Here is a 449,124-nt window from a genome sequence, read left to right as displayed (position 1 = left end):
CCTCACGGGGGTACCTAGACAACGTGGCGCTAGACTCAAAGTTCCGCTGCTCGAACGGGCCATTATTGACGTTTACGTCAAGGTTAGTATAGCTTCAATTCGGCTTGAACCATTCGAGCAATGGCATAAGCTGCCGGACTGGAAGATGGAGGATCTTTCCGGTCGATCTGCCGACCGATCGTCGGCGCGGCGGCAGCAGGGGAGAGAGACACGATGAACAGCATTTCCGTCCATCCGAACGGCGCCAGGCCTGAGAAACCCTGGCTTGCCGCCTATCCCGATATGGTTCCGGCCGAACTCCCGCCGCTGGAATATGCCTCGCTGGCGGAACTGCTGGAAAAATCCTGTGCCCGCTACGCCGACCGGACCGCTTTTGCCAGCATGGGCAAGGCAATGAGTTATCGCGCGTTGGAGAGCCAGACGCGCAAGGTCGCCGCCTGGCTGCAGAGCACCGGCCTTGAGAAGGGCGACCGCGTCGCCGTGATGATGCCGAACGTCTTACAGAACCCGGTCGCGACCTATGCCATCCTGCGGGCCGGCCTCGTCGTCGTCAACGTCAACCCGCTCTATACGCCGCGCGAGCTCGAACACCAGTTGCGCGATTCCGGCGCCAAGGCGATCTTCGTGCTGGAGAATTTTGCCCGCACGGTCGAGCAGGTCTTGAACAAGACCGACCTCCGCCATGTCGTTGTCACCTCGCTCGGTGACATGCTGGGGATCAAGGGGCTGATCGTCAATTTCACCGTGCGCAAGGTGAAGAAGCTCGTGCCCTCCTGGTCGATCCCTGAGCACAAGAGCTTCGGCCAGGTGCTGCGGGAAGGCGCGAGGAAAAGCCTTGAGCCGGTCACGCTTGCGGGCAGCGATATCGCCTTTTTGCAATATACCGGCGGCACGACCGGCGTTGCCAAGGGCGCGGTGCTGACGCATGCAAACCTGCTTGCCAACAAGCTGCAGCTGTCGCTTTGGCTCCGCTCGGCCTTCGAGCGCAAGAAGCAGCCCGAGGTGCTGAATTTCCTCTGCGCTTTGCCGCTCTACCACATCTTCGCGCTGACGGTGAATTCGCTGATGGGCATGTCGCTCGGCGCCCGCAACATCCTGATCGCCAATCCGCGCGACATTCCCGGCCTCGTCAAGGAATTCGGCAAGTCCGACGTGCATATCTTCCCCGGCCTCAACACGCTGTTCAACGCGCTGATGAACAATGCCGATTTCGCCAAGCTCGACTTCTCGCCGCTGATCATGTCGCTTGGCGGCGGCATGGCCGTGCAGCGCCCGGTCGCCGAACGCTGGCTTAAGATAACCGGCACGGCGGTAACGGAGGGCTACGGCCTTTCCGAGACCTCGCCGGTTGCCACCGCCAACCGTTTCGATTCGGCCGAGTTCACCGGCACGATCGGCCTGCCGATGCCCTCCACCGACCTCGATATCCGCGACGAGGACGGCCATTCGCTGCCGCTCGGCGACGTCGGCGAGATCTGCATCCGCGGGCCGCAGGTGATGGCCGGCTATTGGCAAAAGCCCGAGGAAACGGCGCGGGTGATGACGGAGGACGGCTATTTCCGCTCGGGCGACATGGGTTTCATGAACGACCGCGGTTTTACCAAGATCGTCGACCGCAAGAAGGATATGATCCTGGTCTCCGGCTTCAACGTCTATCCGAACGAGATCGAGGAAGTCGCCGCCATGCACGCCGGCATCCTCGAGGCGGCGGCGATCGGCGTGCCGGACGGGCATTCGGGCGAGGCGGTCAAACTCTTCGTCGTTCGGAAGGACCCGAAGCTGACGGAAGCCGAGGTGAAAGCCCATTGCATCGCCAATCTCACCAACTACAAACGCCCGCGCTTCATCGAATTCCGCACCGAGCTGCCGAAGTCGCCTGTTGGTAAGATCCTGCGCAAGGACCTGCGCGGCTAATTTAACAACCTCATGAAATTGACGGCCATCCGTTCGCCGCGGATGGCTTTTTTGTATCTGGAGCGGTGGCTGAACTTGATTTGCGCCCGATAAAGCGAATAGTTTCCGCAACCTTTCCGCCTCCAGAGGAGCCTCCCATGAACGCCATCGTCGAACAGCTGAAAAGCACCGCTGATGCCACCAAGGCAACCGATATCCGTGCCGCCTTCGCCTCCGATTCCGAGCGCTTTTCGCGCTTTTCGGTTTCGCTTGACGACCTGTTGATGGATTTTTCCAAGACGGCGGTGAACGACGACATCCTCAAGCTGCTGGTCAAGCTTGCCGAAGAGGGCGGCGTCGAAAAGAAGCGCGAGGAGATGTTCTCCGGCAAGGCGATCAATTTCACCGAGGATCGCGCCGTTCTGCACACCGCGCTGCGCAACCGTTCCAACACGCCGGTTCTGGTCGACGGCAAGGACGTCATGCCCGACGTCAATTCCGTGCTTTCTGCCATGGGCAAGTTTGCCGACGACATCCGCTCGGGCACGCTGAAGGGCGCCACCGGCAAGACGATCACCGATGTCATTAATATCGGCATCGGCGGCTCGGATCTCGGCCCGGTGATGGCGACGCTGGCGCTTGCCCCCTTCCATGACGGCCCGCGGGCGCATTTCGTCTCCAACATCGACGGCGCCCATATCGCCGATATCCTCAAGCTGGTGCAGCCTGAGACGACGCTGTTCATCGTCGCCTCGAAGACCTTCACCACCGTGGAGACGATGACCAATGCGCAGACGGCGCGCAATTTCATCGCCAAGGCGCTCGGCGAAGTGGCTGTGCAGCACCACTTCGCCGCCGTCTCGACGGCGCTCGACAAGGTTTCCGCCTTCGGCATCGACAGCGCCCGCGTCTTCGGCTTCTGGGACTGGGTCGGCGGCCGCTACTCGATCTGGTCGGCGATCGGCCTGCCGCTGATGATCGCCGTCGGCCCGGTTAATTTCGGCAAGTTCCTCGATGGCGCCCATGCCATCGACAATCACTTCCGTAAGGCACCAATTACCGAGAACCTGCCGATGCTGCTCGGCCTGATCGGCTTCTACCATCGCAACGTGCTCGGCTATTCCACCCGCGCCATCCTGCCCTACGATCAGCGGCTGTCGCGTTTTCCCGCCTATCTGCAGCAGCTCGACATGGAATCGAACGGCAAGGGCGTCACCATCGACGGCACGCCGGTCGAGGGCAATTCCGGCCCGGTCGTCTGGGGCGAACCCGGCACCAACGGCCAGCACGCCTTCTACCAGCTGATCCACCAGGGCACGAGCATCATCCCAGCCGAGTTCATGATCGCCGCCAATGCTTTCGAGCCGGAACTGCGCCATCAGCACCAGTTGCTGATCTCGAACGTTCTCGCCCAATCGGAAGCGCTGATGAAGGGCCGCACCTTCGACGAAGCAAAGAAGCAGCTGACCGACAAGGGCATGGACGGCAAAAAGGCCGATTTCATCGCCCCGCACCGCGTCTTCACCGGCAACCGTCCGTCGATCACCTTCGTCTACGACAAGCTCACCCCTTACGCGCTCGGCCGCCTGATCGCGCTTTACGAACACCGCGTCTTCGTCGAAGGCGTGCTCTTCCGCATCAACTCCTTCGACCAGTGGGGCGTCGAACTCGGCAAGGAACTGGCAACGGGCCTGCTGCCGGTTGTCGAGGGCAAGGAGAGTGCCGCATCGCACGACTCATCGACGCAGGGCCTGGTTGCGGCGCTGGCAAAGCTTGCGAAGTAAGTGTTCTGGACTGCCCCTCACCCTAACCCTCTCCCCGCTTGCGGGGCGAGGGGACGTGCCATACGTGATGTAGGCGGGGGACGAGAGGGCGCGGCTTGTTCCCCTTCGCCCCGTTTACGGGGGTCCGAAGGACGGGTCGAGACCAGCGGCTCGACCCCGGTTGGTGGCGGCAGCCGGATGAGGGGCGGACGCCGCCGCCCCCGCTCAGGAGCGGAAGCGCAGGTTCCGCCGGCTCAGTTGGCTGACCGTGGTGCAGCCCATCAGCTTCATGTCGCGCTCGATCTCGGTGCGCATCGTCTGCAGCGCCCGTTCGACGCCGGGCTGTCCGGCGGCGGCAAGCGGGAAGAGATAGTAGCGGCCGAGGCCGACGGCCTTTGCCCCGAGCGACAAAGCCTTGAGAACATGCGTTCCCCGCTGCACGCCCCCGTCCATCATGACGTCGATGCGATCCCCGACGGCGTCGACGATCTCGGCCAATTGGTCGAAAGCGCTGCGCGAGCCGTCGAGCTGGCGCCCGCCATGGTTTGACAGCACGATGCCGGTGCAGCCGATCTCGACAGCGCGCTTGGCGTCTTCGACCGACATGATGCCCTTCAGGCAGAACTGTCCGTCCCAGGCGCGCACCATCTCCGCCACGTCATCCCAGGACATCGACGGGTCGAGCATTTCGGTGAAGTATCGGCTGATCGACAGCGAGCCGCCATCCATCTTGACGTGGTTTTCGAGCTGCGGCAGCCGGAAGCGCTCATGCGTCAGCCAGTCGATCGCCCAGGAAGGCTTAATGGCGAACTGGGTCATGCCGGCGAGATTGAGCTTGAAGGGAATGGCAAAACCGGTGCGCTTGTCGCGCTCGCGGTTGCCGCCGGTGATGCTGTCGACCGTCAGCATCATCGCCTGCACGCCGGCATTTTTCGCCCGCGCCATCATCTCGTGGTTGAGGCCGCGGTCCTTGTGGAAATAGAACTGATAGATCTGCGGTCCGTCGCTGATCTGCCGGGCTTCTTCCAGGCTGATCGTGCCGAGCGAGGAGACGCCGAACATCGTGCCGTGTTTTGCCGCCGCCGCCGCGACCGCTCGCTCCCCCTGGTGGTGAAAAAGCCGCTGCAGCGCCGTCGGCGAGCAATAGACCGGCATGGCCAGCTTCTGCCCCATGACCGTCACCGACATGTCGACCTCGGCCACTCCCCTGAGAACGTCGGGCACCAGGTCGCAATTCTCGAAGGCCGCCGTATTGCGCCGATAGGTCACCTCATCATCGGCGGCGCCATCGATATAGTCGAAGATCGGTCCGGGAAGACGCCGTTTGGCCATGCGCCGGAAATCGTGAAAATTATAGCAGTCTGTAAGGCGCATCTTTTGTTCGACCCGTTTGCTTTTCGGGCCGCAACCTAAAGCACGATTCGAAAGCTTGCCAAGGCTTCATCGTGCGATTTACGGCTTGTTGGAGAGGATAACGCACTCATGGGCGAGATTCCGCCTGACCCGCCGCGTGATATGGCGAATGATTGCCACCGGCAGTCTCGGATACGTCGACGCGCCTCAAGCCTCGCCGTGGCACGATTGTGTGCGGGAGCTTGATCGCCGAAGCCAGACCGAGCCTTGCCAGCAGCCGGATGAAATACCATCCGAGGTCCGCCGCTAAGGAGACGAAGGGAATCGAGAGGTCGCGGCCATATCCCTTCGCCCCGCTTGCGAGGGTCCGAAGGGCGTTGGCGGCAGCAGATGGGGGCGGAAGCTCCCTTAAAGCCCAATCTCATGCGCCCAGGGCGGGTTGGCGCCGGCGCGGGAGACGGTGACGGCGGCGGCTTTGGCGCCGAGGGTGAGGGCGTTGCGGAGCGCCTGCTCGTCGAGCGAGGCGACCTGGGCCTTGGTCAGCAGATTGTCCATCTTCAACGAGGCCAGCACGCCGGCATCGAAGGTATCGCCGGCGCCGACCGTATCAACGACCGTGACGCGCTGGCTCGGCACCGTCACCTTGCGCTCTTTGGTATAACCGGAGGCGCCTTCGGCGCCCTTGGTGATGACGACCAGTTTGGCGCCGTGGTTCAGCCAGTGGGCGGCGAGCGTATCGTGGTCGCCGGTCAGACCGAACCAGTCGAGATCCTCGTCGGAGAATTTGACGATGTCGGATTTGGCGGCCATGCGCTTGATGCGGGCCATATGCGCCGGCTTGTCCTTGATGAAACCGGGACGGATGTTCGGGTCGAGCGAGATGACGCGGCTTGCGGCTTCGCGGTCGAGCAGCGCTTCATAGGTTTCGCCGCAGGGGCTGGGGATCAGGCTGATTGCGCCGAAATGCAGCGCTTCGCAATCATCGCCAAGGATCGGCAGGTCGGCCTCGGTGATCATCCGGCCGGCCGTGCCCTCGTCGTAGAAGGCGTAGGTCGCCTGGCCGTTCACCAGCTTGACGAAGGCGATGGTCGAGGGGCGCGGAGTGATGGCGCAGGGGCTGTAATCGACATTGGCTGCCTTCAGCGTCGCAAGCAGGATCTCGCCCATCATGTCGTCGGCAATGCCGGTGAAAAAGGCGGTGGGGATGCCGAGGCGGCCGAGCGCGATGGCGGTATTGAAGATGGCGCCGCCGGCATAGGGGGCAAAGCCCTTTTCACCAAGGGTCGTGTCCCTCGGCAGCATGTCGATCAAGGCTTCGCCGCAGCACAAAATCATCGAATTCCTCCCAACAGACTTATACGTTCATCAACCGATTAAGTGAGCTTTTGTCAACTGACTAGAGCGAAAGCTCACTTACGCCACCATTCCGTCCCGACCAGGCCAGCGGCGCATCGAGGAAGGCTTCGACCTCTTCAAGCGTCTTGTCGTCGAACAGCTTCTGCGCCTTGGCGACGGCCAGGACATTACGCCAGGTGGCGATGTGATGCAGCCGGACCTTGCCATCGGCAAAGCGCTGGTCGCCGAAAATGCCGTAAAAGAACAGCGCAATGCCGTGATCGACGACGCCGCCGGCGGCACGGACGGCCTCGATGAACTTGAACATGCTGCCGCCGGCCGTCGTCAGGTCCTCAATGACCAGCACGCGCGAGCCTTCCGGCATATTGCCCTCGATCTGGGCATTGCGGCCATGGCCCTTCGGCTGCTTGCGGACATAGATCATCGGCAGGCCGAGGCGATCGGCCAGCAGAGCGGCGAAGGGGATGCCGGCGGTCTCGCCGCCGGCGATGCAATCGAACTGCTCGAAGCCGGCATCGCGCAACAGGGTGCTGGCGGCGAAATCCATCACCGTCGAGCGGATGCGCGGGAAGGAAAGCAGCTTGCGGCAATCGATATAGACCGGGCTCGCCATGCCGGAGGCGAGCTTGTAGGGCGCTCCCGCATTGAAATGCACCGCCTTGATCTCCCACAGCATCTTGGCCACCAGTTCGGCCATCACGGCGCGGTCGGGAAACGTGGTCTGGATCATGCGGCTCTCCTTCGGCTCGGTTCCCTGCGGGAATAGCAGCAAGAGGCCTGAGTTTCCAGACGCTGGACGATCGTATTAGCGCAACAGACGGCCGATATCGGGTCCCTGCATCTTCTTGAACAGGACAATTGCCTCGTCACCCTCTTCCGCATCCAGCGAAACGGCATAACGCACGGCGGCGGCAAGGAGCTGCATCGTCAGCCGGGCGATCGCCAGAAGCTCCTTTCGGTCGCGATCCGGCCACAGGCGGAGGAGCACGGCGAGAAAGGCCTGGGCGTGAAATTCCATGTCCTCGGCATCGATCTGCTGCAGCAGCTTATCGGTATGGGTTGCGTGCCAGATGTCGCGCATCACCGGCTCGCGGCGGAAGAAGGCATAATATTCGTCGACGATCGTGGCGAGCGCGGCTGTCAGCGCCACGGCGTCGGTCACTTTCGCCAGCTCCGCCTCGACGCAGCGCCTGCCCTCTTCGTTGAAGCGTTCGGCCAATGTCCGGATGATCGAACTCTTGTCGGGGAAATATTGATAGAGGGCGCCGAAGGAGAGGCCGGCCTTTTCGACGATCTCGCTCATCTTCAAGCCGTCGCTGCCATGGCTTTCGATCAGCTCGGCGGCAACGGCAAGGATCTTTTCGAAGCGTTCGCGGCCGCGCTGCTGGCTGGGGATCCGGCGCGGCTGGCCCGAATGCTGCTGCTGGCGCCTGCGCGTTGCGACCGGCTGTTGCGACATCGTCTGCTCCTCATGGTTGACAAACAAAATAAGAGAGTTTATCTCATTTTGCAAATGGGAGAGTTTCTCTTGTTTCTTAACTTTGGAAGGAGCTTCGACAGCAGAATTCCGAAATCGTCGTCGTCGGTGGGCCGGGAAAGACCGGTGGCCGCATCATCAAGCGCCTGGAAGCGCGCGGCCTCACCGTTCGCGCGGCATCGCGCTCCAGCGCACGTCCCTTCGACTGGGAGGACAGGTCAAGCTGGCGCGGCGCGCTTCAGAGCGCATCGAGCGCCTATGTTGCCTTCCAGCCGGATCTTGCCGTCGCCTGGGCGGCAGAAGCGATCGCAACCCTCGCCGAGGTGGCCAGGGAATGCGGTCTTGAGCATATCGTGCTGCTCTCCGGCCGCGGCGAAGAGGGCGCGCAACGGAGCGAAACCGCGCTCACCGCTTCCGGCATCGGCACCACCATCCTGCGCGCCTCCTGGTTCTGCCAGAATTTCAGCGAGGGTGCCTTTGTCGAGCAGATCCTCGGCGGCCGGCTGCAATTGCCGGCGGGCGAGATCCGCGAACCCTTCATCGATGCGGACGACATCGCCGATGCCGCCGTAGCCGCCTTGACCGATCCGCGCCATCGAAACAAGATTTACGAACTGACCGGTCCCCGGGCGCTGACATTCGGTCAGGCGGTCGCCGAAATCGCCGCGGCAGCCGGACGGCCGATCGAATACCAGCAGGTGTCGATGGCAGACTTCACCGGCGGGCTTGCGGCAGCCGGCCTGCCACAGGGCCTGATCGACCTTCTGGAGGAGCTCTTCGGCCAGGTGCTCGATGGGCGCAATTCCAGCACCATGGGCGGCGTCCCTGATATTCTCGGGCGCCCCGCCACCGATTTCAGCCACTATGCCCGCCGGGCCGCGGCATCCGGAATATGGAGTGCCTGACTATGCAGATCGTCCTCATCCTTTCCCTCGTGGCGGCGGCAATCGGCAGCGGCCTCGTCGCCGGCATCTTCTTCGCCTTTTCGACCTTCATCATGACCGCCTTCTCCAGGATTCCTGCGGAACAGGGCATTGCGGCGATGAACTCGATCAATGTCACGATCGTCCGCTCGCCGTTCATGGGTCTCTTCGTGCCGACGGCGATCCTCTGCATCGTCATAACAGTGCTCGCCCTGATCGACTGGCGCGGCGGCGCATCGACGCTGATGCTGGCAGGCGCCGCCCTCTATCTCCTCGCCTCCTTCCTCTCGACCATCATCTTCAATGTGCCGATGAACGATGCGCTGGAGAAGGTAAGCGGCAGTGGGCCGCAGGCAGTCGAGCTCTGGGCCGCCTATCTCAGGGACTGGACGTGGTGGAACCATGTGCGGACCGTGGCCTCGCTGCTTGCTTCGGTCGCCTTCATCAGGGCGCTGATGATCGTCTGAATGATTGCTTCCTGGCTAACCGACATGCCCCTTCAGGAATCGGGTGGTTGGTTTCGAGGCGGCGTGCGAACGTGAGCCAATCGTCGCGAAAGGACCGCCATGTTTACGCTTCACGATTATCTGCCGTCGCAAAATGGCTGGAAGGTCCGGGTTTTGCTCGGCCTGCTCGACATGCCTTATATCAGTCGCGAAGTATCGATCTTCGAGGGCGAGTGCCGCACCGAGGCTTTCCTGAAACTCAACCCGGTGGGCGCCGTCCCTGTTCTCGAACTCGACAATGGGCGTGCGATCGCCGAATCGAACGCAATCCTCACTTTTCTCGCCGAGGGGACGCGCTTCCTGCCGTCAGACAGGTACCGGCGCGCCAAGGTCATGCAGTGGCTGTTCTTCGAGCAATATCATGTCGAGCCGGTCATCGGTTCGCTGCGCTTCTGGACGTTGACGGGGCGGCTGGAGCGTAACCAGAGCATGATTGCGGGCAAGCGCGACGCGGCAAACCGGGCGCTCGCTGCACTCGAACGGGACCTCACCGACAGCCCGTTTGTTGTCGGCGAGGAGTTGTCGATCGCCGACATTGCGGTTTATGCCTATAGCCACCGGGCCGAGGATTGCGGCTTTTCGCTCGCAGTTTATCCCGCCTTCGCCGCCTGGTGTGGCCGCGTCCGCGATGCCATCGGTCCCGATTATCCAGTCCATCTCTATAGTATGGATCCGCATTCCGCTGGCTAACGACCGTATGCCACCGGAAGACGTCATCAGAGGATCCGCCCGGAATCAAGACGCGGTGCGCGATACCTCGACGGGAACCGCCTGCAGGTGGCCTGCTAGTTCCACCCGGTTGCGGCCGCCCCGTTTGGCGGCGTAGAGCGCCTTGTCGGCGGCGTTCAGCATGGCGTCGAAATCCAGCGGCTTGGCGCGGCCGGGCGCAACGCCGACGCTGACCGTGCATTTCAGCACCTCGTCGTCGATGTAAATCTCGCGCACCTCGAAGGCCCTGCGGATGCGCTCGGCCGCCAGTTCCGCCCGGCCGGGCATGATCTCCTTCAACACCAGCGCGAACTCCTCACCACCCAACCGTGCGGCGATGTCGCCGGGGCGGCAATGGGCGGCGAGTTCGCCGGCGAAGACCTTGAGCACGCGATCGCCGCTCGCATGGCCGAAGCGGTCGTTGACGGATTTGAAGTGGTCGATATCGAAGACGATGACGGCCGTGGTCGAGCCCATCGGACGCGTACCGTATTGATCGAACAGGGCGCGGCGGTTGAGCAGCCCGGTCAGCGGATCGGTGATCGCCTCGAGACGGTGGCGCGCGGCAAGCCGCCACTGATGCAGCGCCAGCGACAGCGCACCGATCCCGGTCATGCCGGCGATGCAGACGGCAAGGCTCAGATCCTCGGCCCAGTTGCTGGGCGCGCTTCCGAGCACCAGCTTGCCATCGGCGATCAGCACGGCGGCGCAGAGCACGAAGGAGATCCCCGTCAGCGTATAGAGCGCGGTGATGCCGAGGATCGGCGCGGGCGCTTCGGCGCGGGCGAGCCAATATTGCCGGGCGGTGGCAAAGAGCAGCAAAGCAATGGCAAGATTGTCTGATATGAAGGCCAGGCCGTCATAACCTGCCAGCATCGGCACGATGGAGAAAGCCATCGCCGTCAGCGCACGGGCAGAGATGCCGAGCAAAGCGAGCCGGCCGGTGAGAAACTGTCTGCCGGCACCCCATATGGTGGCGAAACCGGCATGAAACAGCACGAAATTGGCCACACCCAGCCATGTCTCCGGCCTGTTCACATAGGCGCCGTAGATGAAAATGCCGGCAATGACGAGGACCAGGCCGATGCTGGCGGTGAGCAGCACGGTTTCGGCCCGACGCACCAGCCAGCTGCCCATCAAGGTCACGGCAAGGCATGCGGTGGAGACGCCGAGCGCCAGCAAAAGGGAGTTATAGTCAAGCATCATGCTTTTTCAGTCTCCGCGACTGCAGCCACGCCGATAATCTTGGCAAGCTATGCGATCGGCAGTGAGGAATGTCTTATGCATTCCGTTAAAAAATGATGCACCGCACATAGAAATGTTAGAGCGGTAACTTCGAGGCGAAGCTCGCGCTTGAGGCGCCCCTCATCCGGCTGCCGCCACCTTCTCCCCGTAAACGGGGCGAAGGGGAAATGCCGCGACCTCTCCGTCCCTCGCCGACGTCTCGCAGGGCACGTCCCCTCGCCCCGTTTTTACTGGGAGAGGGTGAGGGTGAGGGTGAGGGACAAACGTGGCGCTTATGCCACCACCTGCCAATGCAGCGGGAACATCGGATCAAACACCGTCACCGGGCCGGCGCCGGTTTCGATCCTGGCGGGGAAGACGACCGGCTCGGCCTGCTTTGCCAGGGTGATGCGATCCTCGTTCGGCTGAAGCCCGTACCAGGCCGGGCCGTTCAGCGAGACGAAGGCTTCGAGATTTTCCAGCGCGGCCTCCTGTTCGAAAACATGGGCAAGGCAGCTCATCGTATTGACCGAGGTGTAGATGCCGGCGCAGCCGCAGGCGCATTCCTTCAGCGGGTCGACATGCGGGGCGGAATCGGTGCCGAGGAAGAAGCGCGGATCGCCGCCGGTGGCGGCGGCGCGCAAGGCCAGCCGGTGGTTCTCGCGCTTGGCGACCGGCAGGCAATAATAATGCGGGCGGATGCCGCCGACCAGGATGGCGTTGCGGTTGATGATCAAATGGTGAGTGGTGATCGAGCCGGCGAGATTGGCCTTGGCCGCCTTGATGTAATCGATACCATCAGATGTCGTCACATGCTCCATCGTCACCTTCAGCTCAGGCAGGCGTCGGCGCAGCGGATCGAGCACGGTGTCGATGAAGACAGCCTCGCGGTCGAAGATATCGACCTCAGGTGTCGTCACCTCGCCATGGACGCAGAGCGGCAGGCCGATCTTTGCCATGCGCTCCAGCACCGGCATCGCCTTTTCCATGTCGCGCACGCCGCCATGCGAATTGGTGGTGGCGCCGGCCGGATAGAGCTTGACGGCGGTGATCAGGCCGCTTTTTGCGCCCGCCTCGACATCGTCGGGGCTGGTATGCTCGGTGAGATAAAGCGTCATCAGCGGCTGGAAACGATGGCCGGCCGGCAGCGCTTTAAGGATACGTTGGCGGTAGGCGATGGCGTCTGATGTGGTGACCACCGGCGGCACCAGGTTGGGCATGATGATGGCGCGGGCGAAGGTGCGGCTCGTATCGGCAATCACGCCTTCCAGCATGGCGCCGTCGCGCAGATGCAGGTGCCAGTCGTCAGGGCGGCGGATGGTGATCGATTGCATGGCAGGCCTCCGAAGCGATGCGTCTGCGGCTTCGAATAACACTAAAGCGCGGCGCATTGAAATCGATTCATGCGCCGCGCTTCAGCTCGTTGTTCATGCATGTCGTCGTCGCGGCATCACGCCAGCGCGATCTCCAGCGTCACATCGGCCGGACGGCGGTTTTCGAGGATCAGCCGGCCGTTCGGCAGGTCGTTGCCATAGACCTTGGCGCTGGCGGCGTCCTCGGTGAGATTATAACCGCGCCAGCGCGCCCAGAGCCGCTCCTCGAGCACCTCGATCGGCGGGGCCAGCATAATCGTGTAATCGAAGATGCCGTCGAGTTCTGCCCATTTACCTTGCGTGAAGAGCAGATAGTTGCCCTCGACGATGATGAAACGGTCCTTGGGATCGATCGGCCGGGCGGAAGCAATCGCGAGTTCGCGCGAGCGGTCGAAGACCGGCACCAGAACCTCCTGGTCGGCTGGCCTGACGGCACGGACGATGTCGAGGAAACCGCGGACATCGAAGGTCTCGGGGATGCCCTTGCGGGCCAAAAGGCCGCGTTCGATCAGGATGGCATTGTCCATGTGGAAGCCGTCCATCGGCAGGACTGCGGCGCTTTCGCCTTTGGCGTTCAGCGCCGCCGCCAGATTGTCGGCCATAGTCGACTTGCCCGACCCTGGCGGGCCGGCAATGCCGATGAGGAAGCGCGTGCTATCGCCGGCGCGGCTGAGGACCTCGCCGGCGATTTCCTCGGTGCTGACCGTCATGCCGCGACCGGCTCCGTCGGCACCGCCTTGGCGCCGGTCATGAAGGCGACGGCGTCGGACATGGTGTATTCCTTGGGATCGATCACCGTCAGGCGCCGGCCGAGGCGGTGGATATGGATCCGGTCGGCGACCTCGAAGACATGCGGCATGTTGTGGGAGATCAGCACGATCGGAATGCCGCGGGCGCGAACGTCGAGGATCAATTCCAGCACGCGGCGGCTTTCCTTGACCCCGAGGGCGGCCGTCGGTTCGTCCATGATGATGACCTTGGAGCCGAAGGCGGCGGCGCGGGCGACGGCGACACCCTGGCGCTGGCCGCCGGAGAGCGTTTCCACCGCCTGGTTGATGTTCTGGATGGTCATCAGGCCGAGCTCGGAGAGCTTGTTGCGCGCCAGCTTTTCCATCGCCGGCCGGTCGAGCATGCGAAGCATCGAGCCGAGCACGCCGGGCTTGCGGATCTCGCGGCCGAGGAACATGTTGTCGGCGATCGACAGCGCCGGCGACAAAGCCAGGTTCTGATAGACGGTCTCGATGCCAGCATCGCGCGCTTCCATCGGCGAGCGGAACTGCACCTGCCGGCCTTCGAGGGTGATCACCCCCTCGTCCGGGGTGGCGGCGCCCGATATCGCCTTGATCAGCGAGGATTTGCCGGCGCCGTTATCGCCGATGACGGCGAGGATTTCGCCGGGGTAAAGGTCGAAATCGGCATTGTCGAGCGCGGTCACGCGGCCGTAGCGCTTGACGAGACCGCGCGCGGTGAGAAGGGGTTCGCGAGCCATGATTACACCGAAACCTTTCTGATCCACTGGTCGATGGCGACGGCGGCAATGATCAGCACGCCGGTCAAAAGGACTTTCCATTGCGGGTCGGCGCCGAGCATGTTGAGGCCCATCGAGACGACGCCGACGATCATCGCACCGAACAGCGTGCCGAGAATGGAGCCGCGGCCGCCGAACAGCGAGATGCCGCCGATCACCGTCGCGGTGATCGCCTGCAGGTTAAAATCGGTCACCGCCGAGGATGGCGAGATCGAGCCGTTGCGGCCGATCGAGACCCAGGCGGCGAAGGCGGCGATGACGCCCGATATGGTATAGACGGTGAGCAGCACCTTCTTGGTCTGGATGCCGGAGAGCTTGGCCGCCTCCGGATCGTCGCCGACTGCATAGACATGCCGGCCCCAAGCGGTGTGATTGAGCACATACCAGAGCAAGAGGACGAGCAGCACCATGGCGATGACGCCGAGTGTGAGCACGGCGGTGCCGGCTTTGAAGCTCATGGCGAAAAGATGCAGCAGCGGCGCCTGTTCATCGACGTCGGTGTCGCGGATCGTCTCGTTGGCGGAATAGATGAAATTCGTCGCCATGACGATATTCCAGGTGCCGAGCGTTACGATGAACGGCGGCAGTTTCATGTAGGCGACGAGAAAGCCGTTCAGCAATCCGCAAAGGCCGCCGACGAGGAGGCCGGCTGCGACCGCGATCGGCGTCGGTATGCCGTAGGCGATGGCGACATTGCCCATGATAACCGCCGAGATCACCATGATGACGCCGATCGAAAGATCGATGCCGGCAGTCAGGATGACCAGCGTCTGGGCGGCGCCGAGAATACCGACGATGGCGATCTGCTGCAGGATCAGCGTCAGCGTGTAGGACGAGAAGAACCGTCCGCCGATGGCGATCCCGAAGATGATGATCGCCAGCACCAGCACGATCAGCGGCACGGCGGCCGGCGTCGAGTGCAGAAAATGCTGGGCACGCTTGATCAGCGAGACATCCTGATGCTCGAAGGAGGCGACGCTCTTGTCGCTGCCGTCGAGGACACGTTCGAATTCCTGTGTTCCGGTCATGGTTCCTCCTCCGCATCCGCGCGCCGAATTCGCACGGGGGCCGTCACCGATATCCTTCCGGTCTTTGCTTAGCCGGTTCGTGAGGCGACGGTACATCGTCCGTCGAAAACGGCCGGGGATCAAGCCCCGGCCGTTCTGCTTTCAAGAGATTTGGCTCAGCCCCAGCACTTGTCCGTGCCTACTTTGGTGTCGATCGACTTGACGCCGGAGACCGGCTTGTCGGTGACGAGCGAAACGCCGGTGTCGAAGAAGGATTTGCCTTCGGTCGGCTTCGGCTTTTCACCGCTGTCGGCGAACTTCTTGATCGCCTCGACGCCAAGGGCTGCCATCATCAGCGGATATTGCTGCGAGGTGGCGCCGATGACGCCTTCCTTGACCGACTTGACGCCTGGGCAACCGCCGTCAACTGAGACGATCAGCACGTTCTTTTCCATGCCGACGGCCTTCAGCGCCTGGTAGGCGCCGACAGCAGCCGGCTCGTTGATCGTGTGGATGACGTTGATGCTCGGATCCTTCTGCAGAAGGTTTTCCATGGCCTTGCGGCCGCCTTCTTCATTGCCGTTGGTCACGTCATGACCGACGATGCGCTTGTCGTCTTCGTCGCCGATCTTGTTCGGGTCCTTCGGATCGATGCCGAAGCCCATCATGAAGCCCTGGTCGCGCAGAACGTCGACCGTCGGCTGCGACGGGGTCAGGTCGAGGAAGCCGACCTTGGCGTCCTTGGCCTTGTCGCCCATGGTTTCCTTGGCCCACTGGCCGATCAGCTTGCCGGCGAGCAGGTTGTCGGTGGCGAAGGTGGCGTCGGCGGCATCGGCCGGCTCGAGCGGCGTGTCGAGAGCGATGACCAGCAGGCCGGCTTCACGCGCCTTCTTGACCGAAGAGACGATGCCCTTGGTGTCGGAAGCGGCAATCAGGATGCCCTTGGCGCCGTCGGCGATGCAGCTTTCGATCGCTGCCACCTGGCTTTCGCTGTCACCATCGATCTTGCCGGCATAGGACTTCAGCGAAACGCCGAGTTCCTTGGCCTTGGCCGTAGCACCTTCCTTCATCTTGACGAAGAAGGGGTTGGTGTCGGTCTTGGTGATCAGGCAGGCGGCAACGTCCGCCGCCATGACAGGAGCGGAAAAGGTGACACCAAGCGCGAGCGCGCCGAAAGCGAGAACAGATTTCTTCATGGAACTCCTCCCAGAGTTTGCCGGCGCCGCCCCTGCGGGCCGGAATTTTACGATATGACACTTTGCCGTGGATTGTTAAGCTTCCAAAGCCGTCCCGTGCCCTTGACGACGGCAATTAAAAGCGAAAAGAAATTGGCTTGTCAATAAATAAATCCAATTGAATTATTAATTCGATATGGCATGCTCCGTGGAAATCAGGCATACAGCGCCGCGCGTCTTCGACGCGCAAAGGACGCTGTAGCACTTTGAAGTGCTGCATAATTTTGTCCTTAAATCGATCCCGACTTAAGGAATTATGCAGTAGGGCCAACGATCGGGAGGAGCGGTCATGTCGTCCTTGGATGGACCGGAACACACACCGGTCCCGCCACCTATTCTGAATCCGGCCGGCGGTGCGAACCAGGTCAGGGTACGGGCCTATAATGAACGGCTCGTGCTGTCGCTGGTGCGTCTTTACGGCGCGCTGTCGAAGGCCGATATCGCGCGCCGCAGCGGGCTGTCGGCGCAGACCGTCTCCGTCATCATGCGGGTCCTGGAAAAGGAAGGGCTGCTGTCGCGCGGGGCGCCGGTGCGCGGCCGGGTCGGCCAGCCGTCGATCCCGATGCATCTCAATGCCGACGCCGTCTATTCCTTCGGCCTGAAGATGGGCCGGCGCAGCGCCGATCTGGTGCTGATGGATTTCGTCGGCCGCATCCGCATGCAGCTGCACCGGACCTATGCCTACCCGCTGCCGGATGAAATCCTCGCCTTCGTCACCTCGGGCATCCAGGAGCTCGAAGACCGGCTCGACGAAAAACAGCGCGGCCGCATTGCCGGCCTCGGCATCGCCGCACCCTTCGAGCTCTGGAATTGGGCCGAAGAGGTCGGCGCGCCGGCCGGCGCCATGGAGGTCTGGCGCGAGGTCGACCTGCAGGCCGACATCGCCGCGCGCGTCTCTCATCCGGTCTTCATGCAGAACGATGCGACCAGCGCCTGCGGCGCCGAACTGGTCTTCGGCGTCGGGCCGTCCTATCCGGATTTCGTCTATTTCTTCATCGGCTCCTTCATCGGCGGCGGCATCGTCTTGAATTCGGCGATCTTTTCCGGCCGCACCGGGACGGCAGGCGCAATCGGGCCACTGCCGGTGCGCGGCAAGAACGGCGAGACGATGCAGCTGCTCGAAATCGCCTCGATCTTCGTGCTCGAAAACATGCTGCGCGAGCGCGGCATCGATCCCGAGCCGCTGTGGTATTCGGCCGACGACTGGGTGGATTTCGGCGAGCCGATGGAAGCCTGGATCCAGGATAGCGCCAAGGCGCTGGCGCAGGCGATCGTCGCGGCCGCCTCGATCGTCGATTTCAGCGCGGCTGTGATCGACGGCGGTTTTCCCCATTGGGTGCGCAGCCGCGTGGTGCAGGCGACGATCGACGAAGCCGCCAAGCTCGACCTGCAGGGCGTCGTCATGCCCGAAATCCTCGAGGGCGCGGTCGGCGCCCAGGCGCGCGCCATCGGCGGCGCCAGCCTGCCGATCTTTGCGCGTTACCTCACCGACCAGAACGTACTTTTCAAGGAGGTAGACCATGCTGAAAGGACTTGATCCGCTGTTGAGCCCGGAGCTGCTTTTTACGCTTCGGGCCATGGGTCACGGCGACGAGATCGCCATCGTCGACGGTAATTACCCAGGCGTCGAACATGCGCGCCGGCTGATCCGGCTCGACGGCCACCATCTCGTGCCCGTTCTCAACGCCGTGCTCAGCGTGCTGCCGATCGATGATTTTGTGCCCGAGGCAATCTTCCGCTCGACCGTCAAGACCGAGCGCGACAAGCTCGATCCGGTGCATGAGGAGATGATCGACTGCTGCGCCCACCACGAGCCGCACCGCCAGGTGATGCCGCTGATCGGCCCGGATTTCTACGTCCGGGTGAAGGCCGCCCATGCGGTGATCCAGACAAGCGAGCCCAGGCTCTATGCCAACATCATCCTGCGCAAGGGGGTGATCTATCCGAAGGAGCCGGGCGCGCAGGCGGCGGTAGATCCGTTCGTTTATTAGCTATGGTCTAGCCGTCATCTCGTCTGCATACCGATCAGGTCCACCATTTTTCGGGCCGAGCCCAATGCTAAGGTCCAGCCGAGCATCCCGTGGCCGGTGTTGATGTAAACACCTTTCAGACGCTCGGAGGGCCCGATGATCGGGCGGGATGACGGGGTCATCGGCCGCTCGCCTGACCAGCGCATCAGAACGACGCCGCTATTGAAGAGATCCGGCAGGACACCGGCCGCTGCGCTACGCAGCGCTTCGAAACGCGCTGGGTCGAAGCCCGCGCCTGGGCGGTCGATATCGGCAAGACCGGCGACGCGGAAACGATCCCCGATCGATGCGAAAGCCAGCTTGCGTTTGACGTCGGTGAGGCTGATGGCGGGTGCGGCGCCGGTCCGCGGCACGGTCAGCGAATAGCCTCTCACCGGACGCACCGGGCGGACCTCCGGCAGCTCTGTGGCAAGCAAACGGACCTGAGCCCCCGCAGCGACGACGGCGGCATCGACCGTGAGTTCCTCCCGGTCGTCGAACCTCACGGCTGCAAGTCTGTCCGCCTCGCGCGAGAAACCCGCCACTTTCCGGCCGAAGAGGAGCGAAACCCGGTAATGCTGTGCAATATGGTGTGTCAGCTGACGGCAAAAGCCGGCTGCATCGCCGAGCGCATCACCCGGCGTGTAGACCGCACCGGCGATTTCGCCTTGGTAGCCGGCAAGGGCAGGCTCGATTTCCCGGGCTTCTGCGCGCGACAGCATGTGCTGCTCGAATCCGAGTGCATTCTTGCGCGAGACGGCCGATCGGGCCGCGGCAAAGCTGCGCTGATCCGGATAGAGATGCAGCTTTCCCGCAAGCCGGTAGTCGAAGGAAAGACCGGTTTCCGCCAGCAGGAATGCGAGCTCGCGGCGGGACTCTCCGGCGAGTTCCAGAATGGCCTGCGTATTGCTCCACCATCGCGGAAATGGTGCGTTGGCGAGGAAGCGCAGCCCCCAGAGAAGAAAATCCGGGTCCAGCTGCCAGCGAATCCGGAACGCGGGATCGCGGCCGAGGGCGATGGCCGGCAGATGCCTGAGCAGTCCGGGAGATGCCATCGCATCGCCATAGGCCCAGGAGAGCTGCGCGGCGTTGCCGGCGCTGGCGCCGCTGCCGGGTTCGGCTGCTGCATCGATAAGCGTCACATCGTGCCCTGCCTTGGCCAAAAGGTAGGCGGAGGAAACGCCGATGACGCCTGCGCCGATGACCGCGATGCGCGCCATGTCACACCTCGTTTCCCACAAGCGCGGTCAGCTCGATTTCGACCGGAACGCCCCGCGGAAGAGATGACACGCCGATCGCAATGCGGGCATGCTCCCACCGATCCGGAAAGAGATCGCGCAGCAGCTCGGACGCGCCGTCGACGACCGCGCCGTGGCGGGTAAAATCGTCAGTCGCGGCAACATAGCCCGCAAGCCGCACGAAGCCGCGCACCTTGTCGAACCCACCGCTGGCGCGCTCAAGCTGAGCAAGCACGTTGAGAAGGCAGATCCGTGCGCATTCGCGGCCCTCCTCGATCGAGACATCCGTCCCGAGCCGACCGGTCCGCCGAACGGCTCCATCGGTCACCGGCACCTGACCGGACACGGTGACGATATTGCCGGTTCGAACAGCGCCGGCGAAAGCCCCGGGCGGCATTGCGGCTTCCGGCAAGGCCAGGCCGAAGGCGGCAAGGCGCCTGCGCACAGCATCGCTTCCGCTCATGCCGGGCTCCGCCCTTCTCCTTTCCCCGGCTTCGGCACTGCGCGCGACGAAAGCCTTGAGGATTTCCAGATCGAGGACCGTCAGGCGGTATTCCGGATGCCACTGGACACCCAGGCAAAATGCCTCCGTCTCGCCCTCGAATGCCTCGATGATCCCATCGGGTGCCCGCGCGATGACGCGAAAGCGCCCGTGACCGGACAGCGCATGGCGATGCAGGCTGTTGACCCGGGTCGGTCCTGTCCCGACCCAGCCGGCAAGCAGGCTGTCCGGCTCGACGATGATCTCGTGCGCCAGTTCATCGGGCAGGTCCTGCGGGATGTGCGAAATGCCGGCGGCCGGAAGCTCGCTCAGGAACTCTCCGCCAAGGCACTCGCCGATCAACTGCATGCCATGGCAGATACCGAGGAGCGGTTTGCCTGTCGTCAGGGCCTTGGCCACCAGCTGACGCTCGAAGTCGCGGCGCCGATCAGCCACTTCAGCACCCGGACGGGAGCCGGTCAGAACGACACCATCGGCGAGCGCCAGCGCCGCATCGATGTTTTCGGCGTCATAGGGCAGGATCATCGGGACCCCGCCGGCGCTGGTGATTGCCTCGGCATAGTTCGACCGCACCACATATTCGCACTCGGTCGGCTTTTGCGGCGTCTCGCCGAGATCGGGCGTTATAAGAATGAGGGGGCGGGCCTTGCGTGCCGGCGCGGCGGAACGAAACGCGGTGACCGCGGCAACGGTCATATCGGTGGTCATGATCTGAGCCTTGTGATGAATTAGCGGGTGGGCACGGCAAGCCGGCGGGAGAAGACCGAAAACGGCCAGGCGATCGCGAAGTAGCAGAGGCCAACCGCCACATAGATCTGCAGCGGCAGAAAATACTCGGTCGCCATCGCCCGGCCGGTCAGAACCAGCTCGTTGACGGTGATCAGCGATGCGAGCGAGGAATCCTTGAGAAGCGCGACGAAGGTGACGATCATCGGGGCCAGGATGACGCGGACGACCTGGGGGAGGATGATCAGCCGGAAGCTCTGAACCTGCGTGAGACCGACGGCCAGGGCCGCCTCGCTCTGCCCCGCCGGGATCGCCTTCAGTCCGGCCCGGAAGAGTTCGGCGATCTGAGCCGCAAAACACAACGCCAAACCTGCGATCGCCGCGCCGAAGGCATCGAAGACGATCCCAATGCCCGGCAGGCCGAAGTAAAGCAGAAACAGCACCGCGAGCAGCGGCACGCCGCGCGCGACCGTCACATAAAGTGCCGCGAAATGCCGTAGCGCCGCGAAACTTGATCTCTGGCACAGCGAAAGCAGCAAACCGAGCACGAGCGCCAGAGCAAAGGCGCACACGGAAAGCACTGCCGTATTCATCATTGCCCGCAACAACAAGGGCAGCCATTCGCCACCATAGTCGCGGTAGGGTGCGAAGAACCCGCTCATCCTTTCAGTCTCCCGTAACGTCTTTCAAGGAATCGCGTCGCCTGCATCAATGGCAGGCTCAGCAACAGATAGAGTGCCGCCGCCGTCGCGTAGATCATCGTTGTCTGGAAGGACGACGTGACCATGGAGCGGGCGAAGAACATGATTTCAGGCGCCGCGATGGCCGAGACGACGGAGGTGTCCTTGAGGAGCTGCACCGCGTAATTCCCGAGCGCCGGCAGGGCGATCCGCATGGCCTGCGGCGTCAGAATTTCGAAAATCGTCTGGAGCGGTGTCAACCCTGCAGCAAGCGACGCCTCCGCCTGCCCTTTTGGCAAAGCGGCGAAACCGGCGCGGAAGATCGCTGAGGTAGTGGCTGCGCCGATAAGCCCGAGGCCCAGAATGGCGGCGGCAATCGACGTCAGCCTCACGCCAATGCTGGCAAGCCCGAAGTAGAGGATGAACAGATGCGTCAGGGCCGGTACGTTGCAGAGGATTTCGCAATAGGCGTCGATCGCCATATTGACGAACCTGATCGCTGTGAATTGCCTGACGAGGGCGAGAAGGAAGCCGATGCCGGTTGCAAAAGCCAGCGAGGCCACCGTAACCAAGACCGTTACCTCAAGCCCGGCGGCGAGCCCCTGGACGACGGAGAAGAATAGCGAGAATCCGCTCATGGCGCCTAGTGCCGGATCTTGTTGAGAAACGCTTGCGTGCGTGCCTCGCGCGGAGCGGTAATGACCTGGCGCGCCGGTCCGGCTTCGACGATCTTTCCGCCGTCGAGGAACAGCACCCGGTCGGCGATGTCGCGGGCAAAGGCAATCTCGTGCGTGACGATCAGCATCGTGCGTCCTTCGGCCGCGAGCTCTTCCATCACTTTCAGAACTTCATGGACCAGTTCGGGATCAAGGGCTGAGGTCGGTTCGTCGAAAAGCATGAGCTTCGGCTTCTGGGCGAGCGCCCGCGCGATGGCCACACGCTGCTGCTGCCCGCCGGACAGCTCCAGCGGTGAAGCATCGGCGCGGTGCGTCATGTGCACTTTCGCCAACATCTCCAAGGCCAATTCGCGCGCCTCGACGGCAGTCAGACCGCGGACCTTGCGCGCCGCGATCGCAACGTTTTCCGTCACCGAGAGATGCGGCCAGAGATTGAAGAGCTGGAAGACCATGCCCATCTCGGCGCGCTGTGGCGCAAGCTGCCGGTCTCTCATCACCTGGCCGTTGCGAACGCCGATCCGCTCGCCATCGAGGCTGATCTCACCAGCACTCGGTTTCTCCAGAAAATTCACGCAGCGCAGACAGGTAGATTTCCCGGAGCCCGAGGGGCCGATCAGGGCAATCTTCTCACCGGCTGCGACGGTAAAATCGATTCCCCTCAGGACTTCGACAGGGCCATAACTCTTGCGCAGGCCCGCAACGCTCAAAAGCGCATTCATCGCCGTTTCCTTATGCTGTTGTGTCTTGGCGAAGAGGACGGATGAAAGCCGCTTGCCGCAGCCTTCATCCGTCAGCCCGGTCAGCCGCCGGCTGCGCAGGACGGAAGCTTGTAATCGCCGGGGCGGTCGACGCCGGCACGGAAGTTTGCACCCACCGGCTTAAACCAGACATCGGCGGACAATCCGTAGCGTGCGCCGATGTCCTTCATCTCACAGCTCTTCCACATATCGGCGATGATCGCGTCCATCTTCTGGCGCAGATCGTCGTTCTTCTGGTTGAGACCGTAGACGACCTGACCGAGCCCGGTAAGCAGCGGGAAATCCGCGCTGTTGTCTGTGAAGGCGAGGAAGTGCATGTTCCAATCCGGGTTCTGCTTGATGGCGTAGGAAACCACCGGCGGGTCGCCGATGACGGCATCGATACGCCCGGCAATAAGATCGCGCACGGCGGCGTCGGAGGTGTCGTAGAGTGAGAGCTCAAGGCCCTTGATCGTCTTCAGTTCCGGGACAAAGGAGAAGCCGGTGATCGTGCCGACCTTCTTGCCTTCCAGGTCGGAAAGCTTGTCCCAGTTCGTCTTGTTCGATTGCATGATGCCGTTCTTGAAATAATGGATCGGCTCAGACAACGTCATGATCTTCGTACGCTTCTCGGTCCAGCCCATCGTGCCGAGCATCACGTCGACGCGACCGGACTGAACGGAGGCGATCGTACCCGACCATTCCATGAGGGCCGGTTGTATCTTGAGGCCGAGCTTGTCGGCGATGCGCTGCATAATCTCGCCGTCATAACCGATCAGCTTGCCGTCCTGCCAGCCGGAGCCCGGCATGTCGCCGGTAAATGCGACCGTCAGCTTGCCCTGCTCGGCAAGTTCGAATGCGTTTGCGAGCGGTGCCCATGCCATGAAGCTGCCTGCCAGCAGCGCGCACATCACCACCCTTCTCGAAAGAGAAAGTGCCATTGTTCTGATCCTTGATTTGTTTTTAGTTCCCCGGTCCGTGGGTCTTGTCCCCGGATGTCGAGTTCGACGAGAGAGAGCTTGCCACCGAAAGGCGGCGTTGAATTTTAGAAATCGGACATTTTCTTTGAAATAGCGACACGGCTGATCTAAGGTCGGCCGGGCATGGACGCAGACGCCACCCTTTCAGATGCACGTGCCAGCGAGCCGGACTATGTCCGCTGGCTCGATGGCTTGTGGGCCGAACGGCTTTTGGCCGCCCGAGACCGCAAGGCCGATCTCTCCATCGGCATTCTGCTCTGGCCGAGCTTCCCGATGATGTCGCTGACCGGGATCGTCGAGCCCTTGCGGCATGCCGCCGATTTCGCCGACAACTCCCGGCCCCTGCATTGCCGCTGGTCGATCATGGGAGCGCCGGGCCACGCCGCGGTGGCGAGTTGCGGCATCCGCGTGCAGCCCGATGCGCCCTATATCAACCCGACGGACTTCGACTATATCGCCGTCATCGGCGGACTCCTGCCGCATCTACGCGCAGCACCCAGCAAGCACCGCGACTACCTGCGGGTCGCCGCATCCGCCGGCGTCCCGGTGATCGGCGTCTGCACCGGCGTCTTCGTACTCGCCCAAGAAGGTCTGCTGACCGGGCGTAAAGCCTCCGTTCATCCCTTCCATGCCGAGGATTTCAAGATCGCATTTCCGCGCCAGGCATTCTCGACGCGCGACGACTTCCTGATCGAGAACGGCCGCATCACCGTTCCCGGCGGCGTCTCGATCCTGTCACTGATGACAGAACTCATTGGCACCCATTGCGGGCCTGACCGGGCGGCCAAGGCAGTTCACCAGCTGTCGCTGACCGAGCACAAGGGCTTGAGCGCTTTCGACCACGGTCGGGTTTCCAGCTTTCGTCATGTCGAGGATTCCCGAATTCAGCGCGCGGTCGTTTTGATCGAGAGTCGCAAGGGCCGTGACGTATCACCCGAGCAGGCAGCCAGCATGATCGGCCTGTCGCCGCGTCAGTTCGGGCGCCTGTTCCAGCAAGGCATCGGCATGACGCCGAAGCGGTTCATCATCGAGACCCGCCTGCGTTACGCCCGCTTTCTGGTGGAAAACAGCACGCTCTCGATGACGCAGATCGCCTTCGAGACCGGCTTTTCCGATGCGGCACATTTCGCAACCGCTTTCCGCCAGAAATTCAACCAGTCGCCGCGGCAATTGAGGACGACGCGCGTCTCGGTCGGGGTCAGATCGTAGAGCGTGATCGGCACGTCTTCTGGCGGCGGCGAAACGGGCCGGTGCGATGAGATGCGTGTCTGCCATGAGGTACGAGCCTGTGCCGGCCGCAATTATCAATGATATACATCATCAATAAGTCAAGTTATAATGATATATGACATCATAATTCGGGTATGGCGGTCGAAAGGACTGTAAAGTGCGGATCACCAAGGAAAAGAAGCAGCAAAATTACGAACGGATTATCGCCACCGCGTCGGAGCTGTTTCGCGAGCGCGGGTTCGATGGCGTGGGGGTGGCGGAGTTGATGGAGCGTGCGGGGCTCACCCATGGCGGCTTCTACAATCACTTCCGCTCCAAGGAGGACTTGATCGCGGAGTCGACCGAGAATGGTTTGAGCGAGACCTTGAAGCGCTATGCCGGTCATGACGTGCTCGCCGTCATGGAACTTTATCTCGCGCGTGAACACCGGGATGGGCGCGGCCAGGGGTGCACGGCCGCGGCGCTGAGCTGCGATGCGGCTCGGCAACCTGAAGAAACGAAGGCCGTCTTTGCTGCAGGAATAGATAACCTCGTGCGCGCGATCGAGGACGGCATTGCACGACATCACGCTTCCGGCGCCGGGGACCGGGCGCAAGCCATCACCATCCTCGCTCAGGCCGTCGGAGCAATCGTGCTGTCGAGGGCCTGCCCGGACGATTCCCCGCTGGCGGACGAACTACTCGACGCCTGCCGAGCGGATTGCCGCGACGCCATCGAAAATCGGATGCGGGAACGTTAGAACAGGATGATTTTAGGCCGGATCGGCCTAAAATCTGAATCCTGTTCTAAAACCGCTCACACTTTTCGGCATCATGCTGTAGGGCCGCATACAAGCGGCCCCATGCCGTCAGGCGCCGACCGGTGCGGCCATTTCAGGATAGTCGGTATAGCCCGCCGCGCCTCCGCCGTAGAGCGTCGCCATATCGAGATTGGCCAGCGATGCACCAACCTTCAGGCGTTCGACAAAATCCGGATTGGCGATGAACGGCCTGCCGAAGGCAAACAGGTCCGCCAGCCCTTGCTCCAGCCTGGCCGTCGCGAGGTTCAGATCGTAGCCGTTATTGGCGATGTAGGTATTCCCGAACTTGCGGCGAAGCGCCTCGTAATCGAAGGGTGCAACATCGCGCGGCCCGCCCGTCGCGCCTTCGACGACATGGAGGTAGGCGATGCCCATCTCGTCGAGCTTCTCGACGATGTAACCGAACTGCGCCTGCGGATCGGTTGCGGATAATCCATTGGCCGGCGACACCGGTGAAATCCGAACTCCGGTTCGCGCCGCTCCAACTTCCTCGATGACCGCGGCCGTCACCTCGAGCGTCAGCCGGGCCCGGTTTTCGATCGACCCGCCATAGGCGTCGGTGCGGGTGTTGGCGCCGTCCCTGGCGAACTGGTCGAGCAGGTAACCGTTGGCGCTGTGAACTTCGACGCCATCGAAGCCGGCGGCAATGGCATTGGCGGCGGCGCGACGGAAATCCTCGATAATGCCGGAGATCTCATGCAATTCGAGCGCCCGAGGTGCCGACACGTCGACGAAGGTGTTGTTCACAAACGTCTTGGTTTCGGCCCTGATGGCGGAAGGCGCCACTGGGGGCTGCCCATCCGGCTGCAGGTCGACATGCGATACCCGACCGACATGCCAGAGCTGCAGAACGATGTGGCCGCCCCTGGCATGCACCGCGTCGGTCACCTTGCGCCAGCCGTCGACCTGCGCCTGCGTGTAGATGCCGGGCGTGTCCTGATAGCCCTGCCCTTGTTGCGAAATCTGGGTCGCCTCCGAGATGATCAGGCCTGCCGAGGCCCGTTGCGCATAATACTCAGCAATAAGATCGCCCGGCACAAACCCGGCGCCCGCTCTGTTGCGCGTCAATGGCGCCATGACGATGCGGTTGGATAGTGTGAGAGAGCCGAGTACGGCGGGCTCAAAGAGTGCGCTGCTGGTCATTTGTCACTTTCAGAGTTGGAAACTATTTCTGGCGTTCGTCTCGCAACGCACGCCACGCCGTCAGGTCGACCTCAGTCTGCGACCGTGATGACCACCTTGCCCTTTGCGCGCCCGGTCTCGACATAGGCCAGTGCATCGCCGGTCTTTTCAAACGGGAACACCTTGTCAACGACCGGTCGGATCACGCCTTGTTCGATCAGGCGCGCAATCTCACCCAACTGCTGCCCCTCAGCGCGCATGAACAGGAATGAATACCCTATGCCGAGGCGCTTGGCCTTTTTCCGAACGCCTCGGCTCAGCAGGCGCAGCACCAGTTTCAGGAACAGGTTCAGGCCGAGTTCCCTGGCGAATGCGGGATCGGGCGGGCCGGAAATGGAGATGAGCCGGCCACCCGGCTTCAGTACAGCCAGAGATTTTTCGAGCGTCTTCGGATCCTGACTGTTCAGCACGAGATCGTAGCCCGACAAGACCTTCTCGAAATCCTGCGTCTTGTAGTCGATGACCACATCCGCCCCGAGACTTTTGGCGAGCTCGGCATTCCCAGCGCTGGTCGTCGTCGCCACCGTCGCGCCAAGATGCTTGGCGAGTTGGATGGCGAAAGTCCCGACACCGCCGGAACCGGCCTGAATGAAGACTTTCTGGCCGGGCTTCACCTTGCCAACCTCGACCAGCGCCTGCCACGCGGTCAGCCCCACCAGGGGAATGGACGCTGCTTCGGTCATGCTGAGATTGTTTGGTTTCAGCGCCACATCGGCTTCATCGATGGCAATGAATTCGGCGAATGTACCGACCCGATGATCGCGCGGCCGTGCATAGACCTCGTCACCGACCTTGAACCGCCTGACCCTCGGTCCCGTCCTGACAACCGTGCCGGCAACGTCGTGCCCCAGGACGAATGGCGGACGATAGGGAAGAATAGGCTTGAACTCTCCGTCCCGCAGCTTGGAGTCCAGCAGGTTCACGGCCGTGGCCTGAATCCGGACAAGGACATCATTGTCCTGCAATTCAGGTTCCGGCAGGTTGGCCAGGCGCAAAGCGCCCTTCTTTTTGTACTTATCAACGACGAATGCCTTCATGAGGCTTTCTCCAATTCGAAGTCTGTTGAGGCGTCAGGCGCCAAGGAAGGACAAAGCCTTCGGCACGAAATCGGCGTGGTTGGATGCGGCAGCGGGTCAGCCCAGGTGCGGGGGCCTTGCGCCGCATCGCTCGCTTTCGCCGCCATCATCGCCATTGTCCTTGCCCTTCCGTATCGACCACCAACTTTCGCGCAGAAGGCAGCCAGCTGCAGTCACTCAAATTTTTAATGACAATCGTCATCATAGATCATCAATGATATTCATCATCAAAGTTGTCAAGCGGAATTTTCTCGCGGATTGTCACGGGAGGCTCTTGCGCCTTCATTCTTGATCAGTCATTCTAGAACGGTTGATAAAGAATCGAGGTGATTGTGGGCAGAGCACGGGAATTCGACGAGGAGGCAGTGCTGAAGGGGGCGATGCAAATCTTTCGCAAGCACGGCTATCAAGGTGCGTCGATCCGCGACCTCGAGGAGGCGACGGGCCTCAAAGGCGGAAGCATCTATCACGCCTTCGGCGACAAGGCCGGCCTCTTCGACGCGGCCTTCGGCCATTACAACCGCACGGTCCTGGAGGGACGGATCGCGCGGTTTGCGCCGCCGGGGAGCGGGGTTAAAGGCTTGCGTGAACTGTTCCTCTCGCTCCTGCATGAGCCCGACGGCGGCTCCCTTGGCTGCCTGATCACGAACATGGCGGTGGAATTCGGAGGCGGCGTCAAATCGCATCCGCGTGTCGAGACAGCGCTCGGTCTCCTTCGAACCACATTCCGCTCGAGGCTGACCGAGCAGTCGACCTTGGCTCGAGACGCGGACGGAGCCAGGGCAGCCACGACGGCCATCCGTCTTCTTGCCTTCTATCAAGGTCTGCTCGTGCTCATTCGCGGCGGCGAAGACAAGGCCGGCCTGCGGCAGGCGATAGAAGACGAATTCAATCAACTGGAGACACTGTTATGACACCTGAGGCACTATGGAACCGATATGCGGCCATCTGGTCGCTGGATGCTGACGCTCGCGAGCCGGAAATGCTGGCTTGCCTCGCTGACGATGTGACCTATTGCGACCCCAATGGAGAGATCGCCGGGCGAGCCGGTCTCACGGCTTACATGGCCGGCTTTCAGGAGAGCGTACCGGGTGGCCGGTTCAAAATATTGAGCGTCCTCCATCACAATGAACGTTCGCTGGCACGCTGGGCACTGAGCCACAAAGACGAGCGTGTTCTGCAGACGGGCACGAGCTTCGGGGTGATTTCTGATGGCCGGCTCGGCGCGATCACCGGCTTCTTCGATCCTCTCGCAGGACAGCACCATGGGTAGCGAGGCGACACGCAGGCTGGCGCTGGATTTTGCGAGCCAGATCGGTCCAGCCGGCTCCATCGATGTCCGGCGGTTCTTCGGCGGATCCGCCCTCGTCCGAAACGGCGCGCAGTTCGGATTCGTCATGAAGGGCACGTTGTATCTCCGCGTCGACGCCGCGATGCGCGCGGAGTTCGAGGCAGATGGCTCAGAACCGTTCCGCTACAGCGCTGCTGGCAGGGAGGTGACGGTTCGCCGCTACTACGCAGTCCCGGCACATGTGATCGACGATCCGGCGCTGCTGCGCACGTGCTCGGAGCGAGCATTGCACGCGACCCCGACGCCCGGCCGCAGACGTTCCGACACGATCCTGGCCGTTAGCCCGTTTGGCTGATGTCGATGCCCGCGGCATCGTGCTTCGGAGGTTCAAACCTCCCCGGCAGATGTGCCACGCCGAAGCCAAGCGGCTTGCGCCGCGCGACTGGTCACGCGTACCTCTTCACGATCCGTGCTCTTGAGCGCTTGACCTGACTGCCTGATCCTAACTCAGCGAAATTGGATTGCGATAAATCGGCAAATTTGCGCCTGGAGGTCCTTGGGAGGTCTGCATTTTTTGCATATTTTATACAATTCTCCAGCTGAAGCCTTGGCGTCGGCGGAGCGATCCACTGGCAACGGCAACACGACGGCAGTCGACCAAAAGAGCAGACGAGACAGTCAAATGACCATCGCATCAGCACCGCGGACCGTTTTGAAGGGCTCCGCAACAGGCCGCGTTGTCGCAACGGAGGAGGCATTGAGCTTCTGGGGCGGCGTAGACCCGGCAACCGGAAATGTCATCGACGTGCACCACCCGCTGCACGGCGTTTCCCTGACCGGCGCCATTTTGATGATGCCGACGAGCCGTGGCTCCTGCACGGGATCCGGCGTATTGCTCGACCTCATTCTGACCGGCCGCGGTCCCGCCGCTCTGGTCTTCAGCGAAGCAGAGGACGTCTTGACGCTCGGTGCACTGATAGCAGCCGAGATGTTCGATAGGCCGATGCCGGTCATCAGGCTCAGCCCGGAGAATTTCCGACTTCTTTCCCAGGCTCAGTCGGCGTCGATAGAGCGTGGTGTCATCACCTCTCAGAGCCTCAACACGGAACTGCCTGCTCCTGCCCTCGCCGACCTCGAACTGACCGAGGAAGACTGCAAGATGCTCAATGGCGGCGATGGTCCGGGCGCGATGCAGGCCATGCGGATCATTTGTGCGATGGCCGCCCAGCAGGGCGCCACGCGGCTCATCGATGTGAGCCAGGGCCATATCGACGGATGCATCTACGCAAGTCCGGCAAACCTTACTTTTGCCGAGACGATCGCCGATCTCGGTGCGAGGGTGCGTATTCCGACCACGATGAACGCGATCTCGGTCGATCGGGCGAACTGGGAAATGCAAGGGATACCGCCGTCCTTCGGCGCACCGGCCGCACGCCTTGCGGACGCTTACGTGCGAATGGGCTGTCGGCCAACCTTCACCTGTTCTCCCTATCTTCTGGACAGCGCTCCGCAAACCGGTGAAACGATTGCCTGGTCGGAGTCCAATGCCGTCATCTTCGCAAACACCGTGCTCGGTGCGCGCACGGCCAAACACCCTGACTTCCTGGATCTCTGTATTGCATTGACCGGGCGAGCCCCGGAATCCGGGGTTTATCTCGACATCAATCGGCACGCTCGGCTGGTTATCGACGTTGAAACCCCGGCATCCGTGAACGACGCGTTTTGGCCACTCATCGGATATCTGATCGGGAAGAAGGCGCCCGATTGCATTCCGCTTGTCAAAGGGCTTGGCCAGGCCCGTCCGTCTCGAGACGATTTGAAAGCTCTCTGCGCTGCATTCGGAACAACATCCGCATCGCCAATGCTGCACATCGCAGGGATAACGCCCGAGGCAGCCGGACCAGTCCATCCGGACGCCGGTCAAGTCAGCATCACGGTCGAGGACATGCACGATGCGTGGCGCTTGCTGAATAACGGCCCGGCAGATGTCGAACTCGTCGCGATCGGGAGCCCGCATGCATCCATCGAAGAATGCCGCGCGTTGGCCGCCGCACTGACGACTGCGTTGATGGGAAGGCGCCGCCATCCGGGCGTCGCCGTGATTGTGACAGCCGGCCAGCAGGTGATCGACCAGGCTCAAGGCGACGGCACCCTTGCCGAGTTGCGTCAGGCGGGGGTTCAGGTTTTCCCGGACCTTTGCTGGTGCTCGATCTCCGAACCAGTGTTTCCCACCAAGACCAAAGCCGTGATCACGAACTCCGGAAAATATGCGCATTACGGCCCCGGCCTCTCGGGTCGCTTCGTACGGCTCGCCAGTCTGAGCGACTGCGTGGAAGCCGCGATTTCAGGACGCGTGACACCCCGAGCAGCCGGATGGACAGCCGAAGCCTCGCTGCCGGCATGATCGACCAATCTAAAAAGGGGATCGAGTGCGGGCCGGCGTCCGCAGCGAGAGTTGTTTTGCGGTTGTTGCAAAGGTCGGGAGCAGAACACGAACAGTTGCCCGCGTGAATGTTTCAAAGTACCCGTTGTCGACAACAAGGATTTTGAAATGGCCATGCAGACGCAAGCTCCCTCCGAACGCAAGCGTGGTTCCGGTGCGAAAACCGTATACGAACTTCTGCGCAATGACATTCTGGACCTGGTCTTGCCACCCGGCAGCCCGATCGACGAGGTGCAGCTCGCCGAACATTTCAAAATGTCGCGCACGCCAATCCGCGAGGCGCTGGTCCGCCTTGCGGGTGAAGGTCTGATCGATACGCTGCCCAATCGGTCGACGATGGTATCCAACATCGACTTTCTCAACCTGCATACTTTCTTCGACGCTTTGGTGCTGATGTACCGCGTCACCACGAAGCTCGCGGCGCAATATCATCGTCCTGCAGATTTGCTGGAGATCAAGGCTCGTCAATTAGAATTCGCAACCGCCGTCGCGAACCAAGACGCCCTGGCGATGATTGCGAGCAACGCCGCCCTTCATTCTTCGATTGCAGAAGCCGGGCGCAATCCATACTTCGTCGCCGTATTCAATCGTATCCTCGATGATGGACGACGCATTCTCCGGCTGTACTACCAGTCCTATGGCGATCGGCTGCCGCAGCAATTCGTCGACGAACACGAAGAGATCATTGCTGCAATCGCAGCGCGGGACGCGGACCTCGCCGACCGGCTGGCGCGCATGCACGCGGAACAAATTGTTGAACAGATTCAGAAGCTGTTTGCCAGGAAAGACCGGTTCGACATCAGTCTTTAAAAAACATCGACGCTCGCAATTTCTTGTCGACAAAAAAAATACAAAGATGTATATTCATCTGCATCGAGGCGCGACGCTCTGCATCCGCCACCAGTCTCCGTTTCGTCTCACCGAGGAGTTTTCACGATGAAAGCTAAGATTTTTTCGGGCGTCGTTCCCGCTCTCATGACACCCTGCAAGGATGACCGCAGCCCTGACTATGATGGGCTGGTCCGCAAGGGCAAAGAACTCATCGCAGAAGGAATGTCGGCGGTCGTCTATTGCGGCTCGATGGGCGATTGGCCCCTCCTGACCGATCAGCAGCGCATGGAAGGCGTCGAGCGCCTGGTCAATGCCGGTATTCCGGTTATCGTCGGCACAGGAGCGGTCAATACCGCTTCAGCCGTTGCCCATGCGGCGCACGCTCAGAAGGTAGGCGCACAGGGACTGATGGTTATCCCCCGCGTGCTCTCCCGCGGCACCGTCGTCACGGCCCAGAAAAACCATTTCAAGGCCATCCTTGCGGCTGCGCCGGATCTTCCTGCCGTCATCTACAACAGCCCTTATTATGGCTTCGCGACCCGCGCCGACCTGTTTTTTGCCCTGCGTGCAGACCATGCGAACCTCGTCGGCTTCAAGGAATTCGGCGGTGCAGCCGACATGCGCTATGCTGCGGAAAACATCACCAGCCGCGACGATGACGTGTCGCTGATGATCGGCGTCGATACCTGTGTCTTCCACGGGTTTGTGAACTGCGGTGCTGTCGGCGCGATCACCGGCATTGGTTGCGTCCTGCCCAAGGAAGTCATCCATATGTGCAATCTTTCGCAGGCTGCCGCCAAGGGCGACCCGGATGCCCGTCAGCGTGCGCTCGAGCTGGAATCGGCGCTCGGCGTGCTTTCGTCCTTCGATGAAGGTCCGGACCTTGTGCTTTATTTCAAGCATATGATGGTGCTGAAGGGTGACGCGGAATATGCCTTGCATTTCAACGAAACCGACGAACTTTCCGAAAGCCAGCGCGGCTATGTCGAGCAGCAGCTGAAGCTGTTCGATACCTGGTATGCCGGATGGAGCAAACTGCCGGGCGCGGTCGAAAAATACAAGCCCTGATCCCTTAGCCCTTCAACGAACAGGTCCTCCTTCCGGGAGACCTGCTCGTCCCATGCCACGTTGAAACCTCGTCAGGAAACGGCATCCAGGCCCTTGTCATGAAGGCGGCTGAGTTGTTCCAATTCAGCCGAGGTCAGGGTGATCCCTTCCCTTTCAGACTTTGCGCGCGCAACGAAACGGCGTTCGGAGGGAAGCCGTGCACCACCCCCGATTATTGCCTCGAACAGCGCTTCTGCTCGCGCAAACGGGTCACCCGGACGACCCGCCGAAAACGCTTTCGGCGACATGGCGATGATCAGCTCGCCATGCATTGGTGACAGTGTCGTCGTCCCGAGATAATCGAGCACTTCCGGACTTGTCAGATCACCGATCATGACCCCGGCAAGCAGTTCGATCATCGTTCCTATAGCCGAGCCCTTATGGCCGCCAAAAGGCAACATCGCGCCGGCGAGAGCTTCATCGGGATCGGTGGTCGGGGCGCCGTGCGCATCGATTGCCCAGCCTTCGGGAAGCTGCTTGCCGGCGCGGCGATGAAGTTCAATTTCACCTCGAGCCACCAAGGATGTCGCGAAGTCGAAAACGTAGGGCGGCTTGTCCACTCGCGGCCAGCCGAAGGCGAATGGGTTGGTCCCCAGCAGTGGCTTGCTGCCGCCCGCCGGAGCAACCGCGGCATAGCTGGGGCACATGACGATCGCCGCGAGGCCTTGTCCGGTCAGGGCTTCCATTTCCGACCAGAGCGCAGAAAAGTGGACGACATCGTTGACAACCAACGCCGCAATTCCCGACGCGTGCGCCGCCTGAGCAACCAGCGGCAAGCCAAGCTCGAACGCGGGATTAGCAAACCCGCCATTCCCCTGAACCGTCACGATACCGGAACTTGCCTGCGGGGCGATCGTGGGGATGGCATCGGGCTTGGCTTTTCCCGCCTTCACCGTGCGCAAGGCGCCCTCGATGCGGTAGATGCCGTGAGATTTGCAGCCGTCGCGCTCGCCAGCCACAATGACATTCGTCAATGCAACTGCCTGCACCGCATTCAACCCGGCCCGCCGAAAGATTGCTTCAACCAACTCGTGCAGCTGGCTGATCGACATGGTGGCTGTCTCAGTCATTTTTCCTCCATCTAGCCTGGCCAAACAGGCAGGCAGGCATCGCCATGTTGCATACATATTGTATCCAATCCATCAGCAAGTTCAGTTTGTGACGGTCGAAAGCACTGAGCTTCACTCGGCAGGAAACATTTCGTCGCTGGGAGATACATACTCCGTCGACGCGGAGGATCCGTGGCAGAACGGCTACATGGTCTCGGACACGTGGGGTGTTACCCCCACCCTTCAGTAGCCTGCGCCACGCTATAGATCGGTGCCACCCCATCCAGTTTGCGGGAAAGCTGTCCGTTCTGCGCAGCGAAATGCCAGCGCCGCCGTCCAGGCAACCCACCATTAACGTTCGAAGTTCAGATAGTCTTTCGGGCTGGTCGGTGCTGTGCGCTTGATCAACGACGGCAAAAGCCGGCCCGCTTAATTCCGCCCGAATGAATTGTGGCGGTGTTGGAAATATCTAGGGGACGATGCGGTCCTGCGAACTGGCCATGATGGTTCTTCACCCAACAGGAGCCCGTTCCCATGCCTCGCATCCAGCCAACCAGACCCCAGATGGAGATATTGGTCTGGATCTCGATCTTCCTGCTGCTTTTCTGCCTATCCTGGCAGTTCCATTGGCATGAGGGGCTGGATGGGTTCATCGAGCAGCATCACGGCTACCCGCTCGACCACGCGCTCCTCGCCCTCAACATCTCCGGGTTTCTGGGGCTAATCTATTCCGCGCTGCGGATCCGGGATCTTTCGCGAGAGGTTAATCGCAGGCTGCAGGCCGAAAAGAACGTGGACTGGATTGCCTGTCACGACACGCTGACCGAGCTGCCCAACCGCAGATTTCTGGATTCCTTGTGCGCGCGGGCGATGATCGATCAAAGGGCACAGGAAACCTATGCCGTGTTCAGCATCGATCTCGACGGCTTCAAGAAGGTCAATGACCTGCTGGGGCACGATCACGGTGATGCGGTGCTGAAAATTGTTGCTCAGCGGCTCTCCGCCCTCTTTCCCCGTGAGCGCGTTTTCCGCATTGGTGCAGACGAGTTCGTCGTTCTGGCGCGGCGCATGGGAAATCCCGATCTTGCCGCTTTGGGCAGCCGCATCGTCCGCGTGATCGGCAAGCCTTTCACATTCAATGGTGTCGCCGTCGATCTCGGCGCCAGCGTCGGCTTCGCACTTTATCCGGAGAACGGCGATGACCTCGGTCAAGTCATTCGACATTCCGACTGTGCGATGTCTGTGGCGAAAAAGCAGGGCCGCGATCTGGTGAAGCCCTTCGTGCCTTCGATGCAGGACGAGTTGGCGAAACGGATTCGAATGGAAGGGGATCTGCGAGCGGCGATCCGGAAGGCTGAGATCGTTCCCTATTATCAACCGCTCGTGGACCTGAAGGCGAACAAGATTATCGGCTTCGAGGCGCTGGCCCGCTGGAAAACGGCTTCCGGCGAATTCATCCCCCCAGCGTATTCATTCCAGTGGCAGAGCAAGCCGGCCTGATCGTCGAATTGACGGATCAGCTGCTTCGGCGCGCCTGCACCGATGCGCTTTCCTGGCCAAGCGAACTCGTCCTGTCGTTCAACCTTTCACCGATCCAACTGAGCGACAGGTTGCTGGGCCTGCGAATTCTCAAGATATTGGGCGATGTCGGTCTTCCCCCGCACAGGGTCGAGCTTGAGGTAACGGAGAGCGCCATCATCCAGGACGCCGTCACGGCACGGATCGTCCTCGACGATCTGGTGAATGCGGGGGTCAGGATTGCTCTCGACGACTTTGGAACAGGCTATTCCAGCCTCTCCCAACTGTCGAACTACCGGTTCGACAAGATCAAGATCGACAGGAGTTTCGTCGCCTCGTTCGAGACCAATGACAAGCAGGACAAGGTGATCAAGGCCATTATCGCTCTCGGTGCCGGACTTGGCGTGACGATCACGGCCGAAGGCATCGAAGAGGAGAGCCAGCGTCGACGGCTTCAGGAACTGGGTTGCGACATCGGCCAGGGATATCTGCTTGGTCGACCAGTGCCGATCGAGGAGATCACCGCAGGTCACGTCAACACCAGGATTTTGCAACGCGGTTGATGGGGGCTGCGGTCCTGATGCGAGCGTTTCGGGGAAGCATGTTGCACCCACACTCGCGGCTTACGTAGAGCAGGTTGTGACGCCTTCGAATTGAATGACGTCGCTACGGCTGGTCATACCCGATCCCGACATTGATCCACTTGAAAAAAGCCGGCGCGAACTCCTATTGGTCCGACAGCCCATGTTCCGGCCAGCGCCGCACAAGCCGATCTTGAACCGGTGGCCGAGTCTTGGCGGCGGGTTTTATCGCAGACTATTCCCAGGAGCTGGAGTGGCCCTGAATGCGTTCATTGTTCTGTCCATCTCAACCTGTTCGTCACGGCCTGAATCCAGGACTGTATTGCGTACCGACCCCTCTTGCACCAGTATTGCCGTTACTTCGAGCGCCTTTAGATTGTCAGTCGACAGCAATGCGCCCACTTGTGTTGAAAAGCAGGCACTGTCTGGTGCGTCAGTGATTTGCGATATTTCGGTGGTGGCCACAATGTGATTATTGGCTATGTAATTGCCACTACCGGAAACCAGCTTGATAATCACAGGCTTTACGGCGACAGGCTTGATATATTGAATATCTATTGTTTCCGAGATGTGGTTCGCGATTACCGAGTTGTTGCTGCCGTCAATATGCAAAAGTCCAAACAGATCATCCAAACCGTTGTCGTACTTCTGCATGGGCGCCCATGGCTCGCGATCTCGCAAAAAGTGATTTGAGGAAACCAAATTCTCGCAACAGTTATGAGCAAAAACCAACATTCCGGGATAGAAGGAATGGAATCTGTTTCCTGTGACCGAGGAACGGACGACGCCGGAAAAATAGACACTGCTCGCTCCTCGAGGGAATACATTGTTTGATGATACTAGAATGCCACCATAATTTTCAGCGTAAATGGAATGTCCCCTGTAGCCGGCTCCTACAAAATTATTTGCTATTCTTGTGGCCTGACCCATGCCTTTCAATTCGATACAGTTGCCGCACTCTGCAATGAAATTGTTATCTACCGCGAGCGCATCTGCATCATGAACAGTCACTCCATGCTCCAGATAGATAAGACCCATCCCCGTTATTCGGATTGAGTCATTGGCGCTGCCGACATAAATTCCTGTTTTGCCATTCCTGTATGTATTTTCTGAATCATATTGCCCCGAACCATCGTCAATGAAGTGCAGGCCATCGATGCAGAAGTCGGCAAACTCCACAGAGCTTATGCGCGGATTTCCGATGCGCTTAACATAAAACGCGGCTCCGGCAGCCTCACCGTGGGCGGCATCCGGAGATGTGTCCACGAGTATGCGACTTCCGCCTGGCCACACTTCATGCCAGTGCGTCAGCTCGTTTGCGGGTACATTGAAACGGATGCTCGACGACGTGAAACCATGTCCAGAGCCCACAATCTTCAGATAGCTCAGGTCGATAACGACTTGCGTAACAAGACGATAATCGCCTGGTGGTATATAGATAACTGCTCCAGGTTTTCCGCCATCATTGAGATCGGAAACCGGTTGCCTGCTCTTGATATCCGCAATGATGCCATTGATGACCGCCCCAATATCCTCATAGGGATTGCCTGCGGGATGCTTCGTTACATCGAAGCAGTTTTCGCTAACCATTGTTAACGTCTTCTCGGACATTTCTTGCTCCACAGCGAGAGTAGACTGATGCTCTTGATTGGCTTGTTGCTCGCCAGGCGTCTGGGCAAACGCGTCCAACCAGTTCTCGTTTTGCGTTTGCAGTAAGATCCTGGCTGGAGATCCGAAAGAGTTGCAGACAATCGGTGCCGATAGATGGACTAGTCACTCTTGTGTTTCTCCAGGCAATATCATCACCAGATGCTGGTGCGGGTATCCGGTTTAAAGAAGTGAAGTTCTTCGGCATCGACAGCGATGCGCGCGATGTTACCTGCGCGTACTGTGCTCTTCGGAGAAAAACGGGCTACAGCAGCTTTTTCGTTGCCGATGTCGGCGACGGCGTCCGGGTCGCCGGCATCCACCCAAGGTGCGTCGATATGCAGATGCACCATGGATTCAGAACCCAGCGCCTCGACTAAAGTGACCGGGGCCGAGATCTCGGCCGAAGAAGGCCGGATCGCGGCGTCGTTCATGTGCTCGGGCCGGATACCGACAATGACCTGACGGTTGGACGCACCGTCGAGAGAGGGGCGGCATTCGAAAACCCGGTCAGGGATCTCGAAACTGTTGTTGCCCAGGGTCAGCGTCCTTCCATTCAGAACGGCCTCGTACAAGTTCATTGACGGCGACCCGATAAAGGCGGCGACAAAGACGTTTGCAGGGCGATTGTACAGGTTTTGCGGTGTGTCGACTTGCTGCAGCACGCCGCCTTTCATCACCGCCACCCGGTCACCCATCGTCATTGCCTCGACCTGGTCATGGGTCACATAGACCGTGGTGACATTCAGTTTTCTTTGCAGGCTGGCGATCTCGGCCCGCATCTGCACACGCAGTTTGGCATCAAGGTTGGAGAGCGGTTCATCCAGCAGGAAGGCCGCCGGTTTGCGAACGATCGCCCGTCCCATGGCGACGCGCTGGCGCTGACCTCCGGAGAGCAGCCCCGGTTTGCGGTCGAGCAATGCCGTCAATTCGAGAATGCGCGCCGCTTCGGTCACGCGACTATCGATCTCGGCCCTCGGCAGGCCAGCCATCAGCAAGGGAAAGGCGATGTTCTCGCGCACCGTCTTATGGGGGTAGAGCGCGTAGGACTGAAAGACCATGGCAATGTCGCGGTCCTTGGGATCGACATCATTGACGACCCGGTCATCGATCCTGAGTTCGCCGCTGGAGATGCTCTCCAGGCCGGCGATCATCCTCAGCGCTGTCGACTTCCCGCAACCCGAGGGACCGACGAACACCATGAACTCGCCATCCCTGACGTCGAAGTTCAGATCGTGAAGGGCGTGAAAACTGTTTGCGTAGATCTTGTTGATGTTGCGCAGTTCGATACCGGCCATACCTGCCTCCTCATCCCTTTACAGCGCCGAATGTCAGGCCGCCGACGATCTGTTTTTGAAGTGCGAGCGTCACGATGATGACGGGAAGCGAATAGAGCACCGCCGCCGCGGTCATCGCGCCCCAGGCAAGCCCGTAGACGGAATTGTATTCGGCAATGACGATCGGCGCCGTCTTGCTCGTCTCCGACGTCAGCAGCAGTGCGTAGAGGAACTCGTTCCAACTGGTGATGAACGTGAAGAGTGCGGTGACTGCGATGCCGCCCGTCATGACGGGAAGGATGATTTTCCGAAAGGCTTGAAATCGCGTGCAGCCATCCATGCGGGCAGCCTCTTCGAGTTCCTTAGGCACACCTTCGAAGAAAGCGGCCATGAGCAGCAGCGCCAGCGGCACAGCGGCCGAAGTGTGGGCGAGAACAAGCCCTGGAATAGTGTCAAGCAGACCCATGGACTTCAAAAGCTGGAACAGCGGCACACCCAGCGACACCGACGGCACCATGCGCGTGATCAGGGCAAAAAGCAGAAAAAGCGTGGTGATCCGGCGTCGGTACTGCGTGGCAACGTAAGCGGCAGGCACGGCAACCAAAAGGGAGAGCGCGGTGGTGAGCACCGCAACCGAAAGGGAATTGACGAAAGCTCTCGGCAGGGTCGACGACTGCAGCACCGCCCGAAAGTTCTCGAACGACATGACCGCAGGAAAGAAGCTCGGCGGGATCTGCTGAACATCGGCCGCCGGTTTGATGGAGGTCATCAACAGATAGATGTAGGGCAGAGCGTAGGACAGCACGAGCACGAGAGCTGCGGCGTTAATCAGGACTCCGCTGGCATTGAGGCGAGGCGCTCTATGCATGGGCCGGCCTCCATATCTTCCAATAGGCTGCGGCGGCCAGAAGCATCATGACCATCAGGAAAAGAGCGCCCGACGCCGACGCTTCGCCGAGGTCACCGAACCGAACCATGCGCTGGTAGATGTTCATCGAAAACACCTCCGAGGCATGGTTGGGACCGCCCTGCGTTTGTATCCAGATGAGGTCGAAGGTCTTGGCTGCATCCACCCCGCGCACGATGACGACGACGGCAATCACCGGGCGCATCAGCGGCAGCGTGACATGCCAGAACCGTTTGAACGCATTGGCACCGTCGATCCGCGCGGCCTCGAGCAGGTCTTTGGGAATGTTCGTCAATCCGGCGTAGGATACGAGCGCGACAAAGGAGGTCGTCAACCAGATATCGGCGAAGGAAACGGAATAGATGACGATATCTTCGTCGGAAAGCCACGCGATCGCATCGGGATCGCTGATGATGCCCAGATGGACGAGTCCGTAGTTCAGAATGCCGATGTTCCCGACCAGCAGAAAGCGCCACAGCAGGCCGGCGACGATCGGAGGCACCATCAGCGGCAGAGTAAAGATCGTGCGGTGCCAACGTGACTGGCCGGGCAGAGCCGAGAACAGCAGAGCGGCGCAGAAGCCGAAGGTAAACTCGAAGAACAGTGCGAAGATTGAATATTGGACGGTTCTAAAGGCGCTTTCGGCGACGCGCTTCGAGGTTAGCGCATCGACATAATTCTTGAGACCCACCCACTCTCGTATGTGGGGTGCGATGGTATCGACCTTGAAAAAGGAATCGAACACCAGGAGCCCTACCGGGTATGCGACCAGCAAGCCGAGGATGGCCAGCGCCGGCGCAAGCATGTAGAGCACAAATCGGTCTTCACCCGACATGGCCGTCTCCGAAAGCTGATGATAGGCGCAGGACCTTCGGTCCCCCGCTGAGGTTAAGGATACGGGTTAGTGGAGGATATCCTCGATCGTTTCCTTGGCGTCCGTCAGGACCTTGCCGACATCCGCTTTGCAGGTCAGGGCCTGCTGCACCGCGGGAAGCACCGCTTCGTCGACGATTTCCTGATATTTTTCGTTCATCGGCCGGCCTTGCGTCGCAGGAGCCCCAAGCGTTTCGAGGAGCGGTGTGAAATGCTCATAGCCGGGCTTGTCGACATAGCTTCGGTAGGCGGAGTTCGTCGCGGCGAGGCCAAGCGGAGCCTCGATGCCGAGGGCATTGTTGGCGATCGCGAAGGCTATGAACTTCTTGGCTGCATCCTTGTGCTGGGAGGTCGACGGAACGACATTGTACCAGGGACCGGGAATGGCCGCGATTCCGGCCTCACCTGCAAGCATCGGCGCCACGCCGACCTTTCCGCTGACCTTGGAATCCTCAGGTGTCATCTTGTAGGCGTGCGCCCAGAATTTCATCATCGCCGTCTTGCCTTGATAGAACAGGTTTTGAGCTTCGCCCCAACCGATTTCGTTGACGTTTTCAGGAACGGAATGATCGGTGCAGTGCGGCGCGATGTAGAATTCGAGCGCCTTCTTGTGCGCTTCATTGTCAATGATGACCTTGCCATCCTTGTCGAGGATCACCCCGGGCGAGCCCGCCTGAAGCACATGCGCCATCCACTCCTCGGAAAAGGTGCCGATGGTATCGGTGCCCCAGAAATCGGTCTTGCCGTCGCCATCCGTGTCCCGGGTGAAGAATTTTGCGATGTCGCGCCATTGCTGCCAGCTCTTCGGCGGCGCCAGGGGATAACCGTATTTTGCCTGAAACGCCTTCTGTTCCTCCGGCTTGTCGAAGAGATCTTTGCGATAGAAAACGATCTCGGCATTCGCCCAGGCCGGCATTCCGATCATCTTGCCGCCAACTTTGGCGTCCGCAAGCAAAGCGGGAGGCAGGGCTTTGCGCACTGCCTCGGTAAAGAGAGGCGAGAGATCCTCGACATGACCAGCGAATTTCGCATTCCATACGACGTCTATCGCAACGACATCGAAGGCCGACGAACCGGAAGCAATCTCGGCCGAAAACTTGTCGAACACACCCTGATAGGGGACGACGGAGAACTTCACCTCAATGCCGGTCTCGGCAGTGAACTTCTCGGCCACGGCCTTTTGCAGCATCTCCCCGCCGCCTTCGACCAGGACATTGATCGTTTCGGCCTGCATTGGGGCCGCCATGAAGATGAGCGCAAGCGCGCTGGCAGAAAGCAAATACTTCATCAGATCCTCCTGTCTTTGATCCGAGGCTCTCGCTCCAACCTCCGATGACAGGCAACATAATCTTCCAATGACAACGTTGTCAATTCAAATTGACGACGTTGTCATAAAATTGTCGACGTTGTCATTCCGTTCGTGTACAAGGTAATTAAGCAGGAAAAGGATTGGACATGGTCAGTATCGTCAGCGTCGCCAAAGCGGCCGGGGTATCGAACAAGACCGTGTCCCGGGTCATCAACGGCGAACCGCACGTGACGGAGGACACCCGAGAAAGAGTGGAAAAAGCCATTCGAGACTTGGGATACGTCCCCAACATGGCCGCGCGCCAGATACGCTCCAGCCGGTCCAACACGTTCGGGATCATCACGGACTATGTCTCGACCACGCCCTATTCGGTCGACATCGTACGCGGGATCCAGGACTGGGCCAACACGCACGGCAAAACCATCCTGATGGCGAACACCGGCGGCTCGTCCGAACGCGAGGCGGAAATCTGGAAAATGTTCCAGTCCCATCGCATCGATGGGGTCCTCTATGTGACGATGTACCATCGAATCGTGGATCCCGTGGCCGGCGATGTCAGCGTCCCGACGGTGATGATCAACTGCCGACCGCAAACCAGTGAACTTTTTCCGTCCATTGAGCCTGACGACTTCCAGGGCGCCCGAGACCTCACCCGCTATCTGCTTGAACGGGGCCATCGCAGGATCGGCTATATCAGACTTAACCCAGTTCTTCTGGGAGCAGAGCTGCGCTTGGACGCCTTTCGTCAGGCCACCAAAGAGTTTGAAGTGGCAGACGGTGACCTCACCATTCGTCTTGGAATGGAGGGACCGGTCGGGGCCGAGGAGAACTATGTCTTCGCAGCGGCGACCGAAATGCTGCAGCAAAAGGACCGGCCAACCGCGATCATGAGTGGCAACGATGAAATGGCGATCCAAATCTACATCGCGGCCATGGCGCTTGGACTCAGAATCCCGCAGGACGTCAGTATTGTCGGCTTTGACGATTTCAGGACCGTATCTTTGGCCTTGAAGCCGGAACTGACCACCGCGGCGTTGCCATATTACGATCTCGGTTTTCAGGGGGCGGAGTGGCTGAACACAGTGGTGGCAGGCGACAATGTGCGCGCCAGCAGTCGTGTCGTCTCCTGCAAGCTGGTGGAGCGCAATTCTGTGCGCAGTTTGTGAAACGACGCACCCGCCCGGCCGGCGGCGGACTCTGGTAGAGCGCATTAGAACAGGATGCCACTCGAAAACCGCTTCACACGATCGGCACCCTGCCCGAGCGTCAAATCTCCCCGGCCGACGGCCCCCAGACGTCCGTGAGCGCGAAGCCTGCGGGATGCGGGTCGAAGGGGTCGAGCGCCACCTGCGTCAGGCCGAAGGTGAAGCCGCGGCCGGTAATGGTCGGGATCACCGCCGGGCGGCCGGCCACTTCGGTTACCGCCTGCAACCCGACCTCGAATTCCGAGCCGATGATCGATTTCGAGGTGAAGACGTCGCCGATCTTGGCCTTGCCGCGGGCATAAAGGGTGGCGAGATTGGCGGAATTTCCGGTGCCGCAGGGCGAGCGGTCGGCCCGGCCCGGCCACATGGTCGTGCAGGTGCGCACCGTGCCGTCGGCCTCGGTATCGCGGAACATCACATAGGCGACGCCCGAGATCGCCGGGATCTCGGGATGGACGACCTTGATGTCGCGGTTGATCAATTCTTTCAGGATCATGCCGGCCTGGACGAGCCCGGCGGCATTGGCTTTCTCGATCTTCAGACCGATCTGGTCGACATCGACGAGGGCATAGAAGATGCCGCCATAGCAGAGGTCGGCCTTGATCCTTCCCCAATGCGGCGTGTCGATTGCGACATCGAGTTCATGCACGAAGGACGGCACCATGGTCAGCCGGACCTTCTCGCAGCGCCCGTCGCGGCAGGTTGCCGTCGCCTTGACCAGGCCGGCTGCGGTTTCGAGCGTGACTGTCGTCTCCGGCTCCTGCATCTCGACGATGCCGGATTCGAGCAGGGCTGTCGTCACGCAGATCGAGTTCGAGCCTGAGCTCGCATGCGCCTGGTCGGGCTGCAGGATGATGAAGGCGGCATCCGCCTCGGGATGCCGTGCCGGTAGCAGCAGGTTGACCGAGCCGATCGGGGCGCCGCGCGGCTCCAGGCAGAGGAAGCGGCGGAGCTCGTCGCCCTTCGGATCGGTGTTCAGCCACTGCAGCTGGGCGGCGATGGTCTCGCCCGGGATCTTCGGCACGCCGCCGATTGCGACGCGGCCGATCTCGCCTTCGGCATGAACGTCCAGCAGCTGGATCGTGCGCTTCCATCTCATCTCAGAAAACTCCAGTTCGGACGCGACGGGTGACGCCGCCGTCGACATTAAATCCGGTTCTAATATCGGTCTATGCGGAACGGGCTCATGTCGACCGGCGGTTCGGTGCCGGTCATCATATCGCCGATCAGCCGGGCTGTCGTTGCCGCATAGGTCAGGCCGAGATGGCCGTGGCCGGTCGCATAGAAAACCCCCGGTATCTTCGACGACGGCGAAATGATCGGGATCGTATCGGGCAGTGCCGGGCGATGACCCATCCACTCCGTCGCCTCCGCGAGTTTCAAACCGGGCAGCGCCCGTTGGGCATGGCGCACCAGCACCCGCGGACGGCGGAAATCGGGGGCGGCGTCGAGACCGGCGAGCTCGACATTGCCGCCGACACGGATGCCGCCGGCCGTCGGCGTCACCATGAAGGCGCGATGCGGCCAGATCACCGAATAGCGCATGGTGATGCCGGGCTTCATGATCTGGGTGTGATAACCGCGCTCGGTTTCGAGCGGGATCGGCTCGCCGAGCTTTTCGGCGAGGAAGCGGGTGTGGACGCCGGCGGCGAGCACTACCGAACCAGCCTCGATGCGGCTGTCATCGTCGAGGAGAACGACGGCGGTGCCATCGCCCCTGCGCTCGATATTCCTGACCGCGCCGGAGACGAAATTCGCGCCGGCAGCTCTTGCCGCGTCGAAGAGTTTCACCACCAGCTTGTAGGGATCGCGGATCGACTTGTTGTCGGGCAGCAGCACGGCTTTGGCGATCGAAGGCGAAAGCGCCGGCTCGTAATATTGGATGGCGCCGTTGCTCAACACCTCGAATTCGAGGCCGTAGCGCTGCATCATGGCGAGATGGCCGCGATCGGCGGCAAATTCCGCCTCTGTCTCGTAGATCGCCAGGCAGCCCTCCTGGGTCATCATGTCAGACGCATCGATCGCCTCGAGCATCTGCCTGAAATCGGCGAGCGCGCGGAGCGACAGGCTCATACCGGCATCCTCGATCTGTCGCAGACGCGACGGCCGGCCGGCGGCGAGGAAACGCAGGAACCAGGGCAGCATCTTTGCCGCATAGGAGGGCCTCAGCCAGACCGGGCCTTCCGGATCGAGCAGCCAGCCGGGCATCTTCTTCCAGGTCGAGGGGCCGGAACCGGCGGAAAAATCGAGCGCGATGCTCGCCATATTGCCGAAAGACGTGCCGCGTCCCGGCTCAGCCTTGTCGATCAGCGTCACCTCAAGGCCGCGCCGCTGCAGCTCGAAGGCGATCGAGGCGCCGATCACGCCTGCGCCGACGACAACAACCTTTTTCTTCGTCTCATCCGCCATGCGATCAACCCACCCAGACGGCAGACAGGATTGCCGTCCATCGGTCTGATATATCAGATCGGCGGCGATGCCTAGAGAATTTCCGTTTTCTCCGAATCACGGAAAATCTCTAGCTCTTTGTTTTCTCGCAATTCCGAAACGCAAAACCGCCATGCACTTTTGCTGGAATTACTCTGTGGAATTTTTACTGGCTTTCCGGCAGGCCGGCACCGACGCTGTCGCCGACCGAGCCCACGGTATTGTTCATCGACTGGCCGAGACGCTTCAGCTGGGCGTCGTAGTTGCGGCGGGTGCGCGGATCGAAGATTGCGATCGGCGTGCTGACGGCGACGCTGACGGCACTTCCCGCTGTCTGGGCAGCGCCCATCGCCACCGCGCCGACGGCTTCGCCGAGGCCGACATTGGAATCGGTGATGGTCTGGCCGGCAATCAGCCGGTCGCCGATCAGCTTCACCACTTCCGGGCTTTCGGCGAATTTGCCGTGGTTTAGCCGGTCGCCACCCTTGAGCTTGGTGAGGTCGAGCACGGTGATGCCGGCCGCCTCAAGCTTGCTGCGGTAGGGTTCGACGGAGGGATCGATCTGGCCGAGCCGATCGACATTGCCGGAGATGCGCCGCGACAGAGCGAGCGCCCGGTCATCCCTAGAGACGAAGATTGTGAAATGCGGCCGGTCCTTACCGAGGCTGACGAACTGGCGGCCGAAGACGTCGACATCGAGATCGGGCGAGGCGAGGATGACATTGTTGATCTTCGGGGCGACATGGCCATTGCGGATCGCCATCTGCCGCAGTGCTTCGACGGTCAGCCAGGTGCCCATCGAATGGGCCATGATGGTGATGTCGCTGACGGCCGGATTGGCGGCGGTGCGGGTGAGCAGCTCCTCCAGCGCATCGCGGGAATAGTTGGTGCTTTCCTTGTCGTAATTGTAATCGAAGATGCTGGCGCGCGAAGGCCAGGTGAAGACGACGGGGGCGACGTCGGCATGCGAATCATGGACGATCTGCGCGAAGCGGTAGACGGCATCCTCGTAGCGATTGTTGAAGCCGTGCACGAAGACCAGCACCCGGCGACTCCTAGGCATATGGCCCTTCAGCCAGGTCTCGCCAGCCCGCTCGCCCCGCAGTGGATCGACAGACACGGTGACGAAATCGCGCAGCGGATCGGCCGGCAGCCGCCTTGGCCATTGCACCTGGCCGACCTTGCGATTGGCTTCCGGTGGGATCGAGACATCGACGGCATTGGCGGTGAGCCCGGTGCCGCGTTCACCTGAAAATAGCACGGCGGGATTGTCGTCGGCAGCGCGGGTCGTCGCGACGAGAAGATCGACTTTCGACGTGCCAGGGGGAACGCTGCCGGCCGCCTGCATGACGCCGACCGGCCTGCCGCCGCAGCCGGCAAGCGCAAACGCCGCAAGCAGAAGACCTGTCGTAGCCGCCCGCGGGCCGCGCCATTTGCCGATCATGACTTAACTCCAACCGGTGCACGCACCGGCAGGCGGCGCCCGTTCAAATAGGCCGACGGTGCTTGCCGAGTCAAATTGCGCGCGGTGAAGAGCTGGGGTGGAAAAAGAAAAAAGCCCGACGCGGGAGGAGGTGCGCCGGGCTCTTGATCCTGACTGACAACTGGGAGGAGGAGTGTTGTCAGTCCGATGTAAGAGCGCTGGGAGGAGGAGTGCGCTGCTTACGGAGATATATGTACCGCGTTCACTCGATCGGGAACAGCGAAAATATTGCAATGCAGCAATGCGTTCTATGCATCGCTTGCCCTGAAATTAACAGGTCACCGCCTCATTTTGCAGCATGTTTGACCAGATGGTCAAAATTGTGCGGAAAATTTAGGCCTGACGATGAAGGTTGCCGCGCCCCTCATCCGCCTGCCGGCACCCTCTCCCCGTTTTACGGGGAGAGGGTTAGGGTGAGGGGCAGCCTTGGGCACTATCGTCGGGCCACCAGTTTACCCCATCAAGCCGCCTTGAAGACCTTCCGGCCCTCAGCGTCGAGCGCCGAGAATTCCTCCTCCGATAGCGTGATATCGACGGCGGCGACGTTCTCCTCGAGATGCTTGACCTTCGAGGTGCCGGGAATCGGCAGCATTACCGGGCTGCGCTTCAGCACCCAGGCGAGCGCGATCTGGCTCGGCGCGGCATTGTGCTTTTTGGCAATCGTGTCGAGCAGAGAGCCGGGCTTGGCGAGATCACCGGCGGCGAGCGGGTACCAGGGGATGAAGCCGATATTGTGCTTGGCGCAATAATCGAGCACGTCCTCGCTGGTGCGATCGACGAGATTGTAGCGGTTCTGGACGGTCGCCACCTTGAAGTGTTTCGACGCCGCTTCGATGTCGGCGACGGAGACTTCGCTCAGCCCGGCATGGCGGATGAGGCCGGCATCGAGCAGCGATTTGATCGCATCGAACTGTTCCTTGGCCGGCACCTTCGGATCGATGCGGTGAAGCTGCCAGAGATCGATCTGCTCGAGCCCGAGATTGCGCAGGCTCTTATGCGCCTGCTGGATCAGATATTCCGGGCGGCCGACCGGCAGCCAGAGATTGGGGCCGTGGCGGGTCAGGCCGCCCTTGGTGGCGACGACGGACTTGGCGCCATAGGGATGCAGCGCCTCCTTGATCAGCCATTCGGAAATATCGGGACCGTAGGAATCGGCGGTATCGATGAAGTTGACACCGAGTTCGGGCAAGCGCTTCAGCGTGCGGATGGATTCGGCATGATCGGCGGGCTCGCCCCAGATGCCGTCACCGGTAACACGCATGGCGCCGAAACCGAGACGGTTGATCTCGATATCGCCGCCGATCTTGAAGGTGCCTGACTTGGCTGCGTTATGACTGGACATGGTCTTTCCTCTCTTGGTCGATACGTTCGAAGCCGGACGTTCAAAGCCGGTGAAACTGGATCGCCGTTTGCAGGCGCTAAATTCGGTGCGGGAGACTCAAAAAAGCTGTTCGTGGGCGGGAGCATTGCCGCGCGCCCTGACAGGAGATGGGCCGGAGGGTTGCCAGATGCAATGAGCGGGCGCTTGCTGCCGTGATAAAAAAGATGCGCGGCATGCCGTATGCCGGCGGCCATATCGCGGCGCCAGGCAATTTGCCGCCGGCGAAGCCCGCTTTCAAAACCCGTTCTTTGCCTCGTCGCCGAATTCCGCCAGGATCTTCCAGAGTTCGGCGAAGATTTCATGGGCGAAATCGTGCAGCGAGGCGCCAGGCTCGCGTTGCTGCCAGAGTTCGCCACCGACGCGCAGCGCGCCGATGACGACCGCGGCAAGCACGCGCATGCGCGACCGCTCGCCCGGATCGTTTCCCTTGCGCAGAAGCAACGCCTCGGCGAGCTTCTGTTCGAGCCTGGCATATTTCACCTGGTCGCGGGCCTTCAGCGCCGGCGTGCGACGGATGAGTTCACTGAGCGCCAGGCCGCGCTCGTCGACAGAGGCGATGACGGTGGCGGTGATTGCCGCCTCGACCACAGCCACCGAGGGTTCTTCTGCCGGCCTTGCGGCGATCTCGGCCATCAGCCGATCGGCGAAACCATCCTGCCAGGCGAAAACCACCTCTTCCTTGGAGGGGAAATAGTCGAAGAAACTGCGCTTGGAGACATCGGCCGCCTCGGTGATGTCCTCGATGGTCGTGGCCTCGAAGCCGCGCTGGAGAAAGAGACTCATCGCCGCTTGCTCGATGCGCTCGCGGGTCTGCCGCCGCTTGCGTTGCCGCCTGCCTTCCGTCGCTGCCGTCCGCTTGCTGTCAGCCATTCCTGCCCGGCATCATCGTTCAGCCGCCGGTTTCGTTGGAAAAGGCGGCGACATCGTCGAGTTCAGTCTCGCTCTCACGATAGCTGAAGCGCTCGCGCGACAGCTCCAGCGGCTTGCGGCGGGAGATCCGGTAGACGGAGGCCGGCGGCAGGTTGCGCACCGTGCCGCCGATGCGCACCGCCTTCAAGCCGAGACGGTCGAGGATCGGCCGCGGCACCGGGCAGCGCGGGCCATAGGTAAATTGATAGACCGCTCCGCCCGGCCGCATATAGGCAAAAGCGCCGGCCAGGATCGAGGTGATCTTGCGCGGCGACATGGACAGAAGCGGCAGGCCACTGATAACGGCGCCAACCGGTTCGCCTTCGAAAATATCGGCATGGGCGAGATGGGCCGCATCCATTTGCAGCACGCGCGCCGTCGGGAACCGCGCCTGCAGCGAAGTGATGAACTCCGGACCGTATTCTATCAGGGTCAGGTCCGCCTCGCTGACGCCGCGCGCCAGCAGCGCCCGGGTGAAAACGCCGGTGCCGGGGCCGAGCTCGATGATCGGCCCGTCGAGTGCGGCAATTTCACTGGTCATGATCCTGGCAAGCGAATCGCCCGACGGCGCGATGGCTGCGACCCGAAGCGGGTTGCTGATCCATGAGCGGAAAAAATGCAGGAAATCGGAGCATGCAGCCTTTGCGGTCATGATTATCCCACCTGTTTGAAATTCGATTGATTATGAAAAACGACCATCGCGGCGAGCATGGCAATTCCAAGGCAAAGGCATCAATCACCCGCCTGAACAGGCGATCCCAGCGAATTTTCGGTCGGGAGCAGGCGTAATTTTGTATTTATTGCATTTTTGCAGTTAACGCAAGATTTAATAGGGGACCCGAGCAACGACGGGCCGAATCCGGCTGACCGCTATCCTCAATGCAAAAGGCGGCCCAAGGCCGCCTCCAGGCTGGTCAACAAAATCGGCCCACATCGCGTTGGCGAAGGGCCGAGCGCTTCGTCAATAGTTGCAGCCAGAGCTGCTCGTCGGGTTGAAGCCGAGCTTACAATCCATGTTGAGGGGCTTTTTCGGGCTCATCATATAATGTGTCGAGCCCATGCTTTCCGCGCGCTCGCCGATCGAACCGGTCGTGCGCCTGTCATGTTCAACCTTGGTTTCCTGCTGGGCAACCGGACGTCGGGTTGCACCCTGTTCTGTCGCGCTCGACTGGAGGGGAGCTGCCGCGGCTGAAAAGGCCGAGAGGCCGAGGATCGCACCGAGGGCAGCGGCCATCAGGCCGGTCTTGAAGGTCGTTGTCATAGTCGTCTCCTTGGGAGGATTCAGCGAATTTACGCCCCGGAGTTAGGAAGGCGATCTGTCACAATCTACGGCGCCAGAGCCGAGGTCACGGATATGTGAGCGGCCCCATGATCGAGAAAAAGGCGGCTCATCGCCGCCTCTTTCATTTGCCGGCTCAATAGCCGTTATCGCAGGGCATACTGCCGGGACCGATCGATCCTGAGAACGTAGGGTTGCACATTTCCGGGGCTGCAGGTCGGTTCGCCGGCTGGCGGACGATCGAGCCCGTGGTACCGGCCTCTACGCCGAAGGCGGCAAGCGGATACCAGTAGCCGTCGGAATGGCGGCGGGTGCCGGGCCGCTCGCTGCGAGAGCCTTGATAGCCATGCCAGGACCCGGCATCTGGTTTATATTGCACCATTTTTACGGCTTGGACATCGGGCGGCCGAACCGCCTGAACGGGGGCTGCCTGCGCTGGGGCAATCGACGCGAGGGCGAGAAGGGCGCCGAGCGCGACGGTGGAAGGGGCAAGTCTGAGCATCTTCCTGATAAACCCTCCTTAGTGGATTTACCTGCCGACAATGCCTTGCCCACCCGCGGAGTTCCGGGCTCGCATGCAACTTCCTAAACTCGTGATTGCAGGCGATCCGGCGTGACTGAAACGCCAAAAAACGTGAAAAGTCGCGATCGGCGGAAGGGCTCAAACGGCGCTGGGGCGGAAAGGTGAATTCTCTATTCTCAATTCGCGTATAATGTCCGATAGCCCTGGCCAGAGAGGCAGGCGACATATTGCCGGTGGGCCGCGGCACGGGCAATCGTTTCCGCCTCCAGATCATCGGCTTGGGCATAGCCGGTCAGCTGGGCGCGCAGCTGATATTGTCGCCTCGCCTCGTCATACATGGCGTTGCCATCGGTCATGCAAATGCCGTGCGCAACAGCAGACGGATTGACCGGCACGCCGACCGCCAGGAGGACCGGATCATTGGCATGGTCGATGCAGCCGGCAAGCGCCGTCATCATCCCCAGGGCAGCCAGAGCCCGAAAAATTCCCATCGTCATGCATTCCTCCGGCCGAACCGCCTCTGAGATCATCAGATCTGCGCTTACGTCAGCAAGGTTGCGCGAAACTAGAGCATGTCGGCCAGAAGTGTGCAGCGGCGCAGAAGTTTAAATATTGCTTAAATATTATATTAATGCTTACTTATGGGTGTAGACACTAATCTCTCCGGGGGAGAAAGATTATGGCTTCGCCGTGGGTGAACGACGCGCTGTCGCACGCGCGATCAGCATTTTCCAGCAAGATCAACGCAGATATCCTTGAGGTTGGGGGCGGCTCTCGAACCCATATCCGCTTGGAGGGGGCCCGATATACGGTCCTGGACATCTCGAAGGAGCAGCTCGAGAAGAACCGGGACGCTTCTGAACGGATCCTCGGCGATGCGCAAACCATCGACTACGGAGATCGTCACTTCGACGCCTGTGTCTTCTGGGATGTTCTCGAGCATCTGGAAAGCCCGCGCTCTGCCTTATTGAGAGCCCATGATACCCTGTCTCCCGGTGGCCTGGTGTTCGTGAAAGGTCCGATCCTGAGTTCAGCCAAAGGGATCTTCACCGACCTGACGCCCTGGTGGAGCCACGTCTTGTTCTATCGCTACGTCCTGCGGCAGAAAAACGCCGGCGAGCCCGGCTATGCCCCCTTTCGCGTCGAGCACGCCGCAGAAGCATCGCATTCGGAGATTGCCGGGACACTGAAGGAACTCGGCATGGATATCGTCTTCGTCGGCGAGTATGTGTCGACGCAGGTGCATGCGCTCAAGGACCGGATTCCCCCGCTTTATTGGCTCTACGAAGCCTTCGGCCTGCTGCTTCGCACAGTTTCTGCCGGAAGGATCGGCGGGCGGGAGACGGAGTTTCTGATCGTGGCAAAGTGCCTTCGGGATAACGACGTGCATCAAAACAAAGACAACTCCCACCAAACTCTATATAGCACTTCGGAATCCCGAAATTGGCTGCGGCATTGAAACCATTCAATGTTTCCTGAGGGTCACAGTTCACGAAGCGCGGCGGATTTCGGGATTCCGAAGCGGCAGTATTTCGGGATCCCGAAGTGGGATTTTTTTCTTCCTGCCGACATGCCCGCGTTTGTCGGCGGCAAGCTTGCGGTCGGTCTCGGACCATTTCCGGCAGTTTTCAGCCGTGCACCGCTTCCACTCATCGGTGGGTGGCGCACCTTCATGGTCGCCGACAAATGTCAGCGTGAACCGGTTGGGATGCGCGACCCCGCTGCCTGCCCGGCCGCGGCGAACTTTGATCAGCCCCTTATATTCCAGCTCATCCAGCGCATCGGCCACATATTCGCCGGTGACGCCGTAGGACACGAATTGGGGATGGATCACGACAAGCTTGCCGTTTTCCAAGGCGGCGTGCGAGGTGTGCTCGATGACGATGCGGAAGAAGGCTCGGCAGGCATTGGCGCTCAATGTCGTGAAAGCCGGCGATTCCAGCAACTGGATCGTCAGCCAATGCCAGCGAAGGCTGCCGTCATCACACCTGCCGGGCGGAGCGGTATGCTTGCGCACCATCGCCCGCGTCTTTCCGGCGCTGGTTCGGCTCTTGTCGCGCGGGTTGAATTCCACCATCAGCCCCTTGCCCTCATTGCCGGCCTATCCTTTGGCAAGACGTATGTTCTGCGAGGCCGGGAACTCTGTTCATAAAGGGGGCGACGGCCGCGGCTCGTCCAGGCGATCACTTCGCCGACAGGGAAAAATTTGCTCAACATCCGGCATTCCATGGTTGCAATTGCGGGCAACCTAGCGCAAGAACGATCCATGAACTAGGAAAATATTCTTAGTTTTGATCTTATATAACCGAGGTCTTCCTGCTAGAATGTTGACAGTGATGCATCACAGGCGACAGGAGACGAGGCGAATGATCGGCATTTACGGGAAGCGGTTGCTGGCATCGCTTTCGATATTTCTTGTCAGCGCCATCCATGCCTTTCCTTGCGATCAACGCATCGTGCTGTCCAACTGGAAGTCCTGTCAGATCGCTTCATTGAGCGAAGAGGGTGGCGACGCAGATTGGAAGGCCGTGCCTGAATGGACTCGCAGCAAAGCCATAAGCCCGTATTTCTTGAATGATCCGCGTGCACTGGCCAATCACGGGCTTTGTAACGCCAAGTTCCACCGCGTCGTTATCTGCTGGCCGGGATGGGATGAGGGCGACAAGGACAAATGCTCTTATCGCATTTGCGATGGCGCCTCATGGAAAAGAGTACCGGATGGGGGCTGATCTCAGCCGGAAGGCCACCGCCTACCCTTCAATGTCAGAGGCCAGTCAGGGTGAAGAGCGCGGAGCTCGCCCGGTCCCCAGTATCCTACGATCAGGGTCTGAATATCCTGCTCACCCCGGAAAACGCCGCCAAATTCCGCGATTTCACGCAGGCGGCATTGGGACGGCAAACGCAGTTGCTGATCAATGACAAGATCGTCATGGAACCGTGGATGAGGGAGCCGATCATGGATGGCCGCATTGTGCTGGCGGGAACCGATGGGAAAGATTTAGAGGCGATGGCAGAGCAGTTGAGGATTCCAGGGGCTTCGATTATCGTCCGGTTGCGCCCGTGAGGGCGCCACCGGCGCCTGTCATGGATTGACCCATCGACAGGCCGCAAGAGCGCTCGTCTCGTCATAGGTCAACATCGCCCTTCGATTGTCCTGCTGGCGCAACTGGAACCAGTCCAGCGTCCGGGCGCGAAAGATCAACAGGCCGAAATGCGGCTTTCCCTCCGCCTCATCCGCAAGCTTGGATGGAGCTGCCGCGTCGATGGCGTCAAAGGCACGCTCGTCCCCGGGCGGACCGCCGGCATAGGTCGTCCGCGTCCAGGTGGAGAGCTTGTCCCAGGCTGCTTTGGCCCGGTCGCTGCCGGAGGCGTGCAGTTCGACTATCCCCTGAAGCCGAAACTGCAGCCGCGTCTGCGCGCAGAAGCCGAGGACCGTGGCATGAGGATTTGCCGAAAGCTCCCGCCATTTGGGGCTGCGCGTATCGGTGTGAAATTCCAGAACCCGCAATGATCCGTCGGCGCGCCGCAAGACCACCATGCGCGCCTGTGGCCTCTGCCCCGCATCGACGGAGCAGAGGCTCAAGAACCGGAAACCCGACTGCGGGCTTGCTGCCGCCGTTTCCAGCTCTCGCCATGCCGAAGCATCTATATCGGCGAGGTTCAGTGGCACGGCTTCATGATCTGTCTGCATGGCCGGCTCAGACGGAACGGGTAATGCCGCCATCGACGCGGATGTTCTGGCCGGTGATGTAGCCGGCGCCCTCAGACAGCAGGAAGGCAACCGTCGCGGCGATTTCCTCGGCCGTGCCATAGCGACCCATCGGCACGCTGTCGCGCCGCTCGTCGGTGGCGGGCAGGCTGTCGATCCAGCCGGGCAGGACATTGTTCATGCGGATGCTCTTCGCCGCATAGGTATCGGCAAAGATTTTGGTGAAGCTCGCCAGCCCAGCCCTGGCGAACGCCGAGGTGGGGAACATCGGCGACGGCTCGAAAGCCCATGCCGTCGAGATGTTGACGATGGCGCCGCCGCCCTGGGCCTCCATGATCGGCGTGACCAGCCGGATCGGCCGCACGGCGCTGAGGAAATAGACCTCCATGCCCTTGTGCCAGTCCTCATCGGTAATTTCGAGGATCGGCGCGCGCGGCCCATGGCCGGCGGAATTGACCAGCGCGTCGATCCGCCCCCATTTCTCCATCGCCAGATCGACGAGCCGCTTGACATCGTCGTTCACCAGGTTCGAGCCGGTGACGCCGACGCCGCCCAATTCCCGGGCAAGCGCTTCGCCCGTGCCCGACGAGGAGAGCACCGCAATGCGATAGCCATCCGCGGCCAGCTTCCTTGCAGCGGCGGCACCCATGCCGGAACCGCCTGCGGTAATGAGAGCGACTTTTTCTTTAGACATCGGAGCCTCCAATCGTTGAATTGCCAAGCAGTATGCCAGAGACAGCGCAGACTTTCGCCTCAGAAAGAAACGTGTCAGACTGTAGAAAATCTACTGGAAAGCCCCCCGGAAAAATCAATGATGCAACCCCGCCGCAAGCTGCCGCCGCTGAATGCTCTCCGCGCCTTCGAAGTCTCGGGCCGCAGGTTGAATTTTCGCGCCGCCGCCGAAGAACTGGGAGTGTCGCAGGGTGCGGTCGCGCAGCAGGTGCGCGCGCTGGAAGATCAACTCGGCCTGATGTTGTTTCAGCGCCTGCCGCGCGGCCTGGCTCTGACCCCGCAGGGCGCGGCCTATCTTGCGGATGTGACCCGCGCTTTCGATACGCTCAGTGAGGCGACCGGGCGTCTTCTCGCTCGGCCGGACGCGGTGACGATCAGCGTAACCCCAACTGTCGCCGCCAAGCTGCTGATCCCGCGCCTCGCCGAGTTCAAGGCGGCCCTTCCCGACGTGGAACTGCGAACGGTCGCCACCGAGGCGCTGTCGGATTTCGACCGCGATCAGGTGGACATTGCGGTGCGGCTGACCCGCCCGCCTTTTCCGGCCTCGCTGGAAGCAAGGCCGCTGTTTCGTCAGACCCTCGTCGCCGTCGCCAGCCCCCATCTGGTCAAGGACCTGCCCCTTCCGCTGACGGCCGATGAGCTTCGCAAGCTGCCGCTTCTGCATGATGCAGTCAGTCCCTGGCCGCTCGTCCTGCGATCGCGCGAGAAACTGCCGGGTGCCGTGTTCAACCACACGACGCTGGCGCTCGATGCGGCGCTCGCCGGCCAGGGCGTCGCCTTGGCGTGCCGGGCGTTCGTGGCGGCGGATCTCGAGGCCGGGCGGCTGGTGCAGGTGACGGATGCGACGACGACCATCGAACCCGACTATTTTCTTATCCGCAAACGTTCGTCATCACCGCGAAAGGCGGTCGATGCGGTATGGCATTGGTGCGCGGCGAGGCTGTCGGTCGGTTAAACCGGTAAACCGACGCCAAGTCGGATTTCAATCCTTGGGTTCAGGGATCAGGCGTATCAGCGTTCCGTTACGCGCCGCGCCGCTGGTTGTCGTTGAGATCTGCCGAAGCGGTCCACGAGCGATGAGCATCTCTGGAGCAGGGTGTTTTCCGGGACCCGGATCGGCAAAGGCTGAAAACGCGTGATCCGACTCGAATATGCCCATGGATGATGTCGCGACGATTGCTTCGCCGCAGGCGGCGCATCGAAGAATGTACGAACCGAGGTGCACGATCGATTCTGTTTTGTCCAATCCGCACGATGGGCAGGCCATCATATTGTTCATTGGTTCACTCCAGCCTGAGCTTGCAAGCCTCTCCGATATCCAAAATGGCGAACCTACGAGGCAGCGGCCAGAACGATGGCAATGACGAGCAGCAGGGGACCCATCCACTTGAAGTGACGAACCAGAGGCGGTTTCGCCGAGTAGCCAGGCAACGGCAGATAACCAAGGCCCACGAGGGTCATCCACAGGCCGGCGCAAAACATGATGATTTCATCGATATAGGCTGCGATCATGGCTCTCCTGCCGTCGTAAAGGACTGTAATGCTCTGTCTCGACAGGCGAAGCCGCTCCATCCGAGCCGGACAGCGACGTGCAATTAAACATCTGGTGGCACTTTCGAAAAGGCCGAAAACTAAACTCAAGGTGGCAATACCGTTCCGAATCCCCTAAGCATCTGGAAATTCGCACACGAATGCGACCAGCTGCAGTTACTTTCGGGAATATGACATGCACAACGCCAAATTCATTCACTACGCCGCCTTCTCGTTAGGCGTCGCTATTGCGGCATTTCAAGCCGAAGGCGTCATGGCCGCTCCGGCCAATAACAAGTTCTTTGACGCGGCGCTGTGCAAACCACCCTATTCGATGACATCCACCATGGAGATCTATGACGCCGCGGAAGCTCTGGCCAAGCCAAACACCTCGTCGCTCGGTGCGGCGATCTACAAGATTCCGAACCAGATCGGCCGCGACGGCTTCAAATCGACCGAGGTTTTCTTTTCCAGCAACGCGGTCGGGATTCTGGTCGAGGGAGAACGCGCTGACGATCTGGCCGCAAAATACGGGTTGAAGCCGGAGAGTTCGGACCTGCTCGGAACATCTACCAAGGGCTATTCGCGCGAGCTTCCGGCCGATCAGCAGCCCGAAGCGGGACTTGCCGGGCCTGGAAAGATCTCGATCGTCGCCCGCCAGGGGGAGGCCTTGCCGGGTAAAACATTGCTGGCGTGTGAATTCGCCCAAGAATTTTGAGAAGCGCCACCGAAAGGGCGTCGCGATCTTTCAGACTCGCTGCTTGCGCTTGAAAAAAAAGCATCTCGCTCACACCCTCGCCTCGCCACGCGGGTTAAACCGCCTTATGTGAGGAGGCGGCAGAGAGCACGCAGCGGAGGTCCTGAGACAATGCAAACCATTTGGAAGAAGCCGGTGACACTCGCCCTTGAAGGCCCGGATCAGTGGGTGGTCATCCAGACGACCCAGGCCGCTACATGGGCGCTGGTTGAAGACTGGCCGACCGAGGATGGGCCGGCCCTGGATCGGGCGTGCGCGGTTTGCGCTGATGTCATGTCGGGCAAACGAAACCGGGAAGAGGCGCGGCAGGCCTTTATCGAAGCTGCGATCGAAGCCGGAATCCCCATCAAGGAGTAGGGCCAGGGCATTTGGCCTCTGTTGGGCTTGATGCCTCCACCAAGGGGCACGCGCCGGCGGTTTCCGGCAACTGGTACGGCTCTTGTCCCGCCGGTTGATCAGCCCTCACCTTGGCTGCCAGCACGTCCTTCCGGGAAAGGGCAGAAGAACTGGTTTTTCACGCGTGCGGAGGGAAAAGACCGGCCCAAGCGCCCGCATCGCCAATCGCCACAAGATTCTTCAACATTCCATGGTTGCAACGGCGAGCAATCTAGCGTAAGAACATTTCGTGAACTAGGAAAAAAATCTTAGGGCGGTTTTGAGATTGCCTGATCCCGTCAGATGATGACAGGTAATTGCACGCGGTGGAGGCCAGGATGCGAAAGGTCGGCATAACGGAGAAGGGCGCGATGGTCTATGGCCAGCGGCTGTTGGTATTGGTTTCGATCCTGCTGGGAAGCGCCGTCCAGGCCTTTCCCTGCGATCAGCCGGTCGTGATTTCGAATTGGTCGTTCTGTGCGATCGCCAATGTGAGCGATGAGGGCGGCGCCGCAGATTGGAAAGCCGTTCCTGCATGGACTCACAAGGACGCCATAAGCGCGTATTTCGGAAACGACCCGCGGCTCTTGGCAAACCACGGACTTTGCAACGCCAAATTCCGTCGCGTCGTCCTCTGCCAGCCGGGATGGCAAACGGGCAACCCGGACGAGTGCTCATATCTGGTTTGCAGCGGCTATTACTCATCCTTGTTCGGGAAGAAAGAAAGGGAAGACTATTTGAGAGACCATCCGGACGAGCAATAGTTTTTCGCTTCGCTGCCTTGAGGCACAGACTGGAGCGGCCGTCGCGGCAAACTTGATTTCATCCGCTTGCATTCTTGAACACGAGGCACTGTGTGAACCGGTTGCCGCTTTCCACTGTATCAGACCAATTCACCATAATTTCCCCTTCAAGCGTCATAACCTCCGACAAAGCTCGTCCTAGATCCCAGACAAGGGGGGAGAATTGTTCGTTGGTCAGATTGTCGGCCTGAACGACGAGGTAAGCGTTTGTCTTCATGCGTTTGCAGATCCGGCCGTATATTTCCTGCATTCTTTTCAGATAAACGTCATAGCCATCATAATCCGGATCGCCGTTGTAAAGCGGGTTCCATTTATGCCAATGGGGCATGTATGGCGGCGATGTGATGCAAAAATCCATCTCGGGAAAATCGAAGGCTGCCAGCTCTGCGCTATCACCGCAGAGCAGATGATGCTTTGTCGTGATGCGTTCCTTGACCCATTCACATCTCTGCCGGTCGGCTTCTATCCCATAAGGAATCCTGCCCCTCTCCTCGCAGGCAAAGAAAGTCGTTCCCAGTCCCACAAAAGGATCGAGAACGGCGTCTCCTGGTTTTGTAAACCGATCAAGCAATGCCGACACCAAAGCGCCGGGAAACCTGATTTCATCCCCGTTCTGAAAGTCCGGCAAGGGGAATTGATGTCGATTGGAGACCGTCAATAATTCTGAAATTGCCACGGTAAACTTCCTCCGCAGACAACTGCCATCGGGCCCACGTCCTCCGTTGGGACTATGGGAAAAATGCTGGTCGGTTACGCACAGTATCAGAGGAACACGTCAGATGACGTTACCCTTCCGGAGCCGAGCGGAATTAAAGCTGATAAAAAGGAAAATGGCGCACCCGGAGCGATTCGAACGCCCGACCCCCAGATTCGTAGTCTGGTGCTCTATCCAGCTGAGCTACGGGTGCGTGCAATTGCGGCGGTGCCGCTTGCGTGGGCGATCCTCTAAAGCGTCCTTCGGGACAATGCAAGAGCATTTCGGAAAAAATCGCGCGTTTAACAGTTTGTGGCCACGACTTACGAAATCCGGTCACTTTTCGATGTGCGTCCGGCTGCGGTAATCCTCCAGCGAAACCGGGCGATCGGGGATCTCGATGCGGAACTGGGTACCGACCGTCGGTTTTTCCACAAGCGCGATCGTGCCGCCATGGGCGAGCACCAGCTCGCGGGCGATCGTCAGGCCGAGGCCGGTGCCGCCGGAACGGGCGGAGCCGCGGAAGGCGGCAAAGAGGTTCTGGCGCGCCTTCAGAGGCATGCCAGGGCCGGTATCGTCAACCGTGATGCTGACGACGCTGCCGACCCGCTGGGCGGCGACGGTGATGCGCCTGACCGCGCCCGGGGCACCCTCGCCCGGTGCGGTCAGCGCCTGCAGCGCGTTGCGGCAGAGATTGTGGATGACGCGGAACAGCTGCTCGCCATCGGCATCGACCTTAAGATCGGCGCCGATCTGCTCGGTGAATTCGATGCCGCTTTGCGGATCGATCGCCAGCATGTCCTTGACGTCCTGGGTCAGTTCCAAAAGCAGGACATGGCGGCGGCGCGGGGCGGATTCGCTCGCCTTGCCGTAAGACAGCACCTCGGTGGTATAGCCGACTGCGCGGGCGATGGTACGCAGCAGCTTCGGGGCGAAGCTCTTGACCATCGGATCATCGACATCGACCAGCCGATCCGACATCAGCTGCGCCGAGGCCAGGATATTGCGCATGTCGTGATTGATCTTGGAGACGGCGAGGCCGAGAGCGGCAAGGTTCTTCTGCTGCTTCAGCGTCTTCTGCAGCTCCATCTGCATCGAGGTGAGGTTGCGGCCGGCGACCGCCAGTTCGTCGCGGCCGCCATCGCCGATATAGATATGGGCGGGGTTCTCGGGATCGGAGGAGAATTGCTGCATGCTGCCGGTCAGCCGGCGGATCGGGCCGATCAGGATGCGGTTGATCGCAAAGAAGATCAGCGTCGCGGTGAACAGCGCGATCAGCACCGACAGCAGGAGAACGTTGCGGGAATAGGCAAACATTGCCGTGCGCAGCTGCCTGTCCTTCATCACCACCTCGACGCCGGTATTGGTGTCGCCGACGGGGCCGTAGACGCGGATCATCCTGCCGCCGCCGAAGATCAAGGTGTCGAGCGCATCGCGGATTGCCGTTGCCGGCGGCACGTCGGTGAGATCATAGGCCTCGTCGACCGAGGTCGGCATGTCGGTCGTCGCCAGCAGCCGCGAGGTGCCATCCTTGCGCAGCACGATCGCCTTGGTGCCGGTCGCCTCCAGCGTCTCCTTCTGCAACGCGCGCGGCAGCTCGACCGGCTGCAGCCCATCGATGACGATGGCGGCGGCAGCGGCCGTGTTCAGCCTGTCCTCCAGCCAGCGGATGCGCATGCTGGCGACCGAGGGGAAGAAGATCAGGATTTCGGCGAGCATGATAAAGAAGACGGTGAGCCAGAGCAGCTTGCCCGACAATCCGCCGAACATGCCGCCGAACATGCCGGCAGACGGGCACGGCGCCCTTGCGGCCTCGCCGGCCGCGGGGATTTCCGCTGAAGGATTGTCGCCCTGATCTTGTACCGGCATTCTGGTCTCGCACGAACGGCGGCACTTCAGCCGCCCTCTCGCTCTATATTAGACCAAACGGCTCCGCTTTCAAATCTTTGCGAACAGCGTCACGTCGTCACAAAGAAACGCCGCCCGGAGGGAGGCGGCGTTTCAAGGTGCTGACGATCGATAAGGATCAGAACTCTTCCCAGCTCTGTTCTGCGGCGGCCGCATTGCCGCCGAAGGCGCGGGCGACCTTGGCGATCGCCCGGCGGGCGGGCGAGGCGACCGGCCTTTGCGGCTCGTTGCGGACAAGCGTCACAGGTGCGGACACATCATCCGACAGCTTGAAGCGGGAAATCAGCCGCACCAGCCCACCGGCTTCGGCCGAAAGCCTGTGGGTTGCGGCGGAGGTCTCTTCGACCATCGCAGCATTCTGCTGGGTGACCTGGTCCATCTGGTTGACGGCGGTATTGACTTCCTTGAGGCCGGTCGACTGTTCGGTCGCAGCCGTGGCGATCGAATGGATATGATCGTTGATGGCGATGACGCGGGTGCCGATTTCGGCCAGCGCCTCGCCGGTCGCCTGGACGAGCTTGACGCCGACCTGCACCTCGTTGCCAGACTTGGTGATCAGCGCCTTGATGTCCTTGGCAGCCTTTGCCGAACGCTGGGCGAGCTCGCGCACTTCCTGTGCCACAACCGCAAAGCCCTTGCCGGCCTCGCCGGCGCGTGCCGCTTCGACGCCGGCATTCAGCGCCAGCAGGTTGGTCTGGAAGGCGATCTCATCGATGACGTTGATGATCTGGCTGATTTCGCGCGATGCCTGCTCGATGCGGCCCATGGCCTCGACGGCATTGCCGACGACGACGCCGGAAGCGCCTGACTTGTCCTTGGCTTCCGACACCATGATGGTGGCTTCATGCGCCCGCTCGGTGGAATTCTGAACGACGGCGGTGATCTGATCGAGTGCCGCCGAGGTCTGTTCGAGGGCGGCGGCCTGCTGCTCGGTGCGCTTCGACAGGTCGTCGCTGGCATTGCGCAGCTCGGCGGTGTTGCCGTTCATCGCTTCCGTCGTCTGGCGCACTTCGCGCATCGTCGCCTGCAGAGTGACGAAGGTGTTGTTGACGTTCTGCTGCAGCTCGGCGAAGGCGCCCTGGAAGTTGCCGTTCATCGTCTGGGTGAGGTCGCCATCGGCAAGGCTTGCGATGACGCGGCGGGTCTCGCCGATGCCGGCATCGACGCTCGACAGCAGCGTGTTGATATTGCCGGCGAAGCGGTTGAGGTTCTCGTCCTCGTAGTCCTTGCTGATGCGGTGGCCGAAGTCGCCGGCCGCAGCCGCAGCCACGACGACGGACATGCTCGACTGCAGGTCGTCGCTCTTGGCGCGCATCGCCGCCTCCTGGGCGTTCAGGCGCTTGATGGCAAGGCCGTTGGCCTTGAACACCGCAACGGCTGCGGCCATCTCGCCGATTTCGTCCTGGCGCCCGGCAAAGGGAACCTCGGCTTCGAAATTGCCGCTGGCGACCTCGTTGATCGCCCGGGTGACGCGCTTGATCGGGCGGCTCAGATGGCTGGTGCCGATATAGAAGCCCATGCCGATGCCGACGGCGATGCCGATGCCGGTGATGCTGAGGACGAGCATCAGCACCCAGGTGCGGAAGCTTTCGATCTCGCTGTTGACGGTTTCGAGCGCTGCCTTGTCGGTGGCGACGACCGCGTCGATTTCGGCCTGGAACGCCTTGCGGTTGGCGCGGTTGGCATCATTGTTGCCCTGGGCGCTGGCCGCCTCGGGGCCGACTTCGGTGCCGAGACGGGCGGTCTCCATGCGGAAGGTGCGGAATTCCGCGGCGCGGGCGACGAGCTTGGCGAAATCATCCTTCTCGGCCACGGGAACGAGCGGCGCCCACCCCGCGATGACCTTATCGATCTCCTCGAGATCGGCCATAATGCCCTTGGCGAAGTTCGGCGTGTCCTTGATCGTCTTGGCTGCATAGATGCCGCGCGCTTCCATGACCACGGCGGTCACGAAACGGTTGAGCCGTTCGCCGGCATAGGCGCGGGCGGCGGCCTCCTCATAAGCGGTCAGGTTGCGATTGTATTCGTGCATGGCCGACAGTGCCGTTGCGCCGATCAAAAGCGCCACCGCGCCCATCACGCATACCAGCAGATTAATTTTGCCGCGGATCTTCATGCACTGTCTCCTAGCTACGCCACTGCCTGGAAAGCAAATTCCAGCCGATGATCCGAATATCGGCGAAAGTTATTAAAGTTAGATTTCCAATGTTTACGATTATGGCGACGGAAAATTATCCATGTTGACCTTGGTTGGGACGCGGAAACCCCTGAGAGCCGGGGCTATGATATCCGGCTGCGGCAAAACCACAACCAGTTGGGGCAGATCGAATTTCTTAACACCAGAGTGCGAAAATACTTGTCAAGCCGGCGGCTCAAAGTGAAATTATCCGGTATAATTGACTTTCATAGGCTTCATCCGTATAAGCCGCCGCACGTCCGGTCACTCAGCCTTTCATGGCTCGCCCGTTCGAAAAACAACGCTCCTTGCACTATGCAAATTCAAGAAGGGCCGCACTCCGCGGTGTTTAAATAAATGAAGCGTACCTACCAACCATCCAAGCTTGTTCGCAAGCGTCGCCACGGCTTCCGTGCGCGCATGTCCACCAAGGGTGGCCGCAAGGTCATCGTTGCCCGCCGCGCGCAGGGCCGCAAGCGTCTTTCGGCTTAAGGCCGGATTGCCCGAGAAAAGATGGCGGGCGAATTGACGACCAAGGAAGAAAAACACGCTGTCGGGCGGCTGAAGAGCCGCCCGCAGTTTCTTGCCGCGCGCGAGGGCGAGAAACGCCGTGGCGGCTTCTTCCTTCTCGAAGTCCTCGACCGGAAGGAACCCGATAGCCAAGCCCGTGTCGGTTTCACAGTCACCAAAAAACATGGCAACGCGGTCGAACGGAACCGTATGCGCCGCCGCCTGAAAGAGGCGGTGCGGCTTCATGCGGGGTTTGCAATGCAGCCCGGACACGACTATGTGGTTGTCGCGCGCAGGGACGTGCTTAAAGCGTCCTTCAAAGAATTGGCCGCGGAACTGAAATTTCGCGTGGAAACCAGGCCGAAACCCCGGCGCTCCGGAGACGGACGCCCCAGGAACGTATGATGGAAAAAAACCGCAATTACTTCATTGCGATCGCTCTCTCGGTGCTGATCGTCCTCGGCTGGCAGTTTCTCTATATGAACCCGCGCATCGAGGCCCAGCGCAAGGCGCAGGAAGCCCAGAAGGCGCAGCAGAAGACCGAACAGGTGCAGCAGCCTGCAGCCGACGGTGCGACGCCGGCCCCGACGAATGGTACAGCGCCTTCCGGTCAGGCCGTCGCCACGGCGACGCTTGAGCAGGCGCTCGCAAAGACCCCGCGCGTTGTCATCGATACTCCTGCGCTTTCCGGCTCGATCAACCTTGCCGGCGCCCGGCTCGACGACCTGAAGCTCAAGGCCTATCACGAGACCGTCGACGACTCGAGCCCGACCATCACCCTGTTCAGCCCGGCCGAAACCAAGGACGGCTACTTCACCGAGCTCGGCTATATCGGCAGCGACGCCACCGGCGACGTTCCCGGTGCCTCGACGCTCTGGACGGCGCCCGAGGGCGCCAAGCTCACCGAGAAGACGCCGGTGACGCTTTCCTATACCAATGACAAGGGCCTGACCTTTACGCGGACGATTTCCGTCGACGAACGCTATATGTTCACCGTCGCCGACAAGATCGCAAATGCCGGCCAGGCGCCCGCCTCGCTCTCCTCCTACGGCCGCGTCACACGTTACAACAAGCCGACGACGCCCTCCGTCTACGTCCTGCATGAAGGCTTCATCGGCGTCATCGGCGAGGACGGCCTCGTTGAAACCAAATATGCCGCCGCCGAGAAGGAAGCTGTCATGCCGGCGAAATCCACCGGCGGTTGGCTTGGCATTACCGACAAATATTGGGCCGCGACGATCATTCCGCCGCAGAGTGCTGCCTATGAAGCGCGCTTCTCGCATTTTACCGATGGCCAGCCACGCTATCAGGCCGACTACAAGGACGATGCCTTCACCGTTGCGCCGGGCCAATCGATCGAGCTCAAGAACCTCGTCTTCGCCGGCGCCAAGGAAGTCCCTGTCATCGACGGCTACGAGGCCAGCTATTCGATCCCGAAGTTCGACCGGCTGATCGACTGGGGCTGGTTCTATTTCATCACCAAGCCGATGTTCAAGCTGATGGACTTCTTCTATCGCTTCTTCGGCAATTTCGGCGTGGCGATCCTGTGCACCACCATCGTCGTCAAGGCGCTGTTCTTCCCGCTCGCCAGCAAGCAATATGCTTCGATGGCGAACATGAAGCGCATGCAACCGAAGATGGAGGAGCTGAAGGCGAAATTCGCCGACGACCGCATGGGGCTGCAGCAGGCGACCATGCAGCTCTACAAGGAAGAGAAGATCAACCCGATCGCCGGCTGCTGGCCGGTGGCGCTGCAGATCCCGATCTTCTTCTCGCTCTACAAGGTGATCTACATCACCATCGAGATGCGGCACGCGCCGTTCTTCGGCTGGATCAAGGACCTTTCGGCCCCCGATCCCACGACGATCGTCAATCTGTTCGGCCTGCTGCCCTTCCAGGCGCCGACCATTCTGCATCTCGGCGTCTGGCCGCTGATCATGGGCGTCACCATGTTCCTGCAGATGCGCATGAACCCGACACCGCCCGATCCGACGCAGGCGATGATCTTCACCTGGATGCCGCTGGTGTTCATGTTCATGCTAGCAAGCTTCCCGGCCGGCCTGGTCATCTACTGGGCCTGGAACAACACGCTCTCGGTCGCCCAGCAGTCGGTGATCATGAAGCGCCACGGCGTCAAGGTCGAACTCTTCGACAATCTGAAGGGTCTGTTCCGACGAAAACCGGCGCCATCGAAATGACGCCGCTGCAGATCGCAGCAGCTCAAAGTGCGATAGACAAGCCCCGCTTCGGCGGGGCTTTTCTTTTCGGATCTGTAAAAATGATCCTATGCCGACATTGGCTTCAGAGCATGATGCCGAAAAGTGTGTGCGGTTTTCGGACGGCATCATGCTCTACTATTTAATTTAGAACAGGATTCAGATTTTAGGCTGAGCCGGCCTAAAATCATCCTGTTCTAGGCGGCACGCAGGGAAAGTTCGACGTCTTCGGAAAACGGTGTGGACATGTAACCGCTGCCAAGTGCGCGCACGTGACCGAGGTATTCCGGGCAGGCGTCCGCATCGTCGGCGATAATGATTGCGCCCTGGCGAAGGCGGCCTTCCAGGATCTGCAAAATCTCCAGATACAGCGACTTTGCGCCGTCCATCAGGACCAGATCGATGCTGCCCGGAAGATCGTCGCCGAGGGTTTCAAGCGCATCGCCTTGGCGAAACTCGACAAGATCGGCGAGCCCTGCGGCTTGGAGGTGCTGCCGTGCTTTGGCGACCTTTTCAGGTTCGAACTCGGTGGTAATCAGCCGGCCGCCACCGTTATCGCGCAGTGCGGCGGCGAGATAGAGCGTCGAAATGCCGAACGACGTGCCGAACTCCACGATCACGCGTGCTCCACTGCTGCGTGTCAGCATGTAGAGCAACTCTCCGGTCTGGCGTGACACCGGAAGCCAGAGATCCTTTACCAGGCCATAGAAATTGCGGTATTCCGCCTTGCTGTGGAAGAGGCGATCTCGCTCCGCCTCTGACAGTGCCGCCAGGCCGGGGCTGGTCGCCTTGTCGGCTTCATCGAAAAGCTGGTCGAGCAGCGGTGCAAGCGGAGCGGTCGTTAAAGTGGTCATATCAAATCCTTCATCGAGAGCGTTGTTGTGCCGATCGGGAAAATACGATTAATTCGTCACATTCGCTAATCGCATCCGGAAGCCTAGAGATGACCGACCGCCCAAGCTCCAGACTTTCCTCACGAAAACAGCCTAAACAGACGCGCTCGAACGAGCTCGTTTCGGCAATTCTGCAGGCCGCTGTTCAGGTTTTGGCGCGGCAAGGCGCGCACCGCTTCACCACTGCACGCGTGGCGCAAAAAGCCGGCGTCAGCGTTGGATCGCTTTACCAATATTTTCCGAACAAGGCCGCGATCCTGTTCCGGCTGCAGAGCGACGAGTGGCGAGAAACCACCGATCTGCTGAATGAGATCCTGAAGGACCGATCGGAGCCGCCGCTTCGGCGGGTGCGTAGATTGGTTCGGGCCTTCATTCGGTCGGAGTGCGAAGAAGCCGCGGTGCGGGTGGCGCTCGGCGACGCTGCCCCGCTTTACAGGGATGCGCCGGAGGCCCAGGAGGCACGACAGGCGGGCGACCCGGTGATCGAGGACTTCCTGAAGGAGATGCTTCCCGCCCTCCCCGAGGCTGCCCGCGTGCTGGCCGGCGACTTGATCATGACGACCCTGACGACCGTCGGAAAGGAATTTTCTGAAAGACCGCGGAAGACCGAAGAGGTCGACGCCTATTCGGATGCGATGGCCGATATGCTTTGCGCCTATCTTCTGAGCCTGAGTACGCGGTGACCCGCAAGGCCGTGCGTGGGAAGGAAGCAATGGTCTGCAAACCGCCTCGAAGCTTGACATCTTCCTTCAAAACCACGAAGCCCGGTAAGAGACAGAAGCCGGAGATTGCAGAGCCCGCATGCCCGAAAACGAAAAGCCGCTCTTCGGCCACCCATGGATCTTCATCCGCGGCGTGCCGTCGCTCAACTTCCTGCCGCCGGAAGGGCCGCTGGAAGTGGCCTTTGCCGGCCGTTCCAATGTCGGCAAGTCGTCGCTGATCAATGCGCTGGTCGGCCAGAAAGGTCTGGCGCGCACGTCGAACACGCCGGGGCGCACGCAGGAGCTCAATTATTTCGTTCCGGACGGCTTTTCCGGCGAAGGTGGCGACCTGCCGCCAATGGCGATCGTCGATATGCCGGGCTATGGGTATGCGCAGGCACCGAAGGAGATGGTCGACAAGTGGACCAAGCTGGTTTTCGACTATCTGCGCGGCCGCGCGACGCTGAAGCGCGTCTATGTGCTGATCGACAGCCGCCACGGCATCAAGAAGAACGACGATGACGTGCTTGATCTGCTCGACAAGGCGGCCGTCTCCTATCAGATCGTGCTGACCAAGACCGACAAGATCAAGGCGCCCGCTGTGCCGAAGCTGCTTGCCGAGACCGCGGAAAAGATCCGCAAGCGCCCGGCCGCCTATCCCGGCGTGCTGTCCACCTCATCGGAAAAGGGCGACGGCCTGGACGATCTGCGCCAGGCGATCGGCGATACCGTCGGCATCGCCCGCTGGAAATAGAACGGCGCCCGGCTGCGGTATTTGGGGCGACGCGTGAGTCTGGCTCGTTCCAAAGCTCGCTTCCGGCATATCCGGATTCTCGGCTTTTCACGCGGCCGAGTCCTATTTGGTGCAAAGGCCGAAGGAGCATCTACAGGTTGACTTGTTCATCGATGAAAAACTAACGGTTGACGATACGGGTTGGTTGCGGTAGATGGCGGCTATCGAATTTTGCTTGCTGGCTTGGTTATCGCGCGATTAGCACCGCGGCCTGAACGAACTTCCTTTCAAAAATCGCTATCATCATCCGCATCGCCCTGGCGCTGCGGTTCTTCAATATTGCTATGAAAGGGTTCATCATGACCACTGGCACCGTTAAATGGTTCAACTCCACCAAGGGCTTCGGCTTCATTCAGCCTGACAATGGCGGCGCTGACGCCTTCGTTCACATCTCCGCCGTCGAACGTGCCGGAATGCGCGAACTCGTCGAAGGCCAGAAGATCGGCTTCGATCTCGAGCGTGACAACAAGTCGGGCAAGATGTCCGCTTGCAATCTCCAGAACGCTTAAATCGATATCTGCTTTCCTTTGACCACGGATGTACTGGCACTGCCGGAAGCACGTTATCCATTCAAGGCCAGGCGATTTGCCTGGCCTTTTTGTTTTCGCTCGTGCATCGAGCCCCTGAAATGACCGAGCGTAAATTATGCTTGGTGGCTGCTGGCGCAATTTCCGGGTTTGGCCTGAATCAAGGGTCGGATCACGTCAATCATCCTCGCAGTATGAAACTGCTTGCATAGGCTGACCGGCAGTGTTTGCACTTGCGTCCGCGAAGTTTTTAAAGCAACCCTCCATCCCATGCTGTGCAAGAGCAGCCGCGTGCGCGAGTAGTTAGATGACTGATAGCAAAGACCAGCCGCTTTCGCCGGAAGGCGTCGGCAACCTGCCCCATCTGGCCGAAGCCCTTGATGACGATCGGTTTCGACACTTTCTCGATCACGTCCCCTTTGCTGTGGCCGTCTCCGAACTCGATAACTGTGAGGCGCTGATTTACGTCAATCTCGAGTTCGAACGGCTGACGGCGCTCAGCGCAACGCAGGTCCAGGGAAAAGCCTGGACCGAGATCGAATTGGATTCCACCGCCATATCGGGAGGAGCGACGCTGACAGCCGCCGTGACTTCTGCGGAAGAGTATATTGGCGCGTTCTCCCTGGTGGCCGAACCTGACAGCACGACCATTATCGATGTCTGGTCGAATACCATCGTCGACGATGACGACACCCCGCTGTTCCGATTGGTAGCCTTTGCGGCGCGCAATGAGGCGGCGGCGGATCAGAGCTTCGGCGAGCTGCTGACCGAGAAGGATGTGCTTCTGCGCGAACTTCAGCATCGCGTGAAGAACAATCTTCAGATGATCACGGCGCTGATCCGGATGGAGGCGCGCAATGCACAACAGAGCGAGGAAAGCGAGAGATTTGCACGGCTTGCCGGGCGGATCGAAGCCTTGGCGCTGTTGTACCGCTCGCTGTCGGACGAAGAGAAAGGCGCCACAGTCGATCTTGGCACCTATGTGAGCCAGATTGCCGCCTCGGTGATGGCTGCCCACGCCGTGGAAGGCATACGGCTGGACATGAAGGTCGATACCTGGCCGGTTTCGGTCGATGTGGCCATGCCCGCCGGGCTGGTGATCAACGAACTCCTCACCAATGCGCTGAAACATGCCTTTGTGGGGCGTGACGGCGGAGAGATCACGCTCCGCTGTGTCGTCAGCGATACCGGCTGCAGGATCACCGTTGCCGATAATGGGGTCGGTCTTCCTCAAGATGTGAATTGGCCGCACCCGGGAAAGCTGAGCGCGATGATCGTGCAGTCCCTGAAACAGAACGCCCGCGCTAACGTCGAAGTAACCTCGTCCCCCGGCACCGGCATGAGTGTCACACTCGTTTTCCGGAGAGCCGAAGCGGCCCGATAGCCACCTCATCAGTGACGCTGGCGCCTCTCTCATTGTGTTTGGGGCGCCCCGGAGAGCGCCCCACGCCTCTGCCGACATACGCAGACTTACATCTTCGGCAGCAGCACCTTGTCGACGACGTGGATGACGCCGTTCGACTGTTTGACATCGGCGATCGTCACATGCGAGACGCCGCCGTTTTCGTCGGTCAGCGTGATCTTGCCCATGCTTTCCTTGGCTTTCAGCACGCAGCCGCCGACGGTCTTGATGTCGTGCTCGCCGCCGTCATCCTTGATCATCTTGGCAACGGTCTTGGCCATCGCATCGGCGGCAACGACATGGCAGGTCAGAACCTTGGTGAGCGTCGCCTTGTTTTCCGGCTTCAGCAGCGTCTCGACCGTGCCTTTCGGCAGGGCGGCGAAAGCTTCGTTGGTCGGCGCAAAGACGGTGAAGGGGCCTTTGCCCTCGAGGGTGCTGACCAGGCCCGCCGCCTTGACGGCTGCGACCAGCGTCGTGTGATCCTTCGAATTGACAGCGTTTTCGATGATGTTCTTGGTGGCGAACATCGCCGCACCGCCGACTTCCGGGTTCTTGGCGGCGGCAAAGGCGACAGCGGATAGGGCGGTCGCGAGTGCAAAACCGCGCAATACGGACTTGATCATGATTTTCTCCTCACCGGACACCATCCGCGGGCTTTATGCCTGAGCGTCGTCCGGACATTTCGAACTACGGAGGCTTGCGCCAAAGAGTTTCAGTTGGGAGAAAATGATTTTATGGGCGCGCGATTTACGACCGGCGCCCAATCATGGCCGGCGCAAGGCGCCGCTTGCGATCACCGGACCGGTCGCCTGGCCGGTCGGCGAGCCGCCGAAGGGTTCGAGGCTGACGGCAAGCGTTGCACCATCGGCGAGATGGCTGCGCAGATCGGCGGGAATGACGAGTTCGCCGCTCTCGCCCGGCTGGAAGACGCCGAGCGATTTCGGCAGGCCGCTGCCCAGCACCAGCCAGAGTTCCAGTGACTTCTCCTCCGGCTTGCCGGCGGCCACCGGCACGATCTTCAGCCGGCCGCTCTGCAGCTCGTAGGAGGCGAGAAGATTGATGGCGCTGTTCTGGCCGGAAAGCGAGGCCACCAGCGGTGTCGGCCCCTGCGGCTGCGGCACCACGCCGGAGGCGAAGATAACGGCGCTGACGGCGACGACGACACAGGCAAAGCTCAGCGAGCGCCAGAAAACCGCCGAATTCCAGATTCCTTGCGAAAAGGATGCGGGTTTTGCAGCATCGCCGAAAAGCCGCGCCTCGATCTGCTTGAAGGTTTCCCGGTTTGGCGAGGCGGTTTCATACTCGTCATTGAAGGCGGAAAGGTTGGTTTCCCAGCGGCTGACGATCGCGGCAAAGGGCCGATCGTGGCGAATGCGCTCTTCCACCACCCGTCGGTCCTGCAGCGAGAGGACGCCAAGCACATATTCGCCGGCGAGAACCTCGTCGCGGGAGCGGTCTCCCTTGCTTTTGTCGGGGGATGTCATCGTTCCATGCACTCTCTCAGTTTCAACAGGCTGCGCCTGAGCCAGGTCCGCATCGTGTTCAGCGGGACACCAAACTGATCAGCCAGTTCCTGATAGCTCAGCCCTTCGACATAAGCCCGTTTCACCGCGACCGCACGATCAGCTTCCAACTCTTCCATGCAGGTGTCAATCCGCCTTCCTTCATCCTTCGTCACCGTCTGCATTTCCGGGTCGGGTGCGGCATCGGCAAGATCGTAGGCACTGTCGATTTCGTCGGCGATAGGCTTGCGCGACCGCAACGTATCGATCGACCGATTGCGGGCAATCGCCGAAAGCCACGCCGAGGACGAACCTGTGGCTGCCTGGAAACTTCCGGCCCTTTGCCAGATGCTGATATAGACTTCCTGCAGGGCTTCTTCGGCTTCCGTGCGATCCTTCAAGATACGCAGGCAGATGGCAAAAAGTTTCGGCCCGGTCTGATTGTAAAGGGCAATAAAAGCCCTGCGGTCGCTGAGCGCGACGCGGCCGATCAGGTCTGCAATCTCATCGCCTTGCATGCCGTTCCTCATATCATACTTGCGTGCGCCGGACGGTAAAGACCACCGGCTCCGCGCCAGATACGAAAAACTATTGCCCTCTGGATTATTCCCTCTGTCAGAAACTTGCGATAAAAGGCCGCGAACAATTCTGCGGGGTCCCCATGAACGAGTCCGAAAGCGAACTGCAGGCACGGCTTCTGGCCAAGGCGCTGCCCTTCATGCAGCGTTACGAGAACAAGACGATTGTCGTCAAATATGGCGGCCACGCCATGGGCAATCCCGAGCTCGGCAAGGCCTTTGCCAGCGACATCGCGCTGTTGAAGCAATCGGGCGTCAACCCGATCGTCGTTCACGGCGGCGGCCCGCAGATCGGCGCCATGCTGAGCAAGATGGGCATCGAATCGAAATTCGAGGGCGGGCTTCGCGTCACCGACCAGAAGACGGTCGAGATCGTCGAGATGGTGCTCGCCGGCTCGATCAACAAGGAAATTGTCGCGCTCATCAACCAGACCGGCGAATGGGCGATCGGCCTTTGCGGCAAGGACGGCAACATGGTCTTCGCCGAAAAGGCGCGCAAGACCGTGAAGGATCCGGATTCCAACATCGAGCGCGTGCTCGATCTCGGCTTCGTCGGCGAGGTGGTCGAGGTCGACCGCACGCTGCTCGATCTGCTCGCCCGCTCCGAGATGATCCCGGTGATCGCCCCGGTCGCACCCGGCCGCGACGGCGCCACCTACAACATCAATGCCGATACTTTCGCCGGCGCCATTGCCGGCGCGCTGAACGCCACCCGCCTGCTCTTCCTGACCGATGTGCCCGGCGTGCTCGACAAGAACGGCCAGCTGATCAAGGAGCTTTCCGTCGCCGAAGCGCATGCGCTGATCGCCGACGGCACGATCTCGGGCGGCATGATCCCGAAGGTCGAGACCTGCATCGATGCGATCAAGGCCGGCGTCCAGGGCGTCGTCATCCTGAACGGCAAGACAGCCCATTCCGTCCTGCTCGAGATCTTCACCGAGCACGGCGTCGGAACGCTGATCGTCCCCTGATCGAGGTTGCGCCCTTCACCGGCGAAGGGACGCATCTTCCAAGACTGGAGCCGAAATCAGAGCGGGCTATAGATCGCCGCCGCGGCTTCCTTCAGCTTCTCCATCATGGCCCGGTATGGCCCCGGGCCGTAGCTGATGCGCGAGACGCCGAGCTTTCCGAGCGCTGCCGGTTCGGGCGCGCCCGGCTTCATCATGATATTGACCGGCATGCTGGAGGCGGCGCAGATCTTCTCGATCAGCGCTGGTTCGATGAGGCCGGGCACGAAGAAGCCGCTGGCGCCTGCCGCTGCATAGGCCTTGCCACGCTCGACTGCCTCGTCGACCAGACCGGCATGCCTGGAGCCGTCGCCTTCCTGAAGGAACAGGTCGGTGCGGGCGTTGATGAAGAAATCGATATCCCTCGCCTCGGCCATTTCCCGGATGGCGCGGATGCGGGCCGCCTGCGCCTCCACCGGATGAAGGCCGCTCGCGCCGATCTTTTGATCCTCGAAATTGATGCCGACGGCGCCGGCCTCGATCACTTTCGCCACATTGGCCGCGGCACCTGAAGGGTCCGTCGAATAGGCGCCTTCGAAATCGACCGAGAGCGGCAGTTCGTTGACGGCGGCGATCGAGCGTGCCGTCTCAAGCAGCACTTCCATCGGCAGCTTCTGGCCGTCGCCATAGCCTTGAGCGGCGGCGACCGACCAGCTTCCGGTCGCCAGCGCCTTGGCGCCGGCTTCCGTCACCGCCTTGGCCGTTCCGGCATCCCAGATGTTGTAAAGAATGACCGGGTTGCCCTTGCGGTGCAGCGCGCCGAATGCCTTGGCCTTTTCAGTCTGGTTCATGTTGTCTCCTCCATCTTTGATTGTGTGCTGATCTTCTCTTCATGCCGCAGCAGCCATTGCTTGCGCCAGAGCCCGCCGCCATAGCCGGTCAACGATCCATCCGCGCCGAGCACGCGATGACAGGGCACGATGATGGCTAGCTGGTTGGCGCCGTTGGCGCGGCCGACGGCACGCACGACTTCCGGCCTTTCCATCTGCCTTGCAAGATCGCCATAGGCGCGGGTCTGACCGACAGGGATATCCATGAGCTTTGCCCAGACATGTTTTTCGAAGGGCGTGCCGCCGAGCGCCAATGGCGTCGTGAAGACCGTGCGCCGCCCTTCGAAATAGTCCCGGATCTCCGTCTCGATCCGGTCGATTGCCGGCGTGCGGCCGATCGCGACCGAGGAGCGGACGCGCTTCTGCAGTGCCTCGAGCTCGCTCAGTAGCGCCTTGCGGTCGTGAAATTCGAGCAGATGCAGATGTGTCTGGTCGGCAACCGCGATCATCGGCCCGAGCGGCGTGTCGAACCAGTCGGCAAAAAGCAGTTCGCGGTTCTGCGAGAGCGCCGGCGCCTTGCCGACGAGCCGCTGGAATGCCGTGCGGAAGCCGCTCGGAGACTCGTATCCGGCGTCGATCTGCGCATCGATGACGCGTGCGCCATCGGCCAGTTGCCGGGCCGCTTGCCTGAGACGGCGGTAGCGGACGATGTCATGAAAGGTCATGCCGAACGCCCGCTTGAAGGCGCGCCGCACCGTCGAGGGATCATGTCCGCGGCGCACAAGCTCGTCTTCGGTCCAGCGAACCTGCGGCTCGCTGTCGAGCGCGGCAAGCAACACGTCGACGATCGGCTCCCTGCCCGGCTGCTCCAGCGGCCGGCAGCGCCGGCAGGGGCGAAAGCCGGAATGCATGCAGGCGGCGATCGTCTCGAAGAACAGGGTATTTTCCCGCTTCGGCTTACGCGCCGGACAGGTCAGACGACAGAAGATGCCCGTCGTCTTGACGCAGACATAGGCCTGGCCCTCATAATCGGCGCAGCGCGCGATCAGGTCATCATAGAGCGTATCATCGTCGGGCCGTTCGAAAAACATGTCCGTTTTCTAGCATCCCGAGCCTGCGACGTCCGCCGAAAATCGGGCGTCTATTTTATTCTTGTCGATTTCCTTGCGGCCGTACCCGTGCCATAAGTCCGCCATGACAAAGATCGACCGCACGCCTGATAAAGCCGACTTCGCGCACGTCACAGACTGGGTCTTCGACCTCGACAACACGCTCTATCCGCATCATGTCAATCTCTTCGCGCAGATCGACAAGAACATGACCGCTTATGTCGCGGCGCTCTTACAGATGGAGCGGGAAGAGGCGCGCAAGCTGCAGAAGCAATATTACCTCGAGCATGGCACGACGCTGCAGGGATTGATGATCCATCACGGCATCGACCCGAACGACTTCCTCGAAAAGGCGCATGCGATCGACTACACGGCGCTGACGCCGCAGCCTGAACTCGGCGCGGCGATCAAGGCGCTGCCGGGGCGCAAGTTCATCTTCACCAATGGCAGCGTCAAGCATGCGGAAATGACGGCCGAAGCGCTCGGCATTCTCGAGCATTTCGACGACATCTTCGATATCGTCGCCGCCGACTACGTGCCGAAGCCGGCGCAGGCGACCTACGACAAATTCATGGCGTTGAAGCGCGTCGAAACGAGCAAGGCAGCGATGTTCGAGGATCTGCCGCGCAATCTGACCGTGCCGAAGGCGCTCGGCATGCAGACCGTGCTGCTGGTGCCGCGCAATCTCGAAGAAACGGTCGTCGAATGGTGGGAAAAGACCAGCGGCGAAGAGGATCATATCGACTTCGTCACCGACGACCTCGCCGCGTTTCTCGGCAGGATTACCGGTCCGGGCTGATTTCGCCCGGGCTGACGGCGACCGACGGCATTACCAAAGTTTCATTCAGCTTACCGATGTTTAACTGGGTCTTTCCGCCCTGTTGCCATAGCTTTCTTCGTGAGGGGACACCTCACGAAAGGCAAATACGATGTACCGCAACAAGCTGATACTGGCAGCGCTTTCCTCCACCCTCATCTTCGGCGCAGCCGCCGGGGCAGGCTATGCCGCACCCGGTGACGGGCCGCGTCAGCAGGCAGGCATGCACGGTCCAGGGCCTGCCGCCTTCCGCGAAATCACCTATGTCCGCATGCTCAAGCAATTCGACGCAAACAAGGACGGGCAGGTTACCAAGGAGGAGGCCACCACCGGACTCGACAAGGTTTTCGCTGCGATCGACACCAACAAGGACGGATCGCTGACCCCGGGCGAAATCCGCGAATACCAGAAGACGCAGATGCAGGCGATGAAGGATCAGCGCAAGCAGGATGCCGGCGAAACCAAGGATGCGGATACCGCAGCCGCGACACCGGAGGATAACGATCAGGCACGGCCGCCCCGCGACGGGCACGGCGGGCACGATGGCCGTGACGGACATCACTGGATGCGCCATGGCGGCAACTTCATGCGCGCCTCGATGATGATGCACCGGGTCGACACCGACCAGAACGGCCAGATTTCCAAACAGGAAGCCGTCGCCGCCTTCGACAAGCTGTTTGCGCGGATGGACCGCAACAAGGACGGCGTCATCTCGATCGACGACATGCCGGACCGGCCGCTTCTGTAAGGCCTGTCGCACCATTGCTCCGCTCTTTCCCCTGGTTCGGCGAGGAAAGAGCGGAGATCTAACTGTTTGTTCTACGCATTCCGGACGGAAAACCGCTTTGCACTTTGCCTCGGAATTGCGTTATTCTCGGTGTTCGTAGAAATCCTGGACAATCTTCCACGCGGCTTCAGCCGTGTCGACGAAGCTGATCAGCTTGACGTCGTCGGGCGCGATCGTGCCGAATTCGGCCAATGCGTCGAAATTAATGATGCGCCTCCAGAACGTCTCGCCGAAGAGGATCAGCGGCAGACGCTCCATGCGGCCGGTCTGGATCAGTGTCAGGCATTCGAAGAATTCGTCGAGTGTTCCAAAGCCGCCGGGAAACACTGCGATCGCCTTGGCGCGCACCATGAAATGCATCTTGCGGATGGCAAAATAGTGGAAGTTGAAGCTGAGTTCCGGCGTCACATAGGCGTTCGGCGCCTGCTCGTGCGGCAGCACGATATTGAGGCCAATCGACGGTGCGCCCTCGTCGGCCGCGCCGCGATTGCCCGCTTCCATCACGCCGGGGCCGCCGCCGGTCACGATGACATATTCGTGGAAATCGAAGCTCGCCGAATATTTCGAGCAAAGCCCGGCAAATTTGCGCGCCTCGTCATAATAGACCGAGGCCGCCTCCAGGTTGACGCGCTGGACATCGTTGCGGGCGGCCCAGGCGCTCTGCCCAGGGGCGGGAATGCGGGCGCCGCCGAACATGACGACGGTCGACTTGATGCCGCGTTCGGTCAGCATCATTTCCGGCTTCATCAGTTCCAGCTGCAGGCGGATCGGCCGCAGCTCCTCGCGGCAGAGGAAATCCTCGTCGACATAGGCAAGGCGGTAGGCAGGCGACATCGTCTGCGGCGTCTTCGGCACGGCCTCGGCGCGCTGCCTGTCGGTCGAACTGCTCTTCAGCGGGTCCCATACGCCATCCTTGCGCCGCGAACCGCCGTTCCGTCCCTTCGCCATCTCGAAATGCCTTTCAGTATTGCCGGCTACGAAGCCGGATATGTCGCTATAACGCCTTGAATCCAGGTGCGATCTTGTCGGAAAAATCATTCCGTTCTACGGCTGCATGCTGTAGAGCAGGATAAACCCCCGCCAACCGCGTTCCGGAGATTTCGCCGTCTCCACGATAAAGATCGAAGTTTAAGGAATTCTCATGAGCGCCACCGACCTCGCATCCCTCGAAAAGACCATCGAAGCCGCCTTCGACAATCGCGACAATGTGAACACGTCGACGAAGGGCGAGGTTCGCGATGCGGTCGAAGCCGCACTCGATCTGCTCGATGCCGGCACGGTCCGCGTCGCGACGCGCGGCGCCGACGGCGCCTGGACGGTCAATCAGTGGCTGAAGAAGGCCGTGCTCTTGTCCTTCCGTCTCAACGATATGGACGTGGTCAAGGGCGGTTCGGGCAATTCCACATGGTGGGACAAGGTGCCGTCGAAGTTCGAAAACTGGGGCGAAAACCAATTCCGCGCCGCCGGCTTCCGCGCCGTGCCGAACTGCGTCGTGCGCCGCTCGGCCTATATTGCCCCGAACGCCATCCTGATGCCCTCCTTCGTCAATCTCGGCGCCTATGTCGGCGAAGGCACGATGGTCGACACCTGGGCAACGGTCGGCTCCTGCGCCCAGATCGGCAAGCATGTGCATCTGTCCGGCGGCGTCGGCATCGGCGGCGTGCTGGAGCCGATGCAGGCCGGCCCGACGATCATCGAGGACAATTGCTTCATCGGCGCTCGTTCGGAAGTGGTCGAGGGCTGCATCGTCCGCGAGGGCTCGGTGCTCGGCATGGGCGTCTTTATCGGCAAGTCGACCAAGATCGTCGACCGCGCCACCGGTGAGGTGACCTACGGCGAAGTGCCGCCTTATTCCGTCGTCGTCGCCGGCTCGATGCCGTCGGCCAATGCGACCATGGGCAACGGCAAGCCGGCGCCGCATCTCTACTGCGCCGTCATCGTCAAGCGCGTCGATGAACAGACCCGCTCCAAGACCGGCATCAACGAGCTGCTCAGAGATTGATGACACCAGGACATTGATCCGGTAAACAGACGGCGTCTTTTACGCGAGGCGCCGCCGCCTTGCCATGTCTTTGCCATTCCCGCCGGATAGTTCGACCGCCATGACCGCTACCGATCCCGTCGCCAATCTCCAGACGCTGATTCGCTGCCCCTCCGTGACACCCGCCGAAGGCGGCGCGCTGTCGGCGCTCGACGCCATGCTTGCGCCGCTCGGCTTCACCGTCGACAAGGTGAAAGCCAGCGAAGAGGGCACAGCCGATATCGAAAACCTCTATGCCCGCCTCGGCAAGGATGGCCCGCATCTGATGTTTGCCGGGCATACCGATGTCGTGCCGGTCGGCGACGAGGCCGCCTGGACGCATCCGCCCTTTGCCGCCGAGATTGCAAAGGGTGAGCTTTTCGGCCGCGGCGCCGTCGACATGAAGGGCGGCATCGCCTGTTTCGTCGCCGCCGTCGCCCGCCATATCGAGAAAAACGGGCCGCCCTCCGGCTCGATCTCCTTCTTGATCACCGGCGATGAAGAAGGCCCGGCGATCAACGGCACGGTCAAGCTCCTGCAATGGGCCACTGAGCGCGGCGAGCGCTGGGATGCCTGCCTGGTCGGCGAGCCCACAAATCCGGACAGGCTGGGCGACATGATCAAGATCGGCCGGCGCGGCTCGCTGTCGGGCCGAATCACCGTGCACGGCGTCCAGGGCCATGCCGCCTATCCGCACCTTGCCGACAATCCGGTGCGCGGCATGCTGCAGCTGACCCAGGCGCTGATGGACTCGCCCTTCGACGGTGGCACCGACGACTTCCAGCCCTCGAACCTCGAAGTGACCACGGTCGATGTCGGCAATCCGGCGACCAATGTCATTCCGGCGAAGGCATCGGCCAGCTTCAACATTCGCTTCAACGACAGCTGGACGGCCGAAACGCTGCGCGCCGAAATCCTGCGCCGCCTCGATGCCGCCGCCGGCAACGGCCAGCTGCGGCCGGGCCGCGAGCCGGTGAAATACGATATCGTCTGGGCCGACCGGCCAAGCCACATGTTCCTGACGCGCAACAATGGCTTGATTGCCTCGCTGTCATCGGCCGTCGAAAGCGTTGCCGGCCGCTCGCCGGCGCTTTCGACCACCGGCGGCACGTCGGATGCGCGCTTCATCAAGGATTATTGCCCGGTCGTCGAGTTCGGCCTCGTCGGCCAGACGATGCACATGGTCGACGAGCGCGTCGCAGTCGCCGATCTGGAGACGCTGACGGCGATCTACGAGACCTTCATCGCCCGCTGGTTCACCAATGCCGGGGCTTAGGGAAGTCCAGTACTATCTGGCCGGCCTCTGGCTGCTGATCCGGCTGGATCCGCGCGGCTTCCGCTACCTCGACATGTCCGAGCGCGGCGTCAACCGCTCGTTCTGGGCGATGGCCTGGTGCCTGCCGCCGATGGGCATTTCCTGGCTCTGGTGGCGACAGGCCTTCCTGCGGTCGATGCCGCCGGAAGCCGATGTCGGCTTTGCCTTCTATGTCAGGCTCGGCCTTGTCGAGGTCGCCAACTGGTTTGTGCCGCTGGTCTTTGCCGGGCTGCTGCTGCTGGCCTTCCGCATGGGTGAGCGTTTCGCCCCGGTCGTCGTCAGCGTCAACTGGCTCGGCGTGCCGCTCTCCTATATCAACGGGCTGCTGCTGGCGATGGTGGTCTTTCTGCCCGGCTCCGTCGGCCTCGTCTCGCTGCTGCTGCTTGCCTTCATGCTGGCGCAGGTCTTCGCGCTGGCGCGCATTGTCCGGATGATCTGCCATGGTCACGCCTTGATGGTCGGGGCGCTGACGCTGGTGCTGCTCGTGCCGTCGATGATCCTTTCGGAATATCTGCAGCACTTCCTCGGCATCTATCCCCCCTGAGCGGGCTTACGACAGATCTTCGCCGTCACCGTCATCGGTGACCGGCCTGCGGCGATCCGGGATCACGTCGGGATAATCCACCCGCATGAAATAGAGCCCATCCGGCGGCGCCACCGGGCCGCAGGCCTTGCGGTCGCGCGCTTCGAGGGCTGCCTCGACATCTTCAGGCGTCCATTTGCCTTCACCGGCGAGCTTCAGCGTGCCGGCGAAGGAGCGAATCTGGTTGTGGAGGAAGCTCTGCGCCGTGGCGCGGATCTCGATGAGCTCGCCGTTGCGGGTCACATCCAGCCGGTCGAGCGTACGCACCGGGCTGTTTGCCTGGCAATGGGCGGCGCGGAAGGTGGAGAAATCGTGCCGGCCGACCAGCTTCTGGGCGGCGGCGTGCATGACCTCGTGATCGAGCACCTTTGGTACCCACCAGGCCTTGCCGGCTTCAAGCGCCAGCGGCGCCCGGCGGCTGAGGATACGGTAGAGGTAATGCCGGCGCAACGCCGAGAAGCGAGCATCGAAGAATTCGGGAGCCACCTCGACATCGAGAATCGAGACACGCTCGCCGGCGAGCCTCAGATGGGCGTTCAAGGCATTCTGCAGCTTGTAGGGCGACCAGTCCTTGGAAAGATCGGTATGAACCACCTGCCCCATCGCGTGGACGCCAGAATCGGTGCGGCCGGCGCCGCGGACCAAGACCGCCTCGCCGGTCAGCGACAGCACCGCCGCTTCGATCGCGCCCTGCACCGAGGGGCCGTTCTCCTGTCGCTGCCAACCCACATAGGGGCCGCCGTCATATTCGACGGTCATGCGGAAACGTGGCATCAGGAAAGCCTCGTGCCTGCGCCAAGCGGCGTGCCCCTGAGGAAATCGGCTGCCGCCAGCGGCTTGCCGCCTGCCTTCTGGAGCCGCGTCAGCCGCACCGCGCCCGACGCGCAGGCGACCAGAAGATCGTCGGTCAGCAATTGCCCGGCTATCCCCTGGCCTTCGGCCAGCTCGGAGCCCAGCACCTTCACCCGCTCGGGCTTGCCGCCGATCTCAAGTTCGAACCAGGCCCCCGGAAATGGCACCAGGCCGCGGATATGATTGTGCACATCCCTGGCATACCTGGCGAAATCGATCCGCGTCTCGGCCTTGTCGATCTTGGCGGCATAGAGCACGCCTTCTTCCGGCTGCGGGGTCAATGGCAGGTCGTTCATCTCCAGCTTGACCATGGCCTCGGTCATCGCCTTGGCGCCGACCTGCATCAGCCGGTCATGCAACTCGCCTGCCGTCATGTTGGGGCCGATCTCGACTTCTCGGGTCAGCGCCACGGCGCCGGTATCGAGACCCTTGTCCATCTTCATCACCATCATGCCGGTCTTTGCGTCACCCGCCATGATCGCCCGCTGGATCGGAGCCGCACCCCGCCAGCGCGGCAGCAGCGAGGCATGGCCGTTATAGCAGCCATCGCGGGTGCCGTTCAAAACCGCCTCCGGCAGCAGCAATCCGTAGGCAACAACGACGCCGGCATCGGCCTTGAGAGCGGCAAATCTCTCGCGCTCCTCAGGATCTTTAAAATTGACCGGCGTGAAGACCGGGAGACCTAGCAGTTCGGCCGCCTGATGCACCGGCGATTTCTGCAGATCGAGCCCGCGCCGCCCGCCTGGCCGCGGCGGCTGCGTATAAACGGCGACAATCCTGTGGCCGGCATCGACGAGTAGGCGCAGGGTCGGGACCGAGAATTCCGGGGTTCCCATGAAGATGATGCGAAGAGACATTCTATCTCGCCAATTGAGGATCAACCGTCTTCAAACGGGTTTACGAGCTTGAGATCAAGCCCCTCGAAATCTGTGGTGTTGCGGGTGGCAAGCGTCGCGCCGTTGGCAAGGCAGATGGCGGCAATCATCGCATCCTTCGTTTCGATCGGCCGCCCGGCCTTTCTGCGCTCCGCTGCCAATAGCCCGTACCGGTTCGCCGCACTGAGGGAAAACCCGAGGATACGGCCGGCAAATTCCGATTCGATCCGATTGAAGTCGGATACCAACGCTGTCTTTCGCCTGCCGTCGTCGAGGAGTTCAAGACCATAGCGCATTTCGGCGACGGCGATCGTCGTCAGAAATAGCGTTTCAACGTCGTGGCCATCAAGCCAATTCAATATCCGCTCGCTGTAGGCCCTACCCTGCATTTCGGAAATCACATTCGTATCGAGGACGATCATGTGTCGAAGCGCGGTGGTTCGCGGTCGCGTTCGTGGCGCGATGCGGCAATGGCTTCCACTTCATCTTCGCGCAATCTTTCGTCACCCATCAGGGAGCGCAGGCGCTGCCCGGCCGAAACGCCCGAGCGCTCCGCAGCGATCTGCCGGCGGAGGATTTCGATCGCCTCCTCCGAAAGGCTGCGGCCATTGCGCTGCGCGCTTTCCTGAAGCTGCCGTTTCATCACATCCGGAACATCGCGGATAAGCAGGTCACCCATTCGGCATCTCCATCATGATATCGGTGATATCATAGTGCCTTTCCGGTGAATTTTCAACGCAATGCTCAGAGCGCCTTCGACTTCGCCGCCTTGGTGAACTTCTTGATCACCATCTCCCGCTTCAGCCGCGAGATATAATCGATGAACAGCACGCCGTTCAGATGGTCGATCTCGTGCTGCAGGCAGGTGGCGAGCAGGCCGTCGGCTTCAACCGTCTGTTCCTTGCCGTTCCGGTCGAGATATTTGACAGAGACGACAGCCGGGCGCTCAACCTCAGCATAATAATCCGGAATCGACAGGCAGCCTTCCTCATAGACCGAGCGCTCGTCGGAGGAGGTGACGATCTCCGGGTTGATGAACACCTGCGGCTGCTTTTCCTCGCCCTCGCGAGCGATGTCGATGACCAGCATGCGGCGCGGTACGCCGATCTGAACTGCCGCAAGGCCAATGCCCGGCGCGTCGTACATGGTTTCCAGCATGTCGTCGGCAAGGCGCTGCAGATCGGCGTCGACCCGCTCGATCGGCTTGGAGATCTGGCGGAGAACGGGATCGGGAAGAATGATGAGTGGCTTGATGGTCATGGCGTTCCCATAACCCATCTTTTCCGACTATGGAATTATCCGGCAGGCGACGAAGACGCTTTTTTGCATCGCCGCCTGGAATTTCGCCATATTCCCCTTAGGCTGCCCAGCGGGCGGCGATGGCGACATGGCCCTCGGGGCGTGCGCGGAAGCGGCGCAGCAGTTCGATCAGGTTCTCCACCTCGTCCTTGAGGCGGCGGGTTTCGGCCGAGGAGTGCTCGAGCATGTCCGAATTCTGCTCGGTGATCGCTCCCATGTTGCGGACCGCGACGCTGACCTCGTTGACGCCGGTCGCCTGATCGCGGGCGGCGGCGGCGATATCGGCGACGAAGCGGTTGATGATGTCGATGCGGCTGATCATGTCGTTCAGCGCCTCGCCGGTGCTGGAGACGATGCCGACGCCCTCATTGACCTGGGTCGAGCTCTGCGAGATCAGGTTCTTGATCTCCTTGGCGGCTTCGGCCGTGCGCTGGGCGAGCTGGCGGACTTCCTGGGCGACGACGGCAAAACCCTTGCCGGCATCACCGGCACGCGCCGCTTCGACACCAGCGTTCAGCGCCAGAAGATTGGTCTGGAAGGCGATCTCATCGATGACGCCGATGATCTTGGAGATCCCGGTCGAGGATTTCTCGATGCCGGCCATTGCCGAGACGGCGCTGGTGACGAGTTCGCCGGAGTTCTTCGCCTTCTGCTGCGTCTCGCGCACGGCAGCCGATGCCTTTTCGGCATTGGCGGCCGTCTGGCCGACGCTGACGGAGAGCTGTTGCAGGGCGGCTGAACTCTCCTCGACGCCTGCCGCCTGCTGGGCGGTGCGCAGCGCCAGGTCGTTGGTCGCAGTGGAAATGATATCGGCGCCGCCCATGATCTGGCCCGAGGCCTCGCGCACGGATGCGAAGGACTTGCGAAGGGCGCCGACGGCGCGGTTGTAATCCTCGGCCATCTGCCGGAAATTACCCGGCAGGTCGGACGGCAGAGTGGCTTCGAGATCGCCGTTCGAAAGCGCTTCCAGACCGCGGCGCAGTTGCTCCAGTGCCATCGCCTGGTCGGATTCGGCCTTGGCGCGCTGCTCTTCCAAGGCGCGGCGCTTGGCTTCGAGCGTTTCGAGATAGACCGAGATGGAATAATCCATGTCGAGCATGCCGGCCTTGATGACCACCGACAGCTTCTCGGCCAGCAGCTTGCCTTGCTGGCGCGCGAAAACCGACGGCCACTGCTTTTCCATGATGCCCTTGACGAGTTCGGACATGACGATGGCGTAACCGCCGATATACCAGCGCGGCTCCAGGCCGATGCGGGCGTGCGTCCGGCCGACCGCGGTGACGCCGTCGACATAACTGTCGTCGAACGCACCGCCGGCGAGATTGGCCCAATGATCCTGCTGGCGCTGCTTGGCTTTGCCGACATGGTTCCTGTCGGCAAAGAAGCCGGCGACAGCCGGGGTTCTGGCAATCTTGGCGTAGAATTTATCGAGGGCGCCGCCGATCAGCTCGGTGATGACAGGGCGCAGATCCCGCATCGACTTGCGCGCCGCCTCGTCGAGTTCGATGAAATCGAGGCGCTGCCTGAGGGCACTGTCGGTCTGCCGGGAGGTCATCGGGATCTCTGTACTTGGCGCGAGTGTGCGGGAAGGAATTCTGCGCCGCAGGTTTTGGCGAATATGGTTGAGCAATCGTTAAATCGAGGCGCAATTTCTCCGCAGGAGCCAGCAGAAGTAGCGGCGTGCGAGGATAGTGGCGACCGCCAATTCCGTTCACCCTTTGATCTATATATTGCCGTCTCTTCTGGTATGGTTGCGACATGACCGTCAATTCCGATTCGTTCACTGTGTCGCTTGCCTCGATCAGCCCGGCCATGCTGGCGCTTGCCGGCGGGGTTCTGTTGGCGTTTGTCCTGCTGGTGATCGTGCTGCTGCTACGGGGCGCGAGCCTTCGCCACGAGCAGGCGGAGGAAGCGAGCTTTCGCGCTGGGGAAAGCGACGCGCGCATGGCCGAGCTTCTCAGGATCCAGGCGGAGATGCAGGGCCGCATCGCGGCGATGACCGAGGTCTTCGGCGCGCGGCAGAGTGAACTCAACCAGACGATCAGCCAACGCCTCGACGGCATGTCGCAGCGCGTCAACTCGACGATCACCGAGCAGACCAAATCGACCCATGAGAACCTGCAGCGGCTGCAGGAAAGGCTGGCGGTGATCGATGCCGCGCAGAACAATATCCAGACGCTCGCCAAGGATGTCGTCGGGCTGCAGGCCATTCTGTCCAACAAGCAGACACGTGGCGCCTTCGGCCAGTCGCGGATGGAGACCATCGTCGCCGACGGCCTGCCGATGGGCGCCTATGCCTTCCAGCAGACGCTCACCAACGGCTCGCGACCGGATTGCACGATCCGCATGCCGAACGGCGCGCCGCCGCTGGTGATCGACGCAAAATTCCCGCTCGAAGCCTGGAACGCGATCCGCGACGCCGGCAGTCCCGAGGCCGGCAAGACCGCCGGCCAGCAGTTCCGCCGCGACATGGAGGTCCATATAAGGGACATTTCCGAGAAATATCTGATCCAGGGCGAAACCCAGGACACGGCCTTTCTCTTCGTGCCGTCGGAATCGATCTTCGCCGAGATCCACGAAAACTTCGAGCCGGTGGTGCAGAAGGCGCACCGGGCGCGCATCGTCATCGTCTCGCCGTCGCTGCTGATGCTGTCGATCCAGGTCATCCAGGCCGTGCTCAAGGACCAGAGCATGCGGGCGCAGGCGCATCTGATCCAGGGCGAGGTGGCGATCCTGATGGACGATCTCGGCCGCCTCGACGAGCGGGTGCGCAAGCTGCAGGGTCATTTCGCCCTGGCGCAGAAGGATATCGACATGGTGGTCACCTCGGCCGACAAACTCACCAGGCGCGGCGCCAAGATCGAAGCGCTGGAATTCGAGGCAGGCGGCGAGGCCAAGCCTGCTCGCGACAGCGAACCTGCGGCCAAATCGGTGGAAAGCCGTACCGGTCTTCTCAAGCTCAGGGTGGTTGACGAGGAGTGACCGCTTCGGGCAGTGTCTCGCCCGAATGAAACAGCAGGAGCATGATGTCTTTCGAAAACCGCGCACACTTTTCGGCATCATGCTCTATCGAAGAAGTGGAGCATGCCGTCGCCGCATGCCCCAAAAGACGGGACACCCTTGATGATAACAGTTTTCGGGTCCATCAACATGGACCTCATCGCCACGACCGAGCGCCTGCCGAAGCCCGGCGAAACGGTGGCCGGCAACGGTTTTGCCACAGCCGCCGGCGGCAAGGGCGCCAACCAGGCGCTGGCAGCGCGGCGCGCCGGCCGCTATGTGCATATGGCCGGCGCCGTCGGCAAGGATAGCTTCGCCGCCGATGCCCTTTCCCTGCTCGATGATGCAGGAACCGATCTTTCTCTCGTCAAACATGTCGACGGTCCCACCGGCACGGCGCTGATCCTTGTCGGCGGCGACGGCGAAAACATGATCGCCGTCGTTCCCGGCGCCAACGGCCTGGTCGCGCCTGAGGATGCCGAGACGGCGATCGGCGGCATGAAGGAAGGCGATATCCTGATGCTGCAGCTCGAAGTGCCGGCTGCAGCCGTCGAACGCGCCCTGTCGGCCGCCAGCGCCAAAGGCGTCACCAGCATCCTCAACCTTGCTCCTTTGATCCCCGATGCGCCGCGTCTCGGCCGACTTGCCGATATCGTCATCGCCAACGAGACCGAGTTCGAGCGGCTAGCCGGCCAAGATGGCATGGATGCGCAGGCGCGTGAGGCAGCCCTGACCCGGCTGCATGCCGAAACCGGCCAGACGTTGATCGTGACGCTTGGCGGCGACGGCGTCGTCGCCATCCGCGATGGGGCGGTTTCAAGGGCGCAGGGTCTGAAGATCGAACCCGTCGATACGGTCGGCGCCGGCGACACCTTCTGCGGCTATTTCGCTGCGAGCCTCGACGAGGGCCTCGATTTTGCCTCGGCGCTGCGCCGTGCGGCCGTTGCCGGTTCGCTCGCCTGCCTCAAATCAGGGGCACAGCCTTCGATCCCTTCGGGTGAAGACGTCGCAGCCCGGATATAGCGGGGTTTCCTTGCGAAGCCGCCGGTAAAACTCCTGCTGTTTCAGGGAATTCCGGCGGTTTTTGCCTGACGCGCATCGCATCGAAGGTGATTCATGCGGCGCGCTTTCTGCAGATCCTTATCGCAAAACTGCTGCACAGGTTTGCAGGGCCTGGTTCACGCAGCGTTCGACGTCTGCTCTTCATTGAGGAAGGCGTAGATCGCCGAAGCGGAATCGGTGGCGCGCAGCTTGGCGACCAGATCGTGATCGCGCAGCACGCGGGCAATCCGCGACAGGGCCTTGAGATGATCAGCACCCGCGCCCTCCGGCGCCAGCAGCAGGAAGACGAGATCGACAGGCTGGTCGTCCAGGGCCTCGAAATCGACAGGCTGCTCCAGCCGGGCGAAGATGCCGACGATCGAATGGATGTTGACCAGCTTGCCGTGAGGAATGGCGATGCCGTTGCCGACGCCGGTCGAGCCAAGGCGTTCGCGCTGCAGGATGACGTCGAAAATCTCCCGTTCGGAGAGCCCGGTGATCCTGGCGGCTCTTGCGGCCAATTCCTGAAGCAGCTGTTTCTTGGAATTTACTCTGAGGGCGGGAATGATCGCATCCTGATGGAGCAAATCTGCCAATGCCATTTCTTTTTCCTTCTGTCGCCTTGATCAAATGCAAGGAGCGGCGGCAATACCGCCGCTCATAGCCCTGATCTCAGCCTTTGATATTGGCTGAATCGATCCAGCCAATATTTCCGTCGTGCCGACGGTAAACGATATTCAGATGTTCCTTGCCGGGGCTGCGGAACAGGAGAAGCGGCTCGTCGGTCATGTCGAGCGCCATTACGGCGGTGGCCACCGACATGGTCTTCAGCTGCTTCGTGCTTTCGGCGACGATCGCTGGCGCGAAATCGTCGGGGATTTCATCTTCGTGGTCAGGAACGGAATCCATGACCGTGTAGGCGACTTCTGCAAAACCGTTCAGATGGTTTCCGGCGTGATGGTCCTTCAGCTTGCGCTTGTAGCGGCGCAGCCGTTTTTCGATGCGCTGGGAAGCGGCGTCGAAAGCCAGCTGCGGGTCCGTCGCCTCGCCGGCCGCATGCAGCACCACCCCACTGTCGAGATGAAGCTTGCAGTCTGCCGAGTAACGAGAACTCGCCTTTTCCACGGTCACCTGACCCGAATATCCCCCGTCGAAGTATTTCGTGATGGCCATACCAATTTGGTCCTCGATCTTTTGACGGAACGAGTCACCAATTTCCATATGTTTACCGGACACACGCACACTCATGGAGTTTCCCTTCTTATCGTCGTTTGCGGGTATCAGTTTACGCCAAGCCTCAGGTTCATCCAAGCACTTCGCGCAATCTCAAGCAAGATCGGCGTCAGCCTGGGGGTCCTTGGTGCCCTTCTGATGCTGGGGATAACTCCAGACGCCGTTTGCGGCATCGATTGCGGCGGGCTTCTAGCCAGCCGTTGTCGAAAAGTCAATAGGGCGAAAAACCGCGATGCTAATGCGCGTGCTGCGTGCGACAGGCGCGTGCGAATACAGGGCCTGCCGCCGACCGCCAGCCAATGATTTCTAGACACTTCTCGCCTTGATTGCACTCACCCTTGCCGGGATCGTCATGGCTGCGACACCGAGGATGACGCAAACGAGTCCAATCCAGGCCGTCGGGCTCAGCCTTTCGCCGAGGAAAACGATGCCGATCGTCACTCCGATCGGCACCCTGAGATAGGCTTGCGACGTCGTTCCGACCGAACCCAGCGTCTGGACGAGACGGAAATAGATCGCAAAGGCAAGGGCCGTCGAAAAGGCGGAAAGAGCCAGCAGCGCCAGGATCGATGCGCCCGAGGGATCGAGCGTCCACGGCCGGTCGACGACGAGGCTGACCGGCAAGAGTATGACCGCGCCTGAGATCAACGAGCCGGCCGCCGGCACGGCGGGTTCGAGCCCCTTGAAGTTCTTGCTGAAAATCGCCGCGCCTGCATAGCAGGCGGTCGCCAGGATGATGGCGAGTTGCGCCATCAGGCTTTTGCCGAGACCGCCGAGCACCTCGACGCCGATGACCAGGCAGATACCGGCAAGCCCTGATATGACGCCGAAAAGCTTTCGCGCCGTCACCTGCTCATGGCGGGCTATCAGCACGGTCAGCAGGAAGGTGAAGATCGGCGTTGCCGAATTGAGGATCACAGCCAGCCCGGCATCTACGGACTGCTCCGCCCAGGCGATCAGCGTGAAGGGAATGACGCTGTTCAGACAGGCCTGAATGAAAAAACGCCGCCACATCGCGCGGTCACTGGGCAGGCGGATTCGTCGATAGCGGAGGACGACAAGCAGGATGCCGCCGGCAATCAGCGTGCGGACGGCGATCAACGTCACCGGCGGGATCGTCTCGACACCGATCTTGATGAAAGTATAGGAGGCCCCCCAAAGGGTTGCCAGCACCAGCAGCAGGAGAAGCTCCCTGGCAAGCTTCGGATTGTGCGGCGTCATGGTCGGCTTTCCCAAGTTCGTTCAAGACGTCAGAGAAATAGCGGGATTTGGAGCTCGATGCTTCGATCAAGACCGAAGCATTGCGGCGTCAGAAGCCGGCGACCTTGGCGAGCGCCCGCTTTTCGCGGCGCCGCTGGACCGAAGAGGCGATGTTCATGGCCTCCCGGTATTTCGCAACCGTGCGGCGGGCGAGATCCACGCCGCCCTTCTTCAGCATGTCGACGATATCGTCGTCGGAGAGCACCGCGTCAGGGCTCTCCTGCATGATCAGCGCGCGGATCTTGTGACGCACGGCTTCGGCCGAATGGCTGTCGCCACCGGCGACGGCGCTGATCGAGACGGTGAAGAAATATTTGAGCTCGAAGAGACCGCGCGGCGTCAGCATGTATTTGTTCGAGGTGACACGGCTGACGGTGGATTCGTGCATCTTGATCGCCTCGGCGACCGTCTTCAGGTTCAGCGGACGCAGGTGGTCGACGCCGTAAAGCAGGAAGGCGTCCTGCTGGCGGACGATCTCGCTTGCCACCTTCATGATGGTCTTCGCCCGCTGGTCGAGGCTGCGCGTCAGCCAGTTGGCGCTCTGCAGACAATCGGAGAGGAAGGCGTGATCTTCGCCATTCCGGGTCACGCGGGAAAAGTAGGACTGGTTGACGAGCACCCGCGGTAGCGTATCCGGATTGAGCTCGACCAGCCAGCCGGTGTCCGAGGAGACTCTGACGACCACGTCAGGCATGATCGCTTCGGAAACACCGGCTTCGAAACCGCTGCCGGGCTTGGGATTAAGCTGGCGGATTTCACCGAGCATGTCGAGAAGGTCCTCCTCGTCGACGCCGCAGAGCCGTTTCAGCGTGGCGAAATCGCGTCGCGCCAACAGTTCGAGGTTTTCGACGAGCGCCTGCATGGCCGGGTCGTATCGATCCTTCTGCCGGAGCTGGATCGCCAGGCATTCCGCGAGACTGCGGGCGAAAACCCCCGGCGGATCGAGCGTCTGGAGGGCGGCAAGCACGCGCTCGGCGGCCGTGAGGCTGGTGCCCAGCCGCTCACCGGTCTCGACTTGCAGATAACCGGCATCGTCAAGCTGATCGACGAAGTTCTGCGCGATCAGCCGATCGGCAACGTCAGGCAGGACGAAGGGAATCTGCTGGGCGAGATGATCGCGCAGCGACACCTGTCCGGCGACGAAATCGTCGAGATCATAATCAGCGCCCTCGCCGCCGCTGCCCGGCATCGATTTCCACTGGCCGACCAGCTCCGGCGCATCGAGGCGCTGCGGCGCGCTGTCATCGGGAAAGACATTGGTATAGTTGGCGTCGAGTTCGTCGTTCAGCCGGCTGGTGCTGGCACTGCCGCCATTGTCGTACCAGTCGCTGGAGAGCGCTTCGGTGCGGTTGTCGTAGCCGTCGTCCGAGCCTGCATCCTCCGGCGGATGACCATAAGGCTCGTCTTCGGCTTCGCCACGTTCGCCCCCTGCCTCGCCGTCATTCGACGGAAATTCGAGCAGCGGGTTCTTCTCCACTTCCTGGGCGATGAACTGGCTGAGTTCGACATGCGTCATCTGCAGCAACTGGATGGATTGCATCAGTTGCGGTGTCATCACCAGGGATTGGTTCTGGCGCAGGAAAAGACTGGCGGACAGTGCCATGACGGACGCGAAACTCCCTCGATTCCTCCGGGAAACCGCGTCCGATCAAGGCTTCAGGCCGCGGAAGTCCAACTGGCCCAAAAATTGCTTTTTTATCTCATTTGGTCAAGCGGAACTGTGTCGGCGCGGTTAATTTCTGTGGTGGGACAGGTGCAGCCGGAAGGCCTGCGCCGTTTCAGGACGACTGGGGCGCACCTTCTCTGTCTTGGCATCGTCCGCGTTCAGAGGCTGAAATTGTCGCCGAGATAGAGCCGGCGCACTTCCGGATTGTTGACGATGTCATTTGCCCGGCCATGGGTCAGCACCTCACCGGCATGGATGATGTAGGCCCGGTCGATCAGGCCTAGGGTCTCGCGCACATTGTGGTCGGTGATGAGAACGCCGATGCCGCGCGCGGTCAGGTGGTGGACGAGATTCTGGATGTCGGCGACCGAGATCGGGTCGACGCCGGCGAAGGGCTCGTCGAGCAGCATGAAGGTCGGATCGGTCGCAAGGGCGCGCGCGATTTCGAGGCGGCGACGCTCACCGCCTGACAGAGCGACGGCGGCAGTCTTGCGCAGCTTCTGGATATGAAACTCCTCCAGCAGCTCGTTCAGCTTCTGCTCGCGCTCGGCCTTGTCCTTGACATGCACTTCGAGCACGGCACGGATATTCTCTTCCACGGTCAAGCCGCGGAAGATCGAGGCTTCCTGCGGCAGGTAACCGACGCCGAGGCGTGAGCGGCGGTACATCGGCATGGTCGTGACATCGTTGCCGTCGATCTCGATCGTGCCTTCATCCACCGGCACGAGGCCGGTGATCATATAAAAACAGGTGGTCTTGCCGGCGCCGTTCGGTCCGAGCAGGCCGACGGCCTCGCCCCGGCGCACCACCAGAGAGACGCCGTTGACGACCCGACGCGTCGCATAGGTCTTCGTCAGACCGCGTGCGATGAGCGTTCCCTGATAGCGGCTCTTGTCGGCGGCACCCGCAGCTTGTGGCCCGGGCTTGCCGAACATGGTTGATAGCGATGATAATTTCACGTGGGAGGCCGGCTTCTCAGTTCTGCTTCTGCTGTGCATTCGGCTGCGATTTCGGATCGAGCTGAATCTGGACACGACCGCCGCAGCTTTCAAGCTCCGCCTGGCCGGTCTGCATGTGAACCGTCAATTTGCAGCCGGTGAAGACGTTCGGCCCATCCGACAGAATGACCTTATTTCCCTGATCCGCCGTCAGGGTGAATGTCTGCGAGGCCATGTCGAAATTGCCGTCATCGGCGGTCGCAGTCTGCGTGCCCGAGGTCAGCAAGACCTTGTCCGTCACCAGGATCTTGTCGATATCGGCACTTCCCGATGCAAGCGAGGCCGACTGCTGCGGCTGCGTTGCCGGTTGGGCGGCAGGTTGCGCCCCGTCCGCCGCCGGCTTTGCCGCCTTGTCCTTGTAATAGACGGTCATCTTGCCGGACTGCATCGTCGTCGTCCCCTGAACGACCTTGACTTTGCCGGTGAACAACGCGGTGTGTTCCTGGTCGTGAATCTCCAGCTTATCGCTTTCGATCTGGATCGGCTGGTCGTTGGAAAGCTTCATGCCCGGCATCGAGGCCGTCGCCTGCTGCGCGCCCGCGCCCGATGCCGTCAGAATAAGGGCAAACGCGCCGGCAATGAACGCCAGGCCAGTCTTGCAAGTGGAAATGCGACAATCTTTTGTCATGGATGACCCGGCTGGTTAAGTGCCCTGTTTATGGATGGTGGATGGATCGACATTCATGCGAACATTTCCCTCGAATGTGATCACGCGCCCCTTATCGGTTATCTGGAGCGTCTTCGCAACAATGGAGGCATTGTCCTTGGTGATGGTGACGGGGTCGTCGCTCTTCATGTTTCCGCCCTTGATGTCGAGCTGGGCGGACTGGAAATTCGCGTTGAGGCCGCTGCTCAGCACCAGGGTGAAGGGGGCCGTCATATGCAGGTTGTCGGTAGCGCGATTGTAATCCGCCGTCGAGGCGACGACACGGGCGATCAGCCCGTCATTCATCGGCACGGCAGCCTTGATGGTCTCAAGCGTGATGAGATCGGGATTGCGGATATCCTGCAACGCCCTTTCGGCGAGCATCGAATAGTTGATGCCGTCGGAATTGCGTCCAGCGATCGCCGGCTTTTCCATCACGACCTTGCCGTTCTCGATCTTGGCGCCTTCCATCTTGATATTCTCGGGCAGATAGATGCTAACCAACGCCACCGCCGTCAGGCCAGCCGCGATGATGAGGGCCGCCACCGGCAACAAGATCTTCAGCCGCCGCACGCGGGCGGAATGGAACAACGCATCGCCATAGGCGCTCTTGCCGGACCTGGCGTAGGCGGCATGTCCGTTGTTCTTCAGGGTATCGAGCATAGGCCTCGTCCATGTGCGGTGATCGCCGCGCCTTCATAACAAAGGCGGCCCGCCAATCACAGTTCGTTTCGCATTATTACATTGGCTTGCCAATATGGAATTTTTTCTGCAACAAGCAACAAAACGGAAAAACATCAAAAAGTGGCATTCGTACGCGCCGCTGCCACCTATTTCACCGGATTGGTCGGCTGCATGCCGAAGCCGGTGCCAGCGCTGGAGGTTTCTATGGACAGTTCGATGATTGCCGATCGCCGGCGGCTGCGCCGCAAGCTCTGGTTCTGGCGCCTGCTCGCGGTGGCCCTCGTCGTGGCGCTTGGTTTCGCCTTCTACAGCTTCACCGTCGGCGACACCAAGACGGGCCGCCCGCATATCGCCCATGTGACGATATCGGGGCTGATCGTTGACGATGACGAGCTTCTGGAGCGGCTGAAGAAGGTCGAGACCAGCGACCAGGTAAAGGCCGTGGTGATTTCGATCTCCTCGCCAGGCGGCACCACCTATGGCGGCGAAAAAATCTTCAAGGCGATCCGGGCGATATCAGCCAAGAAACCTGTCGTCTCCGACGTGCGCACGCTTGCCGCTTCGGCCGGCTACATGATCGCCACTGCCGGCGACACGATCATCGCCGGCGACAGCTCGATCACCGGCTCGATCGGCGTCATCTTCCAGTATCCGCAGATCCAGCCGCTGCTCGACAAGATCGGCGTCTCGCTGCAGGAGATCAAGTCCTCGCCGCTGAAGGCCGAGCCCTCGCCCTTCCACGAGGCGAGCGAGGAAGCCAAGGCAATGATCCGCAATATGGTGGTCGACAGCTATAACTGGTTCGTCGATCTGGTCGCCGACCGGCGCAAGCTGCCGCGCGACGAGGTGCTGAAACTCGCCGATGGCACGATCTATACCGGCCGCCAGGCGCTGAAGGTGAAACTCGTCGATACGATCGGCGGCGAGGCGGAAATCCGTGCCTATCTCAAATCGCGCGGCGTCGACGCCGACCTGCCGATGGTGGACTGGGACAAGAAGAGCAATACGCCCTTTCTGCTCGCTGGGGCTGTTTCGCGGTTGATTACGATCTTCGGTTATGATGATCTCGTGAAAGGCCAGGATATCAATGGAATCCTGCCCCCAAAGTTGCTTCTTGACGGGCTGCTTTCAGTTTGGCAGGTTGGCCACGATTGATAAGAAATCAATAATTTAAGGGGGCGAACGTGATCAAGTCCGAATTGGTGCAGATTGTTGCGGCACGCAACCCGCATCTCTATCATCGCGATGTCGAGAATATCGTCAACGCGGTTCTCGACGAGATCACGGATGCACTGGCTGCTGGCAACCGCGTCGAATTGCGCGGCTTTGGCGCGTTTTCGGTGAAGAACCGCCCTTCCCGCTCCGGACGCAACCCGCGCACCGGCGATACCGTCTTCGTCGAGGAGAAGTGGGTTCCCTTCTTCAAGACCGGCAAGGAGCTGCGCGAGCGGCTCAATCCCGGCCAGGCCGACGAAGAGGATTGAGTCTCAGCCGCCTGCGGCGAATCCGCACTTGAACTCGAAGGCCGTTTTCCTATTCTGCTTGCATATCGGCCCCGAAAATCGGAATCGATTTTCGGGGCCGATGTGTTGATAAAAGGCTTGAAACGCGCCAGGAAAGACCGGCGCAATCCGGCATGTGGGGACCTCAAATGGCCAAGAAGATCGTCAACCTGTTGATTCTGCTGCCGCTCGGCGTCATCCTCATCATCTTTTGCGTCGCCAACCGGCAGAGCGCTACGCTCGCCTTCAACCCGTTCCGGCCTGACGATCAGGTGCTTGCAATTTCTGCGCCCTTCTTCGTCTTCCTGTTCATTGCCCTGATCACAGGCATGCTGATCGGTTCAGCCGCCACCTGGTTCAGCCAGGGCAAACACCGCAAGCGCGCCCGCACCGAAGCCAAGGAAGCCATCCGCTGGCAGGGTGAAGCCGACCGCCACAAGAACCGCGCCGAGGAAATCGCCGGGCAGCTGCCGTCGCGGTAACAGGCTCAATGCCGGGGACGCTTCGGCGGTCGGTCAATCCGGAAAAAAGCTCAGTTCCTCGTAGTCGCCCTCCGGCGAGGTGCCGTTGCCGGTCACCTGAAAACCGTGGGCGAGGTAGAACGCTGTCGCTCTGCCGTTCTTCACCAGGCATTTCAGCCGGTACCGGTGTTGCGGCCATTCGGGCAGCGCCTGCAGCAGCGACGTACCGGCACCAAAGCCCTGGAAGTCCGGGCTGATATAGAGCATGTGAATGAAATCATCGGCCGGCCAGAGCGACAGGAAGCCGGCTACACTGCCGTTTTCATGCTCGCAGACGAAGACCGTCTCGCCATTGGTATGGGCGGCAAAATCCTCACGGTAGAACTTGCCGGGGTCGACCCAGACGAATGTTTGGCGACGCACGGAAAGATAAATCTCCGCGAGCATTTCCTGGTCTTCCGCGCGCGGCGGCCTGATTGTCCACGTCATGACGTCGATTTAACCCAAGCCCCTATCCCCGCCAAGCCCAAAGCGCGCGATCAGCCGGCCGCCATCTTCGCGATGACGGCGGCATTGATATCCGAAAAGAACCGTTCGGCGAGCTTCTGCGAGGTCGAATCGAGCAGGCGTGCGCCGAGCTGGGCGAGCCTGCCGCCGAGTTCGGCTTTTGCCCGATAATGCAGGATGGTCTCGGCGCCGCTTTGCTCGAGCACGATATCGGCACTGCCTTTGGCGAAGCCGGCAAGACCGCCCTTGCCCTCGGCCGACAGCGTGTAGCTCTTCGGCGCATCGACATTGGAAAGCGTCAACACCCCATGGAAGGTGGCCGACAACAGGCTGAACTTGACCTTGATCGTCGCCTCGAAGGCATCTGGCGACAGCCGCTCGATGCCCTGGCAGCCTGGAATGCAACCGCGCATGATTTCAGGATCGTTGAGCGCTGCCCAGACGACGTCCCGCGGCGCGGCGATGCGTTCTTCGCCGGTGAAGTCCATTCGATAGCCCCATCTCCGATTCGTCCACCTTATCCCAGTGGAAAAGCCTTTTGCCAAGGCGGGGAGGAATGTTATCTCGCTCGTTGCGGAGCAAGGAATTGGCGATGAGTGACGAATTGAAGCCCTGGAGCGTTACGGCAAGCCGCATCGCCTATGAGGACCGCTGGATTCGGGTCCGTAGCGACGATTGCGTCACCGCCGATGGGACCGTCATCGCGCCCTTCCATGTGCTCGACTATCCCGACTGGATCAACGTCGTGCCTGTCATGCCCGACGGCGTGTGCTGCTGACCCGGGAATATCGGCACGGGCGCGGCGAGATCCTCCACGGCCTCGTTGCCGGCGGCGTCGAACCGGCGGACAGCGAGATCGGCGATGCGGCGTTGGCGGCAGCCAGGCGCGAACTGCGGGAAGAGACCGGCTATGAAGCCTCGACCTTCGTCAAGCTGCTGACCTCCTATCCGAATGCCGCAAGCCACAGCAACGCGGTGACGAGCTGGCTGGCGCTCGGCCTCAGCAGGGTCGGCGAACCGCGTTTCGACCCCGGCGAGAAGGTCGAGCTGCTGTTTGCGGATCTTGCCGCCATCCTTGGCGACCTGCAATCCGGCGCGCTCATCATGCAGTCGATGCATGTCGCAGCCCTCTATGCGGTGGAAAGCTGGCTTCGCAGGCAGTCGTCCGAAGGCTTGGAAATTACTGCCATGCCGGCGCGCAGTTGATCCGGCACGGTTTTCTGGGCTACTGCATACTTCAAAGGGCGCTGTGAAGGACGCAGACCCATTGTGATACCCCCGACAGAGACGCGGAAGAGCACGTTGAAACAGAGAGAACGCCGGCCAGGCCAGAAGAAGACCTCAGGTTCTTCTGGTGAAAGCCGCAGGGACGATCGGGCCAGCCGGCCGCCGAAGCCGGTCGCGCAGCCTGCGGCCAGCCGCGAGACGGTGCGCGAGGCGGCTGTGCCTGCCGCTATCGAGCGTCCGCTGATGACCCGCAGCGGCGAGCGTCCGACCGAGCGCGTGCCCGTCATCCTCGAATCGCTCGGGGCCGGCGACTTCCACCTGATCGACAGTGGCAACGGCGAAAAGCTCGAGCAATACGGCCCCTACCGTATCATCCGCCCGGAGGCCCAAGCGCTATGGCGGCCATCGCTGCCGCCGCATGTCTGGGAAAAGGTCGATGCCGTCTTCACCGGCGATACCGACGAGGAAGGCACCGGCCGCTGGCGCTTCCCCAAGGAGGCGTTGGGCGAGGCCTGGCCACTCAATCTGCTCGGCGTCGATTTCCTCGGCCGCTTCACATCCTTCCGCCATGTCGGTGTCTTCCCCGAGCAGATCGTGCACTGGAGCTGGATGAAGGACCAGGTCGAAAAGGCCGGCCGGCCGCTGAAGGTGCTGAATCTTTTCGGCTATACCGGCGTCGCCTCGCTGGTTGCCGCCGCAGCCGGCGCCGAGGTCACCCATGTCGACGCGTCGAAAAAGGCAATCGGCTGGGCGCGCGAGAACCAGGCGCTCGGGCGCATGGAGAAGCTGCCGATCCGCTGGATCTGCGAGGATGCGATGAAATTCATCCTGCGTGAGGAACGTCGCGGCAGCCAATACGACATCATTCTCACCGATCCACCGAAATTCGGCCGCGGCCCGAACGGCGAAGTCTGGCATCTATTCGAACACCTGCCATTGATGCTCGATGTCTGCCGCGAGATCCTGTCGCCGAAGGCGGTGGGTCTGGTACTGACGGCCTATTCGATCCGCGCCAGCTTCTATTCGATCCACGAACTGATGCGCGAGACGATGCGGGGCGCCGGCGGGGTGGTCGAATCCGGCGAACTGGTCATCCGCGAAGCGGGCCTCGACGGCAAGACACAGGGCCGCGCGCTTTCCACTTCCCTCTTTTCCCGCTGGGTGCCGAAATGAGCAAGGACTTCCACGATCAGGGACCGCGCAGGGTCGGACAGGTGAAGGAAGTCACCTCGCTTGCCAATCCCATCATCAAGGACATCAAAGCGCTGACGAACAAGAAGTCGCGGGAGGAAAGCGGGACTTTCCTGGCCGAAGGACTAAAGCTCGTCATCGATGCGATCGAACTCGGCTGGACGATCCGCACCCTGGTTTATGCCAAGGCGGCCAAGGGCAAGCCGCTGGTCGAGCAGATGGCGGCGAGGACCGTCGCCTCGGGCGGGCTGGTGCTCGAAGTCAACGAAAAGGTGATTGCCTCGATCACTCGCCGCGACAATCCGCAGATGGTGGTCGGCATCTTCGAGCAACGCTGGGCGCCGCTTAAGGGTATCCGGCCGAGGGAGGGCGAGACCTGGGTGGCGCTCGACCGGGTGCGCGACCCCGGCAATCTCGGCACCATCATCCGCACGGCGGATGCAGCCGGCGCTTCCGGCGTCATTCTGATCGGAGAGACGACCGATCCCTTCTCGCTCGAAACGGTGCGGGCCACCATGGGCTCGGTCTTCGCCGTTCCGGTCGCACGCGCAACGCCGGAGGAATTCATCGCCTGGCGGAAATCGGCCGGCGTTTCCGTGGTCGCGACGCATCTTGCCGGCGCGGTCGATTACCGCACGATCGACTACCGGAAAAAGCCCGTCGTGCTGTTGATGGGCAACGAGCAATCCGGCCTGCCGGACCAGCTGGCCAGGGAGGCCGACGCGCTTGCCCGCATTCCGCAGCAGGGCCGCGCCGATTCCTTGAACCTTGCCGTCGCCACTGCCGTCATGCTTTTCGAAGCCCGCCGCCATCTCCTCTCACTTGCCGAGGGCAAATGACCGAACAGACGTATGCCCGCCCCGCGCTGTTTTCGCGCCCGGCGCCGATCCTCTTCTTCATCGTCGTCGCCGTTCTTATCGACCAGGCCGTCAAGATCGCCGTCGATCATTACCTGCCGCTGCAGGAGGCCGTGCCCGTTATTCCGATGCTGGCGCTCTACCGCACCTACAATCTCGGCGTCGCCTTTTCGATGCTGTCGGGCATGGACGGCTGGTTCATCGTCGGCATGCGGCTCATCATCGTCGCCTTCGTCATCTGGCTGTGGAACCGCACGGCGAAGGACCGCTGGCTCGCCCATCTCGGTTATGCGCTGATCATCGCCGGCGCGATCGGCAATCTCGTCGACCGCTTCGCCTATGGCCATGTGATCGATTACATTCTTTTCCACACCGAAAGCTGGTCCTTCGCGGTGTTCAATCTCGCCGACAGCTTCATCACCATCGGGGCCGGCTGCGTCATTCTCGACGAGCTGCTGCTGCCGAAAAAGGCCGGCCGCTAAAATCTTATCGAATTCCTGAAGGCATTCGGAAGAGGCCTCATGTTATCAAAATAGCATGCAGAGTCTGGGACAGTTGCAGGAAAGATTGTCCGCCGCCTTCGGCGGACCCGCCGCCAAGCCGCATGAAGAGCGGATGGGGGCCTCCTCCTTGCGACCGGCCGCGTCGGCGCCTGAGGCAGCCGATGACAACGAAATGGGGCCGGCAACGACACGGCGCCTGCTGGTCTACTGGCTTGGTGGCGCCGGCCTTCTTACCGCGATGATCCTGACGCTGCTTGCCCATGCCGGCGATCCGCTGCTGCTTTCGGGCGGTCTTGTCGTTCTCGGCCTTGCCGTCATCGCCAGTTACGCCGTCCTGATGGTTCGCCGGCGCATAGCCCCGCCCGGCGGCAAATCCCTGCCGGATTGGAACGATGGCGCAAAGCTGTTTGCCGACGTGCACGACGTACTCGGCGACATCACCGTCAGCCGCAGCATGGACCGGCGCATCATCTCTGCCAACGACACGTTTCGCCGCCTGACCGGGCGGCTGCGTCCGGAAGGACGGAGTTGCGAGGAGATCGGGCTTGCCTTCCGCCCCGGCCCGATACCGCACTGCTTTGACGTCGAGATCTCGACGCCGGACGGCCAGCGCATCTTTCTCTGGCGCGACGTCGTCACCCGCGACCCGGCAAACGGCCGTCTGCTGCTGCAGAGCGTCGCGCGTGATGTGACCGACGAGCGGCTGATCGCGCAGGGCCGCGAAGAGGCCCGCCAGAAGGCCGAATATAACAGCGCCGCCAAATCGAGGCTGCTTGCGACCGTCAGCCACGAGGTGCGCACGCCGCTTTCCGGCATCCTCGGCATGACGCATCTGCTCGCCGAGACGCGGCTGACGCAGGAGCAGCAGAACTATCTCGCCAATATCCGCCAGTCCGGCCACGCGCTGACCCAGCTCGTCGAGGATCTGCTCGATTTCTCCACCATCGAGGTCGGCCGCTTCGCGCTGCACCCGCGCTCGGAATCGCTGCGCAAGCTTCTGGAAAGCGTTGTCGAGATGCTCGCCCATCGGGCGCATGAAAAAGGAATCGAGATCGGCGCCACGGTGTCATCCGACGTGCCGGAAAATATGAGCTTCGATCCGGCGCGGCTGCGCCAGGTTCTGTTCAACGTCATCGGCAATGCCGTGAAGTTCACCCAGGTCGGCGGCGTCTTCATTCGCGTGACGCTCGACGCAGACGACCTATCGATCACCGTCACCGATAGCGGTCCCGGCATGACAGCGGAGGAGCAGGCGCGCGTCTTCGGCGAGTTCGAGCAAGGTGGGACCGGTGCCGACAGGAGCAGCGGCACCGGGCTCGGCCTTGCCATCTCCGCCCGCATCATGCGCGAATTCAACGGCACGCTCACGGTCGCCAGCGAAAAGGGCAGAGGCAGCGAATTCACCATCCGCTTCCCTGTCGATATCGGCAGCGAGCGCCCCGACAGGCGAAATACGCTGCTTGCCGGCAACAGCGTCGTGCTGTTGGCGCCGGCGGGTGCCGCGCGCACCGCCATCGCCGAGACGATCACCACGCTCGGCGGTCTCTGCCATCTCGTCGCCGACGGCGAGAGCGCGCGGGCAGCGCTGCTCGGCTTGGCCAACGGCGGAAAGCGGCCGACCGATATCATCATCGACCATCGCATGTCGGCGGAATTTTCCGCCCATCTTGCCGACCGCGCCGAAATCGCCGCCCTTGGCCTGCGCAAGGTCCTGCTCGTCAATCCGGAAGAGCGCAGCGCCCATCCGCTCGACCTCTTCGATGCCTGGCTCATCCGGCCGTTGCGCGAACAGTCGCTGATCGACGTGCTGCGCGGGCGCATGCGCGGCATGGAGAAGCGCGACGCGCTGAACGACAATCAGCCGGGCTTCGGCCTTTCGGTGGCGGAGACGCTGGTTACAGCCAGCGGGCTCAACATCCTGCTTGGCGAGGACGATCCGATCAATGCCATGCTGGTGCGCGTCGTGCTCGAAAAGGGCGGGCATAATGTGCGCCATGTCGAGGATTTCGAGGCGCTGCTCGACTGCGCTCTCTGCGAGGCGAATGCCCGGCCCGATATCATCATCAGCGACCTGTCGATGCCTGGCGGCAACGGCATCGACATGCTGGGACGCCTGCGCGGCCACGAAAGGCGGCTCGACCTTGCCCCGGTACCGGTGATCGTGCTCACCGCCGACAAGAGCGACGAATCGCGTCGTCAGGTCTTGTTGAACGGCGCCAACCGCGTCATGGTAAAGCCCGTCGACCCGGTTCGGTTGCTGACCGAAGTTCAAGCGGTCGCCGCACTTTCCGCCCGTCGGGCAGAGGCGCGGTAACGTGCCGCGGGGCCAGCATGCGTCTTGCGCTGGGAAATCCAATATGTCACTTTCCTGTCGCAGAGAAGTGTTTTATGGCGTCGATAAACCGGCAACGGGAGAATCGTCATGTCCGCCATCGACATCCTGAATCGTGACACCACCGCCGAGGCTGCACCGCCCCCGACGGCGGCTGCGCAGAAGGACGGCGATATCCTCGGCCGCATCGGTAATCTGGAAACCCGCCTCGCCCGCACGGCGCGCGAAATCGATGCCGCCCAGGCCGTACGCTACCGCGTCTTCGTCGACGAAATGAAGGCACAACTGCCGCTTGACGCCATGCGCCGCCAGCGGGATGTCGATGCCTATGACGCCTTCTGCGACCATCTTCTCGTTCTCGACCGCACGATCGAGGGTGATCCGGAAGACCAGATCGTCGGCACCTACCGGCTGCTGCGCCAGGATGTCGCCCTCTCCAATGGCGGTTTTTACTCGGCTTCCGAATTCGAGATCGACGACCTCATTGCCAAACATTCGGACAAGCGCTTCATGGAGCTTGGCCGTTCCTGCGTGCTGCCGGAATACCGCACCAAGCGCACCGTCGAACTCCTGTGGCAGGGCAACTGGGCCTATGCGCTGAAGCACGGCGTCAGCGCCATGTTCGGCTGCGCCTCGTTCCCCGGCGTCTATCTGGAAAGCCATGCGCTGGCGCTGTCTTTCCTCTACCACAATGTGCTGGCGAAGAACGAATGGGCCGTCAGCGCACTGCCGCATCTCGCCCGCAACATGGACCTGATGCCGATCGAGGCGGTCAACCCGAAGCGGGCGCTGATGGCGCTGCCGCCGCTGATCAAGGGTTATATGCGCCTTGGTGCGATGGTCGGCTCCAGCGCCGTGGTCGATCATGCCTTCAACACGACCGACGTGCTGATCGTGCTGCCGATCTCCAGCATTTCCGACCGCTACCTGAATTATTATGGCGCCGACGCCGGCCGTTTCGCGAGCTAAACGCTGAAGCCTTTGTTTTTATGCATGTCGTTGTCCCGAAACCGCTGCACACTTTCGGGCGGCATGCACCTGCAATGCTTCAGGGCACGATCTCTATCGGTGTCTGGTTGGGGACACGCGCCCAAATATCGCGCATCTCCGCGTTGGTGACGGCAATACACCCGTCGGTCCAATCCCACAGTCGATTATATCCGAGCAGGCCCCAACCATTGGGAAGCCCGCGGATCACGATATTGCCGCCAGGCGGAAAGCCACCGGCTTCGGCGTTGTGCCGATCATCCGGGTTTGGATAGGAAATGTGCAGACTGAGATGCGCCATGGAGTCTGGATTTCGCCAGTCGATTTCGTAACGCCCTTCCGGTGTTTTCTCGTCACCTTCTCGTTGCTTGGGGCCCTCATTCGGTAGCCGACCCCAGAGAAAGCCGGTTTATCGAGATGGGCGCATCGCCTCTAAGAAGAACCATGCGACGTTCGGATTTATAAACGCGAACGAGGTCAGCCCGCTGCTCCAACGGCGCATCTGGAGGCCGCGAGCCCGAGCCGACCTTGGCCATCAATTTCGTGTAAGCGAAGAGGCTGGCGACTACGACGGCTGAAACGACAAGTTTGTTCTCAACATGATCCTCGCCTTTAAGCGGGCGGAAGGGGCTTTATCTTATCCGCGCCATGCAGAAGATGCCGCTCTCGCCTCCATTCTATAGCCGCGCAAGTACCTGCCCGACGCGCTGTCGGCCAAGCACTGAATTCCGTCCCTATGCGGGAGAAAGTTACGAACCCGCGCCATAAGCGGCGATCGCCGCCATGTTGACGATGTCGCTGTCCTTGGCGCCCATCGAGGTGATCTGCACCGGCTTGTCGACGCCGACGAGGATCGGGCCGATTACCGTGGAGCCGCCGAGCTCCTGCAGCATCTTGGTCGAGATCGAGGCCGAGTGGAAAGCCGGCATGACCAGCACGTTGGCAGGACCGGACAGGCGGCAGAACGGATATTGCTCCATCACCTTGCGGTTCAGAGCGACGTCGGCGGCCATCTCGCCGTCATATTCGAAATCGACGCGACGCTTGTCGAGGATTTTCACCGCCTCGCGCACCCGCTCCGAGCGTTCGCCGGAGGGATGGCCGAAGGTGGAATAGGCCAGCAGGGCGACACGCGGCGGATAGCCCATGCGCCGCGCCAGACCCGCAGCCTCTTCGGCGATATCGGCAAGCTCCTCGGCTGTCGGCATGTCGTGTACGGCGGTATCGGCCACGAAGACCGTGCGGCCGCGGCAAAGCGCCAGCGATACGCCGATGATGCGGTGGCCGGGCTTCTTGTCGATGCAGCGGCGCACATCTTCGAGCGCCGTCGAATAGTTGCGGGTGATGCCGGTCACCATGCCGTCGGCGTCGCCGAGCGCTACCATGGTGGCGGCGAAATGGTTGCGGTCGTTGTGGATCAGCCGCTGGGCGTCGCGGTAGAGGTAACCCTGCCGCTGCAGCCTGGCATAGAGATAGTCGATATAGGCCTCGACCCGGGTCGAAATACGGGCATTGACGATCTCGAGGCCCGGCCGGTTGAGATCGATGCCGGCGCGTTCCGCCGTTGCCCGGATCAGATCCTCGCGGCCGAGCAGGATAGCGGTGCCGAGCTGCTGGTTGGCATAGGACATCGCGGCTCGCAGGACCTGTTCCTCCTCGGCCTCGGCAAAGACGATCCGCTTCGGGTGCCGGCGCACACGCTCGTAGAGCCGTGCCAAGGTCGAGGCGATCGGATCGCGGCGCGCCGAAAGCTCGCGGGCGTAACCGGCCATATCGGTGATGACCTTGCGGGCGACGCCGCTTTCGATCGCCGCTTCAGCGACCGCGACCGGGATTGCCGAGATCAGCCGCGGATCGAAGGGGACGGGGATGATGTATTGCGATCCGAAACGCGGCCGGTTGCCCTGATAGGCGGCCACCACGTCATCGGGCACATCCTCGCGGGCAAGATTTGCCAGCGCCTTGACGGCGGCGATCTTCATCGCGTCGTTGATTGTGGAGGCACGGACATCGAGAGCGCCGCGGAAGATATAGGGAAAACCGAGGACGTTGTTGACCTGGTTCGGATAATCCGAACGGCCGGTCGCCATGATGGCGTCGTCGCGGATGCGGGCCACCTCTTCCGGGGTGATCTCGGGATCGGGATTGGCCATGGCGAAGATGATCGGCCGCTCGGCCATCGAGCGGATCATCTCGGCCGAGAAGGCGCCCTTCTGCGACAGGCCGAAAACGACGTCGGCGCCCTCCATCGCCTCCTCAAGCGTGCGCGTGTCGGTCTTTGCCGCATGCGCCGATTTCCACTGGTTCATGCCTTCGGTGCGACCCTGGTAGATGACGCCCTTGGTGTCGCAGAGGATGATGTTCTCAGGCGCAAAGCCCATCGCCTTGATGAGCTCGATACAGGCGATCGCCGCAGCACCGGCACCATTGCAGACGAGCTTCGTCGTCTTCAGGTCGCGGCCGGTCAGCTCCAGCGCGTTGATCAGGCCAGCGGCGGCGATGATTGCCGTTCCGTGCTGGTCGTCATGGAAGACGGGAATATCCATCAGCTCGCGCAGCCGGCTTTCGATGACGAAGCAGTCCGGCGCCTTGATATCCTCGAGGTTGATGCCGCCGAAGGAGGGGCCGAGGAAACGCACGCAATTGATGAACTCGTCGACATTTTCCGTATCGATCTCGAGGTCGATGGAATCGACGTCGGCGAAGCGCTTGAACAGCACTGCCTTGCCTTCCATGACGGGCTTGGAGGCCAGCGCACCGAGATTGCCGAGACCGAGGATCGCCGTGCCATTGGAAATGACCGCGACCATGTTGCCGCGCGCCGTGTAATCATAAGCCGTCTGCGGGTCGGCGGCGATCGCCTTGACCGGCACGGCAACACCCGGCGAATAGGCAAGCGAGAGGTCGCGCTGCGTCGCCATCGGCTTGGTCGGGACGACTTCCAGTTTCCCTGGGCGGCCCATGGCGTGAAATTCAAGCGCCTCCTGGTCGGTAACTGATGTCGCCGGCCGGTCCTTCTTATCGATATCGGGCATAAATCCTCCAACGTCTTGTGGGCGACGCTTTGCTCTTCCTCAAATGCTGTTGTCATCTATAGCGGCGCGCGGATAGGGTTGGCACCTGTTTTTTTGGGAAAAACCGCACCTCCGTGAACGCACGCATCGACACAGGGAATGAGGCCTTTTCGGCTGCCGAGCTTGCCACGGCGGAAAGCCGTGCCTCGGCGACGCCGATGATGGAGCAATATATCGAGATCAAGGCGAACAATCCGGGTTCGCTGCTCTTTTATCGCATGGGTGATTTCTACGAGCTGTTCTTCGAAGATGCGCTGGAAGCCTCACGCTCGCTCGGCATCACGCTGACGAAGCGAGGCCAGCACATGGGCCAGGACATCCCGATGTGCGGCGTTCCGGTGCATGCGGCCGACGATTATCTGCAGAAGCTGATTTCACTCGGTTTCCGCGTCGCCGTCTGCGAGCAGATCGAGGATCCGGCCGAAGCGAAAAAACGCGGCGGCAAATCCGTCGTCAAGCGCGATGTCGTCCGCTTGGTCACGCCAGGCACGATCACCGAGGAAAAGCTGCTTTCGCCCTCGGAATCCAACTATCTGATGGCGCTGACCCGCATTCGCAGCGGGGCAGAACCCTTGCTGGCGCTAGCCTGGATCGATATTTCCACAGGCGTCTTCCGACTGGCCGAGACCGAAGCCTCGCGGCTGCTTGCCGATATCCTGCGCATCGATCCGCGCGAGCTCATCCTGCCCGACACGATCTTCCACGATCCGGAACTGAAGCCGGTCTTCGATGTGCTCGGCCGCACCGCGGTGCCCCAGCCTTCCGTGCTCTTCGACAGCGCCAGCGCCGAAAGCCGGATCGCGCGTTATTTCGGCGTCGCGACGCTCGACGGCTTCGGCACCTTCTCGCGCGCCGAGGTGGCGGCAGCGGCGGCCGCCGTCGCTTATGTCGAGAAGACGCAGATCGCCGAGCGGCCGCCGCTTGGAAAGCCGGAGCGGGAAAGTGCGGCTTCGACGCTGTTCATCGACCCCGCCACCCGCGCCAATCTGGAACTTGCCCGGACGCTGTCTGGCGACCGCAACGGCTCGCTCCTGAAAGCGATCGACCGCACCGTCACCGGCGGCGGGGCGCGGCTTCTTGCCGAGCGATTGATGTCGCCGCTGACCGACCCCGTCCGCATCAATGCTCGACTCGACTCGATCGGCTTCCTGATCGACGAGCCTCTGCTCTGCGGCAATCTGCGCGACACGCTGAAACATGTGCCGGACATGCCGCGGGCGCTGTCGCGGCTGGCGCTCGACCGCGGCGGTCCGCGCGATCTCGCGGCGATCCGCCAGGGACTTCAAGCGGCGAGCGAAGTTGCGGCCATGCTCGCCAGCGCGATGTTGCCTGAAGAACTCGGCCAGGCGCTGTCCGCGCTGCAAGCCCTACCCGCAACGCTCGAAACCCTGCTGGCCGAGACACTCGCCGACGAACTGCCGCTGTTGAAACGCGACGGCGGGTTCCTGCGCGACGGCGCCAGCGCCGAGCTCGACGAAGTGCGGGCACTGCGCGACCAGTCGCGGCGGGTGATCGCCGGCCTGCAATTGCAATATGCCGAGGAGACCGGCATCCGGTCGCTGAAGATCAAGCACAACAACATCCTCGGCTATTTCATCGAGGTCACCGCCGGCAATGCCTCGCCGATGACGGAGACGGCTGAAGCCAAGGCCCGCTTCATCCACCGCCAGACGATGGCGAGCGCGATGCGCTTCACCACCACCGAACTTGCCGATCTCGAAAGCCGCATCGCCAACGCCGCCGACCGGGCGCTGACGATCGAGTTCGCCGCCTTCGAGAAGATGACGGCGGCCGTGGTTGCGGAAGCCGAGGCGATCAAATCCGGCGCCCGGGCGCTTGCCGTCATCGATGTTGCCGCAGGACTGGCGCTTCTCGCCGAAGAGCAGGCCTATTGCCGCCCACAGGTCGACGGCTCAAGGATGTTTGCCATCGAAGGCGGGCGCCATCCGGTCGTCGAGCAGGCGCTGCGGCGGCAGGCGGGCGGGCCGTTTGTCGCCAACAATTGCGATCTCTCGCCGAAGACCGGCGACAGGGACGGCGCGATCTGGCTGTTGACCGGGCCGAACATGGGCGGCAAGTCGACCTTCCTGCGGCAGAACGCGCTGATCGCCATCCTGGCGCAGATGGGCTGCTTCGTACCGGCAACATCAGCCCATATCGGCATCGTCGACCGGCTTTTCTCGCGCGTCGGCGCCTCCGACGACCTAGCCCGCGGGCGCTCCACCTTCATGGTCGAGATGGTCGAAACAGCTGCGATCCTCAACCAGGCGAGCGACCGTTCGCTGGTCATCCTCGACGAGATCGGCCGCGGCACCGCCACCTTCGACGGCCTGTCGATCGCCTGGGCCTCCGTCGAGCACCTGCATGAAGCCAACCGCTGCCGCGGCCTCTTCGCCACGCATTTCCATGAGCTGACCGTGCTTTCGGAAAAGCTCGGCCGGCTGTCGAACGCCACGATGCGGGTCAAGGAATGGGACGGCGACGTCATTTTCCTGCATGAGGTCGGTCCGGGTGCGGCAGACCGCTCCTACGGCATCCAGGTCGCCCGCCTTGCCGGGCTTCCGGCTTCAGTCGTGACACGAGCCCGCGATGTGCTGACCCGTCTGGAGGATGCCGACCGCAAGAACCCCGCGAGCCAGCTGATCGACGACCTGCCGCTCTTCCAGGTGGCGGTGCGCCGCGAAGACACGGCTCGCGGACCGTCCAAGGTCGAGGAGGCGCTGAAGGCGATGAGCCTTGACGACATGACGCCGCGCGAGGCAATGGATGCACTTTACGACCTCAAGAAGAAACTGAAATAGGGCAGCGGTACGCGATGTTCATGGAAAAGCTGATTCGCGAAACGGAGCGCCTCTCGCTCATCTGCTCGATGCTCGATACGATGCGGCGCGCCGATGCCGATCGCAATGCGCGCGGCTGGACGTCGCCGATCGGCATGCTGAAAATTACCCGCTGTTGCGCTATGATCTCGGAGCTCGGAACGTCGATCGCCAAGGCAGGTTATCGCGAATGCGACCGGCAGTCGCTTGAGGAGATCATGAGAGAGACACGGCAGGTGCTGCATTTGCTGAATGCGCGGGCCGCCCTTTGAGCGTTCGGGGAAACGCCAGCTGTTGCGCCACTGCTGTTCAGCTTGCGCCTGTGACTGCCCCTCACCCTAACCCTCTCCCCGTAAACGGGGCGAGTGGACGTGCCCTGCGAGAGACAGGCGAGAAACGGAGAGGGCGCGGCTATCTCCCTTCGCCCCGTTTACGGGGAGAAGCTGCCGGCAGGCGGATGAGGGGCTGGTTTCGGCAATCTCCTGACCCAACGTGGTGTCAGGCTGTCGCGCGGCTTACCAACACCATTTCGCCAAATTTAAAGGTTCTTGCAGTATGAGGGCGCGTGTCAATCGCCTGATAAAGGGATTATAGCGCATGCAGACGAAACACGAGGCGAGCCAGGATCAGGCCGTCCGGCATGAACAGGAAACCACCCCGGCGAAAGCGATGCGCGAGCTTGATTTTTCTCATATCCTTGACGTCGAATTCTTGCAGAAGCAGTGCGACGCCGTTGGCGAGGCCAACCGCAACCGACCCGACGTGCTGCGCGCCGATCTTCTCGCCGTATTGAAAAAGGCAAGCACCGAAGGCCGGCAGAAGGCGCGGGCCGCACTGATGGCCGATGGCGGCGGGCTGAATTGCGCCTACCGGATTTCCTGGCTGCAGGATCAGATCATCACTGTCCTCTACAATTTCGCCACCGCCCATATCTTTCCACAGCAGAAGGACAAGTTCGCGGTCACCGCCGTCGGCGGCTACGGTCGCGACACGCTGGCGCCCGGCTCCGATATCGACCTGCTTTTCCTCTTCCCGCCGAGGCCGGCGGAAGAGACGCACAAGGCGGTCGAATTCATGCTCTACGTGCTCTGGGACATGGGCTTCAAGGTCGGCCACGCCACCCGCACGGTGGAGGAATGCATCGCGCTTTCCAAGTCCGACATGACGATCCGCACCGCCATCCTGGAGATGCGCTACATCTGCGGCCTGCAACGGCTGGAAACCGAACTCGAGACCCGCTTCGACAAGGAAATCGTCACTGGTACCGGCCCGGAATTCATCGCTGCCAAGCTTGCCGAGCGCGACGAGCGCCACCGCAAGGCGGGTGATACGCGCTATCTCGTCGAACCGAACGTCAAGGAAGGCAAGGGCGGGCTTCGCGACCTGCACACGCTGTTCTGGATCTCGAAATATTATTATCACGTGCGCGACCAGGCGGAGCTGGTCAAGCTCGGCGTGCTGTCGAAGCACGAATACCGTCTGCTTGAGAAAGCCGACGATTTTCTCTGGGCGGTGCGCTGCCATATGCACTTCCTGACCGGCAAGGCCGAGGAGCGTCTGTCGTTCGACATCCAGCGCGAGATCGCCGAAGCCTTCGGCTATCACACCCGCCCGGGCCTTTCGGCGGTCGAGCGCTTCATGAAGCACTATTTCCTCGTCGCCAAGGATGTCGGCGACCTCACCCGCATCCTCTGCGCCGCGCTCGAAGACCAGCAGGCGAAGTCGATCCCGGGCCTCACCGGCGTCATTAGCCGCTTCACCCATCGCAATCGCAAGATCGCCGGCAGCGTCGAATTCGTCGAGGACCGCGGCCGCATCGCGCTTGCCGACGCTGAGGTCTTCAAGCGCGATCCGGTCAGCATCCTCCGGCTCTTCCACGTCGCCGACATCAACGGGCTGGAATTCCACCCGGACGCGCTGAAACGTGTCACCCGTTCGCTGGCGCTGATCGATAATAATCTGCGGGAAAACGACGAGGCGAACCGCCTGTTCATGTCGATCCTGACGTCGAAGCGCGATCCGGCGCTCATCCTGCGGCGGATGAACGAGGCCGGCGTGCTCGGCCGCTTCATTCCCGAATTCGGCAAGATCGTCGCGATGATGCAGTTCAACATGTATCACCACTATACGGTGGACGAACATCTGATCCGCACCGTCGACGTTCTCTCCGAGATCGACCAGGGACGCTCCGAGGATCTGCATCCGCTCGCCAACAAGCTGTTCTCAGGCATCGAGGATCGCGAGGCGCTTTATGTCGCCGTTCTGCTGCACGACATCGCCAAGGGCCGCCAGGAGGATCATTCGATCGCCGGCGCCCGCGTCGCCCGCAAGCTCTGCAGCCGCTTCGGTCTGTCGCAGAAGCAGACGGAAATCGTCGTCTGGCTGATCGAGGAACATCTGACCATGTCGATGGTGGCGCAGACCCGCGACCTCACCGATCGCAAGACGATTACCGATTTTGCCGACCGCGTACAGTCGCTCGACCGGTTGAAGATGCTGTTGATCCTGACGATCTGCGATATCCGCGCCGTCGGTCCGGGCGTCTGGAACGGTTGGAAGGGCCAGTTGCTGCGCACGCTCTACTACGAAACCGAGCTGCTGCTGGCCGGCGGTTTTTCGGAGGTCTCCCGCAAGGAGCGTGCCGGTGCCGCCGCCGAGGCGCTGCATTCGGCACTCGCCGACTGGAGCCAGAAGGACCGCAATACCTATACCAAGCTGCACTACCAGCCCTATCTGCTCTCCGTGCCGCTGGAAGACCAGATCCGCCACGCCCACTTCATCCGCCAGGCCGACAAATCCGGCCAGGCGCTGGCCACCACGGTGCGCACCGACAGTTTCCATGCGATCACCGAGATCACCGTGCTGTCGCCCGACCATCCGCGCCTGCTCGCCGTCATCGCCGGGGCGTGTGCTGCGGCCGGAGCCAACATCGTCGACGCGCAGATCTTCACGACGTCGGACGGGCGGGCGCTCGACACCATCCATGTCAGCCGCGAATTTGCCGACGATGCCGACGAGCTGCGCCGGGCCGCGACGATCGGACGGATGATCGAGGACGTGCTGTCCGGCCGCAAGCGGCTGCCCGAGGTGATCGCCACGCGCGCGCGCCACCGCAAGAAGAACAAGGCCTTCGTCATTCCGCCGTCGGTCAACATCACCAACAGCCTGTCGAACAAGTTCACGGTCATCGAGGTCGAATGCCTCGACCGGCCGGGGCTGCTGTCGGAAATCACCGCCGTGCTCTCCGACCTGTCGCTCGACATCCAGTCGGCCCGCATCACCACCTTCGGCGAAAAGGTGATCGACACTTTCTACGTCACCGATCTGGTCGGCCAGAAGATCTCCGGCGACAGCAAGCGCGCCAACATCACCGCCCGAATGAAGGCCGTCATGGCCGAGGAGGAAGACGAGCTGCGTGAGCGCATGCCTTCCGGCATCATCGCGCCGGCTGCCACCGCCCGGACATTGCCCTCAGCCGAAAAGAAAGCCGATTCCCCCGCATGAGCGACCAAGCATGAGCCCCCACGAATGAGCCTCGTCAAGAAATTCGCAACCGTCGGCGGCGCCACCCTCGGCAGCCGCATCTTCGGCTTCGCCCGCGAAACGCTGATGGCCGCCGCACTCGGCACCGGGCCGATGGCCGACGTCTTTTATGCCGCCTTCCGCTTTCCGAACCTGTTTCGCCGGCTGTTTGCCGAAGGCGCCTTCAACGCCGCCTTCGTGCCACTTTTTGCCAAGGAGATCGAGGCGAACGGCACCGATGGCGCCAAGCGCTTTTCGGAAGAAGTCTTCGGCGTGCTGTTTTCGGTGCTGCTGCTCATCACCATCGTGATGGAGCTTGCCATGCCGCTCCTGGTGCGCTTCGTCATTGCACCGGGCTTTGCCGACGATCCCGACAAATTCTCGATCACCATCCGCATGGCGGCGGTGATGTTTCCCTATCTGATGTGCATGTCGCTGACGGCGATGATGAGCGGCATGCTGAATTCGCTGCACCATTTCTTCGCCGCGGCCATCGCGCCGGTCTTCCTCAACGTGGTGATGATCGGGGCGCTGTTTTATGCGCTCCATACCGGTGCCGATCCGCTGACGACGGCCTGGTATCTCTCCTTTGGCGTTCTTGCCGCCGGCGTCCTGCAGCTCGCCGTCGTCTATGTCGGCGTGCTTGCGGCCGGCATGAGCATCGGCTTCCGCTTCCCGAAGATGACCCCGAACGTCAAGCGGCTGCTGATCCTGGCGGTGCCGGCTGCAGTGACCGGCGGCATCACCCAGATCAACCAGCTGATCGGCCAGGCGATCGCCTCCTCTCGCGAGGGCGCGATTGCAGCGCTGCAATATGCCGACCGGATCTACCAGCTGCCGCTCGGCGTCGTCGGCGTTGCCGTCGGCGTGGTGCTGCTGCCGGAACTTGCCCGGGCGCTGAAGGGCGGCAATCTGCGCGAAGCCGGAAACCTGCAGAACCGCTCGATCGAATTCGTGCTGTTTTTGACGATCCCCGCCGCCTTCGCGCTGTGGATCCTCTCCGACGAGATCATCCGCGTGCTCTACGAGCGCGGCGCCTTCCATCAGGAAAACACCGCCGTCGTCGGCTCGATCCTGGCGATCTACGGCATCGGCCTGCCGGCCTTCGTGCTGATCAAGGCGCTGCAGCCCGGCTTCTATGCGCGCGAGGACACCAAGACGCCGATGCGCTTTTCGGCAATCGCGGTGGCCACCAACTGCGCCACGGCGCTGACCCTCTTTCCCTATATGGGCGCGCCCGGCATCGCCGTTGCCGAAGCCACCGCCGGCTGGATCAGCACCGTGCTGCTGTTCACCACGCTTCTGCGCCGCGGCCATCTGACATGGGAATGGGCGCTGGCAAAACGCACCGTCCTGCTGATCGTCGCCGCAGCCGTGATGGGTGCGGCGATCGTCTTCCTCAAGCAGCACTTTGCGCCCTCGCTTGCCTCCGGCGCGCCGCTTCTGACCAAGGTCGGCACCCTCGGGCTGCTGATTGCGATTGCCATGCTGGTCTATTTCGCCGCCGCCTTCCTGATCGGCGGAGCAAATCTCGGCATGATCCGGCGCAATCTGAACCGCAAGCCGGCGCCGGCAAAGGACCCGCAAGGCTAAGGAGATTGCCGGTGCCTGCCCCTCATCCGCCTGCCGGCACCTTTGTAACTTCCCTTTACCCGCTATTGGCGTAGTACTGCCTGTTGCGGTGGCGGATGGAAGACCGTTGCACCTTTGGGACACCAAGCCCGTGGGAGAGCCTGGGTCTCCGTCCGCCGTTCCATTGAACCCGAACAGTCGCCGGGGCCGCTTGCGAAAGCAAAGCCCGCTTAGGCAAGGATGGGATCAGATGGAGATGAATGAGAGGGTGGTTGTCGGTATCGATGTTTCCAAGGACCGATTGGACGTGTCGCTGCACCCTTCAGGCGAGCACTTCGCGGTCAGCAACGACCACGCCGGCCTTGAGGAATTAATCACCGGGCTGGTCGCCTCCAGGCCGACGATCGTCGGCCTGGAGGCGACCGGCGGCTACGAGATGTTAGCGGCGGGTAGCCTGTCGGCAGCTGGTTTTGGGGTGGTTGTTGTCAATCCGGCGCAGGTGCGCGCCTTTGCCAACGCGCTCGGCCGCAGGGCCAAGACCGATCCGATCGATGCGGCCGTCATCGCTGCCTTCGTACTGGCGACGAAGCCGGCTATCCGGCCGTTGCGCGATGCCGAGACGCAGGCCCTGTCCGAACTCATTGCCCGGAGGCGGCAGATCGTCCAGATGACCGTTGCCGAGGAGAACCGGTTGCGTATGGCGCTGGCCAAACAGGCGCAGAGAAGCATCAAGCGCTTGCTGACAGCCTTGCGCCGCGAACTCGAAAACCTCGATGCCGACCTCGACAGCCATATCCGCAAATCGCCGGTCTGGCAGGTGCGCGAGGCGCTGTTGACCGCGGTGCCGGGTGTCGGGCCGACAACGGCGCGTACGCTGCTGGCCGAGCTGCCCGAACTCGGCAGCCTCGACCGCCGCCAGATCGCCTCACTGGCAGGTCTTGCCCCCTGGACGCGGCAATCGGGAAAGTGGAAGGGCAAGAGTTTCATCGGCGGCGGCCGCGGCAAGGTGCGGGCTGTGCTGTTCATGGCCGCCCTCGTCGCCAGTCGGTACAACCCCGACCTCAAGGCCTTCCGCGACCGTCTGGTCGCGGCCGGCAAGCCCAAGATCGTCGCAACCGTCGCAACTATGCGCAAGCTGCTCACCATCCTCAATGCCATCATCAGGGACGGACGACCATGGCAAAACGCTTGACAAATAAGACAGTCGCTCTCCCCGCTTGCGGGGCGAAGGGGATAGCGGCAACCCCTCTGTTCCTCACCAGCATTTCGCAGGGCACGTCCCCTCTCCCCGTTTTTTACGGGGGTCCGAAGGACGGGTCGAGACCGTTGGCTCGGCCCTGGTGGGGTTAGGGTGAGGCGCAATCTTGAGGGCAAAACCCGGACAACCATTGCACAAGGCCGAGCAGCACCTGCCTTAACAATCGACCCATCGCCGCTGCGGTCCGACGTCGACATGAACGATACCGTTGCAATAGGTGCCGATGCCGCCAATGCCAGGCGCACTTCTGGCGGCCGCGATGATGATGCGCTCCGAGAGGCCCGGCATTCTGATATCGGCCGCCAGGCATTTTCCGTGCAGGGATCCATGGCGGCTGGGATGCGGCCGGAGGCCGGAGGTGATCATTGGCCGGCGCCCGGTTTTTGCGGCGATATGCGACAGGACCGCCCGAAGACGCTCGGGAAAACAACCGGCACGAACACTGACGGTCTGGACCGTATAGGCGAGGCGTGCATCCTGGCTGGGAAGATGGAGGACCGGTCGTTTGCTGTCTTGACCGACGGCGTTGGTTGCTGATTGTAGGGCGAAAAGGCCTGCCATGGCGAGCAAACTGGCGTTCTGCATGGTCCCTCCGGGCGGTTGACGCGGCGACCATTGGGCCGCTACTGCGCGGTAGAGGATTTTCATTTCAATAAAAGCTTTTCTGTGAAATTTTATACTCAATTATGAGTAATCAGCTTGATCATTTTGGCTTAAAACCGTGGATATCGCCGATCCAAATTGGAATAAACGTCTCAATCGGGAGATATAACATGACGATCCAGTCGCTTTTCCTCGTCACCCTCGTCGTCGACGACTACGACCGCGCCAAGGCTTTCTATTGCGATTGCCTCGGTTTCGACTGCCTGCAGGACGAGACGCAGCTGGAGGGGAAGCGCTGGGTGGTGGTGAAGCCGAAGGGTGGGGCCATGGTTGGAGATGGAGCCGCGTTTCTGCTGGCGCAGGCGGCAGATGCGACGCAGCGCGCGGCGATCGGCAATCAGACCGGCGGCCGTGTCGGCTTCTTTCTGAAGACCGACGATTTTGCCCGCGACCATGCCGCACTGCTTGCGGCCGGCGTGCGCTTTCTGGAAGAGCCGCGACATGAGGTCTACGGCACGGTTGCGGTGTTTGCCGATCCCTACGGCAACAGCTTCGATCTGATCCAGCATGCCGCAGGCTGAACCCCTTGATTGCGGCCGGTTGCCCGTGCATAAGCCGCGGCGTTAGCAACACGGGCGAAAGCCCTGTTGCAAATGCAGCCATCTAAAAGCTGTGGGCCCTCCACCAGCCTATTGAGGACGACATGAGCGAATTCAAGAAACTCGTATTCTCCGGCGTGCAGCCGACCGGCAATCTGCATCTCGGCAATTATCTCGGCGCCATCCGGCGGTTCGTGGCGCTGCAGGACGGCAATGACTGCATCTACTGCGTCGTCGACATGCATGCGCTCACCGCCCAGCTCGTGCATGAGGACATGCCGAGCCAGACGCGCTCGATCGCCGCCGCCTTCATCGCCGCCGGCATCGATCCGGAAAAGCATATCGTCTTCAACCAGTCGGCCGTGCCGCAGCATGCCGAACTTGCCTGGATCTTCAATTGCGTCGCCCGCATCGGCTGGATGAACCGCATGACGCAATTCAAGGACAAGGCCGGCAAGGATCGCGAACAGGCTTCGCTCGGTCTCTACGCCTATCCTAGCCTGATGGCCGCCGACATTCTCGTCTATCGCGCCACCCATGTGCCTGTCGGTGAGGATCAAAAGCAGCATCTGGAGCTTGCCCGCGACATCGCGATGAAGTTCAACCTCGATTATGCCGAGCATATCAGCAGGACCGGTTATGGGGTCGACATCACCGTCGGCAACGAGCCGGTGCATGCCTATTTCCCGATGGTCGAACCGCTGATCGGCGGGCCGGCGCCGCGCGTCATGTCGCTGCGTGACGGCACCAAGAAAATGTCGAAATCCGACCCTTCCGACCTCTCCCGCATCAACCTGATGGACGACGAGGACGCGATCTCGAAGAAGATCCGCAAGGCAAAGACCGATCCGGACGGCCTGCCGAGCGAGATCGACGGGCTGCAGGGCCGCCCGGAAGCCGACAATCTGGTAGCAATCTATGCGGCCCTTGCCGACAAGTCGAAGGCCGACGTGCTTGCCGAATTCGGCGGCCAGCAGTTCTCCGTATTCAAGCCGGCACTGGTCGATCTCGCCATCCATGTGATGGCGCCGATCACCGGCGAGATGCGCCGGCTGATGGACGACACCAGCCATATCGACGCGATCCTGCGCAAGGGCGGCGAACGCGCCAGGGCCCGCGCCGAGGTGACGATGAGCCAGGTCCGCGACGTCATCGGCTTCCTCTACTGAGGGTGATCTGTTCTTCTCCCCACCCAGGGGCGAAGGGGACCTTCGTCTGGGGAGAAGGGAACATTCTGCCGGGGGGAGAAGAGGAAAAACTGGGCTTGCAAATTTTCCGCTTCGGGTGTCAGAGTCCGCGCCATGGTATCGAAGCGACTCTCACGGCTCGAAGGTCATCGCCGCAAATTCATGGCGGTGATCGACGGTACACCCGAATGCCAGCGCGCCGTTCATTATGCCGGCCGGCGCGCGAAGAATTCCAATGGCGGGCTGGTGCTGCTCTATGTCATCCCCGACGGGGATTTTCAGCAATGGCTCGGCGTCGAGGCGATCATGCGGGCGGAAGCCCGTGAAGAGGCCGAAGCGGTCGTTGCCAAGATCGCCCAGATCGTGCGCGAGACGATCGGCATCGAGCCTGAGGTCGTCATCCGTGAGGGCAGTGCGGCCGAACAGATCAACGCCGTGATCGAGGAAGACCGCGATGTGGCGATCCTGGTTCTGGCTGCCGGTTCGGCGAAGGAAGGTCCGGGACCGCTGGTTTCGTCGGTTGCCGGCCGCGCGGCGGCGTTTCCGATCCCGGTAACCGTGTTGCCGGATACGCTGACCAACGAGGAAATCGACGCCCTCTGCTGACAATTTCTTGAGTAAAAATCTCTTGAATGGAACCGGCAATGGGCTTATCTTCTTTTGAAGAATTCTAAAGACGGCGAAGCCATGGGCCAGCCGCATGGAGACCCAGATGTTCATTCAGACCGAAGCCACGCCGAACCCCGCCACGCAGAAGTTCCTGCCGGGCAAGGTGGTGATGGAAAACGGCACGGCCGAGTTCCGCAGCGCCGAGGAGGCTGAGGCTTCGCCGCTCGCCGCCCGCCTGTTCGAAATCCCCGGCGTCACCGGCGTCTATTTCGGCTATGATTTTATTTCCGTCTCCAAGGATGATGCCGAATGGCAGCATCTTAAGCCGGCTATATTAGGCTCGATCATGGAGCATTTCATGTCCGGCAAGCCGGTCATGGGCGATGCCTCCATGCTTTCGGAAGACGTCGATGCCGGCGACGAATTCTTCGACGAGGGCGATGAATCGATCGTGCTGACCATCAAGGAGCTTCTGGAGACCCGCGTGCGCCCCGCCGTTGCCCAAGACGGCGGCGACATCACCTTCCGCGGCTTCAAGGACGGCAAGGTCTATCTGAACATGAAGGGTTCCTGCGCCGGCTGCCCGTCTTCAACGGCAACGCTGAAGCACGGCGTCCAGAACCTGCTGCGCCATTTCGTCCCGGAAGTGCAGGAAGTGATTGCCGCTTAAAAGCTTGGATCCGTCCGGCCGTTCATCTCTCGTTCGGCCAGACGGATTTATGTTCAAGCGACAATAGATTTTTCGGAAATTGATGGCATGATTGTTCTGGCGCTCGACACGGCAGGTGTAGACTGCGCTGCCGCCGTTTACGACAGCGGCAGGAATACGATGCTGGGGGAGGCATCGGACATGATCGGCAAGGGGCATGCTGAACATCTGATCGATATCGTTGATCGCGCACTCGATCAGGCGGGGCTGGCACTTTCTCATATCGACCGGATTGCCGTCACCATCGGCCCCGGCTCGTTTACCGGTATCCGTGTCGGCGTTGCCGCAGCCCGGGGTTTTGCGCTTTCCCTCAATGTGCCGGCCGTCGGCGTCACGACGCTCGAGGTCATGGCATCAGCCCAGCGCGAGAAGACGCCTCATCGCCCCGTGCTGGCAGCGATGGACGCCAAACGGGGCGAAATCTACCTCCAGGCCTTTTCATCAGACGGTTCGTCTCTCGACGCGCCACGGGCGTTAAGCGTTGCAGAGGCGCAGGCTTTTGCTAGAGACTTCGACGGCGAGATCACCGGTTCGGCGACGCCGCTGCTGAAGGCCGGCGCCGGCGGCGATCACAGCAACAGTTTCCCGATCTCTGTCGTGGCGCGCCTCGGTGCTGCCGCCTCCCTGGATGCCGGAAAGCCGAAGCCCCTTTATCTGCGCGGACCCGACGCCAAGCCGCAGGCCGGGTATGCAATCGCCCGACGAGTGTGACCATGCTGGAATCCTACCTGACGCTGAAGCCGGAATTCGAAATCATCGCCATGGAGCGCGAGGATTGCCGCGATGTCGCCGTCCTGCATGGGGAGCGCTTTGCCCGACCCTGGGGCGATGGTGAATTTCACGGCCTGCTTATGCAGGACACCGTGTTCGGCTTCGTCGCGCGCCAGACCAATGCCTTTCTGAAAAAGCCGCTTCCCGGCTTCATCCTTGCCCGCCATGTCGCCGGCGAGGCGGAGATCCTGACGATCGCCGTGCAGGCGAAAGTCGCCCGTTCCGGGCTCGGCTGGCGGCTGATGCAGGCGGCGATCCGGGAAGCGCGCGCACGCGGCGGCGAGAGCATGTTCCTCGAGGTCGACAACGGCAATACCGCGGCCCTTGGCCTCTATCGCAAGCTCGGCTTCGAAAAGGTCGGCGAACGCAAGGGTTACTACAAGCAGGACAATGGCGCCCTCTCCACGGCGCTTGTCATGAAGCGCGTTCTTCGGTAGTTGCCTTGCAGCGAGATGACATGCAGGCCGGCGCAAGCACCGCGCGGCGTTGTCGAAACACGGATATTTTACAGGCGGGCCATGTCTGATGTAGCCAAGACCCTTGAGGAGCTTTGCACCGAACGCGGCATGCGCATGACCGAGCAGCGCCGCGTGATCGCGCGCATCCTCGAAGATTCCGAGGATCATCCCGACGTGGAAGAACTCTACCGCCGCTCGGTGAAGGTCGATGCGAAGATTTCGATTTCGACCGTCTATCGCACCGTGAAGCTGTTCGAGGATGCCGGCATTATCGCCCGCCACGATTTCCGCGACGGGCGCTCGCGCTACGAAACGGTGCCGGAAGAGCATCACGACCACCTGATCGACCTGAAGACCGGCACGGTCATCGAATTCCGCTCGCCGGAGATCGAGGCGCTGCAGGAACGCATTGCCCGCGAGCATGGCTTCCGGCTGGTCGACCACCGGCTCGAGCTCTACGGCGTTCCGTTGAAGAAGGAAGATCTCTGAAGCAATGGCCCCCCGGGAGACCAGCATTTGATCGCCTGGCTGCGCATCGGGCTTGCTGCGGTCGTCATCCTCGCCGTCAGCATCGTGCTCATGCCGCTGCAGCTGCTTGCCCTGCGTTTTGACTGGCGGCTGCGCCGCAGGCTTCCGCGCGCCTGGCACCGTATCGTCTGCTATTGTCTCGGCGTCCGCATCCGTGTCACCGGCAGGCTGGAGGAGCGTCGGCCGCTGATGCTCTGTTCCAACCACTCGTCCTGGCTCGACATCATGGTGATGTCGGCGGTTGCCGACGTCGCCTTCATTGCCAAGATCGAGGTGGCCGACTGGCCGATCTTCGGCACGCTCGCCAAGCTGCAGAAGAGCGTCTTCGTCGTGCGCGAGGAGAAGCGCAGGACCGGCCACCAGGCCAACGAGATCGCCGGGCGAATGGCCGACGGCGAGATCGTCGTGCTCTTCCCGGAAGGGACGACTTCCGACGGCAACCGGCTGCTGGAGGTCAAATCCTCGCTGTTCGGCGCTGCTGCGATGGCGGTGCCCGCTTCACCGACGGGAACCGTCGTGGTGCAGCCGGTGGCAATTGCCTACACCAGGGTGCACGGCATCGCCATGGGCCGCTATCATCGGCCGCTGGCCGCCTGGCCGGGGGATATCGAGCTGTTGCCGCATCTGATCGATATCGTGCGATGCGGCGCGATCGACGCCGAGGTTTGCTTCGGCGAGGCGGTGGATTACCGCGCCGACACCAATCGCAAGGAGGTGAGCGGCACGATCGCCTTGCGTATCCGCAACCTGTTGAACAGCTGCCTGCGCGGGCGGGAAATCTCCTGACTCAAGATTTCGATTTTCTCGGACGGCAAAAACCACTAAATAGCGCGCCATGACACAGGACAGCGCCCTTCTCCAGGCCCCGAAGCCGATCGTCGCCGACGGCAGCAACAGCCGCAAGGTCTTCATCAAGACCTATGGCTGCCAGATGAACGTCTACGATTCTATGCGCATGAGCGATGCGCTCGCCCGCGATGGCTATGAGCCGACCGAGGACATGGAAGAGGCGGACCTGGTTCTGCTCAACACCTGCCATATCCGCGAAAAGGCGGCCGAGAAGGTCTATTCGGCGCTCGGGCGGCTGCGCGACATGAAAAAGAGGAAGGCAGCGGACGGAAGGGAGATGATGATCGGCGTTGCCGGCTGCGTCGCCCAGGCCGAAGGCGAGGAGATCCTGCGCCGGGCGCCTGCCGTCGACGTCGTCATCGGCCCGCAGACCTACCACCGCCTGCCGGAGGCGCTGCGCCGGGCCAAAGAGGGCCAGCGCGTCGTCGATACGGAATATGCGATCGAGGACAAGTTCGAGCATCTGCCGATCCCCGAGAGCCGCAAGATCCGCGCCCGCGGCGTCACCGCCTTCCTGACGGTGCAGGAGGGCTGCGACAAGTTCTGCACCTTCTGCGTCGTGCCCTATACGCGGGGCTCGGAAGTGTCGCGGCCGGTTTCTCAGATCGTCGAGGAAGCCGAAAAGCTCGTCGAAGGCGGGGTGCGCGAAATCACCCTGCTCGGGCAGAACGTCAATGCCTGGCACGGCGCCGGGCTGCAGGGCGAGGCATGGAGCCTCGGCGACTTGCTCTACCGCCTTGCCGAGATCCCCGGCCTTGCGCGGCTGCGTTATACCACAAGCCATCCGCGCGACATGGACGACCGGCTGATCAACGCCCATCGCGACCTCGGGGCGCTGATGCCCTATCTGCACCTGCCGGTGCAATCAGGCTCCGACCGTATCCTCAAAGCGATGAACCGGCGCCATACGGCAGCCGAATACCTGACGTTGATTGGGCGCATCCGCGCGGTGCGGCCCGATATTGCGCTGTCGGGCGATTTCATTACCGGCTTTCCGGGGGAGACAGACGCCGATTTTGAGGATACACTCCGGCTTGTGGAGGAGGTCCGTTATGCACAGGCCTTCTCGTTCAAATACTCGACACGGCCGGGCACGCCCGGCGCGGAGCTGAAGGACCAGGTGCCGGAAGAGATCAAGGCAGAACGGCTGGAACGCCTGCAAGCGCTTCTCCTGAAGCAGCAGCAGGAATTTGCCGAATCCTGCATCGGCAAAGAGATTGATCTGTTGCTCGAAAAGCCCGGTCGCATGCCGGAACAGCTAATCGGCCGTTCTCCCTGGCTTCAATCAGTGAATGTTGATGCAAAAGCATCGCAAATCGGTGACATTATTAAAGTGCGAATCACCGGAACCGGAACCAACAGCCTGTTTGCCGAACGCGCAGAGGCTGCGGTTTAACCCAAGGAGCCTGACCGCTTGAACGGACAAGAATTGGTTTCTTCTTCACCGCGCCACCCCCCCGCACGCCAAGCGACTCCAATCACTTTGTCCTGACGTTCGAGAACAATCGCTTCGCCAGCGAACTCTTCGGTCAATTCGACCAGAACCTCAAGCTACTCGAGGAACGACTCAACATCGATGCTCGGGCGCGCGGCAATTCGGTCGTTATCACCGGCGATGTCGTGACCACCAACCAGGCGCGGCGCACGCTCGACTATCTCTACGAAAAACTTCAGAAAGGCGGCAGCGTGGAACGATCCGACGTCGAGGGCGCAATCCGCATGGCGGTCGCCGCCGACGATCAGCTCAGCCTTCCCACAATGGAGCGCAAGGCCAAGTTGACGATGGCACAGGTTTCCACCCGCAAGAAGACGATCATCGCCCGCACGCCGACGCAGGACGCCTATATCAGGGCGCTGGAACGCGCCGAAATGGTCTTCGGCGTCGGCCCGGCCGGCACCGGCAAGACCTATCTCGCCGTCGCCCATGCCGCCCAGTTGCTGGAGCGCGGCGCCGTCGAAAAAATTATCCTGTCGCGCCCTGCCGTCGAAGCGGGCGAGCGCCTCGGCTTCCTGCCCGGCGACATGAAGGAAAAGGTCGACCCCTATCTTCGCCCGCTCTATGACGCACTCTACGACATGATCCCCGCCGACAAGGTCGATCGGGCGATCACCGCCGGCGTCATCGAAATCGCGCCGCTCGCCTTCATGCGCGGCCGCACCCTTGCCAACGCCGCCATCATCCTCGACGAGGCGCAGAACACGACATCGATGCAGATGAAGATGTTCCTGACGCGTCTCGGCGAAAATGCCCGGATGATCATCACCGGCGACCCGAGCCAGATCGACCTGCCGCGCGGCGTCAAATCCGGTCTCGTCGAGGCGCTGCAGCTACTGAACGGCGTCGAGGGCATCTCGATCGTGCGCTTCAAGGATACCGACGTCGTCCGCCATCCGCTGGTCGGGCGCATCGTCAGGGCCTATGATTCGACCTATGCCGTCGAAACCGAAGCAGTCAGCCGGCAGGACTGATGGCCGAACTCGACATCCAGATCAGCGTCGAGGACATCGGCTGGCCGGGCGAGGAGACGCTGCTGTCGTTTTGCGAACGCGTGCTCGGCGCAGCCGTGGTCTATCTCCGCGACAGCGAGAAGCAACCGTTCCCGACGATGCCGCCCGAGGTTTCGCTTGTTTTCACCGACGACGCCTCGATCCAGGACATCAACGCCGAATGGCGCGGCAAGGACAAGGCGACCAATGTGCTGTCCTTTCCGGCCTTTCCGGTTCAGCCCGGCAAGATGCCCGGTCCGATGCTCGGCGACATCATCGTCGCTCGGGAGACGGTGGAGCGGGAAGCCGGCGAGCTCGAAAAGAGTTTCGACGACCACCTGACCCACCTTCTGGTGCACGGTTTCTTGCATCTTCTCGGCTACGACCATATGAATAGTGCCGAAGCCGAAATTATGGAGGGGCTGGAGACTCGCATTTTGGCGCAGCTCGGCCTATCTGATCCCTACGAGGGTCAAGACCTTAAAATGGAACCATGAGCGACTTTACGACGAAGCCGGCGGCAGACGCCAAGGACTCCGAGCCATCCTCCTCTTCGGACGAGGCAGGCAGTAGTCGGCCATCCGGCCGATCCCAATCCTTCTGGTCGCGCGCCGCGCGCATCCTCCGTCCGCAGCAGGGCTCGCTGCGTGAGGATCTTGCCGACGCGCTGATGACCGATGCGCACGGCGACGATGCCTTTTCGCCCGACGAACGGGCAATGCTGCACAACATCCTGCGCTTTCGTGAGGTGCGCGTCGCCGACGTGATGGTGCCGCGCGCCGATATCGAGGCGGTCGATCAGAACATCACCATCGGCGAACTGATGATCCTGTTTGAGGAATCCGGCCGCTCGCGCATGCCCGTCTATGCCGATACGCTCGACGATCCGCGCGGCATGGTGCATATCCGCGACCTGCTCTCTTATGTCGCCAAGCAGGCGCGCAACAAGCGCCGCGGCCCGACGAAACCGGCCGCTAGCCTGCCGGCGCTGCCGGCGATCGAGGTTGCGCCCGAAAACATCCAGAAGACCACGCGTCTGGCCAAGCCCAATTTGGACCTCGCCCGCGTCGACTTGCAGAAGACGCTGACGGAAGCCGGCATCATCCGCAAGATCCTGTTCGTGCCGCCGTCGATGCTGGCATCCGACCTGTTGCGCCGCATGCAGGTGAACCGCACGCAGATGGCGCTCGTCATCGACGAATATGGCGGCACCGACGGGCTCGCCTCGCATGAGGACATCGTCGAAATGGTGGTCGGCGACATCGACGACGAACATGACGACGAAGAGGTGATGTTCAAGCGGGTCGCCGAAGACGTCTTCATCGCCGACGCCCGCGTCGAACTGGAAGAGATCGCCGCAGCGATCGGGCCGGATTTCGACATCAGCGAGCAGGTCGACGAGGTCGATACGCTGGGCGGCCTGATCTTCTCCGCGCTCGGCCGCATCCCGGTGCGCGGCGAGGTCGTCCAGGCGCTGCCCGGCTTCGAATTCCACATCCTCGACGCCGATCCGCGCCGCATCAAGCGGCTGCGCATCACCCGCAAGCGCCACGCGATCCGCCGCCGCGCCAAAGTCGATGGCGACATCGCGCCCGGCTCCGACGTCGGCGACGACCGGTCGGCGGAATCGACCGCCAACTAAAGCGCGTAGCATTCAGTTTGATTGCTGTGACGCGCTTCAGCTGTTTTTTATGCATGTCGCTATCCCGGAACCGCTGCACACTTCCGGGCGATCTGTTCTCAATTAAAGAGTTAGAGCATGATGTCGTCCGAAAACCGCTCACACTTTTCGGCATCATGCTCTAGCAGGACAAAGAGCCGCTTTTTTGAAAGACTGCGAATGGGTTGATTCGCGGTTTGATGGGAGTGCGCATGGAGCGGCTTGCGGACAGGGTTATCCTCGTCTGGGGGTTCAAACGGTCGCTGCTGGCCATCGCCGCCGGAGCATTCGCCGTGCTGGCGCTGCCGCCTTTCGGCTTTTTTGCGGCAATGTTCCTCTCCTTCACCCTGCTCGTCTGGCTGATCGACGGGGCGGCGGCGGCGCCTGAAAGCGGCCTGGTCGGCAGACTGTGGCCGGCCTTTGCCACCGGCTGGCTGTTCGGCTTCGGTTATTTCGTCGCTGGTCTCTGGTGGCTCGGCCATGCGCTGCTGGTCGATCAGGAGGAGTTCGCCTGGGCGTTGCCCTTGGCAATTCTCGGGTTGCCGGCCTGTCTTGCGATTTTCTACGGGCTGGCAGCCGCCATTGCCCGCATCTTCTGGTCTGATGGGATGGGACGGATCGCCGCACTTGCGGCCGGCTTCGGGCTGATGGAATGGCTTCGAAGCGTCATCCTGACCGGCTTTCCCTGGAACGCCATCGGCTACGGCATGATGCCCGTTCCGCTGATGATGCAGTCGGCGCATGTGATCGGGGTGATGGGGGTGACGGCACTTGCCGTCTTCATTTTTTCCGCGCCTGCCCTTGCCGGCACGCGGCAAGGCGCGCGCGGCGGCATCGCGCTCGCCGCCCTGCTGTTTGCCGCCCATCTCGGTTATGGCGCTTATGCCCTCTATCTCGCACCGCGGCCCGACGCCTTGCCCGAGGACAAGCGGCCGGTGGTGCGGTTGGTGCAACCTGCCATCGATCAGGCGGAGAAGATGGACAACGACGCCGACCGCAATGCGATCTTCGAGACCCATCTGAAGCTGTCGGCCGAAGCGCCGAAGAATGGCGGACGGAAGCCCGATATCATCGTCTGGCCGGAAACCTCGATCCCTTTCATCCTCACCGACAACCAGGATGCGCTGATGCGGATCGCCGATACGCTCGACGACAACCAGATCCTGATCGCCGGCGCCGTCCGCGCCGAGGAAATGGGACCGGGCACGCCGACACGCTACTATAATTCCATCTATGTCATCGACGGCCGCGGTCAGATCATCGCTGCCTCCGACAAGGTGCATCTGGTGCCTTTCGGCGAATACCTGCCCTTCGAGGACCTGCTCACCGAATTTGGCATCCAGAACGTCGTCGAGATGCCGGGCGGGTTTTCGGCGGCTGCCAGCCGCCACCTGCTGGCGCTGCCCGGCGGGCTCAATCTCTATCCGCTGATCTGCTACGAGATCATTTTCCCCGATGAAATGACCGGCGACATCAAAGACGCCAATGCGATCCTCAACATCACCAATGATGCCTGGTTCGGTGCGACACCCGGCCCCTATCAGCACTTCCAGCAGGCGCGAGTGCGGGCGGTCGAAACCGGGCTGCCGCTGATTCGCGACGCCAATAGCGGCATTTCAGCAATTGTGAATGCACATGGGGAAATAATTGCGGGCCTCGGTCTCGAGGAAATCGGCTTTATTGATGCAACTCTTGATAGGTTCGGCGGAGAGGCTGGAACGACATTCCCCCTGCAAACACACTTCTGGTTGACCGAGGCGCTGCTCATTTTGATTGCGCTGGTTTCTCGTAGAGGTTTTATTTCCGGGCTGAATTGACCAAAAACCCCTAAAATTGCATAGTGATGACAATCGGCGTTCTGAATGGATGTGCAAAGGTGGTTCTCACCGCTTGCAACGTGGCGTTTGGGATGGATCAGGGGCATGCCGGTTAGAAACAGGTTGAAATTCTTAGCTAGGGCACGACCATGATTGAAAACAAAAAGAAGCCTAATCCGATCGACATCCACGTTGGCAGCCGTATTCGCCTTCGCCGAACAATGCTGGGCATGAGCCAGGAAAAACTCGGGGAAAGCCTCGGCATTACCTTTCAGCAGATCCAGAAATACGAAAAGGGCACCAACCGCGTCGGCGCAAGCCGTCTGCAGAATATCTCGAACATCCTCAATGTCCCGGTTTCCTTTTTCTTCGAGGACGCGCCCGGCGAAAATTCCGGCGCCGGCGGGATGGAAACTTCCAGCTCGAATTACGTCGTCGATTTCCTCTCTTCCTCGGAAGGCCTGCAGCTCAACCGCGCCTTCGTCAAGATTTCCGATCCCAAGGTTCGCCGCAAGGTCGTGGAGCTGGTGAAGGCATTGGCCGCTGAGGCCGACTCCGACTGAGCCAGCTCCATCGCAGAATTCGAAAGGCGGCCGAAAGGCCGCTTTTTTGCGTTTTTGGGGCAAAATTTGTCACTTTGCCGCAGATATAAAGATATATTTATGTCCTTCTGCGCTTGTCATCGGGTCTCGAACTGAGTACCTACTAGCGAGCTTTTGTTCTTTGAGGGGAATCCCGGAATGCGCGCGAATTATCTCTTTACCAGCGAATCTGTTGCCGAAGGTCATCCGGACAAGGTTTGTGACCGCATCTCCGACGAGATCGTCGATCTGGTCTACCGCGAAGCGGCCAAGACCGGCGTCAATCCGTGGGGCGTTCGCATTGCCTGCGAAACGCTGGCGACGACCAACCGCGTCGTCATCGCCGGTGAAGTCCGCCTGCCGCCGAGCCTGATGAAGAAGGACAAGCATGGCAAGGACGTCATCAATCCTTCGAAGTTCAAGGCCGCCGCCCGCCGCGCCATCAAGGATATCGGCTACGAGCAGGACGGCTTCCACTGGAAGAAGGCAAAGATCGACGTGCTGCTGCACTCGCAGTCGGCCGACATCGCGCAGGGCGTCGACAGCGCCGCCGACCAGCAGGGCGACGAGGGCGCCGGCGACCAGGGCATCATGTTCGGTTACGCCTGCCGCGAAACGCCGGACCTGATGCCGGCGCCGATCTATTATTCCCACAAGATCCTGCAGCTGCTGGCAACTGCCCGCAAGAAGGGCGACGGCGAAGTCGCCAAGCTCGGTCCCGACGCCAAGAGCCAGGTGACCGTGCGCTACGTCGACGGCAAGCCGTCGGAAGCAACCTCGATCGTGCTTTCGACCCAGCATCTCGACGAAAGCTGGGATTCGAACAAGGTCCGCGCCGTCGTCGAGCCCTATATCCGCGAAGCGCTCGGCGAACTGAAGATCGCTGACGATTGCAATTGGTACATCAACCCGACCGGCAAGTTCGTCATCGGCGGGCCGGACGGCGATGCGGGCCTCACCGGCCGCAAGATCATCGTCGACACCTACGGCGGTGCGGCTCCGCATGGCGGCGGTGCGTTCTCCGGCAAGGACACGACGAAGGTCGACCGTTCGGCTGCCTATGCCGCCCGCTACCTCGCCAAGAACGTCGTCGCCGCCGGCCTTGCCGACCGCTGCACGATCCAGATCTCCTACGCGATCGGCGTCGCCCAGCCGCTGTCGATCTATGTCGACCTGCACGGCACCGGCAAGTTCAGCGAAGATCAGGTCGAAGCGGCGATCCGCAAGAACATGGACCTGTCTCCCTCCGGCATCCGCCGCCATCTCGACCTCAACAAGCCGATCTATGCGAAGACCTCTGCCTACGGCCATTTCGGCCGCAAGGCCGGCCGCGACGGCTCGTTCTCCTGGGAGCGCACCGACCTCGTGAAGGCGCTCAAGGAAAGCGTGAAGGCCTGAGATAAAGCATGACGGATATGGAACGCCGCGGCCGGGCGACGGAAGCCTTCTTCGGTCGCCGCAAGGGCAAGGCCCTGCGCGAACAGCAGGCCGAGACGCTGAACAGTCTGCTGCCGGCATTCCTTATCGATCTTTCAGCGGCTCCACTGGGGCCGCTGACTTCCCTCTTCCCGGCTCCGGTCGAGAGATTGCGGCTGGAAATCGGTTTCGGCGGCGGCGAACACCTGATCCACCGCGCCCTCGAGACACCTTCGACCGGCTTCATCGGCGTCGAGCCCTTCGTCAATTCCATGCAGAAGCTGTTGTCGCGCATCGGCGAAACCGGTGCGCGCAATATTCGCGTCTATAATGACGACGCGACGCAGCTGCTCGACTGGCTGCCGGCCGCTTCGCTCGATCAGATCGATCTGCTCTATCCCGACCCCTGGCCGAAGCGGAAGCACTGGAAACGCCGCTTCGTCTCGAAGACCAATCTCGACCGCTTTCATCGCGTGCTGAAGCCCGGCGGCCTGTTCTGCTTTGCCTCCGACATCGACACCTATGTGAACTGGACGCTGATCAAATGCCGCGACCATGGCGGCTTCGACTGGATGGCCGACAATGCTGCGGATTGGCTGACACCCTACGAGGGCTGGCCGAGCACGCGCTACGAGGCCAAGGCACGGCGCGAGGGCCGCTCTTCGGCCTATCTGACATTCGGGAAGATCTGAGGGCCAACAAGATCTAACGACAGGTCGCAGCAGAGATCTGCCGGCCTTTCCACCTCATCGAATACGGAAAAAACGTCTAACGAGGCACCGCGCCCATGTCGCGGCATCCGCCGCGAGCGCATCCAAATCGAATAGCATGAGCATGCACCGCAAGAGCGGTGAAACGCGACAGACTGCATTCGACGGTCAGTGCAGGCTGACCGTCTTCAGTTCGTCCTCGGCAGCCTTGAAGAAGGTGCTGGAGCGATTGTCCGTCAGAAGGATGGGCGTGCCGTCGGCGCCGAAGAGCGCCCAGAGGTCGACGTTCGGATCGATATCCGGCGCCTCGGGAAAGCACTTGGCAACCTCATCGGTACGCATTTTTCTGATATAGGCGACCTCGCCGCTGCCGATGTGGGCAAGCTCGGATTTGGTCAAGTGAGACGTGGCTTCTTTCATCAACATTCCTGTTCCTCCGGAAGAAGGGACCAACGGTTCGACAAACCGTTGTGCTACTCTGAGACCGAAATGTTAATTTTCTTGACCATGCGCGCGGGTTCCGGACGAATTAGATCGACGGAGAGCAGACCGTTCTTCAGGCCGGCTCCAAGCACCTGCATGCCGTCGGCAAGAACGAAGGTGCGCTGGAACTGGCGGGCGGCGATGCCGCGATAGAGATAATCCCGTTCACCCTGCTCCACCTGGCGGCCGCGGATCAGAAGCTGGTTCTCCTCGATGGAGACATCGAGTTCCTCCTCGCCGAAACCGGCCACCGCCAGCGTAATGCGCAGACGTTCCGGCGCGCCGCTATCGGCGCCGATGCGTTCGATATTATAGGGCGGATATCCGTCGCTCGCCTTGGAAATGCGCTCCAGCGTCTTTTCCATGGCATCGAAGCCCAGAAGCAGCGGGCTGGCGAAAGGGGTAATGCGGCTCATTTCTTTTCAAGTCCTTGATGCAAGCGACCATCCCGGACCTTAAGGGCAGCATCCGGATGCTACTAATATGGGGACAGCACTCCGGCGCTGCAAGACGCAGGCGACGTCCCTGCCCCATCCCTCAATTTTAAGGTGGTGGCGGTCGGCTGCTTGACAAAGCGCCTGCTGCCTCGCATCAAAACGTGCCGGCGCGGAATGTGCCGATTTGTGACGAGAAATGAAGAAAACGGTGCATCGGATGGCAAACGCAAGAAAGATCATCATCGACACGGATCCCGGCCAGGACGACGCGGCCGCCATCATGCTGGCCTTCGGCAGCCCCGAGGAGCTGCAGGTACTGGGGATCACCACGGTCGCCGGCAACGTGCCGCTTTCGCTCACCAGCCGCAATGCACGCATCGTCTGCGAGATCTGCGGCCGGACGGAGACGAAGGTTTTCGCCGGCGCCGACGCGCCGATTGCCCGCAAGCTGGTGACCGCCGAACATGTGCACGGCAAGACCGGCCTCGACGGTCCTGATCTCGCCGAGCCGACGATGGCGCTGCAGCTCGGCCATTCCGTCGACTTCATCATCGAGACGCTGCGCCTGGAGCCGGAAGGCACGGTGACGCTCTGCACGCTCGGGCCGCTCACCAATATCGGCATGGCCTTGCAGAAAGCACCCGATATCGCCCCGCGCATCCGCGAACTGGTGATGATGGGCGGCGGCTTCTTCGAGGGCGGCAACATCACCCCGGCGGCCGAATTCAACATCTATGTCGACCCCGAGGCAGCCGATATCGTCTTCCGCTCGGGCGTCCCGATCGTGATGATGCCGCTCGACGTGACGCACCAATTGCTGACCCGCAAGGACCGGGTCAAGCGCATGGCCGAGATCGGCACGGCGCCGGCAAAGGCCATGGTCGAGATGCTGGAATTCTTCGAGCGGTTCGACATCGAGAAATACGGCTCCGACGGCGGGCCGCTGCATGACCCGACAGTCGTCGCCTACCTCCTGAAGCCGGAGCTTTTCAACGGCCGGGACTGCAATGTCGAGATCGAGGTTCACTCCGAACTCACCGCCGGCATGACCGTCGTCGACTGGTGGCATGTCACCGAGCGCAAGCGCAATGCGAAAGTCATGCGCCACGTCGATGCGGACGGCTTCTTCGATCTTTTGATCGAACGCTTCGCCCGCATCTGATTTTTTGGATGTCCGTCTCTTGAAGAGAGGACAACGGCAACCTCAGGCGTCCTTCTCGTCGAAGACCGAATTGGTCTCGGCTTCGGCCGGCTTCGGGCCGCCCTTGGCAACGCCGACCATGGCTGGGCGCAGCACTCGCTCGCCGATGGAAAAGCCTGCCTGCACGACCTGGACGACGGTGTTGTTCGGCACGTCGGGGTTCGGCACCTCGAACATCGCCTGATGGAAATTCGGGTCGAACTTCTGGCCGACCGGCTCCAGCTTGCGAACGCCATGGCGTTCGAGAGCCGACAGCATGGCGCGCTCGGTCATCTCCACACCCTCGATCAGCGTCGTCAGGCCGGCATCGGCCGCGTCCTTGAGCTCTGGCGGGATGGCATCCAGCGCCCGGCGCAGATTGTCCGAGACGGCAAGCATGTCGCGGGCAAAACCGGCGACGGAATAGGACTTGGCATCCTTGACCTCGCGCTCGGTGCGCCGGCGCAGATTGTCCATCTCGGCAGCAAGGCGCAGATAGCGGTCGCGCAGTTCGCCGTTTTCGGCTTTCAAAAGCTCGAGCGGGTCCGGCTGGGTGGCCTCTTCCTGCGCAATATCGTTCTCGACGTAGGCGGCAGCGTCGGCTGCGGCATCGGCCGCAGTTGCGTCAGGTCCGTTTTTCGTCGTGTCATCGGTCATGACGGTCTCCGGTTGGTGTCTTCAGATGCGCCCGATATCGAGGTTTGACCGAAAAAAATCAAGTCTGCGTGACAAAGAAGCGAAAATTCTGCGCCTGTACAGCGCCACTCTCGTCAGATGCCCAACGGACGCTGTCGAACTTTGAAGGGCTGCGACGTCAAAGCGGCATCAAAGGGGATTGCGCGAAAGGCGGGAGACGAGCTGGGCGGTGTAGTCCACCATCGGCACGATGCGGGAATAATTGAGCCGCGTCGGACCGATGACGCCGACGGCGCCGACGATACGATCGTCATCGTCACGATAGGGCGCGACGATGAGCGAGGAGCCTGACAGCGAGAAGAGCTTGTTTTCCGAACCGATGAAGATACGCACGCCCGAACCGGTTTCGGCGAGATTGAGGATCTCGATCAGGCTGTCCTTCTTTTCGAGATCGTCGAACAGCAGGCGCAGCCGGTCGAGATCCTCGGCGCCGGCGAGGCCTTCGAGCAGGTTGGCGCGGCCGCGGATGATCAGCTGCGTCGGCTTTCCCTCGTCCGGGCTGCCGGCCCAGACAGCGATGCCGCGCTCGACGAGATCACGCGACAGGGCATCGAGCTCGTGACGGACGTTATCCTTCAGCTGGCTTAATTGTTTGCGGAGCTCCGGCAGGGTCTGGCCGGACATGTGGGCATTGAGAAAATTCGCCGCCTCCGCCAGCTGCGAGGAGGTGACCCCCGCCGGCAGCTCGATGATTCGGTTTTCCACCTGATCGTGATCGCCGACGAGCACGGCCAGCGCCTTTGTCGGTTCAAGCCGGATGAACTCGACATGTTTCAGCACCGGATCGCTTTTCGAGGTGATGACCAGGCCGGCGCCGCGCGAAATGCCGGACAGCATGCGGCTTGCCTCGTTCATCATCGATTCCACCGGATTGCCGCCGCTTTCGGCCCGCACCTGCCGATCGATATTGGCGCGGTCCTCGGCGGAGAGATCACCGACCTGCATGAAGGCATCGACGAAGAAGCGCAGGCCTATCTGGGTGGGCAGCCGGCCGGCGCTGGTATGCGGCGAATAGATGAGGCCGAGATCCTCGAGATCGCTCATGACGTTGCGCACCGAGGCCGGCGACAGCGACATCGGCAGCAGGCGGGACAGATTGCGCGAACCGAGCGGCTCGCCGCTCTCCAGATAACCCTCGACGATGCGGCGAAAAATTTCCCTGGAGCGCTCGTCGAGCGCAGCAACGGCATCCGAAACCGATGTCGACCTGATGCCCATGAACCTCTCGAACCCGCGCTGATGATATTTCCCGAAAGTAAGTCAAACTCGCAGCCGTGGCAAAAGGGAATTTGCAAATGAGCGCCGCCAATCGTAGAAGCGGTCAACAAACCCCAGGAGATAAGAATGCGGCCTTCAGGCAGAAAAATCGACCAGATGCGCAAGGTCTCGTTCGAGCGCAATTTTTCCAAGCATGCGGAAGGCTCCTGCCTGGTAAAATTCGGCGATACGCATGTGCTCTGCACGGCCAGCCTCGAAGAAAAGACGCCGCCATGGCTGCGCAATTCCGGCAAGGGCTGGGTCACGGCCGAATACGGAATGCTGCCGCGGGCGACCGGTGAACGCATGAAGCGCGAGGCCGCCGCCGGCAAGCAGGGCGGCCGCACCCAGGAAATCCAGCGGCTGATCGGCCGGTCGCTACGCGCCGTCGTCGACCTGCAGGCGCTCGGCGAACGGCAGATCACGCTTGATTGCGATGTCATCCAGGCCGATGGGGGCACCCGGACGGCTTCGATCACCGGCGGCTGGATCGCCCTTTACGACTGCCTGAAATGGATGGAAAGCCGCAACATGATCAAGGTCGACCGGGTCCTGAAGGATCATGTCGCCGCCATCTCCTGCGGTATCTTCGCCAGCCAGCCGGTGATCGATCTCGATTACCTCGAAGATTCCTCGGCCGAGACCGATGCCAACTTCGTGATGACCGGCACCGGCGGGATCGTCGAGATCCAGGGCACGGCCGAAGGCACACCGTTCAGCGAGGGCGAATTCACCTCGCTGATGCAGCTTGCCAGAAACGGCATCGGCGAACTGGTCGCGCTGCAGAAGCAAGCCGTCGAAGGATGAACCCCATGCTGGAAGGCATGTTGGAAACGGCGCTCTATGCACGCGATCTCGATCAGGCCGAGACGTTCTACGAAGACGTTCTCGGACTTGAAAAGATCGCCCGCGCCGCCAACCGGCATGTCTTCTTCCGCTGCGGCCCCGGCGTTCTGCTGATCTTCAATCCTGAGGAAACGGTGAAGCCGCCGGCGCGGGATGCCCTGCAGGTGCCGCCGCACGGCACGACCGGACAGGGCCATGCCTGCTTTCGGGTGTCCGGCCGCAACATCGATGCGATGGCCGAACGGCTGAGAACGGCCGGCGTGGCGATCGAATCCGAAGTGCACTGGCCGAATGGCGGCCGCTCGATCTATTTCCGCGATCCTGAGGGCAACAGCCTGGAATGCGCGGAGGCGAAAATCTGGGGCATCGAACAGGACATCTGAATGCGCAAGCTTGAAACGAAGACCATCGTCGTCGCCAGCCACAATGCCGGCAAGATCCGCGAGATCCAGGAACTGATCGGACCGCTCGGCTTCACCGCCAGATCGGCTGCCGAGCTGAATTTCGTCGAACCGGAGGAAACCGGCACAAGTTTCGAGGAGAATGCGACGATCAAGGCGGTCGCCTCGGCCAATGCCGCCGGCATGCCGGCGCTTTCGGACGATTCCGGGCTGGTGGTCGATGCGCTTGACGGCGACCCCGGTGTCTACACCGCCAATTGGGCGGAGACATCAGACGGCACGCGCGATTTCGACATGGCGATGGCCAAGGTGGAAAAGGCGCTGCAGGATGCCGGCGCGACCAAGCCGGAACAGCGTACCGCGCGTTTCGTCAGCGTGCTCTGCCTTGCCTGGCCGGACGGCCACACGGAGCTGTTTCGCGGCGAGGTGGAAGGCAGCGTCGCCTGGCCGCCGCGCGGCACCCAGGGCTTCGGCTACGATCCGGTCTTCCAGCCCGAGGGTTACGACATCACCTTCGGGGAAATGAGCAGCGAGGAAAAACACGGCTGGAGCGCCGGCAAGCCGCAGGCGCTGTCGCACCGGGCCCGCGCCTTCAAACTCTTTGTCGAAACCTGCCTGGAGGCATAGGATCACTCCGTGGACAATTTCGACACGCCAAGCCTTTCGCGCGACGCCGCGCTGCTGCCCGATACCGGCGAGCCCGGCTTCGGCGTCTATGTGCATTGGCCCTTCTGCGCGGCGAAGTGTCCCTACTGCGACTTCAACAGCCATGTGCGCCACCAGCCGGTCGATCAGGAGCGTTTTACGGCGGCCTTCCTGAAGGAGATGGCGACGGTGCGGGCGATGAGCGGGCCGAAGACGGTGACGAGCATCTTCCTCGGCGGCGGCACGCCCTCGCTGATGAAACCGGAAACGGTCTCCGCCATTCTCGACGGCATTGCGCGGCACTGGCATGTGCCAGATGGCATCGAGATCACCATGGAAGCCAATCCTTCGAGCGTCGAAGCCGAACGCTTCCGCGGCTACCGGGCGGCGGGTGTCAATCGCGTCTCGCTCGGCGTGCAGGCGCTGAACGACCGGGATCTAAAATTCCTCGGCCGGCTGCATGACGTCGCCGACGCGCTGAAGGCGATCCGGCTGGCGCGCGACATTTTTCCGCGCATGTCGTTCGATCTGATCTACGCGCGGCCGCAGCAGACGGTCGAGGAATGGGAAAAGGAGCTGAAGGAGGCGATCTCCTATGCGGTCGACCATCTTTCGCTCTATCAGCTGACCATCGAGGAAGGCACGCCCTTCTACGGCCTGCATAAGGCCGGCAAGCTAGTCGTGCCGGATGGCGAGCAATCGGCAGTGCTCTACGAGGCGACGCAGGAGATTACGGCGCGCGAAGGCATGCCCGCCTATGAGGTTTCCAATCACGCCCGGCCGGGTGCGGAAAGCCGGCATAACCTGACCTATTGGCGCTACGGCGATTATGCCGGCATCGGCCCGGGCGCCCACGGCCGGCTGGCGCGTGGCCCGGAGAAGCTCGCGACGGCGACCGAGCGCAAGCCGGAAGCCTGGCTCGACATGGTCGAACGTGACGGCCACGGCATTCTCGATGAGGAACGACTCGGCTACGAGGAACAGTCCGACGAGTTGCTACTGATGGGGCTGCGGCTCAGGGAGGGCGTCGATCTTGCCCGCTGGCAACAGCTTTCCGGCCGCGACCTCGACCCGAAACGCGAGGAATTCCTGCTTGAACACAAATTCATCGAGCGGATCGGCAATTCACGCCTGCGCTGCACGCCGTCCGGCATGCTGATCCTCGATTCCGTCGTCGCCGATCTCGCCTGCTGACGCCCACGCAATGCATTGGTCCAGCGCGGCCGACATCGCGGGCCGCGCCGGAATGCATTTCTCAGCCGTGGCCGGTGGCGCCCGCCTTGAACAGGCTGCCGGTCGGCGTCTTCAAAAACATCTCCAGCGGAATATGCTCCTGGTGCAGGAACCCGGTCGCCGGCAGCAGGCCGTCGCGGACCATTTCGATGACGGCAACAACGGAGGCCGACGTCGTCCAGGCGATCGCCGTGCGGCGTGCGCCGGCAATCTCGATCGGGTAATAGGCGCGGACGAACTCCTTGCGGCGCAGGCTGCCGTTCTCCGTGCCCTCGGCGGCGACGTGGACATAGACGACATCGTCTTCAACAGGCGGCTTGGCATTGGTCAGGATCTCGCCGGCGAGCTTGCGCTTGTCGCGCATCAGAAGCTCGTGGAAGAAGAAGTTCATCAGCTCCATATGGCCGGGATACCGCATGGTCTTGTAATCGAGATTGTCGATCTTGCCGAGCATCGTGTCGCACATCGTGCCGAGACCGCCAGACGTCGTGAAGGCTTCGAGCTTGACGCCTCCGACATAGACGGTCTCGTGCCATTCCATCGGCGAGACGAGCTTGCGCACCCCGCCCTCGATGACCTCGCAATCGTTCAGATATTCGTTGACGACGCCCTCAGGCGACCAGTTGAAGGCATAGCCGAGCAGTCCGGTCGGATGCTGCGGCAAGGCGCCGACGCGCATGCGGATCGAACGGCAGCGATCGAAGCCGTCGGCAAGGCTTGCGCCGACGATGCCGACGAAACCCGGCGCCAGGCCGCATTGCGGCGCCATCAGGCCGCGGGCGGTCTTTGATAGTTCGATGATGAAATTGGTGGTGGGAACGTCTTCGGTCAGGTCGAAATAATGAATGCCGGCCAGATGGGCGGCGCGCGCCAATTCGATGTTCAGATGGTAAGGCAGGCAGGAGAGCACCGCCTCGACATTCGACAGCAGCTCGCCGACCACCTGCGGGTCGGAAATATCGCCGGCGCGGCACTTGAAGGGAACGTCGCTCAACGGCAATTGCGCATCGACGCCGATGACCTCGAAGCCGCTTTCATGCAACAGCGTCGCCGCCAGCCGTCCGACCTTGCCCAGGCCGAGAACGGCGATCTTTTCGAAACTCATTCATTCCTCCCACGCGCCATTCGGCGCTTCTTCATCTTGTATCGTCCCTCCAATACCGCCGCCGTTTTGAGCGACAGGCACTGGGAGGCCGGAGGTATAGAATAAAAAGCTCATAAAAGAAAACGGCCGGAATCGCTTCCAGCCGCCAAAGCTTTGCGAAAATCGGGCGATTATTCGTTAATCAACCGCTTCAACAGCTCGACTTCGTGCGAAAGCTTGTTGTCGCCCGAAATCAGCTCCTCGATCTTGCGCACGGCATGCAGCACGGTCGTGTGATCGCGCCCGCCGAAACGGCGGCCGATCTCGGGGAAGGAGCGCGGCGTCAGCGTCTTCGCCAGATACATGGCGATCTGGCGCGGCTTGACGATGACGCGGGTGCGGCGGTTCGAGACCAGTTCCTGGCGCGAGACGTTGTAGTGCCTGGCGACGATGCGCTGGATGTCCTCGATGCGCACACGGCGGGGCTCGCCGGAGCCGACGAGATGCGCGAGCAGCTCGTCGACGCGCTCGATCGACAGGTTCGGCTCGAAGGAGCGCCGGAAGACCAGCTGATTGAAAGCGCCTTCGAGTTCGCGGCCGCTGGCCGTGACGTTGCGGGCGACGTGCTGGAGCAGTTCGGCCGGAATTTCCAGCGACGGATCTTCGAGCCGGGCGGCCGCCAGGCGACGCTTGAGGATTTCGAGACGCATCTCGTAATCCGGCGCGTCGAATTCGATCGCGACACCGCCCTGCAGGCGCGAGCGAACACGCGGGTCGAGCGATTCCAGCTCCCAGGGCGCCCTGTCGGCGGCGACGACCACCTGCTTGGCGCTGTCGAGCAGCATGTTGAGGAGATGGCAGAATTCGTGCTGGATCATCTTGCCCTGCAGGAACTGCATGTCGTCGATGATCAGCAGATCGATGTTGCGCAGCGAATCCTTCAGCGTCAGCGCATCATTGTCGCGGATCGCGGTGGCGAAGCGCCACATGAAATATTCGGCCGTCAGATAAACGACGCGCAGAGCCCGCGGGTTCTGCACCGCCGCATTGGCAATTGCCTGCAACAGGTGTGTCTTGCCGAGGCCGACCGTCGAATGGATGAAGAGCGGGTTGAAGCGCACGGCGCCGGAACCGGCTTCGGCGATCGTCTTCGCCGCTGCAAGCGCGACGCGGTTCGAGCTGCCTTCGACGAAGGTGTCGAAGGTGAAGCGGCTGTCGAGCGGCGAACCGAAGAGCGGCGAACCAAAGCTTGCGGGCCTTGCCGCAGCAACGGAGGAAACCGCCTGTTGGACGGCCTGGCCGGCCGGCTGGGCACTTGCGGGACGGCGCGCCTGGGGGGCAGCGACCGGCTCGGGCTGGGCCGCCTCATCGAGTGCCTTCGTGCTGCTGCGCGTTGCCGTGCGCACCAGGACTTCGATCTTCAGAATTTCCGGATCCTCGGCCTGGAACAGGCCGGTGATGAGATCGAGATAACGATTGTTGATCCACGACTTCAGGAAGGTGGTGGGAACCGAAAGGCGCACCACACTCTTCGATACCGAATGCAGCTTCAGCCTGGCGAACCAGCTGGCATAGACGTCAGGACCAACCTGGGCCTTCAAGCGCGCGCTGACGCGCTCAAACAAGATGCTGTGCTTCATTTCCGCCTTTGCTTCTCCCACGTCGAGGCGAATGGAGCCAAACGTCTGCGGTGCCACATCCCCATTGTCGGGCCCGCCCGTCGTCATCGTATTCATCTGCATAATGCCGCCTTTCAATTCCACCGGGCGGCTTCCGCTAAAATAGCCGCCCGATCATTCCCCGCTTTGGCGGGCTGACGGCATCCTCATGAAGCCGCTCACCTGCCGGTTCACTCAAACACTGCCCCCGAAGGGACCGGCACAAAATTCCGTTGCAGGAACCGCATTCATGCGGCAACCTTCATCGGCTTTCCGTGCCAGGCTGGCGGTCGATCCTCGTTTTCGACCGATCAGCCCGAACGCAATATCACTTTAACCTTCCCCGGCGGCCTCGCCTTAAACGTGTGGCCACTGAAGGCACAAAACATCCCTGCCCGTAACAGCCACGTTACGGCCCAAATCCGTCGAGTGCTTGAAAAAACGGAAGCGCAAGGCTCCGTAACAAATGGCACGCACTTATCGCCCTGCCGACGTGGCAGTTAAGACCGAGCCTCTGCAGGTGATGTCCGCGCCCCTTGTTGGAGGCCATTTAGGCAGGATCAAAAGGCAATATCAACGATGAATTTTACGCAAAATTAACAAGCGGCCATTGACTCCGCCTGCCCTTTTCGGGCGTCACACCAGCGTCAAAAAAGAATCGCTTTTGAATCAAGGAGATTCCCCGTTCGGGCTATTTTGACACGCAGGGAAAGAAAAAAAATAATAATCTTCTTGACTCCCCCCTGGTCCCGGAAGCTTGGGGCAGAGTCGCGCAGCGTGAAAGCATCCTTGCGCAAGTCTTTGTTTTTGAACAATTTTTCCTGTCATGGCGCTGACACGAAACAGTCGTGAGATTAACCATACAGGGGCTGATCGGTTGAATCGAAAAAGCCCGGTAAAATTACCGGGCTAATCATAACGAGGAAGCCGTTAATGGAAGATTACGCGGTCGCAGTGACCGAAAGAGCCTTCACACGAGCGGCCAGGCGCGAGACCTTGCGCGATGCCGTGTTGGCGTGCAGCACGCCCTTGCTGGCGGCGCGGGCAAGCTCGGGCTGAGCAGCCAGGAAAGCTTCCTTCGCCTTGGCGGCGTCACCGGATGCGATGGCCTCTTCGACCTGGCGAACGAAAGTACGAACGCGCGAGCGACGAGCCTTATTGACGTCGGTACGGCGGGCGATCTTGCGGGTCGCTTTTTTCGCCGAAGTTGTATTGGCCATGGATGCCTCTCTCAAGAATTCGAACAAACTCCGCTATTACCGCGGGCCCTGCGGCCACAAAATCCAGCAATTCGGGAGCAATCGCGGAAAACCAAACCGGCTTTCCGAACCGTGGGCGGGCATATAACTCTAAAGCCGGCCCACGTCAACGCGGATTTTCAAGCTTTGCGGCTGGAACCGCCTAAAAGCACTCAACGGTGCGTAAAAGCCGGTTTGCGCTTCTCGACGAAGGCCGCCATGCCTTCCTTCTGGTCGTCGGTGGCAAAGAGACTGTGAAACAGCCGGCGCTCGAAGCGCAAGCCCTCCTCCAGCGTCGTCTCGAATGCGCGGTTGACAGCCTCCTTGGCCATCAAGACCGAGGGGCGCGACAGCGAGGCGATCTTTTCGGCCGCCGCCAGCGCCTCGTCGATGAGACGCTCGGGCGCCACCACACGCGAAACGAGTCCCGATCGTTCGGCCTCGGCGGCATCCATCATCCGGCCGGTCAGGATGAGATCCATCGCCTTCGCCTTGCCGACGGCGCGCGTCAGCCGCTGCGAGCCGCCCATGCCGGGAATGACGCCGAGGGTGATTTCCGGCTGGCCGAACTTCGCCGTCTCCGCGGCGATGATGAAATCGCACATCATGGCGAGCTCGCAGCCGCCGCCGAGCGCAAACCCACTGACGGCGGCGATCACCGGCTTGCGCGCCTTGGCGACGTCATCCCAGCCGCTGATGAAATCACTCTTATAGATATCGGCGAACTCGAGCGGCTGCATCTCCTTGATATCGGCGCCGGCGGCAAAGGCGCGCTCGGAACCGGTGAGCACGATCGCGCCGACCGCCTCGTCGGCATGGAAGGCGGCATAGGCCTCCCTCAATTCCTTGAGGACGATGGAATTCAGCGCGTTCAGCGCCTGGGGTCGGTTCAGCGTGACGAGGCCGACATTGCCTCGGGTTTCGACGATCAGGGTCTCGTAGGCCATGCTGTTCTCCCGGTTCCGGATCTTACTTCTGGCAGGTGGCGCAATAGAAGGTGGAGCGGCCCGCCTGGACGATGCGGGCGACCGTACCGCCGCAGCCGGGCGTGCGGCAAGCCTGACCTTCGCGATCATAGACGGAGAAGGAATGCTGGAAATAGCCGAGCGATCCGTCGGTCTGGATATGATCGCGAAGCGACGATCCGCCGGCTGCGATCGCATCGGCAACGACGTCGCGGATCGAGGCAACGAGCAGGTCGAGCTGCTCTTTCGGCCGGCCGACTGCCGTCACCAGCGTGCCGGCGGCGCGGATCGGCGAAAGATGGGCGCGCCACAGCGCCTCGCAGACATAGATATTGCCGAGACCGGCAATGTTCTTCTGGTCGAGCAGCGCACTCTTCAATGGCTGCGCCTTGACCCGGAAGCGTTCGGCGAGAAAAGCTGCCCCAAGCTCGTTTCCCGTCGGCTCCGGGCCGAGATCGCGGAAAAACGGATGGGCGGCAAGATCGGCGCGCCCCACCATATCCATGAAGCCGAAACGGCGCGGGTCGTTGTAGACGACGCGGCGAGGACCGCCTTGACCTTCCAGATGAAAGACGACGTGATCGTGCTTCTCGTCCTTCGAACGGGCATGGTGGAATTCACCCGGCGCGCCGGAGATGGCACCCTGCTCAATGCGAAAAGAGCCGGACATGCCAAGATGGGAAATCAGCGTGTTGCCGTCGTCGAGATCGACCAGCAGATATTTGGCACGGCGGCCAAGGCTGACGATGGTGCGGCCGGATACCCTGTCGGCGAAAGCGTCGGGAAAGGGGAAGCGCAGATCGCCGCGGCGCAGCTCCAGCCTGGCGATGCGAGCCCCCTCCATCGCCGGCGCCAGGCCGCGTTTCACCGTTTCGACTTCTGGCAATTCCGGCATCTTAACCCATCTATATCTAACGTGTTTCAACCGACGACGATGTGCGCTATAGCGCCAGTGTGCCGCGGAGAGTGCGGCCCTGTGATAACGTCGCGCGCGGTCTTTCGCTATGGCCGCCGCGCCCGAATCTTAAGGAATGGAGCAGCCTGATGTCAGAAAGCCGCACTTCCGCCGATGGCGGCATGGAGACCTCCTACGGCTTCCGTGAGGTGTCTGACGGCGAGAAGCAGGGCCTCGTCAACCAGGTGTTCCACAAGGTCGCCAAGCGCTACGACATCATGAACGACGTCATGTCGATGGGCATGCACCGCGCCTGGAAAGATGCGATGATTTCGGCGCTGAACCCGCGCAAGGAGCCGGGCTACAAGGTGCTCGATGTCGCCGGTGGCACCGGCGACATCGCCTTCCGTATCGTCGAGGCCTCGGGCCGGCAGGCGCATGCGACCGTGCTCGACATCAACGGCTCGATGCTCGGCGTCGGCGCCGAGCGGGCGGAAAAGAAGAAGCTTTCCGGCAATCTCACCTTCGTCGAGGCGAATGCCGAGGAACTGCCTTTCGAGGCTGGCAGCTTCGACGCCTATACAATCGCCTTCGGCATCCGCAACGTGCCGCGGATCGATGCGGCGCTGTCGGAGGCCTATCGGGTGTTGAAGCGCGGCGGACGTCTGCTGGTGCTGGAATTTTCCGAAGTCGATATGCCGCTGCTCGACAAGATCTATGACGCCTGGTCGTTCAATGCCATTCCGCAATTCGGCAAGGCGATCACCGGCGAGGCCGAACCCTACCAGTATCTGGTGGAATCGATCCGCAAGTTCCCGAACCAGGAGAATTTCGCGGCAATGATCCGCCAGGCCGGTTTTTCGCGCGTCAACTACACCAATTATACCGGCGGCATTGCCGCGCTGCATTCCGGCTGGAAGCTTTGAGGGAATGAGGGAAGAAAACACGAACCTCGTCCGGCGGGGTATGGCAGCATGAGCACATTCGGGGCCTATTTCCGCCTTTGGCGCGTCGGCTGGGTGCTCGTGCGTGAGGGCGTCGTGTCGGCTCTTCCGTCCGAAGGCCTGCCGCCTCCGGTCGCACTCGCCAAATCCTTCGTCACGATTTTCGAGCGCAGCAAGGCGCGGCATCAGAAGCGCAGCGACCGGTTGGCACAGGCCGTCGAACGGCTCGGTCCCTCCTATGTGAAGATCGGCCAGTTCCTGGCGACGCGGCCGGATGTCGTCGGCGTCGAATTCGCCAACGACCTGTCGCAGCTTCAAGACCGGATGGCCTTCTTTCCCTCGGCTGCCGCCAAGGCCAATATCGAAGGCTCGCTCGGGCGGCCGATCGGCGAACTCTATGCAAGCTTCGGCGAGCCGATCGCCGCTGCCTCGATCGCCCAGGTGCATCCGGCCGAGGTCGAGACATCAGAGGGCCGCAAGAAGGTCGCCGTCAAGATCGTGCGGCCGGGCGTGCGCCAGCGTTTTGCCCATGACATCGAGGCGATGTATCTCGTCGCCCGTATGCAGGAGCGTTTCCTGGCCTCCAGCCGACGGCTGCGGCCGGTCGAGGTGACGAAGACGCTGGAGCAGACGACGAAGGTGGAGATGGATCTTCGCCTGGAAGCGGCCGCCCTTTCCGAGATCGCCGAGAATACCGAAAAGGACCCGGGCTTCCGCGTCCCGAAGGTCGACTGGGAGCGCACCGGACGCGACGTCATCACCATGGAATGGATCGACGGCACGCGCATGTCCGATGTCGAGGGCCTGCGGGCCGCCGGCCACGATCTCAACCTGCTCGCCGATACGCTGATCCAGTCGTTCCTGCGCCACACGCTGCGCGACGGTTTCTTTCATGCCGACATGCATCCGGGCAATCTGTTCGTCGATGCGGGCGGCATGATCGTCGCCGTCGACATGGGCATCGTCGGACGCCTCGGTAAAAAGGAGCGGCGGTTCCTCGCCGAAATCCTCTACGGCTTCATCACCCGCGATTATATCCGCGTCGCCGAGGTGCATTTCGAGGCGGGCTATGTGCCCGGACACCACAATGTCGAGAGTTTTGCCCAGGCGATCCGGGCAATCGGCGAGCCGATCCACGGACAGCCGGCCGAGACGATCTCGATGGGCAAGCTGCTGACGCTGCTTTTCGAAGTGACCGAACTGTTCGACATGGCGACACGGCCGGAGCTGGTGATGCTGCAGAAGACCATGGTCGTGGTCGAAGGCGTGTCGCGCATGCTCAACCCGCGCTTCAACATGTGGAAGGCCTCCGAGCCCGTTGTCGGCGACTGGATCCGCACCAATCTCGGCCCGAAGCGGATCGCCACCGATATCAAGGACGGACTGAAGGCGGCGGTCAAACTCGCCGAAGCCGTGCCCGAAATCGCAGCGAAAACGGAAAAATTTCACCACCAGCTCCTGCAAATGAGCGAACATGGGCTGCGCTTCGACGCGCAGACGGCGGAGGCGATCGGCAAGGCCGAGGCGCGGCATAACCGCTCGGCCAGGATCGCGCTTTGGGTCATCGCATTGACGCTTCTCTATATTGCCTGGATGGTGAGCTGATCCGCCTGTCAAAAACATGCTGTGTTCGGCATTTAGGATATCCCATGTGACGGAAGGGCCGCTTAGTCTCACTGTTTAGGAGATATGGCACATGCAGCACGAACGCCCTGGCATCAAACTTTCCGGACGGCCGCTCGGTTTTGCCGAGATGGTGACGATCGGTGCCGGCAAGGCGACGATTTCGGCGTCGGCGACCGGCATGGCCCGCATCGCAATCGCCCGTGAGGTCGTCGAGGAGGCCATCGCCTCCGGCATGCCCGTTTATGGCGCGACGACCGGCGTCGGCGCCATGAAGGATGTGGAGTGGTCGGCCGACGAACTCGATACCTTCAACCTCGGCCTGGTGCGCGCCCATCATTTCGGCACCGGCACACCCTTTTCCTGCAATGTCGTGCGCAATGCCATGGCGATCCGCGTCAATACGGCGCTGACCGGCCAGGTCGGCTGCACGCCGGAGCTGATCCAGGCCTATATCAGGATGCTCGAGGCCGATCTCATCCCGGTCGTGCGCCGCACCGGCTCGATCGGCTGCGCGGATATCGGGTTGATGGGACAGATCGGCGCGGTGCTGACCGGCGTCGGCGAAGCGGTCTATCGCGGCAACCGGATGCAGGCGGCAGAGGCTTTCCGGGCAGCCGGGCTGGAGCCGGTGCGGATGGCGCCGCGCGACAGCCTCGCCTCGCTCAGCATCAATGCGGTGAGCTTTGCAGCGGCGGCGGAAACGACGCGCAATGCCGCCGCCTCGATCCGCATCCTGCTGGCGACGGCGATGATGGCGGCCGGCGCGCTCGGCGCGTCCCGCGATCCCTGGAAGGCGGTCCGCCATGTCGGCACGGCGCGCGAGGCGCTGATCGGCGCCTGGCTCTGCAACGCCTCCGACGATTGGAACTGGCCGGTTGCAACGCATGTTCAGGACCCGCTCAGCCTGCGGATGATCGCCCAGGTGTTCGGCGCGGTGATCGAAAACCTGCTGTCGACCGGCCACAAGATCCTTGCCGCCACCGGCCGCTCGGACGACAATCCGGTCGTCGTCGAAGGCCGGGTGATGACCTCGGGCGGGTCGCTGCCGCTCGATGTGACGATCCTGCTCGAATCGGCGGCACTCTGCATGGCGCATGCGGCGCGCAATGCCTTCAACCGCTGTGTCATTCTCGGCAACGGTCAGCGGCGCGACCTGCCGGTCAATCTCGTGCCGCCGGGGCGGATCGCCACCGGTTTCGGGCCGATCATCAAGCTTGCCGGCGAGATTTTTTCGCGCGTGCTGTCGATGTCCAATCCCGTATCGGCACAGTCGCTGGTGGTGGCGGCCGGACTGGAGGATGAGGCAGCCTTCCTGCCGCTGGTCATCGAGCGCTTCGACCGGCAGATGCGGGCGCTGAAGCGTCTCGCAGCCCTCGAGGCGCTGCTGTCTGCCCAGGCGATCGACATTCTCGGCGACGAACCGAAGGGCGTCGCCGCCATGCTCTACGAGGTGGTGCGCAAACATGCGGATTTCTATACCGTCGACCGGCCGCTGTCGGCCGAGGTGGAGGCGATCGAAGAGGAACTCGGCTCGGACGACTTCGTCTCCAGGCTGACCGAGCAAGTTCCGATCGCATCCTTCGACGATTTCTTCGCGCTCGGCTCGCTGGAGCGCATCGAGGAGCGGCTGGCCCGCCACGAGGCACCGGCACTCTGATCTCAGCTTAGGGAGGAAGCGTCATGGACTTCGATCTCGTTCTGCAGGGCACGCTGGTGCTGCCGGACCGCATTGTCGAAGCGGGTTATGTCGCCGTGCGTGACGGCCGCATTGCCGAGGTCGGCCTCGGCGTGCCGCCTGCGGCGCGCGAGCGGCATCTGCTCGGCAAAGCGCTGATCCTGCCCGGCGCGATCGACGCGCAGGTCCATTCGCTGTCCCAGAAAGACCAGGAGGATTTCATCTGGTCGACGCGCTCGGCAGCCGCCGGCGGCGTGACTGTCATTGTCGACATGCCCTATGACGAGGGCGATCTCGTCTGCTCGGCCGCGGCGGTGAAGCGGAAGATCGACCATGCCAGCCCGCAGGCGCGCGTCGACTTCGCGCTTTACGGCACGGTCGATCCGCAAGAAGGCGCCGCGCGGATTGCCGAGATGGTCGAAGCAGGCGTTGCGGCGTTCAAATTCTCGACCTTCGGCACAGACCCCAAGCGTTTTCCGCGCATTCCGCCGGCTCTGCTCGACGCCTGCTTTGCGGCAATCGCGCCGACGGGGCTGACGGCTGGCGTGCACAATGAGGACGACGAGGCGGTGCGCACCTACATGGAGCAGGTGAAGGCGAGCGGCATCACCGACTGGCGGGCGCACGGCCTGTCGCGGCCGGCGATCACCGAACTCCTGGCGATGCACACGATCTTCGAGACGGGGGCTGCGACCGGCTGCCCGGCGCATGTGGTGCACTGCTCGCTCGGGCGCGGCTACGATATCGCGCGTTCCTATCGCCGCGACGGCTTTGCCGCGACGGTCGAATGCTGCATCCATTATCTGACGCTCGACGAAGAGAATGACGTGCAGCGCCTCGGCGGCAAGGCAAAGATCAATCCGCCGGTACGGCCGCGCGCCGAGGTGGAAAAACTCTGGCGGAAAGTGGCGAAGGGCGATGTCTGGCTGGTTTCGACCGATCACGTCAGCTGGTCGGAGAACCGCAAGACCAATCCCGACATGCTCGCCAATGCCTCCGGTGTTCCCGGTCTCGAGGTGATGGTGCCGCTTTTCATCAAAGGCGCCGTCGAACGGGGCATTCCGCTCACTTGGGCAGCCAAGCTGATGGCGGAAAACCCGGCCAAGCATTTCCGGCTCGACCATATCAAGGGCGCGCTGACCCCCGGCAAAGATGCCGATATCGTCGTGCTGGAGCCGCGGGAGAGCGTCTATGACGCCGCGGCAAGCGGCAACAACGTCGTCGGCTGGAGCCCTTATAATGGGATCCGCCTGCCCTGGACCGTTGCGGCCACCTATCTGCGCGGCGAAAAGATCGCCGAGAGCGGGAAGGTGCTCGCCGAGCCCCGCACCGGACGGTTCGTGCGGCCGCTGCCGCGCCAGGTTATCGCGGGAGCCGGTGCATGAGCCGTAATCTTCCCGTCGATGCCGGCCGGATCGCTGGAGATATCGAGGCGCTGGCCGCAATCACCGAGCCGGGGCATCCGTGGACGCGGCGGGCCTTCACGCCGCTCTTTCTCGAAGGCCGGGCCTATATCGAAGCGCGGATGAAGGCGGCAAGACTGGAAACGCGGATCGATGCCGCCGGCAATCTGATCGGCCGGCGCACCGGCCGCAAACCCTGGCTCGGCACGATCATGGTCGGTTCGCATTCCGACACGGTGCCGGATGGCGGCCGCTTCGACGGCATTGCCGGGGTGATCGCGGCACTGGAGATAGCGCGGGCACTGCACGATCAGGGCCTGGAGCTCGACCACGATCTGGAGATCGTCGATTTCCTTGCCGAGGAGGTGAGCATCTTCGGCGTATCCTGCATCGGCAGCCGGGGGATGACCGGGCAATTGCCGGAAGCCTGGCTTTCGCGCATCAGCGACGGACGCGAGCTTGCCGAGGGAATCGCTGAGGTGGGCGGCAGTCCAGACGTTCTGGCGCAGCAGAAGCGGCCCGATCTGGCAGGCTTTCTCGAACTCCATATCGAACAGGGGCCGGTGCTCGAGGCCGAAAAAGCCGATATCGGCATCGTCACCGCGATCTCGGGCATCACCCGCCTGGAGATCACTGTCGAGGGGCGGGCCGACCATGCCGGCACGACGCCGATGGACCGGCGGGCGGATGCACTGGCGGCGGCCTCGCAGCTGGTGCTCGACATCCGCAACGCCGCCGCCGAGCTTGCCAAAACACCAGGGCACTTCGCCGCGACGGTCGGCGAGTTCCGGATCGAGCCGAATGCGGCCAATGTCGTGCCGTCGAAGGTGGTGCTGCTGATCGATGGCCGCGCGGAGATCCGCGCCGACATGGAGGCCTTCTGCCGCTGGCTCGACGGCCATGTCGAAAAGCTGGCGGACGCCTATGGCGTGACGATCAAGGCGCCGAACCGGGTGTCCGACAATCTGCCGACCCCGGGTGATGCCGGGCTGCTGTCGACGCTGGAGGCCGCCTGCGAGCGCGTCGGCGCCAAGCATCGCCGCATGGCCTCCGGCGCAGGGCACGATACGGCCTGGATCGCCAAGGTGGCGCCAGCGGCGATGATCTTCGTGCCCTGCCGGGACGGCCGCAGCCATTGCCCCGACGAATGGGCTGACAATGACGACATCGCGCTCGGCGCCGCCGTGCTGTTCGAGGCGGTGCGCGAGATGGACAGAAATTCGAACCAGGAGAAGCCGGATGGGACGCATACTGGTTGAGAAGGACGTGGAAGCGGCCGTCAAGGGCGGCTCCGTCTATGCCGCCGGCGGCGGCGGCTGGGCCGATCACGGGCGGATGCTCGGACTGGCGGCCGTCACTATCGGCAAGCCGGAGCTGGTCTCGATCGACGAGTTGCAGGACGAGGACTGGATCGCGACGGCGGCGGCGATTGGCGCGCCGGCCTCGACCACGCCCTGGGAGATGCAGGGCATCGATTATGTCAAGGCCGTGCAGCTCCTGCAGGAGGCGCTGGGCGAAAGGCTCTCCGGGCTGATCATCGGCCAGAACGGCAAATCCTCGACGCTGAACGGCTGGCTGCCGTCGGCAATCCTCGGCACCAAGGTGGTCGACGCGGTCGGCGATATCCGTGCGCACCCCACAGGCGACATGGGCTCGATCGGCATGGCTGGCTCACCGGAGCCGATGATCCAGACCGCCGTCGGCGGCAATCGGTCCGAGAACCGCTATATCGAACTAATGGTCAAGGGCGCGACCGCGAAGATCTCGCCGGTGCTGCGCGCCGCCGCCGATCAATCCGGCGGCTTCATCGCCAGCTGCCGCAATCCGCTGAGAGCCTCCTATGTGCGCAGCCATGCCGCACTCGGCGGCATCTCGATGGCGCTTGCGCTCGGCGAGGCGATCATTGCGGCGGAGAGGAAGGGCGGATCTGATGTCATCGACGCCATCTGCAAGACGACGGGCGGGCATATCCTCGCCGAGGGCATCATCACCCGCAAGGACGTCGTCTACACCAAGGAAGCCTTCGACATCGGCACGATCACCGTCGGTCCGGGCGAAAAATCGGTGAGGCTGTACGTGATGAATGAATATATGGCGGTGGACGATGCGGATGGCATGCGGCTTGCCACCTTCCCCGCCGTCATTACTACCCTGTCAACCGAGGGCGAACCGCTCAGCGTCGGCCAGCTCAAGGAGGGCATGCATGTCTTCATCCTGCATGTTCCAAAGGAACTTATACCGCTGTCGGCAAGCGTGCTCGATCCCACAGTCTATCCCGTCGTCGAAAAGGCGATGGGGATCGAGATCGCCCGTTATGCACTGGAAACGAAGGCCTGAACCATGACGCGCGATCCCGGCTTGGAAGAATTGCTGCGCGAGGAACTCGGCGATCGGCCTGGCTTCAGCGAAAAATCGATGTTCGGCGGCCGGGCCTTCCTGCTGAACGGCAATCTTCTCTGCTGCGCGCGCAGTGACGGCATGCTGGTCCGTCTCGGCCGAGGCAATGACGGCTGGGCGCTGGCGCTGCCGGGCGTCATCCAGATGCTTTCGGGCGAGCGTGTGATGCAGGGCTGGGTGCGGGCGACGGCTGCGGTCTACGGCGACGATGCGCTCAGACGGCGTTTGCTCGATGCGGCGCTCGCCTATGTGGAATCGCTGCCGGGCAAATAACGCCATTCCCTTCTCGCCTGGGAAGAAGGGAGGATAACCAACGAGGAATCCACGATGCCGAAGGCCAATCCACGTCATCCGAAATTTCCCATTCCCGGCGGGCCGGACTTGCGTGCCAAGGGCTGGCGGCAGGAAGCGCTGCTGCGGCTGCTCGAAAACGTGCTGTCCGTCGGTGAGGATCCCGAAAACCTGATCGTCTATGCCGCGCTCGGCAAGGCGGCCCGCAACTGGGCGGCGCACAAGGGCATCGTCAAGGCGCTGACCGAGATGGAGGAGGACCAGACGCTGCTCATCCAGTCCGGCAAGCCGATCGGGCTCGTTCGAACTCACGCCAAAGCGCCGCTGGTCATCATGGCGAACTGCAACATCGTCGGGCAATGGGCTAAGGCCGAAGTGTTCTACGAGCTGCAGCGCAAGGGGCTGATCTGCTGGGGCGGGCTGACGGCCGGCGCCTGGCAATATATCGGCAGCCAGGGCGTCATCCAGGGCACCTACGAGATCTTCATGCGCATTGCCGAGCGGCGCTTCGGCGGCGATCTCCTCGGCCGCTTCGTGCTGACGGCCGGCCTTGGCGGCATGGGTGGGGCACAGCCGCTCGCCGGTCGCATGGCAGGGGCGGCGATCCTCTGTGTCGATATCGACCCGGAACGGGCCCGCAAGCGCCAGCAGATCGGCTATCTCCAGGAAATCGCACCCGATCTCGATAGCGCCCTTCAGATGATCAATGCGGCGGTGAAGGAGAAGCGGGCTCTTTCCGTCGGCCTCGTCGGCAATGCGGCCGAGGTCTATCCGGAGATTGCCCGGCGCGGCATTGTGCCCGACATCGTCACCGACCAGACCTCGGCACACGACCTCGTCTATGGCTATGTGCCGAAGGGCATGAGCCTCGAGCAGGTCAGGGGACTGCGCGACGACGGCCAGGGGCAATTGATGGCGGCAAGCCGCGCCTCGATCGTCGACCATGTGACGGCGATGCTGGAATTCCAGAGGAAGGGCTCGGAAGTTTTCGATAATGGCAACCTCATCCGCACCCAGGCGAAAGAGGGCGGCGTCACCAATGCCTTCGACATTCCGATCTTCACCGAAGCCTATCTCAGGCCGCTGTTTGCCCGGGCGATCGGGCCGTTCCGTTGGATGGCGCTGTCGGGCGAGGAGAGCGATATCGCCCGCATCGACGACCTGCTGCTGGAACTATTCCCCGACAACAAGATCATCACCAACTGGATCCGGCTGGCGCGCCAGCATGTGCCATTCGAAGGGCTGCCGGCGCGCATTGCCTGGCTCGGCCACGGCGAACGCACGGCACTCGCCCGGCGCGTCAATACGCTGGTTGCGAATGGCGAACTCAAAGGCCCGGTCGCCTTCTCCCGCGACCATCTCGATGCCGGCGCCATGGCGCATCCGAATATCATGACCGAACGGATGAAGGACGGCTCGGATGCGATCGCCGACTGGCCGCTGATCGATGCGATGATGCTCTGCTCCTCGATGGCCGACCTCGTCGTCGTCCATTCCGGCGGCGGCGGCTATGCCGGCTACATGACGAGCTGCGGCGTCACGGTCATCGCCGACGGCACGGATGGCGCCGACGAACGGCTCGACCACGCGCTGACCAACGACACCGCCCTCGGCGTCATGCGTTATGCCGATGCCGGTTACGAGGAAGCGCTGGACGAGGTGGCGAAGAAGGACGTGCCCTATATTCAGCTTGGTTGAGTCGGGGTATTGGCCAAATCGAGCGTCAGTCGATCAGATTTGAAACTTCGATGAGATTGCCGTCGGGATCCCTGAAATAGACCGAGCGCAGACGTCCGGTGGCGCCGGTGCGTTCGACGGGCCCTTCTTCGATCACAACGCCCGACGCCTGCAGATGGGCGATGACGTCGGCAAGCGGCGTCTCGGCGATGAAGCAGAGATCGCCGGAACCAGGGGTCGGATGTCTCGCCTTGGGATCGAATTCGTGGCCGGCCTGGTGCAGATTGATCTTCTGGCGGCCGAATTTCAGGGCTTTGCGGTCTCCCGCGAACACCTCGACCGACATGCCGAGGATACGGGAATAGAAATCGCAGGTCGTTTCGATATCGGCGACGGTGAGCACGAGGTGGTCGAGACGGTCTATGCGGATCATGCTCTGCTCCTCGCGAAATGTTGCGCCACACAGGCGGAGATAAAGGCCAGCGCCAGCATGGCAAGCGTGAAGATAACGACGGCGGCCCAGCCTTCCACTGCGAAGAACCAGCCGCCGGCCGAGCCCATGAGGCTGGAGCCGACATAATAGGCCAGCATATAGAGCGACGAGGCGTGGCCTTTGGTGCCATGCGCCAGCTTGCCGACAAGGCCGCTGGCGATGGAGTGGCTCATGAAGAAGCCGGTCGTCAGCACGATGATGCCGAGGATGATCGATGGCAGCGGGGCAAACAGCGTCAGCGCGCTGCCGGCGGCGGTGAGCGCCAGACTGAAGAGAAGCACGCGAAAGTGCCCGATCCAATCTCCGAGCAGGCCGCCGATCGAAGAAGCGCCGATGCCGAAGAGATAGACGGTGAAGATCAGGCCGAGTTCGGTCTGGTTGAGGCCATAGGGCGGCGCCACCAGGCGAAAACCGGCATAGTTGTAGATCGTCACGAAGGAGCCCATCGCCAGGAAGGCGACGGCGAAGATGAAGGGCAGCGCCGGATTTTTGAGATGGCCGAGCCAGGCTTTGAGATGAAAGTTGAGGTCGAAGCCCGGCCGGCGGACGAAATTTCTTGACGGCGGCAGCAGGGCGATGAAGCCGAGCGCGGCGGCAAGGCCGATGGCGCCGATGATGAAAAGCGCCGGGCGCCAGGTAAGATATTCGGCGAAGATGCCTGTCAGTACGCGGCCGGACATGCCGCCGAAGGCCGTGCCGGCGACATAGAGGCCCATCGTGGCGCCAAGGCCGCGCGGGTCGATCTCCTCGGCGAGATAGGCCATGGCGACGGCGGGCACGCCGCCGAGAACGAGGCCCTGCAGGGCGCGGATGACGAGCAGCAGGTGCCAATCCGGAGCGAAGGCGGTGGCAATCGTCAGCAATGCGGCGGCGACCAGCGATAGCGCCATCAGGCTGCGGCGGCCGACACCTTCCGAAACCGCGGCGGCACAGATGATGGCGACCGCCAGGAAGCCAGTAGAGAGCGAGAGGGACAGCGAACTTTCGGCCGGGCTGACGGCAAATTCCTGCGAGAAGATCGGCAGCAGCGGCTGGACGCAATAGAGCAGCGAGAAGGTGGAAAAGCCGGAGAGGAAAAGCGCCAGACTGGCGCGGCGATAGGCGGCGGAGTCGCGCGTCAAATAATGCTTTTCTGCTGCGATCACGGTCTTTTGCGGCATGCGCTGACGGCGGCATATGTTCATCCTGATGAGCCTTGGAATTCATGCGTTAACCCGCCGGATCCCAATAGGGTGGATCGCCGAAGCTCTTCTTCAAGTGATCGGCAATGGCGCGGAGCTTGGCCGAGGGATTGCGGCCCTCTGGATGGGCCATATAGATGAATTCGGCCTCCGGCCTGTGGCCGACATCGATTTCGGCAAGCCGGCCCTCGCGGATCGCCGGGCCAGCAATGAAGGCAGGCAGCAGCGCGATGCCGAGACCGGCAATCGCAGCGTCACGAAGCATGTCGCCATTGTTGATGCCGAGCGCCAGTTTTGCGCGGACGACGATCGCACCGTCGGGCGTCTGGAAGCGCCAGTCGGCAACGCCGCGATTGGTGTAGAAGATGCCGCGATGGCTGCTGAGATCCGCCAGCGACGCCGGCATTCCCGCCCGCGCGAGATAATCCGGCGAAGCGCAGAGCAGGCGGCGGCTGCGGGTGAGCTTCCAGGCGACCAGCCGGCTATCGGCGATCGGGCCGTTGCGGATGACCGCGTCGTAGCCGTCCGAGGACGCATCGACGCGCCGGTCGTCGATATCGAGCGTCAGTTCGATCTCCGGATGTTCGGCGAGGAAGGGATAAAGCGCCGGGCCGAGATGCATGCGGCCGAAGGTGACGGGTGCAGCAATGCGGATCGGCCCCGACAGGGTTCCGCGCCGCTCGGCCATGTCGGCGGCAGCCTCCTCGATCTCGCGGACGATGCGACCGGCCCGCTCCAGGAAGACCGCACCATCCTCGGTCAAGGTGAGTTTGCGCGTCGTTCGGTGCAGCAGCATGCCGCCGAGCGACTTCTCCAGCTCGGCCAGCCTTTCGCTGACGACGGATTTGGAGAGCCGCAGCCGCCGGGCGGCCTCGCTGACCGAGCCTGCCTCGGTGACGGCGACAAAAGCCGCTATACCTTCGATTCTGATCATCGTTCGGCTTTTCCGAATTCGAATTCCATGATCTGGAGACTAATCCGAACGAACGGAAAATGCCATCTTCCATTCAACGGAAGGGACGGCAGGGGCCGCCTCGGATCAAGAACAGGAATGAGACCATGAACCGTTTGAACAACAAGGTCGCAATCGTCACCGGCGCAAGCTCAGGCATCGGCCGCACCACGGCAAAGCTCTTCGCCGCTGAGGGCGCCAAGGTCGTCGTCGGCGCCCGCCGCGAGCGCGAACTCGACAGTCTCGTCGCGGAGATCAAGGCGGAAGGCGGCGATGCTGTCGCCGTGGCCGGCGACGTCCGGTCGGAAGACTATCACAAGGCGCTGGTCGCGGCCGCCGTGACCCATTACGGCAAGCTCGACATTGCCTTCAACAATGCCGGCACACTCGGCGAGGCCGGCCCGAGCACCGGCGTTTCGGAAGCAGGCTTCAGCGATGCGTTGGCGATCAATCTGACCGCCTCCTTCCTCGCCGCCAAGCACCAGATCGGCGAAATGGTGGGGAATGGCGGCGGCTCGGTGATCTTCACCTCGACCTTCGTCGGTTACAGCTTCGCCTTTCCCGGCGTCGCCGCCTATGCCGCCAGCAAATCCGGCCTGATCGGCCTGACCCAGGCGCTCGCGGCCGAATACGGACAGCAGGGCGTGCGCGTCAATGCCATCCTGCCGGGCGCCGTCGATACCGACATGTATCGGGAGATGAACGATACATCCGACAAGCAGACCTTCATCACCAATCTGCATGCGCTGAAGCGTGTCGCAGCTCCCGAGGAGTTGGCCCGCTCGGTTCTCTACCTCGCCTCCGACGATGCGAGTTTCGTCACCGGCACTGCCGCGCTGGTCGATGGCGGCGCGTCGATCACCCGCACCTGACGAAAGCCAAGCGCTCCCCAATTCGCCGGATGAAAGCGCGCCTTCTCCGGCCACAATATCCGATCAAAGGAACGTCATCATGTCACGTCTGCAGAACAAGACAGCCATCATCACCGGCGGCACCAGCGGCATCGGCATCGAAACCGCCCGCCAATTCATTGCCGAAGGCGCCCGTGTCGTCGTTACCGGCAGCAGCGCCGCAAGCGTCGAAGCCGCCCGTAGCGAACTCGGCGACAAGGCGATCGTCATCCAGGCCGATGCCGGCAATGCGGCCGGCCAGAAGGCCGTCGCCGATACGGTGAAGCAAGCTTTCGGCACGCTCGACATCCTCTTCGTCAATGCCGGTGTCGCCGAATTCGGGCCACTGGAACAGTGGAGCGAAGCCGCCTTCGACAAGTCGGTGGCGATCAATGTCAAGGGGCCGTTTTTCCTGATCCAGTCGCTGCTGCCGATCTTTTCGAGCCAGGCCGCAATCGTGCTCAATACCTCGATCAACGCCCATATCGGCATGCCGAACTCCAGCGTCTATTCCCTGACGAAGGGTGCATTGCTGACGCTTGCCAAGACGCTGTCGGGCGAACTCATCGGACGCGGCATCCGCGTCAACGCCGTCAGTCCGGGCCCGATCGCCACGCCGCTCTACAGCAAGCTTGGAGGCTCGGAAGCCCAATCCAAGGCGATGGCCGCTGAGATCCAGTCGCAGATCCCGGTCGGCCGCTTCGGCAACCCGGGCGAGGTGGCAAAGACGATCGTCTTTCTCGCCTCCGATGAGGCCGCCTATATCGTCGGCAGCGAACTCATCATCGACGGCGGGATGAGCAACCTCTGAGCCCACGAGAATGACGGCTGACGTCATGAACGGGGCGGCACCGGCCGAGCGCGGCGATGTGCCGTCCCGCGATTGCATGTTGTCCACCAAAGGCTTAGGGTCGAAAAAAAGGCGACGGGTAGAAAGCCATGGCTCTCAGCGGCAAACGCATCCTCCTCATCATCTCCGGCGGCATCGCAGCCTATAAGAGCCTGGATCTGATCCGCCGGCTGCGCGAGCGCGGCGCCAGCGTGCGGCCGGTGATGACCAACGGCGCCCAGGAATTCGTCACGCCGCTGGCCGTCGGCGCGCTTGCGGCGGACCACGTCTTTCTCGATCTGTTTTCGCGTGAAGACGAACAGGATGTCGGCCATATCCGGCTGGCGCGCGACTGCGACCTCGTGCTCATTGCCCCCGCCACGGCCGACCTGCTGGCGAAGATGGCGAACGGGCTTGCCGACGATCTCGCCTCGACCGTGCTTTTGGCGACGGAGAGGCCGGTGCTGGCCGCACCGGCGATGAACCCCCGCATGTGGGCGCATCCGGCGACGCGGCGCAATGCGGCAAGACTCAGGGACGACGGCGTCCGCTTCGTCGGGCCGATGGCAGGCGAGATGGCGGAGAGCCGGGAGGCGGGGCTCGGCCGGATGGCGGAACCGCTGGAGATCGTCGCGGCCGCCGAAACCATGCTCGACGACGGAGAAAAGCCGCTCAAGGGACGCAAGGCGATAGTCACGTCGGGACCGACGCACGAGCCGATCGATCCGGTGCGCTACATCGCCAACCGCTCTTCCGGCCGGCAGGGGCATGCGATCGCCGCAGCCCTTGCCAGGCTTGGGGCGGAGGTGACGCTGGTCTCGGGGCCGGTGACGATCGCCGATCCCGTCGGCGTCAACGTCATCCATGTCGAGCGGGCGGAAGAAATGCGCGATGCCGTGCTGGCGGCGCTGCCGGCCGATATCGCCGTGATGGTCGCGGCGGTGGCGGACTGGCGAGTGGCCTCGGCCGCCGACCAGAAGCTGAAGAAACATCCGGGCGAATCCATTCCGACGCTGGCGCTGACCGAGAATCCGGACATCCTGAAAACCGTCGGCCATCATACGATGCGGCCGAAACTGGTGATCGGCTTTGCCGCCGAGACACAAGATGTGGAAAGCAATGCGAAGGCGAAACTCGAGCGCAAGGGCGCCGACCTGATCGTCGCCAATGACGTCTCTCCGGCCACCGGCATCATGGGCGGCAGCCGCAACAGCGTCAAACTCATACGCCGCAACGGCGTCGAGCAATGGCCTGATCTGGCGAAGGAAGAGGTTGCCGAAAGGCTGGCGGCGCTGATCGCCGAAAGTTTCCGCTAAAGCGCTTTATGCGGGAATAGCCACGCGCTGCGGCTTGGCTGCACTTCGCTTTCCCGGCCGGAAGTCGGCGACGTCGATGCCGTTTTTGCTGACGGTAACGGCGCTGCCATTCGGAATTTCGGCCCAGGCATCGCCATCGTCGTTCAACGGCTCGGACACCAGGCAATAGCCGGCGCCGACAGGTGAGGCATAGAGGGTCGGCGCCTTGCGATCGGTGGCATAGCGGATCGCATAGAGCGTGTTGCCGTCGGAGAAGGCGGCGGTAAAGCGCAGCAGGATCGAACCGACGACGCTTTCGGCCAGATCCTCGACGAAGCCGACCATTTCAGCCATTGCGGCCACCGGCGCCTCACGCAGGCCGAATTGCAGCGCCAGCAGGAACATCAACTCGGAATCGGTCGTGCCGCCGCGGGCATTGAACAGTTCGTCGTCGAGCATCGCCTCCATCGGCCGGCGCAGGCGCTCGAAACCGGAGATCTGGCCGTTGTGCATGAAGGACCAGGTGTCGTGGGTGAAGGGGTGGCAATTGTCGCGGCGCGTGCCGCCGCCTGTAGCCGCGCGGACATGGGCGAGGAAGAGCGGCGAACGGATCTGCCGCGCCAGGCTCTTCAGATTGCAATCCGACCAGGCCGGCAGGATATCACGGTAGCGGCCGGGCTCCGGCCTGTCGCCATACCAGGCGATGCCGAAGCCATCGCCATTCGTCGCCGTCTTGGCGCGGGTGGCGCAATGGGACTGCTCAATCAGCGAATGGGCAGGCGAGGATACCAGCTCCTCGAGATAGAGAGGATCTCCGCGATAGGCTGCCCAGCGACACATGGCTTTCTTGCTCCGACCCGCCGCCGCATCGGCGGGCATGCTGAAATTGTCTGACGTCGCGGCTAATAACAGCTTAACGCGCCGCCGGTTTGCAAGCGCAAGATGACGGTTTCGTGGCGCCTCGGATGTTCAAATTCGGCGAAAGCCTGTGTTCTTTTGTGAACACTGCGTTGTCCGCTGGGCAGGCTTCGCGCTTGGCGGCCGGGCCGCTATAGTTGCCGCCAAGTTGAACCTTCAAGAGGACGCCATGTCGATCCGACCCGTCAAACATGAAAGTACCGCCACACCGACCATGGAAGGCGCGGGCGTGAAGCTGCACCGCGTCTTCGGCTTCGGCGATCCTGCGATGACCGATCCGTTCCTGATGATGGACGATTTCCGCAATGACAATCCGGCGGAATATATTCGCGGTTTCCCATGGCACCCGCATCGCGGCATCGAGACGATCACCTATGTGCTTGCCGGCACCGTCGAGCATGGCGACAGCCTTGGCAACCGTGGCCTGCTCGGCGCCGGCGATATTCAGTGGATGACGGCCGGCAGCGGCATCATGCACCAGGAAATGCCGAAGGGCGATTTCGCCGGCCGCATGCACGGTTTCCAGCTCTGGGCAAACCTGCCCTCCTCGCTGAAGATGACGGCGCCGCGCTATCAGGACGTCAAATCCGCCGACATCCCTGTCGTCGTCGATGATGACGGCACGGCCGTGCGGGTGATCTGCGGCGATTTCTGGGGCAAGGCCGGTCCCGTCGACGGCGTCGCCGCCGAGCCGATCTATCTCGACGTCTCGGTGCCGCCCGGCAAGAAGAAGCGTCTGCCGGTCGACACCTACCGCAACGCCTTCGCCTATATCTTCGCCGGCTCCGGCACCTTTCGCGATGCGTCGAAACCCTTCGGCGTGCGCGTCGAGAAGGAAGTCGACGGCGAGGAGTTGAACATTCGCGACATGTCCGGCAACCGCACGCTCGTGGTCTTCGACAGCGGCGACGAAGTGACGGTGCAGGCGGGGGACCAGGGCATCCGTTTCCTGCTTGTATCAGGCAAGCCAATCGAGGAGCCGGTCGCATGGCACGGCCCGATCGTGATGAATTCGCGCGAGGAAATCATGCAGGCGATGCGCGAGCTGCAGAACGGCACCTTCATCAAGGCGGCGCATTGATCGCATTTCTCTCTTGCATCTGCGAAGAATCGGCCTACCTTTGAGCTATCAGCAACAGAACGAAAGGAAGGTGATCCAATGTCTAATGAGATTTCGGACCTCTTAACGGGCATGGGAGAGTTGATGAAAGCGAGGCAGCCCTCGCACTAATCCCCGCCTTCCTGGGGCTGCATAGACAGTCCGGGCCCGTTTGAGGCCAAACTCATGGAAAGGGTCGCCGAGGCGGCCCTTTTTTATTGCCCTGATTTGAGACCGTTGACGGATAATCGAAATCCCACTACTCATAAAGTCATCTGATGACTTTATGAGTAGTGGGATGCACGCAATCAGCAGGACCAATCTCGCCGATGACGCTGTCGAGGCGATCCGCAGCGACATTCTCGGCAAGCGCTGGGCGGTCGGCGAGAAATTACCCAACGAAGCCTCGCTGTCGGCCATGCTGTCGGTCAGCCGCGGCACGGTGCGCGAGGCGGTGCGGGTGCTGGTCTCCCAAGGCTATCTCGAAACCCGCCAGGGTTCGGGAACCTATGTGCGCGCGACCAGCGATGCCGGCCGGCCGTTGACGATGGCGCGGCGCGCCAGCCTGCGCGACCAGTTCGAGGCGCGCTTGGCGCTCGACGTCGAAGCCGCCCGGCTGACGGCGGTGCGCAAAAGACCGGAGACGGTTACCGAGCTTCGCCGGCTGCTTGCCGAACGCGGCAATTACGACGGCGGCAACCAGGCCGCCTTCATCGAGCGCGACCTTGCCTTCCACAAGGCCGTCATCGCCGCTTCCGGCAACCGGGCGATGATCGAGATCTACGATTTCTTCTCGGCCTCGATCGCCGATACCATCGCCGCCACACTCGGCAGGGATATTCCCGAACCGGATATGCAAGCGCATGCCGATATCGTCGACGCCATCGAAACCGGCGATCCCGACAAAGCGGACGCGGCGGTGCGCCGCTTCATGGCGCCGGTTCTTGCCGCCCTCGACCGGATGATCCTGTCATGACCACACCGTCCACCGATGCCATCACCGCGCTTGACGCGACCGACGAATTGTTGATCGACGCCGAGGCCGGCAGCCTGCCACCGCCACAGGCAACACCGGTGCGCGGCGCCGCAGGTCGCTTCCTGCTCGGCGCCAGCCTGGTGCTGATCGCCTTCAACCTGCGCCCGGTCTTTTCGAGCGCCTCGGCGCTGCTGCCGGAAATCCGCGCGGAGCTTGGCCTCAGCGCGCTTGGCGCCAGCCTGCTGACGACGCTTCCGGTCGTCTGTCTCGGCGCCTTTTCGCCGCTGGCGCCGCGTCTTGCCCAGCGCCTCGGCACGGAACGCACGCTGCTCGGCGTTATCCTGCTTCTGGCCCTCGGCACTGCATTGCGCGGGTTTTCCTCGGTGCCGCTGCTGTTCATCGGCACTGCGCTGGCCGGCGCCTGCATTGCCGTCGGCAACGTGCTGTTGCCGGGGCTGGTGAAACGGGATTTCGCCGGGCGCGCCGCGCTGATGACCGGCTTCTACACGATGGCGCTCTGCGCCGGTGCGGCCAGTGCGGCCGGGCTGACACTGCCAATCGAACACGCGCTCGGCGGCTCTCTTGCGGGCGCACTAGCCGCCTGGGCCCTACCCGCCTTGATCGTCAGCCTGCTCTGGCTGCCGCAGGTTCTGCGCAGCGGCAGGCAGGCCAGGCGAAACGGTTTCCGCGTCGAGGGCCTCTGGCGCGACCGGCTCGCCTGGCAGGTGACGCTGTTCATGGGACTGCAATCGGCGCTTGCCTATTGCGTCTTCGGCTGGCTGGTTCCGATCCTGCGCGAACGCGGCCTCGACGGCGTCACCGCCGGGGCGATCGTCTCGCTGTCGGTAATGGTGCAGGCAACATCCTGCCTCATCGTCCCGCATATCGCCGTGCGCGGCAAAGACCAGCGGCTGATCAATGCGAGCCTTTGCGGTGTCGCCGTCACCGCCCTGCTCGGCCTGCTGTTTGCGCCGCTGTCGACCGTCTGGCTGTGGGCGGTGCTGCAGGGCATCGGCCAAGGCGGGCTGATCGCGGCGGCGATGACGACGATCGTGCTGCGCTCGCGCGATCCCGATGTCGCCGCCCATCTTTCCGGCATGGCGCAATGCGTCGGTTACCTGCTTGCCGCCATCGGCCCGCTTATCGTCGGGCTCATCCGCGACTGGACCGGCAGCTTTTCCTGGTGTGCGGCCCTCTTCGTCGCGCTCGGGCTCGGAGCCGCGATCAACGGCTGGAAGGCCGGCCGGTCGGTCGAGATCAACGTCCATGCGGTGGAGAAGGCTAGAACAGGATGATTTTAGGCCCGGTCGGCCTAAAATCTGAATCCTGTTCTAAATTAAAGAGTTAGAGCATGATGTCGTCCGAAAACCGCTCACACTTTTCGGCATCATGCTCTAGCTGAGCCCTCACCGGCCCATCACCATCTCTTGATGCCGGTCGCCGGCGGCGGATGCTACGCTATCTCAGCCCGCATTATCCACCGCCGGAGAAGACATCTTGCGCCTACGAACTCTGTTTCTGCTTGCCGCGCTTGCGACGTCGCTGGCTCCTGGCCTTTCCCCCGCGCAGGAAAACGGCGAAGGCCGGGCGAATGTCGAGAGCGGTGCGCGCGACGGCGTGCTGAAGCTGCTGCCGGCCGATTCCGTCACCGAGCACGAACTGACGATCGGCGGCCGAAAGATTGCCTATACTGCAACCGCCGGCACGCTGGATCTCTTCGGCCAGGACGGCGCGCAGACCGGCGCGATCTTCTACACCGCCTATGTCGCGAAAGACGGAGGGCCGGACCGGCCGCTGACCTTTGCCTTCAACGGCGGGCCGGGTGCGGCGTCCGCCTTCCTGCATCTCGGGCTGGTCGGGCCTGAGGTGCTCGACTTCGGGCCTCAGGCCCGTGACGGCGCCCATGCGAAACTGGTCGACAACCCGCAAAGCTGGCTGGATTTCACCGATCTCGTGCTGATCGACCCGATCGGCACCGGCTGGAGCCGGACCGCAAAGATCGACGACGCCTCCAACTATTACAATGTCAACTCAGACGCCCAGAGCATTGCCAAGGCGATCGCGCTCTATGCCGCGCACAACAACCGTTCCAATTCGCCAAAATATCTTCTCGGCGAAAGTTACGGCGGCTTCCGCGCAGCCAAGGTCGCTTCGACGCTGCAGGAAAGCCAGGGCATCATCGTCGCCGGCGCGGTGATGCTTTCGCCATTGCTTGAGGGACAGTTGATGTTCAATGCCGACCAGTTCGCGCTCGGCGCAGCACTTGAGCTGCCGTCGCTGGCGGCAGCCGAACTCGACCGGCACAACGCCTTTGACGAAGAGAAGCAGCGCGAGGCCGAAACCTTCGCGCTGGGCGACTATCTGACGACGCTCGCCGGTCCGCCGCCGACAGGCGCCGAGGCGGCCGCCTTCTATCGCAGGATCGCAGGGCTGACGGGCATCCCCGAGGATATCGTCACTCGCAACCGCGGCTTCCTCGGCAATTCCTTCGTCAAACACTCGGATTCGGGCCGCGGCACGGTGACAAGCCCCTACGACGCCGCCTTTGCCACCCCCGATCCCTATCCGGAATCGGATTACGACCGGGGCGACGACGCCATCCTCGACGGCTTCACCCGCGCCTATGGCGGCGCCTTTGCCGACTACGCCCGCAACGCCCTCGGCTTCAAAACAGAGATGACCTATTCGCTGCTCGACAGTGATATCAGCCGGCGCTGGGAATGGGGCGGCGGGCGCGGCGGCGGATCGCGCCTCCAGGCGAGTGCCACCGACGACATCCGGCAGCTGCTCGCCTCAAACCCGGCCTTCCACCTGTTGATCGCGCATGGCTACAGCGATCTGGTGACGCCTTACGGCGTCAGCCGCTATGTGGTCGACCACCTGCCGCCCTCGCTCACCGACGGCCGCGTCGGGCTGAAACTTTATCGCGGCGGGCATATGTTCTACACGAATGCCGATCAGCGGGCCGCCTTCACGGCGGATGCCAAGGCCTTCTACGCCACACGCCCGGCCGCGCAGCCGGCAGACTAAAGCGTGGCGCGATCATTCAGATTCGCTTGGCCCACGCTTCAGGTCTTTGTTTTTCCGCATGTCTTCGTCGCAAAACCGCGGTACACTTTTGCGACATGCTTTGAGGACTTGCCGATGCATATCACCGGAGGCTGTCATTGCGGGGCGATCCGCTATCAGGCGGAAATCGACCCGGAGCGGGTCTCGATCTGCCATTGCACCGATTGCCAGCGGCTGACGGGCTCCGCCTATCGCATCACCGCACCGGCGCGGCCGCAAAGCTTCGCGCTCATAGCAGGTGAACCGCGCAGCTACAGCAAATATGGCGACAGCGGCCGCCTCAGCCGTCAATTCTTCTGCCCGAATTGCGGCTCGCCGCTCTATCGCACCGATGGCGACGGCGGCGCGATCGGCATCCGCGTCGGCGGCATCGATCAGCGGCGAGACCTCAAACCGAGGAAACAGATATGGTGCCGGTCGGCCCTGCCCTGGGTGGAGAATATCGAGCCGCTGCCACGATCCGATCGCGAGGACCAACGCGGCAAGGACGTTTAGGCTGCAGACTATTCGGGCAGCGGCCATCGCACCCTGAGATGCGATGGCCACCGGGTTCAGGCCGCCTGCTTCAACAGGCCGAGCGCTTCGGTCAGATCGACCTCGCCGAGGAAACCGCCACTGCTTTTAACCTCCTGCCGGTGCTCGATCGCCTGGACGAAACGCACGGCCGGCTGCTGCTGCATGCGCTCATAGAGGCGATGCAGGCCGGGAAACTGCTGCCGGTCGACGACCTTGTGAAAATCGTTCCAGCGGGCGATCCCGACGAAATAGGCGTCGGCCAGGCTCGGGCCGTTGCCGAGAAGCCATTCGCGGCCATCAAGCAGACGTTCCAGCGTATGATGGGCCTTTTCGACCGCGGCGATGCCATAGGCCGCCAGCGCCTGCTTCTGCTGCGGCTCCAGCGGGTGTTCGAAGGCATACCAGAGCGGGCCGAAAGCCTTGAAGAAACTGGTGTTGAGAAAGGCGAGCATCTGGTTCAGGCGATCGAAATCCTCCGACCCCTGCGCAAAACCCCGACCGCTGCCGATTGCGCGGGCGCCGATATGCTGGAGGATCGCCATGCTTTCGCTGATGACCCTGCCATCCTCAAGCAACAGCGACGGCGTTTCGCCGACTGGGTTGATCCTGAGGTATTCCTCGCTGGAGACCATTTCCGGCATCTCGACGCGGCAGAGCCGGTAGGGCAGGCCGGACCATTCCAGCGCGACGATCGAGCCGAAGGAGCAGCCTTCCGGGACGCCGTAAAACAATATGGGTGACATCAATCGTTCCTTTCAGAATTGAGCCCGTTTGGACGCGATCAATGTGCAGATGTGGACGATCTTGCGGTAGAGGCTATAAATGCATCCCAATGTCTATAATCCTGGAAGATGGTCATGGCGCTTTTCAACCTCAACGACCTGCATCTCTTCGTGCAGGCGGTCGACAGTGGCGGTTTCACGGCCGCGGCGAGACATCTCGGCATTCCGAAATCGACCGTCAGCAAGCGGGTCGCGGAGCTGGAGGGACGGCTTGGCGTGCGGCTGATTCAGCGCACGTCACGGAGCTTCGCGCTGACCGAGCTCGGCCGAGAATTCTTTCAGCACGCCCAGGCCTCGATCATCGAGGCGGAGATGGCCGAGGGCATCGTGCGGCGGCATCTGGCCGAACCGGCCGGCAGCGTTCGCCTGACCGCCTCGGTGCCGACGGCGCAGTTCACCCTGACGGAGCATCTGCCGGCGCTGGCGGCACGCTATCCAAAGCTCCGGCTTTCCGTTCATGTGACCGACCGCTTCGTCGATATCGTCCAGGAAGGCTTCGACATCGCGCTGCGCAGTCACCGCGCGCCGCTGCCGGATTCGGCGCTGGTGCAGCGCAAGCTTGCCAGCCATCCTTTCTTCATTCTCGCGTCGCCGGATTATATCCGCGCCCATGGCGAACCGAGCAGGCCGGAAGAGCTGGCGCAACATGCCACGATCATGACCAGCCTGACCGACAATCAATGGCGGCTCTATTGCGATAGCGGCGAAAAGGCTCTGGTCACACTGCAGTCCGTGATGGCGGCGGATGAACCCTATGTGCTGATGGAAGCGGCGGCGGCCGGGCTCGGCATCACCTGCCTGCCGACATCGGTCTGCCGGAAGGCGCTGGCGACCATGCGGCTGGTGCGGCTGCTACCGGACTGGACGGCCGGCAGCATCGAGACGACGATCCTGATGCCGCACCGGCGCGGCCAGCTGCCAGCGGTGCGCGCCGTCGTCGATTTTTTGGCGGAACGGCTTGCCGGCTAGAGCCGTATCACGCCGCCTTGGCGGCGTGATACTCCTTGATGGCGACCATCTTGATGGCCGGATGGCGTTCCGACTCGTAGCGCAACGAGAAACCGTCCTGGGCGAGGAAGACCGGATCGCCGTCGAGATCACGGGCGATATCGCCGCGTTTGACGGTGAGGAATTTTTCGAGATCGGCCGGCTGATCGGCCGAGATCCAGCGGCAGACCGAGAAACGCGACGTTTCGAAGGAGACCGGCAGGCCGTATTCGGCCATCAGCCGCTCCTTCAAGACGTCGAGCTGCAGGGCGCCGACGACGCCGACGATCGCCGGTGAACCGTCTTCCGGCGAAAACAGCTGGACGACGCCTTCTTCGGCCATCTGCTGCAGGGCTTCCTTGAGCTTCTTCGCCTTCATCGCGTCTTCCAGGCGCACGCGGCGCAGGATTTCAGGCGAGAAGTTCGGCACGCCCTGGAAGACCAGCGATTCGCCTTCGGTCAGCGTATCGCCGATGCGGAGCGTCCCGTGGTTGGGAATGCCGACGACATCGCCGGCATAGGCGGTGTCGGCGAGCTGGCGCTGCGAGGCAAAGAAGAATTGTGGCGCCGTCAGGCCGAGCTGCTTGCCGGTGCGGGCAAGCCTTGCCTTCATGCCGCGCTCGAGCTTGCCGGAGCAGATGCGGGCAAAGGCGATGCGGTCGCGGTGGTTGGGATCCATGTTGGCCTGGATCTTGAAGACGAAGGCCGTCATCTTGTCGTCGGTCGCGTGCACCGTCCTGGTATCGGCGACCTGGTCGCGTGGCGGCGGCGCAAAATCGCCGAGCGCGTCGATCAGGTCGCGAACGCCGTAATTGCGCAGCGCCGAGCCGAAGAAAACCGGCGTCATATGGCCTTCCAGGAAGGATTGGCGGTCGAATGGGCGGCAGGCCTCGATCGCCAGTTCCGTCTCCTCGACGAAGACCTGGCGCTCGTTTTCCGGCAGCCGGCCGGCAACGCTCTGCGGGCCGTTGACCGGCGTTCCCTCGATTTCGGTATCCGAGCCGCGCACCGTGTTGGCAGCAATATTGTAGGAGCCGCAGAAGGTCTTCGAGCGGCCGATCGGCCAGGTGATCGGCGCCGTATCCAGCGCCAGCTTCTCTTCCACCTCGTCGAGGATCTCGAAGGGATCGCGGCTTTCGCGGTCCATCTTGTTGATGAAGGTGATGATCGGGATATCGCGCATGCGGCAGACTTCGAAGAGCTTCAGCGTGCGCGGCTCGATGCCCTTGGCGGCATCGATGACCATCACGGCGGCATCGACGGCGGTCAGCGTGCGATAGGTGTCGTCGGCGAAATCCTCGTGGCCCGGTGTGTCGAGGATGTTGAAGACATTGTCGTTATATTCAAAGGTCATCACCGAGGTGACGACGGAGATGCCGCGTTCGCGCTCGATCTTCATCCAGTCGGAGCGCGTCTGTATGCGATCCTTCTTCGCCTTGACTTCCCCGGCAAGCTGAATGGCGCCGCCGAACAGCAGCAGCTTTTCGGTGAGCGTCGTCTTGCCCGCGTCCGGGTGGGCGATAATAGCGAATGTGCGGCGGCGGGAAACCGCCTCGGCGAGACTTTCGGCCATACTGTGAATCCTGTGGAATTGCCGCGTATCTAACGATTAAAGCCCGGCTTTGCAATTGACCTCGGCGCTCCGGGCGCAAAGTAATGGGCCATGACCATTCATCACGATGTGAGACCGACGCTGAACCTCATCCGCCTGGCCAACGGCGAAGGCCTCGACCTGCCCGCCTATGAAAGCAAGGGGGCGGCCGGCATGGACCTGCGCGCCGCCGTCGACGCGGCAGCACCACTGACGCTGCTGCCCGGCAAACGGGCGCTGGTGCCAACCGGTTTCATCTTCGAGATCCCCGAGGGGTTCGAGGGCCAGGTGCGGCCGCGCTCCGGCCTTGCCTTCAAACACGGCATCACCTGCCTGAATTCGCCGGGCACCGTCGACAGTGACTATCGCGGCGAGGTGAAAGTGCTGCTCGCCAATCTCGGCGACGAACCGTTCATTATCGAGCGCGGCATGCGCATCGCCCAGATGGTGATCGCGCCGGTGACCCAGGCGCGGGTCGCCGAGAGTGCCGCGGCAAGCGAGACAATGCGCGGCGCCGGCGGCTTCGGCTCTACCGGCGTGTGATGAATAAGCCCCCGACAGCGCGGGCCTCACCTTCCGGCAGGATTATTTCGGCGACCCGGCCGGCTGGGCAGCCTTGGTCTGCCTGCTCAAGGATATTTTCGGCATCGATCTCGGCCCAATGCAGCGGCTCGGCGGACCCGATCCCACCAGCATGCCGTTCGGCTGGTTCGATGCCGAGGGCGTCCTTGCCGCCAATATCTCGGCCTTTGCGCTGCCCTTCGTCCTCAACGGCAGGATCGTCCATGCCGCCGGGCTGCAATCGGGTGCGGTGCGGCCGCCATGGCGCGGCCGCGGGCTCTACCGCGACGTGACGGTGAAAGCGCTCGACTGGTGCGAGCGGCAGGGTTTTGAAGCCGTCATCCTCTACACCGACAAACCGTCGCTCTACCAAGCCTACGGTTTTCGCGCGATACCGCAGTATCGATATGAGGGAGTTGCACCAGACCCCTCGATTTTCGCCGGCCCCGCCCGGCTGCTTGCGCCGAGCAATGCCGACGATCTTGCCCTGCTGCAATCGCTGCTGAAAGCGCGAAGCCCGGTTTCGACCTCGCTCTCGGTGACAATCAATGCCGCGATGTTTCTCATGAGGCGGGCCGCTTCAGCCTTCTCGATGTCGTGGCGACGGAGATCCCGGCGCTTGCCGCGATCCTCGGCGGGCTCGACATTGCCTCGGCCGCCGTCGAGGTGTTTTTCCGTCCCGATAAGCTCGGCTGGGCGGGCACGCCGCAGCCGGTGGAAAGCGGCACAGTGCTGATGCTGCGCGGGCTCGGCGATGAGGCCCCGCACTTTCCGGCAATGCTGTCGCCGATGGCGGATTTCTAAAGCATGTCGCGCAAAAGTGTGCAGCGGTTTTCCCAGGCAAAGCGCGAAGCGCTTTTGCCGCAACGACATGCGTAAAACAAAGAGTTAAAGCGCAAGGAGCGAATCTGAAAGATCGCGACGCGCTTTAAGCACTCGTTCGCCGACTTTACTTTTTCCGTGACAGCGGCGGCAGGCGGCGCTTGACGGGCGAGGCCTTGATCATCGCGGTGTTGGTTTCCGCCCGTTCGGCGACCCTGTCCAGCAGGCCGTCGAGCTCCGCCATCGAGCGGATGACCAGGCGAGCGATAAAACAATCCTCCCCGGTCACCTTGTCGCATTCGACGATTTCGGGAATTTCCTGGATGATGCGCTCGACGATGTGCAGCTGTCCCGGCAGCGGGCGCACGCGGACGATCGCCTGCAGGGGATAACCGACGGCGGCGGGGTCGAGATCGATGGTGAAGGCCTTGATGACGCCGCGCTCCTCCAGCCGCCGCAGACGCTCGGCAGCACTCGGCGAAGAGAGCCCCACCTCCTGCGCCAGCTCCTTCAGCGAGATGCGCGCATTGCCGGCCAAGGCTTCCAGAATGGCCTGATCGGTATCGTCGAGCGATTGCGCATCATTAGCCATGGCGTCATCTTTTCCTATCATGATTAGGCAATAGCGATCATTCTCCTTCTTATCATTATATATTATTGCCGGCCACTTCAATATTCTGATGCCAACAATGGAGGCAATCATGAGCAGCGACATCAAAAGAGGCACAGCGGAAATGACGGCAGCGATGCTGATCTCGGGAACGATCGGCTGGTTCGTCGTCATGTCGGGCCAGCCAGTCAGCGGCGTGGTTTTCTGGCGCTGCCTGTTCGGCGCGCTCACCCTGCTCGTCATCTGCGGCGCCCTCGGGCTGCTGCGGCCCGGCATTCTCACGCTGCGCACCTTCGGCATCGCCGTCTTCGGCGGCGTCGCCATCGTCTTGAACTGGCTGCTGCTGTTTGCCTCCTACTCTCATGCGACGATCTCGATCGCCACGACCGTCTACAACACCCAGCCCTTCATGCTGCTGGTGCTTGGCGCGCTGTTTCTCGGCGAAAAAATCACCGCGACCAAGCTGTTCTGGCTGGTGCTCGCCTTCGCCGGCATGATAGCGATCGTGCAGGGGAAACCAGGTGGAAGCGGCGATGCGCTCGACGGCTACGGCCTCGGTATCCTGATGGCGCTGGGCGCGGCTTTCTTCTACGCGCTCGCAGCGCTTGCCGCGAAATGGCTGAAGGGCACGCCGCCGCATCTTATCGCGCTAATCCAGGTCGCGACCGGCATGCTGATGCTGGCGCCGATGACCGACTTTTCGCATCCACCCGCGGATGTGGGGACGTGGGCGATCCTTATCACCGTCGGCGTCGTTCATACCGGGCTGATGTATGTGCTGCTCTATGGCGCGATCCAGCGGCTGCCGACGCATCTCACCGGCGCCCTGTCCTTCCTCTATCCGATCGCGGCGATCCTCGTCGACCGGCTGGCCTTCGGCCACGCGCTGCAGCCGATGCAGATCGCGGGCGCGGCGATCATCCTGCTTGCCGCCGCCGGCATGAACCTCGGCTGGAGCCCAAGATGGCTGCGGCCGCGGGCGCTGGAGAGTTGAGAGCTGAAGCGCGTCGCATGGAACTGCTGCACACGTCCGGATGACATGCATTGGCGTGCCGGCATCGATGGCCGGCACGCCGGTTTGCCGGTCTTACTTCTGGCGGCGCGTCGTTTCGAACAGGAACCAGGTGCGGCGCTCACCCTCGTCGATCCAGTTCTCGATCAGGCTGGCGGTCGCGACATCATTATGCTCGTCGCAGAGACCATGCACCTCGCGTAGCAGCGAAACGAGCTGGCCATTGTCCTCGCGCAGTTCCGACAGCATGTCCTCGGCCGTGACGAAATCCGCGTCATTGTCGGTTATGCGCTGCTGGCGGGCGATCTGGCCGATGGAGCGCAGCGTCACGCCGCCGATCTTGCGGGCGCGCTCGGCAATGTCGTCGGTCATGGCGAATATCTGCTCTGCCTGTTCGTCAAGCAGCAGGTGGTAGTCGCGGAAATGCGGGCCGGACATATGCCAGTGGAAGTTCTTGGTTTTCATATAAAGGGTGAAGACATCGGCAAGCAGCGCGGTCAGCGCCGCCGAAATATCGGTGACGGCATTGGTCGGCAGGGTGGAGGGCGTCTTGAGCGGCGAAAGTCTGCGGGTCTCGGCTGATGAAGAGGACATTCATTTTCTCCTTGGTGATGAAATCTCGACGGCGCCGCCGGTCTTTTCGGGAAGCGCAAAGGGTGCCGATGGCGCGCGTGCAGAGAGAGAACTAGCAAGGCCGGATCGCTTTCCAAGTGGCTTATCGTTCAGCAGACCTATTCCTTATGGTCATGGACCGATTAGCGCCGAAGCATTGATGACGGCGCAACACGCGCCTATAGAGAGCTCGCGCAATCCAGTGGATATCAACGATGAGCCTCGCAGCCCTGATCACCTATGCCGGAGCGCTGTTCATCGCAGCCGCCATAACCGGACCGGGGATTGCCGCGATCGTCGCCCGCGCGCTCGGCTCGAATTTCCGCGAGACCTTTTTCATGGGCCTCGGCCTGGTGCTTGGCGACATGACCTATCTGACAGCGGTCATTCTCGGTCTTGCCTTCGTGGCGCAGACCTTCACCGAGGTGTTCATCGTCATCAAGATCGCCGGCGCCCTCTATCTCGGCTATATCGCCTGGAGGCTCTGGACGACGGGACTGCTGCCGCAGGACATCACGGCGAAGAAATCCAGCAATATCGGCCTGTCCTTCCTTTCCGGCCTGCTGGTGACGCTCGGCAATCCGAAGACGATGCTGTTCTATGTCGCCCTAGTGCCGACGCTGATCGATATCGGCAATATCGGGCTGCGTGACTATGCGCTCCTGCTCGCGGTGACCTTCGTGGTGCTGATCACCGTGCTGGTGCCCTATATGCTGCTGGCCTCACGGGCTCGCACGATGCTGAAGCGACCGCGCGCCCTGCAGGCGCTGAACCGGATCGCGGCCGGCATCCTGGCCGGCACGGCGGCCTTCATCGCCACCCGGGCGGCCTGAAATAAACATTCGGCAAGAACCGGTTTTCAAAGGTATTTTTCTCCGCGTCCCGCTCCCCCGGGGTGAACGCGGTCTGGCCTCTTCAGGCCTTTGACCCTATTCTCCTCCTCGATTTCAGAAGCAGGATTTGAAAGGGAGGCACTCATGTCGCACAAGCCCGGCCGCGGCCGCATCTATTCCTCGATCACCGAGACCATCGGCGATACGCCGCTCGTGCGCTTCGACAAGCTGGCGCGGGAAAAGGGCGTGGTGGCCAATCTGATCGGCAAGCTCGAATTCTTCAACCCGATCGCCTCGGTCAAGGACCGCATCGGCGTGGCGATGATCGAAGGCTTGGAAGCGCAGGGCAAGATCACGCCCGGCAAGACGGTGCTGATCGAACCGACCTCGGGCAACACCGGCATTGCGCTCGCCTTTGCCGCCGCCGCCAAGGGATATCGGCTGATCCTCACCATGCCGGAAACCATGTCGGTCGAGCGCCGCAAGATGCTGGCGCTGCTCGGCGCCGAGCTCGTGCTGACTGAGGGACCGAAGGGCATGAAGGGCGCCATCGCCAAGGCGGAGGAACTGGCAGGGTCGCTTCCCGACGCCGTCATTCCGCAGCAGTTCGAAAATCCGGACAATCCCGAGATCCACCGCAAGACCACGGCCGAGGAAATCTGGAACGACACCGACGGCACGGTCGACATCCTCATCTCCGGCATCGGCACCGGCGGCACGATCACCGGCGTCGGCCAGGTGCTGAAGAGCCGCAAACCCGAGATCCAGATCATCGCCGTCGAGCCCGCCGATTCACCGATCCTCTCCGGCGGCAATCCCGGCCCGCACAAGATCCAGGGCATCGGCGCCGGCTTCGCCCCAAAAATCCTCGACACCGGCATCTACGACGAGGTCGTCACCGTCACCAACGACGAGGCCTTCGAACAGGCGCGCCTGGTCGCAAGGCTCGAAGGCGTGCCGGTCGGCATCTCCTCGGGCGCGGCGCTGGCCGCCGCCATCAAAGTCGGCAGCCGTCCGGAGAACGCCGGCAAGAACATCGTCATCATCATCCCGTCCTTCGCGGAGCGGTATCTGTCGACGGCGCTGTTTGAAGGGCTGGGTAGCTGAATAGCGAATAGCGCGAATAGCGCGAATAGCGCGAATAGCGAATAGCGAATAGCGAATAGCGAATAGCGAATAGGATGAAGGCCTGCTTGGTGACGGGCAAGGCACTTAACTATTCGCTATTCGCTACTTCCTATTCGCTTCTATCCTCACGCCGCCGCCGTCAACCTCTCCCCTGCAATGCGGTAAGAAATCGCTTCGGCGAGATGGAGGCGGCCGACCGTCGGTTTGCCGTCGAGGTCGGCGAGGGTGCGGGCGACCTTGAGGACGCGGTGGTAGCCACGGGCGGAGAATTTCATCTTTTCGGCGGCGTCGCGCAGCAGCTGCAGGCCGCCGGCATCGGGTTCGGCGAGTTTCTCGATCATTGCGGTGGAGCAGCGGGCATTGGTGCCGATGCCCTTTGCGCCGGCGGCCTCGAAGCGCTCCTGCTGGATCTCGCGGGCGCGGGCGACGCGGCGGGCGACGTCGGCGCTGGCCTCAGCGGCCATCGGCCGGATCAGATCAGCGGCGGAGACGGCCGGCACGTCGATGCGGATATCGATGCGGTCCATCAGCGGGCCGGAGATGCGGGCCTGATAATCGCTCATGCAGCGCGGGCCACGGGCGCAAGTATGGCCGGGCTCGCCGGCCATGCCGCATCGGCAGGGGTTCATCGCTGCGATCAGCTGGAATTTCGCCGGATAGGAGACGCGGTGATTGGCGCGGGCGATGACGCATTCGCCGCCTTCGAGCGGCTGGCGCAGCGCATCTAACGCCTGCGGGGTAAATTCGGGAAACTCGTCGAGGAAGAGCACACCGTGATGGGCAAGCGAGGCCTCGCCCGGCCGGGCGCGGATGCCGCCGCCGACGAGGGCGGCCATGGTGGCGGAATGGTGCGGCGTGCGAAAAGGCCGGCGGTCGGAAAGCTTGCCGCCGGAGAGCTGGCCGGCGATCGAATGGACCATCGAAACCTCGAGCAGCTCGGCGGGCGAGAGCGGCGGCAGGATCGACGGCAGTCTTGACGCCAGCATCGACTTGCCGGAACCGGGAGGGCCGACCATCAAGAGATTATGGCCGCCGGCGGCTGCTACCTCGAGCGCCCGCTTGGCGCTTTCCTGGCCCTTGATCTCGGCAAGGTCCGGCAGGTTGGCGGCATTGGCGCGGATCGATGCCTCCGGTCGGGTGAGCACCTGCGTGCCGCGGAAATGATTGGCAAGGGCAATCAGGCTGCGGGGTGCGAGAATATTGACCTCGGCGCCGGCCCAGGCGGCTTCGGCGCCGCTTTCGGCCGGGCAGATCAGCCCCTTGCCGAGCCCATTGGCGCCGATCGCCGCCGGCAGCGCGCCCGATATGGCGGCAATCGTGCCGTCGAGGTTGAGTTCACCAACGACGACATACTCCGCCAGCGCATCGGCAGGGATGGCGCCGAGCGCCGCCATCAGCGCCAGCGCGATCGGCAGGTCGAAATGTGAGCCTTCTTTCGGCAGATCGGCCGGCGCCAGGTTGACGGTCACCCGCTTGGCCGGCAGCGCCAGGCCGGAGGCGTGAAGGGCGGCCTGCACACGTTCGCGGCTTTCGGCCACCGCCTTATCAGGCAGGCCGACGATCTGCATGCCGACTTTGCCGGGAGCGACCATGACCTGGACCTCGACCGGCACACCTTCGATGCCCTGAAATGCCACCGTACTGACACGCGCGACCATAAACCCATCCCCCTGCCCGCAAACTCTTATACCGCCCGCAACCCTTCCGGGCCAGCAGTTGCAATCTGGCATGGAAACAGGAATAAAACAAGAACACGATGGGAACATAGTCAGATGTAGACTGTGACCGGAGTTGTGCCCGGTCATAGCAGGCGCGGGTGGCTCGCGCGCCAAGCTTAGCCGCGCTTGCGCTCGATCGCATCCCAGAGCAGACTGGCGATATCGGCGCCGCCGAATTTCTTGACCTCGCGGATGCCTGTGGGCGAGGTGACGTTGATCTCGGTCATGTAATCGCCGATCACATCGATGCCAACGAGCAGGAAGCCGCGTTCTCTGAGCGCTGGGCCAATGCGGTCGCAGATTTCCTGTTCGCGCGGCGTCAGCTCAGTCGCCTCGGCGCGGCCGCCGACATGCATGTTGGAGCGGCTGTCATGTTCGGCCGGCACGCGGTTGATGGCGCCGGCAAATTCGCCGTCGACCAGGATGATGCGTTTGTCGCCCTTGCGCACGTCGGGCAGATATTGCTGGGCGATGAAGGGCTCGCGGAAAAGCTGGCCGAACATCTCAAGCAGCGACGATAGGTTGCGGTCGTCGCGGGTCGAATGGAAGACACCGGCGCCGCCATTGCCGTAGAGCGGCTTCAAGATGATGTCGCCCATCTCGTCGCGGAAGCGGCGGATTTCGGCGGCATCCTTGGTGATCAGCGTCTTCGGCATCAGGTCGGCGAATTCGGTAACGAAGATCTTCTCCGGCGAATTGCGCACCCAGGCCGGATCGTTGACGACCAGCGTCTTCGGGTGGATGCGCTCGAGCAGATGCGTCGAAGTGATATAGGCCATGTCGAAGGGCGGGTCCTGGCGCAGCAGCACGACATCCATGGTCGAAAGATCGACGCGCTCCGGCGCGCCGAGTTCAAAGTGATCGCCCTTGACATCGCGCAGCAGCATCGGCTCGACGCTGGCATAGAGCTTGCCGTCGCGAAAACTCAGGCGCTCGGGCGTATAATGGAATAGCCTGTAGCCGCGCACTTGCGCTTCCAGGCTCATGGCGAAGGTGGAGTCACCTGCAATATTGATGCCGGCGACATGGTCCATCTGGACCGCTACATTGGTGATCTTGGCCATTTCCGTCCCTCGCTGAATGCCGGACAGATGTAGGTCGGAGAGATATCAAACGCAACGGCCAATCAAGGGCTTCGCGTTTCGAGGATCCGCATCAGCCGGCCGCGATAGCTGTCGAGAATGACGGCAAGCACGATGACGGCGCCGATGACGATCGGCTTGATATTGTCGTCGGCGCCGAGAAGCTGCAATCCGGTCGACAGGACCTGCAGAATGCAGGCGCCGACCAGCGTGCCGATGATCGAGCCTTTGCCGCCCGAGAGGCTGGTGCCGCCGATGATGACGGCAGCGATGGCATTCAGCTCATAACCGATGCCGGCAACCGGGCTGCCGACATTGAGGCGGAGCAGATAGACCATGGCGGCGATGCCGGCGGTCAGCCCGGAAATGGTGAAGACCGCGATCTTGTATTTTTTCGGCTGATGTCCCGAGAGCCGAACGGCCTCTTCATTGGTGCCGATGGCGAAGACGAAGCGGCCGAAGACGGTATAACGCAGCACGAACCAGCCGATGAGGACGACGACGACCGCAATCAAAAAGATCGATGGGAGTATGCCCCAGAAGATCAGGTTGCCGAAATCGACGAAAGGCTGCGGCAGGCCGGTGATAGTCGAATTGTCGCTGACGACGCGCGCCAGGCCGCTGGCGACGTTGAGCATGCCGAGCGTGACGATGAAGGAGGGAAGCTTCCACTTCTCGCAGATCCAGCCGTTGACGGCGCCAAGCACAGCGCCGGTGCCCATCGCGGCAAGACAAGCGAGAATAATCGCCTGCCATGGCGAAAACATCGGATTGATCATGATCGTTGCGCCGATCACCGTGCAAAGGGCAAGCAGCGAGCCGACCGAAAGATCGATGCCGCCGACCAGGATGACGAAGGTCATGCCCGCAGCAAGCACGGTGTTGATGGCAATCTGCACGAAGATCTTCAGGAAATTCTCCGGCGTCGCGAAATAGGGCGCGGTCGCCGAGAAAAACGCCAGGATCAGAATGAGGGCGATGGCGACGCCCGCCTCCTTCATCGAGATCCGGATAAGCTTGTCCCAGAAGCGCGCCTCTTTTGCCTCGGTCTGTTTTTCAATGTTGGCGGACACGACTGTACTCCTTGTAGGCGAGCGACAGGATCCTGCTCTCGTCAAATTGTTCGCGAGCGATTTCGCCGGATATTTTGCCGTCGGAGAAAACGATGATGCGATGGCAAATGCCGATCAGCTCCGGCAGATCCGAAGATACCACCAGCACACCTTTTCCTTCGGCGGCAAATTTCCACAACAGCTCATAAATCTCGGCCTTCGCACCGACGTCGATGCCGCGGGTCGGCTCATCGAAGATCAGCACCTTGGGGCCGCGGAACAGCCATTTGGCGATGACCACCTTTTGCTGATTGCCGCCGGAAAAGGTCCTGACGGCCTGATGGATGGAGGGCGTCTTGATCCGCAGCTCGCGCACCAGGCGCTGGGCGTGATCATCCTCCGCTTTGCCGCTGATCAGGCCGTTGCGGGAGATCTTGGCGAGATCGGTTATCGTGGAGTTTTGGGCGCAGCTCATGTCGAGCATCAGGCCCTGCATCTTGCGGTCTTCGGTTGCCAGGCACAGCCCGGCCGCAACGGCATCCTTCGGCGAATTGATTTCGACCAGCTCGCCATTCAGACGGATTTCGCCGGATGCCTTGACGTCGGCGCCGAAGAGAGCCCGAACCGCCTCGGTGCGCCCGCTGCCGACAAGGCCGGCAATGCCGACGATTTCGCCCTTGGCGACGGAAAAGGACAGTTCCGGGCTGTTGCGGTTCACCTTCAGGCCGGAAACGCCGAGCGCTTCGCCAGATACGATGCTGTCGCCTTTAAAAATGCCGTGATCGGAAAGCTTGCGCCCGACCATCAGCTCGACGATGTCAGGGATAGCCAATCCCGCCAGCGGACGGGTAATCACATGCTGGCCGTCGCGCAGCACCGTCACGTCGTCACCGACGTCGAAGATCTCCTCCAGCCGGTGTGAGATATAGAGCGTGGTGACGCCACGCCGCTTCAGGCGCTTCAGAATTTCGAAGAGGCGATCGACCTCCTTGGAGGTCAGAGTTGCCGTCGGTTCGTCGAGAACGAGAAGCTTGCTTTCGTAACAAAGCGCCTTGGCGATCTCGACCAGTTGCAGCTGCGCGACGCTGAGGCTGCCTGCCAGCGTCGTCGGGGCAACGTCGAGACCGACCTCTTCGAGGAGTTCGGCCGCCCTGGCGTTCATCGCCTTATAGTTCACCAGGCCATATCGGCGCGGCAGATGCTCAAACAAGAGATTTTCGGCAACCGTCAGGTTGGACAGCGGGTGCAGTTCTTGGTGAATGACGCGGATGCCGGCCTTGAACGCCTCCAGCGGCGAGGAGGGATGGTAAGGTTTGCCGTCAAATAGAATATGGCCGTCATCCGGCCTGAAGACGCCGCCGAGCAGATTGATCAGCGTCGACTTTCCGGCACCGTTCTCGCCCAGGAGAACGTGCCCCTTGCCGCGGCTGATCCGCATCGAGACATCCTTGAGGGCCACGACGCCGGGGAAGCGCTTGCCGATCCTTTCCAGTCTCAGGATATCGTCATCTGCTGCGTCTGACACGTCGACCTCATGCACGATTGGAGCAATTCCAGGAAAAGTGTGAAGCGGTTTTCCCAGGCAAAGCGCGAAGTGCTTTTGCCGGGAATTGCGTAAAAACAAAAAGCTAGAGCGGTTCTGCGCTTCCATCAAAAGCTGAAGCGCTCTAGGCGATCCTCCACGAAAGGCGCATCGGAGAGGCTCGAAACAAGCCTCTTCCGGAGCGATCAACGCGTCGATCGGTTGGTAGTCGTTGGCGCCGACAGCAAGCCGGCGCCTCTTTGCCTTGTCGTCGGTAATCCCGATTATTTCAGATCGGCTGCTGTGACGAGCTTGACGTCGGTCTTGACCCAGCCGGTGAATTTTTCGCCGGCAAGTTCCCGCATGCCATAGTCGATGCCCATGACCGCCATCTGCGCGCCGTACTGTTCGACGGTGGCGAGCATCTTGCCATCCTTGATCAGCGGCTGAACGGGCGGAATGTTGTCGAAGCCGACAACCTTGATCTTGCCGGCTTGGCCGGCCGCATCGAGAGCCTTGACGACGCCGAGGGCCATGGAGTCGTTGGCGGCCATGACGCCCTTGATATCCTTATATTTCGTCAGGAAATTGGTCATGACGGTGTTGGCTTCCTCTGTCTCCCAATGGGCGGTCTTGCTGTCAAGAAGCTCAAGCTTGCCGGTTTTGATGGAACCCATGAAGCCTTCCTTGCGCTCCTTGCCATTGTCGGCCTCGGGGTTGCCCTCGAGGATGACCACCTTGGCGCCGGGTCCGAGGTCCTTGGCAAGCGCATCGCCCGCAAGCTTTGCGCCTTCCTTGTTGTCTGGCCCGAAGAACGCCAGATCGATACCGGCTGCCTTCTTGGCACCGGCATCAAGCGGCACGTCGATGTTGATGACCTTGACGCCGGCCTTAACCGCCTTTGCCAGCGGCGTGGCCATTGCCTTTGAATCGGCCGGCGCCACAACGATGATATCGTATTTCTGGGTGACGAAGTTCTCGACGGCATCGACCTGCGAGGCGAAATCACGCTCGTCCTTCATGCCGACGGCCTTGAAGTCGAACTTGTCCTTGTTTTCCGCCGCATATTTGTCGGCGCCGGCCTTCATCTGCTTGAAGAACTCATTCGACAGGGACTTCATGATCAGGCCGACCTTCGGCTTCTCGGCCGCAAAGGCAGGCGACACGCTGCAGGACAGCGCCAGCACCAATGTGCCGGCGAGGCCGAGCCTCAAGGCCGCACGGCGCGGCGCATTGATCAAGACGGATTGACGCTTAGAATTGGACATTTTTTCCTCCCGAACGGCTCTGGGCTCAGCTCCATCTGAGTTGCCCGCGGCAAATGAACCGTTTCCAACACGCACTGGGTAACACGCCCTTAGGAATTGTCAAGATGACTTTGATGAGGCAAGCAGCTCAAAGAAGCGGCAATTTTCTTCCCTTTAGTGACGTGTATGATGAACCGGTTCCATTGAGTGATGCACTGCCTTCATGCTATGAGAGACGGCCATTATGAGTGACGTGCAGCCCTTTGACTGGGGCGGCAAAGACCATTAGCTGGAAGCTGCGGTCATGCGCCCTCGGGCGTCTTGCGAACGCGAAGATGAAGGGCAACTGTTTCTGTCATGTCAAAGGTCGGGATTAGAGAGGTTGCCACGCTTGCGGGAGTTTCCACCGGCACCGTTTCGAGGGTTTTGAACGACCATCCCTCGGTGACCAAGGAGTTGCGGGCACGCGTCACCGGGATCATCAAAGACCTCGGCTATATGCCGGACCCGTCGGCGCGAAGCATGCGCAGCAAGATTAGCCGCCTCATCGGCATCGTCATTCCGGATCTGACCAATCCGTTCTTCTCGGAACTCGTGCAATCGGCGGAACAAGCGGCGGCCAATCACGGCTACAATATCATCGTCATGACCTCCCTTGATCATGCCGCCAAGGAAGCCGATCGCATCCAGCAGCTGACGAGCCGTAAGGTCGACGGCATCATCCTCGTTCCGAGCAATGATTTCCATACGATCAAGCTGCCGAAGGGATTGCCGATCGTCGTCGTCGACCGTCTGATGCCAGGATATTCCGGCATTGCCGCCGATCACCGCAATGGCGTTCGCCTTGGCGTCGAGCATCTTGTCAAGCTTGGGCATCGCCGCATCGGCTTCATCTCAGGGCCTGGGCATTCCGTCCCCGCCAATGACCGCCTCATGGGTTATCTCGACGCATTGGAGCAGATGGACGGCGGCGCAAAAACGGCAGGGCCGCCCCTGATTGCCGAGGCGGCTTTCGACTATGAGAGCGGTCGTTCGGCGGGGAATTACCTTCTGGCCCGGGCCCGCAACGAGCGGCCGACGGCGATCTTTGCAAGTTCGGACCAGCAGGCAATCGGCTGCATGCGGGCCGCGCATGACCTGGGAATCCCGGTCCCTGCCGCCCTTTCCATCATGGGCTTCGACGGTATCCCGCTCGCCAGCATGACGACGCCGCGGCTGACGACGGTGAAGCAGCCGATTCAAGACGTGGCCGCGGCTGCGGTGGCCGTTCTTTTGAACAAGCAGACCGCGCCCGAACTCGACAATCCGATCCTGTTTGCATGCGAGGTTCTAAACGGGGAAACCACCGCCCCGCCCCAGCCGGATTAACGCACACCCGGCGGCCCTGCTCAGGCAGCGATGCCCTGGTTGCCGCTATTGCGCAGCATGTTGCGGAGGCGATAGGCGATCGCCAAGGGTTTCGGAAACGGCTTGCGCAGGAAGGCGACCTTGCGGACATAGTCGTCGATCCGCCAGCTCGCCCAGGTGCCGCCGGCAAAAAACGCCACGTCGCCGGCGCAAAGCGTTCGTTCGGTGCCGTCCTCGGCGGTGATATGGACCTCGCCTTCGAGGATCATCACGGTCTCGTCCCAACCGAAATACCAGCGGAATTCGCCGGCGGTGCAGTCCCAGATCGCCGTCAGCGAGGCCTCGTCATGGCCGCGCGAATGTTCGGCGGTGCGGGCCTGCGGATTGCCGCTGACGATCCAGTCCGGATTGATCGGCGAAGGCTTCAGCGGCAGCAGGTCGCTTGCATGCGCGACGAAAGATTTCCCCGCCGGCTTCGCCACGGCATAAGGCACCGAGCGCGCCGCCATGGCGACCGCACTTGCAAGCATCAGCTTCCAGGCCATGAACAACCCCAATTGTTATCCCTACCGAGGGGGTAGCAGAGAGTCGTAAGAACCTGGTTCACGCGGGGACTAAAAGTTTAACGATTGGGACGGCGATCTTGAAAGGCGGGCTAAAGCCCTTTGTTTTTATGCATGTCGTTGTCCCGGAACCGCTGCACACTTCCGGGCGACATGCATTAGAAAGCGTCTTGAAAGTGCCGCGGCAGCCGGCCGGGCGTGACCGCGACGATATCATAGCGCTGGGAAAGACGGGCCTGATCCGCCTGGCGGGCGAGCCAGAGATCGCTTGCCGCTCGTATCCGTTTTTGGGCAGAGACAGAGACGGCGTCGACGGCTGCGGCTTCGCCATGGCGGGCCTTGACCTCGACGAAGACAGCGAGATCGCCTTTGCGGGCGATAATGTCGATCTCGCCGAACCGGGTGCGGTGGCGCAGCGCCAGGATGCGGTAACCCTTCAGCATCAGAAAGAGAGCGGCGACATATTCCGACATCAGCCCCCGGCGCAGCGCTTTTCTTCTTATGGCGGTGAGGTCGTTATCGCCCATCGGCGCCTTTCAGCGCCAGCAGGCGCTGGTAGAGCACCTTGCGCGGCAGGCCAGTGAGACGGGCCGCCTCGGTCGCCGCCTTGGCCGTCGGCATGGTCTTGACGAGATCGGCCAGCACGGCTTCGACATCGGCCTCCGGCGTTTCCACAGGCTCGGGCGGGCCGACGACGAGGACGATCTCGCCCTTGACGTTTTCCACCTGCTGATAATGCGCGGCAAGCTCACCAAGCGTGCCGCGGCGGAATTCCTCATAGGTCTTGGTCAGTTCACGGCAGACGGAGGCAGGCCGGGTGCTGCCCAGCACATCGGCGGCGGCCAGAAGCGTGGCGCCGATACGGTGCGGCGATTCAAAGAAGATCAGCGTTGCCGGGGCTGCGGCTAATTCGCCAAGACGATCGCGGCGGGCCTTGTCCTTGACCGGCAGGAAACCGGCAAACAAAAAGGCATCGTTCGGCAGGCCGGAGCCGACAAGGGCTGCAAGCGGTGCCGAGGCGCCGGGAATGGGGATGACGCGGTGACCTGCCGTGATCGCCTGCTGCGCCAGCCGATAGCCCGGGTCGGAGACCAGCGGCGTGCCGGCATCCGACACCAGCGCCACCGAGCGGCCGGCCTCCAGCGCCTGGATGAGCCGCGGGCCGGCCTCATCGGCATTGTATTCGTGATAGGCGAAGGGACGGTTCTGGATGCCATAGCGGTCAAGCAGAACGCGGGTGACGCGCGTATCCTCGCAGGCAAGCACATCGGCGCCGGCCAGCGTTTCCAGCGCCCGCAGCGTGATGTCGCCGAGATTGCCGATCGGCGTGGCGACCAGATAGAGCGCCGGTTCCAGCGGCCGCGCCGGCACCGCCATATTGTGCAGGCGGAAGCTTCGCCGGTTGGCGGCCTGCTCTGTCGTTTCCTCATTCATGCCATTTGCTTTCGTCCCGCCGTCATCGCGCCTTTATGGGCGAGCGGCGCAGCTTCGGCAAGGGTTCGGATTTCTGTGCGCATTGCGCTGGAAAACCGCAAATGCAGGCGCCTGGCCCTCCATGCCTCTTGCAAACCGATGCTGAAGTCTGCCATTTTGCCCGTCCACTCACCCGGCCCAGGCCGGGAAAGCATTCTTCGGGTGCTCGATGCGCCCGGACAGTCACGGTCGAAAGCGGTAGCATCCCATGCGTATTACTATTGAGCGGTCAAACCTGTTGAAATCGCTGAACCACGTGCACCGCGTGGTCGAACGTCGCAACACGATCCCGATCCTGTCCAACGTATTGCTGAAGGCCGATGGCCAGAACCTTGACATGAAGGCGACCGACCTCGACCTCGAGATTACCGAGGCGACGCCGGCAAGCGTCGAGCAGGCCGGCGCCACCACCGTTCCCGCCCATCTTCTCTACGATATCGTGCGCAAACTTTCCGACGGATCGGAAGTGCTGCTGGCGACCAGCGCCGACGGCGGCTCGATGACCGTGCAGTCCGGCCGCTCGAAATTCTCGCTGCAGTGCCTGCCGCAATCGGACTTCCCGGATCTGACCGCCGGCACCTTCACGCATTCCTTCAAGCTGAAGGCGGCCGATCTGAAAATGCTGATCGACCGCACGCAATTCGCGATCTCGACTGAGGAGACCCGCTATTATCTCAACGGCATTTTCTTCCATACGATCGAGAGCAAGGGCGACCTGAAGCTCAGGGCGGTCGCCACCGACGGCCACCGGCTGGCGCGCGCCGATGTCGATGCGCCCTCCGGCTCCGAAGGCATGCCCGGCATCATCATTCCGCGCAAGACGGTCGGCGAACTGCAGAAGCTGGTCGACAATCCTGAAGTGATGGTGACCGTCGAGGTCTCCGACGCCAAGATCCGCCTGACAATCGGCTCGATCGTCATGACCTCAAAACTGATCGACGGCACCTTCCCGGACTACCAGCGGGTCATCCCGACGGGCAACGACAAGGAAATGCGCGTCGACTGCACGACCTTCGCCCAGGCCGTCGACCGCGTCTCGACCATCTCGTCCGAACGCGGCCGCGCCGTGAAGCTGGCGCTTTCCGAGGGGCAGTTGACGCTGACCGTCAACAATCCGGATTCCGGCAGTGCGACCGAGGAAGTCGCCGTCGGCTACGACACGGATGCGATGGAAATCGGCTTCAATGCCAAATACCTGCTCGACATTACCGCGCAGCTTTCCGGCGAAGAGGCGATCTTCCTGCTGGCCGATGCCGGCTCGCCGACGCTGATCCGCGACACGGCAGGCGACGATGCGCTCTACGTGCTGATGCCGATGCGCGTCTGACGGGAACGAAGGCCTCCCGTCTCCGTTTTTCCTCCTGTCGAAGCGGAGGATCCGATGATGACAAACACGGGAATGGTGCGCATCGGCGTATCCGGCTGGACCTATGCGCCCTGGCGTGGCCAATTCTACCCGGAGGACCTGCCGCAGAAGCAGGAGCTCTCCTACGCTGCCCGACACTTCCCGTCGATCGAGATCAACGGCACTTTCTACAGTCTGCAGCGTTCCGAAAGCTTCGGCCGCTGGCGCGACGAAGCGCCCGATGATTTCGTCTTCGCGGTCAAGGGGCCGCGCTTCATTACCCATATGCTGCGGCTGCGCGCGATCGAGACGGCGCTCGCCAATTTCCTTGCCTCCGGCCTGCTGCGGCTCGGCCCGAAGCTTGGGCCGATCCTCTGGCAATTTCCACCGAACATGGCCTTCGATGCCGATCTTTTCGAAAATTTCCTGGCGCTGTTGCCGCAGGACCGCGATGCAGCGACAGCACTTGCCAAGCGGCATGACGGGCATGTCAAGGGACGGGCCTGGCTTCGAAGCGACGGCGATCAGCCGATCCGCCACGCGCTCGAAATCCGCCACGACAGCTTCCGCTCTGCCGCCTTCATCGAGATGCTCAGACGCCACAATGTTGCGCTCGTCTGCGCCGACACGGTGGAATGGCCGCTGCTGATGGATATCACCGCCGATTTCATCTATTGCCGCCTGCATGGCTCCGAACAGCTCTATGTCAGCGGCTACGCGGACGAGGCCCTCGACCTCTGGGCAGACCGGATCCGCTCCTGGGCAACCGGCGGAGAACCGGAAAATGCGACGCGGGTGCTGGCGCCGCTTACGCCGCGCAACACGGGCCGCGACGTCTATCTCTATTTCGACAATACCGACAAGAAGCTGCGCGCGCCCATCGACGCCGATCATCTGAGCGAAAGGCTTGCCGATCTCATGCCGCGTTCGGCGCCGAAAGCCGCATGAGCTGTTGATGCCGATGTCCTCGTTGCGAAAATCCTTGTCCCGGGAACGACAACCGGCATATTAAGGCATTCGATCAACGTGCGGATGGGTGGAGAATGCGCTTACGAGTCAAGGTGAAGGAACACCTCGGGAAGAGATTCGATGAGGAGATCCGTTTCTTCCGGGGCATGATGCAGGGGCCGAAGACGGTGGGCTCGATCGTGCCGACCTCCTCGATTACCGCCAAGCGCATGGCAAGCGTCATCGACATGCATTCCGGCATGCCGGTGCTCGAACTCGGGCCGGGCACCGGCGCCATCACCAAAGCCATCCTCGGCCGCGGTGTGAAGCCGGACAATCTGGTCGCGATCGAATATTCGACGGATTTCCACCAGCATCTGCAGCGCGCCTATCCCGGCGTGCACTTCATCAACGGCGATGCCTTCGATCTTCAGGCGACGCTGGGTGAATTCGGCGACCGCACGTTCGATTGCGTCATCTCGTGCATTCCGCTTCTGAACTTCCCGATGGCGATGCGGGTGTCGCTGCTCGAAAGCCTGCTCGACCGGCTGCCGGCCGGCCGGCCGGTGGTGCAGATTTCCTATGGTGCGATCTCGCCGATCGCCGCCAATCCCGACCGCTACCATATTCAGCATTTCGACTTCGTCATGCGCAACATTCCGCCGGCGCAGCTCTGGATCTATCGGCGCGGCTGAGATGTTCGGGCTCTACATCACCCATCCGCAGGTCCGGATCGACGCCAACGTGCCGGTGCCGAAATGGGGGCTTTCCGATGTCGGCGCGGTGCGCGCCCGCAAGGCAGCGGAAAGCATCTGGGCGCGGCAGTTGCGGCGCATCGTCTCCAGCGACGAGACGAAGGCGATCGAGACAGCCGAAATTCTGGCGGAAGCCGCCGGCGTGACGATCGAGATCGTCCACGGCATGCACGAGAACGACCGTTCGGCCACCGGCTTCCTACCGCCGCCGCAATTCGAAGAGGCGGCCAACTGGTTCTTCGCCCATCCGGAAGAGAGCTTCAAAGGCTGGGAACGCGCCGTCGATGCCCAGCGCCGGATCGTCGAGGCGGTGAAGACCGTTTTGGCCACACATGATGCGACAGCGCCGATCGCCTTCGTCGGCCATGGCGGCGTCGGCACGCTGCTCAAATGCGCCCTGGCGGGCCGGCCGATTTCCCGCGACCGCGACCAGCCGGGCGGCGGCGGCAATCTCTATGCTTTCGGCCTTGCGGATCGGCTCCTATCATGCGACTGGACACCCATCGAAGACTGGCAGGGGTGACTTCAGATGGACGCACGCGAGCGGTTGATCGTCGGCCTGGATGTTCCAACGATCGACGAGGCGGAAAGACTGGTTTCAACGCTCGGCGACGACATTGTCTTCTATAAGATCGGCTATCAGCTGGTCTTTGCCGGCGGCCTCGAATTTGCCCGCGACCTTGCCGCAAGCGGCAAGAAGGTCTTTCTCGACATGAAGCTGCTCGACATCGACAACACGGTTGCGTCAGGCGTCGAGAACATCGCCAAGATGGGCATGTCGATGCTGACGCTGCACGCCTATCCGAAGGCGATGAAGGCGGCAGTCGAGGCAGCAGCCGGTTCCAGCCTCTGCCTGCTCGGCGTCACCGTGCTGACCTCGATGGATGCCGAAGACCTTGCCGATGCCGGCTATAGCCAAGATCCGCACAGCCTGGTGCTGCGCCGCGCCGGACAGGCGCGAGTTGCCGGCATGGGCGGCATCGTCTGCTCGGCAGCTGAGGCGGCCGAGGTGCGCGAGATCGTCGGGCCCGACATGGCAATCGTCACCCCCGGCATTCGCCCGACCGGCAGCGACCATGGCGACCAGAAGCGGGTGATGACGCCGTTCGACGCGCTGAAGGCAGGGGCGACGCATCTCGTCGTTGCCCGGCCGATCGTCAAGGCGCCCGATCCCCGGCATGCGGCCCGCGCCGTCCTCAACGAAATGGTCGGCGCACTCTGGCCGGCAAACCGCTGACAGAACCCAACACAAAAGGGAGAAGATCATGGCCAAGGGATATTGGATCGCCCGCGTCGATGTTCGCGATGTCGAGCGCTACAAGGATTACGTGGCGGCGGCCAAGCCGGCCTTCGAAAAATACGGCGCGAATTTCCTGGCGCGCGGCGGCGCGTTCACCGAACTCGAGGGCAAGGCGCGGGTGCGCAACGTGGTGATCGAATTCCCCTCGCTGCAGCATGCGGTCGACTGCTATAATTCGCCGGAATACCAGATCGCCGCGAAAATCCGTCAGGAAGTGGCGGATGCGGAAATGGTCGTCGTCGAGGGCGTCTGACCCGGCTCGCATCAGCAAAAACTGAGGGCGCGAGAGGCCTTCCCGTCGCGCCGGGATTGGGCTAAGACGGAGCCGATACAGCATCCCGCCAAGCCTTTCGAGGAGCCTGCCATGACCCTTGCCAATCTGCCGCCGCTCGTCACCGTATTCGGAGGGTCCGGCTTCGTGGGCAGGCACGTGGTCCGGGCGCTCGCCAAGCGCGGTTATAATATCCGCGTCGCCGTGCGCCGTCCCGATCTCGCCAATTTCCTGCAGCCGCTCGGCAATGTCGGGCAGATCTCCTTCGTGCAGGCGAACCTGCGCTATCGCAGCTCGATCGACCGCGCCGTCGACGGTGCGAGCCACGTCGTCAACTGCGTCGGCATTCTGCACGAGACCGGCCGCAACACCTTCGACGCCGTGCAGGAATTCGGCGCACGCGCGGTGGCCGAAGCGGCGCGCGGCGCAGGCGCCACGCTGACCCATATTTCGGCGATCGGCGCCAATGCGAATTCGGATTCAGGTTATGGCCGCACCAAGGGCCGTGCCGAAACCGCCATCCTCTCCATCAAGCCGGATGCGGTGATCTTGCGTCCGTCGATCGTCTTCGGACCGGAGGACAGCTTCTTCAACAAGTTTGCCGATATGGCCCGTATGTCGCCCGTCCTGCCCTTGGTCGGCGGCGGCAAGACGAAATTCCAGCCGGTCTATGTCGAGGATATCGCCGAGGCCGTTGCCCGCGCCGTCGATGGCAAAGTCGCAGGCGGCAAGATCTATGAGCTTGGCGGGCCTGAGGTCTTGAGCTTCCGCGAATGTCTCGAGACAATGCTGAAGGTGACGTGCCGCAAGAACCCGCTGGTCTCCCTGCCCTTCAGCGTCGCTTCGCTGATCGGCAGCATCGCTTCGCTGATCCCCTTCGTGACGCCGCCGATCACCCCGGACCAGGTTCGCATGCTGAGATACGACAACATCGTCTCCGCAGCAGCCGAGGCGGAGGGCCGCACCCTGCAGGGCCTCGGCATCACGCCGACCATGGCAGCGTCGGTGCTCGACTCCTATCTCGTGCATTATCGGCCGCATGGCCAGTACACGGGCACTGGCAAGGCCGCCTGACCAATTTTTTGAACCTTCGGAACGACGCCGTTCGCGCATAACGCGGACGGCGTTTTGCTTTGCCGGCTCAAGCAAAGCTGGCACAAGTTTGAAATGGTGTTGTGCCGGCCATACCAAGTGCAGTTGCATAAAAGACGCATCGGGAATTTTGTGGAATTAACGCCAAATTTAGCAGGAACGTTTATTGCTATTTGCCATTCCACTGACTACCAAACCCGCGCGTCTTCCGACGGACTCAACGCCCGGGATCGCGTACGGCAATCACTGTGAAAGGCAATTCTCGATGGGCAAGTCAATCGCGCTCCTTTTTGCGTGTGCGGCGCTAATTATCCTGGCAGGCTCCTTTGTGGCGCCAGGTTCTGTCGCGGCGATAAAGGGTGATTGCTCGCCGGCCTACGGCGTCGATCCTTGCTCGACGGCTTCGATCAGCCATTGACGAAAAGGCCGCGCCTCGATGCCGGCCTCACAAAGACAAGCAGCGGCCGGAGCGTCTGAAGCAGGACGTTCCCAATAAACGCTCGGTCTTGCCGGCTTTAAAAGCAGCGGGCGTCTACTCTTTCAACATTGCTATCTGAAAAATCGGCTGCTTCCGGAAATCGGGGGCTGATGGCCAAGCGCGCCGGGGCATTTGCATTCGCGCCTGGAGATCGCGCGAATGCAATGCGTTTTTAGGAATGTCTCAGGCGATCAGGCCGGTTGCCGCCATGCCAAGCAGCAAGACACCGAGAATGATGCGGTAGACGGCAAACAGCGTGAAGCGGTTGCTTCTGATATAGGCCAGCAGCCATTTGACGGCGACGAATGCGACGACCGTGGAAACAACGAAGGCGATGCCGAGCGCCGTCCAGTCCTCGTTTGCCGCGCCGCCATCCTTGAAAGTCTTCAGCAATTCATAGCCGCTCGCGGCATACATGGTGGGGATACCGACGAGAAAGGCGAATTCGGTCGCAGCGGCGCGGTTGCCGGTGCCGGCCAGCATGGCGACGAAAATCGTGGCGCCGGAGCGCGAGGTTCCCGGGAAGACGCCCGCAACGATCTGGGCGATGCCGACCAGGATGGCGACAAGCCAGGTGATCTCCTTATGGGGGGCTTTGCGCGCCGCGGCCCATTCGGCGAAGATCATCCAGATACCGCCGATGATAAGCGCCCAGGCGATCGGCGTTGCGGTCTCCGGCAGTTCAAAGCCGAGCTTCTTGACGATAAGTCCGAGAATTGCGGTGATGAGGAAGGCGGCGATCAGCTTGGCGGCGTAATCGCGGTTCTCCGGCACCCGCCAGCCCAGCAGCAGATCCAGCAGGCGACGCCAATAAATGATGGTGACGGCGAGGATAGCACCCGCCTGAATGACGATGTTGAACATGTCCGACCGGTGGCCGAGCCATTGCTCCGCAATGATGAGATGGCCGGTGCTCGAGATCGGCAGAAACTCGGTGATCCCCTCGATGACACCGAGAATGGCAGCATTGATATAGTCCATAAATTGTCTCCGGTTTAAAGGTCGGTCAGACTTGAGCCGCGCTTGAGCCTAGCTTCAGCCGATCAGGCGCGGCCGCTATCCTCATACGCAAGAAGCGTGTTTTGTCTTTCGTCAGTTGGCGTGAAAGCCGATTCGCTTGTATTGGCCGGGCCAAACTCCTATAGCTTCAACCAATGAGTCATGACTAGGGCGCTATAACCGAGCTGCCACACAGTCCTGTAACAGCAATCATAAAGCCCGAGTATCGATGCCCACGCTTTATCATCATCCCATGTCATCCGCATCCCGCTTCGTCCGGCTGATCCTGGCCGAATACGGCTATCAGGCCGATCTGATCGAGGAGCAGACATGGGAGAAGCGCCGGGATTTCCTGGCGCTCAACCCGGCCGGCACGCTGCCGGTCTATGTCGACGACAGCATGCGGGCGCTCTGCGGCGCGACCGTCATTTCCGAGTACCTGGACGAGACGCACGGCGTGTTGAAACGCGATCGGCGACTGCTCGCCGAGGACCCGTTCCAGCGGGCGGAAATCCGCCGGCTGAGCGAATGGTTCATGCAGAAGATGGAAAACGACGTGACCAAGCCGCTCGCTCGCGAGCGTGTCTACAAGTTGCAGATGACCGCCGATCAGGGCGGCGGAGCGCCAGATTCGAAGGTTTTGCGCACGGCCCGCGCGAATATTCGCCAGCATATGCGCTATCTCACCTGGCTTGCCGGCTCGCGCCAGTGGCTGGCTGGCGAGCGGATGAGTTATGCCGACCTTGCCGCCGCGGCCTCGATTTCGATCCTCGACTATCTCGGCGAGATCGACTGGGCGGATGCGCCCCTCGTCAAGGACTGGTACCAGCGGCTGAAGTCGCGTCCCTCCTTCCGGCCGATGCTGACCGAACGGGTGCGCGGGCTGACGCCGGTTTCGCACTATGCCGACCTGGATTTCTGACGAGGGCTCTTCATGCCCGAAGCTGATAGAGATGACAAAGAGCGCCGCCGCCGCGACAATTTGACCGCGTTGGTGCGGGCGGAATCCGCCGCCAAGGGCTTCGATCTCTGTCGCATCACGCGGCCCGACGCGATCCCGCAAGCGAAGGAGCGCCTTGGCGAGTTCATCGATGCCGGGTGGCACGGGACGATGGCGTGGATGGCGGAGACGCGCGAACGGCGCGGCGATCCGCTGACACTCTGGAGCGAGGTGCGCTCCGTCGTCGTCTTCGGCCTCAATTACACCCCGGAGGAAGATCCGCGCGGCATTCTCGACAAGCCGGACAGAGCGGCGATCTCCGTCTATGCGCGCAACCGCGATTATCACGACATCATCAAGGGCCGGCTGAAGGAGATCGCCACGCGCTTTGCGGCACGCGCCGGCGCCGATGTGAAGGTGTTCGTCGATACCGCGCCTGTGATGGAAAAGCCGCTGGCGGCGGCAGCCGGCCTCGGCTGGCAGGGCAAACACACCAACCTCGTCAGCCGCATACACGGTTCGTGGCTGTTTCTCGGCACGATGTTCACCACGGCGGATCTTGCCGTCGATGCTGCGGAGACCGATCATTGCGGCTCCTGCCGCGCTTGTCTCGACGTCTGCCCGACGGCCGCCTTCCCGGCGCCTTACCAGATCGATGCGCGGCGCTGCATCTCCTATCTCACCATCGAGCACAAGGGGCCGATCGACCCCGATCTGCGGCCGCTGATCGGCAATCGCATCTATGGCTGCGACGACTGTCTGGCCGCCTGCCCCTGGAACAAGTTCGCAAGCTCCGCTTCCGAGATGAAGCTGAAGGCACGGGAAGATCTGCGCGAGCCGACGATCGCCTTTCTGCTGACGCTCGACGATGCCGGCTTCCGCATCTTCTTCAGCGGCTCGCCGGTGAAGCGGATCGGCCGCGACCGCTTTATCCGCAATGTGCTGATCGCCGCCGGCAATTCCGGCGAGACGGCGCTGGTCGGGCAATGTCGTTTACTCGCCGACGATGCCTCGCCGGTGGTGCGCGGGATGGCGGTCTGGGCGCTGTCGCGGCTGATGGAGGCTGGCGAATTTACGGGTTTTGCCACACGAAGGGCAGACGAGAGTGACGACGACGTGCTGAACGAATGGCGGCTGGCGGGAGTGAGCTGATGCATGTGATGATCTTTGGCTGCGGTTATTCCGGCACGGCGATCGCCAAGGCCTTCGCCGGCAACGGCGTGCGCATTTCCGGCACCACGCGCTCGGCCGACAAGGTGGAGGCGCTCCGGCAAAACGGCGTCGAAGCCTTCCTTTTCGATGGCGAGACCCTGGACGACCAGTTGCGCCGAGCCCTCGAGAGCGTCACCCATCTCGTGCAGTCGATCGCGCCGGGGAAGGGTGACCCGCTGCTGCGGCTGCTCGGCGAAGGCGGCGCAAGCCTGCCGCCCAGGCTCGAATGGATCGGCTATCTCTCCACGGTCGGCGTCTATGGCGATCACAAGGGCGCCTGGATCAACGAGGAAACCCCGTGTGTTCCGGTTTCCGGGCGGTCGAAGGAGCGGCTCGAGGCGGAAGAGGGCTGGCTGGCGATGGGCCGGGAGCGCAGCGTGCCGGCGGCGGTGCTCCGGCTTGCCGGCATCTATGGGCCGGGACGCAATGCCTTCTGCAATCTGGACAAGGGCACGGCCCGACGGCTGATCAAGAAGGACCAGGTGTTCAACCGTATCCGCGTCGAGGATATCGGTGCGGCGGCCCGCTTCCTGTCGGATGGTGGCCTCGGCGGCATCTATAATGTCACCGATGACCGGCCCGGCCCGCCGCAGGATGTGATCGTCGAGGCGGCGCGGCTGATGGGCGTCGAACCGCCACCGGAGCAGGCCTTCGAAACCGCCGAACTGTCACCGATGGCGCGCTCCTTCTACGGCGAGAACAAACGGGTTTCGAATGCGAAACTGAAGGCCGCCGGCTTCGAATTCTCCTTCCCGAACTATCCGATGTCGCTTGCGCAATTGTGGCAGGACGGACGTTGGCGGGGTTAGAACCGGCTGCTCGATGTGACCGACGTCATCGCCCAAAATGAGTAGGAAATTCCTACTTTCCGCATTTGGCGGGACGATTTTCGCCCTTTATTATAGTTAACGGCCTTTAAATTTGCGCAAATGTGGCAGCAAATATGGCAAAGTCGGAAAAAAATTTTTGCGATTTTTGTGAACGCCGGGATGTTAACCATTCTTCTGAAAAATTCGTTCGGATTTTAACTGATTTCATTGTGTTTTTTCTGTCGCAGTGATCGCCGCCCGTTTCCGAAATTCCCCCGTCGCGCTCACGAATGTTACAGATTGTAATATTCCGTGATCAACCGCGGCACTTTTTCGCCACTTTTTCACAGATTTAAGCCCCGCCGCCTGTTGAGGCGTTGCGTTCAATAGTTGAGGGATACTCTGTTTTGAAGAAAATACGTCGTTCTATTATCGCTGCCGTAACTATTGCAGGCTGCTCTTCCGTGCTTCCGGCGGAGAGTTTTGCTGGAGATGGTTGCGGCGGTGCTTCATGGTACGCACTTCACTCCAAAACTGCTTCCGGGGAACGTATGAACCCTGCCGTCTTGACTGCCGCACATCGTTCGCTTGCGTTCGGCACCAAGGTGAAGGTCACCAACCGCAACAATGGCCGCACCGTCGTCGTTCGCATTAACGATCGCGGTCCGTTCATCCGCGGCCGGGTGCTCGACCTGTCGCGCGCCGCCGCCCAGAATATCGGCATGGTGAGCTCCGGCACGGCGAAGGTCTGCTACCAGGTAATCAGCTAAGGCGTACTGCCGGACAACCAGCTGCGCCGTTAGCGGCGCTTGCTCTTGCCGTCAATCGCGGTTACCACGCGGTTGAGACTTGTGAACATTCCGCCCCGCGCCTGTCGCGCCCGTGCGGATCGGTCGCAGGCCATGGCAATTAGGAGACTTTGAATGCGTCTGGGCGGCCGCCTCGAAGGGGCGATTTCTGTGCTCGCGGATATCGATGCCCGCAAGCGGCCCGTCGCCGACGCGCTGAAGGACTGGGGCCTCGCGCATCGTTTTGCGGGCTCCGGCGATCGTGCCGCAATCGGCAACATCGTCTATGACGCCCTGCGCATGCGGCTTTCCCATGCCTGGCTGATGGATGACGACAGCGCTGCAGCCATTGCCCATGCCGTCATGTTCCGCCAATGGGGTTTCACACCCGACAGCCTTGCCGCCGAACTGGCGGACGACAAATTTGCGCCGGCGCCGCTGAACGCCGATGCCGCTGCGGCATTTGCCAGCCGCTCGCTCGACGATGCGCCGCCGCATATCCGCGGTGATATCCCCGAATGGGTCCAATCCTCCTTCGAACAAGCCTTCGGCGCCAGCTGGCTCGCCGAGGCACAGGCGCTTGCTGCCCGCCCGACGCTCGATCTGCGCGCCAACATCCTGAAGTCCTCCCGCGACAAGGCCGTCAAGGCGCTCGAACGAGCCGGCGCGCAGGCGGCGAAGATCGCTCGCTACGGCATCCGGATTGCCGCCGGCGAAGGCGCTTCGCGTCTACCCAACGTGACAGCCGAGCTTTCGTTCCAAAAGGGCTGGTTCGAAGTTCAGGACGAAGGATCGCAGATCGTCGCCGACCTGGTGCTCGCCCATGAGGGCGACCAGGTTCTCGACTATTGCGCCGGCGGCGGCGGCAAGACGCTCGCCATGGCGGCCGCCATGCAGAACAAGGGGCAGGTTCACGCCTATGACGCCGACCGCAAACGGCTGGCGCCGATCATCGAGCGGCTGAAGCGGGCGGGCACGCGCAATGTCCAGGTGCATGACGACGCTAGGGCGCTTTCCAGCCTTGCCGGGCGCTGCGACAAGGTGCTGGTCGACGCGCCCTGCACCGGCACCGGCACATGGCGCCGCCGCCCCGATACGAAATGGCGGCTGACGGCAAAGAACCTCGACGAACGCACCGCCCAGCAGCAGGATGCGCTGACGCAGGCAAGTGGCTTCGTCAAGCCAGGCGGCGAGCTGATCTACGTCACCTGCTCGGTGCTGCCCCAGGAAAACGAGGAACAGGTGCGCCGCTTTACGGCTGGCCATCCTGATTTCCAGATCGTCAGCGCCCTGCCCGCCTGGGATGCGCTCTTCGGGAAAGACGTCTCACGTCCGCACTCTTCCGACGGCCTGACGGTGACGCTGACGCCCGCCTCCACCGATACGGACGGCTTCTTCTTCTGCCGCATGCAGCGGAAGGGCTGAGGGCGGTTGCTGCCGCTTTTTCAAGCAGATGCGCTTGGAAGAGCGTGCCTGCGGCGGCTATCCAATCTTACAATCATTCCAAACTAGAGTGTTTGACACAAGTTTGCTTTTGGGCGAAGAGACGGAGCCCGATTATAGCGCCGCGCGTCTTATCAGACGCGCAAAGGACGCTGTAACAGTTTGAATCGGCGCATCGTGCTTTCCGAAAATCGATGCCGATTTTCGGGCCGATGCGCTAGACGGAATATCCGTCACAGGAGAGGATCATGAAGCTCAACACATTCCGCGCAGCCGTGCTGGCGATTGCCCCCGCCGCCCTGCTCGCCCTGCCCGCCCATGCCGAGACCGATGCTGCCGCCGTGGTCAAACACTATGCCGACGTCGGACATGCGAAATACGAAGACTCGCTGACGACGGCAAAGGCGCTCGATACCGCAATCGACGCTTTCCTGAAGGCGCCGACCGACGCGACGCTGAAGGGAGCCCGGGACGCCTGGATCAAGGCGCGCGTTCCCTATCAGCAGACGGAAGTCTATCGCTTCGGCAATCCGATTGTCGACGACTGGGAAGGCGAGGTCAACTCATGGCCGCTCGATGAAGGCCTGATCGATTATGTCGATCCCTCCTATGGCAGCGAGAGCGACGAAAATTCGCTCTATGTGGCAAATGTCATTGCTAACAAGACGATCAAGATCGACGGCAAGGATGTCGACGCTTCCAAGCTGACGCCGGAATTCCTCTCCGGCACGCTCGCCGGGGCCGGCGGCATCGATGCCAATGTCGCGACCGGCTACCACGCCATCGAATTCCTGCTCTGGGGCCAGGATCTGAACGGCACGGGACCTGGCGCGGGCAACCGCCCGGCAACGGATTACGACCTGAAGAACTGCACGCACGGCAATTGCGACCGCCGCGCCGAATATCTGAAATCCGCCTCCACCCTGCTGGTGTCCGACCTGCAGGAAATGACCGACAACTGGAAGGCGGACGGCGCTGCGACGAAGAATGTCGAAGCCGACCCGAAGGCCGGTCTCGTCGCGATCCTGACGGGCATGGGTTCGCTTTCCTACGGCGAGCTGGCCGGCGAGCGCATGAAACTCGGCCTGCTGCTGCACGATCCGGAAGAAGAGCATGATTGCTTCTCGGACAATACCTACAACTCGCATCTGAACGACGCGATCGGCATCGCCGCCGCCTATACCGGCAACTATACCCGGGTCGACGGCACCAAGCTCAGCGGTCCATCGCTGCACGATCTAGTGGCCGCCAAGGACAAGGCGCTCGACGCCGAGATGGAAGACAAGCTCAACAAGACGCTCGATGCGATGAATGCCATGGCAAAGCGCGGCGAGACGGTCGAGAAATACGACCAGATGATCGGTGAGGGCAACAAGGAAGGCAATGCCGTCGTCCAGGCCGCCATCGCCGGGCTGATCGACCAGACGAAATCGGTGCAGCGCGTTATTGCCGCACTCGATCTCGGCACGGTTCAGCTTGAAGGTTCCGACAGCTTGGATAATCCTAACGCCGTCTTCAAATAAGCAAAAAGGCGGGCCGCTTCGATAACGGAGCGGCCCGAACCCTGAAATGTCGCATGCCCCGGCCCGCCGATTGATCGCCAGCGCAGTGCTCTGCGCCACGCTTGCCGGTTTTTCCGCAGCACTTGCCGCCGGTTTCGATCTGCCGGCGAAACGCATCGACCTTTCCGAAGCCGATCTCAAGCGCGTCGCCGACGTGACGCGGCCGACCAAGGATTTTTCGAAGGCCGAGCAATACGAAGCGATGCAGGCGGGTGCTACGACTTCGATCGACCCGGTCACCGAAGACAGCTTCTCGCATATTTCGGCCAACATCCCCTTCGAGGAAGAGCAGAATTTCAGGCTCGGCAATTCGCTCTTCCGCAAGCTCTGGGTTTCCGCTCCCTCCTCGACGCAGGCCTCCGATGGCCTTGGGCCGCTTTTCAACGCCCGCTCCTGCATCAGTTGCCATGTCAATGACGGCCGCGGCAAACCGCCGGAGGGTGGCCCAAGTGCTGTCTCGATGCTGCTGCGGCTTTCGCGAGCAGCCGCAACGCCGGACGAGGAAAAGGCGATCGCGGGAGCTGACGTCGTCAACTTCCCCGATCCGGTTTATGGCCATCAGCTGCAGGACTTTGCCGTTCCCGGCCTTGCTGCCGAAGGCCGGATGGCAATCAACTATGATGAAGAGAAGGTGACGCTCGGCGATGGCGAGACCGTATCGCTGCGCCGGCCGCATTATGCGGTGACGAACCTTGCCTATGGATCGCTCGATCAGGCGACGACAATTTCGCCGCGTGTCGCCTCGGCCATGATCGGCCTTGGGCTGATCGAGGCGATTCCCGAGGCCGATATCCTTGCCCATGCCGACCCAGACGATGCCGATGGCGACGGCATCTCCGGCAAGGCGGCGATGGTGCGCGACCACCGCAGCGGCGAGGTTACACTCGGCCGGTTCGGCTGGAAGGCGCAGAACGCCACGGTGCGCGACCAGAGTGCCGATGCCTTTGCCAGCGATATCGGCATCTCGACATCCGATCAGCCGAATGCGCAGGGCGATTGCACCAAGGCGGAAGAGAAATGCCTTGATATGCCGACCGGCGTACAGAAACGGCTGGGGGCGCAAGAGGCACCGGATCCCATTCTCGACCTAGTGACCTTCTATTCCGAAAACCTTGCCGTTCCGGCCCGCCGCAAGGCGAGCTTTCCCGAGACGCTGAAGGGCAAGCGGATCTTCTACGACAGCGGCTGCATTTCCTGCCATGTGCCGAAATTCGTCACCCGCAGGGATTCGCCCGACAAGGCGCAATCCTTCCAGCTGATCTGGCCCTATTCCGACTTTCTTCTGCACGATATGGGCGACGGGCTTGCCGACGGGCAGCAGGTCGGTCTTGCAAGCGGACGTGAATGGCGCACACCACCGCTATGGGGTATAGGACTGACCCGGACGGTCAGCGGACACAGCTTTTTCCTGCATGACGGCCGTGCAAGGGATCTCACCGAGGCGATCCTCTGGCATGGCGGCGAAGCTGAAAAGGCCCGCAACGCTTTCTCCTCCCGGTCAAAAGACGACAGGGCGGCCCTGATTACATTCCTGGAGTCACTTTGATGCGCCTTTGGCACCCCCTGCTCTGCCTCACTCTGATCGGCCTGGCCACATCGGCGGTCGCCCAGACCGCCGCCACCCCTCCGGCAGGGCTGAACGAGGATGCCGTTCCGGCGGTCATGCAGCGCGCCGTCGACGAAGTCATCCGCCCCGGTTATCGCAACATGCAGCAATCGGCCGCCCGGCTGACGACGGCGATGAAGGATCTCTGCGACGACGGCACGCAGCAGACGCTCGACAAGGCCAAATCCACATTTGACGACACCATCCGCTACTGGTCGATCATCGAGATCGTCCAGACCGGGCCTGTCATCCAGGACAATCTCTTCGAGCACATCCTGTTTTACCCCGACCGCAAGGGCGTCGGCCTGAAGCAGGTGCAGGCGCTGATCGCCAAGGCCGATCCGAAGGATGCGGCGGTCGATGCGATCGCCGGCAAGAGCGTTGCGCTGCAGGGCCTGACGGCGCTGGAATACGTGCTTTACGGCAATGGCGCCGACGATCTCGTCAAGCAGAAGGGCGGCTTCCGCTGCCTTTACGGCCAGGCGGTTGCCGGAAACATCCAGCGTGAGGCCGGCGAAGTCGTCGCCGCCTGGGAAAAGCCCGACGGCGTGCAGGCGAGCTGGAAACATCCAGGCCCGCAGAGCAACGATTTCATGGACAACAAGGAAGCGGTGACCGCGCTGCTCGGCATTCTCGTCCACGGCGCGGAGAATGTCCGCGACCAGCGGCTCGAACAGTTCTACAAGGGCAAGGACACCGCACCGCGCCCGCGCATGGCGATCTACTGGCGCTCGAAAAACACCTGGAAATCGATGGCCGCCAATCTGGAGGGACTGCGCACGCTCTGGCAGAAGGCCGGCATGGCCGAACTTCTGCCGCCGGACAAACAGCCGATCGCCGCCTCAATCGACGAGGATTTCAAATCGCTGCTCGACAGCGTGCCGAAACTCAATCCCGACATCGATGCCGCCTTAAGCGATGCGGAGAAGGCCAAGCTCGATACGCTGCTGGCCGAGAGCCGCGATCTGATCACCCGGATCAGCGACGAATATGGCGCCGCCATCGGCCTTTCGGCCGGCTTTTCCTTTTCGGACGGGGACTGAACCAATGATGCGAAGTGCTGCGATGAACCGACGCGACTTCGTCAAGGCGGCCGGGCTCGGCTTCCTCGCCACCCTGGCACCGAAATCGCTGATGGCCCTGGAGCGGGCGGACGCGGTCTATGCCTCGGGCATTCGTGCGGCCGACGGCTCCTTTGCCGTCGCGACTGTGACAGAGCGCGGCGAGGTCATCGATCAGGTCAAGCTTCCCGCCCGGGCTCACGGCATGGCCTTCAGTGCCGCCACCGGCAGGACCGTCGCCTTCGCCCGCCGGCCGGGCACCTATGCGATGATTTTCGATCCGCGAAATAAGGCCGAACCGATTGTCATCAGCTCGCGGGAAGACCGGCATTTCTACGGCCACGGCGCCTTCTCCGCCGATGGTCGTTTGCTCTACGCCAGCGAGAACGACTTCGACGGCAATCGCGGCATGATCGGCCTCTACGACGCCACCGACCGCTTCACCCGCATCGGCGAATTCGAGACCTACGGCATCGGCCCGCACGACATGACGGTCTCCGACGACGGACGTCTTCTGATCGTCGCCAATGGCGGCATCGAGACGCATCCGGATTTCGGCCGCACCAAGCTCAATCTCGGGGAGATGCAGCCGTCGCTGGTGCTGATCGATGCCGCGACCGGTGCTCTGGTCGAAAAACATGTGCTGCCGGCGGAATGGGCAGAACTCTCCACCCGCCACATCGATCTCGATGACAGGGGCCGCATCTGGTTTGCCTGCCAGTACGAGGGTCACCGCAAGGATTTGCCGCCGCTCGTCGGCCATTTCACCAAGGGCGAGGACCTTACCTTCATCGACCTGCCGGAGCAGACGACGCGCAGGCTCGCCAATTACGTCGGAGCGATTGCCGTCAATCGCAGTGAGGGCCTCGTCGGTATCACCTCGCCGAAGGGCGGCGCCTCGGTGACCCTCGACGCAAGGACGGGCAAGGTGCTCGCCGAAACCAGCATTCCGGATGCGGCCGGCATCGCGCCGGCAAAGAGCGGCTTTGCCGTCTCCTCCTATGATGGCGATTTCCTGTCGACCCGCAGCGACGTCGCCTGGGATCAGCACATCGTTCGGATCTGAACCAGCGACGTAGAGCGTGATCTCGCGCGAAAACCGCTCACACATCAGGGCGACATGCATCAACCGTCGCGCACATAGGCCTTCTGCTCGGCGCTGATGCTCGAGGCCGCGGCCCTTGCCGCCTCATGCAGCCATTCGTTTCCGCGTGTCTTGATATCCCGAAGGATCACGGCGACCGCTGCCGCATCGTTGGAATGGCAATTGGCGATCTCGAAGCCCATCAGCTCGAGCATCGTCGGCGAAAGCAGGATTTCGGGGTGCCGGTCGATTTCGATCTTGCAGCTGTTCGGCGAGATCCGGCGTACGAGGATGCGGCCGGAAACCCGGTAATGCGGATCGACGCACCGCATCCGCCCGTCGGCGATCTCGCCCGCATGGATCGCCACGTCCTGTGGTCTGTGGCGAAGCGACCAGGCGGACGGCAGCAGCGCCTTGGCCTCTCGCAGCACCGGTCCGCCCTGCCATTCGGCATAGGCGACGAAACGCGGCCGGCCGAGGCTGCCGGTGCCGCCGCTGCGTGGCTTCGCCACGAAGCTGCCTGAGCCGAGCGGCAGTGCATCTGCGAGCGCCTTGACATAGGCGGAGGGCGGAGGCTCGCTGCCGGGAAGCAGCATTTCATATTTCTCCCAGAATTCCCGACGTTCGGAATTCGGCAGCATCAGCGCCTTGCGCAGCCATTTGTGATCGCGCTCGAGGATGACGGGCAGCGGATTTTCAAGGCCCCTGCAATAGCCGCTCAGGATCAATTCGCCGATCATCCGAACCGAGGGACCATCGTCGCCGCGCGCCAGCACAGCGCTGGCCGCAAGGCGAACGAGATCCAGCGTATAGGGCATCACCGCCGCATCGTCGAAATCATTGACGCCCCAGACGAGCCGGCCCTCGCCATCGCGCCAGGTGCCGAAATTTTCCAGATGGGTATCGCCGATCGCCAGCACCTCGGGCGCGCGGGCGAGTTCCGGGCAGATATCGAGGATAGTCTCGCACCAGCGCCAATAGGTGGCGCGCAGGAAGACGAAGCCGCCGCTTCGCATCTTCTCGTGCTTCTCCCGGAGATCGTCCGCGACGAGATCGGCCCCGAGTTCGCCGGCCAGCCAAGTCTCGAAATTCCGGACCGATTGCGATATCGTCGTCATGCGCCGGCGCTCCATCCTTTCGAGATCCGACGCGGAGAATACGCGCTGGGCGCGAAGCTGCAATCGTCTTCGCACCGGCTTGCAGGGTGACGGAAAGGCGAACGGTGGCCCCGGCGACACGGCCGCAGCTTTCCATCGCCGCTGAGACCGATTTCAGCAATGTGCAGCTTGTCGAATCCGGCCCACCATGCCACTTTCGCCGCTGCAAGAGGGGCAGCCATGAGTGAGACTGACAGGGGCGATTTCCGCGCGCGAATCCGCCGCAATTTTGCGCGGCAGGCGGCGATGGAGACGATCGGCGCAGAGCTGACGCGCGTCGAGCATGGCGTCGTCGAAATCGAGCTTCCCTTCGACGTCAAACTGACACAGCAGCACGGCATCCTGCACGCAGGCATCATTTCCGCAGCGCTCGATTCGGCTTGCGGCTTTGCCGCCTATAGCGTCATCGACCCCGAAGCTTCGATTCTGACGATCGAGTTCAAGGTCAATCTCATGTCGCCGGGGCGTGGCGATCGTTTCCTGTTTCGCGGGGAAATCACCAAACCCGGCTCCACCATCATCGTCGCCGACGGGCGAGGCTATGCGATCAGCGACGGGCCGGCAAAGCTCATCGCCTCGATGACCGGAACGATGATGGTGATCCGCGGTAGAGAAGGAATTACGGGATGAAGTTCGAGCTGAAGTCGGTCGCGGGAAAGTCCATGCTTTTCGTCATGGCGGCAGAGGCCGAATACGGCCCCTTCCTGCGTTCGCGCATCGAACCTCTGATGACCGGCGTCGGCCCTGTCGAGGCGGCGGTCGCGCTGACCAAGACGCTGGCGCGGCTGGATGCGGCCGACGACCTGCCCGATCTCGTCGTTTCCCTCGGCTCGGCCGGCTCCGCGAAACTGGAGCAGACGGAAATTTATCAGGTAACCTCGGTTTCTTATCGCGACATGGACGCCTCGCCGCTCGGCTTCGAAAAGGGCAGGACACCCTTTCTCGACCTGCCGGCGGTGCTCGAACTGCCGCTGCGCATCCCGGGCATTCCGGAAGCAAGCCTTTCCACCGGCGGCAACGTGATCTCAGGCGCGGCCTATACCGATATCGACGCCGACATGGTAGACATGGAAACCTTTGCGGTGCTGCGCGCCTGCCAGGGCTACAAGCTGCCGCTGATCGGCCTGCGCGGCATTTCCGACGGCGCGGTCGAACTGCAGCACATCTCGGGCTGGACCGAATATCTGCACATCGTCGACCGCAAGCTCTCCTACGGCGTCGACAGCCTGTTCACGGCGCTGGAGGACGGAGTTTTCTGGTTCTGAGCCCTAAAAGCCGCGCGTCTTTTCAGACGCGCGAGGGACAATCGGAACAATAAAAACCAATGCCGCCGATTTCCCGGATTGCAAGGCGAAGCGCTTTTCATTAAAGCCTCGCCATGACCCAGACAGCACATCCCGACTCCGTTCTCATCGTCGATTTCGGCAGCCAGGTGACCCAGCTCATCGCACGACGCGTGCGCGAGGCCGGCGTCTATTGCGAGATCGTTCCCTTTCAATCGGCCGAAGAGGGCTTCAAGCGCCTGCAGCCGAAGGCCGTGTTCCTCTCCGGCAGCCCGGCTTCGACGGTGGACGAGGGATCGCCGCGAGCGCCTCAGATCATCTTCGACAGCGGCCTGCCGGTCTTTGGCATCTGCTATGGCCAGCAGACGATGTGCATGCAGCTCGGCGGCAAGGTCGAGAGCGGCCATCACCGCGAATTCGGCCGCGCCTTCCTGGAGGTAAACAAGGACTGCCAGCTGTTCGAGGGCCTCTGGTCCTCCGGTTCGCGCCACCAGGTGTGGATGAGCCATGGCGACCGCGTCACCGCGCTGCCTGAGGGTTTCGAGGTGGTCGCCACCTCCTCCAACGCGCCCTACGCCTTCATCGCTGACGAGAAGCGCAAATATTACGGCGTGCAGTTCCATCCCGAGGTCGTGCATACGCCCGACGGCGCCAAGCTGATTGGTAATTTCATCCACAACATCGCCGGCCTCAAGGGCGACTGGTCGATGTCGGCCTATCGCCAGAAGGCAGTCGATGAGATCCGCAAGCAGGTGGGCGGCAAGCGCGTCATCTGCGCCCTTTCGGGCGGCGTCGACAGCTCAGTCGCGGCGCTGTTGATCCACGAGGCGGTCGGCGACCAGCTGACCTGCATCCTCGTCGACCACGGCCTGATGCGCAAGGACGAGGCGGCCGGCGTCGTCGCCATGTTCCGCGAGCACTACAATTTGCATCTGCTGCATGTCGACGCTTCCGACCGTTTCATCGGCGAGCTCGAAGGCGTCAGCGACCCGGAAACCAAGCGCAAGATCATCGGCCGGCTGTTCATCGAGACCTTCGAGGAAGAGGCAAAGAAACTCGGCGGCGCCGATTTCCTCGGCCAGGGCACGCTCTATCCCGACGTGATCGAAAGCGTTTCCTTCACCGGCGGCCCGTCGGTGACCATCAAGTCGCACCACAATGTCGGCGGCCTGCCGGATCGCATGAAGATGCAGCTCGTCGAGCCGCTGCGCGAACTGTTCAAGGACGAGGTGCGGGCGCTCGGTCGCGAACTCGGCCTGCCCGACAGCTTCATCGGCCGCCACCCCTTCCCCGGCCCCGGCCTTGCGATCCGCTGCCCAGGCGGCATCAGCCGCGAAAAGCTGGAGATCCTGCGCGAGGCCGATGCGATCTATCTCGACGAAATCCGCAAGGCCGGCCTCTACGACGCCATCTGGCAGGCCTTCGCCGTGCTGCTTCCGGTCCAGACCGTCGGCGTCATGGGCGACGGACGTACCTACGAATTCGTCTGCGCGTTGCGCGCCGTCACCTCGGTCGACGGCATGACGGCGGACTTCTACCACTACGACATGGAATTCCTCGGCCGCGCCGCGACCCGCATCATCAACGAGGTGCGCGGCATCAACCGCGTGGTTTATGATGTGACATCGAAGCCGCCTGGCACGATCGAGTGGGAATGAAGGGCTGAGTTGATCCAACTCGCCCAGCCCGCTAAATTGCTTCGGGGAAACGGGACGACTTCTCCATGACAGCCAACAATCGTATTGTCCTCTCTAGCGACCACACGGCCATTCAGCTCCGACAGGCCATTGCCGCCCATATCGCGGCACATGGCTGGGTGGTGGTCGACATCGGACCGACGACGCCGGAAAGCACCCACTATCCCAAACACGGCGAGCGGCGGCGCGGCTCGTCGCCTCTGGTGATTGCCGGTTTGGCATCATCCTATGCGGCACCGGCCAGGGCATCATGATGGCAGCGAATAAGGTAGACACTCGCCGGCGAAATAGCAGCCAAGGGCGGCAGCGTGCGGCTGCGAAAGCTTGATGTCACCGACCGTTCCCAAGTGGCGGCCTTTGCGGGTTTTGCCAGGTCCGAATTCGGCCGGTTGGACGTTATCGTCAACAATGCCGGCGTCATGCCGCTCTCGCCGCTTGCGGCCCTCAAGGTCGACGAGTGGGACCGGATGGTCGACGTCAACATCAAGGGTGTGCTCTACGACATCGCCGCTGCGCTTCCGATCATGAAGGCGCAGGGATCCGGACAGATCATCAACCTGGCTTCGATCGGCGGCCACGCCGTTTCCCCAACGGCCGCGGTCTATTGCGCGACGAAATTCGCGGTGCGGGCGATCTCGGACGGGTTGCGGCAGGAGACAGATCGCATCCGGGTGACGGTCATCTCCCCCGGCACCACGACATCGGAACTGGCCGGCACGATTACCGATCCGACCGCGCGGAACGCCATGAGGGTTTTCAGGGCGGTCACGATCAGCCCCGAGGCTATCGCCAATTCGATCCTCTATGCCGTCAGCCAGCCTGACGATGTCGATGTCAGCGAGATCATCGTCCGGCCAACGGCCAGCCCGCATTGAGCAGCCGGCATCCCGGCTGAGACCGCCCCGCCGCCTAAAACCCCAGCGATTGCTGGGCGGGCGGCGGCGGGCCGAGCTGGACGCCTTCAAGCTCCAGCATGCGGGTCTTCGATGACGAGCCGCCGGGAGCCGAGAAACCGCCGATTTTGCCGCCGGCGGCCAGCACCCGGTGGCAGGGGATGATCAATGCGACCGGGTTCTTCGCCATCGCCTGGCCGACGTCGCGCGCGACTTCCGGCCCGGCGCCAAGCTCTTTCGCCAGCGCGCCGTAGGTGGTCGTATGGCCCCAGCCGACACGCCTTGCCGCCGCGTAAATATCCCTGAAGAGGGCATCCTGCCCGGCAAGATCGAGTTCGACGTCGGAAAAATCCGTTTCCTCGCCCTGGAAATAGCGCTTCACGGCGGCGACCGTTTCGAGCACATCAGGCGTCGGCGCGCCGGGCTCGGCACCCGGCAGGCGGCGCAGTAAGAGCCGCTCGGTCGCTTCCGCGGTTTTCGTCGGCAGCTGGAAGCGGGCGATGCCGGCGTCGCTCCAGGCGATGCCGCAGAAACCAGCCGCGGTTTCGAAGATGAGATAGTGATGGATCGTCTGGGCCATGACACAGCCTCCGCGTTTTCGATTACCACCAAAATCGTACGGAACGGCCGCTGTTTCAACCCGATTCTTGCGCATCTCGTTCTTTTTTTGTTCTTGATATTCTACCTTGCCGGCGTATCTTTCACCTCTTTTTTGGAGCGCGAGGCGGTCATGACGACCTGACAGGCCATGAACCAGATTTCCTTCGATTTCGACCATGGTCAAAATCGACGCGGGCAGGCGTGTGAAAGCCGGAACGGCGGCCACAGGCTTTTCTTTGCGCTCCGCCCGCCTGCGATCGTCGAACGGCAAGCGGCTTCGATCGCCGACGACTATTGCAAGACCTTCTCCCTTTCCGCAAAGCCGCGGCTGACGACCCTGCATGTGAGCGTTATCGGCATCGGCGACTATGAAGTGTTGCCGGAGGACGTGATCTTTGCGGCCCGGCAGGCCGCCGCTACAGTCGAGGGCGCGCCGATCGCCGTCACCTTCGACAGGATCATGAGCTTCAAGCGGGAAGGCAAGGCGCGGCCTCTGGTGCTCTGCAGCAAAGACGGGCTGATGCCGCTCATGCGACTGCATGTCCAGCTTGGTGTCGGCCTGCACAATACCGGATTGCGTGACAATATCGATCGCAATTTCACGGCGCATATGACGCTGCTCTATGACCGCAAAGCAGTGCCGCCGACGAGCCTCGACCAACCGGTTTCGTGGACGGCGCGGGAATTCCTGCTCATTCACAGCGTTCTTGGAAAAACCGAACACCACATCATCGATCGCTGGCCGCTGCTTGGCTGACGGCAATGGCATCTCCGGACCAAGGCTTGCGCTTCCGCGATTTCCGCGCATAAAGCTGAACAACCGTCGGGATGGCAAACGGAGAACGAAGACAGCATGGATGTTTCAGAGATCATCATCCCAGGAGATACGCCGGGAACGGAGTGGCGGCTGCCGGTGCTGCGCTTTGCGGGCCACGATCCGAAGGCGCCGAAGATCTATATCCAGGCCGCACTGCATGCCGGGGAACTGCCGGGAACGGTGCTCCTGCATTTCCTCTGCGAGCGGCTGCGGCAGGCGGAAAGCGAAGGCGGGATCGTCGGCGACATCACCATCGTGCCGCAGGCCAATCCGATCGGTGCAGCGCAATCGCATTTCGGCGACCTGCAGGGTCGTTTCGACCTTGGCTCACGCACCAATTTCAACCGGGATTTTCCGCTGATCTCCCTTGCCGATCGGGCCACGCTGATCGAAGACCTCGATGATTATCCGGCTACCGACAGGCTGAAACGACAGCTCTTGCATATGGCGCTTGGCGCCGATCTCGTCCTCGACCTGCATTGCGACGACGAATCCCTGCAATATGCCTATATCGACGAAGCCTTCTGGCCGGAGGCGGCCGATCTTGCCGCTGCACTCGATATGGAGGCCGCGCTGCTTTCGGATGGCGAAAGCTCGGCCTTCGAAGAGGCGGTCGGTTTTGCCTGGAAATATGAGGTTTCCGGCGAGCGCCAATCGCGGCTGCCGGGCAGGCTTTCGGTCACCGTCGAGCTGCGCGGCAAACGCGACGTCGATCCGGTGCTGGCTGAGAAGGATGCGGAGGGGCTGTGGCGGTTCCTTGCGGCACGGGGGATCGTCAGTGAGGTGAAGGCTGAGGCAAAGGCGTTTTCCGGTCCGGCCGTGCCGCTCGACAATGTCGAGATCATTCGCGCTCCTGAAGGTGGGGCCGTGCTCTTGCATCGCGCCATCGGCGACAGGGTTGTGGAAGGCGAGCTCCTGGCGACGATTGTCACCCGCCCGGGTCAGCCGGGTGGCAGCATCGAACTCTGCGCCCCGCAAGACGGGTTGATCCTGACCCGAACGTCCGACCGGCTGGTACGGCGGCGCGGCGACCTGATGAAGATTGTCTGCGACAGTCCCAGCGACGCCTTGCGCAAGGCCGGCACGCTGGAGAATTGAGCCGAGCCGGATCCCGGCGAGCGCCGGGATAAAGTGTCGCGGGCATTTGCGCCGGTCTTCTTGCATGGTATCTCGCAGCGATCACAGGGAATCGATCGGGCATGACCGTCACCATCTATGGTATCAAGAATTGCGACACGATGAAGAAGGCCCGCAGCTGGCTGGAAGAACACGGCGTTGCCTATGCGTTTCACGATTACAAGGCGCTCGGCATCGACCGCGCCCATCTTGATGCCTGGATCGATCAGGCCGGGCTCGATACCGTGCTCAACCGCGCCGGCACCACCTTCCGCAAACTGGCTGATGCAGAGCGGGAGAACCTCAGCTGGGAGAAGGCGATCCAACTGATGCTCGACCAGCCGTCGATGATCAAACGGCCGGTGCTGGAGGCCAGCGGCAAGTTGCTGATCGGCTTCAAGCCGGCGATTTACGCCTGTGCATTTGCAGGCTGAACGACAGGCAACAACTCCCGAGCTAGAGATGTCCAAGACCACGCGCGCGACACAGGTTCTTTCCCAGGCAGGCGTCGCCTTCACGGTCCATGCCTATGACTACGACCCGGGCGCCGAGCGCGTCGGCCTGCAGGCGGCGGAAGCCCTTGGCGAAGCGCCGCACCGGGTGCTGAAGACGTTGATGGCGGAGGTGGACGGCAAGCCGGTCTGCGTCGTCGTGCCGTCGGACCGCGAAGTCAGCATGAAGAAGCTTGCGAGCGCCTTTCACGGCAAATCGGCCAATATGATGAAGCCGGCCGATGCCGAGCGGCTGACGGGTTATCATGTCGGCGGCATCAGCCCCTTCGGCCAGAAGAAATCCATGCCGACGGCGATCGAGGAAACCGCCCTGGCCGAACCGCTCGTCTATATCAATGGCGGCCAACGCGGACTGCAGGTGCGGCTCGATCCAAAGGATGCGTTGAAGGCCTTGAAAGCGGTCGGCGTATCGTTGATCGCCTGATCAAAGGAAACGAGCCAGTAAAGCTGTTATGGTATTTGCCTCGGTCTCGGCAAGCTTGCAGCCCATATGGGTTTCGATCGACCTAGCATAGACCGCCCACATGCGCTCTCGCAGCTGCAGCCCGGCATCGGTGATCACGACCCAGCGGCCGCGCGCATCCTCGTCGAAGGTCTCGCGGTGGACCAAGCCCTCCCTTTCCAGCCGGTCTACCAGACGGGAGAGATTATATTGGGCAAGCAGTGTCCGTTCTTCGATCTCATAGGGACGCAATCGCCCGCCCTTTGCCCTCGCCAGCTCCCAAAGCACGTCGTACCAGGAAAGCGTCGGCATTTTCGCCGCCTTGAAATCGATTTCGATCGCCGCAAGCAGACGATCGCGGGCGCGCATGATGTGTATCCATGCGCTGGTCGCGGCTTCGCTCGGCGTCGGGGACTTATCGGACATAGATGCAGTTACATTTAACTTGAACGCCGGCGCAATCGCTATTATATGCATTTGCATCTATCATCGTTATTGATATTTTCAGCCGCGGCGTGCGGCATCAGGAGAGCGCCATGAGCAAGCTTACATTGATCAGCCACCACCTCTGCCCCTATGTGCAGCGCGCCGCGATCGTGCTTCTCGAAAAGGGCGTGCCGTTCGAGCGCATCAACATCGATCTTGCCAACAAGCCGGACTGGTTCCTGAAAATCTCGCCGCTCGGCAAGGTGCCGCTGCTGCGGATCGAACAAATGGATGGCAGCGAGGCCGTGCTGTTCGAAAGCAGCGTCATCTGCGAATATCTGGAGGAAACGCAGGTGGGAACTGCGCTGCATCCGGCCGATCCGCTGACCCGCGCCCGTCATCGCGGCTGGATGGAATTCGGCACGTCCGTGCTGTCCGATCTCTGGGGTTATGAAACGGCGCAGGATGAACTGCAGCTGGAGGCCAAGCGCAAGGCGCTCATCGCAAAATTCACGACGCTCGAGGGCGCGCTGGGCGACGGGGCCTATTTTCCCGGCAGTGGCTTCAGCCTCGTCGACGCCGTCTTCGCGCCTGTGTTTCGTTATTTCGATCTCTTCGACACGCTCGGCGACAGCGGCATTTTCGACGGGCTCGAGCGGGTAAAGCGCTGGCGCAAGGCGCTGTCAGAGCGCGCGAGTGTCCGAGCCGCCGTTGGCGAGGATTACCCCGAGCGACTGACGGATTTCCTCAACAAACACAACTCGATCCTGCTTAGGCAGCCTGCCGCCGCCTGAGCGCGCAAGTGGCCGGGTGTCGATCCGGCCGCTGGCAATTCGGTAGCGGCGCGCTTCATTTTCGCCGCAAACGGGTCTAAGTCTGCCAGCCTTGAGAACGTCGATGACAAAAGGCAGGTTGAACCATGACTTTCATGCCCCAGAGCCAGAACACCATTGATCCCGTCAAGCTGGAGAAGCTTGCGAAAGTTGCCGTCAAGGTCGGGCTGCAGCTGCAGAAGGGTCAGGATCTGGTGATTACCGCGCCGGTGGTGGCGCTGCCGCTCGTTCGCCTGATCACCAAACACGCCTATCAGGCCGGCGCCGGCCTGGTCACCGCCTTCTATTCCGACGAGGAAACGACGCTTTCGCGCTATCAGCATGGCAGCGACGAGAGCTTCGACCGCGCCTCCGGCTGGCTCTACGAGGGCATGGCCAAGGCCTATGCCAACGGGGCGGCCCGGCTGGCGATCGCCGGCGACAATCCTTTGCTGCTTTCCGAACAGGATGCCGACAAGGTCGGCCGCGCCAATCGCGCCACATCAACCGCCTACAAGCCGGCGCTGGAAAAGATCTCGAATTTCGACATCAACTGGAACATCGTCTCCTATCCCAATCCATCCTGGGCCAAGGTGGTCTTCCCCGACGATCCCGAGCCGATCGCCATCGCCAAGCTCGCCAAGGCGATCTTTGCCGCCTCGCGCGTCGATGTCAGCGATCCGGTCGCCGCCTGGGCCGAGCACAATGCGAATCTCGCCAAGCGCTCCGCCTGGCTGAACGGCGAGCGCTTCGCCTCGCTGCATTTCCAGGGACCGGGCACCGACCTGATGGTCGGGCTTGCCGACGGGCATGAATGGCATGGAGGCGCGTCCACCGCCAAAAACGGCATTACCTGCAATCCCAACATCCCGACCGAGGAAGTCTTCACCACGCCGCATGCGCTACGCGTCGAAGGCCATGTTTCCAGCACCAAGCCACTTTCGCACCAGGGCACGCTGATCGACAATATCCAGGTGCGCTTCGAAGGCGGCCGCATCGTCGAGGCCATGGCCTCGCGCGGTGAAAAGGTCTTGAACAAGGTGCTCGATACCGACGAGGGTGCGCGCCGGCTCGGCGAAGTGGCGCTGGTGCCGCATTCCTCGCCGATCTCGGCCAGCGGTATCCTGTTCTACAACACGCTGTTCGACGAGAACGCCTCGTGCCACATCGCGCTCGGCCAGTGCTATTCCAAGTGCTTCCTTGACGGCGCAACACTGAGCCAGGAGCAGATCAAGGCGCAGGGCGGCAATTCCAGCTTGATCCATATCGACTGGATGATCGGCTCTGATAAGGTCGATATCGACGGCGTCAAGCCCGATGGCTCGCGGGTTCCGGTGATGCGGCAGGGCGAATGGGCCTGACCGGCATCATTATGCGCTGACTGAGCCAGACGCTGGCAAGCACCATGGCGAGGCCGGCGATCTGCGCCGGCGCCAGGCTCTGGCCGAGCGCCAGCCAGCCGAGTAGGGTCGCGACCAGCGGGCTCAGAAAGCCAAGCGAAGAGACTGCCGAGGGTTCGATGCGCGACAGGCCGCGAAACCACAGCAAATAGGTAAAGGCAGCGCCGATCAGGCCGAGATAGGCGATGCCGGCAATGTTTGCGAGGCTCGGTGCCGGCAGCGCCGGTTCGAGGCAAAGCGCAAAGGGCACCAGCAGGATGCCGCCTGCCGTCAATTGCCAGGCGGTGAAGGTGAGGTTCGAGACCGGCGGCGCCCAGCGCCGTGTCAGCACCGTGCCGAAGGCCATCGAGACGGCGCCGGCGAGACCGGCGGCGACCCCTACGGGATCGAGCCCCGCCGTCGGCGTCAACACCAGCAACCCGACGCCGGCCATGCCGGCAAGACCGGCCAACACGGCGAGCGGCCGGACCGGCTTGCCGAGAAAAAGCCGCGACAGCGCGATGACGATCAGCGGCTGCACCGCGCCGACCGTTGCGGCAACGCCGCCCGGCAGCCGGTAGGCGGAGACGAAGAGCATCGCCCAGAAGAACGAGAAGTTCAGCGCGCCGAGAACGAAGGTCCTTCCCCACCAGATGCCGGACGGCAGCTTTCTCACCAGCAGCAGAAGCAGCAGGCCGGCCGGCAGCGCCCGCAGCATCGCCACCGTCAGCGGATACCCGGCCGGCAGCAATGCGGTGGTGACGATGTAGGTGCTGCCCCAGATGGCGGGTGCAAGTGCGGTCATCGCAAGATCGGTGGCATCGCCAGAATTTATCTTCATCTCAAGAATCTCTATTTCAAGACAAATCCATCCTATCGGTTCTTATCTTGACGTCAAGATAATGAATGCTATCGGTGGATGATGAGCGAAGACGGCAAGATCGACCATGTCGACAAGATCCTGGCGCAATGGCGACGCGAGCGGCCGGATCTCGACGTCGAACCGATGGGCATCCTCGGGCGCCTGAAGCGCCTCGGCACCCATCTCGGCCGCGAGGTAGAGGCGGTGCTGCTGAAGCAGGGGCTTTCGTCCTCCGCCTTCGACGTGCTGGCGACGCTTCGCCGCGCCGGTGCGCCCCACCGGCTTTCGCCGGGCGAGCTCCTCGAGATGACCATGGTCAGCTCCGGCACGATGACGAACCGCATCGACCAGCTGGAAAAAGCGGGCCTCGTCGAGCGGATCCTCAATCCCGACGACCGCAGGAGCGTGCTCATCGCGCTGACGGAAAAGGGACTTGCGACGGTCGAGACCGCTGTCGACGCCCATGTCGCCAATCAGCACCGGCTGTCGAAAAACCTGAGCGCTGCCGAGAAGGCGGACCTCGACAGGCTGTTGCGGAAGCTGCTTGCGGATTTCGAGTAATTTTCGCACGCTTGCCGGTGATGATGAACACTGCGGTTATGCCATGCAGCATTCCGGGGCCTGCTTCGAAGGCTCAGAGATGGCGGCATTCGGGGAGAAATCCTGCCGCTCTTGCCGCATTGCTTCTGCAATCATATCGGCATCCTCATTGCTGATGCCGAACAGACCGAAACGGAGCTGATAACCCCAATTGGGGCCGACCTGCGTGAAGGCGAGCCGGCCGAGCAGCGGCCGGATCAAGGTTTCCTCCGCAGGCCGCCAATCGACATCCCGCCGCCAGGGCCTGAAACCGCTTTCCAACTCCACCTGGTAAGGCGCGCCATCGTGTGCCAGACCGATCGCGGTGAAAGCTTGCAGGCGGTCCTTGCCGCCAAAGACGACAGTGGGCGAGTAGTAGATCACACGATCCCCAGGCGTGATTCGCCTGAGGGGTGACGCCTTGCCGTGACAGACCTGCATGAAACCGGCTTGACGGCCGATGCGGACATGCGCTGCGGAAGCGACGGCGATCCAGGCATTGGCCATGGCTCAAACCGCCTCGGACACGGTATAGACCCGCAGGCGATGCCCATCGGGATCGGCCGCGACGAAGCTTCGGCCGAAGTCAAGATCGGTCGGCGCCATGACGATGTTGGCGCCCTTGGCCTGCCAATCGGCATGGGTCGCATCGACCTTGCCGGCCGTGGAAACCTTGAACCCTATCTCGTTGCCGCCGCCGGCTGCCGCCGGCGAGGGCTCCACACCGGCTTTGCCCCAGAGACCGAGCCCCAGGCCGGACGGCAAGATAAACATGGCGAAGGTTGCACTTGTCTCTACGGGCTCCTGCCCAAGCAGCGTGGTGTAGAAGCGGGCGCTGGTCGGGGCGTCGGTCACGTAGAGAAGAATGCTGTTTTTGTCGGTCATAAGGATCTCCTGTCGTTGGTTGGACGTTATGACCTTATGAAATGATACTGCCAGAAACTGGCAGTATCATTTGTCTCCTTGCGATATTCCCTGACCCTCCCGCCACTGTTTCAGCAGTGCCTGCCTGCGCTTGGGATAGCGGGCGTCGAGCGCTTCCGCATGGGCAATTCGATCCGTGCGAAAAGAACGGAAATCCTGGCGGAGTTCGCACCAGCCGAGGAGCACACGCACCTGATCGAAAAAGGCCAGCGCAAACGGCCATACCACACGCTCCGACCCGACGCCGGCTCCATCGCGATAGGACAGGGAAAGCTTGCGTTCGGTGCGGATCGCCTTGCGCAGAAGGGCCGGATCGACGGAGTCGACAGGAATGCCGACGCCAGGTCCCACCAGAAGCGCAGAGGCGTCCAGCTCGTCACGCAGCTCGGTCGGCAACACGGCGGCGATCCGTGCCAGCGCATTTCGCGCCGCATCGCGCAGATGACCGTCGGCTCTGTCCGCCACCCACCGGGAGCCGAGCACAAGCGCTTCTATCTCTTCCGGCGGAAACATCAGCGGCGGCAGGAGAAATCCCGGTTTCAAGACATAACCAACGCCCGGCTCACCCTCGATCGCGGCGCCCTGGGCCTGAAGGCTGGCGATATCGCGATAAAGGGTGCGGATACTGACGCCGATTTCGTCGGCCAGCACCACGCCACTCACCGGCCGACGGTGGCGGCGCAGCACCTGGAGAAGATCGAGGAGGCGTTCTGAACGGGACATGCAGACAAACTATACATTCTTGCCACTGCCAGATAGTGGCAGGATCAGACTGCGCGTTTTACTCAAATTGCTAGAAAAGACTTCCCTGCTTCGATGGACCGCCGGCTTCCGGCTTGGCAGGCCGCCTCTTCAGCGAGGTTGGCGGCATGCCGCCTTCGGTGGTCACCGCGCCGATGCGGCCGTCGGAAAATTCGATCGAGACCGCCGCACCTGCCGAAAGAGCTGTGGCCTCAGAGACCGGCCTGTCCTCGTCGTCGCGGATCACCGCGTAACCGCGCTTCAGCACATTCTTGTAGGAGAGCGACTGCAGCACGCGGTCCTGCGCCGCAAGCGCGGCTTTTGCCCGAATCAGCCGATGGGATGTCGCGGTATCGGCGTGCCTGACGAGATTGGCGAGATGGTCGACGGCGCGGCCGGTCTGCGCCTGCAGGCGGGCGGGCAGTGTGGCGAAGACCGCCTCGGAACGGTCGACCCGCGATTTCGAACGGTCGATCAGCCGCTCGACCATGCGCTCGGCCCGCCCGATCCGCTCGTTCAGCGTCTGGCGGCGCTCGGCGATGCGGCCGGAGAGCAGATCAGGGCGCAAATGCGCGGCCACGCGCTCGAAGCCGCGACGCTTGTTGATGGTGTTGAGCTCCAGCCCGCGCCCGAGGCCGGCCGCCGCCTCGTCGAAACGCCGGCGCGGCAAGGCGAGAAGCTGATCGAGCGACGGCAATGCCCGCATCAGCGCCCGGACGGACTGGCGGCGCTGATCCATCTGCCGGTTCATGCAGCCCTGCAGCCGCGCGGCAAGGGCGGCGGCCTGGGCCTCGAGCTCCGCCTTGACCGGCACCGCCATTTCCGCAGCCCCTGTCGGCGTCGGCGCACGGACATCGGCGGCATAGTCGATCAGCGTCCAGTCGGTCTCATGACCGACGGCCGAGATCAGCGGGATCCGGCTTTCGGCCGCAGCACGCACGACGATTTCGTCGTTGAAGCTCCAGAGATCTTCGAGGCTGCCGCCGCCGCGCGCGACGATCAGCACGTCGGGGCGGGGAATGGCGCCGGCCGGCTCCAGCGCGTTGAAGCCGCGAATGGCGTTCGCCACCTCCTCGCCGGACCCCTCGCCCTGAACCTTCACCGGCCAGACGAGGACATGCACGGGAAAACGATCGGAGATGCGGTGAAGAATATCGCGGATTACCGCACCGGTCGGCGAGGTGACGACGCCGATCACCCTTGGCATGAAGGGCAGCCGCTTCTTGCGGGCGGCATCGAACAGGCCCTCGGCGCCAAGCTTGCGCTTGCGCTCCTCGATCAGCGCCATCAGCGCGCCGGCGCCGGCCGGTTCCAGCGTCTCGATGACGATCTGATATTTCGAAGAGCCGGGAAAGGTGGTGACCTTGCCGGTGGCAATGACCTCCATGCCTTCTTCCGGGCGGAATTTCAGCCGCGAGAAGGTGCCCTTCCAGATGACGGCATCGATGCGGGCACGGTCGTCCTTCAGCGCGAAATAGGCATGGCCGGAGGAGTGTGGGCCACGATAGCCGGAGATCTCGCCGCGCACGCGGACCTGGTCGAAGGTGGTTTCGACGGTGCGCTTGATCGAGCCGGAAAGCTCCGAAACCGAATATTCGGCAAGGTTGGTCGGCGAATCGCTGTCGAAGACGTTGCTCATCCCTTCTTTCTATGTCCATCGGCGGCAAACTGGAAGGTCGCGGTCATCGCCGAGATCTGTTTTCCGGGATGTCGAGGTCGTTGGCGGCGGGCGCACGCTACGCCACGCATGCTCACCATGCGGCCGTGGCAGCTTGGCGGATGAACAACGAAATCGGGTAAATCCGTTTGGTTGCGGAACGTATAGTTAGAATGCGCGTTATAGACGAAAGGAGTTGCTAACCACCGCAATACAAAGGCTTTTCGGCGGTGGCCGCCGGTAAATCTTTGTTAGTTGGCGCTTCCTATGCTTCCCCTCGTTATCTCTGGGAAGGTGCTGAAATGATTATTCTCACAGCAGCAGCATTGGGCATCAGCGCCGGGCAAACCCGCTCGGCTGCCGCAATCGCGCTGGTCGCCGCGCTGATAGGAATAACGTTCGCGGTGGCGGCGATAACCTCGCCCGGACCAGTGTCGATCCTGGCGTTCGTCTATGCCGTGCTCGGCTTTAATGGCGGCCTCATGCTCTTTGTTCTCGGGCTCTTTGCCAATGCGCGTCTTCGTCGCGCGACACGTGTTTCCCACTAAATTTTTTACCGAAAGCTGCCGGCGTCAGTTCGCCACCGGCCGATAGCGAAAGAACTGAACGCCCACCTCCGCTGCCTTCGGAAGCGGCTCCAGATAAGGCGGGATATTGCCCTTGCCGAGCTCGGCATAAAGGCCATCCGGTTTCAGCTTGGCAATCTCGCGCGTCTGCGGGTCATTGGGGCAGAAGCCAAGCACCGTCACCCCCGCGCCCTTCAGGAAGGCTTCCGCCTCCTGCGGCTCCGCCAGGCCGATATGCAGTTCCGTCAGCATGCCGCCCTGATTGCGATGATATGGCGCCGAAAGAACCCGGTTTTTCGTAAAGCGAAGGATCGGAACGCCCATCTGCGACGGTGCTGAGATCAGCCCGTCCGGCAGCCCGGCAAGCGGCGCCAGTGCCTCTTTCGAGGTACAGGAAAGCACCTTTGCCGCCGCCGCCTTCTTCTGCGCGCCATTGTCCATCTGCAGCGAGACAAGTCCGCCGGCGACCGCCCAGGCCGCCGGAACGCTGGCGAGCACCGTCACGATATAGACGAAGGCGGCGGCAACATTGTCGCTGTCGCTGTTGGAGATCCGCCTGATATCGATGATCAGCAGCGCAAGCGGCAGAATGGAGAGCAGGTTTGAGAACGTCGCGCCGCGCACCTGGACCAGCGCGATCGCCCAGCTGGTGGCGAGCAGGAAGAGCAGCACCAGATGGATCTGCATGCGGTCGCGCCGAACGATACGGAAGATGCAGACGGCCATGCCGAACAGGCCGGCCGCATAGAAGGCACCGATCGAGAAGGGATCGGTGCGCGCGAGCACGAAGGCCGACTGCGCTTCCGACACGTTCCTCAGCCAGAGTTCGACCAGCATCGGATCGAGACCGGCCAGCGGATCACTCAGGCATTGCGGCGCAATCACCATCGCCGAACCGAGAACGCCGGCACCGACGAGGCCAAGCGCGGCAAAGCGCAGGGAGCGACGCAGGCGGCTGGCAAAGACTGCCGAAAACAGCATCAGCCCGCCGCCGATCGCCGCCAGGCTGTAATAACCGAGCGAGAGATTGTCGCAGGTAACCATCGAATAGAGCCGGGGCGGCACCGTTGCGACAAAGAGGATGCTGATGGCAATCGCCAGCGCCAGGCCGAAGGCCCCCGCGGCAACAGCGAAAATCTGCCCCTCCCATGCCCAGAGCAAAGCGACGGTCAGACAGACGGCGGCGACGAAAGGCGTCGTCTCGGCGCCGATGGCGATGGCGACCGCTGCGGCGATGCCGGCGACCGCATAGCTCCAGCCGCGGCGCTGCGGATCCAGAAGCATCGCCACCATCGTCGCGACAAGTCCCAGCTGCGCATTGTGATGATCGATGGCGCCCGGCGCGAAACGGCTGCCGGTGTAAATCGCAAGGCCGGTCATGGCGAGACTGAGATGCATGCCGGCAACACCGCCGATACGCCGTCCGGCAACGGCCATGGCGAGCATGGCGGGCAGGACGAGCGATACCGGCCAGACGGCGAGCGCCAGCGCCTCGGCGGTCTCGTGGGGCGCAAACAGGCCGAAGAACCAGATCAGCGAAGCGATCGGCAAATCGATCAGCCTCGACCAGTGCATCAGCGTGCCGCCCTCGAGGCCGAGGCGGTATTGCATCAGATCGAACCAGCCTTGCCCGGCGAGAAGATCGCGAACCTCGATGAGACGCATTCCGTCGTCATTGTCGGGACCGACGTAATCGGTAGCGTTGGAGAGCTTGGTGACAAGGAGGATAGAGGCGAGGATGACGCTATAGATAATGACGGTTGGCCAGAGGCGCATGAGCAACCTGCTCAGCCCTCCCCTTGGAGCAGTGGTCACGGAGGAGGCATTGGCGATCGGCTGCACAGCGTTCATCGTGGTTAGCGCTTCGTTTCAGATGGCCGAAGCTTAGCGATCGCCGATCAAGAAAGTGTAAAGCCGTTTGCGGAAGTGCCGATTTTGCCTGCGTCATAGGGTCTTATTAACGGCGGGTGATTTAGGCTGAGTGCGGCTTTCAGTGTAACGAGTAGAGTCATGGCCCGATCGCGTACCGATAATCCCAATATTGCCGTCCTGCTTCCCTGTTATAATGAAGCCGCGACGATCGGCGCGGTCGTGCGGGGTTTCCGCGCGACGCTGCCGGATGCTGCGATCCACGTCTACGACAATAATTCCACCGACGGCACCGCGCTGCAGGCGATGCTTGCCGGCGCGCATGTCGTGCGCGAGCGACGCCAAGGCAAGGGCCACGTCGTACGCCGCATGTTCGCCGACATCGACGCCGATATCTACATCATCGCCGACGGCGACGGCACTTACGCGCCTAGCGATGCCGAAGAGCTGGTGCGCACACTGCTGACCGAGCGCGCCGACATGGTTGTGGGAACCCGGCGCGGCGTTCGTGCCGATGCCGGCCGTCAAGGCCATGCGCTCGGCAACCGGCTTTTCAACCTGCTCTACCGGACGATCTTCGGCCCCGACTTCACCGATATCTTTTCCGGCTACCGCGCTTTCTCGCGCCGCTTCGTCAAGAGCTTCCCAGCGGTATCGGGCGGCTTCGAAATCGAAACCGAGATGTCCGTGCATGCCTCGCGGCTGAAGCTTCCGGTCAGCGAACTCGAACTCGACTATGGCCGCCGGCCGGAAGGCTCGCACTCGAAGCTTTCGACATTTCGCGACGGCGCCAAGATCCTCTGGATGTTCGCGATGCTGATGAAGGAAACCCGGCCCTTCGCCTTCTTCAGCGCGATCAGTGCCATCTTCATGCTGACGAGCCTCGGCTTCATGGCGCCGGTGCTGGCGGAATATTTCCAGACGGGTCTCGTCAGCCGCATGCCGACCTGGGTGCTGTCGACAGCGCTGATGATGATCTCCTTCATGCTTTTTACCGCCGGCGTCATCCTGGATTCGGTTGCCCGCGCCCGCGCCGAACAGCTTCGTATCCATTATATGAGCCTGGAAACGCCGAGCGCCGTCAAAGCGCCGCTCGGCGAAGCAGGGCCGGTATCGCGCGCCCGCGCCCGCAAGGCGGATGCGGCATGAGAAAGCTCATCCGTTTCGCGATCGCGGGCGGCATCGGCTTCCTCGTCGATGCCGGCGTGCTGTCGGCGCTGCTGCATCTGACGCCGCTCGGGCCGTTTCTGGCGCGGCTCGTGGCGATCGCGGCTGCAATGGCGGTGACCTGGATTTTCAATCGGAGCTTCACCTTCGACCGGTCCAGCCGGTCGCTGGCCGCCGAAGGCTTCCGCTATGGCTCGGTCGGGGTAACGGCAGCGCTCGTCAATTACGGGCTTTATTCCGCACTTCTGCTTTCGCTGCCGGCACTTCAGCCGCTTGCGGCCATGGTGGTCGCCAGCATCGCCTCGATGGTCTTCAGCTTCTTCGGCTATTCGCGCTTCGTCTTCCGCGCCGAATGATTAGAGCGCCGCGCGTCACTGGACGCGCAAAGGACGCTCTAACACTTTAAATTGGCGCATAATCGCTTCCGATTTTCGGAAAGGATTATGCGCTAGACGGCTTCCCAGCCGTCTTTCTCGCTGGCGCGGTAGATCGCGTCGATCACCTTTTGGTTCAATTTCGAATTTTCGAGCGTGACGATCTCCTCCTTGCCACCTTTCACCGCCCGGGCGAAGGCTTCGACCTGCCGCTTGTATTGACGGCTGTCCTGGAAGCGGAAGATGCGTGATTCATTGTGGCTGCGATCGGCAAGCTCGATTTCCTCAGGCCCCCAGCGATTGGCGTTGAACGGCGACTTGACCTCGATGTAACCTTCGGTGCCGTGGAAGACCATGACCTGACGGTTGGCCATCTGCGTCGAGATATAGAAGCTCAGCTCGAAATCGCCGAAATCGGCCTTGACGCTCGAATAGATATCGGTGCCGAAATCCGGATCACGCTCGGTGATCGCCTGGATCCAGAGCGGCTCCTTGCCGGTGGAAAAACGCGTGCCCATCACGGGATAGACACCGATATCGGGAAGGCCGCCGCCGCCGAGTTCGGGAACGTTGCGCATGTTGGCGGGATCGCGGTTGAAATAGGTGAAGGCGCCCTGCACATGCCGGAGCGTACCGATCGCGCCCTCGTCGATCAACGCGCGCACCTTCTGCCAGACCGGCGAATAGGTGATCATATAGGCTTCGGTGACCACCACCCGGTTGCGGTCGCGGGCGGCAATCAGATCGTCGATGTCATCGGCCTTCAGCGCTAGGGGCTTTTCGCAAAGCACGTGTTTGCCGGCATCGGCTGATTTGATCGACCATTCGATATGCTGCGAGGTAGGCAGCGGGATATAGACGGCGTCGATGAGGTCGGAGGCCAGCATCTCCTCGTAGGAGCCGAAGGCATGCGGCACGGAGAAGCGGTCGGCCATCTCCCTTGCGCGCGTGAGATCACGGCTAGCAATCGCCGTGACGACGCAATTTTCCGCGTCCTGGATTGCCGGAACGACATTGTCACGGCCGATCTTCGCCGTTGAAATGATACCAAAACGCAGCATGATCCAAACCTCCCAAACAGATTTCCGCGAACCATATTCAGGCCTTAGCCACGGCGCAATGGTGCGGGCTGAAATCACGGAAGTTTGCCTTCCCGGATGCCCGGAATGCGCTAGGTTGCTGCAAGGCGGCGTTCTGCCGTGTCCACGATTTCAAACACATCACCATATTGGAGAGCGTCATGGAAATGCGCCGGCTTGGAAAAACGGGTCTTTCGGTCGCGCCGATCGTCATCGGCGGCAATGTCTTCGGCTGGACGGCCGACGAGAAAGCATCCTTCGCCATTCTCGACGCCTTCTTCGACGCTGGCCTGAACACGATCGATACGGCGGATGTCTATTCCGCATGGGTCCCGGGCAACAAGGGCGGCGATTCCGAGGAGATCATCGGGCGCTGGCTGAAGCAGGCCAAGGTTTCCCGCGACCAGGCGGTCATCGTTACCAAGGTCGGCTCGGACATGGGGCAGGGAAAGACACTGAAGGAGAGCTATATCCTCAAGGCGGTCGAGGATTCGCTGCGCCGGCTGCAGACTGACTATATCGACCTCTATCTGTCGCACTGGCCGGATGCCGATACGCCGCACGAGGAAACACTCGGCGCCTATGCCAAGCTGAAGCAGCAGGGCAAGATCCGCGCCATCGGCTGCTCGAACTATGATGCGACGCTGCTGCAGGCCTCCTTCGACGCTGCCGAAAAGGCCGGCCTGCCCCGTTACGATGTGGTGCAGCCGGAATATAATCTTTATGAGCGCGCAAGCTTCGAGGGGCCGCTCGCCGATCTCTGCGTTGAAGAGGACATCGGCGTCATCACCTATTTCAGCCTGGCTGCCGGCTTCCTCACCGGCAAATACCGCAGCAAGGCCGATACGCAGGGCCGCGCCCGCGAGGGCCGGGTTTCGACCTATTTCGACGACAAGGGTCTGCGCATTCTTGCCGCGCTCGACACGGTTTCTGCCGAGACCGGCGCCAAGCCCGCCGAAATTTCGCTCGCCTGGCTGCTGCGCAAGAAAGGCGTGACGGCGCCGATCGCCAGCGCCACCAGCCTTTCGCAGCTTGAAAGCCTGGCGAAATCGGCGACACTTCAGCTTTCCGATGACGCAATGGCCCTGCTCGATCAAGCCGGGAACTGAAAGAAAGAGCCCATGACCGTGACGATCCGCGATGCCCGCGCCGAGGACGAGAGCCGCTGGCGCGAACTTTGGGCGGCCTACCTCGCCTTTTACGAAGTCACGGTCGATGCCGATATCACCGATTCCACTTGGCGCCGGGTTTTCGATCCGGCGTCGGCGATCGCCATGCGGGTCGCCGAGGTCGATGGCAGGATCATGGGCTTTGCGCTCTATCTCACCCATGAGGGCACATGGATCCGCGGCAGGGACTGCTATCTCGAAGACCTGTTTGTCGATCGCGATGCACGCGGCAAAGGGGTCGGGCGGGCGCTGATGGACGACCTCGTCGCCACCTGCAAGGCCAAGGGCTGGTCGCGGCTCTATTGGCATACGAGCGAACAGAACAAGACGGCCCGGGCGCTCTACGACAGCTATGTCGAGAGCGACGGCCATATCCGCTACCGCATCAGCTTTTGAGTCTGGGAAAACCTTAGTAGAAAGCGGCGTGATCGCCCTCCCAGTTCGCCATGCCCGGTTTGGTCGGGATGCCGCGCGGGCTGATATAACTCTGAATGGTAGCGTCGCCTTGGGTAAAGGATGCCCACGATGGGCCCGCTTCATGCGGCGACGCTACCCCTCGGTGGCTAAAGCGCGTCGCATGTAACTTGATTCATTCGACGCGCTTTAGCTCTTTGTTTTTATGCATGTCGTTTTCCGGGAACCGCTGCACACTTCCCGGCGACATGCATTAGTGAGCGGTGTAGGCCCCGTCGACCATATGACAGCTTCCAGTAATGAAGCTTGCCTGTTCCGAAAGGAGAAAACATACGAGAGCCGCCACTTCATCGGGCGATCCACGCCGGCCCATTGGCTGCAACGAGTTCAATCTCCGAGTGCTTGTCACAGGCTCACACAGAATCGGCGTTTCGATCCAGCCGGGGGCAACTGCATTGATCCGAATACCCATACGCGCGTACTCGATCGCAGCGGCCTTCGTGAGGCCGATGACCCCGTGCTTAGCCGCGGTATAGGCCGATGCCAGTGGCAATGCAACGGAACCGAGAATGGAGGACATGTTTACGATGGCCCCGCCTACGCCGGCTTGCAGCATGGCGGCAATCTCATATTTCATGCAATAGAATGTACCGTCCAGATTGACGCTCATCAACTTGCGCCATTGGTCGAGCGGGTAATCCGCGGTAGCGGTCCGGACGCCAGTCAGCCCTGCATTGTTCACCGCTAGGTGGAGGCCACCACATTTCTGGACGGCAAACTCAACCAACCGCTCGACCGCATCGGCGATGGTGACATCGACGGCGAAATCGACAGCCTTCCCTCCCTGCGTCCGTATATCAGTAGCAACGCGGTCGGCACTATCGGCATCAATATCCGCGACGATGACCTCTGCCCCCTCAAGAGCAAGTTGTCGCGAAATCGCAGCGCCAATCCCCGACCCCCCACCTGTCACAATCGCAACTTTTCCGTCGAAGCCAAGCTCCATTCCCGCCCCCCAGTTTTACTCGATCCTAATCGAACAGAGGCGGGTCGTGCATGCAAGAATTTTAAACAAATCCTCATCTAACAACCACTCATTGAAGGTGCCGATCGGTGGACCACAACGACTCTGCCTGCGTCGACCCCAAAACTCCGCAGGAAAATGCCCGGCATTTGACGGATATCATAGCATGCGAGTTCCCCGTTTTCCGTTGCTCTATAAGCACTGATGCAAGAGCGTTTGCCAAAAAGCGCGGCGATGTTAAATACAAGGGTGGGCTGATCAATCGCGTTGGCAGATGAAAATGGACGAAAGTCACGTTACGCGCCGGGGAATTCTTCTGGGAAGTCTGGCTCTGATAATGTCCGGATGTACTACCGAGGACGGGCCGCCATTTGGGTATTACGCCCTTGGGCGGAACCCGGATCGTGATACCCGCTACCGGCGGCAAACAGTGAGCTATAGTGGTGATGAGCCGCCCGGCACCATCGTCGTCGATACCGCCAGCCGATATCTCTATTTCGTCGAGGCGGGAGGTCAGGCAACACGCTACGGCGTCGCGGTTGGACAGGAAGGATTGAGTTTCAAGGGCCAAGCCACGGTAGGTCGCAAGGCAGAATGGCCGTCGTGGACACCGACCGCCGACATGATCGCGCGTAAGCCGCGCCTCGGCCAATACGCTGAAGGCGTCCCAGGCGGACCAGGAAATCCGTTAGGTGCGGCCGCCCTCTATCTCTATCAGGACGGAAAAGACACCCTGTTTCGTCTACATGGAACGAACGCGCCGTGGTCGATTGGTCAGGCAGTGTCGAACGGATGCGTCCGACTCACCAACCCCAACATTGTGGATCTCTATGGGCGCACCCATGTGGGAACCAGAGTCCTAGTGATCTAGCGGCGGCATTCCTCGCTCGAATCGGCAGGCAGCCGACCCATTTTCCCGCTGCGCAGGCAGCAAAAGCCTAGGATGCGCTCAGATTGTGTTCTTTCTGCACTAGCCTTTACGTAAGTTGACGCTACTATTATCGACGTTGCCTACGATAAGTGATGCCGATTCTAAGGAGAGGACTTCTTGATGAGCAGAATTCTAATCGTGATCATCTCTGTGCTTGCTGTTGCCAATCTCACCGCCTGCGGAATGATTGGCAAAGGAAAAGGCAAGGCACCGCCACCGGCTGCTGCTCAAGTATATAAGTAGCGACCATCCCTCGATTTGTGACGAGGGTCGAGTTCGGTCCTCCTCACAACTTAAGTCGCCAGCACCGGGCTATCCCCGGAGCCGCGTTCATATGAGCATTCACCCCCCGTGCGAACCGAGGCAGGTGAGAGGAGTGCATTGATGACGCTTGCAAGAGGTTGTCTGCCGCTTGTAATCCTGATGGCGATTGCCGTCGTGTCATGCCAGACCAAAGACAAAGCCCAGCAGCCGCGTTTCACGTCCGATGCCAATGGCCGAACAACCATCTCGGCCAACGAAAATTCAAATCGGTATTTCCTCGAGTTCCGTTCGCGATATGCGCTCAGCTATGGACACACCTATGTTGTCTTTGGGCGCACGGACAAGAACGGAAACATGGTTGATCCGCAGGTCGCCGGCCTCGCCCCGGCCTCGACCGATCCCGGAGCCTACGTCTTGGGCCATTTCGTGCCGGTTTCAGCAACAACCGGAGCGACCGACGGTGATCTGGAAGAGGCGTACCGGTCGGCAAGCTGGAGAGTCATGCTATCGGACGGCGAGTACGAAGACACTGTTCGCTTCATCCGCAAACAACAGGCAAGTTCCCGTCTCTGGGAAGCAACGGTCTACAACTGCAATGCATTCGTGGCGGACATTGCACGTCACATGGGATACAAGGCGCCCGGCATTTGGCTGAGGCCGCAACAATTCATTACGAAGCTTCGCGAGATGAATACCGGTTGAGGGCATATTGGATTTGACCAAGAAGCTAAAGCGTGTCGCGATCTTTCAGAGTCGCTTGTCACGCTTTAGGTCTTTGTTTTTACCATGTCTTTATCGCAAAACCGCGGCACACTTTTGCGAGACATGCTCTAAGGTAGGTCGACTCATGAATGTACGTTGGTAAACCGGCAAACGCCGGCCAGTGCGGAAAGGCTTTGGTGACCTGATTTGTACCTATCGATCGCTACTGCAGGTAAGGTCATCTGGGTCCTCGGGGTCGTCGTCTGGGCGATCATTCGCCGTCCTCATGCGCGCCGCGCCAAGCGCTTGCAGGTTGTTAGCGACCGCCGCACGCCTTCGGAGGCAGTAGGACTTGCCGCTGGCCTTCTTGGCCTCTCCATCATACCAGCGATCTATGTTGCAACCGGATTTCCCCTCGCTGCCGACTACCCGCCCCATCTGTGGGCCGTGGCACTTGGTGCGATACTTCTCGTCTGTGCGATGTGGGTTTTCCGTAGGACCCACAAGGCCCTCGGCAAGAATTGGTCGATAACGCTGGAGATCCGCGAAAAGCACAAACTCATCTCTCAAGGACCCTATGCCCTTGTCCGCCATCCGATGTACACATCATTTCTGCTCATGGGACTTGGCCAAGCCTTCCTCCTGTCGAACTGGGTGGCGGGACTAGCGGGGCTGCTCGGCGCCGGGATCCTCTTTTTCCTCAGAGTAGACAAAGAGGAGCGTATGATGCTGGACGTTTTCGGTCCCGAGTATCAAGCCTACATGGACAAGACAAAACGAATTATTCCTTATCTCTACTAGAGGTGGCCCCATGCGAGGTCGAGCCATTAAACTCTCCGCATCGCGACGCCTTGTCGGCGATCTGATGAAATTCTCGATCGGTGTGCCGCGCGTCACGGTGCAGCGGAAGATGAATATCAGCGCGCTCCTGGCGGCCAGAACAGCACAGCCAGTCAGGCCGTCATGGACCGTTCTCTTCTTAAAGGCATATGCACTTCTCGCACAGGAATTGCCGGACCTGCGCCGCGCTTATGTCAAGTTTCCGACACCGCGACTTTATGAATATTCAGGAAATGTGGCGTCCATTGCCCACGAACGTGAACATGAAGGCGAGCGGATCGTTCTACTGAGCCTGATCAGGGCTCCCGAGAAGAGATCCATCACTGAGCTTCAGACCTTGATCGAGGCGGCAAGGTCCCGCCCTGTCATGGAGGTCAAGGAATTCCGGCGCATATTGAAGTTTGCACACCTTCCCGGCCCCATCAGGTGGCTTGTGATGTGGCTTGGACTGAATCTCGGTCGGCAGCGGCCGCGTTTTTTTGGCACTTTCCAATTCTCCGTCTACTCTGGCCTCGGGGCAGAATCCCTCAACCCCCTTACGCCGCTAACCACGCTTCTCAACTACGGCCCAATAGACGATGATGGGACTGTAACCGTGCGCATCCATTACGACCACAGGGTCATGGACGGTGCAAATGTTGCACGAGCGCTGGATCGGTTGGAAAACATACTGAATGGCGAAGTCACGGGGGAATTGAAGGGTCTCGCTCAGACAGGAGCCACCCCTGGCACGACAGCATTGAGAACCGCGACATGAGCCTACAAATCGTGCTCCGTCCAGCCATCGTTGTTGTCGGTGCATCGCGCGGCATCGGGCGGGCCATCGCCAAAGTTGCCGCACGCGAGCGTGCCGCAATTGTTCTTGTTGCGCGTTCGATTGAGGGCCTCATATCGGCGGCGGCAGACGTGCGGGAGGCGGGGGGCGAGGCTTTCGTGCTGGAAATGGATCTCTTGGCCACAGATACATCGACGCGTCTGCAAAATTTCCTGTCGATAAATGCCTTGTTCTGCGATGTCCTCGTCAATAGCGCCGGTTATGGCTTGCGCGGCGCCGCGACCTTATTGCCTATCGACGACCAACTCGGAATTATCGATGTCAACATACGCGCATTAAGCGATCTGACCCTTCGCTTCTTGCCGGAAATGGCGGCGCGGCGGCGCGGCGGCGTAATCAATCTTGGCTCAGTGGCAAGCTTCCTTCCTGGGCCGAATATGGCGTTGTATTACGCCAGCAAAGGCTTCGTGCGCTCCTTTTCGGAAGCACTTCATCAAGAGTTGCGCGGCACCGGCGTGACAGTGACATGTGTCGCTCCAGGACCTGTATCGACAGAGTTTCTGGAGCGATCCGGCGCTGGCCGGTCGACGCTCTTCAAGGTTCTCCCGAAGCTGGACGCGGACTATGTGGCCGAACGAGCCTGGCGCGGCTTCAGGTCCGGGCGGCGCCTCGTCGTACCTGGTACCTCCTCTAAACTGGCCGTTTTTGCGGCGGCGCTCTTGCCCTCGACCGTCTTGCTGCCTTTGGTCAGCAGAATGCAACGCCGAACAAATGATCCATGTCCTTGTGGTTCCGGGGAAAAGTTCAAGAAATGCTGCGGCGGCGGGTGGACAACGTTTCATCGCGGCCGTCGATAAGAGTCACGTAGGGCGCCATCACTTTTTTGTTCCCTCGACATCGGCAAGGGCATGAGCCCGAACCCGCCTATTACGACACCCAGGTATAAGCGTCATCGTTTTCCCGCGGAGATTATAGCGCATGCGGTTTGGCTGCATTTCCGCTTTCCGTTGAGCCTGCGTCATGTAGAAGATCTGCGGGCGGAGCGCGGCATTGAAGTCTCGTTCCAGACTGTCGCGGAGTGGGCCGCCAAGTTCCGCCGAGACTATGCCCGCTCCATCCGGCGGCGGTGGGAAGTTTTGCCGACAAGTGGCATCTCGGCGAAATAGTCGTTTCCATCAAGGGCAAGGGCTGGGCGCGGCTCTACTGGCATACGAGCGAGCAGAACAAGACAGCCCGGGCGCTCTACGACAGCTATGTTGAGAGCGACGGCCACATCCGCTACCGCATCAGCTTTTGAGTCTGGGAAAATCTTGGTAGAAAGCGGCGTGATCGCCCTCCCAGTTCGCCATGCCCGGTTTGGTGAGTATGCCGCGCGGGCTGATATAACTCTGAATCACCCGTTTCGGCCGTTCGTGCCATTGGATATTGAAGGCCCAGAGCTTCGGGAAGAAACAAAGTGAGGCATAAGGCAGGTGGTCGTGGATCCACCAGGCGAGCCGTTGCCAGTCGCTTTCATTGTTGTAGTGGTCGAGCATCCACGGCACGGCAATGCAGACCGCGGCACCCATGCAGCCGTCGAAGTCCCGCATATCCCAGATGTGATGCGCGGCGGTGGTAGCATTGGTCGAGCAGTTCAGATCGTTCTCGTTGCCGAACCGGTTTACCGCGGGCGAACGATAGCCGGAGCGGATATGCAGGCGCCCGAAGGTTGCTTCCAGCGGCTCCAGCAATTCCTCGCAGAGCCTCCTGCCCACCTCGATCGCCAGATCGGGATCCTCGGGGATGTTGGGAATGCGGTAGAAATCGGCAATTTCAGAATGCAGGAAATCGCGGAAGAAAAAATTCTGCGACAGCCGTACGCGGCCAAGATCCTCCAGACCCTTCATCGAACCCGGCTTACGCATGACTTTATCTTTCTCCATCGACAGCAGGAATGATCGCCCGGAGCAGATTTCCAGTCCACCCGAAATCGACCGGGAACAATTTGCGCGATCCTCGCTTCTTAATGTGTCGCCGCGTTCGCGGCCTTTCCCAGAACAAGGATCGAGAAAATGGCCAAGGAAAAGACGTTGGAAGATCTCTTCTACGATACGCTCAAGGACATCTATTTTGCCGAACGGCAGATCTTGCGCGCCCTGCCGAAGATGGCGCGCGCCGCCCAGTCTTCCGAACTGAAGGCGGGCTTCGAAAAGCATCGCGAGGAAACCGAAGGCCAGGTCGAGCGCCTGCAGCAGGTTTTCGAACTGATCGGCAAACGCGCTCAGGGCAAGACCTGCGAGGCGATCCAGGGCATTATCGCCGAGGGCGAGGAAATCATGGAGGAATTCAAGGGCACATCAGCCCTCGATGCCGGTCTGATCTCTGCTGCCCAGGCCGTCGAGCATTATGAAATCGCCCGTTACGGCACGCTGAAAACCTGGGCGGCGACACTCGGCCTCAAGGATGCCGTCCGCCTGCTCGACCAGACGCTGCAGGAGGAAACGGCGACCGACAAGACCCTTTCCCAGCTCGCCACCACGGCGGCGAACCAGAAGGCAAAGGCTGCCTGACGGATGAACAGAACGGGCGGCAGGTCTCTTGCCGGTCGCCCGCATCTTCCTAAACATATTTGAAGAAATCGATGAAGGCGCGCAGTGCCGGCCGCATCTGCCGGCGGGTGGGATAATAGAGAAACGCCCCGGAATAGGGCGCGCACCAATCCTCCAGTACCCGCACGAGGCTGCCGCTTGCCAGCTCGGCATCCACCCGCATGTCGAACAGATAGGCAAGGCCAGCGCCGTTCAGCGCCGCAAGCAGGGCCAGCCGGTCCTCGCTGACGATCAATGGCCCGTCGACGGAAACGACCAGTTCCTGCCCATCTTTTTCAAACTCCCAGCGATAGATTGAGCCGTTGGTAAAGCGCCGCTTGATGCAGCGGTGGCCGACGAGATCGCGCGGATGCTGCGGCTTCGGAAAGCGCTTGAAATAATCGGGCGAAGCGGCAATCACCGTCGTCAGATCGGGCGAGACCTTGACCGCGATCATATCGGCTTCCAGGCTCTCCTCCAGCCTTATGCCGGCATCGAACCCCTCCTTGACGATATCGGTGAAGCCGTCCTCATTGGCGATCTCCAGGGTGATATCGGGATAGAGGTTGAGAAAGTCGCCGAGGCGCGGGGCGAGCAGGAGATCGGAGGCAAAGCGCGGCGCGGTGATGCGCAGGTTTCCGGCAGGCCTGGCACGCGTATCGCGGACCGCCTCCAAAGCAATGCCGATCTCCTCGAGCGCCGGGCGAAGCCGTTCGAGAAGCAGGCGGCCCTCTTCCGTCGGCGCGACGCTGCGGGTGGTGCGCGCCAAGAGTCTGACACCCAGGCTCTCCTCGAGGCTCGAGATCGCATGGCTGACGGCCGAGGGCGCAACGAGGAGTTCCTTGGCAGCGGCCCGGAAGCTGCGATGCTCGGAGACGGCTGCGAGAACGGCAAGTTGTGCGAGCTGTGTTCGATTCATTGATCGAACAGATAGAACAACCCGTTATAAATTGCATGTATTTTCTGAGCGATACGGCAGGAATATGGTCTGTTCGTACCGCACAAACCCCCAAAAGCGGTTCAGCTCAAAAGGAGCGTAGCATGAAAACCCGAAAACTCGGAAATGATCTCACCGTCTCTGCCGTCGGCCTTGGCTGCATGGGCATGAGCTTTGCCTATGGCGCCAGCGACGAGGCAGAATCGATCAGGACCCTTCATCGCGCCATCGATCTCGGCGTCACCTTTTTCGACACCGCCGAAGTCTACGGTCCCTTCACCAACGAGGTTCTTCTCGGCAAGGCGCTGAAACCGTTTCGCGACCGGGCGGTGATCGCCACCAAGTTCGGCTTCAAGATCGATACCAGCCAGGCGGGCACTGCCGCCATCACCGGCGTCGACAGCCGCCCGGAGCATGTCAGAGCGGTCGCCGAGGCCTCGCTGAAGCGCCTGGGGATCGAGACCATCGACCTCTTCTACCAGCACCGCGTCGATCCCAATGTGCCGATCGAGGACACCGTCGGCGTCATGGCCGAGCTGGTGAAGGAGGGTAAGGTCCGCGCCCTCGGCCTCTCCGAAGCCGGCAGCGCCACCATCCGCCGCGCCCATGCGGTGCATCCGATCGCAGCACTGCAGAGCGAATATTCGCTTTGGACGCGCGATCCCGAGGAGGATGTGCTTGCCACCTGCCGCGAACTCGGTATCGGCTTCGTGCCCTACAGCCCGCTCGGCCGCGGGTTCCTCACGGGCGCGATCCGCAAGGTCGACGATCTCGCCGCCGACGATTTCCGCCGGCAGGTTCCGCGTTTCCAGGCGGAGAATTTCGACGCCAACGCGGCACTCGTCGCAACGCTCGAGCGGCTTGCTGCCGACAAAGGCGTGACCGCCGCACAGCTGGCGCTAGCCTGGGTGTTGAGCCAGGGCGACAACATCGTGCCGATCCCCGGCGCCCGCAAGCTTCACCACCTCGAACAGAATGCTGTCGCTGCCGATATCGTGCTGAGTGCGGCTGAGCTTGAAGAGCTTGGCCATGCAATCCCCGTAGGGAAGGTGGCCGGCAAGCGTTATTCGGATGCCTCGCTTGCGATGACGAACCTCTGAACCCTTACTGAAACCAAAGCCCGGCCTGATGCAACCGGCCGGGCTTGCCTTGGCGGCTGGCGAAACTATCTACCGCCATCCCACCAAACGGGATGAAAACATGTCGGACAGGCAAGCAGTCGAACAGACGGTTCATCTCTATGTCGAAGGCATGGCCTTCGCCAATGAGGCAGCCTTGAAAAAGGCCTTTCACCCGAAAAGCTCAATCATCGGCTATTATCAGAATGCCGTCGAATGGCTGACGCGGGACGAGTTCATCGCCGCAATCCTGGCGGAGGAGCCTGCCCCGCCCGGAACGCAGCCGTTCATGGATATCCAAAGCGTCGATGTCGAGGGCGATGCGGCGAGCGTCAAGGTTACCGACGATTTCGCCGGAATGCGCTTCACCGATTATCTCTCGCTGCTGAAGATCGAAGGCCGCTGGACAATCGTCAGCAAGCTCTACCACCTTCATACGTGAAAAGACCGGCCGCTTAACGACCGGTCCCATTGTCTCGGCAAAGCCGGCAGGATCAGCTCCTGAGGACGCCGCCGGTGAATTTCATCACGCTGGCGATGATCTTCTGCGTCAGTGTCTCGAAATCTTCATCCGTCAGCGTACGCTCGACCGGCTGGATCTGAACCTCGATCGCCACCGACTTCTTGCCCTCGCCGACCGACGCGCCTTCGAAGATATCGAAGACATTGACGCCGGTGACCAGCTTGCGGTCGGCGCTTGTCGCAGCCTTGATGACCGCGCCTGATTCCACCGTCTTGTCCACGACGAAGGCGAAATCCCGCTTGACCGCCTGGAAAGGCGATAGATCGAGCGCCGGCTTGGTGCGAGTCGCCTTCTTCTTCGGCTCGGCCATCGCATCAAGATAGACCTCGAAACCGCAGAGCGCGCCGGAGACATCGAGCGCTTCCAAGGTCAGCGGATGGAATTCGCCGAAATAGCCAAGTACCACCTTCGGCCCCATCTTGACGGTGCCGGAGCGGCCGGGATGGTACCAATCCGGTCCACCCTGCTCGATCTGGACATTGCCCATCGGCAGGCCGCAGGCTTCGATAACGGCGAGCACATCGGCCTTGGCATCGAAGACATCGACCGGCTTGCCGCCGCCCTTGGCGGCATTCGACCAGGCGCGACCGGCGCCGGCAAGCGAGGCCGTGCCGCGGCGGATGCCGCCGGCAACGCGGCGCTGGCCGTCCGGCCTGTCATTCTCATAGGTGCCGGAGACTTCGAAGAGGGCGACGTCGGCATAACCCTTGTCGGCATTGCGCTGGGCTGCCGTCAGCAGGCCCGGCAGCAGCGAAGGGCGCATATCCGACATTTCGGCGGCGATCGGGTTGGCAAGCTTGAGGGCTGCCGCCCCGCCGCCGAAGAGTTTGGCCTGATCTTCCGGAATGAAGGACCAGGTGACGGCTTCGAGCATGCCGCGCGAAGCAAGCGCCCGCTTGGCGATGCGGGTGCGGATCTGCAGCGTCGTCAGGATCTTGCCGTTGACCGCCGCATGGCTTTCCAGCGGCGCCGGCTTGATATTGTCGACGCCGTGGATGCGCATGACCTCCTCGACGAGATCGGCCTTGCCATCGACATCGGGACGCCAGGAGGGAACGGCGACGGAGACACGCTCGCCGGAACCGGAGACCGTGAAGCCGAGGCGGGTCAGAATGCTGTTGCTTTCTTCATCCGAGACTTCGAGCCCCGTCAGCCGCTTGACCTCAGAATAAGGGAAATCGACGATCTTTGGTTCGTAACCCTTATAGCCGACGACCTCGGCCCTGGCGGCCGTGCCGCCGCAGAGTTCCAGCACCAGTTCCGTCGTGCGTTCGAGACCGGGAACCATGTAGTCCGGATCGACGCCGCGTTCGAAGCGGTAGCGGGCATCGGTGATGATGCCGAGGCTACGGCCTGATTTGGCGATGTTCATCGGGTCCCAGAGGGCGGATTCGATCAGCACGTCGACGGTGTTCTCGTCGCAGCCGGAATGTTCGCCGCCCATGATGCCGCCGATCGATTCGATGCCGTCTTCATCGGAGATGACGACATTGTTCGGGCCGAGCTTGTATTCACGTTGATCGAGCGCCAGCACGGTCTCGCCTTCGGCGGCGCGGCGGACGGTGAGGTTGCCCTTGACCTTGGCAGCGTCGAAGACGTGCATCGGCCGGCCCTGATCGAAGGTCATGTAGTTGGTGATATCAACCAGCGCATTGATCGGACGCAGGCCGATGGCGATCAGCCGCTGCTGCATCCAGCGCGGGCTCGGGCCGTTCCTGACGCCGCGCACCAAGCGCAGCGCAAAGCCCGGGCAGAGCTTCTGATCGTCGAGATCGAGCGTCAGCTTCACCGGCGTCTCGCCGTCGACGGCGAAGGATGGCGCCGGCCGGGTCTTCAGCGTACCGAGGCCGGAGGCGGCAAGATCGCGGGCAATGCCGTGGATCGACGTGCAATCCGGCCGGTTGGGCGTCAGGTTGATCTCGATGACCGGGTCGTCGAGATTGGCATAGGCGGCATAACTCTTTCCGACCGGCGCATCTTCAGGCAGATCGATGATGCCGTCGTGACTGTCGGAGATCTGCAGCTCCTTTTCGGAGCACATCATGCCATGGCTTTCGACGCCGCGGATATTGCCGACGGCAAGCGTCACATCGATACCGGGGACATAGGTGCCGGGAGCGGCAAAGGCGCCGACGAGGCCGGCGCGCGCATTCGGCGCGCCGCAGACGACCTGGACCGGCGTGCCGGCCCCGGTATCGACCATCAGCACCTTCAGGCGATCGGCCTGAGGATGTTTTTCCGCCGAGACAACTCTGGCGATGACGAAGGGCTTGAACGCCGCCTTGTCGTCGACATCCTCGACCTCCAGCCCGATCTCGGTCAGGCGCGTGCAGATTTCATCGAGGCCGGCATCCGTTTCCAGATGCTCTTTCAGCCAGGAGAGCGTGAATTTCATCGTCCCAATTCTCCGTTCAAGCGCTGAGGCCGCCGAACAGCGTCGGCATGTCGAGCGGGCGGAAGCCGTAATGCGTCATCCAGCGGACGTCGGCGTTGAAGAAGTCGCGCAGGTCGGGCATGCCGTATTTCAGCATGGCGATGCGGTCGAGGCCCATGCCCCAGGCAAAACCCTGATACTCGTCCGGATCGAGCCCGCCGTAACGCAGCACGTTCGGATGGACCATGCCGCAGCCGAGGATCTCCATCCAGTCGGTGCCTTCTCCGAACTTGACGATCGGGCCGGAGCGGTCGCACTGGATATCGACCTCGAAAGAGGGCTCGGTGAAGGGAAAGAAAGACGGGCGGAAACGCATCGTCACGCTGTCGACCTCGAAGAAGGTCTTGCAGAATTCCTCGAGCACCCAGCGGATGTTGGCGACATTGGCCTTCTTGTCGACGACCAGACCCTCGACCTGATGGAACATCGGCGAGTGCGTGGCGTCGCTGTCCTGGCGGTAGGTCTTGCCGGGGATGATGATGCGGATCGGCGGTTTCTGCGCCTCCATGGTGCGCACCTGCACCGGCGAGGTATGGGTGCGCAGCACCTTGCGCTCACCATTCTCGTCCGGATGGAAGAAGAAGGTGTCGTGCATCTCGCGGGCCGGGTGGCCTTCGGGGAAATTCAGCGCGGTGAAATTGTAATAGTCGGTCTCGATGTCGGGACCTTCGGCGATCGAGAAGCCCATGTCGGCGAAGATCGCGGTGATCTCGTCGACGATCTGGCTGATCGGATGGATGCGGCCGCGCTCGGCAGGCGAAGAGCGCACCGGCAGGCTGACATCGACCGTCTCGGCCTTCAGCCGCGCATTGATCGCCTCTTGGCGGAGCGTCGTTTTGCGGGCGGCGAGCGCCTCGGTCACCGCATTCTTCAAAACGTTGATCGCCGCGCCCTTGGTCTGGCGCTCCTCCGGCGTCATGGCGCCGAGCGTCTTCAACAGTTCGGAGACGGAGCCCTTCTTGCCGAGGGCGGAAACGCGCACGGCCTCGAGGGCCGCCTCGTCATCGGCGGCGGCGATTTCGGCGAGCAGCGATGCGTTGAGCTGGTCGATATCTGACATTGTCACTTCTTTCCGTCCAGTATCAGGCGGGCGATCGGGAGGCAGGCGGCGCCGGCCGGCGCAAGGGATATAAAGAAAGAAAAACCCGCGCTAGCCCAAACCAGCGCGGGTTTCCCAAAATCAAAAATTCAAAGCTTGGGAAGCGCTGGTTACTTGACCGCGCCTTCAAACTCGTTCGCCGTGCCGGCTTCCTTGAGGTACTCAAGAGCCTTCTTGGCGGCGCTGACCAGCGCGCCGAATGCTTCCGGCTCGTGGATTGCCATGTCGGAGAGAACCTTGCGGTCGACTTCGATGCCAGCCTTGGTCAGGCCGTCGATGAAGCGGCCGTAGGTCAGGCCGAATTCCCGGACAGCGGCGTTGATGCGCTGGATCCAGAGCGCACGGAAGTTACGCTTGTTGACCTTGCGGTCGCGGTAAGCGTACTGCTTCGAACGATCGACAGCAGCCTTGGCAGTCCGGATGGTGTTCTTGCGACGGCCGTAAAAGCCCTTTGCGGCCTTCAGAACCTTCTTGTGCTTGGCGTGAGAGGTGACGCCTCTTTTTACACGTGCCATATCATGATCTCCTTAAATCTAGCGTTCGCGGACGAGTCTCAGAGACCGTTCGGCAGGTAATTCTTGATAACCTTGCGGCCATCCGGTTCTGCGAGAACCATGGTGCCACGTGCATCGCGAATGAACTTGTTGGAACGCTTGATCATGCCATGGCGCTTGCCGGCAGCGGCAGCCTTGACCTTGCCGGTTGCGGTGATCTTGAACCGCTTCTTGGCAGAGGACTTCGTCTTCATCTTGGGCATTTTGCTACTCCTTCTGTCCTCCCTGCGCGCTTCATCAAAAAAGCCCTTCTCGCGAAGTCCGGTTCTCCGGCCGTCGCAACAAGGTGCGGGAGCGTTTGTTGTTGATCTGCGGCATCGGCGACGAACCGTTCCGCAAGCATTCGAAACTGCCACGGCATGCCCTGCCGGTCAGTTCGGACGCGCGCTTATAACCGCAGCGTTCTGAAAGTGCAACGGGGCGGCGGAGGAATCTTCGCGCATCCAGTACAAGGCCCGAATCATCATGGCCGAAAGCACAAAAGCCGCCCTTGCGGACGGCCTTGGGGCGAAAAAGTGCCTGGCGCTTACTTCGGCGCCAGCACCATCATCATCTGGCGGCCTTCGAGCTTGGGTTCGGCTTCGACCTTGGCGAACTCGATCGTATCAGCCTTGACCTGCTGCAGAAGCTTCATGCCGAGTTCCTGGTGGGCCATTTCACGGCCGCGGAACTTCAGCGTCACCTTGACCTTGTCGCCTTCGTCGAAGAAGCGACCCATCGCCTTCATCTTCACCTCATAATCATGGGTGTCGATGTTCGGGCGCATTTTGATTTCTTTGACTTCGACGATCTTCTGCTTCTTGCGCGCCTCGGCAGCCTTCTTCTGGTTGGCATATTTCAGCTTGCCCAGATCGAGGATCTTGCACACAGGCGGTTCGACATTGGGGGAAATTTCGACGAGATCGAGGCCGGCTTCCTCAGCCATTTTCAAGGCCTGGTCGGTAGGCACGACGCCCATATTCTCGCCGTCAGCCCCGATCAGCTGAACTTTGGGAATGCGGATTTCACGGTTCGAGCGCGGTCCGTCCTTCACGGGCGCGTCGGTTTTAAAAGGTCTGCGAATGGTCGTATTCTCCTCGCGTTGTTTTCGGAACGTTGCAGCCTCGCGCTCCCATATCGGGGTGCACAAACGTGTCGCGTCATCGCTGCAACGGAGTCAATATCATCCTTTAGCGGAAAAATCACCCGCTGTCAGCCTGCCAAGAATCTGTTTTATAGGCCAAAATAACAGGAGTTTCGCCGATGTTCGATCAGATGCCCAATGCCCAGCCGCAGTTCCTGACGGTCGGCGAGGGAGAGGCAGCGCGCGAGATCGCCATGCTGGTGCGCCCGGCGCAGGCCGGCAATGGCGCACCAGCGCTCGTCTGGCTGTCCGGCTACCGGTCCGACATGAGCGGCACCAAGGCAGTGGAACTCGACGGGCTGGCGGCGGAACTTGGGCTCGCCTGCATCCGTCTCGATTATTCCGGCCACGGACTGTCCGGCGGCAGCTTCAGCGACGGCACGATCTCACGCTGGCTGGAGGAAGCGCTTGCCGTCATCCGCTACGTTGCCCCCGAGCGAGTGATCCTCGTCGGCTCGTCGATGGGCGGCTGGATCGCGCTCAGGTTGGCGCAGGAGCTTGCGCGGCAGGACGGCCCGAAGCTCGAAGGCCCAAAACTCGAGGGGCCAAAACTTGAAGGGCCAAAACTCGAGGGGATGGTGCTGATTGCGCCGGCCCCCGATTTCACCTCCGAGCTGATCGAGCCGAACCTCAAGGCCAAGGAGCGCAAGTCGCTTGCCGAGCGGGGTTATTTCGAAGAGCGCTCGCAATATAGCCCTGAGCCGAACATCTACACACGGGCACTGCTCGAGGACGGCCGCGAAAACCGGGTGCTCGACGGCATCATCGAAACGGGCTGCCCGGTGCATATCCTCCAAGGCATGAAAGACGCCGACGTGCCGCATGCGCACGCGATGAAACTGGTCGAACATCTTCCCGCCGACGACGTGGTGCTGACATTCATTCGCGACGGCGACCACCGGCTTTCCCGCGCGAGCGATATCGCGCTTCTGCTTAGCGCCGTCAAAGGCATCATCCGTTCATCGACAAATGTGCAGATGCCCGTTTGAACAGCACCGGCCGAGAAATTCCCCTGACGCAAGCCCCCAACCCGTTGCATTTTAACCATGTCGGCGAGTCGTAAGGTGCTCCCAAGAAGTAACGATTGACTCTTCTTGGCCCTCTCCATTAACACTTTGTTAATAAATAAGGGGCGATGCGAGGAAGAGCGGGCGTGCGGATAAAGGGTATTTTTGTGGCCATGATGGCCATGTTTGCGATGGCAACGGCCGCCATACCGGCCCCCAGCAGAAATGCTTCCATGGTAACGGGCAATGCCACCTCCCAGCCAATTGGCCACTACGATTTCTGTCAGATCCACCGCAGTGAATGCGGCGCAAACCGCAATTCTGGCCCGGTCGAGATGACGCCGGCAAAGTGGTCGCTGGTGCGTTCGGTCAACGCCACGGTCAACCGCACGATCACGCCGATGACCGACAAGGAAATCTACGGCAAGGATGAGGTCTGGGCCTATCCGACCACTGCCGGCGACTGCGAGGATTTCGCGCTGCTGAAGCGCCGGACGCTGATCCAGCGCGGCTTTTCGGCTGCCGATCTGCTGATGACCGTCGTGCGCAAGCCTGACGGTGAAGGCCATGCCGTGCTGACGCTGCGCACCGCCGAGGGCGATTTCGTGCTCGACAACCTCGCCTCCGACGTCAAGCCGTGGTTTGGAACGCCCTATTCCTTCGTCAAGCGGCAGTCGAGCTACAATTCCGGCCGCTGGGTCACCATCGAGAACGGCCGCGACGTACTGGTCGGCGCACTGCGGTAAGGATTTTTGGGGGGTGTGGGGAAAGGCCGGCGAAAGTCGGCCTTTTTGTTTTTCTGGACGGCGGAGAGGCGTCTACCGTTACCTTTCGCTTCCGCTCAAGGTGTTCGTCGCTAACGCTCCTCACCCATTGCCAATCAATATACCGGCGCCGAGCACCAGGCCGCCGCCGAGCACTACCTGGAAGGCGGCGCGCAGGAAGGGTGTTTCCATGTAGCGGTTCTGGATAAAGGCGATTGCCCAGAGTTCGAAGAAGACGACGATGGCGGCGGTGATGGTCGCCGTCCAGAAGTGCGGGATGAGGTAGGGCAGCGCGTGGCCGAGGCCGCCGAGCGCCGTCATGATGCCACAGGCAAGGCCGCGTTTGACCGGCGAACCTCTGCCGGAGATCTTGCCGTCGTCATGGGCGGCCTCGGTGAAGCCCATCGAGATGCCGGCGCCGACGGAGGCGGAAAGACCGACAAGGAAAGTCTGCCAGGTATCCTGCGTGGCGAAGGCGGCGGCGAAGATCGGCGCCAGCGTCGAGACCGAGCCATCCATCAAACCGGCAAGACCCGGCTGCACATAGGTCAGCACGAACTGCCGCCGCACCGTCTCGTTCTCGTCATGCTTGACATCTTCAGGCGTATGTTTGTCGCCCAGCATGCGGGCGATGTCCTCATGCCCTTGTTCGGCGAGGGCGAGATCGCCGAGAAGCTCGCGCGTCGAGGCGTCTGAGGTGCGTTTTGCCGCCTCGACATAGAAACGATAGGCCTGCTCCTCCATCGCCTCGGTTTCCCGCCGCATCGCATCCAGCGTAAGATTTGCCCTGAGCCAGTCGGGTTTGCGTTCGTAGAAGCCCTCGACATGTTCGCGCCGGATCAGCGGAATGCGCTCGCCGAAACGCTGGCGATGGATTTCGAACAACGACTTGCGATGCGTATCCTCGACCTCGGCCATATCTTCGAAGACCTTGGCGGAGGCCGGAAATTCGCGGCGCAACCTATCGGCATAGGCGAGATAGATGCGGGCATCGTCCTCCTCGGAGGCGATCGCAAGGGCGAGAATCTCCTGCTCGGACAGCGACTCGAAAGATCGTTTCGGGGATCTGAAAAACCGCGCCAGCATGACTTTCTCCAATTTTTTAGAATAATTCTAAATCTAGAGAAGGTGGCAATGGCGGTCAAGTGTGTAGCAAGACTCGCTGACAGATTGCCGCAAGGGGCGCGGATGACTTTGGCTGGTTGCCATGACGGCCTATATAAGGGCTGCCGCATCACGCAGCGCCGGGGTTTACGATGGACAATGAGATTCAGGGCCGCCCTGCCCATGTCGCGGCGATCCGCGAAAGGGCGGAGGCCGAAATGCGGGAAATGGGCGTCGACGCGGCCTTCATCGACAGGCTGGTCGAGACTTTCTACGCCCGCGTGCTTGCGCATCCCGATCTCGGCCCGGTGTTCGACGCCAGGCTGTCTGGCCGTTGGCCGGCGCATATGGCGAAGATGAAGAGCTTTTGGTCGGCGGTCGCCTTCCGCAGCGGCGCCTATGGCGGCAAGCCGGTGCAGGCGCATACCGGTGTCCAGAACCTGACGCTTGACCTCTTTCCGAAGTGGCTGTCGCTGTTTGCCGCGACGCTCGACGATATCGCCCCAACGCCGGAGGCCAAGGCCTGGTTCATGGCGACGGCGGAGCGGATCGCCAAGAGCCTGACGCTCTCGCTGTTCTATAATCCCGCCCTCGACGATCCGACCAAGAAGACGGGCTGATCCCTACTGCTTTGCGGAGAAGGTGGCGCCGGCGCTTGCGGCGACGACCAGGGCCGTTCCGGCCATCTGCAGAAGGGTCAGGGGCTGCGCCAGAATGGCAAAGCCTGCAAGCGCCGCAATGGCCGGCTCCAGACTCATCAGAATGCCGAAGGAGGTCGTCGGCATGCGCCGCAAAGCAATCAGCTCCAGCGTGTAGGGCAGTAGCGGCACGAGAATGGCAAGGCCTGCCATTTCGATCAGGCCGTAGCTATCGAGCGCCGGCACGGCGCCTGAGAAGCCGAAAGGTGTGGCGACCAGAGCGGCGACCATGAGCGACATGGAAAGCCCTTCCAACCCCTTGAAGCTTGCGCCGATCCTCTTCGTGAGCACGATATAGATCGCCCAGCCGGTTCCCGCGCCGCAGGCGAAAAGAATGCCCTGGATATTCCCAACCCAGCCTTCACCGTCATGGGCAAGAGCCAGAACGCCGAGCGCGGCAATGAGCGGCCAGACGAGACGGCGGCTGAGGCCATAACCGATGGTCGCCACCGAAAGCGGGCCGAGAAAATCGATCGCCACGGCAAGACCGAGCGGTATGCGCTCGATCGCCGCGAAGAAACTCATGGTCATCAGCGCTGTCGTCGTGCCGAGAACCAGCGCGCTTGTCCATTGCTCCCGGCTATAGCTGAATATGCGCGGACGGACGGCGACGGCCAGAATGATGGCGGCAAAGGCAAGGCGCAGCCAGCTGGCGCCGGCTGGTCCATAGGTGGCGATGGCGGAGGAGGACAGCGCCGCGCCGAACTGGATTGAGGACATGGACATGAGGCACATCAGGGCACCCGCCGCCACGCCGCCGGATGTTGCAGGCGCTTCGATGGCCAGCACGCCGGAACCGTCGTTCGTTCTGTCTTCCATGTGCGTCTCCGATTGAGCGCTCTTCATACGAAGGCGATTTGCGGCGGACAAATTCAAACTTCTGATCCGGGCAGCAAAAGACCTGATGCATCAGAGGCGGCCGGAGAGGATCACCTCTTCGGCGTCGTCGAAGCTCATTTCGAAGACCTTCTTGCCGATCTCGAAGCTGAAGCCGTTGCGGGCGAAGGCCGATAGCTCCTTGGCTTTTCGCTTGTCGTCGAGCTCGACCCGGCGGAAGGGACCGAAGGCGCGCTTGCGGGCAAATATCGCCGCGGCATAGAGATCGTCAGCCTCCTCAAGTGCCGTCTCGACCTTGTCGCTGGAGACACCCTTGGCTGTCAGTTTCCGGGCGATCGCGCGTTTCGATTTGCCGCCGCGCATGGCAGAGCGCGTGCTGATCTCGGCATAGGCGCTATCGTCGAGCACCTTGTTGTCATAGGCAAATTTGACGGCGAAATCGGCAACGGCCTTGAGTTGCGCCGCGCTGATATCCTCGAACTTCTCCCTGGCCTTGCGGGTGATGGCGTCGAAGAGCTGCTTTTCCGTCATCATCCGCCGCTCCAGGCGATAGATGGCGGAGTTGCGCGCCCAGCTCAGCATGCGGGGTGTCGGGATATCGGATGGAACGGTCTCGTCGGTCATATCAAGCAATCAGGCTTCCAGACCCTTGAGGACATTGGCAACGTTGAGCCCGATCTCCGGCACACCGTAACCGCCCTCCATGCAGGTCAGCACCGGCAGGCCGGCAGCGGCGATCATCGCCCCCATGCGGGTGAAATCGTCAGAGGTCAGGCTGAAAAAGGAGATCGGGTCGCGTTCGAAAGTATCGACGCCGAGCGCCACGACGATCGCCTCGGCGCCGAAGGCCTTGATGCGGGCGAGCGCATCGGCAAGGGCCGAAGACCAGACCTCCCAGGGCGTGCCCGGCGGCATCGGATAATTGCGGTTGGCGCCGGTGCCATCCCCCTCGCCTTCCTCGTCGGCATGGCCGAGGAAATAGGGAAAGGCCTGCATAGGATCGCCATGCAGCGAGGCAGTGAAGACATCGCCTCTGTGATAGAAGAGATCCTGCGTGCCGTTGCCATGGTGGAAATCGACGTCGAGCACGGCGACCTTTTTCGCGCCGCGGTCGAGCAGCCGCTGCGCCGCCACGCCCGAATTGTTGATGAAGCAATAGCCGCCGAAGAGATCGATGCCGGCATGGTGGCCGGGCGGGCGGCAGAGCGCGAAGGCGAAACGATGACCCTGCGTCAGCCAGTCGGCGCCTGACACCGCGCAGCGCATCGAGGCGATCGCCGCCTCATAAGAGCCCTTGGTGATCGAGGTGTCGGCGGCATTGGCATAATGGCCGATCGCGCCGACGATATTTTCGGGCACACGCTGGCTGGTGCGGCGCACCGGGAAGGAATTGGCGATCGCCTCCCCTTCGAACCCGGCCGCCACCCAGCGGTCCCAGACGGTGGCGAGAAAATCGAGATAGGCGGGATCATGCACCTTCCCAGCCGTTTCCAGCCCGTGCGCACCGGGCGCGACGACATCGGCAAAGCCCGCCTCCTTCACCGCCGCGAGGATCCATTCGGCCCGGAACGGCGCCTCGAAGGGCGTCACCAGTTGACCGGCGTAAAGCTCGGTCCTGGCGTCGCGCAGCTTGTGGTCTTCGGAATAGATGACGCGCATTTCAGATCCTGCCGTTGGTTGAAGTCGAGATTTACACGGGTTGACCCCAGCAAAAAAGCCGCAGGAGGCATTGATCGCCGAGGCAGATAACGCCACCTTCACCAGTGTTTTGAGAACGAGGAAATTTCCCGCATGAAAGTGCTGATGGTCGATATTGACGGCGTGCTCATTCATGGCCGGCCGGCCGACGGCCTGCCGCACTTCACCTATCTCGAACGCGATCTCGGACTGCGCCTCGAGCTGCTGCAGCAGGAATTCTTCCAGACTTGCTGGGGCGATATCATTATCGGCCGCGAAGCGTTGGAGCCCGGGCTTGCCAAAGTGCTGGCAAAGATCGCGCCCCATCTCAGCGCCGCGACGCTGATGGAATACTGGTTCGAAAACGATCGCCGCCTCGATCTCGACTTGCTGAAAGAGCTTGCCGCGCTCCGGCAAAGCGGCATCACGCTTTTCCTGGCGACCAACCAGGAGCACCGGCGGGCGCGCTACCTGATGGAAGAGGCCGGCCTCGGCGCGCATTTCGACCGCATCCTCTACTCCGCAGCGCTCGGACACCGCAAACCTTCGCCTGAGTTTTTCCGGCTGGCGACCGAGCGGGCCGGGGCCCTGCCCGGCGAGATCGCCTTTATCGACGATATGGTGGAAAATATCGAAGCGGCGCGGCAGTTCGGCTGGAATGCGGCGCAATGGACGGCGGGCGCCAGGCTGCACGAGACGCTTTCCGCCTTCAGCCATCCGCGATAAGCCGTCTGGGATGAGCCGGGCCGGCGCAATCAGGCGAGCCGCTTATAGAACAGGGTGGTATCGCAGAAGCCGCCTTGCGGCCACAGCGCATAATCCGGGATGACACCGACGCGCTGCCAGCCGAGGCGCGGATAGATCGCCTCGGCATCGCTGCCGGTTGCCGTATCAAGCACCAGCAAGGTCTTGCCACGCCTTGCCGCCTCGCGCTCGGCGGCATCCATCAGCAGCCGGGCAAGGCCACGCCCGCGGGCGGAGCGATGCACCAAGAGCTTCTTCAGATCGCCGCGATGCGGCTGGTTCGGCATCTGCGCGGCGCCTACCTGCACCGTGCCGACGATCTGACCGTCGAGTTCGGCGACCAGCAGCAGGTTCCCGCCGGAGGCGACCGCATCGGCGACATCGCGCCAATAGGGCACGGCATCCTCAGACCCGTAAGGTTGCATGAAGCCGACGGAAGCGCCGCCCGCGACGCAATCGGCAAGCACCTGCGCCAGCGCCGGAATGGCGGCGCGCGCCTCCTCGGCAGAAAGGGTACGAATGTCGGCCATGCTGTTCTCCTGAAATGAAGCTGTTAGCGGCCGCCGCGATCGAGCACGACGCAATAGCTCGCCGGGGCATGGCCGGGATTGTGGAAGACATGGCCCTCGCCGACGGGCATGAAGAGACAATCGCCGGGGCGCAGCCGATAGACCACCTCCCCCGCCGTCATCTCCAGCTCGCCGTCGAACAGCCAGACATGCTGGGTCATGCCATGGGCGCTGGCATGCGGGGGGAAGCTGACGCGGGCGCCGGCCGGAAATTCGACTTCGACGATGTCGACATCGGAGGCGGTGCCCGGAGCCGACACAGACCTTCTGAGATAACCGGTCTCCGGGTCGCGCCAGACCTGCTGCTCCTGCCGGCGGGCAAGCGGCGAGGCCTGCTGCCCTTCCTCCGCGAAGAAGGCCGAGAGCGACAGGCCGAGGGCGGCGCAAATTCTGGCCAGCAGCGAGGCGGTCGGGCTCGCCTCCGCCCGCTCGATGCGCGAAATCATCGCCCGGCTGACGCCGGAAAACGCGGCAAGATCCTCCAGCGTCAAGCCCTTTTCCAGCCGCAGCTTGCGGATGCGGATGCCGATTGCCTGTTCCAGTTGGTCTTCCATCTCTAGATCCATGATTCCACTATAAGAGAAATACATGATCCGATGATGGAATCAACTCTCTTCAGGCGGTCGGCGCTGACCTTGCTTTCGCCACAGCCTCGCCGATATATGGCAGCGCAATCCAGATGGGAGAAAACGATGGACGCCAGCACGCAGAGCACCGAACTGACGGCAAGCTTCACGGCCGCCGCCTGGGACAGGATCGCGCCCGTTATGGCCAAGATCGAGGTCTTGCCGCTTCTTACCCGCCTGTCCGACGGCACGCTACCGCCGGAGGTTTTCCGGCACTACATTCTGCAGGATGCGCTCTACCTGAAGCATTATGCGCGCTGCCTGGCGATCGTCGCGGCCAAGGCGCCCGACAATGCGCAGGTGCTGCGCTTCCTCGGTTCGGCGCAGAAGGCGATCACCGTCGAGCAGGGCCTGCATGCAGGCTTCCTCACCCAGTTCGGCATCACCTCCGCGGATGTGACATCAGCCGAACCCTCGCCTGCCTGCTTTGCCTATACCAACTTCCTGCTTGCCACCGCCTATCACCGCTCCTACGCGGTGGCGCTTTCTTCCATCCTTCCCTGCTTCTGGATCTACTGGCACGTCGGCGAGGCGATCAAGAACCGGCCGGCGATCGAGGGCAACGCCTTCCAGGCCTGGATCAACACCTATGGCGATCCGCAATTTGCCGCCGGTGCCCGCGAGGTGATCGCGCTGACCGACATTGCCGCCCGCGCCGCGTCACCGGTGGAGCGCGCCGAGATGAGCGATGTCTTCGTGCGCGCCTCGCAATATGAATGGATGTTCTGGGATTCAGCCTGGCGGCTGGAGACGTGGCCGGTCTGATCCGCGCCCGACCGGCCGACAAAATAGCGTAAACAGCGGGATAATTACCGCTTTGCGGCAGGGGGCGGCGCTGCTATATGGCGCGCATGAGCACCAATTCCACCACTCCGCTGTCCCATATCCGCAACTTTTCGATCGTGGCCCACATCGACCACGGCAAATCGACGCTGGCCGACCGGCTGATCCAGACGACGGGCGGCCTTGCCGAGCGCGAAATGTCCGAGCAGGTGCTCGACAATATGGATATCGAGCGCGAGCGCGGCATCACCATCAAGGCCCAGACCGTGCGCCTGCATTACCAGGCGAACAATGGCGAGAAATATATTCTCAACCTGATCGACACGCCCGGCCATGTCGACTTCGCCTACGAAGTCTCGCGGTCGCTATCGGCCTGCGAGGGCTCGCTGCTCGTCGTCGACGCCAGCCAGGGCGTCGAGGCGCAGACGCTCGCCAACGTCTACCAGGCGATCGACAACAACCACGAAATCGTCACCGTCCTCAACAAGATCGACCTGCCGGCCGCCGAACCCGACCGCATCAGGGAGCAGATCGAGGAAGTGATCGGCATCGACGCTTCGGAGGCCGTGCTGATTTCGGCCAAGACCGGTCTCGGCATTCCCGACGTGCTGGAGGCGATCGTTAACAAGCTGCCGGCGCCGAAGAGCCCCGGCGGCGAAAAAGCGCCGCTGAAGGCGCTGCTGGTCGACAGCTGGTACGACACCTATCTCGGCGTCATGGTTCTCGTGCGCATCATCGATGGCGTGCTGACCAAGGGTCAGACGATCCGCATGATGGGCACCGATGCGAAATACCAGGTGGAGCGCGTCGGCGTGCTGACGCCGAAGATGGTCAATATCGACAGCCTCGGCCCCGGCGAGATCGGTTTCATCACCGCCTCGATCAAGGAAGTGGCCGATACCCGCGTCGGCGATACGATCACTGAGGACAAGCGGCCGACCGCCCAGGCGCTGCCTGGCTTCAAGCCGGCGCAGCCGGTGGTGTTCTGCGGCCTGTTCCCGGTTGATGCCGCCGATTTCGAGGATTTGCGCGCCGCCATGGGCAAGCTTCGCCTCAACGACGCATCGTTTTCCTTCGAGATGGAATCGTCGGCCGCCCTCGGCTTCGGCTTCCGTTGCGGCTTCCTCGGCCTCCTGCATCTCGAAATCATCCAGGAGCGGCTGGAGCGCGAGTTCGACCTCGACCTCATCGCCACCGCACCCTCCGTCGTCTACAAGATGTTCATGACCGACGGCACGGAGCGCGAGCTGCACAACCCGGCCGACATGCCCGATGTCGTCAAGATCTCCGAAATCCACGAACCGTGGATCCGCGCGACGATCCTCACACCAGACGATTATCTCGGTGGCATTCTGAAGCTTTGCCAGGACCGCCGCGGCATCCAGATCGAACTCACCTATGTCGGCACGCGCGCGATGCTGACCTATGACTTGCCGCTCAATGAAGTCGTCTTCGATTTCTACGATCGGCTGAAGTCGATCTCGAAGGGCTACGCCTCCTTCGACTATACGCTGACCGACCACCGCGAGGGCAACCTGGTGAAGATGTCGATCCTCGTCAATGGCGAGCCGGTCGACGCGCTATCGATGATGGTGCACCGGACGGCGGCCGAAAAGCGCGGCCGCGACATGTGCGAAAAGCTCAAGGAGCTGATCCCGAAGCACATGTTCAAGATTCCGATCCAGGCGGCGATCGGCGGCAATGTCATCGCCCGCGAGACCATCTCGGCGTTGCGCAAGGACGTGACGGCGAAATGCTACGGCGGCGACGCCACCCGCAAGCGCAAGCTGCTCGACAAGCAGAAGGCTGGCAAGAAGCGCATGCGCCAGTTCGGCAAGGTCGAGATTCCGCAGGAAGCGTTTATTGCAGCGCTGAAGATGGGCGACGAGTAACGCTTCTCAATGGCATCTGATGCGCATATAGTGTGCGCATCAAACCAAGGAGATCGTCATGGCGCAGCATGCGAGAAAAGCAGCGAACCTCTCTCTCGATGAAGGTCTCGTCTCGCAGGCGCGCGACCTCAAGATCAATATATCCAGGGCGGCGGAAGATGGAATCGCGAAAGCCATAAAGGCGGAACGCGAGCGGCTGTGGCGTATCGAGAATGCCGAGGCTATCGCCGCTTCCAACGCCTATGTCGAAAAGCACGGCCTGCCGTTTCGGAAATATCGCCAATTCTGATGGCACGGTTTCACGTCTACAATCTCGTGCATACCGATGCGCTTGCTCTCGATCTGCAGTCAGATCTGCATGGCGAGCTGACGACGCGGATCATGGCACCGATGCTTCCGCTGCAAGCTCTTCCCAAAATAATGCGCCAGCTCAATCCGCAATTTGTGATCAACGACGTGCCATACGTGATGGCGACCCAATTTGTCGGTGCGATTTCCATTAAAGAGATCGGCGTCGTCGCCGCGGATCTCACCTCCGACAGCGATCGTATCACCAGCGCCCTGGATTTTCTCTTTCAGGGCTTCTGAGCCGTCATCCCCTGCCCATATACTCCTTCACCAGCCCCTCATAGGCTTCCATCTCGGGCAGCGCCTCGTAGCTGTGCACGGCGCCGGTCTCGGCAAAGGCCAGCTTCTCGCTCGTCCAGGTCTCGATGAAGGGGGTGAACCAGCTGGGATCGTCGAGCATGGTCACACGCAGGTTGACGAACCAGTCCATGCCTTCGGGGCGGGTGAACATCCAGCTCATGCAATGCGGGCAAAAATAGTGTTTCGTAACGCCGTGCAGGCCGCCGATGACGGGCTCGCCTTTCGTCACCTCGAAGCCTTCACTGGGGATGGCGGCGCTCAACGAATAGGCGCTCGCGGTCATCCTCTGGCAGCCTGTGCAATGACAGGCCATGGTCAGCAGCGGCGGCGCGCTGATCTTCAACCGCACCTGGCCGCAACGGCAGCCGCCTTCCATGGGTAGGGTTTGCGCTGTCATGATATTTCTCCCGTTTGCCGATGATCTAGCGGAATGATCGCCGCTGTCGAGGTGGCAAGGCCACGATGCGTAGCCTTGCCGAGCATGGTCAGGCGACCGCTTCGCGGCGGGAGCCGCCGCGGCCCCGCAGGCCCGTTGCCATGACCAGCGCGCCGAGGGCTGCAGCCGCCATCGGCACCAGAAGCGCCACACGTAGCGATTCCAGCCGGGCTTCGGGAGAGATTTCTTCGCCCAGAATATAGGCGCCGATGGCGCTGACGCCGGAAAGGCCGAGCGCGGCTCCGAACTGGATCGCGGTATTGACCAAGCCGCTGGCAAGCCCATGCTCGTCTTCGGCGATGCCGTCGGTCGCGACGATGGTCAACGGGCCATAGCCGAGCGCGAAGGCAAGGCCGAGCAGGAGCATCGACGGGAACATGGCAGCATAGGTCCAGTCGAAGCCCATGCGAGAGAATAGCGCATAACAGGCAAGCGCCAGCAGGAAGCCGCCGAGAATGACGCAGACATTGCCGAAGCGGTCGACGAGCCGCGGCGTCAGGATCGGCGCAACCACCGCGTCGATGCCGATCGCCAGCAGCGCCAGGCTCGTCTGCATCGGCGTCCAGCCGAGCAGCTCCTGCAGATACAGGGAGGCGATGAACTGAAAGCCGAAAAAGGAGCCGGCAAACAGCAGGGCGCCGAGATTGGCGCGGATCAGGGCGCCCGAGCGCAGAATGCCGAGCCGCACCAAGGGGGCAGCCGAGGAGCGCTCGATCAGAATGAAGGCAAGCCAGAACAGCGCACTTGCCACAAAGACGGCGATCGTCCATTCCGCGCGCTCGCCAGGATGCTCGAGCCGGGTGACGCCGTAGGCGGCAAGCAGCATGGCGCCGGTCAGCGTCACTGCGCCAGATAGATCGAATTTTCCACGCGCGGTTCCCGCACCCCGGTCGACGATCAGCCGCGGGGCGACGGCAAGGAGGCTCGCCGCAAGCACCACCGGCGCGAAAAACACCCAGCGCCAGTCGATCGCGGCAAGCAGGCCGCCGGCGACAAGGCCGAGCGAGAAGCCGGCCGACGCCGTCGACGCATAGATCATTACCGCCCGGTTGCGCTGCGCTCCCTCGGGGAAATTGGCGGTGATGAGCGCCAGGCCGGCGGGCGTCATGAAGGCGGAAGCTGCACCGGTGACGAAGCGGGCAACGAGCAGCATCCAGCCCTCGCTCGCAAAACCACCGAGGCCGGAGAAGGCGAGGAAGACGGCGAGCGCCGTCAGGAAGACGCGCTTCCTGCCGAAGATATCGGCGGCGCGGCCGCCAAGCAGCATGAAGCCGGCATAACCGAGCACATAGGCGCTGACGACGGCGCTGAGCGTCGTTGTCGACAGGCCGAGATCGGCGCGGATCGCCGGCAGCGCGATATTGAGCATGGCGACATCGATGCCTTCGAGGAAGATCGCGCCACAGAGCACGATCAGTGCCCCGGCTGAGCGTGGGCTCATGCGTCCTTCTGATTTGGTCTGGGAAGATGGGGTGGACATGGATCCGTTCCTTCGGTTGACGAGCTGAAACAACGGGGATGAGGCGAGTTACTTTTCATGCCTCGGTTCCCTCTTGTAACCGAAGCCTAGTTAAGACATGATCCGGCACCATGGAAGAAGGCACTTCAAACTCACCGAGTGACATTTGCAGCACCGGCAAGAATTATGACGTCCTGCAATGGGATGCGCGCGAGGAATGCGAGGTCCGGCAGATCCTCGACCGGATCGCCGACAAATGGTCGCTGCTCGTCATTGCGCTGCTCGAAAAACGCACGCTTCGCTTCACGGAATTGAAGAGGAATATCGACGGCATCAGCCAGCGCATGCTGACGACGACGCTGCGGCACCTGGAGCGGGACGGTATCATCGAGCGCACCGTCTATCCGGTCGTGCCGCCGAAGGTCGATTACGCGTTGACGCCGCTCGGCTGCACGCTGCACGAAACGATCCGTTCGCTGGTGCTGTGGACCGAGCAGAACCAGGCCGGCATCATCGCCGCGCGGCAACGCTACGATGCGCGAGCCGACAGCGGCCTTTAGCCGGGCAACGAATGCTGGCGGGGGCTTTGGCCTGCATGCCGCGACAGATGAATTTGGGCGAAGCCTATCGAGCGCGCGCCGGGTTGCCGATCACGGTGGCGTTCGCCGGCACATCCCTGGTCACCACGGCGCCGGCGCCGACGATCGCACCATCGCCGATCGCGACGCCGCCGAGGATGATGGCGCCGCCGCCGATCCAGACGTCGCTGCCGAAAACGACCGGCCGAGCGATCTCGATGCCCCGGCTGCGAAGCGTCGGGTCCTTGTGATGTTCGGCGCAATAGATCCGCACGCCGGGGCCGAACATGGTGCGGTCGCCGATGGTCACCCGGCCGGAATCGAGGATGGTGCAGCCGGCATTGAAATAGACGCGCTCGCCGAGAGTGATGTTGATGCCGTAGGAGCAGTGAAACGGCGCTTCGATGAAGACATCGGGTGCCATGCCCGCAAAGAGCGCCCTCAGGGCTGGCGCCATGGCGCCGCGTTCGTCCGGCGGCAGCGTATTGTGGGCATGGACAGCCCGGCGCGCCTGCCGGCGCAAGAGATCGAGTTCGTCATCGAGGCAGCAATACCATTCGCCTGCCGCCATCTTCTCGCGTTCGCTTGCCGGCATGACCTCGCCTCTCACGCCGAGGCCTCTGACAGCATCTCGATCTCGTCTGCTTCGATCAGGCTGACCCAGGCGCGGGCGATGGCAAGGCCCGCGGCATCGGCGCCACGCCCATGTCTTGCCGCCAGTTCGGCATGGCTCTCCAGCCAGCCTGGCGCGATGCGCTCGATCGTATCGGGGAATTCGGCCTTCCATTGCGCGACGACCGCGGAATTGGCCTCGAAATGGAACTGGGTGCCATAGACGGCGCGGCCGATGCGGAAAGCCTGGTTCTCGGCGACAGGGCTTGTCGCCAGACGCACCGCGCCGGCGGGCAGGGAAAACGTATCGACATGCCATTCGAAGATGGTGAATTCGCCGCCAAGCGCCGACAGCAGCGGGTCGGCCTGGCCCTCCTCGGTGACGCCGATCCCGTGCCAGCCGAATTCGCGGGCGCTTCCTAGCAAATTGTCGCCGCCATAGGCGCGGGCGAGGATCTGGCTACCGAGGCAGATGCCGAGCACGGCCTTGCCGGCATCGCCGAAGCGGCGCGAAAGCCGGACGAGCTCCGGCAGATAGGGGTGCGTCTCGTCATCCAGCGCGCTCTGCTCGCCACCAAGAACGACAAGCGCGTCATGGCCGGATATATCCGGCGGCAGGACGCCGTCCTGCCACACCCGGAACCACTCGATCTCCGCTTCCGCCTCATGGAGTGCAGCGGCAAGCGCGCCGAGGCCGGTGTTCTTCATATTTTCGATGACTGCGACTCGCATGGGTTTTTCCCGGTATTGCCGATAGAGGAAGAGACCATGCCGGCGGGTGGCGCGCAAGACGCTGGCGATTGCGCGCGCCAACAACAGGGCTTACATCAGCGCAGAGAAAAGGAGTCTGCCATGACCGAAAAAGCCCGTGTCTCGATCCTCTACTGCACTCAGTGCAACTGGCTGCTGCGCGCCGCCTGGATGGCGCAGGAGCTGCTGCACACTTTTTCCGACAGTCTCGGGGAAGTAGCGCTGATCCCCGGCACCGGCGGCAATTTCGAGATCCGCGTCAACGGCGATCTGATCTGGGAGCGCAAGCGCGACGGCGGCTTTCCCGGGCCGAAGGAACTGAAGCAGCGGGTGCGCGATATCATCGAGCCCGGCCGCGATCTCGGTCATGTCGACCGCGCCTTGCTCGAAAGCTAACGGCGGCAACTCAGCGATAGGGCGAGCGGCAGGTCTTGTAGATGCCTTCATAGGTGAGGAAGCGATCCGTTCTTGGATCGTAGGAGCGGTATTCATTGCTGCACCAGGCGACATGGCTGTTCTTGTCAGCCACCTTCGGCTGCAGCCGGCGCACCGGCGGCGGCTCATAGGTCAGCTGCGGCCGGCCAGCCGCACCCGGCTGGTAATAGGTCGGACCCGTCGCGCCGCGCGGGCGGTAATTCGGCTGGACATAGGCGGGTCGATGCCATTGCTGCGGCCCGAAACCGAAGCACCCGCGAAAATCGCAGAGCGTCGATCCGGTGTTGAGCGGCCCGATCCCCGGCTTGCCCAGCTTCAGCGAATCAGCGCCCGCCATGGCAGGCGCGAGAACGGCGAGAAGACCGGCGAACACTAGCATGCGGACAACGGGCATGAGGGATTCCTTTCGATATTTCCTTTATATAGGGCGTACCAAGCGAAGCGCTATGCCTGCCCTCCGGCCGCTCCCTCTCATATGACCGACTGTTTTTCGCCAACTGTCAGAAAAACTTCAAAAACCCGGTTGACAGTCAGGAGCCGCCCCCTTACATCGCTCTCCGTCGCCCAGATGGCGGAATTGGTAGACGCGCCAGCTTCAGGTGCTGGTACCCGAAAGGGTGTGGAGGTTCGAGTCCTCTTCTGGGCACCATTCCATTCTTGATCGCTACCGGATCAAGGAGTTAAGCCTATCCAAAATTTACGCATTTGTGCCTGTGGAAACAGGCCAGCAGCAATGCGTTCAAGGCTTGCCTGCTCAATTCCACGGACTTTCAAAATCCATATTAACGCGTATGCCGGTCGCCGATACCCAGCCGCCATTGACTTGTTCATTGCCGAATGGAACATAAAGCGAACAAAATGGAGCCTTGTGATGATCCGATACGCCACATCCGTAGCCAGCGCCCCTGAGCCTTCAAAGGCGCGCGAGGCGCCAGCCGCCAAGCCGGCCATTGAAATGCCTCCGCCCAACCAGGTCGTTGATGTATCCTCGGCCGGTGCGGCGCTTGCTGCCTATCCGCTGCTGGTCGGCTCCGAGTCAGACGAGTTCGGCTCCGACACTTTGCCAAAGATCACAAAGCCACCACGCCGTGCGGCAAAAAATCGGAAGGCTAAAGTAGCCGAAGCAGCCAGCACTCCACTCCAGCTTGATCTAGAGGCCTAACCGTCTCTTCGGGACAAGAATAGCGGCGATTCCGCGAACTCCTCCCATATTCTATATAGCACTTCGGAATCCCGAAATTGGTTGCCGACTTGAAATCATTGGATGTTTCGCCACGGCAACACCTCGCAAAACCCGGCGGATTTCGGAATCCCGAAGCGGGGGAATTTCGGGATTCCGAAGTGAGGTTTTTTTCGGGACGACGTGTGCATCTGTCGACAGTAAGCGGCCGGCGGACCGGTATCCTGCGGGAGCCATCAGCAGAGCTTTCCCTTATCGGGCGGTTCGCAGCATGTGCATCTCATGCGTCAGCGCCGCTTTGGCCGGCGCGTGATGGCGTGGTTGATGGCCTTCACGCGGCCATTTCGACCGTCGTATTCCTGCTGTCTGGAATAACGGTCAGAACCCCCATGCCGGCCTCTCTGGCGGCGCTCAGAAGCAATTCTCTGAGTCGGTCCATCCCCGCTTGCCCCATGACGGCATCGGCGCAAGCCTTCACCGCCGCCACGTACTCCTCTCCATCCTCAAACGGCCAGTCCACCATCAGAACTTCGGCTGCGTCGTGGAGCGTCCTGACGATCTTGCGCTTGTGCCGGTCGCCGAGAAAGAGAACGAGAGGCGCAAAATCCGCCGATGTGTTCCATTGCATGGCACTTTCTCCCCAAGAGTTAGAATATTAGTAACAATGCAAAAAGCGTGCCGGGGAAGGCGGGAGGCGCTATCGTTGCCCGATAGAGCCGTTTTCTATCGACGGCCTCGGCAATGGATGCGTGACGAGTGCGGCCAAGCGGGGCTGTTTCATTGCTCAACGCATGGCCTGCCGAAAGCGCGGCCGCCTCGTCCGACACCCCCGCAAGCCTCGCACAAGAACGAAATCGGATACCGGGACCAGGATGGGCATACGGCCGTGCCGCCTGTGAGCGCCCCGCATGCCGGATTGCCTCGCCGGGCAGGCCGGAAACCATAATTGTTTCTAAACACTCTGGAGTTCGCTCGGGATGAAAGTCGTAATTCTCGCCGGTGGTCTGGGTTCGCGCCTCGCCGAAGAGACCAGCGTCCGGCCTAAGCCCCTGGTCGAGATCGGCGGCATGCCGATCCTCTGGCACATCATGAACATCTATGCCCATCACGGGCTCGATGATTTCATCATCTGCGCCGGCTACAAGGGCTATATGATCAAGGAATATTTCGTAAACCTTGTTCTGCACCACAGCGACATCACCGTCGACCTCGGCGCCAACAGTATCAACTATCACGGCGGTAAACGACCGAACTGGCGCGTGACCGTGGTCGATACCGGCATGCATTCGATGACCGGCGGCCGTCTCGGGCGCATTCGCGACCATCTGACACCAGGCGAACCCTTCTGCATGACTTATGGCGACGGTGTCGGCGACATCGACATCGCCGCCGAAGTCGCCTTCCATCGCGATCACGGCCTGAAGGCGACGATGTGCGCGGTAACCCCGCCCGGACGCTACGGCGCCACGAATATCGAAGGCCAGTTCATCACCTCCTTCGTCGAGAAACCTCGAGGCGACGGCCAGCGTATCAATGGCGGCTTCTTCGTGCTCGACCCTTCGGTGGTCGATCTCATCCCAAGCGACGACACGATTTGGGAAGCCGGACCGCTGGAATGGCTTGCCGCCAACAACCAGCTTGCCGCCTTCAAGCATGACGGCTTCTGGCAGCCGATGGATACGCTTCGCGAGCGCACCCATCTGGAAGAACTCTGGAATTCCGGGAAGGCGCCGTGGAAGCAATGGGCCTGACCGATTTCTGGAAAGGGCGGCGGGTTTTCCTCACCGGCCATACCGGCTTCAAGGGTTCCTGGCTTTCCCTGTGGCTGGAACGGCTCGGCGCTGAGGTGAGCGCGGTTTCCCTGGCGCCTGAGACCGAACCGTCACTCTATCGGAAACTCGCTCCCTGGGACGATCGCGGCCATCACATCGTCGATATCCGCGACGCCGAGGCGCTTCTTTCTCTCTCCAGGCGTTTCGAGCCGGAGATCGTCATCCATATGGCGGCGCAGGCGCTGGTGCGGCGTTCCTATGAGAACCCGGCCGAGACCTTCTCGACCAATGTCATGGGAACGGCAAATGTTCTCGACGCAGTCAGGCAGACGCCCTCCGTCAAAACAGTGCTGGTCATCACCTCGGACAAGGTCTACGCCAATAATGGCAGCGGCATCCCCTTCGTCGAGACCGATACGCTCGGAGGCAAGGATCCTTACAGCAATTCCAAAGCCTGTACCGAACTCATCTGCCAGAGCTACCGCGACAGTTTTTTCAATGGCCGAGATCTCAGGCTCGCCACGGTGCGCGCCGGTAATGTCATCGGCGGCGGCGACTGGTCCAGGGATCGGCTGATCCCGGATTTCATCCGCGCCTTCGAAAGCAACCAGCCGATCATGCTGCGTTATCCCGCGGCGATCCGCCCCTGGCAGCACGTACTGGAGCCGCTTGGCGGTTATCTCGGCTTCGCGAAAGCGCTGACCGAGGAACGCGTCAAGGATCTGCCGAATGCGTTGAATTTCGGCCCGCATCCCGAAAGCTTCGCCACTGTTTCCGAACTTGCCGAGGCGCTCGGGCGTGCGCATCGCGTCGAAGACGTGTGGCGGCTGGCGCCGGGGGAACATCTGCCCGAAGCGCCGGCGCTGACCCTGAGCTCGGCGCTCGCGCTCGACACCATCGGCTGGCGCCCGCGGCTGAGCCTGCAACAGACCATCGACTGGACTGCCGCCTGGTACAAAGCCAACCGCGAGGGCGAAGACATGCGCGCCTTCTCGCTCGGCCAGATCGCGGCATATGAGGAAGCAGTATCATGACAGCGCACAATTGCCGGTTTTGCGATGCTCCGTTGAAGCATCGTTTCGTCGACCTCGGCTCGACGCCGCTCGCCAATGCCTATCTGACGGAAGAGCAACTCGAGCAGCCGGAGCCATCCTATCCGCTGCGCGCCTTCGTCTGTTCCGAATGCTGGCTGGTGCAGGCCGATGCTTTCGTCCCGCCGGAAGACATCTTCAGCCACTATGCCTACTTCTCCTCCTACAGCGACGGCTGGGTGGAGCATGCCCGCCAGTTTACCATCATGGCCCGCGAACGTTTCGGCCTTACCGCGGCGTCGCAGGTCATCGAAGTGGCGAGCAATGACGGCTATCTTCTCAAACATTTCGTCGAGGCCGGCGTGCCGGTGCTCGGCATCGAGCCGGCTGAGAACGTCGCGGAGGTGGCGCGGCAGATCGGCGTTCCTACGGAAGCGCGCTTCTTCGGCAAGGAAACCGCTGCCGACCTCGTCTCCCGCGGCCTTGCCGCCGACATCGTCATCGGCAACAACGTGCTGGCCCACGTGCCTGATATCAACGACTTCGTCGGCGGGCTCTCTGCCGTTCTGAAGCCGGATGGCGTTGTCAGCGTTGAATTCCCGCATCTGCTGCGGCTGATGGAAAACATCCAGTTCGACACGGTCTACCACGAGCATTTCTACTATCTTTCGCTGCTCGCCGTCGAAAAAGTCTTCGCCGCGCACGGCCTCGATGTATTCGACGTAGAGGAACTGCCGACCCATGGCGGCAGCCTCCGCGTGCTTGCCTGCCGTGCAACATCCACGGTTCACGCAATCGGTCACGGCCTAGCCAAAGTCCGCGCCGCTGAGGCGGCTGCCGGCTTCGACAAGGTCGAGATCTACGAGGCCTTCCAGAACCGCGTCGCGCCGATCAAGGACGGGCTGCTCGCCTTCCTCAACGAGGCCAAGCGCAACGGCAAGACGGTCGCTGCCTATGGCGCTGCAGCCAAGGGCAATACGCTGCTGAATTTCTGCGGTGTCGGCACCGACCTGATCGACTACGTGGTCGATCGTAATCCGCACAAGCAGGGACACTTCCTGCCGGGAAGCAAGTTGCCGATCTATGCGCCTGAGAAGATCGACGAGACGCGGCCGGACTACATTCTCATCCTGCCCTGGAACATCAAGAACGAAGTCGTTGCGGCCAACAGCAGGGTCGGAGCCTGGGGTGGACGCTTTGCCGTCGCCGTGCCGGAACTGACGGTGCTCGGATGAAATTCCTTCCGACGGCGGTTTCGGGCGCCTTTGTCGTGGAAGTCGACGCGCGCTCCGACGACCGGGGAATGTTCGCACGAACCTTCGACGCACAGACCTTCGCGGCGCGGGGTCTGGTGCCCGTCTACCCGCAGTGCAACGTCTCCCAGAACCACATGCGCGGGACGCTGCGCGGCATGCATTACCAGGCCGAGCCGCGGCCGGAGGCGAAGCTGGTGCGCGCCACGCGCGGCAGGGTCTTCGACGTGGCACTTGATCTCAGGCCGGATTCGCCGAGCTATCTCAAGTGGGCCTCCGTCGAGCTCGATGCCATCAGTCACAATGCCTTCTACATACCTGTCGGATGCGCGCACGGCTTCCTGACCCTCGAGGACGACTGCGAGCTCTTCTACCAGATGTCGCAAACCTACGTACCGGAACTTGCCCGCGGGGTCCGCTGGGATGATCCCGCCTTTTCCATCGCCTGGCCGTTCATGCCGAGCATCATCAGCGAGCGCGACGCCGCGCTTGAGAGCTACGGCCAGGAGACAAGCCTTTGAGCGGCATCAAACTCAGCATCTGCATCCCGACGTACAATCGCGAGGCCTACCTCAGAAACGCGCTGACCTATTGCCGGAACGACTATAAATTCGATTTTCCCTTCGAGATCGTCATCTGTGACAATGCCTCCACTGATCACACCCAGCAAGTTGTCGAGGAGTTCATCGGGCACGGATTGCCGATCCGCTATTACAAGCGTGAGGTCAATGCGGGCGCTAACGCCAACGTCACGAGCGCTCTTCGCCTCGGCAGGGGCGAATACGTCGTCTATCTCGCCGACGACGACATCCTGATTGCCGATGCGGTGGCCAACACCGTCAAATATCTCGATGAGAACCAGGATGTGACCTGCGCCCATGCGCCCTGGTTCCTCTATGACGAAGTCGCCAAAAACGACATCACCAAGTTCTACAATGTCGAGGAGGATCGGAAGTTTCCGCGCGGCAGCTTCGGCGACGTCTTTCAGTATATCTTCGAACGCCACATCTTTCCGGAAATCGCGATCTACCGCGCGTCGGCCCTGCGGTCGGCCTGGATCCCGCGGGACATCTGCTTCTACCCGTTCCCGTTCCTTGCGCATTTCCTCGATCAAGGCGCGGTCGCCTTCCTGCAGCGGCCGTTCTATCGCTCCATCGCCAATTCGGCGATCGTTCGTGACCGTCCACAGGAAGGCGCCAATGACGTCATGACGAGCTGGGATCGTTATCGCGGCGGACTTGAATATTTCCTCTATACGGGCGCCAGGCGCGGGGCGGTGATCCTGACGCCCGAGTCACGTCTCAAGTATGAAGAGATGTGCAAGATCTTCACGCTCAACCGCATGGCGGTCGCCTTCCGCTTCTGGGCCGCGCGCAAGAATTTCATCAAGGCCTATGAGCTCTATACCCGCATCATGTGGGGCGGGATGCTCGACCACCCGGAAATTCGCCCCTTCCGCGAAGGGCTGCCTCTGATGGTCGCCATCCAGACGCTGGTGAGCGAAGTGAATTCGGCAATCGGCATCGACACGTTGCTTCTCGGCGGCTTCTCGGAAATCACCGCACTCGAAGGCCTGATGCGCGAACTCGGCCTCAATGAAAAGGTGAAGGTTACGGTGGAAATCAGCGACAGCCCACTGGAAAGCACTGCCGTCTTCATCAACGTCGACAGCGACCGGGAATATTTCGTAGCACTCGGCTACCTGCCCAATCTGGTGTTCCACGAGCACGATGTCGCCCGGCACATCATCATGTGAGCCTCGCGCCAGTTTCAAAAGCTAGCGTCGTGGCGGGCGCCCGCGTCTCGATTTCAATTCAACAGAAATTAGCGGCATGACAAACAGGATCTTCTACACCAAGCCTTCCATCACCCAGCTTGAAATCGATTATGCCACGGACGCGGCAGCGACCGGCTGGGGCGCACGCTGCTACGACTACATCAACCGCTTCGAACGCGACTTCAAGACCCATCTCGGTAGCGACTTCGCCATCGCTACATCGAGCTGCACCGGCGCCATGCACATGGGCCTGGCCGCGCTCGGTGTCGGCGAAGGCGACGAAGTGATCCTCGCTGACACCAACTGGGTCGCCACCGTCTCGCCGATCGTCCACCTCGGCGCCAAGCCGGTTTTCGTCGACGTGCTGCCGGACTCCTGGTGCATCGATCCAGACGAGGTCGAGCGGCACATCACCTCGAAGACCAAGGCGATCATCGCAACCCACATCTACGGCAATCTTTGCGACATGGATGCGCTGCTCGAGATCGGCAAGCGCACCGGCATCCCAGTGATCGAGGATGCGGCGGAAGCGATCGGCTCCGTTTGGAACGGCCGCCGCGCCGGCTCGATGGGCGCCTTCGGCACCTTCTCCTTCCACGGCACGAAAACGTTGACGACGGGCGAAGGCGGCATGTTCGTCACCAACGACGCCGCGCTTTACGAACGGGTGCTGACGCTCAGCAACCACGGCCGCGCGCGCGGCCAGACCAAGCAGTTCTGGCCCGACGAAATCGGCTTCAAATACAAAATGTCCAACATCCAGGCGGCCATCGGCTGCGCACAGCTCGAGCGCATCGAAGAACTCGTCGCCCGCAAGCGGGAAATCCTCGCCGCTTACATGGTCCGGCTTTCCGCCCTGCCGGGCATCTCGATGAACCCGGAATATAGCGGCACGATTAACGGCGCGTGGATGCCGACCGCGGTCTTTCATCGGTCGACGGGTATTGTCCGCGAGATGATGCAGCAGGCCTTCGAGACCGCCAATATCGACGCGCGCGTCTTCTTCCATCCCCTCTCCAGCCTCTCCATGTTCGATGACCGGCCCGAGAACGTCAACGCCTGGAGCATTCCGGGCCGCGCGATCAACCTGCCCAGCTATCACGACATGAGCGAAGCCGATATCGACCGGGTGGCGGCAACGCTGCTCGATGTGGCGGCCGGGCGGATCTACCATAACAGCACGGCATTGCGGCAGTCGGTCTAAGGCAGCCCTACAGCGAAGGACAAAGAACAGTCATGACCACGAAGGACGATCGTCTCGAATTCGAAGCCCACAGGCGGGAGATGTCGCTTGCGCTCGGCAAGGACGAGGCAAGTTTCCAACAGTCGCTGAACACGCTGATCGGGCTCGACAAGTTCGACTACTTCTATCTCTGGTCATGGATGGGCGTGCCGATCATCCAGCTTCCGGTCGATATCCTGGCGACACAGGAAGTCATCTGGGCGACCAAACCCGATGTCATCATCGAAACGGGCATCGCGCGCGGCGGCTCGCTGATCTTCATGGCGTCGATCCTCGCCGCCACGGGCAATGACAAGGCCAAAGTTGTCGGGGTCGACATCGACATCCGCGCCCATAATCGCGAGTCGATCGAATCCCATCCGATGTCGAGCCGGATCAAGATGATCCAGGGCGGTTCCGTCGACGACGACGTGCTTGCCGCCGTGAAGGCCGAGATCCCGCCGGGCGCCCGCGTCATGGTTGTGCTCGACAGCGACCATTCCTACGAGCATGTTCTGGCGGAATGCCGAGCCTACGGTCCGCTGGTGACGGAAGGCTGCTACCTCGTCGTCGCCGACACGCTCATCGGCCACTTGACCGAGGAGCAGGCCTTCACGAAGCGCTCCCAGATTTGGCTGCGCGGCAATGAGCCGCTGAAGGCAGTCACCGATTATCTGGCGGAAACCGACCGCTTCGAAGTCGATCCGGTCCTGAACGGCAAGCTCGTGCTGTCTTCGTCGCCGGGCGGCTACTGCATCTGCCGCAAGGCGTGAGCGGACAATCAGGGATAGCCGTTCATGGCGCAAGTGGATATCGTCAACCTCAAGGACAATGCGGATCCGGCACGACGGCTCCGACTTCCGATCAGGGACGATAGCGGCAGGCATGTGGGCGACCTGCAATGCATCGACAGATCGATGCTCGACGAGCCTGGCCTGATCGACGACCTGACGACGTGGCGCAACCAGTCGATGCCGTTTTTCCTCACCCAGTTTAGCGCCAGCAAGGAACGTACGCGGCGGTGGCTCGAAAGCATCTCGCTGCCCGCCCATGACCGAATCCTATTCGTCATTTGCGATCCCGGCGGAAACCGGTTGGGCAATTTCGGCGTCTGCAACATCCGGCCCGGCTCGGCCGAATTCGACAATGTCATCCGCGGCCGGGCGAGCGATATCCGCAATTTGATGTTCCATTGCGGCATGACAATGCTGGAGTGGACGTTCGCCGGGCTTGGGGCCGAAACGGCCGAGTTGCACGTCTTCTCCCACAATGAAAAAGCGATCGGCCTCTACAAACGGCTGGGCTTTTCGGCAGCCGAAAGCCTGCCGCTGCGGCGCATCGAGGAAGAGGACATGGTCAAATATTCGGTCGTTGATCGACCAGAAGCAAATGCCGGCTTCGACTATCTGAGGATGGAATTTCCGATCGAACGTTTCCGACAGGCGCATTCAGCGGCTTTGCTGACCGGCTGAAGCGCCTAGAGCCTTTCCTGGTCAGATTGAAGCACTCTGCCGGAGCAGGCTTTCGTCAGGGCAGAGGCGATTGGCGATGGGCATACCCCAGGTACATCCGAGCCGATCGCCTCTGATCCTGGCGGAAAGATGTCCGGCCCACCGGCCGCACCGCTTCGCTATGGCAAAGCGATAAGTGCGTCCGGCGATTTCCAAGTCTTGCAGATTTGCCAGGCAAATCTGCGGGAGGGTTGGCTGAAACGGGCCGCCTGCTCGACCGGCCGGCTTGGCCGTAGAGCTAGGCTACGACGCGCGCCGGCCGGTCGAGCATCCGACTCCGTTTGAGCCAACAGAATGCTTCAATCTGACCAGGAAAGGCTCTATCGCACCGGCTGATAGTGGCCGCGCAGCGGAACCTTGTCGTCCATCGAGATGAAGCCGTCGCGTTCGCAGACATACATCAGCGTCGGCATGCCGCCCGAGCGGAAGATTTCGTCGTAACGGCGGCGGATCTGGACGGTTTCGGTGCGGCAATTATAGGATTCTTCCTCCTTCTTGTCCGGCTGCGCCTTGACGCCGGGCAGACCCTTGTAGGGATAGAGAGGCTGAACGCTGGAATCGGCCGATTTCGTCCAGTCGACGGCAGAGGCGGACGCGGGCGCGAGGCCGGACACGGCAACGAGCGACATCAGAAGCATCATCATGAGCCGCATGGGAATTCTCCTGCCGGCAATAGGGCACTCACAGGATGTAGGAAAACCGGAGACCGTCATCAAGCGGCGGTCGCGGGCGATTTCCTGAAATAACTTCTGATAACGGGATGGCCGAAGAGGCCGGCAAGGATCGCAAAGGCCGCGCCGGCGACGAAACCGGCGAGAAGACCGCCGATGACGCCGGCGACCAGCAGGATCTTCTTTCCCGGGCCATCGGCCTTGACCGGCGGCTCGGCCGGCGAGATGACGCGAATGTTGCTCTGGTTGAGGTTCTGCTCCTCGTTCGTCTGGCTGGAGCGCTTCAGCACCGTCTCGTAGATATCGCGGGCCGCCGTCGCCTTGCGCTGCAATTCGTTCAATTCCACCTGCTTGTCCGAGGTGCTCGCCTGCAGCGCCTTCTGCACGGCAAGTTCTTTGGCGATGCTGTCCTCGGCGGCCTTGGCCTGCTCGTACTCGCCCCTGGCGGACGTGGCGAGACGCTGCAATTCGCCCTTGATTTCACCGGCAATGCTTTGCAGGGAGGAGCGGGCCGCCTGCAGGCGCGGATGGCGCGTGCCCATCTGGCTTTCGAGGCTGCCGACGGCGGCGGCCTGGGTGGCATATTGCTGGCGCAGGCTGACCAGCGGCGAGGTGACGCCACCCTCCGCCTGGTTGCCGGCGACGATGTCCTCGACGCGGAGATTGGCGACGGCATCGGCGCGGGCCTTCGCCTGAATGGTCTTTTCCTGTGCCGTCACCAGCAGCGTGTTCAGCGAGACGAGCCGCTGATCGGAGATCAGATTGCCTTCGGTGGCGACCATGTCGTTGTCGGCGCGGAAGGTTTCGACAGCCTGCTCGGCCTCCAGTACCTTCTGGCGCAGATCGTCGAGGCGTCCGTCGAGCGTCGAGGAGGTGTTTTCGTAGATGCCGTTCGAGGCGCTGTTCTCCTCCTCGGTGAAGGAGGTGACGACTTGGTTGGCGAGCCTTGCGGATTTCTCGGGATCATTGGTCGTCGCGGCAAGCGAAACGACATAGGTGCTGGCCTGACGGGTGATGACCAATGCCTTCTGCAGGGCGCCGATCACGGCGGCGCCGTCGGTGCGGCCACCGGTGAATTCCGGATCCTGGTCAAGCTTCATGGTCTCGACGACGCGGCGCAGCACATTGCCCGAGGTCAGGATCTGCACCTGGCTGTCGATCAACGTCGAGATCATTTCCGGCGAAGGCCCCGACGATTGCCCGCCTGCATCGGCAAGGCCGATCTGGCGCGGATCGAAATAGAGGCTGCTGATGGCGGTGAATTTCTGCCCGATGGACGGCGCCACCGCCCCGCCGGCAACGGCGCCGAGCAGCGCCAGACCAAGCACGACCAGCCGTCGGCTCCAGATCGCCGCAACGCTGGAGCGGAGATCGAGAAGCGGTGCGGCAGGCGCGGGCGCTGCGTTCGACCGCGCGTCCACGGTCGGTTGTTTCAAAGGTGTGGTCGGAGGCGAAGGCGCCGGGCGCTCGGACCGGCGGGGTTCCACGACACTTGCCGGTGGCGGCACAAAGGCAGGAGCGGCGGGTTCGGGCACCGGCGGCACGAAATCGTCCGGACGGACGACGGGGCTGCGCATGCGCACGCCTTCCGGCGCAGTCTGAGTTGACTCATAACTGCGCCAGCCAGGGAGCCGGCTTACCCTGTTCCTGTCATACTGGTCCATACGCGCACTCGTGTCCCGCCCAGCGTGAAAGACTGAAGCCGAGGTGCTGAGACTTTAGAAATTCTTAGCTAACGGACCGTTAAAATAATTTCTGCAACGCCGATGTTGCGATTTGCCGCGATTGCGAGGATAGCCATGAGGACCAGACGACATCTGACGGCGCTGCTGCTTGCGGCCGCTCTCGTCCCGTCGCTGGCCCTTGCCGCCGACGCGCCCTGTTTTCGCGGCGTCAATCTTTCCGGCGGCGAATATGGCGAGCGCGGCGGCGCCTTCGGCATCAACTATACCTATCCCAGTGAAGACACGATCGGCTATTTCGCAGAAAGAGGCATGACGATCATCCGGCTGCCCTTCCGCTGGGAGCGGCTGCAGCCGGCGCTCGGCGGGCGGCTCGACGAGGACGAGTTCGAGCGGATCAAGGATACCGTCGGGCTGATCCGCAAGCACGGCATGACCGTGCTGCTCGACCCGCATAATTTCGGCTATTACGATAAGACGCAGATCGGCACGGTGCCGGCGACGGATGCAGCCTTCGGTGATTTCTGGGCAAGGCTCGCGGTCGAATTCGCCAATCAGGACGGCGTGCTCTTCGGCCTGATGAACGAACCGCACGACATCAAGGCGACGGACTGGCTCGATGCCGCCAATGCGGCGATCCGCAGCATCCGCGCCGTCGGCGCCCGCAACCTCATCCTGGTGCCGGGCACCGCCTGGAGCGGCGCGGCAAGCTGGGAAAAGGACGTGATCGGCGGCGCCAACGGCACGGTGATGCTCGGCGTGCGCGATCCGCTCGACTTCTACGCCTATGAGGTCCACCAGTATCTCGACGCCGATTCCTCCGGAACCCACCCGACCTGCGAAGGCTCAGGCGCCGCCGTCGAGGCGATCACCGGCGTCACCGCCTGGCTGAAGAAGAACCACAAGCGCGGCTTTCTCGGCGAATTCGGCGCCTCCGCCGACAAGGACTGCATGAGCGGGCTAACCGAGATCTATTCCACCATGTCTGATAATGGCGACGCCTGGCTTGGCTGGTCCTATTGGGCGGCGGGCGAATGGTGGCCGGCCGACGAACCGTTCAACGTTCAGCCGCGAAAGGGCACCGAGCGGCCGCAGATGCGGCTTCTCGCCGCCTCGGCAAAAGCCAAAGCCGGCGCCTGCGTCACCGTCAAGCCGGCGGGGAATTGACATGGCGATCCTCGACCAGAAGGCAGCGAGTTTCACCATAGCCGGCAACCGGCTCAATGCCGCCGGTCAAGCGTCGCGCATCGACTACCCGGTGCTCTGGCTCGGCCTGCTGTCGGTGCTCTACAACGGCATTCTCGCCTTCATCAACCACAACATCATGCCGCTCTCGATAACGCATGTCGCCGCCAGCGAGGGGCTGATCATGGCGAGCGCCATCCTCTACATTCTGCACAAGGGGATCTACGAGACGGACCTCCCGGCCTTCCTGTTCCTGCTGTTCACGCTTGTCGTGACGATCTACGTCAGCGTGCTGAACCGCATGCTGTTCGTCGATCATTTCCGCAACGTGCTGATCATCTTCTGCTTTACCGGCCTCGGCGGCTGGAGCAACGAGAAAACCATGAAGCTCGCCTTTCGCTGGGCGAGCCTTGCCGTGATGATCTTCCTGATCTTCGAGATCGTCAGCGTGCCGTTCTACGTCAGCATCGTCCATCCGTCCGATTATTTCGCCAATACGCGCGGGCTGCTGCCGTTGAGCTACAACACGACAGGCCTGTTCCAGAACGCGCTCGGCTTTCCCGAGCGTTTCTCCTTCGGCATTATCGACCACCGCTCGTCGTCGATCTTCCTCGAACAGGTGTCGCTCGCCAATTTCTGCGGCGTGATCGCGATCTATCTGATTTCCATGTGGGAAAGGCTTAGTCGCTGGGACCGGTTGCTCATGATCGGCACGGCGGTGCTGATCCTGGTGACGAACGATACGCGCACGATGCTGATCTTCTGCCTTGCCTGCATCGGCGGCTATTTCGTCTTTCCGAAGATCCCGAAGAATTTCAATCTGGCGCTGATGCCGCTGATCGTCGCCGCTGGTTTCCTCGTCTACACTCTGAAACCCAATGCGACCGGCGACAATTTCACCGGCCGCATCAACCTGACGATGAAGAAGGTCATGGATCTCGATCCTCTCGCCATCCTCGGGCTTTCGGTCGACCGGGTCGCCGAATTTGCCGACAGTGGCTATGTTTATCTGATCTACGCGGCGACGATCTTCGGCGTCATCGCCTTCTGGCTGTTTGTTTGCCTTTTTCCGGCGGGACGCACGGCGGCGCAGCGGCGTTGCGCCCATTCACTTTCTCTTTTCATTTTTCTGAATATGATGATCGGGGGGACCGCTGTTTTCTCGATGAAGATCGCCGGTCTCCTGTGGTTCGTCGTCGGATATATGCGCTTCCACGACAGCCCGCGCATCCGGCAGGATCGTGCGGCAGATGTAATGAGTTGACCGTAGCGGCACGGCGCCCGCGCGAGCCCGAGGAGCAAGACGCTCGATGCTTGTCCAGCTTCAATATCTGCGCGCCATCGCTGCGCTGATGGTCGTCTATTTCCACGCGATACTGCAGCTTGCCAAGGTCAACCCCGCCGTCGACGCCACCGCCTTCGTCTATGGCGAGACCGGCGTCGACATCTTCTTCGTGCTCAGCGGTTTGGTAATGTGGCTAACAACGAGTGGGCGGGCGATGAGCCCCATCGATTTTGCCCGCCGGCGGATCAAACGCATCGTGCCGCTCTATTGGCTGGCAACGCTGTTTTCGGCCGTCGTGGCGCTGGCGGCCCCGTCATTGCTGAAATCGACAGTGTTCGACCTGCCGCATCTCATCGCCTCGCTGTTCTTTCTGCCATGGGCCAATGCCGCCGATCCGAGCACGATCGCCCCCGTCGTCGTGCCGGGCTGGACGCTGAATTACGAGATGTTCTTCTACCTCGTGTTTGCGCTGCTGCTGGCACTCCCGGAAGTCCGCCGGATTCCAGCGATGTTGGCCGTCTTTGCCATGATCCTGATCGGCTGTCGGCTGCTGCCTGAGATGACGGCCAGCCGGTTCTACGGCGAGCCGATCATCCTGGAGTTTCTCGCCGGCGTCGTGCTCGGCTGGCTCTACCGGCAAAAGGTGCTTCTGCCGAACCGCTGGGCATGGGCGGCACTGGCCCTGGGGTTCGCATTTCTCTTCATCAACGAGGCGCTGATGGGGCCGGAAAGCCGGTTCTACGCCTGGGGCATTCCGGCGATCTTCATCGTCTACGGCGCGGTCTCCATCGACTTTTCCAGGCTGCCTTTTATCGGCTGGCTGAACTATCTCGGCGACTGCTCCTACAGCATCTATATCACCCACGCCTTCACGTTGGCTTTCCTCAGGGTCGCCGCCGACCGCCTGCCGATCGGCATCCTGAAGCAGCCGGTCCTCTTCGTGATCCTGTCGCTGGTGCTCTCGTCGATCGGCGGCGCACTCATCCACGAAATCACCACGCCCCGCCGCAAGGTCGCCGTGGCAGGCCGCCCGCCGGCCTAAGATTCAGCGCTCGAAGGCGAGAATACGCATCCCGGCGGCGCTGGCGGCACAGTTTTTCGCGCAACTTCTCCTAAGCTATGCCCAACGTGAGAGAACTTGCAGAAACATGACGGTTCATCTTGCAATTTGTCGCATGAATGAAAGTGCGCCGGCCTGTTCGCCGCCGGGGCTTTGATCTAAGCACGGCGGCGGTCTTGAAGAGGGAAGAGCGAGAGACATGAGAAGCTATGTATTGACGGTATCCTGCAAGTCGACGCGCGGCATCGTGGCGGCGATTTCGAGTTATCTGGCCGACAAGGGCTGCAACATCATCGACAGCTCGCAGTTCGACGATCTCGATACCGGCAAGTTCTTCATGCGCGTCTCGTTCATCTCGGAAGAGGGTCTTTCGGGCACCGAGATCGGCGCCGATTTTCCACCGGTCGCCGCCCCCTTTTCGATGGATTACGAATTTCACGACAGCGAGAAGCGCATGAAGGTGCTGCTGATGGTGTCGCGCTTTGGCCATTGTCTCAACGACCTGCTCTACCGCTGGAAGATCGGCGCGCTGCCGATCGACATCGTCGGCGTCGTCTCCAACCATTTCGACTACCAGAAGGTCGTGGTCAACCACGACATTCCCTTCCACCATATTCCGGTCACCAAGGCCAACAAGGTTCAGGCCGAAGCCCGTATCATGGAGGTGGCCGAGCAGACCGGCACCGAGCTGATCGTGCTCGCCCGCTACATGCAGATCCTGTCGGACGAGATGTGCCAGAAGATGTCGGGCAAGATCATCAACATCCACCATTCCTTCCTGCCGAGCTTCAAGGGCGCCAACCCCTACAAGCAGGCCTACGGCCGCGGCGTCAAGCTGATCGGGGCGACGGCGCATTACGTCACCGCCGATCTCGACGAAGGCCCGATCATCGAGCAGGACACGGCGCGCATCACCCATGCGCAGTCGCCCGACGACTACGTCTCGATCGGCCGCGATGTCGAAAGCCAGGTGCTGGCCCGCGCCATCCACGCCCATATCCATCACCGCACCTTCATCAACGGCAACCGCACCGTGGTCTTCCCGGCAAGCCCCGGCAGCTACGCCTCCGAACGCATGGGTTGATCGCGGGCGAGACCCACTCTCTTTTGCTGGCAAACGACAATCTCCCGTTGCCTGCCAGCAGCAAGTATTTGATTATCGCCTTCAATAGGTAATCGAATCATGCTGCGGGAGGGGTGTCATGACCGACGAGGCGCTTGTTGATCGCATGGCGCTGCCGCGTCCCGACGTGACCGTTGCCGACGCGGAAGAGATCCTGCTTGCCCATTACAGTCTGTCCGGCGCCGTTGCCGAACTCGGCAGCCAGCAGGATCGGAACTTCCGCGTCGATAGCCATCGCGGTCGCTACGTCCTGAAGATCTGCCATGCCGTTTACGAGACCCGCGAACTCCAGGCGCAGAATGCGGCGATCCATCATCTCAAGAGCAGGCAAGATGCGCCACGCGTTCCCAATGTGATCGCCACCAATGACGGACGGGAGATCCTCGTCCTGACCGTGCGCGGACAAGGCTGCCAAGTCCGGCTGCTCGAATATCTGGAAGGCCAGGGGCTGACGGAACTGACCTATCTGGCGCCGGCTTCCGTCGCGGCGCTCGGCGCGCTCTGCGCGCGGCTGGCGCTGGCGCTTGCCGACTTCAACCACCCCGGCCTCGACCGCAGCCTGCAATGGGATCTCAGGCGCGCCGGGCCGGTCGCGGTGCAACTGCTTTCCGTCATCACCGACAGCGCCGCGCGCGACCGGATTGCCAAGACCATGGTGATGGCGGTCCGCCGCATCCAGCCCTTGGCGCCGTCGCTTCGGCTGCAGGCCGTGCATCACGACGTTACCGGCGACAATGTCGTCGGTCACCGCAATGCCCATGGCCATATAATCCCCGACGGGGTGATCGATTTCGGCGACATCATCCGCGGCTGGCTGGTCGGCGACCTCGCCGTCACCTGCGCCTCGCTGCTGCATCATGCCGAGGGCGACCCTTTTCATATCCTCCCCGCCATCACCGCTTATCAGGCGATCTATCCGCTGACCGAGGAGGAGCTGAAGGCGCTCTGGCCATTGATCGTCGCGCGCGCGGTCATTCTTGTCGCCAGCGGCGAGCAGCAGATTTCGATCGATCCCGAGAATGATTATGCACGCGGCAATCTGGACCGCGAGCGGGCGATCTTCGATACAGCGATGTCCGTGCCCTTCGAGCTTATGGAAGCGGCGATCCTCAAGGCCGCCGGCGCCGATGTCGCCGCCCCGGAAACTTCGGGATGGCTGCCGCTGCTGCCTGACATCGAGCCCGCCGGGATCGCCTATGTCGATCTTGGTGTACGGAGCCCGCATTTTTCCGCCGGCAACTGGCTGAATGCCGACATGGACTGGCGGCTGCTTGCCCGCGCTGCGACCGAAAACGGCACGGCCGCGACGCGCTACGGCGAATATCGGCTTTCCCGGGCGGGAACCGCCAGGGGACAGGCGACCTGCGCCCTGCATATCGATATATGCCTTGCCGCAGGCAGCGCCGTTGCTGCGCCGTTTGCCGGCCGCATCGGCTGGAAGGACCAACATCTGACGCTGACCAGCGACCGCATGACCCTGCACCTCGACGGGCTCGACCTCTCGGTCGAGAATGAAGCCGAGGTTGCCGGCGGCGACCCGCTCGGCACGGTCGTCGGCGAGGTTTCGTCGCTCGGCGGGCTGCGCGTCCAGCTTTGCAGCGTCGCGGGGTTCGAGCCGCCGCTCTTTGCCACACCGCGCGAGGCAGCGGCCTGGTCGGTGCTCTGCCCTTCTCCGTCGCTGCTCCTCGACCGGCAAGCGGATGCGCCGCGACCGGAAACCGCCGAGCTGCTCGCCAGGCGGCAGGCGCATCTGGCAGGGGCGCAGAAGAATTATTACGCGGTGCCGCCGCAGATCGAGCGCGGCTGGAAGGAGCATGTATTTGATGTCGAGGGCCGCACCTATCTCGACATGGTCAACAACGTCTCCATTCTCGGCCATGGCCATCCCAAGCTTGCGGCGGCGATCAACGCCCAATGGCTGCGGCTCAACACCAATTCCCGCTTCCACTATGCCGCGATCGCGGAATTTTCCGAACGGCTCGCCGCGCTTTCACCGGATGGGCTCGACGCGGTCTTCCTCGTCAACAGCGGCTCGGAGGCGAATGATCTGGCGATCCGGCTGGCGCAGGCTCATAGCGGCGCGCGCAACATGCTCTGCCTGCTCGAAGCCTATCACGGCTGGTCGGCGGCAAGTGACGCCGTCTCCACCTCGATCGCCGACAATCCGCAGGCACTGACCACCCGTCCGGACTGGGTGCATGCCGTCGTGTCGCCGAATACCTATCGCGGCGCATTCCGCGGTCCCGATACGGCGACCAGCTATGTCGGCGCCATAACGCCCGTGCTGGAGGCGATCGACGCCGGCGGCAAGGGCCTTGCCGGCTTCATCTGCGAATCGGTCTACGGCAATGCCGGCGGCATTCCGCTGCCGGACGGTTATCTCAGCCAAGTCTATGCGCAGGTGCGCGCTCGCGGTGGCCTTTGCATCGCCGATGAGGTGCAGGTCGGTTATTCCAGGCTCGGACATTATTTCTGGGGCTTCGAGCAGCAGGGGGTCGTGCCTGACATCATCACCGTGGCCAAGGGCATGGGCAACGGCCATCCGCTCGGCGCCGTCATCACCACACGGGAGATCGCGCAATCGCTGGAGAAGGAGGGCACGTTCTTTTCCTCTACCGGTGGCAGCCCGGTCAGCTGCATCGCCGGCATGGCGGTGCTCGACATCATGGCCGAGGAGATGCTGCAGGAAAATGCCCGGACGGTCGGCGATCATCTGAAGGCGCGGCTTGCCGCACTGATCGACCGCCATCCGATTGCCGGCGCCGTGCATGGCATGGGGCTCTATCTCGGCCTCGAATTCGTCCGCGACAGAACGACGCTGGAGCCGGCCACCGAAGAGACGGCGGCAATCTGCGACCGGCTGCTGACCCTCGGCGTCATCATGCAGCCGACCGGCGATCACCAAAACGTGCTGAAGATCAAACCGCCGCTCTGCCTCAGCATCGAAAGCGCGGATTTCTTCGCGGACATGCTGGAGAAGGTGCTCGACGAAGGCTGGTGAGAAAGGCTCTCTCCGGATTAACCAAATCGGTCATTTCGAGGCATTTCGATTTTTAACGAAACGGGCCATTGCCTGATTCAGCCGGGCTTCCTATGTCTGCTGCGGCGATTGATAGAACGCTGATTCTGTCATGCGAATTTTACGAAGAGCTGATATGTTTCTTTCCGTAAGTTTCCACTTGGATGGAATGAAATTTTTCGGATCGTCGATTTTTTGACACGTTTCGGAATATGTTTCTGACAGGCTGTAGGGTAATCTCTACCAAGTTGGTAGATTATCAAAGACAGCCATCGCCGGCCCCGGGCTCTTCCGGGACCTCTCAAGTGCAACGCCAACGCAAGGAACGAGCATGATAGATATCGATATTCTCGCCGATCTCCTTGGGCGATCCGTGCTTGGCAATGACCGTCCGGGCGCCCTCTCCCGCCCGAACTGTCGAATGTGACGTTCGTCCTCCTTTCAACGGTACCAGACAAGTCAATTCGCCATGGCTGCGCATGTCGCGTGGCAGGAGTTCTATCTATGAAGAAGCAAGTTATCGAATATGCAGGCGTTCCTGTCGGGATCGTCATTCCCGATGAAGACCGGCTGAAGTTCATCGCCGTGAAATTTCATGTCCACGACCTCGACGAGCAGCGTTTCGGCTCGCCGGACGAGGTGCGGCTGGCCATCCACGATCTGATGACCCGCCGTCATCCGAAGCCGCTTCATGCCTGAGGGCATGAGGCCGGCACTCGCATTCACGGCTTTTCCCGATGTTCGACCGGTCCCGCCATTCGGGGCCGGTCTTGTTTTTTGAGGGTAATTGCAGTCCTATCGGCGGCCTTTCCGCATAAGGATCCGCCGTTGCCCGATCTTCTCAACCTCATCACCGACATCGATGGCGTTTCCATCGGCCATGCGACCGACCTTGCGCTCGGTTCCGGCGTTACGGTTATCGTCTTCGACGCGCCGGCGGTCGCCTCCGGCACGGTGCTCGGCGGCGCGCCGGGCGGACGCGACACCGGCCTGCTCGATCCGTCGATGACCGTCAACGCTGTGGATGCCTTCGTGCTCTCCGGCGGATCGGCTTTCGGGCTGGATGCCGCCGGCGGCGTGCAGGCGGGACTGCGCGAACTCGGCCGCGGCTTTGCAGTCGGGCCGGTGCGCATACCGATCGTGCCGCAGGCGATCCTGATGGACCTGCTGAACGGCGGCGACAAGGATTGGGGGCTGCACTCGCCCTATCGCGATATGGGTTACGCTGCCTTGAAGGCGGCCGCCAAGGGCGCCTTTGCGCTCGGCACTACAGGCGCCGGCACGGGTGCGACGACGGCCACGTTCAAGGGCGGGCTCGGCTCGGCCAGCGCCGTCAGCAGCGCCGGCCACCGCGTCGCGGCTGTTGTCGCCGTCAATGCGCTCGGCTCGGCGACGATCGGCGACGGGCCGCATTTCTGGGCGGCACCCTTCGAAAAAGACGCAGAATTCGGCGGGCTCGGCATGCCAGATGCGGCCGATCACAGGATGCGGCTCAAGGGCATGAACGGGCCGGCGACGACGATCGGCGCGGTGGTGACCGACGCGCAGCTGACCAAGGCGGAGGCGCACCGGCTGTCGCTGGCCGGCCATGACGGGCTTGCTCGGGCGCTGCTGCCGGCACACCTGCCGCTCGACGGCGACACCGTCTTTGCCGCCTCGACCGCCAGGCATCGCAGAGACGACATGGCGAGCCTGATGGAACTTTGCCACCTTGCCACTATCGTCATGGCACGGGCGATCGCCCGTGGCGTCTACGCCGCCACCGCGCTGCCGGTCGAGGGCGGGCAAATGGCTTGGCGCGACCGCTATCCTGACGGTCATTGATTGAATAGGGTCGCAACCCGGGCAGAATGGCGGAGAGACGTGAATGCAGATCCGGGCGCTGATGTATTTCGACGAGCTGGTCAGGACCAATTCTATGCGCCAGGCGGCCGAGAACCTCAACGTCGCGCCGACGGCGATCAGCCGGCAGATCGAGAACCTCGAACATCATTTCGGTGCGCCGCTCGTCGAACGCAGCGCCCGCGGCGTCAAGCTGACGGCCGCCGGCGAGCTGCTTGCTGCCCGCGCTGGCCGGACGCTGCGCGAACTCGATCACGTGCAGCAGCTGATCGAAGACCTGAAGGGCCTGCAGCGTGGCCGTGTCAGCATCTATGCCAACGGCGCGACCGTCGCCAATCTGCTGGCGCCGGCGCTGGCCGAATTCAGCCTGAAATATCCGCAGCTGCGTTTTAGCGTGATGATCACCAGCGCGCGGCAGGCGATCGATGCCGTCAACAGCGCCGAGGCGGATATCGCGGTGACGCTTTTTGCGCCGATCCTGTCCGGCACCAAAGTGCGGCTGCGCTCCGAGATCGCCTATGATCTCATCGCCACGCCGCAGCATCCGGCGGCCGCGCATGCCGAAATCCCGCTGAGGACGCTCGCCGACTACGCGTTGGCACTGCCGGATCAATCCTTCGGCTTCCGCCAGGCCTTCGACACGCTGTTCGAGAAGGAGGGGTTGAGCCTCGATCCGGTCTTCGTCACCAGCTCGCTCGAAATGTTGAAGGAACTGGTGCTCAGCGGGGCCGCAGCCACGCTGTTGCCAGCACTTGCCGTCCGCCGTGAGATCGAAGCGGGCCAGCTTCTGGCCATTCCGCTTTCCGGCAAGACCGGCATCCGCACCCATGTCGATCTCTGCGTCGCGCCCGACCGGCAGCTGTCTTTCGCCGCGACGAAGCTGCTCGACTTCATCGAGAGGTTCATGCGCGAGCAAACGAACCGCCGAGCCGAGGCAAAAGCCTGACGCTTCCGGCTTGCCTTGACGGCCGATTTGCTGTGTAGCTTTTTCGGCTACACTGAGCACACAAAATCGTCATTGTGTGTGCACCTGGATAGTGTCACTCTTTTCGCAAAAGGGGCCTCCGCCAACTGAGCGTGGCCAGACAAGGGAACATGATGATCGAGCTTTCCTTTGCGCCGTCAGCGCGTTTCGTCCGACGGCTTTCCCTCGGTGCCGTCGTTTCGGCCGGCCTCGTGATGACGGCGATGACGCCGGCGGAAGCGGCAAAGACCACCCTCACTCTCGGAATGAGCGTCGAGCCGACCGGCCTCGATCCGACGATCGCAGCACCGGTGGCGATCGGCCAGGTGACCTGGCAGAACGTGTTCGAGGGCCTGGTGACGATCGATCAGGCCGGCAAGATCCAGCCGCAGCTGGCAAAGAACTGGAAGGTCTCCGCCGATGGCCTCACCTATACGTTCAAGCTGCAGGCCGGCGTCAAATTCCATAACGGCGAGGCCTTCGATGCCGCTAGCGCCAAGTTCTCGCTCGACCGCGCCCGCGGCGCGGATTCGGTCAATCCGCAGAAGCGCTTCTTCGCCTCGATCGCCTCGATCGATACGCCCGATGCCGAAACCCTGGTGCTGCATCTCTCAGCGCCGACCGGCAGCCTGATCTACTGGCTCGGCTGGCCGGCATCGGTGATGGTCGCGCCCAAGACGGCGGCCGACGACAAGACGACGCCGGTGGGCACCGGCCCCTTCAAATTCGCCAGCTGGGCGAAGGGCGACAAGGTCGAACTGGAAAAGAATGCCGATTACTGGGACAAGGATGCGGCCGCCAAGCTCGACAAGGTGACTTTCCGCTTCATTGCCGATCCGCAGGCGCAGGCGGCGGCGCTGAAATCCGGCGATCTCGATGCCTTTCCGGAATTTGCCGCACCCGAGCTGATGACTTCCTTCGACGGCGATGCGAGGGTGGTCACCAGCATCGGCAATACCGAACTCAAAGTCGTCGCCGGTATGAACAATGCCAAGAAGCCGTTCGACGACAAGCGCGTGCGCCAGGCGCTGATGATGGCAATCGACCGCAAGACGGTGATCGACGGCGCGTGGTCCGGCCTCGGCACGCCGATCGGCAGCCACTACACGCCGAACGATCCGGGCTATCAGGACATGACAGGCGTGCTCCCCTATGACGTCGAGAAGGCAAAGGCGCTGCTTGCCGAAGCCGGCTATCCCAACGGCTTCAGCTTCACGATCAAATCGCCGCAGATGGCTTATGCGCCGCGCAGCGCTGAGGTGATGCAGGCGATGTTTGCCGAAATTGGCGTGACGATGACTATCGAGCCGACCGAGTTTCCAGCGAAATGGGTCCAGGACATCATGAAGGACCGCAACTTCGACATGACAATCGTCGCCCATGCCGAGCCGCTCGACATCGACATCTACGGGCGCGATCCCTATTATTTCAATTACAAGAACCCAGCCTTCAACGCGCTGATGCAGAAGGTCCAGGAGACGGCCGATCCCGCCGCGCAGAGTGCGATCTATGGCGAAGCACAGAAGATCCTCGCCGAGGACGTGCCGGCGCTCTACCTCTTCGTCATGCCGAAGCTCGGCGTCTGGGACAAGAAGTTGAAGGGGCTGTGGGAAAACGAACCGATCCCTTCCAACGTGTTGTCTGGGGTTTCCTGGAAAGAGTGAGGCGGTAGGTTTGTTAGGTGGGTGGTTGCGCCGGCTTTGGGGAGATCCGACATGCTTTTGGCCGATATAGCGCGCAGCCCTGCCCCTGCCTCACTAAGTCCATTCAGCCCGGGACGACATTGTTTAATTTCGCTGGCGGATGGCGCGGGGAGCCGCCGTGCCACCCCGGCAGCGTGGCCCACATGATCGCGCTCCTCGCCCGCCGTCTCAGCGGTCTCCTCGTTACGCTTCTGATCGTCTCACTGCTGATCTTCGCCGTCATGGACCTGCTTCCCGGCGATCCCGCCTCGATCATGCTCGGCACCTCTGCAAGCCCGGAGACGCTGGCGGCGCTGCACCATGATCTCGGCCTCGACCAGCCGCTCATCCTGCGTTACGGGCAATGGCTTGCCGGTGTAGTGTCAGGCAATCTCGGTCAATCCTACACCTACGGCGTTCCGGTGGCGGGGCTGATCGTCGAGCGACTGGCGGTGACGCTGCCGCTGGCGCTGATGGCGGTCGTGCTTTCGGTGATGATCGCCGTGCCGCTTGGCGTGCTGGCCGCCTCGCGCCGCGGCGGCATCTTCGACATCATCGCAACGCTGTTTTCGCAGATCAGCATCGCCGTGCCCGCCTTCTGGGTGGCGCTGCTGCTGATCATCCTGTTTTCGACGATGCTCGGGCTGATGCCGGCGGGCGGCTTCCCGGGCTGGAGCGCCGGCGTTCTACCGGCGCTCCAGGCTCTGGTGATGCCGGCCGTCGCACTGGCTATGCCGCAGGCCGGCGTGTTGACGCGGGTGGCGCGTTCAGCGGTGCTCGACACGATGCACGAGGATTTTGCCCGCACCGCGGTGGCCAAAGGGCTTTCACGCAGCGCCGTGCTGTGGCGGCATATCGTGCCGAATGCGCTGATCCCGATCCTGACCATGATCGGGCTGCAGTTTACCTTTCTCATCGCCGGCGCGGTGCTGGTGGAAAACGTCTTTAACCTGCCCGGACTCGGGCGGCTCGCGCTTCAGGCGCTCTCCCAGCGCGACATCATCGTGATGCAGGATGTCGTGCTGTTCTTCGCAGCCCTCGTCATCGTGATGAATTTCATCGTCGACCTCTCCTATCTGGCGATCGATCCCAGGATGAGAAAGGCGGCATGAAGCATGGCTCCTGCTGTTCCTGCCGTCGCCAGCCGCGGCCGAGCCTTTATACTTAGCCGGCGAATGAACCTGATCTCGGGAGCGGCGATCATCGGTCTGCTGATGGCCGTTGCACTGCTGTCGCTCGTCTGGACACCGCTGCCGCCAGCGAGGATGCAAATCATTCACAAACTGCAGCCGCCTCTTGCCTTCGGCGTGCTCGGCACGGATCAGTTCGGCCGCGACGTGCTTTCCATGCTGATGGCGGGCTGCTGGAATTCGCTGTCGATCGCCATCACCGCGGTTGCGATCGGCGGAACGATCGGCTCGATCGCCGGCATTTCGGCGGCGGCCATCCGCGGCCCTTTCGAAGCGCTGCTGATGCGCATCTGCGACGTCATCTTCGCGTTGCCGCCGATCCTGTCCGCCATGGTGCTTGGCGCCTTTCTCGGGCCTGGCCGTTTCACCGCGATTACCGCGATCGCGGTCTTCATGATTCCGGTCTTTGCACGCGTGACGCTTGCCACCTCGCTACAGGCATGGAGCCGGGATTATGTGACGGCGGCGCGCGCGATCGGCAATACGCGCCTGACGATTTCTCTCCGTCATGTGCTGCCGAATATAGCGAGCCAGATCATCGTGCACGGCGCAATCCAGCTCGGGCTGGCGATCCTCACCGAGGCGGGCCTCAGCTTCCTCGGGCTCGGAATGGCGCCGCCGGCGCCGACCTGGGGCCGGATGCTCGCCGATGCACAAACCTATCTGGCGTTGGCTCCCTGGCTGGCGATCCTGCCCGGCCTTGCCATCGCGCTTACCGTCTTCGGCTTCAACATGCTCGGCGACGGGTTGCGCGATCTTCTCGACCCGCGCGAGGCGAGCCGCTGATGTTCTTCCGAGACGAAACGCCCGAAAGACCATGCCATGACCGAAACCGACCTCACCATCCGCGAACTCAGGCAGCACTTCGCCGATAAAAGCCTCTCACCCCTCGAATACTGGCTCGCACTCGAAGATCATATCGCGGCCTGGGAGCCTTCGATTTCAGCACTCTACCTCTACGACCCGGAAGCAGCGCGCGCGCTGGCGAAGGCCTCGACGGAGCGCTGGGCGAAGGGCGAAACGCTGGGAGTCCTCGACGGCATCCCGGTGACGTTGAAGGAACTGATCGCCACGAAAGGCCAGCCGGTGCCGCTCGGCACGAAAGCAGTGGAACTCAAACCGGCTGATGCCGATGCGCCCGCCGCCGCGCGGCTTCGGGAAGACGGCGCGGTGATCTTCGCCAAGACCACCTGCCCCGATTACGGCATGCTTTCCTCCGGCCTTTCGAGCTTTCATCCTCTCAGCCGCAACCCCTGGAATACGACGCAAAATCCCGGCGGATCGAGTGCCGGGGCGGCCGCGGCCGCGGCGGCCGGATACGGACCGCTGCATATCGGCACGGATATTGGTGGCTCAGTGCGCCTTCCCGCCGGCTGGACCGGCATTTTCGGCTTCAAGCCGAGCCATGGGCGCATCCCGGTCGACCCCTATTATGTCGGGCGCTGCGCCGGGCCGATGGCGCGCACGGTCGAGGACGTGGCCTCCTCGATGGCGACGCTGTCGAAGCCGGACTGGCGCGACGGAACCAGCCTGCCGCCGAACGATTTCAACTGGATGGATCTCGACCTTGACGTGTCTGGCATGAGGATCGGGCTGATGCTCGATGCCGGCTGCGGGCTTGCAGTGGACGACGAGATCAAGGCCGCGGTCGAAGCGGCGGCGCGGCACTTCGAGGATGCCGGCGCGACCATCATCGCCGCCCAACCGGTGCTGACACGCGCGATGCTCGATGGGCTCGACGATTTCTGGCGCTCCCGCTTCTGGGGCGATATTGCGGAGCTCGACGAAGAGCGACGCAACGGCATCCTGCCCTATATAAGGGATTGGGCGAAGGGCGGTGCCGATATCGCAGGCGTCGATGCGGTCAAGGGTTTCAACCAGACGATCGAGATGCGCAAGAACTGCGGACGGCTGTTCAGCGAGGTCGACGCCGTGCTTTCGCCGACCAATCCGATCATCTCCTACCCGGCCGAATGGGCATCGCCGACCAACGATCCGGCCCTGCCCTTCGAGCATATCGGTTTTACGGTGCCCTGGAACATGTCGGAGCAGCCGGCCGCCTCGATCAATTGCGGTTTCTCCCGGTCGGGCATGCCGATCGGGCTGCAGATCGTCGGGCCGCGTTTTGACGACATGCGGGTGCTTCGGCTGTCGAAAACCTTCGAGGATTGGGCGGGCGGGGTGAGCGCCTGGCCGCGGCGACCGATCCGCTGATCAGCCGGTCGGGCGGCGGTAGCCGGTTGGCTGCTCGTAAAGCCAACCGATACGCTTTACGGCGGCCTCGAAATTCTCGCGCGCCACCGTCATGCTGTGGCCGTTGGCGTGGAGGATGGTTTCCGGATCCTCGAAGACGGCGACATGGCCCTTCCAGAAGACCAGGTCGCCGCGGCGGATTTCGGCGCGGTCGATCGGCTGGCCGAGGCCGGCCGCCTGCATGTCGGTATCGCGCGGCGCATCTCGGCCGCTCATCAGCATCGCCAGCTGGACGAGGCCGGAGCAATCGATGCCGAGGCCGGAGCGTCCGCCCCAGAGGTAGGGCGTTTCCAGAAAACGGGCCGTGATTTCGACATAGTCGGCGCCAGCGAGGGCGCCGATCGGCTGGAGGTGCTTGGCAAAAATCGCGGTTCCGTCATCGAGCACGACATAGTGATTGCCGCGCGCTTCCGCCTCGCCGGCGACATGGACGCGGCTTCCCATCGACAGGATGGCCTGGTGCGGCTTGCGCAATTCCGGCTCCGAATAAAGGAAGGTGCGCTGGACGGTGACGATGTGGGTGGGGGGCGGCCGGCCTTCCGACAGCGCGTCTGCAGAGAGATAACCGACGTAACCGTCCGAAGCGGCTTTCACCCAGCACCAGCCGCCGGCGCGATCGAACACCGTCACGTCCTCGCCAAGAAGCAGTTCGGTATCGATGCCACGCGCAAGGTCCGGTTCGGGGCGCAGGCCGACGACCGGAACGGCGACACGCGCCAGGGCGCCGTCCACGAAGCGCAAAGCCTCTACCTTGCCTTCGAGCCCCGCTTCGGCGAGATCGGGCCGATAGGCATGCAGCCGGCGGTCGAGCATCGTCATTGGCATTCCTTTCAAGTGGCCTTTCAAGTGGCCATTCAGATGGCCTCTCAGAGCGGCAGCCGGCGGGCCTGATCACGGACGAGGTCGCCAAGCTTTTCCAGGTACAGCGCGCCGCCGACGGTGCGCTTGATGATTACGCTGCGCCGGTCGGCATCGTCGCGCACACGATCGACCAGGCCCATTTCGCCCATCGTATCCAAGGCGCGGGTGATGACCGGCTTGGTGACGTCAAGGGTGGCGGCAAGCCCACGCACCGTATGCGGCGGCGGCACCAGATAAATATGCAGCAGGATCGCCATCTGGCGCAACGTCAAATCGCGGTCATCGTGACGGACCTGATCGAGCGCCACGCCATGCCAGAGCCCCAGCGCCTGCGAGGCGGTCAATTCGATCGGCACGGCCCCTCCGGAAGATCGTTACGCTAACGTTTCATTTTCCGGCAGTTGGCATCGACATGCAAGAGGCGGCAGGAATTGCCGCCCGGCACGGTGAATAAAATTTTAACGATCGGCAGCGACGTGCAGCGCATGAACAGGGTCACGCGATGCGCCTCCACTCCAGCTTGCCATGGCGTCAGCGCAGGCTCTCGCGGATATGATGGAAGAGCGCGCGGATTGCCTGTGCTTCACCACCGCCCGGCGAATGCGGCCGTTCGGACTGCGCCCAGCCGTAAATGTCAAAATGCGCCCAGCTCTTCGCCTTGCCGACGAAACGCTTGAGGAAGAGGGCCGCGGTGATCGCCCCCGCCATGCCGCCGGCCGGCGCATTGGTCAGATCGGCGAACTTGGTGCGGATATCCTTTTCGTAACCGGAATAGAGCGGCAGGCGCCAGATCGGATCGTCTGTTTCCAGGCTCGCTTCGGTCAGATCATGCGCCAGATTGGCGTCATCGGTGAAGAAGGGCGGGAGGTCAGGACCGAGGGCGACACGGGCAGCACCGGTCAGCGTCGCCATGTCGATCAAGAGCTCGGGCTCGTCCTCGTCGGCATAGGCGAGCGCATCGGCTAGGATCAGACGGCCTTCAGCATCGGTATTGTCGATCTGGACGGTCAGACCCTTGCGGCTCTTGTAGATGTCGCCGGGGCGGAAGGCATTGGACGAGATGGCGTTTTCGACGACCGGGACGATGACACGCAGGTCGACCTTCAGCTTGGCGTCCATGATCATCAGGGCAAGCCCCATGACATTCGCCGCGCCGCCCATATCCTTCTTCATCAGCAGCATGGAGGCGGCAGGCTTGATATCGAGACCGCCAGTATCGAAGCAGACGCCCTTGCCGACGAGTGTCACCTTGCGATGGCCCTTTTTGCCCCAGCGCAATTCGAGAAGGCGCGGTGCATCGGCGCTGGCGCGGCCGACGGTATGGACCAGCGGGAAGTTTTGCTCGAGCAGGTCGTCGCCTTTGATAACCGATATCTCTGCCTTGTAATGTGCGGCCAGGCCGCGGAAGGCCGCCTCGAGCTGTTCCGGCCCCATATCATTGGTCGGGGTATTGATGAGGTCGCGGGCGAGAAAGACGCCGGCGAGCTGGCGCTTGATGTCGGCACTGTCGGCATCGCGGGGGATCATCAGCGTCGCCGCCGGCGTTTTTTCGGACTTGTAGCGGTCGAAACGGTAGCTGCCGAGACCAAAGCCGAGAGCCAGGCGATTTGCCGTCAGCGGTGCAGTCTCGATGTGCCAGTCGCCGGCCGGCAGCGCCCGGGCGAGCCTGCCAGTAATATAAGGCTGCTCGGATGGATTGGTGCCGAGGCCAAAAAGCGCGCCGCCGAGATGGCCTTCGGCCGTCGGGATCAGCAGCACCGACCCGCTTTCGGCCTTGTAGCCCGCCCTGCGCGCCCAATCGAGCGCGATCGGATCGATCGTGCCGGTCTCGATATGGGCGGGGGTGACGGCAAAGATCGGCAGCGTCGAACCGCCCTTGGTGTTGAAAGGGGTCGCTCTCTCGATGAACTGATAGGGGGCCATGATTATCCTTCGGCGGTCGTAAGGAATCACTCCTTAACGGTCTGTTAGGGTTAACAGACTATTGCTGGAGCGAAGATTGCGTCAAACCTTTCCCTGTTCCGCTTCGAGGTCAGGCGCCGATTTCGGAATTCAGGAACGCGTCATGCCCGCCTCGCTTACATCCACATTCACGAATCGTATCCTGCAGGGCGCTGCGGCATCGCTCATCGTCCTGGCGGTTGCCGGCTGCTCGACGACCAAGGACCGGATGACGACAGGCTCGGTGCCGAAGCTCACCAAGCCGGTTGAAGAGATGGACGCGACCGAGCTGCGCTCGGCAACCGACCGGCTCGGTCAGGCCTATGAAAAGAACCCGCGCGATCCCGTCACCGGCGTCAGCTATGCCAACCTGCTGCGCATGAACGGCCGTGACACGCAAGCGCTCGCCGTCATGCAGCAGGTGGCGATCAGCAATCCCGCCGACCGCAACGTGCTGGCCGCCTACGGCAAGGCGCAGGCAGCGGCCGGCCAGTTCCAGCAGGCGCTCGATACGATCGGCCGCGCCCAGACACCCGACCGTCCGGACTGGAAGCTGATCTCGGCCGAAGGCGCGATCCTCGACCAGATGGGCCGGGCAAGCGACGCCAGGCAGCGCTACCGCGACGCGCTCGACATTCAGCCGAACGAGCCCTCCATCCTGTCCAACCTCGGCATGTCCTACGTGCTGACAGGCGATCTGCGCACGGCCGAAACCTATCTGCGCTCCGCCGCCAGCCAGCCGACCGCCGACAGTCGCGTCAGGCAGAACCTTGCCCTCGTCGTCGGCCTGCAGGGACATTTCCCCGAGGCCGAGCAGATCGCCCGGCGCGAACTTTCGCCGCAGCAGGCCGATGCCAATGTCGCCTATCTCAGAGGCATGCTCTCGCAGCAGAATTCCTGGCAGAAACTCGCCGCCAAGGACAAGACGCCGGGTGCCGCGGAGGCCAGCAATACCAACTAACAATGGTCTAGCGGACACTCAGGCCCGAAAGAATGAGACGAAGTCCGAGGCCGCCCATCACGGCACCGGCGGCCCGGTCTATCCAGCTCTTCGCAGCGAGATAGAGCCGCCGCGGATGGCGGGCCGAAAAGGCGAAGGCCACGATCGAATACCACCCCGCTTCCACCGCAAAGACGCCAAGCGGCAGCGCAACCATTAGATCGAGCGGCACCGTCCTCGGTAGAAGCGCGGCAAAGAGGCTGGCATAGACGATGATGGTCTTCGGGTTGCTGAGTTGGGTCAGCAGCGCGGTCGTGAAGCTCAGCATCGGCGCGCGTTGGCTATCGCCGGCGTCGGAAACCTCCAGCGGCTGGCCAGCACCTCTCCAGATATTGACGGCGATATAAATGAGATAGGCGCCGCCTGCGACCTTCAGCAAGACATAGAGCCATTCGAACTGAGACAGCAGCGCCGTCAGCCCGGCGAGTGCCAGCACGGCAAAAACGACGCCGCCGGCGCCCATGCCGAGTGCGGCCGCAAGACCATCCAGCCGTGACCGCGAAATGGCAATCCTGGAGACGACGACGAAGCTCGGGCCGGGGCTCATAGCGCCGACTGCCAGGGCTGCCATGATGCTGATGAAAACGCCTGCGGAAGACATCCGAAAACCCTCGTTTGAGATCGGAGGTTACCGCATAATTCCTCAAATCGGAATCGATTTAAGCGGCGGCAATCATCAGAACTTGTCTGAGACCTGAATGCCGGCCGGGCCAAGAATAACAGCGATCAGCACCGGCAGGAAGAACAGGATCATCGGCACCGTCAGTTTCGGCGGCAGGGCGGCCGCCTTCTTTTCGGCTTCGTTCATGCGCTCGTCGCGGCCTTCCTGGGCGAGGACACGCAGCGCCTGCGCGACCGGCGTGCCGTAGCGATCGGCCTGGATCAGCGCTTGAGTGACCGAGCGTACCAGCTCGATCTGGGTGCGCGTGGCAAGATTTTCGAGCGCCATGCGGCGATCCGGCAGGAAGGAGAGTTCAGCCGTGGTCAGCACCATCTCCTCGGCGAGCGCCGGCGACTGCTCGCCGAGTTCTTCCGACACGCGACGCATCGCGGCCTCGATCGAGATGCCGGATTCGACGCAGATCAGCATCAGGTCCAGCGCATCCGGCCAGGCACGTTTGATCGAGTGCTGGCGCTTGCCCATGCGGTTCGAGACATAGATGTTCGGCGCGTAGAAACCGACATAGCCGATGGCGATGACAGCGAACATGCGGATGGGCAGGCCCCTTTCGGCGAGATGGCCGAGACCGAAGACCCAGAAGACGGCAAGCGCCAGGAAGAGGAAGGGCAGCAGGAAACGCGCCACGAGGAAGGTATTCAGCGCATTCTCGGAGCGAAATCCGGCAGCACGCAGCTTGTTGACGGTATTCTCGTCGACGAGCGCCTTGCGCAGGTTGAAGCGTTCGACGATCTGGCGGACCGAACGATTGTTCTGGCTCCTGAGCGAGGCTTTGCCGGCGCCGGTTTCGGCGTTCATGCGGGCGCGTTCGCGAGCGCGGATCTGCTCGCGCTCGGTCGAGACGGCCTTCATACGCTTGTTGAGATCGCCGCGCTCGAAGAAGGGGATGGCGATCGTGTAAAACGTGGCGAAGACGGCGACCGCGACGAAGAGCGCGATCAGCATGCTCGGATTGGTCAGGGTTGCGGCAAGGTCCTGCGACATGGGGTGCGTCCTTCCGTCTAGATGTCAAAATTGACCATGTTGCGCATGACGAAGATGCCGATCGACATCCAGATCGCCGAGACACCCATGATGAAATGGCCGCGCGGATCGGTGAAAAGGATCATCATGTAGTTCGGCGACGTGAGATAGACGAGGGTCGCGACGATGAAGGGCAGAGCACCGATGATGACGGCCGACGCCTTGGCTTCCATCGAAAGCGCCGAGACCTTGGCCTTCATTTTCCTGCGCTCGCGTATCACCTTGGAAAGGTTGCCGATTGCTTCCGACAGATTGCCGCCAGCCTGCGACTGGATGGCGATGACGATGGCGAAGAAGCTGACTTCCTGGAGCGGCATTTGGGTCGTCATGCGGGCGCAGGCGTCGGGGATGCTGAGGCCCACCTGCTGCGCCTCGATCACGCGCCGGAACTCGCTCTTCACCGGCTCGGTACCTTCGGTGGCGATGAGACGGATCGCATCGTTGAGCGGCAGGCCCGATTTGATCGAGCGGGTGATGACGTCAAGCGCATTGGGGAGCTCGTTGAGGAACTTGTTCTGGCGGCGCTTGATCAGGAAACCGACGATCCAGCGCGGCAGGCCGAGACCGGCGACGACGGCAATACCGATTATCACCATCAACGATACACCGATGATGAAAGCCATGAGCAGCAGCACGCAGGCGAAGATGGCGCTGATGAGATAGAATTTCCCGACCGTGATCGTCAGGCCGGCCTGCACCAGCCGGGATTTCATCGTCAGGGTCTTCTTGGTCTTTTCGTGCTGGCGCTTTTCCAGATCCTTCAGATTGTCCTGCACCGATTTCCGGCGCTTCGACATTTCCTGCACCCGGTCGCGGGCGGCCTTGACCTTGACCCGGTCGCTTTCAGCCGATTTGACGCGGTTGATGCGGCTTGCCGATTTCTTGTCGGCCTCGATCCGGGAAAACATCAGGGCATAGGCGACCGCCGCCGCGGAGATGGCGGCGAGGACGACGATTGCCAGCACTATCGGATCGAACCCGAACATCTCGCCTAATCCTTCGTTTTCGCTTCCATCGCGTCAAGGGCAGCGGCAAGACGCTTTTCCTCGTTGAAGTAACGGGCGCGATCCCAGAAATGCGGCTTGCCGACGCCGGTCGACATGTGCCGGCCGATCAGGCGGCCGCCCGCATCCTCGCCTTCGATCTCGTAACGCATCAGGTCCTGGGTGATGATGACGTCGCCTTCCATGCCGATCACCTCGGTGATCTGGGTGATGCGGCGCGAACCGTCGCGAAGGCGCGCCGCCTGGATGATCACGTCCACCGAGCTGGAGATGATCTCACGCACCGTCTTTGCCGGCAGGGTGAAGCCCCCCATGGCGATCATCGATTCGATACGGCTCAGGCATTCGCGCGGCGTATTGGCGTGGATGGTGCCCATCGAGCCGTCGTGACCGGTGTTCATCGCCTGCAGCAAGTCGAAAACCTCAGGTCCGCGCACTTCGCCGACGATGATGCGCTCGGGACGCATACGCAGGCAGTTCTTGACGAGATCGCGCATGGTAATCTCGCCCTCGCCTTCGATATTCGGCGGGCGCGTTTCGAGACGTACGACATGCGGCTGCTGCAGCTGCAGTTCGGCGGTATCCTCGCAGGTGATGACGCGTTCATCCCTGTCGATATAGTTGGTGAGGCAGTTCAGCAGCGTCGTCTTGCCCGAGCCGGTACCGCCCGAAATGACGACGTTGCAGCGCACGCGCCCGATGATCTGCAACACGGTCGCGCCTTCCGCCGTGATCGCACCGAAACGGACGAGCTGATCGAGCGTCAGCTTATCCTTCTTGAACTTGCGGATGGTGAGCGCCGGCCCGTCGATCGACAGCGGCGGCGCGATAACGTTGACACGCGAGCCATCGGGCAGGCGGGCATCGCAGATCGGGCTCGATTCGTCGACACGGCGGCCGACCTGGCTGACGATGCGCTGGCAGATCGAGAGAAGCTGCGCATTGTCGCGGAAGCGGATCTCCGATTCGATCGTCTTGCCGCCGACTTCGATGAACGTCTGGCCGGCGCCGTTGACCATGATATCGGCGATATCGTCGCGCGCCAGCAATGGCTCCAGCGGACCGTAGCCGAGAACGTCGTTGCAGATATCCTCGAGCAGCTCTTCCTGCTCGGAGATCGACATCGCATAGTTCTTGATGGTGATGATGTCGTTGACGATGTCGCGGATTTCCTCGCGCGCGCTTTCGCCGTCGAGCTTGGAAAGCTGCGAAAGATCGATCGTATCGATCAGCGCGGAAAACACCTGCGCCTTGGTGTCGTAATATTCATCGGTACGAACAGGGCGCTTGCGCTGCGGCGTCTGCATCGGCGGCGGCGTCACCTGCTGGCGTGCGGGCTCGCGAGCGGGTTCGACCAGAATCGAGGGGGAAGAGGCCGCAGGGGCAGCGGCCGGAGCCGGCGGCGGGGGAGCAATCGCCCCTCCAACCTTTCCGGAACCTTCGTTTCCGCGTTTTCCAAACATGCCGCTTAATCCAATCTGCTTGTTCTACTTGCTACTTGCGCTTCAGGAGGCCCAGCAGTCCGCCCTTCTTCGCCTTCTTGATCGCGACACGGCCGGTGACGATGTGCGATATCTGCGAAAAGGTTTCCGCCGTCGGCGACTTCGGGTCGACTTCCGAGATCATCCGGCCGCTATTGGCGGCATTGCCGAAAAGATGGATGTCGAAGGGAATGATGGCGATCGGATCGATCTCCAGCGGCTCACAGAAATCCGATGGTGAAATCTCCGGACGTTTCGGCATGCCGACCTGGTTGAGGATCAGATGCGGCGGCTTGTCGTTCGGCCGCATCTTGCGCAACGCGTCCAGCATGTTCTTGGCATTGCGCAGGTTGGCGAGATCGGGAACCGCTGTGATGACCACTTCGTCGACACTCGACAGCACCGAGCGTGTCCATTCCGACCATGTATGCGGAACGTCGAGCACGGTAACGGGCGCGCTGCGCTGCAGCACATCGAGCACCGGCTGGAACGCCTGGCCATCGAAATCATAGGCACGGTCGAGCAGCGAGGGTGCCGCAAGCAGGGAGAGATGTTCGGAACATTTCGTCAGCAGGCGGTCCAGGAAGACCTCGTCGAGACGGTCGGGCGCGAAGACAGCTTCGGCGATGCCCTGGGCCGGATCCTGGTCGAAGTCGATGTTCGCGGTGCCATAGGGCAGGTCGAGATCGGCGAGGATCGTCTCGGATGAGAAGAGGTTGGAAATGCCGAAGGCACAATTATGCGCGATGGTCGAGGCGCCAGTACCGCCCTTCGAGCCGATGAAGGCGATGCTGCGGCCGAGCGGCTCGGCTTCCGGATCGACGAAGATCGAGGCCATCGACGCCAGGATATCGGGCATGGCAACGGGCTGGACCATGTATTCGGAGATGCCGTTGCGGATGAGGTCGCGATAAAGCCCGATATCGTTGTAGTAGCCGATAATGACGACTTTGGTCGTCGGATCGCAGACGGCGGCGAGCGGCGCGAGTTCGGAGAGAAGGTTTCCGGCATTCGCCTTGGTCTCGAGGATGATGAGGTTCGGCGTCGGGGCGCCGGAGAACATATTGGCGGCAGCGGCGATGCCGCCGCTGGTGATGCGCATGCTGACCTTTGCCACGCGTCGATCATTGGCGCAGCGTTCCATGACCTGCTGCAGAGCCTCGCTCTCACAGAAGGCATGCACGGAGATGCGCGGCAGCGGCCGCATGTTTTCCAGATCGGCCATGCGCACCGCCTCCTCGGCGTGGCGAAGCTCGCTTTGATTCTTGATTTCGTACTCTATCGCGCTCATCGTCCCGTTCCGCCTCAGAAGCTGCTGTCGCTGCCGGCGACCTCTTCGATCGTCGATGTCGTCGTCCGATATTCCTGGATCGCGTTGTTGCGGCGCTGCGCGTCGATCGGGGTCATGCCGCGGGGCGCCACCAGATCCTCAGGATTGGCGATCTGGGCGGCGAGGTTGTTCTGCGAGGCGCAGCCGAAATTATAATAATTCTGGTTGGTCAAATCGCTAGAGATGTCCTTCGGCCACTGGCCGCATTGCGTGGTGATCGCCGTGGTGCCGGTAAAGCTCAGCCGGATCGGTGCCGCATCGCCGGGGCCGACCGCGGCGTAGGAGGTGTTGACGATTTTCGAGCTTGCGATCCCCCTCCTCGCCAGCTCGGCACGGACCTGATTGCGCAGTTGATAGGCTGCCGCCGAATTGGGCGAGCCTTGCGGCGATAGCACGTAAACCGGACCCGAGGCGCGCGCGATGTAGTTTGCGGCAAAACCGCGAATGAGGTCGCGCTGGGCGTTGGTCAGGCGGCGATCGGTGGAGGCGACGGGAATGTCCACCGTCTGCTCCGCTTCGGTCACGATGATCGGGTGACGCGCGCGATAGTCGTCGGGAATACCGCCGGTCGTCAGCTGGTCATGTGGGCCGGCGCATCCGGAAAGGGCGGCCAGCGACATGGCAACCGTGGCAAAAAGCGCCTTCGAGATTCCGAGGCGGGGTGTCGTCGAATTGATATGGGCCATCACCTGATCCCTGTTCTCTTCCATTGCTGCCGACCGTGCGCCGCTCATTTGTAGATGAACCCAATTGAGCCGTGGAACTGCGCGTCGGCAACGGGCGCCTCGCGGCGGCCATAGACTTTGTTGACTCGGTTGAGGAAGAAGGTTGCACCGTCATTCTCGGGGCTGAAATTGTCGTCCGGCCGGTTGAGCTGATTGCGCGCCACCGGACGCACCAGATAGGGCGTTGCGATGATGACGAGTTCGGTTTCCTGACGCTCGAAACCCTTCTGGCGGAAGAGGGTGCCGAGCAGTGGAATCTTCGAGACACCAGGCGTGCCGCCCATCGTCTGGGAAACGTTGTCGCGGATCAGGCCGGCCAGCGCGATCGAGCCGCCCGAGGGCAGCTCCACCGAGGTCTCCGCCGAGCGGCGCTGATAGGTCGCGCCGCCGCTGCCGGCCACCGGTTCGGAGACATTGGTCTTGATCTGCAGGCTGATGCGTCCCGATGAGAGCACGACCGGCTTGAAGGCGAGGTTGATACCGTAGTTGAACGGCACGACGGTGACGTTGCCGTTGCTGTCGGTTGTCGAATAGAGCTGTTGGCCGCCGGAATTGAAGGTCGCGGCCTGGCCCGATATTGCCGTCAGCGTCGGCTCGGCAAGCGTCTTGACGACCTTGGCCTGCTCCAGCGCGTTGAGGTAGGTCGAAATGTCGTATTTTCCGATCGTGCTCTTGAATAGCGCCGCCAGGCCGCCGCCAACGACGGATGTGGCGCTGTCGGCGCTGGGGCTACCGAGCTGTGCGACTGTCATGCCGGAGGAATTGGAAACCAGATTGTCGAAGCCGAGCTGCTTCAGCACCTCGCGGCGGACCTCGGCGATCGTCACCTTGAGGGTGACCTGGTCCTCGCCCTCGATCTGCAGCAGGTTGACAACCTGCGAGCTCTGACGGGCTTCGGCAAAGAGCGCCACCGAGCTGTCGCCGCCGGTGCCCGATGCCGTCTCGCTTCTGGTCGTCGCTTCGCCGCCCTTCAGGAAGACCTGCGCCAGATCGGCCGCCTGTGTGGCATCCTGCGGGGTGCGCACGGTGCCGGTCAGCACGATGTTGTCGGAGACGATTTCGACGTTGATGTTGGAGTCTGGAATGAATCGGCGGAGATTGACTTCGAGGCCGGAAACGTCGCGCTCGATCTCGATGTCGAGATTGACGATTTCCTGTCCACCGGCGCCGAAGACGAAGATATTCGTCTGGCCGACCTTTTTGCCAAACAGGTAGATGCGCCGCGAGGTGCGGGTCACGGCATCGGCCATGGTCGGATCGGATACGAGGATATCATGCGCATCCTCGGGCAGATCGACGACGACAGCCTTGTTCAGCCCGAGCTTCAGCCGGCGGTGGGCATCGCGGCCGGTTTGCGAGATGCGGACCAGGTTTTCGGAATCGGCGCGCGCCTCGCCTGGTACAAGAAGCAGCGCGAAAGAGGCCGACATTATACCGGAGACGGCGACTGCCAGCGACAGGCAGCCTGTCAGGAGAAGTCCGGCGCGCCGCGTAGAATTGCCCATGTGCACGTCCCTTTACTCCGCCTTCGGCGCTGCGCTGGCATCGGTGACGATGGCGCCCGATTTGATGACCTGGATGCTCGCACTGCCGTTATCGCCGCTCAGCAGATAGTCGGCTGCGCTGGTGTCCTGCTCCTGCGCATCGGCGACCGAGCGTAGCGCGAGCGACAGCCGGTCCGCCATCTGCTGGGCGACAGCGAGCACCTTCGTTTGATCGGGGGTGAGTTCGAGCGTCGCCGTCGTGCCGACCACGGCCTTCGAGCCGTCGTCCTTTTCCTGGATCTGCTGGTCAATGGCCAGAACGCGGACATTGCTCAGCACGGTCTCGGTGATGAGCTTGTTGGCTTCGGTGCCCTTGCGGACCATGATGACGTCGACGCGGTCGTTCGGCAGGATGAAGCCGCCGGCACCTGTTGCCACCGATATCTCGGTCGCGACGGCGCGCTTGCCGGCCGGCAACAGCGAGGAAAGGATGCGGCTGCTGGAATCGGCGACCTTTTCCGGCCGGATCGGTTCGCCTTCGAAGATCGGCAGGCGCACGACGGCACCCTGCAGATCCTTGATCGCATCCGGCTTGTCGGCTTCGGTGATCAGGCCCGGGACAACGGCGCCCTGCGGCCAGGCCATCCAATGAACGGACTGGTCGCTCAGCCTTTCGCCGACCGCCAGATTGGCGCCCGAGACCAGGACGTTGACCGTCGGTTCCTTCTCGATGACCGACTGGACCTGGGTAACGACACCGCCACTGCCTGCCATGCGCATCGCCAGGAGGCCGGCGAGGCCGGCTGCCACCACGGCGACAGCAAGGATTATAAGGCGGGCCGGTTTCATCGATCATTCCTCAGGGCACGATATGTTCGCCCTGCAGAATGCTCAGCAATTGGTATAATTATGGTTAATGGAACGCTTACATTTTAAGTTAACGGGCATTTAAAATGCCGTTATTTCAGGCTTTCCAGCGCAGCTAGGAAGAGCGGCGAAGAAGGGAAGGCCATGAAGCCGCCGATCGCGATGGCGATGCCGTAGGGGATCTTCTTGGCCAGCAGGACCGAATTCGGCACCGGCAGGCCGATGGCAAGGATGGTGTTCGATTGCGCTCTCACCAGCAGGATCAGCAAGGTTATCAGACCGCCGATCATGGCGACGTCGACCATCAGGAAAGCGAGCGATTGATTCAGACCAAACCAGAGCGCGGTGGCGCTCAACAGCTTGGCGTCTCCGCCGCCCATCACATTGAACGCAAAAAGAGCGAAGCAGGCACTAAAGACGATTGCCGCGCCGGCAAGATGCAAACCGATCATCTCCCAGCCCAGGCCGGACAGCGGCGCGAGGATGAAGAAAGAGGCAATCAGGATCAGGGAAACGCGGTTCGGAATCGTCATGGTGAACAGATCGGAAAAGGCCGCCATGGCGAGGCAGAGTGGCAATATCACAAACACTGCAGCGGCGATCATGTGTATACCCCGTCATAACGAGATGCGAAAAGGCTCACGGCCATTCAGCCTGTGAGCCCGCTCGATAGATCAGTCGGAGCCGATCCGGCCGTATAATATGGGCGCCAAGTGGCTGCCCCTATCTTAGTTCGACGCCGTAACGCCGGTGTTCATCTTGGTGCTCAGATTGTTGAACGTGGTGCTGATGCTGTTGCCGAGAGCCGTTGCGCCGGTAATCAGCGCTACGGAAATGAGGGCAGCGATCAGGCCGTATTCAATTGCGGTCGCGCCGGATTCGTCCTTCAGAAAACGGCTAAAAAGCTTGGTCATGGTAACTCCTAACTCCAGTTGATGTTCAGCACGTCCGCCAACTGTTTGCCGTTGATCGGATGGCATCAACCTAGCGAATGGGCGTTTCCATCGGCTTAAAGAAAAGAGTTAACGAGGCGTCAACGAGACACCAGCCCCTTGCAGGGTAAGTATTTTCTTATGCGACTACTTCAATATTTAACAATCTTCCCGGAATAACCGCTGGATTCATCCGGTAATAGCACAGGTCTTACTTCCAACCGGAGCGTGTGCGGTCCTGAGGCCGTGCCAAATCGGATCATTGCGCCTCATCCCGGAACAGGGAGGCGGGCTTAAGGCTTCGTTCACCATTTTTTTCCATTCTATGCGGATATTGCGCTGTGATCGTGAAAGAGGACCAAATGTCATCGAGCGGCAAAACCATTTTCTTTGCCGGCATGATCGCCGTTTTCGGTAATTCGGGAGTTTCCTCGGCCGCAGACGATGACATGCTGCGCGTCTATATGGATCACGCGCGCGTATTGAAGCTCGACCGCCCCGTCAGCAAGGTCATCGTCGGCAATGCCAAGGTCGCCGATGCGACCGTCGCCGACGCCAAGACCATCGTTCTCACAGGACGCAGCTTCGGCACCACCAATCTGGTTCTACTCGATGCCGATGGCAATGCGATCCTCGACGAGCGTATTCTGGTGTCGATCGATGAGGGCAACACGGTGCGCGTATACCGGCAGACCGAACGCTCCGTACTGTCCTGCACGCCGAACTGCGAGCAGCATGCACAGCAGGCGACCACCAGCACTACCTCGCCCTGATTGGCTTACCTCTCTTCTTCGGCCATTCGTTAAAATCGTCGCCTCAGACTGAAACGGAAAATCAACGAACGGACCCTAGTGTGGCGGACAGAGAATGTCGCTCGGGTCCAGGCAATGACGGTAATTGATCAGAAGACGGATAAAGCGCGCGTCTGCGCGCCGTTCCGTTTTTCACGGTTTCGCGCTCTCGGCCGATCGCGCGAGGGTTCCGCGGCGATCGAATTCGCGTTGCTTGCCATTCCCTATTTCCTGGTGATTTTCGCAGTCCTCGAAACCTTCGTCGCCTTTGCTGCCGAGGAACTCGTCTCCAACGCCGTCGATACGATGAGCCGCAAGATGCGAACCGGGCAGATCACCTATAATCTTGGCCGCACGACCGATATGAACCAGGCGCAGTTCCGCCAGGCTTTCTGCGATGAGATCTCGATCCTGATCCGCTGCTCGACGAGCGAAGTGGCTACGCCGAGCAAGCTCTACCTGGATGTACAGACATTCAGCACCTTTTCGGCCATTCCGACGACGATTCCCAAGCTTTCGACCGACAAATATGCCGACCTCAACACGGCGGCCTTCAAATATGCGCCGGGCGGCGCAGGCACCATCAACATGGTCCGCGCCTACTATCGCTGGGAAATCACGGCGGATCTGGTCCGGCCCTATATCACGACGATACGTCCCTCCGACGGTTCGATGCCGAGGGAATATCTGATCATCGCGACCGCGGCCTTGCAGAACGAGCAGTATCCATAATGGCGTTACGCAACCCGTTCAGCAGACTGGTATTGACGGCGCGGCGGCTGGCCCGAGACCGCAAGGGCGCCGGAGCGATCGAATTCGCGATCCTCTTTCCCGTGCTCGTCATGCTCTATATCGGCGCTTTCGAGATCACGATCGGCCTCAGCGTCAGCAAGCGGGTGACACGCGCTGCAGGGACGGTGGCCGACCTCGTCACCCAGCAGCAATCCATCACGAAGAGCACGCTTGCACAGATGCCGTCGGTCGCAACCGCGATCTTCGTGCCTTACAACAACACGTCGCTGACGCTGAAGATCACCGGAATTACGATCGACGCCAGCGCCAATGCGAAAGTGCTGTGGTCGTGGGCGCAGGACGGGACCTCGCCCTATGCCAAGAATACGGCCGTGAGCAATGTGCCGTCCGACATGAAGACCGCCAACAGCTTCCTTGTTCGCACCGAGCTCAGCATCCCCTATACGATGTTCCTGTTTGCGCCGAATTTCCTGCCGGACGGCATGCGCACGATCACCATCAGCCGCAGCTATTTCTACCGCCAGCGGCAAGGCGACTCGATCGCCTGCAGCGACTGCTGACAGCCCTCCCCTTCTTCCCGAATTTGCCAAGCCGGCCGCAGCATTATATGCCTGAGGCTCTGCCGCTCCGACGTCCCTGGGGCCGGCGATCGGCTCTCTCGGGTGTAAAATGGCGCGTGCCTTTCTTTTCGTTCTGGATTCTTTCGGCGTCGGCGGAGCGCCGGATGCGGCGGCCTATGGCGACGAGGGCGCCGATACGCTCGGCCATATCGCCGAGTTCTGCGCAGCCGGAGCCGCAGATCGTGCCGGATTGCGCAGCGGGCCGCTTTCCCTGCCCAACCTGTCGGAACTCGGGCTGATGCAGATCGCCCGATCGGCCTCCGGCCGGTTCCCGGCCGGCATGCCCGTTCCCGAGAAGGTCTACGGAATTTATGGCGCCGCCACCGAAATCTCCCGCGGCAAGGACACGCCATCAGGCCATTGGGAGATCGCAGGAACACCTGTCAGTTTCGATTGGGGTTACTTCCCGATGGAGGGCGAGGCCTTTCCTGCCGAATTCATCGAGGCATTGTGCAGGGAGGCCGATGTGCCCGGCATTCTCGGCAACTGCCATGCCTCTGGAACGGAGATCATCGCCCGGCTCGGCGAGGAGCATATCCACACCGGCAAGCCGATCTGCTACACCTCCTCGGATTCGGTCTTCCAGGTCGCTGCGCACGAGGTGCAGTTCGGTCTCGATCGCTTGCTCACTTTCTGCCGTCTAGCCCGCGGGATGCTCGATCGCTACAATATCGGTCGCGTCATCGCCCGGCCCTTCATCGGTCAGTCCCCCTCGACCTTCCAGCGCACCGGAAACCGGCGCGACTTCTCCGTGCTACCGCCGGAGCCGACGCTGCTCGACCGGCTTATCGAACACGGCCGGCACGTGCATGCTGTCGGAAAGATCGGCGACATCTTCGCGCATCAGGGCATTTCCAGGGTCATTAAGGCAAATGGCAACGATGCGCTGATGGATGCATCGCTCTCAACCATCGACGAGGCCGAGGACGGCGATCTCGTCTTCACCAATTTCGTCGATTTCGACATGATTTACGGCCATCGCCGCGATGTGCCGGGTTATGCCGCGGCACTCGAAGCCTTCGATGCCCGATTGGCCGAAGTCCACAAGAAGCTGAAGCCAGGCGATCTCGTCGTGCTCACCGCCGACCACGGCTGCGACCCGACCTGGCGCGGCACGGACCATACGCGCGAGCGCGTGCCCGTCATCGCCTATGGCCCAGGCATCCGGTCGCGTTCGATCGGCGTGCGCCGCAGCTATGCCGATATCGGCGAGAGCTTAGCGCGCCATCTCGGCATTCCGGCGGGACCGCATGGAAGGAGTTTTCTGTGACGTCGCATTTGAAGAAGGTCGAACTGCACTGTCATCTGGAGGGTGCGGCACCTCCTGAATTGACCGAGGCGCAGGCGCACAAATACGGTGTCGATATCAGCGGCGAGCTTCGCGGCGGCGCCTATGTCTGGCATGATTTCGCAAGCTTCCTCGAATGTTACGACAAGGTTTCCGAGGTCTACAGGACCGAGGAGGACTATGCGCTTCTGACCGAAACCTATCTCGACCAACTCGCCGGCATCAATACGATCTACAGCGAACTGATCGTTTCGCCCGACCACGGCAAACGCATCGGGTTGGGTGCCGACGCCTATATATCAGGCATCTGCGAAGGCATCCGGCGGGCCAGGGAAAAGAGCGGTATCGAGGCCCGGCTGATCGTCACTGGCGAGCGGCATTTCGGTCCGGAGAGCGTGATCGGCGCCGCCGAATACGCGGCAAAGGCCGGCAATCCTCTGATTACCGGCTTCAACCTTGCCGGCGAGGAGCGGATGGGGCGCGTCGCCGACTATGCCAGGGCCTTCGATATCGCCCGCGATGCCGGCCTGGGGCTCACCATTCATGCCGGCGAGGTCTGCGGCGCCTTCAGTGTCGCCGACGCGCTCGATGCCGTGCGCCCCTCGCGCATCGGCCATGGCGTGCGCGCCATCGAGGATCTCGATCTGGTGAAGCGGCTTGCCGATCTCGGCACCGTGCTGGAGATCTGCCCGGGCTCCAATATCGCGCTTAAGGTCTTTCCCGATTTCGCTTCGCATCCGCTGCGCCGGCTGAAGGACGCCGGCGTGCGCGTGACGATAAGCTCGGACGATCCGCCGTTCTTTCATACCTCACTGGAGCGGGAATACGAACTTGCCGCCGAGGCTTTCGGCCTCAGCGACGACGAGATCGATGCGATGACACGAACGGCAATCGAAGCTGCCTTCGTCGACGATGAGACACGCAAGGCCCTGCTCGCCCGACTTTGAGAGCCAAAGGTGGAGCGAGGCTGGGGATGATCGGCGCAAATTGGCCGCCACTCTTGCAGTCGGGCCGATTTCCGTGAAAGAAACATTCGATAGAAAATGAAAGGCTTCCCCATGGACGGCGTCACGGTCATCGATCACCCGCTGGTGCAGCACAAACTCACCATCATGCGGCGCAAGGAGACATCGACGGGAAGTTTCCGGCGGTTGCTGCGCGAAATCTCGACGCTGCTCTGTTACGAGGTGACCCGCGATCTCGAACTGACAATGGAAACGATCGAGACGCCGCTGCAGACGATGGAATCGCCAATCCTCGAAGGCAAGAAGCTGGTCTTCGCCTCGATCCTGCGCGCCGGCAACGGCCTGCTCGAAGGCATGCTCGATCTCGTGCCTTCCGCCCGCGTCTCGCATATCGGCGTTTACCGCGACCACGAAACGCTGCAGCCGGTCGAATATTACTTCAAGGCTCCGGAAGACGTGGCCGAGCGGCTGATCATCGTCGTCGACCCGATGCTTGCAACCGGCAATTCGTCGATCGCCGCGATCGACAAGCTCAAGGAACGCGGCGCCCACAATATCCGCTTCCTCTGCCTGCTTGCCGCTCCCGAAGGCATCCGCAACTTTCGCGCCGCGCATCCCGATGTTCCCGTGTTCACTGCGTCGATCGACAGTCATCTCAACGAAAAGGGCTATATCATGCCCGGCCTCGGCGATGCCGGCGACCGCATGTACGGCACCAAGTAGTTTCAGATTTCGTTTACCAAATCGAAAGCCTTGAAGGCCCGGTGGTTCATTCCGGGCCTTTTTGTTGGCGATATTAGCAACTTGTCAGCACTTGAGGTTTAGCAATTCCGAAGCATGAGGCCCCGCATGAAGCGGGGTTTATACAGGAAGGATTTCTGTTTCATGCTCGTGCGTACCGTCCTATTCGCCAGCATCGCCGCGGTGCTCGCAACACAGGTGCCTTCCTTCTTCGGAGACACCGGCCAGCGGTCTGCTGACGCGCTTTCCGCCAATTACCTATCGACCGAAAGCGACAAGCCCGCGGCACCCGCACCGGTCTCAGGCAGCAATGCGATCCGTCTGCAAGCGGATGCCCAGGGCCATTATACCGGCGGCTTCAAGATCAACGGCAAGTCGGTGCAAGGCCTGATCGATACTGGCGCCACCTATGTCGCGCTCAACGAGACGCTCGCCCGCCGACTGGGCTTCACCGCAAACCAGCTCGATTTCCGCTACGGGGTGAACACCGCAAACGGCCAGACGAAGGCGGCGCATGTGATGCTCGACCGGGTGGAAATCGGCGGCATCCGCGTGCGGGACGTCGAAGCCTTCGTCCTCAAGGACGAAGCGCTGACGACGACGCTAGTCGGCATGAGCTTCCTACAGAAGCTCGCCTCCTATTCCGTCGCCGACGGTTCGCTCAGCCTGAAGCAATAAACCATCAGATCCGGGTCGAGATCACCGGCGGCAGCTCCGGCTTTTCCTTGGTGATGCGGTAATGCGCGGCGAGTGCCGCCGCTGCCCGTTCCGCCGCCGCTTCGTCGGCGGCGTGAACCAGCGCGATCGGTTCGCCGGCGCTGACACGGGTGCCAAGCGGCAGAAGCTCGGAGAAGCCGACGCGATGATCGATCCGGTCGGCCGGATGGCGTCTTCCGCCGCCGAGATCGATGACGCTGATGCCGATACCGCGCGCGTTGCAGGCGGCAAGCCAGCCGGACCGAGGGGCGAGAACAGGTTTTTCCGCAGGCGCCCTGGCCAGATATTTGCCGGGGTTTTCGATAAGATCGGCCGGACCGCCGAGCATGGAGACCATGCGGGCGAAAACCTCGGCCGCCTGTCCCGATGACAGCGCCTTGCGCGCCATCCCCTCGCCTTCATCAGGGGAAGGTGCAATGCCCGATTTCACCAGCATCTCGGCGGCGAAGGCAAGAATGACGGTTTCGAGCCGCGTGTCCGCCTTCCTACCCGCCAGGAAATCCAGGCAGTTGCGCATCTCGACCGCATTGCCGGCTGCATCGGCGAGCGGCTGGTTCATGTCGGTGATCAGCGCCGAGGTCTTCACGCCTGCGCCATTGGCGACCTCGACCAGCGACTGCGCCAGGATCTCCGCCTGGGCACGGTCGGCCATGAAGGCGCCGTTGCCGACCTTGACGTCCAGCACCAGCGTCTGAAGCCCGGCCGCAAGCTTCTTCGACAGGATGGAGGCGGTGATGAGGGGAATGGAATCGACGGTTGCAGTCACATCGCGCACGGCATAGAGCCGGCCGTCGGCAGGCGCAAGGGCCCCAGTCTGGCCGATGATGGCGCATCCGGCCTCCTTCACGACCTTGTGGAACAGGTTCGCATCCGGGGTAATCATATAGCCGGGAATGGATTCGAGCTTGTCCAGCGTGCCACCGGTATGGCCAAGGCCGCGCCCTGAAATCATCGGAACGGCGAGACCGCAGGCCGCAGCGATCGGCGCCAGCATCAGCGAAACATTGTCGCCGACGCCACCGGTCGAATGTTTGTCGGCGATCGGGCGGTCGATATCGGCCCATTGCAGCCTGTCGCCGGAGTCGGCCATCGCCAGCGTCAGGGCGACGGTCTCGGCCCGCGACATGCCCTTGAACCAGACGGACATGGCGAAGGCGCCGATCTGGCCTTCCGACAGCTGACCGGCAGCGAGTGCTGCGATGAAGGACCGGATATCGTCGGGGTCGAGCTCGTCGCCATCGCGCTTACGCCGGATGATCTCCTGCGGGATCATCTCAATAGCTCGACGCCGCAGCCGGTGCAGACTGTGTTCCGCTCAGAACCGCCAGGATATCGTCAAGCAGACTGGAAGCGCCGAAACGGAAGGTCGACGGCATCGCCCAGTCGGGCGCCATGATGGTTTCGGCAAGACTCAGATAGAGCGCGGCATCAGCCACCGAACCGATGCCGCCGGCTGGCTTGAACCCGACCTTGCGGCCGCTTTCGCGAATGGCGCGGATCATGATGTCGGCGGCCTCGAGTGTCGCATTGACGGCGACCTTGCCGGTAGATGTCTTGATGAAATCGGCGCCGGCGTCGATGGCGAGTTCAGAGGCGCGGCGGATCAATGCCGCATCCTTCAACTCGCCGCTCTCGATGATGACCTTCAGAAGGACAAGGCCGGCGCATTCGGCGCGCACGGCCCTGACCATGTCGGTCACCGCCTTCTCATTGCCGGAAAGCAGCTTGCGATAGGGGATGACCAGATCGATCTCGTCGGCGCCGTCGGCAATCGCCTCGCGTGTCTCGGCGGCGACGTCGGCCACTTCCATATCGCCGGAGGGGAAGTTGACGACGGTAGCGATGCGCACGGCATGGCCGATGCCGAGGATATTGCGGGCCTGAGCGACGAAGCGCGGCCAGATGCAGATTGCAGCGCTGTTGCCGTAGGGCGTCTGCGCGCGGGCGCAGAGCACATCGATCTGCGCCTCGGTGCAATCGTCCTTCAAATTGGTGAGATCGAGAAGGGAAAGGGCGACAGCCGCCGTTTCCCGGATGGAATGGCTATTCATCTTTACTTCCTCCGGCCGCAATCATGTCTTTCAATATGGCGGCGAGACGGGCGCCGCCGATGGGCGCCATGTCCTTGGTTTCTTCATGGCTGAGCTCATTGCCGGTCATGCCAGCCCCATAGTTGGTGATAACCGAGGCGGCGGCAACCCTCAGGCCCAGCATTCTTGCAATGATGACCTCGGGCACCGTCGACATGCCGACGGCATCGGCACCGAGGATGCGGGCCATGCGGATTTCGGCGGGCGTTTCGAAGCTCGGGCCCGAAAACCACATATAGACACCGCGCGCCAGCTCGATTTCGAGTTTGGCCGCTGCCCTTTGCATCGCCCCAGCAAGGCCCGCATCATAGGCATTGGTCATACCGACGAAACGATGGTCGCTTTCCTCGCCGATCAGCGGGTTCATGCCGGAATAGTTGATGTGATCGGTGATTTGCATCACCGAACCGGGCGGCAGGTCGTCGCGTAGCGATCCGGCAGAATTGGTCAGGATCAGCGCTTCGACGCCGAGCGCCTTCAGCACCTCGATCGGCAGGCGCATGGCGCTGGCATCGCCCTTTTCGTAATAATGCACACGGCCGGAGAGCATGACGATAGGCACGCCTCCAAGGCGGCCGGCGACGACTTCGCCCGCGTGACCGGAGACGGCACTGACGGGAAAGCCCGGCAGGTCGCGATAGGGAACACGCACGGCGCCGTCCAGCTGGCCGACCAGGGAGCCGAGACCGGAGCCGAGCACGATGCCGTGGCGCGGCTTGATGCCGCCGAGCAAAGCGGCAAGCAGGTTGACTGTCGCCTTCATCCGAGTTCGGTCTCGAAGCTGAAGGGAAGAAGCTCTTCCATCGTCATCGTCTTCTGCACGCCTGCGTCATCACAGAGATAGATCTTCGTCTCCTTGGAGGCGAATTCGGAGATCTTCTGGCGGCAACCGCCGCAGGGCGGGCAGAGCGGCAGCTTCTCGGCAATGACCGCCATTTCGACGATCTTCTTGGCGCCGCCCATGATCATGGCGCTGATCGCCGTCGGCTCGGCACACCACCCTTGCGGAAAGGACAGGTTTTCGATGTTGGCGCCGGTATAGACCTTGCCGTCCTCGGCGCGGATCGCCGCACCGACCGGGAATTTCGAATAGGGCGCATGGGCAAAAGCCATCGCGCCGCGGGCGGCTTCGAACAGGTCGTGGGACATATCAACGCTCCTTCGTATAGGGCACGCCGCCGGCTTTCGGCGGGGTCGCGACGCCGATGAAGCCGGCAAGCAGGACGCAGGTCAGGATATAGGGCAGCGCCTGAAAGACCTGCACTGGCACTTCGCCGATCAGCGGCACCTGCTTGCCCTGCATGAAATTGGCCAGCGCATCGAGGAAGCCGAAGAGCAGGCAGGCAAACATCACCGGCACCGGCTTCCACTTGGCGAAGACGAGGGCGGCGAGCGCGATGTAGCCCTTGCCGGCCGACATGTCCTTGATGAAGGCGGCGGACTGGGCGATTGCCAGATAGGTGCCGGCAAAGCCGCAGAGGATGCCGGCGCACATGACGGCGCGGTAGCGCAGCCAGGCGACCGAGATGCCGGCCGTATCCACCGCACCGGGGTTTTCGCCGACGGCGCGCAGCCGCAGGCCGAAGCGGGTGCGGTAAAGCACCCACCAGGAAAACGGCACGGCAAGAAAGGCGAGGTAGGTCAGAATATTGTTGCCCGATATGACATTGGCATAAAGCGGGCCGAAGATCGGTATGTCGCGGGCGGCATCGGCACCCGGCAGGATGATCGGTGCGAAACGCGCATCCGGCGACAGCTGCGGCGTGCGCCCGCCTTGGCCGAACCAGGCCTGACCGAGCACGATGGTGATGCCGGCGATGAAGAAGTTGATCGCCACACCCGAGACGATCTGATTGCCGCGGTTGGTGATCGAGGCAAAGCCATGCACCAGGCTGAGCGCCACCGAACAGACGATGCCGGCACCGAGCCCGAGCCAGGCCGAATCGGTGAGATAGGCGATGCAGGCGGCAGCAAAGGCCGAGCCCAGCATCTTGCCCTCAAGGCCGATATCGAAGATGCCGGCGCGTTCCGAAAACAGACCGGCAAGGGCGGTGAAGATCAGCGGGATCGACAGGCGGATGGTCGAGCTCAGAACGCTGATGAAGATGTCATAATAATCCATCGCCCGCTCCTTAACCGCGCTTGAACTGTTGGTAGAGCCGCACCATCGCCGGCCGGAACATGTATTCCAGCGCGCCGGCGAAGAGGATCACCAGACCCTGGATGACAAGGATCATCTCGCGGGTGATGTTCGGCATTTCGAAGGAGACCCAATCGCCACCCTGGTAGAGGATGCCGAACAGGATCGCCGCCATGATGATGCCGAGCGGATGGTTGCGGCCCATCAGCGACACGGCGATGCCGACGAAGCCGGCACCACCGACGAATTCCACCTGCAGGCGGGCCGACGAACCCATGACGGGGTTCAGCGCCATCATGCCGGCAAGGGCGCCGGAGAGCAGCATGGCGACAATGACCGTGCGGGCATAGGGGATGCCGGCATAGTCGGCCGCCGTTCGGCTGACGCCCAGCGTGCGCATCTCGAAGCCGAGCTTGGTGCGCCAGATCAGGACCCAGACAAACCAGGCGGCAAGAAGGGCGATGATAAAGGAGACGTTGAACGGCGCAGCACCCAGCTTGGCTCCGAACGTCGTCATGAGCCAACCAAGCTTTGGAAGCTGCCCTCCCTCAAGGAAGGTGCGGGTTTCAGGCGCCATCTTGCCCGGCACGATCAGCACGTGCACCAGCAGATACACCATGAGGGCGGCGGCGATATAGTTGAACATGATCGTCGTGATGACGATGTGGCTACCGCGCTTTGCCTGGAGGAAAGCGGGGATGAAGGCCCAGGCCGCACCAAAGAGACCTGCGCCGATGACGGCGATCGGCATCGTCACATACCAGGGCACGTAACGATCGAGCGCCAGTGCCACCAGCGCGCAGCCGAGACCGCCGACATAGGCCTGGCCTTCGGAGCCGATGTTGAAGAGGCCGGCATGGATTGCCACCGCGACGGAGAGGCCAGTAAAAATGAAGCTCGTCGCATAGTAGAGCGTGAAGCCGATGCCTTCGCCGTTGCCGAGCGCGCCCTCGAGCAGCAGCGACAGCGCGTCTAGCGGGCTTTCGCCGATCAGCCAGACGACAAAACCGGAGATCAGGAAGGCGACGACGAGGTTTAAAAGCGGAATCAGGCCGTAGTTGATCCAGTGTGGTAGCGGAACGGAAGCAGTGCTCATAAAGGCCTCACGCGGCAATGCCGGCCATCATCAGGCCGAGGGTCTGTTCACCGGCATCGGGCGTCTTCTCGCCGACCACATGGCCGGCAAACATGACAAGGATACGGTCTGAAAGGGAGCGGACTTCATCGAGTTCGACGGAGACGAGCAGGATCGCCTTGCCGGCGTCACGCATTTCGATGATCCGGCGGTGGATGAATTCGATGGCGCCAATATCGACGCCGCGGGTCGGCTGGCCGATGATCAGCATCTTCGGATCGCGCTCGATCTCACGGGCAACGACGATCTTCTGCTGGTTGCCGCCGGAAAAATTCGCCGTCTTCAGCCGCGGGTTCGGCGGACGGATATCGTATTTCTCGATCATCTCCATCGCATCCTTGCGGATCGCTTCGAGATCAAGTAGCGGACCTTTGCTGTAGCCCGGGCGCCGGTGATAGCCGAGCACGGAATTTTCGTATTCCTCAAATTTCAGCACCAAGCCCATGTGGTGGCGGTCTTCGGGAATATGGGCGAGACCGAGTTCGCGCAGGCGGGCGGGATCGGCCTTGTCGATCGTCTGGCCGTCGAGAAGGATTTCGCCGGAGGTCGGCTTGCGGATGCCGGCAATCGCTTCCAGCAATTCGGACTGGCCGTTGCCGGCAACCCCGGCAATGCCGACGATCTCGCCGGCGCGCACGTCGAAGGAGACATTGTCGACCATGGTGACGCCGCGATTGTCCTTGACCGAAAGGTTGCGGACGGAGAGCACGGCGGCGCCGGGGTTCGCCTCGCCTTTCTGTACGCGCAGCAGCACGCGGCGACCAACCATCAGCTCGGCAAGCTCCTCCACCGTCGTTTCCGCCGTCTTGCGGGTCGCGACCATCTCGCCGCGGCGCATGACCGAGACGGTATCGGTGATCGCCATGATCTCGCGCAGCTTATGGGTGATGAGGATGATCGTCTTGCCCTGGTCGCGCAGCACCTTGAGGATGCGGAAGAGGTGATCGGCCTCTGCCGGCGTCAACACGCCGGTGGGTTCGTCGAGGATCAGGATCTCGGCGCCGCGATACATGGCTTTCAGGATTTCGACGCGCTGCTGCAGGCCGACCGGAAGCTCTTCGATCAGCGCATCCGGATCGACCTCGAGACCGTATTCCGTTTCCAGCCGCTTGAGTTCGGCGCGGGCCGATGCAACACCTCTCGCCAGCAGCATGCCGCCTTCGGCGCCGAGCATGATGTTCTCAAGCACCGTGAAATTGTCGACCAGCATGAAATGCTGGTGCACCATGCCGATGCCGGTGGCGATCGCCGCCTGGCTGTCGCGGATGGTGACGGGATTGCCGTTGACGCGGATCTCGCCGCTATCGGCATGGTAGAAACCGTAGATGATCGACATCAGCGTCGATTTGCCGGCGCCGTTTTCGCCGATGATGCCGTGGATCGTCCCCCTGGCGACGGTGAGGTTGATGTCCTTGTTGGCATGGACGGCACCGAATTTCTTATCGATGCCGACAAGCTCGATAGCGGGCTTATCTGTCACTGCAGGCTCCAAATAAGAAAAGGGCGTATGGCGAAAATCCCCTCCGCCATACGCCCGATCTCAATCGTCGATCATTTCCGGGCGCGGATCACTTCGGGCAAGCGTTGTCCGAGGTGTAATCGTGAACCTTGATGGTCCCCGCGATGATATCGGCCTTGGCCTTGTCGACGGCCGCCTGCATTTCCGGCGTGATCAACGACTTGTTGTTGTCGTCGATCGCTGCGCCGACACCCTCTTCCTTGACGCCGAGCGCCTGGACGCCACCGGTGAACTTGTCGTTCTTAGTGTCGGTATAGGCGTTGTAGACGGCGAGATCGACGCGCTTGACCATCGAGGTCAGAACAGAGCCCGGATGCAGATGGTTCTGGTTGGAATCGACGCCGATCGAAAGCTTCTTGTTGTCGGCGGCCGTCTGCAGAACGCCGAGACCGGTAGCACCAGCTGCCGCGTAGATGACATCGGCGCCCTGATCGATCTGGTTCTTGGTGAGTTCGCCGCCGCGAACCGGGTCATTCCAGGCTGCACCCGTGGTGCCGGTCATGTTCTGGAAAACTTCGACATCGGCCTTGGCGGCGCGTGCGCCCTGTTCATAGCCACATTCGAACTTGCGGATCAGCGGAATGTCCATGCCGCCGACGAAGCCGACCTTGCCGGTCTTCGATGCCATGCCGGCGAGAACGCCGACGAGGTAAGAGCCTTCTTCTTCCTTGTAGACCACCGAGCGAACGTTCGGTTTATCGACGACGGAGTCGACGATGATGAACTTGGTGTCGGGGAATTCGGCTGCGACCTTCTCGATGGCCGAGGTCCAGGCGAAGGAAACGGCTACCACCGGATTGAAACCGCGGCTTGCAAAGTTGCGGATGGCCTGTTCGCCCTGGGTGTCGCCCGTCGGCTCGAAGTCGCGATAGGCAATGCCGGTCTCGGCCTTGAACTTCTCGGCGCCGTTGTAGGCCGCCTCGTTGAAGGACTTATCGAACTTCCCGCCGGTGCCGTAAACCAGCGCCGGCTTGACATCGGCAGCGAGCGCCGTCGTCGACATGGCAGCCACGGCAAGGAGAGTGAGAAGGGTTTTTTTCATTGTGCAGCCCTGTTGTTGCTATTCGTTAGGGGTCCTCCCGCAAGTCCTTTTCGGACATGTCTGCGGAACCACCGACCTCCCCCCGGAGGCCTGGCTGCGTGCATCCTTGCATGGCTCACGGAAAAATTCACCAGAAATTTTTCAGCTGGTAAAGATTTGCAGCGATTGCCGAAAATCCGTTCTTCGGGGCTGATTTTTAGACATTTCCGTCGTCGGGATGCGAAATTTCCAGCCAATCCGGCAGCCATGTCGGGGCTACGGAAACAATGGAGGCCGATCGGATTCCCGGCCGGGTCGCGGCGGCAAAAGGGCTTGCCTATGCGGTGAAGCGACCAGCCACCGGCGGCTTCTTATAACCGATCATCCAGAGAAGCAGCGCGATCACCAGGAAAACGGCAAAGGCCGGCTGGAGCATCAGCCATTGGAAGATGAAGGTGTAGAACCGCGGGTGGACATAGTAGGAAAGGGAGGATTGCAGCGACATGAGGGTTGTCGGGCTCACATCCTGCCAGGCATCGGAGATCGGCGTCATCACCACTGAGGACGCTGCAACCGATTGGATCGAATCGATGGTCCCGGCAATAACGGCCGCCGCAAGCGCGACAAGGCTGGCCAGACGCAACAGGAAACGCATCAATTCCTCCGACGCTCGTTATGCCAGACAATTCCGGCCGGCCGCGCCATTCTCCACCTTGAGAATTACATAGTCATCGATGATGTGAAGCACAATGGACGGGTCGAGGCGAGTTTTATCTGAAGAAGTCAAAAAACTGTTAGATTTCGGTTGATCGACAAAAATTCATCGGTATATATCGCGCCGTTCCGACGATTTGCTCCTATCCAGGCGCGAACGCCAAAGAAGGACAGGTGGCCGAGTGGTTTAAGGCGCACGCCTGGAACGCGTGTGTACGTGAAAGCGTACCGTGGGTTCGAATCCCACCCTGTCCGCCATACCGCAAGGGGACCCCTTGCATCTTCAGCGACACCGCAAGATTCGAGAAAATCGATTGCGTGCCCGAAGGCGCGTACCCGGAGAACAGTCTGCGCTTGCAGACATCTGCGCTTCTCACCTGACCATGACGAAACCGACTCGAAGAAGCTTGAGGCTCCGACTTGTGGGACAGAACTCAAAAGCCTTTTCGCTCAGCCGCCCGGCGATCGAATTGCCTGCCAAGAACGATCCAACGTGATCACGGTTACGGATACCTATTGGAAAATTTCCGAGATCTCGCTTGTCGCTGAGATTGTATGAAGCCCTCCCTCGGACATCTGAAATTTGCGAGCCAGAACGATGGAGGCATAGCATATTCCAAATGTCCCTAGGCTTTGCGAAACAATAAGCAGTGCCAAAGCCGCGAGGCTTATTTTTCCACCCTGAAAAACAGCAGCCGCTTGGTATGACATAGACGCCGCTATGGCCATCAATAGAAACGGAACGATAGAGGGAAGAATAATCCCGGCAAACAGGCGCAAAAAGGTTGGAACGAAGCCATGTCGGCCCCTGGCAAAGGCATCTGCAAGTCCGCTGGTTGAACCTGCAATTCCGGCAGTCGGCCAGGTTCCGACAAGGGCGAGGAGCGACGGATAGCTAATTGCGAACAGCCCGCCGCATACCAGTACAAGTCCACCCGTCGACAAGGAAGCGGCGCCGAAGGCGAGAGGGAGGCCGATTACGATAGCCATTACGACAAGCACAATGAGGAAATTTTTCCAGATGTAGCTGCCAAACCCAACCATCCCTCGGTTGATCTGCACTCGTTCCGTTCCGCTCAATATGGTATTTTGGGCACAATATCCTAAATATAGCGCAACAAAAAACTGAGTTGAACCGCCACGACTGCTCTCATTGTACTCAGAAAATACTATGACCGCGCAACTTATTGCAACAACAAAACAAATAAGAAACAGATTATGCCTTAGGAAGGAAATCGTGTCACTCAGCATTGTCACCCCTGCTAGCCTGCCGCTCGCTGCCGAGTCGAGATATCGTCATCAAAATACAGCGCTGTCAAATGCAGGGCGCGTCATCAACGTGCTGGGAACCAAGAATATGTCGACGGCCCACAGCGCGTCGAACGATTCCTGATTTTTTACCATGCCGCTTCACCGCGTCTTTGCACGTTTGGGTTTATCTTCTGCCAAACTAAAACACGGAGATTAAACAGGTGGAAGAACTGTCGGTAAAGTCGAAGATCATCAAGTCCGTCTATTTCAGCCAGGAAGACGCGCGGCTCAGGATTTGCTTCAAGAATGGGGAGGAGCGGCTGTTCGAAGGCGTTCCGTCCTCGGAAGCCCATGCGATGACAGTGGCGCCGTCTCCCGGCCATTATTACCTCGACCGGATCAGAACCCGGTTTCGGAGACTGGCTGCCTGACAAGCGGAGGCGCCAGCTTACGTCCCGGAATGCTCCCGATCGGGACAGGTCCGGTGGATATTAACGGCCCTTTAACCCTCCCTGTTATCCTGGTTGGATCGCGTCGGCCGGAAGGCGGCAACGTGTCGGCGCTGCCGGCTTGTTCAGGGTCGGCTAGCCGGGAGGCTCGGTGGCGGACCCCAGCCAGAAAGCCGGGCCTCCCCGTCACGCTATTTTCGTTGATCGTGATCGCATGATCCCGGGTCGTTGCGGTCTCCGTTACCCCTGAACTAGCGATTTGGGGCTAATCCTGTGAAAAACTCCAATCATCGAATCCGGACTCGACAATGTTTTATTAGCATGATTGCATAAATCTATCGGATAGGACCAAGGGGGTGACGATGTTCGAGACTCTGCTTGAGATGCAGGAGCGTGGCGTACGGGACCGTGCGCGTGGCCGCAGCTTGGCCGACAATCCGATGTCGAAGCCGGATATTCTGCCGATCACCGATTTCCAGGAATGGTACTCGATGTTTGACGCCTGGCGCTTCGGCTGGTCGATCGAGGATGCGATGGCGGGGCAAAGCAATGCGCCACGGGATGGCGGCGCATTGTCGCTCGCCTACACCAGAACGGTCTGATCGATCCTGTCCTCGGCGCCGAAGAATTTCAGGTAGCGCTCGACCTCTGCGGGGTCACCCGTCGCCTTCTGCGGATTGTCGGAGAGCTTGACCGCCGGACGGCCGTTGGCGTCGCTGACCTTGCAGACGACCGAGATCGGGTTGAGGCCGGATATTTCGATCGGCGCACAGCCGGAAAAATCGTTCGTCAGGTTCGTGCCCCAGCCGAAGCTCATGCGCACGCGGCCTTCGAAATGCCGGTAGGTATCGATGATGGCGTCGACATCGAGACCGTCGGAGAAGATCAGCAGCTTCTGGCGCGGATCGCGACCCATTTTCTTCCACCAGTCGACAATCTTTTCACCGCCTTCGATCGGCGGGGCACTGTCCGGGCGAAAGCCGGTCCAGTCGGCGACCCATTCCGGCGCGTCGCGCAGGAAAGCGGCAGTGCCGAAAGCATCCGGCAGGACGATCAGAAGGTTGCCGCCATAGAGCTTGTTCCAGTCGCGCAGGATCTTGTAGGGCGCGTTGCGCAGCTGCTCATCGGTTTGCGCAAGGGCGGCAGCCACCATCGGCAGTTCGTGGGCATTGGTGCCGACGGCCTCGAGATCGGAATCCATCGCCAGCAACACGTTGCTGGTGCCGGTAAAGGCCGGGCCGATGCCTTCCTTCAGCGCTTCGACGCACCAGCGCTGCCAGAGGAAACTGTGACGGCGGCGGGTGCCGAAATCGGAAATGCGCAAGCCCGGCAGTTCCTTCAGCCGTTCGACCTTCGACCACATCCTCGCCTTGGCGCGGGCATAGAGCACATCGAGGGTGAAGGGACCGAGCGCCTTCATCGCCGAGCGCGACCGCAATTCGTTGACGATGGCGAGCGCCGGGATCTCCCACATGGTGGTTTCCTTCCAGGCCCCATGGAAATCCAGTACATATTGACCGTCCTTCTTCGACAGCTCGTATTCGGGCAGCTGAAAGTTGGAAAGCCAGGCGAGGAATTCCGGCTCGAAGATCTGGGCGCGGCCATAGAAACTGTTACCCGCCAGCCAGATCATCTCCTTCTTGGCGAGTTTCAGCGTGCGGGCGTGATCGAGCTGTTCGCGCAATTCGCCTTCGTCGATCTCATCGGCAAGGCGCACGCGCTTGGTCCGATTGATGAGGGTAAAAGACGCGTTCACGTCAGGATAAAGCTTCCAGATCATCTGCAGCATCAGAAGCTTATAGAAGTCGGTATCGATCAGGCTGCGAACGATCGGATCGAGTTTCCAGGCGTGATTGTAGACGCGTCTTGCAATATCGGTCCTGGCCATAAAATTCCTGCCCCTGTCCACTCCGGTCAGGTGCTGCCAAATTCCCGGCTATTGCCAAGTCCGGGCCGGCGCACGAACCGGCTCGTGCGCCTTCTTATCGAAAAATCGACAGACAAAGTCCAGATAAAACAACAAGCATCCCGCGGCGCGAATGGCGGCGGGATGCGAGAGGTCATTTACCGAATGCTTATTGGGCCGGCGCTACGGGTTGGGCCGGCGCTGCAGGCGTGACACCAGGGGCGGCCGGCTTAGTGTTTGGCGTCTCGGTCGGAACCGCAGTGCCGTTTTGCAGCGTTGGCGCAGGTGCCGTGGCAGGCTGCTGCGACTGCAGCTGCTGGCCGGGCTGCTGCGGCGCCACCTCGTTTGCTTCGCGCTTGCCCCAGATCTCCACCGGGATCCAAACCACGAAAGCCAACACCAGCGCGGCGAGCAGCACCAGCAGGATGCGATAACCCGTGCGCCCCTGCCTCGCCTTCACCGGGGGGATCTGCTCTTCCTCGTGAAGCTTGCCCTCAGACTTTTCCCAGCGTGTTTCCGTCTGATGTGCCATCATCGTATCCTTCCGCTGTCTTGACGGGCCGATCCGGCCCGAGAATTCCACAGGGAAACGGGTGGCCGTCTGGAAGGTTCCGGGGGCCTAGATCCGGATGATTTTAGGCGCTGACAGGTTTCTGCATGACGCTCTAATAGCCGACGGCGCGGTCGACCACGAATTGCAGCGGCTCGCCGCGCTCGAAACGGGCGATCTGCGTCTCGACATGGCGGAACAGCGCGTTTTCTTCGGAGACCGCCGCGTCGTGCGGCGTGATGAAGACGTTCTCCAGTTCCCACAACGGGTTGTCGAGCCCAAGCGGCTCCACCTCGAAGACATCCAACGAAGCGCCGCCGAGGGTGCCGTCGCGGATCGCGGAAACGATATCGGCTTCGACCTGGCTCTTGCCGCGGCCGGCATTGATGAGGATCGGGCGCCCGAGCGCGCCGTCGCAGCGCAGCTTTTTGAATAGCCCGCTATCATAAAACCCCGTCGTCTCAGCGGTGAGCGGCAGCAAGCCGACAAGGATGTCGGTCCTTGCGAGGAACCCGTCCAATGCGCCGGCATCAAAGGTTTCGACGCCGTCGATCTCCTTGCGGGTGCGCGACCAGCCGATGACGTTAAAACCCATCACCTTCAGCTTGGCGACCACATCCAACCCGAGAATGCCGAGGCCCATGACGCCGACCGTCACCTCCGCCGCTTCCGGCGCGATCAGCTTGGCCCATTGGCGCTGCCGTTGGTGGCTGTCATGGGCATATTGCCCCCGCAGATGCATCAGGCACTGCATGACCACCCATTCGCTCATGCGGGTCGTCAGGCTGCGATCGACGAAACGGACGATCGGGATCTCCGGCAGACCGTCCATGCCGATAATATGGTCGACGCCGGCGCCGCCGGAGAAGATCACCTTGAGGTTTGGCGCCCGTGCGAAAAGGTCGGCATCCGGCTTCCAGAGCAGCGCATATTCGGCCTCGCGGAGATCGCGCATCCGATCGGCCGCATCGGCGAGATTGATGCTGCCGCGATCGGAAAAGGCCGTCTTCAACACGCGGGCGACGCCTTCGGGATTGAACTTGATATCGACGAGAACGGGAGGTGTCGGCATGATCATCTTTACTGCTGCACGGCAGGCGTCGGCACCGCCTCGATGTTGAAAGCGGCCGCCATCAGCGCCCTGGTGTATTCGTCCTTCGGCGCGCGGAAGATTTCCGATGACGGGCCCTGCTCCACCACCTTGCCAAATCGCATGACGATGACGTCGTTGGCGAGCGCCTTCACCACCTTCAGGTCATGACTGATGAAGAGATAGGCGAGATCGTGCTTCCTCTGCAGATCGCGCAAGAGATCGACCACCTGGGCCTGCACGCTCATGTCGAGCGCGGAGGTTGGCTCGTCGAGCATGACGAAGCGCGGTTTCAGCACCATCGCGCGGGCAATGGCGATGCGCTGGCGCTGACCGCCGGAGAATTCGTGCGGATAACGCCAGCGGGTCAGGGGATCGAGACCGACTTCCTCCAGCGCCCAGCAGACGCGCTGGTCGCGCTCTTCCGATGTCAAAGAGCGCTCATGGACCTTCAGCCCTTCGGCGACGATATCGCCGACCGACATTCGCGGGCTGAGCGACCCGTAGGGATCCTGGAAAACCACCTGCAGCTGGTTGCGCAACGGCCGCATCTCGCTGAACGAATAGCCGGCTATATCCTTGCCGACGAAGGCAATTCGCCCTTGCGAGGAAATCAGCCGGGTGAGCGCCAGGCCAAGCGTGGTCTTGCCGGAACCGGATTCGCCGACGACACCGAGCGTCTGCCCGGCACGCAGCGAAAGATCGATGCCGTCGACCGCCTTCACGTGATCGACGACGCGGCGCATCAGCCCTGCTTTGATCGGGAACCAGACGCGAATGTCGGAACCTTCCATCACCATCGGCTTTGCGGGATCGGCAAGCGGCGGCTCGCCGCGTGGTTCGGAGGCGAGGAGGTGGCGGGTATACTCGTGCTTCGGATTGGCGAAGACGTCCTCGACCGTTCCGGTTTCGACGATCCTGCCCTTGGTCATGACGCAGACGCGATCGGCAAATTTACGCACGATGCCGAGGTCATGGGTGATGAACAGCATCGACATGCCGTGCACGGCCTTCAACTGCCGGAGCAATTCGAGGATTTGCGCCTGGACGGTGACATCGAGGGCGGTGGTCGGCTCGTCGGCGATCAGCAATTCCGGCCGGTTGGCGAGCGCCATTGCGATCATGACGCGCTGGCGCTGGCCGCCGGAGAGCTCGTGCGGATAGGCCTTCAAGCGCTTCTCAGGCTCGCGGATGCCGACCTGGTTCAACAGTTCCAGTATGCGCTGGCGCGCCGGCTGGCCGGTGAGGCCCTGGTGCAGCGCCAGGATCTCGGCGATCTGCTTCTCGATCGAATGAAGCGGATTGAGCGAGGTCATCGGCTCCTGGAAGATCATGGTGATGTCGTTGCCGCGCACTTCGCGCAACGCCCGTTCCGACGCTTTCAGAAGGTTCTTGCCCTTGAACAGGATCTCGCCGGAGGGATGGCTTGCCGAGGGATAGGGCAAAAGCCGCAGGATCGAGTTGGCCGAGACCGACTTGCCGGAACCGGATTCGCCGACCAGCGCCACGACCTCACCCTTGGCGATATCGAAGGAGATGTGATCGACAGCAAGCGAGGTCTCGCCGCCCTGATGAAAGGCAACAGAGAGATCGCGGACGGAAAGGAGCGGTTCTGTCATGTCACTCATTGAAACGTCTTCCTCGGGTCGAAGGCATCGCGCACTGCTTCGCCGATGAAGATCAGCAGGGAAAGCATGATCGACATGGCGAAGAAGGCCGTCAGCCCGAGCCACGGCGCCTGCAGGTTGCTTTTGCCCTGAGCGATCATTTCACCGAGCGAAGGGGAGCCAGGCGGCATGCCGAAGCCGAGGAAGTCGAGCGAGGTCAGGGTGGTGATCGAGCCTGAGAGGATGAAGGGCAGGAAGGTCAGCGTCGCGACCATGGCGTTCGGCAGCAGGTGGCGCCACATGATGGTGCGATTGTTGACGCCGAGCGCGCGGGCGGCGCGGACATATTCGAAATTGCGGGCACGCAGGAATTCGGCTCGCACGATGCCGACGAAGCCGACCCAGGAAAAGAGCAGCATGATGCCGAGCAGCACGAAGAAGCCGGGCGGCAGCAGGGCCGCGATGATCAGTAGGATGTAAAGCACCGGCATCGACGACCAGATTTCAATGAAACGCTGCAAAAGCAGATCGGTCCAGCCGCCGAAATAGCCCTGCACCGCACCCGCGGTCACGCCGATGATCGCCGAGCAGATGGTCAGCACCAGGCCGAAGAGCACCGAAATCCGGAAACCGTAGATGACGCGCGCCAGCACGTCGCGGGCCTGGTCGTCGGTGCCGAGCCAGTTGAGATTGCCCAGCGTGCAATCCGGATCGTTCACGGCCTGCGGATAGCCGGCGCAGCGCTCCTCCCTGGTCATCAGCCAGAAGGGGGCAGTCGGTGCCGAATGCGGAATGTTTGAGTTGACCGAGCGGTAGGAATAACGGATCGGCGGCCAGATCATCCAGCCATTGGCATTGATCTCATCCGATATCACCGAGGAACGGTAGTCGGTCTCGGCGAGGAAGCCGCCGAACTTCTCCTCGGGATAGTCAATGAGAACCGGCAAGAGGATCTCGCCCTTGTAGGAGGCGATGATCGGCCGGTCGTTGGCGAGGAACTCGGCAAACAGGCTGAGGACGAACAGCAGCAGAAACAGCCACAGCGCCCAGTAACCGCGGCCATTCGCCCGGAAATTCTGCCAGCGACGGATGTTGGTCGGCGACAGCAGGCCCTTGCGCGGCGGCTTGACGGGCGCTGCAACAGCAGGATTTGCGGCGGCGTCCATCAGACATCCCTCCGCTCGAAATCGATGCGCGGATCGATCCAGGTGTAGATCAAGTCGGAAACCAGGCTGACCGCGAGGCCGAGCAGCGAGAAGATGTAGAGCGTGGCAAAGACGATCGGGTAATCCCGATTGATGACCGAGAGATAGCCGAGACGGCCGAGGCCATCCAGCGAGAAGATGTTCTCGATCAGCAGCGAGCCGGTGAAGAAAGCCGAGATGAAGGCGCCGGGAAAACCAGCGATGATGATCAGCATGGCGTTGCGGAAGACATGACCGTAGAGCACCTGCCGCTGGTTCAGGCCCTTGGCGCGGGCAGTGACGACATATTGCTTCTTGATCTCCTCGATGAACGAGTTCTTGGTCAACAGCGTCGTCGTGGCGAAGGCCGACAGCGAAAGCGAGATCAGCGGCAAGGTGAGATGCCAGAAATAGTCGAGCGGCTTCTGCCACCAGGCCAGCTGGTCGAAATTATCGGAGACCAGGCCGCGCAGCGGAAACCAGTCGTAGAAGGAGCCGCCGGCAAAAAGCACGATCAACAGAATGCCGAAGAGGAAGCTTGGTACGGCATAACCGACGACGATGACGCCGGACGTCCAGACATCGAAGGTCGATCCATCCTTGATCGCCTTGCGGATGCCGAGCGGGATGGAAATCGCATAGGAGAAGATCAGGATCCAGATGCCGAGCGAGATCGACACAGGCAGCTTCTCCTTGACGAGTTCGAGCACGGAGGTATTGCGGAAGAAGCTCTCGCCGAAATCGAAGCGGATGTAATTCCACATCATTTCGCCAAACCGCGTCAACGGCGGCTTGTCGAAGCCGAACTGCTTTTCGAGCTTGGCGATCAGTTCCGGATCGAGGCCCTGGGCGCCTCGATATTTAGAGCCTTCGTCGTTACCGCCGCCGCCGAGAAGATCGCCACCGCCGGACAGACGCTGGTCGGCACTGTCGGCCTGACCGGTCAATTGGGCGATCACCTGCTCGACGGGGCCGCCGGGGGCGAACTGAATGACGGTGAAGGAAATCGCCATGATCCCGATGATGGTCGGGATCATCAATAGCAGGCGGCGAAAGATATAGGCGCCCATCAGCCTTCAGCCTCCGGGAATGATTTTTCTGCCTGCCCGCCGTCCAGTCCAATGCCGCTCAATCCGTCAGCCTTCCGTTGCCGGCCCTGCCGACGTGTCGTGATTCGCTCGTGCCATTTGGAGCCCAGGACCCCTGTATTGCAAGCCCGCTCATTTTGCCGAGGTCGACCACCAGGCATCGGGGAAGCCAAGGCTGTAGGCCGGAAACTCGGCCGGATGCGTGACGGTGTTCCAATAGGCGATGTTGTAGGTATCACGGTAGAACAGCGGGATGACGTAGTGATTTGCAAGCAAGACCCGGTCCATGGCCTTGATCGCAGCGACCTGTTCGTCGCGGTTCGGCGCGAAGATAATCATGCGAATGAGCTCATCCACGGCCGGGTTGGCAATGCCGGCGTAGTTGCGAGAACCCTGCTGGTTGACCGAGCCGGATCCCCAATAGTCGGCTTGCTCATTGCCCGGATTCATCGTCTCCGCCCAGACATTCCAGATCATATCGTAATCAAAGCTGCGTTCGCGGTTGACAGCTTGCGAAGCGTCGACTGTCCGAACCCGCGCATCTATGCCGATTTTCTTGAGATTGCTGGCATAAGGCACCGCCCAGCGCTCCAACATGGCGCTCGACAACAGTATCTCGAAACTCATCGGCTGGCCGGTCTTGGTATTGACCATGCGATTGCCCTTTAGCTCCCAACCGGCTTCTTTCAGAAGAGCAATCGCCTTGCGGAGGTTGTCGCGGCTCTTCTGCGGATCGCCGCCGACGGGATTGGTGTACGGCGTTGTGAAGACCTCCGGGGGAATCTTGTCTTTCAGGCCTTGCAGTAATTCGAGCTCACGCCCCTGCGGCAGACCGGAGGAGGCGAGGTCGGTGTTCCAGAAATAGCTGTCGATGCGCTTGTAACTGTTAAAGGCAACGGTGCGGTTCAGCTCCTCGAAATCGAGGCCGTAGTTCAGCGCCTCGCGGACCCGCTCGTCCTTGAAGAGGTCACGCCGCATGTTGGGTACGAGCGCTTGCAGGATGCCGGTGGAGCGTAGCGGATTTGCAACCTCCTCTTTTTTGACGCGTCCTTCCTTGACTGCAGGAAAATCATATCCCGTCGCCCAGCGGGCAGCCGTAGTCTCCTGCCAATAGTCGCTATTGCCGGCGCGAAAGGCTTCGAACTCGACATCCCGATCACCGAAATAGGTGTAGATGACATTGCGGAAATTGTTCTGGCCGACATTCACATTGAGATCCTTACCCCAATAGTCGTCACGCAGTTCATAACGGATCGTGGCGCCGGGCGAGAAGGAAGCAATCTTGTAAGGCCCGGAACCCATCACCGGCTCCAGAGTCGTCTTGGTAATGTCGCGCGGCTTGCCATCCGGTCCGGCCGCCTCCCACCAATGTTTCGGCACGATCATCAACTGGCCAAGAATGTTTGGCAGTTCGCGGTTGTTCTTCTCGTCGAAGATGAAGGTGACGTCCCGATCGCCGGTCTTTTCCGCCTTGACGACGTGATGGTAATAGTTACCGGCGAGGGGGTTCAATTCCTTGGTCTTGTCCAGGCTGAAGATGACGTCTTCGGGCGTTACCGGCTGACCATCTGCCCATTTCGCCTCCTTGCGCAGGCGAAATGTCGCGCTGGAGACGTCAACGGGATAGGATAGCCCCTCGGCAAGCAGACCGTAGGAGACCAGGAGTTCGTCATCTGCCGGCTTCATCAACGTGTCGTAGGCAAGCGACAGACCTATCGCTGTTTGGCCTTTTGCCAGCAGAGGGTTGAAGGTGTCGAAGGCGCCGCTTGCTGAAAGGCGCAGATCTCCGCCTTTCAGTGCATCAGGATTGACATAGTCGAAATGCGCAAAGCCCGGCTTGTACTTCATCTCGCTGATGACGGAGCTGCCGATCTTAAAGGGCTGGTCCTGACCCGTTGCCGTCATGGGCGCCAAGGCCCCCGCAAGCGATAGAAATACACCGATCTTCGACCACAGAGCCATTCACGCTTTCCCCTGATTATTGATGGGTTCGACAATACGAAAAATACCGGCGAAAAACAGGAGAGAGTTTGGTTTTTGCCGGGCACGCGAAAATTTGACCTGGCTCGGCCGCGTCAAGGTTGAAAGCGTCAGCGGGATCGGGCGAGCGCTGCGGCGATCCGTCACCGCCTGCGGCGATCCCCGCCAGCCAAATCATCGATTCACCAAAATCGCTTTTCACGATAGATTCGACGCAAATCACTTCGGCAGCGGTTCAAGGAAATAGTATGGCTTTCGGCTTCGCGCAGGCTTTCAGGAGATTCGGCAAACTGACGCTTGCCGGCGCAATCGGCGCAGGCCTTGCCGCCGGCGATGTCGGCGCTGAGCAGAAGACGCCAAGCCCAGGCAGCGCCAAAGGCCAGTTCGGCGCCGTCAGCATGCCGACCCAGGGGTCGGCGCAGCCGATCGGCTTTTACGCCAAGGGCTGCATGACCGGGGCGGTGGCGCTGCCGACCGACGGGCCGACCTGGGAGGCGATGCGGCTTTCGCGCAATCGCCGCTGGGGCAATCCGGCGATGATTTCGCTGCTCGAACGTCTTTCTGAGGACGGGGCCAAATATGCCGGCTGGCCGGGTATCCTCGTCGGCGATATTGCGCAGCCGCGCGGCGGGCCGATGTTCAACGGTCATGCCTCGCACCAGATCGGCCTCGATGCCGATGTCTGGTTTACGCCGATGCCGGCGCGCCGCATGACGGCCAAGGAGCGCGAGGACCTGCCCTTCACCACGATGCTGCAGAAGGACAAGTTCCTGACCGTCGACCCGAACGTGTGGACGCAATCGCGGGCGCGGCTGCTGATGCTGGCGGCAAGCTATCCCGAGGTGCAACGCATATTCGTCAACCCGGCGATCAAGAAGAAGATGTGCGACACCTGGACGGGCGACCGCACCAATCTCGGCAAGCTTCGGCCGGAATACGGCCATGACTCGCATTTCCACATCCGCATCAAATGCCCGGCCGGTGCGGCCGGATGCACGCCGCAAGCCCCTGTTGCCGCCGGCGATGGCTGCGACAAGTCGCTCGCCTGGTGGTTCACGCCGGCCCCCTGGGCGCCGCCGAAACCGCCGAAGCCCGGCGCCAAACCGCCGAAGCCGCCGCGCGAGATGATGGTTTCGGACCTGCCGAAGGGCTGCGCCGCGGTGCTCGATGCCGCTGCCGTCGCCTCGATGCAGGCCGCCACCTATAGCGGAGCTTCCGCCGCAAGCGCGCTCACCGCCGCTCCGGCAGCAGAGCCGGCCGCCGATCCCGATGGGGCACTGCCGGATGTCGGGCCGGTTCCAAACGACAAGCCGGCGATACAATGAAGGGCGGCCCGAGACCGAGGCGCCGAGGGAGGGCGCGCTGTCTTTCAAATCGCAAATTCTTGGTATAGAAGCGGTCAAATCGATTGAATTGCTTGGGCGGAGATTGGGTTCATGGCCGGCGGCAAATGCCTTGCATTGATTGCGCATGACCAGAAGAAAGACGACATGGCGGATTTCGCCCGCGCTCACCGGGACATCCTCTCCCGCTGGAAGATCGTCGCCACCGGCACGACCGGCGGGCGGGTGCTCGACGCCGCCCCGGATCTCGACGTCACCAGGCTGAAAAGCGGACCGCTCGGCGGCGACCAGCAGATCGGCGCGCTGATTTCGACCGGCGAGGTCGACGCCCTGATCTTCTTCGTCGACCCCTTGACGCCGATGCCGCACGATGTCGACGTCAAGGCGCTGATGCGGCTGGCGATCTTTTACGATATTCCGATGGCGCTCAACCGCGCGACCGCTATAAAACTTCTTCCCACACTCGAAGCCTGATCAGCACGGAACCGGCCATGCCAAAACCGAACAACAGCACCGCTCCGCTGCCTTTCCCGATCCTGATCGGCGATATCGGCGGCACGAATGCCCGCTTCTCCATCCTGACCGATGCCTATGCCGAGCCGAAGCAGTTTCCGAACGTGCGCACGGCGGATTTCGCGACGATCGAGGAAGCGATCCAGCAAGGCGTGCTCGACAAAACAGCCGTGCAGCCGCGTTCGGCGATCCTTGCTGTCGCCGGCCCGATCAACGACGACGAGATCCCGCTGACCAATTGCGACTGGGTGGTGCGGCCAAAGACGATGATCGAGGGCCTCGGCATGGAGGACGTGCTCGTCGTCAACGATTTCGAGGCGCAGGCGCTGGCAGTCGCCGCCCTTTCGGATGAGAACCGCGAACGCATCGGCGACGCCACCGGCGACCTGATCGCCTCCCGCGTCGTGCTCGGACCGGGCACCGGTCTCGGCGTCGGCGGGCTGGTGCATGCCCAACACAGCTGGATCCCGGTTCCCGGCGAAGGCGGCCATGTCGATCTCGGACCGCGCAGCAAACGCGACTATCAAATCTTCCCCCATATCGAGACGATCGAAGGCCGCGTCTCCGCCGAGCAGATCCTCTGCGGGCGCGGCCTCGTCAACCTCTACCACGCCATCTGCGTGGTCGACGGCATCCAGCCGACGATGAAGGATCCGGCCGACATCACCTCGCACGCACTTGCCGGCAGCGACAAGGCGGCCGTTGAGACCGTCTCGCTGTTTGCCACCTATCTCGGCCGGGTGGCGGGCGACATGGCGATGGTTTTCATGGCGCGCGGCGGCGTCTATCTGTCCGGCGGCATCTCACAGAAGATCCTCCCGGCGTTGAAGAGGCCGGAATTCCGCATCGCCTTCGAGGACAAGGCGCCGCATACGGCGCTGCTTCGCACCATCCCGACCTATGTGGTGACGCATCCGCTGGCAGCGCTTGCCGGGCTTTCCTCCTATGCCCGCATGCCGGCGAATTTCGGCGTCTCGACGGAAGGCCGCCGCTGGCGGCGCTGACCCCGGCGCGCAGAGCAATAGAGCGCCCCTTTCGCGTCCTATCCGGACGCGCGGCGCTCTAGCCAAACCAGTCCCAACTCTTTATAGAGCCGGCAAAAGTACGCGTCGCCCCCGCGCCGCGTTTGGTCCGAGACAGGAAACCTCATTTTTGGAAGCGGCGGAAAGCAGAACGCAGAGCGTCAGCAGCGATACCGTAACCGGCATCCTGAAGCGCATCATCGCTGAAAACGGCCGCGATCATCTCTGGGGCTATGTCTTTGCGATTGCCTGCTTGATCGTGGTGGCGCTTTCGACGGCGTTTACCGCGTGGATCATGCGGGCGATCATCGACGAGGCCTTCGCCAACCGGCGCGCCGACGTCGTCTGGATCATCTGTCTTTCGATTTTCATCGCTTTCGTGCTGCGCGGTTTTGCCAGTTACGGCCAGGCGGTGACGCTTTCCAAAGTCGGCAACGATATCGTCGCGCGTTACCAGCGCCGGCTCTATTCGCATCTGATGACGCTTTCGGTCGGCTTCTTCAGCGAGGCCCGCTCTGCCCATATCGCCGCGCAGGTGAGCCAGAACGTCAGCGGCATCCGCGATGTGCTCAACTTGACGATCACCTCGACGGTGCGCGACCTGCTGACCTTCATTTCGCTGCTGGCCGTGATGATCCTCCAGGATCCGTTGCTCAGCCTTGCGGTGTTCATCATGGCCCCGCCGCTGCTTTATGCGCTGCGTTATGTTTCCAAGCGGCTGCGCTCGGCGACGCGCGAAGCCGTGCATTTGAACAGCCACGTTCTCGGCGCCATGCAGGAGACGATCCAGGGCATCGCCATCGTGAAAGCCTTCACGATGGAAGACGAACTGGAACGCAAGGTCACCAAGCTCATCAAGGGTGCCGAAAACAGGGCGAACCGGATTGCCCGGCTTTCCGAACGCACGTCTCCGCTGACAGAAAGTTTCGCGGGCTTTGCCGTCGCCAGCGTGCTGGCCTATGCCGCCTACCGCTCAATCTACTACAATGTGCCGCCCGGCGCCTTTTTCTCTTTCGTCACGGCGCTGCTGCTTGCCTATGACCCGGCCCGCCGGCTTGCCCGCCTGCAGGTGCAGATGGAGCGTGCCGTCGTCAATGCGCGGATGATCTATGAATTGCTCGACATGGAGCCGCGCCAGCGCGACCTGCCGGATGCCCAGCCGCTGACGGTGACGCAAGCCAGAATCGAATTCCGCAACGTTTCCTTCGGCTATGGCAGTGAGAGCGTGTTGAGCGGTGTGAGCTTCATCGCCGAGGGCGGCGCGACCACGGCGCTGGTCGGCCCTTCGGGGGCCGGCAAATCCACCGTCATCAACCTCATTCCGCGCTTCTACGATCCGCGCGAGGGCGAAATCCTGATCGACGGACAGGACATCGCCCACATCACCAAGAAGTCGCTGCGCCAGCAGCTCGCCTATGTCTCGCAGCAGCCCTACCTGTTCGAGGGCACGATCCGCGACAATATCCGCTATGGCCGGCCGGAAGCGACCGATGCCGAGGTGGAAGAAGCGGCCCGGCTTGCCTATGCGCATGATTTCATCTCAGCCCAGCCGCAGGGTTACGAGACGCCGGTCGGCGAAAACGGCGTGACGCTTTCCGGCGGCCAGCGCCAACGGCTGTCGATTGCGCGTGCCCTGGTGCGCAATGCGCCGATCCTGCTTCTCGACGAGGCGACCTCAGCCCTCGACACCGAATCCGAAGCGGCCGTGCAGAAGGCGCTCGACGAGGCGATGACCGGCCGTACCGTCGTCGTCATCGCCCACCGGCTTTCGACCGTGGTGCGCGCCGACAAGATCGTCGTCATGCAGCAGGGCCGCGTCGTCGAGGAAGGCAATCACGAGACGCTTGCGAAGGTCCGCGACGGTCTTTACGCTCGCCTCAACAATCTGCAGAGGCCTTCGGCCTCAGATTCAAACTGACCTGGTGAGCATGACATGAGCGATGCTGCGATGAAACTGGTGGTGGTTGGCGCAGCCGGGCGCATGGGGCAGACGCTGATCCGGCTCATCCATTCCATTGAGGGCGCCACACTCCATGCCGCAGTCGAGCGCAGCGGTTCGCCCTTTATCGGCAAGGATGCCGGCGAGATCGCCGGTCTCGGCCCGACCGGTGTCATTATCGGCGACGATCCGCTCAATGCCTTTCTGGATGCCGAAGGCGTGCTCGACTTCACCTCGCCTGCCGCAACAACGGAATTCTGCGGCCTCGCCGCTCAGGCCCGCATCGTCCATGTCGTCGGCACGACCGGCTGTTCGGCTGAAGACAATGCCAAGATCGCCGCCGCCGCCCGCCATGCCCGTATCGTCAAATCAGGCAATATGAGCCTCGGGGTCAATCTGCTCAGCGTGCTCGCCGAGCAGGCCGCGCGTGCGCTCGAGCCTGATGACTGGGATATCGAGATCCTGGAAATGCACCACAAGCACAAGGTGGATGCGCCTTCCGGCACCGCCCTTCTGTTCGGCGAGGCCGCAGCAAAGGGGCGCGGCATCGATCTTGCCGCAAAATCCGTGCGTGTGCGCGACGGCCATACCGGCGCCCGGCAAGCCGGCACGATCGGCTTTGCGACGCTGCGCGGCGGCTCCGTCATCGGCGAGCATTCGGTGCTGTTCGCCGGTGAAGGCGAAATCGTCACCCTGTCGCACAGCGCAGCCGACCGCTCGATCTTTGCGCGCGGCGCCATCAAGGCCGCACTCTGGGCGCGCGACAAGAAGCCGGGTCTCTATTCCATGCTCGACGTGCTCGGGCTTTCTTCTTCATAACGATATTGCGGAGGCAAATTCATGAGCGGTACCCTCGTCCTCGTTCGCCACGGCCAGAGCGACTGGAACCTGAAGAATCTCTTCACCGGCTGGAAGGATCCCGATCTGACGGCGCTCGGCATCGAGGAGGCCAATGCCGGCGGCAAGGCGCTTGCCGAATACGGGATCAAATTCGACGTCGCCTACACCTCGGTGCTGGTGCGCGCGCAGCACACGCTGAAGCTCATCCTCGACAAGGTCGGCCAGCCCGATCTGCCAACGATCCGCGACCAGGCGCTGAACGAGCGCGACTATGGCGATCTCTCCGGTCTCAACAAAGACGATGCTCGCGCCAAATGGGGCGAGGAACAGGTGCATATCTGGCGCCGCTCTTATGACGTGCCGCCGCCCGGGGGCGAGAGCCTGCGCGATACCGGCGCCCGCGTCTGGCCCTACTACCTCACAGAAATCCTGCCGCGCGTGCTCAACGGCGAGAAGGTGCTGGTTGCGGCACACGGCAATTCGCTGCGCTCGCTTGTCATGGTGCTCGACAAGCTGAGCAAAGAAGGCGTGCTTGCCCTCAATCTCGCGACCGGCGTTCCCATGGTCTACAAGCTGAAGGCGGATTCCACCGTCGCGTCGAAGGAAGTGCTCGGCGATATGTCCGGCGCACACTGAATTCTGTCGTCCGTGCCAGCCGGAGTCGGCTGGCACCTCATGTCTCAATTCTCGATGGTGAACTGCACCCGGTCGGCTGCGAACCGGCTGATCGAATATTGCACCGGCACGCCATCGAGATCAGTGTTCATCGCCTTTGCGATCAGCAGGATCGCGCCGGGGGTGAGTTCGAGGTCGGCCATATCGGCTGCATTCGCATGGGCGGCCGTCACCTCGGTCGTTGCACGGACATAGTCCGACAGGCCGAGCTCGGCGAAAGCCTTGGTGATCGATTCGTGCTTGCGGTAGGCCTCGCCGATCCCGGCAAAACGCCCGGCAGGAAACCAGCTCGTCGCCTTTGAAACCGGCCGCCTGTCGGCATGGCGCAATGTTTCCAGCCGGATCACCTGCCCCCCTGGCTTGATATTCAGCCAGCGGGCGACCTCGGCGCTGGCCTCCTCCTTCACCTCGTCGAGCAGAAGGCCGCGCATCTCGCGCGCCTGATCGCCGATGCCGGCGGTAAATCGCGTGCGCCGGGCAATCGGGAAATTCAGCCGCTCCTTGCGCTCGATCAGCGTGCCGCGACCTTGTACCGCACGGACGATCCCTTCCTGCGCCAAGGCCGCCAAAGCGCTCCGCACCGTATGCCGGTTGACGCCGAATTGCAGCGCCAGGACCGTCTCCGGCGGCACCATTCCGGTCTCGTCATAGGTACCGCTGCTGATCGCTTCGCGGATCCGATCGGCGATCTGGCGCCAGAGCGCCACGCCCGTCTGCCTTTGCACCTGCTTTAATCCTGGCATTCCGCCCCCGTTCCCACGTCCGATGTCACACGCTTGTCACCACATCGATTTAAGCGTAGGTATATCTTGTATGGTTGTCTATATCAATAGACATTTGAGGAAGCGACAATGATATCAGCGGATAGGACAGGCGCAACGCCACAGACGGCATCCGGGCGCAAACGCGCCGCCGACCTGCTGGCGCGCGCGGAACTGAGCGAACTCTCGGCGGTCTGGAACGCGTTGCCGGAAAAGCCCGCGGCACATCCGGTGCGCGGACCGGAGACCGGGTTGGTGATGGTCCGCGGCCGCATCGGCGGCGGCGGCGCTCCCTTCAATCTTGGCGAGGTCACAGTGACCCGGGCCACGGTCCGGCTCGTCTCCGGGGCGATCGGCCATGCCCAGGCGCTGGGCACCGACCGTGAGAAGGCCCGGCTGGCGGCGATCTTCGACGCGCTCTGGCAGGAGGAGGCGACGAAGGATTTTGTCGAACAGGCACTGCTTTTGCCCGTCGCCGAACGGATCGCCGATGCCGAACGCCGCAAGGCGGACGAGACGGCAGCGACCCGCGTCGATTTCTTCACCATGGTGCGGGGAGACAACTGATGGGACTGAAGACAGAAGCCCTCACAGGTGGCTTTGCCGACCCGGTCTTCCACGCCCAGAGCGTCTTCAAGATGCTGATGGACGGCATGGCTCGCCCCGGCACGATCCACACCGTCCGGCCCGATGTCGCGCCGCCTGTGCCGTTCGGTATTGGCGCCGGCACGATCGCGCTGACGCTTTGCGACCACGACACGCCTGTCTGGCTGTCCCAGGGACTGGCGAAATCGGCCGCGCCGGAGTGGCTCGGCTTCCACACCGGCGCGCCGCTGACCGGTGAAAAGGCTGAGGCCCGCTTCGCCTTCACGGAGGCCGGCACCGCGCTTTGCTCCTTCGGCCTGTTTGCATCGGGCACGCAGGAATATCCCGACCGCTCGACGACTGTTGTCATCGAGCTCGCCGATCTCGAGGGTGGACGCAGGCTGGCGCTGATGGGGCCCGGTATCCAGACTGTGACGGAAATCGCGCCTGTCGGGCTGCCGGAGACCTTCCTGCGGCTCTGGACCGAGAACCGCGCGCTCTTCCCGCGCGGCATCGACATCGTGCTGACGTCGGCCGAGCGTTTCCTCTGCCTGCCGCGCACCACCAAGATCACAGCAACGGAGATCTGAGCTCATGTATGTTGCCGTCAAGGGTGGCGAGGCCGCCATCGCCAATGCCCACCGCCTACTGGCCGACCGCCGCCGCGGCGACCGTTCGTTGCCCGCGATCGGCATCGAACAGATCGTGGCGCAGCTGGCGCTCGCCGTCGACCGGGTGATGGCCGAGGCCTCGCTTTTCGACCGCACACTCGCAGCGCTTGCCGTCCGCCAGTCGCGCGGCGACATGATCGAGGCGATCTTCCTGCTGCGCGCCTACCGCACGACGCTGCCGCGTTTCGGCTATTCCAAGCCGCTTGACACGGCTGATATGACGATCGAACGCCGCATCTCGGCGACCTACAAGGATCTGCCGGGCGGCCAGCTTCTTGGGCCCACCTTCGATTATACCCACCGGCTGCTCGATCCGTCGCTGCTTTCCGACGAGGCGGTCGAGACGCCTGCCCAGCGCACAGCCGAGACCGGCCGCGTCATGCGCGTCTCCGAGATCCTCGGCGAGGAGGGGCTGATCGAGGCCGACGGCGACATGCCTGAGGATCACGAGATCGGCGACCTGACCCGCGAGCCGATGGAATTTCCGATGACCCGCGATCTGCGCCTGCAGGCGCTCGCCCGCGGCGACGAAGGTTTTCTGCTGGCGCTCGGTTATTCCACCCAGCGCGGCTACGGCCGCAACCACCCCTTCACCGGCGAGATCCGTATCGGCGAGGTCGAGGTGGAATTCGACGTGCCGGAACTCGGTTTTGCCGTCTCGCTGGGCACGATCCAGATCACCGAGTGCCAAATGGTCAACCAGTTCAAGGGTTCGGCGACGGCACCCCCGCAATTTACCCGCGGCTACGGCCTGGTCTTCGGCCAGAGCGAGCGCAAGGCGATGGCGATGTCGCTGGTCGACAGGGCGCTTCGTGCCGAAGAGCTCGGCGAGGATATCACCGCCCCGGCACAGGACGAGGAATTCGTCATCTCGCACTCCGACAACGTCCAGGCGACCGGCTTCGTCGAGCACCTGAAGCTTCCGCATTATGTGGACTTCCAGGCCGAACTCGATCTCGTCCGCCGCATGCGTCGCGAATTCGAAGCCGCCCGCAACGCTGGCGAAGACATGAAGGAGGCCGCCGAATGAGCGATCTGGCCAGCTACAACTTCGCCTATCTCGACGAACAGACCAAACGGATGATCCGCCGCGCCATCCTGAAAGCGATCGCCATTCCCGGCTATCAGGTGCCTTTCGCTTCGCGCGAAATGCCGATGCCTTACGGCTGGGGCACCGGTGGCGTGCAGGTGACGGCCTCGATCATCGGACCGGATGACGTGCTGAAGGTCATCGACCAGGGTGCCGACGACACGACCAACGCCGTTTCCATTCGCGCTTTTTTCCAGAAGGTCGCCAATGTCGCGGTGACGACGCGCACAGGCGAGGCGACGATCATCCAGACGCGCCACCGCATTCCGGAAGAGAAGCTCGGGCCCGGCCAGGTGCTCGTTTACCAGGTGCCTATCCCCGAGCCGCTGCGTTTCCTCGAACCGCGCGAGACCGAGACGCGCAAGATGCATGCTCTCGAGGAATACGGCCTGATGCATGTGAAGCTCTACGAGGATATCGCCCATAACGGCCGCATCTCCAAGACCTATGCCTATCCGGTGAAGGTACACGGCCGTTACGTCATGGACCCGTCGCCGACGCCGAAATTCGACAATCCGAAGATGCATATGTCGGACGCGCTGCAGCTTTTCGGCGCGGGACGCGAGAAGCGCATCTATGCGGTTCCGCCCTATACCGACGTCGTCAGCCTGGATTTCGATGACTATCCCTTCGACATCCAGCGCTTCGACAAGCCCTGCGCCCTTTGCGGTGCCGAGGATGTCTATCTGGACGAGGTGGTTCTCGACGACAAGGGCGGGCGCATGTTCGTCTGCTCCGACACCGATCACTGCGAAGACCGCCGCGCCCATGGGCATGCCGGCGAGATGTTGGCCCGGGAGGCTGCAGAATGAGCGATATCCCGCTTCTCAAAGTCCATGACGTTTCGAAATTTTACGGCAACCGGATCGGCTGCCGCGACGTCTCCTTCGATCTCTGGCCGGGCGAAGTGCTCGCCATCGTCGGCGAGTCCGGCTCCGGCAAGACGACACTGCTGAACTGCCTCTCCACCCGGCTGCTGCCGAGCACTGGCAGCGTCGAATACCACATGCGCGACGGCAGCTACCGCGACCTCTACCGCATGAACGAGGCCGAGCGGCGTTTCCTGATGCGCACCGACTGGGGCTTCGTGCACCAGAATCCGGCCGACGGCCTGCGCATGACCGTCTCCGCCGGCGCCAATGTCGGCGAACGGCTGATGGCGATCGGCGACCGGCACTATGGCACGATCCGCGCTTCGGCGATCGATTGGCTGGAGCGCGTCGAGATCGACGCCGACCGCATCGACGACCAGCCGCGCGCCTTTTCCGGCGGCATGCGCCAGCGCCTGCAGATCGCCCGCAACCTCGTCACCGGCCCGCGCCTCGTCTTCATGGACGAACCCACGGGCGGCCTCGACGTCTCGGTGCAGGCACGCCTGCTCGATCTGGTGCGCGGCCTCGTTAACGATCTCGGCCTGTCGGCGATCATCGTCACCCACGATCTCGCCGTCGCCCGCCTGCTCTCACACCGGATGATGGTGATGAAGGACGGCTACGTAATCGAACACGGGCTCACCGACCGGGTGCTCGACGACCCGCGCGAACCCTACACGCAACTGCTCGTCTCCTCGATCCTGCAGGTCTGAGCAATTCAAGACTTTACAGCGTCCTTGCGCGTCTTTTCAGGGCCCGGCGCTGTAAATCCGAAACCAGGAAAGAAGACATCATGCCAACGCCCCTCGTCGTTTCCGAAGTCTCGAAAAGCTTCACCATGCACCTGCGCGACGGCATCAGGCTGCCCGTCGTTTCCAATGTCGCCTTCTCGGTCGCCTCAGGCGAATGCGTCGTGCTCGGCGGCCCATCGGGCGTCGGCAAGAGCTCGCTGCTCAAGATGATCTACGGCAATTATGCCGTCGACACTGGCCAGATCCTCATACGCCACGACGGGCGCATCGTCGACCTCGCCGCCGCCGATCCGCGCACCGTGCTCAACGTGCGGCGCCACACGCTCGGCTATGTCAGCCAGTTCCTGCGCACAGTACCGCGCGTCGCGGCGGTCGATGTGGTTGCCGAACCGCTTGTGGCGCGCGGCGAAGACGCCGCCACGGCACGGGAAAAGGCGGGCGCCCTGCTTGCCAGGCTCAACCTGCCGGAAGCGCTCTGGCAACTTCCACCCGCCACCTTCTCCGGCGGCGAGCAGCAGCGCGTCAACATCGCCCGCGGCTTCATCACCGAGCACACGATCCTGCTTCTCGACGAACCCACAGCCTCGCTCGATGCCAAAAACCGTGCCGTCGTCGTCGGCATGATCGAGGAGAAGAAGAAGGCGGGTGTCGCGCTTCTCGGCATTTTCCACGACGAGGAAGTGCGCGAGGCGGTCGCCGACCGCATCCTCGACGTCCAGCTGTTCTCGCCTGGAAAGATCGCCGCATGAGCCGCAAGCTTGGCATCGAGCCCTATGTGCATGAGACGGCATCCGTCAGCGATTCCACCTTCGGGCGCTATACGGAGGTCTCCGAGCGCTGCCGCATCAGCGAGGCCACGTTCGGCGACTATTCCTACATCATGCAGGATGGCTCAGTCTGGTGCGCAACGATCGGCAAGTTCGTCAATATTGCCGCCGCCGTGCGCATCAACGCCACCAATCATCCGACCTGGCGGGCGACGCTGCATCATTTCACCTATCGTGCCGCCGACTACTGGCCGGACGGCGACATGGAAACCGATTTCTTCGCCTGGCGGCGGGCAAACCGCGTGACGATCGGCAACGATGTCTGGATCGGCCATGGGGCGACCATCCTGCCCGGCGTCACCGTCGGCAACGGCGCGGTGATCGGCGCCGGTGCGGTGGTATCGAAGGATGTCGCTCCCTACGCGATCGTCGGCGGCGTGCCGGCCAAACCAATCCGCGAACGCTTTCCAAGAGAGATCGGCGAACGGATGGACAGGCTTTCCTGGTGGGATTGGGAGCACGACCGGCTGCGCCAGGCGCTGCAGGATTTCCGCAACCTGAGCGCGGAAGATTTCCTGTTCCGCTACGGTGGTTAAACCGCCGATATAGATGCGCAACAAGCGCGGGGATATGTGACAGGACTTACACAAATATGACATGGGAGGTTCATCAAGCGGGACTAATGCGATGCTGACCAAGGCCTGGAGTGCAAAGGGAAAGCATGATGTTCGAGCTGAAGAATGTCACACGTCGTTTCGGAAAAAAGCTCGCCGTCGATTCCGTCACGCTCGACATTCCTCAGGGCCAGATGGTCGGCATCATCGGCCGATCCGGCGCCGGCAAGTCGACGCTCTTGCGCATGATCAACCGGCTGCAGGAACCGAGCTCCGGCTCCATTCATTTCGCCGGCGTCGAGGTCTCCGGGCTTCGCGGCCGGGCGTTGCGCAACTGGCAACGCGATTGCGCGATGATCTTCCAGCAGTTCAACCTGGTGCCGCGCCTCGACGTTCTGACCAATGTCATGCTCGGCCGCCTCAACCACCGCTCGACGCTTCTGAGCCTGCTCAACATCTTCACCCGCGAGGAACGTGTGCATGCCATCGCTGCGCTCGAACGCCTCGGCATCGAGCAGACGGCGTTGCAGGCATCCGGCACGCTTTCCGGCGGCCAGCAGCAGCGCGTGGCGATTGCGCGAGCGCTGATGCAGAACCCGAAGATGGTTCTCGCCGACGAGCCGATCGCCTCGCTCGATCCGCTGAATGCCAAGATCGTCATGGATGCGCTGCGCGATATCAACGAGCGCGAGGGCATCACCGTCATCACCAACCTTCACACGCTCGACACCGCCCGCAACTATTGTGAGCGCATCGTCGGCATGGCCAGCGGCCGCGTCGTCTTCGACGGCAAGGCCTCGGAACTGACCGCCGAGGCAGTGAAGGCAATCTACGGAACGGACAAGGATGGCGCCGGCATCGACGAAACGATGACCTCGACATCCATCAATATCGCTCCCGAGCGGGCAGACAATCAATCCGCCGGCGCCCAACCGCTGGCGCTGGCCGGTCTCTGAGCGAGGCGGCCGCGATCGCGCGCCCGCGTCAAGGGCACACTTCTTCGTAACGGAAGACCGGGGGCACCGGTCAATAGGAGAGACACATGTTGAAGAAAGCACTCTTTGCGGCAACGGCGCTCTTCGCGCTCGCCGGCGCCGCCAACGCGGCAGATCTCAAGGAATTCCGCATCGGCATTCTCGGCGGCGAAAACGAAACCGACCGCCTGCGCAACTATGCCTGCCTTGCCGACCACCTGAAGCAGGAATTCGGCTTCGAGAAGGTGTCGCTGTTCCCCGCCGCCGACTATGACGGCGTTATCCAGGGCCTGCTCGGCGGCACGCTCGACTTCGCCGAACTCGGCGCTTCCGGCTACGCAGCCATTTACATCAAGGACGAGAAAGCTGTTACGCCGATCCTGACGACGCAGCAGAAGGACGGCTCGACGGGTTACTACTCGGTCGGTCTCGCCCTGAAGTCCTCCGGCATTAAGAACATCAAGGACGCCAAGGGCAAGAGGCTCGGCTACGCCGATCCAGATTCCACCTCCGGCTATCTCGTGCCGCTGACGCAGATCCCCAAGGACACGGGCATGCCGAACGACAAGTTCTTCGCCTCGACGCAGTTCAACGGCGGCCACGAGAACAACCTGCTTGCCGCTTATGACGGCAAGGTCGACGTTGCCGTCGACGACTCGTCGGGCATCGGCGAATTCAAGGACGGCTACACCTCCGGCACCTTCCGCAAGGAAGTCGACAAGGGCGCCGTCGATCCGAACAAGCTGGTTGAAGTATGGCGTTCGCCGCTGATCCCGAACGGCCCCCTCGTCGTTCGCAACGCCCTCGGCCAGGACTGGCAGACGAAGCTTGCAGCCTTCTTCACGGCTCTGCCGGAGAAGGATCACAAGTGCTTCGCGGCTGTCGAAGGCGGCGACTACAAGGGTTACGCCCCGGTCAAGCACGACTTCTACAACGCCGTCGTCGAAGTCCGCAAAGCTGCCATCGGCGGCTGATCGGTTTCTGGAATGCGGGGCGGCCGGAAACGGCCGCCCTTTATCTTTGATCGGGCGAGGCGTCCATGACTATTGCCGATACACAGCCGCACATGCAGAGCACGCAGGAGATCGGCACCGCCTGGGAGCGGATGGTCGCCAAGCGCCGCTTCTACACTATCCTCGGCCTGGTTATCTTGATTGCGGCCTTCGTCAGTTCCGTCCGCTTCGCCGACGAGAGCAATGCCGGCCATTTCTTCGACCGCCTGCCGCATATCTTCGACTTCCTGAGCTGGCTCATCCCCAGGGACTGGAACGATGTCTGGCGTGCGCTGTTCGACATTGCGAGCGTCAACGACAAGGGCGGCGAGGAATTCAATTTCGACAAGGGCCGCGTCTACGTCTGGGGCGCTTTCTACATCCCCGAATATTTCGAGCTGATGATCGTCACGATCAACGTGGCGCTGATCTCGACGATCGTCGCTTTTGTCTTTGCCGTTCCCTTGAGCTTCTTTGCCGCCCGCAACCTGACCAGTTCATGGCCGCTGCGCATCGTCGCCAAGCGCCTGATGGAATTTTTGCGCGCCTTCCCTGAGATCGTTATCGCCGGCCTGTTTTCCGCGATCCTGTCGATCGGGCCGGTGGCTGCCATCATCGCCATCACCCTGCACACGATCGGCGCGCTCGGTAAACTCTTCTACGAAGTGGCCGAGAATATCGACATGAAACCCGATGAGGGCATGAAAGCCGTCGGCGCCAACTGGTGGGAGCGCGTCCGCTTCGCCGCTCTGCCGCAAGTGCTGCCGAATTTCACCTCCTATGCGCTCTTACGCCTCGAGATCAACGTGCGCGCCTCGACCATCATCGGCGCCGTCGGCGGCGGCGGCATCGGCGAGGAGTTGAAGCTTTCGATCTCGCGCGGCTTCGGCGCCAAGACGATGGCGCTCGTTCTGCTGCTGTTCGTGACGATCGTCGCCGTCGACCAATTCTCCGCATGGCTGCGCCGCCGCCTCGTCGGCGAGCACGCCTTCCTTCTGCAACATTGAGGCCGCCATGACGGTGATCGACGCAAACCGCATGCATGAGATAGAAACGCGCTATCCGGAATATTTCCACCGGTCGTTCCGCCAGCGTTTCGGCGGGCTGATGATCCTGATCGCGACGCTGCTCTATGGCCTCTATGCCGTCTGGTTCTTCGACCTGCCTAAGCTTTTCGCCGAAGCCCATTGGGAGCGCGTCGGCATCTATCTCAGCCAATGGGTGAGCTACGACGTTCAGCCGGAATTCCGCATCGGGGATGACGGTTCGATCGATATCCGCTATCCACGCTTCTCGCCTCTCGGCGACAATCCGCATCCGGACTGGTTGGTCAACAATCCCGATGGCAGCATCACGGTTTCGATCAGCGGCACCAGCCGCACCGTCACCGTCTCGAAGAGCGAGACGATCGTCACCGCGCATGGCATCAGCGTTCCCGTCGAGGTTTCGAGCGGTGCGCCGAAAGTTGTCGGGCCGGTGCCCGGCTGGATGACCGTCTATGACGACAATGTGCTCGCCGATCTCGGCTTTGCCGGCGACGTCAGCATTTCCGTCGACCGGGTGAAGATCCGCAAGCGTTTCATCGGCTGGGCGAATTTCATCTTCGACACGCAATCGTCCTTCTTCGACAAGCCGGTCGGCGAGGTCGTCAGTCTCATCGTTTCCGGCCCGCGCATCAAGCCCGACCAGTCCAACCTGGCGCTCGCCTTCGACGACATTTGGAACAACAGCGAATGGCAGCACGGCGATGTCTGGACCAAGCTTTTCCAGACGATCGTCATGGCATTCCTCGGAACGCTGCTCGGCTCGCTCACAGCCTTCCCGCTGGCCTTCCTGGCGGCGCGCAACATCACGCCGAACCGGCTGCTCAATCAGATCCTGAAGCGCTTTTTCGATTTCCTGCGCTCGGTCGACATGCTGATCTGGGCGCTGTTCCTGACGCGCGCCTTCGGGCCTGGCCCGCTTGCCGGCAGCGGCGCGATCTTCCTCACCGAGACCGGCACGCTCGGCAAGCTCTATTCCGAAGGGCTGGAGAATATCGACAACAAGCCACGGGAAGGCATCAAATCGACCGGCGCTCAGACCGTGCTCGTCCATCGTTACGGCATTATGCCGCAGATCGTTCCCGTCATCGTCAGCCAGACGCTCTACCAATGGGAATCGAACGTGCGCGGCGCGACCATCATCGGCGCCGTCGGCGCGGGCGGCATCGGCCTCAAATTGTGGGAGGCCATGCGCACCAACGCCAACTGGGAAAACGTCGCCTACATGGTCATCCTGATCCTGATCGTTGTGTTCATTTTCGACGCCGCCTCGAACGCGCTGCGCCACCGGCTGATGGGCACGAAAACCCACTGATATATCCGCTCCAAAGGCCGTGGCGGCGCTGCCGCCATCATCATTCTGTCACGGAAATCTTTTAGCCGGGAGCCTGCTTGCGGTTCGCCGCCAAATCACTGCACATTGCGCTCCCCCGTTTCGATGATCCTCAGGATAAAAGCCTTGCGCTATGCTCTCTATTTCTCGCCGCCGAAGGACGATCCCCTGACCGGCGAGGCGTCGCTCTGGCTCGGCCGCGATGCGTTCACCGGCGAGACCTATTCTGCGTCAGAACATGAGAGACTGGGTGCGGCGGAGCAGTTCGAGCTGACCGCGGATCCTCGCCGCTACGGCTTTCACGCGACGATCAAGGCACCGTTTTCGCTCGCCGCCTCGGTCACCGAGAAGGATCTCATGGCCGTTGCCGAGGATTTTGCCGCGCGCACTGAAGCTTTCGAGATTCCTGAACTCGTGCTGGGCCAGCTCGGTCGTTTTTTTGCCCTCGTTCCCGGTTCTCTTCATCAACCTCTTCAGGATTTCGCCGCGAAGGTGGTAAGGTCCTTCGAACCGTTCCGCGCAACGCTTTCCGAGGCCGATATGGCGCGGCGCAACCCGGAGAAGCTCAGCGACAGCCAGCGCACCCATCTGCAGCGCTGGGGTTATCCTTATGTGATGGAGGATTTCGGCTTCCACATGACACTCACCGGCCAGGTGCCCGAGACACGCGCCGCAGTGATGAAAGCGATCCTGACCGAGCGTTTTGCCGATTTCACCGGTCGGCCGCTTACGATTTCGGGCCTTGCCGTCTTCACCGAAGAAACGCGCGGCGCCCCGTTTAAAGTTCATTCCTGGCTGCCGCTTGCCGGCGCCAAAAGCTGAAAGACCAGACGAGATGAGCAAAGAGACCGTGTTTTCCAACGCCCGCATCGTTCTTGAGGATGACATCCTCTCCGGATCGATTCTCATTCGCGACGGCAAGATCGCCGACATTTCCGAAGGCAACTCGGTAGCCGGCGAAGATTTCGAGGGCGACTACGTCATTCCCGGCCTCGTCGAGCTGCATACCGATCATCTTGAAGGCCATTATCAGCCGCGTCCCGGCATTCGCTGGAACAAGACCGCCGCAATCCAGGCGCATGATGCCCAGATCGTCACTTCAGGCATCACCACGGTGTTCGACTGCCTGCGCATGGGCGCGGACGAGGACGGCGGCTTCGAACATGGCGAGATGCGCGAGATGGCCGACGCCATCCAGTCGGCGGAGAAGGAAGGCCGGCTGCGCGCCGAGCACCTGATCCACCTGCGCTGCGAGGTCTCGGCCGACAATGTGCTCGAACATTTCGCCGATTTCGAAAACGATCGGCATGTGCGGCTGGTCTCGCTGATGGATCATGCGCCCGGCCAGCGTCAATTCCAGACGATGGATCAATATATCTTCTACTATCAGAAGAAGCGCGGCCTGAGCGACGAGGTCTTCGCGCGTTTCGTCGCCAAGCGCCAGGCGGAATCGGCGCGCAACTCGACGCCGCATCGCAACGCCATCGCCAAGGTCTGCGCCGAACGCGGCATCACCGTGGCAAGCCACGACGACGCGACGCTCTCCCATGTCGGCGAGGCGATCGACAACGGCGTGCGGCTTGCCGAATTCCCGACCAGCTTCGACGCAGCCCGCGCCTCGCACGGTCACGGCATGAGCGTGCTGATGGGCGCGCCGAACATCGTGCGCGGCAAATCCCATTCCGGCAATATCGCTGCCCGCGACCTTGCCGAGATGGGCGTGCTCGACGTGCTTTCCTCCGATTACGTGCCGCTCAGCCTGCTGCATGCACCCTTCATCCTCGCCGATGAAGTCGAGAGCATTACCCTGCCGAAGGCGATCGCCATGGTGACGTCGACGCCCGCCCGCACCGTCAGCCTCGACGATCGCGGCCGGATCGCCACCGGACTGCGCGCCGATCTCGTCCGCGTCCACCGTTCGCATGGCGTGCCGGTGACACGCTCCGTCTGGCGCCAGGGACGCCGTGTCGCATGAGCCCTTACGAACCCCATCCAGGAGCCGGAGCCGAGCGCGGCATCATGGTCGTCGTCGTCGGGCCGAGCGGCGCCGGCAAGGACACGCTGATGAACCTCGCCGCGCGGCATTTCGCCGGCCGCGCCGACGTACATTTCACCCGCCGCGTCATCACCCGCCACCGCGACGCCGGCGGCGAAGACCATCTTTCCGTCTCCCTCGAAGGGTTTGCCGCGATGGAGCAGTCGGGCTCCTTCGCCGTCTGGTGGGAGGCGCATGGCTTGAAATATGGTATTCCGGCCGAGGTCTCGGTGGCATTGTCGCGCGGCCATGTCGTTGTCGCCAACGGCTCGCGCTCGGCGCTTCACCGTTTCCAGGCGGCTTTCCCGCGGCTCAAGGTGATCAACGTCACCGCTCGCCCGGAAGTGCTCGCGAGCCGGCTGGAGGCGCGCGGGCGCGAGACGCATGAGGATATCATGGCGCGGCTTGCCCGCGGGCCGCTGACGGTGCGCGGCGACTACGACGTGGCGGAGCTCGACAATAGCGGCTCGCTCGAAGAGGCCAAGCAGAAGATGGTCACGATCCTCGACGGGCTGCTCGCCGAGATTCACTGACCGAGATCGGAAGGAAGCATGCGCGCCATCAAAGTGGTCGACTACGATCCCTCCTGGCCGCTGCTGTTTGCCCAAATCAGCAGTGAAGTCTCTATTTTGCTCAGTGATTCCGTGCTGTCCATCGATCATATCGGCAGTACGTCTGTGCCTGGTCTGGCGGCCAAGCCGAAGATCGACCTCGATATCGTCGTGATCTCAAACGCCGTTCTGCCGACGGCGATCGAAGCGGTGCGCTCTGCCGATTTCGTCTTCCACGGCGACGCTGGAGAGAACCGGTGGGCCTTCACCCGAGATCATGACGGCTACGGGTTCAGGCTCTGTGTCTGCGGACCCGATCATCGCGGACACCAGGAGCGCATCCTGTTTCGCGACTATCTCGTGGATCACCCTGAGAGAGCTGCAGCCTATGCCGACCTGAAACGTCGGCTGGCTGCGGAGGCAGACGGAAATTGGGACTTTTATACCGGCGGAAAGACCGAGTTCGTCAGCGAGACGGTGCGGTTGGCAGTCTCAAGAATGTGAACGGAGTGCGTGGCACACTCCGCGCCTGATTAGTCGCCGTCACCCCGCCCGGAAACGATCTCGCGCTTGCCGACATGGTTGGCCGGGCCGACCAGACCTTCCTTCTCCATGCGCTCCACCAATGAGGCGGCTCTGTTATAGCCGATGCCGAGGCGGCGCTGGATGTAGGAGGTCGAGCACTTCTTGTCGCGCAGGACGACCTTCACCGCCTGTTCGTATAGCTCGTTGCCATCCTCGGAGGCCATGGCGCTCTTGTCGAAGACGGCGCCGGCTTCTTCCTCTTCCGTTTCTTCCTCTTCGTCGGCGGTGACGGTGTCGAGATATTCGGGGCGGCCCTGGGTTTTCAGATGGGCAACGACCTTTTCAACCTCGACGTCAGAGACGAAGGGACCGTGGACGCGGGAAATCCGGCCGCCGCCCTGCATATGCAGCATGTCGCCCTGGCCGAGGAGCTGCTCGGCGCCCTGTTCACCGAGGATGGTGCGGCTGTCGATTTTCGAGGTCACCTGGAAGGAGATGCGGGTCGGGAAGTTCGCCTTGATCGTACCGGTGATGACGTCGACCGATGGGCGCTGCGTCGCCATGATCAGATGGATGCCGGCGGCGCGGGCCATCTGGGCGAGGCGCTGGATCGCACCTTCGATCTCCTTGCCGGCGACCATCATCAGGTCGGCCATTTCATCGACGATGACGACGATATAGGGCATCGGCGTCAGGTCGAGCGCCTGGCTTTCCTCGATCGGGACGCCGGTGCCCTTGTCGAAGCCGACCTGGACCATGACATGGATCGTCTCGCCCTTGTCGCGGGCCTGCGCCACGCGCTCGTTATATCCGTCGATATTGCGGACGCCGAGGCGCGACATCTTGCGATAACGCTCCTCCATTTCGCGCACGGCCCATTTCATCGCCATCACCGCCTTCTTCGGATCGGTGACGACAGGCGTCAGAAGATGCGGGATGCCGTCATAGACGGAAAGTTCGAGCATCTTCGGGTCGACCATGATCAGCCGGCACTGTTCCGGCGTCAGGCGGTAGAGCAGCGACAGGATCATCGTGTTGATGGCGACCGACTTGCCGGAGCCGGTAGTGCCGGCGACGAGCAAATGCGGCATCTTGGCGAGTTCGGCAATAACCGGCTCGCCGCCGATGGTCTTGCCGAGACCGAGCGCCAGCTTGTAGCCGCTCTTCTCGAAATCCTGGCTTTCGATCATCTCGCGGAAATAGACGGTTTCACGAGTGACGTTCGGCAATTCGATGCCGATGACGTTGCGGCCGGGGACGACGGCGACACGGGCCGAGAGCGCCGACATCGAGCGGGCGATATCGTCGGCAAGACCGATGACGCGCGACGATTTCACGCCCGGCGCCGGCTCGAATTCATAAAGCGTGACGACTGGGCCGGGGCGGACATGGATGATTTCACCCTTGATGCCGAAGTCCTCGAGTACACTTTCCAGAAGCCCGGCATTCTGCTCCAGCGTCTCCTGCGACATGATCTCGCCGAGGCGTTCCGGCGGTTCCTGCAGGAGGGCACGCGGCGGAAACTCATAGCCGGATGCGTCGATCTTTTCGGGTCTTGTCACACGACGCGGCGAGGGCAGGACCGCGGCGACGGGCGGCGTAGAACGGGGTGTCGGCGCAGCCTCAGGCGCCAACGCGACTTGAGGAGCTGGCGCAATCTGAGGGGCTGGCGCAGCCTGGGGGGAAGGTACGACCGGTGCCTCGACAGGAATGCGCCGGAGCCGTTCCAGGGATATTGCGGCCGGAGGGCGGACGGCGAGCTTTGCGGAGACCGCGGCGGGCGGCTGAACCGGGCGGGAGGCGACGGGCGCGGGGGCCGGCCGGCCGGGGCGCCATTCCATGATGCGGAACAGCGACGTGATCGATTCGGGCGCAGTCTCGACCTTCGGGAACGAGATCAAGGCAGGCGCGCGAACCGGCTCACCTTCTTCGAAGGCCATGACTTCCCAGAAGGCGAAATCCGAAATGGAAGAAAGCTCGGCACTGGCGCGGAAGGCAGGCGCGGCGGGCCCTTCGGGCAAGGGTGACGGTTGCAGTTCGATCACGTGCGGTGCTGCGGAAAGTTCGTAGGGCTCCGGCAGATAGGCATCGAACGGCACGTCGACGGCGACCGGCTCGATGCGTATCGCCTGCTGTCCAATCTGCGAATCATCCCGAACAAGCTCATTCGGCGCCCGCCGCTTGCTGATCAGCGTTTCCGGCGTGCGGGTGAAACGGACATTCGGCGCGAGAGAAAAATTGCTCTGCCAGATCGGTGCCGCCGGCTTTTCTCCGGGATTTATCTCCGGAAGCTCGGTTTCAATCTCGCTGGAAAAGTCCCCGGCGTCCGTCAAATTGGTTCTGGGAAAACGCATGCGTCCGCTACTCACTCATGCCTAACAAATTGCGACCCTACCGGGATAGAAAAGGAAGGTTAATAAGTTCCTTCCCGCCGTATCGTTCTGATACGGCTCCCGTCGCTAAATCGCTGCGATTTCAGTGAGTTGAGTTAAGCGGAAAAATCTTTGCCAATTTTGTGAGGACCCGAAGTGCGGCGCATCGACTCTGATGATGCGGAGCCTATCAGGCCCTCGTTTTCTGCATGTCGTTTACCCAAGATGCACACATTTGGGCGACATGGATCAATGCGCCTCGTCCCAATTGCTGGCAGCGCGCGCATCGACCCTCAGCGGCACGCGCATTTCGAGCGCCGGCATGGTGGCGTTTTCCATGACCGAGACGATGATCGGCATCGCCTTTTCGACATCCTCGTCCTCGACTTCGAAGATGAGTTCGTCATGCACCTGCAGCAGCATGCGGACGCGATCGCCAAGGCCGACTTCAGCCAGCGCCGGCTCCATCTTGATCATCGCCCGGCGAATGACGTCGGCAGCCGAGCCCTGGATCGGCGCGTTGATCGCCGCACGCTCGTTGAAGGCGCGTACCGACGGGTTGGAAGAGCGGATTTCGGGATAGTTGATTCGCCGCCCGAAGATCGTCTCGACATAACCCTTGTCGCGCGCCATGGCCTTTCGGCTTTCCATATAGTCGCGGATGCCCGGGAAACGCTCGAAATACTTCTTGATGTAGTCGCCGGCTTCCGAACGCTCTATCGATAGCTGATTGGCGAGGCCGAAGGCCGAGATGCCGTAGATGATGCCGAAATTGATCGCCTTGGCGCGGCGACGCACCTCGCCCGGCATGCCCTCGACCGGCACACCGAACATTTCCGACGCGGTCATCGCGTGAATGTCGACGCCATCCTCGAAGGCCTTGGTCAGCTGCGGGATCTCGGCCACATGGGCAAGCACGCGCAATTCGATCTGGCTGTAGTCGGCAGAAATCAGCTTGTGGCCAAGTGTCGAGATGAAGGCGGTGCGGATCTTGCGGCCTTCGGCGGTGCGCACCGGAATGTTCTGCAGGTTCGGCTCGGAGGAGGACAGGCGTCCCGTCGTCGTCGATGCCAGCGAATAGGAGGTGTGGACCCGTTTGGTTTCTGCGTGGACATAGCCCGGGAGCGCGTCGGTATAAGTGGACTTCAGCTTGGTGACCTGGCGCCAGTCGACGATTTTGCGCGGCAGCTCGAAACCGGCGGCGGCCAAATCCTCGAGCACCTGCGCGGAGGTGGACCATTGCCCGGTTTTGGTCTTGCTGCCGCCGGCAAGGCCCATCTTGCCGAACAGGATGTCGCCCAGCTGCTTCGGCGAGCCGATATTGAAGCGCTCGCCGGCCAGCACATAAATCTCGTCTTCCAGCCTGGCGGCGCCCTGGGCCAGCTCGCCGGACAGGCGCGACAGGATCTGCCGGTCGACGGTGATGCCGCGCGCTTCCATGCGCGCCAGCACCGGCAGCAGCGGCCGCTCCAGCCGTTCATAAACGCTGGTCAGTCCTGCCGCCGCCAGCCGTGGCTTCAGCACCAGCCAGAGGCGCAGCGTCACGTCGGCATCCTCGGCCGCATAATGGGTGGCGCGATCGATATCGACGAGATCGAAGGTGACATTCGCTTTGCCGCTGCCGGCCACGTCCTTGTAGGGGATCGGGGTATGACCGAGGAATTTTTCCGAGAGCGGGTCCATGCCATGGGCGCCGGTGCCGGCGTCGAGCACGTAGGAGATCAACATCGTGTCGTCGAAACTCCTGGTCTCGATGCCGTAGCGCTTCAACAGCAGATAGTCGTATTTCAGGTTCTGCGCGACCTTGAGAACCGCCCCGTCCTCCAGCAATGCCTTCAGCCGCGGCAAGGCATCGCGCATGGCGACCTGGTTTTCGACAAGGCCGCCGCCGAGCAGATCGCCGACGCCGTTCTTGTGGGTGAGCGGCACATAGGCGGCGCGGATCTTGGTGCCGGTGGGATCGGCCACATTGTCGGCGATCGCCAGCGAAAAGCCGACAAGCTCGGCCTGCATCGCATCGAGCGAGGTGGTCTCGGTATCGAAAGCAACGAGGCCGGTATCGCGCGCATCGGCGATCCACCGGTCGAGCGTCGCCAGATCGCGGATCGTCACATAGGCCGAATGATCGAAGGGCAGCGTCGCAAAGGCGTCGGCGCGCGCCTTGGCAAGATCGGCGGGTGAGAAGGCGCCTTCGACGGCGGTCTTTGCCTTCGCACGGGCTGGCACCGGCACCGATTCGCCGGAAACCTCGGGGATGCCGCCGGCAACGGGGGCCGGCTCGGCCGCATCGAGATCGGGGCCGTGGGCAGCCTTACCCCATTCGACGTTGACGATCGCCGGTTCGATGGCGTTCGCATCGCAATCGCAGACTTCGGCGACGCGGCGCGTCAGCGTCGTGAATTCCATGGTCTTGAGGAAGCCTATCAGCTTCGGGCCGTTCTGCGGCTCCAGCACCAGCGCGTCGAGATCGAGATCGAGCGGCACATCGGTGCGCAGCCGCACGAGGTCGCGCGAGAGCCTCGCCATATCGATATTGGCGAGGATCGTCTCGCGGCGCTTGACCTGCTTGATCTCGGTGGCGCGTTCGAGCAGCGTGTCGAGATCGCCGTATTCCTCAAGAAGCTGGGCGGCGGTTTTCGGGCCGATGCCGGGAATTCCGGGAACATTGTCGACGGAATCACCGGTCATCGCCTGCAGATCGATCATCTTTTCTGGCGGCACGCCCCATTTCTCGATGACGTCAGGAATGCCGATCTGCTTGTCCTTCATGCTGTCATACATATGGACATTGGGACTGACGAGCTGCATCAGGTCCTTGTCGGAGGAGACGATGGTGACATCGGCGCCGGATGCCTCAGCCTGGCGGGCGTAAGTGGCGATGATATCGTCGGCCTCAAAACCTTCGGTCTCGATGCAGGGCAGGTTGAAGGCGCGGGTGGCTTGGCGGATCAGGCCAAATTGCGGGATGAGCTCCTCCGGCGGGGCGGACCGGTTCGCCTTATATGCGTCGTAAAGATCCTTGCGAAACGTCTTGGCGGAATAATCGAAGATGACTGCAAGGTGTGTCGGCGTCACGCCGACATCGGTATTGCGCGCATCCCTCAACAACTTCCACAGCATGTTGCAGAAACCGGAAACGGCGCCGATCGGCAGGCCATCGGTCTTGCGGGTCAGCGGTGGCAGTGCATGAAACGCCCGGAAGATGAATCCGGAACCATCGATTAGGAAGAGGTGATCGCCTTTTTTCATGGGTGCATGGATAGCGCGGGCACGGGACGAGGTCTATATAAAGTTCGGCGCGCGAAAAGGGTTACGCACCTCTATTCAGAGGCGCAAAGGACGCTGTCGCACTTTGAATGGACGCATAATTTTTTCCTTAAACCGCATTCCGAATCGAGGAATTGTGCAGCGGAGATTCCGCTCACCAAACTGTTACCGATTTGTAACGGTCGCCCTCCCTTGAAAAACCACATTCACAGGCACAAATCCATGTCACCGGCGCTTGATCGCGCCGCGGGTCTGACTACCGGCTTGTCCCCCGCCGCGTCAGGCTTGGACAAAGGCCTTATCCCCCTCTCCGGGCCTTTGTCCCCACTTTAAGGTCGCCATGGCCAACCTCCAGGCCATGGCGACTTTTGTTTTTCCTGGGCACTCGAAATTATCATCGTCGCTTGCATATTTTGAAGCATCGCATGCGATTTGCTGCATTGTCTCCAGCATGGTTTTGAGCCTAACTTGCAATCATGGGATTTAACCGCATGGATTCGGGAGCCTACCTTGCCAGCCAGCTGGCGAAGGGTTTTGCCCGCTCGCTGCACCAGCGCGCGGTCGGGCTCGGTTTTTCTCCGGGCCAGTTCCCCATTCTGCTGGAACTCTGGGCCGAAGACGGGCTGACCCAGAAACAGCTTCTCGAGCGGGTCGATATCGAGCAGGCGACCATGGCCAACACGCTTTCGCGCATGGTCCGCGACGGGTTGATCGAACGCCGGCCGCATCCATCCGATAAGCGGGCGCAACTGCTCTTCCTGACGCCGAAGGCCAGCGCCATGGAGGCCGAGGCGATCGAGACCGCGCGTGAGGCCGACCTTGCGCTGTTTAAAGGTTTTCGGGTTTTCGAGCGCGAGCTGACACTTGAATATATCCGCCGGCTTCTGGAAAACGCCAAGGCGCTCTGACCGGGATTATTTGCTGAGATTATTCGTTGACAAGGCGTGTGCGCCGTCGCGGCGGCATGCCGGGTCCGGCCTGCCGGACGTTTTTACCGACGGCTAGCTTCAAGCTCGGCTCGATATCCGGCTTGCCGAGCAACAGGCCCTGCACCTGTGCGCAACCTTCCTCGACGACGATCTGGCGCTGCATCTCCGTTTCCACACCCTCGGTGACGACGGGCATGCCGAGGCTGTGGCCGAGACCGATGATAGCGCGCACGATCGATCGCGCCGCCGCGTCATGCTCCAGCACGCCGGTGAAGCTGCGGTCGACCTTGATCTTGTCGAAGGGAAACGAGCGCAGGTTCGAGAGCGAAGAGTAACCGGTGCCGAAATCGTCCATGACAATGTGCACCCCCAACCTCCGCAGGCGCTGCAGCATTGCCATCACCCGGTCGCGATCGCGGATCAGCGCTGCCTCGGTGATCTCAAGCTCCAGCCGATCGGGTGCGAGCCCGGTCTCGGCAAGCACCGCCTCGATCCGCTCGCACAGGTTGGGCAGCATGAACTGCACCGGTGAAACATTGACTGCAATCGTCAGCGGCTGCGGCCAGCGCGCGGCCTCCATGCAGGCCTGCCGCAATATCCATTCGCCGAGCTGAACGATCGAACCGCTTTCCTCGGCGACGGGGATGAAAATGTCGGGCTCGGTCATGCCGTGGCCCGGCCGGTGCCAGCGCATCAAGGCCTCGTAGCCGCTGATCTCGCCGCTCTGTGCATTGAGGATCGGCTGATAGTTGACATGGAGTTGATTGCGGATGATTGCATGGCGCAGGTCGCTTTCGATCTGGCGGCGGTTCCGCGCCGCTTCGTCCATCTCCGCGTCGAAGAAACAAGCCCGGCCGCGACCATCATGCTTGACGCGGTAGAGTGCGGTATCGGCATTGTTGCAGAGTTCTTCGGCCGTGCGCCCATCTCTTGGATAGAGCGCGATGCCGAGGCTGACGCCGACGGCTGTGGGGTCACGGGCCGTGTCCATCTCGGCGGCGAATTCGTCGATGATATCAGCCGCAAGCTTTTGCGCCGACGCCGGCTGCTGCCCAGCGGATTGGATGATGGCGAATTCGTCGCCGCCGAGCCGGGCGATCGTATCGCTCTCACCGGCCACCCGGCGCAGGATAGAGGCAACCTTGCGGAGAATGCGGTCGCCTTCGGCGTGGCCGAAGATGTCATTGACGGCCTTGAATCGATCGAGGTCGAGACAGAACAGCGCCACCTCGGTGTTCTTTCGCTCCGCCACCTGCAGCGCCTGCCGGATGCGGGTGTCGAACAGCGACCTGTTCGGCAGATCGGTGAGCACGTCGTGATGGGCGAGATGCTCGATCATCTCCTCGGCCTGCTTGCGCTCGGTGAGATCGCGCACCGCCAGCACCTCGCAATTGCGGCCACGATAAACGATCTTGCTGGAGGTCGCTTCTACGGCAATCTCTCGGCCGGCGCGGGTGTTTAGCAGCGTCTCGCCGGGCCGGTTCTCCCGAGGTCCCTGAACGACCGTCAGCACATCCGAGGGGACCTTACCCGAGAGATCGGCAAGCTTCCAGCCTGATAAGGCCTGGAATCGTTCGTTGGCATCGATGATCCGGCCTTCGCGCAGGATCAGCAACCCCTCCTGCGAGGCATTGGCAAGCCCGCGCAGATCCGTCAGATGGCTTTGGACGAAGACCACGGCAAGTGCGACCAGGATAAGAGCCGTTGCCGCCACCACGACGATCGCCGCAAGCACCCTGGTGTCGAGCACCGATGTGGGAACCTCCATACCGGGGTCCGGAACGAGCGTAATGCTGCCCATCGAAATGAAGTGAAGAGTGCAGATGGCGAGGACGAACACCAGCGATGAGGTGAGGAGACGCCTCATCCCCTTCAGACTGAAAAAGATATGGAAAGCGGCGCTCGACAGAAGCATTCCGGCAAGGACCGCCGTCAGTGTCATCAGAGGATCGTAGAGGATAACAGCCTGCGCCTCGATCGCCTGCATGCCGGTCAGGTGCATGGAAGCGATGCCGAGGGCCATCAGAACGCCGCCGCGGATAGAGGAAAATCTTCCGTCACGTTGCGAAGCGGCGAGGATCGCCACCCATGAGCCGACCACCGACAGGAGAAAGGAAAGCAGCGTCAGGTCGAGCGCGTAGCTGATTGGCGTGCCGCCATCATAAGCGAGCATCGCGATGAAATGCGTTGCCCATACGCCGGTGCCGAAGGCAAAGCCCGACGCGCCGATCCAGAGCTTGCGGCGTCCGGCGTCGCAGTCCTGGGCACGGGAATACAGCAGCATCGCCGCCATGACGCCAACCAGGCAGACCGCGGCCGCCGCCACGACTAGCCGCCAATCGTGATTGTCGCGAATACATGCAATGACCGAAAACATCTGCGCCCCCGAACAGCTGGTTTTGGCCGATGCTATTTAGGTTGTGCTAATTAACTGTAAATTGAATTAGGTCTTTCTTTATTATCGTGAAACGGCCCTCCATAAGACCGATCCACGTCGCTTCAGCACTCTTGCGCCTCCCGCCTGATTTTTACGTTTTCCGCCTCGCCTGCTTTCCTGGTTTGGTCTATCGTCCGGCCAAATTTCGAAAAGGAGTCGAAAATGACCGATATACAACCGGTGCTTTCGCGCGCGGATCAGAACCTTTCATCAAGCCTCGAAAAATTGTTCGAACTGCTGCGCATCCAGTCGATTTCCACCGATCCCGCCTACAAAGCCGAATGCCGCAAGGCCGCCGAATGGCTTGTCGCATATCTCCAGACGCTCGGCTTCGAAGCCTCGGTGCGCGACACACCTGGCCATCCGATGGTGGTCGCCCATCATGCCGGCGCGTCCACCGATGCGCCGCACGTTCTGTTCTATGGCCATTACGACGTTCAGCCGGTCGATCCGATCGAGCTCTGGGAAAACGACCCCTTCGAACCATCGATCAAGGATGTCGGCGACGGCCGCAAGATCCTGACCGGCCGCGGCACGTCCGACGACAAGGGCCAGTTGATGACTTTCCTCGAGGCCTGCCGCGCCTATAAGGAGATCCACGGCGCACTTCCCTGCCGCGTCACCATTCTCTTCGAGGGCGAGGAAGAATCCGGTTCGCCGTCGCTGAAGCCTTTCCTCGAAGCCAATGCCGCCGAGCTTAAGGCCGACTGTGCGCTGGTCTGCGATACCGGCATGTGGGATCGCGACACGCCGGCGATCGCCGCCGCGCTGCGCGGCCTTGTCGGCGAAGAAGTAACCGTGACGGCCGCCGACCGCGACCTGCATTCCGGTCTCTTCGGAGGCGCTGCCGCCAACCCGATCCATATTCTCGTCGAGGCTCTCGCCGGCCTGCATGACGAAACCGGCCGCATCACGCTCGACGGCTTCTACGACGGCGTCGAGGAAACCCCTGAGAACATCAAGGCGTCATGGGAGACGCTGGGCAAGACCGCGGAGAGCTTTCTCGGCGAAGTCGGCCTTTCCGTTCCCTCGGGCGAAAAGGGCCGTTCGGTGCTCGAACTCACCTGGGCGCGGCCGACCGCCGAAATCAACGGCATCTGGGGCGGATATACCGGCGAAGGCTTCAAGACAGTGATCGCCGCCAAGGCTTCGGCGAAGGTTTCGTTCCGCCTCGTCGGCACGCAGGATCCGGCCGCCATCCGCGAGGCTTTCCGCAGCTATGTCACCTCGAAGATTCCCGCCGATTGCTCGGTCGAGTTCCATCCGCATGGCGGTTCGCCGGCTATTCATCTCTCCTATGATTCGCCCGTTCTGACCAAGGCGAAGACCGCGCTTTCCGACGAGTGGCCGAAACCCGCCATCGTCATCGGCATGGGCGGCTCGATCCCGATCGTCGGCGACTTTCAGAAGATGCTCGGCATGGAATCGCTGCTTGTCGGCTTCGGCCTCAGCGATGACCGCATCCATTCGCCGAACGAGAAATACGAGCTCGTCTCCTACCACAAGGGTATCCGTTCATGGGTCCGGATTCTCCAGGCGCTCGCCGCCTGAAGGAAACGCAATAACAAAAAGGCCGGTTAAAACCGGCCTTTCGTCATCCACTCGCTCAGTGCCAGTTCATCCGTGGTCAATGAGAAGCGGGTATGGCAGCCAGACTGCCTCCGAAAGGTTAACGGATCGTTAACGGCGCACGCGATCGCCAGGTTGTCGGAAGCACTGCGCCACATCGATAGAAATTCCCCGTTCAAGCTACGTTCATCACGGACCACTATAAGCCATTGAAAGACAAAGTGAATAATAACGCTCTCGCAAGTGCGGGGCGGTCGTTCCACCTTTCCTTTCAGACGGCAGATGCCAGGCAAGTGCAGCCGGGCGCAGCCCCAAAATGCGCCTATGAGGAGTGAGAAAAGCGTGAAAAATCTGTTTGCTAAAATCGCCGCGGCTGGTCTCTTCATGCTGGCGCCTGTCATGGCGCAGGCTGCCGAGGGCTATTCGACGGCGAACGTCAACATGCGCGCCGGTCCGAGCACCCGATACCCCGCAGTCGCGGTGATACCCGCCGGTTCTTCCGTCGAGATCCGCGGGTGCCTTTCCGACGTCAACTGGTGCGATGTGGAGTTCTACGGCGGCCGCGGCTGGGTATCCGGCCAATATGTGCAGGCTCTCTACCAGCAGCGCCGTATCTTTGTCGGTCCGCAATATTACCGTCCGCTCGGCATCCCGGTCATCCGCTTCAGCGTCGACAATTACTGGGATCGCTACTACCGCAACCGCGATTTCTATCGCGAGCGGGACCGCTGGAGTCGCGGCCCGGACGACTATTACCGCGACAATCGAGATCGCGACATTCGGGATCGCGACAACCGGGATCGAGACAACCGGGATCGCGATCGGAAATGGCGCGACGGGGATCGCAACCGGGACGGCGATAGAGACTGGCGCAATCGAAATGGCAATCAGGATGGGCGCGACGACAATCGACGGGGCGACCGGAGAGATGGAGATCGCAGACCCAATGGCAGGGATTTTGATTGCCGGCCCGGCGATCCCTCCTGCGACCAATGAGATCCAAAGGGGCGGCCGCAGCGCCGTCCCTTTCGAGGTTTTCCCGGGCACCGGCGGGTACGCAAGAAAAAGCCCGGCGCTCCCGAGAGGGATGCACCGGGCCTGATGTCGATCGGCGCGTGTTGAGGGGAGACGGCCGATCATGCGCGGGACGTGAGGGGTTGTCCCGCTTTTCCCTAAACAATCGCGGCGCCAATTGGTTCCGACCAGCAGACAGAAGATGTGCGGCGAACGCAGCGCGCGCATTTCGGCGTCACGCCGATAAAGATCATCCGGCGGCTTTGCTCCGTCCCGTCGAGAGTGAGATTTTTGACAGTCGCCATGACTGGCATCCATGCCTGCAACAGGCCACCGACAAATTGATCTGAGAGCACGCTTGATGCTCTTGTCTTGCGGGATTCTTTGTTGCAGTTTTGAGACGTTGCGGATCGATTTCGATCCGTTCGAGGCTGGACCCTGATGACGCAAGACTACTTGGCTTTCCTAGGGCTTTTCGGCGCTCGGGCAGCCGCGATAGACGTTACCGTATGGCATAAACACAACCCACTCCTTCCTGTGCGACTTACCGATGGGGCGAACCTCAACCCTTCCGGCCAGATCTGGCGCCGCTTTCATCTCGGCGAGTGGGAATATAAGCAGGACCCGGAAACGCTCGACGATTACGAGGCCCGCCAGTTCTGAGCGCCAACGCATGTCGCCCAAAAGTGCGCAGCGGTTTTGGGATAGAGCGCATCGCATATAAAGCAGGAATGACGCGACGCGCTTTTTGGCGCGATCTGCTTTGCTTTCCATAATTAATACCCCGTTAAATCGCCGCATTTACAGTTCAGTCGGATGATCACGGCGCCCGTTGCATGATTCCCTAAATCGGAACCGATTTGGGGATAGAATTATGCAGCCATTCAAAGTGCTACAGCATCCTTTGCGCGTCTGAGAAGACGCGCGGCGCTGTGGAAGAGTGCCGTTGTGCGAAGTCACGCTTCGCGATCGAACATGGGGTGTGACCGGTCGGCGATGGCAGGCAGAAGCAGATCAGGCGACAGAATCGAACCGTCCTTCAACGGCCGCCCGGCACGCGACGATGACGCATTTTCGCTCGATGCCGACGATCGCATTGCCGGAAGCCGATCCCCGCGGCGCGGCGGCTCAAAACCGCCGCCGCAACGTGCCGTCCCTCGGCGGCGGCGCGAGCCGCGGGAGCGCGAAGGCGGCGGCTTTTTCGGCTTCCTGCGCCGCGTGATCTACTGGTGCGTCGTGCTGTTCATCTGGGCCGGCATCGGCGTTGCCGGGCTTGTCGTCTATTATGGCTCGCGCATGCCGAGCGCCAGCACATGGGCGATCCCGGAACGGCCGCCGAACGTCAAGATCACCGCCGTCGACGGCAGCGTCATCGCCAATCGCGGCGCCACCGGCGGCGAAGCGCTGTCGCTCGAAAACATGTCGCCCTATATTCCGGAAGCCGTCATCGCCATCGAGGATCGGCGTTTCTATTCGCATTTCGGCGTCGATCCGCTCGGCCTCGGCAGGGCGATCGTGACCAATTTTACGGCTGGCCACATGGTGCAGGGTGGCTCGACGCTGACACAGCAGCTTGCCAAGAACCTCTTCCTCTCCCCCGAAAGGACGCTGGAACGCAAGGTGCAGGAGGTGCTGCTCTCGCTCTGGCTGGAGCAGAAATACACCAAGGACCAGATCCTTGCGATGTATCTCAACCGGGTGTTCTTCGGATCGAACGCCTATGGCGTCGAAGCGGCCTCACGCCGTTATTTCAATAAATCGGCGCGTGACGTGAACCTCGGCGAGGCCGCGGTGCTGGCCGGCCTGCTCAAGGCGCCGTCGCGACTTTCGCCGGCCCGCGACCCGGAAGCCGCGAATGCGCGCGCCCAACTCGTGCTTGCGGCAATGCGCGAGCAGGGCTTCATTACCGATTCCGAAGTCAAGACCGCGATGTCGCAGACCCCGGCTTCGGCCAAGAGCTATTGGTCAGGGGCCGGACACTACGTCGCCGACATGGTGATGGACGAACTGCCGGGCCTGATCGGCGACGTCAAGGAAGACGTCATCGTCGATACGACCATCGACAAGTCGCTGGAAAAGAAGGCCGAGCAATCGCTGGTCGACGTGCTCGACAAGGAGGGCGGGAAGCTCGACGCTTCGCAGGCGGCCCTCGTGTCGATCGACGGCACCGGTGCGATCCGGGCGCTCGTCGGCGGCAGAGACTATGCGACGAGCCAGTTCAACCGCGCCGTCAAGGCCAAGCGCCAGCCGGGCTCCTCGTTCAAGCCCTTCGTCTATGCTGCCGCCCTGGAGAAGGGGCTGACGCCCTATTCGGTGTTCAATGACGCGCCGATCCGGATCGGCGACTGGACGCCCGAAAATTACGAGAAGAAATACAATGGCGAAGTGACGCTGGCTACCGCACTTGCCAAGTCGCTGAACACCGTGGCCGCCCAGCTGGTAATGTATGACGGGCCGGATCAGGTGATCAAGCTTGCCCACCGGCTCGGCATCGAAAGCGAGCTGCAACCGAACGCCTCGATCGCGCTCGGCACTTCAGAAGTGTCGCTGATGGAACTCACCGCCTCCTATGCCGCCTTCATGAATGGCGGCTACAAGGCGACGCCGCACGTCATCCGCCGGGTGACGACCGCCGAAGGCAAGGTTCTCTACGAAAATACCTATGACAGCCCGCCACGTGTGCTGTCCGAGCAGATCGTCGCCGAAATGGATGCGATGATGATGGGCGTCATCGACAACGGCACCGGCAAGAGCGCCAAGATCCCCGGCTGGCAGGCGGCAGGAAAGACCGGCACGACGCAGAATTCGCGCGACGCGCTCTTCGTCGGCTTCACCAGCAACCTCACCACGGGGGTCTGGTTCGGCAATGATGACGGCAAGCCGATGAAGAAGGTGACCGGCGGCGGCTTGCCCGCCAAGGCCTGGAAGGAATTCATGGTCGCCGCCCACAAGGGACTTTCGCCAGCGCCGCTCTTCGGCAACGGCCAATTGATCGCCGATCCGAACAATGGTCAGCCGATGGCGCAGACAGCACCCGGGGCTGGACAATCTGGAAGCGGGCAACCGATGACGGCCGAAGCGTCGCCTTCGACGATCGGTGGGATCATTTCCGGCGTCTTCGGCGGCAACGACAATGCAAATCGCTATCCGCAAGCGCCTGCCCGACAGCAGGCGGCGACCTCCGGCAACGGCCCGGTTCCGCCTGGAGACATTGCCGGAGGCGGCGGTTCTGGCTACGAGGGCATGGTTCCACCCGGCGATGTCGGGGCGCCACAGACAACCTCTACCGTCCAGCCGCGGCGCACGACGCTGCTCGATCTGATCATGGGCCAGTGAGAGTTTTGCTGCATGCACGGCGCGGGCCCGATGCTCAGAAGCGCGTTGCGTCGGAATTGGTTCAGCGACGCACTTTGGTCTTTGTTTTGATGCACGCCGTTATTCCGGAACCGCTTCACACGTGAGGACGACAGGCATCAGAAATCGGCGGCTTTCCGGACATGGGGCGACCTCCTTCCCGGTGACTGTAAAAAATGAATGCAACACATTCGTTTTGCTGGATTCCGGGCGATTTCTCGCCTTGCAGTCCAGAAAACCGCTCCTTATATACGCCGCATCACCGCAATCACGATTGCGTAATCAAGTAGACCCATCCCGTAAGGGGCTGTCAGGGAAATGCCTTCTCGGGGTTCCGACAGCTTGCTTCAAGGAGAGAATGACATGGCAAAAGTAATTGGTATCGACCTTGGAACGACGAATTCCTGCGTCGCAGTCATGGACGGCAAGGACGCGAAGGTTATCGAGAATGCGGAAGGTGCACGCACGACCCCTTCCATGGTGGCATTTTCCGAGGATAGCGAACGCCTCGTCGGGCAGCCGGCCAAGCGCCAGGCGGTCACCAACCCGACGAACACACTCTTTGCGGTCAAGCGCCTGATCGGCCGCCGCTATGAGGACCCGACCGTCGAGAAGGACAAGCACCTCGTTCCCTTTACCATCGTCAAGGGTGACAATGGCGACGCCTGGGTCGAAGCCAATGGCAAGGGCTACTCGCCCGCACAGATTTCCGCGATGATCCTTCAGAAGATGAAGGAAACTGCCGAATCCTATCTCGGCGAAAAGGTCGAGAAGGCCGTCATCACTGTTCCCGCCTATTTCAACGACGCGCAGCGACAGGCAACCAAGGATGCCGGCCGCATCGCCGGTCTTGAAGTTCTGCGTATCATCAACGAGCCGACCGCTGCCGCACTCGCCTACGGCCTCGACAAAAAAGAAGGCAAGACGATTGCCGTCTACGACCTTGGTGGCGGTACCTTCGATATCTCCATCCTCGAGATCGGCGACGGCGTCTTCGAAGTGAAGTCCACCAACGGCGATACGTTCCTCGGCGGTGAAGACTTCGACATGCGCCTCGTCGAATATCTCGTCGGCGAATTCAAGCGGGACAACGGCATCGACCTGAAGAACGACAAGCTTGCCCTGCAGCGCCTCAAGGAAGCTGCGGAGAAGGCGAAGATCGAGCTTTCGTCCTCGCAGCAGACCGAAATCAACCTGCCGTTCATCACGGCCGATGCCTCCGGCCCGAAGCATCTGACGCTGAAGCTGACCCGCGCCAAGCTCGAGAGCTTGGTCGACGATCTGGTTCAGCGCACGATCGCGCCGGCCAAGGCAGCGCTCAAGGATGCCGGCGTCACCGCCGCCGAAATCGACGAAGTGGTTCTCGTCGGCGGCATGAGCCGCATGCCGAAGGTACAGGAAGTCGTCAAGCAGCTGTTCGGCAAGGAGCCGCACAAGGGCGTCAACCCGGATGAAGTGGTGGCCCTCGGTGCCGCCATCCAGGCCGGCGTTCTGCAGGGCGACGTCAAGGACGTGCTGCTTCTCGACGTGACGCCGCTGTCGCTTGGCATCGAGACACTCGGTGGTGTCTTCACCCGCCTGATCGAACGCAACACGACGATCCCGACGAAGAAGAGCCAGACCTTCTCGACAGCCGAAGACAACCAGCAGGCCGTTACCATCCGCGTTTCGCAGGGCGAGCGTGAAATGGCTGCCGACAACAAGCTGCTCGGCCAGTTCGACCTCGTCGGCCTGCCGCCGTCGCCGCGCGGCATGCCGCAGATCGAAGTCACCTTCGACATCGACGCCAACGGCATCGTGCAGGTTTCGGCCAAGGACAAGGGCACCAGCAAGGAACAGCAGATCCGCATCCAGGCTTCCGGCGGACTTTCCGACGCCGACATCGAGAAGATGGTGAAGGATGCCGAAGCCCATGCCACCGAGGACAAGAAGCGTCGCGAGTCCGTCGAAGCCCGGAACCAGGCCGAAAGCCTGATCCATTCCACGGAAAAGTCGTTGAAGGATTATGGCGACAAGGTTTCCGAGGCCGACCGCACCGCGATCTCGGATGCAATCGCCGCGCTGAAGACGGCTTCGGAAGCATCCGAGCCGGATGCCGACGACATCAAGGCGAAGACCCAGACGCTGATGGAAGTGTCGATGAAGCTCGGCCAGGCGATTTATGAAGCGCAGCAGGCCGAAGGCGGCGCTGCCGGCGATGCCTCTGCGGAAGGCGGCGACAATGTCGTCGATGCCGACTACGAGGAAATCAAGGACGACGACCGCAAGAAGTCCGCGTAATCCGCGACGGCGTGGTTATGCTTCAACATCTGATCCGGCTGCTCACCATGGCAGCCGGAAAATCCATTTCCGGGGTTTAATTCTTAATGGCAAAAGCGGACTATTACGAAACTCTGGGTGTAGCCAAGACGGCGGACGAGAAAGAGCTGAAGAGCGCCTTCCGCAAACTGGCGATGAAATTCCATCCGGACAAGAACCCGGATGACAAGGACGCCGAACGCAAGTTCAAGGAAATCAACGAAGCCTACGAGATGCTCAAGGACCCGCAGAAGCGGGCGGCCTATGATCGTTATGGCCACGCGGCCTTCGAGCATGGCGGCATGGGCGGCGGGGGCGGCGGATTTGCCGGCGGCGGCTTCTCCGACATCTTCGAGGATATCTTCGGCGAGATGATGGGCGGAGGGCGTGCGCGCCAGCGCTCGTCGGGCGGCCGCGAACGCGGCGCCGATCTCCGCTACAACATGGAAATAACGCTGGAAGAATCGTTCGCCGGCAAGACGGCGCAGATCCGCGTTCCCACCTCGATCACCTGCGACGTCTGTTCGGGTTCGGGTGCCAAGCCCGGCACGCAGCCGAAGAATTGCGGCACCTGCCAGGGAAGCGGGCGCGTGCGCGCCGCACAGGGCTTCTTCTCGATCGAGCGGACCTGCCCGACCTGCCACGGCCGCGGCCAGATCATTCCCGATCCCTGCCCGAAATGCCACGGCCAGGGCCGGGTGACGGAAGAGCGTTCGCTCTCGGTCAATATTCCGGCCGGCATCGAAGACGGTACACGCATCCGCCTGCAGGGCGAGGGTGAAGCCGGCGCCCGCGGCGGGCCGGCAGGCGACCTCTATATCTTCCTGTCCGTCAAACCGCATGAGTTCTATCAGCGCGACGGAGCCGATCTCTATTGCGCCGTTCCGATCTCGATGACGACGGCCGCTCTCGGCGGAACTTTCGACGTGGCGACGCTCGACGGCACCAAGTCGCGCGTCAGCGTGCCCGAGGGCACGCAGGCCGGCAAACAGTTCCGCCTGAAGAGCAAGGGCATGCCGGTGCTGCGTTCGGCGCAGTCGGGCGACCTCTACATCCAGATCCAGATCGAGACGCCGCAAAAGCTCACCAAGCGCCAGCGCGAACTGCTGCAGGAATTCGAGCAGCTTTCCTCGAAGGAGAACAATCCCGAATCGACCGGCTTCTTCGCCCGGATGAAGGAATTCTTCGAGGGCTAATGCATGTCATCAGGAAGTGTGCGGCAGTTCCGGGATAACGACATGCCTAAAAACAAAAGCCTAAAGCGCGTCGGATGAATCAAATTTGACGACGGGCTTTGGCCGCAATCGACATCACCATTTCCAAGGCCGGGGACGGAAACGCCTCCGGCTTTCGTTCAGCAGATCCCGATTTGAGACATTTGCCGTGCATCTCCGCCGCCTTGTCCCAGATCGACACGGCCGCGCGCCGGAACACGACTTGCGTTAACGCAGCCACGTGATGTCGCTTGCAAGTTTTCCAAATGAATTCAGTCTCTGCCGTCAGCGCATAACCCGAAAATCAAAATCGATTTTCGATACGCGGCGCTCTACCGGGAACAATTAAACCAAGGGTATCTGCCATGGCGCCAGCCTTTTCCTCCCAGTCCGACGACGTCGACGTTCTCGCCGGCGCCCTCTACACATGGTGCGCCGAGCGCAACATCAAGCTTCGCAGCCAGCAGGGGCTTTCCGTCGCCAGCATCGCGATCGACCTCTATCATGCCGGCCACCAGACGCAGGACGATCTGCTGATGGCGCTGCACGAATGCGACATTCACTAAAACGCGCGACGTAGAATCTCAATCAACAGACATGCGTCCGGTCTTCGTCTTGATGCACGTCGCCTCCCCAAATTGCCGCACGGCTATATGTGTCCAGATATCATCCGGATCCGGGCAGGTCATGCTTTGCGTGGCGCTCGGTGAATCAGGCGGCGGTTTCGACCGCTTGGCCAGTCATCAGGGTGACGATGGTCTTGACCGCTTCCTTGCCTGCCGGCGAGCTCAGTCTGTCGTAGCTCAGCGCCAGCGCATAGGCGTCGGGGCTGAGTTCGATGCGGCTGCCGAATTGCGATATGCCGGCTCCCTCGAAAAGAGCAGATATCTCAACATCAAGAAAAACCGCGATCTGATGCAGCTTGCTGGCGGAAACGCGGTTCGTCCCCTTTTCGTATTTCTGGATCTGCTGGAAAGTCAGTCCGAGTGCTTCGCCAAGCTCGAGCTGGGAAACACGGCGAAGGGCGCGAAACTGCCTTACGTTGCGACCAACGATAATATCAACCGGATCTGGCACTTCATCACTCTCTGATACATAAACCGTTCGTTTACCATATCGTTTTTGCAGGATAACTCAACCCTGCAGTTGCAAACTTCAACTTGCTTTTTTGTGCCTTACGTCACGTCAGCCGCCTGAGGTAATTGTGGCGAAACCCCGAATATCCGGGGTTCGAAGGGACTGAAAGATGCCGTCGCCCATACTGCCTCGGCAACGTTGGCGCCTCCTCCAAAGGTTGTATTTTTAGCGAGAGTTGAACCCGCCTAGCGTCGTGCTCGGAGCTTATCGCGCACCGATCGACAGTAGCGACAACGTTCCGCGGCGACGAAGCTGCGAGCCTTGCCATCAACGCCGCTTAGGCTTAGCTGTCACGCTTCACGATTCCGGACATTCGATGCCGCACAAGGTTGCTCTTTCCCGTCTGAAGCTGACAGATTTCCGCAACTATGCGGCGGCGTCCCTTGCCCTTGACGGTCGGCACGCCGTGCTGACGGGGGACAATGGCGCTGGCAAGACCAATCTCATGGAGGCAGTCTCGCTGCTTTCGCCTGGCCGCGGTCTGCGCCGCGCCGCCTATGGCGACATTACCCGTGTCGGTGCAGCCGGCGGTTTTTCGATCTTCGCCGCGCTCGACGGCATGGAAGGCGAAGTCGAGATCGGCACCGGCATCGAAACAAGCGAGGAAACCACCTCGCGCAGACTGCGGATCAACGGCACCCCCGCCAAGACCGCCGATGAACTGACTGACCATCTGCGCCTTCTCTGGCTAACACCGGCGATGGACGGCCTCTTTACCGGCGCCTCCTCCGACCGGCGCCGCTTTCTCGACCGGCTGGTGCTATCGCTCGATCCCGCCCATGGCCGCCGCGCCAGCGATTTCGAGCGTGCCATGCGCAGCCGCAACAAATTGCTGGATGAAGGCCGTTTCGACCCCTCCTGGCTCGCCGGTATCGAACAACAAATGGCCAGCCTCGGCATCGCCATGGCGCTCGCCCGACAGGAGATGCTCGGCCTGCTGACCCGCCTGATCGAGGAAAGGCCGGAAAGTTCACCCTTCCCCTCGGCAGCGCTGCAGCTCTCAGGCTTCATGGACGGTCAGTTTTCGCGGCCCTCGGTCGACCTCGAGGACGACTATGCGGCAATGCTGGCGGAGAGCCGTTACCGCGACGCCGGCGCGGGGCGCACGCTGGAGGGGCCGCACCGGGCCGACCTCATCGTGCACCACCGCGAAAAAGCGATGGAGGCGGAACGTTGTTCCACCGGCGAGCAGAAAGCGCTGCTTATCGGCCTGGTGCTTGCGCATGCGCGCCTCGTCGGCAATCTCACCGATCATGCGCCGATCCTGCTGCTCGACGAGATCGCCGCACACCTCGACGAGGGCCGCCGCGCCGCGCTGTTCGACCTCATCGACGGGCTCGGCGGCCAGGCCTTCATGACCGGAACGGATCGCGAGATGTTTTCGGCGCTCGGCGACAGGGCTCAGTTCTTCACCGTTGCCGACGGGAAAGCTTTCGAATGACCGAGGCGGCTTTTCCCAGCGCCGGGCGCCATGATAATATCGGCGCTATGGAACCGCTCAGCCCGGACGAAATCGCCCGCTATCACCGCCACATCCTGCTCCCCGAGATCGGCGGCGCCGGCCAGCAGCGGTTGAAAGCCGCCCGTGTGCTGGTGATCGGTGCCGGCGGCCTCGGTGCGCCGGTGCTGCAATATCTCGCCGCAGCCGGGATCGGCACACTCGGTATCGTCGACGACGACCGGGTGTCGCTGTCGAACCTGCAGCGCCAGGTGATCCATGATTCCGGCACGATCGGCGAGTTGAAGACGGAAAGTGCCGCCTTGGCCATCGCCAGGCTCAATCCGCATGTCCGGCTGATCCGCTTCGAGGAACGCTTTTCCCCGGAAACTGCCCGCCGGCAATTGTCCGGCTTCGATTTGCTGATCGACGGCTCCGACAATTTCGACACGCGCTACGCCGCCGCCGATGCGGCGGAGGAAGCACGTATTCCGCTCGTCAGCGGCGCCGTCGGGCGTTTCGATGGCTCGCTGACGGTTCTCAAGCCTTATGAGAGCGCCGAGGACGGGACGCCCAACCCCAGATATCGCGACCTCTTTCCGGAAGCGCCGCCGGCGGGGCTGATTCCGGCCTGCGCCGAGGCCGGCATCATCGGCGCGCTCACCGGTGTCATCGGCACGATGATGGCGATGGAGGCGATCAAGCTCGTCACCGGCACCGGGGAGCCGCTGGTCGGGCGGCTGCTGCTCTACGACGCGCTCAAGGCCCGGTTCGACACTGTGCGCTATAAACGGCGCCGCACGACAGAAAGACAGGGCGGATGACGATTATCCCTCTTGATCATCGTTTCACGCGCTGGGACGAGCTGCTCGCACTCATCCTCGCCTCCTTCGCTTCGATGAACGGCAGGATTGATCCGCCTTCCTCGGCGCTCGCGCTGACGGCGGGGTCGCTGGCGGAAAAGGCCGATGCAGAGATCGGCCATGTCGCCATCGACGGCGACAAATTGATCGGCTGCCTGTTCCTGCGGCCGGAGGCCGATTGCCTCTATGTCGGCAAGCTCGCCGTTCTGCCTGAGGTGCAGGGCAAGGGCCTCGGCAAGCGTCTGCTGGCAATTGCCGAACTGACGGCCGCAAGGCTCGGTCTTCCTGCTTTGCGGCTGGAAACCCGCATCGAGCTTACCGACAATCACGCCGTCTTTGCCGCCTGGGGATTTTCCAGAACCGCCGAAAAGGCGCATCCCGGCTTTGCCAGAACGACATTCGTCGAGATGCGCAAAATGCTTGCTCCTCAGATCCGCATCGTCTGAATCCAGCTCGACGCGGCCTCCTTCAGCGGCCGGGCAGCACCCGGTTCGGCGGCCTGTGGCCGTCGATGAAGGCGCGGATATTGATGATGACCTTGTCGCCCATGTCGATGCGGCCTTCGATCGTCGCCGAACTCATATGCGGCAGCAGCACGACCTTGCCCTCATTGGCGAGCTTGATGAGCTTCGGATTGACGGCGGGTTCGTTTTCGAAGACGTCGAGGCCGGCGCCGGCAATCCGACCCTCCCTCAGAGACTTGATCAGTGCAGCTTCATCGACGACGTCGCCGCGTGCGGTGTTGACGAGATAGGCCGTCGGCTGCAGCAGCGCCAGCCGGCGGGCCGAGATCAGGTGGAAGGTTGCCGGCGTCGATGGACAATTGACCGAAACGATGTCGACGCGGGCAAGCATCTGGTCGAGGCTTTCCCAATAGGTCGCCTCCAATTCGTCCTCGACGGCCGGATTGACGCGTTTGCGGTTGTGATAATGGATCGACAGGCCGAAAGCCTTGGCGCGGCGGGCCACCGCCGTGCCGATGCGGCCCATGCCGACAATGCCGATGCGCTTGCCGTGAATGCGCCGGCCGAGCATCCAGGTGGGAGACCAGCCGGCCCATTCGCCCGGCTTGTCGGTCAGCACGCGCGCGCCTTCGCCGAGCCGTCTCGGAACCGCGAGGATGAGCGCCATGGTCATATCGGCGGTATCCTCGGTCAGGACGTTCGGGGTGTTCGTGACGGTGATACCCTTGCGCGCCGCCGCCTCGACGTCGATATGATCGGTGCCGTTGGAGAAGCTGGCAATCAGCTTCATCTGCGGTCCCGCCTGATCGATCAGCGCCGCGTCGATGCGATCGGTGACGGTCGGCACCAGCACCTCGGCGGCCTTGACCGCGGCGACAAGCTCGGGAACGGAACGCGGCGCGTCGTCGATGTTCAGCTCGGCGTCGAAGAGCTCCCGCATCCGGGTTTCGACGGCATCGGGCAGCTTGCGGGTGATGTAGACCTTCGGTTTTTTCTTCGCTGTCATGGCTGGCTGTGGTGCCTTGTTCAGAGGTCTTTAACCAAGAGGGGTGATAATTTTCCCATCCGGGCATTTTCTACCAGACCCGCACGCGAAGACAAACAAAACTCGCGGTGCGGCCGGGGAATGTCAGAGCCCGGACCGCGAACAGGCCGGGCCTGTCCGCGAATTCGAGCAAACGGAAACTTCCATGCGCAGCAAAGTCCTGAAGTCCTGCCTCGCCCTGGCCATCGCTCTGGCCGCATCCATGGGAACCGTCGAATTTGCCCATGCGCAGGCCGCCAAGGGTCCAAGCGGACTGCCATTGCCGCGTTTCGTCACGCTGAAATCCAAGCGCGTCAACCTGCGCATCGGCCCGGGAACGGATTATGCCGTTTCGTGGATGTACCTGAAATCCGGGTTGCCGGTGGAGATCATTCAGGAATACGACAACTGGCGCCGCATTCGCGATGCGGACGGTACCGAAGGCTGGGTCAACCAGTCACTGCTGTCAGGCCAGCGTGCGGCGATCGCCGCCCCGTGGATGAAGACGAAGGGTAAGGGCGTCTTTGTCAATCTGCGGCGCGAGGCGCAGCCCTCCGCATCGATCGTCGCCAAGCTGGAACCCGGCGTAATGGTGACGATCGGCGAATGCAACGGTGACTGGTGCCGCGCCGAAACCGACGGCGCCTCCGGCTGGGTGGCGCAGTCGGAGATCTGGGGCGCCTATCCCGGCGAAGCCTTCAAATAAGCCCAGCCTGTTTGGCAGCCTCGGAAAGCGAGGTCATCGGGCGCGGGCCGATCTGCTGGATAACGATGCCGGCGGCGAGGCAACCGAGCTTGCCGCAATCCTCCAGAGAGCGTCCCTGCGTATAACCATAGAGGAAGCCGGAGGCAAAGAGATCGCCGGCACCTGTCGTATCCACAACTTCCCTGATCTTGATCGCATCGACGTAATAACGCTCGCGGCCCTTCAGGATGACGGCGCCGTCCTCGCTCATGGTCACGGCGGCGATCTTGCAATCGGCGGCGATCCTGTTCAGCGCCTCTTCGAAATCGTCGGTTTCATAGAGCGACAGCGCTTCCTGGCGATTGGCGAAGACGATATCGACCTTGCCGGAGCGCATCAGATCGAGGAATTCGCCGCGATAGCGGCCGACGCAGAAGCTGTCGGACAGCGTCATCGACATTTCGCGGCCGTTTTCATGGGCGATGCGGGCACAATCGAGGATCGCTTCCTTGGCGCGTGGCGGATCCCACAGATAACCTTCGAAATAGGTGACCTTGGCGTCGGCCACGACGTCGGTCTCGACGTCCTCAGGCCCGAGTTCGACGCAAGCGCCGAGATAGGTATTCATCGAACGCTCGCCGTCCCCGGTGACGAAGATCATCGAACGGGCCGTCGGCGGGAAGGTGCCCTTGGGCCGGGTCTGGTAGTGGACGCCTTGGGCGCGGATGTCGTGGGTAAAGATGTCACCCAACTGATCTGCGGCGACATTGCCGAAATAGGCAGCCTTGCCGCCGAGGTTAGCCACGCCCGCGGCCGTGTTGCCGGCGCTGCCGCCGGAGGCTTCGAGCGCCGGTCCCATGCGCGAATACAGCAGTTCGGCGCGCTCGGCATCGATGAGGTTCATGGCCGCCTTGGTGATCTGGTTGTCAATGAGGAACTGGTCGTCACAACGGGCAATGATATCCACGATTGCGTTGCCGACTGTCAGAACATCGAATCTTGTCATGAAATGGGGAGTCCCGGATTTGTGATAGCCGGGGTTTGGTCTTAGCGAAATTTCTACAGTTTGGAAGGATAAATGGCGGATGGCACATCTATTTCTTCGCAAAACTGCCGCCTATTCGTCATGCCCGTGTCATCTTCAAAATCTAGAAACAGTCGCAAGAAGACCGGCATGAGCAGCTTTCGGTTGCAGCCGGGCGCCCGAGGGATGATCCCTTCGATCTTACCGGCGCGATGCTGACCACGGATGACTGGCAGCTTCGCGATCGGATATCCGGCAGGTCCGGAGCGGAAAAGCGGGCTGTGCCCGCTTTTTTTGCTCTGCGGATGCTGCCGGATTGGCGATTGGCTTTTCAATCCAGAAGGCTTGCTGCTGTCGCGCCGCTACGCCTTCTTAGACGCGCAGCGCCGTAGAACTTTGAATTGCTGGATAATTTTCTCCTTAAACCGATTCCGATTTGAGGAATTATGCAGTAGAGGTTGATACTCCCCCCGCGCAAAGCAGCCTCCCCCATGTCAGCCATCATTCTCGACGTTCTTCCCATCTTCATCCTGATCCTCATCGGCTGGGTGATCGTCCGCAGCGGCCTGATGGCATCGAATGTCGGCGAAGCGCTCAGCGAATTTGTCTTCAAGATCGCCGTGCCGCTACTGCTGTTTCGCACCATCGCCGAGGCGGATTTTCATGGCGCCTCGCCTTTCCGGCTGTGGATCGTCTATTTCTCAGGCGTTGCCATCACCTGGGCGACCGGCCATATCGCCGCCACGCGGCTCTTCGGCCGCGACGAACGGATCGGCGTGCTGGCCGGCGTTTCCTCCGCCTTCGCCAACAATATCTTCATCGGCCTGCCGCTCGTCGAGCGGACCGTTGGCGATGAGGGGCTGGTGGCGCTGTCGATCCTGCTTGCCGTGCATTTGCCGGTGATGATGGTCGCCGGCACCGTGCTGATGGAGCATGCCGAGCGCAAGATCGCCGGCAAAAGCGATCGCAGCATGATGCTCGTGCTGCGCCAGATCGCCGTCAATCTGGTGCGCAATCCGCTGGTGATCGGGCTTGCGGCCGGCATGGCCATGCATCTTTCCGGTCTCACCATGCCCGTAACCCTGGCAACGGTCGTCAAGCAGATCGCCGGCATTGCCGGTCCGGCGGCGCTGATCTCGCTCGGCATGGCGCTGGAGAAATACGGCATTTCCGGCAATCTCGGCATCGCCAGCGTCACGTCAAGCTTGAAGCTGCTGATGCTGCCCGGCTGCGTATGGGCGGCGAGCCATCTCCTCGGCCTCAGCCCCGAATGGACGGCGGCGATCGTGCTGACCTCCTCGGTGCCCACAGGCGTCAACGCCTGGCTAATCGCCAACCGCTTCGGCGTCGGTCATAGCATCGCTGCCTCGACGATCACGGTGACGACGGCGCTCGGTGCAATCACGGTGTCGCTCTGGGCCTATTTCCTGGGTGCCTGAAAAACTCTTTGCACAACAAAAAGCCCGGCTTCGCGGGCCGGGCTTCTATGACATGCGATTATTCCGTCCGCGTCACTGCGTCGCGGTCGGCAGCGGCACCGGCGAATCGGCGAGCGTGTGCAGGTAGAGGATAACGTTGGCGCGATCCTGATCCTTCGGCAGACCGGCAAAGCCCATCGCCGTGCCGGGAACATCCTTCTTCGGCGCCATCAGGAACTTGTTGAGAAATTCGAAGGTCCACTTCTCGCTGCTGCCCTTGGAAAAATCCTTGATGGCAGTGGAATAGGCAAAGCCCTCATGCGAGGCGATCGGGCGATCCACGACACCAAAGAGGTTGGGACCGACCTTGTTCGGTCCCCCTTTGGTGCCGTCATGACAGGCCTGACACTTCTTGAAGACCGTTTCACCGGCCTTGGCATCGGCAGAAGCGAGCAATTGCGCGATCGGAACGGCAGCAGCGGCAGGCGCAGCTTCGCCACCAGCGGCGGGCGCCTCTTCGGCAACGATCGCGAAACCTTCCTTTTCCGGTGCTTCGGAATGGAAGATCCCTTCGGACGCGATGGAGACCGACATCAGAACGAAAATCGTTCCGAGCAGCGCCCCAACGGCCGTATTGACGTATGAATTCATCTGCAATGCTCCCCTTGCAGCCGGCAGACCATAACCCGACCATCTTGAAATCGCGCGGAACCTATGTCTTTTGGCTGATCGTTGCAACTGTCTAAATGGTCTTGTGCGTGAGACTTTTTGACACTTTTCAGCCCGGAATAGAAGGCCCGACCAATGAGTGATTCAAATTTAGATGACGTGCTTGTATTGATCCCGGCGCGTATGGCCTCCACCCGACTTCCGGGCAAGCCGCTCGCCGATATTTGCGGGCTGCCGATGATCGTCCAGGTGGCGATGCGCGCCAGGGAGGCAGCCATCGGCCGCGTCGTCGTCGCCGTCGACGACGCCCGGGTGTTCGATGCCGTTTCGGCCGCCGGCTTCGAAGTCGTCATGACCAGCAGTGATCATCAATCTGGTTCCGATCGGATCTTCGAGGCGCTGAAGAAAGTCGATCCTGCCGGCAGGGCAAAATTCATCGTCAACGTCCAGGGCGATCTGCCGACGATCGATCCGGAAACCGTGCGCGCGGCTTTGCGCCCTCTCGAGAACGAGGCGGTCGATATCGGCACGCTGACGACCGAAATCGACAATGAAGCTGATAAAACCGCGCCGCATATCGTCAAGGTTGTCGGTTCGCCCGTTTCCGACACCCGACTGCGCGGGCTCTATTTCACGCGTGCGACGGCACCTTACGGCAAGGGCCCGCTCTACCACCATATCGGCCTTTATGCCTATCGGCGCGCGGCGCTGGAACGGTTCGTCGCGCTCGGGCCTTCAACGCTCGAAAGGCGCGAATCGCTGGAGCAGTTGCGGGCGCTGGAGGCCGGCATGCGCATCGACGTTGAGATCGTTGACACGGTTCCGCTCGGTGTCGATACTCCCGCCGACCTCGAAATAGCGCGGCGCATCCTCTCCGCAAAGTCGAACTGACGGAACCATCATGAACATCAAGACCAACAGGATCGCCTTCCAGGGCGAATTCGGCGCCAATTCCGACATGGCCAGCCGGGACATGTTTCCGACCATGGAGCCGCTGCCCTGCCAGACCTTCGAGGATGCGTTCACGGCGGTCGACAACGGCGACGCCGATATCGGGATGATCCCGATCGAGAACACGATCGCCGGGCGCGTCGCGGATATCCATCATCTGCTGCCTGAATCGCGGCTGCACATCATCGGCGAGTATTTCATGCCGATCCGCTTCCAGCTGATGGTGCTGCCGGGGGTGACCAAGGACGAGATCCGCACCGTGCACAGCCACATTCACGCGCTCGGCCAGTGCCGCAAGATCGTTCGGGCCAATGGCTGGAAGCCTGTGATCGCCGGCGATACGGCAGGCGCGGCAAAGCTGGTGAAGGAAACCGGCGACCGCTCGATGGCCGCCCTGGCGCCGCGGCTTGCCGCCGATCTCTACGGGCTCGAGATCATCGCCGAAAATGTCGAGGATACCGAAAACAACGTCACCCGCTTCGTCGTGTTGTCGCGCGACGAGGAATGGGCGCAACGGAATTCGGCGGACGAAAAGGTCGTTACCACCTTCGTCTTCAACGTTCGCAACATTCCGGCCGCGCTCTACAAGGCGCTCGGCGGGTTCGCCACCAACAATATCAACATGACCAAGCTGGAAAGCTATCAGCTCGGCGGAAGATTCGTGGCGACACAGTTCTACGCCGATATCGAAGGCCATCCGAACGATCCAAACGTGCGGCGGGCATTGGAAGAACTGCGGTTCTTCTCCGAGAAGGTGCGCATCCTCGGCGTCTACAAGGGGCATGCGATGCGAGGCCTGCTTTAGTTTTTTGCATATCGCCCGGAACCACCTTCCGGGCGGCATGCATGAGAGGCCTCGCATATCAGCTATTATTTATCCGGCTCACAGACACGCAGGCGATGACCATCCGGATCGAGCACGACGAAGGTCGGGCCGAAGTCCAGTTCGGTTAGTTCCTGGGCGATCGGCAGGCCGCGCTTGCGCCAGTCCTCATAATGGTTGGCGACAGCATTTTCCCCCGCAACCATGAAGGCCACCTCCCCGCGGTTGCCGATGGCGGAGGGCTGCGGTTCGACCTTGCTGCGCCGCCAGAGGCCGAGGGTGAAGCCGCCATCGAGCGGAAAGGCGACGAAATTCGGTGCTTCCACGGTCGGTTCGCGGTTCAGGAGGTTCCGGTAGAAGCTTGCGCTTTCGCCGGGGTCCTTGACGTAGAGGATAATCAGATTGGGGCTGGTCATTTTGGTTCTCCCGGTGGTGTTAAATGGTGGACGAGGAATTACCTGCTGCCAATTTATGGCAGCAGGGCACAAAGGGCGTTGCCGAAGCAACGCCCTCGTCTCCTCGCGGATGCGGATAACGATGAGGTGGCCTAGAGCGGGAAACCATCCTTGTGGCGTGGGTTGCGCCCATCCATGAAGCCGAGGTCGCGCTTCAGATAGTCGGGTGTCGCTTCAACGTCGAGCTTGGAGCGGCTTCCCCCGGGGATCCAGAAAAAGCTGATGGCCAGGCGCAGCAGGCCGGAGCGTGCCGATTGGCGGACGTCGGCGAAAGTTTCGGCCGAAATGATGTCGGCAAAGCTATCAGTGGCGAAGCGGTCGCCGGCCCGCTGAATGACTGGAGGCATTGCCATGATCAGTACTCCTTCCTGTTGAATTGGTACTGATGATAACCCCGACTGCTGACAGTTTATGGCAGCAGCGTTTCAGTTCTCGAGCGGCACGTCCTGCTCGCGCCATTCCTTGAGAAGAACCGTGCGGCGGCGCGGATAACGCACCTCATGCAGCGTCATGTCGATGATGCGGTCGGTGCGGAAATGGCGGAAGTCCTGGCGCAGTTCGCACCAGGCCATGAGGACGCGTACATGCTCGAAATAGCCGAGTGCGAAAGGCCAGACGCGGCGACGCGAGATCCGGCCCTGCTCGTCGCCATAATGCAGTTCGAGGATCCGCTCCAGGCGGATCGCCCGGCGGATGGCCGAGACATCCGCCTTGTCCTCGTCCCGGCGTTTGGGGCCGACGAAAAGGGCTGCCGAATCGATCATCTCCCGCATATCGGCCGGCAGCACGGCGGCAATCTTGGCGAGCGCATCGGCGCCGGCGCCGGCCAGGCGCGGTTCGGCGGCGCGGGCGACCCAGCGCGAGCCGAGCACCAGTGCTTCCAGCTCCTCTTCGGAAAACATCATCGGCGGCAGCATGAAACCCGGCTTCAGCACGTAGCCGATGCCGGCTTCGCCTTCGATCATCGCACCCTGGGCCTGCAGGCTGGCAATATCGCGATAGAGCGTGCGCAGGCTGACGCCGGTTTCCTCTGCAAGCACGATGCCGGTCACCGGCCGCCGGTAACGCCGGAGCGTCTGGAGCAGCGTCAGCAGCCGTTCCGAGCGGGCGACCGGCATGGCGTTACCGCTTCCACTCCACCCAGTCGCGCATCAGGCGGTGGGCGATCGCCCCTTTCGGCGGAGAGGCCTTGCCTGTCGCGCTCGGGCGTTCCAGCATCTCGATCGTTTCCTCGCGGGTGAACCAGCGGCAATCCTCCAACTCCGTCTCGTCGCGGGTGATTTCGGCGGATCTGGCCTCGGCGTAACAGCCGATCATCAGGGAATGTGGCATCGGCCAGGGCTGCGAGGCGTGGTAGCGGATGCGGCCGGTGCGGATGCCCGATTCCTCCAGCGTTTCGCGGCGCACGGCGTTCTCGATGGTCTCACCAGGTTCAACGAAGCCAGCAAGACAGGAATACATGCCGGGCGCGAAATGCGGACTGCGGCCGAGCAGACAGAGGTCGCGGCTCTCATCGATCGTCAGCATGATGACGACAGGGTCGGTGCGGGGGAAGATCATGTGTTCGCAGGCAGCGCAGACACGTTTGTAGCCGCCGATGTGGATCTCCATCGCCGAGCCGCAACGGCCGCAGAAGCGGTTGTCGCCATTCCAGCGGATGAGGCTCGCGGCCTGGGCGAATTCGCCGAGCAGCACCTCGTCGATCAGCATTTCGCGAAACAGCGTGCGGCCGTCGGCAGGCTTGTATTGGCTGGTGAGATCGTCGACGTCGATACCGACGGGAACCGCAAGGCGCGGCTCGCCTGATTTGCGGTAGCCGAGAAGCACCGTCTCGTCCCAATTCGGCCGAAGCTCCTGAAGCTCATAGCGGGCAAAGAGCGGATCGAGCACCTGGCCGTCATGCTTCAGCACCAGCTTGTCGCCGGCGAAGGCGAAGATATGCGTGCCCTCCTTGGCCAGCGCTTTTTCGACGGAGCGTTCGTCGCGATGTTCGGAATCGCGATTGAGGTCGTTGGCGGCAAAAGCCGTGAGATTGCTGGGCTCCGGATGCGGCACATCCGAATCGAAAAGCGAATGACTCATGATGAAAGGGCTTCCCGCAGCTTCGCTGTGAATTCGTCTCTCTTTTCGTCTTCGTAGGGTTCCGCGCGTCCGAAGCCCCAGACGGGACCCGGCCAGTTGGCATCGCCTTCGAAGCGGGCAATCACATGAACATGAAGCTGGCGGACGATATTGCCAAGAGCCCCGATATTGATTTTTGCGGCACCGGTGATCTGCTTCAGCGCCGTGGCAGTGAGCTCGGTCTCGAAGGCAAGCAGCACCTGGTCGAGCGGCGTCAGCTCGAAGATTTCGGTGATGCCTGCCCGGCGCGGCACGAGAATGAGCCAGGGCCAGCGGGCATCCCTCGACAATCTCAGATCACAGAGGCCCGTGATCATGATGCTGACGCTGTCGTTTTCCAGCCGAGGGTCAAGCATAAAGCCGTTCAAGGGCATTCCTCCTGTCTTTTCCAACGACTAGCAGTTTTTTATCATGTTGGCTTGCTTTTGATGACGATATTGCCGATATGTGCATTCGGGAGGTTGGTGGTGGACGAGCCACTCGCCAACCGGGTCAGGTCCGGAAGGAAGCAGCCCTAACGAGCCCGGCACGGGTCATCGTGCCAGCCTCCCACCTTCTCTCCACGAAGTGCCCGACGATCCGGGCGACAAGCAGGGCGATGAGCGACACCGAGCGACAATCAAAAGATGCCGCCTCGACGGGCACCGGATACCGGGTGCTGGCTCGCAAATACCGCCCCAAGGATTTCACGGACCTGATGGTCGGCCAGGAGCCGATGGTCCGCACCCTTACCAACGCCTTCGAGACCGGCCGCATCGCCCAGGCCTACATGCTGACCGGCGTGCGCGGCGTCGGCAAGACGACGACTGCGCGCATCCTGGCGCGAGCGCTGAATTACAAGACAGCTGATGTCGACAAGCCGACGATCGACCTTCGCACGCCCGGCGAGCACTGCCAGGCGATCATGGAAGGCCGGCATGTCGACGTGATCGAGATGGATGCCGCCTCCCATACCGGCATCGACGATATCCGCGAGATCATCGAGCAGGTGCGCTACCGGCCGGTTTCGGCGCGCTACAAGGTCTACATCATCGACGAAGTGCACATGCTGTCGACGCAGGCCTTCAATGGCCTCTTGAAGACGCTGGAAGAACCGCCGGAGCATGTGAAGTTCATCTTCGCCACGACCGAGATCCGCAAAGTGCCGATCACCGTGCTGTCACGCTGCCAGCGCTTTGACCTGCGCCGCATCAGCGCGTCGGATCTCGTCGGGCTGTTTTCGACGATCGCCGCCAAGGAAGGCATCGAGGCGGAACCGGACGCGCTGGCAATGATCGCGCGTGCCGCCGAAGGCTCGGCGCGCGACGGGCTGTCGCTGCTCGATCAGGCGATCGCCCATGGTGCCGGCGCCGTGCAGGCGGAAGCCGTGCGCGGGATGCTCGGTCTTGCCGACCGCGCCCGGATCGTCGATCTCTTCCAGCATGTCGTCCAGGGCGACGTGGCCGCAGCCCTCGGCGAATTCCAGAGCCAGTACGAGGCCGGCGCCAATCCCGTGGTGGTGCTGACCGATCTTGCCGATTTCACCCATCTGGTGACGCGGCTGAAATATGTGCCGGATGCGGCGAACGACCCCTCGCTCAGCGAAGTCGAGCGCACCAAGGCGGCGGAATTCGCCAAGGGCGTTGCGGTAACGACGCTGTCGCGCATCTGGCAGATGCTGTTGAAGGGCATTCCGGAAACGGAAGGCTCGTCGCGGACGGCAGGTGCGGCCGAAATGGTGCTGATCCGGCTGGCGCATGCCGCGCATCTGCCGGCGCCCGAAGACGCGGCGCGGCGGCTTGCCGAATTTTCCGGCGACAATGCCGGCCCGCGGCCCGCCTCCCCGCCTTCAGGCAGTGGCGGCGGCAACGGCACGCGGGTTCCCTATCAAAGCAGTGTCGCGGCACGCGCGCCGGAAATCGCACCGAGCAAACCACAGGCGTCCGCGCCGGTGGCAATGCTGCGTGCGGTGCCGAGCAGCCAGCCCGAGACGATGCCTATCGGCCGAATCGAGACGAAACCGGCGGAAGCGCTAAAGTCGCTCGTCCAGATCAACTCGGTCAGCGATATCGTCGATCTTGCCGCCGAGAAGCGCGATCCGAAGTTGAAGGCGATGGTGCGCGCCTTTGTGCGCCCGGTCCGGATCGAGCCCGGCCGCCTTGACGTCAGCCTGACCGAGGGCGCGCCGACGACACTGCTCAACGAGCTTGCCGTCAAGCTGAAGGAATGGACCGGCATTCACTGGATCGTCAGCCTCAGCCGCGAAGAGGGCAAGCCGACGCTGGTGGAAGCGGAGGCCAGGACCCGGGAGCAGCATGTCATCGACGCCCGTCAGGACCCTGACGTGGCAGCGATCCTGGCGCATTTTCCAGGGGCGAAAATCATCGACGTGCGCGTGCGGGCGCCCGAACCGGAAGAGGAAGGCGAGGCAACGCCACCGGCCGCCGCCGAATCCGAGGAAGGCGACATCCTGCCTGGCGACGACATAGAGTTCTAGAGTTTCAACAAGGAGCAAGACGATGCGCGACATCATGGGCATGATGGGCAAAGTCAAGGAAATGCAGGCCAAGATGGAGCAGATGCAGGCGGAGATCGCCGAGCTCACGGCCGAAGGCAAGGCCGGCGGCGGCCTCGTCACTGTGCTCATCTCGGGCAAGGGCGAGCTGAAGAGCCTGAAGATCGACCCATCGCTGTTCAAGGAAGACGATGTCGAGATCCTCGAGGACCTGATCGTCGCCGCCCACAAGGACGCCAAGGACAAGGCCGAGGCGCTCGCCGCCGAAAAGACCAAGGCACTCACCGCCGGCCTGCCGATCCCGCCCGGTTTCAAGCTGCCGTTTTGATCGAGCCGCAAACAAAATAGGCCCGCGCCTATGCCCAGTGTTCGTGCGCGGCTTCCAACACTGCTTTCAGTTTGTAGTGGATCGGTGATGCGAGATATCTCGCCCGGTCCACCTCAGACAGCCGCCGGCCGAAGGTTTCCATTAGCTCCGGCATCGTCACCTTCTCTCCCGCAAATGGTTGGTGATCGACCGGCATTCCGGCCTCGGCCACCCCACCCCTGATCACGCGGCAATAGATGCCGGGACGGGCGGCGGCGGTGTAACGCTTGACGAATGTCGGATCGTCCATCCTGGCGGCGAAGGTAGCGCAGGGAATGCGACATGAGGTGACTTCTAGGACGAGATCGCCCGCGGCAAAGCGGTCGCCGACGGCGACGTCGCGGTTGTCGAGATCTGATATCACCATGTTTTCACCGAAAGTGCCGGGCTCGTATGGCCGGCCAAGCTCCCCGCTCCACCAGTCGAGCGTCAGCGACCCCTCGACATAAACTGCCTGATCGACTCCGCCATGGTGTTTTCGGTTGCAGATGGCATCACCGACCAGTCCTTCAGCATCGATTATCACCGCGCCGTTGACGGCATGCTTGAAGATGCCGGTCTTATAGCTCTTGCCCGGCAGTTTTTCCGGATTGCCGGTGCACAGCGCCAGGATTTTCATGGGACGGCCGATCCTTCCGCGATTCCGTTTTCGTTCCATATCAGTTAAGAACGGCGCATGGCAAAACGAGTCACCGGCCCCGAAATCGAAAAACTCATCCAGCTTCTGGCGAAGGTGCCGGGCCTCGGGCCGCGCTCGGCACGCCGGGCGGCACTGCATCTGATCAAGAAGAAGGATCAGCTGCTTGGCCCGCTGTCGAATGCGATGGGCGAGGCCTATGACAAGGTGAAGATCTGCTCTCGCTGCGGCAATGTCGATACCGTCGATCCGTGTACCGTTTGCACCGACACGCAGCGCGATCAATCCATCATCATCGTCGTCGAGGACGTATCGGACCTTTGGGCGCTGGAGCGGGCAGGCGCAATGAACGCCGCCTATCATGTGCTCGGCGGTACGCTGTCGCCGCTTGACGGGATCGGGCCCGACGATCTCAACATTCGCGGGCTGATCGACCGGATCGGCGAAGGTGGCATCCGCGAGCTGATCATCGCCGTCAATGCCACCGTCGAGGGCCAGACGACGGCGCATTACATCACCGACCAGTTGCAGGGGCTCGAGGTGAAGATCACCCGCCTGGCGCACGGCGTGCCTGTCGGCGGCGAGCTCGACTACCTCGACGAGGGTACACTTGCGGCGGCCCTTCGGGCGCGGACGGTGATATGAGAGGCTTGGGTATGGCGCACCGCACCCCCCTCTGCCCTGCCGGGCATCTCCCCCACAAGGGGGGAGATCGGCTAGGGGGGACCTCTTGCCTTGATCAACGGCCACAGATGGCCGAAACCGCTTCGCTCACGACCAAGATTCCGCGAAGCCGGCGCTTCTTGCCGATCTCCCCCCTTGTGGGGGAGATGTCCGGCAGGACAGAGGGGGGTATTCTACGGCGGCTGCGGATATTCGCACTCGCTGCAATGGCCGCTCTCCTACCCCTCCCCGCCCTCGCAACCCCTTCGAAAGCCGATGTCGAAGCGCAGTTCGAGACGTGGGTGCAGAAGGACCTCTGGCCCGAGGCGAAGGCAAACGGCATTTCGGAGAAGACCTTCCAGGCCGCTTTCTCCGGCATTAGGCTGAATTGGGACCTGCCCGATCTCGCGCCGCCCGGCTTCCCGCCGCCGAAGGAGCAGAAGCAGACGCAGGCGGAGTTTTCCTCGCCCGGTCCCTATTTCAACGAGGACCATCTGAAGAGGCTTGCCGCGACGGGGCGCGGCTTTGCCGCGCAATATGGTTCGACGCTGAAGCGGATCGAGAAGACCTATGGCGTGCCGGGCTCGATCGTGCTTGCCATCTGGGGCCGGGAGACCGGCTTCGGCGCGGCGAAGATCCCGAATTCGGCGATCGAGGTGCTGGCGACCAAGGCTTTCATGTCGACGCGTAAGGAGATGTTCCGCACCGAATTGGTGGCGGCGCTGCATATTCTCGACGGAGGCGACGTGACGCCCGCCGATTTCAAGGGTTCGTCGGCGGGCGCGCTTGGTCAGCCGCAGTTCATGCCGACCAGCTATCTGAAATATGCCGTCGATTTCGACGGCGACGGCCATCGCAACATCTGGACCTCGGTGCCGGATACGCTCGCCTCGATCGCCAATTTCCTGGTCAAGAAAGGTTGGCAGCGCGACCGCGACTGGGGCTTCGAGGTATCGATACCGGAGGCGGTCTCCTGCGCGCAGGAAGGCCCCGACCTGGCAAAGCCGCTGTCGCACTGGGCCTCGCTCGGCATCGACCGCATCTCCGGCAAGGGTTTTCCATCGGGCGAGATGAAGGCTGAGGGCATGATGCTGGTCCCGGCCGGCCGCGACGGGCCGGAATTCGTCGTCACGCCGAATTTCTACATCATCAAGGAATATAATAATTCCGATCTCTACGCGCTTTACATCGGCAATCTCGCCGACCGGATCGCCGATAATGGCGGCGCCTTCCAAGGCCGATGGGGAGATGTCGGCAAGATGCTGCGCTCGGATGTCGCCGCCATGCAGAAGGCGCTGGAACGGCAGGGCTACGATGTCGGCGGTTCCGACGGCCTGCCGGGCTACAAGACCCGGCGTTCGATCGGCCAGTGGCAGGCGAAGAACGGCATGAAGCCGACCTGCTTTCCCGAAGCCACGATGAAAGGCAAGTTGAAATAAGGATTCAGAGCGTGCGCTTCAGCCCCTCATGGCTGGCGACGAAGCCGAGCTTCTCGTAGAAGCGCATCGAGCCTGCTCGCGTCTTGTCCGATGTCAGTTGCACGAGGCCGCAGCCGCGCGCGGCGCATTGGCCAATCGCCCATTCGATCAATTCTGCGCCGAGACCCGAGCCGCGACGATCGCTTGCAACACGCACACTTTCGATCTGACCGCGCCACATGCCCGTCCTCGACAGGCCGGGAATAAAGCTCAGTTGCAGGCAGCCGACGACCCGATCGGCCGCATCGATTGCAACGGCCAAAAGCTGATTGGCATCCGCCTCGATCGCGGCAAAGGCCGAGAGATACCGCGCATCGACGGGGTCGGCGACGATTTCCCTGGTGCCGCCAAGATCGTCGTCGGCCAGAAGCCGGACGATGGCGGCGAGATCGGATTGGCGGGCGAGCCTGAAACTCATGCTTGGCCTCAATGATGCAGATCGATCGGCGCCTTGTGGAAGACATCGTCGCCCGGCGGGATCGCCTGGCGTTCGATCATCCGGTGAACATGCAGCGGACCTTCGCCGCGGTGAAGCGCACGCAGCCTGTCGGTGTTTTCGGCATCGGCCTGCGTCCGCCGCTGGTTGTGTCTGATGTATTCGACCCAGGTCGGCGTATGGTAGGTTTCCGTCCACAGTCCGGGGTTTTCGAGATCGCGCATCAGCGCCCAGTTGCGGGCGCCATCGCGGATGCGGATACGGCGCCGTTCGCCCATCAGCTCCATGAATTCGGCCAGGTCGTCATCTCCGATCTCATAATCGACCTGAATGACGATCGGGCCGCTGCGCGGCGTAATGTCGAGACTGAGGGCCGGCTCGGTGAAGCGGTTCAGCGGATCGAGATTGAGCGAGGCGAAGGCCGGCATGGAAAAACGCAGGCCGATCACGATGCCGAGCAGCATGACGGTCGATGACATCAGCAGCGCATCGGCGACGCCGTATCGATCGGCGGCAATACCCCATAGCCAGCTGCCGCCGGCGATGCCGCCAAAGGTAACGGTCTGGTAGAGTGACAGCGCGCGGCCGACCACCCAGCGCGGCGTCGAAAGCTGGACGATGGTGTTGAAGAGCGAAAGTGCGGAAACCCAGCAGGCGCCGGAGACGAGCAGCCCGGCAGAGGTAAGGACAGCGCTTGGGCTGAAGGCGGCGATGACGGCGCTCAGCGCGAAGCCGGCGAAAGACAGGCGGATGATCATCTCGCTGGAAAGCATTTGGCGCAGTCGCGCATTCAGCACCGCCCCGCCGATCGCACCGATGCCGAAGGCGCCGAGCATGAAACCATAGGTCAGCGGGCCACCGCCGACGAGATCGAGCGCGACGATCGGCAGCAGCGCCAGGATCGAGCTGGCGCCGATGCCGAAGAGCAGTCCCCTGAGGAGAACCTTTTCGAGATTGGGCGACATCGAGACATAACGCAGGCCAGCGAAGATGGCGCTGCCGAGCGCCTCCCGCGGCAGAGTCGAGACCGGCGTGCTCGGCCGCCAGCGCAGCAGGGCATAGATCAGCGCGAGGTAGCTTACGGTGTTCACTGCGAAAGCTGCAGCGGCGCCGGCTGCGGCGACGATGACGCCGCCGATCGCCGGCCCAACGCTGCGAGTAATGTTGAAACCCATGCTGTTCAGCGTGACGGCGCCCGGCAGATCGGCGCGCGGCACCATGTCGCCGACCGAGGCCTGCCAGGAGGGATTGTTGAGTGCTGTGCCGCAGCCGATCAGGAAGGTGAAGAAGAGCAGCAGCCAGGGGGTGATCCAGCCGAGAAGGGCGAAGATCGTCAGCAGAGCCGAAACCGTCAGCATCATGCATTGCGCCGTCAGCATGACCCGCCGGCGGTCGTAATTGTCGGCGAGCGCACCCGATATCAGCGAAAACAGCATGATCGGCAGCGCCGTCGAGGTCTGCACCAGCGCGACCATATCCTCCGAGGCGCTGATCGTCGTCATCATCCAGGCAGCACCAACCGCCTGGATCAGGCCGCCGAAATTCGAGGACAGGCTGGCGAACCAGATGGTGCGGTAGGTATCGTGCCGCAGGGGCGCCAATGTCGACGAAGTGTAGGCCACGATTTCTCCGCTTTTGTTGTTGCGCCGCAACGGCAATATATGCGCAAGATCGGCGCTGGCCATAGGCCCACCGACGTCACCCGACACGAATTGGCGGAATCAGCCGCAGACCTTGCAATTTCGGAAAAACCCGACTATATGGCTCTCAAATTCTTGATCGCTTGATGAAGAGTGGGCCGCAAGGACCCGCTCTTTTTTATTAGCGCGATCCCTAAAAAGCATGAAATTGCGAGGAGCGCACCGCTTGTCGGACATGACAAACGCAGGCAACGAACTTGAGCCGCGGCTGATTACCGAAACCGGGCTCGACCAGCGTCTTGCCGATATCATCGAACCTGTCCTCATCGGCATCGGCTTCCGGCTTATCCGCGTCCGCATGCTGAACCAGAACGGCGTGACGATGCAGGTGATGGCCGAACGCAACGACGGGACGATGACGGTTCAGGACTGCGAAGAAGTCTCGATGGCGATTTCTCCTGTCCTCGATGTGGAAGATCCGGTCGATAAAGAGTATCATCTCGAAGTGTCTTCGCCCGGCATCGACCGTCCGATGGTGCGGAAATCCGATTTCGTCCGCTGGCAGGGCCACCTTGTGAAATGCGAGACGTCGATCTTGATCGACAATCGCAAGCGCTTCCGCGGCAAGATCGTCGAAGCAGGCGTCGATGGTTTCACGCTCGAGCGTGACCAGGTCGCTTACGGGGAAGAGCAGAAGGTCACCATTCCCTTCACGGCGCTTAGCGATGCGAAGCTCATTCTGACCGACGACCTGATCCGCGACGCGTTGCGCGCCGATAAGCTGGCGAAAGCCGAGGCCGCCAACCAGAACGAAGCGGACGACCAGGAATAACCGATCAACAGACCGCTACAGGGACGGGAACCCTGGAGTAAAGACGGAGAAACAAGACAATGGCAGTCAGTGCGAACCGGCTCGAACTTCTGCAGATCGCAGATGCAGTGGCGCGCGAAAAGGTCATCGACCGCGAGATCGTGCTGGCCGCAATGGCCGACGCCATCCAGAAGGCGGCACGCTCCCGTTACGGCACCGAGTCCAACATCCGGGCCGATATCAATCCGAAGACCGGCGAAATCCGTCTGCAGCGCCTGCTCGAAGTTGTCGACAAGGCTGAGGATTATTCGACGCAGATCCCGCTGGAGCTTGCCCGCGACCGCAACCCGGACGCCGCACTCGGCGATTTCATCGCCGATCCGCTGCCGCCAATGGATTTCGGCCGCATCGCCGCACAGTCCGCCAAGCAGGTGATCGTGCAGAAGGTGCGTGAAGCCGAGCGCGACCGCCAGTTCGACGAATTCAAGGATCGCGTCGGCGAAATCGTCAACGGCACCGTCAAGCGCGTCGAATATGGCAATGTCATCGTCGATCTCGGCCGTGGCGAAGGCATCATCCGCCGCGACGAAATGATCCCGCGCGAAAACGTCCGCTATGGCGATCGCGTCCGTGCCTATGTTTATGATGTCCGTCGCGAGCAGCGCGGCCCGCAGATTTTCCTGTCGCGTACGCATCCGCAGTTCATGGTGAAGCTGTTCACCATGGAAGTGCCCGAGATTTACGACGGCATCATCCAGGTGAAGTCGGTCGCCCGCGATCCGGGCTCGCGCGCCAAGATCGCCGTGATCTCGAACGATAGTTCGATCGATCCGGTCGGCGCCTGCGTCGGTATGCGCGGCTCGCGCGTTCAGGCCGTCGTCGGCGAACTCCAGGGCGAGAAGATCGACATCATTCCGTGGTCGCAGGACCCGGCGACCTTCGTCGTCAATGCCCTGCAGCCGGCCGAAGTCGCCAAGGTCGTTCTCGACGAGGATGCCGAGCGTATCGAAGTCGTCGTTCCCGACGAGCAGCTGTCGCTTGCGATCGGCCGCCGCGGCCAGAACGTCCGGCTCGCCTCGCAGCTGACCGGCTGGGACATCGACATCATGACGGAGGCCGAGGAATCGGAACGCCGCCAGAAGGAATTCAACGAGCGTACCAACCTGTTCATGGATTCGCTCGACGTCGATGAAATGGTCGGCCAGGTTCTGGCCTCTGAAGGCTTTGCAGCGGTCGAAGAACTGGCTTATGTCGATCTCGACGAAATCTCCTCGATCGACGGTTTCGACGAAGAGACGGCGCAGGAAATCCAGCAGCGTGCCCGCGAATTCCTCGAGCGTCTCGAAGCCGAGATGGACGAGAAGCGCAAGGCGCTCGGCGTTCAGGACGAGCTGCGCGAAATCGACGGTATCACCGCCCAGATGATGGTGGCGCTCGGCGAAGACGGCATTAAGTCGATCGAGGACTTTGCCGGTTGTGCCGCCGACGACCTCGTCGGCTGGACGGAACGCAAGAACGGCGAAACGAAGAAGTTCGAAGGCCTGTTCTCGAAGTTCGACGTCTCGCGCGTCGAGGCCGAACAGATGATCGTCCAGGCCCGCCTTTCGGCCGGCTGGATCACGCAAGAGGACCTGGCTAAGGGGACCGAAGAAGAGGTCGCCGAAGCCGAACAGGAAGTATGATGACCGCGCATGAGCCGGACGCTCTCCCTGATGAGGACGACGATCTTGCAGGTTATGACGTGAACGGACGCATGTGCATCGTGACGCGCGAAAGCGGATCGCCGGAAGAGCTGATCCGCTTCGTTGCCGCTCCCGATGGAACTATTGTCGCCGACCTGAAGCGCGAGCTTCCGGGACGCGGATGCTGGGTAAAGATCGACCGGTCGCTGGTCGACAGGGCGGTGGCGAAGAAACTCTTCGCCCGCGCGCTGAAAATGGATGTGAAGGCGGCAGACGATCTCGGCGCGAGCGTCGATCGGCTGCTCGCGGCGCAATTGATGCAGATGATGAACATGGGGCGGAAAGCCGGCCAGTTCGTCAGCGGATCCTCGAAAGTGGATGCCGCAGTTAGAAGCGGGGCAGCGCTTGCGGTGTTCCATGCGACTGATGCAGCGGACGACGGCGTCCGAAAAATCGACCAGGCCCGCAAGGCCTGGCACCTCGGAATGGAGACCGAGGAGGAGATACCTTCCTTCCGTCTCTTCTCGGAGAGCGAAATGGAAGGCCTGATGGGTCAGAATGCTTTTATCCATGCCGCAGTGCTTGCAGGGCAGGCGGGTGAGGGTGTAGTGAAGCGCGCAAAGATGCTCGAACAGTACCGTATTGGCGGTCAGTCCCGGGCAGCAGCGGGCGGCGCTGGCCGGCAAAAACAATGAGGCGGTCACCGGCATCGGCCGGTCGCATCCTCATTGATCGACAGTATTGAACGACAGGGTCTGATCTAGTCATCGCTCCCTGTCCGAAGGAACGGGAACGAATGACCGATAGTAACGACGACAAGACAATCAGCGTGACGGGCAAAAAGACGCTTACCCTGAAACCATCGGGGATGAGCCAGGGCACCGTTCGCCAGGATATGGGTCGAGGTCGCACCAAGGCGGTTGTCGTCGAGACCCGCAAGCGGCGCCCGATGCGCCCGGAAGACGAAAAGCCGATCACACCTGCCGCTCCGGTGGCCCCTGTGCGTGCTGCCGAACCGGCGCCTGCGCCTATGCAGGCGCGCCCGCAGCAGCCGACGCCGGCACCGCGGATCCAGCAGGGCAACAACAACCAGACGAACCAACGTCCGCAGCAGTCCCACCAGGCGCCGCGCCAGAACGATCGTCCGCGTCCGGTAGTGCTGAACCATCTGTCGCCGGAGGAAATGGACGCCCGCCGCCGTGCGCTTGCCGACGCCCAGGCGCGTGACGCCCAGGATGCGATCCGCCGCGCCGAGGACGAAAAGCGCCGTGCCGCCGAAGAGGTTGTCCGTAAGGCAGCCGAAGCAGAAGAAGCTGCCCGCAGGGCCGCTGAAGACGCTATCCGACAGGCTGAGGCGCCCGCCGCCGTTGCTGAACCAGCAGCCGCGGCACCGGCTCCGGCCGAGGCAAGCGCCGACGCCCCACAGCCGCAGCAAACCGCATCGTCGGCACCAGCTGTGCGCCGGCCCGATGCGGCCGGAGCACCGGCTGCTGCCCGTCCGGCAGCGGGCGCTGCCGTTCCCGGCGCCGTTCGCGGCCGTCGCGACGAAAAGGAAGAAGAAGATCGGGGTGCCGCGCGCGGTGGTCCGGTCCGTGGCCGTGTCGTTCGCCCGGAACCGGCAAAGCCGGTCACCACGCGTCCGAAGACGGATGAAGAGCGCCGTCGCGGCAAGCTGACGATCTCCACTGCCAACGTCGACGGCGACGACAATGCCCGCGGGCGTTCGCTCTCGGCGATGCGCCGCCGGCAGGAGAAGTTCCGCCGCGGTCAGATGCAGGAAACCCGCGAGAAGATCTCCCGCGAGGTAGTTCTGCCAGAGACCATCACCATTCAGGAACTGTCGCAGCGCATGTCCGAACGCGCTGTCGACGTCATCAAGTACCTGATGAAGGAAGGCCAGATGATGAAGCCGGGCGACGTCATCGACGCCGACCTTGCCGAACTCATCGCCGGCGAATTCGGCCATACGGTCAGGCGCGTGTCGGAATCCGACGTCGAACTTGGTATCTTCAACGTGTCCGACGAGGATGGCGAACTGGTTTCGCGCCCGCCCGTCGTCACCATCATGGGCCATGTCGACCACGGCAAGACCTCACTGCTCGACGCCATCCGTCATGCCAACGTGGTTTCCGGCGAAGCCGGTGGCATCACGCAGCATATCGGCGCCTATCAGGTGGAGCAGAGCGGTCAGAAGATCACCTTCATCGATACGCCCGGCCACGCCGCCTTCACGGCAATGCGTGCCCGCGGTGCGCAGGCGACCGACATCGCGATCCTGGTCGTCGCAGCCGACGACAGCGTGATGCCGCAGACGATCGAATCGATCAACCACGCCAAAGCGGCCGGTGTTCCGATCATCGTTGCGATCAACAAGGTCGACAAGCACGAAGCCGATCCGCAGAAGGTGCGCAATCAGCTGCTGCAGCACGAAGTCTTCGTGGAATCCATGGGCGGTGAAGTGCTCGACGTCGAAGTTTCGGCAAAGACCGGCAAGAACCTCGACAAGCTGCTCGAGGCGATCCTGCTGCAGGCGGAAATTCTCGATCTCAAGGCCAATGCGAACCGGACTGCTGAAGGTACCGTCATCGAAGCCCAGCTCGATCGCGGCCGTGGTTCGGTCGCGACCGTGCTTGTCCAGAAGGGCACGCTGCGTCCGGGCCAGATCATCGTCGCCGGTGACGTCTGGGGCCGCGTGCGCGCGCTTGTCACCGACAAGGGCGACCATGTGAAGGAAGCAGGTCCGGCAACCCCGGTCGAGGTTCTCGGTCTTTCCGGTACGCCGCAGGCGGGCGACAAGTTCGCCGTCGTCGAAAGCGAAAGCCGCGCCCGCGAAATCTCGGAATATCGCCAGCGTCTTGCCCGTGACAAGGCGGCTGCCCGCCAGTCGGGACAGCGCGGTTCGCTGGAACAGATGATGATGCAGCGCCAGAGCGTCGGCATCAAGGAGTTCCCGCTGGTCATCAAGGGCGACGTGCAGGGCTCGATCGAAGCGATTGCCGGCGCGCTCGAGAAGCTCGGCACCGACGAGGTCCGCGCCCGCATCGTCCATTCGGGCGCCGGTGGCATCACCGAGTCGGATATTTCGCTCGCCGAAGCGTCGAACGCGGCCATCATCGGCTTCAACGTTCGTGCAAATACGCAGGCACGTCAGTTCGCCGAGCGCGAAGGCATCGAAATCCGCTACTACAACATCATCTACGACCTGGTGGATGACGTGAAGGCAGCGATGTCGGGCCTCTTGTCTCCGGAACGACGCGAAACCTTCATCGGCAATGCCGAAATCCTCGAGGTGTTCAACATCACCAAGGTCGGCAAGGTCGCAGGCTGCCGTGTCGTCGAAGGCAAGGTCGAGCGTGGCGCAGGCGTCCGCCTCATCCGCAACGACGTCGTCGTTCACGAAGGCAAGCTCAAGACCCTCAAGCGCTTCAAGGACGAAGTGTCCGAAGTGCCGATGGGCCAGGAGTGCGGCATGGCCTTCGAAAACTACGAGGATATGCGCGCCGGCGACGTCATCGAGTGCTTCCGCGTCGAACATATCACGCGCACGCTCTAAACCGCTGCGGCTGAGCGCAGCATCAGCCTTCCGAAAGCCATTCGCCAGCCGGCGGATGGCTTTCGGGTACCTGCGACTTGACCTTTTCTGCCAAAAGAGTCATGGACGCTCTCCTTTGACGGGTTCGATTCCCAGCCGCATCGGCAAATAGAGATAACAATGACCAGATCGACTTCTTCCGCGCCTTCGCAGCGCATGCTGCGCGTTGGCGAACAGGTTCGCGCCGCGATCACCCAGGTATTGCAGCGCGGCGAAGTGCGCGACGACGTCATCGAAGCGACCGTGATCTCGATCTCGGAAGTGCGCATGTCGCCCGACCTCAAGATGGCCACCGCCTATGTGACACCGCTCGGCGTTTCCGACCACAGCATCGTCATCGAGGCGTTGAACCGTAATGCGAGGTATATCCGCGGCAGGCTCGGGCAACAGCTTCGGCAGATGAAATACATGCCGGAGGTGCGGTTCCGCGACGATACCAGCTTTGACAACTACAAGAAAATCGACGAGCTGCTGCGTTCGCCCGAGGTGCAACGCGACCTCGACGGCGATAATGACGAACAATAAACAGAAGAGACGCATGTCCAAACCACGCAAACCCAAGGGCCGGCCGATTTCCGGCTGGCTGATCCTCGACAAGCCGGTGGATTTCGGCTCGACGGAAGCCGTTTCCAAGATCAAGTGGCTCTTTAAGGCGCAGAAGGCCGGTCATGCCGGCACGCTCGATCCGCTCGCCTCCGGCATGCTGCCGATCGCGCTCGGCGATGCGACCAAGACCGTTCCCTATGTGATGGACGGCCGCAAAATCTATGAATTCACGGTCAGCTGGGGCGAGGAACGCGCGACGGACGATCTCGAGGGCGACGTGACCGAAAGCTCGGACAAACGCCCGAGCGAACAGCAGATCCGCGATATCCTAGCCAGCTATATCGGCACCATCAGCCAGGTGCCGCCGCAGTTTTCGGCGATCAAGATATCGGGTGAACGCGCCTATGATCTGGCGCGCGAAGGCGAAGTTGTCGAGATCCCCTCGCGCGAAGTCGATATCTTCCGGCTGACATTGCTCGCCTGCCCGGATGCCAATACCGCGCATTTCGAAGTCGAATGCGGCAAGGGCACCTATGTCAGGGCGCTCGCCCGCGATTTCGGCCGGGAGCTCGGCTGCTATGGCCACGTGTCCGGGCTGCGGCGCACCTTCGTCGCGCCGTTCGCGGAAGAGGCCATGGTGCCGCTCGCAGACCTTGTGGCGCTGGAGGCAATCGAGGATATGGACGAGCGGCTTGCCGCCCTCGATGCGCTGCTGATCAACACCTGCGAGGCGCTTTCCGCCCTGCCCCATCTCGTCATCAACGACGATCAGGCGCACCGGCTGAAGATGGGCAACCCGATCCTCGTGCGTGGCCGCGATGCGCCGGTTGCCGAAAGCGAAGCCTATGCGACGGCCCGCGGCAGGCTGATTGCGATCGGCGAGATCGGCCAGGGCGAGTTTCGCCCGAAGCGGGTTTTCGGCTGAGTCTGTACAGCTAACGATTGTCAGGCGTTAGCGATGCAATATCTTCCTTTCGGGCCGTGGCGGCCCGAAGGGCCATGGCGGCCCGACAAGGGGATGATTATGCGCGCAACCACTATCGGCATACTGACGTTCTTTTCGATGTTCCTGACTGTTGCCGGCGCTCAATCCGCCGAGCGCTGGGCCGAGCTCCCGGCCTTTCCTGCAATGCCCGTGCCGAAGACGAGCGGCATGGCCGATGTGAACGACATCAAGATGTATTACGCCGAATATGGTGAAGGCGACCCGATCCTCTTCATCCATGGAGGTCTTGGAAATGCCGAGGTCTGGGGTCATCAGATCGCCGATTTTGCCAAGGATCATCTGGTCATCGTTGCCGACAGCCGCGGACATGGGCGCTCGACGCGCAGCCGACAGCCCTTCGGCTACGATCTGATGACATCGGATTATGCCGCGCTTCTCGACCATTTGCAGATCGGCAAGGTGACGCTGGTGGGATGGTCCGACGGCGGCATTATCGGCATCGACATGGCGATGAAACATCCGGAAAAGCTGACGCGCGTCATTGCGCAGGCCGCCAATGTCACCACCGACGGCGTCAAGCCTGACGTCTTGAGAAACAAGACCTTCAACGACTACATCAACGTCGCCGGTGAACAGTACCGGAAGCTGTCGCCGACGCCGAACGAATATGATGCCTTCGTCACCCAGATTTCCGAGATGTGGGCGACACAGCCGGCCTGGACGGCGGCGGACCTTGGAAAGATCACGATACCGGTCACGCTCGCCATCGGCGACCATGATGAAGCCGTGAAGCTCGACCATACGGAGATGATGGCCAAAGAAATTCCGGGCGCAAAGCTCGTGATCCTGAAAGACGCCAGCCATTTCGCCATGCTGCAGGATCCCGCAGGTTACGATGCAATGATCCGGGAGGCCATGGCGGGCCGCTGAAAACCGCCGCGGGAGCTCCCCTCTTTCCATCGCTGCTTATTTGGTTTATAGGCAGCGCCAGCGTCAGGTTCGCCTGCTCGCATTCACGGCCAAAGCTGGACGACATCCCGGCTTTTGGCGACCTTTATCTCCTCTCTTAGAAAGGATCACCCGATGTCGATCACTGCTGAGCGCAAGTCTGCGCTGATCAAGGAATACGCAACCGTCGAAGGCGATACCGGTTCTCCGGAAGTCCAGGTCGCGATCCTGACCGAACGCATCAACAACCTGACCGGACACTTCAAGGACCACAAGAAGGATAACCATTCCCGCCGTGGCCTGTTGACGATGGTTTCGAGCCGCCGCTCGCTTCTTGATTATCTCAAGAAGAAGGATGAAGGCCGCTATTCCAAGCTGATTTCCAGCCTGGGTATCCGCCGCTAAGATTGTCCGGCGGGCGCTTTCCAAGTGCCCGCCGGATCTGTTTCGGGACATGGTTCCCGATGAAATGTTCCAGCCGCGCCCTATCTTCAAGCGGTGGAAAAGACCGGCGGACCCGGATGGGCCGGTTCTGCCAAACCAACCGTTGACCTGTCATGGGGCAGGATTGCCGGATGCTTTCGGCCAAGGCTTCTCGAGGCTTTGGCTTGGTTTTCTCAGGGACCCTCGGATTTATCGAGGAAACCAAGGATGAAAAGCCTCCCGTTGTCTTGCCCGTGATACGTCACATTATTTGCGGTCGACTGTGCGCTGCGCCTTGATATCGGCGATGGCGCGTGCTCCCGCATTGAAGGACAAGTCATGTTTAATACCCACACAGTCGAAATCGAGTGGGCCGGCCGCCCGCTGAAGCTCGAAACCGGCAAGATAGCCCGTCAGGCCGACGGCGCGGTTCTCGCCACCTATGGCGAAACCGTGGTTCTCGCCACCGTCGTTTCCGCCAAGGCTCCGAAGCCCGGCCAGGACTTCTTCCCGCTGACGGTCAACTATCAGGAAAAGACCTACGCAGCCGGCAAGATCCCCGGCGGCTACTTCAAGCGCGAAGGTCGTCCGTCTGAAAAGGAAACGCTGGTTTCCCGCCTGATCGACCGCCCGATCCGCCCGCTGTTCCCGGAAGGCTACAAGAACGACACGCAGGTCGTCGTGACCGTCGTTCAGCACGACCTTGAAAACGATCCCGACGTATTGTCGATGGTTGCTGCGTCTGCAGCGCTCACGCTCTCCGGCATTCCCTTCATGGGCCCGGTCGGCGGCGCGCGCGTCGGCTACATCAACGGCGAATATGTTCTCAACCCGCATCTCGACGAGATGGACGAATCGAGCCTCGACCTCGTCGTCGCCGGCACCTACGACGCCGTGCTGATGGTCGAGTCCGAAGCCAAGGAACTGAACGAAGACGTCATGCTCGGCGCCGTCATGTTCGGCCACAAGGGCTTCCAGCCGGTTCTCGACGCGATCATCAAGCTCGCCGAAGTTGCCGCCAAGGAACCGCGTGATTTCCAGCCGGAAGACCATTCCGAACTCGAAGCCGAAATGCTCAAGCATTTTGAAGCTGAACTGCGCGAAGGCTACAAGATCACCCAGAAGGCTGATCGCTATGCAGCCGTCGACGCCGTCAAGGCAAAGGTTAAGTCTCACTTCTTCCCCGAGGGCGTCGAGCCCAAGTACAGCGCCGAAGTCATCGGCGCCGTCTTCAAGCATCTGCAGGCGAAGATCGTTCGCTGGAACATCCTCGACACCAAGAGCCGCATCGACGGCCGCGACCTCGAAACCGTTCGTCCGATCGTTTCGGAAGTCGGCCTCCTGCCGCGCACACATGGTTCAGCGCTGTTCACCCGCGGTGAAACGCAGGCGATCGTGGTTGCCACGCTTGGCACCGGCGAAGACGAGCAGTATGTCGACAGCCTGACGGGCATGTATAAGGAGCGCTTCCTGCTCCATTACAACTTCCCTCCCTACTCGGTTGGCGAAACCGGCCGCATGGGCTCCCCGGGCCGCCGCGAAATCGGCCACGGCAAGCTCGCATGGCGCGCGATACGTCCGATGCTGCCGACGCCTGAGCAGTTCCCCTACACGCTGCGCGTCGTCTCCGAAATCACCGAGTCGAACGGCTCGTCCTCGATGGCGACCGTCTGCGGTACTTCGCTCGCTCTGATGGACGCCGGCGTTCCGCTGGCAAAGCCGGTTGCCGGTATCGCCATGGGTCTGATCCTGGAAGGCGATCGCTTTGCCGTGCTCTCCGACATTCTCGGTGACGAAGACCACCTCGGCGACATGGACTTCAAGGTTGCAGGGACCGCCGACGGCATCACCTCGCTGCAGATGGACATCAAGATCGCCGGTATCACCGAAGAGATCATGAAGGTCGCCCTTGGCCAGGCCCAGGGCGGTCGTGCCCACATTCTCGGCGAAATGTCCAAGGCCATCACCGAAAGCCGCGGCCAGCTCGGCGAATTTGCTCCGCGCATCGAAGTCATGAACATCCCGGTCGACAAGATCCGTGAAGTCATCGGCTCCGGCGGCAAGGTCATTCGCGAAATCGTCGAAAAGACCGGCGCGAAGATCAACATCGAGGACGATGGCACCGTCAAGATTGCCTCCTCCTCCGGCAAGGAGATCGAAGCGGCCCGCAAGTGGATCCACTCGATCGTTGCCGAGCCCGAGATCGGCCAGGTCTACGAAGGCACGGTCGTCAAGACCGCCGACTTCGGCGCCTTCGTCAACTTCTTCGGCGCCCGCGACGGCCTCGTCCACATCTCGCAGCTCGCTTCCGAGCGTGTTGCCAAGACGCAGGACGTCGTCAAGGAAGGCGACAAGGTCTGGGTCAAGCTGCTCGGCTTTGATGAACGCGGCAAGGTTCGCCTGTCGATGAAGGTTGTCGACCAGGCCACCGGCCAGGAGATCCCGAACGAGAAGAAGAAGGAAGAAGCGGCCGAATAAGCCGCGCCTTCCAGATTTAATTCCGGGCGCGGGAATGCTTCCGCGCCCTTTTTGTATCCTGGTTTTGCGCATGTCGTGGTCGCAAAACCGCTCAACACCTTTGCGCGACATGCTTTTAACGAGACGAGACCCATGAGCCGCGAGACGCTGAAGACCCTGTTCCATCCCTTTGCCAGCGACACAGTCGCGGTGCCCAGTGAGGGCGAGCGCGTGCTCTTCCTCGGCGCCGAGGCCGGCTTTGCGCTGCCGGACGGCTTTGCCGCCTCGCTCAGCGCCGTCCAGGGCTTCCGGCCGCTCTACCGGCAGCTGCTGGCGCAGCGGATCGAAGCAAAGCCCGAGATCGACGGCGAGGACTATGATGCCGCCCTGGTGCTCTGCACGAAGCACAAGGGCGAGAACGAGGCCAATCTCGCCGCGGCAATCGCCCGCACGCGGGTCGGCGGCCTGATCGTCGTTGCCGGCGCCAAGGAAGACGGCATCCAGCCGCTGCGCAAGCGCCTTGAAGGTTTCAACCTCGCAATCGACCATATGCCGAAATATCACGGTGTCGCTTTCTGGTTCGGCCGCCCTACCGATGGCGACGACATCGTCTCCAAGCTGGTAAAGGCGCCGGTGCGCGTCGATGGCCGATTCCATGCGACCGCCGGCATGTTCTCGCATGACCGGATCGATGCCGGGTCGGAACTGCTCGCCTCGCGGCTGCCGCAGGATTTTACCGGCGACGTTGCGGATTTCGGCGCCGGATGGGGTTATCTCTCCGTCGAGATGGCGCAGAAGTCGCGCGGACTGACCCGCCTCGACCTCTACGAGGCCGATCACGCGGCTCTGGAGGCTGCGAGGGATAATCTGGCGGAGAACTGCCCGAAAGCGCCTGCGCGCTTTTTCTGGCATGATCTGGCGGGAGAGCCGGTCAAGGACAAATACGATCTCGTCATTATGAACCCGCCCTTCCACGAAGGGCACGCCGCCGATCCGGCTCTCGGCCAGGCAATGATCAAGACTGCCGCATCCGCGCTTCGCGGCGGCGGCCGCCTGATGCTCGTCGCCAATCGCGGCCTGCCCTACGAGCCGGTTCTGGCGGCGAACTTCAGGGAAAGCGGTGAAACCTGCCGCAACGCCCGTTTTAAGGTGCTGTGGGCGAAGAAGTAAGGGTTAGGGCTCGAACCGTTCCCCTTTCATCAATCGAAACAAAAAAGGCCGTGCGCACCTGCGCACGGCCTTTTGAGTTTCAAATCGGAGTAGCGTCTATTCGACGTCCGCTCTGCGCAACGTGTCCAGCGTCGGCATGGAGGTGACGTTGAAACCCGCGTCGACGAAATGGATTTCGCCGGTGACGCCGGCGGAAAGGTCGGAGAGCAGGTAGAGAGCCGAACCGCCGACCTGATCGATGGTCACGGACTTGCGCAGCGGCGCATTGCGCTGGTTCCAGGAAAGGATCGCGCGCGCATCGGAGATGCCAGCGCCGGCCAGCGTCCGGATCGGGCCGGCTGATATTGCGTTGACGCGGATGCCCCGCGGACCGTAATCGGCGGCGAGATAACGCACCGAAGCCTCAAGCGCTGCCTTGGCGACGCCCATGACGTTGTAATTCGGGATCACGCGCGTCGAACCGTTATAGGTCAGTGTCAGCATCGCACCGCCGTCTTCCATCAACGGAGCACAGCGCTTGGCGATCTCGGTGAAGGAGAAACAGGAAATGACCATGGTGCGGCTGAAATTCTCCCGCGTCGTATCGGCGTAGAGACCCTTCAGCTCGTTCTTGTCGGAAAAACCGATGGCGTGGACGATGAAATCGAGTTTGCCCCAGCGCTCGCTGATCGCGTCGACCACGGTATCGACCGAGGCGACGTCCTCGACATCGCAGGGCAGCACGAAATCCGAGCCGACTTCGGCAGCCAGCGGCTTGACGCGCTTGCCCAGCGCATCGCCCTGATAGGTGAAGGCGAGTTCCGCACCCTGTGCGGCGAGAGCTTTTGAAATCCCCCAGGCGATCGAATGGTTGTTTGCGACGCCCATGATGAGGCCGCGCTTACCCTGCATGATTCCCGACATGTTGTTATCCGTTATAACGCTGGAAGACCAGCGTGGCGTTGGTGCCGCCGAAGCCGAAGGAGTTGGAGAGGGCGATATCGATCTTCGCATCGTCGATACGCTTGCGCACGATCGGCACGCCTTCGAATTCCGGATCGAGCTCTGAGATATGAGCGCTTTCGCCGATGAAGCCATGTTGCATCATCAACAGGGAATAGATCGATTCCTGCACGCCGGCAGCGCCGAGCGAATGACCGGTCAGCGACTTGGTCGACTGAATATGCGGGATCTTGGCGCCGAATACCTCGCGGATGGCGCCGATTTCCTTGCTGTCGCCGACCGGCGTCGAGGTGCCGTGGGTGTTGACGTAGTCGACATCGCCTTTGACGGTGGCGAGCGCCTGGCGCATGCAGCGGATGGCGCCCTCGCCCGAGGGGGCGACCATGTCGTAGCCATCCGAGGTTGCGCCGTAGCCGACGATTTCGGCGTAGATCTTGGCGCCGCGGGCCTTGGCGTGCTCCAGCTCCTCGAGCACCAGCACGCCGGCGCCGCCGGCGATGACAAAACCGTCGCGGTTGACATCATAGGCGCGCGAAGCGGTATCGGGCGTATCGTTGTACTTGGAGGACATGGCGCCCATGGCGTCGAAGAGGTTGGACATGGTCCAATCGAGATCCTCGTGGCCGCCGGCGAACATCACGTCCTGCTTGCCCCACTGGATCATCTCGGCGGCGTTGCCGATGCAATGCGCCGATGTCGAGCAGGCAGACGAGATCGAATAATTGACGCCGTGGATCTTGAACCAGGTGGCAAGCGTCGCCGATGCGGTCGAGGACATCGCCTTCGGCACGGCGAAGGGGCCGATGCGCTTCGGGCTGTTGTTCTTCACGGTGATCTCGGCCGCCTCGATCAGGGTGCGGGTGGACGGACCGCCGGAGCCCATGATGATGCCGGTGCGCTCGTTCTGAGCGTAGTCCTTCTCTTCCAGCCCGGAATCGGCAAGTGCCTGCTTCATGGCGACATGGTTCCAGGCGCCGCCCTGCGACAGGAAGCGCATGGCGCGGCGATCGACCAGTTCGGCCAGCTCCGCCGAACCGAGCTTGGGGCTGCCCCAGACCTGGCACCTGAAGCCGTGCTCGGCGAAATCGCTGGAGAAGGAGATACCGGACTTTGCCTGCCGCAAGGATTCGGTGACTTCGGCGGCGTCGTTTCCGATCGAGGACACCACACCCAGACCCGTGACAACTACCCGTCTCATCTGATCAAACCTTTTTTGTTTCGTGAGCCGCTTGAGATACGGTTCAGGCCGTCTTGTCTTTCGAGAGACCGACGCGAAGATCGGCCGCCTGGTATATGGTCTCGCCGTCGGCCTTCAGCCAGCCGTCGGCCGTGCCGAGGACCAGACGGCCGCGCATGACACGCTTGAAGTCGATGCCGTATTCGATCAGCTTCGTCTGGGGCCGGACCATGCCCTTGAATTTCACTTCGCCTGTCGACAGGGCCATGCCGCGGCCTGCCTCGCCGAGCCAGCCCAGGAAGAAGCCGGTCAGCTGCCACATGCCATCAAGGCCGAGGCAGCCCGGCATAATCGGATTGCCTTCGAAATGGCAGGGAAAATACCAATCGTCAGGGCGTACGTCGTATTCGGCCCTGAGATAACCCTTGTCGAAAGTCCCGCCCGTTTCGGAAATATCGGTGATGCGGTGAACCATCAGCATGGGCGGCAGGGGAAGCTGCGCATTGCCGGGCCCGAACAGCTCGCCATGTGCGCAGGCGATGAGTTCGTCGTACGAGAAGCTGGATTGTCTTGTCGTCATAAAGTTTCTTTTCCCTCCCGCGTGAGCCCATGGTTATGAACATGTAGTCCAGGTTCTTCAGAAAATGAAGCACGAGCAAGGCAGCTTCATTCACGGTCCCGGACCAAGCTTGCGCTATTATTTGGTGGTCGCATACAGGAAGGCCAGGGCTGCGACCAGACCTATTTGCGTCAAAAGCCCGTTTTGGCCGCGTTTATCAGGCTCTTGTCCCCATTGAACTATTGAAAGGCTCCGGTGCAAAAGTTATACCGCTTGAAGAAACATGATTGAATTATGCAGGAATAACCGGAGTTGGTTTTGATGACGGGTGCACTCCCGATCGCAATAGAGGTAAGGCTGCGCGGCGCGGGCCTGCGCCCCACCCGCCAGCGTGTCGCGCTCGGCGACCTCCTGTTTGCCAAGGGCGACCGGCACCTGACCGTTGAGGAACTGCATGAGGAGGCGGTTGCAGCCGGCGTTCCGGTGTCGCTGGCAACGGTCTACAACACGCTGCACCAGTTCACTGAAGCCGGTCTCATCCGCGTTCTCGCTGTCGAGAGCGCCAGGACCTATTTCGACACCAATGTTTCCGACCACCACCATTTCTTCGTCGAAGGCGAAAACGAGGTACTCGATATTCCGGTCAGCAACCTGACGATCGCCAACCTGCCGGAGCCGCCGGAGGGGATGGAAATCGCCCATGTCGACGTGGTGATCCGTCTGCGGGCGAAGCAGGGCTGACGACACCGCTTCTTCACATCACATCGTCGGGATGCCGGCCGGGCTTGTGTCTGTAAGTCGGGAAGGTCCAGCCGAACCACAGTGCTCCGCCGCGCACCGCAAAGGCCGCCACCACGCCGCAGGCAGACGCCAGATAGAGCGGCATTCCCAGCGCATTGGCGAGCGTGAACACACCGGCGCCGACGAGGGCTGCGGTGACGTATATTTCCGGCCGCAAGAGCACCGAAGGCTCGTTTGCCATCAGATCGCGCAGAATGCCGCCGAAGGTCGCCGTCAGCGTGCCGGTTACGATCGCGATGGTCGGCGAACCGGTGGCGGCAAGGCCCTTGGCGGCGCCGAGCACGCAATAGGCGGCAAGACCGATCGCATCCAGCCAGATCAGCAGGCGATAGCGTGATTCCAGCAGGTGGGCGGTAAAGAAAACGACGATGCCCATGACGCAGCAGACGAGGATATAGGCGGGGTTCAGCACCCAAAAGACCGGCACGCGACCGAGCACGATATCGCGCACGGTGCCGCCGCCCGTTCCCGTGACCATGGCGAAAAACAGAAAGCCGATCAGGTCCAGCTGCTTGCGCGAGGCGGCAAGCGCGCCTGTCGCAGCAAACAGCGCAATGCCGGCATAATCGAGATAAACGAGCAAGGACATGCGGCCCCCAGAACCGGCTTATGTTTTTGCCGAAAGAACCATGATGGCAAGGGCGGCGCAAGGCGGCGGCGCCATAAAGCCAAAGTCTTTATACGATGCATGCCGTTGTCCCAAATCCGCTGCACACATTCGGGCGACATGCATCAGGCTGCAGAGCCTTTATCCAAAAGAGGAAAGCCGTGAAAACGCTGGTGCTCGCCGTTCTGAATATCGTCCTGCTGCTTTTCACGCCGGCTGTCGCCTTCGGCCAGCAATCGCTGATTTCCGATCCGGAGATCTACGAGAAGAAACATTTCCAGGAGCAGTGCAAGACGGCCGAGTTCGCCGACGGCTTCATCATCCGGCAGGACATCAACAATGACGGCCTGATCGATGCGGTGGTCAACGAGGGCCAGCTGACCTGCGACGGGCAGAAGGGGCCGCAGTGCAATGACGACGGCTGCACCTATAATTTCTATCTGCAGGTGGCGGAAGGCGGTTATTTCATGATCGCGACGGCGCAGATCTATGGCTACGACTTCGTCCAGCGCTTCGGCAACATGGTGCTGGCAATGAAGATGCATCCGCGTTTCTGCGACCGCACCGAAGGTGATCCCTGCACGGTGACGGCCCGCGTGCGCGGCACGAAATTCGTCACCATTTCAAAAAAGTAACTCAGCCCGGATAGAGCTCCGATGTCCGGCCGGCGAGATAATAGCCGACCAGGCCGTACCATTCGCGGATCGCCGTCGCCATGTTCTGGGCGTTGAGGCTCGGCTGGGTGAAATCCAACCCCGGCCTCACCTCACCGTCGGTGCGATAATCGGTCGGCCAGGGCACGATATCGATGCCGAGCTTGCGGAAGATGCCGACGGAGCGCGGCATATGAAAACCCGAGGTGATCAGCAGGCAATTGGCAAGCCCCTGGCTTGCGAGGAATTCCTTGGTGTTGACGGCGTTTTCGAAGGTGGTGCGCGATTGCTTCTCCTCGATCAGGCGATCCCTGCCGACGCCGAAGAGCGGGAAGAAGCGCTCGGATGCCGCCGCATCGCCTTCGTAGATGCCCGAGAGCGAGCCGTCGCCGCCCGACACCAGAATGTGCGACTGCGGAAATTTCTGTGCGAGCCGCAGGGCTTCGACGAAGCGGTCGGCCGCGGCGTTGAATTCTATGCCATGGCGCGCCGTGTTCACCTCGTTTTCGAAAGCGCCGCCGAGCACGATCATGCATTGCAGGCTATCCGGATCGGCGGCGGGCTTGGCGAAGCGCTGCTCGAGACCCTGCATCATGAGGTTGCCGGCCGTGGTGTAGAGCGTGACGAAGAGGATAAGGGCCGAACCGGCTGCGCCGAGGATACTTAAGGTACGCCAGCGCAAAAGGCCGGCAATGAGGGCAATGATGAGGAGGAAGAATGCCAGCGACAACGGCTGAGCGAAAATCCAGACGAGCTTCGAAATCAGGAACAAGACCTACTCCTTGAGGATGGGCGGCGGTCCTTCCTATCCGATTCGACGGTAACAGGAATGCGACGGCTCTATTTCGCCCGCGCGACGGCCGATCGATGCGGCGCGATCTTCTGGTTGAAGCGCCGCTGAAGCGGCCGGGGGATGAACATGGCGGCAAGCGCAAGCACCATCGCAAAAAGGGAGACCAGCCACAGCGCATACGCGCCGGTCAGTCGCGTCACGAGGGCGCCGGCAATCGCCCCGAGCAGCATGCCGCCCCAGGGCACGATCTGGATCGTCCATTCGATACGGCGATCGCCGATGATCCAGCGGCCGATGCCGCGGCCGAAGCGCGACAGTGCGCCTGTGACATAAGTCAGCCCGATCGGCAGGCCCTCGATTTGCTCGACGGCGGCGTTCACCATGCCCATGGCAAGAACGATCAAATAGAAGCGCGACAGCAGCAAGTTTTGCATCGTCATCATCGAAGCAAGTGCCAGGACGAGGCCGACGCATCCAAGCACCACGAAAATGCGGCGTTGCGAAAAATGGGCGACGACAATGCCGGCCGCATTGCCGAGCACGAAAACCAGAATGGCGGAGATCAGTACCGCCGCGTGATAAAGGTTGCCCTGGCTCAAGGCCAATGCCGCCCGCGTCGTATTGCCGGTCATGAAGGAGACGAAATCGCCGGTCAGCAGCAGGCCGGTCGCATCGGTCATGCCGGCAAGAAACGAAATCGAGCCAACGAGGGCGATCCCGGTCATGGTCCGTCGGGTGCGGATGAGGCGACGGCGTCGTGCTCTGGTCATTGCGGAGGGTCCTGGGGCCGAATCGCTGAGATGCGGCAGAAGGATAATTCCTTTTGTTGAGGAATTGGCAAAGACGACTGCGGTTGGCTGATGCCACGCTCGGAAATGCTACTCTGAGAGACACCAGGAAAGAAGTGGTGATGCCCTGTTTTGCCGACAGGTCGGAGAGAAGCACGGCCGTCAGCTGAGGGAGCATAGGTCGGCTCGCTTGTTCTCACAGAACGACGGCGATCCGTTGCTGGGTACGCACCTTGGGCGCTTTCCTGGGCAATCGCCTTTCCCGTCTTACTATTGGTGCTGCCGGTGATGAAGCCGGTGACAGCGGTTATCGTCGAGATGTGAGGCTCGAGGCGCCGGTGGGCTGTGGGAGCGGCCTGCCGGGGCGACGCGGGGCGGTTAGAGTTTACCTGGATCCGAATGCGGCTGGACCAGTCTCTTGCTGGCAAAAGCCCTGCCGGAATGCGATTTCAGATATGCTTCGAATTCAAGCGCTTTGTGTTTGTCAGGAAAGGCGCAATACCAGAACAAAATCCATGGTGCAAATTTGGCCGTGTGGGTGGATTTTCCGGCATTGTGAGCGGCGAACCGTTGTTTCAGATCTGCGGTAGACCCGGTATATTCCTGATCGAGAAAATCGACGCTGCGGAGAATATAGACATACCACATCAGCGTTTCAGCCCGTCGTCGCCCTTCGGGCTATGCCGGGCACTGCTTCGGCCTAACGGTTTCTCGCGGCTGCGCCACGCGAAGCCCGTAAGGGCGAAGCGTGGTGGAGCTAAGCGGGATCGAACCGCTGACCTCTTGCATGCCATGCAAGCGCTCTCCCAGCTGAGCTATAGCCCCATCAAGGTGGTCCGGCGCAGGGCCGGTCCTGGGATACTCCTCAAGGCGTGCCCTTCGGAGTGGCGGCTTATTACTTCCGGTTTTCGGAGATAGCAAGCCTAAAAAATCCGGCCCGGAGAATTTTTTCCTCACCGGGCCGAAATGCAGTGGTCAGACTTCGTCGTCGTCGCCGGTCACGCCGATGATGTCGCTCATGTCATCGTCGTCATCGTCTTCGTCGGGTGTGAGGAAGGTATCGTCGTCGTCATCGCCTTCGATTTCGACATCGTCATCGCCGATATCGGGGATGTCGTCGCCGCTTGCGGCCTCATCGGCATCTTCCAGCGAAACCAGTTCGACTTCGGTGTTTTCAGTATCGACTTCCGCGACCTCGTCTTCCTCGGCAACCTCGGCGATCGCCGAGGTTTCCTGGAAGAAGGACAGGGGGTAGGACTTGCCGGTATAAGGAGAAACGACCGGATCCCGGTTCAGATCATAAAACTTCTTGCCGGTTTCCGGATCGGTACGCTTGGTTCCAAGTTCCGCTTTCGCCACTATAAGCCTCGTGAGAATGGCCGAATGCGAGATTCGGCAAATGCCGATCAAGCCGGCGTTCCATCGGAATTTATAAGCCGGTCCCCTTAATCGCTGTGGCTTCCCATGTCAAAGCCAAACTTTATGATCAGAGCGCAGGCTATTTCCGCCGCCGCCGGATGACCGGCCGGCGGGTGTATGGTAACGAGCCGCGGCAGCCGCAGAACGTAGCGAAGATTGTCGCCGAAAAGGACGGCCTTGCGAAGGAAATGCTATGCGTTTACAAATGATTACGCCATGCTTGGCTCCAGCCAGGGCCTGTAAGCCCGCTGCTCCAGGATTGATCACATGACAACGAAGACCTTCACCATCGCCATCGATGGCCCGGCGGCGGCCGGCAAGGGCACGCTTTCGCGCCGCATCGCCGAGCGATACGGCTTCCATCATCTGGATACCGGCCTGACCTATCGCGCCACAGCCAAGGCGCTGCTCGACGCCGGCCTGCCGCTCGACGACGAGGCGGTGGCGGAAAAGATCGCGCGGGAGGTTGAACTCGCTGGATTGGATCGCGATATACTTTCCAAACATGAGATCGGCGAAGCCGCCTCGAAGATTGCCGTGATGCCGGCGGTGCGCCGGGCGCTGGTCGAGGCGCAGCGGCGGTTTTCGATAAAGGCGCCGGGAACCGTGCTCGACGGGCGTGATATCGGCACGGTCGTCTGCCCGGATGCGGCGGTCAAATTCTACGTAACGGCGACGCCGGAGGTCCGCGCAAGACGCCGTTACGACGAGATCCTCGGCAAGGGCGCGACGGCGGATTTCGATGCGATTTTCGAAGACGTCAAACGGCGCGACGAACGCGACATGGGACGGGCCGACAGCCCTTTGAAACCAGCTGATGATGCGCACTTGCTTGATACGTCGGAAATGAGTATAGAGGCCGCGTTTCAAGCTGCACAATCGATCATCGATGCGGTCTTGAGCCGAAATGCCTAAATTGAAGCGATTTTGCATGCTCAGGAGCATGGATCGCTGTTAATGCAGCCTGAAATTCCGTCCAAGCGCCGGATTGCCCTCGTGAAAAAGGGCGGACTGGGTTCAGGCCCGTTCAACGCAAACCAACCGGCGCGTACGTGTCCGCTTCGCTATTCAGGACACGCAGGAGATTTTATGTCAGTAGCTACTCCCTCTCGCGAGGATTTCGCGGCCCTTCTCGAAGAGTCTTTTGCCAAGAACGATCTGGCCGAAGGCTATGTTACCAAGGGTATCGTCACGGGCATCGAAAAGGATGTCGCCGTTGTTGACGTCGGCCTGAAGGTCGAAGGCCGCATCGCGCTCAAGGAATTCGGCGCCCGCGCCAAGGACGGCCAGCTCAAGGTTGGCGATGAAGTCGAAGTTTACGTTGAGCGTATCGAAAACGCGCTCGGCGAAGCAGTTCTGTCGCGCGAGAAGGCTCGCCGCGAAGAAAGCTGGGTCAAGCTCGAAGCCAAGTTCGAAGCCGGCGAGCGCGTCGAAGGTGTGATCTTCAACCAGGTCAAGGGTGGCTTCACGGTCGACCTCGACGGTGCGATCGCCTTCCTGCCACGTTCGCAGGTCGATATCCGCCCGATCCGCGACGTCACTCCGCTGATGCATAACCCGCAGCCCTTCGAAATCCTCAAGATGGACAAGCGCCGCGGCAACATCGTGGTTTCGCGCCGTACGGTTCTGGAAGAGTCCCGTGCCGAGCAGCGTTCTGAAATCGTTCAGAACCTCGAAGAAGGCCAGGTTGTCGACGGCGTTGTCAAGAACATCACCGATTACGGTGCGTTCGTCGACCTCGGCGGCATCGACGGCCTGCTGCACGTCACCGACATGGCATGGCGCCGTGTGAACCATCCGTCGGAAATCCTGAACATCGGCCAGCAGGTCAAGGTTCAGATCATCCGCATCAACCAGGAAACCCATCGCATCTCGCTCGGCATGAAGCAGCTCGAGAGCGATCCGTGGGATGGCATCCAGGCCAAGTATCCGGAAGGCAAGAAGATTTCCGGTACCGTTACGAATATCACCGACTACGGTGCGTTCGTCGAGCTGGAGCCGGGCATCGAAGGCCTGATCCATATCTCGGAAATGTCCTGGACCAAGAAGAACGTTCACCCCGGCAAGATCCTGTCGACCACCCAGGAAGTCGAAGTCGTCGTTCTCGAAGTCGATCCGTCCAAGCGCCGTATCTCGCTCGGCCTCAAGCAGACGCTGGAAAACCCGTGGGCAGCATTCGCCCGCAGCCATCCGGCCGGCACTGAAGTCGAAGGCGAAGTCAAGAACAAGACCGAATTCGGCCTGTTCATCGGCCTCGACGGCGATGTCGACGGCATGGTGCACCTCTCCGACCTCGACTGGAACCGTCCGGGCGAACAGGTCATCGAGGAGTTCAACAAGGGTGACGTCGTCAAGGCCGTCGTTCTCGACGTCGATGTCGAGAAGGAACGCATCTCGCTCGGCATCAAGCAGCTCGGCAAGGATGCAGTCGGCGACGCCGCTGCATCAGGCGACCTGCGCAAGAATGCAGTCGTTTCCTGCGAAGTCATCGCAGTCAACGATGGCGGCGTTGAAGTGAAGCTCGTCAACCACGAGGACATCACTTCCTTCATCCGCCGCGCTGACCTTGCCCGCGACCGCGACGAACAGCGCCCTGAGCGCTTCTCGGTCGGCCAGGTCTTCGACGCCCGCGTCACCAACTTCTCCAAGAAGGACCGCAAGATCATGCTGTCCATCAAGGCTCTGGAGATTGCGGAAGAGAAGGAAGCCGTTGCCCAGTTCGGTTCGTCCGACAGCGGCGCTTCGCTCGGCGACATCCTGGGCGCAGCCCTGAAGAACCGCGGCGGCGAATAAGCCTCGCATCCGCCTTTTGAATTGAAGAACCCGCCGGAGCGATCCGGCGGGTTCTTCATTTTCGGGCTAGAGCGCGTCGCATCAAAGTTGATCTAGCGCGGCGCTTTGGTCCTTGGTTTTTATGCATTTCGTTATCCCGGAACCGCTGCACGCTTCCTGATGACTTGGATTATGGAAATTTATTCCCAGCCGACCATGCGCTGATAGAGCGCATAAACAGGGTCTTCGGCCGCGCCTGGCTGATGTGGCGTCGGCTCGGAATCAATCATCCTCGGCGTCCTGCGCTCAGGTGCCGCGTTGGCAGCTTCCAGATCGGGCGTGGCATCCCCGCTGCCCGATTGCGCCTGCTGCTGATCCTCCTGCTGCTGGTCTGGCGGTGCCCCATCGTGGTGGTGCTGATGCTGGTGGCTCGTTTCACCGGCCTTCTCGTTCGACGGAACATCCTTGGCGAACTGATAAGGCAGCTGCGTATAGGCAAGCCCCTCCGGCATTCTTGCGGCCAGCGGCAGATAGGACGCCTCGGCCGTCTCGGAAATCGGCATCATTGGCGGTGGCGCGGCGATCTCTTTCGGCTGACGGGCAGCCGCAGTCACGATCTCGGTATCCATCGGCGAAGGGTGAAGCGCTGCGGACTGGCGCGCATCCGGTGCTGCGAACTCCGCCGGCTGCCTGGTCAAGGTTTCGGTCGCATCGCTGATGACGGCTTCGTCGAGGATCACATCGATCTCAACGGCCGCCTCGACGGGACCATCCTCCACGACGGCTTCAATATCCTGCTCGCCGATGATGGTGACAATCATCGCGGAGACCTCTTCGGTCATCGAAGCGACAATTCCTGCCCAGTTCCTGGGAATGACGGGATCGCCCTTTTCCAACACCGCGCGAGGCTGGATGGCAGACGCCTCCGGCGTTTCCCGCGCGTCCTCGGTCGCTGTGGCTTCGGTCGGCAAGGCCGGCGCGGCTTCGATCTCCTGCGGCGCGGATTTTTCCGGGGCGACCTCGCTTGCCGCCGCCGACGCGGACTGAGCCCGGTTTTGAGGCTGCTGCGTTTCCGGATCTTCTGCGTCCACGGCCTCGGCGACGACCACTTCCTCGGCGGTCGCCAGAGCCGCGGCCTCGATCAGCAAACTGGCCGGCGCGGATAGCTTGTCTGCCGGCTGGCGCGTGGCGGCAGACCCACGATCCTCATGCAGTTGGATCTCAGGACGAGCTTCGGCGCGCATCGGCGAAGCGTCGTTCTGGCCGTAGGAGCGGACGACGGCGCGGGCGGCGAGATCGCGATCCTTGTAGCGGACGATTTCCAGATAGGCGACGATGCGGGCTGCTTCCGGGCCTGTGGGGTTCTTCAGGGCTGCGGCGATCATCCGGAGCGGCAGGCTATGGCCCTCTGCGGTGAATTGGCGCTCGACCTCGTCGATCCTGAGAGCCGGCAGCCGCTGGATGGCATCGGCGAGCCGGGAGGCGAAGGCAAGATTGGTCTCGTCCTCGCCGCGATCCAGCGAGATCGCGCGGCCGGCGGCATCGATGGCATCGAAAAGGGCTTCGACCATGCGCTCACGCGCGGCAAGGAGCAGGATATTGAGCTTGCCGGCAATGGCGGAATTCAGGTCGGCGGCTTCGACGGGATTGACAGGCGCCGGCGCAATCACAGAACGGCCGAGGCCGCCGGCGACGATCGCCGCAGTCTGGCCTTGGGACGAAAAGCTTGCATTGGACGCTGCACGAACGGGAGTCAACATGGCATGCTCCTTTCGCAAAGTGACGATGAAAGCAGGCTCTATAAAAGGACCGCGCTCATCCGGCCCCCTTGCATCCCAGCAGATCCTCCTGTCCGCATGACGCAATAGCCGCGTCATCGAAATGCATAAACATTAATGGGAATTTTAGGAAAGAGGCGTTAACGAATCGCTAACGCCGCGGACACGCCAGTCCACGGCCTTTGTCTGTCTGCGTGTCGCAGGCAATTTAATCAGCTGTGGGCGAAGATATCGGCCTCTTCCCAGCCGAGCAGGTCGAGCTTGGCGCGGGTCGGCAGGAATGCAAAGCAGGCCGTCGCATGGTCGAACCGGCCGTCGCGAAGCAGGCGTTCCGTCAGCTTGTCGCGCAACGCGTGCAGATAGAGCACATCGGACGCGGCATATTCGAGCTGGGCTTGAGATAGCGGCTCGGCCGCCCAATCGGAAGATTGCTGCGCCTTGGAGACATCAACGTCGAGCATCTCCTTGAGATTATCCTTGAGCCCGTGGCGATCGGTATAGGTCCGGATCAGGCGCGAGGCGATCTTGGTGCAGAACACCGGCGTCGTCGTGACGCCGAAAGTATGGAAGAGCACGGCAATATCGAAGCGGCCGTAATGAAAGATCTTCTGATGGGTGGGATCTTCGAGCAGGGCGACGAGATTGGGGGCCTCTTTCTGGCCGGCGGCGATACGGATGACGTCGGCGGTGCCGTTACCCGGCGAAAGCTGGACGACGCAGAGCCGATCCCGGCGCGGCACTAAGCCGAGCGTTTCGGTGTCGATGGCGATTGCGCCGGTGTAACGGGCGGCATCGGCCGCGGAAATATCGCCTTGGTGATAACGTATGGTCGCAGCCATGAGACTATCTTTCGTTCGAATGTCAGGCTGAACCGGCCTGAAATCGTCGTGTTTTAGCGCTATAGCGCAACGCCGCAAAATGCGAAACTGCTTCCTGTACGGGTGGGTCAGAATGTCGGCGGTGTGTTGATCCAGAGAAGCACGGTTTCGCCGTCGTGGCGGTTGCGCCAGGAATGATAGCGGCGGCTTTCGAAATAGAGCGAATCGCCCGGGCCTAGATCGAAAAACTGATCGCTGTCGAGCACCAGCTCGAGCCGGCCGGCCAGGACATGCATGAATTCCTCGCCCTCGTGACGATAGGCGCCCTCGCTGGCCGCCCCCGGCGCCAGCACGAAACGATGACAATCCATCATCCTGCGGCCTTCGGCGAGCAACTGCACCGCGACTCCAGGCGTTGTTTCAGGCCAGGTGCGCCACGCCCCGGCACGCACCACAGCCGATCCCTCCTCGCTTTCCTCGCCTGAAAGGCGCGAGACGGTGGTGCCATAATACTCGGCGAGGTCATGTAGGGTCTTGAAGCTCACGCCCTGCGAAGTGCGCTCCAGCGTCGAGAGCGTCGAAGCGGTGATGCCGATGTCGCCAGCCACCTGATCGAGCGTCTTGCCGGCGGCATGGCGCAGGCTGCGCAGCTTGCGGCCGAGGCCCGCGCCCTGGCTTGCCTCCGCACCATCGGCCGGAAGCTCCTCCCCTTCCAACGCCTCACGGATTGCCGCGGGATTGAGGCCACGCTCGACACGAAACCAAGAGATGCGCTTCAACCGCGCCACATCGTCGGCGCTGTATTGCCGATGGCCGGTTTCCGAACGGCCAGGAACCAAAAGGCCCTGGCTTTCCCAGAGGCGCAGCGTCGAGGCCGAAACGCCCGCCAGCCTTGCGGCCTCCGCCACCTTGTAGCGCACAGGTCCGCTATCGTTCATCCAGAAACATCCCGATTCCAATCGCTGCGAGCATTCATCAAAACGCGTGATGTTTGAAGCAAAAAATCCCGCTTGTTTTCTTGCAGGAAAAATGTAGGAGTTTTCTACATAGCTTGCAGAACTTCTGCAAGATAATTCCAGCCCCCTTTCAGCGCAGGAGCACACCCGATGAACGCGACAAGCCTTACCGACCGGAAGAACGCCGCCATCTCCCGCGGCGTCGGCATGACGACCCAGATTTATGCCGATCGCGCAGAAAATGCCGAGATATGGGACAAGGAAGGCCGCCGCTACATCGATTTCGCCGCCGGCATCGCCGTTCTCAACACCGGCCACCGCCATCCGCGGGTGATCGCCGCGGTCAAGGATCAGCTCGACCGTTTCACCCATACCTGCCATCAGGTGGTGCCCTACGAAAGCTACGTGCACCTCGCCGAACGGCTGAACGTGCTCGTGCCTGGTGATTTCGAGAAGAAGACGATTTTTGTTACGACGGGTGCCGAAGCGGTCGAGAACGCCGTCAAGATCGCGCGTGCCGCCACCGGCCGCTCGGCCGTCATCGCATTCGGCGGCGGCTTCCATGGCCGCACTTTCATGGGTATGGCGCTGACCGGCAAAGTCGTGCCCTACAAGGTGGGCTTCGGCGCAATGCCCGGCGATGTGTTCCATATTCCTTTCCCGGTCGAGCTGCACGGCGTCACCGCCGATCAGTCGCTCACAGCCCTGAAGAAGCTTTTCGCCGCCGATGTTGATCCGCAGCGCGTCGCCGCCATCATCATCGAGCCGGTGCAGGGCGAAGGCGGTTTCTACTCCGCACCCGCCGCCTTCATGAAGGCGTTGCGCGAACTCTGCGACCAGCACGGCATCCTCTTGATCGCTGACGAGGTGCAGACCGGTTTTGCCCGCACCGGCAGGATGTTCGCAATGGATCATCACGAGGTGGCGCCGGACCTGACGACGATGGCAAAGAGCCTTGCTGGCGGCTTTCCGCTCGCCGCCGTCACCGGCCGCGCTGAAATCATGGATGCGCCGGGACCGGGCGGGCTCGGCGGCACCTATGGCGGCAATCCGCTCGGGATCGCTGCCGCCCACGCCGTGCTTGACGTCATCAAGGACGAAGATCTCTGCGGCCGCGCCAACCAGCTTGGCGGACGGCTGAAGCAGCGGCTGGAATCGCTGCGCGAGACGGTGCCCGAGATCGTCGATATCCGCGGACCGGGCTTCATGAACGCCGTCGAATTCAACGACCGGACGACGGGATTGCCAAGTGCGGAATTCGCCAATCGGGTGCGGCTGATCGCGCTCGACAAGGGCCTGATCCTGCTCACCTGCGGCGTCCATGGCAACGTCATCCGTTTCCTCGCGCCGATCACCATCCAGGATGAGGTTTTCGGCGAGGCGCTCGACATTCTCGAGGCCTCGATGCTCGAAGCGAGTTCGACCAAGTGACGCGACAGGAACCGGATTTCGACGGCCGTCGGCAACCGGCAGCCGCTCCCAAGGAGATATGAGATGGCTTTTACCACCGCCCTGACCAGACACGTTCCCTTCTCTTCGCCCTTCCTGCGCGCTGCCGGCTATATCAACGGCGTCTGGACATCAGGCGATACCGCAAAGACCTTCGACGTGCTCAACCCGGCAACGGGCGAGTTGCTCGCCTCGCTGCCCGATATGGGTGCTGAAGAAACGCGAACGGCGATCGATGCGGCGCATGCCGCCCAGCCGGGCTGGGCTGCCCGTCCGGCCAAGGAGCGCAGCGCCATCCTGCGCAAATGGTTCGACCTGATGGTCGCCAACTCAGACGCGCTCGCCGCGATCCTGACCGCCGAAATGGGCAAGCCCTTCCCGGAAGCGCGCGGTGAGATCCTTTATGCCGCGGCCTATATCGAATGGTATGCCGAAGAGGCCAAGCGCATCTACGGCGAGACGATCCCCGCGCCTTCCGACGACAAACGGATGATCGTCATCAGGCAACCGGTCGGCGTCGTCGGCACGATCACGCCGTGGAATTTCCCGGCAGCGATGATCACCCGCAAGATAGCGCCGGCACTTGCCGTCGGCTGCACGGTGGTGTCGAAGCCCGCCGAGCAGACGCCGCTGACGGCAATTGCGCTTGCCGTGCTCGCCGAACAGGCGGGTATTCCGGCTGGCGTCTTCAACCTCGTCGTCGGCGTCGACGGTCCGGCGATCGGCCGCGAGCTCTGCGGCAATGACAAGGTGCGCAAGATCAGCTTCACCGGCTCGACGGAGGTGGGCCGCATCCTGATGCGGCAGTGCGCCGACCAGATCAAGAAAGTGAGCCTGGAACTCGGCGGCAACGCGCCCTTCATCGTCTTCGACGATGCCGATCTCGACGCCGCCGTCGAGGGCGCGATCGCCTCCAAATATCGCAATGCCGGCCAGACCTGCGTCTGCGCCAACCGCCTCTACATCCAGTCGAACGTCTATGACGCCTTTGCGGCCAAGCTTGCTGCGAAGGTCGCCGAAATGTCAGTCGGCGACGGCTTCAAGCCGGGCGTCATGATCGGGCCGCTGATCGACGAGCAGGGTCTTGCCAAGGTGGAAGACCATGTCGGCGACGCGCTTGCAAAGGGCGCCAAGGTGCTGACCGGCGGCAAGCGCATCGACGGCGCCGGCACCTTTTTCACGCCGACGGTGCTGACCGGCGTCGCCCGCGGCATGAAGGTGGCCCGCGAAGAAACGTTTGGCCCGGTGGCGCCGCTCTTCCGCTTCGAGACGGTCGAGGATGTCATAGCTGAGGCCAATGACACGGAATTCGGCCTGGCCGCCTATTTCTATGCCGGCGATCTGAAGAAGGTCTGGCGCGTGGCGGAAGCACTGGAATACGGCATGATCGGCATCAATACCGGCATCATGTCGTCCGAGACCGCGCCCTTTGGCGGCATCAAGCAATCGGGCCTTGGCCGCGAGGGCTCGCGGCACGGCGCCGACGATTATCTCGAAATGAAATATCTCTGCATCGGCGGCGTCTGATCAGCCAGCCAAGGAAATCCGGCACGCGGTATCCGCCGCGTACCGGCAGCGCGCCGTCAATAATGCGGCGGGCGGGTAATTGCCGGCGCGTCCAGCGACTGCTCCTCGAGCGACAGGAAACGTTCCGTCAGCCGGTCGAGCTTGGTGCGCATCTGCTCCACGATCTTCCATTGCTCGGTCAGCTGATCGGAAAGCTCCTCTATCGTTTTTGCCTGATGGGCCAGCATTTCCTCCAGCCGGGTGATGCGGTTCGTCTCGTCGGACATCGATCCTCCTTTGCCGAAACCGGCAGAACAGATGGTTCTCCCAAAGCGGAAATAGGCCAGCGCGTCAATGCTTTCGATGGCTGGCGGAGCGATGCGCCAAACTGTACCGTTTGGTTACCAAAAGACCTTGCCGTGCCTGATGTTGTGGGGTAGGCCCTTATCCATCAGGGAGGAATACTGATGGATGCAGGAAACGGCTTTCTTCATCCGGACCGGCTCTTTCCGGCCGATCCGGCAACACGGACCATTGCGCGAGATCTCTACGAGACGGTGCGCAATCTTCCAATCGTCAGCCCGCACGGGCACACCGAACCCGCCTGGTTCGCCGACGACAAGCCCTTCGAAGACGCCGCCTCGCTGCTGGTCATTCCCGATCATTATCTCTTCCGGATGCTGCACAGCGTCGGCGTCACCTTGGACGAACTCGGCGTGCCGCGGCTCGATGGCAAGCCGGTGGCTGCGGGACGGGCGATCTGGCGGACCTTTGCCGCGCATTATCACCTCTTCCGCGGAACGCCTTCGAGCCTCTGGGTCGATCACGCGATGTCGGCCGTGCTCGGCTGCACCGAGCCGCTGACACCTGACAATGCCGATGCGCTCTACGACCATATCAATGCCCAGCTCGCCCTTCCCGAATTCCGTCCGCGGGCGCTGCATCAGCGATTCGGGATCGAAACGATCGCGACCACGGACGGCGCGCTCGACCCGCTGGTGCATCACCAGAAGCTGGCGGCGGACGGTTGGATCGGCAAGGTGCGCACCACCTACCGGCCGGACAGCGTCACCGATCCAGAAGCCGTCGGCTTCCGCGACAATCTGGTCAAATTCGGCGAGATCACCGGCACTGAGGTGACGCGCTGGGACGGACTGATCGAGGCGCATCGGCGCCGGCGCGCCTATTTCCGCCAATTCGGCGCCACCGCGACCGATCACGGTGTGCCCACAGCCTTCACCGCCGATCTGCCGCTTGCGGAAAAAGAGGCGCTGCTCGACAAGGCGCTGAAGGGGCCGCTTTCGGCTGAAGACGCGGAGCTTTTCCGCGGCCAGATGATGACCGAGATGGCCGGGCTTTCGGCCGAAGACGGCATGGTGATGCAGATCCACGCCGGCTCGAAGCGCAATACCGACCGCAGGCTGTTTGCGACGCGCGGCCCGAATATGGGCGCCGATATCCCGACACCCACGGATTGGGTCGGCGGCCTGGATGCGCTGCTTTCGAAATACGGCCATGCGCCGGGCCTTCGGGTGCTGCTGTTCACGCTCGACGAGACGACCTATGCGCGCGAGATGGCGCCAATGGTCGGCCACTGGCCCTGCCTGATGATCGGCCCACCCTGGTGGTTCCACGACAGCCCGCTCGGCATTCGCCGCTATCTCGACCAGGTGGTGGAAACAGCAGGTTTCGCCAATATGGCCGGCTTCAACGACGATACGCGGGCGCTGCTTTCAATCCCGGCGCGGCATGACGTCTGGCGCCGCGAAGTCTGCGGCTTCCTCGCTGGGCTCGCCGCCGAGCATCGGATTTCCAAGAGGGAAGCCGAGATCGTTGCAGGCGAACTCTCCTATGGCAATGCAAAGAAGGCCTACAAGCTGTGACCGAACGACTGCAGACCCTTTCCGGCCTCGCCCCGACGGCGAAGCTTTCCGCCTATGACCGCAACCAGCTGAAAAGCGGCATTCTGCATCTGGGGCCTGGCGCGTTTTTCCGCGCGCATTTTGCGCCGTTTACGGATGGTGCGCTTGCAGCCGCAGGCGGCGACTGGGGTATCGAGGTGGCAAGCCTGCGCACGCCTGATGTCGCCGACAATCTGAGCGCCCAGAACGGGCTCTATACGACGCTGATCCGCGATACATCGGGCACGACGGCTGAGGTGATCGGTTCGATCCTGAAGGCGCATGTGGCGCCGCGCGATCCAGCCGGCCTGCTGGCGCGGCTCGAAGATCCCGCGATCCGCATCGTCAGCATGACGGTGACGGAAAAGGCCTATGGTTTCAATCCGGCAACCGGCGGCCTCGACCTCAAACATCCCGATATCGTCGCCGACCTCGCCAACCGGCATGCGCCGCGCGGCGTCATCGGCTATCTGGTGGAAGGCCTTGCACGCCGCCGGCAGAAGGGAATAGCCCCCTTTACGCCGCTGAGCTGCGACAACCTGCCGAGCAACGGCGCCGTTCTGAAACGCCTCGTGCTCGAATTCACCTCCCGCATCGATGCCGATCTGCATACCTGGATCGAAGCGAATGTGCCCTTCCCGTCGACGATGGTCGACCGCATCACGCCGGCGAGCACCGACGCGACCTATGCCGATGCCGAGCGGCTGACGGGCCGCACCGATTTGGCGGCGATCGAGACGGAGCCCTTTACGCAATGGGTCATCGAAGACCATTTCGCCAATGGCCGGCCGGCCTGGGAAAAGGTGCGCGGCGCACTGATGGTCGAAGACGTCTCGGCCTATGAGAAGATGAAGCTCAGGATGCTGAACGGCGCCCACTCGCTGCTCGCCTACCTCGGTTATATCGGCGGCTATGAATTCATCCGCGACGTGATGGATGATGAAGCCCTGGCAGCCCTTGCCTACCGCCATATGCATGCGGCGGCGAGAACGCTCGATCCGGTTCCCGGCATCGATCTCGACGACTATGCCAATGAATTGATAGCCCGCTTTGCAAACAAGGCGATCGCCCATCGGACCTATCAGATCGCCATGGACGGCACGCAGAAACTGCCGCAGCGGCTGCTGGAACCGGCAAGCGAGGCGCTGGCGCATGGCGACAGGGCGGAAACCTATGCGATCGCCGTTGCGGCATGGATGCGCTATGCGCTCGGCGAACACGGCAACGGCGATCGCTACGAACTACGTGATCCCCGTGCTCAGGAAATTGTCGCTTTGATCGCCGATGTCCCGCGCACCGGCCCGGCGATTTCGGCGGCGCTATTCACCCTTCCCGGACTTTTCCCGGCGGCTTTGACCGGACACCGGGCGTGGACGCAGGATGTGTCGGATAAGCTGGAGATCCTGATCCAGGACGATCGGTTGCCGCTATTTTGAGCCTTTCCGACATAGGAGAGGGCGCGCCCTCTCGGAACGCTCGAGCGCACAGGAATTCGACCCGTCACGCCTTCACCCGCGCCATATCGGGATCGTAGAGCGGCGCCAGCGACACCTTGCAGGGGATGCGCTCCCGCGCGACATCGAGCTCATAAGTGCCGGAGAGGATGAAATCCTCCGTGACGCCGTCGGGGCTGCGGACATAGCCGTAGCCGATCGGCTTGCCGAGCGTATAACCGAAGCCGCCGCTCGACAGCCAGCCGACGCGCTTGCCGTCGCGATAGATCGTTTCGCGGCCGAGCAGCACGGCATCGGCGTCGTCGGGAACGAAACAAGCGAGGCGCTTCTTCACGCCGCCCGATAGTTGCCGTTCGATCGCCTCACGGCCGCGGAAGGCAATGTTCTTCTTGATCTTCACCGCCCAGCCGAGGCCGGCTTCGACAGGCGTATGGTCGGGACCGATATCGGACCCCCAGGCGCGATAACCTTTTTCCAGCCGGCAGCTCTCGATGGCGCGGTAGCCGGCATTGACGAGGCCGAGCTCGGCGCCGGCGGCCATCAGCACGTCATAGACCGTTGTCGCATATTCAATCGGGATATGCAGTTCATAGCCGAGTTCGCCGACATAGGTGATGCGCAGCGCCCGCACCGGGCAACCCGATATGCCGACGGTTCTGACCTTGCCGAAGGGGAAGGCCGCATTCGAAACGTCGCTGCCGGTCACCTTTTGCAGCACGGCGCGTGCATTCGGTCCCATCAGCGACAGCACGCAATAGGCTGAGGTGACGTCGACCAGCTCGGCATGCATCTCCGCCGGAATATTGCGGGCGATCCAGTTGAAGTCATGGGTGGCGAAACCGGTGCCGGTGACGATGTAATATTCGTCCTCGGCGATGCGGGCGACCGTCACGTCGCATTCGATTCCTCCCTTGTCATTCAGCATCTGCGTGTAGACGAGCGATCCCACAGGCCTTGCGACATCGTTGGAGGCGATCCAGGAGAGTGCCGCCTCGGCATCCCTGCCCTTCAGCACGAATTTGGCGAATGAGGTTTGGTCGAAGATGACGGCCGCCTCGCGCACTGCCTTGTGCTCGCGGCCGACGGCGGCAAACCAGTTCTGGCGGCCATAGCTATAGACATCCTTCGGCTCCTCGTTGGCGAAAAGATCGGCAAACCAGTTCGGCCTCTCCCAGCCGAGCTTTTCACCGAAACAGGCGCCCTGCGCCTTCAGCCGGTCATAGAGCGGCGATTTGCGGCAGGGGCGGCCGCTCGAATGCTCCTCGAACGGCCAGGCCATGGTGTAGTGCTTGCCATAGGCTTCGAGCGTGCGCGTGCGCACCCAGTCGGTATCGAAATGCGGGCGGCCGAAACGGCGGATGTCGACCGGCCAGAGATCGTAGGGCGGCTCACCTTTCGTCACCCATTCGGCAAGCGCCATGCCGGCGCCGCCGGCCGAGGCGATGCCGAAGGCGTTGAAGCCGGCGCCGACGAAGAAATTCTTCAGCTCCGGCGCCTCGCCGAGAATGAAATTGCCATCCGGCGTGAAGCTTTCCGGGCCGTTCAGCAGCTGTTTGACGCCGACATTCTCCAGCGCCGGAACGCGGCCGAGCGCCTGTTCCATGATCGGCTCGAAGTGGTCGAAATTACTGTCCAGCAGCGTGTAGTGGAAACCTTCGGGGATCCCGTCTTTCGCCCAGGCAATGGGGTTCGGCTCGTAGCCGCCCATGACGATGCCGCCGACCTCCTCCTTGTAATAGGTCAGGCGATCGGGATCGCGCAGCGTCGGCAGATTGGAAGGCACGCCGAAGGATTCGGTGATGATGTATTGATGCTCGACGGAGACCAGCGGCACATTGACGCCGAAACGGGCAGCGAAGGTGCGCGTCCATTGGCCGGCGCAGACGACGACGCGCTCGCATTCGATGCGCCCCTGCGCCGTGACGACGGCGCGGATCATTCCGTTGTCGATCTCGAGATCGAGAACTTCGGTATCCTCGAAGATCGAAACACCAGACATGCGGGCGCCTTTCGCCAGCGCCTGAGTAATGTCGGAGGGATTGGCCTGGCCGTCGGTGGGAAGGAAAGCGGCCCCGACCAGATCATCGACCGTCATCAACGGCCAGAGATCGAAGGCTTCCTGCGGCGTCAGCAATTGCATTTCCAAGCCGAAGGAATGGGCGGTGGTCGCCTGGCGTCTGACCTCCGTCCAGCGCTCCTCGTTGCAGGCAAGCCGTAGGCCGCCATTCATCTTCCAGCCGGTGCCGAGGCCGGTTTCCTGCTCCAGCCGTTTGTAGAGATCGACGGAATAACCGAGAAGCTGGGTGATGTTGGCGCTGGTGCGCAACTGGCCAACGAGGCCGGCGGCATGGAAAGTGGTTCCCGAGGTGAGCTTCTTGCGCTCCAAGAGGACGGTATCGGTCCAGCCGAGTTTGCCGAGATGATAGGCCGTCGAGCAGCCGATGATACCGCCGCCGATGACAACGGCTTTTGCCGTTTTCGGTAATTCCTTCGTCATTTATTGTCCTGCTCAAAAGCTTGATAGGCGCGTTCGAAGCGCGCGAGATTTTCGGCCGTATAGCCGGAATAGTCGAAATCGATGGTGGAATGGATTTCCGAAATCATGCTCCAGAGCGTCTCGCGCAGCAGCGAGGCGCATTTCATCGCGCCATAGCGCCGGCTGAGGTCATCGGTCAGCGGCCGGTCGAAATAGATCTCCAGCATCATGCGCTCGGCCGCATCAGGGAGTTCGTTGTTCGAGGCCAGTCCGCCGAGGTCGAACAGCGGCGTGTTGAAGCCGGCATAGTCCCAGTCGATCAGCCAGAGCCGCTTGCCGTCATCAAGAAAGTTGGCGGCCAGCAGGTCATTGTGGCCGAAGGCGATCTCGAACGGCCCTGCCGCTGCTTCCAGCGTCTCGGTCTTGCCGATCAGCGCCGACAGCAGCGGGAGATAGGCGCTGCCCGACGCCTTCAGATTGGCGGCGTAGTCGCGAATGACGTGGAAGACCCAGAAGATCATTGCCTGACCACGGAAATGCCTGGCGATATCGCAGTGGCAGGCACGGACCAAGGGGACGATCCGGGTCAGCATTTCCGGTGTCCTGACATCCTCCGGTGAAAGCGCCCGTGCCTCGATATATTCGAGCACCAGCACGCCGGGCGAATGGTGGATGACAGCGGGCGATATGCCGGCGGCATGGGCCGCACGGCTTGCGGCAAGCTCGTTCTGCCTGTTGATGTGGTGGATCGGAATATCGGTGCCGAGCCTCACCACGCAGCGCGCCACGGCATCGCTGACTAGGTAATTCCGGTTGGTAATGCCGCCGGATATCGGCGAAATCTCGATTGGGCCCTGCCAGATGCCAAGGGCATGAATCCTATCTTCAGGCGTCATGCTTGTCCCCCAGAGCATGATGCCGAAAAGTGTGAGCGGTTTTCGGACGACAGCATGCTCTAACTAATTAAGTTAGAACAGGATTCATCCTGTTCCAACGGCCCCATCCAGAAATGATGGGGCAGAGGGGGATCGGCTGTCAAGAAGGGCGGTCAGATCGTTTTGCCGGCGGCATCGAAGACGTGACAGCGGGCCGGATCGAAGGAAGTCTTCACATTGGCGCCGCGCTCGACCTTCTGCTGGCCGTCGAGCGCAACGGTCAGGAGCTGGCTATCGGGCGTCGTCGTGTAAAGCATGGTGGCGCCGCCGAGATTTTCGACGAGATCGATGTTGACGGTCGACAGTGCGATGGCGCCCTCGGCGAGGGAAAGATGCTCGGGACGGATGCCGAAGGTGACGTCCTGGCCAGCCTCGCCTTTCAGCCGGCGCGGCAGGCGAACCGAATTGCCGCAGACATGGATGCTGGTTTCAGCCTCGCCGACCTGCTCGATGCGGGCCTTGAGAAAGTTCATTTTCGGGCTGCCGATGAAACCGGCGACAAAGCGGTTGGCCGGGTTGTTGTAGAGATCGAGCGGCGCGCCGACCTGCTCGATGCGGCCGGAATTCAACACCACGATCTTGTCGGCCATCGTCATGGCTTCGACCTGGTCATGGGTGACATAGATCATGGTGTTACCCAGGCTGCGGTGCAGGCGGGAGATCTCGACGCGCATCTGCACGCGCAGTTCGGCATCGAGGTTCGACAGCGGTTCGTCGAACAGGAAGATCCGCGGTTCGCGCACGATGGCGCGGCCGATCGCAACACGCTGACGCTGACCGCCGGAGAGCGCTTTCGGCTTGCGCTCCAGCAGCTTCTCGATCTGCAGGATCTCGGCGGCACGCTTCACCTTCGGCTGGATATCGGTCTTCTTGTAACCCGCCGTCTCCAGGCCGAAGGCAAGGTTCTTGTAAACCGACATATGGGGATAGAGGGCATAGGACTGGAAAACCATGGCGATGCCACGTTTGGCGGGCGCCACCTCGTTCATGCGCTCGCTGTCGAGAAGCAGCGCGCCGGCGGTGATCTCCTCGAGACCGGCGATCATGCGCAGAAGGGTCGATTTTCCGCAGCCGGAGGGGCCGACGAAAACGACGAATTCGCCGGGATCGATCGTCAGGTCGATGCCATGGATCACATCCAGCGAGCCGTAGCGCTTCTCGACCTTCTGAAGAACGACACTGGTTGCCATCTTCTCAAAACCCTCTCGTTTTATTTATCGGTTACTTCGTTCTTGCGCGCCAATCGGCGTATTTCGGACTGTCAGGACCGACCGGCAGCGGCACGTCGGCGCCGCTGTCGGAAGACTGGTAAATGGCGGTCACCAGTTCCAGCGCGCGACGAGCATCCACCGTCGTCACCGGCAGCGGCCCCTGGCCGCTGAGGAAGGCGTGGAACTGGCCCATCTGGGTGGTGAAACGCGGCGCGACCGGCTGCCAGTCGGCAATCACCCGGTCGATCTTCTCCCGCACCTCGTCATTCGCAGCGATAATCTTCCAGGGATCTTTGCCTGGTGTGTAGGGTTCGTGGCTGCTTTCGAACGTGACGTTCTCGAAGTGCAGCCTTAGCCGGCTCAATTGTTCCTGCGAACCAAGCGTGCAGGACAGCGAGACAAAGGCGCCGTTTTCCATCAGCAGGCTGGCGGAGGCGCAATCCTCGACCTCGATATCGTTGACGCGGGTGGCGACACGGCCGAAGACCCTTGCTGCCGGGCCCATCAGATGCATCATCATGTCGTGCAGATGCAGCGCATGGGTAACGAGCACGCCGCCGAGTTCTGTCGCCCATTTGCCGCGCCAGGGAACGGCGTAATATTCCGGCTTGCGCAACCAGAAGGTTTCGACCGAAGCCGTATAGGCCTTGCCGGCAATGCCGGCATCGATGATCCGCTTGGCTTTCTGGATACCGTCGCCATAGCGATATTGGAAGATCGGCATCAGTACGCCTTTGGCGGCTTTTTCCGCTTCCATGATGGTATCGACACCGGCCAGCGAGCCGGTCAGCGGCTTTTCGCAGACGACATGTTTGCCGGCGGCGAGCGCCGCGACCACCTGTTCCAGATGAATGCCGGGTGGGGTGCAGATATCGATGATGTCGATCGTGTCGTCGGCCAGCAGTTCTGCAAAAGAGGTGGTGCGGCGTTCGATACCGAACTCGTCGCCGACCGCCGACAAACGCTCTCCGTTCAGGTCGCAGATCGCCACGACCTTGAACTTGTCGGAATGCGGCAGGTAGCCTTCGACGATGTGGGAGCGGCCGATGCCGCAGCCGACGATCGCCACCGTCTTCATGCTCATGTCGCTTTTTCCCGCTATCGCCGTCAACGCTTCATGCCCGTCGTGGCGATGCCCTCGATCAGCAGACGCTGGAAGAACAGGAAGAAGAAGAATACCGGCACCAGCGTCAGGGTCGACATGGCGAACAAACCGCCCCAATCCGATGCGCTGGTGGAGTCCACGAAGGTCCGCAGGCCGAGCTGGATCGTATAGGTGTTCATGTCGTTCAGGTAGATCAGCGGACCGAAGAAATCGTCCCAGGTCCATATGAAGGAGAAGATGGCGGCCGTCGCCAGCACCGGCAGCGACAACGGCAACATGATCTTCCAATAGATGCGCCAGGCGCTGCAACCATCCATCATCGCCGCCTCGTCGAGTTCGCGCGGGATACCGCGGAAGAACTGCACCATCAGGAAGATGAAGAAGGCATCGCTTGCCAGGAACTTCGGCACGACAAGCGGCAGGATGGTGTTGACCCAGCCGAGATCGAGGAAGAGCACATATTGCGGGATCAGCGTCACGTGATAGGGGATCATCAGCGTGCCGAGCATGATCGCGAACCAGAAATTCCGGCCGACGAACCGCAGCCGCGCAAAGGCGAAGGCCGTCAGCGAACAGGCGATGACATTGCCCGTCACCACCAGCAGCGAAATGACCAGCGAATTCCAGAAGAACCGGCCGAAGCTGACATCGAGGCCGACCCAACCGCGCGCATAGGAGGAGAAATCGATCGACGACGGGATGAGCGAGGTCGACGAGAAGATCTCGGTTTCCGGCCTGACCGATGCCGAAACCATCCACAACAGAGGATAGAGCATCAGAAGCGATGCGGCGATCAGCAGGGCGTGGATGATGAGCGACGCCGGCAGACTGCGTTTGGTGATGTCCGATGGCGGCCTGGCCGCAGTGACGGAAGCGGTCATCTCAGTCATCGTAGTGCACCCAATAACGCGAGGTCAGGAAGGAGAAGGCAGTGAAGATCGCGATGATCACCACCAGGATCCAGGCGAGCGCCGAGGCATAGCCCATGCGGAAATTGCCGAAGGCTTCCTGATAGAGGTAGAGCGTGTAAAAGAGCGTCGAGTTGATCGGACCGCCCGTGCCGCCGGAGATGATGAAGGCGGGCGTGAAGGCCTTGAAGGCATCAATCGTCTGGACGACGGCGTTGAAGAAGATCACCGGCGTCAGAAGTGGCAGCGTGATCTTGTAGAATTGCCGGAATTTCGAGGCGCCGTCGAGGCTCGCGGCCTCATACATATCCTGCGGGATCTGGCGCAGGCCGGCCAGGAAGATGATCATCGGCGAGCCGAACTGCCAGACGGACAGCGCCACCAGCGTGTAGATCGAATAGTTCGGATGCGAGATCCAGCTCGGTCCCTCGATGCCGATCTGGGCAAGGGCCGCGTTGATGAGGCCGTCACTGGCGAAAAGCTGGCGCCAGAGCACGGCGATCGCCACGCTGCCACCCAGCAGTGAGGGGAGGTAGAAGATGGCGCGATAGATCGGCAGCCCACGCAGGCCGCGGTTCAGCGCCATGGCGACCAGCAAGGCGAAGGTCAGCTTGAACGGCACCGATAAGACGACATAAGTCAGGGTTACGTGCATGGCGGCCGAGAATTTCGGATCCGCCGTGGCGATGCGCACGTAATTCGCAGCCCCCACCCACCGCGGCGACTGGATCATGTCGAAGTCGGTGAAGGAAAGGTAGAGCGAAATCAGGGCCGGCCCGAGGGTCAAACCGAAAAAGCCGATGAGCCATGGCAAAAGGAAGAGATAGCCGGGAGCATTGGCATTCCAGAGACGCCGGAAGCGTCCTTCGGCCACGGCACCCTGATAGCTTTCCACTGATATGGCCCCTGCGGGCGTGCGCATCGCATTGCTCATACGGGATCAGCCTCGTGCGAGAATCTGCGTGATTTCAGTGACGAGCTGTTTGCCGCCATCGGCGGGAGACAGCTGTCCGAAGCCGACCTGTTCGGCGATGTTGCGCAACATCAGCTCGCCCTCACCGGCGCCGGCCGGCGGCGGCGGCGGCAATTTGCCGGCGAGGTCGCCAAGACCGCTGACATATGCCAGGGCAACCTTGCCGTTCTCATCGAGCTTCGCCGCGACGACCTCGCGCATGGCGGCCGATTCCGGAATGCCGCGTTCGACATCCAGGAGCACCGCCGCCTCGGGGTTCTTGACGAAGAAATTGACGTAGTCGACCGCTTGCTCCACCGATTTCGACTGGGCCGAGACCGAGAAGAACATCGAAGGCTTGCGATAGTGGCCACCCTTCGAATCCGCCTTGATGCGCATGTAGTTGGTGAGCGCCAACTTGTCCTTGCTCATTGCCTGATAGGCGACGAACTGGTTGGAATGGGCAAAGCCGGCCGCAGATTTGCCGAGCGATACCGTGTTGGTTTCGATGTCGTTCTTGTCGAGCGCCTGGACGTCGGCAGGAACGCAGGCGCCGGCCTCACGGAACTTGGCCCACATGTCGTACCATTCCGATGCATCGTCGACGTCGAAGGCGATCTTGCCGTCGGCGGTATAGAGGCCCTTGCCGCGCTGACGCAGCCAGTTTTCGAACAGCGGTTCACCGCCGCTGCCGTCGGCGATGCCGAACATGCCCTTGCGTTTGCCCGCCTTGGTGATCTCGGCGCCCATGCGGCCGAATTCTTCCCAGGTTGTCGCCTGCGTCGGCAGATCGACACCGGCCTCCTTGAAGGCGGTGGTGTTGAGCACCGTCGCGGCCGAGTTCGCCCCGAGGCTGACGCCATAGAGATGGCCGTCGACACTGCCGCCTTCGACCTGCGCCTTGTCGAAATCGTCGAGGTTCAGTTTCGCCGGCATATAGGATTCCAGCGGCGCAAGCGCACCGCGCCGCGCATATTGAACGATATAGCGATAGTCCATCTGGATGATATCAGGCGCATTGCGGCCGGCGACCTGGGTCGCAAGACGCGGCCAGTAATCGCCCCAGCCGAGGAATTCGCCGGTGATCGACGTACCGGCATTCTTTGTCTGGTAAAGTTGGGAGACCTTGTTGGTGCGGTCGGCGCGCGGCTGCGAGCCCCACCACAGGAGACGCAGGCGCGTTTCCTGTGCCAAAGCGCTGGTTCCGAGCGCCGAAAGCGAAAGAAGCGTTGCGCCTCCCGCCACGAAATTACGTCTGCTTACACGTAGGCTCATTTTTTCCTCCTCCTAAGGGGAAGCGCCTCCACACGCTTCCGATGTAGTTACCCTTGCATAAATAACTAATTGGTTACAAGCTACGGGCAAAGCGGCAAGCGTGTCAAGCGGGGTGTCGGTTGTTGCTGGCCGCCCTTCTAAATTCGGTTTTTACAATTTCGCACCGAAGGCTTATGAGCGCAACATCCGAGACGGAGGGGAAACGATGAACGACAACGCGGAAAACGGAGAAAAGAAAAAATCCCGGCGCCCATCTCAGGAACGCACGGCGCAACGCGATCCGGAGCGGACACGCGCCGCGATCCTGGAAGCGGCAACCCGCGAGTTCGCCGAAAACGGCATGGGCGGGGCCCGCGTCGATGCCATCGCCGAACGCGCCGGCACCAACAAGCGCATGCTCTACCATTATTTCGGCGACAAGGAGCAGCTCTACCTCAGAGTGCTCGAAGAAGCCTATGTCGGCATCCGCACGGCCGAGCGCGCGCTTCATATCGGCGACCGTAGCCCGGAAGAAGGCATCGGCGAACTCGCGCTCTTCACCTGGCGTTATTTTCTCCAGCACCCGGAATTCCTGAGCCTGCTCGGCACGGAAAATCTGCATCGCGCCCGCTGGCTGCGCCAGTCCGTTCGGCTAAAAGAACTGCACTCGCATCTGATCGGCGAGCTTTCGGATGTACTCGAGCGGGGAAAGAAGCAGGGCGTCTTCGTCGAGACCGCCGATCCCCTGCACGTCTATCTGACGATCGCCTCGCTCGGCTATTTTTACCTGTCCAACCAGTACACGCTTTCGACGATCTTCGGCCGGGACCTGATCGAGCCGACCCATCTCCATGCCTGGGAAAGGCATATCGTCCACGTGACGCTCGCCTCGATCAAGCGCTGAATCCCGAAAACAGGATTTGACTATTGACAGCCTCGCTGCTCTTCTGCCATCAAGTAACTGTTTAGTTACTGACTTGGGAGGGTCGGGCCGGATGCCCGCTCCCGCCGCAAAAAATTGCAAGGGAGGAAAAATGGCACGCTTGGGGATCATCTTGCACGGCGTTACCGGCCGCATGGGGTACAATCAGCACCTGGTGCGTTCGATCCTCGCCTTCCGCGACCAGGGCGGCATCACGCTGAAATCGGGCGAGAAACTCGAGATCGACCCGATCATCGTCGGCCGCAACGGCGCCAAGATGGAAGAGCTGGCGAAGAAGCATAACATCGGGCGCTGGTCGACCGACCTCGATGCCGCTCTCGCCAATCCCGACGACACGATCTTCTTCGACGCCGGCACGACGCTGATGCGCGCCGAGCTGCTGTCCAGGGCGATCGATGCCGGCAAGCATGTCTATTGCGAAAAGCCGATCTCCGACGATCTGCAAGTGGCACTCGACCTTGCCCGCAAGGCGCGCGGCTCCGGGCTCAAGCACGGCGTCGTGCAGGACAAGCTGTTCCTGCCGGGCCTGCGCAAGCTGGCGCTGCTGAAGGATTCCGGCTTTTTCGGCAAGATCCTCTCGGTGCGCGGCGAATTCGGCTACTGGGTCTTCGAAGGCGATTGGGGCGTGCCCGCCCAGCGTCCGTCCTGGAATTATCGCAAGGGTGATGGCGGCGGCATCATCCTCGACATGCTCTGCCACTGGCGCTACGTGCTCGACAATTTGTTCGGCGAGGTAAAGGCTGTCTCCTGCCTCGGCGCCACCCATATCGGCCAGCGCATCGATGAGCAGGGCAAGCCCTATGATTGCGACACCGATGATGCGGCCTATGCGACCTTCGAGCTCGAGGGCGGCGCCATCGCGCAGATCAACTCCTCCTGGGCCGTTCGCGTTCGCCGCGACGACCTCGTCACCTTCCAGGTCGACGGCACGCATGGTTCGGCTGTCGCCGGCCTGACGAAATGCTGGAGCCAGCACCGCGTCAACACGCCGAAGCCGGTCTGGAACCCCGACCAGCCGCAGACGATCGACTTTTACAAGACCTGGGACGAGGTCCCGGACACGCAGGCTTTCGACAACGGCTTCAAGGCGCAGTGGGAGATGTTCATCCGCCATGTCGTCGAAGATGCGCCGTGGCCCTATGGCTTGGAAGCCGGCGCCAAGGGCGTGCAGCTTGCCGAACTCGGCCTGAAATCCTGGGCAGAGCGCCGCTGGCTCGACGTTCCCGCATTGGAGTTCTGACCGTGACGACGATCAATCTCCCCCTCGACGGCAAGATCGTCCCCTACACACTGACCGGCACGCCGATCGAACTGAAGAAGCGCGACGCCAAGGCCTTCCCGCGCATCGCCTTTGCCGCCGCCCATGTCGTCGCCGATCCGCTCGCCGACAACGACCCGTGGCTGACGCCGGCGATCGACTGGGACCGAACGCTCGCCTTTCGCCACCGGCTCTGGGATCTCGGCCTCGGCGTCGCCGAAGCCATGGATACGGCGCAGCGCGGCATGGGCCTCGGCTGGTCGGAAGCGCGCGAGCTCATCCGCCGCGCGCTTGGCGAAGCGGCCGGTCGCAAGGATGCGCTGATTGCCTGCGGTGCCGGCACCGACCATCTAACGCCGGGACCCGACGTGACCGTCGACACGATCCTCAAGGCCTATGAGGAGCAGATCGAAACGGTGGAGGCAGCCGGCGGCCGTATCATCCTTATGGCGAGCCGGGCGCTTGCGGCCGCCGCCAAAGGGCCGGATGACTATATCCGCGTCTACGACCGCATCCTCCGCCAGGTCAAGGAACCGGTCATCATCCATTGGCTGGGCGAGATGTTCGATCCGGCGCTCGAGGGTTATTGGGGCAACGGCGACCACCTCAAGGCGATGTCCACCTGCCTCGAGGTGATCGAGGCACATGCCGACAAGGTCGACGGCATCAAGATCTCGCTGCTTTCCAAGGAGAAAGAAGTGGCGATGCGCCGCCAACTGCCTAAGGCCGTGCGCATGTATACCGGCGACGACTTCAACTATGCCGAACTGATCGCCGGCGACGAAGAGGGTCATTCCGATGCGCTGCTCGGGATTTTCGATGCGATCGCGCCGGCAGCGTCCGCTGCGCTCGACGCGCTCGGCCGCAAGAGTAACCACGAATTCTTCGATCTGCTCGAGCCGACCGTGCCGCTGTCGCGCCACATCTTCAAGGCGCCGACGCGCTTCTACAAGACCGGCGTCGTCTTCCTCGCCTATCTCAACGGCCTACAGGACCATTTCGTCATGGTCGGCGGCCAGCAGAGCACCCGTTCGCTGACGCATCTGGCCGAACTCTTCCGCCTGGCCGACAAGGCGCGGGTTCTCGCCGATCCGGAACTCGCAACGGCGCGCATGAAGCAGGTGCTTGCCGTCCATGGCGTTCACTAAGCGCCGGCACGGCAATGAGAGGGAATGACATGCAGGTCGAAGGACTTTCGATCAATCTGGCGACGATCCGCGAACAATGCGGTTTCGCCGAAGCCGTCGATATCTGCCTGAAACACGGCATCACCTCGATCGCGCCGTGGCGCGACCAGGTCGCCAAGGCCGGTCTCGACGAAGCGGTGCGGATCGTCAAATCGAACGGCATCAAGCTGACCGGACTTTGCCGCGGCGGCTTCTTTCCGGCGGCAAACGATGCCGACTGGCAGAAGAACCTCGACGACAACAGGCGCGCCATCGACGAGGCCGCGGCCTTCGCAGCCGATTGCCTGGTGCTCGTTGTCGGTGGATTGCCCGGCAGCTCGAAGGATATTGTCGCCGCCCGCCAGATGGTGTTTGACGGCATTGCCGCCGTGCTGCCGCATGCGCAGGCTGCCGGCGTCAAGCTCGCCATCGAGCCACTGCACCCGATGTATGCCGCCGACCGGGCCTGCGTGAACACGCTCGGCCAGGCGCTCGACATGTGCGATCAGCTCGGTGAGGATGTCGGCGTTGCGATCGATGTCTACCATGTCTGGTGGGATCCCGATCTTGCCAACCAGATTGCCCGCGCCGGGCGCATGAAACGCATCTTTGCCCATCACATCTGCGACTGGCTGGTGCCGACCAAGGACATGCTGCTTGACCGCGGCATGATGGGCGATGGCGTCATCGACCTCAAGGGCATACGACGGATGGTCGAGGCTGCCGGTTTCTTCGGCGCGCAGGAGGTGGAGATTTTTTCGGCCGAGACCTGGTGGAAACGCCCGGCCGACGAGGTGATCGCCACCTGCGTCGAGCGCTTCCGCAGTTGCTGCCAGATCTGATTTTCAATTCGTTTCATCACGCATGCAGGAGGTTCATTCGATGGAGAAACGCCGTTTTGCCCTGATCGGCACCGGAAACCGCGGCACCACGATGTGGGGCAAGGACCTGCTTGCCGGCTGGCGCGAACATGTCGATCTCATCGCGATCGTCGAGAAGAATTCGCTGCGTGGCGAACGTGCCCGCAATATGATCGGCAGCAACGCGCCGATTTACGACGATATCGACGCGATGCTGGCCGAACAGAAGCCGGATCTGATCATCGTCTGCACGCCTGATCACACCCACGACGACATCGTCGTGCGGGCGCTCGAAGCCGGTATCGACGTCATCACCGAAAAGCCGATGACAACAGCGGTCGACAAGATCAGGCGGATCATCGATGCCGAGAAACGGACCGGCCGGCGCGTCGACGTCTCCTTCAACTACCGCTACGCGCCGACGGCGGCGCGCATTAAGGAACTGTTGAATGCCGGCGAGATCGGCCGGGTGACCTCCGTCGACTTCCATTGGTATCTCAACACCAAACACGGCGCCGACTACTTCCGCCGCTGGCATGCCTATACCGAAAATTCCGGCAGCCTGTTCGTCCACAAGGCGACGCATCATTTCGATCTGTTGAACTGGTATCTCGACAGCGACCCCGAAGCCGTCACCTCCTTTGCCGACCTGCAAAACTACGGCCGCAAGGGCCCATTCCGCGGCCCGCGCTGCAAGCTCTGTCCGCACGCGCATGAATGCGACTATTATCTAGATCTCGAGGCCGATCCGTTCCTCGATCAGCTCTACGAGGATCCCTCGAAGATTGACGGCTATTTCCGCGACGGCTGCGTCTTCCGCGAGGATATCGACATTCCCGACACGATGGTGGTCAGCCTGCGCTATCGCAACAACGTCCATGTCTCCTATTCGCTGAACGCCTTTCAACCGATCGAAGGCCATCACCTCGCCTTCAACGGCACCAAGGGGCGCATCGAGCTTCGCCAATATGAGGCCCAGCCCTGGGAAGAGCCGAAGGAAGACACGATCCTGCTGATCCGCAATTTCCCGAACGGCAAGGAGGCGGTCGAGCGCATCGTCGTTCCGCATTTCACCGGCGGCCATTACGGCGGCGACGACCGGATGCGCAATATGATCTTCAAGCCCGACATAGAAGACAGGCTCGCCCAGCGCGCCGGCACGCGGGCCGGCGCCATGTCCGTGCTCTGCGGCATTGCGGCGTTGACAAGCTCGCGCACCGGCAAAGTGGTCAAAATTGCCGATCTGATGCCCGAGCTCGCCGATGACGGTTCGCCCAATTCGCTGCGGACATCACGCTGATATCTCGTCGCCTGGGTCGCTCGACGCGCCTCAGGCGATGTTTTCGAGATTCGCCTGGTGGATCTGGTAAAGCAGCGGCCGGCCGATCATGAAGCGCTCGACCTCGTCCACCGCCATCTCGCCGAGGCGCGCCCGTTCCAGCCCGATGGCGCCGGCAATATGTGGCGTCAGAAAGACATTCGGCAGATCGTAGAATACCGAGCCGGGGTCCGGGATCTCCGGATCGGTGACGTCGATGACCGCATCGATGCGGCCGGTCTTCAGCTGCGAAAGCAGCGCCACCTCATCGACGAGGATGCCGCGCGCGGTGTTGATCAGCGTTGCGCCCTCCTTCATCAGCGACAATCTTCGCGCATCGATCATATGCCGGGTCGAGGGCAGCGACGGCGCGTGCAGGGAAACGATATCGGCGCGGCGCATCAATTCGTCGAGATCGACCTTCTCCGCGCCGAGTCCGGCGGCCTCGGCAGCATCGAGCATGGGGTCGAACAGCAGCAGCCTGTAGCCGAAGGGTTTCAAGAGCTCGATTACCCGCCGGCCGATGCGCGAGGCGCCGACGATGCCGACGATGCGGCCATAGTTTCCGATCGCTTCGCGCTGCATCGGATAGGTCCGGTCGCGGTTGCGGTCGGCGACATAGAGATCACGGAAACGGAAGGCCCGCTTGCCGGCGAAGATGATCGCCGCCAGCGTGAATTCGGCGACCGGCACGGCATTGGCCTCGGCCGAATGGCTGACCACTATGCCGGCTTCGAAGATGCTGTCGTCGATGACGCCCTTTACCGTGCCCGCCGCATGAACGATGAGGCGAAGGTGCGTTGCTGCGGCGGGAATGTCAGGCCCGACATAGGGCGCGCCCCAGCCGGTGATCAGGATTTCGGCTTCGGCCAGCAGGCGTCTGGCCCGCTCGTCGTTGAAATGCTGCAGCGGCTTGGAATCCAGCAGGTGACCGACGGTGTCGAGCCGTTGCAGCAAACCCTCCGGCAGGACGTGTTCCGTGCGCGAGGGCTCCATCGCAAGAACAATGGCCGGGCGGCTCATGGCATCTGTCCCGGCGCTTCGATGGCGCTGACGGTCACGCCTTTTTCCCGCACCAGGGCCTCCAGCATCGCAATATCGGGCGCTTTCGGCGGCTTCGTCCAGGCAGAGGAGACGGCGGCGGGATCGTCGAGCGCCAGCACTGCCGTCACCAGGATGGTTTCACCGGCCGGGATCTGGCCGCGCAGCTGCGGCACGATGGTTTTCGCAACGATCACATTGGTGTTGGGTTGCGCCTTCTGGGCAAGGCCGGCGCGCCTGACCGAAGAACCGAGATCTACAATGCCGGTGAAATCGGCTTCGCCGATCGCGTAGGCAGCCCCATCGGACGCCGAGAGCCTGTCCAGCTCGAAATCCCGGCGGCCGATGGCAAAGCCGCCTTCGGCGATGCGTAACGGCCGGTCAGACCTGATCCGGTGGAGGCGGATATGCCAGGGGGCTTGAGGCAGCAGCCAGGTTTCGACAGCGACAGCGGGGAAAGGCGACCATTTCGCATAGAGCACCTCGCCTGCAAGCTTTGCTTGCTCATTCGTTTCGCGCACGCGGTAATGCAGGCCGTCATCGCTGAAGGCCAGCATCGAATCAAAGGCGGCAAGCGCGAAGCCACGCTCATCGGACTCGACACTGAAGCCGTAGCGGGTGGAATAAGCGAACTTCGCGTATTTTTCCGTGCCGAAACGCATCTGCAGATTTTCCTGGCCCGCAGACAGTGCCACGACATCGCCGCCTGCCCGCATCATCACCATGCCGGGATGACGCTGGGGGACGATAGAGGGTGCCTGCTCCGGCGCCTTTTCCTCAGCGGTCCAGAACGGATGATCCTCGGCGATGGCGAGCGGCAGGAAGGCCTTGAGCGCCCAATAGGGCGAGCCCGCGGAATTGTAGCTTTCCGACATCAGCAGGTTCGGATAGCCAAAACCAATCGACAGCACGCCGTCGCGATCGGCAATCGGCTTATCTTTCCACCAGCGTAGATGCTGCAGGCAGAGATGCTTGACCTCGCCCCAGGGCAAAGCCTCGACATCGGCAAAGGCGAGCGCCGACCAGAAGCCGGCACAGGCAAAGCGATAGGTCAGGCTGCGGCCGAATGGGATCGTCGCGCCGTCGGCGGCAAACCAGTGGCGGAAGTCCCGGGCAAAGAGGATGGCGCGCTCCCGGTAGCGTTTTGCATAATCGTCGTCGACGAGCTTGGAATAGATCAGACCATAGAAATGCATGGCGAACGGAATGTAGTGGTCGATGCGGCGCACGTTGCCGTCGCGATACCAGCCATCGCCGATATAGAAGCCTTCGAGCTCCTGCAGATATTGCCGGGTCAGGCTGCGATCGAAATCGGCGCCGAGACGATCGAGCGCAATATCGACAAGGATCCGGAAGAATTTCCAGTTATTGTCGGCATAGTCGAACTGCCTGGCATGCTTGAGATAGGCGACGACATTGCCGCGGGCGCGCTGATCGAGCGGCTCCCAGATCTTTTCCGGCACCAGCGCCAGGGCAAAACCGAGAGCGGCAAGCTCGACCATCCGCTGATCGCGGCCATTGACCGTTCCCCAATATTCCGGATGGGCGGGATCGGTGCCGTTTGCGAGACCTTCGGCAAAACGATGCCAGTGGGCGAAGTCGCCGTTGCCGGCGCCAAGCGGCGCCAATCCCCAGAGCGGGCGGGCGAAGCCTTCGAGATCGGCTGCCGCCCGGTCGAAATGGGCGGCGCCGCCGCTCAGCCTGACGCGGGCATTGCCTTTTGAAAAACAGACAAGAAGCGGATCGAAGAGATCAAGCAGAGCCCGGCTCATATCGGCGCGGGTTTCGAGCGGATTGCCTGCAAGCGGGTTGGCGCTGGCGGGATCATAGGTCATCAGCATCACTCACGGTTTTTCGGCATTCGGAACGGTCCCTCCCGCAACGGCAACGACCGCCTGGCAGATGTGGCGCGCCGCCGCCGTCCTGTTGCGGAAACGGGACAGCATCAGGAAGACGGCCTCGCGCCCGAGGGCGGCGCGGTCGACGCGCATGGTGGAAAGCCGCGGATTGGTCATCAGCGCGCAGGGCAGATCATCGAAGCCGACGATCGCGAAATCCTCCGGCACACGCATACCGGCTTCGGTGACGGCCTCGAGCACGCCGACGGCGATGAAATCATTCATGCAGAAGGCGGCGGTGAAACCGGCATTTTCGGCAAGGACCGCGGCAGTGCGTTCATGCGCCTCGCGGCTGGCGCTGCCCTCCAGCACCAGAGGCACGAAACGACCCTCGGCGTCGGGGACGGCGGCCACCGCAGCCTCAAAACCGCGGATACGCTCCCGGATAGTATAGCGGTGCGAGCCGCTCAGATGCAGGATGCGGCGATGGCCGGCCTTGATCATTCGGCTGGTCGCTTCATAGGCGCCGAAAAAATTAGCCGGCGAAACGCCATCAAACTGCATTCTGGGATCGGTGCCGTTGACGAGCACGGCCGGCGTCATGGTGCCCTGCAGCCAGTCACGCAGCATCTCGTTCGGGTCGATGCCGACCAGAAAGAGACCCTCGGCATCTGCTGCCTGCATATAGTCGCGCACGGCGTCCGGCGTGATGCGATCCTCGCGAACCATCCGGATCTCGAAGGGCATGCCGGCTTCGGCGGCTCCGGCGCGCAGGCCCTCGACGATCGCTTCATAAAAGACGCTGAGACCGCCGGTGACGCCGTCGCTGGCAATGAGCGCCAGCCCGCCGGCAACGGCTTCGGTCGCAGATTTCACCGGATAGCCGTGCTCGGCCGCCACCTTCAAGATCTGGCGGCGCACGGTTTCGCTGATGCCGGGTTCGTTGGCGAGCACACGCGACACCGTGGAGACGGAGACGCCGGCCAATGTAGCGATATCGGCCTGACGCGGCCGTCTGATTTTTTGGTCGTTGGTTTCTTGGTCGTCGGTTTTTTGTTCATTCATGGGCAAACCTTATGCAAATTATGCAAATTTGCAAGATAAACGTTATTTATTGCAATAATTATTTTTTTGCGTACTCTATTGCAAAATGCACGCCAACGCCGTTGGAGGATGGTAGCGGGCATGTTGCGACAAGGAGGAGGATATCATGCAGGTCAACCGCCGTTCATTTCTGATGGGTTCAGCCGGAGCAGCCGCCGGCCTCGCCTTCGGCGCGGGAAGCGCAATTCCGGCTTTTGCCGAGGACGCGTCGCTGCGCGCCATGTGGTGGGGGTCGAACGACCGCGCCAAGCGCACGCTCGAAGTCGCCAAGCTCTACCAAGCGAAGACGCCCGGCGTCACGATCGTCGGTGAATCGCTTTCGGGCGACGGCTACTGGACCAAACTCGCAACGCAGATGGCCGGCCGCTCGATCGCCGACGTCTTCCAGCTCGAGCCGGGAACGATCTCCGACTATTCCAAGCGCGGCGCGTGCATGCCGCTTGACGAATTCCTGCCTTCGACCCTGAACGTCCAGTCCTTCGGCGCCGACATGCTGAAACTGACCACCATCGACGGCAAACTCTATGGTGTCGGCCTCGGCCTCAACTCCTTCTCGATGTTCTTCGACACGGTCGAATTCGAAAAGGCGGGCATCCCGTTGCCGACACCCGACCTCACCTGGGACGAGTATGCCAAGCTCGCCGTAGCACTCGCCAAGTCCTCCGGCAAGAGCGGCGGCCCCTATGCCGCACGCTACGCCTATGTGTTCGACGCCTGGCTGCGCCAGCGCGGCAAGAGCCTCTTTGCGAAGGAAAGCGTCGGGCTCGGCTTCACAGCCGACGATGCCACCGAATGGTTCGACTACTGGGAGAAGCTTCGCAAAGCGGGGGGCACCGTTGCTGCCGACGTCCAGACGCTCGATCAGAACACCATCGACACCAATTGCCTCGGTATCGGCAAATCGGTGATCGGCATGGCCTATTCCAATCAAATGGTCGGCTATCAGCTGATCATCAAGAACAAGCTCGGCATCACCATGCTGCCGCGGGAAAAGAAGGGCGGGCCGTCGGGCCACTACTACCGTCCCGCGCTTATCTGGAGCCTCGGCGCCACGACAAAGAACGGCGAGGCAGCCGCGAAATTCATCAACTTCTTCGTCAACGATATCGAGGCCGGCAAGATTCTCGGCGTCGAGCGCGGCGTGCCGATGTCCCCGGCCGTGCGCGAAGCCATACTACCGCAGCTCAACCCGACGGAGCAGGAAACAGTCAAATACGTCAATCTTCTCAAGGACCAGGTCGGCGAATATCCGCCGCCGGTGCCGATGGGCGCAACCCAGTTCGACCAGCGCGTGCTGCGCCCGATCTGTGACGAACTCGCCTTCGAACGGATTTTGCCCGCCGATGCGGCAAGCCGGCTCATCGAAGAGGGTAAGGCGACGATCAAAGGATGATCCATCGCCCGACATGAGAGGAGAGGCCCGCAAACCCCGGCGGGCCTCTCTCCTTTCCGGGCGGTCAGTTGGCCAGGCCTTCGACGACGCGCCAGTCCGGCCGGCCGAGATCGAACGGCCAGGCATGCACATCCCGGTCGTTGAAATAGACGACTTCCTGAAGGTTTGGAAAGGCGCTCTGCTTCAGCGTCGCGGTTTCGATCCAGGGCCTGACATAGGCGTCGCCGCCTTGATAGCCGAGCTCCGCCACCCAGATCGGCTTTCCGTAGCCGGCGACGAGATCGTAACCCTGCTTCAGCGCTTCCGAAAACGTCCGATGCTTGGTGTAGGCAAGCTCGTCGTAGCGTTCCAGGCCAAAGACCGAGAGCCCGACGAGATCGACATAATCATCACCGGGATAGTAGTCCTGCAAGCCTGGCTCGCCCTTCGGCGACCACATCAGCTTAGTGCCCGGCGCCTCTTGGCGGACGATATCCATCATGCGCTTGTAGGCCGTGATATAGTCCCGCGGGTTCCATCCGGACCACGAAAACCGCCCGGACTTGTCCTCCATCTCCTGGCCCCAGCGAATGATCACCGGACTTTTCAGCTGGGATATCATCTGCGCGATCGCACGCATGTTGACATCGTAATCGCCGCGCAGGACCTTTTGACGAAGCTGGCCGGAGGTCAGCCGCCAGTCGACATCCCAGGACCACGGCTCCACCGATATCAGCAGATTGCGGCCTCTGGCCTGCGCGTAGGCATCGGCAACGCGCAGCGTCTCCAGATCGACGTCCTCCCAAGGCAGGAACAGGGCTTCGGTCGCGACATTCGATTGTGCGCCAAAATCACCATTTGGATCATAGGCGCCGAACTTGATGCCGTCGGCATGAAGAACGGGGCGTTTGTCGATGATCGTCTGGACGCCTGCAGCCGGGTTCGGGGCAATGCCCGCATATTGCATCTCGCTTCGGCCCGGCATATCGGCGACACACAGCAGCAGCACCGCTATCGCTGCAGTCGAGAAGTTTTTTTTCAGTAGCTTCTTCATGGCTCACCCTCCTTTTCGGGCTACTTCCTGGCTCAGCAGGACCTGCTTCAGGTCACGCGCTTTCGCACTGACCGAATCCATGGGAACGAGCTTGCCAAACTCGTCATCGCCGCGCACCGACGCATGACGGAAGACATACCAATTGCCGTCCGGCTGGCGCCGCTGATAGATCGTGTTGCCGATTTTGCGATGGCCGAAACAGGTGCTGGCGCGGGCCGCACCTTCTGCATTCGTCCAGGTGGCGCGCATGCAGAGCTGGCCGAGATCGTCGACCACCCACGTGCCTTCGGCGAAGGACTGTTTGCCCTTGTCATTGGTCCAGGCGACGAACCGCCGGCCGTCATCGACGAAACGACCGCCGCCGGTGTTCCAGATCCAGGTCTTGTCGCCGTAGATGCGGTAGAGCTCATAGGCGCTGAGCGGCGTCGGCGCCTTCTTGCCAGCTGCCTCGGCGCAATGTGCCGCCACCGGCAGACACAGGCTGAGAGCAAGGGCTGCTCCATAAAGTTTCGATCCGATACACATTACATCCTCCTGTTCGACACTTGCCGGACTGCCGGCTACACACCCTGTTCGTCCCGTCCCATGTTGCCGAACCCATTCCATTTGAGACGAAATTTGGTGATCCTGGTCTTGCCGCCGCCGAGGCCGGCACCGGCGACGGCAAATTGTGATTCGGTGAAACTGATGAATGGCTGGCCATGGGAAAGAGCTTCGAGGCTGCTGAGGCCATGGCTGCCCAGCTGCATGCCGCCGGTAACCCAGATCGCAAGCCCCATGGCAGTCGCAAGCCGTAGCCCGTGCGATTGCGGCAGCAGCGGCAGACTGCTCTCAATCGCATGGCGAACGACGATCAGTATCGCTAGCAACAGATAGATCGAGAGGTTCATCGCGGCGAAAATGTAAAAGCCCTGAGCGGCAGCGACCTCGCTGGCAAGCGCCATGGCGACGGCGCAAAGCCCGGCGAGCGCGATATAAGGGGCGACGACGCGCAGCGGCAAAGAATGCTGCTGCTGTTTTCCCTTCGGGGTGATGCGGAAGTCGACGAAGGAGCCGGAGATATGATCGCGAACGGCCGCAAGGCTGCCGGCGAGCGACCACGGCCAGCGCAGGAAGATGAAGGCCAGCCCCTCCCAGCCGAAAAGTTTCGCATCATGCGGCCTGAAGGTTCCCCTCGCCCGCCAGAATACGGAAAACAGCGTCAGTACCACCGATATGGGTAGGAAATGCAGCAGGAAATCCGGGTAGGTGACGTCGACGAAGACGTGGCCCGTCAGCAAGGCGGCAACCGGCAGCAGGAACATTACGGCCATGAAGGCGGAAAACAGCGGGTACCACAGCTGCGAGAACACGAACTGAAATTTCAGTCGCCATGGCAGATGGACGACATAGCGGCTGGAATGTTGCAGCAGAATGGTGACGAGGCTGCGCGACCACTGAAATTCCTGGACGACGAGATCGGCAAAATTCGCCGGGCCGTCGCCATGGGCGATCGCATCGACGGCATGGACGCCGCGCCAGCCGCCGGCATTCATCATCAGCGTCGTCGAATGGTCTTCGGCGAGTTCCGGGCCGAGGCCGCCGATCTGGCGAAGTGCGGCGGTGCGAACGGCATAGTGGGAACCGATGCAGAGCGGCGCCCAGCCATTGTTGTAACCTGTCTGCAGCGAACCGTGCAGGCTGGCCTCGGCATAGAGCCTGCCGCGCGCGGCCCAACTCGTACCGGCATTCGCATCGCAGATGCTCGGCGCGGAAACATAACCGATTTCAGGGTCGGTGAAGGGGCGCAGGATTTCACGGAGATAGGTCGGCGTCGGCACATGATCGGCGTCGAACTGGGCGACGAAATCATAACGCTCATAGCCGAAATGGTCGTAGAAATAGGCAAGGTTGCCTTCCTTGCATCGCGTCCGGCGCGGCCAGCTTGCGCGATGATATTCCGCCACCCCCTTTCGGGTGGAGATCAGCACGCCGTGCTGCGCGCACCAGCGCCTGGTCTCCTCGGAAGGATCCTCGTCGGCCAGCCAGACATCGAACTCGACGCCGGTCTGGTCGAGCATTGCCTGAAGCGTGGCGCGAACGACGGCAAAAGGCTCGGACGGCGCCTTGGTGACGACCATCGCCACTCGCCCTTCCGGCAGCGGAGCGCGGGGGCTGATCGTCCTAGCATCGAGAAAGATCAGGATGAAATAGGCCGGCACGAGCGTGATCCAGCCCAGTACGAGGGTAATGAGCACAAAGGCGGTCCAGGAAATGATATGGGCGGACTGGCACCACCAGATCCAGAAAAACCCAAGTGCGGCCAGCCAGCAAAGGATGCCGAAACCATAGGCGACGCGGTTCCAGCCGGTAAAAACAGGCTCGAATGCATCCGCGGTGGCGGCTTTAGCCGTACTGACGCCGTGGCCGATTTGCGAAACGTTGCTCACGCTGTCATCTCCAGTCCAAAGGTCGGGCCGGCGGTACGGATGATCGTATCGATATCCGAGAGGGTGGGAGCGAAGCCGAGTTCCGCCTTCGCTCTCGCCGTGTTGGCAAAGAGGATCGGCGGATCGCCGGCCCGGCGGGGGCGATAGCGGACGGGGACTTCACGGCCGGTCGCGCGATAGATGGCTTCGAGGATCTCGAGCACCGAGGTGCCGCGACCGGAGCCGAGATTGACGCTGAGCGAGCCGCCGTCGGCCATCAGATGATTGACGGCGGCAAGATGCGCCTGCGCGAGATCGCTGACGTGAATATAGTCGCGCACGCAGGTTCCGTCCTCGGTCGCATAGTCGGTGCCGAAGATATCCAGCCTCTCCAGCCTGCCGGCGGCAGCGAGAAGGGCGCGGGGGATTAGGTGGGTTTCCGGCTGGTGGCGCTCGGCAAGCTCACCCTCCGGATCGGCGCCGGCCGCGTTGAAATAACGCAGGGCGGCGAAGCGGATGCCATAGGCGGCGGCAAAATCCTCGAGCGCCATCTCGAAGATCAGTTTTGTGCGACCATAGGGGTTGACCGGCAGCTGCGGGCTTTCCTCGCGTATCGGCAACGAGGCGGGAACGCCATAGGTGGCGCCGCTGCTCGAAAAGACGATCCGGTTGATATCCTGGTCGAGGCAGGCCTCGAGCAGCGTCAGACTGCCGACGACGTTGTTTCGGTAATACTTCCTGGGCATCTCGACGGATTCGCCGACGTAGGCATTGGCACCGCAATGAATGACGCAATCAGGCGAAAACTCGGCAAGGGTCCGGCGCAGCGTGGCGGCGTCGGCTAGCTCGGCCCGAATAAGCGGCCCCCAGCGGACGCTGTCGGCATGTCCCGTCGAGAGATTGTCGTAGGTAACCGGGATCATGCCGGCGCGCGACAACGCTTTGCAGATATGACTTCCTATGAAACCGGCGCCGCCGGTAACCAGAATGTAGCGGGGCATCTCATACGACCTCCGCCTTCTCGGTTTCGGCGAGCAGCCCGTCGAAATAATCGACGGTGCGCGCCAGGCCGGCTTCGAGGCCGATGCGGGGTTGCCAGCCAAGATCGGCCAAGGCTCGGGAAATATCCGGCCGGCGCTGACGGGGGTCGTCGGTGACCGCAGGCAGGTGAACGATCCGGGAACGGGAATTTGTCAGGTCGCGGATGATTTCCGCCAGGCGGCGAACGGTGATCTCAGCGGGGTTGCCGAGGTTGATTGGACCGTGGCAGGCGTTGCCGGCGGCCGAGAAACGCAGGAATCCCTCGACGAGATCGTCGACATAGCAGAAAGAGCGGGTCTGCTGACCATCGCCGTAGATCGTCAGGTCTGCATTGCGCAGGGCCTGCACGATGAAATTGGAGACCACCCGGCCGTCATCCAGACGCATGCGCGGCCCATAGGTGTTGAAGATGCGGCCGACCTTGATGTCGACGCCGTAGGTCCTGTGATAGTCGAAGAACAGGGTTTCGGCGCTGCGTTTGCCTTCGTCGTAACAGGCGCGCGGTCCGATCGGGTTGACATTGCCGCAATAGGATTCCTGCTGCGGGCTCTGGCTCGGGTCGCCATAGACTTCCGATGTCGACGACTGAACGACGACAGCACCGGTCTTGCGGGCGCAATCCAAGGTGTTGACGGCGCCGAGCACATTGGTGAGCAATGTTCCCACAGGATCCCGCTGATAATCGGGCGGGGAGGCGGGCGAGGCAAAGTTGAAGATGAGCGACGCTTCGATATCGAAAGGCTGGCGAACGTCGTGCTCGACCATGTGAAAACGGGCGTTCGCGGCGAGGTGATCGACATTCACTCGGCGGCCGGTCGAAAAATTATCGAGGCAGATGACGCGGTGGCCACGCTGCAGCAGCCTTTCGCAGAGATGTGAACCGAGGAAGCCGGCCCCACCATTGACAAGAGCGGTGCCCAGTTGCCTGAGCACCGGTATACGAGTTACCTCAGAATTTCCTTCGCTGGGAACGAAACTACGCATTACAAACTCCTTCCCATGTATTTAGTCTTTTGATTTAGTTATGCACTGCATGTCTCCTCATCCGGCTGGATATTCATTGTATCGACTATCTCAATACGAATAACTTTTTAGTTATTCTTCGGATGACTGAATTACTATTTAAACAATAAGACGATTACAGCTGACGTCAACTTCAAAAATTCTGATTATCCAAAATAACTACGCAACTATTCTTCAGAATAATAAATGATTAATCATTTTATTCCTGCTTCTCACGCGCCACGGGTAGCCTGAGGTCGCTTAAGCCTCACTCAATACAGCAGATGTAGAAGAAAGGAGTAAGGTTGGCCGCGCCGGATTGCGCGACCGGTCTTGCATCCGGAAGCGCCATGTGCGAGGGGTTTTGCTATGTTGAAAAAACAAGATGCAGCGCAGCCGAAAGGCTGGCGTCTATTTCGTTTTGCGATGTTCGCCTGGGGAACGACGCTTATGGCGATCGGACCGAGTGCCTGTGCGGTCGCTGACGACGACATAGCCGTCGTCGCGAAAAAAAGTGTCGTCGTGGTCGAGGCGCCGCGTGTCTCGAAAGACTATACCTATCCGGCAGATCGGCCCGAGCGCCCTGCTGCGGCAACGGTTCACGTCGCCTATCACGGCTCAGCGCCTTATATCTGCTCGCCAAGCGGCTTCGGACAGAAGTCGCACTGCTTCGCGCGCCCCTCGATCTGAAGCGACAGCGTTAAAGCATGTCGCCCAACATCGCGATACGCGTTTCGATCAGTTGCGCCACCGGCCGGACATGTCGTCATCGCCGGCGGGATGCTCATTGAAGAAGCGGGACGCAGCTTCCGTGCGGTTTCGCACGTTCATCTTTTTGTAGATATTGCGGACGTGAACCTTCACGGTGTTTTCTGATAGATGCAGCTTGTCGGCGATGATCTTGTTTTGCGTGCCCTTGCAGATGAGATCCAGTATCTGAACCTCCCGGGTGGTCAAACTGGAGATGCTGTCGCGTCTCAGCTTCAGCGCATTGCTGCGTGCCGCATCGACCGACCTTGTCTGATAGAGGGAGGGCTCCAGTTGGGCGTTCTTGTTGGTGAGGCGATTGAGAAGTGCTGAGGGAAAATGTTCGCCGCCCTTCATCAGTAGATCCACTGCGGCCATGAAGACATCGAGACGCAGGTTGAGCGGCAGGACGCCATCGATGATCCTTGCCTCCACCAGCCGGCTGACATAGGGTTCAAGCATATCGATCGCCTCGACGACGAGTCCGACGGAGGTCTCCGGATGGTTTTCGCGGGCAGCCTGCAGTGCTTCATGAAGCTCCGGCGCCGGTATATGATAGAATAAAACGAGCTTTATATCGCTGGTATCCTTTTCCAGCATCGGCTTTGTGCTCGTTATGCTTGCCACTTCACAGTTCGGAAATTTCTTTGCCAGAGCTTCTACCATGCATTCCGAAAACAGATCCGCCTTGGCAACCACCAGTATAGTATTTCCAGATGAATCCAACTTCCGTCCCTGGTCAGTATTCTCCATCCCTGAGCCTGTCATGAACATATACGCCTCCCGTAGCGTTACACTTTACTCAAACTTGGAGCGATGGCGGGTATTAAATAGTATGAAATGCCGGCCCTTGATGTCACCGCTTTATTTTTTAGACATTTCTTAATTATGTTAATACGGATTGAGAGGGAAGGAAATGGCCCAAAGTGATTAGTTTTAGCGGGCAAAAAACGATAATATACTAAGCTTTGGTTGTATTTTTACTGTGATGGGTACTTCGAGGTTATATCTGCTCCCAATATAGATCAGAGCTTGATGTAATATTTCAGTACAGATTGTTATATTTTCGTCCTGCATGGAGTGTCGTGTACGAGGCGGGCAGCCATCGAATGGTTGCTCTCAGCCCAGCGGCGAGCGCTTGCCCTGCATCAAGATGACCTGGCCGCCGAAACTTTCCGCCAGGTCGGAGAGATCGGGCCACATCTCATCCAGGCGCATTACAAACGGGGCATTGCCCTTGCGGCCAACAAGCGATTGGGCGAAGCGGAGGCAGTCTTCGCTGCGATCCAGGATGTGCATTCGGACGATCCGGCCGCACTCGACTATGCGGCCAAGGCAAGTGCAGCCCTCGAACGGATCCGCACGAGCGTCGAGCCAGCTCCTCATAAGACCGACGTCGCGCAGGAGACTGTCCTCCGCTGGAATCGGGGACGGCAGCTCAGCAAGCGACGCCGGCCGCGTCTGCATTGACGGGATTTTCGCCGGTTGCGCAAAAATGCGTTTGGGCGCTTCCTGAATGCGCAGTCGCCATGGTCTTTGATTTTGAGCTGCGATCGTTGCTAAAAGAGGTGCAAGCCTATTTTGCAACTCCTCAGTAGGAACTCATGCAGACCAATGCAGATGGCGCCGAAAGAGAACGGCTTCTGGCCATTCTCGATTTCTGGCACAAGATCGAGTTCTTCATTCCCTATGATCTATCCAGTCGTGTCGTCACAGGTGAGGGCCGAAGTGTCTTCTGGCTGCATGCAAGGACGCTTGAAGATGACGGTGCATCACTCCGCCGTCCCGCGATCCCCGAGGGGAAGCAGATCACGGGTTTTACGCTGTTCCTCGGCGTCTTCAGCAAATCCGAAGTCACCGACATCCGCAGGCGCTTCGATAGCGTTGCAGCCGATATCGCCGAATATGAGGATGCCGAGCGCGGCGATCTCGATGGCGATACCTGCTTTGCCAGCCTGCAGCTCACGCCCTTGGGACAGCCGATCTTCGAGACATTTTCGGTCTCCACGCTTCCTTGGGCTCTGGGTCGCGTGCAGAAATCCGGCCTCTCCTCGCTCAGCTACGAGGCATTTGCCGACTGCAAGCGGCAGCTATCGGAACTGCTTCAAAATTTTCGGGCGCAGCGGCATTTGAGATCGCCATCCTTCGGGGACACAGACGATCAACCGATCGACGCCGGCGAGATTCTGACGCTGCATGAATTGCTCTGCGATTGGGCCGGCTTTGCCTCGCCTCGGGAGATGCCCATCGCCGCCGTTGAGATACGCTACAAAGACAAGGCGGAAAGGCCTGAAGTCCTGTCGCTGCCGCCTCAGCAGGAGAGCCATGCGCCCGATGCCGAGGATGAGGAGGATGACAGTGCAAGCGTTGAAGAAGAGATCGGTATCCTGAACAGCTTCTTCATCGAGGATATCGAGCGGGCGATGATGCGCGTCAAACACGGCGATATTCCCGAGCCGCTCAGGCGATATCTCACCCCGCTTGCGCAGGAGAAGCGGATCGACCTCTATACGGCGGACGGACGCCAGGCGATCGTTCGGGCCTTGCATCCGGGAAATATCAACCGCGGACGCTGGCTCAGCGAACCTTATCACGCGATGAGCCTCATGCAGCAGTTCGCGATCAATTCGGCCATCGGCGAGCTTTCGAAAACCGGACTGTTTTCGGTCAACGGCCCGCCGGGGACGGGAAAGACGACGCTGCTTCGCGATCTGTTCGCGGATAATATCGTTCGGCGCGCCCGCGTGCTCTCCTCCTTGAAGACGGCGCGCGATGCCTTCGACGGACCAGCGCGCCGCGCCATCTTCGCAGACCGGAGCACCGCCACGATATCGGCACTGATCCCGGCCCTTACCGGTTTCGAAATGGTCGTCGCCTCCTCCAACAATGCCGCCGTGGATAATATTTCGCGCGACCTTCCCAAGCGAAGCTCGATCGCCAGGGCGTCTTCCTTCCACTATCTGCAGACGGTCGCGCACAAGGTCGCTTGTCAAAAGGACAATGGTGCCGCCGTCAAGCTTTCCGACGGCGACCGTCCGTGGGGGCTGATCGCCTGCGCGCTCGGCAACTCCAGGAACCGTCGCGCCTTCAAGGAACGTTTCGCCTTCATGGAAATCACCGAAAGGCCGAATCCCGGCTGGTCCGGCGCGGCCAGGCCGCAGACCATCTGGGAATGGCTTAAGAGTTACGAGGGGCCGAGTTTCGCCGAAGCATCAACGGCCTTTGATGACGCCGATGCCCTGGTTCTTGACAAGATCGGTCAATATGCACGCTATGCCGATCTCTATGACGACATCGCCGGGGTGTCAGAGGATACGTTCTGCAGCGAGACGCTTAAAGGGGTCGGGGAAGCCGCCGCCGAACTCCGGGGCGTGCAGGGCCGTTGCGACACGGCGGCGGCCGAAATGCTGCGTCTCCGCGAAGGATTGTCGGGTCTGAAGGAGGAAGAACAGCTGCTCGACCGCAGCGCGCCTGCGTGGTGGGAGCGAGCGCTGCCGAGCAACTCTACCCGGCAGCATCGGCAAGACGTCGGCGCCAATGCGCGTCGGCAGCTGGAATTGCGCAAGGCACTGGCAGAATGCGAGGACCATCTTGCGAAAATCCATGAACCTCAGCTGGAACAGGCGTTGCTCAAGCATGAACGGGCCGAACAGGCACTGCGGTCTCGGCGGAAAATCTGGTCCAGGAAAAGAAGTGAATTCGACCGTCTGGGGGAAATTTTCAATCATCCTGCCGCACCCGACCGTCTCGCCGATCTCGAGACCGACCAGTTCCAGATCGACGGCCTGTGGCATCAGGACGAACTGGCAGGTCTGCGCTCGGCATTGTTGGAAGCAGCATTGACGCTGCATGAAGCATGGCTGGCGGAGGTTGGCAGGAAGGGCGGGGGTTTTGGTGGAAACATTGTCGCCATCAGCAAACTGCTTTCCAACAATAGCCCCGTCGATGGGGAGCACATTGTGTCGATCTGGCAAAGCCTTTTCATGATCGTTCCTATCGTCTCGACAACATTTGCCTCCTTCGCCCGGCAATTCCGCGGGCTCGAAGCTGGTTCGATCGGCTGGGTCTTTATCGATGAAGCGGGTCAGGCGGTGCCGCAAGCGGCGGTCGGAGCCCTGCTGCGGGGGCGCCGTGTCATGGCGATCGGCGATCCCCAGCAGATCGAGCCGGTCTTTACACTTCCGAGCGCGCTGATCACCGCCGCTTCGTCTCTCTCAGCCCACACGGCGACAGGACAATATTCACCGAACCGGGCGTCGGTGCAGATGCTGGCCGATGCCGCAAACCGCTACGGAACGACAGTCCCCGGCGAGGAAGCGGATGGACTCTGGATCGGCTGTCCTCTCCGGGTGCACCGGCGCTGCATCGATCCGATGTTCGGCCTTGCCAACCGGATCGCCTATCAGAACAAGATGGTATTCGGGCTGGAGAAGCGCCGCCCTGCTGGCGACGCACCGCCGTTTTATGGCGACAGCGCCTGGATCGACGTCAGGGGTAGGGTCGCGGGCAAACAGACCGTTGCAGAACAGACGGACTTCATCGTCAACGTCCTCACTGCCACATATCGCCGGAATGGCGCATTGCCGGATCTCTATATCATCTCGCCGTTCAAGGAGGTCAAGAACAGCCTGAGGCAGGCTCTGGCCCATGCAGCATGGATGGACCGGAACGGAAATATGCGGTCCCCTCCATCGAGACTGTCCAGGTGGCTGCGGGAAAGGATAGGCACGGTGCATACCTTCCAGGGCAAGGAGGAAGACATCGTTTTCATGGTTCTCGGCGCCGATGCCGATCATAGCGGAGCCGCAGCCTGGGCCGCATCCAAGCCGAACCTGTTGAACGTGGCGCTGACACGCGCGAAGCGCCGCTTCTATATCGTCGGCGACCGCACTCTCTGGCAAACCTTGCCGTACTTCAGGGAGACGGCGGATGCCTTGGAGACAATTCAAGCAGGGGAATTCCTGGCTCGGAATGGTTTGGACTGACAATCTTGCTGTCGTGTGCTGATTTCACCGTCGCCCCGTAAACGCAAAAGCCCGCCATGAGGCGGGTTTTTGGGTATTGTGTGTTTGATCATGGAAGGATTGGTTGCGGGGGCAGGATTTGAACCTGCGGCCTTCAGGTTATGAGCCTGACGAGCTACCGGGCTGCTCCACCCCGCGCCATGGCAAATCCATTGGATCTGCTTTGAGTATTATAACACGAAAGGCCGCTTGTTAGCGGCCTTTTGACGGCGTTTGCCGTTGATTGTTTTGAGAAGATTGGTTTTGTTGGCGCATGCATCTTTCCGAAGCCTTAAGGCTCCGGGAGCATGCGTTAAGTTGCGCTTTGCAGACCTGGCAGCGACCTACTCTCCCGCGTCTTAAGACGAAGTACCATGGGCGCAGGGGCGTTTCACGGCCGTGTTCGGAAAGGGAACGGGTGCAGCCACCCCGCCATAACCACCAGGTCGGCAAAGCGCAACTTTATGTTTTGAGAAGCTGGCAGGCGTTAGCCTGTTTTCTTTTTTTGAACACGTCTTCGATCTTTTCCACCCGAGGGCGCTTGTGGCACCCATACAGGCCAGAGGCCGTCGCGCTCGGTAGCGCGGGCCGTCCGCAGCGCCATTGGCGCGTCAGGACAAAGGTCAAGCATCATCGAACTTTGTTCGATGAGCACAGTCAATGAGAACGATCAAGCCAATCGAGCTATTAGTACCGGTAAGCTTCATGCGTTGCCGCACTTCCACACCCGGCCTATCAACGTGGTCGTCTTCCACGGCTCTGATAGGGAATACTCGTTTTCAGGTGGGTTTCCCGCTTAGATGCCTTCAGCGGTTATCCCGTCCATATGTAGCTACCCTGCTATGCCCTTGGCAGGACAACAGGTCCACCAGAGATATGTCCATCCCGGTCCTCTCGTACTAGGGACAGATCCTGTCAATATTCCTACACCCACGGCAGATAGGGACCGAACTGTCTCACGACGTTCTGAACCCAGCTCACGTACCGCTTTAATTGGCGAACAGCCAAACCCTTGGGACCTGCTCCAGCCCCAGGATGCGATGAGCCGACATCGAGGTGCCAAACAACCCCGTCGATATGGACTCTTGGGGGTCATCAGCCTGTTATCCCCGGCGTACCTTTTATCCGTTGAGCGATGGCCCTTCCACGCGGGACCACCGGATCACTATGACCGACTTTCGTCTCTGCTCGACTTGTCAGTCTCGCAGTCAGGCGGGCTTATGCCATTGCACTCGACGACCGATTTCCGACCGGTCTGAGCCCACCATCGCGCGCCTCCGTTACTCTTTCGGAGGCGACCGCCCCAGTCAAACTACCCACCATACACTGTCCCGGACCCGGATAACGGGCCGCGGTTAGACATCCATGACGATAAGGGTGGTATTTCAAGGATGGCTCCACGGAAACTGGCGTCCCCGCTTCAAAGCCTACCACCTATCCTACACATGCCGACACGAATGCCAGTGTAAAGCTATAGTAAAGGTGCACGGGGTCTTTCCGTCTGACCGCAGGAACCCCGCATCTTCACGGGGAATTCAATTTCACTGAGTCTATGTTGGAGACAGCGGGGAAGTCGTTACGCCATTCGTGCAGGTCGGAACTTACCCGACAAGGAATTTCGCTACCTTAGGACCGTTATAGTTACGGCCGCCGTTTACTGGGGCTTCGATTCAAAGCTTGCACCTCTCCTCTTAACCTT

The 449,124-nt window shown here is 61.8% G+C and carries 437 protein-coding genes, 5 tRNA genes, 2 rRNA genes, 1 other RNA gene and 13 pseudogenes (1 of these 458 only partly in view); 252 read left to right on the top strand and 206 right to left on the bottom strand.

Going from position 1 to position 449,124, the window contains the following annotated elements:
* Positions 1–213: 213 nt before the first annotated feature.
* Both J3O30_RS02600 and pgi read left to right on the top strand, forming a co-directional pair.
* Positions 214–1,914 carry a long-chain fatty acid--CoA ligase gene (locus J3O30_RS02600; RefSeq protein WP_207582749.1) on the top strand — a complete coding sequence of 567 codons (1,701 nt, stop codon included), beginning with the start codon at positions 214–216 and terminating at the stop codon, positions 1,912–1,914.
* Positions 1,915–2,051: 137 nt separating this feature from the next.
* Positions 2,052–3,677, top strand: a complete 1,626-nt coding sequence (gene pgi, locus J3O30_RS02595) for a glucose-6-phosphate isomerase (protein ID WP_207582748.1) — start codon at positions 2,052–2,054, stop codon at positions 3,675–3,677.
* Positions 3,678–3,881: 204 nt separating this feature from the next.
* Here pgi and J3O30_RS02590 read toward each other — a convergent pair whose 3' ends face one another.
* The 5 genes and pseudogenes from J3O30_RS02590 to J3O30_RS02575 all read right to left on the bottom strand — a co-directional run bounded on the left by J3O30_RS02590 (position 3,882) and on the right by J3O30_RS02575 (position 7,824).
* Positions 3,882–5,030, bottom strand: coding sequence for an alpha-hydroxy acid oxidase (locus tag J3O30_RS02590; RefSeq protein WP_207582747.1), 1,149 nt, complete (start codon positions 5,028–5,030; stop codon positions 3,882–3,884).
* A gap of 106 nt (positions 5,031–5,136) precedes the next feature.
* Positions 5,137–5,310 (bottom strand): annotated as a pseudogene (locus J3O30_RS33700) (acyl-CoA desaturase); the annotation flags it as partial.
* Between the two features lie 107 nt (positions 5,311–5,417).
* Entirely contained in the window at positions 5,418–6,344 is a 927-nt protein-coding gene (locus tag J3O30_RS02585) for a carbohydrate kinase (RefSeq protein ID WP_207582746.1), read from the bottom strand.
* 61 nt (positions 6,345–6,405) lie between these two features.
* Complete coding sequence (locus tag J3O30_RS02580) at positions 6,406–7,095, bottom strand: orotate phosphoribosyltransferase (RefSeq protein WP_207582745.1); 690 nt, start codon at positions 7,093–7,095, stop codon at positions 6,406–6,408.
* A gap of 75 nt (positions 7,096–7,170) precedes the next feature.
* A complete protein-coding gene (locus tag J3O30_RS02575) occupies positions 7,171–7,824 on the bottom strand; it encodes a TetR/AcrR family transcriptional regulator (RefSeq protein ID WP_207582744.1) in 654 nt (217 codons plus the stop codon).
* 113 nt (positions 7,825–7,937) lie between these two features.
* Between J3O30_RS02575 and J3O30_RS02570 the strand changes: the two genes are divergently transcribed.
* The 3 genes from J3O30_RS02570 (at position 7,938) to J3O30_RS02560 (ending at position 9,961) form a co-directional block, all read left to right on the top strand.
* Entirely contained in the window at positions 7,938–8,747 is an 810-nt protein-coding gene (locus tag J3O30_RS02570; RefSeq protein ID WP_207584246.1) for an NmrA family NAD(P)-binding protein, read from the top strand.
* 2 nt (positions 8,748–8,749) lie between these two features.
* Positions 8,750–9,232: an anthrone oxygenase family protein gene (locus J3O30_RS02565; protein WP_207582743.1), complete on the top strand. Its 483-nt coding sequence runs from the start codon at positions 8,750–8,752 to the stop codon at positions 9,230–9,232.
* Between the two features lie 99 nt (positions 9,233–9,331).
* The gene (locus J3O30_RS02560) at positions 9,332–9,961 is read left to right on the top strand and encodes a glutathione S-transferase family protein (RefSeq protein ID WP_207582742.1); all 630 of its coding nucleotides are present in this window, start codon (positions 9,332–9,334) and stop codon (positions 9,959–9,961) included.
* 45 nt (positions 9,962–10,006) lie between these two features.
* On the opposite strand, the gene J3O30_RS02555 is transcribed toward J3O30_RS02560, so the two are convergent.
* The 6 genes from J3O30_RS02555 to J3O30_RS02530 all read right to left on the bottom strand — a co-directional run bounded on the left by J3O30_RS02555 (position 10,007) and on the right by J3O30_RS02530 (position 16,307).
* Complete coding sequence (locus J3O30_RS02555; protein WP_207582741.1) at positions 10,007–11,185, bottom strand: GGDEF domain-containing protein; 1,179 nt, start codon at positions 11,183–11,185, stop codon at positions 10,007–10,009.
* A 311-nt stretch (positions 11,186–11,496) separates the two neighbouring features.
* The gene (pyrC, locus tag J3O30_RS02550; RefSeq protein ID WP_207582740.1) at positions 11,497–12,537 is read right to left on the bottom strand and encodes a dihydroorotase; all 1,041 of its coding nucleotides are present in this window, start codon (positions 12,535–12,537) and stop codon (positions 11,497–11,499) included.
* A gap of 116 nt (positions 12,538–12,653) precedes the next feature.
* A complete protein-coding gene (locus tag J3O30_RS02545; protein ID WP_207582739.1) occupies positions 12,654–13,286 on the bottom strand; it encodes a nucleoside triphosphate hydrolase in 633 nt (210 codons plus the stop codon).
* The gene (locus J3O30_RS02540) at positions 13,283–14,065 is read right to left on the bottom strand and encodes an ATP-binding cassette domain-containing protein (RefSeq protein WP_207582738.1); all 783 of its coding nucleotides are present in this window, start codon (positions 14,063–14,065) and stop codon (positions 13,283–13,285) included. Before J3O30_RS02540 ends, J3O30_RS02545 begins: the two co-directional genes overlap by 4 nt.
* A gap of 2 nt (positions 14,066–14,067) precedes the next feature.
* Positions 14,068–15,132: an ABC transporter permease gene (locus tag J3O30_RS02535; RefSeq protein WP_207582737.1), complete on the bottom strand. Its 1,065-nt coding sequence runs from the start codon at positions 15,130–15,132 to the stop codon at positions 14,068–14,070.
* A gap of 155 nt (positions 15,133–15,287) precedes the next feature.
* Positions 15,288–16,307, bottom strand: coding sequence for a sugar ABC transporter substrate-binding protein (locus tag J3O30_RS02530; RefSeq protein WP_207582736.1), 1,020 nt, complete (start codon positions 16,305–16,307; stop codon positions 15,288–15,290).
* 328 nt (positions 16,308–16,635) lie between these two features.
* Between J3O30_RS02530 and J3O30_RS02525 the strand changes: the two genes are divergently transcribed.
* Both J3O30_RS02525 and J3O30_RS02520 read left to right on the top strand, forming a co-directional pair.
* Entirely contained in the window at positions 16,636–17,883 is a 1,248-nt protein-coding gene (locus J3O30_RS02525) for an ROK family transcriptional regulator (RefSeq protein ID WP_207582735.1), read from the top strand.
* The gene (locus tag J3O30_RS02520; RefSeq protein WP_207582734.1) at positions 17,867–18,337 is read left to right on the top strand and encodes an RbsD/FucU domain-containing protein; all 471 of its coding nucleotides are present in this window, start codon (positions 17,867–17,869) and stop codon (positions 18,335–18,337) included. Before J3O30_RS02525 ends, J3O30_RS02520 begins: the two co-directional genes overlap by 17 nt.
* 14 nt (positions 18,338–18,351) lie before the next feature.
* On the opposite strand, the gene J3O30_RS02515 is transcribed toward J3O30_RS02520, so the two are convergent.
* The 6 genes from J3O30_RS02515 to J3O30_RS02490 all read right to left on the bottom strand — a co-directional run bounded on the left by J3O30_RS02515 (position 18,352) and on the right by J3O30_RS02490 (position 23,856).
* Entirely contained in the window at positions 18,352–19,575 is a 1,224-nt protein-coding gene (locus J3O30_RS02515) for an FAD-dependent oxidoreductase (protein WP_207582733.1), read from the bottom strand.
* A gap of 1 nt (position 19,576) precedes the next feature.
* Positions 19,577–20,803, bottom strand: a complete 1,227-nt coding sequence (locus J3O30_RS02510) for an Atu1372/SO_1960 family protein (protein ID WP_207582732.1) — start codon at positions 20,801–20,803, stop codon at positions 19,577–19,579.
* Between the two features lie 20 nt (positions 20,804–20,823).
* On the bottom strand, positions 20,824–21,483 hold the full coding sequence (locus tag J3O30_RS02505; RefSeq protein ID WP_207582731.1) for an amino acid ABC transporter permease: 660 nt from the start codon (positions 21,481–21,483) through the stop codon (positions 20,824–20,826).
* A complete protein-coding gene (locus J3O30_RS02500; protein WP_207582730.1) occupies positions 21,480–22,139 on the bottom strand; it encodes an amino acid ABC transporter permease in 660 nt (219 codons plus the stop codon). Before J3O30_RS02500 ends, J3O30_RS02505 begins: the two co-directional genes overlap by 4 nt.
* 5 nt (positions 22,140–22,144) lie before the next feature.
* Complete coding sequence (locus J3O30_RS02495) at positions 22,145–22,897, bottom strand: amino acid ABC transporter ATP-binding protein (protein WP_207582729.1); 753 nt, start codon at positions 22,895–22,897, stop codon at positions 22,145–22,147.
* A gap of 80 nt (positions 22,898–22,977) precedes the next feature.
* Positions 22,978–23,856 (bottom strand): ABC transporter substrate-binding protein, encoded by an 879-nt coding sequence (locus tag J3O30_RS02490; protein WP_207582728.1) that lies wholly within the window; start codon positions 23,854–23,856, stop codon positions 22,978–22,980.
* Between the two features lie 162 nt (positions 23,857–24,018).
* Between J3O30_RS02490 and J3O30_RS02485 the strand changes: the two genes are divergently transcribed.
* Together J3O30_RS02485 and J3O30_RS02480 are read left to right on the top strand one after the other, a co-directional pair.
* Positions 24,019–25,104, top strand: coding sequence for a helix-turn-helix domain-containing protein (locus J3O30_RS02485; protein WP_207582727.1), 1,086 nt, complete (start codon positions 24,019–24,021; stop codon positions 25,102–25,104).
* Between the two features lie 178 nt (positions 25,105–25,282).
* Positions 25,283–25,864, top strand: coding sequence for a TetR/AcrR family transcriptional regulator (locus J3O30_RS02480; protein ID WP_207582726.1), 582 nt, complete (start codon positions 25,283–25,285; stop codon positions 25,862–25,864).
* A gap of 108 nt (positions 25,865–25,972) precedes the next feature.
* On the opposite strand, the gene J3O30_RS02475 is transcribed toward J3O30_RS02480, so the two are convergent.
* Both J3O30_RS02475 and J3O30_RS02470 read right to left on the bottom strand, forming a co-directional pair.
* Positions 25,973–27,067 carry an alkene reductase gene (locus tag J3O30_RS02475; RefSeq protein WP_207582725.1) on the bottom strand — a complete coding sequence of 365 codons (1,095 nt, stop codon included), beginning with the start codon at positions 27,065–27,067 and terminating at the stop codon, positions 25,973–25,975.
* Positions 27,068–27,138: 71 nt separating this feature from the next.
* Positions 27,139–28,143, bottom strand: coding sequence for an NADP-dependent oxidoreductase (locus tag J3O30_RS02470; RefSeq protein ID WP_207582724.1), 1,005 nt, complete (start codon positions 28,141–28,143; stop codon positions 27,139–27,141).
* Positions 28,144–28,514: 371 nt separating this feature from the next.
* Here J3O30_RS02470 and J3O30_RS02465 point away from each other — a divergent pair, with 371 nt between their 5' ends.
* The 6 genes from J3O30_RS02465 (at position 28,515) to J3O30_RS02440 (ending at position 33,815) form a co-directional block, all read left to right on the top strand.
* Positions 28,515–29,096: a TetR/AcrR family transcriptional regulator gene (locus J3O30_RS02465; protein WP_207582723.1), complete on the top strand. Its 582-nt coding sequence runs from the start codon at positions 28,515–28,517 to the stop codon at positions 29,094–29,096.
* The gene (locus J3O30_RS02460) at positions 29,093–29,455 is read left to right on the top strand and encodes a nuclear transport factor 2 family protein (RefSeq protein ID WP_207582722.1); all 363 of its coding nucleotides are present in this window, start codon (positions 29,093–29,095) and stop codon (positions 29,453–29,455) included. Before J3O30_RS02465 ends, J3O30_RS02460 begins: the two co-directional genes overlap by 4 nt.
* On the top strand, positions 29,448–29,828 hold the full coding sequence (locus tag J3O30_RS02455) for a TfoX/Sxy family protein (RefSeq protein WP_207582721.1): 381 nt from the start codon (positions 29,448–29,450) through the stop codon (positions 29,826–29,828). Before J3O30_RS02460 ends, J3O30_RS02455 begins: the two co-directional genes overlap by 8 nt.
* A 327-nt stretch (positions 29,829–30,155) precedes the next feature.
* Entirely contained in the window at positions 30,156–31,877 is a 1,722-nt protein-coding gene (locus J3O30_RS02450) for an aconitase X (RefSeq protein WP_207584245.1), read from the top strand.
* Positions 31,878–32,024: 147 nt separating this feature from the next.
* Entirely contained in the window at positions 32,025–32,726 is a 702-nt protein-coding gene (locus J3O30_RS02445; RefSeq protein ID WP_207582720.1) for a GntR family transcriptional regulator, read from the top strand.
* A gap of 126 nt (positions 32,727–32,852) precedes the next feature.
* Positions 32,853–33,815 carry a dihydrodipicolinate synthase family protein gene (locus J3O30_RS02440; RefSeq protein WP_207582719.1) on the top strand — a complete coding sequence of 321 codons (963 nt, stop codon included), beginning with the start codon at positions 32,853–32,855 and terminating at the stop codon, positions 33,813–33,815.
* A 71-nt stretch (positions 33,816–33,886) separates the two neighbouring features.
* Here the strand turns inward: J3O30_RS02440 and J3O30_RS02435 are convergent, their stop codons facing one another.
* Positions 33,887–34,924 (bottom strand): Ldh family oxidoreductase, encoded by a 1,038-nt coding sequence (locus J3O30_RS02435; protein WP_207582718.1) that lies wholly within the window; start codon positions 34,922–34,924, stop codon positions 33,887–33,889.
* A gap of 513 nt (positions 34,925–35,437) precedes the next feature.
* Between J3O30_RS02435 and J3O30_RS33695 the strand changes: the two are divergent.
* A pseudogene (locus J3O30_RS33695) lies at positions 35,438–36,984 on the top strand (EAL domain-containing protein).
* A gap of 243 nt (positions 36,985–37,227) precedes the next feature.
* Here J3O30_RS33695 and J3O30_RS02425 read toward each other — a convergent pair.
* The 5 genes from J3O30_RS02425 to J3O30_RS02405 form a co-directional block, all read right to left on the bottom strand.
* Positions 37,228–38,592, bottom strand: a complete 1,365-nt coding sequence (locus J3O30_RS02425; protein ID WP_207584244.1) for a NosD domain-containing protein — start codon at positions 38,590–38,592, stop codon at positions 37,228–37,230.
* A 212-nt stretch (positions 38,593–38,804) separates the two neighbouring features.
* Positions 38,805–39,947: a sn-glycerol-3-phosphate ABC transporter ATP-binding protein UgpC gene (gene ugpC / locus J3O30_RS02420; RefSeq protein ID WP_207582717.1), complete on the bottom strand. Its 1,143-nt coding sequence runs from the start codon at positions 39,945–39,947 to the stop codon at positions 38,805–38,807.
* 10 nt (positions 39,948–39,957) lie between these two features.
* The gene (locus J3O30_RS02415; RefSeq protein WP_207582716.1) at positions 39,958–40,794 is read right to left on the bottom strand and encodes a carbohydrate ABC transporter permease; all 837 of its coding nucleotides are present in this window, start codon (positions 40,792–40,794) and stop codon (positions 39,958–39,960) included.
* Positions 40,787–41,668, bottom strand: a complete 882-nt coding sequence (locus J3O30_RS02410; protein ID WP_207582715.1) for a sugar ABC transporter permease — start codon at positions 41,666–41,668, stop codon at positions 40,787–40,789. Before J3O30_RS02410 ends, J3O30_RS02415 begins: the two co-directional genes overlap by 8 nt.
* Positions 41,669–41,734: 66 nt before the next feature.
* Entirely contained in the window at positions 41,735–42,994 is a 1,260-nt protein-coding gene (locus J3O30_RS02405) for a sugar ABC transporter substrate-binding protein (RefSeq protein WP_207582714.1), read from the bottom strand.
* Between the two features lie 167 nt (positions 42,995–43,161).
* Here J3O30_RS02405 and J3O30_RS02400 point away from each other — a divergent pair, with 167 nt between their 5' ends.
* Positions 43,162–44,181: a LacI family DNA-binding transcriptional regulator gene (locus tag J3O30_RS02400; RefSeq protein ID WP_207582713.1), complete on the top strand. Its 1,020-nt coding sequence runs from the start codon at positions 43,162–43,164 to the stop codon at positions 44,179–44,181.
* Between the two features lie 100 nt (positions 44,182–44,281).
* On the opposite strand, the gene J3O30_RS02395 is transcribed toward J3O30_RS02400, so the two are convergent.
* From J3O30_RS02395 to J3O30_RS02355, 9 genes are all read right to left on the bottom strand, one after another.
* Positions 44,282–45,319 (bottom strand): proline racemase family protein, encoded by a 1,038-nt coding sequence (locus tag J3O30_RS02395; protein ID WP_207582712.1) that lies wholly within the window; start codon positions 45,317–45,319, stop codon positions 44,282–44,284.
* A gap of 59 nt (positions 45,320–45,378) precedes the next feature.
* Entirely contained in the window at positions 45,379–46,629 is a 1,251-nt protein-coding gene (locus J3O30_RS02390; RefSeq protein ID WP_207582711.1) for an FAD-dependent oxidoreductase, read from the bottom strand.
* A 184-nt stretch (positions 46,630–46,813) separates the two neighbouring features.
* The gene (locus J3O30_RS02385) at positions 46,814–48,091 is read right to left on the bottom strand and encodes an alpha/beta hydrolase (RefSeq protein ID WP_207582710.1); all 1,278 of its coding nucleotides are present in this window, start codon (positions 48,089–48,091) and stop codon (positions 46,814–46,816) included.
* A 499-nt stretch (positions 48,092–48,590) separates the two neighbouring features.
* The gene (locus J3O30_RS02380; protein WP_207582709.1) at positions 48,591–49,472 is read right to left on the bottom strand and encodes an aldo/keto reductase; all 882 of its coding nucleotides are present in this window, start codon (positions 49,470–49,472) and stop codon (positions 48,591–48,593) included.
* A 273-nt stretch (positions 49,473–49,745) separates the two neighbouring features.
* Positions 49,746–50,381: a TetR family transcriptional regulator gene (locus J3O30_RS02375; RefSeq protein WP_207582708.1), complete on the bottom strand. Its 636-nt coding sequence runs from the start codon at positions 50,379–50,381 to the stop codon at positions 49,746–49,748.
* 19 nt (positions 50,382–50,400) lie between these two features.
* Entirely contained in the window at positions 50,401–51,072 is a 672-nt protein-coding gene (locus tag J3O30_RS02370) for a methyltransferase domain-containing protein (RefSeq protein ID WP_207582707.1), read from the bottom strand.
* 309 nt (positions 51,073–51,381) lie between these two features.
* Complete coding sequence (locus tag J3O30_RS02365) at positions 51,382–51,681, bottom strand: hypothetical protein (RefSeq protein WP_207582706.1); 300 nt, start codon at positions 51,679–51,681, stop codon at positions 51,382–51,384.
* A gap of 154 nt (positions 51,682–51,835) precedes the next feature.
* Positions 51,836–52,201: a cell surface protein gene (locus J3O30_RS02360; protein ID WP_207582705.1), complete on the bottom strand. Its 366-nt coding sequence runs from the start codon at positions 52,199–52,201 to the stop codon at positions 51,836–51,838.
* 197 nt (positions 52,202–52,398) lie between these two features.
* The gene (locus J3O30_RS02355; RefSeq protein ID WP_207582704.1) at positions 52,399–52,719 is read right to left on the bottom strand and encodes a hypothetical protein; all 321 of its coding nucleotides are present in this window, start codon (positions 52,717–52,719) and stop codon (positions 52,399–52,401) included.
* A gap of 182 nt (positions 52,720–52,901) precedes the next feature.
* Here J3O30_RS02355 and J3O30_RS02350 point away from each other — a divergent pair.
* Positions 52,902–53,597 (top strand): annotated as a pseudogene (locus J3O30_RS02350) (class I SAM-dependent methyltransferase); the annotation flags it as partial.
* A gap of 114 nt (positions 53,598–53,711) precedes the next feature.
* Here J3O30_RS02350 and J3O30_RS02345 read toward each other — a convergent pair.
* The gene (locus J3O30_RS02345) at positions 53,712–54,299 is read right to left on the bottom strand and encodes a hypothetical protein (RefSeq protein WP_207582703.1); all 588 of its coding nucleotides are present in this window, start codon (positions 54,297–54,299) and stop codon (positions 53,712–53,714) included.
* A 259-nt stretch (positions 54,300–54,558) separates the two neighbouring features.
* Between J3O30_RS02345 and J3O30_RS02340 the strand changes: the two genes are divergently transcribed.
* Complete coding sequence (locus J3O30_RS02340) at positions 54,559–54,951, top strand: hypothetical protein (protein WP_246762752.1); 393 nt, start codon at positions 54,559–54,561, stop codon at positions 54,949–54,951.
* A gap of 50 nt (positions 54,952–55,001) precedes the next feature.
* Positions 55,002–55,286: pseudogene (locus J3O30_RS02335) on the top strand (hypothetical protein); the annotation flags it as partial.
* Positions 55,287–55,304: 18 nt separating this feature from the next.
* Here the strand turns inward: J3O30_RS02335 and J3O30_RS02330 are convergent.
* A complete protein-coding gene (locus J3O30_RS02330; RefSeq protein WP_246762708.1) occupies positions 55,305–55,913 on the bottom strand; it encodes a pyridoxamine 5'-phosphate oxidase family protein in 609 nt (202 codons plus the stop codon).
* A 7-nt stretch (positions 55,914–55,920) separates the two neighbouring features.
* Entirely contained in the window at positions 55,921–56,625 is a 705-nt protein-coding gene (locus tag J3O30_RS02325; protein ID WP_207582701.1) for an SDR family oxidoreductase, read from the bottom strand.
* Between the two features lie 117 nt (positions 56,626–56,742).
* On the opposite strand from J3O30_RS02325, the gene J3O30_RS02320 reads away from it, so the two are divergent.
* Positions 56,743–57,618 carry a LysR substrate-binding domain-containing protein gene (locus tag J3O30_RS02320; RefSeq protein ID WP_207582700.1) on the top strand — a complete coding sequence of 292 codons (876 nt, stop codon included), beginning with the start codon at positions 56,743–56,745 and terminating at the stop codon, positions 57,616–57,618.
* Between the two features lie 27 nt (positions 57,619–57,645).
* Here J3O30_RS02320 and J3O30_RS02315 read toward each other — a convergent pair whose 3' ends face one another.
* Both J3O30_RS02315 and J3O30_RS02310 read right to left on the bottom strand, forming a co-directional pair.
* Positions 57,646–57,942 (bottom strand): hypothetical protein, encoded by a 297-nt coding sequence (locus J3O30_RS02315; RefSeq protein WP_207582699.1) that lies wholly within the window; start codon positions 57,940–57,942, stop codon positions 57,646–57,648.
* 53 nt (positions 57,943–57,995) lie between these two features.
* Entirely contained in the window at positions 57,996–58,175 is a 180-nt protein-coding gene (locus J3O30_RS02310; protein ID WP_207582698.1) for a hypothetical protein, read from the bottom strand.
* Positions 58,176–58,389: 214 nt separating this feature from the next.
* Here J3O30_RS02310 and J3O30_RS02305 point away from each other — a divergent pair, with 214 nt between their 5' ends.
* The 3 genes from J3O30_RS02305 (at position 58,390) to J3O30_RS02295 (ending at position 60,089) form a co-directional block, all read left to right on the top strand.
* Entirely contained in the window at positions 58,390–58,911 is a 522-nt protein-coding gene (locus tag J3O30_RS02305) for a hypothetical protein (RefSeq protein WP_207582697.1), read from the top strand.
* Positions 58,912–59,061: 150 nt separating this feature from the next.
* Positions 59,062–59,307 (top strand): DUF982 domain-containing protein, encoded by a 246-nt coding sequence (locus J3O30_RS02300; RefSeq protein WP_207582696.1) that lies wholly within the window; start codon positions 59,062–59,064, stop codon positions 59,305–59,307.
* Positions 59,308–59,663: 356 nt separating this feature from the next.
* Complete coding sequence (locus J3O30_RS02295; protein WP_207582695.1) at positions 59,664–60,089, top strand: hypothetical protein; 426 nt, start codon at positions 59,664–59,666, stop codon at positions 60,087–60,089.
* A gap of 58 nt (positions 60,090–60,147) precedes the next feature.
* Here J3O30_RS02295 and J3O30_RS02290 read toward each other — a convergent pair whose 3' ends face one another.
* The 4 genes from J3O30_RS02290 to J3O30_RS02275 form a co-directional block, all read right to left on the bottom strand.
* Positions 60,148–60,804, bottom strand: coding sequence for a DNA methyltransferase (locus tag J3O30_RS02290; protein ID WP_207582694.1), 657 nt, complete (start codon positions 60,802–60,804; stop codon positions 60,148–60,150).
* Between the two features lie 155 nt (positions 60,805–60,959).
* Positions 60,960–61,036: transfer RNA gene (locus J3O30_RS02285), tRNA-Arg, on the bottom strand.
* Between the two features lie 122 nt (positions 61,037–61,158).
* Positions 61,159–62,691 carry a HAMP domain-containing sensor histidine kinase gene (locus J3O30_RS02280; RefSeq protein WP_207582693.1) on the bottom strand — a complete coding sequence of 511 codons (1,533 nt, stop codon included), beginning with the start codon at positions 62,689–62,691 and terminating at the stop codon, positions 61,159–61,161.
* 157 nt (positions 62,692–62,848) lie between these two features.
* Positions 62,849–64,846 carry a methyl-accepting chemotaxis protein gene (locus J3O30_RS02275; protein WP_207582692.1) on the bottom strand — a complete coding sequence of 666 codons (1,998 nt, stop codon included), beginning with the start codon at positions 64,844–64,846 and terminating at the stop codon, positions 62,849–62,851.
* A gap of 417 nt (positions 64,847–65,263) precedes the next feature.
* Between J3O30_RS02275 and rpmH the strand changes: the two genes are divergently transcribed.
* From rpmH to yidC, 3 genes are read left to right on the top strand one after another with little or no spacing between them, the layout of a single operon-like run.
* Positions 65,264–65,398, top strand: a complete 135-nt coding sequence (gene rpmH, locus J3O30_RS02270; protein WP_207582691.1) for a 50S ribosomal protein L34 — start codon at positions 65,264–65,266, stop codon at positions 65,396–65,398.
* Positions 65,399–65,419: 21 nt separating this feature from the next.
* Positions 65,420–65,821, top strand: a complete 402-nt coding sequence (gene rnpA / locus J3O30_RS02265; RefSeq protein ID WP_207582690.1) for a ribonuclease P protein component — start codon at positions 65,420–65,422, stop codon at positions 65,819–65,821.
* Entirely contained in the window at positions 65,821–67,614 is a 1,794-nt protein-coding gene (yidC, locus tag J3O30_RS02260; RefSeq protein ID WP_207582689.1) for a membrane protein insertase YidC, read from the top strand. The genes rnpA and yidC overlap by 1 nt, the downstream gene beginning before the upstream one ends.
* Before the next feature lie 215 nt (positions 67,615–67,829).
* Here yidC and J3O30_RS02255 read toward each other — a convergent pair whose 3' ends face one another.
* Positions 67,830–68,486, bottom strand: coding sequence for a class I SAM-dependent methyltransferase (locus J3O30_RS02255; RefSeq protein ID WP_207582688.1), 657 nt, complete (start codon positions 68,484–68,486; stop codon positions 67,830–67,832).
* An 89-nt stretch (positions 68,487–68,575) separates the two neighbouring features.
* On the opposite strand from J3O30_RS02255, the gene J3O30_RS02250 reads away from it, so the two are divergent.
* The 4 genes from J3O30_RS02250 to J3O30_RS02235 all read left to right on the top strand — a co-directional run bounded on the left by J3O30_RS02250 (position 68,576) and on the right by J3O30_RS02235 (position 71,930).
* Positions 68,576–69,208: a TetR family transcriptional regulator gene (locus J3O30_RS02250; RefSeq protein ID WP_207582687.1), complete on the top strand. Its 633-nt coding sequence runs from the start codon at positions 68,576–68,578 to the stop codon at positions 69,206–69,208.
* A 118-nt stretch (positions 69,209–69,326) separates the two neighbouring features.
* A complete protein-coding gene (yihA, locus tag J3O30_RS02245) occupies positions 69,327–69,980 on the top strand; it encodes a ribosome biogenesis GTP-binding protein YihA/YsxC (protein WP_207582686.1) in 654 nt (217 codons plus the stop codon).
* A gap of 338 nt (positions 69,981–70,318) precedes the next feature.
* Positions 70,319–70,528, top strand: coding sequence for a cold-shock protein (locus J3O30_RS02240; protein ID WP_003588915.1), 210 nt, complete (start codon positions 70,319–70,321; stop codon positions 70,526–70,528).
* A 325-nt stretch (positions 70,529–70,853) separates the two neighbouring features.
* Positions 70,854–71,930: a sensor histidine kinase gene (locus J3O30_RS02235; RefSeq protein WP_207582685.1), complete on the top strand. Its 1,077-nt coding sequence runs from the start codon at positions 70,854–70,856 to the stop codon at positions 71,928–71,930.
* An 86-nt stretch (positions 71,931–72,016) separates the two neighbouring features.
* Here the strand turns inward: J3O30_RS02235 and J3O30_RS02230 are convergent, their stop codons facing one another.
* From J3O30_RS02230 to J3O30_RS02220, 3 genes are all read right to left on the bottom strand, one after another.
* Complete coding sequence (locus J3O30_RS02230; protein ID WP_207582684.1) at positions 72,017–72,571, bottom strand: fasciclin domain-containing protein; 555 nt, start codon at positions 72,569–72,571, stop codon at positions 72,017–72,019.
* A 141-nt stretch (positions 72,572–72,712) separates the two neighbouring features.
* Positions 72,713–73,432, bottom strand: a complete 720-nt coding sequence (locus tag J3O30_RS02225; protein ID WP_207582683.1) for an anti-sigma factor — start codon at positions 73,430–73,432, stop codon at positions 72,713–72,715.
* Entirely contained in the window at positions 73,429–73,968 is a 540-nt protein-coding gene (locus tag J3O30_RS02220; protein WP_207584242.1) for a sigma-70 family RNA polymerase sigma factor, read from the bottom strand. Before J3O30_RS02220 ends, J3O30_RS02225 begins: the two co-directional genes overlap by 4 nt.
* Positions 73,969–74,111: 143 nt before the next feature.
* On the opposite strand from J3O30_RS02220, the gene argB reads away from it, so the two are divergent.
* Positions 74,112–74,999, top strand: coding sequence for an acetylglutamate kinase (gene argB, locus J3O30_RS02215; RefSeq protein WP_207582682.1), 888 nt, complete (start codon positions 74,112–74,114; stop codon positions 74,997–74,999).
* 56 nt (positions 75,000–75,055) lie between these two features.
* Here argB and J3O30_RS02210 read toward each other — a convergent pair whose 3' ends face one another.
* Both J3O30_RS02210 and J3O30_RS02205 read right to left on the bottom strand, forming a co-directional pair.
* Positions 75,056–75,826, bottom strand: coding sequence for an isocitrate lyase/phosphoenolpyruvate mutase family protein (locus J3O30_RS02210; protein WP_207582681.1), 771 nt, complete (start codon positions 75,824–75,826; stop codon positions 75,056–75,058).
* Entirely contained in the window at positions 75,823–76,896 is a 1,074-nt protein-coding gene (locus tag J3O30_RS02205; protein ID WP_207582680.1) for a trifunctional transcriptional activator/DNA repair protein Ada/methylated-DNA--[protein]-cysteine S-methyltransferase, read from the bottom strand. The genes J3O30_RS02210 and J3O30_RS02205 overlap by 4 nt, the downstream gene beginning before the upstream one ends.
* A 103-nt stretch (positions 76,897–76,999) precedes the next feature.
* Here J3O30_RS02205 and J3O30_RS02200 point away from each other — a divergent pair, with 103 nt between their 5' ends.
* A complete protein-coding gene (locus J3O30_RS02200; RefSeq protein WP_207582679.1) occupies positions 77,000–77,713 on the top strand; it encodes a pyrimidine 5'-nucleotidase in 714 nt (237 codons plus the stop codon).
* 130 nt (positions 77,714–77,843) lie between these two features.
* Positions 77,844–78,479, top strand: a complete 636-nt coding sequence (locus J3O30_RS02195) for a calcium-binding protein (RefSeq protein WP_207582678.1) — start codon at positions 77,844–77,846, stop codon at positions 78,477–78,479.
* A 120-nt stretch (positions 78,480–78,599) separates the two neighbouring features.
* Here the strand turns inward: J3O30_RS02195 and J3O30_RS02190 are convergent, their stop codons facing one another.
* The gene (locus J3O30_RS02190) at positions 78,600–79,466 is read right to left on the bottom strand and encodes an LOG family protein (RefSeq protein WP_207582677.1); all 867 of its coding nucleotides are present in this window, start codon (positions 79,464–79,466) and stop codon (positions 78,600–78,602) included.
* A gap of 193 nt (positions 79,467–79,659) precedes the next feature.
* On the opposite strand from J3O30_RS02190, the gene dapD reads away from it, so the two are divergent.
* The 3 genes from dapD (at position 79,660) to J3O30_RS02175 (ending at position 82,397) form a co-directional block, all read left to right on the top strand.
* Positions 79,660–80,520, top strand: coding sequence for a 2,3,4,5-tetrahydropyridine-2,6-dicarboxylate N-succinyltransferase (gene dapD / locus J3O30_RS02185; RefSeq protein WP_207582676.1), 861 nt, complete (start codon positions 79,660–79,662; stop codon positions 80,518–80,520).
* 100 nt (positions 80,521–80,620) lie between these two features.
* Positions 80,621–81,814 carry a succinyl-diaminopimelate desuccinylase gene (gene dapE / locus J3O30_RS02180; RefSeq protein ID WP_207582675.1) on the top strand — a complete coding sequence of 398 codons (1,194 nt, stop codon included), beginning with the start codon at positions 80,621–80,623 and terminating at the stop codon, positions 81,812–81,814.
* Positions 81,801–82,397: a hypothetical protein gene (locus tag J3O30_RS02175; protein ID WP_207582674.1), complete on the top strand. Its 597-nt coding sequence runs from the start codon at positions 81,801–81,803 to the stop codon at positions 82,395–82,397. The genes dapE and J3O30_RS02175 overlap by 14 nt, the downstream gene beginning before the upstream one ends.
* 6 nt (positions 82,398–82,403) lie before the next feature.
* On the opposite strand, the gene truA is transcribed toward J3O30_RS02175, so the two are convergent.
* The 6 genes from truA to J3O30_RS02145 form a co-directional block, all read right to left on the bottom strand.
* Positions 82,404–83,210 carry a tRNA pseudouridine(38-40) synthase TruA gene (gene truA / locus J3O30_RS02170; protein ID WP_207582673.1) on the bottom strand — a complete coding sequence of 269 codons (807 nt, stop codon included), beginning with the start codon at positions 83,208–83,210 and terminating at the stop codon, positions 82,404–82,406.
* The gene (gene fmt, locus J3O30_RS02165; protein ID WP_207582672.1) at positions 83,210–84,145 is read right to left on the bottom strand and encodes a methionyl-tRNA formyltransferase; all 936 of its coding nucleotides are present in this window, start codon (positions 84,143–84,145) and stop codon (positions 83,210–83,212) included. Before fmt ends, truA begins: the two co-directional genes overlap by 1 nt.
* Positions 84,146–84,165: 20 nt before the next feature.
* The gene (locus J3O30_RS02160) at positions 84,166–84,585 is read right to left on the bottom strand and encodes a type II toxin-antitoxin system VapC family toxin (RefSeq protein ID WP_207582671.1); all 420 of its coding nucleotides are present in this window, start codon (positions 84,583–84,585) and stop codon (positions 84,166–84,168) included.
* Positions 84,582–84,842: a plasmid stabilization protein gene (locus J3O30_RS02155; protein WP_164006310.1), complete on the bottom strand. Its 261-nt coding sequence runs from the start codon at positions 84,840–84,842 to the stop codon at positions 84,582–84,584. Before J3O30_RS02155 ends, J3O30_RS02160 begins: the two co-directional genes overlap by 4 nt.
* 65 nt (positions 84,843–84,907) lie before the next feature.
* Positions 84,908–85,423: a peptide deformylase gene (gene def / locus J3O30_RS02150; protein WP_207582670.1), complete on the bottom strand. Its 516-nt coding sequence runs from the start codon at positions 85,421–85,423 to the stop codon at positions 84,908–84,910.
* A 97-nt stretch (positions 85,424–85,520) separates the two neighbouring features.
* Positions 85,521–87,017: a globin-coupled sensor protein gene (locus tag J3O30_RS02145; RefSeq protein WP_207582669.1), complete on the bottom strand. Its 1,497-nt coding sequence runs from the start codon at positions 87,015–87,017 to the stop codon at positions 85,521–85,523.
* Between the two features lie 203 nt (positions 87,018–87,220).
* Here J3O30_RS02145 and J3O30_RS02140 point away from each other — a divergent pair, with 203 nt between their 5' ends.
* Both J3O30_RS02140 and J3O30_RS02135 read left to right on the top strand, forming a co-directional pair.
* On the top strand, positions 87,221–88,444 hold the full coding sequence (locus tag J3O30_RS02140) for a DNA recombination protein RmuC (protein WP_207582668.1): 1,224 nt from the start codon (positions 87,221–87,223) through the stop codon (positions 88,442–88,444).
* 141 nt (positions 88,445–88,585) lie between these two features.
* The gene (locus J3O30_RS02135; RefSeq protein ID WP_207582667.1) at positions 88,586–89,485 is read left to right on the top strand and encodes a ribokinase; all 900 of its coding nucleotides are present in this window, start codon (positions 88,586–88,588) and stop codon (positions 89,483–89,485) included.
* A 155-nt stretch (positions 89,486–89,640) separates the two neighbouring features.
* Here J3O30_RS02135 and ptsN read toward each other — a convergent pair whose 3' ends face one another.
* The 7 genes from ptsN to lptC all read right to left on the bottom strand — a co-directional run bounded on the left by ptsN (position 89,641) and on the right by lptC (position 95,969).
* Complete coding sequence (ptsN, locus tag J3O30_RS02130; protein WP_003570770.1) at positions 89,641–90,105, bottom strand: PTS IIA-like nitrogen regulatory protein PtsN; 465 nt, start codon at positions 90,103–90,105, stop codon at positions 89,641–89,643.
* A 70-nt stretch (positions 90,106–90,175) separates the two neighbouring features.
* Positions 90,176–90,751, bottom strand: a complete 576-nt coding sequence (raiA, locus tag J3O30_RS02125) for a ribosome-associated translation inhibitor RaiA (protein WP_007633740.1) — start codon at positions 90,749–90,751, stop codon at positions 90,176–90,178.
* A 291-nt stretch (positions 90,752–91,042) separates the two neighbouring features.
* Entirely contained in the window at positions 91,043–91,957 is a 915-nt protein-coding gene (locus tag J3O30_RS02120) for an EamA family transporter (protein WP_207582666.1), read from the bottom strand.
* A gap of 88 nt (positions 91,958–92,045) precedes the next feature.
* The gene (gene rpoN / locus J3O30_RS02115) at positions 92,046–93,599 is read right to left on the bottom strand and encodes an RNA polymerase factor sigma-54 (protein WP_207582665.1); all 1,554 of its coding nucleotides are present in this window, start codon (positions 93,597–93,599) and stop codon (positions 92,046–92,048) included.
* 221 nt (positions 93,600–93,820) lie between these two features.
* Positions 93,821–94,597 carry an LPS export ABC transporter ATP-binding protein gene (gene lptB, locus J3O30_RS02110; RefSeq protein ID WP_007633745.1) on the bottom strand — a complete coding sequence of 259 codons (777 nt, stop codon included), beginning with the start codon at positions 94,595–94,597 and terminating at the stop codon, positions 93,821–93,823.
* Between the two features lie 40 nt (positions 94,598–94,637).
* Positions 94,638–95,288 (bottom strand): LptA/OstA family protein, encoded by a 651-nt coding sequence (locus J3O30_RS02105; protein WP_207582664.1) that lies wholly within the window; start codon positions 95,286–95,288, stop codon positions 94,638–94,640.
* A 15-nt stretch (positions 95,289–95,303) separates the two neighbouring features.
* Complete coding sequence (lptC, locus tag J3O30_RS02100; protein ID WP_207582663.1) at positions 95,304–95,969, bottom strand: LPS export ABC transporter periplasmic protein LptC; 666 nt, start codon at positions 95,967–95,969, stop codon at positions 95,304–95,306.
* A gap of 225 nt (positions 95,970–96,194) precedes the next feature.
* Here lptC and sppA point away from each other — a divergent pair, with 225 nt between their 5' ends.
* The 3 genes from sppA (at position 96,195) to J3O30_RS02085 (ending at position 97,974) form a co-directional block, all read left to right on the top strand.
* Entirely contained in the window at positions 96,195–97,145 is a 951-nt protein-coding gene (gene sppA / locus J3O30_RS02095; protein ID WP_207584241.1) for a signal peptide peptidase SppA, read from the top strand.
* 29 nt (positions 97,146–97,174) lie between these two features.
* Positions 97,175–97,474, top strand: a complete 300-nt coding sequence (locus tag J3O30_RS02090) for an integration host factor subunit beta (RefSeq protein ID WP_003544934.1) — start codon at positions 97,175–97,177, stop codon at positions 97,472–97,474.
* Positions 97,475–97,641: 167 nt separating this feature from the next.
* Positions 97,642–97,974 carry a DUF1049 domain-containing protein gene (locus tag J3O30_RS02085; protein WP_164006301.1) on the top strand — a complete coding sequence of 111 codons (333 nt, stop codon included), beginning with the start codon at positions 97,642–97,644 and terminating at the stop codon, positions 97,972–97,974.
* Between the two features lie 33 nt (positions 97,975–98,007).
* Here J3O30_RS02085 and J3O30_RS02080 read toward each other — a convergent pair whose 3' ends face one another.
* The gene (locus J3O30_RS02080; protein WP_207582662.1) at positions 98,008–98,442 is read right to left on the bottom strand and encodes a GNAT family N-acetyltransferase; all 435 of its coding nucleotides are present in this window, start codon (positions 98,440–98,442) and stop codon (positions 98,008–98,010) included.
* A gap of 50 nt (positions 98,443–98,492) precedes the next feature.
* Entirely contained in the window at positions 98,493–98,948 is a 456-nt protein-coding gene (locus tag J3O30_RS02075) for a carbon monoxide dehydrogenase subunit G (RefSeq protein ID WP_207582661.1), read from the bottom strand.
* A gap of 104 nt (positions 98,949–99,052) precedes the next feature.
* On the opposite strand from J3O30_RS02075, the pseudogene J3O30_RS02070 reads away from it, so the two are divergent.
* From J3O30_RS02070 to J3O30_RS02045, 6 genes and pseudogenes are all read left to right on the top strand, one after another.
* Positions 99,053–99,666, top strand: a pseudogene (locus tag J3O30_RS02070) (NUDIX hydrolase).
* A 96-nt stretch (positions 99,667–99,762) separates the two neighbouring features.
* Positions 99,763–100,860, top strand: coding sequence for a class I SAM-dependent methyltransferase (locus J3O30_RS02065; RefSeq protein WP_207582660.1), 1,098 nt, complete (start codon positions 99,763–99,765; stop codon positions 100,858–100,860).
* Positions 100,857–101,717 carry an RNA methyltransferase gene (locus J3O30_RS02060; protein WP_207582659.1) on the top strand — a complete coding sequence of 287 codons (861 nt, stop codon included), beginning with the start codon at positions 100,857–100,859 and terminating at the stop codon, positions 101,715–101,717. The genes J3O30_RS02065 and J3O30_RS02060 overlap by 4 nt, the downstream gene beginning before the upstream one ends.
* Complete coding sequence (lspA, locus tag J3O30_RS02055) at positions 101,714–102,217, top strand: signal peptidase II (protein WP_207582658.1); 504 nt, start codon at positions 101,714–101,716, stop codon at positions 102,215–102,217. The genes J3O30_RS02060 and lspA overlap by 4 nt, the downstream gene beginning before the upstream one ends.
* 55 nt (positions 102,218–102,272) lie before the next feature.
* On the top strand, positions 102,273–104,552 hold the full coding sequence (locus J3O30_RS02050; protein WP_207582657.1) for an ATP-binding protein: 2,280 nt from the start codon (positions 102,273–102,275) through the stop codon (positions 104,550–104,552).
* A 108-nt stretch (positions 104,553–104,660) separates the two neighbouring features.
* Positions 104,661–105,539 (top strand): GNAT family N-acetyltransferase, encoded by an 879-nt coding sequence (locus J3O30_RS02045; RefSeq protein WP_207582656.1) that lies wholly within the window; start codon positions 104,661–104,663, stop codon positions 105,537–105,539.
* Positions 105,540–105,618: 79 nt separating this feature from the next.
* Here J3O30_RS02045 and J3O30_RS02040 read toward each other — a convergent pair.
* A pseudogene (locus tag J3O30_RS02040) lies at positions 105,619–106,096 on the bottom strand (L,D-transpeptidase family protein).
* Positions 106,097–106,306: 210 nt separating this feature from the next.
* On the bottom strand, positions 106,307–108,592 hold the full coding sequence (locus J3O30_RS02035; protein WP_207582655.1) for an NADP-dependent malic enzyme: 2,286 nt from the start codon (positions 108,590–108,592) through the stop codon (positions 106,307–106,309).
* 113 nt (positions 108,593–108,705) lie between these two features.
* Here J3O30_RS02035 and mutS point away from each other — a divergent pair, with 113 nt between their 5' ends.
* The 5 genes from mutS (at position 108,706) to J3O30_RS02010 (ending at position 117,736) form a co-directional block, all read left to right on the top strand.
* Positions 108,706–111,432, top strand: coding sequence for a DNA mismatch repair protein MutS (gene mutS / locus J3O30_RS02030; protein ID WP_207582654.1), 2,727 nt, complete (start codon positions 108,706–108,708; stop codon positions 111,430–111,432).
* Between the two features lie 14 nt (positions 111,433–111,446).
* Positions 111,447–111,722, top strand: coding sequence for a hypothetical protein (locus tag J3O30_RS02025; RefSeq protein ID WP_207582653.1), 276 nt, complete (start codon positions 111,447–111,449; stop codon positions 111,720–111,722).
* 325 nt (positions 111,723–112,047) lie between these two features.
* The gene (locus tag J3O30_RS02020; RefSeq protein WP_207582652.1) at positions 112,048–114,954 is read left to right on the top strand and encodes a [protein-PII] uridylyltransferase; all 2,907 of its coding nucleotides are present in this window, start codon (positions 112,048–112,050) and stop codon (positions 114,952–114,954) included.
* A 24-nt stretch (positions 114,955–114,978) separates the two neighbouring features.
* Positions 114,979–116,565 carry a murein biosynthesis integral membrane protein MurJ gene (gene murJ / locus J3O30_RS02015; RefSeq protein ID WP_207582651.1) on the top strand — a complete coding sequence of 529 codons (1,587 nt, stop codon included), beginning with the start codon at positions 114,979–114,981 and terminating at the stop codon, positions 116,563–116,565.
* 235 nt (positions 116,566–116,800) lie between these two features.
* Entirely contained in the window at positions 116,801–117,736 is a 936-nt protein-coding gene (locus J3O30_RS02010; RefSeq protein ID WP_207584240.1) for an IS110 family transposase, read from the top strand.
* Between the two features lie 222 nt (positions 117,737–117,958).
* Here J3O30_RS02010 and J3O30_RS02005 read toward each other — a convergent pair whose 3' ends face one another.
* Complete coding sequence (locus J3O30_RS02005) at positions 117,959–118,387, bottom strand: D-Ala-D-Ala carboxypeptidase family metallohydrolase (protein ID WP_207582650.1); 429 nt, start codon at positions 118,385–118,387, stop codon at positions 117,959–117,961.
* Between the two features lie 188 nt (positions 118,388–118,575).
* Between J3O30_RS02005 and J3O30_RS02000 the strand changes: the two genes are divergently transcribed.
* The 16 genes and pseudogenes from J3O30_RS02000 (at position 118,576) to J3O30_RS01925 (ending at position 132,768) form a co-directional block, all read left to right on the top strand.
* Positions 118,576–118,986 carry a VOC family protein gene (locus tag J3O30_RS02000; protein WP_207582649.1) on the top strand — a complete coding sequence of 137 codons (411 nt, stop codon included), beginning with the start codon at positions 118,576–118,578 and terminating at the stop codon, positions 118,984–118,986.
* Between the two features lie 122 nt (positions 118,987–119,108).
* The gene (trpS, locus tag J3O30_RS01995) at positions 119,109–120,173 is read left to right on the top strand and encodes a tryptophan--tRNA ligase (RefSeq protein ID WP_207582648.1); all 1,065 of its coding nucleotides are present in this window, start codon (positions 119,109–119,111) and stop codon (positions 120,171–120,173) included.
* A 132-nt stretch (positions 120,174–120,305) separates the two neighbouring features.
* Positions 120,306–120,797: a universal stress protein gene (locus J3O30_RS01990; RefSeq protein WP_164006283.1), complete on the top strand. Its 492-nt coding sequence runs from the start codon at positions 120,306–120,308 to the stop codon at positions 120,795–120,797.
* Positions 120,798–120,903: 106 nt separating this feature from the next.
* Positions 120,904–121,470, top strand: a complete 567-nt coding sequence (locus tag J3O30_RS01985; RefSeq protein WP_207582647.1) for a NifU family protein — start codon at positions 120,904–120,906, stop codon at positions 121,468–121,470.
* A gap of 87 nt (positions 121,471–121,557) precedes the next feature.
* Complete coding sequence (tsaB, locus tag J3O30_RS01980; RefSeq protein ID WP_207582646.1) at positions 121,558–122,220, top strand: tRNA (adenosine(37)-N6)-threonylcarbamoyltransferase complex dimerization subunit type 1 TsaB; 663 nt, start codon at positions 121,558–121,560, stop codon at positions 122,218–122,220.
* 2 nt (positions 122,221–122,222) lie between these two features.
* Positions 122,223–122,717 carry an N-acetyltransferase gene (locus tag J3O30_RS01975; protein WP_207582645.1) on the top strand — a complete coding sequence of 165 codons (495 nt, stop codon included), beginning with the start codon at positions 122,223–122,225 and terminating at the stop codon, positions 122,715–122,717.
* 81 nt (positions 122,718–122,798) lie between these two features.
* A complete protein-coding gene (locus J3O30_RS01970) occupies positions 122,799–123,227 on the top strand; it encodes a Fur family transcriptional regulator (protein ID WP_007633774.1) in 429 nt (142 codons plus the stop codon).
* Between the two features lie 27 nt (positions 123,228–123,254).
* Entirely contained in the window at positions 123,255–124,052 is a 798-nt protein-coding gene (locus tag J3O30_RS01965) for a 1-acyl-sn-glycerol-3-phosphate acyltransferase (protein WP_207582644.1), read from the top strand.
* A gap of 49 nt (positions 124,053–124,101) precedes the next feature.
* The gene (miaB, locus tag J3O30_RS01960) at positions 124,102–125,511 is read left to right on the top strand and encodes a tRNA (N6-isopentenyl adenosine(37)-C2)-methylthiotransferase MiaB (protein WP_207582643.1); all 1,410 of its coding nucleotides are present in this window, start codon (positions 124,102–124,104) and stop codon (positions 125,509–125,511) included.
* Positions 125,512–125,529: 18 nt separating this feature from the next.
* Positions 125,530–126,584, top strand: a pseudogene (locus tag J3O30_RS01955) (PhoH family protein).
* Complete coding sequence (gene ybeY / locus J3O30_RS01950; RefSeq protein ID WP_207582642.1) at positions 126,584–127,099, top strand: rRNA maturation RNase YbeY; 516 nt, start codon at positions 126,584–126,586, stop codon at positions 127,097–127,099. The pseudogene J3O30_RS01955 and the gene ybeY overlap by 1 nt, the downstream one beginning before the upstream one ends.
* Positions 127,096–128,244 carry a hemolysin family protein gene (locus tag J3O30_RS01945; protein ID WP_207582641.1) on the top strand — a complete coding sequence of 383 codons (1,149 nt, stop codon included), beginning with the start codon at positions 127,096–127,098 and terminating at the stop codon, positions 128,242–128,244. Before ybeY ends, J3O30_RS01945 begins: the two co-directional genes overlap by 4 nt.
* 230 nt (positions 128,245–128,474) lie before the next feature.
* Positions 128,475–130,079: an apolipoprotein N-acyltransferase gene (gene lnt / locus J3O30_RS01940; RefSeq protein ID WP_207582640.1), complete on the top strand. Its 1,605-nt coding sequence runs from the start codon at positions 128,475–128,477 to the stop codon at positions 130,077–130,079.
* A gap of 149 nt (positions 130,080–130,228) precedes the next feature.
* Positions 130,229–130,642 (top strand): helix-turn-helix domain-containing protein, encoded by a 414-nt coding sequence (locus tag J3O30_RS01935; RefSeq protein ID WP_207582639.1) that lies wholly within the window; start codon positions 130,229–130,231, stop codon positions 130,640–130,642.
* 177 nt (positions 130,643–130,819) lie between these two features.
* Entirely contained in the window at positions 130,820–132,058 is a 1,239-nt protein-coding gene (gene metK, locus J3O30_RS01930; RefSeq protein WP_207582638.1) for a methionine adenosyltransferase, read from the top strand.
* An 8-nt stretch (positions 132,059–132,066) separates the two neighbouring features.
* Positions 132,067–132,768 (top strand): tRNA (guanosine(46)-N(7))-methyltransferase TrmB, encoded by a 702-nt coding sequence (locus J3O30_RS01925; RefSeq protein ID WP_207582637.1) that lies wholly within the window; start codon positions 132,067–132,069, stop codon positions 132,766–132,768.
* Between the two features lie 186 nt (positions 132,769–132,954).
* On the opposite strand, the gene J3O30_RS01920 is transcribed toward J3O30_RS01925, so the two are convergent.
* Positions 132,955–133,212: a DUF1150 family protein gene (locus tag J3O30_RS01920; protein ID WP_164006271.1), complete on the bottom strand. Its 258-nt coding sequence runs from the start codon at positions 133,210–133,212 to the stop codon at positions 132,955–132,957.
* Positions 133,213–133,259: 47 nt separating this feature from the next.
* Entirely contained in the window at positions 133,260–133,685 is a 426-nt protein-coding gene (locus tag J3O30_RS01915; protein WP_207582636.1) for an Hsp20 family protein, read from the bottom strand.
* 238 nt (positions 133,686–133,923) lie between these two features.
* Between J3O30_RS01915 and J3O30_RS01910 the strand changes: the two genes are divergently transcribed.
* Positions 133,924–134,868, top strand: a complete 945-nt coding sequence (locus tag J3O30_RS01910) for a nucleoside hydrolase (protein ID WP_207582635.1) — start codon at positions 133,924–133,926, stop codon at positions 134,866–134,868.
* Between the two features lie 42 nt (positions 134,869–134,910).
* On the opposite strand, the gene grpE is transcribed toward J3O30_RS01910, so the two are convergent.
* Positions 134,911–135,543, bottom strand: coding sequence for a nucleotide exchange factor GrpE (grpE, locus tag J3O30_RS01905; RefSeq protein ID WP_207582634.1), 633 nt, complete (start codon positions 135,541–135,543; stop codon positions 134,911–134,913).
* A gap of 168 nt (positions 135,544–135,711) precedes the next feature.
* Complete coding sequence (gene hrcA / locus J3O30_RS01900) at positions 135,712–136,800, bottom strand: heat-inducible transcriptional repressor HrcA (RefSeq protein WP_207582633.1); 1,089 nt, start codon at positions 136,798–136,800, stop codon at positions 135,712–135,714.
* A gap of 126 nt (positions 136,801–136,926) precedes the next feature.
* On the opposite strand from hrcA, the gene rph reads away from it, so the two are divergent.
* From rph to hemW, 4 genes are read left to right on the top strand one after another with little or no spacing between them, the layout of a single operon-like run.
* Positions 136,927–137,646, top strand: coding sequence for a ribonuclease PH (gene rph, locus J3O30_RS01895; protein WP_007633796.1), 720 nt, complete (start codon positions 136,927–136,929; stop codon positions 137,644–137,646).
* A complete protein-coding gene (locus tag J3O30_RS01890; RefSeq protein ID WP_207582632.1) occupies positions 137,643–138,068 on the top strand; it encodes a VOC family protein in 426 nt (141 codons plus the stop codon). Before rph ends, J3O30_RS01890 begins: the two co-directional genes overlap by 4 nt.
* Positions 138,069–138,713, top strand: coding sequence for an RdgB/HAM1 family non-canonical purine NTP pyrophosphatase (gene rdgB / locus J3O30_RS01885; protein ID WP_207582631.1), 645 nt, complete (start codon positions 138,069–138,071; stop codon positions 138,711–138,713).
* A gap of 9 nt (positions 138,714–138,722) precedes the next feature.
* Complete coding sequence (gene hemW, locus J3O30_RS01880) at positions 138,723–139,925, top strand: radical SAM family heme chaperone HemW (RefSeq protein WP_207582630.1); 1,203 nt, start codon at positions 138,723–138,725, stop codon at positions 139,923–139,925.
* Between the two features lie 61 nt (positions 139,926–139,986).
* On the opposite strand, the gene J3O30_RS01875 is transcribed toward hemW, so the two are convergent.
* From J3O30_RS01875 to mutM, 5 genes are all read right to left on the bottom strand, one after another.
* Positions 139,987–141,069 (bottom strand): saccharopine dehydrogenase C-terminal domain-containing protein, encoded by a 1,083-nt coding sequence (locus J3O30_RS01875; protein WP_207582629.1) that lies wholly within the window; start codon positions 141,067–141,069, stop codon positions 139,987–139,989.
* Positions 141,070–141,239: 170 nt separating this feature from the next.
* On the bottom strand, positions 141,240–142,790 hold the full coding sequence (gene dnaA, locus J3O30_RS01870) for a chromosomal replication initiator protein DnaA (protein ID WP_207584239.1): 1,551 nt from the start codon (positions 142,788–142,790) through the stop codon (positions 141,240–141,242).
* A gap of 857 nt (positions 142,791–143,647) precedes the next feature.
* Positions 143,648–143,926: a 30S ribosomal protein S20 gene (gene rpsT / locus J3O30_RS01865; protein ID WP_003570835.1), complete on the bottom strand. Its 279-nt coding sequence runs from the start codon at positions 143,924–143,926 to the stop codon at positions 143,648–143,650.
* Positions 143,927–144,117: 191 nt separating this feature from the next.
* Positions 144,118–144,891 carry an enoyl-CoA hydratase gene (locus J3O30_RS01860; protein WP_207582628.1) on the bottom strand — a complete coding sequence of 258 codons (774 nt, stop codon included), beginning with the start codon at positions 144,889–144,891 and terminating at the stop codon, positions 144,118–144,120.
* Between the two features lie 22 nt (positions 144,892–144,913).
* Positions 144,914–145,804 (bottom strand): bifunctional DNA-formamidopyrimidine glycosylase/DNA-(apurinic or apyrimidinic site) lyase, encoded by an 891-nt coding sequence (mutM, locus tag J3O30_RS01855; RefSeq protein ID WP_207582627.1) that lies wholly within the window; start codon positions 145,802–145,804, stop codon positions 144,914–144,916.
* Between the two features lie 149 nt (positions 145,805–145,953).
* Between mutM and ubiE the strand changes: the two genes are divergently transcribed.
* From ubiE to J3O30_RS01815, 8 genes are all read left to right on the top strand, one after another.
* Positions 145,954–146,730, top strand: a complete 777-nt coding sequence (ubiE, locus tag J3O30_RS01850; protein ID WP_207582626.1) for a bifunctional demethylmenaquinone methyltransferase/2-methoxy-6-polyprenyl-1,4-benzoquinol methylase UbiE — start codon at positions 145,954–145,956, stop codon at positions 146,728–146,730.
* Positions 146,731–146,778: 48 nt separating this feature from the next.
* Positions 146,779–148,353 (top strand): 2-polyprenylphenol 6-hydroxylase, encoded by a 1,575-nt coding sequence (gene ubiB, locus J3O30_RS01845; RefSeq protein WP_207582625.1) that lies wholly within the window; start codon positions 146,779–146,781, stop codon positions 148,351–148,353.
* 91 nt (positions 148,354–148,444) lie between these two features.
* Positions 148,445–150,031: an aromatic amino acid lyase gene (locus J3O30_RS01840; RefSeq protein ID WP_207582624.1), complete on the top strand. Its 1,587-nt coding sequence runs from the start codon at positions 148,445–148,447 to the stop codon at positions 150,029–150,031.
* A 23-nt stretch (positions 150,032–150,054) separates the two neighbouring features.
* The gene (locus tag J3O30_RS01835; RefSeq protein WP_207582623.1) at positions 150,055–151,434 is read left to right on the top strand and encodes an amidohydrolase family protein; all 1,380 of its coding nucleotides are present in this window, start codon (positions 150,055–150,057) and stop codon (positions 151,432–151,434) included.
* Positions 151,431–152,711 (top strand): Zn-dependent hydrolase, encoded by a 1,281-nt coding sequence (locus tag J3O30_RS01830; protein ID WP_207582622.1) that lies wholly within the window; start codon positions 151,431–151,433, stop codon positions 152,709–152,711. The genes J3O30_RS01835 and J3O30_RS01830 overlap by 4 nt, the downstream gene beginning before the upstream one ends.
* Positions 152,692–153,789, top strand: coding sequence for a DUF917 domain-containing protein (locus J3O30_RS01825; RefSeq protein ID WP_207582621.1), 1,098 nt, complete (start codon positions 152,692–152,694; stop codon positions 153,787–153,789). Before J3O30_RS01830 ends, J3O30_RS01825 begins: the two co-directional genes overlap by 20 nt.
* Positions 153,790–153,792: 3 nt before the next feature.
* Positions 153,793–154,122, top strand: a complete 330-nt coding sequence (locus J3O30_RS01820; RefSeq protein WP_207582620.1) for a TfoX/Sxy family protein — start codon at positions 153,793–153,795, stop codon at positions 154,120–154,122.
* A gap of 54 nt (positions 154,123–154,176) precedes the next feature.
* On the top strand, positions 154,177–155,838 hold the full coding sequence (locus J3O30_RS01815; RefSeq protein ID WP_207582619.1) for a urocanate hydratase: 1,662 nt from the start codon (positions 154,177–154,179) through the stop codon (positions 155,836–155,838).
* 25 nt (positions 155,839–155,863) lie between these two features.
* Here J3O30_RS01815 and J3O30_RS01810 read toward each other — a convergent pair whose 3' ends face one another.
* Genes J3O30_RS01810 through J3O30_RS01800 form a run of 3 tightly spaced genes read right to left on the bottom strand, consistent with a single transcriptional unit; the run spans position 155,864 to position 158,425 of the window.
* Entirely contained in the window at positions 155,864–156,250 is a 387-nt protein-coding gene (locus J3O30_RS01810) for a VOC family protein (RefSeq protein ID WP_207582618.1), read from the bottom strand.
* Positions 156,247–157,494: an MFS transporter gene (locus tag J3O30_RS01805; RefSeq protein ID WP_207582617.1), complete on the bottom strand. Its 1,248-nt coding sequence runs from the start codon at positions 157,492–157,494 to the stop codon at positions 156,247–156,249. The genes J3O30_RS01810 and J3O30_RS01805 overlap by 4 nt, the downstream gene beginning before the upstream one ends.
* Positions 157,495–157,519: 25 nt before the next feature.
* Positions 157,520–158,425, bottom strand: coding sequence for a LysR family transcriptional regulator (locus tag J3O30_RS01800; RefSeq protein WP_207582616.1), 906 nt, complete (start codon positions 158,423–158,425; stop codon positions 157,520–157,522).
* 125 nt (positions 158,426–158,550) lie between these two features.
* Between J3O30_RS01800 and J3O30_RS01795 the strand changes: the two genes are divergently transcribed.
* The 3 genes from J3O30_RS01795 (at position 158,551) to coaBC (ending at position 161,478) form a co-directional block, all read left to right on the top strand.
* The gene (locus J3O30_RS01795; RefSeq protein ID WP_207582615.1) at positions 158,551–159,315 is read left to right on the top strand and encodes an SDR family oxidoreductase; all 765 of its coding nucleotides are present in this window, start codon (positions 158,551–158,553) and stop codon (positions 159,313–159,315) included.
* Positions 159,316–159,394: 79 nt separating this feature from the next.
* On the top strand, positions 159,395–160,144 hold the full coding sequence (locus tag J3O30_RS01790) for an SDR family oxidoreductase (protein WP_207582614.1): 750 nt from the start codon (positions 159,395–159,397) through the stop codon (positions 160,142–160,144).
* Positions 160,145–160,272: 128 nt separating this feature from the next.
* On the top strand, positions 160,273–161,478 hold the full coding sequence (gene coaBC, locus J3O30_RS01785; protein ID WP_207582613.1) for a bifunctional phosphopantothenoylcysteine decarboxylase/phosphopantothenate--cysteine ligase CoaBC: 1,206 nt from the start codon (positions 160,273–160,275) through the stop codon (positions 161,476–161,478).
* Between the two features lie 6 nt (positions 161,479–161,484).
* Here the strand turns inward: coaBC and J3O30_RS01780 are convergent, their stop codons facing one another.
* Positions 161,485–162,297 carry a class II glutamine amidotransferase gene (locus J3O30_RS01780; protein ID WP_207582612.1) on the bottom strand — a complete coding sequence of 271 codons (813 nt, stop codon included), beginning with the start codon at positions 162,295–162,297 and terminating at the stop codon, positions 161,485–161,487.
* A 247-nt stretch (positions 162,298–162,544) separates the two neighbouring features.
* On the opposite strand from J3O30_RS01780, the gene J3O30_RS01775 reads away from it, so the two are divergent.
* The 5 genes from J3O30_RS01775 to J3O30_RS01755 all read left to right on the top strand — a co-directional run bounded on the left by J3O30_RS01775 (position 162,545) and on the right by J3O30_RS01755 (position 168,014).
* Positions 162,545–163,456, top strand: coding sequence for a pirin family protein (locus tag J3O30_RS01775; protein ID WP_071084535.1), 912 nt, complete (start codon positions 162,545–162,547; stop codon positions 163,454–163,456).
* 316 nt (positions 163,457–163,772) lie between these two features.
* Positions 163,773–164,450 (top strand): FadR/GntR family transcriptional regulator, encoded by a 678-nt coding sequence (locus tag J3O30_RS01770; protein WP_207582611.1) that lies wholly within the window; start codon positions 163,773–163,775, stop codon positions 164,448–164,450.
* A complete protein-coding gene (locus tag J3O30_RS01765) occupies positions 164,447–165,745 on the top strand; it encodes an MFS transporter (protein WP_207582610.1) in 1,299 nt (432 codons plus the stop codon). The genes J3O30_RS01770 and J3O30_RS01765 overlap by 4 nt, the downstream gene beginning before the upstream one ends.
* A 202-nt stretch (positions 165,746–165,947) precedes the next feature.
* Positions 165,948–167,480, top strand: coding sequence for a carboxypeptidase (locus J3O30_RS01760; RefSeq protein ID WP_207582609.1), 1,533 nt, complete (start codon positions 165,948–165,950; stop codon positions 167,478–167,480).
* A 114-nt stretch (positions 167,481–167,594) separates the two neighbouring features.
* Positions 167,595–168,014 (top strand): GFA family protein, encoded by a 420-nt coding sequence (locus J3O30_RS01755; RefSeq protein ID WP_207582608.1) that lies wholly within the window; start codon positions 167,595–167,597, stop codon positions 168,012–168,014.
* Between the two features lie 56 nt (positions 168,015–168,070).
* Here J3O30_RS01755 and J3O30_RS01750 read toward each other — a convergent pair whose 3' ends face one another.
* Complete coding sequence (locus J3O30_RS01750; RefSeq protein ID WP_207582607.1) at positions 168,071–168,778, bottom strand: glutathione S-transferase family protein; 708 nt, start codon at positions 168,776–168,778, stop codon at positions 168,071–168,073.
* A gap of 114 nt (positions 168,779–168,892) precedes the next feature.
* On the opposite strand from J3O30_RS01750, the gene J3O30_RS01745 reads away from it, so the two are divergent.
* Positions 168,893–169,786, top strand: a complete 894-nt coding sequence (locus J3O30_RS01745) for a LysR substrate-binding domain-containing protein (protein ID WP_207582606.1) — start codon at positions 168,893–168,895, stop codon at positions 169,784–169,786.
* A 7-nt stretch (positions 169,787–169,793) separates the two neighbouring features.
* Here J3O30_RS01745 and J3O30_RS01740 read toward each other — a convergent pair whose 3' ends face one another.
* A complete protein-coding gene (locus J3O30_RS01740; protein WP_207582605.1) occupies positions 169,794–171,377 on the bottom strand; it encodes a peptide chain release factor 3 in 1,584 nt (527 codons plus the stop codon).
* Positions 171,378–171,467: 90 nt separating this feature from the next.
* Here J3O30_RS01740 and dut point away from each other — a divergent pair, with 90 nt between their 5' ends.
* Entirely contained in the window at positions 171,468–171,938 is a 471-nt protein-coding gene (gene dut / locus J3O30_RS01735) for a dUTP diphosphatase (protein WP_207582604.1), read from the top strand.
* Positions 171,939–171,951: 13 nt separating this feature from the next.
* A pseudogene (locus J3O30_RS01730) lies at positions 171,952–172,760 on the top strand (GNAT family N-acetyltransferase); the annotation flags it as partial.
* 145 nt (positions 172,761–172,905) lie between these two features.
* Here J3O30_RS01730 and J3O30_RS01725 read toward each other — a convergent pair.
* Complete coding sequence (locus J3O30_RS01725) at positions 172,906–173,370, bottom strand: Lrp/AsnC family transcriptional regulator (protein ID WP_207582603.1); 465 nt, start codon at positions 173,368–173,370, stop codon at positions 172,906–172,908.
* Between the two features lie 97 nt (positions 173,371–173,467).
* Here J3O30_RS01725 and J3O30_RS01720 point away from each other — a divergent pair, with 97 nt between their 5' ends.
* On the top strand, positions 173,468–174,382 hold the full coding sequence (locus tag J3O30_RS01720) for a DMT family transporter (protein ID WP_207582602.1): 915 nt from the start codon (positions 173,468–173,470) through the stop codon (positions 174,380–174,382).
* A 93-nt stretch (positions 174,383–174,475) separates the two neighbouring features.
* Here J3O30_RS01720 and J3O30_RS01715 read toward each other — a convergent pair whose 3' ends face one another.
* A complete protein-coding gene (locus tag J3O30_RS01715) occupies positions 174,476–174,994 on the bottom strand; it encodes a DNA starvation/stationary phase protection protein (RefSeq protein ID WP_207582601.1) in 519 nt (172 codons plus the stop codon).
* Between the two features lie 233 nt (positions 174,995–175,227).
* Here J3O30_RS01715 and J3O30_RS01710 point away from each other — a divergent pair, with 233 nt between their 5' ends.
* Together J3O30_RS01710 and cysK are read left to right on the top strand one after the other, a co-directional pair.
* A complete protein-coding gene (locus tag J3O30_RS01710; protein ID WP_207582600.1) occupies positions 175,228–175,845 on the top strand; it encodes a LysE family translocator in 618 nt (205 codons plus the stop codon).
* A gap of 144 nt (positions 175,846–175,989) precedes the next feature.
* Complete coding sequence (gene cysK / locus J3O30_RS01705) at positions 175,990–176,952, top strand: cysteine synthase A (RefSeq protein ID WP_207582599.1); 963 nt, start codon at positions 175,990–175,992, stop codon at positions 176,950–176,952.
* Positions 176,953–177,098: 146 nt separating this feature from the next.
* Here cysK and J3O30_RS01700 read toward each other — a convergent pair whose 3' ends face one another.
* The 5 genes from J3O30_RS01700 to J3O30_RS01680 form a co-directional block, all read right to left on the bottom strand.
* A complete protein-coding gene (locus tag J3O30_RS01700) occupies positions 177,099–178,631 on the bottom strand; it encodes a YifB family Mg chelatase-like AAA ATPase (RefSeq protein WP_207582598.1) in 1,533 nt (510 codons plus the stop codon).
* A gap of 176 nt (positions 178,632–178,807) precedes the next feature.
* Complete coding sequence (gene gshB / locus J3O30_RS01695; protein ID WP_207582597.1) at positions 178,808–179,755, bottom strand: glutathione synthase; 948 nt, start codon at positions 179,753–179,755, stop codon at positions 178,808–178,810.
* A 62-nt stretch (positions 179,756–179,817) separates the two neighbouring features.
* Positions 179,818–180,846 (bottom strand): ABC transporter permease, encoded by a 1,029-nt coding sequence (locus J3O30_RS01690; RefSeq protein ID WP_207582596.1) that lies wholly within the window; start codon positions 180,844–180,846, stop codon positions 179,818–179,820.
* Complete coding sequence (locus tag J3O30_RS01685) at positions 180,830–182,350, bottom strand: sugar ABC transporter ATP-binding protein (RefSeq protein WP_207582595.1); 1,521 nt, start codon at positions 182,348–182,350, stop codon at positions 180,830–180,832. The genes J3O30_RS01690 and J3O30_RS01685 overlap by 17 nt, the downstream gene beginning before the upstream one ends.
* A 281-nt stretch (positions 182,351–182,631) precedes the next feature.
* Entirely contained in the window at positions 182,632–183,615 is a 984-nt protein-coding gene (locus tag J3O30_RS01680; RefSeq protein WP_207582594.1) for a sugar ABC transporter substrate-binding protein, read from the bottom strand.
* 336 nt (positions 183,616–183,951) lie between these two features.
* Between J3O30_RS01680 and J3O30_RS01675 the strand changes: the two genes are divergently transcribed.
* Positions 183,952–184,962: a LacI family DNA-binding transcriptional regulator gene (locus tag J3O30_RS01675; RefSeq protein WP_207582593.1), complete on the top strand. Its 1,011-nt coding sequence runs from the start codon at positions 183,952–183,954 to the stop codon at positions 184,960–184,962.
* 20 nt (positions 184,963–184,982) lie between these two features.
* On the opposite strand, the gene J3O30_RS01670 is transcribed toward J3O30_RS01675, so the two are convergent.
* The 3 genes from J3O30_RS01670 to rsmI all read right to left on the bottom strand — a co-directional run bounded on the left by J3O30_RS01670 (position 184,983) and on the right by rsmI (position 186,938).
* Positions 184,983–185,486, bottom strand: a complete 504-nt coding sequence (locus tag J3O30_RS01670) for a cupin domain-containing protein (protein ID WP_207582592.1) — start codon at positions 185,484–185,486, stop codon at positions 184,983–184,985.
* A gap of 176 nt (positions 185,487–185,662) precedes the next feature.
* Positions 185,663–186,031, bottom strand: coding sequence for a YraN family protein (locus J3O30_RS01665; protein WP_207582591.1), 369 nt, complete (start codon positions 186,029–186,031; stop codon positions 185,663–185,665).
* Positions 186,021–186,938, bottom strand: coding sequence for a 16S rRNA (cytidine(1402)-2'-O)-methyltransferase (gene rsmI, locus J3O30_RS01660; protein WP_207582590.1), 918 nt, complete (start codon positions 186,936–186,938; stop codon positions 186,021–186,023). The genes J3O30_RS01665 and rsmI overlap by 11 nt, the downstream gene beginning before the upstream one ends.
* 247 nt (positions 186,939–187,185) lie before the next feature.
* On the opposite strand from rsmI, the gene dnaN reads away from it, so the two are divergent.
* The 7 genes from dnaN to J3O30_RS01625 all read left to right on the top strand — a co-directional run bounded on the left by dnaN (position 187,186) and on the right by J3O30_RS01625 (position 192,670).
* Positions 187,186–188,304 carry a DNA polymerase III subunit beta gene (gene dnaN / locus J3O30_RS01655; RefSeq protein ID WP_207582589.1) on the top strand — a complete coding sequence of 373 codons (1,119 nt, stop codon included), beginning with the start codon at positions 187,186–187,188 and terminating at the stop codon, positions 188,302–188,304.
* A gap of 54 nt (positions 188,305–188,358) precedes the next feature.
* A complete protein-coding gene (locus J3O30_RS01650; protein WP_207582588.1) occupies positions 188,359–189,270 on the top strand; it encodes a DUF72 domain-containing protein in 912 nt (303 codons plus the stop codon).
* 95 nt (positions 189,271–189,365) lie between these two features.
* Positions 189,366–189,965 carry a phospholipid N-methyltransferase PmtA gene (pmtA, locus tag J3O30_RS01645; protein WP_207582587.1) on the top strand — a complete coding sequence of 200 codons (600 nt, stop codon included), beginning with the start codon at positions 189,366–189,368 and terminating at the stop codon, positions 189,963–189,965.
* Between the two features lies 1 nt (position 189,966).
* Positions 189,967–190,548: a histidine phosphatase family protein gene (locus tag J3O30_RS01640; protein ID WP_207582586.1), complete on the top strand. Its 582-nt coding sequence runs from the start codon at positions 189,967–189,969 to the stop codon at positions 190,546–190,548.
* Positions 190,549–190,554: 6 nt separating this feature from the next.
* Positions 190,555–191,262, top strand: coding sequence for an orotidine-5'-phosphate decarboxylase (gene pyrF, locus J3O30_RS01635; RefSeq protein WP_207582585.1), 708 nt, complete (start codon positions 190,555–190,557; stop codon positions 191,260–191,262).
* A 28-nt stretch (positions 191,263–191,290) separates the two neighbouring features.
* Entirely contained in the window at positions 191,291–191,578 is a 288-nt protein-coding gene (locus J3O30_RS01630) for a DUF1330 domain-containing protein (RefSeq protein WP_207582584.1), read from the top strand.
* A gap of 111 nt (positions 191,579–191,689) precedes the next feature.
* Positions 191,690–192,670, top strand: a complete 981-nt coding sequence (locus tag J3O30_RS01625; protein ID WP_207582583.1) for a complex I NDUFA9 subunit family protein — start codon at positions 191,690–191,692, stop codon at positions 192,668–192,670.
* 679 nt (positions 192,671–193,349) lie between these two features.
* On the opposite strand, the gene J3O30_RS01620 is transcribed toward J3O30_RS01625, so the two are convergent.
* The gene (locus J3O30_RS01620; RefSeq protein WP_207582582.1) at positions 193,350–194,147 is read right to left on the bottom strand and encodes an undecaprenyl-diphosphate phosphatase; all 798 of its coding nucleotides are present in this window, start codon (positions 194,145–194,147) and stop codon (positions 193,350–193,352) included.
* 247 nt (positions 194,148–194,394) lie between these two features.
* On the opposite strand from J3O30_RS01620, the gene J3O30_RS01615 reads away from it, so the two are divergent.
* The 9 genes from J3O30_RS01615 to J3O30_RS01575 all read left to right on the top strand — a co-directional run bounded on the left by J3O30_RS01615 (position 194,395) and on the right by J3O30_RS01575 (position 204,652).
* Positions 194,395–195,087 carry a glutathione S-transferase family protein gene (locus J3O30_RS01615; RefSeq protein WP_207582581.1) on the top strand — a complete coding sequence of 231 codons (693 nt, stop codon included), beginning with the start codon at positions 194,395–194,397 and terminating at the stop codon, positions 195,085–195,087.
* A 12-nt stretch (positions 195,088–195,099) separates the two neighbouring features.
* Positions 195,100–196,257 carry a tRNA epoxyqueuosine(34) reductase QueG gene (gene queG, locus J3O30_RS01610; protein WP_207582580.1) on the top strand — a complete coding sequence of 386 codons (1,158 nt, stop codon included), beginning with the start codon at positions 195,100–195,102 and terminating at the stop codon, positions 196,255–196,257.
* On the top strand, positions 196,257–197,126 hold the full coding sequence (locus J3O30_RS01605) for an SDR family oxidoreductase (protein ID WP_207582579.1): 870 nt from the start codon (positions 196,257–196,259) through the stop codon (positions 197,124–197,126). The genes queG and J3O30_RS01605 overlap by 1 nt, the downstream gene beginning before the upstream one ends.
* Positions 197,127–197,533: 407 nt before the next feature.
* Positions 197,534–197,896 carry a septal ring lytic transglycosylase RlpA family protein gene (locus J3O30_RS01600; RefSeq protein WP_207582578.1) on the top strand — a complete coding sequence of 121 codons (363 nt, stop codon included), beginning with the start codon at positions 197,534–197,536 and terminating at the stop codon, positions 197,894–197,896.
* Positions 197,897–198,049: 153 nt separating this feature from the next.
* Positions 198,050–199,339, top strand: a complete 1,290-nt coding sequence (locus J3O30_RS01595) for an RsmB/NOP family class I SAM-dependent RNA methyltransferase (RefSeq protein ID WP_207582577.1) — start codon at positions 198,050–198,052, stop codon at positions 199,337–199,339.
* Positions 199,340–199,605: 266 nt separating this feature from the next.
* Positions 199,606–200,880, top strand: coding sequence for an imelysin family protein (locus J3O30_RS01590; RefSeq protein ID WP_207582576.1), 1,275 nt, complete (start codon positions 199,606–199,608; stop codon positions 200,878–200,880).
* A gap of 46 nt (positions 200,881–200,926) precedes the next feature.
* A complete protein-coding gene (locus J3O30_RS01585; protein WP_207582575.1) occupies positions 200,927–202,465 on the top strand; it encodes a di-heme oxidoredictase family protein in 1,539 nt (512 codons plus the stop codon).
* On the top strand, positions 202,465–203,568 hold the full coding sequence (locus J3O30_RS01580; RefSeq protein ID WP_207582574.1) for an imelysin family protein: 1,104 nt from the start codon (positions 202,465–202,467) through the stop codon (positions 203,566–203,568). The genes J3O30_RS01585 and J3O30_RS01580 overlap by 1 nt, the downstream gene beginning before the upstream one ends.
* A gap of 4 nt (positions 203,569–203,572) precedes the next feature.
* On the top strand, positions 203,573–204,652 hold the full coding sequence (locus tag J3O30_RS01575; protein WP_207582573.1) for a DUF1513 domain-containing protein: 1,080 nt from the start codon (positions 203,573–203,575) through the stop codon (positions 204,650–204,652).
* A 59-nt stretch (positions 204,653–204,711) separates the two neighbouring features.
* Here the strand turns inward: J3O30_RS01575 and J3O30_RS01570 are convergent, their stop codons facing one another.
* Positions 204,712–205,788, bottom strand: coding sequence for a DUF2252 family protein (locus tag J3O30_RS01570; protein WP_207582572.1), 1,077 nt, complete (start codon positions 205,786–205,788; stop codon positions 204,712–204,714).
* 219 nt (positions 205,789–206,007) lie between these two features.
* On the opposite strand from J3O30_RS01570, the gene J3O30_RS01565 reads away from it, so the two are divergent.
* The 5 genes and pseudogenes from J3O30_RS01565 to J3O30_RS01545 all read left to right on the top strand — a co-directional run.
* Positions 206,008–206,457, top strand: a complete 450-nt coding sequence (locus tag J3O30_RS01565) for a PaaI family thioesterase (RefSeq protein ID WP_003544704.1) — start codon at positions 206,008–206,010, stop codon at positions 206,455–206,457.
* Positions 206,454–207,092 carry a 5'-methylthioadenosine/S-adenosylhomocysteine nucleosidase gene (locus J3O30_RS01560; RefSeq protein ID WP_207582571.1) on the top strand — a complete coding sequence of 213 codons (639 nt, stop codon included), beginning with the start codon at positions 206,454–206,456 and terminating at the stop codon, positions 207,090–207,092. Before J3O30_RS01565 ends, J3O30_RS01560 begins: the two co-directional genes overlap by 4 nt.
* 113 nt (positions 207,093–207,205) lie before the next feature.
* Positions 207,206–208,768, top strand: coding sequence for a glutamine-hydrolyzing GMP synthase (guaA, locus tag J3O30_RS01555; protein ID WP_207582570.1), 1,563 nt, complete (start codon positions 207,206–207,208; stop codon positions 208,766–208,768).
* A gap of 65 nt (positions 208,769–208,833) precedes the next feature.
* Positions 208,834–209,078, top strand: a pseudogene (locus J3O30_RS01550) (RpiB/LacA/LacB family sugar-phosphate isomerase); the annotation flags it as partial.
* 4 nt (positions 209,079–209,082) lie between these two features.
* Positions 209,083–209,682: pseudogene (locus J3O30_RS01545) on the top strand (SDR family oxidoreductase); the annotation flags it as partial.
* 34 nt (positions 209,683–209,716) lie between these two features.
* Here J3O30_RS01545 and J3O30_RS01540 read toward each other — a convergent pair.
* Entirely contained in the window at positions 209,717–210,280 is a 564-nt protein-coding gene (locus J3O30_RS01540) for a methylated-DNA--[protein]-cysteine S-methyltransferase (RefSeq protein WP_207582569.1), read from the bottom strand.
* 168 nt (positions 210,281–210,448) lie between these two features.
* Between J3O30_RS01540 and J3O30_RS01535 the strand changes: the two genes are divergently transcribed.
* The 4 genes from J3O30_RS01535 (at position 210,449) to ybaK (ending at position 213,169) form a co-directional block, all read left to right on the top strand.
* Positions 210,449–211,057: a 2'-5' RNA ligase family protein gene (locus J3O30_RS01535; protein ID WP_207582568.1), complete on the top strand. Its 609-nt coding sequence runs from the start codon at positions 210,449–210,451 to the stop codon at positions 211,055–211,057.
* A gap of 96 nt (positions 211,058–211,153) precedes the next feature.
* On the top strand, positions 211,154–212,215 hold the full coding sequence (locus J3O30_RS01530) for a succinylglutamate desuccinylase/aspartoacylase family protein (protein ID WP_207582567.1): 1,062 nt from the start codon (positions 211,154–211,156) through the stop codon (positions 212,213–212,215).
* Positions 212,216–212,316: 101 nt separating this feature from the next.
* A complete protein-coding gene (locus tag J3O30_RS01525) occupies positions 212,317–212,667 on the top strand; it encodes an ArsC family reductase (protein WP_207582566.1) in 351 nt (116 codons plus the stop codon).
* A 28-nt stretch (positions 212,668–212,695) separates the two neighbouring features.
* Positions 212,696–213,169: a Cys-tRNA(Pro) deacylase gene (ybaK, locus tag J3O30_RS01520; protein ID WP_207582565.1), complete on the top strand. Its 474-nt coding sequence runs from the start codon at positions 212,696–212,698 to the stop codon at positions 213,167–213,169.
* Here the strand turns inward: ybaK and J3O30_RS01515 are convergent, their stop codons facing one another.
* Entirely contained in the window at positions 213,170–213,613 is a 444-nt protein-coding gene (locus J3O30_RS01515) for a helix-turn-helix domain-containing protein (RefSeq protein WP_207582564.1), read from the bottom strand. It lies immediately after the preceding gene.
* A gap of 110 nt (positions 213,614–213,723) precedes the next feature.
* Here J3O30_RS01515 and J3O30_RS01510 point away from each other — a divergent pair, with 110 nt between their 5' ends.
* Both J3O30_RS01510 and J3O30_RS01505 read left to right on the top strand, forming a co-directional pair.
* A complete protein-coding gene (locus tag J3O30_RS01510) occupies positions 213,724–214,407 on the top strand; it encodes a glutathione S-transferase family protein (protein ID WP_207582563.1) in 684 nt (227 codons plus the stop codon).
* A 125-nt stretch (positions 214,408–214,532) separates the two neighbouring features.
* Positions 214,533–215,786 (top strand): aminopeptidase, encoded by a 1,254-nt coding sequence (locus J3O30_RS01505; RefSeq protein WP_207582562.1) that lies wholly within the window; start codon positions 214,533–214,535, stop codon positions 215,784–215,786.
* On the opposite strand, the gene J3O30_RS01500 is transcribed toward J3O30_RS01505, so the two are convergent.
* Positions 215,734–216,645 carry an EamA family transporter gene (locus J3O30_RS01500; protein ID WP_207582561.1) on the bottom strand — a complete coding sequence of 304 codons (912 nt, stop codon included), beginning with the start codon at positions 216,643–216,645 and terminating at the stop codon, positions 215,734–215,736. The genes J3O30_RS01505 and J3O30_RS01500 overlap by 53 nt on opposite strands.
* Positions 216,646–216,726: 81 nt before the next feature.
* Here J3O30_RS01500 and J3O30_RS01495 point away from each other — a divergent pair, with 81 nt between their 5' ends.
* A complete protein-coding gene (locus J3O30_RS01495; protein ID WP_207584238.1) occupies positions 216,727–217,227 on the top strand; it encodes a MarR family transcriptional regulator in 501 nt (166 codons plus the stop codon).
* A gap of 36 nt (positions 217,228–217,263) precedes the next feature.
* On the opposite strand, the gene J3O30_RS01490 is transcribed toward J3O30_RS01495, so the two are convergent.
* The 4 genes from J3O30_RS01490 to xseA form a co-directional block, all read right to left on the bottom strand.
* Positions 217,264–217,752, bottom strand: a complete 489-nt coding sequence (locus J3O30_RS01490) for an EVE domain-containing protein (protein ID WP_207582560.1) — start codon at positions 217,750–217,752, stop codon at positions 217,264–217,266.
* A gap of 3 nt (positions 217,753–217,755) precedes the next feature.
* Entirely contained in the window at positions 217,756–218,130 is a 375-nt protein-coding gene (locus J3O30_RS01485; protein WP_207582559.1) for a VOC family protein, read from the bottom strand.
* Between the two features lie 66 nt (positions 218,131–218,196).
* Positions 218,197–218,892, bottom strand: a complete 696-nt coding sequence (locus J3O30_RS01480) for a YafY family protein (protein ID WP_207582558.1) — start codon at positions 218,890–218,892, stop codon at positions 218,197–218,199.
* A gap of 70 nt (positions 218,893–218,962) precedes the next feature.
* Complete coding sequence (xseA, locus tag J3O30_RS01475; protein ID WP_207582557.1) at positions 218,963–220,549, bottom strand: exodeoxyribonuclease VII large subunit; 1,587 nt, start codon at positions 220,547–220,549, stop codon at positions 218,963–218,965.
* A 320-nt stretch (positions 220,550–220,869) separates the two neighbouring features.
* Here xseA and J3O30_RS01470 point away from each other — a divergent pair, with 320 nt between their 5' ends.
* A complete protein-coding gene (locus J3O30_RS01470; RefSeq protein ID WP_207584237.1) occupies positions 220,870–221,115 on the top strand; it encodes a hypothetical protein in 246 nt (81 codons plus the stop codon).
* A gap of 24 nt (positions 221,116–221,139) precedes the next feature.
* Here the strand turns inward: J3O30_RS01470 and J3O30_RS01465 are convergent, their stop codons facing one another.
* On the bottom strand, positions 221,140–222,984 hold the full coding sequence (locus J3O30_RS01465; RefSeq protein WP_207582556.1) for a hypothetical protein: 1,845 nt from the start codon (positions 222,982–222,984) through the stop codon (positions 221,140–221,142).
* Between the two features lie 159 nt (positions 222,985–223,143).
* On the opposite strand from J3O30_RS01465, the gene J3O30_RS01460 reads away from it, so the two are divergent.
* Entirely contained in the window at positions 223,144–224,151 is a 1,008-nt protein-coding gene (locus J3O30_RS01460; RefSeq protein WP_207582555.1) for a glycosyltransferase, read from the top strand.
* On the top strand, positions 224,148–224,525 hold the full coding sequence (locus tag J3O30_RS01455) for a GtrA family protein (RefSeq protein WP_207582554.1): 378 nt from the start codon (positions 224,148–224,150) through the stop codon (positions 224,523–224,525). The genes J3O30_RS01460 and J3O30_RS01455 overlap by 4 nt, the downstream gene beginning before the upstream one ends.
* A gap of 92 nt (positions 224,526–224,617) precedes the next feature.
* Here the strand turns inward: J3O30_RS01455 and J3O30_RS01450 are convergent, their stop codons facing one another.
* Positions 224,618–225,604 carry a Gfo/Idh/MocA family oxidoreductase gene (locus J3O30_RS01450; protein ID WP_207582553.1) on the bottom strand — a complete coding sequence of 329 codons (987 nt, stop codon included), beginning with the start codon at positions 225,602–225,604 and terminating at the stop codon, positions 224,618–224,620.
* A 179-nt stretch (positions 225,605–225,783) separates the two neighbouring features.
* Here J3O30_RS01450 and J3O30_RS01445 point away from each other — a divergent pair, with 179 nt between their 5' ends.
* Together J3O30_RS01445 and J3O30_RS01440 are read left to right on the top strand one after the other, a co-directional pair.
* Complete coding sequence (locus J3O30_RS01445) at positions 225,784–226,731, top strand: aldo/keto reductase (protein ID WP_207582552.1); 948 nt, start codon at positions 225,784–225,786, stop codon at positions 226,729–226,731.
* 12 nt (positions 226,732–226,743) lie between these two features.
* Entirely contained in the window at positions 226,744–227,187 is a 444-nt protein-coding gene (locus tag J3O30_RS01440) for a GNAT family N-acetyltransferase (RefSeq protein WP_207582551.1), read from the top strand.
* 271 nt (positions 227,188–227,458) lie between these two features.
* Here the strand turns inward: J3O30_RS01440 and J3O30_RS01435 are convergent, their stop codons facing one another.
* A complete protein-coding gene (locus tag J3O30_RS01435; RefSeq protein WP_207582550.1) occupies positions 227,459–228,211 on the bottom strand; it encodes a glucose 1-dehydrogenase in 753 nt (250 codons plus the stop codon).
* A 298-nt stretch (positions 228,212–228,509) separates the two neighbouring features.
* Here J3O30_RS01435 and J3O30_RS01430 point away from each other — a divergent pair, with 298 nt between their 5' ends.
* The 8 genes and pseudogenes from J3O30_RS01430 to J3O30_RS01395 all read left to right on the top strand — a co-directional run.
* Positions 228,510–229,100 (top strand): L,D-transpeptidase, encoded by a 591-nt coding sequence (locus J3O30_RS01430; RefSeq protein ID WP_207582549.1) that lies wholly within the window; start codon positions 228,510–228,512, stop codon positions 229,098–229,100.
* 180 nt (positions 229,101–229,280) lie between these two features.
* Complete coding sequence (locus tag J3O30_RS01425) at positions 229,281–229,403, top strand: ABC transporter (protein ID WP_207582548.1); 123 nt, start codon at positions 229,281–229,283, stop codon at positions 229,401–229,403.
* A gap of 141 nt (positions 229,404–229,544) precedes the next feature.
* Positions 229,545–230,126 (top strand): hypothetical protein, encoded by a 582-nt coding sequence (locus J3O30_RS01420; RefSeq protein ID WP_207582547.1) that lies wholly within the window; start codon positions 229,545–229,547, stop codon positions 230,124–230,126.
* A gap of 207 nt (positions 230,127–230,333) precedes the next feature.
* Positions 230,334–230,927 (top strand): protein-S-isoprenylcysteine O-methyltransferase, encoded by a 594-nt coding sequence (locus tag J3O30_RS01415; RefSeq protein ID WP_207582546.1) that lies wholly within the window; start codon positions 230,334–230,336, stop codon positions 230,925–230,927.
* A 10-nt stretch (positions 230,928–230,937) separates the two neighbouring features.
* On the top strand, positions 230,938–231,723 hold the full coding sequence (locus J3O30_RS01410; RefSeq protein ID WP_207582545.1) for a hypothetical protein: 786 nt from the start codon (positions 230,938–230,940) through the stop codon (positions 231,721–231,723).
* Positions 231,720–232,598 (top strand): SDR family oxidoreductase, encoded by an 879-nt coding sequence (locus J3O30_RS01405; protein ID WP_207582544.1) that lies wholly within the window; start codon positions 231,720–231,722, stop codon positions 232,596–232,598. The genes J3O30_RS01410 and J3O30_RS01405 overlap by 4 nt, the downstream gene beginning before the upstream one ends.
* Positions 232,599–232,649: 51 nt before the next feature.
* A pseudogene (locus J3O30_RS01400) lies at positions 232,650–232,933 on the top strand (IS6 family transposase); the annotation flags it as partial.
* Positions 232,928–233,038: pseudogene (locus J3O30_RS01395) on the top strand (GNAT family N-acetyltransferase); the annotation flags it as partial. The pseudogenes J3O30_RS01400 and J3O30_RS01395, both read left to right, overlap by 6 nt.
* Here the strand turns inward: J3O30_RS01395 and J3O30_RS01390 are convergent.
* Positions 233,028–233,645: a hypothetical protein gene (locus tag J3O30_RS01390; RefSeq protein ID WP_207582543.1), complete on the bottom strand. Its 618-nt coding sequence runs from the start codon at positions 233,643–233,645 to the stop codon at positions 233,028–233,030. The pseudogene J3O30_RS01395 and the gene J3O30_RS01390 overlap by 11 nt on opposite strands.
* Before the next feature lie 147 nt (positions 233,646–233,792).
* Here J3O30_RS01390 and J3O30_RS01385 point away from each other — a divergent pair, with 147 nt between their 5' ends.
* Complete coding sequence (locus J3O30_RS01385) at positions 233,793–234,290, top strand: ferritin-like domain-containing protein (RefSeq protein WP_007633960.1); 498 nt, start codon at positions 233,793–233,795, stop codon at positions 234,288–234,290.
* 49 nt (positions 234,291–234,339) lie between these two features.
* Here J3O30_RS01385 and J3O30_RS01380 read toward each other — a convergent pair whose 3' ends face one another.
* Positions 234,340–235,227, bottom strand: a complete 888-nt coding sequence (locus tag J3O30_RS01380; protein ID WP_207582542.1) for a LysR family transcriptional regulator — start codon at positions 235,225–235,227, stop codon at positions 234,340–234,342.
* 122 nt (positions 235,228–235,349) lie between these two features.
* Here J3O30_RS01380 and J3O30_RS01375 point away from each other — a divergent pair, with 122 nt between their 5' ends.
* Positions 235,350–236,345, top strand: coding sequence for an aldo/keto reductase (locus J3O30_RS01375; protein ID WP_207582541.1), 996 nt, complete (start codon positions 235,350–235,352; stop codon positions 236,343–236,345).
* 100 nt (positions 236,346–236,445) lie between these two features.
* Entirely contained in the window at positions 236,446–236,805 is a 360-nt protein-coding gene (locus J3O30_RS01370) for a nuclear transport factor 2 family protein (RefSeq protein ID WP_003583630.1), read from the top strand.
* Positions 236,806–236,857: 52 nt separating this feature from the next.
* Here the strand turns inward: J3O30_RS01370 and pheT are convergent, their stop codons facing one another.
* The 5 genes from pheT to infC form a co-directional block, all read right to left on the bottom strand.
* Positions 236,858–239,281: a phenylalanine--tRNA ligase subunit beta gene (gene pheT, locus J3O30_RS01365; protein ID WP_207582540.1), complete on the bottom strand. Its 2,424-nt coding sequence runs from the start codon at positions 239,279–239,281 to the stop codon at positions 236,858–236,860.
* A 16-nt stretch (positions 239,282–239,297) separates the two neighbouring features.
* Positions 239,298–240,380, bottom strand: coding sequence for a phenylalanine--tRNA ligase subunit alpha (pheS, locus tag J3O30_RS01360; RefSeq protein WP_207582539.1), 1,083 nt, complete (start codon positions 240,378–240,380; stop codon positions 239,298–239,300).
* Positions 240,381–240,529: 149 nt separating this feature from the next.
* Positions 240,530–240,934 carry a 50S ribosomal protein L20 gene (gene rplT, locus J3O30_RS01355; RefSeq protein WP_003555927.1) on the bottom strand — a complete coding sequence of 135 codons (405 nt, stop codon included), beginning with the start codon at positions 240,932–240,934 and terminating at the stop codon, positions 240,530–240,532.
* 38 nt (positions 240,935–240,972) lie between these two features.
* Positions 240,973–241,176, bottom strand: a complete 204-nt coding sequence (gene rpmI, locus J3O30_RS01350) for a 50S ribosomal protein L35 (protein WP_003544621.1) — start codon at positions 241,174–241,176, stop codon at positions 240,973–240,975.
* Between the two features lie 323 nt (positions 241,177–241,499).
* Positions 241,500–242,036: a translation initiation factor IF-3 gene (gene infC, locus J3O30_RS01345; protein WP_081525788.1), complete on the bottom strand. Its 537-nt coding sequence runs from the start codon at positions 242,034–242,036 to the stop codon at positions 241,500–241,502.
* Between the two features lie 179 nt (positions 242,037–242,215).
* On the opposite strand from infC, the gene J3O30_RS01340 reads away from it, so the two are divergent.
* Both J3O30_RS01340 and J3O30_RS01335 read left to right on the top strand, forming a co-directional pair.
* Complete coding sequence (locus J3O30_RS01340) at positions 242,216–243,085, top strand: alpha/beta hydrolase (RefSeq protein ID WP_207582538.1); 870 nt, start codon at positions 242,216–242,218, stop codon at positions 243,083–243,085.
* Between the two features lie 164 nt (positions 243,086–243,249).
* Positions 243,250–243,849 (top strand): transglutaminase-like cysteine peptidase, encoded by a 600-nt coding sequence (locus tag J3O30_RS01335; protein ID WP_207582537.1) that lies wholly within the window; start codon positions 243,250–243,252, stop codon positions 243,847–243,849.
* Between the two features lie 120 nt (positions 243,850–243,969).
* On the opposite strand, the gene mbfA is transcribed toward J3O30_RS01335, so the two are convergent.
* A complete protein-coding gene (gene mbfA, locus J3O30_RS01330; RefSeq protein WP_207582536.1) occupies positions 243,970–244,953 on the bottom strand; it encodes an iron exporter MbfA in 984 nt (327 codons plus the stop codon).
* A gap of 170 nt (positions 244,954–245,123) precedes the next feature.
* Here mbfA and J3O30_RS01325 point away from each other — a divergent pair, with 170 nt between their 5' ends.
* Positions 245,124–245,591, top strand: a complete 468-nt coding sequence (locus tag J3O30_RS01325; protein ID WP_207582535.1) for a truncated hemoglobin — start codon at positions 245,124–245,126, stop codon at positions 245,589–245,591.
* 3 nt (positions 245,592–245,594) lie between these two features.
* Here the strand turns inward: J3O30_RS01325 and J3O30_RS01320 are convergent, their stop codons facing one another.
* The 3 genes from J3O30_RS01320 to J3O30_RS01310 all read right to left on the bottom strand — a co-directional run bounded on the left by J3O30_RS01320 (position 245,595) and on the right by J3O30_RS01310 (position 248,165).
* Positions 245,595–246,488 (bottom strand): EamA family transporter, encoded by an 894-nt coding sequence (locus tag J3O30_RS01320; protein ID WP_207582534.1) that lies wholly within the window; start codon positions 246,486–246,488, stop codon positions 245,595–245,597.
* Between the two features lie 90 nt (positions 246,489–246,578).
* On the bottom strand, positions 246,579–247,130 hold the full coding sequence (recX, locus tag J3O30_RS01315; protein ID WP_207584236.1) for a recombination regulator RecX: 552 nt from the start codon (positions 247,128–247,130) through the stop codon (positions 246,579–246,581).
* 9 nt (positions 247,131–247,139) lie between these two features.
* On the bottom strand, positions 247,140–248,165 hold the full coding sequence (locus tag J3O30_RS01310) for a histone deacetylase family protein (RefSeq protein ID WP_207582533.1): 1,026 nt from the start codon (positions 248,163–248,165) through the stop codon (positions 247,140–247,142).
* 132 nt (positions 248,166–248,297) lie between these two features.
* On the opposite strand from J3O30_RS01310, the gene J3O30_RS01305 reads away from it, so the two are divergent.
* Entirely contained in the window at positions 248,298–248,909 is a 612-nt protein-coding gene (locus J3O30_RS01305; RefSeq protein WP_207582532.1) for an HAD-IA family hydrolase, read from the top strand.
* Between the two features lie 29 nt (positions 248,910–248,938).
* On the opposite strand, the gene J3O30_RS01300 is transcribed toward J3O30_RS01305, so the two are convergent.
* On the bottom strand, positions 248,939–249,457 hold the full coding sequence (locus J3O30_RS01300; RefSeq protein WP_207582531.1) for a GNAT family N-acetyltransferase: 519 nt from the start codon (positions 249,455–249,457) through the stop codon (positions 248,939–248,941).
* A gap of 23 nt (positions 249,458–249,480) precedes the next feature.
* Complete coding sequence (locus J3O30_RS01295) at positions 249,481–250,050, bottom strand: XRE family transcriptional regulator (protein WP_207582530.1); 570 nt, start codon at positions 250,048–250,050, stop codon at positions 249,481–249,483.
* A 138-nt stretch (positions 250,051–250,188) separates the two neighbouring features.
* Here J3O30_RS01295 and tenA point away from each other — a divergent pair, with 138 nt between their 5' ends.
* From tenA to J3O30_RS01275, 4 genes are all read left to right on the top strand, one after another.
* Positions 250,189–250,887, top strand: coding sequence for a thiaminase II (tenA, locus tag J3O30_RS01290; RefSeq protein WP_207582529.1), 699 nt, complete (start codon positions 250,189–250,191; stop codon positions 250,885–250,887).
* A gap of 77 nt (positions 250,888–250,964) precedes the next feature.
* Positions 250,965–252,797, top strand: a complete 1,833-nt coding sequence (gene lepA, locus J3O30_RS01285) for a translation elongation factor 4 (RefSeq protein WP_207582528.1) — start codon at positions 250,965–250,967, stop codon at positions 252,795–252,797.
* Positions 252,798–252,855: 58 nt separating this feature from the next.
* Positions 252,856–253,086, top strand: a complete 231-nt coding sequence (locus J3O30_RS01280) for a type II toxin-antitoxin system CcdA family antitoxin (RefSeq protein ID WP_207582527.1) — start codon at positions 252,856–252,858, stop codon at positions 253,084–253,086.
* Entirely contained in the window at positions 253,086–253,385 is a 300-nt protein-coding gene (locus tag J3O30_RS01275) for a CcdB family protein (RefSeq protein ID WP_207582526.1), read from the top strand. The genes J3O30_RS01280 and J3O30_RS01275 overlap by 1 nt, the downstream gene beginning before the upstream one ends.
* 4 nt (positions 253,386–253,389) lie before the next feature.
* Here J3O30_RS01275 and J3O30_RS01270 read toward each other — a convergent pair whose 3' ends face one another.
* Positions 253,390–253,842 carry a GFA family protein gene (locus tag J3O30_RS01270; protein ID WP_207582525.1) on the bottom strand — a complete coding sequence of 151 codons (453 nt, stop codon included), beginning with the start codon at positions 253,840–253,842 and terminating at the stop codon, positions 253,390–253,392.
* An 88-nt stretch (positions 253,843–253,930) separates the two neighbouring features.
* A complete protein-coding gene (locus tag J3O30_RS01265) occupies positions 253,931–255,322 on the bottom strand; it encodes an MFS transporter (RefSeq protein ID WP_246762706.1) in 1,392 nt (463 codons plus the stop codon).
* 149 nt (positions 255,323–255,471) lie between these two features.
* On the opposite strand from J3O30_RS01265, the gene J3O30_RS01260 reads away from it, so the two are divergent.
* Positions 255,472–255,900 (top strand): helix-turn-helix domain-containing protein, encoded by a 429-nt coding sequence (locus J3O30_RS01260; RefSeq protein WP_207582523.1) that lies wholly within the window; start codon positions 255,472–255,474, stop codon positions 255,898–255,900.
* 64 nt (positions 255,901–255,964) lie between these two features.
* Here J3O30_RS01260 and J3O30_RS01255 read toward each other — a convergent pair whose 3' ends face one another.
* Both J3O30_RS01255 and J3O30_RS01250 read right to left on the bottom strand, forming a co-directional pair.
* On the bottom strand, positions 255,965–256,513 hold the full coding sequence (locus J3O30_RS01255; protein WP_207582522.1) for a sugar O-acetyltransferase: 549 nt from the start codon (positions 256,511–256,513) through the stop codon (positions 255,965–255,967).
* Between the two features lie 11 nt (positions 256,514–256,524).
* Positions 256,525–257,262, bottom strand: a complete 738-nt coding sequence (locus tag J3O30_RS01250) for a type 1 glutamine amidotransferase (RefSeq protein ID WP_207582521.1) — start codon at positions 257,260–257,262, stop codon at positions 256,525–256,527.
* A gap of 120 nt (positions 257,263–257,382) precedes the next feature.
* Here J3O30_RS01250 and J3O30_RS01245 point away from each other — a divergent pair, with 120 nt between their 5' ends.
* Complete coding sequence (locus tag J3O30_RS01245) at positions 257,383–257,676, top strand: SelT/SelW/SelH family protein (RefSeq protein WP_207582520.1); 294 nt, start codon at positions 257,383–257,385, stop codon at positions 257,674–257,676.
* 10 nt (positions 257,677–257,686) lie between these two features.
* Here the strand turns inward: J3O30_RS01245 and J3O30_RS01240 are convergent, their stop codons facing one another.
* Positions 257,687–258,109: a BA14K family protein gene (locus J3O30_RS01240; RefSeq protein WP_207582519.1), complete on the bottom strand. Its 423-nt coding sequence runs from the start codon at positions 258,107–258,109 to the stop codon at positions 257,687–257,689.
* Between the two features lie 168 nt (positions 258,110–258,277).
* On the opposite strand from J3O30_RS01240, the gene J3O30_RS01235 reads away from it, so the two are divergent.
* Positions 258,278–258,364 (top strand) — tRNA-Leu (locus tag J3O30_RS01235).
* 23 nt (positions 258,365–258,387) lie between these two features.
* Here the strand turns inward: J3O30_RS01235 and J3O30_RS01230 are convergent.
* Positions 258,388–258,666, bottom strand: coding sequence for a hypothetical protein (locus tag J3O30_RS01230; protein WP_207582518.1), 279 nt, complete (start codon positions 258,664–258,666; stop codon positions 258,388–258,390).
* On the opposite strand from J3O30_RS01230, the gene J3O30_RS33690 reads away from it, so the two are divergent.
* Positions 258,587–258,877, top strand: a complete 291-nt coding sequence (locus J3O30_RS33690) for a poly(hydroxyalkanoate) granule-associated protein (protein ID WP_221116650.1) — start codon at positions 258,587–258,589, stop codon at positions 258,875–258,877. The genes J3O30_RS01230 and J3O30_RS33690 overlap by 80 nt on opposite strands.
* A 349-nt stretch (positions 258,878–259,226) precedes the next feature.
* Here the strand turns inward: J3O30_RS33690 and J3O30_RS01225 are convergent, their stop codons facing one another.
* Positions 259,227–259,523 (bottom strand): DUF982 domain-containing protein, encoded by a 297-nt coding sequence (locus tag J3O30_RS01225; RefSeq protein ID WP_207582517.1) that lies wholly within the window; start codon positions 259,521–259,523, stop codon positions 259,227–259,229.
* A gap of 349 nt (positions 259,524–259,872) precedes the next feature.
* On the opposite strand from J3O30_RS01225, the gene rfbF reads away from it, so the two are divergent.
* From rfbF to J3O30_RS01185, 8 genes are all read left to right on the top strand, one after another.
* On the top strand, positions 259,873–260,646 hold the full coding sequence (rfbF, locus tag J3O30_RS01220; RefSeq protein ID WP_207582516.1) for a glucose-1-phosphate cytidylyltransferase: 774 nt from the start codon (positions 259,873–259,875) through the stop codon (positions 260,644–260,646).
* Positions 260,637–261,701, top strand: a complete 1,065-nt coding sequence (gene rfbG / locus J3O30_RS01215; protein WP_207584235.1) for a CDP-glucose 4,6-dehydratase — start codon at positions 260,637–260,639, stop codon at positions 261,699–261,701. The genes rfbF and rfbG overlap by 10 nt, the downstream gene beginning before the upstream one ends.
* Positions 261,698–262,933: a class I SAM-dependent methyltransferase gene (locus J3O30_RS01210; protein ID WP_207582515.1), complete on the top strand. Its 1,236-nt coding sequence runs from the start codon at positions 261,698–261,700 to the stop codon at positions 262,931–262,933. Before rfbG ends, J3O30_RS01210 begins: the two co-directional genes overlap by 4 nt.
* Positions 262,930–263,472 carry a dTDP-4-dehydrorhamnose 3,5-epimerase gene (gene rfbC / locus J3O30_RS01205; RefSeq protein ID WP_207582514.1) on the top strand — a complete coding sequence of 181 codons (543 nt, stop codon included), beginning with the start codon at positions 262,930–262,932 and terminating at the stop codon, positions 263,470–263,472. Before J3O30_RS01210 ends, rfbC begins: the two co-directional genes overlap by 4 nt.
* Positions 263,469–264,707, top strand: a complete 1,239-nt coding sequence (locus tag J3O30_RS01200) for a glycosyltransferase family A protein (RefSeq protein ID WP_207582513.1) — start codon at positions 263,469–263,471, stop codon at positions 264,705–264,707. Before rfbC ends, J3O30_RS01200 begins: the two co-directional genes overlap by 4 nt.
* Positions 264,708–264,783: 76 nt before the next feature.
* Entirely contained in the window at positions 264,784–265,932 is a 1,149-nt protein-coding gene (locus J3O30_RS01195) for a DegT/DnrJ/EryC1/StrS family aminotransferase (RefSeq protein WP_207582512.1), read from the top strand.
* Positions 265,933–265,964: 32 nt separating this feature from the next.
* Positions 265,965–266,723 carry a CmcI family methyltransferase gene (locus J3O30_RS01190; RefSeq protein ID WP_207582511.1) on the top strand — a complete coding sequence of 253 codons (759 nt, stop codon included), beginning with the start codon at positions 265,965–265,967 and terminating at the stop codon, positions 266,721–266,723.
* Positions 266,724–266,747: 24 nt separating this feature from the next.
* Entirely contained in the window at positions 266,748–267,422 is a 675-nt protein-coding gene (locus J3O30_RS01185; RefSeq protein WP_207582510.1) for a GNAT family N-acetyltransferase, read from the top strand.
* A gap of 359 nt (positions 267,423–267,781) precedes the next feature.
* Here the strand turns inward: J3O30_RS01185 and J3O30_RS01180 are convergent, their stop codons facing one another.
* Both J3O30_RS01180 and J3O30_RS01175 read right to left on the bottom strand, forming a co-directional pair.
* Complete coding sequence (locus J3O30_RS01180) at positions 267,782–268,114, bottom strand: hypothetical protein (protein ID WP_207582509.1); 333 nt, start codon at positions 268,112–268,114, stop codon at positions 267,782–267,784.
* A gap of 59 nt (positions 268,115–268,173) precedes the next feature.
* Complete coding sequence (locus J3O30_RS01175) at positions 268,174–269,796, bottom strand: GumC family protein (protein WP_207582508.1); 1,623 nt, start codon at positions 269,794–269,796, stop codon at positions 268,174–268,176.
* Between the two features lie 135 nt (positions 269,797–269,931).
* Between J3O30_RS01175 and J3O30_RS01170 the strand changes: the two genes are divergently transcribed.
* The 12 genes from J3O30_RS01170 (at position 269,932) to J3O30_RS01115 (ending at position 285,378) form a co-directional block, all read left to right on the top strand.
* Positions 269,932–270,981 (top strand): glycoside hydrolase family 5 protein, encoded by a 1,050-nt coding sequence (locus J3O30_RS01170; protein WP_207582507.1) that lies wholly within the window; start codon positions 269,932–269,934, stop codon positions 270,979–270,981.
* Between the two features lies 1 nt (position 270,982).
* On the top strand, positions 270,983–272,263 hold the full coding sequence (locus J3O30_RS01165; RefSeq protein WP_207582506.1) for a hypothetical protein: 1,281 nt from the start codon (positions 270,983–270,985) through the stop codon (positions 272,261–272,263).
* Between the two features lie 46 nt (positions 272,264–272,309).
* Entirely contained in the window at positions 272,310–273,326 is a 1,017-nt protein-coding gene (locus J3O30_RS01160; protein ID WP_207582505.1) for an acyltransferase, read from the top strand.
* Positions 273,327–273,543: 217 nt separating this feature from the next.
* A complete protein-coding gene (purU, locus tag J3O30_RS01155; protein ID WP_207582504.1) occupies positions 273,544–274,428 on the top strand; it encodes a formyltetrahydrofolate deformylase in 885 nt (294 codons plus the stop codon).
* A 118-nt stretch (positions 274,429–274,546) separates the two neighbouring features.
* Positions 274,547–277,468 (top strand): aminotransferase, encoded by a 2,922-nt coding sequence (locus J3O30_RS01150; RefSeq protein ID WP_207582503.1) that lies wholly within the window; start codon positions 274,547–274,549, stop codon positions 277,466–277,468.
* 522 nt (positions 277,469–277,990) lie between these two features.
* On the top strand, positions 277,991–278,185 hold the full coding sequence (locus J3O30_RS01145; protein ID WP_003544544.1) for a hypothetical protein: 195 nt from the start codon (positions 277,991–277,993) through the stop codon (positions 278,183–278,185).
* A gap of 129 nt (positions 278,186–278,314) precedes the next feature.
* The gene (locus J3O30_RS01140) at positions 278,315–279,310 is read left to right on the top strand and encodes a P1 family peptidase (RefSeq protein WP_207582502.1); all 996 of its coding nucleotides are present in this window, start codon (positions 278,315–278,317) and stop codon (positions 279,308–279,310) included.
* A gap of 43 nt (positions 279,311–279,353) precedes the next feature.
* Positions 279,354–280,274: a LysR family transcriptional regulator gene (locus J3O30_RS01135; protein WP_207582501.1), complete on the top strand. Its 921-nt coding sequence runs from the start codon at positions 279,354–279,356 to the stop codon at positions 280,272–280,274.
* Positions 280,275–280,426: 152 nt separating this feature from the next.
* Complete coding sequence (locus J3O30_RS01130; protein ID WP_207582500.1) at positions 280,427–281,956, top strand: ABC transporter substrate-binding protein; 1,530 nt, start codon at positions 280,427–280,429, stop codon at positions 281,954–281,956.
* A 182-nt stretch (positions 281,957–282,138) separates the two neighbouring features.
* Positions 282,139–283,086, top strand: a complete 948-nt coding sequence (locus J3O30_RS01125; protein WP_207582499.1) for an ABC transporter permease — start codon at positions 282,139–282,141, stop codon at positions 283,084–283,086.
* Between the two features lie 3 nt (positions 283,087–283,089).
* The gene (locus J3O30_RS01120; RefSeq protein ID WP_207582498.1) at positions 283,090–283,950 is read left to right on the top strand and encodes an ABC transporter permease; all 861 of its coding nucleotides are present in this window, start codon (positions 283,090–283,092) and stop codon (positions 283,948–283,950) included.
* Between the two features lie 36 nt (positions 283,951–283,986).
* On the top strand, positions 283,987–285,378 hold the full coding sequence (locus J3O30_RS01115; RefSeq protein ID WP_207582497.1) for an amidase: 1,392 nt from the start codon (positions 283,987–283,989) through the stop codon (positions 285,376–285,378).
* On the opposite strand, the gene J3O30_RS01110 is transcribed toward J3O30_RS01115, so the two are convergent.
* From J3O30_RS01110 to J3O30_RS01100, 3 genes are all read right to left on the bottom strand, one after another.
* The gene (locus J3O30_RS01110) at positions 285,379–286,236 is read right to left on the bottom strand and encodes an NlpC/P60 family protein (RefSeq protein WP_207582496.1); all 858 of its coding nucleotides are present in this window, start codon (positions 286,234–286,236) and stop codon (positions 285,379–285,381) included.
* Between the two features lie 47 nt (positions 286,237–286,283).
* Positions 286,284–286,634, bottom strand: a complete 351-nt coding sequence (locus J3O30_RS01105; protein ID WP_003589207.1) for a MarR family winged helix-turn-helix transcriptional regulator — start codon at positions 286,632–286,634, stop codon at positions 286,284–286,286.
* A gap of 175 nt (positions 286,635–286,809) precedes the next feature.
* A complete protein-coding gene (locus J3O30_RS01100) occupies positions 286,810–288,201 on the bottom strand; it encodes a M17 family metallopeptidase (protein WP_207582495.1) in 1,392 nt (463 codons plus the stop codon).
* Positions 288,202–288,343: 142 nt separating this feature from the next.
* Here J3O30_RS01100 and J3O30_RS01095 point away from each other — a divergent pair, with 142 nt between their 5' ends.
* Positions 288,344–289,180, top strand: coding sequence for a tetratricopeptide repeat protein (locus J3O30_RS01095; RefSeq protein WP_207582494.1), 837 nt, complete (start codon positions 288,344–288,346; stop codon positions 289,178–289,180).
* Positions 289,181–289,187: 7 nt separating this feature from the next.
* Here the strand turns inward: J3O30_RS01095 and J3O30_RS01090 are convergent, their stop codons facing one another.
* The 10 genes from J3O30_RS01090 to J3O30_RS01045 all read right to left on the bottom strand — a co-directional run bounded on the left by J3O30_RS01090 (position 289,188) and on the right by J3O30_RS01045 (position 298,726).
* Positions 289,188–289,820 (bottom strand): LysE family translocator, encoded by a 633-nt coding sequence (locus J3O30_RS01090; RefSeq protein WP_207582493.1) that lies wholly within the window; start codon positions 289,818–289,820, stop codon positions 289,188–289,190.
* A 75-nt stretch (positions 289,821–289,895) separates the two neighbouring features.
* Entirely contained in the window at positions 289,896–290,882 is a 987-nt protein-coding gene (locus J3O30_RS01085; protein WP_207582492.1) for a type II secretion system F family protein, read from the bottom strand.
* A gap of 17 nt (positions 290,883–290,899) precedes the next feature.
* Positions 290,900–291,907, bottom strand: coding sequence for a type II secretion system F family protein (locus J3O30_RS01080; protein ID WP_207582491.1), 1,008 nt, complete (start codon positions 291,905–291,907; stop codon positions 290,900–290,902).
* A gap of 5 nt (positions 291,908–291,912) precedes the next feature.
* Positions 291,913–293,388 (bottom strand): CpaF family protein, encoded by a 1,476-nt coding sequence (locus tag J3O30_RS01075; RefSeq protein ID WP_207582490.1) that lies wholly within the window; start codon positions 293,386–293,388, stop codon positions 291,913–291,915.
* Positions 293,389–293,419: 31 nt separating this feature from the next.
* Positions 293,420–294,697, bottom strand: a complete 1,278-nt coding sequence (locus J3O30_RS01070; protein ID WP_207582489.1) for a CpaE family protein — start codon at positions 294,695–294,697, stop codon at positions 293,420–293,422.
* A 14-nt stretch (positions 294,698–294,711) separates the two neighbouring features.
* Positions 294,712–295,470 (bottom strand): CpaD family pilus assembly protein, encoded by a 759-nt coding sequence (locus J3O30_RS01065; RefSeq protein ID WP_207582488.1) that lies wholly within the window; start codon positions 295,468–295,470, stop codon positions 294,712–294,714.
* A complete protein-coding gene (locus J3O30_RS01060; protein ID WP_207582487.1) occupies positions 295,467–296,966 on the bottom strand; it encodes a type II and III secretion system protein family protein in 1,500 nt (499 codons plus the stop codon). Before J3O30_RS01060 ends, J3O30_RS01065 begins: the two co-directional genes overlap by 4 nt.
* 12 nt (positions 296,967–296,978) lie before the next feature.
* Positions 296,979–297,794, bottom strand: a complete 816-nt coding sequence (gene cpaB / locus J3O30_RS01055) for a Flp pilus assembly protein CpaB (RefSeq protein WP_207582486.1) — start codon at positions 297,792–297,794, stop codon at positions 296,979–296,981.
* A 110-nt stretch (positions 297,795–297,904) separates the two neighbouring features.
* Positions 297,905–298,417 (bottom strand): prepilin peptidase, encoded by a 513-nt coding sequence (locus J3O30_RS01050; RefSeq protein ID WP_207582485.1) that lies wholly within the window; start codon positions 298,415–298,417, stop codon positions 297,905–297,907.
* A 123-nt stretch (positions 298,418–298,540) separates the two neighbouring features.
* The gene (locus tag J3O30_RS01045; protein ID WP_007634070.1) at positions 298,541–298,726 is read right to left on the bottom strand and encodes a Flp family type IVb pilin; all 186 of its coding nucleotides are present in this window, start codon (positions 298,724–298,726) and stop codon (positions 298,541–298,543) included.
* Positions 298,727–299,106: 380 nt separating this feature from the next.
* On the opposite strand from J3O30_RS01045, the gene J3O30_RS01040 reads away from it, so the two are divergent.
* The 7 genes from J3O30_RS01040 to J3O30_RS01010 all read left to right on the top strand — a co-directional run bounded on the left by J3O30_RS01040 (position 299,107) and on the right by J3O30_RS01010 (position 304,580).
* Entirely contained in the window at positions 299,107–299,517 is a 411-nt protein-coding gene (locus J3O30_RS01040) for a pilus assembly protein N-terminal domain-containing protein (RefSeq protein ID WP_207582484.1), read from the top strand.
* Positions 299,518–299,631: 114 nt separating this feature from the next.
* Positions 299,632–300,267 (top strand): TadE/TadG family type IV pilus assembly protein, encoded by a 636-nt coding sequence (locus tag J3O30_RS01035; RefSeq protein WP_207582483.1) that lies wholly within the window; start codon positions 299,632–299,634, stop codon positions 300,265–300,267.
* The gene (locus tag J3O30_RS01030; protein ID WP_207582482.1) at positions 300,267–300,848 is read left to right on the top strand and encodes a TadE/TadG family type IV pilus assembly protein; all 582 of its coding nucleotides are present in this window, start codon (positions 300,267–300,269) and stop codon (positions 300,846–300,848) included. Before J3O30_RS01035 ends, J3O30_RS01030 begins: the two co-directional genes overlap by 1 nt.
* Positions 300,849–300,957: 109 nt before the next feature.
* Positions 300,958–302,178 (top strand): phosphopentomutase, encoded by a 1,221-nt coding sequence (locus tag J3O30_RS01025; RefSeq protein WP_207582481.1) that lies wholly within the window; start codon positions 300,958–300,960, stop codon positions 302,176–302,178.
* Positions 302,175–303,143, top strand: a complete 969-nt coding sequence (locus tag J3O30_RS01020; RefSeq protein WP_207582480.1) for an adenosine deaminase — start codon at positions 302,175–302,177, stop codon at positions 303,141–303,143. Before J3O30_RS01025 ends, J3O30_RS01020 begins: the two co-directional genes overlap by 4 nt.
* A 111-nt stretch (positions 303,144–303,254) precedes the next feature.
* Positions 303,255–303,884, top strand: a complete 630-nt coding sequence (upp, locus tag J3O30_RS01015; protein ID WP_003544477.1) for a uracil phosphoribosyltransferase — start codon at positions 303,255–303,257, stop codon at positions 303,882–303,884.
* 126 nt (positions 303,885–304,010) lie between these two features.
* Complete coding sequence (locus J3O30_RS01010; protein ID WP_207582479.1) at positions 304,011–304,580, top strand: TIGR02281 family clan AA aspartic protease; 570 nt, start codon at positions 304,011–304,013, stop codon at positions 304,578–304,580.
* A gap of 4 nt (positions 304,581–304,584) precedes the next feature.
* Here J3O30_RS01010 and deoA read toward each other — a convergent pair whose 3' ends face one another.
* The 9 genes from deoA to J3O30_RS00965 all read right to left on the bottom strand — a co-directional run bounded on the left by deoA (position 304,585) and on the right by J3O30_RS00965 (position 313,179).
* Positions 304,585–305,892 carry a thymidine phosphorylase gene (gene deoA, locus J3O30_RS01005; RefSeq protein WP_207582478.1) on the bottom strand — a complete coding sequence of 436 codons (1,308 nt, stop codon included), beginning with the start codon at positions 305,890–305,892 and terminating at the stop codon, positions 304,585–304,587.
* Position 305,893: 1 nt separating this feature from the next.
* On the bottom strand, positions 305,894–306,670 hold the full coding sequence (gene deoC / locus J3O30_RS01000) for a deoxyribose-phosphate aldolase (RefSeq protein WP_207582477.1): 777 nt from the start codon (positions 306,668–306,670) through the stop codon (positions 305,894–305,896).
* Positions 306,663–307,472, bottom strand: a complete 810-nt coding sequence (locus tag J3O30_RS00995; protein WP_207582476.1) for a purine-nucleoside phosphorylase — start codon at positions 307,470–307,472, stop codon at positions 306,663–306,665. The genes deoC and J3O30_RS00995 overlap by 8 nt, the downstream gene beginning before the upstream one ends.
* A complete protein-coding gene (locus J3O30_RS00990; protein ID WP_207582475.1) occupies positions 307,469–307,858 on the bottom strand; it encodes a cytidine deaminase in 390 nt (129 codons plus the stop codon). Before J3O30_RS00990 ends, J3O30_RS00995 begins: the two co-directional genes overlap by 4 nt.
* Before the next feature lies 1 nt (position 307,859).
* Positions 307,860–308,831 carry an ABC transporter permease gene (locus tag J3O30_RS00985; RefSeq protein WP_207582474.1) on the bottom strand — a complete coding sequence of 324 codons (972 nt, stop codon included), beginning with the start codon at positions 308,829–308,831 and terminating at the stop codon, positions 307,860–307,862.
* A gap of 10 nt (positions 308,832–308,841) precedes the next feature.
* The gene (locus J3O30_RS00980) at positions 308,842–309,945 is read right to left on the bottom strand and encodes an ABC transporter permease (protein ID WP_207582473.1); all 1,104 of its coding nucleotides are present in this window, start codon (positions 309,943–309,945) and stop codon (positions 308,842–308,844) included.
* A 7-nt stretch (positions 309,946–309,952) separates the two neighbouring features.
* Complete coding sequence (locus tag J3O30_RS00975; protein ID WP_207582472.1) at positions 309,953–311,464, bottom strand: ABC transporter ATP-binding protein; 1,512 nt, start codon at positions 311,462–311,464, stop codon at positions 309,953–309,955.
* A gap of 88 nt (positions 311,465–311,552) precedes the next feature.
* The gene (locus J3O30_RS00970) at positions 311,553–312,545 is read right to left on the bottom strand and encodes a BMP family ABC transporter substrate-binding protein (protein WP_207582471.1); all 993 of its coding nucleotides are present in this window, start codon (positions 312,543–312,545) and stop codon (positions 311,553–311,555) included.
* A gap of 316 nt (positions 312,546–312,861) precedes the next feature.
* Positions 312,862–313,179 carry a hypothetical protein gene (locus J3O30_RS00965; protein ID WP_207582470.1) on the bottom strand — a complete coding sequence of 106 codons (318 nt, stop codon included), beginning with the start codon at positions 313,177–313,179 and terminating at the stop codon, positions 312,862–312,864.
* A gap of 227 nt (positions 313,180–313,406) precedes the next feature.
* On the opposite strand from J3O30_RS00965, the gene J3O30_RS00960 reads away from it, so the two are divergent.
* Positions 313,407–313,496: transfer RNA gene (locus J3O30_RS00960), tRNA-Ser, on the top strand.
* A 255-nt stretch (positions 313,497–313,751) separates the two neighbouring features.
* Here the strand turns inward: J3O30_RS00960 and J3O30_RS00955 are convergent.
* Entirely contained in the window at positions 313,752–314,489 is a 738-nt protein-coding gene (locus tag J3O30_RS00955) for a hypothetical protein (protein WP_207582469.1), read from the bottom strand.
* A 221-nt stretch (positions 314,490–314,710) separates the two neighbouring features.
* Between J3O30_RS00955 and J3O30_RS00950 the strand changes: the two genes are divergently transcribed.
* A complete protein-coding gene (locus J3O30_RS00950; RefSeq protein WP_207582468.1) occupies positions 314,711–314,920 on the top strand; it encodes a KTSC domain-containing protein in 210 nt (69 codons plus the stop codon).
* Between the two features lie 380 nt (positions 314,921–315,300).
* Positions 315,301–315,540 (top strand): CrpP-related protein, encoded by a 240-nt coding sequence (locus tag J3O30_RS00945; RefSeq protein WP_207582467.1) that lies wholly within the window; start codon positions 315,301–315,303, stop codon positions 315,538–315,540.
* Here J3O30_RS00945 and pncB read toward each other — a convergent pair.
* The 8 genes from pncB to J3O30_RS00905 all read right to left on the bottom strand — a co-directional run bounded on the left by pncB (position 315,522) and on the right by J3O30_RS00905 (position 324,545).
* On the bottom strand, positions 315,522–316,826 hold the full coding sequence (pncB, locus tag J3O30_RS00940; RefSeq protein ID WP_207582466.1) for a nicotinate phosphoribosyltransferase: 1,305 nt from the start codon (positions 316,824–316,826) through the stop codon (positions 315,522–315,524). The two genes, J3O30_RS00945 and pncB, sit on opposite strands and share 19 nt — an antisense overlap.
* Positions 316,827–317,013: 187 nt before the next feature.
* Complete coding sequence (locus tag J3O30_RS00935; protein WP_207582465.1) at positions 317,014–317,379, bottom strand: hypothetical protein; 366 nt, start codon at positions 317,377–317,379, stop codon at positions 317,014–317,016.
* A 130-nt stretch (positions 317,380–317,509) separates the two neighbouring features.
* The gene (locus J3O30_RS00930) at positions 317,510–318,466 is read right to left on the bottom strand and encodes a glyoxylate/hydroxypyruvate reductase A (RefSeq protein WP_207582464.1); all 957 of its coding nucleotides are present in this window, start codon (positions 318,464–318,466) and stop codon (positions 317,510–317,512) included.
* Between the two features lie 8 nt (positions 318,467–318,474).
* Positions 318,475–320,112, bottom strand: a complete 1,638-nt coding sequence (locus J3O30_RS00925) for an ABC transporter ATP-binding protein (protein ID WP_207582463.1) — start codon at positions 320,110–320,112, stop codon at positions 318,475–318,477.
* Complete coding sequence (locus J3O30_RS00920) at positions 320,109–321,257, bottom strand: ABC transporter permease (RefSeq protein ID WP_207582462.1); 1,149 nt, start codon at positions 321,255–321,257, stop codon at positions 320,109–320,111. Before J3O30_RS00920 ends, J3O30_RS00925 begins: the two co-directional genes overlap by 4 nt.
* Positions 321,257–322,345: a microcin C ABC transporter permease YejB gene (locus J3O30_RS00915; protein ID WP_207582461.1), complete on the bottom strand. Its 1,089-nt coding sequence runs from the start codon at positions 322,343–322,345 to the stop codon at positions 321,257–321,259. Before J3O30_RS00915 ends, J3O30_RS00920 begins: the two co-directional genes overlap by 1 nt.
* A gap of 150 nt (positions 322,346–322,495) precedes the next feature.
* Positions 322,496–324,325 (bottom strand): extracellular solute-binding protein, encoded by a 1,830-nt coding sequence (locus tag J3O30_RS00910; RefSeq protein WP_207582460.1) that lies wholly within the window; start codon positions 324,323–324,325, stop codon positions 322,496–322,498.
* Positions 324,326–324,341: 16 nt separating this feature from the next.
* Positions 324,342–324,545 carry a hypothetical protein gene (locus J3O30_RS00905; RefSeq protein WP_207582459.1) on the bottom strand — a complete coding sequence of 68 codons (204 nt, stop codon included), beginning with the start codon at positions 324,543–324,545 and terminating at the stop codon, positions 324,342–324,344.
* Positions 324,546–324,591: 46 nt separating this feature from the next.
* Between J3O30_RS00905 and mepA the strand changes: the two genes are divergently transcribed.
* From mepA to J3O30_RS00875, 6 genes are all read left to right on the top strand, one after another.
* Positions 324,592–325,668 (top strand): penicillin-insensitive murein endopeptidase, encoded by a 1,077-nt coding sequence (gene mepA, locus J3O30_RS00900; protein ID WP_207582458.1) that lies wholly within the window; start codon positions 324,592–324,594, stop codon positions 325,666–325,668.
* Positions 325,669–325,779: 111 nt separating this feature from the next.
* On the top strand, positions 325,780–326,160 hold the full coding sequence (locus J3O30_RS00895; protein ID WP_207582457.1) for a methylglyoxal synthase: 381 nt from the start codon (positions 325,780–325,782) through the stop codon (positions 326,158–326,160).
* Between the two features lie 17 nt (positions 326,161–326,177).
* Positions 326,178–327,203, top strand: coding sequence for a glucokinase (locus tag J3O30_RS00890; protein WP_207582456.1), 1,026 nt, complete (start codon positions 326,178–326,180; stop codon positions 327,201–327,203).
* A gap of 148 nt (positions 327,204–327,351) precedes the next feature.
* Positions 327,352–329,139 carry an ABC transporter ATP-binding protein gene (locus tag J3O30_RS00885; protein WP_207582455.1) on the top strand — a complete coding sequence of 596 codons (1,788 nt, stop codon included), beginning with the start codon at positions 327,352–327,354 and terminating at the stop codon, positions 329,137–329,139.
* Positions 329,140–329,154: 15 nt separating this feature from the next.
* Positions 329,155–329,979 carry a 4-hydroxy-tetrahydrodipicolinate reductase gene (gene dapB, locus J3O30_RS00880; RefSeq protein WP_207582454.1) on the top strand — a complete coding sequence of 275 codons (825 nt, stop codon included), beginning with the start codon at positions 329,155–329,157 and terminating at the stop codon, positions 329,977–329,979.
* Positions 329,980–330,000: 21 nt separating this feature from the next.
* The gene (locus J3O30_RS00875) at positions 330,001–330,636 is read left to right on the top strand and encodes a 2,3-bisphosphoglycerate-dependent phosphoglycerate mutase (protein ID WP_164006076.1); all 636 of its coding nucleotides are present in this window, start codon (positions 330,001–330,003) and stop codon (positions 330,634–330,636) included.
* Between the two features lie 44 nt (positions 330,637–330,680).
* Here J3O30_RS00875 and phnF read toward each other — a convergent pair whose 3' ends face one another.
* Positions 330,681–331,418, bottom strand: coding sequence for a phosphonate metabolism transcriptional regulator PhnF (gene phnF / locus J3O30_RS00870; protein WP_207582453.1), 738 nt, complete (start codon positions 331,416–331,418; stop codon positions 330,681–330,683).
* Positions 331,419–331,526: 108 nt separating this feature from the next.
* Here phnF and phnG point away from each other — a divergent pair, with 108 nt between their 5' ends.
* The 15 genes from phnG to J3O30_RS00795 all read left to right on the top strand — a co-directional run bounded on the left by phnG (position 331,527) and on the right by J3O30_RS00795 (position 344,219).
* A complete protein-coding gene (phnG, locus tag J3O30_RS00865; RefSeq protein ID WP_207582452.1) occupies positions 331,527–332,003 on the top strand; it encodes a phosphonate C-P lyase system protein PhnG in 477 nt (158 codons plus the stop codon).
* Entirely contained in the window at positions 332,003–332,611 is a 609-nt protein-coding gene (phnH, locus tag J3O30_RS00860) for a phosphonate C-P lyase system protein PhnH (protein WP_207582451.1), read from the top strand. Before phnG ends, phnH begins: the two co-directional genes overlap by 1 nt.
* Before the next feature lie 4 nt (positions 332,612–332,615).
* On the top strand, positions 332,616–333,722 hold the full coding sequence (locus tag J3O30_RS00855) for a carbon-phosphorus lyase complex subunit PhnI (protein WP_207582450.1): 1,107 nt from the start codon (positions 332,616–332,618) through the stop codon (positions 333,720–333,722).
* Entirely contained in the window at positions 333,719–334,594 is an 876-nt protein-coding gene (locus J3O30_RS00850; protein ID WP_207582449.1) for an alpha-D-ribose 1-methylphosphonate 5-phosphate C-P-lyase PhnJ, read from the top strand. Before J3O30_RS00855 ends, J3O30_RS00850 begins: the two co-directional genes overlap by 4 nt.
* Positions 334,591–335,367 carry a phosphonate C-P lyase system protein PhnK gene (gene phnK / locus J3O30_RS00845; protein WP_207582448.1) on the top strand — a complete coding sequence of 259 codons (777 nt, stop codon included), beginning with the start codon at positions 334,591–334,593 and terminating at the stop codon, positions 335,365–335,367. The genes J3O30_RS00850 and phnK overlap by 4 nt, the downstream gene beginning before the upstream one ends.
* Positions 335,368–335,447: 80 nt before the next feature.
* A complete protein-coding gene (gene phnL, locus J3O30_RS00840) occupies positions 335,448–336,155 on the top strand; it encodes a phosphonate C-P lyase system protein PhnL (RefSeq protein WP_207582447.1) in 708 nt (235 codons plus the stop codon).
* Complete coding sequence (locus J3O30_RS00835; RefSeq protein ID WP_207582446.1) at positions 336,152–336,769, top strand: DapH/DapD/GlmU-related protein; 618 nt, start codon at positions 336,152–336,154, stop codon at positions 336,767–336,769. Before phnL ends, J3O30_RS00835 begins: the two co-directional genes overlap by 4 nt.
* Before the next feature lie 128 nt (positions 336,770–336,897).
* A complete protein-coding gene (gene phnC, locus J3O30_RS00830; protein ID WP_207582445.1) occupies positions 336,898–337,743 on the top strand; it encodes a phosphonate ABC transporter ATP-binding protein in 846 nt (281 codons plus the stop codon).
* A gap of 86 nt (positions 337,744–337,829) precedes the next feature.
* On the top strand, positions 337,830–338,735 hold the full coding sequence (gene phnD / locus J3O30_RS00825) for a phosphonate ABC transporter substrate-binding protein (protein WP_207582444.1): 906 nt from the start codon (positions 337,830–337,832) through the stop codon (positions 338,733–338,735).
* Positions 338,736–338,800: 65 nt separating this feature from the next.
* Positions 338,801–339,760, top strand: a complete 960-nt coding sequence (gene phnE, locus J3O30_RS00820) for a phosphonate ABC transporter, permease protein PhnE (RefSeq protein ID WP_207582443.1) — start codon at positions 338,801–338,803, stop codon at positions 339,758–339,760.
* 7 nt (positions 339,761–339,767) lie between these two features.
* Entirely contained in the window at positions 339,768–341,111 is a 1,344-nt protein-coding gene (phnE, locus tag J3O30_RS00815; protein ID WP_207582442.1) for a phosphonate ABC transporter, permease protein PhnE, read from the top strand.
* A gap of 144 nt (positions 341,112–341,255) precedes the next feature.
* Positions 341,256–341,951 (top strand): DUF1045 domain-containing protein, encoded by a 696-nt coding sequence (locus J3O30_RS00810; RefSeq protein WP_207582441.1) that lies wholly within the window; start codon positions 341,256–341,258, stop codon positions 341,949–341,951.
* Positions 341,952–341,964: 13 nt separating this feature from the next.
* Positions 341,965–343,104 (top strand): alpha-D-ribose 1-methylphosphonate 5-triphosphate diphosphatase, encoded by a 1,140-nt coding sequence (locus tag J3O30_RS00805; RefSeq protein WP_207582440.1) that lies wholly within the window; start codon positions 341,965–341,967, stop codon positions 343,102–343,104.
* Complete coding sequence (gene phnN / locus J3O30_RS00800; protein ID WP_207582439.1) at positions 343,101–343,697, top strand: phosphonate metabolism protein/1,5-bisphosphokinase (PRPP-forming) PhnN; 597 nt, start codon at positions 343,101–343,103, stop codon at positions 343,695–343,697. Before J3O30_RS00805 ends, phnN begins: the two co-directional genes overlap by 4 nt.
* A gap of 18 nt (positions 343,698–343,715) precedes the next feature.
* A complete protein-coding gene (locus J3O30_RS00795) occupies positions 343,716–344,219 on the top strand; it encodes a GrpB family protein (RefSeq protein WP_207582438.1) in 504 nt (167 codons plus the stop codon).
* A 29-nt stretch (positions 344,220–344,248) separates the two neighbouring features.
* Here the strand turns inward: J3O30_RS00795 and J3O30_RS00790 are convergent, their stop codons facing one another.
* Together J3O30_RS00790 and polA are read right to left on the bottom strand one after the other, a co-directional pair.
* Positions 344,249–346,594 (bottom strand): DNA translocase FtsK, encoded by a 2,346-nt coding sequence (locus tag J3O30_RS00790; RefSeq protein ID WP_207582437.1) that lies wholly within the window; start codon positions 346,592–346,594, stop codon positions 344,249–344,251.
* A gap of 267 nt (positions 346,595–346,861) precedes the next feature.
* A complete protein-coding gene (gene polA, locus J3O30_RS00785) occupies positions 346,862–349,861 on the bottom strand; it encodes a DNA polymerase I (RefSeq protein ID WP_207582436.1) in 3,000 nt (999 codons plus the stop codon).
* A 509-nt stretch (positions 349,862–350,370) separates the two neighbouring features.
* Between polA and J3O30_RS00780 the strand changes: the two genes are divergently transcribed.
* The gene (locus tag J3O30_RS00780) at positions 350,371–350,787 is read left to right on the top strand and encodes a MarR family transcriptional regulator (RefSeq protein WP_164006058.1); all 417 of its coding nucleotides are present in this window, start codon (positions 350,371–350,373) and stop codon (positions 350,785–350,787) included.
* 19 nt (positions 350,788–350,806) lie between these two features.
* On the opposite strand, the gene J3O30_RS00775 is transcribed toward J3O30_RS00780, so the two are convergent.
* A complete protein-coding gene (locus J3O30_RS00775) occupies positions 350,807–353,185 on the bottom strand; it encodes an EAL domain-containing protein (protein ID WP_207582435.1) in 2,379 nt (792 codons plus the stop codon).
* Between the two features lie 222 nt (positions 353,186–353,407).
* Here J3O30_RS00775 and J3O30_RS00770 point away from each other — a divergent pair, with 222 nt between their 5' ends.
* The 7 genes from J3O30_RS00770 (at position 353,408) to J3O30_RS00740 (ending at position 363,260) form a co-directional block, all read left to right on the top strand.
* Positions 353,408–354,796, top strand: a complete 1,389-nt coding sequence (locus J3O30_RS00770; RefSeq protein WP_207582434.1) for a dipeptidase — start codon at positions 353,408–353,410, stop codon at positions 354,794–354,796.
* A 360-nt stretch (positions 354,797–355,156) separates the two neighbouring features.
* Positions 355,157–355,810, top strand: a complete 654-nt coding sequence (locus tag J3O30_RS00765) for an SH3 domain-containing protein (protein ID WP_207582433.1) — start codon at positions 355,157–355,159, stop codon at positions 355,808–355,810.
* A 459-nt stretch (positions 355,811–356,269) separates the two neighbouring features.
* Complete coding sequence (locus tag J3O30_RS00760; RefSeq protein ID WP_164006054.1) at positions 356,270–356,491, top strand: hypothetical protein; 222 nt, start codon at positions 356,270–356,272, stop codon at positions 356,489–356,491.
* A gap of 333 nt (positions 356,492–356,824) precedes the next feature.
* Positions 356,825–359,164: a transglycosylase domain-containing protein gene (locus J3O30_RS00755; RefSeq protein ID WP_207582432.1), complete on the top strand. Its 2,340-nt coding sequence runs from the start codon at positions 356,825–356,827 to the stop codon at positions 359,162–359,164.
* 381 nt (positions 359,165–359,545) lie between these two features.
* A complete protein-coding gene (gene dnaK, locus J3O30_RS00750; RefSeq protein ID WP_007634141.1) occupies positions 359,546–361,462 on the top strand; it encodes a molecular chaperone DnaK in 1,917 nt (638 codons plus the stop codon).
* 86 nt (positions 361,463–361,548) lie between these two features.
* On the top strand, positions 361,549–362,676 hold the full coding sequence (gene dnaJ, locus J3O30_RS00745) for a molecular chaperone DnaJ (protein ID WP_207582431.1): 1,128 nt from the start codon (positions 361,549–361,551) through the stop codon (positions 362,674–362,676).
* Between the two features lie 383 nt (positions 362,677–363,059).
* Positions 363,060–363,260: a hypothetical protein gene (locus tag J3O30_RS00740; protein ID WP_007634143.1), complete on the top strand. Its 201-nt coding sequence runs from the start codon at positions 363,060–363,062 to the stop codon at positions 363,258–363,260.
* 145 nt (positions 363,261–363,405) lie between these two features.
* Here J3O30_RS00740 and J3O30_RS00735 read toward each other — a convergent pair whose 3' ends face one another.
* A complete protein-coding gene (locus tag J3O30_RS00735; RefSeq protein WP_207582430.1) occupies positions 363,406–363,771 on the bottom strand; it encodes a helix-turn-helix transcriptional regulator in 366 nt (121 codons plus the stop codon).
* A gap of 376 nt (positions 363,772–364,147) precedes the next feature.
* On the opposite strand from J3O30_RS00735, the gene recF reads away from it, so the two are divergent.
* From recF to J3O30_RS00720, 3 genes are read left to right on the top strand one after another with little or no spacing between them, the layout of a single operon-like run.
* A complete protein-coding gene (gene recF, locus J3O30_RS00730) occupies positions 364,148–365,272 on the top strand; it encodes a DNA replication/repair protein RecF (RefSeq protein ID WP_207582429.1) in 1,125 nt (374 codons plus the stop codon).
* Positions 365,269–366,093: a molybdopterin-synthase adenylyltransferase MoeB gene (locus tag J3O30_RS00725; RefSeq protein WP_207582428.1), complete on the top strand. Its 825-nt coding sequence runs from the start codon at positions 365,269–365,271 to the stop codon at positions 366,091–366,093. The genes recF and J3O30_RS00725 overlap by 4 nt, the downstream gene beginning before the upstream one ends.
* A complete protein-coding gene (locus J3O30_RS00720) occupies positions 366,090–366,578 on the top strand; it encodes a GNAT family N-acetyltransferase (RefSeq protein ID WP_207582427.1) in 489 nt (162 codons plus the stop codon). The genes J3O30_RS00725 and J3O30_RS00720 overlap by 4 nt, the downstream gene beginning before the upstream one ends.
* A 22-nt stretch (positions 366,579–366,600) precedes the next feature.
* On the opposite strand, the gene J3O30_RS00715 is transcribed toward J3O30_RS00720, so the two are convergent.
* On the bottom strand, positions 366,601–367,602 hold the full coding sequence (locus tag J3O30_RS00715) for a D-glycerate dehydrogenase (protein WP_207582426.1): 1,002 nt from the start codon (positions 367,600–367,602) through the stop codon (positions 366,601–366,603).
* Between the two features lie 184 nt (positions 367,603–367,786).
* Between J3O30_RS00715 and J3O30_RS00710 the strand changes: the two genes are divergently transcribed.
* Complete coding sequence (locus J3O30_RS00710) at positions 367,787–368,326, top strand: SH3 domain-containing protein (protein WP_207582425.1); 540 nt, start codon at positions 367,787–367,789, stop codon at positions 368,324–368,326.
* On the opposite strand, the gene J3O30_RS00705 is transcribed toward J3O30_RS00710, so the two are convergent.
* Complete coding sequence (locus J3O30_RS00705) at positions 368,319–369,311, bottom strand: adenosine kinase (RefSeq protein ID WP_207582424.1); 993 nt, start codon at positions 369,309–369,311, stop codon at positions 368,319–368,321. The two genes, J3O30_RS00710 and J3O30_RS00705, sit on opposite strands and share 8 nt — an antisense overlap.
* Before the next feature lie 509 nt (positions 369,312–369,820).
* Here J3O30_RS00705 and J3O30_RS00700 point away from each other — a divergent pair.
* Positions 369,821–370,768, top strand: coding sequence for an AEC family transporter (locus J3O30_RS00700; protein WP_207582423.1), 948 nt, complete (start codon positions 369,821–369,823; stop codon positions 370,766–370,768).
* A gap of 72 nt (positions 370,769–370,840) precedes the next feature.
* On the opposite strand, the gene J3O30_RS00695 is transcribed toward J3O30_RS00700, so the two are convergent.
* The gene (locus J3O30_RS00695; protein ID WP_207582422.1) at positions 370,841–371,398 is read right to left on the bottom strand and encodes a cytochrome c family protein; all 558 of its coding nucleotides are present in this window, start codon (positions 371,396–371,398) and stop codon (positions 370,841–370,843) included.
* A 153-nt stretch (positions 371,399–371,551) separates the two neighbouring features.
* On the opposite strand from J3O30_RS00695, the gene J3O30_RS00690 reads away from it, so the two are divergent.
* Together J3O30_RS00690 and J3O30_RS00685 are read left to right on the top strand one after the other, a co-directional pair.
* The gene (locus J3O30_RS00690; protein ID WP_207582421.1) at positions 371,552–372,307 is read left to right on the top strand and encodes a 3-deoxy-manno-octulosonate cytidylyltransferase; all 756 of its coding nucleotides are present in this window, start codon (positions 371,552–371,554) and stop codon (positions 372,305–372,307) included.
* 10 nt (positions 372,308–372,317) lie between these two features.
* Positions 372,318–373,172: a prephenate dehydratase gene (locus tag J3O30_RS00685; RefSeq protein WP_207582420.1), complete on the top strand. Its 855-nt coding sequence runs from the start codon at positions 372,318–372,320 to the stop codon at positions 373,170–373,172.
* A gap of 65 nt (positions 373,173–373,237) precedes the next feature.
* Here J3O30_RS00685 and J3O30_RS00680 read toward each other — a convergent pair whose 3' ends face one another.
* The 5 genes from J3O30_RS00680 to J3O30_RS00660 form a co-directional block, all read right to left on the bottom strand.
* Entirely contained in the window at positions 373,238–373,606 is a 369-nt protein-coding gene (locus J3O30_RS00680) for a VOC family protein (RefSeq protein WP_207582419.1), read from the bottom strand.
* A 131-nt stretch (positions 373,607–373,737) separates the two neighbouring features.
* Complete coding sequence (locus J3O30_RS00675; RefSeq protein WP_207582418.1) at positions 373,738–373,998, bottom strand: hypothetical protein; 261 nt, start codon at positions 373,996–373,998, stop codon at positions 373,738–373,740.
* Between the two features lie 72 nt (positions 373,999–374,070).
* Positions 374,071–374,763, bottom strand: a complete 693-nt coding sequence (locus tag J3O30_RS00670) for a YafY family protein (RefSeq protein ID WP_049731259.1) — start codon at positions 374,761–374,763, stop codon at positions 374,071–374,073.
* Between the two features lie 4 nt (positions 374,764–374,767).
* Positions 374,768–375,727, bottom strand: coding sequence for an NAD(+) diphosphatase (gene nudC, locus J3O30_RS00665; protein WP_207582417.1), 960 nt, complete (start codon positions 375,725–375,727; stop codon positions 374,768–374,770).
* On the bottom strand, positions 375,724–376,134 hold the full coding sequence (locus J3O30_RS00660) for an HIT family protein (RefSeq protein ID WP_207582416.1): 411 nt from the start codon (positions 376,132–376,134) through the stop codon (positions 375,724–375,726). Before J3O30_RS00660 ends, nudC begins: the two co-directional genes overlap by 4 nt.
* An 88-nt stretch (positions 376,135–376,222) precedes the next feature.
* Between J3O30_RS00660 and ffs the strand changes: the two genes are divergently transcribed.
* From ffs to J3O30_RS00645, 3 genes are all read left to right on the top strand, one after another.
* Positions 376,223–376,319, top strand: an RNA gene (gene ffs / locus J3O30_RS00655) — signal recognition particle sRNA small type.
* A gap of 45 nt (positions 376,320–376,364) precedes the next feature.
* Positions 376,365–378,242 carry a DNA polymerase III subunit gamma/tau gene (locus tag J3O30_RS00650; RefSeq protein ID WP_207582415.1) on the top strand — a complete coding sequence of 626 codons (1,878 nt, stop codon included), beginning with the start codon at positions 376,365–376,367 and terminating at the stop codon, positions 378,240–378,242.
* 22 nt (positions 378,243–378,264) lie between these two features.
* The gene (locus J3O30_RS00645; RefSeq protein WP_007634163.1) at positions 378,265–378,588 is read left to right on the top strand and encodes a YbaB/EbfC family nucleoid-associated protein; all 324 of its coding nucleotides are present in this window, start codon (positions 378,265–378,267) and stop codon (positions 378,586–378,588) included.
* 28 nt (positions 378,589–378,616) lie between these two features.
* Here the strand turns inward: J3O30_RS00645 and J3O30_RS00640 are convergent, their stop codons facing one another.
* The gene (locus tag J3O30_RS00640) at positions 378,617–379,246 is read right to left on the bottom strand and encodes an MOSC domain-containing protein (protein WP_207582414.1); all 630 of its coding nucleotides are present in this window, start codon (positions 379,244–379,246) and stop codon (positions 378,617–378,619) included.
* 57 nt (positions 379,247–379,303) lie between these two features.
* On the opposite strand from J3O30_RS00640, the gene recR reads away from it, so the two are divergent.
* Positions 379,304–379,909: a recombination mediator RecR gene (gene recR / locus J3O30_RS00635; RefSeq protein WP_003589338.1), complete on the top strand. Its 606-nt coding sequence runs from the start codon at positions 379,304–379,306 to the stop codon at positions 379,907–379,909.
* A gap of 185 nt (positions 379,910–380,094) precedes the next feature.
* Positions 380,095–381,366 carry a lytic murein transglycosylase gene (locus tag J3O30_RS00630; protein ID WP_207582413.1) on the top strand — a complete coding sequence of 424 codons (1,272 nt, stop codon included), beginning with the start codon at positions 380,095–380,097 and terminating at the stop codon, positions 381,364–381,366.
* A gap of 4 nt (positions 381,367–381,370) precedes the next feature.
* Here J3O30_RS00630 and J3O30_RS00625 read toward each other — a convergent pair whose 3' ends face one another.
* The gene (locus J3O30_RS00625; RefSeq protein WP_207582412.1) at positions 381,371–381,823 is read right to left on the bottom strand and encodes a GNAT family N-acetyltransferase; all 453 of its coding nucleotides are present in this window, start codon (positions 381,821–381,823) and stop codon (positions 381,371–381,373) included.
* A gap of 8 nt (positions 381,824–381,831) precedes the next feature.
* The gene (locus J3O30_RS00620) at positions 381,832–383,463 is read right to left on the bottom strand and encodes an MFS transporter (protein WP_207582411.1); all 1,632 of its coding nucleotides are present in this window, start codon (positions 383,461–383,463) and stop codon (positions 381,832–381,834) included.
* 244 nt (positions 383,464–383,707) lie between these two features.
* On the opposite strand from J3O30_RS00620, the gene rimP reads away from it, so the two are divergent.
* The 10 genes from rimP (at position 383,708) to J3O30_RS00570 (ending at position 396,056) form a co-directional block, all read left to right on the top strand.
* The gene (rimP, locus tag J3O30_RS00615; RefSeq protein ID WP_012559489.1) at positions 383,708–384,313 is read left to right on the top strand and encodes a ribosome maturation factor RimP; all 606 of its coding nucleotides are present in this window, start codon (positions 383,708–383,710) and stop codon (positions 384,311–384,313) included.
* Positions 384,314–384,372: 59 nt separating this feature from the next.
* Positions 384,373–385,974 (top strand): transcription termination factor NusA, encoded by a 1,602-nt coding sequence (gene nusA, locus J3O30_RS00610; RefSeq protein WP_207582410.1) that lies wholly within the window; start codon positions 384,373–384,375, stop codon positions 385,972–385,974.
* Entirely contained in the window at positions 385,971–386,669 is a 699-nt protein-coding gene (locus tag J3O30_RS00605) for an RNA-binding protein (protein WP_207582409.1), read from the top strand. The genes nusA and J3O30_RS00605 overlap by 4 nt, the downstream gene beginning before the upstream one ends.
* Positions 386,670–386,770: 101 nt before the next feature.
* The gene (gene infB / locus J3O30_RS00600) at positions 386,771–389,527 is read left to right on the top strand and encodes a translation initiation factor IF-2 (protein ID WP_207582408.1); all 2,757 of its coding nucleotides are present in this window, start codon (positions 386,771–386,773) and stop codon (positions 389,525–389,527) included.
* A gap of 159 nt (positions 389,528–389,686) precedes the next feature.
* The gene (gene rbfA, locus J3O30_RS00595; RefSeq protein WP_164006026.1) at positions 389,687–390,091 is read left to right on the top strand and encodes a 30S ribosome-binding factor RbfA; all 405 of its coding nucleotides are present in this window, start codon (positions 389,687–389,689) and stop codon (positions 390,089–390,091) included.
* A 13-nt stretch (positions 390,092–390,104) separates the two neighbouring features.
* A complete protein-coding gene (gene truB / locus J3O30_RS00590; RefSeq protein ID WP_207582407.1) occupies positions 390,105–391,037 on the top strand; it encodes a tRNA pseudouridine(55) synthase TruB in 933 nt (310 codons plus the stop codon).
* A gap of 99 nt (positions 391,038–391,136) precedes the next feature.
* On the top strand, positions 391,137–391,988 hold the full coding sequence (locus tag J3O30_RS00585; RefSeq protein WP_207582406.1) for an alpha/beta hydrolase: 852 nt from the start codon (positions 391,137–391,139) through the stop codon (positions 391,986–391,988).
* Between the two features lie 153 nt (positions 391,989–392,141).
* Entirely contained in the window at positions 392,142–392,411 is a 270-nt protein-coding gene (rpsO, locus tag J3O30_RS00580; RefSeq protein WP_007634179.1) for a 30S ribosomal protein S15, read from the top strand.
* 357 nt (positions 392,412–392,768) lie between these two features.
* Positions 392,769–394,907, top strand: a complete 2,139-nt coding sequence (pnp, locus tag J3O30_RS00575) for a polyribonucleotide nucleotidyltransferase (protein ID WP_207582405.1) — start codon at positions 392,769–392,771, stop codon at positions 394,905–394,907.
* Between the two features lie 132 nt (positions 394,908–395,039).
* A complete protein-coding gene (locus tag J3O30_RS00570) occupies positions 395,040–396,056 on the top strand; it encodes a class I SAM-dependent methyltransferase (RefSeq protein WP_207582404.1) in 1,017 nt (338 codons plus the stop codon).
* A gap of 96 nt (positions 396,057–396,152) precedes the next feature.
* Here the strand turns inward: J3O30_RS00570 and fabI are convergent, their stop codons facing one another.
* From fabI to fabA, 3 genes are read right to left on the bottom strand one after another with little or no spacing between them, the layout of a single operon-like run.
* Positions 396,153–396,959, bottom strand: coding sequence for an enoyl-ACP reductase FabI (gene fabI, locus J3O30_RS00565; protein ID WP_207582403.1), 807 nt, complete (start codon positions 396,957–396,959; stop codon positions 396,153–396,155).
* 4 nt (positions 396,960–396,963) lie between these two features.
* Positions 396,964–398,196, bottom strand: a complete 1,233-nt coding sequence (gene fabB, locus J3O30_RS00560; RefSeq protein ID WP_207582402.1) for a beta-ketoacyl-ACP synthase I — start codon at positions 398,194–398,196, stop codon at positions 396,964–396,966.
* A 43-nt stretch (positions 398,197–398,239) separates the two neighbouring features.
* Complete coding sequence (gene fabA, locus J3O30_RS00555; RefSeq protein WP_007634186.1) at positions 398,240–398,755, bottom strand: 3-hydroxyacyl-[acyl-carrier-protein] dehydratase FabA; 516 nt, start codon at positions 398,753–398,755, stop codon at positions 398,240–398,242.
* A 300-nt stretch (positions 398,756–399,055) separates the two neighbouring features.
* Between fabA and irrA the strand changes: the two genes are divergently transcribed.
* The gene (irrA, locus tag J3O30_RS00550) at positions 399,056–399,475 is read left to right on the top strand and encodes an iron response transcriptional regulator IrrA (protein ID WP_164006019.1); all 420 of its coding nucleotides are present in this window, start codon (positions 399,056–399,058) and stop codon (positions 399,473–399,475) included.
* Between the two features lie 13 nt (positions 399,476–399,488).
* Here irrA and J3O30_RS00545 read toward each other — a convergent pair whose 3' ends face one another.
* The gene (locus tag J3O30_RS00545; RefSeq protein ID WP_207582401.1) at positions 399,489–400,124 is read right to left on the bottom strand and encodes a trimeric intracellular cation channel family protein; all 636 of its coding nucleotides are present in this window, start codon (positions 400,122–400,124) and stop codon (positions 399,489–399,491) included.
* 179 nt (positions 400,125–400,303) lie between these two features.
* Here J3O30_RS00545 and J3O30_RS00540 point away from each other — a divergent pair, with 179 nt between their 5' ends.
* Complete coding sequence (locus J3O30_RS00540) at positions 400,304–400,777, top strand: hypothetical protein (RefSeq protein ID WP_207582400.1); 474 nt, start codon at positions 400,304–400,306, stop codon at positions 400,775–400,777.
* 1 nt (position 400,778) lies between these two features.
* Here the strand turns inward: J3O30_RS00540 and J3O30_RS00535 are convergent, their stop codons facing one another.
* The 5 genes from J3O30_RS00535 to J3O30_RS00515 all read right to left on the bottom strand — a co-directional run bounded on the left by J3O30_RS00535 (position 400,779) and on the right by J3O30_RS00515 (position 403,735).
* Positions 400,779–401,567: a YdcF family protein gene (locus tag J3O30_RS00535; protein ID WP_207582399.1), complete on the bottom strand. Its 789-nt coding sequence runs from the start codon at positions 401,565–401,567 to the stop codon at positions 400,779–400,781.
* Between the two features lie 68 nt (positions 401,568–401,635).
* A complete protein-coding gene (locus tag J3O30_RS00530) occupies positions 401,636–402,358 on the bottom strand; it encodes a YoaK family protein (RefSeq protein WP_207582398.1) in 723 nt (240 codons plus the stop codon).
* A 396-nt stretch (positions 402,359–402,754) separates the two neighbouring features.
* Positions 402,755–403,024 (bottom strand): GIY-YIG nuclease family protein, encoded by a 270-nt coding sequence (locus tag J3O30_RS00525; protein ID WP_207582397.1) that lies wholly within the window; start codon positions 403,022–403,024, stop codon positions 402,755–402,757.
* Positions 403,025–403,125: 101 nt separating this feature from the next.
* Positions 403,126–403,201 (bottom strand) — tRNA-Ala (locus J3O30_RS00520).
* Positions 403,202–403,351: 150 nt separating this feature from the next.
* Positions 403,352–403,735 (bottom strand): TIGR02300 family protein, encoded by a 384-nt coding sequence (locus J3O30_RS00515; RefSeq protein ID WP_207582396.1) that lies wholly within the window; start codon positions 403,733–403,735, stop codon positions 403,352–403,354.
* 327 nt (positions 403,736–404,062) lie between these two features.
* On the opposite strand from J3O30_RS00515, the gene cmk reads away from it, so the two are divergent.
* On the top strand, positions 404,063–404,710 hold the full coding sequence (gene cmk / locus J3O30_RS00510) for a (d)CMP kinase (RefSeq protein WP_207582395.1): 648 nt from the start codon (positions 404,063–404,065) through the stop codon (positions 404,708–404,710).
* A 174-nt stretch (positions 404,711–404,884) separates the two neighbouring features.
* Positions 404,885–406,588 carry a 30S ribosomal protein S1 gene (gene rpsA, locus J3O30_RS00505; protein ID WP_007634197.1) on the top strand — a complete coding sequence of 568 codons (1,704 nt, stop codon included), beginning with the start codon at positions 404,885–404,887 and terminating at the stop codon, positions 406,586–406,588.
* Between the two features lie 179 nt (positions 406,589–406,767).
* Here rpsA and J3O30_RS00500 read toward each other — a convergent pair whose 3' ends face one another.
* The 3 genes from J3O30_RS00500 to J3O30_RS00490 form a co-directional block, all read right to left on the bottom strand.
* Complete coding sequence (locus J3O30_RS00500) at positions 406,768–408,327, bottom strand: hypothetical protein (protein ID WP_207582394.1); 1,560 nt, start codon at positions 408,325–408,327, stop codon at positions 406,768–406,770.
* Positions 408,328–408,557: 230 nt separating this feature from the next.
* The gene (locus J3O30_RS00495) at positions 408,558–409,184 is read right to left on the bottom strand and encodes a ribonuclease D (protein ID WP_207582393.1); all 627 of its coding nucleotides are present in this window, start codon (positions 409,182–409,184) and stop codon (positions 408,558–408,560) included.
* Positions 409,185–409,291: 107 nt separating this feature from the next.
* Positions 409,292–410,101: a MerR family transcriptional regulator gene (locus J3O30_RS00490; protein WP_207582392.1), complete on the bottom strand. Its 810-nt coding sequence runs from the start codon at positions 410,099–410,101 to the stop codon at positions 409,292–409,294.
* A gap of 168 nt (positions 410,102–410,269) precedes the next feature.
* Between J3O30_RS00490 and J3O30_RS00485 the strand changes: the two genes are divergently transcribed.
* Both J3O30_RS00485 and J3O30_RS00480 read left to right on the top strand, forming a co-directional pair.
* Positions 410,270–411,550, top strand: a complete 1,281-nt coding sequence (locus J3O30_RS00485; RefSeq protein WP_207582391.1) for a 4-aminobutyrate--2-oxoglutarate transaminase — start codon at positions 410,270–410,272, stop codon at positions 411,548–411,550.
* Positions 411,551–411,613: 63 nt separating this feature from the next.
* A complete protein-coding gene (locus J3O30_RS00480) occupies positions 411,614–413,095 on the top strand; it encodes an NAD-dependent succinate-semialdehyde dehydrogenase (protein ID WP_207582390.1) in 1,482 nt (493 codons plus the stop codon).
* A gap of 56 nt (positions 413,096–413,151) precedes the next feature.
* Here the strand turns inward: J3O30_RS00480 and J3O30_RS00475 are convergent, their stop codons facing one another.
* Positions 413,152–413,361, bottom strand: coding sequence for a SlyX family protein (locus J3O30_RS00475; RefSeq protein ID WP_164016000.1), 210 nt, complete (start codon positions 413,359–413,361; stop codon positions 413,152–413,154).
* Positions 413,362–413,541: 180 nt separating this feature from the next.
* Between J3O30_RS00475 and uxaC the strand changes: the two genes are divergently transcribed.
* A complete protein-coding gene (uxaC, locus tag J3O30_RS00470; RefSeq protein ID WP_207582389.1) occupies positions 413,542–414,957 on the top strand; it encodes a glucuronate isomerase in 1,416 nt (471 codons plus the stop codon).
* Complete coding sequence (locus J3O30_RS00465; RefSeq protein ID WP_207582388.1) at positions 414,954–416,411, top strand: mannitol dehydrogenase family protein; 1,458 nt, start codon at positions 414,954–414,956, stop codon at positions 416,409–416,411. The genes uxaC and J3O30_RS00465 overlap by 4 nt, the downstream gene beginning before the upstream one ends.
* Before the next feature lie 64 nt (positions 416,412–416,475).
* On the opposite strand, the gene J3O30_RS00460 is transcribed toward J3O30_RS00465, so the two are convergent.
* From J3O30_RS00460 to J3O30_RS00430, 7 genes are all read right to left on the bottom strand, one after another.
* Complete coding sequence (locus tag J3O30_RS00460; RefSeq protein WP_207582387.1) at positions 416,476–418,926, bottom strand: FAD-dependent oxidoreductase; 2,451 nt, start codon at positions 418,924–418,926, stop codon at positions 416,476–416,478.
* A complete protein-coding gene (locus J3O30_RS00455) occupies positions 418,923–419,801 on the bottom strand; it encodes a phosphotransferase (RefSeq protein ID WP_207582386.1) in 879 nt (292 codons plus the stop codon). Before J3O30_RS00455 ends, J3O30_RS00460 begins: the two co-directional genes overlap by 4 nt.
* Before the next feature lie 152 nt (positions 419,802–419,953).
* Positions 419,954–421,030 carry a sn-glycerol-3-phosphate ABC transporter ATP-binding protein UgpC gene (gene ugpC, locus J3O30_RS00450; RefSeq protein ID WP_207582385.1) on the bottom strand — a complete coding sequence of 359 codons (1,077 nt, stop codon included), beginning with the start codon at positions 421,028–421,030 and terminating at the stop codon, positions 419,954–419,956.
* 31 nt (positions 421,031–421,061) lie between these two features.
* The gene (locus J3O30_RS00445) at positions 421,062–422,135 is read right to left on the bottom strand and encodes a Gfo/Idh/MocA family oxidoreductase (protein ID WP_207582384.1); all 1,074 of its coding nucleotides are present in this window, start codon (positions 422,133–422,135) and stop codon (positions 421,062–421,064) included.
* Between the two features lie 23 nt (positions 422,136–422,158).
* Positions 422,159–423,037 (bottom strand): carbohydrate ABC transporter permease, encoded by an 879-nt coding sequence (locus tag J3O30_RS00440; RefSeq protein ID WP_207584234.1) that lies wholly within the window; start codon positions 423,035–423,037, stop codon positions 422,159–422,161.
* A gap of 1 nt (position 423,038) precedes the next feature.
* A complete protein-coding gene (locus J3O30_RS00435) occupies positions 423,039–423,998 on the bottom strand; it encodes a sugar ABC transporter permease (RefSeq protein ID WP_207582383.1) in 960 nt (319 codons plus the stop codon).
* 6 nt (positions 423,999–424,004) lie between these two features.
* Positions 424,005–425,291, bottom strand: a complete 1,287-nt coding sequence (locus J3O30_RS00430) for an ABC transporter substrate-binding protein (protein WP_207582382.1) — start codon at positions 425,289–425,291, stop codon at positions 424,005–424,007.
* 205 nt (positions 425,292–425,496) lie between these two features.
* Here J3O30_RS00430 and J3O30_RS00425 point away from each other — a divergent pair, with 205 nt between their 5' ends.
* The 5 genes from J3O30_RS00425 (at position 425,497) to J3O30_RS00405 (ending at position 430,797) form a co-directional block, all read left to right on the top strand.
* Positions 425,497–426,174 (top strand): TetR/AcrR family transcriptional regulator, encoded by a 678-nt coding sequence (locus tag J3O30_RS00425; RefSeq protein WP_207582381.1) that lies wholly within the window; start codon positions 425,497–425,499, stop codon positions 426,172–426,174.
* A 130-nt stretch (positions 426,175–426,304) separates the two neighbouring features.
* A complete protein-coding gene (locus J3O30_RS00420; protein WP_207582380.1) occupies positions 426,305–427,453 on the top strand; it encodes a Gfo/Idh/MocA family oxidoreductase in 1,149 nt (382 codons plus the stop codon).
* A 2-nt stretch (positions 427,454–427,455) separates the two neighbouring features.
* A complete protein-coding gene (locus J3O30_RS00415) occupies positions 427,456–428,619 on the top strand; it encodes a dihydrodipicolinate synthase family protein (protein ID WP_207582379.1) in 1,164 nt (387 codons plus the stop codon).
* A gap of 29 nt (positions 428,620–428,648) precedes the next feature.
* Positions 428,649–429,479 carry a sugar phosphate isomerase/epimerase family protein gene (locus tag J3O30_RS00410; RefSeq protein WP_207582378.1) on the top strand — a complete coding sequence of 277 codons (831 nt, stop codon included), beginning with the start codon at positions 428,649–428,651 and terminating at the stop codon, positions 429,477–429,479.
* Positions 429,480–429,519: 40 nt separating this feature from the next.
* Positions 429,520–430,797, top strand: a complete 1,278-nt coding sequence (locus J3O30_RS00405; protein ID WP_207582377.1) for a Gfo/Idh/MocA family oxidoreductase — start codon at positions 429,520–429,522, stop codon at positions 430,795–430,797.
* A 30-nt stretch (positions 430,798–430,827) separates the two neighbouring features.
* Here the strand turns inward: J3O30_RS00405 and J3O30_RS00400 are convergent, their stop codons facing one another.
* The 3 genes from J3O30_RS00400 to J3O30_RS00390 are packed head-to-tail and all read right to left on the bottom strand — an operon-like array spanning position 430,828 to position 434,759.
* Positions 430,828–431,838, bottom strand: coding sequence for a hydroxyacid dehydrogenase (locus J3O30_RS00400; RefSeq protein WP_207582376.1), 1,011 nt, complete (start codon positions 431,836–431,838; stop codon positions 430,828–430,830).
* Complete coding sequence (locus J3O30_RS00395; protein ID WP_207582375.1) at positions 431,835–433,691, bottom strand: DUF2264 domain-containing protein; 1,857 nt, start codon at positions 433,689–433,691, stop codon at positions 431,835–431,837. The genes J3O30_RS00400 and J3O30_RS00395 overlap by 4 nt, the downstream gene beginning before the upstream one ends.
* Before the next feature lie 9 nt (positions 433,692–433,700).
* Complete coding sequence (locus J3O30_RS00390) at positions 433,701–434,759, bottom strand: LacI family DNA-binding transcriptional regulator (RefSeq protein ID WP_207582374.1); 1,059 nt, start codon at positions 434,757–434,759, stop codon at positions 433,701–433,703.
* Positions 434,760–434,904: 145 nt separating this feature from the next.
* Here J3O30_RS00390 and J3O30_RS00385 point away from each other — a divergent pair, with 145 nt between their 5' ends.
* Positions 434,905–436,191 carry an ABC transporter substrate-binding protein gene (locus J3O30_RS00385; protein WP_207582373.1) on the top strand — a complete coding sequence of 429 codons (1,287 nt, stop codon included), beginning with the start codon at positions 434,905–434,907 and terminating at the stop codon, positions 436,189–436,191.
* Between the two features lie 64 nt (positions 436,192–436,255).
* On the opposite strand, the gene J3O30_RS00380 is transcribed toward J3O30_RS00385, so the two are convergent.
* The 5 genes from J3O30_RS00380 to J3O30_RS00360 are packed head-to-tail and all read right to left on the bottom strand — an operon-like array spanning position 436,256 to position 441,657.
* Positions 436,256–437,224, bottom strand: coding sequence for a glycosyl hydrolase (locus J3O30_RS00380; RefSeq protein ID WP_207582372.1), 969 nt, complete (start codon positions 437,222–437,224; stop codon positions 436,256–436,258).
* Between the two features lie 3 nt (positions 437,225–437,227).
* Positions 437,228–437,749, bottom strand: a complete 522-nt coding sequence (locus J3O30_RS00375) for a DUF995 domain-containing protein (protein WP_207582371.1) — start codon at positions 437,747–437,749, stop codon at positions 437,228–437,230.
* A gap of 35 nt (positions 437,750–437,784) precedes the next feature.
* Positions 437,785–439,653: a glycosyltransferase family 2 protein gene (locus J3O30_RS00370; protein ID WP_207582370.1), complete on the bottom strand. Its 1,869-nt coding sequence runs from the start codon at positions 439,651–439,653 to the stop codon at positions 437,785–437,787.
* A complete protein-coding gene (gene galE / locus J3O30_RS00365; protein ID WP_207582369.1) occupies positions 439,650–440,633 on the bottom strand; it encodes a UDP-glucose 4-epimerase GalE in 984 nt (327 codons plus the stop codon). The genes J3O30_RS00370 and galE overlap by 4 nt, the downstream gene beginning before the upstream one ends.
* A 1-nt stretch (position 440,634) precedes the next feature.
* On the bottom strand, positions 440,635–441,657 hold the full coding sequence (locus J3O30_RS00360; protein WP_207582368.1) for a UDP-glucuronic acid decarboxylase family protein: 1,023 nt from the start codon (positions 441,655–441,657) through the stop codon (positions 440,635–440,637).
* 387 nt (positions 441,658–442,044) lie between these two features.
* Here J3O30_RS00360 and J3O30_RS00355 point away from each other — a divergent pair, with 387 nt between their 5' ends.
* Positions 442,045–442,365 carry a hypothetical protein gene (locus J3O30_RS00355; RefSeq protein ID WP_207582367.1) on the top strand — a complete coding sequence of 107 codons (321 nt, stop codon included), beginning with the start codon at positions 442,045–442,047 and terminating at the stop codon, positions 442,363–442,365.
* A gap of 48 nt (positions 442,366–442,413) precedes the next feature.
* On the opposite strand, the gene J3O30_RS00350 is transcribed toward J3O30_RS00355, so the two are convergent.
* A complete protein-coding gene (locus J3O30_RS00350) occupies positions 442,414–443,196 on the bottom strand; it encodes a response regulator transcription factor (RefSeq protein ID WP_207582366.1) in 783 nt (260 codons plus the stop codon).
* Positions 443,197–443,559: 363 nt separating this feature from the next.
* On the opposite strand from J3O30_RS00350, the pseudogene J3O30_RS33050 reads away from it, so the two are divergent.
* Both J3O30_RS33050 and J3O30_RS00340 read left to right on the top strand, forming a co-directional pair.
* Positions 443,560–443,892 (top strand): annotated as a pseudogene (locus tag J3O30_RS33050) (cellulose biosynthesis protein); the annotation flags it as partial.
* A gap of 134 nt (positions 443,893–444,026) precedes the next feature.
* Entirely contained in the window at positions 444,027–447,407 is a 3,381-nt protein-coding gene (locus tag J3O30_RS00340; RefSeq protein ID WP_207582364.1) for a DEAD/DEAH box helicase, read from the top strand.
* A 100-nt stretch (positions 447,408–447,507) separates the two neighbouring features.
* Here the strand turns inward: J3O30_RS00340 and J3O30_RS00335 are convergent.
* The 3 genes from J3O30_RS00335 to J3O30_RS00325 form a co-directional block, all read right to left on the bottom strand.
* Positions 447,508–447,584, bottom strand: a tRNA-Met gene (locus J3O30_RS00335).
* A gap of 172 nt (positions 447,585–447,756) precedes the next feature.
* Positions 447,757–447,871, bottom strand: a 5S ribosomal RNA gene (gene rrf, locus J3O30_RS00330).
* Between the two features lie 220 nt (positions 447,872–448,091).
* Positions 448,092–449,124 (bottom strand): 23S ribosomal RNA (locus J3O30_RS00325) (it continues 1,847 nt past the right edge of the window).

Source organism: Rhizobium sp. NZLR1 (assembly GCF_017357385.1).
Lineage (GTDB): Bacteria > Pseudomonadota > Alphaproteobacteria > Rhizobiales > Rhizobiaceae > Rhizobium.
The sequence above is the reverse complement of the archived record's forward strand: the minus strand, read 5'-3'. Positions and strand labels throughout refer to the sequence as shown.

Coding starts and splice junctions, on each gene's coding strand:
- hrcA (WP_207582633.1), bottom strand. CDS start 136,800: ATGGGCATCAGGTCGACATCGGTTTCGGATGCCGTTGCTGCGCTCGAC.
- ybaK (WP_207582565.1), top strand. CDS start 212,696: ATGTCCAAGACCACGCGCGCGACACAGGTTCTTTCCCAGGCAGGCGTC.
- J3O30_RS00755 (WP_207582432.1), top strand. CDS start 356,825: ATGGCAGGCAGAAGCAGATCAGGCGACAGAATCGAACCGTCCTTCAAC.
- J3O30_RS01800 (WP_207582616.1), bottom strand. CDS start 158,425: ATGATCAGAATCGAAGGTATAGCGGCTTTTGTCGCCGTCACCGAGGCA.
- J3O30_RS01230 (WP_207582518.1), bottom strand. CDS start 258,666: ATGGCCGGCTTGGCGGCTGGCGCCTCGCGCGCCTTTGAAGGCTCAGGG.
- J3O30_RS02390 (WP_207582711.1), bottom strand. CDS start 46,629: ATGGCGGATGAGACGAAGAAAAAGGTTGTTGTCGTCGGCGCAGGCGTG.
- J3O30_RS00775 (WP_207582435.1), bottom strand. CDS start 353,185: ATGTTTTCGGTCATTGCATGTATTCGCGACAATCACGATTGGCGGCTA.
- dnaN (WP_207582589.1), top strand. CDS start 187,186: ATGCGTATTACTATTGAGCGGTCAAACCTGTTGAAATCGCTGAACCAC.
- J3O30_RS01040 (WP_207582484.1), top strand. CDS start 299,107: ATGTCATCGAGCGGCAAAACCATTTTCTTTGCCGGCATGATCGCCGTT.
- ugpC (WP_207582717.1), bottom strand. CDS start 39,947: ATGGCCGGTATCGAACTGCGCAACATCAACAAGATCTACGCAAACAGT.
- J3O30_RS01180 (WP_207582509.1), bottom strand. CDS start 268,114: ATGCGGCTCATGATGATGCTTCTGATGTCGCTCGTTGCCGTGTCCGGC.
- J3O30_RS01510 (WP_207582563.1), top strand. CDS start 213,724: ATGAGCAAGCTTACATTGATCAGCCACCACCTCTGCCCCTATGTGCAG.
- J3O30_RS00495 (WP_207582393.1), bottom strand. CDS start 409,184: ATGGCTGCGACCATACGTTATCACCAAGGCGATATTTCCGCGGCCGAT.
- J3O30_RS00425 (WP_207582381.1), top strand. CDS start 425,497: ATGAACGACAACGCGGAAAACGGAGAAAAGAAAAAATCCCGGCGCCCA.
- J3O30_RS00805 (WP_207582440.1), top strand. CDS start 341,965: ATGAGCAAAGAGACCGTGTTTTCCAACGCCCGCATCGTTCTTGAGGAT.
- J3O30_RS00670 (WP_049731259.1), bottom strand. CDS start 374,763: ATGCCGGTCGCCCGCTCGGAACGGCTGCTGACGCTGCTCCAGACGCTC.
- queG (WP_207582580.1), top strand. CDS start 195,100: ATGCCCGAAGCTGATAGAGATGACAAAGAGCGCCGCCGCCGCGACAAT.
- J3O30_RS01710 (WP_207582600.1), top strand. CDS start 175,228: ATGAGCCTCGCAGCCCTGATCACCTATGCCGGAGCGCTGTTCATCGCA.
- J3O30_RS01010 (WP_207582479.1), top strand. CDS start 304,011: ATGAAGCGGGGTTTATACAGGAAGGATTTCTGTTTCATGCTCGTGCGT.
- J3O30_RS01390 (WP_207582543.1), bottom strand. CDS start 233,645: ATGCGTAAGCCGGGTTCGATGAAGGGTCTGGAGGATCTTGGCCGCGTA.
- J3O30_RS02455 (WP_207582721.1), top strand. CDS start 29,448: ATGGGTAGCGAGGCGACACGCAGGCTGGCGCTGGATTTTGCGAGCCAG.
- J3O30_RS02530 (WP_207582736.1), bottom strand. CDS start 16,307: ATGAAGAAATCTGTTCTCGCTTTCGGCGCGCTCGCGCTTGGTGTCACC.
- J3O30_RS02035 (WP_207582655.1), bottom strand. CDS start 108,592: ATGCCCGATATCGATAAGAAGGACCGGCCGGCGACATCAGTTACCGAC.
- J3O30_RS00700 (WP_207582423.1), top strand. CDS start 369,821: ATGTCAGCCATCATTCTCGACGTTCTTCCCATCTTCATCCTGATCCTC.
- J3O30_RS02565 (WP_207582743.1), top strand. CDS start 8,750: ATGCAGATCGTCCTCATCCTTTCCCTCGTGGCGGCGGCAATCGGCAGC.
- J3O30_RS01840 (WP_207582624.1), top strand. CDS start 148,445: ATGCAGCACGAACGCCCTGGCATCAAACTTTCCGGACGGCCGCTCGGT.
- J3O30_RS01255 (WP_207582522.1), bottom strand. CDS start 256,513: ATGCCGGCAAGCGAACGCGAGAAGATGGCGGCAGGCGAATGGTATTGC.
- J3O30_RS02205 (WP_207582680.1), bottom strand. CDS start 76,896: ATGTTTTTCGAACGGCCCGACGATGATACGCTCTATGATGACCTGATC.
- J3O30_RS01375 (WP_207582541.1), top strand. CDS start 235,350: ATGAAAACCCGAAAACTCGGAAATGATCTCACCGTCTCTGCCGTCGGC.
- phnG (WP_207582452.1), top strand. CDS start 331,527: ATGATATCAGCGGATAGGACAGGCGCAACGCCACAGACGGCATCCGGG.
- J3O30_RS01130 (WP_207582500.1), top strand. CDS start 280,427: ATGATCGAGCTTTCCTTTGCGCCGTCAGCGCGTTTCGTCCGACGGCTT.
- yihA (WP_207582686.1), top strand. CDS start 69,327: ATGCCCGAAAACGAAAAGCCGCTCTTCGGCCACCCATGGATCTTCATC.
- J3O30_RS02080 (WP_207582662.1), bottom strand. CDS start 98,442: ATGACGTGGACAATCAGGCCGCCGCGCGCGGAAGACCAGGAAATGCTC.
- J3O30_RS02045 (WP_207582656.1), top strand. CDS start 104,661: ATGTCCGCCATCGACATCCTGAATCGTGACACCACCGCCGAGGCTGCA.
- J3O30_RS02000 (WP_207582649.1), top strand. CDS start 118,576: ATGACGATCCAGTCGCTTTTCCTCGTCACCCTCGTCGTCGACGACTAC.
- J3O30_RS02555 (WP_207582741.1), bottom strand. CDS start 11,185: ATGATGCTTGACTATAACTCCCTTTTGCTGGCGCTCGGCGTCTCCACC.
- J3O30_RS02175 (WP_207582674.1), top strand. CDS start 81,801: ATGCCGGGGCTTAGGGAAGTCCAGTACTATCTGGCCGGCCTCTGGCTG.
- raiA (WP_007633740.1), bottom strand. CDS start 90,751: ATGAGTGTGCGTGTGTCCGGTAAACATATGGAAATTGGTGACTCGTTC.
- J3O30_RS01170 (WP_207582507.1), top strand. CDS start 269,932: ATGAGGACCAGACGACATCTGACGGCGCTGCTGCTTGCGGCCGCTCTC.
- J3O30_RS01490 (WP_207582560.1), bottom strand. CDS start 217,752: ATGGCCAATGCCTGGATCGCCGTCGCTTCCGCAGCGCATGTCCGCATC.
- J3O30_RS02330 (WP_246762708.1), bottom strand. CDS start 55,913: ATGCAGACAGATCATGAAGCCGTGCCACTGAACCTCGCCGATATAGAT.
- J3O30_RS02160 (WP_207582671.1), bottom strand. CDS start 84,585: ATGATCGTCCTCGATACGAATGTGATTTCCGAAATGCAGGGTAGGGCC.
- J3O30_RS00920 (WP_207582462.1), bottom strand. CDS start 321,257: ATGGACGCCGCCGCAAATCCTGCTGTTGCAGCGCCCGTCAAGCCGCCG.
- J3O30_RS01725 (WP_207582603.1), bottom strand. CDS start 173,370: ATGGCTAATGATGCGCAATCGCTCGACGATACCGATCAGGCCATTCTG.
- J3O30_RS02210 (WP_207582681.1), bottom strand. CDS start 75,826: ATGAACCAGACTGAAAAGGCCAAGGCATTCGGCGCGCTGCACCGCAAG.
- ubiE (WP_207582626.1), top strand. CDS start 145,954: ATGTCAGAAAGCCGCACTTCCGCCGATGGCGGCATGGAGACCTCCTAC.
- rpsO (WP_007634179.1), top strand. CDS start 392,142: ATGTCGATCACTGCTGAGCGCAAGTCTGCGCTGATCAAGGAATACGCA.
- J3O30_RS02410 (WP_207582715.1), bottom strand. CDS start 41,668: ATGTCGGGTGAAGACCGATTTGTGCTCTACATGCTTGCGCCGGCGCTG.
- J3O30_RS01435 (WP_207582550.1), bottom strand. CDS start 228,211: ATGGAGCTTGGCTTCGACGGAAAAGTTGCGATTGTGACAGGTGGGGGG.
- J3O30_RS01620 (WP_207582582.1), bottom strand. CDS start 194,147: ATGGACTATATCAATGCTGCCATTCTCGGTGTCATCGAGGGGATCACC.
- J3O30_RS02105 (WP_207582664.1), bottom strand. CDS start 95,288: ATGACAAAAGATTGTCGCATTTCCACTTGCAAGACTGGCCTGGCGTTC.
- grpE (WP_207582634.1), bottom strand. CDS start 135,543: ATGACCGATGACACGACGAAAAACGGACCTGACGCAACTGCGGCCGAT.
- trpS (WP_207582648.1), top strand. CDS start 119,109: ATGAGCGAATTCAAGAAACTCGTATTCTCCGGCGTGCAGCCGACCGGC.
- J3O30_RS02355 (WP_207582704.1), bottom strand. CDS start 52,719: ATGACGATGGGAATTTTTCGGGCTCTGGCTGCCCTGGGGATGATGACG.
- J3O30_RS00360 (WP_207582368.1), bottom strand. CDS start 441,657: ATGCGTAGTTTCGTTCCCAGCGAAGGAAATTCTGAGGTAACTCGTATA.
- J3O30_RS01750 (WP_207582607.1), bottom strand. CDS start 168,778: ATGTCACCCATATTGTTTTACGGCGTCCCGGAAGGCTGCTCCTTCGGC.
- J3O30_RS00690 (WP_207582421.1), top strand. CDS start 371,552: ATGAGTGATTCAAATTTAGATGACGTGCTTGTATTGATCCCGGCGCGT.
- J3O30_RS00705 (WP_207582424.1), bottom strand. CDS start 369,311: ATGACAAGATTCGATGTTCTGACAGTCGGCAACGCAATCGTGGATATC.
- lepA (WP_207582528.1), top strand. CDS start 250,965: ATGGCGCGCATGAGCACCAATTCCACCACTCCGCTGTCCCATATCCGC.
- J3O30_RS01820 (WP_207582620.1), top strand. CDS start 153,793: ATGACGCGCGATCCCGGCTTGGAAGAATTGCTGCGCGAGGAACTCGGC.
- J3O30_RS00725 (WP_207582428.1), top strand. CDS start 365,269: ATGACCGAGGCGGCTTTTCCCAGCGCCGGGCGCCATGATAATATCGGC.
- coaBC (WP_207582613.1), top strand. CDS start 160,273: ATGGCTCTCAGCGGCAAACGCATCCTCCTCATCATCTCCGGCGGCATC.
- J3O30_RS02370 (WP_207582707.1), bottom strand. CDS start 51,072: ATGACCGCAAAGGCTGCATGCTCCGATTTCCTGCATTTTTTCCGCTCA.
- J3O30_RS02395 (WP_207582712.1), bottom strand. CDS start 45,319: ATGAGATGGAAGCGCACGATCCAGCTGCTGGACGTTCATGCCGAAGGC.
- J3O30_RS01675 (WP_207582593.1), top strand. CDS start 183,952: ATGTCAAAGGTCGGGATTAGAGAGGTTGCCACGCTTGCGGGAGTTTCC.
- J3O30_RS00895 (WP_207582457.1), top strand. CDS start 325,780: ATGGCCGGCGGCAAATGCCTTGCATTGATTGCGCATGACCAGAAGAAA.
- J3O30_RS00475 (WP_164016000.1), bottom strand. CDS start 413,361: ATGTCCGACGAGACGAACCGCATCACCCGGCTGGAGGAAATGCTGGCC.
- J3O30_RS01145 (WP_003544544.1), top strand. CDS start 277,991: ATGAAGAAGCAAGTTATCGAATATGCAGGCGTTCCTGTCGGGATCGTC.
- pnp (WP_207582405.1), top strand. CDS start 392,769: ATGTTTAATACCCACACAGTCGAAATCGAGTGGGCCGGCCGCCCGCTG.
- rpsA (WP_007634197.1), top strand. CDS start 404,885: ATGTCAGTAGCTACTCCCTCTCGCGAGGATTTCGCGGCCCTTCTCGAA.
- mutM (WP_207582627.1), bottom strand. CDS start 145,804: ATGCCGGAATTGCCAGAAGTCGAAACGGTGAAACGCGGCCTGGCGCCG.
- J3O30_RS00955 (WP_207582469.1), bottom strand. CDS start 314,489: ATGCTGAGTGACACGATTTCCTTCCTAAGGCATAATCTGTTTCTTATT.
- J3O30_RS01060 (WP_207582487.1), bottom strand. CDS start 296,966: ATGGGCAATTCTACGCGGCGCGCCGGACTTCTCCTGACAGGCTGCCTG.
- J3O30_RS01300 (WP_207582531.1), bottom strand. CDS start 249,457: ATGGCCGACATTCGTACCCTTTCTGCCGAGGAGGCGCGCGCCGCCATT.
- lspA (WP_207582658.1), top strand. CDS start 101,714: ATGACCGAACAGACGTATGCCCGCCCCGCGCTGTTTTCGCGCCCGGCG.
- J3O30_RS02515 (WP_207582733.1), bottom strand. CDS start 19,575: ATGGCGCGCATCGCGGTCATCGGCGCAGGCGTCATCGGCGTTTCCTCC.
- J3O30_RS00675 (WP_207582418.1), bottom strand. CDS start 373,998: ATGGCAATGCCTCCAGTCATTCAGCGGGCCGGCGACCGCTTCGCCACT.
- J3O30_RS01250 (WP_207582521.1), bottom strand. CDS start 257,262: ATGCGAGTCGCAGTCATCGAAAATATGAAGAACACCGGCCTCGGCGCG.
- J3O30_RS01405 (WP_207582544.1), top strand. CDS start 231,720: ATGAGCCTACAAATCGTGCTCCGTCCAGCCATCGTTGTTGTCGGTGCA.
- J3O30_RS01925 (WP_207582637.1), top strand. CDS start 132,067: ATGACGGATATGGAACGCCGCGGCCGGGCGACGGAAGCCTTCTTCGGT.
- J3O30_RS01970 (WP_007633774.1), top strand. CDS start 122,799: ATGTCTGATGTAGCCAAGACCCTTGAGGAGCTTTGCACCGAACGCGGC.
- J3O30_RS00770 (WP_207582434.1), top strand. CDS start 353,408: ATGACCGATATACAACCGGTGCTTTCGCGCGCGGATCAGAACCTTTCA.
- J3O30_RS01625 (WP_207582583.1), top strand. CDS start 191,690: ATGACCCTTGCCAATCTGCCGCCGCTCGTCACCGTATTCGGAGGGTCC.
- J3O30_RS01875 (WP_207582629.1), bottom strand. CDS start 141,069: ATGAGTTTCGAAAAGATCGCCGTTCTCGGCCTGGGCAAGGTCGGACGG.
- J3O30_RS01810 (WP_207582618.1), bottom strand. CDS start 156,250: ATGATCCGCATAGACCGTCTCGACCACCTCGTGCTCACCGTCGCCGAT.
- J3O30_RS01455 (WP_207582554.1), top strand. CDS start 224,148: ATGAGAAAGCTCATCCGTTTCGCGATCGCGGGCGGCATCGGCTTCCTC.
- J3O30_RS02380 (WP_207582709.1), bottom strand. CDS start 49,472: ATGTCCAGTCATAACGCAGCCAAGTCAGGCACCTTCAAGATCGGCGGC.
- J3O30_RS02500 (WP_207582730.1), bottom strand. CDS start 22,139: ATGAGCGGATTCTCGCTATTCTTCTCCGTCGTCCAGGGGCTCGCCGCC.
- J3O30_RS00485 (WP_207582391.1), top strand. CDS start 410,270: ATGAACGCGACAAGCCTTACCGACCGGAAGAACGCCGCCATCTCCCGC.
- J3O30_RS01720 (WP_207582602.1), top strand. CDS start 173,468: ATGGAGGCAATCATGAGCAGCGACATCAAAAGAGGCACAGCGGAAATG.
- J3O30_RS01410 (WP_207582545.1), top strand. CDS start 230,938: ATGCGAGGTCGAGCCATTAAACTCTCCGCATCGCGACGCCTTGTCGGC.
- J3O30_RS00925 (WP_207582463.1), bottom strand. CDS start 320,112: ATGAGTGACATGACAGAACCGCTCCTTTCCGTCCGCGATCTCTCTGTT.
- J3O30_RS01500 (WP_207582561.1), bottom strand. CDS start 216,645: ATGAAGATAAATTCTGGCGATGCCACCGATCTTGCGATGACCGCACTT.
- J3O30_RS01085 (WP_207582492.1), bottom strand. CDS start 290,882: ATGTCGCAGGACCTTGCCGCAACCCTGACCAATCCGAGCATGCTGATC.
- J3O30_RS02060 (WP_207582659.1), top strand. CDS start 100,857: ATGAGCAAGGACTTCCACGATCAGGGACCGCGCAGGGTCGGACAGGTG.
- J3O30_RS02250 (WP_207582687.1), top strand. CDS start 68,576: ATGACCGACCGCCCAAGCTCCAGACTTTCCTCACGAAAACAGCCTAAA.
- J3O30_RS01100 (WP_207582495.1), bottom strand. CDS start 288,201: ATGGCCCCCTATCAGTTCATCGAGAGAGCGACCCCTTTCAACACCAAG.
- lptB (WP_007633745.1), bottom strand. CDS start 94,597: ATGTTCGGCAAGCCCGGGCCACAAGCTGCGGGTGCCGCCGACAAGAGC.
- deoC (WP_207582477.1), bottom strand. CDS start 306,670: ATGAATAGCCATTCCATCCGGGAAACGGCGGCTGTCGCCCTTTCCCTT.
- J3O30_RS00400 (WP_207582376.1), bottom strand. CDS start 431,838: ATGAGCCGCCCGGCCATTGTTCTTGCGATGGAGCCCTCGCGCACGGAA.
- J3O30_RS00500 (WP_207582394.1), bottom strand. CDS start 408,327: ATGTTGACTCCCGTTCGTGCAGCGTCCAATGCAAGCTTTTCGTCCCAA.
- J3O30_RS00710 (WP_207582425.1), top strand. CDS start 367,787: ATGCGCAGCAAAGTCCTGAAGTCCTGCCTCGCCCTGGCCATCGCTCTG.
- J3O30_RS01530 (WP_207582567.1), top strand. CDS start 211,154: ATGGATGTTTCAGAGATCATCATCCCAGGAGATACGCCGGGAACGGAG.
- J3O30_RS00630 (WP_207582413.1), top strand. CDS start 380,095: ATGTCCGGCAGGACAGAGGGGGGTATTCTACGGCGGCTGCGGATATTC.
- dnaA (WP_207584239.1), bottom strand. CDS start 142,790: ATGCAGATGAATACGATGACGACGGGCGGGCCCGACAATGGGGATGTG.
- J3O30_RS00990 (WP_207582475.1), bottom strand. CDS start 307,858: ATGTCCCACGACCTGTTCGAAGCCGCCCGCGGCGCGATGGCTTTTGCC.
- J3O30_RS01595 (WP_207582577.1), top strand. CDS start 198,050: ATGCGTCTGGGCGGCCGCCTCGAAGGGGCGATTTCTGTGCTCGCGGAT.
- J3O30_RS02580 (WP_207582745.1), bottom strand. CDS start 7,095: ATGATCCAGACCACGTTTCCCGACCGCGCCGTGATGGCCGAACTGGTG.
- fabI (WP_207582403.1), bottom strand. CDS start 396,959: ATGTCGGGAATCATGCAGGGTAAGCGCGGCCTCATCATGGGCGTCGCA.
- J3O30_RS00355 (WP_207582367.1), top strand. CDS start 442,045: ATGTTGAAAAAACAAGATGCAGCGCAGCCGAAAGGCTGGCGTCTATTT.
- truB (WP_207582407.1), top strand. CDS start 390,105: ATGTCCAAACCACGCAAACCCAAGGGCCGGCCGATTTCCGGCTGGCTG.
- J3O30_RS02475 (WP_207582725.1), bottom strand. CDS start 27,067: ATGACCAGCAGCGCACTCTTTGAGCCCGCCGTACTCGGCTCTCTCACA.
- J3O30_RS02435 (WP_207582718.1), bottom strand. CDS start 34,924: ATGACTGAGACAGCCACCATGTCGATCAGCCAGCTGCACGAGTTGGTT.
- J3O30_RS01535 (WP_207582568.1), top strand. CDS start 210,449: ATGAACCAGATTTCCTTCGATTTCGACCATGGTCAAAATCGACGCGGG.
- J3O30_RS01340 (WP_207582538.1), top strand. CDS start 242,216: ATGTTCGATCAGATGCCCAATGCCCAGCCGCAGTTCCTGACGGTCGGC.
- J3O30_RS01185 (WP_207582510.1), top strand. CDS start 266,748: ATGGCGCAAGTGGATATCGTCAACCTCAAGGACAATGCGGATCCGGCA.
- J3O30_RS00605 (WP_207582409.1), top strand. CDS start 385,971: ATGATGACCGCGCATGAGCCGGACGCTCTCCCTGATGAGGACGACGAT.
- J3O30_RS01815 (WP_207582619.1), top strand. CDS start 154,177: ATGCCGAAGGCCAATCCACGTCATCCGAAATTTCCCATTCCCGGCGGG.
- J3O30_RS01075 (WP_207582490.1), bottom strand. CDS start 293,388: ATGTTTGGAAAACGCGGAAACGAAGGTTCCGGAAAGGTTGGAGGGGCG.
- irrA (WP_164006019.1), top strand. CDS start 399,056: ATGACGGGTGCACTCCCGATCGCAATAGAGGTAAGGCTGCGCGGCGCG.
- J3O30_RS01110 (WP_207582496.1), bottom strand. CDS start 286,236: ATGACGATGCTCGACCGCCGGCTGCATGCCTATCGGCCCGATCTCGCC.
- J3O30_RS01495 (WP_207584238.1), top strand. CDS start 216,727: ATGAGCGAAGACGGCAAGATCGACCATGTCGACAAGATCCTGGCGCAA.
- J3O30_RS00585 (WP_207582406.1), top strand. CDS start 391,137: ATGCGCGCAACCACTATCGGCATACTGACGTTCTTTTCGATGTTCCTG.
- J3O30_RS01245 (WP_207582520.1), top strand. CDS start 257,383: ATGACCGAAAAAGCCCGTGTCTCGATCCTCTACTGCACTCAGTGCAAC.
- J3O30_RS01480 (WP_207582558.1), bottom strand. CDS start 218,892: ATGTCCCGTTCAGAACGCCTCCTCGATCTTCTCCAGGTGCTGCGCCGC.
- J3O30_RS02300 (WP_207582696.1), top strand. CDS start 59,062: ATGCAAACCATTTGGAAGAAGCCGGTGACACTCGCCCTTGAAGGCCCG.
- J3O30_RS00715 (WP_207582426.1), bottom strand. CDS start 367,602: ATGACAGCGAAGAAAAAACCGAAGGTCTACATCACCCGCAAGCTGCCC.
- J3O30_RS02425 (WP_207584244.1), bottom strand. CDS start 38,592: ATGGTTAGCGAAAACTGCTTCGATGTAACGAAGCATCCCGCAGGCAAT.
- pncB (WP_207582466.1), bottom strand. CDS start 316,826: ATGGCCAGGACCGATATTGCAAGACGCGTCTACAATCACGCCTGGAAA.
- J3O30_RS00850 (WP_207582449.1), top strand. CDS start 333,719: ATGAGCGATCTGGCCAGCTACAACTTCGCCTATCTCGACGAACAGACC.
- J3O30_RS01605 (WP_207582579.1), top strand. CDS start 196,257: ATGCATGTGATGATCTTTGGCTGCGGTTATTCCGGCACGGCGATCGCC.
- J3O30_RS00395 (WP_207582375.1), bottom strand. CDS start 433,691: ATGACCTATGATCCCGCCAGCGCCAACCCGCTTGCAGGCAATCCGCTC.
- cysK (WP_207582599.1), top strand. CDS start 175,990: ATGTCGCACAAGCCCGGCCGCGGCCGCATCTATTCCTCGATCACCGAG.
- J3O30_RS01915 (WP_207582636.1), bottom strand. CDS start 133,685: ATGAGCCGCATTACCCCTTTCGCCAGCCCGCTGCTTCTGGGCTTCGAT.
- phnF (WP_207582453.1), bottom strand. CDS start 331,418: ATGCCAGGATTAAAGCAGGTGCAAAGGCAGACGGGCGTGGCGCTCTGG.
- J3O30_RS01580 (WP_207582574.1), top strand. CDS start 202,465: ATGCGCCTTTGGCACCCCCTGCTCTGCCTCACTCTGATCGGCCTGGCC.
- recR (WP_003589338.1), top strand. CDS start 379,304: ATGGCAAAACGAGTCACCGGCCCCGAAATCGAAAAACTCATCCAGCTT.
- J3O30_RS01540 (WP_207582569.1), bottom strand. CDS start 210,280: ATGGCCCAGACGATCCATCACTATCTCATCTTCGAAACCGCGGCTGGT.
- J3O30_RS02305 (WP_207582697.1), top strand. CDS start 58,390: ATGCACAACGCCAAATTCATTCACTACGCCGCCTTCTCGTTAGGCGTC.
- J3O30_RS01445 (WP_207582552.1), top strand. CDS start 225,784: ATGGAAATGCGCCGGCTTGGAAAAACGGGTCTTTCGGTCGCGCCGATC.
- J3O30_RS01780 (WP_207582612.1), bottom strand. CDS start 162,297: ATGTGTCGCTGGGCAGCCTATCGCGGAGATCCTCTCTATCTCGAGGAG.
- J3O30_RS01150 (WP_207582503.1), top strand. CDS start 274,547: ATGACCGACGAGGCGCTTGTTGATCGCATGGCGCTGCCGCGTCCCGAC.
- lptC (WP_207582663.1), bottom strand. CDS start 95,969: ATGCTCGATACCCTGAAGAACAACGGACATGCCGCCTACGCCAGGTCC.
- J3O30_RS01240 (WP_207582519.1), bottom strand. CDS start 258,109: ATGCCCGTTGTCCGCATGCTAGTGTTCGCCGGTCTTCTCGCCGTTCTC.
- J3O30_RS02220 (WP_207584242.1), bottom strand. CDS start 73,968: ATGCAAGGCGATGAGATTGCAGACCTGATCGGCCGCGTCGCGCTCAGC.
- J3O30_RS02460 (WP_207582722.1), top strand. CDS start 29,093: ATGACACCTGAGGCACTATGGAACCGATATGCGGCCATCTGGTCGCTG.
- J3O30_RS00380 (WP_207582372.1), bottom strand. CDS start 437,224: ATGAAGAAGCTACTGAAAAAAAACTTCTCGACTGCAGCGATAGCGGTG.
- J3O30_RS02520 (WP_207582734.1), top strand. CDS start 17,867: ATGCTGAAAGGACTTGATCCGCTGTTGAGCCCGGAGCTGCTTTTTACG.
- pyrC (WP_207582740.1), bottom strand. CDS start 12,537: ATGCAATCGATCACCATCCGCCGCCCTGACGACTGGCACCTGCATCTG.
- J3O30_RS01665 (WP_207582591.1), bottom strand. CDS start 186,031: ATGGGCGATAACGACCTCACCGCCATAAGAAGAAAAGCGCTGCGCCGG.
- J3O30_RS01860 (WP_207582628.1), bottom strand. CDS start 144,891: ATGGCCTACGAGACCCTGATCGTCGAAACCCGAGGCAATGTCGGCCTC.
- cmk (WP_207582395.1), top strand. CDS start 404,063: ATGACAACGAAGACCTTCACCATCGCCATCGATGGCCCGGCGGCGGCC.
- galE (WP_207582369.1), bottom strand. CDS start 440,633: ATGCCCCGCTACATTCTGGTTACCGGCGGCGCCGGTTTCATAGGAAGT.
- J3O30_RS02575 (WP_207582744.1), bottom strand. CDS start 7,824: ATGTCGCAACAGCCGGTCGCAACGCGCAGGCGCCAGCAGCAGCATTCG.
- fmt (WP_207582672.1), bottom strand. CDS start 84,145: ATGTCTCTTCGCATCATCTTCATGGGAACCCCGGAATTCTCGGTCCCG.
- J3O30_RS01090 (WP_207582493.1), bottom strand. CDS start 289,820: ATGTCTTCCGCAGGCGTTTTCATCAGCATCATGGCAGCCCTGGCAGTC.
- J3O30_RS01590 (WP_207582576.1), top strand. CDS start 199,606: ATGAAGCTCAACACATTCCGCGCAGCCGTGCTGGCGATTGCCCCCGCC.
- J3O30_RS00490 (WP_207582392.1), bottom strand. CDS start 410,101: ATGAACGATAGCGGACCTGTGCGCTACAAGGTGGCGGAGGCCGCAAGG.
- J3O30_RS01135 (WP_207582501.1), top strand. CDS start 279,354: ATGCAGATCCGGGCGCTGATGTATTTCGACGAGCTGGTCAGGACCAAT.
- dapD (WP_207582676.1), top strand. CDS start 79,660: ATGAGCGCCACCGACCTCGCATCCCTCGAAAAGACCATCGAAGCCGCC.
- cpaB (WP_207582486.1), bottom strand. CDS start 297,794: ATGAAACCGGCCCGCCTTATAATCCTTGCTGTCGCCGTGGTGGCAGCC.
- J3O30_RS01890 (WP_207582632.1), top strand. CDS start 137,643: ATGAACCCCATGCTGGAAGGCATGTTGGAAACGGCGCTCTATGCACGC.
- rph (WP_007633796.1), top strand. CDS start 136,927: ATGCGGCCTTCAGGCAGAAAAATCGACCAGATGCGCAAGGTCTCGTTC.
- phnC (WP_207582445.1), top strand. CDS start 336,898: ATGTTCGAGCTGAAGAATGTCACACGTCGTTTCGGAAAAAAGCTCGCC.
- J3O30_RS02485 (WP_207582727.1), top strand. CDS start 24,019: ATGGACGCAGACGCCACCCTTTCAGATGCACGTGCCAGCGAGCCGGAC.
- J3O30_RS02050 (WP_207582657.1), top strand. CDS start 102,273: ATGCAGAGTCTGGGACAGTTGCAGGAAAGATTGTCCGCCGCCTTCGGC.
- J3O30_RS00985 (WP_207582474.1), bottom strand. CDS start 308,831: ATGGATTATTATGACATCTTCATCAGCGTTCTGAGCTCGACCATCCGC.
- J3O30_RS02495 (WP_207582729.1), bottom strand. CDS start 22,897: ATGAATGCGCTTTTGAGCGTTGCGGGCCTGCGCAAGAGTTATGGCCCT.
- J3O30_RS00695 (WP_207582422.1), bottom strand. CDS start 371,398: ATGAATTCATACGTCAATACGGCCGTTGGGGCGCTGCTCGGAACGATT.
- rnpA (WP_207582690.1), top strand. CDS start 65,420: ATGGCGGGCGAATTGACGACCAAGGAAGAAAAACACGCTGTCGGGCGG.
- J3O30_RS02340 (WP_246762752.1), top strand. CDS start 54,559: ATGCATCACAGGCGACAGGAGACGAGGCGAATGATCGGCATTTACGGG.
- phnE (WP_207582442.1), top strand. CDS start 339,768: ATGACGGTGATCGACGCAAACCGCATGCATGAGATAGAAACGCGCTAT.
- J3O30_RS01210 (WP_207582515.1), top strand. CDS start 261,698: ATGACAGCGCACAATTGCCGGTTTTGCGATGCTCCGTTGAAGCATCGT.
- J3O30_RS01035 (WP_207582483.1), top strand. CDS start 299,632: ATGACGGTAATTGATCAGAAGACGGATAAAGCGCGCGTCTGCGCGCCG.
- J3O30_RS02145 (WP_207582669.1), bottom strand. CDS start 87,017: ATGACCTCCCGGCAGACCGACAGTGCCCTCAGGCAGCGCCTCGATTTC.
- pmtA (WP_207582587.1), top strand. CDS start 189,366: ATGCGCTTACGAGTCAAGGTGAAGGAACACCTCGGGAAGAGATTCGAT.
- J3O30_RS00650 (WP_207582415.1), top strand. CDS start 376,365: ATGAGCGACACCGAGCGACAATCAAAAGATGCCGCCTCGACGGGCACC.
- J3O30_RS01525 (WP_207582566.1), top strand. CDS start 212,317: ATGACCGTCACCATCTATGGTATCAAGAATTGCGACACGATGAAGAAG.
- J3O30_RS00910 (WP_207582460.1), bottom strand. CDS start 324,325: ATGGCTCTGTGGTCGAAGATCGGTGTATTTCTATCGCTTGCGGGGGCC.
- J3O30_RS01680 (WP_207582594.1), bottom strand. CDS start 183,615: ATGTCCAATTCTAAGCGTCAATCCGTCTTGATCAATGCGCCGCGCCGT.
- J3O30_RS00930 (WP_207582464.1), bottom strand. CDS start 318,466: ATGCCGACACCTCCCGTTCTCGTCGATATCAAGTTCAATCCCGAAGGC.
- J3O30_RS00455 (WP_207582386.1), bottom strand. CDS start 419,801: ATGACGCCTGAAGATAGGATTCATGCCCTTGGCATCTGGCAGGGCCCA.
- J3O30_RS01025 (WP_207582481.1), top strand. CDS start 300,958: ATGGCGCGTGCCTTTCTTTTCGTTCTGGATTCTTTCGGCGTCGGCGGA.
- phnH (WP_207582451.1), top strand. CDS start 332,003: ATGGGACTGAAGACAGAAGCCCTCACAGGTGGCTTTGCCGACCCGGTC.
- J3O30_RS02140 (WP_207582668.1), top strand. CDS start 87,221: ATGACCGTCAATTCCGATTCGTTCACTGTGTCGCTTGCCTCGATCAGC.
- ptsN (WP_003570770.1), bottom strand. CDS start 90,105: ATGGCATTGGCAGATTTGCTCCATCAGGATGCGATCATTCCCGCCCTC.
- J3O30_RS00480 (WP_207582390.1), top strand. CDS start 411,614: ATGGCTTTTACCACCGCCCTGACCAGACACGTTCCCTTCTCTTCGCCC.
- pyrF (WP_207582585.1), top strand. CDS start 190,555: ATGGACGCACGCGAGCGGTTGATCGTCGGCCTGGATGTTCCAACGATC.
- uxaC (WP_207582389.1), top strand. CDS start 413,542: ATGGATGCAGGAAACGGCTTTCTTCATCCGGACCGGCTCTTTCCGGCC.
- J3O30_RS02075 (WP_207582661.1), bottom strand. CDS start 98,948: ATGGACTTCACCGGCGAAGAACGCATCGCCGCGCCGCGGGACGTCGTC.
- J3O30_RS01560 (WP_207582571.1), top strand. CDS start 206,454: ATGAAGTTCGAGCTGAAGTCGGTCGCGGGAAAGTCCATGCTTTTCGTC.
- dnaJ (WP_207582431.1), top strand. CDS start 361,549: ATGGCAAAAGCGGACTATTACGAAACTCTGGGTGTAGCCAAGACGGCG.
- J3O30_RS02505 (WP_207582731.1), bottom strand. CDS start 21,483: ATGAGCGGGTTCTTCGCACCCTACCGCGACTATGGTGGCGAATGGCTG.
- J3O30_RS01195 (WP_207582512.1), top strand. CDS start 264,784: ATGACAAACAGGATCTTCTACACCAAGCCTTCCATCACCCAGCTTGAA.
- J3O30_RS00790 (WP_207582437.1), bottom strand. CDS start 346,594: ATGCGTTTTCCCAGAACCAATTTGACGGACGCCGGGGACTTTTCCAGC.
- J3O30_RS00685 (WP_207582420.1), top strand. CDS start 372,318: ATGAACATCAAGACCAACAGGATCGCCTTCCAGGGCGAATTCGGCGCC.
- J3O30_RS02545 (WP_207582739.1), bottom strand. CDS start 13,286: ATGACGGTCAGCACCGAGGAAATCGCCGGCGAGGTCCTCAGCCGCGCC.
- J3O30_RS00625 (WP_207582412.1), bottom strand. CDS start 381,823: ATGAGTTTCAGGCTCGCCCGCCAATCCGATCTCGCCGCCATCGTCCGG.
- J3O30_RS01470 (WP_207584237.1), top strand. CDS start 220,870: ATGATTATTCTCACAGCAGCAGCATTGGGCATCAGCGCCGGGCAAACC.
- mbfA (WP_207582536.1), bottom strand. CDS start 244,953: ATGCTGGCGCGGTTTTTCAGATCCCCGAAACGATCTTTCGAGTCGCTG.
- J3O30_RS02005 (WP_207582650.1), bottom strand. CDS start 118,387: ATGCAGAACGCCAGTTTGCTCGCCATGGCAGGCCTTTTCGCCCTACAA.
- J3O30_RS01765 (WP_207582610.1), top strand. CDS start 164,447: ATGACCACACCGTCCACCGATGCCATCACCGCGCTTGACGCGACCGAC.
- J3O30_RS00720 (WP_207582427.1), top strand. CDS start 366,090: ATGACGATTATCCCTCTTGATCATCGTTTCACGCGCTGGGACGAGCTG.
- J3O30_RS01465 (WP_207582556.1), bottom strand. CDS start 222,984: ATGAACGCTGTGCAGCCGATCGCCAATGCCTCCTCCGTGACCACTGCT.
- J3O30_RS01640 (WP_207582586.1), top strand. CDS start 189,967: ATGTTCGGGCTCTACATCACCCATCCGCAGGTCCGGATCGACGCCAAC.
- J3O30_RS01280 (WP_207582527.1), top strand. CDS start 252,856: ATGGCGCAGCATGCGAGAAAAGCAGCGAACCTCTCTCTCGATGAAGGT.
- rpmH (WP_207582691.1), top strand. CDS start 65,264: ATGAAGCGTACCTACCAACCATCCAAGCTTGTTCGCAAGCGTCGCCAC.
- J3O30_RS01275 (WP_207582526.1), top strand. CDS start 253,086: ATGGCACGGTTTCACGTCTACAATCTCGTGCATACCGATGCGCTTGCT.
- ugpC (WP_207582385.1), bottom strand. CDS start 421,030: ATGGCAACCAGTGTCGTTCTTCAGAAGGTCGAGAAGCGCTACGGCTCG.
- J3O30_RS01795 (WP_207582615.1), top strand. CDS start 158,551: ATGAACCGTTTGAACAACAAGGTCGCAATCGTCACCGGCGCAAGCTCA.
- J3O30_RS01225 (WP_207582517.1), bottom strand. CDS start 259,523: ATGCAATGGAACACATCGGCGGATTTTGCGCCTCTCGTTCTCTTTCTC.
- J3O30_RS01295 (WP_207582530.1), bottom strand. CDS start 250,050: ATGGAAGACCAACTGGAACAGGCAATCGGCATCCGCATCCGCAAGCTG.
- J3O30_RS01125 (WP_207582499.1), top strand. CDS start 282,139: ATGATCGCGCTCCTCGCCCGCCGTCTCAGCGGTCTCCTCGTTACGCTT.
- J3O30_RS00795 (WP_207582438.1), top strand. CDS start 343,716: ATGCGCGCCATCAAAGTGGTCGACTACGATCCCTCCTGGCCGCTGCTG.
- dnaK (WP_007634141.1), top strand. CDS start 359,546: ATGGCAAAAGTAATTGGTATCGACCTTGGAACGACGAATTCCTGCGTC.
- J3O30_RS01370 (WP_003583630.1), top strand. CDS start 236,446: ATGTCGGACAGGCAAGCAGTCGAACAGACGGTTCATCTCTATGTCGAA.
- rbfA (WP_164006026.1), top strand. CDS start 389,687: ATGACCAGATCGACTTCTTCCGCGCCTTCGCAGCGCATGCTGCGCGTT.
- J3O30_RS02445 (WP_207582720.1), top strand. CDS start 32,025: ATGGCCATGCAGACGCAAGCTCCCTCCGAACGCAAGCGTGGTTCCGGT.
- J3O30_RS00965 (WP_207582470.1), bottom strand. CDS start 313,179: ATGCGTTTCCTGTTGCGTCTGGCCAGCCTTGTCGCGCTTGCGGCGGCC.
- dapE (WP_207582675.1), top strand. CDS start 80,621: ATGACCGCTACCGATCCCGTCGCCAATCTCCAGACGCTGATTCGCTGC.
- J3O30_RS00645 (WP_007634163.1), top strand. CDS start 378,265: ATGCGCGACATCATGGGCATGATGGGCAAAGTCAAGGAAATGCAGGCC.
- phnN (WP_207582439.1), top strand. CDS start 343,101: ATGAGCCCTTACGAACCCCATCCAGGAGCCGGAGCCGAGCGCGGCATC.
- J3O30_RS01440 (WP_207582551.1), top strand. CDS start 226,744: ATGACCGTGACGATCCGCGATGCCCGCGCCGAGGACGAGAGCCGCTGG.
- J3O30_RS00530 (WP_207582398.1), bottom strand. CDS start 402,358: ATGACCAGAGCACGACGCCGTCGCCTCATCCGCACCCGACGGACCATG.
- J3O30_RS01190 (WP_207582511.1), top strand. CDS start 265,965: ATGACCACGAAGGACGATCGTCTCGAATTCGAAGCCCACAGGCGGGAG.
- J3O30_RS01835 (WP_207582623.1), top strand. CDS start 150,055: ATGGACTTCGATCTCGTTCTGCAGGGCACGCTGGTGCTGCCGGACCGC.
- J3O30_RS00760 (WP_164006054.1), top strand. CDS start 356,270: ATGACGCAAGACTACTTGGCTTTCCTAGGGCTTTTCGGCGCTCGGGCA.
- J3O30_RS01425 (WP_207582548.1), top strand. CDS start 229,281: ATGAGCAGAATTCTAATCGTGATCATCTCTGTGCTTGCTGTTGCCAAT.
- J3O30_RS01975 (WP_207582645.1), top strand. CDS start 122,223: ATGCTGGAATCCTACCTGACGCTGAAGCCGGAATTCGAAATCATCGCC.
- J3O30_RS00570 (WP_207582404.1), top strand. CDS start 395,040: ATGAGCCGCGAGACGCTGAAGACCCTGTTCCATCCCTTTGCCAGCGAC.
- J3O30_RS01505 (WP_207582562.1), top strand. CDS start 214,533: ATGACTTTCATGCCCCAGAGCCAGAACACCATTGATCCCGTCAAGCTG.
- J3O30_RS01825 (WP_207582621.1), top strand. CDS start 152,692: ATGGGACGCATACTGGTTGAGAAGGACGTGGAAGCGGCCGTCAAGGGC.
- J3O30_RS02365 (WP_207582706.1), bottom strand. CDS start 51,681: ATGACAACGACCTTCAAGACCGGCCTGATGGCCGCTGCCCTCGGTGCG.
- J3O30_RS00525 (WP_207582397.1), bottom strand. CDS start 403,024: ATGTGGTATGTCTATATTCTCCGCAGCGTCGATTTTCTCGATCAGGAA.
- J3O30_RS01740 (WP_207582605.1), bottom strand. CDS start 171,377: ATGGCCGAAAGTCTCGCCGAGGCGGTTTCCCGCCGCCGCACATTCGCT.
- recX (WP_207584236.1), bottom strand. CDS start 247,130: ATGACCGACGAGACCGTTCCATCCGATATCCCGACACCCCGCATGCTG.
- J3O30_RS00435 (WP_207582383.1), bottom strand. CDS start 423,998: ATGAGCAATGCGATGCGCACGCCCGCAGGGGCCATATCAGTGGAAAGC.
- J3O30_RS02235 (WP_207582685.1), top strand. CDS start 70,854: ATGACTGATAGCAAAGACCAGCCGCTTTCGCCGGAAGGCGTCGGCAAC.
- deoA (WP_207582478.1), bottom strand. CDS start 305,892: ATGATCCCGCAGGAGATCATCCGGCGTAAGCGCGATGGCGACGAGCTC.
- J3O30_RS02315 (WP_207582699.1), bottom strand. CDS start 57,942: ATGAACAATATGATGGCCTGCCCATCGTGCGGATTGGACAAAACAGAA.
- gshB (WP_207582597.1), bottom strand. CDS start 179,755: ATGGCCAAGATCACCAATGTAGCGGTCCAGATGGACCATGTCGCCGGC.
- pheT (WP_207582540.1), bottom strand. CDS start 239,281: ATGAAATTCACGCTCTCCTGGCTGAAAGAGCATCTGGAAACGGATGCC.
- J3O30_RS01065 (WP_207582488.1), bottom strand. CDS start 295,470: ATGAGCGGCGCACGGTCGGCAGCAATGGAAGAGAACAGGGATCAGGTG.
- J3O30_RS00375 (WP_207582371.1), bottom strand. CDS start 437,749: ATGTGTATCGGATCGAAACTTTATGGAGCAGCCCTTGCTCTCAGCCTG.
- J3O30_RS01030 (WP_207582482.1), top strand. CDS start 300,267: ATGGCGTTACGCAACCCGTTCAGCAGACTGGTATTGACGGCGCGGCGG.
- J3O30_RS02085 (WP_164006301.1), top strand. CDS start 97,642: ATGGCCAAGAAGATCGTCAACCTGTTGATTCTGCTGCCGCTCGGCGTC.
- tenA (WP_207582529.1), top strand. CDS start 250,189: ATGGACGCCAGCACGCAGAGCACCGAACTGACGGCAAGCTTCACGGCC.
- tsaB (WP_207582646.1), top strand. CDS start 121,558: ATGATTGTTCTGGCGCTCGACACGGCAGGTGTAGACTGCGCTGCCGCC.
- J3O30_RS01630 (WP_207582584.1), top strand. CDS start 191,291: ATGGCCAAGGGATATTGGATCGCCCGCGTCGATGTTCGCGATGTCGAG.
- yidC (WP_207582689.1), top strand. CDS start 65,821: ATGGAAAAAAACCGCAATTACTTCATTGCGATCGCTCTCTCGGTGCTG.
- J3O30_RS02490 (WP_207582728.1), bottom strand. CDS start 23,856: ATGGCACTTTCTCTTTCGAGAAGGGTGGTGATGTGCGCGCTGCTGGCA.
- J3O30_RS02325 (WP_207582701.1), bottom strand. CDS start 56,625: ATGTCTAAAGAAAAAGTCGCTCTCATTACCGCAGGCGGTTCCGGCATG.
- J3O30_RS00875 (WP_164006076.1), top strand. CDS start 330,001: ATGAGCGGTACCCTCGTCCTCGTTCGCCACGGCCAGAGCGACTGGAAC.
- J3O30_RS00855 (WP_207582450.1), top strand. CDS start 332,616: ATGTATGTTGCCGTCAAGGGTGGCGAGGCCGCCATCGCCAATGCCCAC.
- J3O30_RS33690 (WP_221116650.1), top strand. CDS start 258,587: ATGATCCGATACGCCACATCCGTAGCCAGCGCCCCTGAGCCTTCAAAG.
- guaA (WP_207582570.1), top strand. CDS start 207,206: ATGACCCAGACAGCACATCCCGACTCCGTTCTCATCGTCGATTTCGGC.
- J3O30_RS01575 (WP_207582573.1), top strand. CDS start 203,573: ATGATGCGAAGTGCTGCGATGAACCGACGCGACTTCGTCAAGGCGGCC.
- nusA (WP_207582410.1), top strand. CDS start 384,373: ATGGCAGTCAGTGCGAACCGGCTCGAACTTCTGCAGATCGCAGATGCA.
- J3O30_RS02135 (WP_207582667.1), top strand. CDS start 88,586: ATGATAACAGTTTTCGGGTCCATCAACATGGACCTCATCGCCACGACC.
- J3O30_RS01115 (WP_207582497.1), top strand. CDS start 283,987: ATGACCGAAACCGACCTCACCATCCGCGAACTCAGGCAGCACTTCGCC.
- J3O30_RS02360 (WP_207582705.1), bottom strand. CDS start 52,201: ATGCTCAGACTTGCCCCTTCCACCGTCGCGCTCGGCGCCCTTCTCGCC.
- J3O30_RS00740 (WP_007634143.1), top strand. CDS start 363,060: ATGGCGCCAGCCTTTTCCTCCCAGTCCGACGACGTCGACGTTCTCGCC.
- J3O30_RS02320 (WP_207582700.1), top strand. CDS start 56,743: ATGATGCAACCCCGCCGCAAGCTGCCGCCGCTGAATGCTCTCCGCGCC.
- infB (WP_207582408.1), top strand. CDS start 386,771: ATGACCGATAGTAACGACGACAAGACAATCAGCGTGACGGGCAAAAAG.
- def (WP_207582670.1), bottom strand. CDS start 85,423: ATGACCATCAAGCCACTCATCATTCTTCCCGATCCCGTTCTCCGCCAG.
- J3O30_RS01650 (WP_207582588.1), top strand. CDS start 188,359: ATGATGACAAACACGGGAATGGTGCGCATCGGCGTATCCGGCTGGACC.
- J3O30_RS01990 (WP_164006283.1), top strand. CDS start 120,306: ATGGTATCGAAGCGACTCTCACGGCTCGAAGGTCATCGCCGCAAATTC.
- J3O30_RS02275 (WP_207582692.1), bottom strand. CDS start 64,846: ATGAAGATCCGCGGCAAAATTAATCTGCTGGTATGCGTGATGGGCGCG.
- J3O30_RS02450 (WP_207584245.1), top strand. CDS start 30,156: ATGACCATCGCATCAGCACCGCGGACCGTTTTGAAGGGCTCCGCAACA.
- J3O30_RS02240 (WP_003588915.1), top strand. CDS start 70,319: ATGACCACTGGCACCGTTAAATGGTTCAACTCCACCAAGGGCTTCGGC.
- J3O30_RS01805 (WP_207582617.1), bottom strand. CDS start 157,494: ATGAACATATGCCGCCGTCAGCGCATGCCGCAAAAGACCGTGATCGCA.
- rpmI (WP_003544621.1), bottom strand. CDS start 241,176: ATGCCCAAGATGAAGACGAAGTCCTCTGCCAAGAAGCGGTTCAAGATC.
- J3O30_RS00935 (WP_207582465.1), bottom strand. CDS start 317,379: ATGATGGCACATCAGACGGAAACACGCTGGGAAAAGTCTGAGGGCAAG.
- J3O30_RS02310 (WP_207582698.1), bottom strand. CDS start 58,175: ATGATCGCAGCCTATATCGATGAAATCATCATGTTTTGCGCCGGCCTG.
- J3O30_RS02540 (WP_207582738.1), bottom strand. CDS start 14,065: ATGGCTCGCGAACCCCTTCTCACCGCGCGCGGTCTCGTCAAGCGCTAC.
- J3O30_RS00945 (WP_207582467.1), top strand. CDS start 315,301: ATGTTCGAGACTCTGCTTGAGATGCAGGAGCGTGGCGTACGGGACCGT.
- J3O30_RS02195 (WP_207582678.1), top strand. CDS start 77,844: ATGTACCGCAACAAGCTGATACTGGCAGCGCTTTCCTCCACCCTCATC.
- J3O30_RS01700 (WP_207582598.1), bottom strand. CDS start 178,631: ATGGTCGCGCGTGTCAGTACGGTGGCATTTCAGGGCATCGAAGGTGTG.
- J3O30_RS00640 (WP_207582414.1), bottom strand. CDS start 379,246: ATGAAAATCCTGGCGCTGTGCACCGGCAATCCGGAAAAACTGCCGGGC.
- J3O30_RS01265 (WP_246762706.1), bottom strand. CDS start 255,322: ATGAGCCCACGCTCAGCCGGGGCACTGATCGTGCTCTGTGGCGCGATC.
- J3O30_RS01160 (WP_207582505.1), top strand. CDS start 272,310: ATGCTTGTCCAGCTTCAATATCTGCGCGCCATCGCTGCGCTGATGGTC.
- lnt (WP_207582640.1), top strand. CDS start 128,475: ATGGAGCGGCTTGCGGACAGGGTTATCCTCGTCTGGGGGTTCAAACGG.
- J3O30_RS01920 (WP_164006271.1), bottom strand. CDS start 133,212: ATGTTGATGAAAGAAGCCACGTCTCACTTGACCAAATCCGAGCTTGCC.
- J3O30_RS02600 (WP_207582749.1), top strand. CDS start 214: ATGAACAGCATTTCCGTCCATCCGAACGGCGCCAGGCCTGAGAAACCC.
- J3O30_RS02025 (WP_207582653.1), top strand. CDS start 111,447: ATGTTCATGGAAAAGCTGATTCGCGAAACGGAGCGCCTCTCGCTCATC.
- J3O30_RS01175 (WP_207582508.1), bottom strand. CDS start 269,796: ATGGACCAGTATGACAGGAACAGGGTAAGCCGGCTCCCTGGCTGGCGC.
- J3O30_RS02585 (WP_207582746.1), bottom strand. CDS start 6,344: ATGATTTTGTGCTGCGGCGAAGCCTTGATCGACATGCTGCCGAGGGAC.
- murJ (WP_207582651.1), top strand. CDS start 114,979: ATGAGCCTCGTCAAGAAATTCGCAACCGTCGGCGGCGCCACCCTCGGC.
- J3O30_RS01165 (WP_207582506.1), top strand. CDS start 270,983: ATGGCGATCCTCGACCAGAAGGCAGCGAGTTTCACCATAGCCGGCAAC.
- J3O30_RS02400 (WP_207582713.1), top strand. CDS start 43,162: ATGGTCAGTATCGTCAGCGTCGCCAAAGCGGCCGGGGTATCGAACAAG.
- J3O30_RS02415 (WP_207582716.1), bottom strand. CDS start 40,794: ATGCATAGAGCGCCTCGCCTCAATGCCAGCGGAGTCCTGATTAACGCC.
- J3O30_RS01385 (WP_007633960.1), top strand. CDS start 233,793: ATGGCCAAGGAAAAGACGTTGGAAGATCTCTTCTACGATACGCTCAAG.
- J3O30_RS01565 (WP_003544704.1), top strand. CDS start 206,008: ATGAGTGAGACTGACAGGGGCGATTTCCGCGCGCGAATCCGCCGCAAT.
- pheS (WP_207582539.1), bottom strand. CDS start 240,380: ATGTCAGATATCGACCAGCTCAACGCATCGCTGCTCGCCGAAATCGCC.
- recF (WP_207582429.1), top strand. CDS start 364,148: ATGCCGCACAAGGTTGCTCTTTCCCGTCTGAAGCTGACAGATTTCCGC.
- J3O30_RS02510 (WP_207582732.1), bottom strand. CDS start 20,803: ATGACCACCGATATGACCGTTGCCGCGGTCACCGCGTTTCGTTCCGCC.
- phnE (WP_207582443.1), top strand. CDS start 338,801: ATGACTATTGCCGATACACAGCCGCACATGCAGAGCACGCAGGAGATC.
- J3O30_RS01585 (WP_207582575.1), top strand. CDS start 200,927: ATGTCGCATGCCCCGGCCCGCCGATTGATCGCCAGCGCAGTGCTCTGC.
- J3O30_RS01045 (WP_007634070.1), bottom strand. CDS start 298,726: ATGACCAAGCTTTTTAGCCGTTTTCTGAAGGACGAATCCGGCGCGACC.
- J3O30_RS01515 (WP_207582564.1), bottom strand. CDS start 213,613: ATGTCCGATAAGTCCCCGACGCCGAGCGAAGCCGCGACCAGCGCATGG.
- J3O30_RS01485 (WP_207582559.1), bottom strand. CDS start 218,130: ATGACCGACAAAAACAGCATTCTTCTCTACGTGACCGACGCCCCGACC.
- J3O30_RS02405 (WP_207582714.1), bottom strand. CDS start 42,994: ATGAAGTATTTGCTTTCTGCCAGCGCGCTTGCGCTCATCTTCATGGCG.
- J3O30_RS01715 (WP_207582601.1), bottom strand. CDS start 174,994: ATGTCCTCTTCATCAGCCGAGACCCGCAGACTTTCGCCGCTCAAGACG.
- J3O30_RS01050 (WP_207582485.1), bottom strand. CDS start 298,417: ATGATCGCCGCTGCAGTGTTTGTGATATTGCCACTCTGCCTCGCCATG.
- J3O30_RS01830 (WP_207582622.1), top strand. CDS start 151,431: ATGAGCCGTAATCTTCCCGTCGATGCCGGCCGGATCGCTGGAGATATC.
- J3O30_RS02590 (WP_207582747.1), bottom strand. CDS start 5,030: ATGCGCCTTACAGACTGCTATAATTTTCACGATTTCCGGCGCATGGCC.
- J3O30_RS00385 (WP_207582373.1), top strand. CDS start 434,905: ATGCAGGTCAACCGCCGTTCATTTCTGATGGGTTCAGCCGGAGCAGCC.
- J3O30_RS00420 (WP_207582380.1), top strand. CDS start 426,305: ATGGCACGCTTGGGGATCATCTTGCACGGCGTTACCGGCCGCATGGGG.
- J3O30_RS00995 (WP_207582476.1), bottom strand. CDS start 307,472: ATGAAGGCGACAGTCAACCTGCTTGCCGCTTTGCTCGGCGGCATCAAG.
- J3O30_RS02255 (WP_207582688.1), bottom strand. CDS start 68,486: ATGACCACTTTAACGACCGCTCCGCTTGCACCGCTGCTCGACCAGCTT.
- J3O30_RS01615 (WP_207582581.1), top strand. CDS start 194,395: ATGCCCACGCTTTATCATCATCCCATGTCATCCGCATCCCGCTTCGTC.
- J3O30_RS01775 (WP_071084535.1), top strand. CDS start 162,545: ATGTCGATCCGACCCGTCAAACATGAAAGTACCGCCACACCGACCATG.
- J3O30_RS00445 (WP_207582384.1), bottom strand. CDS start 422,135: ATGAGCATGAAGACGGTGGCGATCGTCGGCTGCGGCATCGGCCGCTCC.
- metK (WP_207582638.1), top strand. CDS start 130,820: ATGCGCGCGAATTATCTCTTTACCAGCGAATCTGTTGCCGAAGGTCAT.
- J3O30_RS02120 (WP_207582666.1), bottom strand. CDS start 91,957: ATGACGCCGCACAATCCGAAGCTTGCCAGGGAGCTTCTCCTGCTGCTG.
- purU (WP_207582504.1), top strand. CDS start 273,544: ATGAGAAGCTATGTATTGACGGTATCCTGCAAGTCGACGCGCGGCATC.
- J3O30_RS01070 (WP_207582489.1), bottom strand. CDS start 294,697: ATGAGCGCGATAGAGTACGAAATCAAGAATCAAAGCGAGCTTCGCCAC.
- rfbG (WP_207584235.1), top strand. CDS start 260,637: ATGGGCCTGACCGATTTCTGGAAAGGGCGGCGGGTTTTCCTCACCGGC.
- J3O30_RS02200 (WP_207582679.1), top strand. CDS start 77,000: ATGACAAAGATCGACCGCACGCCTGATAAAGCCGACTTCGCGCACGTC.
- J3O30_RS02295 (WP_207582695.1), top strand. CDS start 59,664: ATGCGAAAGGTCGGCATAACGGAGAAGGGCGCGATGGTCTATGGCCAG.
- J3O30_RS00350 (WP_207582366.1), bottom strand. CDS start 443,196: ATGTTCATGACAGGCTCAGGGATGGAGAATACTGACCAGGGACGGAAG.
- J3O30_RS00680 (WP_207582419.1), bottom strand. CDS start 373,606: ATGACCAGCCCCAATCTGATTATCCTCTACGTCAAGGACCCCGGCGAA.
- J3O30_RS02375 (WP_207582708.1), bottom strand. CDS start 50,381: ATGGCTGACAGCAAGCGGACGGCAGCGACGGAAGGCAGGCGGCAACGC.
- phnK (WP_207582448.1), top strand. CDS start 334,591: ATGAGCGATATCCCGCTTCTCAAAGTCCATGACGTTTCGAAATTTTAC.
- J3O30_RS00980 (WP_207582473.1), bottom strand. CDS start 309,945: ATGAGCACTGCTTCCGTTCCGCTACCACACTGGATCAACTACGGCCTG.
- dut (WP_207582604.1), top strand. CDS start 171,468: ATGACCATTCATCACGATGTGAGACCGACGCTGAACCTCATCCGCCTG.
- J3O30_RS00835 (WP_207582446.1), top strand. CDS start 336,152: ATGAGCCGCAAGCTTGGCATCGAGCCCTATGTGCATGAGACGGCATCC.
- J3O30_RS01910 (WP_207582635.1), top strand. CDS start 133,924: ATGGCAAACGCAAGAAAGATCATCATCGACACGGATCCCGGCCAGGAC.
- J3O30_RS00780 (WP_164006058.1), top strand. CDS start 350,371: ATGGATTCGGGAGCCTACCTTGCCAGCCAGCTGGCGAAGGGTTTTGCC.
- rfbC (WP_207582514.1), top strand. CDS start 262,930: ATGAAATTCCTTCCGACGGCGGTTTCGGGCGCCTTTGTCGTGGAAGTC.
- J3O30_RS00430 (WP_207582382.1), bottom strand. CDS start 425,291: ATGAGCCTACGTGTAAGCAGACGTAATTTCGTGGCGGGAGGCGCAACG.
- ybeY (WP_207582642.1), top strand. CDS start 126,584: ATGGCCGAACTCGACATCCAGATCAGCGTCGAGGACATCGGCTGGCCG.
- xseA (WP_207582557.1), bottom strand. CDS start 220,549: ATGAGCAACGTCTTCGACAGCGATTCGCCGACCAACCTTGCCGAATAT.
- J3O30_RS02230 (WP_207582684.1), bottom strand. CDS start 72,571: ATGATCAAGTCCGTATTGCGCGGTTTTGCACTCGCGACCGCCCTATCC.
- J3O30_RS01310 (WP_207582533.1), bottom strand. CDS start 248,165: ATGCGCGTCATCTATTCCGAAGACCACAAGCTGCGCGACGCCAGGACC.
- J3O30_RS00460 (WP_207582387.1), bottom strand. CDS start 418,926: ATGACGAAGGAATTACCGAAAACGGCAAAAGCCGTTGTCATCGGCGGC.
- J3O30_RS01945 (WP_207582641.1), top strand. CDS start 127,096: ATGAGCGACTTTACGACGAAGCCGGCGGCAGACGCCAAGGACTCCGAG.
- J3O30_RS02535 (WP_207582737.1), bottom strand. CDS start 15,132: ATGACCGGAACACAGGAATTCGAACGTGTCCTCGACGGCAGCGACAAG.
- J3O30_RS00340 (WP_207582364.1), top strand. CDS start 444,027: ATGCAGACCAATGCAGATGGCGCCGAAAGAGAACGGCTTCTGGCCATT.
- J3O30_RS02010 (WP_207584240.1), top strand. CDS start 116,801: ATGAATGAGAGGGTGGTTGTCGGTATCGATGTTTCCAAGGACCGATTG.
- J3O30_RS00545 (WP_207582401.1), bottom strand. CDS start 400,124: ATGTCCTTGCTCGTTTATCTCGATTATGCCGGCATTGCGCTGTTTGCT.
- J3O30_RS01430 (WP_207582549.1), top strand. CDS start 228,510: ATGGACGAAAGTCACGTTACGCGCCGGGGAATTCTTCTGGGAAGTCTG.
- J3O30_RS01670 (WP_207582592.1), bottom strand. CDS start 185,486: ATGGCCTGGAAGCTGATGCTTGCAAGTGCGGTCGCCATGGCGGCGCGC.
- J3O30_RS01260 (WP_207582523.1), top strand. CDS start 255,472: ATGGAAGAAGGCACTTCAAACTCACCGAGTGACATTTGCAGCACCGGC.
- rfbF (WP_207582516.1), top strand. CDS start 259,873: ATGAAAGTCGTAATTCTCGCCGGTGGTCTGGGTTCGCGCCTCGCCGAA.
- phnD (WP_207582444.1), top strand. CDS start 337,830: ATGTTGAAGAAAGCACTCTTTGCGGCAACGGCGCTCTTCGCGCTCGCC.
- J3O30_RS01320 (WP_207582534.1), bottom strand. CDS start 246,488: ATGGAAGACAGAACGAACGACGGTTCCGGCGTGCTGGCCATCGAAGCG.
- J3O30_RS00405 (WP_207582377.1), top strand. CDS start 429,520: ATGGAGAAACGCCGTTTTGCCCTGATCGGCACCGGAAACCGCGGCACC.
- J3O30_RS01450 (WP_207582553.1), bottom strand. CDS start 225,604: ATGCTGCGTTTTGGTATCATTTCAACGGCGAAGATCGGCCGTGACAAT.
- J3O30_RS01120 (WP_207582498.1), top strand. CDS start 283,090: ATGGCTCCTGCTGTTCCTGCCGTCGCCAGCCGCGGCCGAGCCTTTATA.
- ubiB (WP_207582625.1), top strand. CDS start 146,779: ATGAGCACATTCGGGGCCTATTTCCGCCTTTGGCGCGTCGGCTGGGTG.
- phnL (WP_207582447.1), top strand. CDS start 335,448: ATGCCAACGCCCCTCGTCGTTTCCGAAGTCTCGAAAAGCTTCACCATG.
- J3O30_RS00915 (WP_207582461.1), bottom strand. CDS start 322,345: ATGGGCGCCTATATCTTTCGCCGCCTGCTATTGATGATCCCGACCATC.
- dapB (WP_207582454.1), top strand. CDS start 329,155: ATGAGCGATGCTGCGATGAAACTGGTGGTGGTTGGCGCAGCCGGGCGC.
- J3O30_RS02560 (WP_207582742.1), top strand. CDS start 9,332: ATGTTTACGCTTCACGATTATCTGCCGTCGCAAAATGGCTGGAAGGTC.
- J3O30_RS01770 (WP_207582611.1), top strand. CDS start 163,773: ATGCACGCAATCAGCAGGACCAATCTCGCCGATGACGCTGTCGAGGCG.
- J3O30_RS01985 (WP_207582647.1), top strand. CDS start 120,904: ATGTTCATTCAGACCGAAGCCACGCCGAACCCCGCCACGCAGAAGTTC.
- J3O30_RS01380 (WP_207582542.1), bottom strand. CDS start 235,227: ATGAATCGAACACAGCTCGCACAACTTGCCGTTCTCGCAGCCGTCTCC.
- J3O30_RS01080 (WP_207582491.1), bottom strand. CDS start 291,907: ATGTTCGGGTTCGATCCGATAGTGCTGGCAATCGTCGTCCTCGCCGCC.
- miaB (WP_207582643.1), top strand. CDS start 124,102: ATGACACAGGACAGCGCCCTTCTCCAGGCCCCGAAGCCGATCGTCGCC.
- truA (WP_207582673.1), bottom strand. CDS start 83,210: ATGCCACGTTTCCGCATGACCGTCGAATATGACGGCGGCCCCTATGTG.
- J3O30_RS01420 (WP_207582547.1), top strand. CDS start 229,545: ATGACGCTTGCAAGAGGTTGTCTGCCGCTTGTAATCCTGATGGCGATT.
- argB (WP_207582682.1), top strand. CDS start 74,112: ATGAACGAGTCCGAAAGCGAACTGCAGGCACGGCTTCTGGCCAAGGCG.
- rdgB (WP_207582631.1), top strand. CDS start 138,069: ATGCGCAAGCTTGAAACGAAGACCATCGTCGTCGCCAGCCACAATGCC.
- J3O30_RS01305 (WP_207582532.1), top strand. CDS start 248,298: ATGAAAGTGCTGATGGTCGATATTGACGGCGTGCTCATTCATGGCCGG.
- J3O30_RS01270 (WP_207582525.1), bottom strand. CDS start 253,842: ATGACAGCGCAAACCCTACCCATGGAAGGCGGCTGCCGTTGCGGCCAG.
- J3O30_RS01325 (WP_207582535.1), top strand. CDS start 245,124: ATGGACAATGAGATTCAGGGCCGCCCTGCCCATGTCGCGGCGATCCGC.
- rpoN (WP_207582665.1), bottom strand. CDS start 93,599: ATGGCACTGTCCGCCAGTCTTTTCCTGCGCCAGAACCAATCCCTGGTG.
- J3O30_RS02470 (WP_207582724.1), bottom strand. CDS start 28,143: ATGAAGGCATTCGTCGTTGATAAGTACAAAAAGAAGGGCGCTTTGCGC.
- J3O30_RS01095 (WP_207582494.1), top strand. CDS start 288,344: ATGCCCGCCTCGCTTACATCCACATTCACGAATCGTATCCTGCAGGGC.
- mepA (WP_207582458.1), top strand. CDS start 324,592: ATGGCTTTCGGCTTCGCGCAGGCTTTCAGGAGATTCGGCAAACTGACG.
- polA (WP_207582436.1), bottom strand. CDS start 349,861: ATGAAAAAAGGCGATCACCTCTTCCTAATCGATGGTTCCGGATTCATC.
- rpsT (WP_003570835.1), bottom strand. CDS start 143,926: ATGGCCAATACAACTTCGGCGAAAAAAGCGACCCGCAAGATCGCCCGC.
- J3O30_RS01935 (WP_207582639.1), top strand. CDS start 130,229: ATGATTGAAAACAAAAAGAAGCCTAATCCGATCGACATCCACGTTGGC.
- J3O30_RS00440 (WP_207584234.1), bottom strand. CDS start 423,037: ATGACCGCTTCCGTCACTGCGGCCAGGCCGCCATCGGACATCACCAAA.
- rsmI (WP_207582590.1), bottom strand. CDS start 186,938: ATGAATGAGGAAACGACAGAGCAGGCCGCCAACCGGCGAAGCTTCCGC.
- J3O30_RS01745 (WP_207582606.1), top strand. CDS start 168,893: ATGGCGCTTTTCAACCTCAACGACCTGCATCTCTTCGTGCAGGCGGTC.
- J3O30_RS02525 (WP_207582735.1), top strand. CDS start 16,636: ATGTCGTCCTTGGATGGACCGGAACACACACCGGTCCCGCCACCTATT.
- J3O30_RS02020 (WP_207582652.1), top strand. CDS start 112,048: ATGCAGACGAAACACGAGGCGAGCCAGGATCAGGCCGTCCGGCATGAA.
- rplT (WP_003555927.1), bottom strand. CDS start 240,934: ATGGCACGTGTAAAAAGAGGCGTCACCTCTCACGCCAAGCACAAGAAG.
- J3O30_RS01755 (WP_207582608.1), top strand. CDS start 167,595: ATGCATATCACCGGAGGCTGTCATTGCGGGGCGATCCGCTATCAGGCG.
- J3O30_RS01570 (WP_207582572.1), bottom strand. CDS start 205,788: ATGACGACGATATCGCAATCGGTCCGGAATTTCGAGACTTGGCTGGCC.
- J3O30_RS00390 (WP_207582374.1), bottom strand. CDS start 434,759: ATGAATGAACAAAAAACCGACGACCAAGAAACCAACGACCAAAAAATC.
- J3O30_RS00970 (WP_207582471.1), bottom strand. CDS start 312,545: ATGAAAAAAACCCTTCTCACTCTCCTTGCCGTGGCTGCCATGTCGACG.
- sppA (WP_207584241.1), top strand. CDS start 96,195: ATGGACAGTTCGATGATTGCCGATCGCCGGCGGCTGCGCCGCAAGCTC.
- fabB (WP_207582402.1), bottom strand. CDS start 398,196: ATGAGACGGGTAGTTGTCACGGGTCTGGGTGTGGTGTCCTCGATCGGA.
- J3O30_RS01460 (WP_207582555.1), top strand. CDS start 223,144: ATGGCCCGATCGCGTACCGATAATCCCAATATTGCCGTCCTGCTTCCC.
- J3O30_RS02190 (WP_207582677.1), bottom strand. CDS start 79,466: ATGGCGAAGGGACGGAACGGCGGTTCGCGGCGCAAGGATGGCGTATGG.
- J3O30_RS02155 (WP_164006310.1), bottom strand. CDS start 84,842: ATGGGTGACCTGCTTATCCGCGATGTTCCGGATGTGATGAAACGGCAG.
- pgi (WP_207582748.1), top strand. CDS start 2,052: ATGAACGCCATCGTCGAACAGCTGAAAAGCACCGCTGATGCCACCAAG.
- J3O30_RS02345 (WP_207582703.1), bottom strand. CDS start 54,299: ATGGTGGAATTCAACCCGCGCGACAAGAGCCGAACCAGCGCCGGAAAG.
- J3O30_RS01790 (WP_207582614.1), top strand. CDS start 159,395: ATGTCACGTCTGCAGAACAAGACAGCCATCATCACCGGCGGCACCAGC.
- upp (WP_003544477.1), top strand. CDS start 303,255: ATGGACGGCGTCACGGTCATCGATCACCCGCTGGTGCAGCACAAACTC.
- fabA (WP_007634186.1), bottom strand. CDS start 398,755: ATGACGACAAGACAATCCAGCTTCTCGTACGACGAACTCATCGCCTGC.
- J3O30_RS02440 (WP_207582719.1), top strand. CDS start 32,853: ATGAAAGCTAAGATTTTTTCGGGCGTCGTTCCCGCTCTCATGACACCC.
- J3O30_RS02225 (WP_207582683.1), bottom strand. CDS start 73,432: ATGACATCCCCCGACAAAAGCAAGGGAGACCGCTCCCGCGACGAGGTT.
- J3O30_RS02385 (WP_207582710.1), bottom strand. CDS start 48,091: ATGATCGGCAAATGGCGCGGCCCGCGGGCGGCTACGACAGGTCTTCTG.
- J3O30_RS00890 (WP_207582456.1), top strand. CDS start 326,178: ATGCCAAAACCGAACAACAGCACCGCTCCGCTGCCTTTCCCGATCCTG.
- J3O30_RS02280 (WP_207582693.1), bottom strand. CDS start 62,691: ATGCCGGTACAAGATCAGGGCGACAATCCTTCAGCGGAAATCCCCGCG.
- nudC (WP_207582417.1), bottom strand. CDS start 375,727: ATGAGTCATTCGCTTTTCGATTCGGATGTGCCGCATCCGGAGCCCAGC.
- J3O30_RS00410 (WP_207582378.1), top strand. CDS start 428,649: ATGCAGGTCGAAGGACTTTCGATCAATCTGGCGACGATCCGCGAACAA.